The following is a 354699-nucleotide window of genomic DNA, read 5'->3' on the forward strand; positions in this document are numbered from 1 at the left end:
AATAGTTCCACATCTGTCCGGGTGTGCTCTACATTAAACGCGATAAAGTCAACGACTACATCAAAGTTCATCCCATCCAGCACGTCCCTGGCTTGCTCTGTATCGCGGTAATCTGCGCGGAGGACGTTCGCCTGCTCCGGGATCTGTCGCACCGACTGCCCCCGATTTAGGAGATACAGGTCGTGCCCCAGTTCGATACATCGGGCCGCACATGCTGAACTGATAATTCCGGTGCCGCCAATAAAAAGTACTCGCATTGTCGCTTCTCCTGTTGTTATTTACCAGAGATGGTGTACCTGGTTTTTCACCCGGCGTTTATATAGATCGTCGATGGTTTGCATTTGCTCATTGGTGAGTGGCTCCATGGCGCTGGCCTGGACGTTAGATTCCACCTGAGAGACCTTCGAGGCGCCTGGAATCACGGTGCTCACCGCGTCGAACATCAGGATCCATTTCAGTGCTAATTGCGGCAGCGAAACGTCCGGGAACTCTTTTTTCAGTTCCTCAACCGCTTCCAGGCCCAGTTCATAGTCCAGGCCGGCGAAAGTTTCGCCGCGATCGAATGCGGATCCATCTCGATTGAAGTGCCGGTGATCGCCTTCGTCGAAGGTCGTATTCTTGTTATATTTCCCGCTTAACAGTCCGCTGGCAAGGGGCACACGGATAATGATTCCGACGTTTTTCTCTTTGGCCTGCTCGAAAAAGAGCTCCTTCGGCCGCTGCCGGAATATGTTGAAGATGATCTGCACCGTGGTCACGTTTGGATACTCGATGGCTTTCAGCGCTTCTTCCACCTTTTCCACGCTGACGCCAAGATTCCTGATCTTGCCTTCATCCTTCAGTTTATCGAATTCTTCGAATATTTCCGGACGATAGTACACTTCCGTGGGCGGACAGTGCAGCTGGATCAGGTCCAATGTTTCCAGCCCTGAATTCCGCAGGCTCTCTTCTACAAATCTGCGCAGGGCTTCCGGCGTATACTGTTCATTGGTATGGGGCGTGAGCTGCCGGCCGCATTTGGTTGCCACATAAAGCCGCTCATCCCTGGACCGTACAAATTCTCCTACTGCGTGTTCGCTTTGCCCGTCGCTGTAGACATCGGCGGTATCGATAAAGTTGACACCGCTTTCAATCGCCGTTTCCAGAATTTCCTCCGCGACCTCTTCGTCGAATTCTGCGCCCCAGCCACCGCCGACCTGCCAGGTGCCGAGACTAATTTCCGAGACTTCAAATCCGGTCTTTCCAAGTGTCCTGTAATTCATAAATGTCCCCCTGGTATCTTGAATTGAAATTAGGATGAGATATGGATATGCACAGCATAATGTTGGAAGAAATTACGAATCACCAGGGAGTGAAACAATTTTCAAGTTGCCAATACAAGTTTTAAATATTAATGCTGTGATGAATATCTCGACGATTAACAAAAGAATCCGCTATATTCGAACGACAATCGGTAAAAATACTGGAATTCGTTCTCTCATGCGTAATACGATAACGCCCCCGGAAGTAATCCCGCCGGAACGTCGGCTGCCACCGGCGCCACCGCGCTGGAAACGCCGGGCTCAGTCCATACTCCAATGGAGTCGCAAGATATTGGTTTGGGGCGCCATTCTTGTAGGAGTATATCTGCTCGTTTGTATAATATTTCTGATTACCCTGCGAAACAATAATCCATCGGTTACCATGGTGCAGATTCAGCGGGCTCTGGAAGCCCGGCTGCAGGGGGAACAGTATAAGCGGACGATGACCTATCGCCCGCTCAGTCGAATATCTGATCATCTGGAACATGCGGTGGTTGCGGCTGAGGATACCCGGTTCTACCAGCATTCCGGCGTGGATTTCCAGGAAATCAAAAAGATGCTGGTTGGAATCCGGAAAAAAAAGGAGCAACTTCGCGGAGCTTCCACCATCACCCAACAGGTAGTCAAAAACCTGTTCCTGTTTACCTATCGCTCCTATTTTCGCAAATTGCTGGAATATCCACTGGCGTTTCTGGCGGAGTTCATACTTTCCAAAGAGAGAATTCTCGAGCTCTATCTGAATATCGCAGAATGGGGCCCCGGAATTTACGGCGCTGAAGCGGCTGCCCGTAATTACCATGGTACCACCGCCCGCTGGCTTACCCGCTATCGATCAGCCCGCCTTGCCGCTATCCTGCCCGATCCATTGGATCGTGATCCCGCAGTCATGGATCGCTATGCGAATATAATCCTCACACGGATGGATGCGTTTGGGTGGTGAGGATGTGTATTCGAGAGTGATCCCCTCGCAATAAAATTGCGAGGCTGCTGGGAGTAGCCTTTGAATCTCACTCAAAGGCTTACAAGCCCGGATTAGGGGATTTTTAAGCCTCAATCGGTTTTTGATTTTATACTCCTCGTCCGGACCGGTCAGGGCTATTCATATTTCATCCCGGTAAGACTATGAGGTATTTTAATGCTACTTTTTCCTTGATATCCAACGGGATCCCTACGGGAAAAAAGTGGCGAAAATGAACGCCAAGGCCGGTAAATAATACCGGAACCGTAGAGGATTTTCTTTCATCGCACCATTGAAACTCAAAATGAATACTTCCAGTTAAAGAAAAATTTGTAATATTCAATTCCGCCGCTTCTCCGGCCTTGCCATTCGTTTCCATTAGAACTCCTGCCGGTCTGGCGTCAACCAAAACAAACTGTTTGACCGAAGGGAGTTTTTGTTTTGGTAGATAGTCCGGTGTAGGAGTTCTTGAAACGGATGGCACCGCCGGATTTTTGCACACTTTTTTAAAAAAGTGTGGATAAAACTAGCATTGAAAGGAGTATTAATGTTTACCTCTATCAACACTTTCTCCTTTTGCCTTGATGCAAAAGGAGATAAAAATCAAGGCTATCCAGTCTATTTCTGCAATGCCACCGGCTTCCTCGGGGGCGAATCAGAACTCCCTCCGGTCAGACAGCTGATTCGCCCGGTTCCTCGGTACACCGGGCATTGAGACGAAATAGACTGGAAGGCCGATAAGAAGAGCACTGTATTTTGGTGTAATGGTAAAAAGATGAGGCTAAAAGGACTCTAACGTATTATGCAATAGGATTTTACCAAGATTTTGTATTTCTTACACGAAAAAATGACAAAAAATCTGTCCCCACTGTGGGAGTCGGCACACCAAAAAGAACGGAAGACTCGGGCAGCGACAGCGGTACAAATGTCACACCTGTACGATCCAATTTTCTACTCCATCCCGCAAAAACGGGGCGAGGACCAAACAGATGTATGCTGCGTATGCGGATGGCAAACAAAGTCTGCGGCAACTTGCACACCAGTATGGCTTGTCGGTCAAAACCATCCGGCACTATATGGAGGCGTACGTTGTTCCGCCGGTACAGTATCCCCCAACCGCCACCGTCGTCCTGATGGATACCTTGTATTTTCGGCGAAATGATGGCTGTATGGTGTTTCACGATGCCCATCGCCCCCGGAATCTTCTCTGGTACGACCTACCGCACGAGACCATCGCTTGGTACCAACACGGCCTCAGCGCGCTTATCGCACAAGGCTGGACCATTCAAGGCCTCGTCTGTGATGGCCGCCGTGGCATATTTCAGGCGTTTGCGTCCCTCCCGGTCCAGATGTGTCACTTTCACCAGCTCGCCATTCTGCCCCATTATTAAACGCGGCATCCGCGGCTGGAAGCGGGGCAAACGTTGCAGCAGCTGGTTTGGAAACTCCCGACGATTCAACGCCCGGCGTGGGAGGCGGCTTTAGCGCAATGGCATCAGTACTGGGCGGACTTTCTCCGAGAAAAAACCTACCACCTTGAGACGGGGCGGTGGCAATATACGCATCGGCGGCTCCGGAGTGCCTCCCAGAGTTTGCATGGAAATACGCCCTATCTGTTTACGTACCTGGAGCATCCAGAATTATCCATGCCCAATACCACGAATTCCCTGGAAGGATGCTTCTCAAATCTCCGATCAAAACTCCTCATTCATGCCGGCTTACGTCGGGAAAGAATACACAAACTCACAAACTATATTTTATCAAAATAGCCTCACATAATTACCATTACACCTGAAATTATCATATCCCAATCCGACAGTCGGATATGCGATAAATGCAATCGGCAAACCAAAAAATAATGTAGTAAGGAAGGTTGTCAGAGTTAATTTTCGGGTGATATTGGGCAGGGCGTGCACCAAAATAACAAAATTTCCTTTTATATCCGAGTTAGCTCTCTGAAATCAATGCAAGGCTGCTGTCTCCTGCCCCGCACGGATTAATGATCCGTCACCACAAGTTTACTTCGTGCGATATGGGAGCGTCCTATCCGCATCTCCACAAAATATATTCCCCTGGCGAGATCCGATATATTGAACTGCTGTTTGTAGTCAAACGCTGATTTAATATCAGAGACATCATACACCAGTTCTCCGAGCAGGTTGTACATCCGAAAGGTAAATCGACCTTTCTCCGGACTCTTTATCACCATATTCACCGAGGATGAGCCGGGATTGGGATACAAATTCAGGTTAAGGTTTTGTCGCTGATTCGTCTTTTCCTGAATTTTGGTTGTTGTGGAGTCGACAAGACGGGCGAGGCCAAACCAGTCGGCGTTGATCCAGTGATCGTTATACGCCTCTGCCGGGACTTCGACCGAGCCAAAGAAACTGTCCCGCTCTTTTGGCTGTTCGTCAGGGTCGTCATTATCACAGTAGGCGATCGAGAATCCCATTTCTTTCTCAGGGCTCAGGGTCACCCGGGTTCCTTCCGGTGAGTCGTATTCGTACTCGTCATTATACACTTCCAGAGAAAATTCCCAGGTCAGCCGATTGCCCTCCCGGCGTAGCGCATATTCCGGAAAATGATTCACATAGTTCCTGCTAATATTGTCTCCCCAGCCGGTGCCATCCATATCGTGTACCCAGGGATCAGATTCAGCAACACCGGACTCGGAAATATCCGTGTAAATGTGATAGGCAAACGCGTTCTCTGCGTTGGTTCCCCACTCCTCCCCGGTGGCACCGGTGGCGTCGAACACGTGTTTTCCGCCGGACCGGTCTTCATCCAGGAAGACCTCCAGGACGTCAAAATTATGAGCGCCTGTAGTTTCGTTGAGTACAAAACCGTCCACGAATACATCGTCTTCAACTTCAGCGAGGAAATAGAGCAGGTTTTCCTCTTCGGACCAGAGGACTTTGTACCGACCGGCAAAATCTTCTTCATCATGCGGCGTCCCATACGGGATCCAGACCTGATCAATCACCTGCCATGGGATATCCTGCCAGCAGTAGTCATCCGGCAACCCGTCGATTGTCGGCGGTGAAGTCACATTGTGAACGAGGACCGGATCATCCTGAGTCGCGTATCCGGGCAATGCATTCAGCATTAATAGTGCCGTTAACAAAAACAGGCGTAGAAATTTCATCGGTATTTTCACGTGATCTTCCTCTGTTATCAGGAGTTTGGATATCCTTGTCCTCTGATTCGGTTTCGATACAACCGGGGACTCTGAAAGTCTCCTACCGGTTATCGAATAAGCAATACCTTATGGGCATCCATCAATTCACGCCCGGAGTCCAGCCGCGCCCGGAGCCTGATAATAAATATTCCGGATGCAAGCCCACGCGCGTTCCAACGGACATCATAGCGTCCTGAGGACGTCCGACTACCGTCCACGATTGTATCGACGGTTCTGCCGGTCTGGTCGATTACGTCGATCGACACTTCTGCAGGTTCTGGTAACTCGTACCGAATTACCGTTGTGTTATTGAACGGATTGGGATAATTGCCCCGCAGGGAAAACCGCCCAGCGATGACTGGATTACTGATTTCATTATCTATGTCGGTTACGGAACCGGTGAAATGAGCGGCACCCTCATCCGTGGCAAACCAGGTTGTATTGTCTGTATCAAACGCGATATCATGCACCGCCACACTGTCGGATTCACTACCAATAAAAAGCGAATACCAGGTGGTGTCCTTCAACACAGAGATTCCGGCGGCTGTCCCCATCCAGATGCGATCCTCGTGGTCCCTCGCCACCACATTCACCAGATCATCGACCAGTTCGTCATCTTTACTGTTATATGTCTCCCAGTTCCACTTCGTCTTCGTGGAGTCGTGGAACGACGCTCCCTGCTGTGTCCCGTACCACTGATTAGATTTTCGGTCTTCCACGATATACGCAATGGCGCTCCAGATGGTATCGGTATCCAGACCACTCCATCCTGCGTCATAGGGTGATGCGGCAGTGATAGCGTCGAAACCTTCACTGTGGAGACGGGAAACTCCCCCACCCAGCGTGCCGATATAACGCCGGCCGGTCGAATCATGCCCGATAGCTGTGATGTTGTTGTGGGCGAGCGGTGGACTACTGGAGGTTGAAAAAGTGCGCCATTGGTTACCGTTATACAGTGCAATACCCTGATCCGTGCCGAACCACTTCAATCCCTGGGAATCGATGATAATTGTCTGAATAACATTTGAGGGTAAATCAGTATCGCTTTTCGTGAAATCCATGAACGATTCAAGTCCTGAACCGGTTATGGTGGCACGGTTGATTCCGCCTTCGGTGCCGATCCAGAGATAGGTTTCATCGCCGGAATCGTCAATCGCAAGGGAGAGCACCGAACTGTGTGCAAGTCCCTGGGAAATGGTATAGTTTGTCCAGTTGGCACCGTCATACCTGGATAGCCCTTCCGAGGTCCCGAACCACTTCGTTCCGCTCTCATCCACCACTACAACCCGCACGGAATCGGCAAGGAGTCCGGTGTCTTCGCTGGTGTACAATTCCCAATCCTGCGAGGACAATGTGGCTGGAAGGAGGAACGTCATTCCAGGTAGAACGACTGTACAGATAATAAATGACTTCCGAAAATTCAATACCTTCTCCATTCCTGAATTATGTCTGAACATATATTCGGATACGAATCAGAAAGTAGTAAAACTTCTCAGTACTCGTGCATTCATTGACAGCGAGGAACGCGCTGAATAATTGCCTTCTTGTCTTCAACCGGATGCAGACCCCGGAAATTATTTCACCAACGCCATCTGTTTCGTCTCACTGAACATCCGGTTTTGTCCCTGCACGTTAATTCGATACAGATACGTTCCGGACGGCGCCATCTGTCCGCTTGAGATCAAACCATCCCAGTTGACAGTATAGACCCCGGTATGCTGTCGACGATTGACAAGTGTCTGAACCTTTTGACCAGCGAGATTATATACCTCAAGTACTACCTGAGAATCTTCTGCGAGCTCATACCGGATATTGGTCGACGGGTTAAACGGATTCGGGTAGTTCTCGTGCAGCACAAACGTCTCTGGTGCCGAATTGATATCCGGTGTCACGTCAGTGGTCGTAGTATCGGCGATATATATTAACTCTATCCCCGTTCCGTTCTCCGGATCGAGATTTCTGCTGTACTGTTTCTCCTGGGCGTTATTCCAGTGCTCGTGAGTTCCCAGACTTGAGATCGGAACACCGTCACCTTCCGGATCATAGGTGATATCTTCCGGCCAATGGGTACTGTCTGCAGCTTGCTCCAGATAATCATCCACGGCGCCCAACTGGGGTGGATCCGATGGCGCATTGAACTCGGTTCTCAGGAGGTCGAATGCAACTGACTCAATCGCAACCATATCCAGAGAAACAAAGATGGACGAGGTCCAGTCATTATTAAACGGCGCCATGCTCCATTTCTGGGGTGGTTCAAGTTCCGCCTGATCGCCAAGATTACCAGTAGTCCATAATCCATCCAGGATAAATATCAGGGTTTTCTTTCCAATGAGCTCGTGCCCCATGAGGTCAACCAGCACCCGGTACACCCCATACTCATTTCTCTCGGCATCACCGGCATCCGGCGCTATCAATCCCTGGTGCAGATGGTTGGCATTATCCCGACTATGAGAGCCAAAATGATTTTTCGCAAAGAGCGTAATACCAGCCCTCTCATGTCCCTTCATGGTTGGAATATTTAAGATATATTCGGATTCTTCAAATACCGTGTAGAGATGATCTTCGTAGACAGGTTGCGGGTTCCACCAGCCGGTAGATAGCACGGTTCCGTCATCCGAGTAGTCGACGAGCGGCGAGTCAGACACAGCCACCGGATCACGATCACCCCATCCATTGTGATCGAGATAGTGGATATCGGGGAACTCATTGTGCCACTTCTCCCAGCGATGTTGGTAAATGTGCTTCATCGGATCGCCGATGTAAATATCCTCTTCGGCTACACCTGCGACATTTACCAATTGTCGCAGGACTGACAATACCACATGTGGTGAAGTTTCGGACATCCCGTAGTAATTGTTTTCCACGATCGTCAGGTCCTCGTTGATATTCTGTGCCCAGGAGCTCGTAACATTGATTTTAATGAAGATTTTTTCACCCGGTTGGTAATCTACAGCCCCCTTGCCGCGAGTTTCATTATGATACCGAAATATAGCCTCCCAGGCTGCAGTGTCGGTCTCTTCTCCACTAACTGACTGCAGTGTTTGGGAAAGCATGGAGTCAATGACTCCCTGGTTGTTGTTTTCCTCTTCCCACCAGGCGTTTCCTACTTCATCCGGGATACAATCTTCATTCGTCGCGTCCGGATTGTGTGCCCAGGCTACCCTGCCCGGAAAAATACCTTTGGCTTCACCTATCGGCTGGTTAGGGTCCAGATGCTGGACGCCGTAACTGGCGAGAGCGGGTGAGTTGGGCGTTGAGGTTACCAGTATTGCGCCGACCAGACCCAACAGGACAAAACTGCCGGCGACGACATAACGGGCTCTGAGATAATTCGATTTCGCTTTTTTAAAAGCGAATACGGTTGTGAAGAGTCCAGCAACCCAGGCAAGAAAACCTGTCGCAAGCGGCATCGCGACTTTCATACACGGATAGCCAGCCCGGGACGGCTTCGGGATCACCCGGATTAAAAACCAAATCAGGGCGAGCAATCCAATCACTGGAAAGAGAATCTTGGCGAGTAATCCTTTCCCGTAATTGATTCCGCGGATTTTTCCGGTTTTGGGACAAATGTAGAGGTATTTACCAAATACTCGTTTTATAAGATTTTGCATGATGCTACCTTCCTGGTCTTCAGACCATTCCGATTGACAAATATTGCAGTTAAATACACTGCAATAAAAACCGGACTATTTAAACTATTGCCAACCCTAATTGAACCGGAGTACGAACTCCTTAGTAAAGTTATCAGGCTGAAGTCCGTTTAATTTATCGCTATTACATTTTTTCAAGAATGCGGTCTGCCGCAATCACCGAAAACATATAGTATACCGGCGCGGTAATAATATATTCCCGTTCCTGCCACAGGAAGGGCCAGACTTTGTCCTCGGCAAAGTCCGGATGCACCAGGTTGACAGCATTCCAGAACGTACCGCCGGGGATGTAACTCCAGTCAGCCCGGTTCGTCCCGTATGCGATGGTCGGTGAATTGATGCCAACTCCTGAAACAAGGGTATTTGTGGTATTTCCTGGCCGGGCCCCCAGCAGGTAATTGATGACCGCAAACAGGTGGTCCGGTGTGAAGATCTCCGGCCAACTCTTGTACAAGAAATATTGCCGGAATGCAAGATATTCGGTGTTTTCCAGCGGTGACCCGAACGGTGATTGACTCATCAGGGAATCGAGCTGGGGCTTGTACTCCTCTGCAGCTTGGGTAAGCGCCTTTTCGAAATTCGGACAATCGACGGCTTCCAGAACTCGTCCGGTTGTCCAGCCCGTCCACGGGAAGGTCTGTTCCGCCACGTCGGTCATTTCGCACAAAGCATCCTTGTATTCCTGCTTATCAGTGGTCAATATCAGCTCAGCCAGGGTCTGGATCTTTTGTGCTTGTGCCCTGCGGCCTTCAACGGCTTTATTGTCTTCCCAAAGTGCTTCGGCCGTCTCAATACACTCCGTCGATAATTCCGGGTTGAACATCTGCAGCACGCGAGACGCCAGGGCCAAACTGGCTGCCCCCTGCAGCTGTCGGGCGGGGTTGGTTTCGGTGAAGACCAGCCGGTCATCCAGATCCGGAGCGAACACCTCTACCTCGTCCAGGTTCAATTCCGGATCAAAAACGTTGGAATACCGGTTGGCGACCTTTTTGTACCAGAGCTCGTCCTGCTGATTCGCCTGGTTCCGGAGGTCTTCGTTATCCCAGACTTCCCCGTCAGTCTGGGTCGCTGCGTCGCCGAGATGCACATACTGTCGTAAGCTCGGCACGATAATTCCCCGATAAAGTCGCCCGAACTGGCGGTACCCCGCCAGGATGGTGAGTACGCCGTGTTCCACCTGCTGCAGGATATCCGGTTCACCATCTGGTTGGTGGATCTCCACGTGCCGGTTTTCCTGATCAATCATGGTTTCGTCGTAATCGATGCCAAACTCCTCATAGGCCAGCGCAAGTGCTGTCACCGTTGAAGCTTGGGATTCCACCCGCAAATCGTAGTCGCCGGCGTCATGCCATCCGCCAACGTTCATCCCCGGTACCGGTTCCAGCGGCTCGAATGGTGTAAGCGTCGACGTCTCATCCTCATTATTATAGCCGTCGAAATGCCGGACATTCATCGGTGCCATTAACGCGTCGTCCAAGTGACAGATCCCGTGCCAGACGCGATACTTTTGGTTCACCCGCATGTGGCACATCTGGGTTGGCAGGAAGTACTCCAGCGTCGGTTGCCAGACGTGGCGCTTGTACACGTCCGGATTAATGCTCAACAGATTGCTGGTCTGCTCGCCGTATTTCACCCGGTACATTCCTGGTTCCGTCACCTCCGAAAAATCGAAGGTTAGATAGTGATATCGCAGATATCTCCCCCAGGATTCAGGTTTTGCTTCTTTGACAACCGAATATTCGCCGGATTGCTCCAGTTTTTCGAGAGTCGCGGTCTGTATATTTTTATCCCGTTTGTCTAACTCGATATACGCATTCTTTTTCTGCATGGGATGATACCCCACCTGGGAGATATGAATCACCGGCTTATCGATCCATCCCGGAATCACATTCGGAGTAATCTTCCATTCGATAGCCTTTTCGGTAGCGCCTTCCGGAATTAGCGACCGCAACACAAACCACCCATTGTTATGCTTCAGGCTCCCGTCTAACAAACGAATATCGCTGCCGGTACTTTCGATGGTCATCCGCAGGCGATCACTCTCCGGTGCCACCACGAGATTCTGCCCAATAGCCAGAGGCGATGCTTCCGCCTCGTTATCCGGGTTGAAATACGTCGGCCCATTGGCCTGCCGCGGAAAGGTGCCGGTACTGTCATCCATGAAAAAAGATTTGCCATATAGGTCGCCCGGAAACAGTTCCAGGTTGTAGCCGACCCGGCCAACCCATTCTTCTGGGAGCGGTTCTTTCAAATCAACAATAATGCGGAACGATTGGCCCTCTGCTTTGACCCGTACGGTATAATCGAGTTCAAGGTCGGGATAGATAATGGGATTGAATCCCTGCCGGGCACGGCTGCTGTCCGGATAACTGCACGGCATTCGTATTTCATTGTTCACGGAATCTACAATTCGGCTTTCAAGCCCCACCTCCTGCGGACTGACACCCCGGGCCTCGTATCCCTCGCCGAGTTGTGGAATCGGCTGCCACTGTCCCGGTGCCGGACTGAGCCGGAGTTCGCCATTGGTCGCGACCCGGACGCCGTGTTGGATAATTTCCACGCCGCCCTGATGTCCTTCCGGAAAGGTGTTGTTATAGACCAATACGTTCAGTCCGGGCATTTCGAAGTATCCTGCATCACTAACAGCCAAACCTTCCTGGGAATGTACCGTTCCCGCCACAAGAAAACATAGTGCAAACAACAGCACAGCCAATCTGCCAATAGTCTTCGAATCTACCATATTCCTACCTCCCCGGTGTTTAAATATCCATTCAATTCATCCATAAATGTTTACATTCACTTCATTTTACCCCAGTAGCATATTTACCTGCTTCCGTAGTCCGCCACTTCTTTGCTAGCCCCCGTTCAGTCCATTTGTCGCCAGCTGTTCCAGGATTTCCCGCTTAATTTCCACACGATATTTGTTCCGTAAATTTTTCCTCACAGCCTGTCGCAGACTATCCAGGTAGAAATCCCGAAAGTTCTCCTGTATAGAATTCTGTACATCCGAGTAGAGCAACTGTTTTTCTTCGAGGCTATTCACGCATTTGATCACCGCATATTGAGTGTCATTATCAGCGGGCGTAATCGCCACCGGCCCGGCAACCTCATTTTCCTCCAAGCCAAATGCCGCCTCTCCAAGCCGTGGAGGTTCCTTGCTGAGATGTGATCTGATTGTGCCATCGCGGTCACGAATATAGGTTTTGACTTCCCAGCGCCGTGCCACCTTCTCGTATTCATTACCCTGTTCAACCTTGCGCCACATCTCATTTGCGGCATCTCTTGAATCAAAGATTACCGTGTAAATATTCCGCTTCGCCAATTGGTAAAACAAAGAGTCTTTGTGGTGATCATAAAACCGTCGCAAATTGTCCTCAGTTGGATCTGGGACCCGGTCGTAAATTTTTTTCTGGTTATAAAGCCGAATAAATCTGCCTTGCAATACCTCGCTTGGTGTGTTCACCGAAAGCACTTTTTTGTGCAGGTCCAATTCTTTGGCTTTTTTAAGCATCAGGTCGGTTCGAATCGCCTCGGGTATAAAGCGTTTAAAGTCTGCGGCGGCCAGATTCCGGGTGGAGCCTATCATCAAAACGTCCTCCAAAAGCCTTACATACTCCCGAAGGTCAACCTGCCCTTTGCCGTATGTTAAAATAGTGAAATTTCGCCCCCCGGCGATCACGGCTTTCAGGCTATCGAGATAATCGTTCCCGCTAAATCCTTCCTGTCTTGACCATCGAACTAGCTGGTGCACCGCCTTCTCATTCCATTCGAACGTATCGGGATCAAGGAGATCTTCTTTTGCCCGGTCAAAATCCGAGAGTGCCCGATCGGTATACATGTTTTTCAGTCGATTTTTGATCCGGTCTCTTACGTCTGCCAGCGGTGGAGTCTCTATCCTTTTGGTATCTTCAACCCGGACAATATGGAATGCATTCCGACGTTCAAATATCCTGACATTGCCAGTATTCATTTCAAAGAGAAACTGGTGCAACGGGTTAGACAGGCTCTCTTCCCATGTGATTGGTGGCATATCTCCGTTTTTTTGTGCTGAGGCGAAATGCTCAGAATGCCGGGCAGCCAGTTCCCCGAAATCAGCTCCCTGGATAATTTCGGTTTTGAGCTGATTGGCTTGTTCTTTCACCTGGCTTATCGCTTCCCCGGAGGCATTCTCGGGTTTATCCAGTACAATCTGCTTGTACGTGATCTCCTTTCCCATTTTTTGGTAAAAACTCTCAATTGATGGTTCATTTACGTACTCACCCAGAAACTGTGTTCGGTAGTACTGATCCAATATCTCGTCACTAACTATCCGTTGGACAGGCTGCATAAGTACGCTGTCCCGGTGGAGTCCGGAATGAAAAAAGACTATCAGCGTCAACCGGTTCGATATCATTTCATCCAGGGCTTTTCCGTAACCACGGTATTTTTCATCCGGAAACCGTCGCTCAAAAAAATTACCGTTATAATACCCGTTTAACTGCGAGGTAGTAATAGTATAATCATCTTCGATTTCAGCAACGACGTTCTTCTCCTGTGTAGTGCAGTTCCAAATGAAAAATATAGTAACACCGAGTATTGGCAGGATCAGCACTTTACGAAAATTCATTTACACTCCTCAGATATGACGATATCGAATCACGTCTCCATGTAATACAATTGTTTAAAATTTAGAAAGTTTTCATAATCTGACAGGCAAGACAAAGCCCCGATCAGGAAAATTGACCGGGGCTTTGCTTATAACCTGTCGTTCCGTTCAAAGAGTCAGAGCTGTTATTTAATTAATGTCATCTTCTTTGACTGAATCTGGTCACCAACTTTTAGGCGGTAGATGTACATCCCCGCACCCACTTTCTTGCCCAGTTCGTTGGTAGCATTCCATGTGTAAGAGTATTGATTTGCTGCAAGCGTTTTATTTACCAGTGTCTTTACCTTGTTCCCAAGAAGATCGTACACCTCAAGTACCACGTCCGATTTCTTCGGAAGTACAAACTGGATTTCAGTCGTCGGGTTGAACGGATTCGGATAGTTCTGTTTCAGGGTAAATTCAACCGGAGTAGCTGGCTGTTCACCCTCAACTGCGACGATTTCACCGTTTTCCAGCGCGGCGGCGAGTGTCTGATGTTCCGCTGCACTATCAGCGACCCAGTTTGCTTTTTCATCGGGGAACCAGTTCAGATCACCCAGTGGATACCCGTTCAAACCACCAGAAAGGTATGCTGCATTGGAGTAGGAAAGATCCGCATTGACAGGCCAGTCCGGAGTATGGTAATTGTCCGAATTGGCGGGATTACCGTCAGATCTCCATTTCGTCATGATATACGTCGCCTGATCTTCCGGAGTTGCGGATTCGATGCTCCATTTAATCAGACTGTCCACCATGGTCCCCATCAGCTCGTTGGTTTCGGTAAACTGGGGGTCGCCTTCCATTACCCACGTACCTTCGGTGAGGTAGGGATAAGTCGCATCATCATCAAACAGAGCCTGGGTTCTGGAATTCATCGTAATCATCTGGGAATGAAAAGTGGTAGTATCCTGAGAAGCATTGAGATCATCAGCGATCTGGTCCAGGCGAGCATCCCAGTAAACTCCGTTCAGATGGACGAGCACATGTCGATCATCGGGACCAAAGTCGGCCACGTCACCCTCGAAGTTGTTCTGGACCCAGGCGGAATCGATTGCCAGCACTTCATTGCCTGCATCGTTAACAGTTCGCAGGGTATCGACATTAATTATCCCCATTGGCAGGTAATCCTGATCCGTTTCCCCGTAGTCAAGCCCCGGATGATAGGCTTGCACGTTACTGTTCACAAACAGGTTATTAGTCACGGTCCAGTTGCTCTGGTATCCCATGGTGGTAAACAGTTGTCCGGAGCAGTTCACGAATGTGTTATGATTGAAGAAGGCCTGGTTGATGGGGAATCCCCGGAATTTGTACATCATACCAGCGGCCATGACGTGTGTGGAATTTTCAACATTCACGGTATGCGTATTATTGCTGACGTTATCGTAGACACCGCCGTTCCGCCGGGTAGCTACACCACTCATATTAACGAAATAGCTGTCGTCAATATAGAGTTTGGAGCCAGCATGACTATTAGATTGCATAAATACCCAATTGGTATGCTCCATCAATACATTTTCAAGTGTAACTGTGTTACCCGCTGATCCCGAGACCAGGAATGTCCATCCCTGGGAGCCATCAGTGGCAGCCGGCATATAAATGGCGTTCTTCAGTGTTACATCGTTGTTATACTGAATCATATCTCCGTTTTGTGCGGTTCCGCCAGAGGTGGTACCACAGAAAATGGGCGGTCCTGCGTCGTCCTCACCAGTGGCCATTGGGGTATCATCCATACCCGCAAGGGTAATCGGACGATCCGAGGGGCTCACTAACTGCCGTGTAATAAAATAGAATCCGCCTCGCTTCAGGCCGTATACACGTCCTTCCGGCGGATTTTCATCCAGTTCAATGGCATTGATGATGGCATCCGTTTCTCCCTGCATTTCGGTCATTGTCTTCACAATGGCGGTATCACCGCTAAAGCTACTAATGTAGTCTTCGAAAACCTGTGCATTAGCAACCCCCGTCATCATTCCAAACGCAATTAGTACGAGCGGTATTAACAGTTTTTTCATTACACTAACTCCTTTTTGGGTTCACATTAGAAGGTTTCTTCACTGTGATTTACACTTAGTCGTTACCCTCCTTTCCTATTTTTCTATGAATTGGTTGGTTCTCCTTATCTTAAGTATCTTCCTCAGAAGCTATACCTGAGGCCGAGCTGAAATTTCCTCGGCTCATAAGTGATTCTCCGAAGATTTCTCTCGATATTTTTATCAAGAACGCTTATCTCGGCGCCGTCTGCCGTCCGGTCAACAATTTCACCAGCATCATTTCTGTAGATGAGATTTCCCTCGTCATCCCTTTCATAGGTGTACCCGCGGCTAAATCGCTGATAATCCCTGGATGGATTGTGAAATATATTGACGCCGCTTAAGAAGAGACTCAACCCATCTACCGGCAACTGCTGACGTATAGTGAACGCCCAGTCATAGATATTCCCGGTAAAGGCATCCTCTTCAGGGCGTACACCGATGGAGGTAATCACGTCGCCCTGCATCCGGAATGAGAGTCGGCCGGAAAATCCCCTGTAATCGGCGCCAAGGGCAACATTTACCGTGTGATCTCCCTGATATAACAGGCGGGCCGTTCTGAAGGTATCGATTTCAATGGTTTCAATGGTGAATTCTTCAGGATTCCAGACTTCATCAATAATGATTTGCTGGTAGTCCATTTCCGAAAATGTACGGGTGTAATTGATATTCAGCACCATTGCGTCGAACGGTCTTGGCAGGTACCAAAAATCCGTCTGCCATTCCAATTCAAGACCATACACCTTCGCCGGGTACGGATTATTCAGGTAGGTGGTGACCACCGCACCGGGATTCGGTGGAGTGAGTCCGAGCTGGGCGAAGGTGGCAGAGTCGGGATAGGCTACATCTTCCGGCAATGCAGCATATAATCGGCTTTCCTGGTAAAAAATATCTTCAATGTGTTTGTAAAACCCGCCGATCGTGAACAGGCCTATCTGATTGTTGTGAAAAGAAAAATACGTATCCAGGTTATCGGAGACTGAGGGATCCAGATAGGGGTTGCCTGCCGTCCCGCCTCCGTTGTTGTTTTGTCGGAATATCATCGGCAAAACGGCACGGAAGTCAGGACGGGAGAGTGTTTTGGTATAGGCTGCCCGGATATCCATCCATGTCGTCGGTTTATATCGAACCTGGAGGTTTGGGAACAGGTGACTTGTTTCTCTATCAGAATTGGTCAACTCCTGACCCATAGCGGCGTATTGGTCTGCGCGGACCGAGTCCACCGAAGGCGGATAGTCACCCCTGTCTTCTATCAGCCGACCGCCACCGTTCACATCATCGTTTTGATACACAAAGTTGGCCTCGTAGTTCATGTTGAGTTGTTCAAACCTGACGCCACCTAATACCGTCCAGCGGGATCCGAGGTTAAAATCGCCCATCAGATACCCGGCAGTGAGCAGCTCATTACCGGAATAGTCATCTGATAATGAACCAGTCTTGTGGTATCCCGGGGCATTCCATCCGGGAGCAGCTATCTGTAGGAATTTGTCAAAAAGGTCCGTATCGATTACGTGGCCCATACTGAACCTGTCCCCCAGAAAGTATTGCCCCCGCTCTTCTTCATAGTCCGGATCCTCATAATCACCGAGATGTGGAACAGGACCCTGTTGTGCACCAATACTATTGATATACTCCCGGGCTTCCTGGCTATAATTCCCGGCTTCCTGGGTGAGTCTGGTCGATGTGCGGTCCAGATTATATTCCCGGGTAGTGTATTTAAAACTCCCGCCGGCTTTAAACTCACCCGATATTGTATTGAAAAAAGACGCTGGAACTGTCAGATTGAAATTCCCGTTGAGATGTCTTTCGGAAAAATCTTCGTCCCATAAGATGCCGTTTTCCCGGATCCGCGCGTCCTCCCATATTGCGGGATCATCGTTTAACTCCAAATCGAATACATCCTGCGGCGTCAGTGCCATCCGCGTCTCTTCGGTTCCAAGGGGTTCAAATGGCTGGGGAGCATCTTGCTGCTGATTAAAGAATTCAATCTGGTCTCCCGGATCCCCGTACCTAATATCGGTTTTCTTCTCACTCAGTGCATGGGAGATACCATAGTCGATTTTCAACAGGTTAAAATCATTTTCCCCTTGCAGTGAATTAATCAATAAATCTTTATCAAAGACATCCCGGCTCGGGAACCAACTTCTTTGGGTGTTATCAAAGAACAAAATCTGCCGGTGCTGTGTCCGGTCAGAACGTGTATACGCATAGGTATTTTGCATGACCAGTTTACCGTTGGGAAGCCTGTAATCCAGTAATAAACTTCCGCCATTTTTTGATTCAATAAGGACTTCGTCTCCGTATTCGAAATTGTCCATTCCCAACGTCCGAGCGCCGTATTCAGGATTATTCCCCTCCGTACCCATATAGTCGTATTCGGCATCCGCAAAATCAGTCCCACCATCTTCATGGCTTGCATTCACCTGAAAAAAGGCACCCAGGTTATCGTTAAAGAACCTGTTACTTATGCTCGCCCAGAGCTGGTAGTTACCATAGGTCCTATCCTGAGTATTGTAAGTGCCTTGACTCAACACGTCGAAATGCAGTCCACTCGGTGCCTCTTTGAGTCGCAGGTTGACAGCACCACCAATGGAATTCGCCTCCATATCCGGCGTAACCGCTTTGGTGACATCGATTCCTGCAAGCATGTTGGAGGAAATGAACCCTAGGTTCGTGGAACGATCTTCTGCATCGGTGGACGGCAACTGCACCCCATTCACCATGACTGTATTCATCTTTGCTTCCATCCCCCGGATGACAACCTTGTCACCTTCCTGCAGCGAAATCCCCGGAAGCCGGCTCAGCGCTGTTGCCGCATTCTCATCGGGCAATTCGCGTATTTTTTCGGCGGAAACCACATTTTTGATTGTCTGGGCACTCAGCTGTTCATTAATTGCCTGCCGCTGCCCACGGGCCTGAGCACTGACCACAACCTCTTCTCCGCGCACCGATTCTGGAACCAGGGCGGCGTTGTATTCAACCGTCTCTCCGGTAGTCACCTCAACAGTTGCCTGCTCTCTTTTGTAGCCGACATAGGAAATAACCAGCGTATAGGTCCCGGCGGGAACCTGGTTAATAATAAAGTCGCCGTCCTCGTCTGTTGCCGCCCCCATGCTTGTCCCTTCCAGCATGGCATTGGCACCGATCAGAGCATTACCTTCTTCATCGGTGATAGTCCCGATAATCTGCCCGGATCCACTTTGTGCGGACACAATCGAAAATCCCATTAAAACAAACAGGGTGGAAAGAAATATCAGTTTGATTCTAGCCATGTCTGTCTCTCTTTGTTTCGTTCCTATGAAAATTTCGTTTAAGCAAATTGGTACAATAAAAGGATAGCCGTCCGTTTTTTCGGAGAATTTCCTTTTGAGTGCAAGAGGATTAAAAAGGTTCGATTCTAATTGAACCGTTTCAATATTGATAAATTTTCAGGAAAAAGGCAAGAGAAAAATGTCAATCCTCAGTTAAATCGGAATCACGACTAAAATATTGGTAGATAACTTGAAAGGGTTGATAGGTGAAATATCAGATGAGGAGTCAGAAATCCAATGTTAATTTCCCCCGGTTCAATGTATTGTTTGGGGTTAACTACCCATTAATTACGCAAGGATTTGCTCATGTACGGGTATTTTTCTTCTCAGCGAGTTTCACACAACGAGTTGTAACAATATTGATATATCTCAAATCTCAAAATCATAGTGACATTCGGTGACTAACCCTGAAAACAGAGATATCTTGACTTATGCGGTATGACTTAGCAGAGTCTTTTGACCATAGACAGAGAAGGTTACAGGCGGTGCCCCATTCATATAACAATACCTTATGAGCAGGAAATGTTACTGGTATTCTCAAACACGAATTTTTTCAGATCCAGGGATGGAAGCCCAAAAAAACCTACTTCAAAATTTGAACATTCGAAAACTACTTTGCATGGACTGAACAAATTTTCTTGTGCTTCCTGCTGATTATGAATAAACTAAAATCCACCAAATGGTTGTCACTGGTTTTCGACAGGATCAAAAATTTTAAAAATCTATCTGCTGATATTTATCTGGTTGAAGTCAACCAAGACAAGGGTTTATGATACAACCCCAATAGCAAATTTAGGAGAAAGATAAGTGTATATTAAATGTAAACTCGAGGGAGGCTATGAGAACTTTAATGGTACAGTCTACTAAAATTGCAGCAACTAGCGCTGTAGTTAGTTCGCTGCTTATTATGTTCCTGTTCGGCCGGGCCAATGCACAGGCTGTGGCCAATCCGAACGGAAGCTTTGAATCTTCCGCGGTCACGGTTGGCGACGATACCAGCGGTATCGATGGCTGGTCGTTTGAGCTTGGCGGAGATGCAAATGCCAACTTTACGATTGTGGATGATACGGTACAGCACGGTAATTTTGCGCTGAAAATTGCCGTAAATGCACTGGGATCCAATGATTGGGATATTCAGGTTGTTAACGAACCGTTCTTTGTTGAGCCCAATGTCCAATTTCAGATGTCGGTTTGGGCGCGGACGGATTCGACTCCCGAAGCGACAGCCAACTTCACAGTCGGTAATCCTGCATTTGGTGAATTCGGGCGTATGGGTGGAGCAGAAGTTACCAATACCTGGCAGGAATATACCCTGAACTTCACCCCAGGTGCAGGTAACGATACCGGACGGGTACCAATTCATTTTAACATGTCCGGGAACGAAGGCGTTACTTTCTATGTTGATAACGTCCGGATAACCAGACCATATAATAATCCGAACGGTGGTTTCGAAGCGTCAGCGGCAACTCCCGGAGAGGACCAGTCCGTCACTCAGGGCTGGCAGTTCTATGAAGACGCCGGAGAGGCGCTGTATGAAATTGTATCGGATACAACACACTCAGGAAGTCGCGCACTAGCTGTGACGGTAAACACTGCTGGTTCGAATCCCTGGGACCTTCAGGTGGTCAACGAACCGTTTCCGGTAACGCCTGGTGAGTCGTATACATACTCGGTCTGGGCACGGACCAAGGACTCCGACGGCGGTACGGCACACTTCACGGTTGGCGATCCGTCATTCAGCGAACAATTCCGAACGGAGGTCACTGAGGGACTCACAACCGAATGGCAGGAGATTACAGGTTCATTCACGATAGATGAATCAGATACCAGTGTTGCACGGGCTCCGATTCATGTCAGTTTCGATGAAAATGTGGGTGAGACGGTATATTTCGATGACCTCAGAATCCAGAGAATCCAACCGCCAACGGATATCCCCATAATTGTTGAAGCAGAATTGCCGGATTCCATTGGAAGCGAGTGGGATACCCTCTCTACTGATGGTATGACTTATATTACTACCACGACCGACTATAATGAAACTACCGGTAGCGCGGATTATCCAGGTGAAAACCGGACAGCAACCTATGAAGTGACATTCCCGGACGTTGGTACTTATGACCTTTTTGTCCGGTTATATGTCGGTGCAAACACCTTTGACGACGACAGCTGGTTCTATGGCAATGGTTTTGGCGAACAAGACCCGGCAACTACAGACGGCTGGATCCTGATGAACGGTATGGCATCCGCCGGTTTCACTGGTCCAAATTCGGTTGTAAGAGAGGCTGGAGGATCAGGCTCGGAAGTCTGGAAATGGGTGAATGTATCCCGGAACGCATTTCAGGGTGATACATCGTTGACCTGGACTGTTGATGATGAAAGTGAACTAACTAAAACCTTCGTGATTGGCGCCCGTGAAAACGGTTTGAATTTCGACAAATTCGCCTTTGGTCGATCAGATCTGTATTTCACAGTAGAAAATCTTGACAGCGTAACTGCAGGCTCTGATAGTGATCCTGAACCACCACGGGAAGCTCCAATTGCAGAGGGTAAATCAAAATTCCTGGGTAACATCTACAGCTCATCCCAGATTCAGTGGTTTGAATACTACTGGAACCAGGTGACACCTGAGAACGCAGGTAAATGGGGTAGCGTGGAAGGGACCCGCGACCAGATGAACTGGGGCTCGCTCGACGCATCTTACAATCTGGCGCAAGACAACGGCTTCCCGTTTCACTTCCATGTGCTTGTCTGGGGAGCGCAACAACCAGGCTGGATCTCTAACCTGGATTCCACTGAACAATTAGCCGAGATCCGGGAGTGGTTCGAAGCGGTGGCTGCTCGATATCCGAACATCGACTATCTTGAAGTGGTTAATGAAGCCCTTCCAGGACACAATCCACCTAATGGTAATGGCGATAATGCCAACTACATTAACGCCTTGGGCGGCTCCGGCGAAACTGGTTATGATTGGATCATCACCGCTTTCGAAATGGCTGCTGAGATCTTCCCGGAGGAAACCCAGTTGATGATTAATGACTATGGGATAGTTTCAAGTGCCCAGAGCACTGCAGACTACCTTGAGATTATCAATCTACTGATCGATCGGGATCTGCTCGATATAATCGGTGTTCAGGCGCATACCTTCTCTGTTGCTAATGCATCGGCATCGACCATCCAACAATCGTTGAATGATCTTGCCGCAACCGGACTGCCGATTCAGGCAACGGAGTTCGACATCGCGTACGCGAACGACCAGAACCAGTTACAGGAATATCAAGAGAAGTTCCCAATCTTCTGGGAGCATCCAGACGTAGAAGGTATGACCCTGTGGGGTTGGCGGCCGGGTCTCTGGCAGAATGATGCCAATCTGGTCACAGAAGCTGGTGAACACAGGCCTGCTATGGATTGGCTTATTAATTACGTTGATACAGTGACGGTAGGAATCCACGATCCTGCTGACGGTCTCCCGACTGCCTTCAAGGTCTACGAGAACTACCCGAATCCGTTCAACCCGAGCACCAACATCATGTTTGATGTACCTTCCAAGACGGAAATTACCCTGAATGTATATGATCTCAGGGGACGCCTGGTGAAGACGCTGGTGAACGAGGTGAAGGAGCCGGGTCAGTATACCGTAACGTTTGATGTGAACAACCGCTTTGCGAGTGGTTTGTACTTCTATCGCCTGAAAGCCGGTGATTATACGGAAGTCAAACGGATGATGCTGATTAAGTAACGCTCTTTCCGGGATACGTTGGAAACATTCGCAGTAAGGTTTGAGTGCATAAAGAGATGCCCCGGCTGGTACCGGGGCATCTCTTTCTTTGGACCGGTTTCTCATCAAATGTTCTGCCATTAGCAACTCACCCGGTGATCATTTGGAGACTTCTTCAGGGGTAATAGAACCAGAAAAGTATAAACGATTCGATCCCGGATAAAAAGAGTGCACCAATTAGTAATTTTTTGGGTATCACTCATTTTTCGCTGGCATACCACTGAGTACATACCGTTCTTGTTCTGCCCTTATTATTAATGAATGCACCCGGCTGTAAACTGTGAACAGAAAAATTACTATGCTCCCTGCATAATCCGGTTGTATTTTTTTCCACCTGTTGCGGTGGCGTCGGGTAATTGGTATCATACCACAGCACTAGGGTTAGTGGTAGAATGCTCCGATATTTGACTATCGATGCAGGGATCGCTGGTAATTATTTGGGGCTTCAAATGCAATGACTGATTGGCAGCGCACCTGAAAATTTGAAGTAAGGAATCCGATGTTTCAGAAAGACTATCTGATGCGACAAATTATGGAGTTTTCCAAGGGATTAGCCCGAATTCTAGGCAGACAAAAATCGGGTGAGGTTGTAGAAACAGGACAGGAATTGGATGAAATTTATCAATCTTCTCTCGGACTTGGCCGGGATACTGTCCTACAAATGTCGGATCAGCAACTGTTGATACTGTTCGGCGGTGAAGAAGCCATCGAATCCGACAAATGCATTATGCTGGCGGAACTGTTTTATACTGAATTACAACTACTCCATACCGCCAAAGATGATCCCCTGCGTAACGAACTCCGGCTCCGGGCGCTACGATATTATTTGTTGGCGGTGCATGGAACAGACATGTGGGATGACACAGAGTTCAGGCAACATTTTGAGGAAGTTCGTGACTCTCTTTCCTTGTCTAATATCCCGATTTCACTGTTAGAATACCTCGTTACCTATTATGAACGAGTAGGCGACCAGGCAAACAAGGCTCAAGTGATGGAAGAAATCAGTCGCCGGACATAATATGTATAGACTCTGTATCCTGGTTCCAGTTTCTCCTTATGACATTTTCAGGATAAACGCTACGGCAACGATAAAATCGATGGCCTTCAGATTTGGTTTTCTGGCATTCGGGATAATAATCCCCTGTAATAGAGTTCTTCGACCGTCAGAGCAATCAACTCCATCATGAGTAAAGAGGCTGCATATGTTATAATCAGCACCGTTTGGATGGACGTAAAAATCAATTTTTTCAGAGGAGATTTAACATACGGAATAGCGAAAGAAATGTGGCGTAGGTCTGATGGATACTATGAATAATTTTATGCTACTTCAGTTGATATCCGATTACAACCTGCAATATTTCTATCGGTAATTTTGTCGTCGCGGTGCTCGTTGAATTCCCATCGGAGGTAGCCTGATCATATTCGGGTCTGCCTCGATAATATCTGAGACCGATATTTACCGAATTGTAAATTAATCCGCCACCCAGTCCAATTGCGAGCGAGGTTCCCATCTTTGTACCTTGCCTAACATCGCCTTCACCCGTGGAAAGTGTAATATCCGGAAAGCGTGACAGAAGTGCCCCTCCCTGGAGGATACCGTTTATTTGTAAATTCCGCGACGGAGTAGAACGAATTTCAACCCCGCTCAAAGCCCAGGCTGTCAGATAATTCTCGGCGTTCACACCAAGTACTCCCAGCTCCGACAAGGCACTCTGCAGACCTGCCTCGTTGAAACCGTTGCCCGTGATTGCCATAGTTGTAGTCCAATAGAGGATCTCATTTATCTGTTTATAGCCATCGGCCATTGCGCCTAATCCGAATTCGGCAAAACCGGCGTCGGATCCTAAGGTGTTCCCGTAATCTCCCAACGGGAAATTACCGCCACCGTACAGGGTATATCGTGGGTCGGAATTGCTCACCTGAGCATTACCCGCTGAAACAAACAGCACCGCACTTAGTATCAACACAATATATCGAACGACTTTCATTTTATATCCCCCAGGGTCATAAACGATGTAGAAAAATGATAATTTCGCTATCATCCTTTTTGGCGTTCTGATTGGACATAAGATGATAAATTTTTACCAGAGTTGTTAATGGAATACTCCCGGCATCTGGAACAGAGTGGCAGGTAACGTGGCTGCCTGACTGTATGTTGGTTCTCCGTGATATATTAGTATGCCAAGTTCCACTGTATTACATTCGACATCTACCCCGACAACTAACGCCAATGCCCGGGTGAGATCGGTAGTTTGAGTTATGTCGATATCTTGTTTCGGATGACCGTCTGATAAGCCTAACAAATTTTAGAAAGTCCGCCAGTAATTGCAAAAGTTTTCATCCCACGAACCCTTGGTGCTAATGATAGAGCCGGCATTTAGGTGTATTCACAATAACGATTCGGTAAGACCAATTGAAATTGATAAACTGTATAGGAGCCACAGGCAAGACTCAGCCAAAACTCACAGGAACTGACTTTAGTCAGGGATAACGCCTAAGATTCATATTTATTTTGGAATTATTTGTAATTATCAGAGGACATAATGAGCTGCGACCCTCCAACAAATTACCGAAGCAAAATCAGTTTATTCCGTCGAATTTGTTCGCCCATGCGGAACTCATAGAGGTAAGTTCCGCTGCTCGCTTGTCTTCCAGAATGATCGAGGCCGTCCCATGTAACAATGTATTCACCAGATGATTGGATTTTGCCAACTAGTTCGGTAACCATTCTGCCTGAGATATCAATAATCCGGATTGAGATATAACCGCGTTCCGGAACAGAATACCGAATCTGCGTTCCGCCGTTAAACGGATTCGGATAATTTTGCCACAGGCGAATTTTATTCGCCATCGATTGAACTTGCGGTTTGACTGACGTCATACTACCCCGAATTGCAAGTGTCGTAATCGTCCTTGGTGGTAAATCCAGGAAATCAGAATCGCCGAAATTTTGAAGGAACTTTCCATCTCTGGATTCAGACGTTCGATAGACCTCTCCACTTTTGACACCGTACTTTCCCAAATCCAGCGCCATAGAAAAGTTATAATCGGCTGTGTTCAGGATGACCATTGTCAGGCTATCTTTTTCAACGCTTTGGAAGGCCGACATCTTTAGTCCATCAATGTTGTTTTCTATATTCACCCGCCGCCAACCCGGATAAATAAAACGTGAATATTGCCAAAACGCCCAAAATGTTTTGCTCAGAGTATATGTCTGGTCATCCAATTCCACCAGTCCCTGTCCTGGCCAAACTAAATTCCAATACAAGTAAGCTGCAACGTTTTCGTACACAAGTGCGTTATGAATAACCCAGGCAGTCTGAAACCAGTCGCCACAATCGCCCCTACCGAACTCGGTCTGAAAAATCGGTTTGTCATTGTAATTCTCAGCAATTGCTGACATGTTCTCTATGTACGAATCCGGATTTTTGTGGTCTCCACCGTGATACAGGTGGTGAGCGTACCCATTTAGCTGGTACAGTTGATCATTAGCGGCCAGTCCGTTGGCGTAATTCTGGAATAGATTATAACCAATTCCCAATACTTCAGGACCAATAAATTTTACCGGTGAATCCAGATCTTGAAATTTGGTATATACTGCATCCAGGGCCTCAGGATATCCGGCCAGGCTCCCTTCCGTGGCACCCAGTTCACAGGTTTCCCAATCGTCGTCGACATAACCGGGCTCATTCTGGATGCTGATATAATCCAGGAAAATCCCTTCGTTTTCATAATAGTAGAACGAATTCAGCCAATAATCGGCATAGACGTCGTACGCATATTCGTCGTCCGTTTTTATGAGTGTTCCGCCCCCGTTTATTGTACCGTCACTCTTAAGATTCGCCGGTGGCGACCAAGAACTCATCAGAACAAGAGAATTGTCTCCCCGGTAATATCTGAAATTATCGACGATCTCAGCGTAATTGTTTAGATGCCCTTCCTGATTATATCCGTACCGGTTTTTAATACGGAGAATATCCAAATGTAGAGTATCGAAAATATACTCGTAGATTTCATCTTTTTGGGGATGACTGGTCAGCAAATTCTCATACCAAGCAATAGAAGCGCCAAAACCGATTATTGTTTGGCGCGTGTTTTCTGGTTGTACCGTGACATCCGCCTCAACAAGTTCTCCGCCAGGGAAAAAGAGTAATAATCCTGTATTTATAATTAGGCTGCGTAAAAAGTTCTGTCGCAACATATCCACGATTCTCCCTTAGCTGATGACTTTCATTTTATTTCCCCCAGGGTCATAAACGATGTAGAAAAATGATAATTTCGCTAACATCCTTTTCGGCGTTTTGATCTTACATAAGATGATAAATTTTTACCAGAGTTGTTAAAAGTATACTCCCAGCATCAATTGGAACAGAATAACAGGTAACGTAACCGTCTGACTGTATGTGAGTTCTCCGTGATATATTCGTATGCCGATATCAACTGCACTATATTCAATATCTACGCCGACGACGAACGCCAAATTCAGGGGAAGTGAGGCAAATTGTGTAATTTCGAAATCCTGGCTGGGCAGTTATTTCCCATAGATATAAAATCGGTTTGTCTCTCCAGAGATTTCTAATCCTATTCCCACTTGAGCACCAAGAGCGACACGGCCTGTCCCGGCAGATTGACGACCTTTGCATATTTCCCGCCACTGATTCTGACCTTATCCGGCTTTTCGTACATATGCAGCCGATTGCCGGCCACCTCCAGTTTCTGATATTGCTCCGGAGTGGGATTCTGCGGAGCGCCCATCTCCTTCCAGACTGTGTAAGCGTTGCTGTGTTCCTGATCCACACGATAGTGGTACAAGGTGGCCCGATTCGCGGGGAGCCCGGACAGCTGAATCGCCACTGCAGTATCCGGCGTGATCACGTTCAGGTCGTGATAATTCCACACCAATACGGTCGCCATGGTATCGTTGATAGTGGCAAACGCGTTAATATCCCGCTCTGTCCCACGAACACTGGAGTCACGGACGGCGATATAGTCGTATGCCAGGTCCCCGGAGACCTCCACTCGATCTCCGTGCATCTTGGCAAACATCCGGAACACGTTCAGGACCGGCTTATCAATACCATTGGTCGCCAGAGAACGATAGCCATTGAAAAACGGCTGCCCCTCAAACTGGAAGGACCATGATAATGTCCCCTTCAGATTTACGTCGTAGTGATCAGCCAGCCGATATTTCCGGGGAAAGGATGCCGCCGTGTAGCTACTATACATAGTGCCGTTCCGATATGCATTCTCCGGGTAATCCTGTTCGGAACAGGCTGCGCATCCTTCCGGGTCGGATTCACCGAGCACTATCGGCACATCCTTGAGTTCCGGATAAGATGCTACTATTTCAAACCCTTTGGACACGTCGCGCAGCTGTGTTCCCATATTCATCAGGATGGTACCGTCTTTGAGCGTCGGGCCGCCTTTGGCATGATACGCGATAAAGTCCAGTGGAGCGCCCGTTTCGCCGGTGACATAATTTGTTCCGCTGACAATATGATCCAAAAACGTCCGCAGGAACTCTTCGGCCTGATCCCAGGATGGTCCCGTGGAATGCGGACCGCCGACAATGGCGGTGGGTAACGCACGCCTGACGGCATTGACGGTATAATCGTACAATTTGATATACTCTTCAGTCGTCCCCTGCCAGTAACCGATATTCGGCTCGTTCCACGGCTCCCAGTACCAGGTTTCGACTTCTTCCTTCCCGTACCTATCCACGCAAAGATTTACCCATTGGTAGACAAGTTCGGCCCATTTTTCGTAGTCTTCAGGGGGGTACGCCCAACCAGTGTAGATATCCGAATACGGCGCGCCGGGACGCCAGGAATGTTTGTACGGCTCGGGATTGGAGGACAACGCCTTCGGCATAAACCCGATTTCCACCAGCGGTCGCATGCCCCGTTCCACATAGGTGTCGAAAATCCGGTCAACGATTTCCCAGTCGTACACCGGATTTCCGGCCGCATCCTCGGTATAAATATTCGTGGAACCCCACTTCAGCGCAGGAGTCCCGTCCCCGGTATTCAGCAGGTTATGAGCGCGCACGTACACCGGGACCGGACTAAATTCGGCGATCTCGGACAGGAGTTTTTTCCCGTGTTCCATGTAGGTATAATTTGGCTCGTCATAACCGAACCAGGCCCAGGCCGGATACATCGGTCCGACGGTTTCCGAGAAATCAACATTGATGGTGACCGCTTCGGTCGGAATTTCGTTTTCCGGCTGGCAGGCAACAAGTCCGGCGCATAACAGGAATACTCCCAGAGATTGGATTTTCATGATATTTTCCCGGTTAAATGTGACAAATGGTCGATAGGCATTGAGAACACAAGGGCTGTTCTCTTTTCCGTGATGAGGTGTATTCTAATATACACGATCTCCGAATAATAGAAACAGCCTTTTCCAGAGAGGTTTAAGTTCAGAATCGCATCACGCCATAGAAAAGGCTTTTGAGTCTCAGATGAGAAATCTAATTTTTACCATTCAGGATGTATCGGAAAGGTTTGGTATTACACTCTGGATTCGAACCGCCAACATATCTACCGCAAACCCAATTCATTCATGTAACGCAAAGGATGGAAAAGTTATGCAACCGAACCGACTAACCATTCTGTTCGTATTCTTTAGTCTTAGTGTTCTCCCGCTCACTCTCTCCGCTGAGGATGGGTACCGGCTTTGGCTCAGGTATGAATCAATTACCGAAACGGAGATTACCCAGGCCTATCAGTCGAGAATGCAGTCTATACATTTTCCCGGCAATGCACCGAAACTCAATGTTGCCAGAGATGAATTACGCCGTGGGATCACCAAAATGCTTCAAGAGATTCCATCTATCAATCGAGGAATATCCGGCAATGGTGCTTTAATTATCGGGACACCGGAATCCTCCGAGATAATCGGGAGTCTTGGTCTTCAGGATGAAATCAGGAATACAGGCAATGAAGGTTACTTAATCCGGGAGATTGAATACAAGGGGAATAATGCGTTGGTTATTGCTGCCAGTGAAAATATCGGGGTACTCTACGGAGTTTTCCATTTATTGCGGCTCATGCAGACCAGACAAGATCTCACCAATGTCGAAATTACCGAATCCCCCCGGATCGATCTCCGGGTTTTGAATCACTGGGATAACCTGGATCGGACGGTCGAGCGTGGCTATGCCGGGTTCTCGCTTTGGGACTGGCATAAACTTCCGGAATATATCAAACCGCGATATATAGATTACGCCCGTGCGAACGCATCCATTGGAATTAACGGCACTGTACTCACCAACGTCAATGCCAACGCCGATGTCCTGACGTCGCAATATCTGGAGAAGGTGGCGGCGCTGGCGGATGCGTTTCGCCCGTATGGAATCAAGGTATACCTCACTGCACGGTTCAGTGCTCCGACCGAAATTGACACCCTGAAAACCGCTGATCCGCTGAACGAAAATGTTCAGAAATGGTGGAAGCAAAAAGCGAACGAAATCTACGAGTACATCCCGGATTTCGGTGGATTTCTGGTGAAGGCAAACTCAGAGGGTCAGCCGGGTCCGCAGGACTATAACCGATCCCATGCAGAAGGTGCAAACATGCTGGCGGATGCCATCGCACCTCATGGCGGTGTCGTGATGTGGCGGGCGTTCGTCTACAGCAGTGAGGTGCCGGAAGACCGGGCCAAACAGGCATACAACGAGTTTACGCCACTGGACGGGAAATTCCGGGACAACGTGCTCGTGCAGGTGAAAAACGGCCCTATCGATTTTCAGCCAAGAGAGCCGTTCCATCCGTTGTTTGGAGCCATGCCGGACACGCCCCTGATGATGGAATTCCAAATCACACAGGAGTACCTGGGACAGGGAACCCACCTGGTGTACCTGGCGCCATTATTCAAAGAGGCACTGTATTCCGACACCTATGCAAAAGGAAAAGGATCTTACGTGGCAGACGTCGTGGATGGCTCGCTGGAGAACCATGCAATCAGCGGGATTGCCGGCGTCTCGAATATCGGCACCGACAGGAACTGGACCAGCCATCCGTTTGGTCAGGCGAACTGGTACGCATACGGCCGTCTGGCCTGGGATCACAACTTGTCGTCCGCAGAAATCGCCGACGAGTGGCTCCGGATGACATTTACGAATGATACCGATTTTATCACACCGGTGAAAAAGATGATGCTGGCCTCACGTGAGATCACCGTGAACTATATGACACCTCTGGGGTTGCATCACATTATGGGTTGGGGACACCACTACGGCCCTGCTCCGTGGATAAAGCAAGGACGTCCGGACTGGACATCTGTGTATTATCACCGCGCGGACTCCATCGGTATCGGCTTTGACCGCACCTCTACGGGCAGCAATGCGGTTAGTCAATATTATCCGCCGGTGACGGAAAAATTCGAAGATCCGGAAACCTGTCCAGAAAAATACCTGCTCTGGTTCCACCATCTTCCCTGGGATTATACCACAAACTCCGGCCGCACGCTGTGGGATGAGTTAGTGCACCGCTACTATTCAGGCGCGGATTCCGTACAATGGATGCAAAAGACCTGGCAATCCATGGCAGGATTGATTGATACTCAGCGATTCAACAAGGTGACGACGTATCTTGAGATCCAGCACCAGGAAGCCCTCTGGTGGCGGAATGCCTGTCTGCTTTATTTTCAGACTTTCTCTGATCGGCCAATTCCGGATGGCTATCCTCAGCCGGAGAAATCATTGGACTATTATAAAAACCTTCAATTCAAATATGCCCCGGGGCACTGATTTGGCAATTGAAGGGGGACAAAAAGAGAAGGAATGCCACCCGCAAAAAGGCCGAACTTCCGCCCATTACTTTACTATTTCAAACTGTGACGTTACTAGGTATTCTTGACCGGGGTCAGTCTCAAAGGTTCGTACATCATCACCATACTGTACAGTGCACTTGCCGCCGATTGTAGAGAAAATTTTCGCCTCCTGCAGTACACCATCCGCCCAAGAGATATCTACCTCAAATCCGCCGCGGGCGCGGAGGCCCGTCACTGAACCGGTTGGCCAGGCTTTCGGCAGCGCCGGTAACAGGTGAACCTCTCCGGCGTGGCTTTGGAGCAACATCTCAGCGATACCAGCCGTTCCGCCGAAATTCCCGTCTATCTGAAACGGCGGATGGGTATCGAACAGGTTATTCAGCGTAGATTTCTGCAGCAGGGCGACCAGGTTATTATAGGCTTCCTCACCATCGTGGAGGCGGGCCCAGAAGTTGATGATCCACGCTCTGCTCCAGCCGGTATGGCCGCCACCGTGTTCCAGGCGATACCGGATGGTCTTCCGGGCGGCTTCGGCCAGCTCCGGCGTTTGTCCGACAACTATTTGATCAGATGGATGCAATCCGTACAGGTGCGAAATATGCCGGTGGCCGGGCTCCGGCTCTTCGAACTCCGTCGCCCATTCCATAATTCTGCCATCACTTCCAATTTCCGTTGGCCGGAGTTGGGATTGAATCCTCTGTAATTGCACCCGGAAATCAGCATCTATATCCAGAATGCGGCTCGCATCGATGGTATTGGACAGAAGTTCGCGGATTATCTGCATGTCCATGGTCGGGCCCATTGAGACGCTGGCAATCTGGCCATCTTTTGTACGGAACTGGTTCTCCGGTGAGATGGACGGGCCGGAAACCAGGTATCCCGTCTCCGGATCTTCCACCAGATAATCAACGAAAAAGTAGGCCGCTTCTTTCAATATCGGATACGTCTGCTCCAAAAATTCCCGGTCGCCACTGAATGCAAAATGCTCCCAGAGATGGCCGGTGGCCCACGCCGCTCCCATCGGCCACATCCCCCACTGAGCTTGGCTTTCCGGTGTCGTCCACCACCAAACGTCAGTGGTATAGTGTGCTACAAATCCCCGGGAGTTATAGGTTTCTCTGGCAGTCGTACGCCCGCGGTGGCGTAAAGAATCTACCAGTGCCAAAAATGGCAGATGACACTCGGCCAGATTCGTGACCTCCGCCGGCCAGTAGTTCATCTGAATATTGATGTTGATGTGATAATCCGCGCTCCACGGCGGTGTAAGTCCTTCCGCCCAGATCCCCTGCAGATTGGCGGCCAAATCGCCGGGGCGAGAACTGCTGACGAGCAGATAACGCCCGTACTGGAAGTAGAGGCGTATCAGGTCAGGATCAAAAGTGCTCCCTTTGAAGGCGGCGAGCCGTTCATCTGTAGGAAGTTCGGCAGTGGCGGACGTTCCCAGATCAAGGTTCACCCTCTCAAACAGGCGCTGGTGTTCCGCTATATGGTCTTCTTTGATCTTCAAATAAGGTTTTTCGCCGATGCTATCCAAACGATCTTCGCAAACGGCCTGCGGGACATCTCCCCAATAGTCGGTGGCCGCAACTAAAACGAGCACCACTTCATCGGCACCGGTAACGGTAATACTATCGCCGGCTGCCTTTATTACGCCACCAATCGGCCGAACCTGCAAATTTGAACAATAGTTCACTCCAGGATCGCCACCCAGTGTATCCGCTCCCCCAACCGATACTCTCCCCTGCATCGTTATCGTCCCATCCTTTGATACGGTCATCATGGCATCTTTGGGACGTGTAAGCCGGGTTGAAAAACTTAGAGCGCCTGGCTGATCTGCTGACAGCCGGATAACCAGACATTGATCCACCGGGCTGGAAAAATACTCCCGCCGGTACTGGATGCTTTTGGTAGTGTATTCGACCGTAGCAACAGCCTTATCAAGATTTAGCGAACGACGATAGCCCCTGACTTGTCCCTCATGCTCCATATTCAGACGCAGATTGCCCAATGTCTGATACGAACGCCAGGCCGACTTCCCCAATATTTTTTCTTCCACAAGCGTCTCCGCCTTTTCGTACTCCCCGTCAAACAGCATCTTCCTGATTTTTGGCAGAGATTCTTGTGCTTCGGGATTTTGGCGATCAATTGGCTGACCAGTCCAGATGGACTCCTCATTCAATTGGATACGCTCCTGGTGAACTCGCCCAAAAACCATTCCGCCAAGCCGGCCGTTCCCGATTGGGAGCGCATCCACCCACTCTACCGCCGGTTCATCGTACCATAGTTCCAATGGGGAGAAGTTTGTGGAGATATTTTGTGCGGGAAGATGTGCAGCGATAAAGAGCAAAAACAGTGCAAATATTTTTAGGATTCCATCGCGTAATTTCATAAGTAACATCACAGTTTATTCTGAGAATTAAGTTAACGATCTATATATGATCGAACTCGCCTGTTGCCCCGCATTGACTTGTTATCTGGTGCAAAAACTATCCAACATTTTCGATAATAACGTTAGCATCTCTGCCAAATCGAACAGCGATGTCGTTAACCCCGGCAGGACATTCAAAAATGCCTGCACGAAGATATCGCTGGGATATTGACCTTATTAAAAAGTGCAGTGGCTTGCAGGAAAACGCTTCTTGTAATATAATCCCACCCGGCGGCAGATTAAAAGAAAATTACCGTCGGGGAGACCAATAATGCTCCACTTTTCAGTTTCCCGGCTCCGGTATATCCGGCGGATTATTTCATTTCCAGCGCTCCCGGACTGGTTTATATTAAGATACCAACTGATGAAATCCATCGAATATGAAATTTAATTTCAGATTTCGGTTTTTTTTAGTCAGGAAACTAATCGAAGGTAAAGGGCAACGGCAATAGAACTCTATCCGCTTCTCTCCGAAACGTTTGAGGGCACTTACACACTGCGCATTCTGCAGGCCTTCCTGGAACTGTTCGCCACGGTGGCGCCGTATTTTCTGCTGGCGATACTCATTCAGGTGATCCTATCGCGATCGCTGGGCACAGGATTTATTCGATTCGACGGAAGAAAAGAACCCGTCGCCATCCTCATTGCAGCGCTGGTTGGTATCGTTTCTCCACTGCCAACTTATGTTGCTGTACCTATCGGTATATCTCTGCTGGCGATTGGGGCGTCGTTAAGTGCGGTTGTGACTTTTGCCATCGCCTCACCGCTGCTGAATCCCAGCGTGTTCTATTTTACACTGGCCCAACTCGGATTGAAAATAGCTTTGCTCCGGATAGCGACCACTCTCATCCTTGCCATAGGTGGCGGTATACTCGCCAGGTGGGTACTCCAGTCTATCGACGTACGGATGCCTGATTATTCTCAAGGGCAGGACAAATCCCACCGGCCATTTTGGATGGATATGTATCGAAGTACGCTCTTTCTGGGACGCTATTTCCTTATTGCTCTACTTGTGAGCGCAATGGTTAAAGCACTTGTATCCCCGGATTGGATCGCCCGAGTCTTAGGCGAACAGGGGCACCAGGGCATCGTCATTGCGATGGCGCTGGGCGTTCCCTTTTATAGCTGTGGTGGCGCGGCTATCCCACTCATCGAAGTCCTCCGTACCATGGGGATGAGCGACGGTGCTGTGCTGGCTTTTTTCATTGCCGGGCCTGCCACCAAACTCGAGACCCTCTATATCTACAAATCCATGCTCGGTATGAAAACCTTGATATTTTACCTGGCAGTTACCTTTCTGGGCGCATACCTGTCCGGCATACTGGTGCTGTTGTTCTTCCCATAGATGCCAAAACGCAGAGATCTCACACAGAGAGACACAGGAGTAATTCAGATGAATCGATGGAAATCACCTGGGAAAATAATTCTCGCGGCATTGATAATCACCACCTGGCTTGCCTGGGATTTGAATCAGGCGCATCGGGACATCGGAGAATTTCCGTTTTCCCGACCTGTATCCGATTTTCCGGGTGTAGTATCATCTCCGGCGACAGTGTCAATCGTGCGTTCGGACGATTCGTCACTGGACAATCCGATACCAACCGATGATGCCTCCATAGAATACACTACCATCGAAGCAATGGTAAGAAAATCCGTGGAACTTGCCGGGGGATTCGAGGGAAAAATCGAAAGCGGCGATATGGTCCTGCTGAAGCCAAATATCGTGGATCCGGAACCTCCGGGCAGCGGTGAAGTGACGGATGTCCGAGTCGTCAAAGCGCTGATCAAGATCATCGACGAGATTGCCCCCGGTAATATCGAAATCGTGGTCGGCGAAGGCGCACCGCGTCCCATGGATTACGAGATGGTTTACCAATCGCGGTTCAGCAGTCCGGTGTGGGATAAACTCTGGGATACCGCAGGATACCAGGATCTTCTTACAGACGAGAATCTCTCAGGCATTAATTTGCGTTTTTCAAACCTGAATGGATCTCCACCAGACGATCCGTGGCAGGATCTGGAATTGGTTGAAGTCCCTGGCGGCGGTGATGCGCTTCCGCAGTACGGTGAATATTTTATCCATAAAGATGTCTTAAATGCGGATTTTTATATCACCATCCCCGTGATGAAGATACATACACCGGGGATGACCGTGGCGCTGAAAAATCAGATCGGCCTGGCACCAAGTACCAAGTACGGCTTTCACAAAACCACCGGCGTCCCGCAAAATGATTATTCCATCAGTCTCGTCCACGAAGATCCACCGCACTACTGGACGGACAAAGAGATCGTAGACCTGAGCACCCTAGCCGGTATCGATTTCGCCGTAGTGGATGCCATCGCGTGTCTGGAACGCAGTAAATCGGCCGAGCGAAGCGGAGGGGAGATAACGAACCTGGTCCGAATGAACACGATCATCGCCAGCCCCGATCCCGTGGCAGCAGACCATGTTTCGGCACGGCTTATGGGACTCAATCCCGACGACATCGAACATATTACCCTTGCAGAACGCCGGGGACTTGGTACTAATAATCCGGAGGATATCACCGTGGCAGGCTCTTCAATTGTGGAAACTCAGATCCGGTTTCGGAAGAATTCCTCCTCCACCGCTGAATACGGGCAAAGTAACCGGGTATGGCTCATGAAGGGGCCGTATGATACCGAGGGAATAGACGAACCAACTGAGCACGAATTTCTTTCCGGAGAAGCCAGTCTGGCCCCGGTCGCCGGACAGGGCGGCTGGAGTGATCCGGTCTATTTTACCGAGGATCGCCTGGACGTTGGATACTATTACGGTAGCATAACCGACCAGGCAGCCTACGCCTTCACCTACTTCACCGCCCCGAAAACCCAGGATGCTGAGTTGTGGATCGGATCCGATGATGGTCTGAAGATCTGGCTGAATGGTGAAGTGGTATATAGTTTTTCCTCATACCGCAACTTCAGCAGCACCAAATTTTATTCGGAGATAATACCTGTCACAATCAATGCCGGAGAAAACCGAATACTAGTGAAAACGACTCAGGATTACGGCGGCCATGTCTTTTCTCTGAATATTTGTGAGCCGGAGGATAATCCCTATTTCCGCGGGAACCGCGTCTGGGGACTTAAATTTACGACAAAGTCAACGGCCACGGGTGTTTACGCAGATGGGGCGACTTCTGCACCTGAGGAGTTTGCCCTGGGTAATGCGTACCCGAATCCCTTCAATGGTACAGTAGTTATACCGTATGAACTCCATCGTCCCGGACAAGTTTCTATCCGGGTATACGATATACGGGGCCGGCTAATCCGGACGCTCTTCCATGGGAATCAAACCACGATTGGGCACAAACAGATCAAGTGGGCTGGCAGAGATAACTCCGGAAACCGAGTGAGTACCGGACCGTATTTAATCCGGGTTGTTGGACCGGACGGACGGGTGAGTCTGCAAAAAGTCACCCATTTGAAGTAAACAATTCAGCCGGGTTATTTCGGGAAATTTTCCGCGAGATACGGCGTGAGCGGTATGTCATTCCCCCGGATCCCCTGTACAATCATTTGGCAGACCTGGTGTGCGCCATATTCCGACAGATGCGAATTATCTTCAAGTCCGTCTGGCCAGTTCTCGGATTCTCCTGGTTCCAGCAATAACCACAGTTTTTTCGAACCGTGAACTCCCAGAGATTCCAGCTGCTTCCAGCTTCGGTTTCGGATATCAATAAAATACACATCGAGTTTCTCCGCAACACCTTGTACCGCTGCAGGATATTCACCGTGAGTCGGCACCGGCTCACCGGAGTCATCGAATTTTCTACGGACTACCGGCGTCATCAACAGCGGAGTGGCACCCAAATCTCTGGCCTCCCGGACAAACTTTTTCAGATTTTCAGGGAAAGCAGAGTCCGGATCAGTGTAACGGGTGGTATCATACTCTTTCTCATCATTGTGGCCGAACTGTATTAATACCCAGTCACCCGGCTGCAGGGAATCTTTTACCGTGGTCCAGCGACCTTCAGATATGAAACTTTTGGTGCTCCGGCCATTCTTGGCATGATTATGAATATTTACCAAAGAGCTGTCGAAATATCCCGGCAAAATCTGCCCCCACCCCACCATGGGATATTCATCCGTTGGTTTGGTTGCGGTAATGGAATCGCCGATCAGGTAAATCTCAATTGGTTCAGGTGGCGCACATCCCATTATGAACAGAGTTGCTGTAAAAAGTATAATAACGGTTTTCCTGAGCATGAGCAGGGTTCTCCTGTGTCTGTTTGTGTCTATAACTCAGAGTTTAACAATTCATTGGCAGGGAAACACCGGGATATTGGGTCCCATATTGCTAAACCGAGAGTGAATTTCCCGGTTGAACCGCGATATGAGTGCGACTCGTTTTACCCGCCCACGGATTTCCAATTTCTCCTTGCATAATGGAGCAGATGCCTCTAATTTTACCGCGCTTTATGAGAATTGGGGCGGGATAGCTCAGCTGGCAGAGCAGTGGAATCATAATCCATTTGTCGGGGGTTCGAATCCCTCTCCCGCTACAAAAAAGCCCCGGAACTCCATTGGAGTCCCGGGGCTTCAATAATTTTAGATCTGTATGAGTCTAATCGGTATTATTTTTCTCGTCAAACAACATCGTATACGGTCGCTGAATAGCGCTTGCCAGTTCTTGAATTCCAACCGATCTGGATTTCCGGAAGGCTTCTCTCCCATCGAAATACGCGATCAGCGTCGGAACGGTGAATACCTGGAACTGAGCTGCTACATCCGGGTACGCTTCACAGTCGATGTAGTAGAACTCCATCTTTGGAAAGGATTGGGACAGTAATTCCTCCACCTTGGGTTTCAGCACTTTACAGACGTTACAGTCCGATGTACTGAAATAGAACAATCCAGCACTGGAATTTTGGATTTGCCTCTGCAGGTCTTGGAGTGATTCGATGTTCATGATAATATTCCGGCAACACCTTAAGATAACACCGATCAATTAACAAGCATTACCGTCTCCGTACTTTGAAACGGAATGCTAAAAATTGACAATACCGGGATATCGATAACACTCCGAGTGAAGACGCCACGTACCGGAATCGCTTTTCCTGGCCTCACAGCCGTAGTCCACCGCCAACATTCGATTCTGTTATGAATTACGTCCCACGACGTATTCCGCTGAATTAAATAGATATTCAGCCGAATCGAAATTTACAGTATCACAAACACGGTTATGCGTAGAGAGTTACTATAAAGACGGAGAATCAATCACCAATCTTACTCAATGACGCCAACGTTTTGGGCTTTGGGGCCTTTGTCACCCTGGGTCACAGTAAACTCAACCCGCTGACCTTCAGCCAATGAACGGAAGCCATCTCCGGTAATATCGGAGTAATGGACGAATACGTCATCGCCTTCTTCGCGCTCGATAAACCCAAAGCCTTTAGAGTTATTAAACCACTTTACTGTGCCGGTCTCTTGTTCTGCCATTGCTCGAAACATCCTTTGTTATTTGTTCTTCTTACGACGGCAAGACTTTTTGCAGTCACTTCATTCGAAGATAAGAATAGGTTTTCAGCATTGTCAAGCATAGATCTCTGCAAAAATCGATTTTTATGTAAATATTACCCACAAAACCCTAGTCCGACGTGATTTTTACCAATAATGTACCGGGAATGTGGCAATGACGGACGGTTGCCGTACAGATACCGATACTATATAGGTCACCGGTATTCAAGCGATAACAAGGCCGGTGTTCCTGTGTATGATTTCCCCGTTGTGTATGGATATAGCTCCAGAGTTAAAATGGCCAGATCACCGGAATCATAAAAGTAGCGATAATCCAGAACAGAATATTCAGCGGAGTTCCCACCCTTGTAAAATCGGTAAATTTATACTGCCCCGGTCCAAAGATGAGAGTATTCGTCTGGTATCCTACCGGTGTTATAAAGCTCAGCGAGGCAGCAAACGTCACGGCCATGAGAAATGGCCGGACACTCACATCCATTGAATATGCTGCCTGGATAGCAATAGGTGCCAGCAATGCAGCAGTCGCCTGATTCGAGATCAGGTTAGTAAGCAACATAGAGAGCAGAAAAAACCCGGAGAGGACCGCTGTGGGCCCGAGTTCCCCGAGAAAATTCAGGACAAAATCCGACAGCATGCCTGCGGCACCGGTTTTATCCATGGCTATTCCCAGCGGAAGCACTCCGGCTAACAGGAAAATCACCTCCCAGTTGATGGCCTCGTAGGCCTCTTCATTGGTCAGACATCCGCTGAGAATTAGGAGGATACACCCGGTCACGGCGCTAGTGACAATGGGCACCAGGTTCAAAGCCGCCGTCAGGATTACGCCGGCGAGGATAATCAGCGCAATCGGCATTTTGGAGCGACGGTAACGATTCAGGCCTATTTCTGAGACGACAACAAAAGAACGGTTCTGCTTTATCTCCGGCAAGCGTTCCTGATCCATACTCAGAAGCACGGTATCGCCGCCGGAGAGGCGCACATCGTCCAGATCTTCCTGCTGCAGTTCTCCGTGATGGCGTATCGCAAGTACGACCGCACCTAACCGTTCATAAAATTGGGCATCGCCAATCTTTGTCGACTCTACCCCGGTTTCCGGAGCAATTACTGCTTCCACCAGCGCGTAATTCCCCGCTTCAAGGTCCACGTCATACCAATCTCTAGTCGGTTTGAGGGATACATCATTTCGGCGGATTAACTTGTCAATTTCCTTTGCACTCCCACGAATACGAATTACATCGCCGGCCCGGACAAGCCCCCGGGGTCCTTCTGCGGAAACATCGCCAGTCTCCCGAAAGACCTGGATAATATCTAAATCCAGATCCTGGGTTAACGCGCACTCGTCCAGGTGCTCCCCAATATGTTCGAATTCCGGCTCAATGACGATATCGGTCAGGAACGGGTTCATCTCGAAACTGGATGTTAGATCCCCGGCGGAACGACGCTCCGGGATCATCCGGATGCCACCGGCAAACAAATAAACGAATCCGACAGCGAACAGGATAATGCCCAGTGGAGTCATTTCAAACATTGAAAACGGTTCCACACCGTGATCTTTGGCTATGGAACCAACCAGGATGTTCGTTGAAGTTCCGATAAGGGTACAGACCCCGCCGAACATGCTGGCGAAGGACAGCGGCATGAGCAGCTTGGAAGGGCTTTCATTCATATCCAGCGCAACACCGACAACTACCGGAATAAATATCGCAACCGCGGCTGTGTTATTTATAAATGCGGATATTACTGCAATCACCAACATCATGGCCAACATGGCCATCCAGTAGTTTCGTTGTCCCAAATCGGAGAAATAATCACTGACGATACTCAACGCACCGGTCCGGCGGACGCCTTCACTGAGGACGAACATGCAGGCGATAGTGACCGTGGCCCGATTGCTTAAACCGGATAATCCCTCCCCGACAGTAAGAATCCCGGAAATCAGTAATGTGCCCATGATTATTAACGCGGTCACATCAAACGAGACACGTTCTGAGACAAATAGAACGGTAGCGACAACCAGCAGGATAAAGACAATCAGGATATCAATCGACATGGAGAGTCAGTCTGTTCATTGCTATTCCAACTATGAAATTTATGAATTAATTCGGAAAAAATACTACCGGGAAGTTGGGAATCCGCACCAAACGGCACCACGGAAAATGACATCAGAGGAGGTACTCACGGCTATGTCTTCGGCGACGGTGAGACTCAAGCCGATTTCCTCCGACAGATGAATACTCCCTCCAAAATTCAGTTGGAAGACTGTCGAACCAAGTTGCTCGAACTGATGCTCATAAAATGGTGTATGCGCATCAATCTGCACCAGGAGATTCATCTTTGAAAAAATTTCATAGTCTGCGCCACTGTGGAAAAAGAGGACATTTTTGACCGGGAGAATCCCAGTAAGAGACCGATTTCCCGGCAGTATAAATCCTCCCGTGCCATAGAGATGCAGAAGGCGATTCCGGAGAAGACGGCTTGCCTCGCGTATCGATATGCCTGCGGCCAGATCCGTCTGACCGTTCCCAACCATAGTAGCTGTATTGCCGGTGGGAAGATCAATCCGTATCCACAGTGCTGATTGCAGACCGGTTATTTCAGAGATGTCTAAACCTGCTCTCAGGCCAATGTCTCCGATTTGGAATCTGTGTTCCCGAATCGTGAGCGACCGGCCATCGGAATAGTCGACCTGGTATAGAAACCTGTCCGATTCCAGCGTATTCCGGCTCCCCTGCGGAATCCCAAATATTGAATGAAATCTTCGAATAATCTTGTCCGTCGTGCCAGCGGTATTTTTGACCACGGGAATTTCCAGGCCGACTTCAAATTGTCCTCCAACACCTATTCGTGCAGCGAGGGTATTACGGACGGTTTCACCATCCAGCACAACCCGCGCCTGTCTGGCAGCATCCCAGGTGGCATTGTTCGCCAGGTCCGAATGAAGTCTGAATTCGATGGCACCGGATGTCAGTACAGAAGCCGGTAGCGCTCCGGGCAGGCCGTACATAGCGACAAATGGGCTGATATCTCTGGTGGGAATTGGCTGAGTAATCCCGTCTTTCGGAACGATGAAAACGCTAAATATGAGCACAGCAAGTAATTTGATATGGACAAATTTGGAAGGCATCAATTGCGCCAATTTTCGGTCGTGGCCTGCCTTTAATATACAATTTTTTCCGGGCGGAAACCTATTGGATAAATTCGCGGGTGCGCTATCTGAGTTTTGTATAATAAAAAAGCCCGGCATTTGCCGGGCTTTTCTTCTACCAATGATATTGGTTCACTCAGACCGTTTCCTCTGCAGTGAATCCGACGTCTTTGTGTGTCCCGTCGCAGAACGGTTTGTCGCTGGATTGTCCGCAGCGACACAGGGCAATGGTGTCATCGATTTCGTACTCATTCCCCTCGTGGTCCGTAACCTTTTCGGCATTTTTGACTAGATACGGTCCGTTTTTTGTTGCCTGAATTTCCATAAAATTCCTCCTCACTTCACATTGATAATTATAGCCGTGCCATTATCCTAAAAATCATTGGGAAGGAGTGCAACAAAAAAGCCCGCCGGCGAAACGCCAGCGGGCCGTGTAGAATCATTGGTACATTTAAATATATCAGGACTCTGCCGCGGATTCCTTTTTCAGCAGTTCCTGCAGTTCCCCGTTTTGATACATCTCCATGCAAATATCGCTGCCGCCTATGAGTTTGCCATCGATAAATACCTGGGGAATGGTCGGCCAGTTACTATATTCCTGCAAAATGTACCTGAATTCAGAATCTTCCAGAACATTTTTAGCTTCGAACGGGACGCCGAGTTGCCGGAAAATCTGAACTACCCTGTTAGAAAAGCCACACTGCGGGAAATCCGGTGTCCCCTTCATATAGACCATCACATCGTTCTCGTTAACTTCGTTTTCTATCTGTTTCAGCACTTCTTCCTTACTCATAACAATACTCCGATTATTGTATAGTGTTTTCCTGTTTTTTCTGCCATTTTTCGGGTGTAAATGTCTTGATTGAAAAGGCATGGATCGGCCCGCCTATCTCTTCATTAAAGGGCGCGTAAACCATCCGATGCTGTTCAACGAGACTTTTGTCTTCAAACGCTTCGCTTATGACCGTCACCTGAAAATGGTCTTTGGTTCCGGTGAGGTCTTCTACCTCAACCGTGGCACCTGCGAACTCATCTTCGAGTGTCTTTTTTATTTCATCCGGTTCCTTCATTCGCTCTCCATCACTCCTTTTCTTCGTTTCATTGATAAATATAACCAAAACACTCATGATTGCAACAGGCGATCATCCTATGAAAACACTACCGGATCGAAAAACCGCTGGATTAGGATTATGAGTATGAGTACGACACCAATTATTCAAACACCAGAACACTATAACAATTTAATACTGAAGTAAATGCGGAGGGGGTGGGATTCGAACCCACGGATGGGGTTGCCATCACACGCTTTCCAAGCGTGCGCCTTCAACCACTCGGCCACCCCTCCATGATTGCACCGGCGAAAATATAGGGAACCGTCACCTCCAAATCAAATACTTCCAACCCCGAATTTCACCGAATTTATCTATCGCAAATTCTGTTCGATAATCCGGCGGTATAATTCGACACCGACCTGCTGCGGCGACCTGTCGTTCTGATCGACTTCCAAATTCATCTTTCGCATGACTTCAGCGGAAATGCTGTCCTCCAGTTTCCTGATATTCCGGATTAGCACACTAGATGAACTCATTTCAGGGCTGAGTAAAACGACTGCATCATACGGCGGAAAGACACCCGCCGGATCTTCGAGAATCGTCAGGTTGTAGGCATCGATGCGGCCGTCGGTGGTATAGGCACTGATTACATCAACCTGATCCTCCCGAATCGCCTCGTACATAAGAACCGCATCCATAGATCGGGTTGCCTTAAAATGTAAATCGTACTCTTCCTGAAGCCTGGACCATTCCGGCCGCCCGAAGAACTCCACGTCGCTGCCCATAACCAGTGAGTTCTGATATCGTCTGAGATCATCAATGCCTTCAATCCCGAGTTTCGCCGCTTCGCTTCCCTTCATGGCCAGACAATAGGCGTTTTCGAACCCCAATGGGACGGCCACGGTGACTCCGTATTTTTCGCTGAGATAATCGGATAATTGATTTAATAATTGATCCGGATCCGTCGGCATTTCCTTGTTTTTCATGTGCATATTCCAGAGTGTGCCGGAATAATCTACGTATATATCTATTTGATTTTCCACCAGCGCATCGAACGCCACCGTCGACCCGAGATTTTGTACTTTCTCCGTGGAATACCCAATCTCCCGGTCCACGTATTGGCTGAGGAACTCACTCAGGATATACTGTTCGGTGAACGGTTTACTCCCGATGGTAATAGTCTTATCCTTCTCTGCAGAAAAACCGGGTGTTCCGATTCCGAGCGTTCCGGCAAGAATCAGGACAATTGCCGATGCCACTGAAGCGATCCAGATTTTTCCCCGGTTCTGCTCTCGAACTCCGGTCTCGAAGGCATGGATAATCCAATCCAGTATCAACGCCAATACTGCCGCGGCAACGCATCCCACCAAAATCGCTGCATTATTTCTGGTCTGGAGTCCGCTAAAAATAAAATTCCCCAACGAAGTGGCGCCTACGGGAGTGGAGAGCGTGGCAATACCCACGACCCACACCGTTGCGGTGCGGAGTCCCGCAATAATCACCGGAATGGCCAGCGGCAATTGTACCATGCGCAATAGCTGTTTATTTGTCATACCGATTCCTCTTCCCGCTTCAACGATATCGGCATCGATTTCCCTGATTCCGACCACGGTATTCCGCAAGATCGGGAGAAGGCTGTACAGAGTCAGCGCAACCAGCGCCGGAATAATGCCGATCATATTCAGTAGCGGAACCATTATAGCCAATAGGGCGAGACCTGGTATGGTCTGGATCACACCGGCCACGCCAAGAATTGTCGACTCCATCCGCTTAAACCGGGTAGCCACAATCCCCAGGGGAATACTGATTCCGGCGCCGAAGCCCAACGCAACGAGTACCAGTCGAAGGTGTCCGCCGAGGTAAGACGGTAGATATTGTAGCTGTTCCTGGATTCCTGCCATCATTCGTGGGTTAGCTGTTCCAGCGCATCGGCCTGGCGTTTTGGCGTTTCCATGAGCCGTGCCACATATTCGTCGGCTGGATGGTTTACCATCTCCCCCGGAGTATCAATTTGTATTAAGGCGCCATCCCGCATAACCGCAATCCGATCACCCATGAGCAGGGCTTCGGTCATATCATGGGTCACAAACACCGTGGTCACGCCGAGTTGCTTTCGGATGGACTGGTATTCCTCCTGTAACTGAACCCTTGTGAGTGGATCGAGCGCACCAAACGGTTCGTCCATCAGCATAATATCGGGACGGGCTGCCAGGGCCCGCGCAACCCCGATCCGCTGCTGCTGACCGCCGGAGAGTTGCGCCGGTTTCCGGTTAGCGAACTCCTCCGGTGGAAGATTCAACAGGTCGAGCAATTCACGGATGCGTTCATTCCGCAGCTCGTCACTCCAGCCTGATAGCTTCGGGATAATCCCGACATTTTCCCCAACCGTCATATGCGGAAACAGTCCGATTCCCTGAAATACATATCCGATTTGTCTGCGAAGCACGACCACATCGATATCCATTGTGGGAGTCCCGTCGATAGTAATAGCGCCGGAATCCGGTTCAATGAGGCGGTTAATCATCTTTAGCGTTGTGGTTTTTCCGCAGCCGCTGGTACCCAGGAGCACCAACAGTTCGCCCTGGTTCACGTTCAGTGTCAGTTTATCAACTGCAATAGTACTATTATACTGTTTGGAAACCCGTTCAAGGTGTATCATACGTTGACTATTTCTCAGGTTGGTAAAATATCAGCCACTTAGCCTGCTCAGGGAGAGGCCGAAATATTCGCGGTCGTCTGTAAACCATTCCAGTGGCTCCAGGCCAGCGTGTACAAGCAGGTGTTCTACTCGTTCACGCGTATATTTACAGCTGATTTCCGTGCGAATTGACTCACCCTTTCGAAACGACACTTCCATCTCCAACTCACTGATATGAACAACTTGCTTCTCCCGGGAGATTAAATGTATCTCAATCTGTGCCTCCCAGGGATTGTAGAAGGCGTGATGCTGAAAGGTATCCGAGTTAAAATCCGCACTCATACGCCGGTTTATGATCTGCAGTATATTCTTGTTAAATGCAGCTGTCACGCCCTGCGAATCGTTGTACGCACGTTCGAGTATGTTCACGTCTTTTACAAGATCGATGCCCAGGAGAAACCGGTCTTTGGGCGTCATTTGGTCGGTGATCATGGCGAAAAATTCGTCCGCCTCTGAGTCAGTGAGATTTCCGATGGTCGAGCCCAGAAAAGCTATGAGCCGGGGTTCGTCTGAATGCGGTAACTCTATTGGTTCCAGAAAATCACCGGTTAATCCGTGAATCTGCATTCCGGGATAATCCTCCGCAAGCGATCCTGCAGCTCTCCGGAGAAATTCGGCGCTTACATCTATGGGAACATATCGATGCAACAGGTTAGCGTCCCGCATGGCATCCAGCAGGATCTTTGTTTTGGTGGCTGCACCGGCACCGTACTCCACCAGCGTCACAGGTTGATGTTGTTCTATCAACTCTTTACTAATTTCGGCCAAAATTTTCCTTTCCGTACGGGTCTGATAATATTCCGGCAGGGTACAAATTCGGGCGAACAATTCGGAGCCTCGTTCATCGTACAAATATTTTGGAAAGAGCACCTTGGGATCACGGGTGAGGCCATCCCGGATATCCTCGGCAAATGAATCTCCGGGATGATTGGCAGCGGTTATTTCTATCTGGTTTGTGGCAGTGGCAACAGGGGCTGACATCGATTATTCTCCAGTGGTCAGTGGCTGTAGTGTGATTTCGTTTTGGCTGTTTACAGATATCAAATGGTTATGCGGAACCTTTTCCCAGTCCGCATCATCGTCAAGCGCTTCCGAGGCAATGAGAACCGATTCGGGGAAATTCTCTCCGTCCTTCAGGCAATACAGGCTGTTTGAATCCTCAGTATTCGAGTATCGCGACATGATGATAGATTCTCCATCCGAGAGTGCCAGGTTCAGCTGGCATTCGGAGCCGGCTTCCGCGGCATAAGCAGTAATGGTATGAATAATATTTTGTAGCCCTTCAATCATACTCCCTTGTGAAGGCTCGCATTGACGCAACTCGTTATACAAAAGCGCAAAAATGGTGGCGGAATCAGAATGGCTGTAGAGCGTTGAGTAAAGATCGTCCGGAAGTTCGGCGTGAAGTGACCGCTTTACCTTCTTATGGTAACCAGTGATTTGTCCATTGTGCATGAACAGATACCTGCCGCGAGCAAACGGCTGGACGCTTTGCTCATCTACAGGTGAAGGTGGAGTCGCATTCCGAACTGACGCCAATAGTAAACCCGGACGGATTATCTTGCTGATACTTCGAAAACTGCTATCCGCCCAGAGATTTCGCATGCTGGTGTACACCCCTGGCTCTTCAGAGATGTCCCGATTGTACCACCCGCATCCGAAACCATCGACATTCACATTCCCGGATAACAACTCCTGCGGATCATAACTCTGAACCTCCAATGACCGGGGCGGCTCGTAGATCAACGAATCCAGCGGAATCGGTTTGCCCATATATGCCAGGTGTCTACACATTGGATTCCCGCCTAGTTTGCATCCTTCGCACAGCGGAACCCGGAGAAAATTTGCCGCCGAATTGGATAGTCCCAGTTTCGGAAGGTGTTGCTTATAACACGCCTGTTTACCGACCATGCGCCGCCGCGCAATACCTTATACTCATCACCAAAGAAAATTTCCGAGTACTCCTTGTACGGAAATGCCTCGAAACCGGGGTATGCACGGAAGTCACTCGCCGTCCACTCCCAGACGTCACCGATCATTTGCTCACAGCCTGTCGGCGAGGAGCCTCCTTCAATTGCGCCGATGGCAGCGGGATGAAATGCCTCCAGATTGATATTGGCGTGTTTTTCCTCGTAAGAATTCCCCCAGGGATATATATGCTTTTCGCCGGACTTCGGGTCCACCGACGAGGCATATTCCCATTCTGCTTCAGTCGGTAACCGTTTCCCCTCGTAATGGCAGAACGCCTCTGCCTCGTACCAACTGACATGCATAACCGGTTCCTCCGGATTCACCGGAAGCCATTCATCAAATCGCCGCAACTGCCAATGTCCTTCCACATTTTTCCAGTATTTTGGCGCGTTAATTTTATTGTTTGTCCGCCACTCCCATCCTTCGTCCGACCAGTATTCCGGATCGGAATAGCCGCCGTCATTCATGAATTCAAGGTAGCGCCGGATGTTGACCGGGTATTTATCCATATAAAACGGCTCGATTTCAACGGTATGTGCTGGTTTTTCGTTATCGTAGGCAAAACCGTTTTTATTCCAGCCCATTAGAAAATCACCCCCGGGAATAAATTGCATTGCAGTGTCATCAGTACCGGCCGGAGTGATGAATTTGGTATCACAGGGAGGGTGGAATGCATTATTTTCCATGATTTGTAGCGTGATAAGCATGGTTTCCTGGTGCTGCATCTCGTGCCGCAGAACTAATTCAAAGAGAAAACCGTTCTCCATGAGTGGATTTCCGGAGTGCAGGTCATCCCTTGTGATTGACGCTGTCACCCGGTTCCGGACGGTCTGCATATATTGTTTCGTCGTCTCCAAATCCGGCAGGGAAAGCGAACTTCTTTCGCTTCTGGGTTTTGACAACGCATTGTAGATAAAATTGTACTCTTCACTGATTGGCTCCTGGCCGAGATAGTGCTGCAGGAACCAGAGTTCTTCGAAATTTGCGATGTGTCCCAGATCCCAAATCAACGGACTCATCAGTGGATCATGTTGTGTGGTGAGGACCTCTTCCGGGAGCTGGCTGACTAAATCGAATGTTCGTTGGCGCACCTGTTCCATTGAAGTAAAGTAGCGATCTACTTTGTCATCTTGTGTAAGGTTGGCTACAGTCAAGTAGCATTCTCCGGTAGTAATAATCTCGCCATAAATTTAAATGTATCTGATATGTCTGAGATATTCAACGGAGCAACGCTGATTGAGTGATCTTAGAAATAATGTAATATCAATTAGTTACGGGACGACTCAGGAAGTCACTGTCCGCATCACAGAACCGCCACCGGTGTTCCGTGGATGCTGAAATTCCAATGCGGGGCGTCGCGACGATTGCTTCAGGTGTTTCTCCTTCGATAATTTCCACATACCTTCCAACCGGTGTCTCATTCCAGGCTTTCCGGATACCCAACGCCGCAGTCAATTTATTCGGACCGTTGAGCATTGAATGTAAACTCTTGTAATTGTTGGAATCCCAGGTCGTTGAAATTTTGGTGTTTTTCCGGCTGCGCCGCCGGATCATCAGATCGATCCCGGACAGCGGTTCAATCGCCCGGATGAGCACAGCACCAACCTGTTCCTTCCCACAGGTGATGTTGGTCGCCTGCCCCCCGTGGATAGAATAAATATACAGTCGTCCGTAGGTTTGCATAATTTCGGCAGCGCTGTTTTTTCTGGTGTAGGCATGGGAGGCGAGATCTTCCGGCGGCCCCGTATACGCCTCGGTTTCTACGATTCGTCCGGTACAATCTTCCACCTGAAGTTTCATTCCCACTAATTTTTCTGCAAAGGCGACCGGATGCTCCTGAAATAGCGATTTATCTATCGGGTTTTTCGAAGACATAGGTGCAATTATACATATTGAATTAGACTCTCGGAAGGGGAGATTCGCAGGCGAATTCAGACTTGCTCATCATGGAGTGTGTCGGTATATTATTCACGCTTTTTGAGGCAACGGAAGTATTGGAGAGGTGGCTGAGCTGGCTGAAAGCAGCGGTTTGCTAAACCGTCGAGGTGGTCTAAACCGCCTCCGGGAGTTCGAATCTCCCCCTCTCCGCAACGCAGCATTGAAGCGGGTTCTGAGCGATCAGGCCCGCTTTTTTTTGTTGTCTAATGCAGTATTATCAAGGGTTTCAGGGTATCCCCAAATTCAAATCAAAAAATTGATCGAAGTTCATGTGGTGGTCTATTACGCCAAAGTGACAATATTTTTGCTCGAATTTTGCTGGAGGTTTTTTCTCTGATGATACAGTGTCTACTTTTAATTTGATGCTTATTGTAAGGTGCAATCAAAGGAATAGAATTATCGACTTGCACGTTGGGATTGTTGTGCAGTTTTGTTTGTTTTCTGCGTCAGCAACACCCCTGTAAATACCACGATTAATCCCAGAATGTCCATCAACGTCAGGGTATCACCAAATGCAATCCACGCCATTAACATCGTCACCGGTGGTCCGAAATAGAACAGGCTGGCCACCCGGGTGGCATCCATACGTTCAATCAAAAGCCACATGAGCGCATAGGCGCCTAACGACACACCTAGAATTAGCCAGAGCATGGTGGAGATAAACTCAGGATTCCATTCCGTCTGCAGATGCTCCAACAGGACTGCAGGCAATGCCAGGGCCAAGGTAGTTGCAAGCGACTGGTAAAACAGAGTCAAATCCACGGGTAAGCGGATGGAGGTGTTCGTCACCTCCATTTTTCGTTGGATTAAACTCGCCGCGGTAATAGCGATAACCGAACCGAGTGGAATGAGATACCCAAACACCGAGCCCGCATCAGCAAAATTTATCCGGGAAAGCACCGAGATCGCGACCCCGGCAAATCCGAGGACCAACCCCACCCATCGATAAAATGGAGTCGGTTCTCCCACCGCGATACCGGAAAAAGCCCCGGTAGCCATCGGCTGGAGTGCAACAACCAGCGCGATAATACCCGCCGGCACCTGATACTCCAATGATAGGAGCACACAACTCAGCCAGACCCCATGCGCAAGCACTCCGACAATCATATTCGGTACCATCACATCTCGGTCAACCCAGCGAAAACGGTGTGTGAGCCGGAGGTAGAAATATATCAGGAATGTGAGGGCAAGATACCGCCAAAAAAGCAAGGTAAATGGCCCGGTGTAAGGCAACCCGTATTCCGCTCCGATAAACCCCGAGTTCCAGAGCAGGATAAATCCAACGGCTAATAATATGGTACGTTTACTCATCGATATAATGTAAGTAAATGAAATGTTTTCGGGTAAGTTGAAATGTTGTCCATGTCACCGCTGTGGGAATTCGAACTCCACCCTCTGGAAATGGACAATTTTTTTCCCGGCAATACACCTGGCTAAAAAAATACGAGATTTCTCCACTCGCCTTTACAAACAAAACGGCTCGGTCGAAATGACAGTAATGCTTCCCGCCGTTGAAACCTGTCAGGGTCGGCGGCGATGGGGCGATTCAGACCGTCACCGACCTCTGGAGTGGTTCGGCGACAAGGTTCTGGCACCGCCTTGCAATGAGATTGCAAGGCTCTTATTCCAGTTTGTTCTGCAGCCTCGAAGAGTGATTTGTCCCACCACTCCATGAGCACTCCGGGAGGAGCCTCTGATGAGGGAGGACAATGATTTTCATTGTGCCTGCCGATAGACTCCGAGGAAAAAACACCTTCGGTCTTGCCATTCCGTTGGTACGAACGACTGGTGCGATGAGAACAGTAGAATTCGGCTGTCTGACAGAGTCCGGCTCTTGTCGGACGACGGAGTTCCGAATTCTCCCCGAATCGCAGCGTAGTCGTTCTAGAACGGAATGGCATAACCGGATTTTTGGTACTTTTTTTAAAAAAGTACAATGAAGCATCACCCAGGATTCCGCTGCTGCGCTGCATCCCGGGCTAGTCGATATAACGTCCATCCCTTGGACACCAGGGATTTGATATCGAGTCCCGGTGTACTAGCACTCAGAATGACTACATTGTTTTGTGACCCTTTCCTCATAGAGCTCCCTATGGGACAGGGGTTACCTTTGCTAACGGCGACGGGAGGATAGGCATCGCCTTGCAATGAGATTGCAAGGCTCTATCGGGGGATAAACTTGAAATGATTGACCTGTAAAAGGCAAATTAATCCTGTCATCCCGAGCAAGCAAAGCGAGTCGAGGGATCTCGCCTTTTTCTTTTCTGCTGAGCAGCACCCGCACGAGATTTCTCAATGCGGCTCTAAAGAGCCTTACTCGAAATGACTCAGCTATTCTAAAAGTAAAAAAAGTACTGTCATCCTGAGCGAAGCGTCAGCGGAGTCGTCCCGGAAGGGATCCCTACGAGGAAGGATCTCCAAAGAAAGGCTCATGAGAGTGAAGTGAGGAGATTCTTCCCCGACATACCGGGACAGGCGTTCACTCAGAATGGCAGCATTTGATCCTGTCGGTGATCCCCACCCGCCGTTGATCCCTGGCAGGGTCGACGGCGGTATGTTTATAAACCGTCACCGGCGCTGGGAGCGTCCGGCGGCGGAGGTAGAAGTGGATGACGGGATTATCGGCACCGCCTCGCAATAAGATTGCGAGGCTCTTATTACTAGTCTGTTCTTCAGCCTCGAAGAGTGATTTGTCCAACGCCCGATGAGCAGAGGATAGTGAGAACCAGCTGTCTGACCGGAGGGAGTTCTGGTTCTCACCCGGAGCGAATCGCTGGCGTTTTCAAATCAGTCTTCGCTGCTGGATTTTTTCGCACTTTTTTTAAAAAAAGTGCAAAGAAAGAGGAATGTTTGTGTTCAAGGTCTGAAAAACCGCCAATGACCTCTGGAGAGGGTCAATGGCGGGTAGTTTGTTTCACTCAAATTCTATTTGATCAATCTCCCCCATCAACCGATCCGTCTCCATCAGGGCGACGATGATCTTCTGGTAGTGGGCGATGTCCTCGAAATCCAATGTGCGGTCGCGGCGATCTTTGAGCCACTTCTGCGCGGGCTGGTAGCCGCCGATGTAGAACTCCCAGGCTTTTTCCGGGACGTTACCGAAGTACTGCTTATCATTGATCCAGACCTTGCCGACCTTGTCGTCCTTGTTTTCCTTTACGAAGCCGGGATTGGTCTTGGTCAGGCGGTGGGTAACGGTGTTGTCACCGTCCACGGGATAGGTGGTGATGAACTCGTCCACCACGGGATGCACCAGCAGGTGAATCCGCCGGAGTTCGCCGCCAAGGTCGCCTAATTGCCAGAATTTTTCCGGATCGTCGGGATACGGCACCCGCGGAAAGTCGATCTTCAGGAATTCCTTGTACTTGTCGCGGTAGGACGGCGAATGCAATACTGCGTAAATATAATCCAGGAGGTCGATGGGCGCGAAGTTGCCGTCGGTGTCCTCTTTTTCAGCAGTGAACTTCAGTCCCAGTTTCCCGGCGATCTCCTTCACTATCTCCGGATCGAGGTTGGGCTTGCGCTCCGCGTTGCCGTCGATGGTTTGTTGGTCGGAGTCGGGGTAGAGGTAGAGGGGAAATACATAGTTGTTATCGAGAGTAGAAATTACACTCTTACTCACAATATTCTTCGCGAGCCAATAAGTTTGACTGTAATCTCTATTCATTTTACATGAACAAAAAGCAATATTATCCCCTCTGAGTAAATGGTACATGACTTTTCTCTGAGGACTTGCATAAAAACCACGAGAATTGCCAGTATAGTATGTAAATCTTTCATCAAACGGACGGTACGATACTCTTTTAATTAGTCGTTTATCAAAATTTTCAACAATATCGTCTTTGGCCGTTTTTACAGTCCAATCTCTAGAATCTTTACCGAGATTATATTTATCCCTTAAACTAACCTCTTTAAGTTCTTTAAAATCATTTACCCTCTTCCAGATTATATTTTTATTTGTAGATACAGTAACGTGATCTCTTGCTGAGGCAAATCCCATTGTATTCAATTCAAACAGATTATCGACTTTAAATCCCTTATTATATAATTCTCTTTTTGCATAATCTTTGGGCACGAAAAAATAGTTAGGTGGTGAACAATTAATCTTTTCCCAATCTATCGATGAAAAATTAGTTTCCTGTAAAGTAGAGTACTTTTGATTTCTACTGCCCCAAAGAGAATCATAATAAACTTTACCCAAATCGTCAGAGTTTTTACTACGGTTTTTAATAAAAATATTTATTGATACACCCTGTTGGATGTCAAAAACATTTTGGTCTTCTTTTATTTCTTCAGGAATTAACTCTGACTTTTTTGTGCTTCCTTGTAAATCCAGAATAAATATTTGGTCAAACGTATTTAACAGATTCCATCTCATGCCTCGAAACGTTGGATTGTCTAAAAAACTATGATTGTTAATATATGCTAAAATTCCCTCACCATTTTTCTTAACAAAATGCTGCCCGTATCGGATAAATTTTACATAGTCATCATGCAGCCAGTGTTTTCTCTCGCCAAAATGTTCACCATCCACATATTTGTAATCTTCAATCAGGCCGGTAATCCAATCCCCCATATTTGATGAAATCCCACTATACGGCGGATTCCCCATCACCACCATCACCGGGGTGTCGCGCTTCACGTGGTTGGCTTCGTTGGCCTCGTGGCTCAGCCAGCCGGCGAACAGCGTGCCGGTATCCGGGTGGTGCTCCTCCAGCGAGTTGGTCAGGTACACCCGGAACCGCTTGTCGGACGCCCGCTCCACGCCGGTCTCCCGCAGCAGCATGTCCAGTTTCAGGTGCGCCATGGCGTAACTCGCCATCAGAATCTCGAACCCGTTCAGCCGGGGAATCAGGTGGTCTTCCACGTAGCCCCGCCAGATGCCCTCCTGTCCCTGGAATTTCCCATAGATGTGCTTAATCACCTCCGCCAGGAACGTCCCCGTGCCCGCCGCGGGATCCAGGATCTGCACCTTGTGGACGTTCTGCTCGGTCTGCTTGTATCCGGTGGCGGATCGCTTGTCCGGCACGTCGGTGTTGACCTTCACCGTGGTTTTGGACGTGTCCGCCAGGCCATCTTTGAGACAAAACTCGTCTTGCAGGATGTCGTCCACCGCCCGCACGATGAAGTTGACCACCGGCTCCGGCGTGTACCAGACGCCGCGCTTCTTCCGCAGGTCGGGGTCGAATTCCGCGAGAAAGGTCTCGTAAAAGTGGATGATGGGATCGTGCTGTCCCGTGGATTTGCCAAAGTCCTGCAGCAGCTCGGACACATCTGTAGCGCGAAAAATGTCCGCCAGCGCGTCCACCACCCAGGCGATGCGGTCGTCCAGGTCGTACCCGGCAATGTACTGGAAGAGCTTCCGCAGGAACGGATTGGTCTTCGGTATGAGTTCGGCGGCTTCCTGCCGGGAGAACGAGTCCAGCGTCGGGTCGTGCAGCCGCGCCGCAAACATCCCGTACGCGATGGTCTGCGCATAGATGTCCGCAAACTTTTTGGCGTCGATGTCGTGCATCAGCACGTTCCGGAACGCCGCCAGCTGCTCCCGGAGTGTGGTATTCGCCGGCTCATTCACCCGATCCGCTTCTTCTGACTCATCCATATTCAGTGCATTCTCGATGATCGTGGAGAGCAGGCGCGCCTTCCCAGCCATCATTTTGGAGAGTTTCGCCGCCGATCGGATTGTTTGTCCCCCGAATGTGGCAAAGTCGATAATGAGATCTTTGAACTTGTCGAACTTCTCCGGGATCGGTTCGATTTTCCCATCGATGATCTCAGCGATGCGCACCGAGGTCATGAATTCGCCGTTGGCGTAGAAGCGGAAGTCCAGGTAATCGGTAAAGATAAACGGATCGTGGGTGGATTTGTACCGGTTGAACTGCTCCTTGTTGGCTTTTTTCCCCGCCAAGTCCGGATCGCCGATGTCCTTGGCTTCGATAAATCCGATGGGAATGCCATCTTTGGTAAGGATGTAGTCCGGCGCGCCGCACGCCACCCGGGCCGGCTCGTTGGTCACCAGCACGTCCTCCAGCATGGACTCCAGCAGCGCCTGCAAATCCCCGCGGTAGCTGTGCTCACGGGAGATACCGGTCCGATACCGCTTATTCAGTTCGTCGATGTAGTGGGTGATGGTCATACTGAGAGTAAAGATAACGGTGTTAGCCAGTATTCCCAAGTACGACTGGACATTATGATGGTCAGGGGTGCGATTCACATGGTGTTTCACAGAAAAAAAGCCCGACCAGCGTAAATACTGATCGGGCTAATTGTGGTTAGTGCCTGCTATCCGTTGCGAAAACCGGAAGGTGGCGCCCTCTATTTGCCGCACCGTTCCTCTTTTGCTCTACACTATTACGCGCCGTACTCGTGATCCGGATCAGGTGTATAGGATTTATACCACTCGTATTCACCGTTCACAGCATAGTTGATGGTGCGCTTCAACAGTGATGTAATTTCTTCTTCGCTCATCGGCTCGAAATTGCGTGTGATTTCGATATTTTCCTTCAGTTCTTCCAGAGATTGCATTCCGGAGCAGACCGTGGAGACCGGTTGAGTCATGGCGAAGCGGAGCCCTTCTTCCGGTGTCAGGATATTCTCACGATACAGGGCGCCGCCGGCCAAGGATTTCATCCCGATGACGCCGATATTTTTTTCGATGGCCGTGGGCAGGACATTCTGGGTAAAACTCAGATAATGGTTATCCAGCGGATTAATCGGCATCTGGACGGTTTCCCAGTCGAAGCCCCTGTGGATCATATCCAGGTGGAGCGCCGGCCGGAAATGCCCGGTAAACCCGATATGCCTGATCTTGCCCTCCTCCTTTGCCTTCTGCGCAAAATCCAACACACCGGAATCGTAAATGGAATCGATCTCCCACTGCTCATCAATCTCATGGAATTGCCACACGTCGATATAATCGGTCTGGAGGCGACGGAGACTCTCCTCCAGGTGTTGACGGGCGTTCTCCGGGTTCCGGCCGTGGTGTTTGGTCATCAGGATAACTTTCTCCCGGTATCCATCCTGCAGGGCTTTTCCCATGCGCTCTTCACTTTGTCCGTCGTGGTAATGCCAGGCGTTGTCGAAGAAATTAATCCCTTCATCGATAGCAGTCCGCATCATTTCTATGGATTCTTTATCCGTGAGTCGATCAATACCGATAGAGTATCCTCCGACCGTCAGCAGGGAGACCTCCAGCCCGGTCTTTCCCAATTTCCGATAAGGCATACCGTTTCGCGATTCTGCCAATATTGGCATTCCTGCCACAGCCCATGCAGCGCTTGCTGCCGTTAACTTGATAAATTCTCGCCGGGAAAGTGCCATAATTATTCTCCGGATTCATTTTTATATCGACAGAAAATCGTTCATAAAAATGTAAAGTGTTTTACTGAAAGTTTACACATTTTTTCGAAACCCGATAGTATTTCCGGGAATTCAGCCATAAAAAAGGTAAAAAAATCAAGTCATCCCGAGCGACTCCGATTTATCGGAGGAGTCGAAGGATCTCGCATTTTTTCTGCTGAGTAGCAACCTCACGAGATTTCTCCACTCGCCTTTACAAACAAACCGGCTCGGTCGAAATGACAGGAATGCTCCCCGCCGTTAACCCCTGTCAGGGCCGACGGCGGTGTGGTGATTCAGACCGTCACCGACGCTGGGAGCGATCGGTGACGGGATTCTGGTACCGCCTTGCAATGAGATTGCAAGGCTTATTCGGCGACGGTACTGGACTAAGGTGCAAGACTTTGGATGCCAAGAAATTGCAGATTCGAACTATAACACGGTAGCACTTAACACTGTAAGACTGTATTCATTCACAGTTCACTCCAAGTTTCGTCTGGCACGTTTCACACAGCTGCGCTTCCTTGATATCGATATCCTCCACGTAGGTTGAGGAGTTCATTACACAGCGGTAATCCGGGCAGTGGATAAGTCCGAAGGCGTGACCAAGTTCGTGAAGTGCTTCTTTGACGGTGCGTTCTAAGAAGAGTTCTTTATCTTTCGGGAGGCCGTAGAACTCATTTCGTAATCGATAGGTTGAGATCACGGCGCCGTTCCCATCCAACTGGGATTCACCAAAAACAAAGGTTAATACGGGGATATACAAATCGACGGAAGTAATACCGATGATTTTGGCATCGTCATCGGGCAGGTGCTTCAACAGTTGGGCTAATATCAGTGTTGAGTGATATTGGCTCCGCTCAGGTGCATAGAACATTTCCAGGTCGAATTCCACGTCCAGCCTGTCCATGGAATACGGCAGACAGTTCCGGAGCCGGTTCGGAAGTCTCTCCGCCCACTCCGGCTGGTAGCCGTTGATATATGCCAGGTAAATCTTCGCACTCAAATTTACCGCTGAATCCCATACTTTTTCATCTTGTTATAAAGGGTCACCCGGTCGATACCGAGCAATTTCGCCGACTGCGTCACGTTGCCGTCCATCTGGTCCAGCACCTTCTGGATATGTACTTTTTCCATGGCTTCCAGGGACATACTGTCAGGTTCATCCCCATTCTCTTTGAGCTGAACCGGCAGGTCATCCTCTTCAATAGTTTCGCCCTGTCCAACCACCATTGCACGCTCGATGGCGTTTTCGAGTTCCCGGACGTTGCCGGGCCAGGTATGCTTTACCAGAATATCTCTGGCTTCTGCGGTGAGCTCCCGTTCCGGCTTGGCCATAGAACGGGCATATTTTTTTATAAAATGCTCGGCCAGCGGAATGATGTCCGACCGTCGTTCCCGCAGCGGCGGGACAAAAATACTGAATACGTTGATGCGATAGTAGAGATCTTTCCGGAATTCGCCTTCTTCTACAGCTTCCTCCAGATCCTTATTCGTGGCGCAGATAAGCCGGAAATCCGACGTGATTTCCTCATTGCCGCCGAGCCGCGTAAAGGTCCTGTCTTCCAGGACACGCAGTAAGTCCACCTGCATCTTTGCCGTGATGTCACCGACCTCATCCAGGAAGAGCGTGCCGCCGTCGGCCAGTTCCAGTTTGCCCTTCCGGCGATACTGGGCACCGGTGAAGGCACCCTTCTCGTGGCCGAACAGTTCACTTTCCAGCAACGTCTCAGGGATGGACCCGCAGTTCACCGCCACAATGGGAAAATAGCGCCGGTTGCTTTGTGTGTGGATCGCCCGGGCAATGAGTTCCTTTCCGGTGCCGCTTTCACCGCGAACCAACACCGTGGAGTCAGTCTCTGCCACCTGCTCTATCATGTTGAAAACGCGCTGCATCTCTACGCTTTCACCGATGATTTTCTCGCCCATGCCGAGCTCGGAAATCTGCTCCTTGAGCCGGACATTTTCTTCGGAGAGCTGCTTTTGCTTTAGCGCGTTCCGGATCATATGGGATAAATCGTCCGGATCGATAGGTTTGGTCACGTAGTCGAAGGCGCCATGTTTCAAGGCTTCCACCGCTGTATCCACAGATGCATACGCGGTAATAATGATGACCAGCGCATCGTCGTGGATTTCCTTTATCTTCTTCTGGAGCGTGATACCGTCCATTCCCGGCATTTTGATATCCACGAGGTAAATATCAAAGAGATGTTCCTTGATATGCTCCAGCGCCTCGTTCCCGTCTTCCGCAGTCTCTACGGCGAATCCATCCTCCAGAAACCAGTGTTCCAACGATTTGCGTACTGACAGTTCATCGTCAACAATCAGGATAGTGTGCTTATCGTCCATTTTCATAACCTTCGGCTACAGTGGGATTATTTTTCGAGTCAGTTTTTTTCTTGTCACGGTCGCGAGGGAGTTCAATAAAGAAGGTCGTGCCTTTCCCGGGCTCGGACTCCACGTCAATATGGCCGTCATGACGCTGGATAATTCCATAGACCACGGCCAGTCCGAGCCCAACGCCCTTGGTTTCGTTTTTGGTGCTAAAGAACGGATCGAATACGTTATCCCGCACTTCCTCGGTCATGCCGACCCCGGTATCTGCCACGGTTATCTTCACGTATTGTTGTTCGTCCCTCTCTAATTGCTGCGTTCCGACCGTCAGTTTCCCGCCCTCGGACATGGCCTCCACCGCGTTGACCATGAGCGCGACCAGCGCCTGCACCATCTGTTCCTGATCGCAGACCACTGAATCATCCTCAAGTCGAAATTGCCGTTCCAACTGAATCTTGCCGAGCTCCAGGTGGTGCCGGACCAGCTTCAGGGCTCGTTCAATAACCTGATGTAACCGGACTTCCTGGAAATTGGCGCTGGATTCCCTGGCAAAAATGAGCAGATCCTTCACGATATTCCCGCATCGCATGGATTCCGACCGGATCAGGTCGAGTTCCTCCAACACATCCTCCCGCTCTTTGGTATCATCCATCAAGCGGTTGACCTTCTTCATCAGCACCTTGGCATACGTTCCAATACCAGAGAGCGGATTGTTGAGCTCGTGCGCTACGGTGGCGGCCATCTTTCCCAGCGAGGCCATCTTTTCCACCTGCACCATACCACGGTGCATTTCCTCAAGTTCTTCCGTCTTTTCCTGCACTCGTTCTTCAAGCGTTTGCGACCATTCACGGAGTTCCTGATCTGCCTGCTTCAGGTTAGTGGACATCCGGTTGAAAGAGTGCGCGAGTTTCCCGAGCTCATCGGTTCTGTCTAACGCAATCTTATGGTCAAGATTTCCTTCCGCGAGCTCCTCAGTGCCGATCCGAAGTTTCTTGGTGGGAACATAAATTGAAAAGTAGATAATGATGGCGATGATAAAGATCGCTAATATTCCGATACCCGCAGCGAGTGTTACCGTCCTGTTTCTCGCCGTCTGCACGCCGGCGTCAAGCTCCTTCAGAGACATCTGTACGTCCAGGACCCCCAGAATGGTTTTATCCGGGGAGTGGGCATGACATGCCGCGTTTGAACACTCCGGATCGTTTTCGATCGGATTAATCAGACCCAGTACGCGGTAATCTTCCTCTTTGCTATAAATTCTGGCTTTTTCCTGAATAGGGAGCTTTTGAAGCGGCTGATCCTTGGCATGGCAAGCATAACAGGCCTCCGCCTGCATATCGACAATCTTCCCGATCTCCTGCTCCCGGCTGGAGAAGGAAATTTCCCCGCTCTTGTTGTAAATGCGCACCACTTCTACACCCGGTTCGGTACCGATCATCTGAATATTTTCGTGCGTGCGCTCCCGCTCGTTCAATAGCATATTCGTATAGAGGCTTTTTTTAACGATGTCACTGGTCCGGGTAGCGCTCATTTTGACCTGTTGTTCGAGAATCCGGGTTTGACTTTTGGTCGTGAAATACCCGTGCACGGTGAATCCGGTTATTACGGTGACTAGCAGAATAATAAACAGCTTAAAACTGAGTGATGAAAAAAGTGTTGAAAACTTTGACAATCCGGCCATTATGTGGCTCTCAATTTCAAAAAAGCGTTAGAAACCGTCCTGTTTTCTCAACATTGGTAATATTATATATAGCGAACATTGTTTATTATTTCAGCACTTAGGGATTTCCGGAATGTATTATCATTCACAACACTCTCTCTGACAGTTAACAATGCAATATTTGTGCCTATGATAACCACCGGATACTGAATTGACGCTTAAAATCCCCGTGCTCCCAAAGACATCTTCGATGACACTCAGACTTTCCTTAAAAGCAATATGGATTATCGAATGATAAAAACCTTTTTGGAAATTACTTTATACTATTGTTGGAATTTGCTCCGACAGGGTACCGTTTTTAGCCAAGGTAAAAATAGAGGGAGAGAAAACATGCCGACCAACCACCGACTTATGCGCAATCATTCGCTTGTGAGTGTAATGCTCGCACTGTTCCTTATGGCCTTTACAATTCCGAGTATCTCCGCACAGATGCAGGATGTACCGCAGGAAATTGCCCCAATCGATGCGCCATTTGATATGCCCGAGCTCCAGCGTCCCACATTTCCTGACCAGACGTTCAACATACGGGATTACGGCGCCGAGGAAAAAGGGAGCGGTGATGATGTTATGATAACGGAAGCCGTTCACCGGGCAATCGAGGACGCTCACAATCAAGGGGGCGGAACCGTGGTAATACCCGAGGGCGAATGGCTTACCGGCCCCATTCACATTAAGAGCAATATCAATCTGCACATTGCCAAAGGTGCTACGGTTTTCTTTAGTACAGATAAACAGGATTACCTACCGGTCGTCCGTTACCGCCACGAGGGTGTAGAGACGTACAACTACTCACCTCTGATTTATGCCTACAAGGTGAAAAATGTTGCCATAACCGGTAAAGGAACCCTGGATGCCCAGGGGGATCACTGGTGGGAATGGGGCGAATCACAGCCTCGTGCCATTGCCACAAAGAAACCGTTATCCCGTCGCGATTTCGGAAAAGGTTCCGGCATGGAGGGAATGCGGCCCAACTTTATGGTCTTCTGGAAATCCAAAGACATCCTGGTGGAAGGCATTACGCTGAAGGACTCCCCCATGTGGAATGTCCACCTGATTTACAGTAAACGCATTATTGTCCGGGATGTTACGGTTAACAGTCTGCGTGCTCCCAATGGAGACGGTGTGGTGCTGGATTCGTCCGAGGATATTCTCGTTGAATACAACCACTTCCAGACCGGAGACGATGCGGTGGTCATAAAATCCGGTTTTAACGAGGAAGGCCTGGAAATTGATATTCCTACCAAAGATGTCGTAGTACGGAACTTTGAGGCCAAGAACGTCCGGACTGGCAGCGGCGGGATCGTGTTCGGAAGCGAGACATCCGGTGGTATTAATAACATCTATGTTTATAATGCGTATTTCGAAGGCACCGACCGGGGGATACGCTTCAAGACCGAACGCGGTCGCGGGAATGTCATAGAAAACATCTATGTTCGTGATGTCCGGATGAAAGACCTCGATAATCAGGCCATTAATTTCAATACGTATTATACTGGCCCGGGGGCAACCGGCCCGTCGCCGCTGATCCGGAACATCGATATCCGTAATATCGAAATCGACGGAGTGCCGGAAGCCATTACGCTCACCGGACTGCCTGAAAAGTGGCTCGAGAATATTCTGCTGAAAGATATTACAGTGAAAAACGCAGAGAGAGGTGCCCGAATCACCCGCGTTAAAAACCTGAAACTGGAGAATGTGCAGATTCAGTCCAAAGAACGCGCCATGGTGGCCAATGATGTCTATCAGTTCGAGTTTGAGAACGTAACACTCGAAGACAATGCCGAGGACGCACCACTGCTATTGAAAGGACAACACTCAGGCGCCATCTTGTTGGGTGATTATCCCACTGACCAGGTTGAATTCGGTGAAGACGCATCGGAGGATATACTTGGTACGCGTGAAGAACAAGTGTGGTAATTTAAGACAACAGACCAATACAAAATTGAGCGTTTTTCCCGCCCTGGATCGCTGTCAGCGTCCAGGGCGGTTTTTACTGTTATTGGACCCATTCAAACTAAGTGTTTCCAGAGATGAGTACACCGTAAGATACTCCTTCCCGAGGATCAAAATCCGGTAATCAAACTCCGGAATTTCGATAACGAGATCCTTCCCCGAAGGGATCCCGTTGGGGCGGCTGCGGTTCGATTGCATCGAATCCTCGCTCAGGATGACTGAGTTGGTTTATGACTCTAAAGTGTCAAAGGAGAGTCATTCCGACTAAAGCGAAGCGGAATGGAGGAATCTCGTGAAATTATCTCCGAAGATAGCCCTAACGAGATCCTTCGACTCCCTACACAACAGGTCGCTCAGGATGACTCGTGTCCTTTACCGTATACGAAAATGTAAGGTAAGAGTCATTCCGACAGGAACGAAGTGGAGCCAAGGAATACTGTTATTTCCGCCATTGATTATGGTAGAGCGTAATCCTTCGAAGGGAGAATTGACCATTAGCTTTGGAATCATATTCCAAAGCACTATTCCAGAAGATTCCAAACAATTTTCCTAAAGCCCTTACGCCTTGGGTGTTTTTTGGAAACTCAGTGTCTGAGCACCGTAGTAAAAATTAAAAAATCTTAAGATCCGAAACGGAGTATTTTATAAAAGACCGTACCTCGATCTATGTGTGCGAGTTCTGAGTTTCTCCCATGGGGATCCCGTTGGGGCTTGATTTTTTCTGCCCGTTTTTCCCCGGAAGGGATCCCCCTGGGATATCAAGAAAAAACGGGTAATAAATATCGAAAGTATTAGTTTACCCCCAGAAGGCACTAACATTAATAATGCAGCTTTCGTCAACGACTTTCAGGTATTTTTCTCCAACAGAAATCCCTTTGGTTGGATGGATCGTCCAGATCATTAAGTAACCTCAAAGAGGGATGACTTATACTTTTCATTTACTGAATTTTTTACCCTTTCAGGGGTCAAAAAGGTCCTGAAAGGGTCTGAATAAATCACGGCATTATATTGTAGTGAGAAACACATAGGGAACACCCATCGTCGGCTCTCCCGCCAGGGCGGGATCGCTCAGGATGACTACCATATTACCCAGGTTAAATAGATAAGACATTGCGTCTGGATAATAACGGAGGCGGGAAATCCCGTCGGACTGTTTGCCTCGCAATGAGATTGCGAGGCTCCTGAACTGGACCGTCGGCGACGCTTATAGCGCTCACCGACGGTTGTTTATTCAAGAATCGGATTAAAAAAGCAGCTCCGCTCGTTGGTATGACACGCGGGGCCCACCTGATCGACCTTGACCACCAGGCAATCATTATCGCAATCCGCGTAAATTTCCTTCACATGCTGGATGTGCCCGCTGGTTTCGCCTTTTCGCCAGAGTTCCTGCCTGGACCGGGACCAGAAGCAGGTGCGGCCCTCGTCCAGAGTAATCTGCAGGCTTTCTTTGTTCATATATGCTACCATGAGCACTTCGTTGTCCTCGATATCCTGCACCACGGCGGGAATCAGTCCCCGGTCGTCGTATTTCAGGTTGTCAAGATTTTCCATTGCTGAACTCCCTAATCGGTATGTCATTGTTAATTAAATATTGTTTCAAATCTTCAATCCGGATCATGTCGTAGTGAAACACTGAAGCTGCGAGGACCGCATCCGCTTTTCCCCGAGTAATCGCTTCCAGAAAATGGACCTTTTCTCCACCGCCCCCGGATGCTATCACCGGAATTGGCACTTCCTCGCTGATTTTCCGGGTAATTTCCACGTCAAATCCGTCCCGGGTTCCGTCGCTGTCCATGCTGGTGAGCAGAATTTCTCCTGCGCCCAAATCCACAACCCGTTTCGCCCATTCAATGGCGTTGAGTTCGGTCTCTTTTTTTCCACCATAGATGTACACCCGCCAGTCATCCGGCCCGGCGCGCTTCACGTCCAACGCCACCACGATACACTGGGAGCCGAACTTGTCAGCGCCTTCCCGGATTAACTCCGGCGTTTTCACCGCTGCCGTATTAATGGCCACCTTATCCGCGCCGTGCTGGAGGACTTCGTTCATATCCTCCACCGATTTGATACCGCCACCGATGGTAAACGGGATAAAGATCTCCTTTGCAACTCGGCTAGCTAAATCCGCTACCAGTTTCCGCTTCTCCTCCGAAGCGGTGATATCCAGGAAGACCAGTTCGTCGGCGCCTTCCACGTTGTACCGCTTGCCCAGTTCCACTGGATCACCGGCGTCCCGGAGCTGCTTAAAATTCGTTCCTTTGACGACCCGGCCATCCTTGATGTCCAGGCACGGGATAATACGTTTGGTCAGCATCAGCGGGCTGCTCCGGCCAGCGCCTTTACGGTTTCGGCCACGTCGATTTTCCCCTCGTAGATTGCACGGCCAATAATCACACTGTCGATACCATCCTCCTCATACTCCAACAGGCTCAGGACATCATCCAAGTTCCGAATGCCACCGGAGGCTGTAACCTTCGCCGGGACTTCTCTGGCAAATCTGGACAGTTCCTTTAGGCTTGGCCCCGTCATCATCCCATCGGTTTCGATGGCTGTGTAGATAAACCGTTCCACGCCGGCGTCTGTAAGCTTCTGTGCAAACTCCACCGCCGACCGCTCAGAGATGGACTGCCACCCGTGAGTGGCAGCATTCCCGCCCTTGGTGTCGATGCCGACAATGATATGGGCGGCCCCGAACGCCTCAACGGCTTTCTTCACGACAACCGGCTTCTCCACGGCAATCGTACCGAGGATCACCTGGTTGATACCCGCATCAAGCCAGAATTCGATAGTCTCGAATGAACGAATGCCGCCTCCGAGTTCAATTTTCACCGGCAATTCCTCCGCCAATTCCTGGATGATGGAGACATTCTGGGATTTGTTTTCGATGGCGCCGTCCAGATCCACGATATGGATCTTGGTGGCGCCGGCCTCCACGAACTGGCGCCCGACTTTTAACGGCGATTCGTCAAATATCGTCTGTTCGTTGGGATCACCCTGGCGCAATCGTACACATTTGCCGCCACGGATGTCTATCGCTGGGATAAGTTGCATTGTGACTCCTTCATTCTTGGTTCGCAAAATTTTGTAACATAGTTAACCCGACGTCCTGGCTCTTCTCCGGATGATACTGCATGCCCCAGACCCGATCATTGCGTACAGCAGCAGCAAATGGGTTTCCGTAGTCGCTGAGGGCAATGGTGTATTCCGGAGAGGCCGGAATGCAATAATATGAGTGGACAAAATACACATATGCCGGCTCCGGAGTGCCCGCCAGGAGCGGATCGGCGTCCTGGGCCGGCTTCAGGATATTCCAGCCCATGTGGGGGACCTTTTCCACGCCGTTAAACTTTTGCACGTCGCCGGGGATGAGATCCAGGCCATTGTGTTTTCCCTGTTCATAACTCGTGGTGAATAGCAACTGCATTCCCAGGCAGATGCCCAGGAGAATCGTACCCTGCTCCACCTGTTCCATGATAGCATCGGCGATACCGGAATCCCTGAGCCGATCCATTGCCGGGCCGAATGCGCCGACTCCCGGCAAGACCAGCTTTTCAGCGTTCCGGATTTCCACCGCATCAGATGTAATCTCTACCGGGACGTCCAGGTACTTAAACGCATTCCGGAGGCTGGCCAGATTGCCAGCGCCGTAATCGATGATAGTAACCTTCTGCATGTCAGAGTGTACCCTTGGTGGACGCCACTTCGTCCGAATCCAGGAGTTGCACCGCTTCCCGGAGCGCTCTGCCGAACGCCTTGAACATTACCTCAATTTGATGGTGTGCGTTTCCGGATTCCAGCATGTCAATGTGCAGCGTCATCCGGGATTCCCGCACCAACGCGCGGAAAAACTCCAACACGTTCTCGGTGGAGAGATCGCCCACCTTTTCTCTGGAGAACTCCACGTTATACTTTAAATACGCACGACCGCTGAGGTCGAGAACGACGCGCGCCAGGACTTCATCCATGGGCAGCAAAAACGAACCGTACCGCACATAATTCTGCTGTTCCCCCAGCAGGTTATCCAGCGCCTGACCAATGACGATTCCCACGTCCTCCACCGTGTGATGATCGTCGACAGACAGATCGCCAGTGGCGTCGATTTCCAGGTCAAAATTCCCGTGGAATCCGAACAACGTCAGCATGTGATCCAGGTACGGAATCCCGGTGCGGATCTCCGTCTTTCCGGAACCGTCCAGGTTTAGCGTTCCCTCGATGGTAGTCTCTCTGGTGCTGCGGGATATAGTAGTTTTTCTCATAATTCGCGCTCCGGTTTATCTCTGGTTAAAATCCTCATTCCGTAAATATTGCGTACTGCGTATTGCGTATGGTATTGTCAAATTGTTCCTGTTGTGGCGGGACCAGTCCTCACAAGCCCGGACGTCCGCGTCCTCATTCGCCAAAGACTCCAGTCTCCGTCTTTTTACGCAATACGTTTTTACGCAATACGTAATACTCCCTTTCCCCCTATTCCTTATCCCCCTATATCCTTCAGTTCGATAAGATAACGAAGCAAATCGTTTACCGAACCCACAAAATTGATATTTTCCGTAAACGGCTCGGTTTTACTCGTCACCTGGATAAAAACGCCCGGAATAGTGGTTTCAGCCTGGTTAAAATTGCGGATCGTCTCCCAGTCATCCCTGGTGTCGCCGATAAAAAGCACGCCGGATGCCTCTGCATTCTTTGCCATCTGAATCAGCGGTTCAGGGTTCGGTTTGGTCGGCGTCTCGCCGTCATCGACTTTGATGTTCTCTTCCGGAAAACCGTTGAATCCGATCTGCTCCAGGGCGATTTCCGTCTCTGTAGGATTGCGCCCGGTGAATATTCCCAGCAAATGGGAGACTTGCCCGAGTAATTCGACATCAACCATCACAGATTCATTTTCGATGGCGCCTGCTTGAATATCATACTCGGGCGAAAACCCATATAATCGCTGGCAGTACTTTTCCCCGGCATAATACTCCATGGCAAGTTGACGAATTTTTGGAGAGTCAAATAAACTGAATATCGCTCCGCGAATTTCCCCGGACAGTCCATTCACCCAGTTACGTATCTCGTGCAATCCACCGCCCTTTCCGGCAACTGCTTCCAGAAATTCGGACAGACTTTGCGGGTCGGGTTCCACCGTCGTATAGATTTTGTAAAGCAACAATCCTTCGGCAAGATTCCAATCATTGTTAAATCCGGGGATTTCTTTAAATTGCGCCGACTCTTCCGTTGACGGGCGCTCCCATCCTGGCAGATTACATTCCTCTCCGAACCGCTCCACTGCTCTGACAATCGCCCGGGGAAACGATTCGGAGGTATCAATAAGCACACCATCAATGTCGAACACAACTAGGTCCACTTCTTCCAGTCGGCTCCGTGTCTTTTCTGTAAGCCCCATTAATTCACCCCAGTATATTTGCAATTGCAGTGAACATGTTGTCGTTTTCTTTTGGCGTTCCGGTGCTAATCCGGAGGTAATTATCCAAACCGGGATAGTGCGAAACATCGCGAATCAGGATTTTCTCGCCGATGAGCTGTTCGTAGAGTTCATCACTCGGTATCTCCGGTTTGATGAGGAAAAAGTTGGCTTCCGACGGATAGACATCCAGTGAATCCAGCTCGCTCAGGCGACCAATCAGGCGCTCCCGTTCCCGGACAATCCGGTTAATGGTCGTTTCCATATCTGTCCGGTGCTGCAACAGTATACCGGCGGCGATTTCGGAGAAACCATTCAGGTTGTACGGCATGAGTACCTTGTAGATCTCATTGACCAGGTCTGGGGCGGCCACCCCATATCCGAAACGTCCCAACGCAAAGGCGAACGCCTTGGAGAAAGTCCGGGTAATAATCAGATTGGAATAGTCGTCCAGCAACGGACAGAAATCCTGACTACAGAAATCGATATACGCCTCATCTATTAACACAAATCCCGGCGCTGTATTCAGAATTTCTCGTAACTCCGTTTCACCAATTGTGCTGCCGGTAGGATTATTTGGCGAACAGAGGACGGTTAACGCGGTGTCGGGCTGTTGGGATTTATCCGTGATTTCATCAGCAGGAAACGCAAAATCTTCCTTGAGCCGGACTGCTTCAACCCTTGCTCCGCTGATCTCTCCGTAATGTCGGTACAGTGAAAACGTCGGTTCCGCGATTACCAGTTGCTTCCCCGGTTGCAGCAAGGCATTCATCACGGCGAGAATTATTTCGTTGGAACCGTTTCCGACCATTACTTGTCCGGCCGGTAATCCCATCGATTGCCCTATCTTTTCCCGCAGTCCGCCGGAACCAAGCCTCGGATAACGGTTCCAGTCTGTGGATTCAATTCCCTGTAAAATCTCGGATTTCACGCTCTCCGGCAAATCGTAGGGGTTTTCATTCTGATTGGCCTTTATATCGTAGTCGATATCCGGAAGCGTATAAATCTTTTTGTTTCGGACGCTCTCTTTCAAATATTCCAGTGGATTACTCATCGTCGACACCCTCTCCGGATGCGAGCCGTAAATCCACTGCTCTGGCGTGGGCTTCCAGTCCTTCGAGCCTTGCAAAGTCAGCGATATCTTTGCCGTTATTTTGTAATGCCTCTTTATCATATCGTACGACCGAGGTTCTCCGGACGAAATCCTGCACCGAGAGCGCCGATGCGAACCGTGCAGAACCGGCCGTCGGCAGAATGTGGTTGGTGCCCGCCCAGTAATCTCCCACCGGCTCAGGCGTCTGTTCGCCCAGGAAGACACAACCGGCATTCCGGATATCCTTCAGCACAAACTCCGGATCCCGCAGCGCTAGTTCCAGGTGCTCCGGGGCGATCTCGTTGACCAGCTCAATACCTTCAGCCAGAGATTCTGTTTTGATTAAGCCGCCGTGGTTTTCCAGAGATGCTGCGGCAATTTTTCCCCTGGGGAGATCGTCCAACTGAGATTCCAGCGCCATTTCGGTTTTGTCCAGGATTTCCTGATCTGTTGAGATCAGGAGCGCGCGAGCCTGTGCATCGTGCTCCGCCTGAGAAAGCAGATCTGCCGCCAGGTATTCCGGTTTAGCGTGGCTATCCGCCAGAATCAGGATTTCGCTGGGACCGGCCAGCGACTCGATACCCACCTGCCCAAAGACCTGACGCTTCGCCTCGTTCACATACTGATTTCCGGGACCGGTAATCTTGTCCACTGGTTCGATGGAATCCGTGCCGTACGCCAGTGCTGCAATCGCCTGGGCCCCGCCCATGGCGTAGATTTCCTCAACCTCCAGGATCCGGGCTGCCGAGAGAACCAGCGGATTAATCCGGCCGTTTTCCCTCGATGGCGGCGTAGCAATGGCGATTTCATCTACTCCGGCCACCTGCGCCGGAATAATATTCATCAACACTGAGGACGGATACGCGGCTGTTCCACCGGGAACATACACGCCGACCCTTTTGAGTGGGGTAATCTGCTGACCGATGTAAGAAGCCTCTTCCCCGGATTTCCAGGACTGCTCAATTTCAAATTCCCGTTCGTGGAACAGCCGGATATTCTCCGCAGCATTAGACATAAGGTCCAACACGTTGTCATCGATATCCGACGCAGCGGACCAATCGTTATCGTCAGCGTGGATAGAGTCACGCTCCACCCCATCGAAGCGGGCCGTAAACTCCCGTAGTGCACTATCGCCATTGTCCCGAACTTCCCGGATAATTTTCATCACCGTCTCGGTTAATTCTGGCGTGAGAACGGCAGTCCGGTTGAATTCCCTCCGAAATTCATCCGCGGATTTGTATCGATTGATGGTCATAACGATCTCCTAATAAATTACCTTGTTCAGCGGGTATTCGATGATATCGCTGGCGCCGTATTCCTTAAGGCTGGGAATGAATTCACGGACAATATCCTCGTTCACGATAATTTCCAGTGCGACCCACCCTTCCTCGGTGAGCGGAGAGACCGTCGGCTGCTTCATCGCCGGGAGCAATTCCCGGACTTTGTCCACTTTGGTCTCCTCAATGTTGAACTTCAGTCCGACCTTTTCTTTGGCATTAATAGCGCCCTGGAGCAGCATGGCGATATTATCGATTTTTTTCTTTTTGTCCGGTTTGGCATAGGCCGCTTTATTTGCGATCAACCGTGTCGTGGATTCTAGTACTGTTTCAACGACGCGCAAATTATTCGCGCGCAGCGAACTGCCCGTTTCGGTGAGTTCCACGATAGCATCTACGAGACTCGGGGCTTTAACTTCCGTGGCACCCCAGGAGAATTCCACTTCCGCATCCACGCCGTTTTTCGCCAGATATTTTTTCGTGAGGTTTACTGCTTCAGTGGCAATTCGCTTTCCCTGCAGGTCCTGAACAGATTGAATATCGCTATCGTTCGGTACCGCGAGCACCCAGCGGACAGCAGAAAAGCTACTTTTGGCATACACCAGCTCACTGACTTCCACAATGTCGGCGTCTCGCTCCTCTATCCAGTCCTTTCCCGTGAGACCGGCATCCAGGACACCGTCTTCCACGTATGTTGCCATCTCCTGGGCCCGCAGTAACATCGCCTCGATAGAGGGATCGTCGCACTTGGGAAAATAGCTTCGACTATTTGAATAAAAGTTAAATCCGGCCAGGCGCATGAGTTGAAACGTGGATTCCTGCAAACTGCCCTTGGGTAGTCCGAGTTTGAGTTGCATTAAAATATCCTCCATTAGTCCAGTGTTATCGTGTTAAAGTCCGTCCTCCAAAGCTTTTGCGAAGGAGGGTATTTCCTACTCTTTCTCTTACTTATGATCCTAATTCTCTTGTACATAAAAATATCTGAGGCAATTCATCAGATTCCGGAAAGGGAGGTGGGCTGAGGGAAAATACAGGGTATAAAAAAACCCCGGATTCTCAGTGACCACTCACCGCAAATCCGGGGTAAAATTGCTTTTCGTGCATCACCTCATCGGCTTTGCAGGCGCTGTGGCACCTCCAACGTATAATGATGAGAGTGATGATGTCGCTTAATATTTGATTCGGTCTTCATAAGAATTAGAGAATACGGATCAATCTTTTTGGAGTCAAGGAAAAATGTTGCTTGGCAGACCGAATACAAATCCCCCCGATAGCACAGGAGCAACCGGGGGGATTGTAGTATCCAGAAGGTACCAATTTAAATTCAGGAGTTGTGGAAAATTTCCTGAATTAACTTTTTGTACGACTCAGCCCCGAGCACAACCTCCAGATCCATTTGCGCCTCGCCGCCATCCGCCATGGTCATTCCAACTTCGCTGACGGCTGATTGAGATAACGCATTTCGCAGGTATCGTTTAATCAGGTTGAGTTTGCGAACATAGCCCTGGAGCATTTGAGTGCCGCTGCAGAGGTCGTTAATATTTTTCACCGGTTGGGCAGGCGTCATCTTAAACAACCATGTATCCGTTTCATATGATCCGGACTGTAACGCTTCCGCAAATGATACATTGGTCGCTATGACTTCGCCCTTCAGCGGCACGTGCAGTGGAATAGTCATCTCCTTTCGTATGAGCAGGGCACACATCTGATTCTGTCGGAGATGCGTTCCCGGTTCAGGTGGAACCACGTCATCCAACGGATACAGTAATTTCACCATATTCATATCCAGTCCGAGGACAAGCACATCCTCGGAATCCGGATAAATCCAGAAATGTGAACCGCTGTAGCACCTATCCAGATACAACCGACTTCCTTCAACAATTTGCGACAGATATTCCTGCAATCGATCCTCAACAAGTCCTCCCATCCGGTGAGCCGGGCGTGACTCCGTTCGGACGGTATCTTCCAGAGAAGCACCTGGCGGATGATCGGTAACTCCTCTGAGTACTTTATCTAATTCACAATGCTCGCAGTCGTACTGCCGGTCGCAAATTTTATGATTCAGCACACCGGCCATCATCCAGATACACGGCAGATTTTGTCTGTTTTCCTGTGAATGTGATTGTTGTTCGTCCACTCCACGGCCCTCTTTTCTCAGGAAAAATTTAACTTGATTCCATCAATGCCTGCTTCGATTTCACCGAAACTTTTACCTTAACCTGCTGTGAAGCAGGAATTGGTTCGGTCGCCTCGAATACCGGAAAATGCTTGGCAATCATCCGAAACGCCGCAAAGCCCAGTGCCACAATCATAAGTGTAATGGAGACTTCCATCCAGCTGGGATAATAGGTGGTGCCGGCAGCACCCTGCATTCCAGTGATTGCGACATTCAGGCGGTTCATCACCACCCCCACGACCACCAAGGTTGCCCCCCAGAACAATGCGGTCTCGTTGCGCCGGATTTTGGGAATGGCCAGTAATATCATGGGAACAATTGCTCCCAGACCGATTTCCAGCCAGAACATCAGGGTTTCAAAGGTAGGCTCAAACAAATAACCGAAGGCATCTCTGCGGGCAAAATCAATAAACTTCAATATCAGGTACATCATAATCAGGAAAACTGCCCCACGCGCCAATTCCATGAGCAACGGTTTTTCCAGGCGCTTGTTAAAGGCCCTGGAACTGAGATAGGATTCGAATATCACCATGGCAAATCCCACCATAACCGCTGAGAAGAAAAAGTTGACAGGTAGCAAGGCGCTATACCACAACGGGTGAAGTTTTTCCGGAACAATCAGGAACAACGACCCCAGTGAAGATTGATGCAACGTCGAGAGGATCACCCCGAGTATTACCAGTACGAAGGTGGCGCTCTTTATGATCTTCAGCGGTTTTTCCAGGCGGAATTTTTCGAACACTACCGGACTAAACTCCAATGCCAGGACCGTCGTATACAGCATGACACACCATCCCACTTCAAACATCACTGAGTGGGGATTCCACATAACCATGACATGCCAGATGTTCCATGGCTTACCAAGGTCAAACAGGATGCCGACAATTACGAGGATATATCCCAGGAATGCCGTTAAAATTGCCGGGCGAATCACGGGCTTGAACTGTTTGATGTTGAAGATATAAACTACTGCGGCCAGCGTAAATCCACCGGAAGCCAGGGCGACACCGGTCATTACGTCAAATCCAATCCAGAGTCCCCATGGGAACTGGTCGGACAGATTTGTGGATGCGCCAAGACCAAAGAAGTACCGGACAAATGTGGAGTACAAACCAACTGCAACGACGACGAAAAACACCGCCTTCCAGAAGGTAATTTTCCCTATATATTTATCTTTCAGTGCACCAAGTTCCATTACTTTAACTCCTTTCCATCAGAATGCATGGGCATGGGGTCATCTTCCAGCTCCATTCGACGATTGATGATCCACCACAGTCCAAACATAAAAATACCGCCGAACGCCACGATATTGGGGATTTCCTTCATCACCTTCCAGGTATACTCCGGAAATGCCTGTTTGTAGTAGCCGCCCATTTCGAAACCGAGTTCCGGGAACGGGATACTGCTGAGATACAGTACAGATGTACCTCCAGCCTCTTTTTCACCATAAACATGCTGGTAGTACATATCCGGACTCTCTTCGAGCCGGCGATGCGCTTCCTTCAGCAGGTCATCGCGTTTGCCAAAGGTCGTTGCACCGGTCGGGCACGCTTCGGCACAAGCCGGCATTTCACCCTCGGCTACCCGGTCATAACACATCACGCACTTGGAGACTACCGGATTGGCGCTGCCCCATTCATACTTTGGTACATTAAACGGGCACGCGACCATACAGTACCGGCAACCCATGCAGGCATCAGGATCGTAAACGACCGGCCCCGCTTCCGTTTTTTGCAGGGCGGCCACAGGGCAGGCAGAAGCACAGGCCGGATCTTCGCAATGCATGCACATTTGACGGTAATAGACATCGTTTTTACTCTTGACGACTGTATAATTTTTCGAAGAAAGCTTGTATTCAGTATTTTCCGGCAGATCATTCTTCTCCCGACATGCATACATGCACCCCTCGCATCCGACGCACTGAGTGGTGTCGAATAGTATTCCGTATGACATTCGTTACCTCCGTCCTTCAGTTATCAGTATTTGCTACCGTAAGAATTGGTCTTTGAACTCATTCCACTGTTGGTCATCCAGTTTGGAGAGAATGCCTACAGGCATGTCGCCACCGTCAGCCATCGTCATACCGACATCGGTGGGTGCCAGTTTATCAAAGACAAACGACTTGACGTCCTGGAACCGTTGGTTCATCCACTGGCCGGCATCTTCCGAGTATTGCCAGTTATTCAGCTCAGCGCTGATGTTCTGCGGTTTAATCCGGTACAGCCAACTCATGTTCAGATTTTCCCAGTCTGTTTCGCCCAACAAAGCCTGATTATACTTCATCACTTCCCCGGCGACCGGCGATGCGATAGTCACCTGGCGACCATCTTTGATCACTCTCAGCAGGGGATCGCCCTTTTCGACATACTCCTTATCCTGGAGCAGCTCGATTTCGTACGGTGGGCCAATTAGCCCAAGGATCAGGGGATGCAGGCCGAGGACCAGTGTTCCGTCCTCCTTGACCCTTGTCCAGGTAAACGTGGGCTGCAAAAAGACGCCGGCCGGGATATCCCGCAGCGTTTTCGACAGTGGGATCAACTCACCGATAGACATCTCTTCAGCCTTCTGAACCCGTTTGGGATGAATAAAGAAATAATCGATGGCTAACAAGGCAATGATGGTTGCCGCCACAAATATTACGACCATGGCTCACTCCTTTGTGATTGATTAAATTGGTGTTTGCTGTTTTTCATGTGAACGCCTCTTTCTGTTCTGTCTCTCGTCATTCCGCCCAATATTAATTCAATCACCGTGCCACATATTATCATCCTATTTTTTAACCCACTTATGTTTATGTAAAACAACTACTTAAAATTTTCACACGGCGTTGAAATACTGTACAATGCATCCTATGGAACGATGAATAATTCAACACTAATTCGACGCGGGTTTCCATAAATTGTCTAAATCATTGAATTTCATATATTTACAGTGCGTTGAATTATTCAACGGGCAAAGTTGTATAATTCAACAACATTACGCGAAATACGCCGATGGATTTTTCAACAGACCGGAGGAAGTCGAATCGAGAAACCTTTGCAATGCTTTATCCAGGAATCATACTCGATAGTCCGCCCTGGGAGGGAAAGGAAAGAAGAACGGTACTATTTGTCTGAAGACAGTTCAGCCAGGTTACGAAGGTCTGTCTCCTTTATTCGGATAGAAGGGTTCGTACGGTTAGTTTGAGTTGATATCTCTAAACAAATCGCGTAAAAAAGTTAATAATCCATGGAATACGGTTTTGATGGCACTTAGTAAATCAGACCAAAGTTGCGATACCCCGACGGCGCTACAAGACAAATTACCTTACATTGATAACAATACGATTGCTATCGTAGCCAGCCCCAGGCTGATCCACCCAAGTCGGTTAATCCGTTCCCGCCAGATGACGATACCTCCGAGCACTGTAAACCCGATGATCGCTACATTTGCCAGCGGATAAACAACGATACCTGGTAATTGGTGGAGCGCATCAATCAAGAAAAAGGAGGCAAACATATTCGGAATCCCCAATATGACACCCAGAAGAAGATCAGACCACGTGACCCGCATTTTTCTGATGGCTACAATACCCCAGGTAAACAAGGTCGCCGTCCCGAACAGCACGAGCAAAAATTGCCCCCGGTCTCCTCCCGGCAGCCATTCCCGGAATATCTTCATAGCGAAGTCATTCAATCCCAGAACAGTAAATAATAAAAATAAGTACAGGATGCTTTCCCGGTTCCATTCCTTGGTTTTGTCAGACTGCATGGACCGCGCAAACACAGCGATGGTGATAAATGTCAGCGCGATACCAATCCACTGGGAGACATCCGGAGATTCGGAATAAAACACCCCGGATAAGACAAGCGGCAGTACAATCGAGAGTCGGGCGACCAAGGTGGCAAAACCCACACCAGCTTTATTGACGGACTTCATGTAGGCAAAAAACGCGATGACAAATCCAACCCCGACGAAAACGGCAAATGCAAATATGGTGTTTGGAAGCTGGGCGACCTTAACGGGATTGACCTGCCAGGTGACGAAACTAATCCCCGTTGCGACCAGGTAATTACCCGCAAGAACAACAATCCGGTTCCCGGTCCGGACTTCGTTAATTTTCAGGATGAATGCAATAAGTACGGAGCAGGCAACGCTTAAAAAAAGTGAAATCACTTAGGCTATCCGGGGGTCGGTTAATCTCAGAACAGACGCTTGACTGTCTGGAGGGTATTATGTCTGTACTTATTGTAATTTGAGGCTTCGGGATCGAGACTGTTAATCTTCACCATACCCGAGGCATGGATAAATTCCTGGTTACCAAGTAAAATTCCCACGTGGGTAATTTTTCCCGGTTCGCTCCCGAAGAACAATAGATCCCCAACGTGGAGGCTTGCCAATCCGTTGGAGGTATCAATTTCCACACCTCGGTTCACCTGCATATTCGCATCTCTGGGCAAATGTATCCCGTTCATTCGATACACGGTCTGGGTAAATCCGCTGCAGTCGAATCCGGCTGACGTTGTACCGCCCCAGAGGTAACTCACCCCAAGCAGTTCCTTCGCCTGGTTGGCTATCCCATCGTGACTTGGCTCCATCTTCCGGAAATCCTCCATGGGAATCAGGTCATCCCTGGGGACGAATCCCATCCGTCCATCGGGTAATCCCACAAATGCCCAGCGGGGGCTCCGGTCCCGCACCTGCACCCTGGCGCCTAACAGAATATCTGCGACGGTAGCGCTGCTTGCCATGGGTTCCGTTAAGACAGTTCCGTGTGTTTCCTTGAAGACCGCTAATGACGATGTATTCCAGTCTGATATCATTTCGCTGTCGCCAGTGACGACCGAGAATGTATCGACCCATCCCAGGTATCCGTCTTCCATTCGGATGTAGTAATGATCTTCAGATTTTTTCAGGAGCGTGACCGGTGCACCTAACACCCCTTGCGTTATTAGCTCCGACTGGTGGGACGGCTCCCGACGAACCTGAGCAATACCCACCCGGATCAATCCGGACGTTTCATCTTCGAGTGCAGGATCTGGTAATACAATAACATCGTACCTTTTCTGGGTATTGGGGAAAGTATTTCCCAGCGAAATTTTCAGCGCTTCCAGACCCTCCGGAGAAGTCGTTTCACCTCCAACGGTGATCCCGTTACCATCAAGTTCCCCGGTGACATCCCAAACCTCAACACGAGAATCTGCTGCATATTTTTCGCCGGTTTGTTCAACAACAGAATTCAACCGTTGTATCTTAGACGTCTTGGCGCAACTAAAAAAGACGGAGAGCACCAAAACGGTCAGTATCCCCTGTTTAAGCATCTATATCCCTCATGTTAGTATGGTAGTCGTCGCAAAGTCATAAAATATAAAATAGACCCAATGAACTTCCAAAGTACCATATCCCCATTATGATATTTCGTATCTCACGATAATCGACTGATATTCTTGCTTTCCGAACAATGGTATCTAAATTATATGTATGGTCAGACGTCTTTTAATTTTTTTGGTATTCTTCATTGCTCTATTGCCATTCTGGATGTGGATCGGATGGTCCATAATGCCCGGAAAACCACTCGACTTGTTTATCCTCGACAAAACCGTTCCGACCCAGGAACGGACTGAGCATCGGTCTTTTATCCAGATAGTAATCAATAATAAATATACAGATGGTGCCGGCAATCTGTACAGGCCAGCTACTGATTATTACGGTTTTTTCCCAAAGAAGGAAGGTGGATACAATATCCGGGATTTCCGGAATACAGAAGAGGCAGCCCTGGACAGTATAGCCCGGCACGCTTCCGGAACCTATTTCACAGATACCTATGGAATTTATAACGATGACTGGCATTCGATTCGCCACCTTATTGAGGCCCCCTCATTAGTCTACGGCGGACTGCATCAGAACGATGTCACACTATTGCGTAAAATGAAGCGACATCATAAACTCATTATGATGGAATTTAATACCCTGTCGCCACCGACTTCTCCAACGCTCCGGGTGCAGGTTGAACGCCTGTTCGGCATCCGATGGACGGGCTGGACAGGCCGGTATTTCGAATCGCTGGATACCCTGGCAAATGCGGAAATTCCGGAGTGGCTTATAACAAATTATATGGCTCAACATAATGGTGAGTGGCCGTTCAGCCAATCCGGGATTGTATTTGTCCATGGAGATGGCAGGCTGGGCATTCTGGAACACCGGACGCATCTAAATACTCCGGTTCCGGTCATCGAGACAGCGGCGGAATACCGGGAAGAGTACGACGTATCAGGTTCAGTCCCGTATCCGTTTTGGTTTGATATCGTTACCACAGATTCCAGAAACAAAGTCATCTCGGAGTACCGGCTGGATCTCACTGCACTCGGGAAGCAGGTAATGCAGACCAATCAATTACCAGAGGCATTCCCTGCCGTAATCGCCCACGCTCCTCGGTCAATGTGGCGCCAATACTTTCCGCGGTTTTCAATCTGGGGATATTCCCCGACAATTGCACACTTTCCCGGCGATTATACATACTATTACTTTGCCGGTGATTTTGCCGATAATCCGGTGGAGCCGTTCCTCTCAAGGCTGTACGGCATTCAGAGATTCAGGAAATTTTTATACAGTTCCACAAATGCGAGCGATCGCCGGCGGTTCTTCTGGGAATACTATTACCCGCTAATCAATACTGTTTTGGAATCACGGTATAATCTCGAACAGACTGCAACGCAGTCTTACGGTGAGTAAATAAGCTTATTCTGTTGTTTCCAAATGAACTACTCCGAGGCAGAGATCTCGGGGTATCTGCCCAACGCCAGGAGAAAGAGGAGGTTCTCCAGCTGTTCGAAAGTTATCCTGTCAAATCGAGTCCGCATACAATTCGAGTTGTCGGTGGGGAGAGACGTGCCATGGAGGGTGTGTGGGAATGCTGTGTCAATAGAATTTATTCTCAATCGTCCTAAAAATCCGCTAATCAATCAAATGGTTGATAACCTGCTGATATTATTGCATGTAGAGACGTTCCATGGAACGTCTCTACATAAAATTTTCTTCATGCATGCTCTATTATAACCCGACACGCTGGTACCCTATTGCGAATTTCTATTACAAGTTTTGAACTAATTCTCTCCCCCGCCATTCATGGCGGGGCTAGTCAAATAGAATATAGAACCATTGCCGCAAACTGCCCGGTTGAAATTATCCGGAAAGGATAACGGAAAATAAGCCAATTTGTTCACTGCTCCTGCGTTAACTCCCGTAGCTGTCGTTTCAGTAAATGCCTCTCTATCGTGGAAGCATGATCGATAATCAGTACTCCGTCCAGATGATCCACCTCGTGCTGGATAATTCTCGCCGGCAGGTCTTCGGCTTCGAATTCCAGAGGATTTCCAGAAATATCCATTGCCTCCACCTGAATGATATACTCTCGGGTCACATTCACCTGGATCCCCGGCAGGCTCAGGCATCCCTCTTCCAGCTGGTACTTATCCTCCCGGTGATGGATTTCCGGATTAACCAGGGTGAGAAATTCGTCCTCATCTTTGATCACAATCAACCGCTGCAATATGCCGACCTGTGGAGCCGCCAATCCGATCCCCTGGTATGCATCCATGAGCAAAATCATTTCATCAACCAGTGTACGGAGCTCGTCGGTAATATTTGTAACGGGCAATGCGTGTTCGCGTAAAACATGATCCGGATATATCCGCAACCGGGAAGATCTGCTCATATCATTCATCCTCCAAAAATCAATCTGGTTCCAATCCCGAGAAAGGTGGCGATACCCAGCGTGACGCCGGCGATGCTCAGAGTCCACCGGATGCCGAACTCCTTGTACAGCACGGCCAGAGTCGCAAGACAAGGGATATAGAAGGTTACAAATACCGTAAAAGTCAGGATTTGCCCGGCGCTCAATACGCTGATTACGTTGGCGGTTCCGATGGCCTGCACAAGCATAATCAGGGAGAGTTCCTTGCGCAGAACGCCAAAAATTAATGTAGTCCCCAACACAGCGGGCAATCCCAGGATACCGGTCAGCGGCGATAATGCGATGTTAAACAGGCTGTCCCAGTGATAGTACTGCGCCACAGCCAGTGCCACACTTCCTGCCACCAGAAGCGGCCAGGCGATGATGACGAACTCCCGGATCCGGAACCAGACCTTCTTCACTAAATTGCTCAGCGAAGGCAGCCGGTACGGCGGCATTTCCATAATCATCCCCGGGGTGATGGACGGCATTAACGTGGACATGAATCGTCCGGCGAGTACAATCACGACTATGTTTAGCAGGTAGATGCCAATAGCTGCCAGAGCACCGAGGTAATACGCCACCAGTCCGAATATTATCACCGTTCTGGCGGAGCACGGAATGAGAGATGCGATCACTGCTGAGATAATCCTGTCCCGCTTACCCGGCAGAATTCTCGTGGCAAACAGCGCTGGCACCGTACAACCGTAACCAAGAACTATCGGCATAATTGCTGTACCGTGTATTCCAATCTTGTGCATAAAGGTATCCATCAGGAAAGCCACCCGCGGCAGATAGCCCACATCCTCAAGGAAGCCGAGGATCAGAAAGAACGGGATCAGATACGGCAATACGATTGCCAGGCCGCCGCTGATTCCCGCCAGGGCACCATTGAGTAGCGTATAGATTAAGCCTTCTCTGGGAAATTGGTCAACCAGCACCGGTTCCAACGCCTGGAATCCGTCAAGCAGCGGTTCTTCGAGATACGAACCGACGCCGAACACAAAGTAAAACACGCCGGCAAGTGCCAGGCCGAGCAACACATATCCCCAGCGGGGATGGAGAAACACGTTATCCAGGCGATCCCGCCAGTGAGGCGGGGACTCCGACCGGCGGGTTACGGAGCCAGCCAGTTCGCAGGTGATGGCATTTCTCTCTGAAATCATGAAGGTGTCAGGCAACCTGTCGCCGGTGGATAAATTCTTCCGGATCTCTTCAATTTTTTCGGTCAGGCCGTTCAGATGTATGCCGGCAATACGGCGGAGCAAATCTGTGTTCCTCTCCAAAAGATTGACGGCAACGAATCGTGAATGCACCGGCTGCTCCGGATAGTTTCCGGCAATCGCCTTCTCGATTTCTTTCAGCGCTTCTTCCACATCGGAAGAATACACCGGAAATTTCCTTCTTCCGGTTTCCAGGCGGGAATACACAGATTTGACCTCCCGAAACAGGTCTCGAACGCCAATATTTTTAGAGGCGACGGTTTCGATAACCGGCGTATCCAGCGTGGTACTCAGCACATCTGCATCCACTTCGATTCCGGAAGCTCGCGCTTCGTCAATCATGTTGAGCGCTACCACAACCGGTTTCCCGAGTTCCAGGAGTTCCAGCGTCAGCGGGAGCGTGCGCTCAAGGTGACCGGCATCGACCACTGAGACAATCACATCAATGGAATTTGTAATTAAAAAGTCGCTGACTTCCGCAGAGATGTCATCCACAGGAGACAGGGAATAACACCCGGGAAAGTCGATGAGTTCGGCGACCATTCCGTTCAGCCTGACGGTGCTCTTCTCGTATTGAATGGTCGTACCGGAAAAATTCGATGAAACGGATTTATAGCCTGCTACTGCATTGTAGATAGTACTTTTCCCCACGTTTGGCGGGCCGAGTACCGCGATTTTCATGTGGCAGGCTCCACAAAGATTTTGGACGCAATGCCGCGACCGATAGCGGTCTCCGCACTGTTGCAATTTATGATTAACGGCCCCGAGAATGGTGCGTTACGGCGGATACGGATCAGCGAACCGATCTCAACGCCCAAGTGGGCCAGCGACTGCTGCATGCGGCAGCCGGCCATGATGTCGACCACGCGGAGTTCCTCGTTCGTCTTTGCATCCAGAAGTGTCATTTTATTTGGCATTGGTGATATATTTTTGTTTCTATCAATTTCCTTACTCTCAGGTGCTTCGCTTCACGAGATCCCTCGGCTTCGGTTCTCCTGAACCTCCGCTCGGGATGACTGGGAAAGGTGAGTCATTTCGAGCAACCCCGATTTATCGGGGGAGTCGAAAAATCTCGTAATCAATCGGATATGAAATGCATTTATCACTCTACCAATCTTAATATCCCCGCCCAAATCCGTTCAATCTCCTCACGGAGGACGCCGTTGAATTCCATTGACGTACAATCCCCCCGGGAAATTTTCTCTGCGATGACGGTGGAATACGGGATTTTCCCGATGACCGGAATATCCAGGTGTTCGCACAACGCCTCTATATCTTTGGACTCTTCCAGGCTCAAATCGTATTTATTGATGACCACGCCGACCGCTGTCCTGAATTTCTTCAGGACGTCATACACCCGCCCCAGATCGTGCATCCCGGACTGGGTCGGTTCGGTCACAATGATCGCTGCGTGGCATCCCGCGACCGTGGAAATCAGCGGACAGCCGGTGCCCGGCGGGCCGTCCAGGAGCATAAAGTCAGCCCCGGTCTCCTCACCGGTTTTCTTTGCGGTTCGCTTCAGTTCTGCGACCAACTTGCCGGAGTTTTCGCTTCCGGGTGTCATTTCCGCGTAGCTGAACGGGCCGAAAGACGTCTCCGCCTGATACGCATATCCGGCTTTTTCTTTCACCATCTCCACCGCATCGACCGGACATAGATGCATACACAGGCTGCACCCTTCGCAGAGATAGGGATCGACGGTGTACCCGGGCAGGATGGCATCATACCTGCACTTATCGCGACAGATCCCGCATTCGATACAGAGGTCAGAATCGATTTCCGCAACCTTTCCACCATAGAATTCACGGCCTTCTCCATCGCTGGGCTCCAGCATGAGATACAGATTCGAGGCATCCACATCGCAATCGATGATCACCTGGTGTTTCGGAATCGCCGTGAGCGCACCAGTCAGAAAAGTCTTTCCGGTGCCGCCCTTGCCGCTAATGATTGCAATTTTTTTCATATCGTTATTGCTCCCTACGGAGAAAAAAGCGCCCCGGAAATCCGGGACGCTTTCTCCGCAACCAACCAATCGATGAAGGGAGATTCATCGAAATCCTGCTGCAATTATTCATAGCTTGCGTTTTGCGCTGCGACCACTATCGGATATTGCGTTGGCGCCGCAGTCAGGTAGGGATGAGTCGCCATCTGCATGGTCTCGAATTCGGTTCGGGACGCCCGCTTTTGAAGGGCGGCGCCGATGATGTTAATCATCTCCCCTGCGGCCGGCCCGCCGGCGACCTGCCCTCCCATAATCGTTTCTGAGTTTTTCGAGAAAATCAATTTCACCTTACACTGGTTCGTGCCGGGCAGTTTTCCGGGATGCTTATCCGGGCCCTCTGCCCGGCCGGTGATCACCTCAAAATTCTCCCTGGTGGCGGTTCGTTCGGTCAATCCGGCCGATCCCAGGACCAGTCCATCCACATAAGTGGAATAGATGGCGATCGTCCCTTTATTTTCGCGTACCACCTTCAGCCGATAGAGGTTCGCGCCGGCAATCCGTGCTTCCGCCGTCGCCGTCGATGCAAGCATTACCGAGGTTTTGGCGCGGGTAAAGAAGTCGCGCTTTGCCGCACAATCGCCAACGGCAAAGATGTCAGGGTCCGTGGTACGCATGTATTCGTCCACCCAGATTCCGCTACCGTCAAACAGATTCAGTCCGGCGTTCTCCGCCAGCGAAGTATTCGGCGAGGAGCCGATTCCGATAATGGCATAATCGATGGAGATAGTCTCCCCGTTGGATAATTTGGCCGCTGTGAGTTTTCCATTGCTGGCAAACTCTTCCACCCGGGTATTTTTGATGACGTTCACCTGCTTCTGTAGAAGCCTTTCTTCTGCCATGGCTCCGAATTCGGCATCGAAACTGTTCGCCAACAGATCTGGCAACATTTCGACCAGGTGAACGTCCACATCGCCGAGCCCGGCGATCTCGTCAGCCAGTTCCACACCGATAAATCCTCCGCCGACAATCAGGACGGAATCGGCCTCCTTAATTTTTTCAACCAGGCTCTTCATGAACCCGATATCTTTTTTAATAGGAAATACCCGGTCGGATTCCGCTCCGGGAATCGGTGGAACAACCGGCTTGGAACCTGTGGCCAGTACCAGTTTTTCATAGCTGAGTGCTTTACCGGCGGTAGTTTTAATATTCTTATTATTCCGGTTAATTTGTGTAACCTCGTCCGTTAAAACGGTCACACCGTTCGATTCCAGCGCGCCGATGCCCATTTTGTTATCGTCCGGGGAATCCAGGCTGTTGAACATATATGGGATCCCGCACGGGATTATACCGACTTCCTGGTTTTTGATTAGCGTAACGGATTTGTCCGGATAGTAGCGCAGGGCTGTCAGGGCAGTTATTACTCCGGCGGGGCCACCGCCGATTACAATTACGTCAGATGCTGCGTTGTCCATGGTTTATCCTTTCATCAATTCACGTGGTTGAAATAAGCGTTCTAAATAGCGGGTGTATTCTGGTTCCAGGGATACGAGCGGTTTGCCTCCGGCGTAGGCACGGGCAATTTCCTTGCGGAAGGGGATTTTCAGCAGCACCGGAATATCATGCTGATAGCAGAAGTCTTCCACGGCTGTATCCCCCAAATCGGACCGGTTGATAATAACGCCCATGGGAATGCCGAGATCTTGATTCAGTTCCACAGCCAGGGAGAGGTCATGCAAACCAAATGGCGTCGGTTCCGTCACCAGGATGCAGTAATCTGCCCCCTTCAGGCTGGCCACCACTGGACACGACGTTCCGGGCGGTGCATCGATTATTACCGTTTTATCCTGATTTGTGTGGGATCGGACATCCCGGATGACCGGCGGGGACAGGGTTTCGCCTGCGTTGAGCGATCCCGAGACGACATCTATGGGATCACCTGCCAGGTTTTCCGACTGTCCAAACCGAACAGTACCGATAGCTCTAGGTACCTCTCTTATTGCCTTCTGCGGACACAGTGCGGCACAGGCGCCGCAGCCGTGACAGAGGCTGTCAAACCGCAGCATCTTGCCGTTCTCCCCGTTCATTCCGGGTATCACTGTCAGGGCGTTAAACTCGCAAATCTTCTGGCAAATCCCACAGCTGTCGCAGCGATTCTCATCGATTTCCGGCACGAGAATCACCGATTCCCGCTCTTCTGTGATTTCCGGCTTCAGGAAGATATGGCTGTTCGGCGCTTCCACGTCGCAATCCAGAAACTGCACGTCGGGTAACGATAGGGCAAGACTGGTTGCAACACTGGTCTTCCCCGTACCGCCCTTTCCGCTGGCAACTGCGATAATCATCGGCTAATACAGCGGTTCGAGTTTACCCTGTTTCAGCAGGTCAAGCACCTCCTGTACTCGTGCCTTCTCGGCATGATACCCCTTGACGTTTCCCGCCTGGAGCACCTTTTGGGCTTTTGGCCCGATCTCCTGACTGATAACTGCCTCGGCCCCCTCGGCAACGACGGCCTGAGCAACCTGGGTTCCGACGCCGCTGTTCGCCTCACGGTGTTTATTTTCGTGCTGATAGGTTACGCCGGATTCCGTCTCCGCGAACAACAGGTACTGGCATCGGCCAAATGTGCTGTCAACAGTGGCGTCCGACGTCTCACCCTTGGTTGGAATACAGACCTTCATATTATCCTCGACTGAATTGATTCACAGGTTGTCTCAATGGCATTGCCCATGGGAATGTCCGGCATGTTCATGCTTGGGGCTGCAGAGATTGGTGCCGTCCTTAAGCTCATCGTTCAGGATGGCGTCAATGACTGCCTCGATATCACCTTCCACGCCGATGACAGCGTCGATATCGAACCGGGAAAAGAGGGCCTGCGCTTTCCGTCCCATTCCGCCGCTCACGATGCAGTCTACACCGTGCTCGTTCAGAAACCTCGGCAGGAAATCCGGACGATGCCCCGGATTCTCCAAGCTTTCCCGTTTCGTGACATCCCCCTCTTCAACATCAATAACCGTGTAGTACCGGCACCGTCCGAAATGTTGTGATACGATACCCCCATCGGTGGCGATTGCGATTCGCATGTTCTCTCCTATTGTGTTAGTTACGGATTATCCCGCCATCCGGAGAACCATCCCATTATGGCGGCATAGTTCTCTTTGCGGGATTCATTCTTTCGTCTTCCGTTCGCTCTTGAACTCGTGTATTAATTCCACGAGCTCATCCAGCCGGTTTTTCAGCGCATGCGCTTCCTGTCTCAGGTTTTCCTCTTTCGGTTCATCACCCCGGTTCCGCCAGAATCCGGTAAATCCTCGTCCGAATCCCCGGCCACGTCCGAAACCACCAAACCAGCGGCGGCCACGGGCAAAGCCCGGCGCTGATGCATAACCCGGCCGGTCTCCTTCACGGCACCAGCCGGCGCCTCTGCCACTCATCGGCCCTTCGCCCCACGGTCCTGATCTATCTCCTCCTGGCATGATTCTCACCTCCCTCTCTTTGTGTAATGATAATCATTATCATTTGATAGGCAAATTTTTTTAAACTCCGTCGCAATCTCTGCAGTAACCATAAAACTGTATCATATGGTCTTCTATCTCAAAGTTGTATCTGTCGGACAACCCTTCTTCCACCATATTTAAGAACGATTTTTCTTCCTCCAGGAAGTCATCGTAGTTCACAATCTTCTTGCATTTTTTACAGACCAAATGGTGGTGATGTCCGGGGTCACCAGGCTTGGGAACCAACTCGTACCGGGCTTTCCCTTCGCCGAATTCGAACTTTTGTGCAATCCCATGCTTCACCAACAGATCCACCGTCCGGTACACTGTTGCCATTCCCAGCGATGGATTTTCCTCGTGGGCCAGGACGTAGATATCTTCCACCGTCAGGTGGTCGCTCTGGTTATCCATTAGAATATCCAGCACCAGCTGCCGGCCGTCGGTCAACCGGACATCCTGCTCTTTCAGTTGCGTTTTATACCAGTTATCAGCCATAATATTTAATGAGAATGATTTTCATTATCTGATGGGAAAGTACAGTTAATGTATCCACTTGTCAAGAGAAATATTCAACAAAACTTCTATGTAATCCTGGTATACCAAGACTCTTCCTTATCTTTTAAACCTGATTCTCCGGTTGTGGCGGCGCGAAAATGAGACTATATTATTGATTATGATATTCATTTTCAAAAAATTTCGCACATGAAGACTCAGGGTGCTTCTCAGTATTCGGCTGGAATTCGGATCGCCTATAGTGACGTCGGTCCGGATCTGCACATCCGACTTGGCGCATTATTTTGTCATCTCTACCAGGTAACCCTGAATCTTCGGAAGATGCAGGGACAGGATATCCAATCCACCAGACGACTTGGGATGGGGTGGTTCGTCAGAAAAATGCGTCTTACATTGAAGGAATACCCGGAATATGAAGCCAGACTGCGGATCGTAACCAGGGTTGTCGGGGTACATGGAATCCGACTTTACCGAGACTACGATATCCTGTTGAGACAGAAACGGATCGGGCACCTGATCAGCGCATGGGTCTACATGAATCTGGACAGACGCAAACCACAACCGGTTCCGAATTCTCTGATAGGCGGTTCAACTCCAAATGAAACAAATTCAGTAGCAGATTGGAAGCCGCCATCGGATATCCGTAATCCGGACACATGCGACATTTCCGTCAGATCAGGCGATTTTGACTCCAATGGTCACGTGAACAATACCACCTATATCGACTATCTGGAGACGGCGTGTCAAAGGTGTCTGGCCCAACCGTACCGTATCCGCCAGTACAACATCACATTTTTGCAGGAAATACCGCTGGATACTGATGCTGTGGAGGTTGCTCTTTCCAAAGATGGCTCGGCGGTGTCATTCCGGATGTGCGCAGGCACCACCAGATTTGCTGCCGGGGAATTAACTATCAGATAAGAGGTTCGAAATACCAGTTGACAGCGGTGACCGGTTCCTCTAATTTATCTTAAGATAATGAAAATCATTATCAAAATAACAAAACTTACTCTACCCTGTTAGATACTAAGGTGACAATCCCAATCAACCAATTATGTAAGGACGCGATGAATCACATCCACACAACGCAATTCCAGAGGTACGATATCCAATGAACATCCAGCCCGAATGCTATCCCTGCGCCCTCAGCCAGGTGCTCGAAGCCGCCCGTCGTGTAAACCTGGATACCGATATCCAGTATGATCTTTTGCGAAAGACCATGGAGCATATGCTCAAAGTATCATCGCAGACCACCATGCCGGAGGTGGGCCAGTTTATCCACCGGATGGTAAGAGACTACTCCGACGCGCATGATCCGTATCACCGGGAGAAAACGGAATTCAATACGCGGCTGCTTGATCTCCTTCCCTCTATCCGGCGAAAAGTTCAGGACTCCAATGCGCCACTCAGGACTGCAATCCGATATGCCATCGCCGGGAACGTTATCGACTTTGCCAAAGCGGACGCATTTATCGATCTGGATGGCGAGTTGGAGCGGGCGTGCTCCAACACCTTCGCCATTGAGGATTTCGACCATTTCCGGGAGCGGCTTAATAGTTCCGAATCCCTGGTTTATCTGGGAGACAACGCTGGCGAAATCGTTATGGATCGTCTGCTAATAGAGACCATTCAGTCGATATACGATATAGAGATTACTTATGTCGTTCGCGGAGCGCCAGTGTTAAACGATGCAACCGTCGAGGACTCGGAACAGGTTGACATGTCCCGGATCGTCAATGTTATTTCAAACGGCACTGACGCCCCCGGGACGCTCTATAATCAAGTGAGTGCTCAGGTGCGACAGCTGCTTGACTCGGCCGATATGATTGTCGCAAAGGGCCAGGGTAACTTTGAGTCTCTCAGCGAAACGCCTCTCGACATTTTTTTCCTCTTTAAAATCAAATGCGGAGCCATCGCGGATAGAATCGGCGCGCCGGTACAGCAATATATCCTTGCCAACAGCGAATCTGTTCAAAACAGGAGACGTTCACATGAGCATATCCCCTGCTGACACAAGACAATCCCGGGTATTTCGTAAACACAAAATCATCCTCCAGCAGATGGGTTATTCCAACAAGGCAATTTCCCTGATTCTGAATAAAACCAACCTGGGCGCCCTCGATAATCCCTCAGTTTGTATGACATTCCAGTCCGACTGTGGCGATACTTTGATCCTGTACGCAAACTTCACAGGGAATATATTCCGGGAGGTAAAATTTCAGTATATCGGCTGTGTCGGATTGTTGTCTTCGGCGTCTGCACTGTCCCTTCTTTTGCAGGATAAATCTCTGGAAGAAGCGGCCAATATACAGGAATCGGATATCTATGAGTATCTGGAGTTTATCCCGGAGGGAAAACACGACTGTGTGGAGTTTACCATTGAATCGCTGCATACAATGGTGCGTCGGCTGAAAAAGTAGTCACCTTCCCCATGGCAATTCGTTTTTCACTTGACCGTTAATCAAAAGTATAACTACTGCATTTGGACGATCCGAGTCTTACAGATGCTAGATTCTTTCAGGTAACCTGAGGCAACTATTTGGCCTCGAAAACTGATTTGCCCAACACTCGATGAGCGGAGGATAGTGAGAACCAGCTGTCTGACCGGAGGGAGTTCTGGTTCTCACCCGGAGCGAATCACCAGTGTTTTCAAATCAGTTTTCGCAGCCGAGTTTTTGGTACTTTTTTCAAAAAGTACAGAAAAAACCAGAGTTGGTATCATCAAATTGGTTGGCGTCCCATTGGATGAATACCCCTAAGCAACCATCGCCTCCTACAATTTGAAGAATTCAACGGTAGAATTCAGGTCACGGCATGCTCGTCAGGCACGGATCGAACTTAGATGATTATTTTACGAACTTCACCGCCGTCCCGAATACCAGAATCTCGGCGGCACCGGTGCGAACGCTGCTAGTAGTGTATCGAACGTTCACAACGGCATCGGCACCCAGGGATTCTGCCTCTTCCACCATCCGGCGTGTCGCCTTGGATCGGGCGTCTTCCATCATCTTGGAATAGGAGGTCAGTTCTCCGCCGACTAGTCCCTTCAGTGCGTTAAAAATATCGCTGCCCACGTGCCGCGCCTGAATAATTGACCCCCGTACCAGCGAGATGGCTTCATATTCCTGTCCCGGAATCGTTTCAGTATTGACCAGTTTCATCGGAATCCTCCTGTGCGATTTCCTTGATTCTGTCGATTATTACGAATATGAGAGTAACGATAATTATTAACCCAACGATGACGATCCCAGCCAGGATGAATACAGACAGATTTGTCTGTTTGATTACCCAGTAGATGACGGCTGTTTGTCCGACAATCACGGCGAGTAAAATAATTCCTATAATCCCGGTGATAAGATACTGGCTGGTTTTACCTTCTTTGAATTTCATATGTAAAATTTATTCTTGCTATCATGGGAAGACAATAGGCTTTTCATCAGTACAGCTGGAGGTATGTGGCGGAGGTGCTGATCGACCCTTTCAGGGTCGGAGACCCATGAGAGAGTCTGCAATAAACGATACAAGTCATTCCGACCAAGAGCTATCGAGTCGAGGGATCTCATAAATTTAACTTCTTAAACCAAGTTTTTAACTTCCTGCCGGGGATGACTTTGGAACTCTAGTGGCTTTCTTCATCCACTACTACACAACTCCATCCCACTGGCTCCCTTCCTCTTCGGAAGAGGAAGGGAGAATACAAGTCTACAGCATAGAGCGTTGTCTCGTCCTCTCTTTGGAAGAGAGGGAGAACAAGAGGGTACGTTGAGTTTCAGTAAAAATATTGCTTTGGGGCATTTTCACTTTCATGAAATGACTGGTTCCATTAAGACGACTCCACCCTGCCATCGCGGGATTCCGCTCGGGATTGCTCACTCTATCTGGCTCATGAACATCCAGTCATTTCGAGCGTGGGCTAGTGAGTCGAGGAAGCTCGTGAAGTTGTCCTGCCCAGTACAATAGATCATGCGATTCTTGTTTATTTGTGTACCCATCAATAACCCTGGAATGGCCATAACCCGAAGTCCACCAATTTCCCTTTTGAATCTTCCCCTGAAGCGGGTATTATTTGTTTTCTTAAGTCAACGCGGGCTATAGAATGAATACAGAAGAACTCAAGAAAAAACGTAACCGCCTGCTTCGTATTTCAAAGATCAACGGCGGAAGCATCGCTGTGATCGCCGGAATCGGTACGGTGCTCTCCCTGTTCTCACTCAGCCTGAACGGGATTCTGGTTGGACTCGGCATCACCGCCGCCGGTCTGCTCGAACTCCGGGGGCACAAAACGTTGGGAGAAGACCTGGCAGAAGCCAGAAAATGGCTGCTTACAAGCCAGATTCTCTTTTTCACCGTCATTGTGCTCTACTCAGCCTATCAATTATCCGTTTTTGATGCCATGAATCCGCTAAATACGTTCAGCGAGGACTTCCGGCAGACCGTGCTGGCGCTGGCCGGGTCGCAGCAATCCGTGTTGAATGATCTCATCGCCAAGGCATATCGAACGACTTATATTGCAATCATGGTACTTTCGTTTTTCTACCAGGGCGGGATGTGGCTGTACTATAACCGGGTGACGAAGAAAATGATGACATAACGACTCCCTGAGATTCCACTCTGTTCCATCTCCACCTAAATGGTTTACAGCCCGTCTCAAACCACGAGACTCTTATCCTGGAATTCGACATGTGTTGGATGGAAATCAATACTTTTAGCCCTACTTGTAACGAAATACCACAATGGGGACTCCTCCCGGATGAATGCGGGGCGGTGACAAAAGGGACAAGTCATTCCGAGCGAGCGGAAGCAAGTCGAGGAATCTCGTGAACCAACCTCCGGTGTTTGGATAACGAGATCCCTCGACTACATCCCGCCAGGGCGGGACTCCGCTCGGGATGACGCACATTGTGTTCTTGATGTATTGTCTTCACACACCCTCCATGGCACCTTTCTACAACTTTTAACCGCACCCGGTTAACATTTACTCAAACGCCTCATCCACCGGCTCCCAGAGTTCGACCTTGTTGCCGTCGGGATCCATGATGTGGGCGAACTTGCCATACTCGTATTCCTGGATCTCTCCGACGATTTCGATTCCGGCTTGCTGGAGGTTTTCCACCAACTGCTCAAGGTGATTCACGCGATAGTTAACCATAAACTCCTTCTCCGTCGGATCGAAGTACTTCGTATCCACCGGAAACGGACTCCATTGCAGGTATCCGGTTTTCTCCGGTTCATCGGCTAGCCGAAACTCAAACATGGTACCGTACTCATCCGTGTCGAATCCCAAGTGTTCGCTGTACCAGTGCTTCATTTTTTCCGGATCAGAAGTTTTGAAAAAGATGCCGCCAACGCCGGTGACGCCTGGTTTATCATCGTTCATGATTTATCTCCGTTATGTATATGTTTTATTTCTCCGTGATTGTGTGCCGGTCGTCCCTGGCGGGACTTGATAAAATTTTGGCACTTTATATTCCCCGGGATATCCCATTGGGATCCCTTCGGGGAATCCCGGGGCTGAAAGCAATCCGTCCCTTTAGGGACGGACAACACGGATAATTCTCTTTATAAGTCCCGGAGGGACAAATGCCTTCAGCCCACCAATTTATTGGTGGGGTTAGAATTAGCCCTGAAAATTATAGTCCCGCAGGGACGACTGAGATCGAATATTTAGCCCCGATCCTGCTCCGTCATCTCAAAATCGTCCGGATTATATCCCTGCTCCCGCAGAATTGTATGAATCTTGTCCATCTCGGAATCCGCAAGCGACGGCGTCCGGCTCAGGATCCACCCGTACTTCCGGGATGGCGTGCCGACCACGGCCCAATCGTACTCCTCATCCAGGCCGATAATCCAATAATCTCCCCAAAACAAATTCAGGCCAAGGATGCTGACGAAACTCACCTCCAGTTTCGCATTGGTTTGTTCATCAACGATCCGGGCCACACCGGTTGCTTTGGTGCGGTCACCTTCGGCGGTATTACATTCGTTCACGACGCGAATCTTGCCGTTCTCCTTCAGAGTGTAAGTCGCGGTAGTATTCCTGGCACACTTCTTCTGGAACCGGTTGGGAATTTTAGCAATTTCGTACCAGGTGCCAACGTACTTGTCCAGGTTCACCGAATTTACCGTTTCCAGGTCTTGCCCCTTTACATTGGATGAAAAAATAGCGACAATCATAAGTACCACAGTTGATTTGAGCCCGGGAATTTTAAGCATAAAGGCCTCCTGTTACAAAGATGATACATTGCATTTTTGAAAAATTTCATTGATTCGGGTTTCATGTCTCTCCCAAATTCATCGAAATCGTTCCGTGAAAATTCTATTTACCACAATATAAACGTTAGGGAGTAAAACGTCTCATGCGAAAACGTCTCAGATTTCCAATAATAATTCTTTTTACAGCAATCGCAGTATTCTCCTGTAGTAACCCACAACTTACCAGTCAGTGGGCTGATCAACCCTACACAATAGATGGTGATACCAGAGATTGGGACGGCAACCTGCAGTATTTTACCGATGAGGGATTCGGAATCGGCATCGCGAATGACCAGGACAACCTGTATTTCTGTGCGGTAATTACCGATGACGAATTACGCCGACAGGTTGTGATGCGCGGGCTGAATATCTGGCTGGATTCCGGCGGTGGTGAGTCCGAGGAGTATGGCCTCAGATATCCGCTGGGGATGGCGGCGATGCCCCCTCAATTGCGGAGAAAATTGCAGCAAAGTGCCAACAGCAGGACAAATATGGCTGATCCGTCCACTCCTTCTTTTGACCAGATCCCGGATCAACTATTAATGGAGTTTGCGCTAATGGGTAAAAAGGCGCTCGGTGATGATTTCTCCGGCGACCGGAAGGAAAAAATCCTGTTCAGGGAGCCGGTATTTAAAAATCGTCGTGGCATTCAGCTACAAATTAATACGGATTCCGGTCAATTTATTTATGAGGGGAAAATTCCTCTGGCTGAATTTTCACAATTTGCAGGCCAAACAAACAAAATTGTTGGTATAGGCATTGAATTACCGGAAATTCAGCGTTCACGTCGAGGCGATCCCCAAACCGGCTTTCGCGGTGGAGCATCCGGAACCGGCGGTATGGCGTCTCCCGGAGACGCCGGCGCCGGTCAAGGCGGAATTGGCGGTAATTCGGAGGGTATGCGGCAAGGAGCGGAACAGAGGACTCACTCTATGGAATTTTGGGCCGAGTTGGTTTTAGCCAGGGTAAATTAAGCGCAGGACTGCCTGTGGGCGATACCTCCTTCGGACTATCCGTCCAAATACATTAAAGAGTAACAGGATTTTACTCTCTGGCAAAACATGAATTTATGTACTCGTCTCTCCCCTGAATCTCAGTATATTGCAATAGAAATACCGGCATAGATTCATGGGATTTTTCCCCTTAGATTTTCTACAGAATTCACGAGTATGTTAAACTCTGAAAAACGATGAAACTCTTACTGATCGAAGATAACCAACGCCTGGTGGATGACATTACAGAATTTCTCCAGGAGAATGATTACGTGATGGAATCGGCAACAACCTATCAGGAGGCCGAGGAGAAAATCCATCTGTATGAGTACGACCTGGCTATTGTGGATTTGGGGCTGCCCGACGGCAACGGCCTGGACCTGATTAGCGAATTGAAGGAAGCAAATCCGGAGACGGGCATCCTGATTCTGACTGCCAAGGATTCGGTGGAAGAAAAGGTCGATGGCCTGAATCTTGGCGCGGATGATTATATGACCAAGCCGTTTCATAAGACGGAACTGAATGCTCGTATCCGGTCGATTTTACGCCGAAATAAATTTAATAACACTAATAGCTTACACCACGAAAAACTCAAAGTTGATTTAATTGGAGTCCAGGCGTACTGGGCTGAGACACCGCTGGATCTGACGCGCAAAGAATACGATCTTCTGGTCTATTTTATGCAAAATCCGAATCGGGTGCTGACCAAGGAGAGCATCGCCGAACACCTCTGGGGTGATCACATCGACCAGGCGGATAGTTTCGATTTTATATATAACCACATTAAGAACTTGCGGAAAAAGATTACGGATGCCGGCGGCGAGAATTATATCCAGGCGAAATACGGCATGGGATACAAGTTCGTCACCCGTAAGTAATCCAAAGAAGAAGATCCTATGAATAACAAGCGCGAATTCAGCCTGTTAACGAAAACGGCGTTTATTTATCTGGTCTTTACGTTCATCGCTTTCGCCAGCAGCGCCATATTTCTGACCGAAGAGACAAATGAGTTCATCGATCGTGAACTTGAGATACATTTCAATAAGTGGGAACACCGGGTCAAGCGGGATCTCAAAGAAGACGGTGACATCCGAGATCGGTTAAAAAATTTCATCCAGGTACGGCAGGTTTCGGACGCAGTTGATACCACCGCCTATCCCGCGTATAAAGATACGGTGATGACTAATCCTTTTTCCGACGATCAGGAACAGTTTCGGCAAAAGTCGTTGTTGGCGACGGTGAATGATACAACCTATCAAGTTTCCGTGACTGGTCCGGTGGAAGATTATTACCGGCTCCGGGACGATATATACGGCTCGCTGATTCCCGCATTTATTCTGCTGGCAGCGGGCATTGTCCTGTTTAACATCCTGCTGTCTGGTTTTCTCTTTCGGCCGTTCAACGCTATACTGGAGACCATGCGTACATATAAAGTGGGCCAGGAAACGCAGCTGGAAAATGTGAAAACGAATACCCGTGAATTCAACAGAATGCAACGGTTATTCCACCAGATGCTGGACCGGATTGAGGAGGACTATCAGCACCTGAAGGAATATACCGAGAATATGTCCCATGAGATACAAACACCGCTGGCGGTTATCCGAAATAAAGTGGAGAATCTCATCAGCGATGATGCAGTGATGGAACGACACGGCGAGGAGATCAAAATTCTTTGGGATGAGACCAATCACCTCTCCAAACTCGGGAATACGCTTAACCTTATTACCAAGATTGAAAATCGGGAATTCGAGGATTTCCAGACCATTCAGACTCAACCGGTTATCCGGAAGCACGTCCGGAAGGTGGAAGAGTTTACTCAACTGAAGTCCCTGGAGATTGAACTGGACCTGTCCGACGATCACTATATCGAAATTGATCCGTATTTACTGGATATCATGCTGAAAAATCTTATGGGTAACGCTATTCGATATGCTTCTGAAGAGGGGCCAATCCGCGTGAAAACTACTCCCGAGTCATTGGTGGTTTGCAATTATGGTTCACCGCTCGATTTTCCGGAGGAGAAGCTGTTTGAGCGGTTTTATCAGCACGGCGGCAACGACGAATCCCTCGGGCTGGGCTTAGCGTTGGTCCAAAAGATCTGTGAACTGAATAACCTGAAGATCACTTATAAGTACAATGATAACCAACATTGTTTCCGGATCAGGAAAGAGAAATCCTGAGAGTAAACTAATTGGCAATATCGTCATCAGGCTGAGTAAGCACCTTTCAGCAGTCTTTTAATAATTTTCCGATTCCGTACAAATTTTCTACAGAATCAATTTTTATCATTCCTGTGAAATTAGAAATACAACCAAATGAAATCTCCGCCATGGAGGTGGCAAACATGGACAGAAGGTATAGATACAGTATTCTTTTTACGGTGTTGATATTTATGGGGTTTGCGGCGTTTGCCCAGCCCGGACAGGGTCGTCGCGCCGGAGGTACTGTTACCGGAACGGTGATTGACTCTGTTGCCGACTCCCCGGTGGGATACGCCAATATCGTCCTGTATTCTGATCAAGACAGCTCCCAGGTGGACGGGACAATCACCAGTGAATCCGGTCGGTTTACCATAGAAAACGTGCCGCCCGGGAAATATTTCCTGGAGATCCGATTTATCGGGTTTCACGATCGCATTCTCCCTGATGTTGCGATTCAGCCGGGGGCATCCAAGGTAAATATCGGCACGGTGTATTTGGATCGATCAGCACTGAACTCGGGTGAGGAAGTGGTAGTCGAGGGGACGACGCCAGCTATGGAATATAAGATCGACCGGAAGGTCATCGACGTAAGCCAGCAGCAGACCACAGCCACCGGTACCGCCGTAGACATCCTGGAAAATGTCCCTTCGGTCCGTGTGGACATCGAAGGCAATGTCAGCCTCCGGGGCAGCGAAAGTTTTACCGTGCTCATCGACGGGCGCCCCACTGTGCTCGATGGCAACGAAGCCCTCCAGCAGATTCCCGTGAGTTCCATCCAGAACATCGAGATTATCACCAACCCCTCGGCTAAGTATGACCCGGAGGGTACGTCAGGAATTATCAATATCGTGCTCAAGAAAGAGAAATTCGTCGGCAGCAGCGGCATGGTGGATCTCAGCGCCGGCTGGGACGATCGCTACAGCGGGGACGCTCTCTACAACTATAAAACCGACGATTACACGCTGACCCTGAACCTTGATTATCGTAAGCGTAATTTTGACGGGACGCAACAGGAATATAGACGAACAACGAATAATGGCACGACGAATTTTATCGATGCCAATGGAAGTTCCGTTCGCGGCGGTGAAGGTGGCGGCTTCCGGGCGGCTTTTGAATACAATTTCTCCGAAAACGACCAACTGACGCTGAATACCCGCTACGGGAGTCGCGAATGGCGCAACACCTCCGAAATGTACTATGAAGAATGGACCAGCGCCAATTCACAGATTGAACATTATACCAATCAAAGCCGGGGCTCCCGGGATGGTACGTACTATGACATCAGTGCTTCGTATCTGAAGCAATTTAATCAGGATGGCCATGAACTCTCCGCTGAGTTCAGCCATGATAAGTGGGGCGGTGGCGGACTCTCAGTCAACCAGTTACTCAGGGACGGGCAAATCCAGAGTGGGCGGAAATCCGTCGAAACAGGGCCGTCGCTTGAATACGAGTTCCAACTAGAATACACTTTCCCTCACTGGGAGGACAACACATTTGAGGCAGGCTACGAGGTTGAATCCGAGGAATCGGAAGAGACCAGTGAACAATATATCTGGAACACGAATCAGGATGATTTTGTCTTCCAGCCGCAGTTCAGCCGGACAATGGTCAACTCGGAGAACACTCAATCGTTATTTGCCCTGTATTCGGATGAACTGAACAAGTTCGGCTATCAGCTCGGATTTCGCGGTGAATACACATACCGGAATATCGCACGGCCGGACTCCAGCGCCTATTTTAGCTTGGATCGCTGGGATTTTTTCCCCACGCTGCACACCTCCTATTCGATTGGTGGAGCCCAACAAATAATGGCCAGTTACAGCCGCCGGATAGACCGACCCCGGAGCTGGTATCTGGAACCGTTCCTGACGTGGCGAGACGCGTACAATGTCAACCGGGGTAACCCATCCCTGGTTCCCGAATACATCGATTCCTACGAAATTGGGTATCAAACCCGGATCGGGAAATCCGTCTTCAACTTTGAGACGTATGCACGAAAAACCCATAACAAGATTGAGCGAATACAACAGGTCTATCCTGCCGAAGAGAACGTCGTCCTTCACACTGTGGACAACGTTGGCACAGACTTTTCCCTGGGTACCGAATTTAATATTCGATACAATATTCTTGAACAATGGAATATCAATCTGATGGGCGACTTTTACCGCTACCAGGTTTGGGGCGATTATGCCGGAGAATCGTTTGACCGCCAGAGTTTCACATGGAGCAGCCGGCTGATGAACACCTTTAAATTCAACGATGTCTGGCAGATTCAGTGGGATGCCATGTACCGGAGCCCGCGTGTTTCATCACAGGAGCGGGACAAAGCCTCATTCCGATCCAACCTGTCGGTTCGCAGAGATTTCCTTGACAAGAAGGTGACGACAACGCTACAGGTACGGGATATCTTCAGTACCAGTAGATGGGCGTCCGAAACTGACGGCCCTGGTTTCTATACCGAATCTGTCCGGGAGATGGACACACCGATCATCATGCTGAGCGTGAAGATTAACATCAACAATTACCGGCAGGAACGCCGCGGAACCGGCGGCCCAGGTGGCGGTATGGATGAAGGCGGCGAAATGGGCGGTGGCGGTGAATTCTAAACTAACCACTAAAAGGTCTCACTCAACGTATTAAAGAGAGTCTTCTCCCGAAGAAACCCAACAACGGAAACCCCGCATGGCACCGTTCACTTGTGATGACGCCCGGTGAAGGTCACTTCCCATGAGGGGTTTCCACCTGGGTTTTTTTCTTATTATCCGAAAATCATTACTGAATTTTCGATCTGTAATATTTTTGCAGGATGTAAAATGCCTTCTTTTTATTGCCCCGCTCCGACAACAACCCCTTCCGGTTCCAGTAATCCTGAATATCCGGTAACGGACGCCTTGGCGACCGAAAATCCATCAGAATCCAGGGCGTCATTCCGCTGAGAAACGGAATCTTATCAACCATCTCCAGTTGATTACGATACACGTCCGCCTGATACTCCTCAGACCAGCGTGTTTCCTCATCAGCATGGTATCCCTGAAGCGCTCCCCCACCGAACTCACTGATAATCAGTGGCTTGTTATACGAAGTTTCCCAGTGATGGGAGGGAATATCGTCCGGTTTCCCCCCGTACCAGCCTAAATATTCATTCACGCCGATGACATCGAGATATTCGATGAGCGGATCATCCAGACGGAGCGTTTTGCCGTCATAGGTCAGCTCGGTCGCTGCCGTAATAAGTCGCGTCTGGTCTAAATCGCGAGCCGTTTGGATTAGATTCCGCAGAAACTCTAGTCGAGGTTCCGAGCGCGGCGTTTCGTTGGCCACCGACCAAATTATGACCGATGCGCGGTTTTTATCTCTGGTAATCATCTCCCGCAGCTGCTGGTCCGCCAACGCATACGTTGAATCGTTTTCCCATAAGATGGTCCAGTATACCGGAATTTCTCCCCAGACCATCATTCCCAGTTCCTCGGCCTTACGTATCATATTTTCGTTGTGCGGATAATGGGCGAGCCGGACGAAATTGCATCCCAACTCTTTAGCCCACTGAAGCAAAATCTCCGCGTCTTCCGCTGCAAAGGCACGGCCACCACGAAATGGCGCCTCTTCATGGATGGAAATTCCACGGAGAAAGACCGGCTCCCCATTTAACAGAATCTGGTCTTCCTGTGTTTGGATAGTCCGGAATCCCATTCGATCCGTTATCGTATCCGTTTCTGCATGGAGACTCACTCCATACCGCCGGGGAAAATCCGGCGACCATAATTCCACGTCGATTGATGCGCTGAATTCACCATATCCGTTTTCGTTGGTTTGTACGGTGTGGGAAAAACCCGCCTTGGCTATGGAAAATTCTACAGACTGTGCCGCATTCGCCCCTTCGAGTTGCACCCATCCTATCACCTCATTGGGATCTTCAGGGTTTAACTGGAAAAAGTAATCCTCGATGTAGGTCTCAGGTACCTCCGCAAGAGTCACTGACCGTGTGAGGCCGCCATAGTTCCACCAATCCGTATTCACCGTCGGCACTCCTGCACGATGCCTCGAATTGTCCACCTTCACAATCAGGAAATTGTCCTTCGGTTTTACAATATCGGTGATCTCGCAGGAAAACGGCGTAAAGCCTCCGGTGTGCCGGCCGAGTCTCTTTCCGTTGAGATAGACAATCGCATCGTAGTTCGCGGCTCCAAAGTGAACGAACAGTCTGTTTCCGTCCTGCAATGAGTAATCAAATGACTTTTTATACCAGACCGTCCCCTCATAAAAGAACAAATCTTTTCGCTGGGAATTCCAGTCGCCGGGCACATCCAACATTGGAGACGTATCGAAATTATACTCTACCAGTTCGCTTTTGTGCTGCTGTTTCCGGTTCATAAAATAGCCGTCGTCTCGTTCGGTGTACCGGTAGCTGTAAAAACCAGTATCGAAGGGATCAACGATAACGTGCCACTGTGCATCCAGCGATGTTGTCTCTCTTCCCTGAATGTTGGTAATCAGTTCCTGCCCAAACAGATTGGACCAATTGGTACCGAATAGGAGCATGGAAAACAAAACCATACTAAACCAAATCCGGATCAAATGAATGTGTTTTGCAATTATCATACGATTTCCTCCTTTGCCGAGGGCGGGGTTTATAGAAATGTTGTATCGTTTGATTGTATGGATAATGGACAGGCTGGCGTTTACCTGTTGCGTTCCAACCAGATCCGGATCATCGTCAAAATATAGCCAATCTCTTCGGAATTTAACCGATGTCCCCTCTCAATTCCATGCCATTTTTCCAGGCATCCCCGGCAGCAAGTGGCGGTGGCGTGCTGCGCAATGAAAACCGGATGGTTTTTCATTGGCGTCTGCTTTCCGTCCTTCGACGGATTAGCCGGAGCAACCCTATTCTCGATAAATTCGGCGGCGTGTTTCATAATGGTGTTCATCTTTTTCTTCCGAAGATAGTCCCGTTCCGGCCCCTTGAGTTTGAATCGTCGCCTGAATGGAGATTGATTCAGCCGCTCCAAAACGTCGTTGACCTGTTGGGTTCGTTTATCTTTGGTGATCTCCGTAAAATCAGTCATACTCTGATTAGTATATAATCCTGTCCAGTAGGATTCAACCCCGATCACCCATCAATTACTGTACTCCCGTGGATTCATTCGTATATTTATTTGGTAATCATGAATTCTGTCCCGGCATACCTGTATGAAGTCTAAAGCACATCCGTTCATTACTGGGATACTCCTTATAATTATTCTTTTCGCTGGTTTTCCCATAGAAAGCCAAGGCACTCCCAGGCCGAAGGTTGGTCTTGCGTTGTCCGGCGGTGGCGCCATGGGGCTGGCACATATTGGAGTGCTCCACACGTTGGATTCACTGGATATCCCGGTCGACTATATTGCCGGAACCAGCATGGGCGGTATTGTCGGAGCGCTGTATTCAGCGGGATATTCCGCGCGAGAAATAGATTCTCTTGCACAAGCCACCGAATGGACAACCCTGTTCCGGGATATCCCGTCACAGCAGGCAATGCCGTACTATCTCAAGCAGGAACAGCGCAGTTATCAGATGAATATTGAGATGCGCAATTTTCAACCGGTTAGGACCGGCCTGATCCGCGGACAAAATATCCGGATGCTTTTTACTCGGTTGACGGCGCCGTATCTCACCACCAGAGATTTCAGTGAATTGCCTATTCCGTTTGCCTGTACCGCCGTCGATCTCCGATCCGGAGAGGTAGTCATCCTGGACAAGGGTTCCCTGCCGACGGCCATGCGTGCAACCATGTCGATCCCCTCCGTTTTTACGCCAGTACCTCTCGATTCGATGCTCCTCATAGACGGAGGGCTCCTGAATAACCTGCCCACGGATGTTGTCCGAAGCATGGGAGCAGACATCGTCATTGCCTCCGGGGTGCGGAATCCGTCTTCAGATACCGAAAATATTCGGAGTATATTCGATGTGGTCTCCCAGTCGTTCCACATTGCCAGAAACACCCAAATTGATGAAAAAGCCAGGCAGGCGGATATCTTTATTGATACCAGGCTCCCAAAGGCATCTGCTGCGGATTTTTCCGCGGAAAAGATAGAAGAGATCATTGCAATGGGATATAAATCTGCGCGGAACCGCACTGATTCGTTTCGCAAGTTAAAGACGAATTATAACCTGGATAAGACACCACAAATGTCTCAACCGGATTCGGTTAACTTCCGAATCGATACGGTCAGTACGCACGGACATCTTACGCCACTCCCGCCGGAAATCCATGCAAAGATTCACACAATTCAGGGAGGGTTGTATACCGAATCGTTCATTCAATCACTGAAGGAAGAGGTCCGGAGCCATCCCCGGATTCAGGAAATTCGGTATACAGCAACGAAAACAGGTGCTCTCACTGTGCATCTTCAGTTTTATATCACAAAAACCGAGCAGCCAGTGATCGAACAAATCACTATCCACGGCAACCAACAGGTTTCGGCAGAGTTTATCCGAAACGGTCTCACGTTGCATCCTGGCGACCGGTACGATCCCGAGACTTTACACAATCGTATCAATTATCTTTATAGCCTGGGATATTTTACCAATATCGGATACGATCTGTCCGTGGCGGGAGACAATGCTATTGACATTAACATCTTTGTGGATGAGCATTCCTTTCAGACGCTGCGGTTAAGCGTCCAGTACAATAATTATTACAATCTTGTACCGATCGCAAAGTTTGAGTGGGATAACATTGGACTCAGCGGTCTGCGGCTGGAGAGTCTGTTCCATGTCATGGGATACACCCGTGCTGAGACTGAACTTTCGTATCATCCCCAGGAAGTCCGGTATTCAGTTTTTCCGTTCCTGAAATTCTACTACACAGATTACTCCAAGAGTATTTACAACGGGCTCGGGCAGCGGCTATCAACATTCAGGGAGCGAAATGTGGGATTTACTCTTGGGGCAGGACTGGAATTTCGCGACAATATCTATACCCGGATTGGAATGAGTGTTGAGGATTTGCGCATTAATCCGGCGCTTCAACTGCAGCTGCCCGATTTAACGCTTACACCAAGGACTCATATCCCACTCAATTCGTTGCGGGTTACAGGAAAGTTTGACTTTTTAGACAGCAAACTTGCCCCGACGCGTGGAGCGATGCTAGAAGCAGATTTTGAACTGAGTGACCGGGATATCCTCGGCTCCACAGCTAGCTATGCCCGACTGGTCACCTCACTGGACTACTACCGATCCTTTGGGGATCACCATATCTCCCACCTGGAATTTTTTCATGGTCAGGGATTTGGCTCCCTGCCCCTTCAAAAATATCTGTACCGCGGTGGTCCTGTATCATTTATCGGGGTTCAGTATGAGCAATTACTTGTAAAAAGACTGACATTTCTCCGGGGAGATTATTCCTATCGACTCCGGAAAAACCTGCTCCTGAAGTTAATCGGGAATTACGCCTTCGATTACCAGCATCTTGCCCATGGCTCTCAAACCAAAACATCGGCACTTGGGTTTGGATTCGCGCTCCAATACAACTCATTTCTCGGGCCGGCCGTTTTAACAATAGCGAATGGTCCTGAGAGCGTCTCAAGAGACACAGGAAGACAATCTGTCGCCTATATTACCGTAGGGTACCGGTTCTAATTCTCAGGGAAAACCTGGTGTTTTCCACGAGAAGGTGAGACCTGTTCAGCTCCCGTTACTATTCCAGTTTTGATTTAAACTGTTTCCGGAATTTCGACATTTTAGGCGCAATAACAACCTGGCAATATCCGGCATTCGGATTTTTCTCGTAATACTCCTGGTGATAATCTTCCGCACGATAAAATGCCTCAAATTCCTCGACTTCCGTCACAACGGGATCGTTCCAGATGCCCTCCGACTCGATTTCCTCAATAATCGATTCCGCCGTCGCTTTCTGCTTTTCGGTATGGTATAGTATAATCGAGCGATATTGTGTTCCCACGTCAGCACCCTGACGGTTTTTCGTGGTCGGGTTGTGAATATTGAAAAAGATCTCTAATAGTTCCCGGTACGAAATTTCCGAGGGATCATACGGAATATTCACAACCTCGGCGTGGCCGGTATTTCCAGTGCAGACTTGCTGGTAGGTTGGCTCTTCAACGGAACCGCCGGCATAGCCAACAACGACATCTCCAACACCTTCCAATTCCTGGAAAACCGGTTCCAGACACCAAAAACATCCCCCGCCCAGTGTTGCAACTGCTTCCGAATTTGACTCAGTATTCATATCTTGCCCCATCGTATTAAAGGTCAACAATAAAATCCCAATAAAGAGAATAACACTTCTATTTTTCATGGTTCCCCCTGGTCAATTAGTCAGGAGTATTTAATCCGTATCCTCAGGGAAATGTTCCAACTTCGGGCTTTCCGATGGAGAGCCCTCCTCACGCAGGGTCAGAAATATATCCAGAACTTTACAAGAATCCAACGACGCTCTAATTTATCTATATGATTGACGGTGTTCGAAAATTCATCCTTTCCGGAATCGCCCTTGTAGCCGCCGGATTCCTGATTCTCGGAATCTGGACTGCGTGGTTGCATCTGGCGGATCCCATGACGCAACTTCACCGCGAATATGGAGACGTTTCGGCGGTTACCGACTCGATGTACACTGTACAATTCCCTTCAGAAAATAGAATTTACCGGGATATTACCTTAGAATCGTCAGGCATGCCCATCCGGATTACAGTCAGTTCACCGGAGACTTCTTCTGGTCGTCTACCAGTATTAATTATTCTGGGAGGACTTGAGATTGGCCGGGCAAGCCTCCGGTATATTGAGGAGCCGGGCAACAATATTCTAATCAGCTATGAATACCCGTATAGTCCGGAATACTGGTACGAAAATCCAGGCATCACTGAGCTATCGGATATCCGTCAGGCGGTACTGGAAATTCCGGCTCAGGTGTCAACCCTGATCCAATGGACGTCCTCTCAGTCCTGGGCTGATGCAAGCAGAATGAGTGTGCTCGGCTACAGTTTTGGAGCGCTGTTTCTTCCGTCGTCACTCCGGTATACCCAGGAGTCCGGTTTGACAATCCCGTATTCCGTGCTAGCCTATGGTGGCGCGGATATATATTCGTTGCTCTACGCGAATATGAAGAAGGTTCCCGAACCTGCACGATCAATGGGAGCATGGATACTCTCTTCCGTCATCTATCCTGTTGAACCGGCTGAACATATTCCTCACCTGGCAGGTTCGTTTTTTGTTATCAACGGGACCCAGGATGATAAAATCCCGGAATCATCCTGGCGCCAGTTGCAGCAACATCTCCCTGAGCCAAAAACAATTCACAATATTAACCGGGCACATATGCATCCCAACAAGCCGGAGTTGACACGGTATTTAGTTCAACAGAGCCGGGAGTGGCTGTTAGACAAAGGTGCGATCAATCGGTAAACTTGATGTCCTGCAGAGTCTATCTATCATTGAAATTGTTTCGGATTAATCCAAAAGCTGGTATCCAAAGTGTCTGATGCCAACGTAATCTTACTGTTGCATTTTTATCACGAAGCATTGATATTTTAAGAAACAGACGGGTATAGAAGCACTAAGGTATTGACGTGATGTCCAGATTGTGGCGAAACTATAACGGATCGGTGACGTGAACAGAGATTAACTCACAACGGAGGCCTACTCATGAAGGATTTTGTTGAGTATCTAGCAAAGCACCTGGTGGACAGCCCGGACGAAGTGGAAGTAAAAGAAATTGAGAGCGACCGCACTGTCATTTATGAAGTATCGGTGGCAGACGATGATATGGGGAAAATTATCGGTAAAAACGGTCAGACAGTGAATGCTATTCGCACGCTTCTTACGGCTGCCTCGGCCAAAAAAGGCGGTAAGCGGGCGATGTTAGAGCTAAACGATTAACTAAACATCTCTGATCCCGGGACAATCTGCTTTTGCCCCGGATTCGCCTACATTTTGTCGAATGTGCTCAATAGGGATATCCCTGATGAGTGAATGTTAATAACTCTATAACTTCGTCAGGGACCATCGTTTTACCAAACATGGGTTAAGTAATCTGCTCCAGTAATACCCCGCGTGTTAAACCTACAAAACACCTCCCTGCGAACATAAAGTGCAGAATGTTCGATATCTCATTTCATCATATGGTCGTCCTTTTGGGCGATGAATCGAATCTGTATATTTACCGGCCATGAATTTTGATACCTTTCCTTTAGAAGCACCGTTTAATCTGAAATTAACGCTTGAAAGCGGACAGTTTTTTCAGTGGCGTCCATACACAAACGGATTTTTAATTCAGCACCGGAAACACTTCTTCTATATTGAGCAGGAAAAACATTTCTTGCGTTTCGCGTCAATACTTGATGAGGTTCATCCCGAATTAATCCGGGATCTGTTCCGGTTGAACGATGATCTGCAGGGCATCTATAATCAGTGGGACGATCCGATACTGAATACAGCCAGAGAGGCTTACAGAGGTTTGCGCCTCATGCGCCAGGATCCATGGGAGTGCACGTTGAGTTTCCTCTGTTCCATGGCATCGAACATTCCCCGGATTACAGGGAACCTGCGCACGCTTAGTGAGCGATTCGGAACTGTACAAGACACTGAGCACGGTGTGTCATACCGATTGCCTTCTCCGCAGGAACTGGCACAGGCGTCCCTGGACGAATTGTACGAATCCGGCGTAGGTTTTCGGGCCAAATACCTGTACCGAATTTCACGTGAAATCCAAGCCGGATTTTCTCTCAATGCGTTGCAGGATATAGCTTACCCTGAAGCAAAGACACAATTAATGACACTCCACGGCATAGGTGAGAAAGTAGCGGATTGTATACTCCTGTTTTCTTTGAACTTCCTTGAGGCATTTCCGGTAGACACGTGGATTACAAAAATATTGAAACAGTACTACTTTCCCGGCAGGAAGAGTTCACCATATAAATTGGCAGCGCTTGCCCGGGCACATTTCGGCGAGTACGCCGGATATGCTCAACAATACCTGTTTCATTACGCCCGGCATATGCTGTAATATCCCTGCAAACAAAAAAGCCACTCTTCCGGGAAGAGTGGCTTCTATTTTTCCGAAAACGATTCCGGGTTATTCCTGGATCTCGCTCTCTTTATGCTTCAAATGCTCATCTATCTTCTTAATATGTTCATCAGTGTAGGTTTGGATGGTCTCCAGCGCGCGACGGGCATTATCTTCGGAGATTTCGTGTTCCTTCTCTAGTTCCTTAACGGTCTCATTCGCATCCCGGCGGATGTTCCGGATGGCGATTCTTCCCTCTTCCGCCAGTTTATGGACATATCTGGTCAATTCCTCCCGTCGTTCCTTAGTCAGCTCAGGGATGGGTAGCCGGATGACCGTCCCGTCATTCTGCGGATTCAGTCCCAGATCAGATTCCAGGATAGCCCGTTCCACATCGGGGATAATATTCTTTTCGTACGGCTGAATTACGAGCAAGCGTGGTTCTGGAGCCGAAAGTTGAGCCAATTGGTTCAACGGAGTTTTCGAACCGTAGTAATCCACCTTAACCCCGTCCAGTATTGCCGTTGACGCCCGGCCGGTCCGAACAGTCATCAAATCATGGCGGGTTTTCTCCACCGCTTTGCCCATTCGCTCTTCAACATCTTTATAAATTTCTTCAATCATGGCTTCACCCCGTAACTTGAGTTCCGATTTTCTCTCCGAGCACCACTCGTTTCAGGTTATGCTCTTCCGTCATGTTAAATACAACGATGGGTAAATCATTGTCCATAGACAGGGTCACTGCGGTAAAATCCATCACTTCCAGACCCTTGTCCACCACATCAAGATAGGTCACTTCATCGAATTTTTTGGCTTCCGCAAATTTTACCGGATCTTTATCATAGACGCCATCAACTTTGGTGCCCTTCAAAATCACCTCCGCCTCCACTTCTATAGCACGAAGGACGGCGGTTGTATCTGTGGTAAAATAGGGATTTCCTGTACCACCACCAAAGATTACTACGCGGTGTTTTTCCAGGTGCCGAATGGCACGCCGACGGATAAACGGTTCAGCAATCTCTTCCATTTTAATGGCGGTTAATACCCGGGTTTCCAGGTTCACTTTTTCCAGTGCATCCTGAAGCGCCAGTGCATTGATCACGGTCGCCAACATACCCATATAATCGGCGGATACTCTGTCAAATCCAGCTTTGCTCGCGGCGAGCCCCCTGAATATGTTGCCGCCTCCGATGACAATGCCGACCTGAGCCCCTAAACGCGAGACTTCAGCTACCTGTTTTGCGATACTTTGGACAACATCGGAATTAATCCCGAATCCCTGATCACCGGCCAGTGCTTCACCACTGAGTTTCAACAGGATACGCTTATACGCTGGGGTGTTATTCATACAGTGTCAGACTCCTAAATTGTTGGAGCCTCGTCAAATAAAGTGTGAAGTAAGACGAAGGGGCTATTCTGAGTCGGAATTTTCCCCGAGTTCGTATCGGACGAAGCGATTCACTTCAATGTTTTCTCCGAGGGTGGCAACCGCCTCGGTAATCAGTTCCTCGATGGTCATATCGTTATCTTTAACGAACGGCTGTTCCAGCAGCACCACTTCACTGTAAAACTTGTCAATCCGGCCGTCAACGATTTTATCTATAATGTGTTCCGGCTTGCCTTCGTCAATCGCCTGCTCCCGGTACAGTTTTCTCTCTTTTTCGATGAGTTCCTCAGAGACATTGTCGCGAGTGACGGCCGCCGGAGTCATTGCCGCAATCTGCATGGCAATATCGTTCGCCAGGTCCTGGAATTCATCGGTTTTGGCAACAAAGTCGGTTTCACAATTAATTTCCAGGAGCACGCCAATCCGGCCTCCGGGATGGATATAGGAACTAATGAGTCCCTCATTGGCTTCCCGGCTGGCCTTCTTTTCTGCCTTGGCAATTCCCTGCTTCCGAAGCGCTTCAATAGCTGCGTCCATATCGCCGTCTGCTTCCTGCAGCGCCCGCTTACAATCCATCATACCTGCCCCGGTTTTGTCCCGGAGTGCTTTTACTTCCTGTGCAGAAATCGCCATCGTAAAACTTGTCTCCTCTGTTACCTGAATCTCAGTAAATTACATTCAAAAAGTTAATCAATCGCTGGCTGGCTTCTCGTCTTCGTCATCTCCGGAATCCTCTTCCTCAACGGCTTCCGGCTCCTCAGCAGCTTCCGGCTCATCACCGGCTTCGAGTTCTTTTTCAACTTCCTCAGCCTCAACCGTTACTACTTCTTCCTCAGATGTTTCCTCCTCTTCGGAAGTGACATAATCGGACTTTTCAAGCAAATCGGCGTCGGCCAGCACCTTCGTTGCGGCCAGGTTGTCGCCCGCTTCGGCGCTCTTACCCCGGGCCTCCAGCACCGCGTTGGAGATCTGGCGTGTAATCAGAGCGATCGTCCGGATGGAATCATCATTGCCCGGAATAGGATAATCGACGATTTCCGGATCGGCGTTGGTATCTACCAGCGCAACCACCGGTATATCCAGACGGTGCGCCTCCGCAACGGCAATGTCTTCCAGCTCTGTATCCACAACAAAGAGCATTTCAGGATAGCGCTTCATATCTTTGATACCGCTATGGAGCGTCTCCAGCTTTTCACGCTCCCGCTCCAGCTCCAGCACTTCCTTTTTCGTCAGATTCTCATAGAGTCCGCTGGTGCTGTCTTTTTCCAACTGCTTCAACCGACGAATGGATCGCTTAATTGTGGAGAAATTAGTGAGCGTACCGCCCAACCAACGCTCGACGACATAAAACATGCCGCACCGGCTGGCCTCTTCCCGGAGGATATCCTTCGCCTGTTTCTTGGTACCGACAAACAGAATATCACCACCATCCTTGACAATAGATCGGACCCGTTCCAGGGCCGATTCTAATCCTTCGATGGTCTTTTTCAAATCAATGATGTGGATCCCGTTTTTTTCCATGAAGATGTACGGCTTCATTTTGGGATTCCACTTGCTTGTCAGATGCCCAAAGTGCGTACCTGCACCAATTAAGGCTTCTAGATTGACTTCTGTCATGCATAACTCCTTATTTGCATATCATTTCCCCCGTAATTCCAACGAAAATAACGATTAACGTTTCGAGAACTGGAATGCCTTCCGTGCGCCGGCAAGACCTGGTTTTTTCCGTTCTTTGACCCGGGGATCCCGCGTCAGGAAACCTGCTTTTTTCAGCTGCGGACGAAAATCTTCATTGACCTTTTCCAGCGATCGGGCAATGCCAAGGCGAATTGCGCCGGCCTGCCCGGAAAGGCCTCCACCATTCACGTTCACCTTCACGTCATAGGAGCCCTCGACTTCGCACAGTTCAATGGGTTGATTCACCAGCATCTTGAGCGTTTCCCGCCCAAAATAGTCGTCGATGGGTCGATTGTTCACGGTAATATTCCCATTTCCGTTCAGCAGGCGGACGCGTGCGACTGATGTCTTTCGACGCCCCGTTGCTGTGTAGACAATCTTTGGCATAAATTTCCTCAGTTCTCTCGTTTATTTATAATTCTAGTGCTTCAGGTTGCTGCGCTGTGTGCGGATGTTCTTCCCCGGCATAGACGCGGAGTTTCTTCAACTGCTCCGAAGCCAACTTATTCGAAGGCAACATCCCTTTTACTGCTCTGGTAATCACCTGCTCGGGATGTCTCTCCATCATCTCTGCGATCGCAGTATGCTTTTCACTTCCGGGATACCCGCTGTGGGAGAAGTAGGTTTTATACTCGCTTTTTCGTCCCGACAGCCGAATTTTATCCGCATTGATGACAACGACATGATCGCCGCAATCAATATGTGGCGCAAAGGTCGGTTTGTGTTTTCCACGGAGAATTTGGGCAATCTCGCTTGCCAGCCGCCCAAGGATTATACCCGTGGCATCGACCACGTACCACTTCCGTTCAATTTCACTCGCTTTTGGACTATATGTTTTCACCGCACAGCTCCCTTATATGTTGAGCTATTCCTGAATTTTAACAAAGCAGGAAAATTTAGAGTTCAACGCAACGCAATTCAAGCAGTTTTTACATTCTAGCCATTTACTCCGACGTAATCAGCTGAGACCGATGTATCACCGCCTTAACCCGGCCCTCCAATTGCGATCCATAAAACGGTGAATTCGCCGACCGGCTATGTACATGCTCCCGTCTGAACACCCATTCTTCTTCCGGGTTTAAGATCGTCAAATTCGCGGAATTATCTAAGGTATAAAAATCCAGAGGCAATTGCATTACCTGTCGCGGAGAAACCACTAATCGTTCCAGGACTGTTTGAAGGTCGGTGATTTTGCTGTCCACCAATGCCTTAACTACCACCCCAAGCGCAGATTCCAGCCCGATCATTCCGGGTGGCGCCAGATCGAATGTCTGCTCCTTTTCTTCGATGGCATGCGGCGCATGATCCGTGGCAATCGCATCAATGGTGCCATCTGCCACACCCTTTCGCAGCGCATCCACATCTTTTCGGGACCGCAACGGTGGATTCACCTTTGTGCTGGTATCAAACGTCCGCACGGCTTCGTCCGTGAGCATAAGATGATGCGGTGTAACCTCAGCAGTGACTTTTACACCGCGCTCCTTCGCCGCGCGGATTAATTCCACCGCGCCGGCAGTGCTCACGTGCTGAATGTGAAGCCTGGCGCCGACATATTCCGCAATCTGAATGTCCCGATACACCATCGTAGTCTCCGAAATAGCAGGTGCCCCGGGTAACCCGAGCGCGGTGGAGACTTTACTTTCATGCATCAGACCGTCAGCTTTCAAAGAGAGATCTTCCGCGTGTTGAATCACCGGCTTGTCTACAATTTTTGCATATTCCAGCGCTTTTCGCATTACCTGACCGGTGGCGATCGGTGCGCCGTCATCACTAAAGCCCACGGCGCCCGCTGCGGCAATTTCACCGTACTCCGTCAGTTCCTTGCCCTTCCGCCCCTTGGTCGCCGCGGCCACCGGATAAATTTCGGCCAACAACTCTTCCTGTCGTTGACGGATAAACCGGACGCTCTCCTGCGTATCGATAGGCGGCTCGGTGTTGGGCATGCAGCAGACCGTTGTAAAACCGCCAGCCACTGCCGCTTCGGTTCCGGATTTCAACGTCTCTTTATTCTCCTGGCCCGGCTCACGAAAATGAACGTGAATATCGGTAAACCCCGGCGAAATAATCCGGTCCGAACAATCCATTACCTCCATACCGTCCGATACCTCAATGGATTTCTCCATACCCTTCAGTATACCATTTTCGAGCAGTAAATCTCTCTTCTCAATTTTGCTGCTGTTCGGTAAATAGACCTGACCATCCTTAAGTAACAATTTTCCTGTGAGTTGTTTCGTGTTAAGCATTGGCGCCTCCTTTTGCCTCTTGTCCGCCGAGCAGCAGGTATAACAGTGACATACGCACCGCCACGCCGTTCAGCACCTGGTGCAGAATAATAGAATGCTCGCTGTCCGCTACGTCGCTATCGATTTCCACACCCCGGTTCAGCGGCCCCGGATGCATAATTGTCAACTCCTTGTCCAGTCCGGACAGCCGCTCCCGGGTGATACCATAGAGCGCCCGGTATTCCCTCAGAGATGGAATTAGGGCAGTCTGCATCCGCTCCTTCTGAATCCGGAGCACGTTAATTACGTCCATCTCAGGCAGAATTTCATCCAGATGGTAGGAGACGTTCACGCCCAGCTCCTCAATAAATGGCGGAATAAACGTCGGTGGCCCGCAGACCGTCACTTCCGCTCCCATAGTACGCAGCCCGTAGATATTGGAGAGCGCAACCCGGCTGTGAGCAATATCGCCGATGATGGCGATCTTCAATCCGTCGATGTGCCCGAATTCCTCTTTGATGGACATCATATCCAGCAACGCCTGGGTCGGATGTTCGTGCGTGCCATCGCCAGCATTTATCACCACCGCGTCCACATATTGAGAAAGCTGGTATGCCGCACCAGGTGTATTGTGCCTGATAATCGCCAGGTCTATTTTCATGGCTTCGATGTTCTGAATCGTGTCCCGGAGCGTCTCGCCTTTCGACAGACTGCTGGCACTTGCGGAGAAGTTAAGAGTATCCGCACTCAGCCGTTTTTCCGCCAGTTCAAAGGAAAGCCTGGTTCTTGTAGAGGGTTCAAAAAACAGGTTCACCAGTGTTTTGCCTTGAAGAGTCGGCACCTTCTTCACCGGACGATCCAGGACCTCGCGAAAACTGAATGCTGTTTCCAGAACCCGTTCGATGTCCGACTTCGGCGTAAATTCCAGTCCGAGCATGTGCTTCTGGGAGAGTGCGCTCATTCCTCGTCCTCCTTCTCATAGAGATAAACACCGTCTTCTTCGTCCATCTCCTTGAGGTGTACTCTGACCTGTTCATCTTCGGAAGTCGGGATATTTTTGCCGACATAATCCGGCCGGATGGGCAGCTCCCGGTGTCCGCGGTCGACAAGCACCGCCAGCTGAATGCTGCCGGGCCGACCGTAATCCATAATAGCGTCCATTGCGGCGCGTATTGTCCGTCCGGTATACAGCACATCGTCCACTAAGATGATGTCAATATCTTCCAAATCGAACGGTATCTCCGTGGACATCACCGAGGGCTGGCTCAGTTTAGTGCGGAAATCGTCCCGGTAGAAAGTGATATCCAGGAATCCGATGGGGATATCGATCCCCTCCACCTGCTTGATCGTCTCAGCAAGTCTCTTCGCCAGATGGTCTCCCCGATCCCGGATGCCGATGATCCGAACGGTATCCATGTTCTCCACATTTTCCAGGATTTCGTGGGCCAGGCGGGTCAGCGTCCGGCTGATTCCCTGGGCGTTAATCAGTTCAGCCTTGGGTTTTTTGGTCATATCCACCTCATATGCTTGAGTTTACGGTGTTCCCCGGGGACTGGAGGATATAAAAAAAGCCTCTCCCTACTTTCGGGAAAGGCTAAGCGATCAGAGATCCTTTCTGATTCGGTGCGTCGAATTGTCGTGGATAGTCGCTCGCAGGTACGGCTGTTGCTCACAGTCCCTTTCCTTCTCTCTGGACAGGATTAAAGGGTTTCATATTCGGTGAAAAATATACAAAGTATTTTGCCGGATTCCACCGATATTTTTGAACAACAGTATTAAAGTGTTCGCGTGTTCAGGTGTTCAAGTCAAGAGCGTGTTACTGTGTTATGGTGTTATAGTTAAAACCGTCTTAAGCCGGGAGTCGTCAGTCCTCACTATCCGCCCAAATCCCTTTGACGATCCAGTTTCAAGTATCGAGTTTCCAGTTGCCATTATTCCAAAATAATTATCAATTCTTAATCTGGGGTTATCCGCCTAATCTGCGTCATCTGCGTGCCAATCTTTTTTCAGTAAATAGTCGGTAATCGCCCCAACCGCCTCATCCTGTGGATCGTATTCATCTAAATCAAACCATGTCACCTCGTGCTGATTCCGGAACCAGGTCATCTGCCGCTTGGCATACCGGCGGGAGTTCTTCTGGATTTCCGAAACTGCCTCCTCCATGGATATTTCATCCCGGAGATATTCGATGATTTCCTGGTATCCGACAGTCTGAAGCGCATTCTCCTCACCGGTGTAGCCCTTTTCCAGGATCTCCATGACTTCTTCCACTAACCCATCCTCAATCATCATCTCCACCCGACGGTTAATTCTCTCGTATAACTGCTTACGCGGCCTCTTAAGCCCAATAAACCTGTACGGATGCCCAAGACCTCCATGATCTTCGTTAAAATGCGCTGACGGCCGCCTGCCGGTGACTTCATAGATTTCCAGCGCTCTAATGATTCGTTTGTTATTGTTGGGGTGGATTGTCTCTGCGTAATCAGGATCTATCTTTTTGAGCCGTTCATACAGAGCTTCATCATTTTTTTCTGCTTCCTCCTGCAAACGCTCACGGATTTCGTCATCTCTGGACGGCGTATCAAAAATCCCCTCAATCAGTGCCTTGATGTAAAAGCCGGCACCGCCGACGACAAACGGTGTGTGATTTCGCTCGAAAATCCCGTCAATCAAAAGCTCCGCATCTTCGGCGAACTGTCCTGCGGTGTACGTCTCATCCAAATCAATTACGTCCACCAGATGATGCGGAACTGCCTCCAGTTCCTCCTTACCTGGCTTCGCCGTGCCGATATCCAGATGCCTATACACCTGCCGCGAATCAGCAGAGATGATCTCGCCGTCAAATTTTTGCGCTAACGGGATACTGATCGATGTCTTCCCAACCGCTGTCGGGCCTACCAGGATGGGGACGAAGTTGAGATTACTCATGCAGTATTAGAGTATTCAAGTGTTCGGGTGTTCATGTAAAAAAGTTTTTTTGTGTTATTGTGTTAATGTGTTATTGTGTTTCAGTTACAAGCGTCATGAGTCTTGAGTCCTTAGTCCAGTGTCTTGAGTTTCGGGGCTCCCTTTTTTTACGCAATACGCAGTACGCAATACTTTTTCCCAATACCTTTATACCCTTATACCCTTATACCTCCCTCCCCCGCCGTCACGTCGGCCGTTCAAACCGCTTATGCAGCTCCTTCAGCGAGAGGTTCACGATCACCGGCCGGCCATGGGGACAGTGATACGGATGTTCGCACTGAAAAAGCCGATGGATGAGAGTACGCATCTCTTCCTCCGTCAATACGTCGCCGGCCTTGATGGCTGCCTTGCAGGAATACGACGCCGCCAGTTTGTAATGGGTCGGATTATCCTTGTCCCGTCGCTCCTTATATTCGTCGATGATTTCGCGGATGAGTTTGGCTTCGTCGCCACCGCGCATATCGCTTGGGGTAGCGTTGAGGACAACGGTATTCTTCCCGAACTCCTTCATCTCAAAGCCGATCTTCTCCAGGTGCGGCAGCAGCTCCAGCATCAGGTCAAAGTCATCAGCCGAGAATTCTATCACCTGCGGAAACAGCAGTTGCTGGCTGGAGATGTTTTGCTTCTCGAACGACTCCATCGCCTCCTCGAACAGGATCCGTTCGTGAGCTGCGTGCTGATCCAGGATCACCAATCCGGATTTGATCTGGGACATGATGTACAGCTTATGTACTTGCCAGACTTGCTCAGCGATGTCCTCCTCCCGGGGCTGTTCTCGCCGGGCGAACCGATTCACCCGCTCAACAAGACCGGTTCGCGCTCCTTCGGAAGATTCCGGGCGCTGCATCTGAGATGGCTCCGGTGCCTTATACTGCGGTGATTGTGGCCGCTCTGGTGCCGGGGATTGCGGGCTGTATTTCGGATCCTCCAGCGGGCGTATGGTGTCTGTCCAGTCCTGCTGCGGTGCGGTATCTTTCCCGTCATCTTCGTCGTCATCGACACCTCTTTGAAACTGTCCCGCCATATGCAGCACATCCTGAAAGCTCCGTTCCACAACATTCCGGAGATAGTTAAATAGCTGCCACTGGTCCTTGAACTTCACTTCCATCTTGGCGGGATGCACGTTTACGTCAAATTCCTTGGGATCGAGTTGGAGATTCAGGACAAAAAACGGGTACTCGCCACGCTGAATCAGGTGCCGGTATCCCTTGTAAATCGCCGAACTCATCAGGCTGTCGGAGATGTATCTGTGATTCAGGAACAGGTACTGTTCGCCACGGGACTTCCGCACCATATCCAGGTTGCCGATGTAACCAAAGATGCCAATGCCCCTGTACTCCTCGTCAATCTCAATGATATTTTTTGGGTATCCCTTGCCAAAGATGCTGCCGATACGCTCCTTCAGGCTCGCCGGCGGGAGACTTAGGTTCTCCCGATCGTTGTGGTAAAGTTCGAACCGGATGTCCGGATAGCCCAACGCGAACCGTTTCATAGTCTCGCTGATGTGACGGAACTCTGTCCGCTTCCCCTTGAGAAATTTCCGGCGCGCCGGCGTGTTGAAGAAGAGATCCTTCACCGCGATCTGGGTGCCGCGATTCATGGCTGTCGGCGTCACATCCTGGATCTCCCCGCCGTGGATTTTAATCTCATGCCCCACCTCCGCGTCGGGCGTCTGGCTTTTGGCCTCCACCCGGGCCACCGCCGCGATGCTCGCCAATGCCTCACCCCGAAATCCCAGCGTATTAATGGCCTCCAGGTCCGATTCCTCCCGAATCTTCGAGGTGGCGTGCCGCTCGAACGCCAGCACCAGATCGTCTCGGTCCATCCCCTGCCCGTCGTCGATGACCTGTATCAACTTCTTCCCGCCTTCCTCCACGTGTACCGTAATATTCTCTGCACCGGAATCGATGGAATTCTCCACCAGTTCCTTCAGCGCCGAAGCCGGCCGCTGCACCACCTCGCCGGCGGCAATTTTATTGGCTATGCTGTCTGATAGTACCTGAATGCTTGACATCAGTTATTCTATAATTCTCCGGTTATTTCAATTATCCTATTGAAGCGAGTATCGCCCAATATCGTATTTATCCGATAAGTAATTTAGTGTTCAAGTGTTCAGGTTAATATTGTGTTTACATTATTATTATTTTTGTCTTTCTCCGCGTCCTTTGCGCCTCAGCGGTAAATTTTAATCAGTATTTATCCGTTGTATCTGCGTTCATCTGCGTGCGATTCTGTCCGCCTGGTAAACCTAATACATTCTTCCCGATCTCGAATGTCGTCTTATCCCGCAATCCCAGCGATTGGATGGCCGCCTCCAGGATTTCCGTGTAATGTGCGTTTTTCGGCAGATCCGATTGCTCCCGGTACCACAGACCTGCTTCATATAGCGCCTGATACGGCGCCATCCCCACGATTTCGCTCCCGGTGACTTTTAGTCCTCGCTCCGAAGCTAGTTCTTTGGTCTTTTCGTATACTTCACGAAGTCCGGTTTCCCTGAAATTCGTCAAATTCATCGAAACCTGCGCGCAATCGTATTCATCCACAAACCATCCGATGGCTTTCAGATATTTAAACAATCCCGGTCGCTTCACCGGCTTTCCCGCCAGATTTTCGGGATCCTGTCCATGCATTTGTAGCAGCTCGTACAAATCGTATCCGTGCTCACGTTCGGTATGCGAAGCAACTTGCTTAACCGATTCTGCCGAGAACTCACAGGAACCGCAGAAATACAGCCCTTCCTGATGATGCTTCACCTTCCCGCGATAATAAAACGGTTCCGTATCCCTCTCTCGGACAGACCGACCCTTTTCACGCAATTCCAGCGCGATATCTTTGGCATAGTCCACATTTTTGGTATCCAGATTGATATTATACGCAATGAGAAATTCCCTTGCGCCTATGGCGGTCACGCCCGCTTTCGGATTTAACTCCGTCGGTCCGAAATCCGGCCGCCATTCGGGATTCTTCAATTTTTCCGCCATGCCTTCGTACTCACCGCGACGAATATCCGCCAGATTTTTCCGGTTCGGCACGGTAGCAGATTCGGCATATAGGAAGACAGAAATACCAAGTTCATCTCCCACTTGGTGAGCCACCTCTTCTGCTAAAACACTACACTCTTCCATGGTAATATTTTTCACCGGGACGAACGGACAGACATCCGTAGCCCCCATCCGGGGATGCGCGCCGGATTGCTTCCGCATATCGATGAGTTTGCTCGCCTTTTTGATTCCGCGAAACGCGGCTTCTTTCAGGGGAGCTGGCTCCCCAATGAAGGTCACGACTGTCCGGTTGGTGTCCTTGCCGATGTCAACGTGGAGAACGTCGACACCGGAAACACCGTCAATCGCTTCGACGATAGCATCGATAACTGTCCAGTCGCGTCCCTCGCTGAAGTTGGGGACGCACTCCACCAACGGTTGCTCATCTTTAGGATTGTTAACGTTATTCGAATTCATTTGATAAAGATAACCAAAACTCTAATGAATCGATAACGGAAGTTCGCCATAAAGATTTTCGTGATTGTAATTTCAAATTGACTTGTTGAAATAATCAATGTCCTAGGTGCAAATACCGGAACTCCACGGTCGCTATTTGCGTGTGATTACATTGAAAGACAAACGAACCATTCATAATGCATTTCCAGACAGGAGGTTTCACGAATGCAACTGAATTATTATCCCGAAACGGATTCGTTATATATCGATTTGTCCTCCAAGATGAGTGTCGAAAGCCAGGAAGTCTCCACCGGCGGCGTCTTGGATTACGATGAGGATGGTAATTTGGTAGGCATCGATATCGATAACGCCAGCCGTAAACTGGAACTGAAGGAATTATCTCTCAATAAATTGCCGTTTGAAGTCCAGTCACTATCTGCCTGACCTAAGACACCGAACCCCCAACACTAACAGATTCCGCTTTTAATCATTTTTCCACAGAAAGTACCGATACAATCCAGCCACCACCAGCGAATGCGTTATCACCTGATTTCGAATTATTTCAGGAATACCGCTGAGCGGTCGCGTTTCCATCTCTATCTCCTCGTGCTCTTGTAAATCCTTCGCATCGGTTAACCTCGCGTTCTGAATGAGGAATGTATAGCATCGGTTCGTCTGAATGGCGGGATTGGCGTCCACGTATCCCAGCGATATGGGATCGTCGCCGGTGAATCCGGTCTCTTCCTGCAATTCTCTGGCTGCTGCCTTGCCGGGCAATTCGCCCTCGTCCACAAGTCCCCCGGGAATCTCAAGAGTAATGTCGTCGATACCATGACGGTATTGGCGGATCAACACGACCTCGTCGTCCGGAGTAACGGCAATGACGTTCACCCAGTCCGGCGTATCCATGGTGTAAAACTCACCTTTGTTTCCGGTAATAGCTGACTGTCGTTTAACTTTTTTCAGCGTCAAGATATTTGTGTCGAAGATCGTCTCCGATGACAGCGTTTTCCAGGGTTTGATCATGGTAGTATCCGTTTCTGCTGTTTCATAATCTTAATCATACTCCTAATCTTAATCGCTTCTATTTATCAGAGTGTTCGAGTGTTCGATTATTCAGGTGTTCGAGTGTTCAAGTATTTCGTATTACGTATTGCGTAAAGGGAAACCCAGACGCAAAAATTACGGAATACGCGGTACGCAATATTTTTCAATCAAATTTGCCTTGACGCTCCGCCACAGGAGGACTACGTCACCGTCCCACAGGTGGATCCCTTCGGAGCAAGTTAAAAACGTGTTAGAGTGTGACTGTGTTTCCGCCGTGGCTGAGTGTTATAGTTGTCTTGCGTCATGAGTCCCCGGTCGCTGGTCTTCAGCCTCCGATCTCCGGTTTATTCACTACTTCATTTTTCAATCTGCATTCTTCAATCGGTGGAAAAGTAAATGGTGCTTGATACTTGGGAATTCAATATGGGAAATTGGACATTGGATATTCAATCTGTTCCTTTCTCCTTTGAACAAAATCGATTAGGAGTAAGATTAGGATTAAGATTAAGAAAGGACTGAGCGGTAACTCACCCCTCCAATTCCCCTTGCCCGGTTCGGTTTCGTTTAATAAACTCCCTCTTTCGTTCACGCTAAACATACGGGCAAACCATTCTTGACTCAATAGAACATATCAATCAGGACAACAGTGGAATCCGGTCGGTGAAGGCGGTGGACGGAGAATTCGCCATCTCCGGCACGTTTCCCACCATCCAGGATATCATCGACTTTAAGGAGGGAACGGCAAACTTCCAGTACGGCTACTACCGCTTCATTCCGCACCCGTACCTCAAGACTGCACAGTCCAGTCTGCGGGAACATTTCGGTGCTCGGTATGTCGTCCTGTATAACTCGCTGCAGACGGGACTCGCCGAACTCCTCCGGTATCTGGACAGAGCTCCGCGAACGGAATCAGTCCACATCTATTATGAACAGAATATTTCTGCACTTCCTGCCATAGAAGACATTACCGGCTCAGAGACGTTTAATTCCATAGAAGTATCCATCTTCTCCATCGATGAATTCACTGGCCAGGATGCCTTCGATCGTACGCGCTGGGCCATCATTGCGGTAGAGCAATTTGGCAATTACGATACAGTGCTGGAGCAAAGCGACTATGTACCTTCCCGCAGAGATAATATCGCCGTATTGGCTGCCAAGCCTTCAAACGATCCCATTGATGTGAAAAAGGCGAAGCTCTGGCTTACACCGTTGAACAAGCCGGACAGTCCCATACGCGGCGCGGCAATATTCGGGAATGCCGAACGCCAGCTCATGGAACTTGGTCAACGGACGAAGCGACGGGGCTATTATCTCTCCAGCCGGAATGCCAGGGCCTTGCTGGATGGAGAGTCTGTTACTGAGTCAGTCAATGTCGTAGAATCTGTGAAAAACAGAATTGCAGAATTGGAAGATGGAACCGACACTTTTCTTTTCCCTTCCGGAATGAACGCCATCCAGACCGTGTTGGATATCCTTCGGACGCCGGAGAAGCAGCACGTGATCTCCATCGGTCATCTGTACCGGGATACTTTCACCACGCTGAAAAATGCCCCAATTGTGAATGCAGGGCCCGAAAACACCTTTCTGGGGGTAGATGAAATCGAAACGCTGGAGAGACACGTTACGCCATCAACGGCCTGTATCATCACAGAATCCATCACCAACCCGCTGAACGACGTACCGGATTTGGAACTGATTCAGTCGGTTGCCAGGAAACACGATATTCCGGTGGTGGTAGATAACACCATCGCAACCCCGTATAACTGTAAACCATTTGATTTCGGTGCGGATTTCGTTATCCACAGCACAACCAAATTCCTGAACGGGAAGAACAATCACGCCGGTGGAGCGGTTATCGTGAGAGAAGGCAAGTACACCCAAGCGCTGAACGCGTATCAACATCGCTGGGATAACTCTCTGTCTCCGCTGGAAGTTGAAGTACTTCAACAAAATATCCGTGACTTTCCGGAACGGATGGAGCGGTTTAATGCAAATGCGTGGCGGTTGGTGGAATTATTACAGAGTCAGTTGCAGGTGAAAGAAGTGTTTTATAACGGGTTAGAGTCGCACCGAACCTACGATGCGGCGAGACGGATACTTTCTGACTCCAGCAGCGTGGTGAGTTTTACTCTGCAGAAGGATTCATTGGAGGGATTGCGCGCCTTCTACGATCAGGACTTTGCGCATATAGACAAAGCGCCGACGCTCGGCTCGGATCACACACTCATCTGTCTGTATACGCTATTGACTCACTACGAGGAACCAGAAGAATATCTCAAAGAAGTAAACCTGCCTCGCTATCTTATTCGCATAGCCGTGGGATCAGAGAAAGATTTTCAGCCGGTGTTGGATTCGGTACAGTCGGCGTTCGATAACCTCCCGGACTAATACTGCGGCAGGCTCTCGTCCACCTCTTCTGCCCAGGCGTTGATACCGCCCACCAGATTTTTCACCTTATCAAATCCTGATGTCTGCATGAACTCCACGGCCTTGGCGCTGCGGACGCCCGTCCGGCAGTGCACCACGATATCGTCAGCCGTGTTCAGCTCAGCGATCCGCTCAGGCAATTCGTCCAGCGGGATCAGTTTACTGCCTTCAATCCGTGAAATTTCGTACTCTTCCGGATTCCGGACGTCCAGGATAAAGACATCTTCGTTGTTATCTAACTTCTCCTTCAGTCCCTGTGGCGAAATCTCGTACTTGTCGCCCAGATCCTTGGCCTCCTCTTCCTCGCCCCGGATGCCGCAGAACTGCTCGTAGTCGATGAGTTCGGTTACCGTGGGATTCTCACCGCAGACCGGGCAATCCGGATCTTTGCGGACTTCCAGCTCGCGGAATTTCATCTTCAGCGCGTCGAATAGCAGAAGACGTCCGGCCAGAGACTCACCGCGGTCGATGAGCAGTTTAATGGTTTCCGTTGCCTGAATGGTGCCAACGATTCCCGGCAGGACGCCAAGCACGCCGCCTTCGGCGCAGCTGGGTACCAGTCCCGGCGGTGGCGGCTCCGGATAGAGGCAGCGGTAGCATGGGCCGTCTTCCGTGGCAAAGACCGTTGCCTGTCCCTCGAACCGGAAAATGCTGCCGTATACATTCGGCTTGCCAAGGAGAACGCAAGCGTCGTTCACCAGATATCTCGTGGGAAAATTGTCGGTTCCGTCGACCACAATATCGTAATCGTCAATAATATCGAGGGCATTCTCTGAGGTCAGGCGTGTTTCGTGCGGAATGACTTTCACTTGGGGGTTAATCTGATTGATGCGCTCTGTCGCCGCGTCCAGTTTTTTGCGGCCCACGTCATCCGTAGAATAGATAACCTGTCGCTGGAGGTTGGTAAAGTCCACCACGTCGAAATCGATGACACCGAGGGTTCCGACACCGGCTGCCGCAAGATACGACACTAGCGGCGATCCGAGTCCGCCGGCGCCGACCACCAGTACTCTGGCCTCACGAAGCGCCTTCTGCCCCCGCATCGCTACCTCCGGCATAATCAAATGCCGGCTGTAGCGTTCGAGTTCTTCCTGCGATAACTGTCCGTTGTCACCTGTCGGGGCGCCTCCGGCCACGGCGGGGATAATGCTGATCACATCATCGTCCTCCGCCGGGGTGTCGGTGCCGTCCAGGTGACGGATATTTTCGTCGTTCAGGTAGACATTGACGAAGTTACGGAGCGTATCGTCATCGCCGTACAAATGGTTCTTCAACTCGCCGAACTGATCCGTCAGATCGTCCAGCGCATCGCCGACCGTCTCGCCCTGCACTTCGGCGGTGTCGTTCCCGTCGGCATATTGCCGGAGGGCAGTCGGAATATCGATGACTATCTTGCTCATAGCGTGGTTTCTCCTTTACGCTTATTCTGTTGATTCCAACTCCAGTGGAATTTCATCAAATTGAGATCGATCGTCGCGGAGCTGCCAGCCGTACATTTCGGCGGCTTCGCCGTCTCTTACTGATAAAATCAGATACGAATACCACGGCCAGGCGTGGTTTCGGTCATACTCGGACGGTCGCGCCGGCGACTCCGGGTGCGAGTGATAGATCCCCAGCATCTCCTGGCCGGTCTCCTTAGCGTACCGTTCGGCATCCCGGAACTCTTCTGGCTGTATCAAGAACCGCGTCTCCTGAGAATCCTCTCGTTGATTCGGCTGGCGCCGGATTTCGGTGATAATTCTATCATCGCCATCCTGTTTGCCAATGAGGAATCCGCAGCACTCGTACGGGTAATCCTTTTCTCCGTGATCGTAAATTTCCTGTGTGATTTCCTTTGATAATTTGACCGTCATTCTTCGCTCCAGAACTGTTCGTTAATATACCGCCGGCCGTTGTCCGGAAAGACTGTTACGATAACGCCGCTGTCCAGACGGCTGCCAACTTCAAGTACGCCGGCGACGGCAGCGCCGGAAGACATTCCGACCAGCAGCCCTTCCTGTCTGGCCAGCTGTTTCACCAGGGATTGGGCAACCTCCGTCTCGATTTCCAGATTTTCATCGGCCAGATAATCGTCGTAAATGCCCGGCACGATGGCGGACGGCATGTGCTTGAGTCCCTCCAGTCCGTGCAACGGGCCGTTGGGCTGGACGCTCACCAGCGAAATATCCGGATTGTATTCCCGCAGCCATCGGCTGGTACCGGTAAACGTTCCTGTTGTGCCGAGTCCTGCAACAAAGTGGGTGATCTGTCCGTCCGTCTGCTCCCAGATCTCCGGGGCAGTGGTCTTATAATGTGCCATCCAGTTTGCGGGATTGCTGTATTGATCTGCATAAAAATAGCGATCCGGAAATTCCCTGTGGAGTTCCCTGGCCTTTTTGATGGCGCCGTCCGAACTTTCTGCTGCGGGGGTCAGAGTGACTTTCGCCCCAAACGCCTTGTACATCCGGATATATTCCCGGCTGGCGTTTTCCGGTACGCAAAGCTGGACGTCGTGTCCCCGGCTGGCGCCGATCATAGCATATGCCAGTGCCGTATTCCCCGACGAGGCATCTAGGAGCGTTTTTCCGTTATCCAATGCACCAGCCTCCTCGGCGGATTTAATAATACCGAATGCGGCTCGATCTTTCACTGAACCTCCGGGATTAAACCATTCAGCTTTGGCATGGGCGTGAACATTTTCCGGAAGCATCTCGCTAATGCTCTCCAGATACAATAACGGTGTATTTCCAATCGTCTTTTCCAGTTCGACTCCGAGACGCCTTTTCTTCTGCGTCGGTGGTTCAATTGTATCAGTGTTCATCATTTTCATGACCTTCTCGGTCATCTTTTTCCTCTTTCAAAATTTGTAATTTAATCTCTGGGCTTTATTTATTCCACCCATCATTGGTAAAAATACCGAAGTGGTTTGGTTTATTATGTAAGCAAGGTTGCATCGCGTATCAGGTGTTCTCTTTAAAGACACAACTCCATCCACTGTCCCCTTCCTCTTCGGAAGAGCAAGGGGAACTATAATACGAAAGATTCGCATCTTGCTTCCCCATCTCTTTGAAGAGAGTGAGACTGAGGGGGTGAGTAGTGTTTATAAATTCTCACCCAAGCTCCCCATCCTCCGTATCCAGCCGTCCCTGCATAATCCATTCTTCCTGGCCACGGAGACGGATGTTCCGCTCCTTCAGCCACTCAACTAGAACTTCTTTGTCGCGCGCTTCCCACTCACAAACCATCTTTCCAGAGATAGTGTCACACACTGTTCGCACATGGCGAACGTCATCATTGGAATTATTCTTGAATCCCTTCACAATAGATTGAAGACCCTGTCGGGTTAGACAAGCGATCACATGGGCTGAAATGTATGTGTTCAATTTTTATCTCCTGAACCAAATTGCACTTTTGACCTCACCCTCTTTCCCTCTCCTCGTTTGAGGAGAGGGATATGAGGTGAGATGGTTTTCTTTGTTATGCCGCCTGTCCGTCGCCCTGTTCAATGGGTGCGCCGACCAGGTTGCCCCACTCAGTCCAGGAACCGTCGTAGTTGCGTACCTTTTCGTATCCCAGGAGATACTTCAGCACGAACCAGGTGTGGGAGGAACGCTCACCGATTCTGCAGTAAGCGACTGTCTCCTTGCCGTCTTCAACGCCGGCTCCCTCGTAGATCTCCTTCAGTTCCTCATAGGACTTGAAGGTACCGTCATCGTTCACAGCCGAGGCCCACGGGATATCCACGGCGCCGGGGATGTGTCCACCACGCTGTGCGGTTTCGGACATGCCCGCCGGAGCAATCACTTCGCCGGTAAACTCTGCCGGCGACCGGACATCCACAAGGTTGAACCTCTCATTTTCCAGGTTGTCCAGGATCAGATCTTTGTAGGCGCGGACATTATCATCCGGAAAGCTCGCCTCGTAGTCTGTGTTGGGATAGGACGGTTCTTCGGTCGTCAGCTCACGATCCTCTTGGATCCACTTCTTACGGCCACCGTTGATGATCTTCAGTTTGTCTTCGTCATGCCCGTAATAGCGGAACTGCCACAAGGCGTACGCGGCAAACCAGTTGTTGTTGTCTCCATAGAAGACCACCGTGGTATCATTAGTAATACCAATATCCTGCGCCAGCTCCTCAAACTGCTCCTTGGTCAGGATATCGCGGCGCACCTGGTCGTTCAGCTGGGTCTCCCAGTTGAGACCAACCGCGCCCTCGATGTGGCCCTCATCGTACGCGGACGTATCCACGTCCACCTCGACCAGCCGCACGTTCTCGTCATCCTTGTGCTTGTCAGCCCATTCGGTGCTGACCAGTACTTCCGGATGTGCATATTCACTCATATCTATAACTCCTTCGTTGTTGTTTTGTGTTCGTCAGTATTGACCGATGTTCAGCGGTCAATTGGTTCGCAGATGTAAATTGTGGATGAGTCGCACCGATGGTGCGTAAAGAGATATTATGCCGGCATTATGCCGGACAACAGATACAACAAAGTGTAGTAATCGGGTTCAGCCTGAAGAAGTCAGGCCGTGTGATGGAAAGAATATTCAGTCGATATGTGGGTTGGTACATCCCATGAGGTGAAAATTATACGACCTGTTTGGTCTTATTTCAACTGATTTTTTTAAGGAATGATTTCCCACCTTATTAACGGGATTAAAAGACAAAGCGCTCCGCCTTGGAATGAGATTCCAAGGCTAGTCTGAATAGCCTTTCAATCTCATTGAAAGGCTTACTGGTAATCCCTATCTATTCTATTTTTTTTCTCTCCGGAAGGATCCCCACCGGAGCGTCAATCCGTGTTCAATTATTCGGGGTATTTCCCAGCGCGGTCAACCGCTCCAGGGCTTGCGTGAATTGGTGTTCGGCTTTGCCAAGATAGGTATGTGCCTCGTCAATATATCCGTCCACCGAGGTCGACCAGACCCGGTTCAGGTAACGCTCTCCGGCTGCATAGTGACTCATGATATCCGCGTAGTCCTGCAGAGAATACGCGTGCCCGATACTTTCCCTGGCATCGACGAATTTGTTGAGATCGTTTATGAAGGTATCATCAATGAACTCGTGTAAATCGTAGACATCAATCTCCGATTTCCGGGCATTCAGATCTTTGGCATCCCGTACGATGTTGGACAGGCTCTCCTCCAAAATTTTAATATTTTCAGCGATGGTATCTTCGTGCTGCGCTGCTTTCCGCTGGCCTACCTGGACAAGCCCGACGCCAATCAGTCCAAGAATTAATACAGGAATAAATAGTGTCCAGTTGATTGTCCATTCATGCAGAACGGTGATATATGCCCCGATTAAAAAGCTTACAGCGATCAATATTAGTCCGATTCGTTTCATGTCAACCTCCCACCGCGCCGGTTATTACATAGTAGAGAGCAAACCCAACTCCGACCAGCGCCTCACCGACGATAAGTCCGGCTGCCACTGGAATCCCAACGTCGTGGCTATACTTATGCCCCTTTTTCCAATCGACGACCAATCTGAGTACGGTACCTATAGTATATGTCAGAACGATGTTGAACGGCAGGTAAAATCCGAGTCCCACCAGGATACCGAGTCCGCCGATACCGCTGGCACTGAGAATTGCTCCGAGTCCGGCGCCGGCGACGTATTTCTGTACCGGTACATCACCTCCGAGAATCCCGCTAATCATGCTGGCGAGTGCCTGTCCCTGCGGCGCCGGCAGCCGTTCCGACCCCATACCGTAGGCGCGGTGGAGGACGAAAATCAATCCCATGATAAGGATCGGCCCCAGCCAGATGCCCAAGTACTGCCCGATCTGCTGCATTTTTGGAGTCGCGCCCACAAGGTAGCCAGTCTTGAGGTCCATCATCATGTCGGTGGCCTGCGCCATGGCGACACACATGGCTGCCCCGACCATCATAGAGGCGATCACCGTCTCACGGTCGCCCATCCCGCTGGCGATAAATATCAGTATGGTGATTCCAATGAGAGTCATGCCACTGAGCGGTGACCAATTGGTACGGCCGATACACTCCGCGAGAATTACCCCGGCCATCCAGATCCAGATCGTGCCCAGCAACGCCATGATACCACCGCGAATCCAACCCATGTGCTCCGTGGAAACCCTTGCAATGATGAAAAGGACAACGAATGCGCCGATAATGCCGACATACAGGAGTTTAATCGGCAGTTCATCGGCGGAAAGTCCGCCCTTCATTTTGGAGGCGGACTGCATACTCTTGATTGCGCTGACAATTAATGGAAATGCGAGAATAATCCCCGCAAGCGCCCCGCCGATAAGCATCCCGATACCCACCGGTTTGAACAGCATTTCTCTGAGATAGACCGGCATGCTTTCTCCGGCAGCCGAGAGTGTCGCAGCATCAGGGAGCATTCCCTGGACTGAAAGCAGCGGCGATAAAACCCAATAACAGACGTATCCTCCAATGATGAAATAGACGCCGCCCTTTCCGGCGAGGAATCCTACGCCCACCGTCAGCAGTGAAATGTACCAGACGCCATTCATGTACTCCGGCATGCCGAGCCAGTCCCCCAGTGGCAGATTTCCTACGCCGGTGTAATTGCTTATGAAGTGCACCACTCCACTTAACACAGCTCCGCCGATAAGCAGCATCGCCTTTTTCACACCGGCGCCCGGCGACTTCAGGATGGCCGCCACGGCGATGCCGCCAGGATAGGCTAGCCTGTTGTAGTCGATCATTTGCTTACGGAGCGGGATAATAAAAGCGATTCCGAGGAATCCGCCGGCGATACACGCCAGCACCAGCAGGTACGGATTAAAATCGGTATACCCCAGGATAAACAGCGCTGGTACCGAGAACATCATCCCGGCCGATGCACCGTTCACGCCGCTGGCGATAGTCTGGTTGATATTATTTTCCACGATGCTGTTCCGGCGCATGACGCCTCTGAGTATGCCAAATCCCAGGATGGCCGCCAGTTCACTCCCTTCGATGGAAAAACCTAATATCAGACTGGCATAACCAATGCTCAACGCAATCAATGCGCCAAGGACATATCCAACTAACACAGCGGGTACGGACAATTCGGGGTATGGTCCGCGTCGAATCACCTTATTATCTGCTGATGCCACAGCGTCGCCTCCGGTTTGGATAGTTAGAACATTCGTGTGCTTAAGGCACGTATTCTTTTACTAAAGAGACGAAATTTAATACAGGAATCAGGTCGTTTCCAACCATTGATGTTGCTTCTGATTGTTTTCTCGTTTCAGGATGTCGTAAAAACCTGCTCTTTCTGATACCTGACAATTCAAATTCGTAAGGTAAATCGAAATTTTTCCTTACATCCAAGTTCTCGTTATACTAATTTTTTATAATTTATTACTCCAGGACATCACTTCTTAAAATCACAAAAGGAGGATTGGCACACGTGGAAGCCGGAACAGGTAAATTCAGAGATATCATCGTTGGCGTTCAGCTGTTATTTGTAGCTTTCGGAGCATTGGTACTTGTTCCGCTTCTGACGGGCCTCGACCCGTCTATCGCACTCTTGAGTGCCGGTGTCGGCACTCTCATTTTTCAGTTAGTTACCAAAGCACGGGTTCCGGTATTTCTTGCCAGCTCGTTTGCATTCATTGCCCCAATTCAGATTGGGATCGAAACCTACGGTGTAGCCGCGACACTCGGCGGACTCGCCACAGCTGGTCTGCTCTATCTCCTTCTCGGTGGGCTCGTTAAACTCAGAGGAGTCCAGGTTATTGAGCGATACCTGCCACCGGTGGTCACCGGCCCGGTCATTATGGTCATTGGCTTGTCGCTTGCACCAACTGCCATTGATATGACCCGAAATTTTGGCAGCGGATCTGAAATCGACTACCTCGCTGTTCTCATTGCTCTGATTACGCTCACAGCAACTATTGTCGTCGTGCTCAAAGGTAAAGGCATGCTTGGATATATCCCGATTCTCATTGGAATTATTGTCGGGTATATTATTTCCATGCTATTCGGGGTCGTTGATTATACTCCAATTCACGAATCCCAGTGGTTTTCCTTGCCCTGGAAAGGCGCCATTGCGGATGGATCATACGCTTTTCCCGTCTTCGATCTCAGAGCTATTCTGTTTATCCTGCCGGTAGCGATCGCACCGGCGATTGAACATGTCGGCGACATCCTGGCAATTTCGGCTGTAACCAAAGATGATTACCTGGAGGATCCCGGATTGCATCGGACGCTGACCGGCGACGGATTGGCAACCACCATTGGCGCGCTGCTAGGCGGCCCGCCGAACACGACCTACTCGGAAGTGACCGGCGCAGTCGCCCTGCTCAAGACATTTCGCCCGGTTCTCATGCGGATTGCCGCAATAGCCGCGATTCTCCTCGCCTTCTTTGGAAAGCTCGGCGCAGTACTGAAGACTACCCCTGTCCCGGTGATGGGCGGAATCATGGTGCTTCTCTTTGGTATGATCGCCGTCATCGGCATGCAGACACTCTTTCGAAATAAAGTTGACCTGAGCAAATCACGAAATCTTGTAATAATAGCAGTAATCCTGGTGACCGGAATCGGTGACCTAGCCTTTGGCTTTGGCGATTTCAGTATTTCCGGGATTGGTCTGGCAGGTGTCTTCGGTGTAATGCTCAACGTGATACTCCCCCAACAAAACGATTAACCCAAGGAAAGGAAGAACCATGCGAAAGCTCTTCATCTTGATTCTTGCACTTGGATTCAGCGCACAGCTCTCCGCACAAAATTTCCAGTTTCACTACGATTTCGGTGAAGATCGGGATTATGTGACTACGACGTTTGAAATGTTCAAACTGGACGAATACGGCGCCACCTTCTGGTTCGTGGATATGGACTACAATAATCGCCACGATGGATTTAAAAGCGCTTCCCTTTCCTACCTGGAAATCGCCCGCTATATCAACCTTCCCTGGGTTGAAGGTCTCTCGGCAACCCTGCAATACAACGACGGCCTGGTCGGCGGATTCCCCCTGGGGCCTATCTGGCTGGCAGGTGGGAGTTATCCGGTCTCGATTGGCAATTTTACAATCAACACAGACTTGCTCTACCGACATGCCTATAATTCTGACGCACCGGATGTTCAGCTGACAGCGGTCTGGTTCCATCCGTTTCTGGATGGTAAGATCTCCTTTGCCGGATTTTTGGATATCTGGACCCAGGACGATTTTGTGGAGGACGGGAAGGAATTCGTCCTGTTGACTGAACCTCAGCTCTGGTATAACTTTGGCGATCATCTTTCACTGGGAACCGAACTGGAAATCAGCAAGAATTTCCTGCCGGCCACCGATGATTTGGAACTGATGCCGACGCTCGGGATGAAGTGGCAGTTTTAACTGAATAGCACGTAGAAGTACGCTGGAACAAAGGATCTACACAGATTGGAAGCAGACTCGCTGTTCCGTAACCGAATCTCCCAGCTGTGAATATGTAACTTTGAATCCAATACGGCCTTTGTTGCCGAAAACTCGAATGGGCTCGAACAGATCCATTTGATAATAAACATACTATGAAAAGGAAGTCCAATGGATAAATATTTCAGACTTAAAGAGAATAATACGAACGTCCGGACGGAGGTAATCGCAGGGATTACCACCTTTCTGGCGACGATGTACATCATCGTGGTGAATCCTAGCATTATCAGCGACACCGGGATGCCGTTTAACGGTGTGCTGACCGCGACGGTGCTGGTGAGCGCCTTTGCCAGTATCATGATGGGGATTTACGCGAAGAATCCCATTGTCATCGCTCCGGGTATGGGACTCAATGCGTACTTCACCTATTCGGTAGTCATTGGGATGGACGTCCCGTGGGAAACGGCTTTGGGCGCCGTCTTCTGGTCGGGTATCATCTTTCTCCTGCTGTCTATTTTCAACGTGCGGACGTATATCGTCAAAGCCATTCCGAAGCAGATTCGCTACGGCGTGGCAGCCGGTATTGGACTGTTCATTACCCTCATCGGATTTATCAACGCCGGATTCGTTACCGCCAATGAATCTACGGTGGTCGGTATGGGACCGCTGAACGCCATTACTATCACCTTCATCATCGGACTCCTGGTTACGGCAGTGCTCATCGTCCGAAGGGTAAAAGCGGCGATCATTCTTGGTATTACCATTACAACACTAATTGCTATTCCCATTGGAAGAATATATGGGGATGCCTCGGCTGTGAATTACGGTGTGCCGACGCTAGTGACCTGGAAGGGTCTGTTTGCCATGCCGGACTTCAGCCTCTTTTTCGCCATGGATTTCATTGAATCGCTGAAATTGGCGCTCTGGCCGGTAGTCTTTGCTTTCCTCTTCACCGATATGTTTGACAGTCTCTCGACATTCATCGGCGTGGCGGAAGCGGCGAAATTACTGGACGAAAACGGCGAACCCCGAAACGTGAAGGAATCCCTGGTCACCGACGGTTTCGCCACCACCATTTCCGGTCTCTTCGGAACCAGTTCAGGCACCGCCTACATCGAATCTGCAACCGGAATCGAAGAAGGCGGCCGCAGTGGATTGACTGCCGTAGTTGCCGGATTGCTTTTTCTGCCGTTTATGTTCTTCTCACCGCTACTCTCCATCGTTCCGGACATTGCGACGGCCCCGGCGCTGGTACTGGTTGGCGTCTTTATGATCCGGCCGGTGCGACAGATCAACTGGCAGCAGTTCGACGACGCAATCCCTGCCTTCCTGGCACTGGTGCTGATCCCGTTAACGTACTCGATCACCCAGGGCATCATCTGGGGGTTCTTAAGCTGGACGGTTATCAAACTGGCACAGGGGAAGACAGAAGAAGTTACGCCGATGCTGTTGGTGATTGATGCGTTTGCGATCCTTGCTTTGATTGTGTAAACGCATAAGTTTATATGAACGCGCCTCGCAATGAGATTGCGAGGCTTGTGTTATTAGCCTTGGAATCTCATTCCAAGGGGTACACAATTTATCCCGCCATCCAGAAAACCACGTGTGTAAAGCCGGGGGTGCCATCAAAGTCTTACTTCCGTCACCGATTCCCGCCCAGGCGGAATCGGTGACTGTTTACTGGAGTCTATTAAATTGAGACTGTGTATATAGATAACTGTCGGCGACGCTGTCAGCGGTCACTGACAGAAGCGTAGATGTTCATCATAACTCTCATCTAATCAGTAAAACCTTTGAGTGCTTTCTCCCGTGCGTTCGCCTTCTCTTCATCGGAAAGTGACCAGTCGTAATCATAAATCGCTCCCTCCCATTCGCCGTACATGGGATTGGGTAAAACGATGAACTTCTTCCCGAACTTTTTTCGCAGGAGATCGGCGGCGAGATTTCTGTCCTGATTGGAGCGATTCCCGAATACGTCGGAGAAATCGTTCAGATTGTCACCGATGAGGAGGGCAATCCGATGATTTTCCCGGATCTTGTTTCGTCGAGACTCTTTGCTGGATTCATCCGTACGGAGGTACATGTGTTTTTCCTTCACCTGGGGGAAGTCCATGACCTCCAGGTTTTCCATGGTTGGAATGAGCGTTGTTGCTCTCCGGTTTGAGACGTAAAAGATTCTGACACCTACCGAGTCGGCGAATTGCAGAAATTCCAGCGCTCCCGGGATCGGGTGAGCTGCGGAGAGTTCAATCCATTCCGTCCAGTTCTTGGGATAATCGTAATTCTCTAAAACGAGATCGGCCTCGTACGGACTGTTATCCAGCACCGTCTCATCAATGTCTACCACTACCGCCAGCGACTCCGGATGGGACTCACCGTGCAGCATCTCTTCCAATCGATTTTTCGCAACATTATAGGCCTGATAGCAGAGCGCCCTGTACTCCGATGAAACCTGATGGTACAGCACCGCCATCTCCAGATAATCGTTGTCTGGTGATGTCTGTTCGGCTTGTTGCGCCAGTGATAGCGAAGGCATTCCAGTGCCGACAAGCATGACTGCGACCAGAATCATTGGAATTAGAGTAGTCCGTATTTTATTCATTTATGTCCTCCGATATTCGCATTCGATAATCCCGGTAATTCAAGATTATCGACATTATTAGTGCAACCATAAAGAGTGCAACTACCCAGATATTTACCACCGATGTTGCCGGCTCAAATCCCGTAAATTTTTCTAAGAGATATACGATATACGAGCGAGGCAGATCCCGCTCACCCAGTTTCCAGAGCACCTGCCAGTGCCAGTCGGTGCACGGGCAATATCCGAATCCATACCAAATGCCGAGTATCCCCCAGGAGAATGCTGTCAACGAGAGCGTAATCAGATTCGCCAAACGGGTTTTGCGCCAAAGCCATCCCAGCAGGTTAAAAAGCGTCAAGCCTGTGTGGAACACCAGAAAAAATTTGTCTAAAAAATTCAGCATGGTTCCATATAACAGGGGTTATCCGAATTTCTCCTCCAGCATTGCTGAGTGTATGCCCATGGACTCTTCTCCCCACAGGACAAACCTGATTATTTTTACCGATTCCAGAGATGGGATTTCCGATTTGATTGTGGTGAGCGCAACTTCAGCCGCATCCTCCATGGGATATCCGAATGCGCCGGTGGAGATCGCGGGAAATCCGATGGAGGCGAGTTCGTTCTCTTCCGCTTGTTGCAGCGCATTTCGGTAGCAATCCGCCAGGAGCTTATCTTCCGGTTTATCCCGCCCATACACCGGGCCAAGGCAATGAATGACATGTGGGTTCGGCAGATCGTGCCCGCCGGTAATCACGGCCTCTCCCGGATTGATGGGTGCCAGCGGACGCGTTTCCTCTTCCAGCCCCGGCCCGGCAGCCCGGTGAATGGCTCCGGCAACGCCGCCGCCTATCCGCAACTGTGCATTCGCAGCATTGACTACTGCATCACAATCCGGCTGGTTGGCGATGTCGCCGCGGGTGAGTTCAATGGTTACACCTTCGTACTCAACTTTGTTCATACCGACCTCCCTGGCTAGGATTCAAGGCTTGTAAAAATAATGTACAAAGTTAGGGAGTATTGCTACAGTGGAAATCGACTTGGTAAAAACTAAAGTGTTTAATAGAGAAATTGAAATATTTTACCTCGCAATGAGATTGCGAGGCTGACTGTTCGGAGCCTTGGAATCTCATTCCAAGGCGAAGGATAACAAATACAGCTACTCAAATCTTTATCCCATTAACACGGTAACACTATACGGGTTTCTAAGTGTCCCGATAGACTCCCTTTGGGAACTCTGTAGTTATTGTCCTTCCGCCTGGCGATTAAACTTTTGCACGTCATTTGTGCTTGTGGGATGTCCGTAGCTTTCCATGTGCTCGTAATGGTAAAGATACTCTTCTTTGGAGATATCGTTCTGCCAGTGCCCGGTGATCATGCCAAGACCGGTAACCGCCATGAACACCGCCACAATGGCAACGGCTATTTTCTTCTTTGGTAGCTTCCGCTTGTTTATCAGCGATTTCACGTCCAGGGTATCAGCCACAGGACAGGCGTCCACGCAGCTCAAACAGCTGGAGCACTCATCCGACCAGACGGTTTTGACCTTATCCACATTGATGAATGACGGGCAGGCCTTCGCGCACTTTGCACAGTCAATGCACGTATCCACATTGCGCTGGATTTTGTTTGGACTCAGCAATCCGGTGATACCCAACAGAGCGCCGTAGGGGCAGAGATACCGGCACCAAAAATTTCGTACGAATATTGATCCCAGAAAGAGTACTGTAATAACAATGAGCGCGGTTTTGGATATATCCGCAAAGAAGTAGAACATTTTGATATCTGCCACCTGATTGTACGGACTATCCAGAAACGCCTTGAGTGCCGCATCAGTCATCAGGAAAAAGATGGAGTAGACGAAAAATCCCAGTAGCAGATATTTCAGGCTCCGGAGGGGATAATCGATCCACCTGGGGAGTTTGATTTTGCCAAACATTTTTTCCCCGAATTTGCCAAGATACTCGGAGAGAAATCCGATGGGACACATCCAACTACAGAACGCCTTTCCAATGATGAGCGACATTAACACAATACCCAGGAAGATAAAGAGTCCCGCCGGATGCGCGTTGTGGATAATCCCTTCTTTGAGGAAAAGGTACGCGCTCATCATGGAGCTGATGGGAAGATAACCGTCAACGCCCGGTGGCCTGCTCACAAAGGCTGTTGTGCCATCCGTTTCCAGATATCGAATAAAAAAGTAAAACCGGACACCGATGGCAATTGACAGCAACGCAAAGGCGCTCTGCACCCAGAGACGGTATTTCTGAACCGGTTTTTCGGTATTCCGAATAACCTTTCTCTTCTTTTTCACCCGACTGCCCCGGGATTTTTGTACTTTGGGCTCTTTAATTTCAGACATATTTATCCTATTTATATCTAAAAAAATTTACAGGCTTTTAATCTTTGAGAGTGTTTTTTCCGTTAATTGATCGAGCGTTTCGGAGCTCAGCATTGTGAAGGCCTCGTCCCGCAGCGTTCCCCATCGGTCGTGTACGGGACACGGATGATCCGGTGAGCATTGCGGGAATCCCAGCACGCAGCTCTCAAAGATATCGGTGCCGTCTATCGCCGTGACGATATCTATCAACTTAACCTCATTGGCCGGCTTTTTCAGGAAGAAGCCGCCGGCTTTTCCCTTCTTTGAACCGATAATGTCATGTTTGGTCAGGCTCTGGAGAATCTTCGAGACAAATTCTTTGGGGATTTGGAGGACTTCAGCAATTTCGTCCGAGGAGATCGGCCCCTTATCCGTATTGGCCGCCAGATACAGCGTTCCCTGGAGTCCGTATTCGCATTTTTTGGAGAAAATCACTGTCATAATCAGACCTCAATATCTTAATAAATGATACAATCGACGCTACGAAATGTCAATTAAAATGATGGGAAATTGTCCTGATTCGGCTAATCCGGAATCCGGCAATTACAGTTGTGCAAGATACCAGAACAACCCACCAACCAACCCCAGTAACAGTAACAGCCAGAGCAGAGATTTTTCCCCGGTTTTCCTGCGCACCCGGACACTCCGGAATTTCAGCCGTTCCCGTCGTTCCTCACGGCTCTCTTCTTCCGAGGACTCTTTATCGTTTTCGCCGCGTGAGATGTCAAATTCTTTACTGACCTTTTTCTTACTGAATAACATGGTTAAAATCCTGCGCTTAAGTCAATCCCGGCAAAAAGTTGACTGAATACGCTGATAAACGGACGGAGTACTATTCCAAAGATGGAAAAATTCCCAAACATCCCGAACATAACCAATCCGATGAGAATCATCGGTCCGTATTGCTGGAACATCTGGTATTCCCGCTCATACTCGTCCGGTACAAATGCATGCATAATCTTCGATCCGTCCAGCGGCGGAATCGGCAGCATGTTAAATACGGCCAATGCCAGGTTGATAATCACCCCGTAGACCAACATCACCTGGAAGAGCTCCATCGCACCGGAGGAGCCGGAGACGGCCATCTGCGGCATTCCAAACATTCGCACAAGTAGTCCGAAGCCCAGAGCCAGCAACATATTGGAGCCGGGGCCTGCCAGCGAAACCCAGAGCATATCCCTCTTTGGATTCTCCAGGTTGATGGGATTTACCGGGACCGGTTTCGCCCAGCCGAAGTGTACGATAAACAGCATGATCGTTCCAATGGGATCCAGGTGAGAAATTGGATTCAGTGTGAGACGGCCGGCATTTTTGGCCGTAGGATCGCCCAGTCGATTGGCCACCCAGCCGTGGCTATATTCGTGAAACGCCAGCGCAAATAGTATTGGCGGCGCGAGTACGAGCATTTGTCCGATATTCATTGCGGTTCCTTAATCCAAATTCGGTTTTTGTACAGTATTCTCGTCATGAAGTTCAGAATATAACAGGCAGATCTGAGACTACAAACCGCACGGTTTTAATGAGACGTTGAGGATATTGCCTATTTTGACCAACGGGGATGAAATGTCCGGTGGACTTCCCGGAGATAACTCCGGTCGAGATGTGTGTAAATTTGTGTTGTGGCAATATCTGTGTGTCCGAGCATTTCCTGCACAGCCCTGAGATCCGCGCCGCCTTCAAGCAGATGTGTTGCAAAGGAGTGGCGAAACGTGTGTGGCGACACTTTTTTATCGATTCCCGCTTCCTCGACATACTTCTGCAGCTTCTTCCAGACCCCCATCCGGGATAATCCGCGACCGCGATTATTCAGGAAAACGATATCCTTTGTCCGGCCGGCAACAGCAAAGCCCGGGCGGGCATCATGCTGATAGCGGTTTACCCAATAGAGTGCCATTTTTCCTACCGGTACAATGCGCTCCTTCTCCCCTTTTCCGATGATACGTACAATTTGCTGATCCTCGTAAATCTCCTTTTGTATTAGTCCAATCAGCTCGGATACCCGCAATCCGCAGGCATACAAGAGTTCAAACATCGCCCGATCTCTGAGTGTATAGGCGTCTTCCGGGGTAATGGATTCCAGGATACTCCGGATTTCCTCATAATCAAGGACATCCGGTAATTTTTGCGGAGTTTTCGGCGTTTCCAGGATGGCAGTTGGATCGGTATCGACGATATCTTCGCCCGCCAGAAACCGGTGAAACATCCGAACGGCCGAGTAGTTCCGGCTGATAGTAGATGGAGCGAGGTCAAATGACTGCAGTTCTTTGGCAAACCAGGCGAGTTGCTCTTTACTCACTTCGCTGGGATCTTTAATATCCAGGTCGCTGAGAAAGGCGAGATATCGCTTCAGATCGTGCGTATACGACTCAATAGTGTTTTCGGAAAGATTCCGCTCAATGCGCAGAGAGGTCAGGAATTCACTGAGGTGCTGTTGCCAGGCAGGATAAATCCGTTGTGGCTGACTATTCAAAATGGTCGGGAAACAGTGTACGTTCAACGAGCCCGCAAATAATATGGCCTACGGTAATATGGGCCTCCTGGATGCGTTGCGTATCGTCAGAAGGCACTAAAATCACTTCGTCTCCCAGAGATTTCAGATCGCCACCGGTCTTCCCGGTGAGGACGAGTACCTTCAATCCCTTCGACCGCGCAGATTTCGCTGCCTCTATTATATTTTTCGAGCTCCCGCTTGTGCTGATGGCCAGTAAAACATCCCCGGCATCACCCAGGGTCTCTACCTGACGTGCAAACACTGGCGTAAACGAGTAATCGTTGGACATCGCGGTAAGTAACGATGTATCCGTGGTGAGTGCCAGCGCTTTGATGCCGGGACGCTCTTTCTCCATCCGGACGACCAGTTCCGTGGCAATGTGCTGGGCATCGGCGGCACTCCCCCCGTTGCCGCAGGTCAAAAGTTTGCCGCCGTTGTTCACCGATTTTATGATTAACTTAGCGGCGGATAGGATATCATCCTTACAGGACTCCAGCACCTTCTTTTTAATGTCGGCACTGGCTTCCAGCTGCCCACGGACAAATTTAGTCTGCCATGTATTTTTCATTTTATCCATCAGATATTTTCTGAATCTTATCGCTTTTCTACGCCGTGAGAATTGTTAACCCAGTATTGCGTACTGCGTATTGTGTAATTGCAGTGTTCAAGTAATAAAGTGTTTCCAAATCTTCGATACCGAATCTCTCCCTCTATTGGAAGAGAGGGAGAACAAGAGGGATGAGTTGTATCTGAAATGTCCTTGTTCTTCGCCCTTCTCCCTTCTGCATTTTGCATTCTCCCCGCTTAAACCCGCTTCGCGGACTTTAAGCGGAAGCCTTCCCTATACCTTATACCTTATCCCCGGATGTGAACCGCGTCCGCAAATTCAGTCATCAGGTGCTCGTTCCCGTCCTTCTCCAGCACATTCCCGGTCACAATAAACGATGCTCCGGCCTCCACCCTGGTTCGCGCGTCTTCCGGCTTCCGGAGTCCCCCGCCAACAATGATATCGATATCAGCGTAGGAGCTGACCCCCTCAATCACTTCCACCGGGACCGGGTTTTTCGCACCGCTGCCCGCTTCCAGATAGACCATTTTCATCCCCAGGTATTGGGCTGCCAGGGAGTGGGCGACAGCGATATCCGGTTTATCTGTGGGAATTGGTTGCGTATTGCTCATGAACTGTGCAGTGGTAGTGCGGCCGGATTCCATCAGCATATACCCGGTGGAGATCGGCTCAAGGCCAAGTTGTTTGATGGTCGGTGCTGCCAGCACCTGATCATTAATTAGGTAGTTTGGATTGCGACCACTGATGAGCGAAAGATATAACAACGCATCTGCGTGCTTACTGAGCTGTTTCAAAGAGCCGGGAAACAGAATAACCGGGAGCGAAGCATGTTCGGTAATGATTTTGATCTTTTCATCATACTGGGCATGGATCAACAGACTGCCGCCCACAAGAATTGCATCTGCACCGGATTCGGAAATTTGCCGGGTAAATTCGCCTAATTCATCGCTGGGCTTCGCATCAGGATCAATAAGAACAAAGTATCCGGCACCGCGTTTCGTCACAATAGAAAGTAAATGGTCATAAACTGATGGCACGGAAACTCTCCCGTATCAGACGTTTGCCAAATTTTGCGCTTTTTCCAGTGTCCTAGCCAGGGACTCGGCATATTTATCAAGTTCGGCTTTGGTCCGCTTTTCGGTGACCGCGATTAGAAGGCTGTTCTGCATCCCGGAATATTTTTGCCCCAAGTCTATGCCTGCGAAGACATCCTCCTTCAGCATATCGTTGATTACCGCGCTGGCTGGTACAGGCAATTGAATTGCAAACTCATTATAAAACGGCTGGGCGTAAAGCAGCTCGATTCCATTGATGTCGTCGAGCAAATCAGCCAGATAGTGTGCTTTCTGAGTATTCAGATTTGACACCCGTCGAATACCTTCTTTTCCAAGAGCACTCAGGTAAACTGTGGCAGCTAGAGCATTCAATCCCTGATTCGTGCAAATATTTGACGTGGCGCGTTCCCGGCGGATATCCTGTTCACGGGTCTTGAGTACCAGGACAAAACCTCGCTCTCCGTCCTGATCGACGGTCGCCCCAATCAAACGTCCCGGCATCTTCCGGACAAGTTTCTCCTTCAGTGCAAATACGCCAAGATACGGTCCACCAAAGCTCTGATGATTACCCAAACTCTGTCCTTCGGCAACCACGATATCGGCGTCTGCCGTGGAAGGCGGCTCCAAAATTCCCAGCGAGATTAAATTCGTACTCACTGTAAAGAGTGCCTTCGACGCCTTTGCATCTATGGAATTTCGATATTCCTGCAGCGGCTCCAGGCAACCGAAATAGTTTGGCGATTGAACGATGATGCCTCCTACATCTTTGGAAAGCATGTCATTCAATGCATCAGAATCTGTAATGCCATCGCTCATTGGAATTGTGTTAACTGTAATATCCTGTCCGGAGCAGTAGGTTTCTACGATCTCGCGATAGTGCGGGTTCACCGTTTCGGCGATTAAAACAGTGTCCTGCCGGGAGACCCGGACTGACATCAGTGCCGCCTCTCCGAGCCCGGAACCACCATCATAAAGGGAAGCATTGGATACATCCATCCCCGTTAGTTCGCAGACCATCGATTGATACTCATACATGGCCTGGAGTGTTCCCTGGCTAACCTCTGGCTGGTACGGTGTATAGGCAGTATAAAATTCTGAGCGGTTGATCAAAAAATCCACGATAGTTGGAATGTAGTGATCATACGCACCGCCACCAAGAAAGGAAGTGGTATCCGCGGCAGACCTGTTTTTGTTATTGAGGGTAGCGGCAAGTGCCCGCATCTCGATTTCAGAGATCGGACCCGGTAACTCCAGCAAACCGTTCACACGGAGTTGTTCCGGTATTGAGTCCAGAAGTTCTTCAAAGGAGTCGACCCCAATAGCTTCCAGCATTTCCTGCTGCTCAGCTGGAGTATTCCCGATATAATTCCTGTTCATTGCCGGTTTAGTCACCGCTAATCAACCAAGCCTTTGTAATCTTCAAGTGAGAGTAGCTCAGTCAGTTCATCCGAGTCTGTAATCTGAACCTTGAGGATCCAGCCTTCATTGAACGGATCTTCGTTGATTAATTCAGGAGAATCCTCCAGCGCAGTATTTACCTCGACGACTATCCCCGAAACCGGTGAATAGAGGTCGGCAACGGTCTTCACCGCTTCAATAGTACCGATAGCATCTCCCGCGTCCACTTCTTCTCCGGTATCCGGTAATTCAAGAAAGACAATATCGCCGAGTTCTGACTGAGCAAATTCGGTGATCCCGATGGTGACGATCGAGTCAGCTTCATCGTAATCTGCCCACTCATGTTCCTCTGTGTAATAATACTTTTCAGGATAATTCATAGTCTCAGCCCTTTCTTCAGTTATTTCACAACCCGGGCCGTATACCTATTCCGGCTCGAATGTGAAGTCTTCCAGAAATTTTGTATCGAAATTCCCGCTCATAAACCGCTCGTCGGCCAGGACTTGTTGTTGAAATGGGATAGTGGTTTTTATTCCTTCGATGACCGTTTCTTCCAGGCCGCGCTGCATCCGGTCAATGGCTTCGTCCCTGTCCCTGCCGAAAGAGATAATTTTTCCGATCATGGAGTCGTATGTAGGTGGAATAGTGTAGCCGGAATAGGCGTGAGTATCCACCCGCATCCCCATGCCGCCAGGCATATGAAAGCTCGTAATATTCCCTGGTGAGGGCCGAAATCCGTGTTCCGGATCCTCTGCGTTAATTCGGCATTCAATAGAATGCCCCCGCAGTTTGAAATCCTTCAGCCACGGATCAATTTTTCCGCCGGCCGCCACGCGAATCTGCTCTTTGATAAGGTCAATACCAACGACCATCTCCGTAACGGGATGTTCCACCTGGATCCGGGTATTCATTTCCATAAAGTAAAAATTCTTCTGGGCATCCAGCAGGAATTCGATGGTCCCGGCACTTTCGTATCCCACTTCCCTGGCTCCACGGACTGCGGCATCACACATCTTTGCTCTGAGTGCTTCATCCACGGCCGGTGAGGGAGATTCCTCGATCAATTTCTGATGGCGGCGCTGAATGGAACACTCGCGTTCTCCAAGTGCAACGATTTCTCCATGAGAATCACCCAGGAGCTGAACCTCTACATGACGTGGCTGTTCTATAAATTTTTCGATATACAGATCCGGGCTGTCGAATGCCGCCTGGGACTCTGCCCTGGCCATGCCGAAAAAATTCTCCAGGTCCTCCATATTTTTCACGACGCGCATTCCGCGTCCACCACCACCTGCCGCGGCTTTAATAATCACCGGCAACCCGATTTCCGCCGCAATTCCTTTGGCTTCTTTAACGTTGGGAACTTTACCCTCACTCCCAGGCACGACAGGTACGTTTGCCCTGGTCATGGTTTCTTTGGCAACGGATTTATCGCCCATCTTGGCCATAACCTCGGCCGAAGGGCCAATGAAAACAATATCGTGATCCGCGCAGACCTCGGCAAATCGACTGTTTTCGGCAAGAAAGCCGTATCCCGGATGAATTGCGTCGGCGTTGGTTACCTCTGCCGCACTTATCAACTGGGGTATATTCATATAACTTTGATTTCCAGGTGGGGGGCCAATACAAATGGCCTCATCGGCAAAACGGACATGGAGGGAGAGTTCGTCAATTTCGGAATAGACCGCCACAGTCTTAATGTCAAGTTCATGGCAGGCGCGGATTATTCGGAGAGCAATTTCTCCCCGGTTTGCAATCAAAATTTTATTAAACATGCAGTAGTGGGATGCTCGTAGTTATTTGGGTTCGATGAGGAACAGAGTTTGATTATACTCAACGGGCTGCGAGTCCTCAGCCACGATTTCTTTCACCACACCGCTGGTCTCGCACTCTATCTCGTTCATAATCTTCATGGCTTCCACGATGCAGAGTGTCTGTCCCGGCTTAACCGTGTCTCCAACACCGACAAATGGATCGGATTCCGGACTGGGAGACCGATAGAACGTCCCAACGATCGGAGATTTGACTTCTTCAAAGTTATCGGTTGGCCCTGAGTCCGCCGGTGACGCTTCCTCCGGTGTTTCGGCCGGCTCCTCTACTTTTGGCTCAGGCTGACTGGCCGGCGCCGATTGGGTATTGGCTGACGGCTGCGCAGGAATTGTTATCTGTTGAGGCTGTGAGTCGGCAACATGATTTTTATTTTTCGTAATCCTAATGCGATGCCCCCATCGGGACACTTCGAGTTCGTCGATATCGCTCTGTTCGACAACCTTTATCAGCTCACGGATTTCCTGGGTTTTCACATGCGCTCCTTTGTTGGCTATGTATTAACCCGTTCAACATATTCGCCGGAACGTGTATCGATTTTCAGAATATCCCCTTCATCGATAAACAGAGGGACTTGAACGGTGTAACCGGTCTCCACAGTGGCAGGCTTGGAACCGCCCGTAGCCGTATCCCCGCGTATTCCGGGATCGGTGTCGGTTACTTCGAGCTCCACGTGTATTGGCATTTCAGAATCGATTGGCTTTTCGTCATTGAACAGAATCTTTACCTGTTGGTTCTCTTTAAGATACTGGAGGTTTTTCCCCAAAATATCTTCCGGCACAGGTATCTGCTCATAGGTGTCGTTATCCATAAAATAGTAGAGATTGTTCTCATTATACAGATATTGCATCTGTTTTGCAATAACCCGGACTTCCTCAACCTTCTCTCCGGCCCGAAATGTGTTTTCGATCTGCTGTCCGGTAAAAATATTTTTTAATGTCGTCCGGACAAAGGCACTACCTTTGCCCGGCTTTACGTGAAGAAAGTCGACAATTTTATACAAGTCATCCTTAAACCGGATGATCATTCCGTTACGAAAATCTGAAGTATCTGCCATGTTTTACACAGTCCTTACATCTCGTTATTAATAAAATTTTCGATTAAAAAAAATAGGTTTGCACCGTATAAGAGTCAAACAATTTCTCCGGTGTTTTTTCTATAGACGATATCCATTAACTACCTGTTATATATAGCACTTATTCGATAATTCAAATTGACTTCCAAACGCAGGTGACCTTTAATTTCCCCAAAAATCTTCGTAGAGCTTTTTGCGTCGTTTCAGGTCTTCAATCGCCTTGTTTATCTCCTGTTCAATATCGGGTGGAGGATCCCGCTCCAGAGCTTTCTCATACTGACCTAAAATATTTTCGAAGTCCTTATCGTCCTTTTTACTATATGATTTGGCGGCATAATAATACGGCATTGGACGTTCAGGAAGTGCGGCTGTGGCATTTCCAAAGGCTACGATTGCATCCCAAAGCTCCCATTTACTCCCCTGGTGGTAGAGATTAAGGCCCTTAGCCATATATTTCTCATAGTACGCCAACTTGTTTTTGCTATCCAGCGTAATGGCCGAATCCGCCCAGGCAGGGACGGCCTCATACTTCTCTGCTTTTCGATATTCCTCCGCCTGCTGGGCCATTATCGCGGAATACACTGAATCCATTCTGGAATTTTCAGCAATATTAGCGGCCTGTTCATAAACCGACATAGCCTTTTCCAGCTTATCCTGCTGGAGATATGCCAACCCAAGATAATACCTGAGCATTGCGTTGTCCGGGTGCTGCTCCAGCTTTGGTTCTAGCTGCTTCACAGCTTGTTCATATTTAGCCTGGTCATACAGTTGTTTCCCCTGTTTATAGACGGGTGCTTTCTTCTTCACGACGCCAGAGCTGCCACAATATTGAAGAGTCACCATTGTGACTGCCGCAATAATAATTGAGAGAACTAATCGTTTTGTATTCATTGAATTATATAAGTCTCCTGAAGTCTATTACTAAGACAAATCCTGATTTTGCCACATCGGATTTCCACCGATAAAGGTTCCGGCCAGCAAATTCATACCAAATTCCATCGCTAAATCGTCTAACTGTTTTTTCTCCCAGAGAATGAAATCCGCATCGTATCCGGGTGTCAGGCATCCTTTGGCATCTTCGCGGTTCAAGGCTCCTGCGGCGTGATAAGTTGCTGCCTGTAACGCTTCCTCTATAGATAAGTTATACAATGTGGTCGACAGGTTCAAAACAGACTGCATGTTACCAGTAGAAACGTTGGCAAAATAATATCCGGAGCCGACTGCCACCGGAAGTCCAATATCGACCATTTTCCGTATATCTATTGGTGATGAATCCTTCCTCACCAGGTTAACACCGGGGAGGATAATCGGAACAATATCGGCCTTATCCAGGTTAGCGACTCCTTCCTCAGAAATTTCTTCTATGAGCGTCACCGAATGGGCACCATAGGTCGCTGCCAATTCAGTGGCTTTGTCTGCGTCAGCTCCATCTGTTTCCAGGCGGAGATTTAAGCCGGAGTCGATTGCCGAATTTATGAGTATCTCCGCATCAGATGCCGGGAATCCGGATGTGCCATACCGTAAGTCACAATATTCTGCCACGTTTTCCTCAGCTATCGCCGGAAGAATATTTTCGCATAATTCGCGGAGATATTTTCCTCCCGGGCTTTCCTCATTATCCTGTAGTCCGGGAGTGAGGTATACGGTGGGCACTGATTCAATTTCGTTATCATCAGATGAATCGGCTAATAGTGAAAAAGCGTTTATGGTCTGCTCAGTTTCTAGAGATACTTCGATTTTCATTTCTACTGTGGTGGTCCCGTGTCGCAGAAACTGCCCGACGTAATTTTGGATTTTCTTCGCTGATAATTGTTGGAGTGTATCACTGCGGGCTAACCACGTACTCGGATCCACGAATCCGGGCGTCACCAGCCGACCACCGGCATCTATAATCGCGTCATAGTCCCCCGTAAACGGTACGGATTCTCCGGAGAATAAGCCAGCGACTGTACCATCGATTATCTCCATGGAAACATGATCATATTTCTCCACCTGACCTATTCGCGGATTGACTGTTGCGAGCTCTCCGATGTTCTTCACCAACAATGCGGAAGGTGGGTCTGAATGCGCACTGTCCCGGTTATCCGGGTTTCCGGAAGTCATCGTATCACTCATAAGAGATATTATTCAATCTTTACAAAACGGCGGATGACATCTATGTATGTTGGATTTTCAACAAACGAATTATAAGAAAAAAGACAAAAGCCCTCGTATTGAGCACTGAGCGTTTTCAATATTTTTTCTGCCACATCAAACTGCGACTGGTTATAAACAGCAATTCCCATGGCCACCTGATCCCGTGGTAACTTTTCTCTGATGAGTTGCAAATTCGACATAAACAATTCGAGATCTTTAGCATAATTCATTGGAATTGCCAGGTCAAGATACCCCTCCTCTATCCAATATTCCCAGTCCTGAAAAAACCGGCTGCGGGCATCATTCACATTCGGTTTGACGGCTGCGGATAGTTTCGTGCCATGTTGTTCACACAATGTTTTGAGTGAAGAAACGAGTTGGGTCACCTGATCCCGGCGATGGGCATTCCAGGCATCTATATAAATTTGGTACGACCGTTCATCCCAGTTGACCGTATCCAGCTGTGTAATCTGAGATAGCAACAGAGGATCGACTCCGTACTTATTCCGAAAGGTTTCCCGCCCGGCAGGATTATAGCCCGAGACTACATTCTGATACCGGATGTAATCCAGATGGATTCCGTCCACATTATAATTTTCAACGACTTCCTTTACCACGGATTTCAGATAGGGATTGACTGCCGGATGTGTTGGGGCAAGATAGATTCCGCCCCGTAAGCCGTTCCGGAAGAGGTTCCAATCCTTATCCTTGTACATGACACCATTGTTATCAGCATCAGTCCATTCTGGCTGTGTCAGGAGCAGATGATTTGGATCCGGCGGTTCTGTCTCAGCTGTCCAGAGCACATACATGTTCATCCAGGCATGAACTTCGAGGCCGGCTTCGTGTCCCTTTTCTATGGCATAGGCCAGGGGATCAAATTGTGGTTCTGTGATGAGGTATGATCGAGGAACAAATGAGGAGGTATAATACGCAAATCCACGGCCTCGTACCTGCACCAGGATCTGCCGGAATCCATTATCTGACGCAAATTCCACCACCTCCTTTATGGAGGAGGAATCAGTCATGTTATTTCGGATGACCCACAGTCCCTTAAAGAACTGATCAGTCATGGGCGTATCGGATTCCTGGCTGAATACATTCAGCGGGAGTGCCCAAAAGATAAAAAGAAAGGCAACGCTAATGGTTGCCTTTCGAATAAGATATGTGAACCGAATTGGGTTTCGCACGCTCACATAGAAGACTATTCTTCAGTCTCAGCAGGCGATACCTGGCGTTGAAAATCGACCAGCTCCAGAATAGATACCGGCGCAGCATCGTTTGTTCTGCGGCCGAGTTTCACTATTCGGGTATAACCGCCTTCGCGCTCTTCGTATTGCGGTGCAATTTCGTTAAAAAGCGTATTCACATCTTCCTTGGTCGGAAGAATGCTGAGTGCTTTTCTCCGTGCGGCGAGATCACCTTTTTTTCCCAGAGTGATAAGCTTCTCCGCTACCCTCCGCGCCTCTTTCGCCTTGGCGTCGGTGGTCCGGATCTGCTTATGTTTAAACAGGCTCGCCGCCATGTTCGCCAGCATCGATTTTCTATGAGAGCTCGTTCTGCCGAGTTTCCGGCCTCGTTTTCCGTGTCGCATGATAAATCCCTGTCAGTTTCCTGTTATACCAGCTGATCCTTGGTATACTTATCAACGTCCATTCCAAATTCCAGTCCGAGATCGCCAAGTTTCTCCACCAGTTCCTGCAGAGATTTTTTTCCGAAGTTCTTGTACTTCAGCATTTCGGATTCTTCCTTTTCCACCAAATCCGCGATGGTTTCGATATTTGCGAATTTCAGGCAGTTATAGGCGCGGACCGACAATTCCAGTTCGTCAATACTACGCTGCAACTGTTTCCGGACTCGCAGAACCTCTTCGTCGATCTTCTTTTCCGGCTCCTTAATTTCACCGGATTCGAACTGGAGAAACGGATTAATGTGATCCCGGAGCAACTGGGCAGCATATCCCAGCGCGTTGGCCGGTTCAATACTACCGTCAGTCGTAATCTCCAGCGTCAGGCGTTCCATATTGGCCTTTTCAGCAGTCTGCAACTCTTCCACCTTGTAATTAGCGTTGGTGACTGGTGAAAAGATGGAATCCACGAAGATCATCCCGATAGGGGCTTCCGGAAGTTTATTCTTCTCTGCCGGAACATATCCACGACCGCGACCGAGCATGACTTCAAGGTTGAAATCGGCATCCTCGTTCATCGTAAAGATATGATGATCAGGGTTCATAATTTCAAAATCACCCTGGCCTTCGCCGATCTCTCCGGCTTTCAGTTCACCGGCGCCTTCGATGTGGAGGGAAACCTTTTCGTGCTTAGTATCTCCCAGCCGGATCTTCACCTGTTTCAGGTTCAGAATAATCTCCGACACATCCTCCTTCACACCTTCAATGGTGGTGAATTCGTGATGCACGCCGTCTACTTTAATTGCTGTAATTGCCGCTCCCGGGATTGATGACATCAAAATCCGGCGAAACGCGTTGCCAACAGTAACTCCGTATCCGCGTTCCAGCGGTTCATAGATGTACCGGGCAAAGGTATCAGTGGCTGAATCTTCGTCTAATTGTACATTTGTTGGTATTTGGAAATTTGGCATATGTCCAATTCCTACCTATTTCTTTTGAATTATTTCGAATATAATTCGACAACTAACTGTTCGTTGACTTCCAGGCCGACCTCATCGCGCTCAGGCACTTGCATGAAGGTCCCTTCCATCTTTGCCTTATCCAGTTCCAACCATGGCAGTGGGTGTTCCCCTTTGATCTTCTGCATGGATTCGTGGATAGATTCCATCTTTTTGCTCCTCTCCCGCACCTGGATTTTATCACCCTGTGATACCGAAAATGACGGGATGTCAACAGTGCGTCCATTTACCTGGATGTGCCGATGTTTTACGAGCATACGGGCTGCGGCACGCGATGGTGCAAATCCAAGCCGGTACACGGTGTTGTCCAATCGGGATTCCAGTATTTGAATCAGGTTGGTCCCTGTAACGCCCGCCATACCGTCCGCCTTCTTAAAATAATTGCGGAACTGTTTTTCCAGTATTCCATAGATTCTGCGCATTTTCTGTTTTTCCCGCAGCTGGATACCGTAATCGGACAACCGTCTGCGACGGCCTTGCCCGTGCTGACCGGGGGCATACCCCTTGCGCTCAATCGCACATTTCGATGAAAGACACCTGTTGCCCTTCAGGAAGAGCTTCTCGCCTTCCCGACGGCATAATTTACAAACAGGTCCAGTATATCTTGCCATAACTCTCCTTATCTACTTCAGTTTCATGTCTTACACACGACGCCGTTTCGGCGGGCGGCATCCGTTGTGTGGAATTGGTGTAACGTCTTTAATCGCGGTAATTTCCAAGCCAGCAGAATGGAGTGAGCGGATTGCCGCATCCCGCCCTGAACCGGGGCCCTTTACGCGGACTTCGACGCGCTGGAGCCCCAAATCGATTGCTTCCTGAGCCGCCGCCTCAGCAGCCTGTCCGGCGGCAAACGGTGTATTTTTCCGAGATCCTTTATGTCCGACCTTTCCGGCCGTGGACCAGGAAATGGCATTGCCAAATTTATCCGTTAACGTCACCGTAGTATTGTTAAACGTCGATTTGATGTGAGCAATACCCTCGGCGTCAACGCGTTGTTTTTTCTTTTTACGCTTGCTCTTTCCGGAACCTTTTCCTTTAGCCAACAATGCCTCCTTATGTATTCAAACAATTCTTGCTTAAAATCTTTTAACCTTTTTTCCCGACTTTTTTACTCTTCCGTCCCACCGTCCGCTTCTTCCCTTTCCGGGTGCGGGCATTGGTCTTAGTCCGCTGACCGTTCACCGGCAGTCCACGACGATGACGATATCCCTTATAGCAGCCGATATCCATCAACCGCTTTACATTCGCATTGTGTTCGGAACGGAGTGCGCCCTCTACCTTGTAATCCGTACTGATCACATTCCGTAGCGTCTGCGCTTCATCATCGGTAATATCTTTGGTCCGGGTTTCCGGATCGATGCCCGCCTTGTCTAAAATCTCCAGAGCCAGACTACGACCAAGACCGTAAATATACGTTAAGCTAATCTTAATTTTTTTATCCCGCGGTAAATCGACTCCTGCTATACGAGCCACACTTGCCTCCTTTTAAATCTTAACCTTGGCGTTGTTTATGTTTCGGATTTGTACATGTTACCCGTACAACACCATTCCGGCGAATAATTTTGCACTTCTTACAAATCTTTTTTACTGATGCGCGTACCTTCACGGGTCTATCCCCTTATTGCCTATTCGTAAGTATCTTCGTTCAATTCTCATTTATACCGGTAGACGACACGTCCGCGATTCAGATCATACGGTGAAAGTTCCAGCGTCACTTTATCTCCCGGTAGAATTTTGATATAATTCATCCGCATTTTCCCAGAGATATGTGCGTGGACTTCGTGCCCGTTCTCCAGTTCGACCTTAAACGTCGCGTTCGGGAGCGTCTCTTTGACGATGCCGTCTACGCGAATCGGTTTTTCTTTGGCCAAATTAAATCTCCTCGTTTAGCTTGTCGGTACTGATAAAATTTCCGGGCCGTTATTCGAAATAACGACCGTATGTTCAAAATGCGCACTTAATTTCCCGTCGGATGTATATACCGTCCAGCCGTCATCACCGGTATACACGTCATAGCCACCTTCATTAATCATCGGTTCAATTGCCATAACCATTCCGGCCCGTAATTCCGGACCGGTCCCCGCCTTGCCGTAATTTGGCACTTGCGGTTCCTCATGTAACTCGGTTCCGATACCGTGGCCGACAAGCTGCCGGACCACAGAAAACCCGGCATTCTCTGCATATTCCTGTACCGCATGACCGATGTCGTACAGATGATTACCGGCTTTTGCTTGTTCAATACCTTTCATCAGAGCATTACTGGTCACTTCGAGCAGCTGTTTCACCTTTTCATTCACATCGCCAACCGCGAAAGTAATAGCGTGATCTCCGTAATATCCGTTTTTCTCAGCGCCGCAATCGATACCAACGATGTCGCCCTCGTTGAGGGTGCGCTCGCTGGGGATTCCATGGACAACCTCATTATTAATGCTCATACAAAGGCTGGCCGGAAACCCGTAGTAACCCTTGAATGCCGGACGGGCACCCCGGGAACGAATATGCTCTTCAGCCATCTGGTCCAGGTCAATTGTTTTTGCCCCCGGCACCAGGTGCTCCTTCACTAGCTGGAGCGTGTCGGCCACTATTTGGCTTGCTTCACGTATTTTATCGATTTCCGTAGTGCTTCGTGTCATGCGTTTACAATTATCACATTCTGCGGCGGCCGCGTATACGCCCACCCTTCATAAATCCGTCATAATGCCGCATCACCAGGTGCGACTCTACCTGCTGAAGCGTGTCCAGCGATACACCGACGATAATCAGTAGACTCGTCCCCCCAAAAAAGGAGGCCAGACTATAATCCACATCAAAAATATTCATAATGAAATACGGCATCACGGCAACAATCGCCAGGAAAATTGATCCCGGCAGCGTAATTTTCGTCAGGATATTATCAATAAACTCTGCAGTCCGTTTCCCCGGACGAATCCCTGGGATAAACCCACCGTGCCGCTTCATATTATCCGCAACTTCCACCGGATTAAACGCTATAGCGGTGTAGAAATAGGTAAAGAAGATGATCATCACACCGAATACGATCCAATAGACCGGGTGCTGGATGTCAAAGTATCTCAAGATACCCTGCATTACCGTATTTCCGCCAAAAAATGTCGCGATAGTCTGTGGTACAAACATGATCGCCTGGGCGAAAATAATCGGCATAACGCCGGCGGTGTTAATTCGCAGCGGAATATGAGTCGATTGCCCGCCATAGACCTTTCGCCCAACAACACGTTTTGCATATTGTACCGGGAGTTTTCGTGTTCCCTGAGTCAGCAGGACCAGTGCAGCGACAATTACAACCATCAGCGCAATCAGGACGACCTCGGTAAAGACACCGCGAACCCCTTCCTGTATCAGTGTCACTTCACTGATAATCACGTTCGGGAGCATCACCAGGATACCGATGGTAATCAGCAGCGATATCCCATTTCCGATGCCGCGCTCGGAGATCTGCTCGCCAAGCCACATGACAAACACTGTACCACTCACCAGCGTAATCACCGTAATCAGTTGAAAGCCGATCCCCGGATTAATGACCACTGAGCGGGCTGCCTGGCCGGCGCCGGCCGTCATGTTCTGCAGAAAAATACTGACGCCATAGGCCTGTAATGTTGAAATCCCAACCGTCCCGTACCGGGTCAGCTGGGTAATTTTCTTCTGACCTTCTTCACCCTCTTTCTGCAGCCGCTGGAAATAGGGAAATACCGCACCGAGCAGCTGAATGATAATGGCCGCACTAATGTACGGCATAATACCGAGAGCGAAGATAGTCGCCTTCCCGAACGAACCGCCTGCGAACATATCGTACAGTCCGAATAACGTGTTTTGGAGGTTGGACATGGCCATGGCCAGCGCCTGGCTATCAATGCCTGGCGTGGGGATATGACCACCAATTCGGTAAACGACCAGAATAAAAATTGTAAACGCGATGCGCTTACGGAGTTCTGGGATTTTGAATATGCTACGGAACGAATCAATCATAAGCGCTCTACGGAACCTCCGGCGGCAGTAATCTTTTCTTCGGCTGATTTCGAGAATGCATGGGCAGTGACGGTCAGCCCTTCCGGTGCCTCACCGTCTCCGAGAATTTTAACCGGATCGCCACCCGGATCAACTAACCCATGATTGCCCAAAACATCTATATCTATTTCTTTTTCCTCAAGCCGTTCGAGATCACTTACATTCACCACCTGATATTCGGTGCGGAAAATGTTAGTAAATCCTCTTTTCGGCAAACGCCGCTGAATGGGCATCTGCCCACCTTCATACCAGGGGCGATAGGTATAACCAGCCCGGGAAAGCTGTCCCTTTTGACCCCGACCAGACGTTTTTCCGTATCCGGAACCGTTTCCGCGGCCAACGCGCTTGTCTTTGCCCTTTCGGTGGCCTTCTGCGTATTGTAATGAACCTAAATCCATATTATCAAACCTCTTCTACGTCTACCAAATGTTGGACTTTCGCGATCATCCCCCGAATTGCCGGCGTGTCGTCATGTACTACCGTACGATAATTTCGCCGCAATCCCAGGGCGCGGACAGTCGCTTTTTGCTTTTTATCCACACCGATCACGCTTTTCTTCTGTCGAATCTGTAGCTGTTTTTTCTTTGCCATAAATCTTTTAACCGTTCGTGTTTACGGATTGAAAAGTTCTTCTACGGTAATGCCTCGTCGCTCGGCGACCGTATAGGCATCACGTAGATTTTTTAATCCTTCCAGCGTGGCCTTAATCATGTTATGCGGATTTGATGTTCCGATGGATTTGGTCAGGATATCGTGAATTCCGGCCTGCTCCATCACGGCCCGCACAGGACCACCGGCGATAATACCGGTACCCGGAGACGCCGGTTTAAGCATTACTCGACCAGCCCCGAATTTTCCAACGATGGCATGGGGAATTGTTCCGTTCACAATCGGTACCTTAAACAAGTTCTTTTTGGCCTTTTCACGGCCCTTGCTAATAGCTTCCACCACACCGTTTGCTTTTCCGAGCCCGACTCCCACATGTCCATCACCGTCTCCAACAACAACAATCGCGTTAAACGAAAAATTCCGCCCACCGGTGACTACCTTGGACACGCGGTTAATCTTGACAACTTTTTCATCCTTCAGATTTAACTGAGTCGGATTAATCTGTTTCTGTGCCAATATTTACTCCCTCAGCTCACTTCAGTTAAAATTCGAGTCCACCTTCACGTACGGCTTCCGCCAACGCTTTCACCCGACCATGGTACCGATAGCCGTTTCGATCAAACACTACTTTTTCGATACCGGCATCCTTTGCCTTCTTGGCGATTTGGTTCCCGACAATCTTACTAATTTCGGCCTTGCTCTCCGCTTTATCAACCTCTTCCTGGATTTCGTTTTCCAGAGAGGAGGAACTGGCAAGTGTGTTTCCGTGCAGATCGTCAATTATCTGCGCATAGATGTTCGCATTGCTCCGGAACACCGTTAACCGAGGCCGATCGGGCATACCAAAGATGGATTTCCGAACGTGTTTCTTCTTTCGAGATCGTGCAGATGGTTTTTTCATAAGTCAGTATAACTCCGTACAGATCAATTATTTTGCTGCAATTGCTTTACCAGCTTTACGTCGCACATATTCGCCAACATACCGGATGCCTTTTCCTTTATAAGGCTCCGGGGGACGAAATGACCGGATTTTCGCGGCTACCTGACCGACCAACTGTTTATTTGGTCCCTTCACCGTGATATGCGTATTGTCCGGTACATCCAGCGTGATTCCGTCAGGCGCCTCAAACAGGATAGGGTGGGAATATCCGAGATTCAGGAGAATTTTCTGATCGGATTTCCGCTGTACGGTATATCCCACTCCCTGTATTTCCAGGGATTTATCGTATCCATCTTTTACTCCATCCACCGTATTCTGAATAATTGCCCGGGTCATCCCGTGCAGGGACCGGTGAAACTTAGAATCAGACGGACGGGTCACAATGACTTCGCCGTCTGAAATCTTCACTTCCATATCGGCATGGACGGTGATCTCCAGTTCTCCCAGCGGACCTTTGGCGGTCAACACCGGTGCCTGGAAGGACACGTCTACCTTCTCTGGAATGACTACAGGTTGTTTTCCTATACGTGACACGAGTTTACTCCCCCTTTACCAGATATAATAGAGCACTTCACCGCCAACACCCATAGCACGTGCCTGTTTATCGGTCATAATACCTTTGGATGTGGTCATAACAGCGGTACCGAGGCCATTTAACACTTTCGGAATTTCACCAACACCGACATATCGCCGGCGTCCGGGGCGGCTTACACGCTTCAAGCCTTCGATGACCCCTTCGCCTTCTCTGGTGTATTTCAGAAAGATGCGAATGACATCCTGCTTATTGTCTTCAATAACGTAAAAATCTTTAATAAAATGCTCCCGCTTTAGCAGCAGACTCATCCGTTTTTTCAGATTGGATGCGGGAATGTCAACCCAGCGCTTCTTCGCCATAATTCCGTTGCGAATCTGCGTCAAGTAATCTGCAATAGGATCACTCTGGCTCATAAATTCTTTCCTCTACCAGCTAGCTTTAGTTACACCGGGAATTTCCCCTTTGAGGGCCATTTCGCGGAAACAGAGACGGCAAAGGCCGAATTTCCGCATATAGCCACGGGGACGTCCACAGTTATTACACCGGTTATTCTTCCGGGTGCTGTATTTTGGTTCGCGATTTGCTTTTTCAATCATTGATTTCTTAGCCATAAATTGCCTCAATCAGCCTAGTGTTGACGATTATGCAGCTTCAGATGCTCTTGATCGAAACGGCATACCCATCAGTTTAAATAATTCATATGCTTCTTCGTCGGTTTCGGCCGTCGTAACAAAGGTGACATCCATTCCCCGAATCTGCTCTACTTCATCGTAGTCGATTTCCGGGAAAATGATCTGCTCCTTCACACCGATACTGTAGTTGCCGGACCCGTCGAAGGATTTATCGGACACTCCGTTGAAGTCACGAACCCGCGGGAGCGCTAACGCAATAAATTTATCCAGGAATTCATACATCTGTGCGCCACGTAACGTGACCCGGGCACCGATAGCCTGCCCTTCCCGAATATTGAAATTAGAGATGGATTTTTTTGAACGGGTGACGACGGCTTTCTGACCGGAGATTGTCGTCAACTCATTCACCCCTTTCTCCAGAACCGTTGGATCATCTTTGGCCTCACCCAGCCCCATATTGATGGAAATTTTTGCCAGGTGCGGCACTTCCATAATGTTGTCGTATCCGAAACTCTCGCGGAGTTTGGGACGTACTTCTTCCCGGTAATGTTTCAACATTCTCGGTATATATTCTTCAGCCATAATTAAACCACGCTATCTTTGTTAAGAATCTATCACTTCGCCAGTTGATTTTGCCACACGCACCTTGGTTCCGTCCTCCAGGTAATCGTACCCAATGCGGGTTGGCTCCCCATTGTGAAGCAACTGCACATTGGAAACGTCGATCGGAGCCTCCTTTTCAACAATGCCCCCCTGGGGATTATTCTGGGACGGGCGCGTGTGACGCTTAATAAAATTGATTCCTTCCACGATCACCCGGTTCTTCTTTGGGAAAACTTTTAACACTTTTCCCTGCTTTCCCTTATCGTTCCCAGCGATGACTTCAACCTGGTCGCCTCTTTTAATTCGCATAAGTCAGTAATCCCTCGTTAAAGTACTTCTGGTGCCATAGAAATAATTCGCATATAGCGGCGTTCCCGGAGTTCCCGGGCTACCGGCCCGAAAATACGGGTGCCGGTCGGTTCTTCATCGGTGCCGATAAGAACAGCGGCATTCTCATCAAACCGGATATACGATCCGTCTTTCCGGCGCCGCTCCTTTTTTGTGCGGACGATAACCGCCTTGGAAATATCGCCCTTTTTGATATCCCCACCGGGGATAGCATTCTTTACAGACACCATAATAATGTCACCAACACTGGCATAGCGCCGGCCGGTGCCTCCCATGACCTTAATACACTGGACTTTCCGGGCACCAGTATTATCTGCAACATTCAAACGACTTTGTACCTGAATCATCTGGTTCCTCGCCTGTTTCGTCTCATCCCGGTCAGACCTGTTCGGCCTTTTCTAGTATCTCCATCAGTCGCCACCGTTTGCGGCGACTCAATGGACGGGTTTCGATAATTTTGACCTTATCACCATTCTTGCATTCGTTCGTTTCGTCATGTGCGACAAATTTCGACGAACGCGTCACATACTTCTTATAAAGTTTGTGCTGCACCTTCCGGTCGACACGGACCAGAATGCTTTTGTCCATCTTGTCGCTGACGACTGTGCCAATTTTAGTCTTTGTTTTGCCTCGACTGCTCATTCAGCACTCTTCCCTTGCTCTTCAGTTGTCCGTATTCCAAGTTCATATTCGCGTAATACGGTTAGAATCTGCGCAATTTCCTTCTTCAGGTGACGAATCCGTAACGGATTTTCCACCTGTTGCAAAGTCTGCTGAAAGCGGAGATTTTCCAATTCTTCCCTGTTCTCTTCCAACCGTATTTCTAACTCCTCCGTTGAGAGGGTCCGCAATTCGTCGCTCTTCACATCAACCTCCGATTTCGCGACGTGTTACAAATTTCGTTTTTATCGGCAGCTTGTGACTCGCTTGCCGCATCGCCTTTTCCGCGACATCTTCATCGACCCCTTCAATCTCAAACATCACACGGCCCGGTTTTACGACTGCCACATGATATTCCGGAGCGCCCTTCCCTTTCCCCATCCGCGTTTCAGCGGGTTTCTGGGTTACGGGCTTATCCGGGAAAATGCGTATCCAGAGTTTGCCGTGCTTCCGGACGTGTCGCGTAATCGCTACCCGGGCACTTTCAATCTGGCGACCGGTTATCCATCCGGCTTCCATGGCTTTGAGACCGTAGGTCCCAAAACTCACATCGGTGCCGCGATTGGCATTACCTTTACGGCGCCCCCTGTGATGCTTCCGGTGTTTCTGTTTCTTCGGCATTAACATAATTTCAGACTCCCTTTATCAAACAACTTCGCCGTTACAGATCCAAACTTTGATGCCGATAGTGCCATACGTCGTTTTTGCAGTAATGGTGGCAAAATCGATGTCCGCACGCAGCGTATGCAGCGGCACGCGTCCCTCATGATAGTTCTCCGTCCGGGCCATTTCCGATCCACCAAGACGTCCGGCAGCTCGAATACGAATTCCCTCGGCGCCCATCCGCATAGTAGACTGAATGGCTTTTTTTATAACCCGTCGAAACGATATCTTCCGCACTATCTGCTGAGCGATATTATCCGCAACAAGGTAGGCGTCCAGTTCAGGTCGCTTGACTTCATTCACGTTAATCTGAACCTCGGTATCCGTGATGGTTTTCACCTCTTCACGAAGCTGATCGACCTCACTCCCGCCCTTGCCAATCACAATACCTGGCCTGGATGTATGAATAGTCAGTGTAATCTTTTTGGACGTCCGGTTGATCTCGATCCGGGAAATTCCTGCCGTGGGCAGACGTTTCCGGATATACTTCCGAAGCGTTATATCTTGATCGAGATTCTCCGCGAAGTTTTTCTCGTCAAACCAGTTGGATTTCCAACTGCGAATGACGCCAAGCCGAAATCCGATGGGATGTGTTTTTTGACCCAATGAGCCTCCCTTGCGCTAATTACTTTCAGTTTTTTCTTCGATTCCGTCGGAAACCACAACCGTCAGATGGCTGCTGCGTTTCCGGATGACGGTGGCCCGCCCCATAGCCCGCGGTTGATACCGCTTCTGTGTTGGTCCCTCGTCGACATAAATTTCACTGATGACCAAATTGTCGGGATCCATCGCCGCCCCTTCATCCGTATTCATGTAATTGGAAACGGCGGACATAATCGTCTTTTCTACGGTAGTTGCCGCCTTCTTCGGGGTGAAGTGGAGCGCATTCAACGCCTGATTCACCGGTTTTCCGCGAACTAAATCAACCACCTGCCGTATTTTCCGGGCGGATTGTTTTACATATTTTGCTTTGGCTGTTGCTTCCATAATAGTTATCTACCGTCGTCTTAAGATGATGAAGGTTTCTTCACTTTAGCAGTCTTCTCTGCCTTGGAGTGCCCGCGAAAAGTCCGGGTCGGCGAGAATTCACCCAATTTATGCCCGACCATATTCTCGGTAATATACACCGGAATAAACTTATTCCCGTTGTGTACCGCAAAGGTATGGCCGACAAATTCAGGCGTAATCATTGACGCGCGGGACCAGGTTTTGATCACCTGTTTCTTATTCTTTTCATTCAGCGCATCAACCTTTGCCGAAAGTTTTTCGTCTACAAAAGGTCCTTTTTTTAGCGAACGACTCATACAATATCCTACCTTCTCTTATTCTTTGGACGTCGTTTCACGATATAGCGATCAGACAATTTCTTTTTACGGGTCTTCTTCCCCTTAGTCTGCCAACCCCACGGACTTCGGGGATGTCCGCCGCCTGATGTCCGGCCTTCGCCACCACCCATCGGGTGATCGATGGGATTCATCACCACGCCACGCACCTTGGGACGCCGGCCTTTCCAGCGGCTGCGACCTGCTTTACCGAGGGTGACATTTTCATGATCCTTGTTGCCAACTTCACCAAGTGTTGCATAGCAGGTCTGGAGAAACATTCTCACTTCGCCAGATGGCAATTTCAGCGTCACGTAATTGCCTTCTTTGGCCAAAATCTGTGCGGACGTTCCGGCACTGCGGACAATCTGTCCACCTTTGCCCGGTTTAAATTCCACATTGTGCACTAAAGCGCCCTGCGGAATACGACTCAGGGGCATTGCATTCCCTGGCCGTAACGGTACCTGCTCACCGCTTATAACTTCATCGCCAACCCGGAGGCCTTCCGGCGCCAGGATGTAACGCTTTTCGCCATCGGCATAATGAATCAGAGCAATGCGTGCGGACCGGTTGGGATCGTATTCGATTGAGGCGACCTTTCCGGGTACGTCAAATTTCTTGCGCGCAAAGTCGATAATACGGTACCGGCGTTTATGTCCACCGCCCCGTCTTCTGGAGGTAATCCGCCCCCGATTGTTTCGGCCGCCGGTTTTTTTCAGCGGCTTCACCAAGCTCGGTTCCGGTTCACCCTTCGTAATTTCTTCAAATGTCGACTGGGTTTTGTATCGCTGTCCCGGTGTTGTCGGTTTTATCTTTTTAATCGGCATAAATAATCACTCTGTCTCAATAATTAAAGAGAAACACCCTCGCCCTGGTACAGATCGATTGCCTGCCCCTCGGCGAGTGTTACAACTGCTTTTTTCCAATGATTTCTCTGGCCGAAGGTCCGGATGACATGGCCACCGCTGCGAACGGTCATACTCTTACTTTTCCCGCGCATGTTCATGGTGGCGACCTTCGTGACATTCACGTCGAACTTTTTCTCGACGGCCTGTTTAATTTCCATCTTGTTTGCATTCGGCCTGACTTCAAAAGCATATTTTCGCTCGGATTCAGCGAGCAGACTCATTTTCTCAGTGAAAAGCGGCCGTAGTATAACTGCACGTTTCTTTGCCATCGGTAAAATCCTTTAGTTTTCCTGACCTAAATTAGCAACCAACTGCTCCAGACCGGACTGCGTAAACAGTAAAATGTCAGAGTCCATCATATCATATGTGGAAGCGCTGGCAGCCTCAACAACATCTACATTCTGCAGGTTTCGCGAGGAGAGGTATAAATTTTCATCTATCTCCCCGACCAGGATTACGACCTTTTCGTCACTGAGTCCAATATCCTGTAGCAACGTGGCAACACGACTGGTTTTGGGCTGCTCAAACTTCAAATCTTCAATAACAAATACCTTTTCCTCTTGAGCCCGATATGCCAGAACGCTTGTTCTTGCTGCCCGCTTTGCCTTGCGGTTCATCCGCTTTTTATATTTATGGTGCTTTGGAGCAAACGCAATACCTCCACCTACCCACAGAGGAGAACGAATCGTCCCGGCCCGGGCGCGCCCTGTTCCTTTTTGACGCCACGGTTTCTTACCGCCCCCGCGCTTTTCACTGCGTGTTTTCTTGGAATGGCTTCCGAGCCGCCGGTTTGCCATTTCAGTAGTGACTGCCTGGTAAATCAAATGGTCATTCGGCGTCGCTTCAAAAATATTCGCAGGTAGTTCGACCTGTTCTCCCGATTTGGCGCCTTCCGCTGTATAAACTTCTACCTTCATTAGATCCTCGTTATGCCTTTCGGATGATCAGGTATCCGTTGTTTGAACCTGGAACGGACCCTTTCACCAGCAATAAATTCTTTTCTGCATCAGTAGCAACAACCGTTAAAGCTTTTTCGGTCACTTGCTCGTTTCCGGCCTGTCCGGACATCCGCATCCCCGGGAATACGCGGGATGGGTCGGCGCTCGCCCCGATTGAACCGGGCCGCCGCCAAGTGTCGCTCTGTCCACGTGTTTTCGGGCCGCCGGCAAATCCATACTTCTTCACCACGCCGGTAAATCCTCGCCCTTTACTTGTTCCGGTCACGTCAACCTTCTCGCCAGCATTGAAGATATCGACTGTGATTTCTGCGCCAGGCTCATATTGCTCATCCCCGGCATCGAATTCCCTCAGCACCTTCATTGCATCAACTTCTGCCTTTGCGGTATGCCCCGATTCCGGTTTATTCGCTCGCTTTTTCTTCTTCGGTTCAAACCCAATCTGCACTGCGTTGTACCCGTCAGTTTCTTCAGTCTTTACCTGTGTCACATAACACGGGCCAGCTTCAATGACAGTCACGGGAATATCTTCACCGTTGTCATTGAATACGCGGGTCATTCCCTTCTTTTTACCGATAAGTCCATTCATAGCGATTCTCTATAACCCCTTATACCTTAATCTCGATATCAACACCCGCCGGCAAATCCAGCTTCATCAGCGCATCTACCGTCTTTGAGGTTGAATTCAGAATATCAATCAATCGCTTGTGTACTTTGGTCTGAAACTGTTCACGCGATTTCTTATTCACGTGCGGCGACCGCAATACGGTGTAGACCGTCCGCTTCGTCGGAAGGGGAATCGGACCTGAAATCACAGCACCTGTGGATTTTGCCGTCCGAACGATCTTCTCTGTGGACTTATCCAGCAGATTGTGATCGTATGCTTTCAGACTAATACGTAATTTCTGTGATGCCAAATTGACTCACCTTTCCTTCTGAGTTACTCAATTATATCCGTCACAACACCGGATGCGACTGTATGGCCGCCTTCCCGAATCGCGAACCGGAGCCCTTCTTCCATGGCAATTGGTGCGATCAGTTCCACGTCCATATTCACCTTGTCACCCGGCATCACCATTTCCACGCCTTCTGGCAGACCTACTGTACCGGTGACGTCCGTCGTCCGGAAGTAAAACTGCGGCCGGTAGCCCTGGAAGAACGGGGTATGGCGTCCGCCCTCTTCCTTCTTCAGGACATACACTTCCGCTTTGAATTTCGTATGCGGCGTAATACTGCCCGGCTCCGCACAGACCATACCGCGCTGCAGCCATTCCTTGTCGATCCCGCGCAGCAACAGCCCCACGTTATCGCCGGCCTGGCCTTCGTCCAGCATCTTCCGGAACATTTCTACTCCTGTGACAACAGTGGTTTCATGACCACCGAGCCCAATCACTTCGACTTCGTCACCCACATGCACGATACCGCGTTCAATTCGACCGGTACCCACGGTGCCACGTCCGGTAATTGAGAAGACATCCTCCACCGGCATTAAAAACGACCGGTCGGTGTCGCGCTCCGGTTCGGGAATATAATCATCCAGCGCTTCAATCAGCTCCTGCATCGGGGCGGTGGCGTCTGCATCGTCCGGATTGCTCAGCGCTTCCAGCGCGCTACCCTTCACAATCGGAATATCATCGCCGGGGAAATCATACTCACTCAACAGTTCCCGGAGTTCCAACTCCACCAGTTCCAGCAATTCCGGATCGTCCACCTGGTCCGTTTTATTCATAAAGACCACGATATTCGGTACGCCCACCTGCCGTGCCAGCAAAATGTGCTCCCGGGTCTGCGGCATGGGACCGTCGGCGGCGCTCACGACCAGAATGGCGCCGTCCATCTGGGCTGCCCCGGTAATCATGTTTTTGATGTAATCGGCGTGACCCGGGCAGTCCACGTGGGCGTAATGCCGGTTATCACTCTCGTATTCCACGTGGGCGGTCGCGATAGTGATCCCGCGCTCTTTTTCTTCCGGCGCGTTATCGATACTGTCAAAATCGCGGATCTCCGCCAAGCCTTTGCTGGACAGGTACAGCGTCAGCGCTGCTGTCAACGTTGTCTTCCCATGATCCACATGGCCAATGGTTCCCACGTTTACATGGGGTTTGGTCCGTTCAAATTTCTGTTTCGACATGCGACCTCCCTCGTCTCTTACGCGGTCAGTTTATGATGCTTTGCCGTGAATTTGTTCAATAATATCATCCTTTATGCTTTCCGGTACCTCAGCGTAGTGCGAAAACTGCATCGTAAATACAGCGCGCCCCTGTGTAATGGACCGTAAATCTGTAGCGTAACCAAACATCTCGGAAAGCGGAACAGTCGCCGTAATTACCTGCGCTTTCTTTCTCTGTCCCATCCCTTTGATGTCTCCACGCCGTCCGGTGATGTCTCCCATGACGTCGCCGAGATATTCATCTGGTACAACGACTTCAAGGTCCATCGTCGGCTCGAGGAGTGCTGGGCTTGCCTGCCTCATTGCCTCCTGCATCGCCATGGAACCAGCAACCTTAAAAGCCATCTCCGAGGAGTCGACCTCGTGATATGAACCGTCGTATAAGGTCACCTTTATATCTTCCACCGGATAGCCGGCAATCGGGCCGTTACGCATGGCTTCCTGAATCCCCTTATCCACAGACGGGATATATTCTCTTGGGATGGAGCCGCCGACGATTTTATCTATAAATTCGTATCCTTCACCGGCTTCGTTTGGCTCAACCGTCATAACCACATGCCCGTACTGCCCGCGTCCACCACTCTGGCGGACAAATTTCTTCTCCACGTCCACTTCCTGGCGAATGGATTCACGGTAGGCGACCTGCGGCGCGCCAATTTTGGCGTTTACCTTGAATTCCCGTTTCAGCCGGTCGATGATAACTTCCAGGTGCAACTCGCCCATTCCGGCAACGATAGTCTGGCCGGTTTCTTCATCTGTGGAAATTTGAAATGTCGGATCCTCTTCGGCAAGCCGCTGCAATGCATCGGAGAGCTGCTGGGAATCGGCCCGGGATTCCGGCTCTATTGATACTTTAATGACCGGTTCCGGAAACTCCATCTGCTCCAGAATAATCGGATTATCTTCATCACAAAGCGTATTACCAGTGGATGTATTCTTCAACCCGACTGCTGCGGCAATGTCTCCTGCTTTAACGTAATCAAGTTCCTCACGTTTGTTGGCATGCATCTGGAGTAGCCGGCTGAAGCGTTCCCGTTTATCTGAATTGGGATTATGAATATAGGATCCGGCGTTAATTTTACCGGAATAAACCCTGAAAAACGTCAACCGACCAACATAAGGGTCAGTCATCACTTTAAATGCCAGGGCCGCAAACGGCTCATCTTCATCAGACTTCCGGACGATCTGTTCCTCGGTCTTCGGATCAACCCCCTTAATCGGCGGAACCTCAACCGGAGAAGGCAAAAAGTCTACAATGGCATCCAGCAGATACTGGACACCCTTATTCTTGAAGGCCGATCCACACATTACCGGAGTCATAGAGACGTCCAATGTGGCCTTCCGTAGCGCAGATTTAATATCTCTGGGATCGATTTCTTCGCCTTCGAGGTACTTCTCCATGAGTGTGTCATCGTACATGGAGATCTCCTCCAGCATATGTGTACGATATTCCTTGGCCTGCTCAACCATATCTTTGGGAATATCACCAAACTCAAAATGCTTGCCAAGACTCTGTTCATTGTAAATGATGCTGCGATTGTGGACTAAGTCAACAATACCATTGAACATATCGCCGTCACCGATGGGGAGCGTAATTGGCACGACGTTCGCCCCGAGGCGCTCCTTCATCATGTCCACGGCATGAAAAAAATCAGCCCCGGTGCGATCCATCTTATTGACAAACGCAATCCGGGGTATCGTGTATTTATCAGCTTGTCGCCATACCGTTTCTGACTGTGGCTCGACACCTCCGACCGCACAGAAGAGCGCTACGGCGCCATCTAGTACACGAAGGGATCGTTCCACCTCAACGGTGAAGTCCACGTGGCCTGGCGTATCGATAATATTAACGCGATGATCCTGCCAGTAGCACGTAGTCGCCGCGGAAGTGATGGTAATACCGCGCTCCTTCTCCTGCTCCATCCAGTCCATCGTAGCAGCGCCTTCATGAACTTCTCCCATGCGATGCAGCCGACCGGTGTAATAGAGCATTCGCTCAGTCGTCGTTGTTTTTCCGGCATCAATATGAGCCATGATGCCTATGTTCCGTGTCCTCTCTAAAGAGTCTGCTTTTTTCTGAGCCACTGTATCTATATAACCACTTTTTTAATATTAAATTTATATTTCCAATGATTTAGCGGAAGTGCGCGAACGCCTTGTTTGCTTCGGCCATCCTGTGCACTTCTTCTTTCTTCCGGACTGCGCCGCCATCGCCTTTTGAAGCTGCCAGAAATTCTTCCGCCAGCCTGTCTGACATCGGGCGACCACCGCGACCCTTTGCCGCGGAAATAAGCCAACGCATTGCCAGCGCCTTTTTTCTGTCCTTACTCACCTCAATCGGCACCTGATAAGTGGCACCACCAATCCGTTTCGACTTTACCTCAAGGATAGGCGAGGCGTTATCAATTGCTTTTTCAAAAAGTTCCAGACCGTCTTTCCCTGCCTGCTTCTCCATTTTCTCCAAAGCAGTATAGAAGATCTGCTCGGCAGTTCCTCGTTTCCCGCTACGCATGATATTGTTGATAAATTTTGCAACCAACAGACTATCATGTACCGGGTCAGGTAAAATTTCTCGTCTTTCAGGTCTTTTCCGACGCGCCATAACTTAATTATTCCCTATTGCTAAGATTTCTTTGCACCGTACCGGGAACGACTGGTCTTCCGGTCGGTCACCCCGGCCGTATCCAGTGTTCCGCGGACGATATGGTACCGGACACCAGGCAGATCCTTGACCCGACCGCCTTCAATGAGCACAATCGAGTGCTCCTGAAGGTTGTGCCCCTCGCCCGGGATATAGGCTGTCACTTCCATGCCGTTCACCAACCTGACACGCGCCACCTTCCGAAGTGCCGAGTTCGGCTTTTTCGGTGTTGTGGTGTAAACACGTGTGCATACTCCGCGTTTCTGGGGGTTTCCCTTCAACGCCGGAGCGGATTTCTTTTTCTGTACTTTTTTCCGTCCTTTACGGACAAGTTGGTTAATCGTCGGCATCTTTTCTCCCTTTTTGAAAAAGCCTCATAAATTATGGACAGAACTCAGGCCTGTCAACCCGTTTTCTGTTTCTTTTTCATTCTGATTCCACTGGCTCGGACGTTTCTTCCAGCTCTTCCTCCGCAACCCCTTCTTCCGGCTGCTTTTTCGCCAGCCGCTCATCCACAAGAACATCATTCTCGGAATCGACAATAATGTTTTTATAGTGCTTTTGACCGGTTCCGGCAGGAATAAGCCGTCCCATAATTACGTTTTCTTTCAGGCCGCGCAGATGATCGATCTTCGCTGAAGTCGCAGCATCCGTCAGAACACGTGTTGTTTCCTGGAAGGAGGCAGCGGACATGAAGCTTTCCGTATTCAGTGAGGCACGCGTGATACCGAGCAAGAGTGGACGGAAGGTTGCCAGACGTGCGGCCCGCATCTTTGCGGGTTCACCGCCTTCTTCCTCAGTCTCCGTGTTCAACTGTTCAAGCCGGTTGCGCTTGATAACACGGCCCTTGCGCAGTCCGGTATCACCCGGTTCTTCGACTACGACCATATTCCTGATACGTTCGTTTTCTTCAAAGAACTCGTACCGATTGATACGATCCTTTTCAAGATACTTCGTATCGCCTGGCTCCTCGATAGCCACTTTCTGCATCATCTGGCGTACAATAACCTCAATGTGTTTATCATTGATACGTACGCCCTGCAGACGGTAGACTTCCTGGATTTCGTTCACCAGGTACTCCTGAACTTTTCCAGGCCCAAGGATACGGAGGATATCGTGCGGCGCAACTGCGCCATCGCACAGACGATCACCAGCGCTTATTCTATCCCCCTCGTGAACGATAACGTGCTTACCGTACGGAATCTTGTAACTTCGCTCATCCCCGGCATCGCCCACAACGATAATTTCACGGACACCGCGCCGGATACGACCGAACTTCACCCGTCCATCAATTTCGCTGACAACAGCCGGGTTCTTCGGCTTCCGTGCTTCGAACAGTTCCGCGACACGCGGCAAACCACCGGTAATATCCCGGGTTTTGCCAATCTCCTTGGCAATCTTCACCAATGTGTCTCCGGCCTCAACTTCCTGGCCGTCTTTGACCACCAGATTTGCGCCGACCGGCAAAATGATTCCGGGAGCGATGGTTTCACCCTCTTCATCCACAATCTCGATACGCGGACTGAGATCACGATCCTTGGACTCTATTATAGTACTCTGCTTCCGGCCCAGTTCATCCGTCTCTTCGCTGTAGGTCACATCGTCAATCAAATCGATAAATTTAACGTAACCGCTACGCCGCGCCAGAATAATATCGCTATACGGATCCCAGGCAAACAGAGTCTGCCCCTTCTCCACCTCATCTTCGTCTTCCACCAGCAACTTGGAACCGTAGGGCACGTTATAGTGCGCCAGTTCCCGATTGTTCTCATCAATGATATCTATCCGGCCGTTACGGACGAGACAGATTCTATCGCCATCCTCACGCTCTGACAATTCGATATTGTCCGAAAAGCGTACCGTACCGGCGTGTTTACTCGTCATTTCTGATGTCTCGACAATACGGCTGGCTGTTCCACCGATGTGGAATGTCCGGAGTGTCAGCTGCGTTCCCGGTTCACCAATACTCTGTGCCGCGATGATACCGACGGATTCACCGATATTCACTACCTTGTTGGTAGCGAGGTGACGCCCGTAACACTTGATACAAACTCCACGGCGTGTCTCACAAGTCAGCACCGACCGTATACGCACTTCTTCAAGGGCCGTTTCGCCGATTTCATGTGCGACATCTTCGTCGATCATTTCACCCGCACCAACGATCATTTCATCGGTAATCGGATTATACACATCATCAACTGCAAACCGTCCGAGGATACGATCTTCAAGCGGCTCGATAATCTCTTCGCCTTCTTTCAACGCGGTGATTTCGAGGCCGTTAATGGTACCGCAGTCTTCTTCAGCAATCACTACATCCTGAGAAACATCCACCAAGCGCCGGGTCAAATAACCAGCATCCGCTGTTTTCAATGCGGTATCGGCCAGCCCCTTCCGGGCGCCGTGAGTGGAGATAAAGTATTCCTGCGCAGAGAGCCCTTCCTTAAAGTTCGACAGGATGGGATCCTCGATAATCTCTCCGGCCTGACCAGTCATGCTCTTCTGCGGTTTAGCCATGAGTCCACGCATACCAGCCAGCTGTTTAATCTGATCCTTGCTGCCTCGAGCGCCGGAATCTGCCATCATGAACACGTTGTTAAAGCCGTTCTTATCCCTGGCCAACTGGGTCATCATAGTATCAGCCACAGCGTTGGTCGTGTGAGTCCAGATATCGATGACTTTGTTATACCGCTCACCCTCAGTGAGGATCTCGTTTTGAGCCTTCTGGTTCACATCCTCGACCTCCGCGGTCGCCCGGTCAACAAAATCATGTTTCTTTTCCGGAATCATCACATCATCAAGTCCAATGGACGATCCACTGGATGTAGCGTACCCGAATCCGAGGTCTTTCAGGTCATCGAGAAACTTCACCGTGCGATAATTCCCTGCACGTTCGAAGCATTCTCCGACAATACCTTCCAGAGATTTCTTGGCTACCAGTTCATTGATAAACGGCATCTCTTCCGGCAGGATATCGTTAAAGAAAATCCGCCCGATAGTGGTATCGATCTGTTTGCCGTCTTCCAGACGTAACTTCACCTTGGCGTGCAATCCGACTTCGCCGTTGTCGTAGGCGACCCGCGCCTCCGCTCTTGAGGCCAGGGTCATTCCTTCCCCCTTGTCGCCGGGCAGTGCGCGTGTCAGATAATAGACACCCAGTACCATGTCCTGTGACGGAATAGCGATCGGAGCTCCATGCGCCGGATGGAGAATATTGTGACTGGAGAGCATCAGCATCCGGGATTCCATCTGAGCTTCCGGGCCCAGCGGGACGTGGACAGCCATCTGATCTCCGTCAAAGTCAGCGTTAAATGCCGCACAGACCAACGGGTGAATCTTGATAGCTTTCCCATCGATAAGCACCGGCTGGAAGGCCTGGATACCCAAACGATGGAGCGTCGGAGCACGGTTCAATAAGACTGGATGGTCCTTCACTACGTACTCCAGCACCTCGTAGATCTCCGGCTGCTTCTCCTCCACCATGAGTTTTGCACTCCGGGGAGTTTTGGAATAGCCCCGGGTAATCAATTGATTAATAATAAACGGTTTAAACAGCTCTATGGCCATTTCCTTGGGTAGACCGCATTCGTTCAGCTGGAGTTCCGGCCCAACCACGATAACTGAGCGGCCGCTATAGTCCACTCTCTTACCAAGTAGGTTTTGACGGAAGCGTCCCTGTTTTCCCTTGAGCATATCGCTCAGGCTCTTCAACGGACGACGCGTACCACTTCGGACGGCAGTCCGCCGACGACTGTTATCGAACAGCGAATCCACTGACTCCTGCAGCATGCGCTTTTCGTTTCGCAGGATGACGTCCGGCGCGTTGATATCGATCAACTGTTTCAGCCGGTTATTCCGAATAATGACCCGTCGATACAAGTCGTTAAGATCGCTGGCCGCAAATCGTCCGCCATCCAGCGGTACCAATGGACGCAACTCCGGTGGAATCACCGGGAGCACGCTCAATACCATCCATTCCGGATTATTCGGTTTATCATCCTCGTCCCGGATAAATGCCCGGACAACTTTCAGCCGCTTGAGGGCATCATTTTTCCGTTGCTTTGAAGTCTCAGTGTCGACGGCATGCTGAAGCTCGTTGGCCAGTTTTTCCATATCCAGCTCGGCCAGGATCTCGCGGATGGCTTCGCCACCCATCCCGGCTTCAAAGTATTCTTCATTGGCCTTACCATCACCGTCAGCAGGCGGGCCGTATTCCCGGCGGAGTTCCATATATTCTTCTTCATCCACCAGAGACCCGACTTCCACATCAGCGCCACCGGCACTAATTACTATATATTCCTCGTAGTAGATAACTTTTTCCAGGTCCTTGGTGCTCAGACCGAGGATGTAACTTAATTTGCTCGGGATAGAACGCAGATACCAGATATGAACCACCGGTACTGCCAGGTTGATGTGCCCCATCCGTTCACGGCGGACTTTCTTCCTGGTTACCTCGACGCCACACCGATCACAAATAATTCCTTTATAGCGGATCCGTTTATATTTACCGCAGTGACATTCCCAATCCTTCACCGGGCCAAAGATCTTTTCGCAGAACAATCCGTCCTTTTCCGGCTTATACGACCGGTAATTAATCGTTTCGGGTTTAGTGACTTCCCCGTACGATTTGGACAGAATCAGCTCCGGCGACGCCAGGCTGATCTGGATTGAGTCAAAATCTGACTTTGTCTGCGGTTGTTTAGGATTTAAATAAACCAAAGTATATACCTCCCCTTCTCAATTGAAGGTTTAATTCAACTCGATATCAATACCGAGTCCTTGAAGTTCACGCAGGAGCACATTAAACGACTCGGGCACACCGAACGGTGGCAGGTTCTCACCTTTCACAATAGCGTTGTACACGCGGGAGCGACCTTCCACATCATCCGATTTCACCGTCAGCATTTCGCGCAACGTATGTGCCGCACCGTATGCTTCCAATGCCCAGACTTCCATCTCTCCGAATCGCTGACCACCGAACTGCGCCTTACCGCCCAGCGGCTGCTGGGTAATCAGCGAGTACGGGCCGGTCGAGCGCGAGTGCATCTTGTCCTCGATCATGTGCGAGAGCTTCATCATATAAATTTGTCCCACCGTCACAGGGTTATCAAAATGTTCACCCGTAATCCCATCGATGAGCTGAACCTTGCTGTCTTCAGGCAGTCCGGCTTCTTTGAGCTTTTCGTGGACATCGTCCAGCGAAGCACCGTCGAAGACCGGCGAAGAAAAGTGAACTCCCAATGCTTCGCCTGCCCAACCCAGCATAGTTTCGTAAAGTTGACCAAGGTTCATTCGCGATGGCACACCCAGCGGATTCAGCAGAATGTCCACCGGTGTTCCGTCTTCCATAAATGGCATGTCCTCTTCAGGTACCACGGTTGCGATTACGCCCTTATTTCCGTGCCGTCCGGCCATTTTATCTCCAACGGCGATTTTCCGCTTGCTGGCAATATAAACCTTCGCCAGCTGCAGAACCCCGGGTTGTAATTCGTCGCCAACTTTAAGCTTGTAAATCTCTTTTTCAACATCCTCTTCGATGCTGGCATAGGCTTCTTCATAGTTTTCAAAGATCTGCTGGATCTTTTTGCTCTTTTCCTCGTCATCGACCCACGGATATTCAATCCCAACATCGTCCAGATTGATGCCGCGCAGGTTCTCTTCGTTCAACGTTGCACCGGCACGCAACAGGCTCTTGCCAGCTTTGTCTTTAATCCCAATTGTCTCCATGCCGTCAACGAAGTTGAGAATTTTCTGGATTCGTCTATCCGCCAACTGCTCTTTCCGGCGTTCGCCCTCTTTCTTGATCTGCTCAACCTTGCGCTGCTCTTCCTTCCTGGACTCACTGGTCCGGCGATTAAACAGTTTGGTCTCGACAACGACGCCGCTGACGCCGGGATCGGCTTTTTTGGATGCATCCTTCACTTCACCGGCTTTTTCGCCAAAGATCGCTCGAAGCAATTTCTCTTCCGGCGTGGGATCCGTTTCGCCCTTCGGCGTCACTTTTCCAATGAGGATATCGCCAGGCTCAACCTCAGCACCGACCCGCACCAGACCATTTTCGTCCAGGTTCCGGGTGGCTTCCTCGCTGACATTGGGAATCTCGCGGGTCAGTTCTTCTTCCCCGCGCTTGGTGTCACGGACTTCCATCTCCACCTCTTTGATATGCACCGAGGTGAACACGTCATCCTTGACACACCGCTCACTGACGGCGATGGCATCCTCGAAGTTATATCCGCGCCATGGCATAAAAGCCACGAGCACGTTTCGACCAAGCGCCAGTTCGCCTTTTTCAGTTGCGCATCCATCAGCAATGGCATCACCGGCTTTCACCTTGTCGCCTTTATCCACCAGTGGTTTCTGATTGACAGCGGTATCCTGATTCGTCCGCATAAATTTATGCATATTATACGTGACAAGGTCATCCTGTTCGGCAAAGGTGATATCTTCATCTTTGCGCTCAGGATTTGTCTTTTTAATAGTAATATGGTTGGAATCGACACTAGTGATTTCGCCGTCTACATCAGAGGTCACGACAGCTTTGGAATCCACTGCAACGCGCTTCTCAAGACCGGTTCCGACAATAGGAGTTTCCGGCATTAAAAGCGGCACGGCCTGACGCTGCATGTTTGACCCCATCAGAGCACGGTTTGCATCATCATGTTCCAGGAACGGAATCAGTGCGGCTGCAGCACTCACAATCTGATTCGGCGAAACATCCTGATAGCCCACGTCTTCCGGCTCGATTTTGATAAATTCTCCCCGGATCCGCGCACGTACCGAGTCACTGATGAATTGCCCCTTCTCATCCACAGGCGCATTCGCCTGTGCAATCGTTACCCGGCCTTCGTCGTCCGCAGAGAGGTAGTCGATATCGTTAGTGACCTTCGTCGACCCGTTATCGGAAAAGACCTTCCGGTAGGGTGTCTCGATAAAGCCGAGACGGTTGACCTTGGCATAGGTTGCCAGCGAAGAGATCAAACCGATGTTCGGGCCCTCCGGCGTTTCAATCGGACAGAGGCGACCATAATGGGTATAGTGCACATCACGCACCTCAAAGCCGGCGCGTTCCCGGGTCAGCCCACCTGGCCCAAGTGCCGACAGACGTCGCTTATGCGTTAATTCGGCCAGCGGATTCGTCTGATCCATGAATTGCGACAGCTGACTCGTTCCAAAGAAAGAGTTGATCACCGAACTCACGATCCGGGAATTCACCAAATCCTTCGGTGTCAGATTTTCCGTATCGCGCATATTCATACGTTCTTTGATAGTCCGGCTCATCCGGGTCAACGCGATGGTAAACTGGTTCGCCATCTGTTCGCCGACCGTTCGCACACGACGGTTGCCCAGATGATCAATATCATCGGTCTCCGCCATCCCGAGCCGCATCTTGATCAGATGATTCAGGATGGTAATGAAATCATCCTTCATCAACGTGGTTTGCTCCAGAGATACATCCTGATCGAATTTCTTATTTATGCGGTACCGGCCTACTTCGCCGAGATCGTATTTCTTCTCTGAGAAGAACATCCGATCGACGAATTTCCGCGCGGTATCGATATTCGGTGGTTCGCTGGATCGTACGTTCTGGTAAATGATTTCCAGCGCCGATTCCTCGTCATCGGATTGATCTTTCTTCAGCGTATTCAGCAACAGTTCGGCAACTAGTTCATCTTGCGCTTCCAGCACGGTGACCTTTTCGATACCGGCGTCCGCCCATTCCTCTACATCTTCGATGTCATAGGGCTTCCCCCATTCAGCAAGTACTTCGCCCGTTTCTGTATCAACCACATCCGCAGCCAGGAATTTGCCGGCCACTTTTTTAATGCCGGCTTTGGTAAGTTTTTTCTCTTGCAGGAGATCAAACGCCTCCAGGATGTCCTCATTATTCGGAAAACCAAGCGCACGCAACAGCGTAGTCACCGGGAATTTCCTACGACGATCAATAATCACATACAGGGCGTCGTATATATCAGTAGTAAAATCGATCCAGGATCCGCGGAACGGAATAATCCGGGCTGTGAAGAGTTTTGTTCCGTTGGGATGGACATTGTCATCAAAGAAGACACCGGGTGACCGCTGGAGCTGACTCACGATTACACGTTCGGCTCCGTTAATGATGAATGTACCGCGATCCGTCATCATTGGAATATTTCCGAAGAATATATCCTGCTCGATGGTATCACTGTACTCTCCCTTGTCCGCGTCCTCTTCGGCCACGTGCAAGCGGAGTTTGACTTTCAGCGGCAGTTCGTAGCTAACGCCACGTTCCACACACTCATCAACTGTATATTTTGCGTTCCCGACGGAATAGCTTACATATTCCAGCAAGTAATTTCCGTGGCTGTCTTCAATGGGAAACAGATTGTTAAAGACCTGGTTCAGTCCCACGTTACTCCGCTGCTGGGGGGACAGGTGGAGCTGCAGAAATTCCCGAATTGACTCCAACTGGATATCGAGCAAGTTTGGCATATCCAGTCCCTGGGAAATTTCTGCAAACGATTCCCGTTCAATCCGATTTTTATAAGTTGTACTCAAGAGGTACACCTCCTCTTTATCATATATACGACAAAACCTGTGAACAGAGTCCCAGGTTTCGTCATCGCCTTAATAACGATACTCCATGCAACCAGAGTCGCAACTGATGCTGTGGCGCCCACCCCTATTTCAGTTCAACTTCTGCGCCTACTTCTTCCAGCTGACTCTTGATGTCTTCTGCTTCTTCCTTGGTTACCGCTTCCTTGATGGGATTCGGGGCGTTATCGACCAGTTCCTTGGCTTCCTTCAGCCCAAGATTGGTCAGGGAACGGACCACCTTAATCACCTGAATCTTCTGCGATCCGGCGCCTGCCAGGACAACATCAAACTCATCTTTTTCTTCTTCAGCGGCCTCACCACCACCGGCTCCTCCGCCAGCGACAGCCACAGGTGCTGCAGCAGTAACGCCAAATTTTTCTTCTATGGCATCAATGAGTTCTGAGATTTCAAGCATGTTCGCTTCTTCTAGATAGCTGAGGACATCATCGCGTGTAATTTCAGCCATTCTTCAACTCCTCCTTAGGGTTCTTCTTCTCTCTATTGATTTTTTTGTTCTTTTAGTTGAGCCAGGGCAAATGTCAGATTCTGCATAGACGCGTTCAGCGTGCTTACCAGATTCCGCATGGGTGACTGCAATCCGCCCAGTAATTTTTGCAATAATTCTTCGTGCGACGGCAGGTTCGCGATCGCGTTCATTCGATCTAATTCGATTCGCTCCCCTTCGAAAATTCCGCCCTTCAGGGAAATCTGTTCGTTCTCTTTGGCAAAATCCGTCAGAATCTTCGCTGGCGCCACCGGATCATCCTTGGTAAAGGCAATGGCCGTCGGGCCGGTCAGCAAATCGTCAACGTTGTCGTATCCTGCCTCTTTTGCTGAGATCTTCGTCAGGCGGTTTTTCACGACTTTGTACTCAACTGACGCCTCGAAGAACTTGCTCCGCAGATCATTCACCTGCTCGACATTTAATCCGAGGAAATCCGTGAAATAAATGCCGCTGGATTCAGCAAACTTTTCCTGAATTTCCGCTACAAACTGTTCTTTTTCTGCACTTGGCATCTGAAAAAACTCCCTTGTCTATTTAACCACCGATGAGCGGTCCAGTTTAATGCCGGGCCCCATAGTCGAGGAAATAGTTACCTTTCGTAAATACTGTCCTTTGGCGGCTGCCGGACGCATCCGCAGCAGCGTACCGATAAATGCCTTCACATTTTCGACCAGCTCCGGCGATTCGAAGGATGCCTTCCCGATGATAGAATGAATAATGCCATATCGGTCCACCCGGAATTCAATCTTGCCGGCCTTCATTTCCTCCACCGTCTTTGCTACGTCAGTCGTCACCGTTCCGCTTTTCGGATTCGGCATCAAGCCCCGCGGACCAAGCACCCGGCCGAGTTTCCCGACCTGCCCCATCACATCCGGGGTGGCGATAACCACATCCATTTCCGTCCAGCCTTCCTGGATCTTCTCAATATACTCGTCCAGGCCAACGTAATCCGCACCGGCTTCTTCCGCTTCGGTTGCGGCTGGACCCTTCGCCAGCACCAATACTTTCACATCTTTTCCGGTTCCGTTTGGCAGTGTGACTGTCCCCCGAACAATCTGATCGGCGTGCTTGGGATCAACCCCAAGGTTCACACTCAGCTCCACCGTTTCATCAAAATTTGCGGTTGCGGACTGCTTCAGGAGCATTACGCCTTTATCTACGGGATATTCCTCGTTCCGGTTAAAGGTCTCAACCGCCTGGTTATATCGTTTGCTTCTCTTCATACTGTGCCTCGATTTGTCTCAATTAGCCTTCTACGACGAGCCCCATACTCCGGGCCGTCCCAGCGATAATTTTCACTGCCTGCTCAATCGTATGAGCATTTAAATCTTCCATCTTCGTTTCAGCAATATCTTCCAAATCTTTCATCGTCACCGCCCCCACCTTTTCGGTATTGGGGACACCGGATCCCTTTTCAATCTTTGCCGCTTTCTTTAGCAAAACAGCTGCCGGCGGTGTTTTGGTAATAAATGAGAAAGACCGATCGGCATAGACCGTGAGTTCCACAGGGATAATCAGCCCGCCCTGATCCTGGGTTTTGGCATTAAACGCTTTGCAAAACTCCATAATATTCACACCATGCTGCCCCAGTGCCGGTCCAACAGGCGGCGACGGGTTCGCCTGTCCGGCGGGAATCTGGAGTTTGACGTTTGCTATTACTTTCTTGGCCATATCAACTTACCCTATTTTTCCAATTCTACTTGTAGATAGTCTAATTCAACCGGGGTGGGACGTCCAAAGATGCTGACCCGGACTTTTACCTTCTGTTTTTCTTCGTTGACCTCTTCCACAAATCCGTTGAAGTCTACAAAGGGGCCATCAACTACTTTGATTGCATCTCCGACCTTGAAAGGAGTCTCAACAACCTCTTTCCCCTCTTTTTCTTCAACTTCACCGAGAATCCGCTTCACTTCTTCATCCCGCAACGGCTGCGGCTCCCCCTTCGGTCCGACAAAGTTGAGGACCCCGGGAGTATTTTCAATTAAATATTGAGTTTCTTTCGTCAACTCCATCTTGACCAAAACATATCCCGGGAAAAAGACTTTATCCCGTACCCGCTTTTTTCCGTCCCGCATTTCCACGACGTTCTCGGAAGGGACCATTACATCGTCGATCATATCCTCCAGCCCTTCACGCTCGGCTTCAGACAGAATCACATCACGGATCTTCTTCTCTTTTCCGGAATACCCTCTTATGGCAAACCAGTCCATACTAAACTCCGATTACGCCCCTAAAATCAGGCTCATTATACGAGACAAAATAAAATCTGTTATGAACAACAAGACCGCAAAAAACAGTGTCAATAAAAGCACTACGATTGTCGAACCTTTTAATTCTTCCCAGGCAGGCCATGAAACCTTCTTAAATTCGAAGATGACCTCCTGGATGTAATTCTGAATTTTTTCAATCATATCTGTATCTGCCCACCATCGTTTGGAGAAAGCGACCGGATTAACTCACACCGGATTGCATATGACACCTGACGGGAACGAGCCAGTAACCGAACACCTGATTGATGAAAGCAGGTGAGGCAGGAATCGAACCCGCAACCGCCGGTTTTGGAGACCGGTGCTCTCCCAGTTGAGCTACTCACCTATTTGAACCCTTCCCATCAGATGTATATGCAATTCTCGTTATCGAGTTTCTTTATGTGTCGTGTGTTCCCGACAGAAGCGGCAGTATTTTTTATACTCCACTCGCTCCGGGTGCGTCTGTTTATTCTTATCGGTTGTATAGTTCCGATTGTTGCACTCAGAGCACTCGAGTGTGACGATTGTTCGCATTCTATTAGCTCCGCTTCGTGATTAATTACTCGACAATATCCGTCACGACGCCAGCGCCAACGGTGTGGCCGCCTTCCCGAATCGCGAACCGGAGCCCTTCTTCCATGGCAATCGGTGCAATCAGTTCCACGTCCATATTCACCTTGTCGCCCGGCATCACCATTTCCACGCCTTCCGGCAGATTCACCGAGCCTGTTACATCCGTCGTCCGGAAGTAAAACTGCGGCCGGTAGCCCTGAAAGAACGGGGTATGGCGTCCCCCCTCTTCTTTTTTCAGGACATACACTTCCGCCTTGAATTTCGTATGCGGCGTAATACTGCCCGGCTCCGCACAGACCATACCGCGCTGCAGCCATTCCTTGTCGATCCCGCGCAGCAACAGCCCCACGTTATCGCCGGCCTGGCCTTCGTCCAGCATCTTTCGGAACATTTCCACCCCAGTCACGACCGTCGTCTTGTGGCCGCCGAGCCCAATCACTTCGACTTCGTCACCCACATGCACAATACCGCGCTCGATTCGACCGGTACCCACGGTGCCACGTCCGGTAATTGAGAAGACGTCCTCGACCGGCATCAAAAACGACCGGTCGGTGTCGCGTTCCGGCTCGGGAATGTAATCATCCAGCGCCTCAATCAGTTCCTGCATCGGGGCGGTGGCGTCTGCATCGTCCGGATTGCTCAGCGCTTCCAGCGCGCTACCCTTCACAATCGGAATATCATCCCCGGGGAAATCATACTCACTCAACAGTTCCCGGAGTTCCAACTCCACCAGTTCCAGCAATTCCGGATCGTCCACCTGGTCCGTTTTATTCATAAAGACCACGATATTCGGGACGCCCACCTGCCGTGCCAGCAGAATGTGCTCCCGGGTCTGCGGCATGGGACCGTCGGCGGCGCTCACGACCAGAATGGCGCCGTCCATCTGGGCTGCCCCGGTAATCATGTTTTTGATGTAATCGGCGTGTCCCGGACAGTCCACGTGGGCGTAGTGCCGGTTGGCGCTTTCGTATTCCACGTGGGCGGTCGCGATAGTGATCCCGCGCTCTTTTTCTTCCGGCGCGTTATCGATACTGTCAAAATCGCGGATCTCCGCCAGCCCCTGGCCGGATAGATACAGTGTCAACGCCGCCGTCAGCGTCGTCTTCCCGTGATCTACATGGCCAATCGTCCCCACGTTCACATGGGGTTTGGTCCGTTCAAATTTCTGTTTCGACATTGTTCATGCCTCCTCATTTAATCAGTGCTCGGTTCTAAATACACTACGAGCCCACGACCGGACTTGAACCGGTGACCTCTTCCTTACCAAGGAAGTGCTGCTACCGTCTGAGCTACGTGGGCTTTTAGATTCTAACACTAAGACGGGATACCGCCGGACTCTCTAATCTCTCTCCGAAACTATTCCGTCTCAGGGCATGACTCTCTGACTCGTAGTCATGCTATCGAATCATTGCCCGATTGGTTTTCAAAAATCAAGAGCGGGAGACGAGATTCGAACTCGCGACATTCAGCTTGGAAGGCTGAAGCTCTAGCCAGCTGAGCTACTCCCGCTTATCATAGAGCGCAAGGCTCTGTGGGCAGGGAAGGATTCGAACCTCCGAAGGCAATTGCCGGCAGATTTACAGTCTGCTCCATTTGACCGCTTTGGTACCTGCCCGTTTCAAGCGAGCCACCAGCAGGAATCGAACCCGCGACCACCTCATTACAAGTGAGGTGCTCTTCCAGCTGAGCTATGGTGGCCAATTCCCTCTCAAATGTCAAAAAATTCCGCTCCGTCCGCTCAACCCAAAATTCCGCTCCGTCCGCTCAATTTGAGCGGTTCATTCAAACAGCTCCATAAATTAATGCAAAAATATCCGAAGTCAAGTTGTATCAGGAATTTTCCTGTTTTTTCTGTTTGATAATGACTCCGTCCGGCGTATCCTCTACCACGTAACCCAAAGCATCAATTTTATCCCGCAAGCGATCCGCCTTCTCGTAATCCTTATCAGCGCGGGCCTGGCTCCGTTCGTCAGCCAGTTGCTCTACCTCATCCGGTATCTCTTCATCGGCTCCCGATGGCTCCAATACGTCCAGAACCGTATCGAACTCCCGGAGATATTTCAGCGCGTTCTGTGCCATAGATTTGGTGATCGCCTCTTCCACAATCCGGCTATTTAGTTCCTTCACTAGAGTGAAAACCGCCCCAAGGGCGCCGGCTATATTCAGATCGTCATCCAATGCACTCTCGAATTCTGCCGCTGAATTCTCGAGCAGACCCAGGATATCACCCTCTCCTTCTCTGGAAACCGCCTCCAAATGAGTTACAATATTGCGGAGCCGCTGCACCGCCGATTCCGCCTCGCGCACCTTTTCCCAGGTAAAGTTCAGTTTCTGCCGATAATGTGTGGAAAGCAGCACATACCGAATGATTTCCGGATCGTTCCCTTTTTCAATGACTTCACGAAGGTTGTAAAAATTACCCAGCGACTTGCTCATCTTTTCGCCGTCGACGATGAGGTGCTCGCAGTGGAGCCAGTAATTCACGAATTGGTCGCCGGTGGCCGCCTGGCTTTGAGCAATTTCATTTTCGTGATGCGGGAAAATATTGTCCACACCGCCGGTATGGATGTCGAAGTGCGTCCCGAGATAATTCGTTGACATGGCGGAGCACTCGATATGCCAGCCCGGACGGCCTTTTCCCAGCGAAGTTTCCCAGTAGATGTCGCCATCCTCCGGTTTCCATGCCTTCCAAAGCGCAAAATCGCGGATACTCTCCTTGTCGTATTCGTCCGCTTCCACGCGCTCGGAATGCTGCATTTCGTCCGGATCCATATTCGCCAGCTGCCCGTATTCTTCAAATTTCTCAACGCTATAATAAATGGAGCCGTCGTCAGTTTTATAAGCGTATCCCTTTTCCAGGAGCTGCTCAACCAGCGCCACCATTTCTTCAATGTGCTGGGTAGCTTCCGGATAATGCTCCGCTGGTTCGATTCGGAGCGCATCCAAATCTTCGAAAAATGCCTTCTTGTACGGGGCGGTAAACTCTTTGAAATCTATGTTCTCTGTATTGGCATCCCGAATAATCTTGTCATCCACGTCGGTGACATTCATCACTTGGTTTACCTCATATCCCTTATATCTCAGATACCGCCGCAAGAGATCCTCAAATATATAGGCCCGATAATTTCCGATATGCGCATAGTTATAAACTGTAGGACCGCAGGTGTACATCTTAACGGTATCTTCTTCAATGGGGATAAATGCTTCTTTTTTTCTGGTCAGCGTATTGTAAAACTGAAGCATAATTATTTCTGTCCGTAATCAATGATTCGCAGTAGCAGTTCTTTATTGGTCAGCCCGGCGGCTTTTGCGGCTTTGGGCACCAGGCTGGTCCCGGTCATGCCGGGGAGGGTATTGATTTCCAGACAGAGTGGTTCACCGCCGGTACTCAGGCGGAAGTCCACACGGGAGTATCCACTTGCTCCGATGCTATTGAACAACCGGAGCGCGTACTGCTGAATTTCCTCTGTTTCGGGGTCCTTCAGATCGGCGGGAACCTCGTACGAACTCATCCCTTCGCCGTATTTGCACTCATAATCGTAAATATCATGCTTAGGCTTGATTTCCACCAGCGGTAACGCTTCCTTCCCAAGGACGGATGCGGTAATTTCCCGCCCGGGGATGTATTGCTCCACCATTACCTGGTCTTCATATTCAAAGGCTTTTTCCAGCGCCTCCGCCAATCCGGCCAGGCTATGCAAGATGGTTAACCCTATTGTAGATCCCTGGCTATTGGGCTTTACCACAATACCCGGTGTGAATTTCTCTTCGATGATTGCCCGGACTTTCGACGAATTTTCTTTCCACCGGGATTGTGAAACCATCAACCACTCCGCTGTGGGAATTCCCTGGGCGACCATAATCTGCTTCGTGAGATGCTTGTCCATGGCAACGGCGCTGGCAGAAGCGTTCGGTCCATTGTATTGGTATCCTAAATGCTCAAACATTCCCTGGAGTAACCCATTCTCGCCAATGCCGCCGTGAAGTCCAATAAAATGAAAGTCGGCCGCGGCCACCTTCTCATGCAACAAGAGCTGAAAGATATGTCGATGATTCAACTCCCGAATCTCATCCAGGGAGGGTGGCTCTCCTTCTATAGAATAATCGACTGCGGATTTCTCATTAAATTGCTCCGGGGAGAATGCCGGATCAACGTACAAAACTTCGTGTTCCATTTGTGCGAGGGTGTCACCGATAAACTTTGCCGAGTTGAGCGAGACGTCTCGTTCCATTGATGTGCCGCCACGATAAACTGCAATCTTCATGATGGGTTTCTCCACTGTTCAATAATGTTATCCACTGCCTGTAACAGCGTATCGTAAATATAGTCCGGCTGCGCTGACTCCGTGGCGCGAGAACCGTCCCGGCTGCTCCGGATAAGTATTGTGGAGACACCTGCTTGTTGCCCGGCGGAGATATCCGTATAGTGGTCACCAATAAACCAGGCTTTCTCCAAAGAGATCTTGTGTTCACTTGCGGCCTGTTCCAGCATGCCCGGTTGGGGCTTGCGGCAGCCACAGTTGTCTTCCGGCGCGTGTGGGCAGTAGTAGATTTCTTCAATATGTGCACCGGCTTTCTCTACCCGCTCCTTCACCCGGGAATGAATGTCCCGCAGTGTTTCCGCCGTAAAATATCCCCGGCCGATCCCTGACTGGTTTGTCACAATAAAAATCCGGGCGCCATTTTCGGTAAGCTTTCGCAGTGCTTTGAACGTCCAGGGATACCAGACATAATTTTCCCACCGATTTACATAGGAGGGCAAGGTGGTGTTCAAAACACCGTCACGATCCAGGAAGACCACTCTGTCTGTCTGGTCAGTCACTCCGCCGGCGCTCCTTCGTCAATTTTTTCCAGCCACTCTTTGTTGATTACCACTGAGGCCCCGAGTTTCAGCGAATCAATGACTACAACAAACCGGTCGCCCTTCTTCTTATGGATAAGCCGGCCTTCCAGCCCCTTACAGGAGCCTTCCAGAACTCTGACTCTATCCTCCAGCTCAAAGTCACCGCTTTCAGGTTGCAAATCCGCGCCATATTCTTCTATCCTCCGGACAGCCTCAATTTGTTCATCCCGGATCGGCACAAGTTTTCCGGCGAATTTCACGAACGTCACTGCGCCATAAGTTTCCAACACCGGGACTTGCAAGTGTTTTGGAATATGCACAAAGATGTATCCGCGAAAGAGCGGTATCTCAACCTTCTTTTTTCGATCGCTCCACTGACGCACTTCGGTTCTCAGCGGCAGATAATGATCGATTCCTTTCTCCTCCAACTGTTCCGCGACCTTTTTTTCATGCCGAGATTTACAATAGACTGCAAACCATTGGGGGAGATTTTTCGGATCTTCGTGTTCGGACATTTCTACCGAAGAAATGTTATTATCGGACATCGATCACTTCAGTGTTTTCATTTGGCTCGAAGGTGAATGCTTCAGCGGAGATGGTCGTATCCACGGTCACCGAATTAATCTGATAGGAGGTTGTGTTTTTGTTCATATCAGTAAATTCGACCTGTAGCGGATGCCAGGTTTCTTTGCTCACCCAGACTTTGAGTTCCTGCATCATCTGGTTTTTGTCTTTCGGAGTCATCCGTAATGCCGCGGCAGGTTCACCATCCAATTCGGTGCCCGGTTTCCAGAGAGTGGCATTATAGGTCTCCGGATAGGTAAACAGGATATCCCGTGGCATGAGTGTCTGCGGGTCATTGGTCACATTGTCTATGATGACCTGGTCTTCCAACCGGGAGTAGGTCCACATGGTTTCTCCGTTGCTGACCACCGTCTGGTCCGGCGTGACAATTCTGAACTTATTCAGGCCATCCAGCAACATTTCGCCGTCCAGTTTTTCGACCTTCCCGGTCACCTGCCATTCGAAGACTTGCTGGAATTTCACCCGGAGCGGTTTTTCTGTCTGCACCGAATTTTGCACCCGTTCGATGACCTGTTCAGCAGTTAAAGCAGCAAAGACTGACACTGCTGCCAAAAGAAAGAAAAACGCGTATGTGTACTTTAATTTATCCATAAGACTCCATTTCTTTTACGTTCCAGAAATATAATAAAGAAGGGAGTCGGATTAAAACAGGAAAAGATGGTATGACAGTAATCGACCACGAACGTGTCGGGTGTTCAAGTGTTCAGGTATTTGGGTTGAAAACATGTTATGGTATTAATGTGTTATAGTTAAAGTATTTTGTACTGCGTATTAGTGTCTCGCAATGACAGCCATACCGGTGCTATACCGGTTTTTTCACCAATCCCAGATCTCCCTTTTCTTTGCCCATTTTCTCTTAAGAAAAAACGGGCAGAAAAAATCAAGGAAACTCAGAACTCGCACTTCTACAACGATACATGGTCTTTCATAATTCTTTCTTGCCGATTTTTGCAATACGGAATTTCTATTCGGGTGCTCAAACACTGAGTTTCCATATTAAAGAAAAGAAATGGTTCCCCCTTGGCCTTGCTATTTATTTTGGGCACCGTTTCGATGAGCGGAGGAGAGCCAGAACCAGCTGTCTGAGGGAGCGAAGCGACCGAGTTCTACCGACACTGAAATGGCAACCACAACAAGTTGTGGGCCATTTCAATTCGGCACAGGTGGTTCTGGCCCGAAACGAATCTTGAAACGGTCAAAATAAAGAGCGCAGCCTTGAATTTTTACCACTTTTGTTTCAAGACAAAAGTGGAAGTAAAAGGGGAAAGTAAATGATATGATGCTAAGCCCCGAAGGTAAAGAGGGCGAATGGGCTCGGTTTACCAGCATGAGATTATAGTAAATGCGCTGAACAGAACACGAAATTATAAACTTAACTAAGTGCTAGTTGAATCACTTCCAACCACAAACACACTCTCCGGCGGAGGTAAGTTACGTAATACGCAATACTCGAGACGCAATACGTCTGATTTTTTAAAAAATGCAGGGAATAATCTCAGAAAATTCCTAAAACAATAAATGGGTGCAAACGCCGCAGACTAAATATCAATCTCCCCGTTCTCGATCTGTTCGATGATGGATTCGTCCACTAACACGTCGCGGGCCTTGCTGCCCTCGTGACCGCCGACGATGCCAGCCTCTTCCAGTTCATCGATGATCCGGGCGGCACGGGAGTAGCCAATCCGCAGACGACGCTGGAGCAACGAGATGGATCCCTGATCATGGGTAACTACCAATTTTAGCGCATCGAAAAATAGTTCGTCCCGCTCGTGACCGATACTAAATGTCGTCGACTCCGTATTGTCCTGGAGACTCGGCAGTTCTAATTCTTCGGACTTGGGTTGCTGGTTAATGTGATCGAGGACAGACTCAATTTCCTCCAGGGTGACGTAGGAATTGTGTAATCGAATCGGCTCCGGTTGGGCCGGCGGCAGAAAGAGCATATCGCCCTTACCGAGAAGTTTCTCTGCACCGTTGGCATCCAAGATAGTCCGGGAATCCGTTTTCGAAGCCACCTGGAATGCAATCCGTGCCGGAAAATTCGCCTTGATGACACCGGTGAGGACGTCCACCGACGGACGCTGGGTTGCGATAATCAGGTGGATTCCCACGGCGCGCGCCATCTGTGCAATCCTGGAGATAGGTTCCTCCACCTCTTTGGAGGCGGTAATCATCAAGTCCGCCAGTTCGTCGATTACCACCACAATATAGGGAAGATGTTCACCCTCGTGGCGACCGGCGTCCACCCGGCGATTGTATTCGTCGATATCCCTGACTGCAGCGTCGGCTAAAAGCTCGTACCGCCGCTCCATCTCAATCTCTGCCGACCGGAGGGCGGTCACTGCGTTGCTCGGCTTTGTGATAACGTACTCGTCCAGGTCTTCGCTGGTAATCAGATGATAGCCTTCCAGCCGCTGGTACACTGAGAGTTCTAGCTTCTTGGGGTCCACCAGAATAAACTTCAGTTCGCTCGGATTGGCCCGGTACAGCAGGCTCATAATCATCGTATTGATGCAGACCGATTTTCCGGAACCGGTGGCCCCGGCGATGAGCACATGAGGCATTTTTGCCAGATTCGCTACGTACGCCTCACCGGAGGTGGTTTTTCCCATGGCAAAGGTGAGCGTGTGATCTGCCGAAGCGAAGGCATCGGAATTAATGATATGTTTCAGATAGACGGTGGCGCCGTGCTTATTCGGGATTTCGATTCCAACGGCCGCTTTCCCTGGGATGGGTGCAAGCACCCGCACCCGCTGGGCACGCATCACCCTGGCGAGATCGTCGGCTAATGAAGTAAACTTATTAATGCGGACGCCTTTGGCCGGTTCCAATTCGTACCTGGTAATAATCGGACCAGGTGAAATGTGAACGACTTTGGCCTCAACGCCGAATTCCAGAAGTGAGCGTTCCAGGAGTTTGGCATTTTCGACCAGCTCTTCTCTGGTGGCGCCTTCCTGCACGTCTTCCGGCGCTTCCAACAAATCAGAGGATGGCAGATGAAATTCCCGCCGCCTGGCCTTCTCCTGCATCGCATCAAAATCGACGGTCTCCTCGATAACTTCCTCATCCATTGAGAAATCTGCCTGGCGTTGTGTCTCTCTACCTTCCGCTCCCGAGTCGCCTGGTGCATCTTCCGACTTTTGCTCCTCAATCTCCTCCCTGGACATTGAGCGGTCCGGTTTCGGCTCTTCTTCCGATTCGCTCTCATCCTCATCATCGGTTTCTACACCCGGAGGGGAGGCTACTAAATTTTCTCTGGACTGAAAATCCTGCTTCGGTGTCTGTTTTTCTCTTTTTGGCGCCGTCTCAGTTTCATCGTCTTCATCCGGTTCAAACGGCAACGACTCCCCGGATTCCTCCGGCTTTTCCGCATCTTTGGACTTTTTCTTTTTCGATTTCCAGAATGAAGATTTTTTCTTTGGGGCGGGTTCGGGCTCAGGCGCATCATCGTAGCCACCGATAGTAGCTTCGGCCTGTTCCTCCGCATCGGCCTGTTTGGCTATCTTTTTATGCCGGCGCTTTTCCCGCCAATTCTCCCAGTATTCAGTAATAACTTCAAACGGCGAGTAAAGGCTCCAGATAAAATATCCGCGAACGGTGGCAATTGTGCCAACAACCAGGACGATTATAGCCCCCCACAGTCCAAGCATATCGTGGAGTGTTCGGGCGACGACTCCGCCAACTAACCCGCTGTAGCGATATTCAAAAGCGATTCCGCCGGGTTGCATGGCGTCCGGAATTCCCATGGCAGTGGAAATGATGGCCGAAAGCAGCAAAATGTAAATGCTAAACCGCGTCATTGGACGGAGCGACTTCTTTGCAAAGATCCACCAACCCCAGAGAAGAATCAGAACCGGAAAGATGAATGATACATATCCCAGGGTAAATCGTATGAGCGCATTGGAAACAATGATGCCGAGGATACCCATCCAATTGTCGATGACAATATTTTTGGCGATGGTGGGCTCTTCGCCGGGATTATAAGAAATAAGGCTCAGCAAGACAAAAACGCCGAGCGCCATCAATAGGATACCAGTGATTTCGCGTTGTCTGTCTGTCATAGTTTTAAAATCGTTCGAAGTGTTCAGGTGTTCAAGTGTTTATGTAAAGGCGTGTTACAGTGTTACTGTGTTATCGTTAGAACGTCACGAGTCCAGTGTCATCAGTCTCCAGTTCTCTACTTTTTCTACTTCTTCCTTCTGTATTCTTTAATTATGAGTTCTATAATAAAAAACCGCTAAAGCAGTCACGGCCAACATCTTTTCCGTATACCCTATACCCAGTACCGGTTTCGAATTTCCAGTTTCTAGTACCATGGGAGCCGATCTTATAATTGAATCAATCCATAGTCACTTTGTCAACAGGGCTCCGTTTCGGACGATTGACAATTATAGCCCCAGAAACCGGTTTTGTCAAATGCTTGGTCAATTTGGCCGGACAGCGCTTAACCCCGGACGTTATAATCCGGAGTGTAAAACGGCATTTTGGCGACTTTGGCCGGCAATTCCCGGTTTCGTACTTTGATATTAATCACGGTATCAATTTCCGCAAACTCATTTTTAACGTATCCCATCCCAATACCTTTTTCCAGCATCGGTGACTGATTTCCTGAGGTGACCTCGCCGACTTCACGCCCGCTAAAGGTGATAGGATATCCATGCCTCGGTATACCCCGTTTCAGCAACTTAAAACCAATGCGCTTACGCTCTACTCCGTTTTCCCTGACCTCTTCCAACGCCGATTTTCCCACGAAATCCTCCTTGCCCAGTTTCGTGATCCAGCCGAGCCCTGCTTCTATCGGATTGGTCGACTCGTCAATATCATTCCCGTACAGACAGAGCCCCGCTTCCAGGCGCAAGGTGTCGCGTGCACCGAGTCCCACCGGCTCCGCTTCGAACTTCGCGCCAACCTGAAACAGTGCATTCCATAGATCGGCAGCGTATTCGTTTTCCACGTAAAGTTCAAAACCCATTTCCCCTGTATATCCTGTGCGTGAAATCGTTGCAGGAACTCCGGACGCTTCACCTTCGACAAAGTGATAAAACTTAATCTCATTGAGGTTGTGCTCTGTCAGCTGTTGGACGAGTGCCCGGGATTCCGGCCCCTGGACTGCCAGCAAGGTGACATCATCGCTGACATTTTTCAATTCGACATCGTCCCCGCTTTGCAGATGCTTCTGCATATGCCCCCAGTCTTTTTCGATATTGGCGGCGTTCACTACGACCATGTAGCGATCTTCATATTTATAGATAAGCAAATCATCCACAATGCCGCCATCCTCGAGGCACATGGCGGTGTATTGTGCCTGCCCAGCCGACATCTTGCTCACATCATTGATAGTGACATAATTCAGGAACCCTTCAGCCTCGCTTCCGGTGACCATAAACTCCCCCATGTGGGAGATATCGAAGATTCCGACTGTCGTCCGGACCCGATTGTGCTCGCTGATAATGCCTTCGTACTGGATCGGCATCTTATACCCGGCAAAATCCACAATCTTGGCTCCCAGCGATTCGTGTACGTCGTACAGCGCAGTCTTTTTTGGCATTAGAACTCCGTTTAGTATCGAGTATTACGTATTACGTATAAGAAACTTCAGAAGTTTGTCTTACGCAACACGCTCATGCAATGGTTTCACTTCGCGATGCGTATTTAACCTTCTATCCACTCCTTAAACTTCCCAAGTCCTTCCCGGATATCCTCAACATCAATGCCGGAATAGGCGAATCGCAGATATTTATTCCGCTCGCCGGGTAATGGACGTCCGAAATGGTTCCGAGTACAGTAGGAAACACCTGTGTTATACAGTCCTGCGTCCTGGAAATCGGACAAGCTCTCGAAACCCTTCTCTTTCATCGCTTCCGTCACATTCGGAAACAGGTAAAAGGTGGTCTCCGGTTTATGGCAGTAAATTCCGTCAATGTCATTCAGCAGTTCCACCGCTACATCCCGGCGTTCCTTGAGCGTCGCCAAAATCTCTCGAGACCCACTCTGATCGCCTGTCAGCGCTTCTATGGCGGCGTACTGGTTAAAGTGATTGGTGCAGGACTCGTCATTGGTATTCACCTTGGCGATTGCCGCGATGACTTCTTCCGGGCCGATGGCCGCGCCGAGCCGCCAGCCGGTCATCGCGAATTTCTTTCCGAACGTATACAGGATAACCGTCCGCTCCTTCATTCCAGGGAATTTGGCAATGCTCTGGCTCTCACCGCTGTAGCGGATTTCGAAATACGCTTCATCCGACAGCACCCAAAGATCGTGTTTCACCGCCAGGTCCGCCAGATGCTTCATTTCTTTCTCAGAACTCTCAGCGCCCATGGGATTCTGGTAGTTGTTATAGACCAATACCGTCGTTTTGTCCGTTATTTGAGATTCGAGCTGCTCCATATCCAGGTCGAATCCATCTTCAGTCTCCACATATGAGTACGGTTTCGCCACGCCACCGAGGAATTCAATCATCGATTCGTAGATCGGATATCCGGGATTCGGGTAGAGTGCCTCTTCACCCGGATTTAGCACCACGTTTAGAAATTTACCGATCACCGGTTTCCCGCCGGGCTGAACGGCCACATTTTCCATGGAATACTCCACACCTCGCTGGCTTCCGACATCGTTGGCCAGCGCTTTTCGTAATTCCGGGATTCCGGCGTTGGGGCAGTATCCGGTTTTTCCGTCATTCATCGCCCGGGTTGCCGCTTCCCGGATATTTTTCGGCGTGATTATGTTCATGTCACCCAGGTGAAACGGGTAAACTTTGTTTCCCTTCGCAGCCCACTCTCCGGCCTGGGCTCCGACAGCAAAAGCCGTCTCCGTACCAATCCGTGCCATCCGTTGCGCAAATTCCATAAATCTCTCCCCCTCCCGGTAACAGACTCCTCCGCATGCCGGGAATTTACATAGTGTTCAGCGCCTGTTTGATCAGCGTTTCCACGGTTTCTATAGATCCATCGTTCTTTAACACGGTTCGCACAGCTTTTTCCGCCTGGGAGTGGCTGTATCCCAGCGATTCCAGAGCGAGGACGCCTTCTTTTTGCAGGGAGCTCAGCGGCGAGCCGGCTTCGCCTCCCTCTTCCTCGGCCATATCGGTGGCCAGCGATTCCCGCAGTTCCAGAATAACCCGCTTGGCCGTCTTCGGGCCAATGCCCGGAAAGCGTTTTAGCGCTTTCACATCTTCGTTGACGATACTCTGCTTTACCTCCTGAACAGTACCGCCGGATAGGATCCCGATGGCGACTTTGGGACCGATGCCCGAGACGCTGGTCAGTTCGAGGAACAGCTCCCGTTCATTCTCGGTTGCGAAGCCGTATAATCGCTGGGCATCTTCCCGAACGTACAGATACGTCCAGAGATGGCACTCCTTGTTCAGGTCCGGTAGCTGTTCGTAGGTCGCCAGGGAGACTTCCAGCGCATAGCCAACGCCTTGAATATCGACGACGGCTTCGTTGGTGGATTTCTTTACGAGCGGGCCTTTAATATATTCGTACATTTATCATAGACTCAGTTGAAGTTGTTGTTGATGACAGAGTGCACAGGCGAGCGCGTCCGAGGCGTCCAGCGGTGTGGGCGGCTCGTCGAGTTTCAGCATATTTTTTACCATGAACTGCACCTGTTCCTTGGTGGCGCCTCCGCGCCCGGTAATTGCCATTTTAATCTTTTTAGCGGAGTACTCAGTCACCGGAAGGCTGGCGTGCATTGCCGCCAGCATCGCTACACCACGCACGTGTCCCAATTGGAGCGCAGTTTTGGCATTTTTACTATAGAATGCTTCTTCGATAGCAAACTCGTCCGGAGTGTACTCCTGAATGACGTCTGATATATCGTCGTAAACGGTTTGAATACGCCTGGAAAATTCGTTTTTTGCATCGGTCCGGATGGTTCCGAACTGGATAACCCGGGAATTGCGGCCGGTAAAATCGATGATTCCGTATCCGGTGCAGCGGAGCCCCGGATCAATGCCTAATACCCGCATTCAACTCCCGTCACGATGCGTCAGCTTCGGCGAGGGAGTCCTCGTCGATGTCGGCGTTGGACCAGACATTTTGCACATCGTCGTGATCTTCCAGCGCCTCCAGCAGCCGCATCAATTTTTTAGCTTCGGTGCCGGTGACGTCCACTGTGTTTTTGGGGATTTGCTGGAGTTCGGATTCCTGAACATCGAAGCCGGCATCTTCAATACCGGTTTTGAGATTATGAAATTCCTCCATAGGACAGGTGACCTCAAAAAATTCTTCCTCCTCGGAGATATCTTCGGCTCCGTTCTCCAGCGCCGCCAACATCAGATCATCTTCGGTGTTCCCTTCTTTGGAAATATACACGACGCCCTTGCGGTCAAAAACCCAGCTGACACTGCCTGATTCACCAAGGCTGCCGTCGTGCTTGTCCAGCAGATGTCGAATTTCCGATACCGTCCGGTTCTTATTATCTGTGGTGCACTCAATGAACAGCGCCGTACCGTTGGGGCCGTAGCCTTCATAGGTCATATCTTCATACGAGACGCCCGGCAGATCGCCTGTACCTCTGAGGATCGCCTTCTCGATGTTATCCTTGGGCATATTCTCGTCGGTGGCGTCATCGATCGCCTGTCGCAACCGGGGATTGGTCTCCGGATCACCACCACCGATGCGGGCGGCCACCGTAATTTCTTTAATCAGTTTTGTGAAGATCTTGCCGCGCTTCTGATCTTCCTTCTCTTTCTTCCGTTTTATAGTACTCCATTTGGAATGACCAGACATAATTCGTCTCCTCTAAACTCACAGAATTACACAGCCTTATTGCATTGATAATATTACGATTTCTCCGATGGTATTGCAAACCGATTGTTGGTTTCTCCGCCGAGTGTACAGACATAAGAACGGGATAGAAAATGAATGTCGAATTTGCTATGGAAAGCCCTCATCCGAGGAATGACTGGTGCTGCCTGTCGGTGACCGCTCCCAGCGTCGCCGACAGTGAATGCTGAATTCACAAAAACCGTCACCGACGCTACAAGCGATCGGTGACGGGAGAATCGGGATCGCCATGGAATGAGATTCCAAGGCTACAGGAGCCTCGCAATCTCATTGCGAGGTGCTAATTGGAAATTCGAGATTCGAGGCTATTTGGTGGAATACTCAGATTTCAGCATTCATAGCTGCCAAAATCTTTGGCGTGATGTCTTCAATACTTTCGATAGCATTGAAGTCGAAATTATCAGGGAGGTTACAGCCAATCAATGTAGCATCCCGGTAGGTATGTGTTCCGGTCAGCACATCTCTGCGGGCGACGGTATCGATTTTCACGCTCCCCTTCAGATCGAACCCCGGATTATTCAGTACGATGAGGTCCGGCGCCTGAGATAGTTCGGGACCGGAGTAGATCTCTTCCGGGAGATAAACTTTTTCAATCGGATTAACCATATTACCGGCATCGTCTCGAATCCGAATTTCATCCGCGAGTCTGATTCTGAGTTCGTCGCGATATTTCCGGAATTCGTCGCCATCCTCAATCCAGCCGTGACGAAACCGGCCGGATCGGTTCAGGTAGATGCGACCGGGGTCGAGGGCGAAGGCGATTGATTCCGGCGCCATATCTTCCAGCGATTCCGGCGATTCTGTTGTGAATTCGAGGTATCCCTGTATCTGCAGCCAAGCGTTCAGATTTAGCTCCTTCTCTATGCCGGTAAAACCATGGTCAGAGAGGATAATTATGCCGGTATCTTCGCCGGCTTTATCAGTGAGCGTTCCAACTGCACCATCAAGAATATGATAGAATTCCATCACCTGGGCATGGTATTGATGCCCCTCATCAACCACTGCATCCCAGAGATAGTGCTGGAGTCGATCCGTTCCGGTGAAAACAGCCATAATAATATCCCAGGATTCCCTATCCCAGAGATAGTGGATCGTTTCGACGCGCCGCTCGAGTACCCGGAACAGATCCTCCATGAATTTGTCCATATCTTCACGGGCTAACCAGGCATCTACATCAACGGAATAGTCCAAATCTTTCAGTGCGGGAAGGAGCGACTTCGGCCAGACCGCTTTCTGCAGGTCCGGCGTCACGAACCCGGAGATTAACACGCCGTCGACTTCCCTGGCGGGATAGGTCTGCGGGACGTTGATGACTAATGACTTCTTCCTGGAATCAGAGAGCCGCTCCCAAAGCGTCGGTGCTTTAATATCATTGGAATCCAGGAAATGAAGGGAATAGTTATCGGACCTGGCCTCGAAAAAACCGTACACGCCATGTGTACCGGGATTGGTACCGGTCATAAAACTGGCCCACGCGGTGGAGGAGACATCCGGTATTGAGCTGTTTATGGATGCGCTGTGGCCAGCCTGGATCAAGCGGTTCAGATTTGGTGTCACTCCCGATTGACACAAATCTGCGAGCAAGGAATACGGCAAACCATCCAGCCCGATGACGAGAAATTCGGGGTCAGGCATCACAATTTTTTCGCATGGGTAACTCAGGCTGAATCGACCACGGCATCATTGAAAAAATGCCTTTACAGTGAATGTGGAATCCGGTGAAAGTGGAATCGAATGACAATCTGCCGAAGCAGCTTCTTCAGACAATCGACTCCGACGTTTATCCACTGCCGGACAGATCCCGGATGGTTCCGCAGCCACTGAATGCCTGCAAACGCCAGGGCCAGCGCAGCAAAGAACAGCATAAGTGCGCCGAAGAAGAGCAGGACCTCATTTTGTGCAGCTGGTGAAACGCCCATTACTCCCTCCTCGATTCAGGAAGACTGAAGTGCGTTTTTTATAGATTTTATCACTTTATCGCTCTGAGGCTTATCTTTGGATTTAAACCGGTTCAATATCTGACCGTCTTTTCCGATGAGAAACTTGTTGAAATTCCAGGTAATCTCACCGGCAAATTCCGGGTTGGTTTCCTCGCTGGTGAGGTAAGTATAGAGCGGATGCTGGTCCTCTCCTTTTACGGAAATCTTGGAGAACATGGGAAAGGTCACCCCGTAATTAGTGGAGCAGAACTCCTGGATGTCGCTGTCGGTTCCGGGCTCCTGGTTGGCAAAGTTATTCGCAGGAAATCCCAGTACCGCAAATCCCTGCTCCGAGTATTTTTCATAGATCTCCTGCAACCCTTCGTACTGGGGTGTAAACCCACATTTACTCGCCACGTTCACCACCAACAAGACTTTGCCGTGGAATTCCGACAGGCTCAAGCTGTCGCCGGTGATGGTCTCCATGGTGAAATCATGGACGGAGGAGGGTGATTCTGCTGATATCCGGGCCACGCCCAGAATTCCAACCAGAATTAACGTTAGTGTCAGTTTTGGTATGTATTGTAAATATTTCATTGGGTTTCCCGAGTTTTTCATTACCGGTAAAATGGTACGCGGATGAATGCTCGTTACGTAATTGTTGAACATCTACCGCTTGTTTAATCTACGGAAGTCCAGGAAATAATCAAATGTGAGGATACCGGAAGGGCCAATGAGTTATTCAGGATACTTTCCCAGCATCTTCCAGACGGCGGTGTGAATTTTGTGAAAAAACGGCGCTTCCGGGATGAACATATATGGGCAGTATCCGGGTACCACATCAATACTGTTTTGGTGGCAGTATTGGAGCGCGTCGGAGAGAACGTCTTTGGCGCCGGAAATCCCGTATAGCCAGATTCGCTCAATGCCAGTCTGGGGTGCTTCCGCGATGGCCTTCAGGGTTTGGTCATCCGGGGTCAGTACCAACAGTTGCGAGACCGGCGGTGTAATACCGGTGAGCGAATTATAGCAGATCTGGCCGTCAATTTCGTCGGTGTTTGGATTGATGGGTAGCACATCGTATCCGAACTTACGCAGGTCACTGAACAGCGTACGCGAAAAATGCTTCGGTTCCCGCGAGACGCCCGCCAAAGCGAAACGGTTCTCTGCCAAAAATTCCCGAATGACTTGCTGGACCGGTTTATCCATGAGCCCCTCCTTATATTCTCTTGAGTCAACTAGCAAAATCTTTGCCAGCCATATCCGGCATAGTTCATATATTCGCTCAATTCCTGCTATGACAGGATTTGCACAATTTTCCTGAAGAAATATAAAGCATCCTTGGTTACCAATTTTCTAACTTTTAGTATCATCGTTCCCGGATTTGTTGAAGACGATCATAGTTTCTATCTTTAAAAAAACGAACGCGTGAGGGAAATACTGATGACTTTTATAAATCGTCTATTCTCATTAATCGCCATGATCCTTCTTTTGGCCTTCACAGCCCATGACACATATGCACAGACCACCGGAGAGAATACCGCCCTGGATGAAAAAGTGCAGAAGTTCCTGGACAGCCATGAAGGGCGTTGGCATAACCTGAATGTCCCCCCGGAAGATGGCCAGCTATTGTATGACCTGATTGTCGAGAATGGATACACCCGTGCGCTGGAAATCGGGACCTCCACGGGTCACTCGGCTATCTGGATGGCCTGGGCACTGAGCAAAACCGGCGGTAAACTGATTACTATCGAAATAAACGACCGGCGATATAAGGAAGCCCTGCAGAACTTCGAGGAAGCTGGGCTTTCGGAGTATATCGATGCGCGGCTGGCTGATGCCCATGAATTAGTTCCGGCGCTAGAAGGACCGTTTGATTTTGTCTTTTCCGATGCAGATAAGGGGTGGTACCTGAACTATTTTAAGGCCATCGATCCGAAACTGGAAGTCGGCGGCTGTTTTACTGCCCACAATATGTCGATGCGCCGGCGCGGGGTGACCGGAGTACAGGAGTTTTATCAACACGTCTCCAATTTGCCAAACTATGATACCACAATTGAGTGGGCCAGCCGGTCGGGAGTATCAGTAAGTTACAAAACGCGCGAATAGAAATTTAAGAGTAGAGCCTTAGAAATTTATCAAACCGGGAGAATGACAGATGCGTAAATATACCTATCTGATTATTGGTGGTGGTATGACAGCCGATGCAGCGATTCGTGGCATTCGTCAGGTGGATTCAGCCGAACCTGTCGGATTACTGAGTGCAGAGAATCATTTACCGTACAACCGCCCCCCTCTCTCCAAAGGGCTCTGGACGGGTATGGACGAGGAGAAAATCTGGCGGCACACCGACTCTCAAGATGCGGATATTCATCTGGAAACGGTTGCGGACTCGATCAACCCTGTGGAGAAAATCGTTACTGATTCCTCGGGGAACCAGTATGGCTACGAGAAACTGCTGCTGGCCACAGGCGGTTCGCCAATCCAGCTGCCGGATTCACCGGACGGGGTCATCTACTTCCGCGATCTCGACGATTATCAAACATTGCGGAAACTTACCGAGCAAAAGGATGCATTTACGGTAATCGGTGGCGGATTTATCGGTTCTGAAATCGCTGCCGCCCTGCACATGCAGGATAAAGACGTAACGATCATTTTCCCGGAGGACGGCATTGGCGACCGGATCTTCCCCGAAGAACTCTCAAATCATTTGAATGAGTATTACGCTGAAAAAGGCGTTCGGGTGCGGACAGGTGAACTCGCTGATTCCATTCAGAAAAAGGATGAGGAGTACGTCATCCAGACCGACTCTGGTGATACGCTGACTACCGACGTGGTCGTGGCGGGACTCGGTATTCGTCCCAACACCGGACTGGCCGAATCCGCCGGACTCGATATCAATGATGGCATCCTGGTGGACAAAAATTGCCGGACGTCCCATCCGGATATCTTTGCTGCCGGCGATGTAGCCAGGTTCTTCAATTCTGCACTGGAAGAACAGATTCGTGTGGAGCATGAGGAAAACGCCAACATCCAGGGGATGATTGCCGGAGTGAATATGGCCGGTGCCGACCGGGAGTACGACTATCTCCCCTTCTTTTATTCCGATCTGTTTGACTATGGATACGAGGCAGTCGGACGCACTTCCAGCGAATTAGACATTGTAACCGACTGGGATGAAAAGTTCGATTCCGGCGTATTTTATTACCTTGATGAGAACAGGGTCAAAGGCATCCTGCTCTGGAATACCTGGGGACAGATTGAACATGCCAGAGAACTAATCGGATTTCACTCTCCGATTGCGGCAGAAGACCTGATGGGACGACTGCCGAAAGAAGGTAAATAAAGTGTTAAAGTGTTCAGGTATTCAAGTGTTCAAGTTGGGGGGATCTTAGCGTTCTTAATTCCGGTGGGACCCATTGGAGTGGCTCTTCAGGAAATTCATTTATATCAAAGAGGACGCCAACCGAACATACAGAGCAGCTATAAACGCCAATAACAACGATACCAACGTTCCAATCAGGAAATACTCGGCGAAATCCCGGTTCTTAAACTCACGATAGCGTGCGATAGATTTTACCGCGATAACGAACATTACGCCGGCGTAGTATCCGAAGACCAGGAGAAAGTAAATTAGCGTCCGTTCCAGGTATCCGATCAGCCGGCCCCGGTTGTATTCGTCTTCATCGGTCTGGTTATTTTGGTCCACCGGTTCGGCGCTGATACGTGCCAGTATGTCCCGGATCAACACCGTGCTCTCCCGCAGCGTAAAGAGAAATCCGGTGATGACCAGCAGTATGAATTTCAACATCTCTGGCGATCGAATTGCCGAGAGCAACGTAAGGTTTTCTCCAAAATCGACAAGCGCATCCGATAGCGGATTAGCGGAATTCGGACTGATCTCCACAAGATACCGGAGCAGTGACGGGAAGGCGATCAGCACAAGTAGCAAGCCCAAAAAGAAACTCGGCCGGGCGCCGTCTCTCATCCAGATCAGGTCATACATCAGGAGCAGTCCCCCAGCGAGGATAAGCATAAAAGTCTGCTCGAACCCGGGCAACGTGATGCCAAGGAAAATGTATATTCCCAGCCGAAACAGCGCGACAAATACGGGTGCTCCATATTCCGGAAACTGGTTCCGGCGGATAGCCAACCGGCCGAGGAAAAAGCCCAGTACCAGGTAGATCTCAATGAGCGTCATTTTGCTCTCCGATCAGCGTGTTCAGATAAAACTCTATCGTCTTCTCAGTCTTCAAAACAAGTGCTGTGTCCGGGTGCGAAAGGTTTTGTGAAATTGCCGGCTGGGAAATGCCTAAGCGCTTTTCCAAATCGGCCTGTTTATCCCCCAGGCGATGGTAGTGTAGAATGTTCAATCTGCGAAATTTCCACTGCCTGATTATCCGGTCTATCCAAGCGCAGTGTAGGTCAAGGATATCACTGGTTGCTATATCTCCCTGAAAGCAGAGGTGACGATCCTCCTGCTTTGCGTTTTCCAGTGCTTCCCGAGCGTTGTGGAAAGCGCTACCGTCCATCCCGATAGCGGATTGATTATTTATCGGGGTTTCGATATCCCCCAGTCCCAGCGCGAACCGCACCTCGATTGGCTCATCTCCTGCCCGGAGTTGTATCTGGGCTTGATGGATGATGGCAAAGAGTTGTGATGCGTTTGCGAGTACCCCCTGGAATTCATCTCCAAGCGTGACCGTCAGCGGCGAGAGGAATGCGCCGGAGTATTCACTATTTATTTCGTTAATCACCCCTTTAAAAAGATTCTGCGCACGACTTCTATTGGAGAGTTCTCTGGAATTAATAATGTCGCCAAGCAATACGAAATGGGACATAGGTACATCCTATATAAGTAATCAGTTTATATTAGTATAATAATAAGTATTTATCTTATATATGCAAGGGATTATTTGTTCCCTGCACATAAAGCTGGTTATGTACACTAAAAAAACGAGGTTTTTAAACAAAAAAATAAGAGGAGTAGCTATAATATCTAAATTATAACCACTCCTCTTATAAATGTGCCCTGTCAACCCCTGGAAGAATTTGGAGGCTGACCAGGGTTTTGGATCATATTTATTGTCGGTTTAGGCTTCCCGGAACTTGATGGTGCAGCCCAGCGCCTTGGTCTTCTTCTGGGGAACTTCTTTCCCGTTGACGACAGCTTCCAGCGCCGTCTTCAGATACTGCTCTTCCACTTCTTTGGGATTATGGGCGTTGTCATCGATAGTCCCGTGGTAGACCAGTTCACCAGAGGCATTGAATAAAAAGGCTTCCGGGGTCCGGGTCGCGTCAAAGGCTCTCGCCACGTCAGAGGTTTCGTCCATCACGTACGGGAAATCGTATCCCTTTTCATCCGCCCGTTTCTTCATGGCGGAAAAGCTGTCGGCTGGTTTCTGTTCGGGATCGTTGGAATTGATCAGGATTACTCCAACCCCTTTATCCTGGAAGGAATTCCCCATTTCTACGATCCGCTCTTCCCAAGCCTGTACCCAGGGACAGGAATTACACGAGAAAATAACCAGGGTTCCATTTTCGCCGGCGACATCACTAATTGAGACCGCCTCTCCGACGGCATTCTTCATTTCCACGTCCGTCTTCGGCGCTTTTTCACCAATATCGAGCGCCAGCACCGGTGCGGCAATGGCGATAGCCACAACAGCAATGACAAACGCAAAAAGTGTCGATTGTATTTTTTTCATACTATCCTCCGTTATTTCGTTTACAGTGCCTCATTGATTGCATTGACGAATTCGTCGTATGAAGCCTTCCCTTGCCAGAACTGCTGCAAGTTTCCGTTTTCATCATAGATAAAGGTGGCAGGGAGCGCCCCTGTCCATTCTGAACTCAATGCGTTGATAAACGGCATATCTTTGCCGGTCTTAAAATATGTAGTAAAACCGACTCCGTGTTCTGCAAGGAATTGCTTCGCCTGGAGTTTTTGATCGGGAAAATCCCCAGAAACTAACATAAGACTCACTCCCTTGTCTTTCGTTTCCCTGTAGGCTTTCAGCATATCCGGGAATTCCTCCCGGCACGGCTGGCACCAGGTGGCCCACACGTTCAGTACTGTCACCTTCGCCGGAGAGGACTGTATAATCTGCATCAGGGAATCGGCATTTACCGGGACCAGGCTAACATCTTCTGGCTGGACGGTTCCCACGGTCTGTTTGGTTTGGTTCTCCTGTGTCCCTCCGGAATCGGCACAGCTATAAATACCGGTTATCAACAAACAGCTGATTGTTATTATTGAGAGTGATTTAGTCATCTTTTTAAATATAGCAACATATTCAAATATATCAATCTATGGCAATGTATTACGGGAGTAATTCAGATTGCGATCGAGAGCCGGAGATGCGTCCTAAATGAGAGAAGCCTTTTACAGAATATGCAGTACGTAATATTTCTTTATACCCCATGCCTTTTCAAAGTATTGAGGTAATTTCCTTCCCTGTGTAAACAAAATTATAAACCAAATCTGTAGACTTTTAGTATAAATATCCTGAGTGGATATAAATTCCGCCCCGGCCATCTCTGGGATGGAGTGATTTCGCCACGTCAAGCGTAGTGATGAAATTACGGTTTATTATCACGCTCAGACCGGCGCCAACGCCATGATGCAGATTATCTTCTTCAGACGAAAGCACCCTGCCCGTATCGTAAAATCCGTTGAGCGTAAAGGTGATATCGTAATCCAGTAACTGCCGATGGTAGAATTTGTACCGCGATTCCAGGTTGACCAATCCCAACGACTGTCCCACCACCCGATTTTGCTGTACACCCCGAATAGTCTGAGAGCCGCCGAGTCCTTCCCTGATTCGATAAGAACTGAATAAAACCGGCAATACATAAAATGGTGTTTCTCCGTGGATATTTCCCTGATATTTCACTCGCGTGGCAATAGTCAGCTGCTCCGGTATCACCGGGAAATACTGCCGGTGCGTAATTGATGCAATAGTATAGGTTTCTTCGCTTCCAAGCGTATTCATAAAGTGTGTAACGAAGGCTTCGCTCCAGACACCGGATTCCGGCGCCATATCCGCATCTCTGGAATCATAAACGAATCCTCCCTTCAGATAGCGGGCCTTTCCCCCGTTGGCCTCCTCCTGCGGAATTAAATTGACGTTCCGTAAATCGGAATACAATGTGCGATTTGGGAGATCGGCATCGAATTGATGCGTTCGGGTCTGCCTGATTTCGATGTCCAGCAGACCGATCCCGCTAATCCAGCGCCAGTTTCCGATGAGGTCACCCTGCAAATCTGCCGTGAGCCGCCACATGGTTCGATCGTAGGTGTAATACAGTCGACTGATATATTCATCCGCATCATAGCGAGGGTCATCGGGAGTGGAGATTTCAACGGCGGGACGATACGGCGACCCGTATCCGTTCATCCCATAGAAAGGCTGAAGCATATCCGTTTCATATCCGATAAATCCGGTCAACCGCAAACCGGATTCACCGAACTCAGGTAGATCCATAAACGCTGTGACAGTTTGACTTGCCCGGGTCGTGTGGCCAAAACTGAGCCGAAACATTTGCTCGTAATTCGGATACCGGCTTCCGTCTCCGAAATTATAGAAATCTGCAGTTGCTCCGTATTCGATCCCCTTGTCCGAGTTGTATCCCAGAGAAGGAACGGCGCCGATTGTCCAGCCATCATGTGTCCGCGTTGTATCTGCGCTGTAGGCGGGGGAATTAACGGCGAAAGCCGCAAGTAAAGTAATAAACAGAGATATTGACCGAATCTTCAGATTCACAAGGAGGACTAACTAATTTCGCCGGTAAATTTGAGGGTCGTACTACTCAGCGAATCGCCGGAAGCACACAGGTAAACGATGGCTTCGGCAATCTCCTCCAGATCGACCCAACTGCTGGTGTCGACATCCGGCATTGCGTTGCGGTTTGCTTCACTGTTTATCGTGGACGGAGCTAATGCGTAGCAGCGGATCCCATCTTTGCCGTATTCACTGGCGGCCGCTTCTGTCAGCGAGGCCACCGCCGCTTTAGACGCCGCATAGATCGCATTGCCGGGCTGTCCTCCAAACACAGCCATGGACGAAAAATTGATGATTTTGCCATCCTGCTGTTCAGCCATCACCGGTAAAACCGACTTCATAATGTGAAACGTCGGCTTCAGATCCATATTCAGCATTTTGTCCAGTTCTTCACCCGAGTGCTCGTGGAGCCGTTTGCCGCCGAGCCAGCCGCCGATTGGATTTACCAGAAAATCAACCCTACCGAACGTGTCAATGGTCTCCGTAACGGCTACTTCTGCCTGTTCAAAATCATTCAAATCAGCCTGCAAAATTTTGACCCGACCGGGATACCCCTCCCTGACTTTTTCCAACGATTCCCTGTGCCGGTCACTCCGGTACACTACCGCGACTTTAAGATCCGCCTGTAATAGTGTTTCAGTCACGTAGGACCCTACTGAGCCGCCGGCCCCGGTGACCATTGCGACTTTACCTTCCAACGATTGCATGGAATTCCCGCCTCCTTCCCGGTTATTTTTCCTAAGGTTATGAATATAGGAGTCTGCCCGGATTCTCAACAGGGGAATTCTTATGTTCAGTCATTCCGACCGAGCCCGACTCGTCGGGGGAGCGGAGGAATCTGGTAAAGGAATCTCCAGAGGTAATCAGACGATATCCTTCCCCGAAGGGATCCCGTTGGGGCGGCTCGCTTCGCTCGCTCAGGATGACTGGTGGGGTCTTTCCGATGTGAAATGATGAAGAAAATAAGTCATTCCGACCGACCCCGATTCATCGGGGGAGCGGAGGAATCTGGCAACTTACACTTCAGAAGCAATTTGAGTGAGATCCCTCGGCTCTCCTGCCGGGGTTCCTTCCTTGAGTCTGCCATTGGACGGAATCCCACCCAGAAAATCATTCATCACGCCACGGCGGGATGGCGAAATAAAAAGAACCGTCGGCGACCCTGACAAGGGATCACCGACGGGGGATTAGCTTCGCCTCGCAATGAGATTGCGAGGCTGCGTTGTCTTGAACTTTCGTAACCATAAATTCTCGCTGAAAAGCAGGTACCTCCGTAATTACGACGATGAGAACAGTCCCACATGAATCTCTGTGGGACGGATTCTTCCCGATTGCATAGAGACCTCGTTCAGGATGACTTTAATTGTTAATTTTCCCAGAATACAATTAGTGGTAAAAATCCTAAAATACCGTTACCCCTCCTCGGTGATTCTTCGTAAATTTTCATCCGATTATGGTAAAGACTCCGACATACATTCGATATGTCTCCCAATCCGATAAAGTAATCCCCGTATCCTATGCCTGACTTTATCACATCCACCTACTTTTTGCTGGCAGTGGTTATTGCGCTCGGTATCATCCTGGGGAATTTCAGGTACAAAGGCATTTCCCTGGATAATTCCGGCGTCCTTTTTATTGCGTTACTCGCCGGACACCTTGGGTTTATAATTCCCACCGATTTTCAGGATATCGGCCTCGTGCTGTTTATCTTCACAATCGGCATCCAGGCCGGACCGGGATTTTTTGAGTCGTTCAAGCGGCAGGGGCAGTCGCTGATTCTCTCCACCGTTACTCTGGTTTTGACCGCTACCGTCGTGACTGTTATCGTGGCCCTGCTGTTCCGCGTGGACTTCAACCTGGCCGTTGGCCTACTGACTGGCGCGCTCACCAGTACGCCCGGTTTGGCGGCAGCTATCGAAGGCACGAATTCCCCCCTGGCATCCATTGGCTACGGAGTGGCCTATCCGTTCGGCGTTATTGGCGTCATCCTGTTTGTCCGTCTGATTCCAAAGATATTCCGGGCCGACCTCGAACGGGAACGGGATGCCTACCAGGAGGCGGAGCAGGAGGATTATCCGGAGCTCCGGGGACAAAACTTTATCGTAGAGAACCAGAATATCTCCGGGAAGACTCTGCGTGAGTTGAAAGTGTACAAGATGACCGGCGCCAATATCTCCCGGGTACAGCGCGGCGAAAAGGCCAGCAGCCCGACGCCGGAAACAACGCTGGAGACCGGCGACCTGATCCGGGCTGTGGGAACCGAAGAGGCGCTGCACCGGCTGGAGCTGCTCGTTGGTCACCAGACGGATGAAGAGATTCCGTTAAGCCAGGATTACGATTTTCAGTGGGTATTAGTGACGAACAAAAATGTCGCCAATAAAAAGATCGGAGAACTGAATTTGCTCGAACGGTACAACACGACCGTCACCCGAATCAGGCGCGGCGGTCTGGAAATTACGCCCCAGCCGCACCGGCAAATCCGGTACGGCGACCGGCTGATGATTATCTCCACCAAAGATAATCTCTCGCGCGCCATAGAAATCCTTGGAAACGAGGAGCGGCAGCTCTCCAAAACCGACTTCCTGCCTATCGCCCTGGGAATTGTCATCGGCGTACTCATCGGACAAGTCCCGATTCCGCTTTTTGGCCTCACGACCATTCACCTCGGTCTGACCGGCGGCGTGCTGGCGACGGCGCTTATACTGAGCCGCATCGGCAAAACCGGGCCAATCATCTGGTCCATGTCCTGGCCGGCAAACAATCTGCTGCGCCAGCTGGGATTGTTATTCTTTCTGGCGTCCGTGGGCACCCATGCCGGCGCCGAGATCGCCGGGACGTTCACCCAGTACGGGCCAAAACTCTTTCTCATCGGGGCAATCATCACAATTATTCCAATGATAGTAATGACGCTGGTGGCGTATTTTGCCTTCGGAATGAATTTTCTGGTCCTGCTCGGCGTCCTGACCGGAAGCATGACCAGCACCCCCGGCCTGGCTGCGGTGGATTCGCTCACCGAATCCAACGCGCCACAAGTCTCCTACGCCACAGTCTATCCCATCGCACTCGTCTGTATCATTATAATTGCGCAGGTGTTGGGAGCGCTGTAATATTGTTTGAGGGTTCGGGTGTTTATCCCCCAATGAGCTCCGAATGGCTGCATGGAAAGTCACTCTGGGCTTGTCGAAGAGGACCTTCCCACATGCTCTAAAGCAACTTTAGTGAGGGCTACATTTCTCAGATAGTAATCTATTTCATCAACACAACTCGAAGGGTTTTGACTACCACAGAAGGCTGGTCAGCGATCTTATATCTGATTCGCACCAGGTATACACCGCTCGCCACTGACGGTCCCGCATCGGATTCTCCATCCCAGCGAAGGGAATGTCGGCCGGCGTCAACGCGTGCATTGTGCAGCGTCTCCACCTTCTGTCCCAGCAGATTGTATACGCCGGCATTGATCTCACCCGGTGTCGGGACGGTATACTCGATGGTCGTCTCCGTGTTAAACGGGTTCGGGTAGTTTTGGGAGACGTGAAAAATTTCAGGAATTCGGCTCTCATCCTGAACCTCCACCGGAACACTCCCGGTGGCCGCCCAGAGCCGTGGCACTCCAGTGTGGTCAGAGTTCCATAGAATCACTACTTCGTATGCATCCAGTCCCGATCGAATGTGGGCGATAACTGGTGTTATGTCCGCTCCGGAATTTTTGGTGACACGAACAGGGCGCTCCTCAGATGATGCGCATTTCACAAAGATTTCTCTGTTACCACGATATTCGGCGTCCCAGGCTATCAGCATGTTATTCTTGTCTGGATACCCCAGCGTCAGGTGGGCTGAATTATCGCCAATAAGTGGAATCTTTACTACTGAAGTCCATGCTGACCATCCCTGATGGGGCCCCCACATGGTTGAATCGAAGCAGTCCTCCGATATCAATATTGCAGCATAGTTCTTTGAACCATCGCTTACCAACCATCCCGCGCGTGGTTGTAGTCCAAATCCCTGCACGACCTGAATTTCGGAGGTATTTGAATTTACGGTGGCATGGGGCACCAGATCTCCCCAATAAGGCTCTGTACAGCCGACAAAACAAAATCCCCTCTGATAGTACGTGGTACTTACTGACATTGATGATTCAGTCTCGACGAGTGCGACAACCTGATAATCGGGTATATCGCCTCCCCATAACGTCGCAAACTTGAAATCCTGTATCCTGGGTGTTCGGAATTCATCCTCAGCGAATATAATAGTATCCGAATTTAACACCTGATTCTCTGTCAAGTCATAGCGGAACTCATAAAAAAAGGAATCCTGATAGGTGGTGTACGTAAAAGTTACTTGATTCGTATTTCCCCAGGGTGTATTAAAAATTCGGTACTCATCTAAACCGGAGAACCATTGAACAGAGTCGGGTTGAAGCCATCCACCATCAGATGATATCTTTCGAAGTAGCATGAGCATTGAATCTGATGTACTTTTATTCATCTCCAGCCAGATAACGGCCATATACTCAGAATCCCATTTCCCGTGATATTGTGGGAAATAGCTCGAATCCGTTGACTGGGAGATGTTCAGAACTTCTAATGCTAACTCTTCGTTCTCAAACCAAAACTTTCCCAGAAAGATGTCGGAGATGTGGCGTGTCGTCCTCCCTTCAAACAGGACGACTGCAGTATCGACGGAACGCTCAAAATTTTCAACGACAATCGGCCGGCTCAGGACTTCTATGGAATCGGCGACTAAGATTTGGTTCGTCCATTCGGCTTGTACTGTGGGTCCGGATAAAAGCAGCAACACCAGTCCGCATAAACGAATACATCGTTTCATGTCACACTCCTGACGAGTAAAACCAACGCAAAGGGCACAACTGTTATAATATTACTCCCGGCAAACACGGAAATCAATAGTGGAAAAAAAAGCCCCGCCGGGTTCTGCAGGGCTGAATTTGTGTGACAGTTTTTTTAGGATGGAAATTCATTTCATCCAATCATCTGGCGAAACATCAGGGTAATCGTACGATTAGGATTACGATGAAGAGTAAGCGCCTCCCCCCTTCTTCAATTTTCATTCTTCATTCTTCAATATTCACTCTTCATTCTGCATTCTTTAATCCAAATGACACAGTGGAGCCTTGGTAATTGGACATTGGATATTCAATTTGCTCCTTTCTCCTTTCTCCTTTTTTTATTCCCCAATCACCTTCACCAGCACTCGCTTCGACCGACGGCCGTCGAATTCGCCGTAAAATATCTGCTCCCAGGGACCGAAGTCCAGTTTGCCGCCGGTGATAGCCACTACCACTTCTCTGCCCATAATCTGGCGCTTGTGGTGGGCATCGCCATTATCTTCCCCGGTGCGATTGTGATTGTACGTCTCCGGACTGGGATCAAACGGCGCCAATTCCTCCAGCCACTCCTTATAGTCCTGGTGCAATCCTGGCTCGGCGTCATTGATAAAAACACTGGCGGTGATGTGCATCGCATTGACCAGCACCATCCCCTCCTGTACTCCGGATTCATTAAAAATCTGTTCTACGTCTCTGGTAATATTTTTAAAATCCATGCGGGCAGGGATGTTGAAGGTCAGGTATTCCGTGGTTGATTTCATGGTAGACTCCTTTCGCCAATAAATTAATACCGTCTAAATTTATCACTCCCAATATAAAAACCTCTTTGTTTCCTATCAGGAACTTCTTGTCATCAGACTCGGATTATTTATATTGCACCGTGATGACAGTGATAACACCAGACCGATTAGCGCCGGGAAAGCATTTCGGGGAAGCCCGGCAATTCCTGGGGCATTTTGGAATTCAGGAGCAGTCGCCTACCCTGGACCACCTGGAGACAATCGCCCAAGAGTTCAGCCGGATCCCGTACGAGAATATCAGCAAAATTATCAACTTTGCGAAACACGGCGAACAGACCGGTTTTCGTCTGCCGGACACTATCTACGAGGATTATCGCAATTTTCGCCTGGGCGGCACCTGTTTTTCTCTGACCTGGTATCTGCTGGAAATCCTCCGAAACTGCGGTTACGACTGTGATCCTATCCTGGGAGACATGAAATGGGGTAAGAATGTGCACTCGGCAATTCTGGTGTATTTCAATGAGGGGGTTTATCTCGTTGACCCAGGCTATATGATTCACCAACCACTCCTGATTTCCCAGGATACCCAACAGCGTCACCTGACGCCTCACTCCGGTATCGAAATCCGGTTTAATCGAGAGGTGGAACGGTATGACGTCTACACCTTTCGTAATGGCAATTTTACGTGGCGCTATCGCTTCACGGCATCCGGCGTGGATTCGGAGGAATTCAGTCAGCACTGGATAGCCTCGTTTACAAAACCCACCATGAATGGCATTATACTTACCCGCACCGCCGGTGGTGAAATGATTTATATCCACGACGATTTCACCAAGGTAACCGGACATGAAAAAGTCCAGCGGCATAAATCCAGAGATGTTGCGGAAAAGCTCATCCTGAACGAGTTCGGTATCCCGTTGGACTTGGTTGAGGAAGCCCGGCATTCCCTGGAAATAAACCGAGAAGTAACGAAAGAAACCGTCGATGCAACCGACTGAACCGGATCCCGTCAAACTGTTTATCGGTGTACTATACTCCGATGAGCAGAGAATGGAACAGGCGCTAAAAATAGGCGAGGAGTCATTCAGCGCCGTCGATTACCGGAGCGAAACATTTCCGTTCGAAGTGACCGATTACTATGCCGACGAGATGGGCACTCCGATCTTCCGGATGTTCGTGAGTTTTACAGAGCTGGTGAACCCTGGAATCCTTGCTTCAGCCAAAATTCGGTGCAATGAGATCGAGGAAACGGCCGCCGTTGACGGAGAGCGTACGGTAAACCTGGACATCGGCTATATGGATTTCCACAAAGTGGTGTTGGCGTCGGCAAAGTTCAATGGACAGAAGATCTATCTGGACTATGGCATCTATGCTGATCCTACACTTTATTATAGAAAAGGCTCATTCCATCCGTATGACTGGTCCTTCCCGGATTTTAAGGAGTCGGATCGGTATTACGAGAGCTTGCTGGAAATCAGAAACATTTACAAAAAACAAATGAAAAACTAATTTTTGAAGGAGGCCGGCCTGCAAGGACTCAAGCATCTATTTACAAATTGCTGAACTACATGCTAGCATTTAGGCCCTTCAAACCGAACACGTATTTACCTTGCCTTGATATGAAACCTAATCCATACTTCGAACCCGAACCTCAGTATTCTCATAATCACGTAATAATTTCACTAATTCACTCACGTCCGTATTACCATAATGATACGGATAGAGTATTTTCGGCTGAAACATTGTCACGGCGTCGACAACCATCTTTGGAGTCATGGTATACGGCAAATTCATCGGCAGGAAGGCGATATCAATTTCGGTCAGGTCCGCCATTTCCGGAACATTTTCCGTGTCGCCGGCAACGTAGACCTTTATATCGCCGAAAGATATGACATACCCGTTACCAACCCCTTTGGGATGATACGGCTCGCCGTTCCCCCGTTTGTGGACCAGGTTGTATGCCGGCACCGCTTTCACAGGAATTTTCCTGATGGTTGTATGCTCTCCGTTATTCAGGACGCTTCCCCCAGCCAATTCTTTGGCACAGGTTTGTGTGTAAATTATTTTGGTATTTTTTGTGCTGATTTTATCAATGGCTTCCGGATCCAGGTGATCCCCGTGATGATGGGTTATCAGGATGATATCGGCGTCCGGCATTTCCGTATAATTGGCATATCGAGTCACTGGATCCACGTGGATAGTCACATCCTGATATTGAAAGTGGAGAGTTCCGTGACCGATAAAGGTAATTACCAAATCTCCCCGGGAAGTTTGAATTGTATCTTTCTCGAAAGCCGCATACACTGTAGATACCGAAAAGAACATAACCAAAACGAGTAGAGTGACTTTTACCGTTTGCACAGCGTTTCCCTCCGTTTGCGAGGTATTTGTATTCCTTTGAACATCAAGAGCCTATCCGAATTACCACGTCCTCTTTACCCAGGTTTTTTACTTCAGGATCTTCAATAAAGACAAATTCGTCTATCCGTGATAGGCTGTTCCGGAGGTTAAGGTGGCCGCTTTGACGGATATCGGGTTGAACATACACATGGAACTCTTGCCGGTATTTCCCCTCACTGTTGAATATCGCCTTAAATGCATTGCCAATAGAATACACACCAACCGAGGCGTCAGAGAATCGTCCTCGTATCGCCTTATCCAGTGTAAAAGCGACAGCCTTGAATTCTTCGACTCCGACAGGATAGACAATACGCACAGACTCTATTGGTTTCCCGCTCTCTTCCTGAGCAGCCGGCTGTTGCTCCCGAGTTACATCCTGGCTGGCAGTGGCATGTGACTCGACATCCTCACGAGCCTCCATAGACTGAGATGCCTTCTGCTGCGATGGTGCTATCTGTTCTGTCGGTTCCGGCGACGGTTCGGACTGCTCGATTTCGGTGATATTTTGTGCCTGGTCAGGGCGTTCCTCTTGTTGCTGCTGGACGTTGGTAGTAACCATCTGATGAAAAAACAGGATAAGCAGCAGAATGGCGGTAGCACCGGTTGCCTTGTATTTTCCAATGGTCACGTTGAATTCCGCAGAAAATTGCACAAACAACCCGGAACACCCGACCGCCATAAGGAATACCAGCACAAACTCCTGTATGGCATCTCGATGGTCCATCACCAGGATCAATACGAGTGGCACCAGTATTAATACAATGAATACCGCCAATAATAAGATCGGCGGAATTCCGCCCTTTCCACTATTCGGCGGCTTACCATTCCCCATTACCATTTCTCCTTCTGAATCAACCGGCTGGTTTGATAGATATGTTCGTAATATGCACGGCAGAAACGTGGAGTGCAAGACTGATTTGGCCCAGGTGGAAACCCTCCCCAAGGCAGGAAAAGGTGATTTAACCGTTAAAAAAACCGTATCCCCAGGAAGAACATCGGCGGAAAGTAGAAATACGGATTCTCCTCCTCATGCTGTCTAAAACTGTCAGGCTTGTTTGCCGCGTACAATCCGAAGCCGAACGGCCACTGGAAGTTGATGAAACAGGGTAAATTTCCCAGTGAAAAATCCACCTGATACCCCAGTCGAAATTCGTTCCAGAGGTCAAATCCCTCGTAATACCGCTCTTCCTGTTTTTCATAGAACCAATCGTAATCCGGCCAGAGCTGGTACTCAATGTGTAACTTTTTCCAGAGATATCGGCGGTAGCCGACAATCAACGTTGCGGCATTCGTCTCACCGAAATCCCACTGTAAATTTGTGTACGCGGCTCCAAGGACCACTTCATCCCTGGGCGTCAGGTGGCGATAATACTGGATAGCATAAATACGAAACATCGGAGAAAGCGGACTGAAATCCATCGACTGGTCGTAGGTGGAATGCTCTTTTTTCGGACTCTCCGCAGCCAATCCCGGCATGGAAAACAACACCAGACAGAAGGTCCCCAACAAAATTGTAAGTCGCATGTTACACATAAAGTTTTCTCCCGTGTCAGTGATTTTTTCCTGAACTTTAGAACCTTTTTTCCAGAGAATAGAAGAGGTGTTTATCGAAATTGTGGCTATTATACATTTGGAGATACCCAGTACCCGAAATTCCGTTGTATCATGGTTGTCCGGTTAAACCTGATACCATACCAGGACGCCAGAACTGTTGAGTATATCAAAAATTATACCGAACCGTGTGGGGAATTTTATATAGTTTCTCGAGAACAACATTATTATACTTGACTTCAAGAGGTTTTTTTTGCTACAGTCAGGTTGGTTTGCTTTCAACATTAGTTGCAACAGCGATTGATCATTTGAATACCTGGAAGGCATCACAGTTGTCTAACGGCCCGCTATAGATCAATGAAATTATCGTCTCTAAAAACCAAAACGTTTCTGTATCCTTTCGGTTTTTCCCTGGTTGTCGGAGCATCGCTCTGGATACTCGATACCGTATTGGATATGGTATATTATTACGAAGGTCCCTTTCTGGATTTGCTGTTTTACGAAATTCCCCCACATGAGATTTATGTTCGCCTGCTCATCTTAGGAGTTTGCGCAGTAGCTGGGGCAATACTCGGTGTATATCAAATTCTCTGGCAAAACAGGCTTTACCGGGAGCAATTGTGGTACTCTCAAACCCTGCACAGTATTGGCGACGGCGTGATTGCGACTGATACGGAAGGACGTGTCACCTATGTAAACAGGCAGGCAGAATTGTTAACAGGTTGGAGTTCCTCAGAAGCCAAAGGGCTTCCCATTGCAGAGGTATTTCAGGTCGTTAATGAAGAGACAAAATCTCCGGTGGAAAATCCGGTGGGTCGCGTATTGAAAGAGGGTCGTATTATCGGCCTGGCCAATCATACGGAACTGTTAGCAAAAGATGGCCGGCGCTTGCCTATCCTGGACAGCGGATCTCCGATTAAATACGAGGATGAGATAGTTGGAGCCGTGCTGGTATTTCGGGACGATTCCGAGCGACGGAAAAAAGAGAAGGCGATTCAGGCACGTGAAAAGCGGCTTGCAACATTACTGCAGAATATCCCCGGGATGGCTTATCGCTGTATTAATGATCAGCACTGGACCATGCAGTTTGTCAGTGACGGATGTAAATCCCTGACGGGATACCAGCCCCTGGATCTTATACAAAACACTACCATCTCCTATGCAGAATTGATCCAACCAGCTGACAGGAACATAGTCGAAAAAAAGGTGCAGGAAGCTATCCGGAAAGACGAGCCCTTTGAGGTCGAATACCGTATTCAAACCAAAGATGGAGTCACAAAAACCGTCTGGGAACGTGGCCGACTCGTGGAAAATTCCGAGGGCCATCAGATACTTGAAGGTCATATTTCCGATGTAACCAAACGCCGTGAAATGGAAACCCGTTACCACAGCCTGTTTACCAGTATCTGGGATGCGATACTTATAGCGGATACCCATCGTAACATTATTGATTGTAATCCGGCGTTTGAGGAGAAATTCGGGTACTCACTTGAGGAGCTCCGGGGACACAAGACAGAATACATCTATGCTGACCATCAGGAATACCGGATACTGGGAAAAGCGATTCAAGAGCACCAAGCGGATCGGGAATTGCGAGTGACTGTTAATTATCAGACCAAATCCGGGGTAATCTTTCCCGGAGATACCGGGGTGTATTTTCTCAAAGATGAGCATGGAGAGATGACGGGATTTATCGGCGTAATCCGGGATGTCTCTCAAAAAATGGAATCAAAACAGGCTATTTTTGAGAGCGAAACCCGGTTCCGGAAGATCTTTGAGGAAAGTCCGGTAGGGATGGCTATCCTTAACCAGGAATTTCATTTTGAGGCGGTAAATAAGTCCCTGTGTGAAATGCTGGAATATTCTCCGACTCAACTTAAAGCCCATGCGCTTCCCTCAGTCGTCTTGCCTGAAGACCGTGAGAGTACAACCGATATTCTCCGGAAATTATCGCAACACGAGCCTTTTTCCAGACAAATTGAAAAACAGTACGTTACCGATACCGACAAAGTCGTCTGGGGAAAGACTACGCTGACAAACTTGTTTTCCGGCTCAGAACAATCGGAATACTTGGTGATGATCGAGGATGTGACTAGTCAAAAACAGTCCGAATTAGCCCTCCAGCAATCCCGCCGGGAGTTGCAGCAGATTCTGGACAATCTCCACGAAGGTATTTACCGGATGAGTTATGACAATGAAATCCTCTTTGCCAATGACCGGATGGCCCAGATGCTGGGATACGAGTCGGCGGATGAGATCATCGGAAAGCGCACCGATGATCTGCCATTCACACCGCAGCTCTCGCACGAAAAATTCCAGCAAATACTCCGGGAAAAGGGTGCGGTCAGAGATTTTGAAGGCACCTGGGTTCATGATCAGGGGTGGCGTGTTGAAGTATTAGAGAATGCCGTCGAAGTTACCGATGAAGCGGGCAATCCGATATACTATGAAGGTACCGTGAAGGATATCAGCGAACAGAAGGAACTGGAAAAACAGTTGATTCAGTCCCAGAAAATGGAGGCACTCGGCCAAATCGCGGGTGGTATCGCACACGATTTTAACAACGTCCTCGCTGCAATTAACAGTGCACAGGAAATTCTGAACGTTAAAATTCAGGATGACAATCTCCGGAAATATCTCCAAATCATCCAATCCAGTGTTGACCGCGGAAACACTGTTACGAAACGGATGCTGACCTTTACCAGGCCCGCCGATCCTGAAACCAAAGCCATTACTGTCTCCGATTTTTTGTATGAGATCAAAGAGATTGGTGCCCATACCCTGCCGAAAAATGTGAATATCCGTGTGAAGATTGCGACTGAGGAGGATCGGATCTGGGCCGATCCCGCACAATTGCAGCAAATACTGATAACGATGTGCATCAACGCGGCCGACGCCATGCCGGACGGCGGAACCATCACCCTGCAAGCCATTTCGGTATCTTCGGGAGAAATCCCTTCCCATGCTGCCTCACCAAACTCGGACTATCTCGGCATTCAGGTGATTGACGAAGGTATAGGGATGGATGCAGAGACGCAGGACCGCATATTCGAGCCGTTTTTCACCACCAAAAAGTCGACGGACGGTACAGGATTGGGGCTTGCCATAGTCCAGAGTATTATCCGAAAAAACAGCGGATGGATCACGGTTGAGAGCCAGCCCGGTAAAGGGACCACTTTTACACTCGGACTGCCAAAAGCGGCTCCCCGGGATCTCCGGGAATTAGAACTGGATGAATTACCGGAGCAGGTTCCCTACGGAGTGGGACAACATATTCTGTATATCGAAGATGAAGCCTCGATACGGGAGTTAATGCGGGAAGCGCTTACGAACCTCGACTACACCGTTGCACCGGTCTCAAATGCATCTGATGCACTGGAGTATTATAATCACCACTCAGATACTATCGACCTCATCGTGACGGATATCGGACTCCCGGATATGCATGGCAGAGAATTAATTACTCAACTCAGAGCGACAAACGCAGGACAACCGATTGTGGCTGTGACGGGATACGTCAGAGACGAAATTGTGTCGAGTTTAGAAGCGGCAGGAGCAACCCGAGTATTTCAAAAACCGATTAACATCAAAAGACTTGCCCGAGTCATCGACGAGCTCATTCCCGAATAATTTCGCACCACCTTACCGTAAATAGACCATCTTCCTGACGTCCGTAAATTGCGGGGTGAAAATCCGGTAGAAATAGACACCGGCGCTTAAAAGTCAGCAATCTTAGTTTGACTCATCCATGGATAGATAAAAATTCTGGTTTGCATTTGCGACGCAATTTATATCTGTATCGACAAAATGATGCCTCACTCGAACAACTTATGCAACGAGACACAGAAATGACCATTTGCTCATATTGATACTATATAAAAAATCATATGATTTTATTTTTACATATTATTATGTCGTTTGGAGTTTTATTAATTGACAATTCGCACATATGTATTATATTTATGCGTAGTAATGAATATATGACCACACAGGAGAGCTAATTGTAAGCAAATCCAAACCTGAGTGAAGTGTTATGTCGATACAAACAAAAAACTTCAGAGTCCAATACAGAAATGTGCGAATCTGGAACCGGCCGGAACTAGAATATATTCAGGCAACCAGCCCGGAACGAGCATTTCTACAGTTCGTGAAACGCCGTCAGGGTGAAAACTGGCAAAAAGATGAAATCCTTGCCAGGTCGCTCTGCCTGATCATCGATGAGTCGGAAGGAGAGACCTTTACTCCCGGCGATTTTGTAGCAGTCCCGGAATGGGTATAGGACGCGAGACTACTTCCGAAGCCCGAACCGGTAGATTGTAGTCTGGGTATACATTTCGCCGGGCAATAATTCCACAGAGGGAAAATCCGGCTGATTCGGCGAATCCGGGAAGTGCTGTGTTTCCAGAGCCAACGCGCTGTGTTTCTCCAAATCTCTGCCTTTGGAAAGATGCATCCCCTTCAGATAATTGCCGGAGTAAAACTGCATCCCCGGCTCGGTAGTCCAGACTTCGAGCATCCGCCGGGATTCCGGATCAGTAACGCGCGCTGCCATCGTTGATGCGCCTGGTTCGGGTTTATTCAGGACCCAGTTATGATCGAAGCCACCATTGGCGTAGGTAATCTGCTGATCGTTCGCGTCAATATCCCTGCCAATGCGCTTTGGTTTCCGAAAATCGAAGGGTGTGTCGTCAACGGGCTGCATTTCACCGGTGGGGATCAGGTTCTCATTAACCGGCGTGAAGGTGCTTGCATTAATTGTCATTTCATGGTCCAGCACAGTCCCCTTCCCCGCGAGATTCCAATAAGCATGGTTTGTAAAATTCACAATCGTCTTCGCATCGGTCGTGGCCTTGTACTCAATGCGTAATTCATTTCCGTTGGTCAGGGTATAAAAGACCGTCGTCTCCAGGTTCCCGGGGTACCCTTCCTCCATATCCTCGCTCAGGTATTTTAGCTGTAGAGCAACTCCTTCCTCTGTTTCCATCGGCTTCGCATCCCATATTCGCTTGTCAAAACCGATCTCACCACCGTGAAGATGGTTTGAGCCGTCGTTTTGCGCCAGTTCGTAAGTCTGGCCGTCCATCTGAAAACTTCCCCCATCAATCCGGTTAGCATACCGACCAATAAGCGCGCCAAAATAGGGGTTATCCCCATGGAGAATGGCTTCCATGGCATCCTGCCCCACAATTACGTCGGCAAAGTAGCCTTTGGTATCGGGAATCATGGCAGAAACAATAGTGCCCCCGTAATTCGTAATCTCCACCGTAATACCGTCCGCATTCCGGAGGGTGAACAGGCTTACTTCCGTGCCGTCTTCGAGTGTACCAAACGGTTTTTGAGCAATCGATGGTTTACTTTCTGCCATAATATTTGTGCTCCACTTTTAGGAGTTTAATTTCTGTACTCCGGATCAAGAGAGAGCCAAGCCTGCCTTCGCCCTGTTCTCACTGTTCCATTTGTTCCCGAAGTGCGAATGGATCTTTACCATCCTTACCTCGCACCCGCAGGCTGAGCGCCCGGAACAGTTCTTTCTGAATGTTATGAATTTCCACATACTCAGGAATGGGTGTTTTCCGGTTTTGCTCATCAAGGATCACATACGGTTCCACCGCTTCCTCAATGGTTTCCGGCGTACTATTTTCTTTTTTCCAGGCCCAGGAAGCGTGTACGGCCGCTCCCAGCGCCGCACCTTCACCCTGCACCGGGACGGTTTCGGCGTTAAACACATCTGCGATGGTCTGGCACCAGGCCGGAGACTGAGACATGCCGCCGGTCAGACGAATTTCGTCAACCTCGATGGGCATTCGGCGGAATCCGTCGTAGAGGCTCAGGATATGGCCTTCCAACACCGCACGGCTCAGGGTTTCTCTGGTAAAATCGTCCAGGCCAAATCCAAAATAGATCGGTGCTGCCTGCGGCACATCCGGAGTCCGCTCGCCTTCGTACCACGGAATCAAAAGTTTCCCGCTGTTACCAGGTTCGGTCTCGGAGACGATCTTGTTAAATTCATCATGGGATATTTCGTGTAAATTCAGAATCTCGTTATACCCGTTTGCCAGATTAGAGACGCATAACAACGGCAGGTAATGGCCGGTACTGTCGCAGAAGGCAGCAATTTCCCCGGTGGGATCGACGTACGGCTCCTCCATGAATGAGTATGCCGTCCCGCTGGTGCCCAGGCTGACGGTCACGAGTCCGGGTGTAACGTTTCCGGTCCCAATGGCGCCGTACATGTTGTCTCCGCTGCCGGCATCAATCCGGCAGTCCGTGGAAAACCCAAACCGTTCCGCCAGAGATGGCGAAATGTCACCGATGGTTGCGTCGGATGGCTCCACAGGCGGCAGTTTATCCCGAAGGTTCGAATCAATCGCCTGGATTACCTTCCCAGACCACTCTCCGGTCCGTGGGTCCCAGAGCGCTATGCCAGAGGTGTCCCCGGGTTCCATTACCCGCACGCCACCGGTCAGGTACCAGTTGATATAGTTGTGTACCAGAAAGAGCGTTGTTGTCTTCTTGTAGCGTTCAGGCTCGTGTCTGACCATATGGAAGATCTTGGCCGCCGTGTATCCGGTGCGCTGGCTGTTCCCGACCTCCTCGATCATTGCATCCAGGCCACCGATTTTCTCAGTCAGAATTTCGCACTCTTCCTGGGTGGAGAAATCGTTCCAGAGTTTGCTCGTGGGACGCGTCAAATCGCCCTTTTCATCCAGCGCAACCAATCCGTGCTGCTGACCTGATACAGATATACACCGAATTTCCTCAACCGGGATATCAGTCTCCGTCAACTCACCGAATACCCGATCCACCGCCTCTAGCCACATATTCGGATCGGATTCGGAGGCGCCGGTGGGCAGTCCCTGGATAACGCCGTTTTTCGTCTCGTATTCCGGCAAATCGTTATCGTAATTGACAGCGGTAACGAAAACAACATCTTTGGAATCGTCATCAATGACGACCAGCTTACAGCTCTGGGTGGAAACATCAAGACCGGCAAAATACATGGTTATTAGTTTCTCCTCACTTTAGGAGTTTGGCATATTCCATCACTGTAGTTTCGCCTTTGAATAAAATTCAAAGGCTTCCAAAGTTAGCCTCGTAATCTCATTACGAGGCGTAAGCAATCCGAGAGTATACCTTATGCCTTAACCCTATTCCCAATCCGCTCAGATATACTGGTTAACGATGCTTTCGTACAACTCCTGTTTGCCGCTCCGTTTTTCCGGCTCGCCGATGTCGTGCGCCATTTTTGCCAGAGATTCCAAATCCAGATTGCCTTTTTCAAAGGCGGCGCCGTCGCCGGAGTCGTAACTGGCGTAGCGCTCTTTGAGCATCTCAGGATATTCTGACTCGTTCAGGATGCGATCGGCCACCAGGAGTCCTCTCGCCAGCGTATCCATGGAACTTATGTGGCTGATGAAGAGGTCTTCCAGGTCAGTAGAGGACCGGCGAAGTTTCGCGTCGAAATTCATTCCGCCCGGAGCAAGACCGCCGGAACGCAGCAGGACGAGCATCATTTCGGTGGCGTCATAGATATTGTGGAGGAATTCGTCCGTGTCCCAGCCGACGTGCATATCGCCCTGGTTAACGTCCAGGCTGCCTAGTAATCCGGCATCCGCTGCCGCCTGGATTTCGTGTGCAAAAGTGTGACCAGCCAGCTGGGCGTGATTGTTTTCAATATTGATCTTAAAGTCGTCTTCCAGGCCAAATTCCCGGATAAAGTTCACGACCGCGGCCACGTCGAAATCGTATTGGTGCTTGGTGGGCTCCATCGGCTTGGGCTCGATGAGAAACTGCCCCTCGAAGCCGATCTTGCGGCCGTAATCCCGGGCTTTTTTCAGAAAGGTACCAAGATGCTCCCTCTCGCGTTTCATATCGGTATTCAGCAACGAATAGTAACCTTCGCGGCCGCCCCAGAAGACGAAGTTACTGCCGCCGAGCGCCACCGTTGCATCCATCACTGTCTTCACCTGCGCTGCCGCGTGCGGAATCACGTTAAAATCCGGATTCGTCGCCGCGCCGTTCATATACCGGGGATGCACAAACAGCTGCGCCGTGCCCCACAACAGATTCACACCGGACACTTCCTGCTTCTGTCCTGCCAGCTCGGTCAGCGTTCTCAGATTCTTTTCAGATTCGGCGACTGAATCTCCCTCCGGCGCCAAATCGCGATCGTGGAAACAGTAAAACGGAACACCGAGTTTGGTGAAAAATTCGAACGCCGCATCCAACTTCTGCTTTGCAACATCCATGGAATCATCACCCTCCAGCCACGGATAATCCATGGTGGGATCGCCAAAGGGATCGTCCCCGGTACCACAGAAGGAATGCCAATATGCCACGGCAAACCGAAAGTGCTCCTTCATGGTCTTACCTGCAACGACTTTCTCCTCGTCGTAATACTTAAACGCCAGCGGATTCCTCGATTTTGGTCCTTCATACTGAATCCGCTCAATTCCCTGAAAATATTCCCGGTTTCCAATGGTGACTTTGGTGGACATAATTCAGCACTCCTCCCGTATGGAAATTACGGGCTTTATTTGCGGAAAAAGCCCGGTTAAAAGATATATTTGCTGTCTCACATTAATAGAAGTGTAACCCTTGGCTATCTCATGGTTGCGAACAATCCTGCGATCAGCAAACCACAAGTAATGAGCATAGAAAAATACGATTTTAGCAAAGCTAATCCAACCAATTCTTGTTTTCTGAATCGGCAAAGCAGGTCTATTACAAGTTTACAGCCACCACTTATCAGAGATAATTTTTACAAATATGCGCAAGGAAGGGCTCTACCCATTTACTTGCAGCAACACCTTCATAAATTTTTGTGGGGAGGCTTTAAGTGCTGTAACCGCATCCTGTATTTCCGATATCAGGTATTCTGCAGAAACAAGTGACTCCGGATTAATTTGTCCGGCTTCCATTGCAGCTATGGCTTCGCGAAATTCCCCATGTGTCACCCGGGATGTGATCAGGGATGCTTCCTTTAGAACTAATTCTTTTGTAAGGATCTCCGATGGCTCGTTGCCGAGGCCCAAAACGCAAACCGTTCCGCCGTTCCGGATGCTCGAGATGGCCCCCTGCACCGGATTAGAGATCTCCGGCATTTCTTTGGCGTGCCCCACCGATTCGAACGCAATATCCACACCGTGTCCGCCTGTTTTCTCCTTGATTAATTGCAGAGGATTTTCGTTCTGAGCGTTAATGGGGATAACATTATCGTTGAATTCGGCGGCGTGTTGAATCCGCTCTTCGATGACATCTATGGCAAAGATGGGTTCGTTCGTTTTTGTCCTGGACGCCTGGAGGATACACTGTCCCACACGACCGACACCCCAAATTGCCAGAGAATCTCTGGCAGTAACCTGGGCCCGGTTCGTGGCATGAAAGCCGATGGAACAGACTTCCACCAGCGCGGCATGCCGATCTGAAACCGAGTCGCCCACCGGAAAAGCCATTGCGGGATCAACAGCCACATACTCCGCAAATCCGCCGTCCATATCGATACCGAGCAATTTCAGGTTTTCGCACGCCGGATAGTGCTCATTCCGGCAGGGCAGGCATTCCCCACACCAGATAATCGGATCAACGGCGACCCGGTCACCGGTCTGGAGCGTGGTGACGTTGGCTCCGGTTTCTACAACCGTCCCGGCGAATTCGTGGCCCAGTATCAACGGCAAAGACGTACGCTCCGTAAAATTCCCCCCAAACACATGGAGATCCGTCCCACAAATACTGGCGTATCCGACTTTCACCAGGACCTGGTCTTCATTGGTTTCCGGCGTGGGTACCTCTTTGTACCGAAACTGGCCGTATTCAGTGAGGACTGCTGCTTTCATATTGGATTCCTTTTCAATTTTACACTAAATCTGTTTTGCATTTATGAGTTCACTATAAAAAGGTGCTAAAACCCCACAAAAGTTAATAATACTTCGAATACCCCGCCATATCCCATGGGGATCCCGATGGGGAATGACGGGACTATTCAAATTATTTGGGTTCATGCCAGCAACAAAATTAAGTTTATCAGTATGTACTTTACAAGAAGACTCATGAATCATTCAGGTTGGGCACACTCATCCTTTTATCCCTCTCTTAAATAATCCACCAAGATCTGTGGTCTTTTTTATAATAAAAAAACACCGGAGCCCTGCATGGACTCCGGTGCATATGGTTTCCGTATTGTGGATTAACCTCAGGACAAATCGTTCAGGTCAATTAGATCCATATCGTCGAAGTCCTGGTTTTCGCCGCCCATGGCCCAGACAAAGGCATAGTTCGATGTTCCCGAACCCCCGTGGAAGGACCATTCAGGTGAAATCACGGCGTCGCCGTTCCGCATCACCAGCGGACGGACTTCGTCCGGTTCGCCCATCAGATGGAATACGACGTTATCTTCATCGACGTCAAAGTACATATAGACCTCCGAGCGCCGCAGATGGGTATGTGCCGGCATGGTATTCCAAACGTTGCCGTCGGCCAACTCTGTGTACCCCATGACCAACTGGCAGCTAGGGATCCCGTCCGGATGAATCATCTGGTATAGCGAACGGGTGCTGGCGTGTTCCTGGTCGCCGAGTTCCACCAAATTCGCTTCCTCTTTTGTGCCCTTCTGCGTTTCATATTTCTTATGGGCGGGATAGCTCATGATGTAAAACTGCGCCGGATTCGCCGCATCTTTGCTGTCAAATTTCACCTCTTCATTTTCCCGGCCAATGTAGAGAATTTCTTTGTTGTTAAGTACATACTCTTCCCCGTTGACCGTGACAGTGCCGGTATTGCCAATGTTGAACACTCCGACCTCGCGACGCTGGGTGAAATAATCGGCGGACAGATACTTTTTGTTCCCCTCCAGCTCCAGAGTTTTACCCGTAGGAACGGCCGATCCGATCACGGCGCGATCGGTAAAGGAATAGGTTAGGTCAATCTGTCCTGGGTTGAACATCTCGTCCACCAGGAAATTATTCCGTAGCTCCTCGGAGTTCATCCGTTTATATTTTTGAGTATCCACCGGATATCTCATATTCATTTCCATAAACAATCATCCTCCCGTTTTCTTTTCATCATTTTCTTTAATTCATACAATCGTTAGTTCAGGTTTACACTAATTGGATTGTTCAGCTGCTGTAGTGTTACATTCAGGTATTCCAGAAATTCCGTCTTATTCTTCACCCCGTTTGGCTCCTTCTCCCAAGCTGCGCCGAAGTAGAAGGACGCCATATTGTCTTTCGGTTCCATCACCAGATAGTAATTCAGGTCGTCCTGGGTAATTTCCTTCACCGCATCTGTTCGATAAAAGAGTACCATCCCCAGTTTTTCGTCTTCCATGGTCTGGGTGCCGTAAGTTGCGAGATAACGCCAATCCGTATCAGCTGTGCTGCGCATCTCCTCTACACCGTGTTTCACGAGTCCGGCGCAGAACTGGTTTACATTGTCAGACACCTGGACGGTATGATTCGTCAGCCGACTGCCTGCGGCGATGGAGAGCCAGGATGTGACATCGTATGAATTGCCTTCAACCTGGACACCGTTATAGTCTAGACGGAATTGGGAGTAAATTGAACCGTCGGTAGTAATTTCTGCAGAGAGATCCTCCACGTCCGCTAATTTATAGGGGGAGCCATCTTTCCAGATGCCAACCGACCCCACGCCAAAGGCATCACCGACGCTCAGAATATCCATCCCCCAGGGCGCCATATGGTGATATCGTTCAAAGTCGTGCAAACCAACGGTATCCAGCACCATATCGGTGACTTTCTTTCCATAGATGTCGATGGCATTCCGATGATCCAGGTAGAGGCGATAGCCAACTTTATCGGATTCCCACCCGGGACCTTCCATACGGTAATACGTGCTGTGATCCGTGTGCACGTCGGGGACTTCGACCTTGGTTACGTCAACAAAATCGCCGCCCTCATACACCTGCTCGGATTCGTTCCATTCTCCCCCAGTCTTCTCAGCCAATACTGCCTGGGCTCGATCAGTATATTCCGGCGGTTCTATTGTCTCCGTGGAATACCGAAGCGTAAATGTTTTCTGTTCATTTGGCTGCAAATCCGTGAGGAACATGACCGATTCGCCTGTTTTTCCTTTACCGGGGATTAACTGGCTGGGTACATCCGCAGTACCGTCAACAATGACAAACGATTCCGGATTAAAATCGGGCGCTTTTGCTTTGATCTGTTCCACACCAATCTTAACGGCGGCGTCTGTCCGGGCGACATCTGCCGGATTGGTTGCCGTTACCGTCACCGCATTCGGATAATCGCCTGCAAACGGATCGCCATCAGCGCATCCGAACAGCATGAATACACCAAATATCATGAGACTTAACATCAGAATAGGATTTTTAAACATCGGCCGCTCCTTGTTATTTTTAAAGTTTCTCCATAAATCCGTTACCATATTATTGTATAAATCAGTGTTTGAGTGTTCCGGTAACGGCGTGTTTTAGTATTATCGTGTTAGAGTGTTATAGGTAAAACGACCATTGGGTTTGTATCCATATTCCATTCGCCCGGTTCCAGTTGAGATAATGAACGTCTGTCAATGTGACTTCATTGTTTGCCGTGACCACTCTTGTGGATTTTCCACCTGAACCAATAACACAACTCCACCTCCGTCCTCTTCCTCTTTTAAAGAATAAGAGGAAACACCACTTCTCACCGGACTTCACACCTCTTCCTCTCCTGTAAGTTGGAAATCCCGAGGTGTTTTCGGGTAGAAGAAGAAATAGAGTGTGAGTTGAGTCAGGTTAAAATCAGGTTTTTCGCCTTTCGTTCTTCTCCTTTCCTTTGAAAATCGATTATCTCATAGAGTTTCCGAGAAGAAGATTAAGGGTAATGAAACTCCTCAACAGTAACACCTTAACACTATTACACAATAACACTGGAGTTTCCCTATACCCAATAATACCCGTATACCTTTCTTACCGTGCGGTCCAACCGCCGTCGACGACCAGCACATGACCGTTCACATAGGTTGAGGCTTCCGAGGCGAGAAAAACCACAGCGCCTTGTAAATCCTCCGGCTGTCCCCAGCGCCCGGTCGGAATACGCTCGGAAATTGCCTTGTACCGGTTTTCATCTTCCTGTAACGGTGCCGTATTATCTGTTTCGTAATAACCAGGCGCAATAGCATTCACTTGTACATTGTGCTGAGCCCATTCGTTGGCCAGCGCCTTGGTTACCTGCATAACGCCTCCTTTACTTGCGCTGTAAGATGGTACCGTGATTCCACCGGTGAAGCTGAGCAGCGACGCGATATTAATGATCTTTCCGGAATCCTGGTCTATCATAATTTTTCCGGTTTCGCGGCTGAGCATGAAAACCGCATTCAGATTTGTCTCAATCACATCATACCAGTAGTCATCAGGGTAATCTTTGGCAGGTGCCCGCCGGATAATCCCGGCATTGTTCACCAGAATATCCACGGAGCCGAGCTCATTTTGTGCTTCCTGTAGGACTTCTTTGTATCGATCAAGATCAGTGACATCGCATTCCATCGGTAGAACTTTTTGCCCGCGCTCCTTCACTTTTTTTGCGGTATTTTCCAACTTTTTCGTATCCCGGGCCAGCGCAACGATATCCGCACCGGCTTCGGCAAGGCCAAGCGCCATCCCTTCGCCGAGCCCGCGGCTGGCGCCGGTGACGATTGCCACTTTGCCATCGAGACTAAATTTGTCCAGAATATTATTACTCATAAACAGTTCCCCTTTGTGTTTCAGAAATTGAATTTAGTCCTATTTTTCCTGTGAATTGAATATTTAATCCAGAAAGGAATTTCACTGTAAAAGAGTTCATACGCCCCAGTAATTTTCTTGCATCTAATGTATACTTAACATACTAATTATATATTTTAGATTAAACGCAAATTTCTCAAATTGCTACCGTTTTTTAGGTATATCTACAAACAATATAGCTGGATTTAGGTAAGTAAAATGATAGTGATCCTATCGGATACATTACTGTAGAACGCTCCGGCGTAAATCACAACAGCTCCAATCACCCGTGTTCAGGGGTAAGCGGAGCCGTGTGGTGTTTTCCGGACAGTCAATTGTGATATTTATAAGCGCTGTACAACCTCATTTTAATAACAGGAGCTTCGTCGTGCGTATTTCGTTATTCATCCGGAGCCTGCAGATATACACACCACTGCTTAAACCTGCGGCGTCAAACCGGTAGGAATATTGCCCCTGCACCTGTACGGAATTTACGAGCGATCGGACTTTTTCGCCCAGCAGATTGTAAACTGACAGATTGATCTCAGACTGTTCCGGGATGGTATATTCGATGGTTGTCACCGGATTGAACGGATTGGGATAACTGGAAACAGCTAACTTATATCTGTCGGGTAAGTCACCGTTAGACTCAACACCGACCTGACTGTATAAGTTCTGAATTTGGGACTTACTGAGTGCATAATTGTACAGCCTGATATCGTCCAGGGTCGCTTCCAGGTAGGTATTATCTTCATCAGGAGAAACACCGATATACATATCTTCATTCTGGGAAATATCTCCCGTCACATCCTGCTCGTAGCCCACGTTGGTACCATTGACGTACAAATACACCTGCTCTTTCTCCGTATTCCTGATGGCGACCACGTGAACCCAGTTCCCGGTGACGAAATCGTCATTTGAGACCTGTAGACTGGTTTTGGTCGAATTGTCGTCAATAGCAAACCTGACCTGGTTCTCCGCGTGGTGAAACACCTCATATCGCTTGCCAGTTCCGGGATCCGAGTGGGTGCCCTTAATCAGATAGCGCATGTGTTCGTTCTCCACGGATTGCTTCAGCCAGAAAGCGACAGAAAAGCTCCCAATACCGAAGTTGATGTAGTCGTTATGCGGTACGAGGACATAGTCGTCCTGCCCATCGAACTGTAATCCCCCGCCAATTGCCCCGTTAGACCATGCGTCGTCGCTCATGTTATGCAACGTACCGTTGATACTATAATCAGCAGAATCCCTCATGGTGGTACCTGACGTTTCGTCCAGGGACCAGTGCGCCGTCAGCACTTCTGGTAACGGAGCCGCTTCGGTCCGAAGGCTCCAGAGGTGACCTTCTGTGGTACCGTTTGTATTGACTTCATCAATTCGCCAGTAATAGGTGGTCTCGCTGACTAATTCGCCGGGATCGTAGGAATTCTCCGTCTGGTTTCCGACGGATGGCGGTGGATTGGTTGCACCGAAATAGACATCGTGGGATTCTGTGGCGGCACCGCCTTCCCAGCGAAGTATCGTTCCGGTGGTGTCCACCGACACTGCGCCATCCTCTGGTGCGGGATTACTCGCATATGCCGGGGCACCATTCTCACCGAGCGTCATGGCGGTGGCTTCGTTACTGTAAAACGAATTTGTGTCCGCTTTAAACGCCCTGACCCTGAATGTGTATTCGGTTAGCGATGACAGACTTCCAACCTGATAACTCTCATCATCAACGCTTACCTGGGCGATCTGACTGAATTCACCGCTGTCCGCCTGCTCAATTTTAAACCCATCTTCTTCATCGGAGTTATCTTCCCATGTTAGCTCGATTTCGGATTCCGATACAGGCGTTGCATTCAAATTCGTCGGTCCCGGCAGATTGTTCAGCAGATGCATTTCGAAGCACCCGTTGATGAACGGGCCGAGGGCTTTGGGATCATTTGCTCGAATCCCTTCCTCATATACATAATATTCGAATGTCCCCGATCTGCCATTACCGAGTCCAGCAGTGATACAGGTTTGAGTCAAATCGAGGGTTCCGTCGCTGTTTTCCTCGATAAATTCTTCTATGATACCGTTATACGCTTTTGTGGTCACAGGCAGCCAGGTGTCCCGATCCAGATACCCCTTTCGGATGCCCTTCGCCATCATATAGAGCATCATACTCGAGACCGAGGATTCCAGGTAGTTCCCCTCCCGGTCGCCCTGATCTACTACCTGCCACCAGACGCCGGTCTCCTCATCCTGGAAGTCGGCCATAGCAGCGGTAAGGTTTCGCAGGACGCGAAGGACGTCGTCCCGGTTCTCGTGATCCTGTGGCAGGTAATCGAGCACATCTACCAGAGACATCCCGAACCAACCGATAGCGCGGCCCCAAAACGCCGGCGACTGCCCGGTTTCCGGATCAGACCAGGTTTGATTCCGCCCCGGGCTCAGCTCATTTTCATCAGTTGTATCGTGCACCTCTTCCCAGCCGTGGTAGTACAGACCGGTCTCCGGATCTTTGTTGTGCTCTTCAATGAGCAAAATCTGCTTGGCCGCATCATCAAAATCCGCCGGTTGATTAAACATTTCCGCGTACCGTGCGAGAAACGGCGCTCCCATGTATAACCCATCCAGCCACATCTGATCCGGGTACCGTTTCTTGTGCCAAAAGCCGCCATCCGAGGTCCGCGGGTGTCCATCCAGCTGTTCACGGAGTGTATTGGCCGCGGTTTTAAATTTCTCTTTCCCGGTTTCTTCATACAGGAAAAGCATAATGCTGCCGTTTTTGATCATGTCGATATTGTAATCGGACATGTTATAATCGTTAATATGCCCGCTGGAGGTGACCAGGTTATCAAAATTCCCTTCGGTGTATTCGAGATACACACTATCACCGGTGAACTCCCAGAGTTCTTCAAACGCCCGCAATACCGTCCCCGTTGTGTACGTCCAATCATACGGAGCTATCCCGTTGGGATTACGGAAATCAACAGAGCTGACCATATCCTTTGCCCAGTCAAGGGGTTGGCGGCCATCCGTTTGGGCATTAACATTATTTGGAGAAAACAGGCTGCCCACACAGAACAGCAAAGTAATTCCAAGGAAAAATCGAACAATGCGCGAATAAAGCTTTTCCATCTACATCTCCTGCTTAGTCGATAATCTGAAACATATCCCTTAAAGATCTGATATTGACATACGCCCTGGAAGCGATAATATCGCCGTCGATAAGTCGCATCTTCCCTGTCAGAACTCTCTCTGAAATGTCAGAATTCGTGGTGAAGGTTAATTTGTTGATATCGTTAAAGCGTTGCATTTTGATACTAAACTTTTGTCCCGATGAATTTTCAAACGCCGGCTCTCCCCGAACAGTCACCAGATCGCTGAATTCCAAAATGAGGTTTTTTCCATCGATTTCATAGCCAATAACTTCTACCGGCTGCTCTGATTCCGGATTCCATTTCCCGTCAAACGTCCACTCCGCCGTGATATCGCTGGGAGACAGATCACCGGGGGCTTCGTGGAGATTGTTCTGGTACCAGGAATACTCCTCGCCGGGCTTGGTGCAGTTGTAATAGTACTTCCGATCCCCCTGATAATAGGGATTGTTGCGGGACGGATCTTCATAAGTTACTCGATAAATCGGTTTGTCTTTCATCACTTCAGGAAACTGACAATTTATAAGGTAGAATTGAGCACTATAGTGATGTCTTCCCAGTTCGAATTCCTCTGCGCCGTCGAACGAGGAATTCTTAATCACCAGCTTCTGGTTGGGGTCAAAGTTGCCGGCGTGCCAGATGGCGGCGGTATTCCTGACCTCGTAGAATTCGCTATCCCCTATGAATGCCCAGCCCCGGGGACAGACGAAATCCACGCCGCCCTCAATGTAGCTGTTCGCGTGATAATACATGCCACGTTTATAATTCCAGAGCGCCAGGGTATCGCCACCTTTACTGATGATATTACAGTTGTTAGTGATAATCCGGTTGCCGTCGCCGTAAATCGTGAAGGCGTGTTCGCCCATCTGCGGCTGCGAGTTCTCTATTGTCAGATTTTCCAGCACAATATCATCCCCGTGGATATTGATGACCCCCGGACCGATATAATCTTTGTTCTCTTGCCAGTCACTCCGCAGCTGGGAATAGCGGATTATCGTGCTATCCCGGCTCTCGCCACGCAGCGTGATGTAGTTCTGATTGATCCGCAGCTTTTCGTTATACACACCGTTCTTTATATAAATGACAGTGCGCTGGTACGGATACATAGACAGTGCGTCCACCGCCTCAGTAATCGTGGTATAATCTCCGCTCCCGTCCTTTGCCACGACAATGTCGGTGTGAGTGCCAACTTCAGCACCGGCTATCATTGGAATGACGCCCAAAATGAGTACGGCTAACCCGAACTTTGTCAATTTTTGTAATGTCATTGTTCCCTCAATAATTCTATACATTGACCTCACCATTAATCCCTTCCCGACGGCTCGGGACAAGCTCCTTAGCAAAGAGAGGAAAAAAACCGCTATTTATAGCAATCTAAAATAACGTTTTTCAAAAGATATCAGGTATTTTAGTTATTCATCCCAAAGCAGAGCCCGCTAAAGCGAGAACTACCAACGAATTTCGGATTTATTCCTTTTCCCTTTTCCGTGCTACCTTTTCCTCTTGAATCAAATCGAGTAAGATTAGGATTAGGATTAGGATTAAGATTACGAAACACCACAACCCTATACCCTTATACCCATTTCCCCATCTGCGATCATTCGTTGTTTCCGCGGTATCTGCGTGCTATTATTTTTACTGTAATTCGGACTCCAATTGCTGGACCCGCTCCTCCGGGTTCCACCCGTTGAAAATGTTCTCTATAGTGTATTTCTTTGCTTCTTCGTCAGTCAGTTGATGCGACCATTCAACGCGCTTATCAGGCGTAAATCCCGGGCCGGAATTCTGGTATTCCCCGTAGAATGCCGTTTTCTCCTTTTCCTCGCTGCCCCAGTTGTGCCAGCCAACCGGCTTGATATGATCGCCGAGAAACGTATTCATAAATACAACCTTGGCGTACGGACGCCACGGCCTGCCAAGGTAAAATGAGTCATCCGGTGCATCGCCGGTAATCCGGCAATTCCGGAAGACGTATCCGAATTCAGTGCCTTTATCGGTGGCCGCCGCCGTCACGTATCCGTGATCCTTGCAGTAGATTTCAGAATCATCGAAGACGGCTGTACTCGCGCCAAAGATAAAGTCCACCGTACCTTCAATGTAGCAGTCTTTGTAGTATTGCCGGCTCTCATGCCCGTGGGTATAAAGCGTATCCTGAAATCCCAGAAACCGGCAGTTGATAAACACCGCCTTATCGCCATCCACGCGGATTGCCACCGCCTGTCCGACGGGACCGGCTGAGTTTTGAAAGGTGATATTCTTTGCGGTGAAATTATCGCCGTACACAAAGAAACTTGAGGAACCGGTTGTGCCCATCTCCTCACCGAAGATATTCTTCTTGGAGGCGTAATCGCCGTATGTCAGGATGGTCTTTGCAACGTCCTCTCCAATGAAGGTGACGTTCGGCTTGGTCTTCGGCAGCACCAGTTTCTCTTTGTACACGCCGGTTTTTATGTAGATGGTCGTCTCGTTCTTCCGGAAATCCGGTACCGCGTCAATCGCACCCTGTACAGTGGTGAAATCGCCGCTACCGTCCTTGGCAACCACGAAGTCGTATTGGTTTTCCTGTCCAATGATTGCGGAAGCGAAAACCAGGCAAATTGTGAGGAACATTCCGAATTGCGACAGTGCGCGTTTCATTGTTTCAGTTTTTTCCTTCTTTATCTCTTTCTACAATCATTAAACATCTAAAGCAACTCCCCCTTTTGTTCCCCTCTCTTCGCAAGAGATGGGAAGAACATATCTACTCATTCCCCTTCCTCTTCCGAAGTGGAATGGGACAGGGGATGGAGTTGTATTAACCTATGAACTGCTACCCATTACCATCCTTCCCGCTAAAGCGGGTACTACCAACAGTTTCTACAGTCACTTCATCTTTCTTATACCCGGTAGTAGTTTCTGATGCCCAGTTCCTATTATTTTTTGTCTTCAATCGGTGTCAAACCGATAAAAATTAGAAGTAAGCATAAGAATCAGCGCCTACTTTAACACATGAACACCCGAACACTTGAATACTGGTATCTTATTCCTGAACCACCGCCGAACGCTCCACATTCGGCCCATGACTCATCGGATTGGCGATGTTCTCAAGGGAGATATCTCTCAGCATGATATTTTCTGTAAACGGGCCTTCGACGCGAACGCCGGACTCTGCTTCCTTTTTGCCAAGGTAAGTGAGCGACACATCCCGGAGATCGACATTGGTGCCGTTATTCAGATAGAAAACCGGCTCATTTTTCGCCGTGATCTCCACATTTTTCAGGGTTAGTTCGTCCACGTCGATAACAGAAGCGCCGTTGGTCGAGGTTATCCGGATATTTTCCAGTGCCATGTTCTGCACATTCATTTCGGGCAGCCCCTGGATCCACATGGCGGATCCTGCCCCCCGGCAGACGATATTTTTGATGTGGATATCCCGGAAGCGCGGCGTTTCCACGGTGACCGGCGGGATCTCCTCTTTCAGCTTTTCCTTATCGACGACTTCGGTGTTCTGGCCCGGCGTCGGCGCCTTCCCCCCGTAAAACAGGTTGAACCGGATAGGTTCCGTGACGATATCGACCATGTCGATGTCAGAGATATAGATGTCCTCCACCGTGCCGCCGCGACCGCGGGTACTTTTGAACCGAACGCCCACATCCGTACCGTTAAATGTCAGATCTGAGACGTGGATATTCCTGATTCCGCCGGACATCTCACTTCCTACGACGAATCCGCCGTGACCGTGATACACCACATTCTCCCGGACGACGATATTTTGAGTTGGTATCCCGCGCTCACGTCCGGCCTCATTTTTACCGGACTTCAGGCAGATAGCATCATCGCCGACGTCGAAATTATTATTGTACACAAACGCATTTTTGCAGGATTCCAGATCCAGTCCGTCGCCGTTCTGGGAGAACCAGGGATTTCTCACGGTGAGATTTCGGATCACCAGATCCTCAGACATGAGCGGATGGATATTCCACGCCGGCGAATTCTGGAATGTCGGCCCGTCCAGGAGAATATTTTTACTCCCGCGGATGCTTACCATCACCGGGCGCTGGCTGACCTTAATAGCTTCGTAGTTCTCACGGGTCCGGAATGAGTCGGGGGGAAGCGTATTGCCTCGCAGTGAACCTTTCGTAGGATACCAAATGTCTTTTTCCTCGTTCAGATACCCGCCAGACTCCAGTAGTTCCTCCCATTGTCCGTCAGTCATCTTGAACTTTTTCACCGGACGCCACGCACCGCCGGAACCGTCGATAATGCCGTGACCGGTCACCGCCACGTTCTCCACATTTTCCATGGTAAGTGGCGAGGTACATCTATATGCGTCCTGCCCTTCATAACTGGTTTTGATCAGCGGATACAGGTCGTAGTCATCGCTGAAGTGGATGAACGCACCCTTTTGCAGATGCATGTTCACGTTGCTCTGCAATTTGATGGGACCGGTAAGCCAGAGTCCCCGTGGGACAATTACCGTACCTCCGCCCTCATCTGCCACATCAGAGATGGCATCTTCAAACGCCTGAGTGTTGAGAGTTTCACCGTCCGGCACGGCGCCAAAATCTTCGATGGACACCGTGTAGTCAGGGAAAGTCGGCACCGGGACTTCCGGCATATCGAACTGGACGCCCTCGTAATACTTCTGCGGCACCGGCTGGAAGTAATCTTCCAGAGATTTTTCGGTATTACCGGCAAAAACGAGTCCCGCGGTTATTAATGTCAGGAGTAAAACTTTTGCAATACGGGTAAGGAAAGTTTGATTCATAATTTGTCCCATCCTGTTGTTATTAAATTCGCCACAGCAACGTGTCCTTTCTCAATTTCCGATAACACCGATCTCTCGTAGCCACGCCTCACACAGATCCGTCCAGAGATTGGTAGAGCCGGGATTATTCCGTAATGCGATTGAATGCCCCCCTTGCGGAAAAATGTGGAGTGCGGATTTCGCATTGTGTTTCAGCAGCGCTTCGTAGAACAGGATACTGTTCATCGGATCTACAGAGCCGTCGTTTGCTGCGTGCACTAAAAATGCCGGCGGCGTAGCCTCCGTCACCTGCAACTCGTTAGAAAACCGCTTCACAAGTTCCGGTGATGGATTTTTCCCGAGGAGATTGTCCCGGCTTCCCTCATGCGTATATTTTCCCATAGAAATCACCGGCGAGACCATAATCATAAAATTCGGGCGGTACGTATAACTGTCCAGTGAGTCGCCAATTGCCGCGACATCATTGGAATGTGTACCCAGCGTCGATGCCAGGTGTCCGCCGGATGACGCTCCCATGACGCCAACGCGCTCCGGATCAATGTGCCACCGATCTGCATTTGCACGTATCAGGCGCACGGCACGCTGCGCATCCTGCAACGGAGCAATGCTTCGCTCCTGCAATTCGGGCTGATTCGGGAGCCGGTATCTCAGCACGAATGCATTCATGCCCATCACGTTAAACCATCTGGCCAGCTGGGTCCCTGCAATTACATAGGTGAGATGGTGGTAGCCTCCGGGCGGGCAGATCACCACTGCGGCACCGGTGTTTTCTTCTTTGGAAGGAAAATACGCTGTGATGCCCGGCGTCTTCACCCGATAGATTCGTTCGTTGGCTATGCTGTCTTCCCGGACATCTCCTGCGATATTCGGGATTTCGCCTTCCGGCCAGAGCGGGTGGAAATCCTGGGCTTGCGCCTGGGCGAAGAGGCCGGTAAAAAGCAATACAACCGTCATCGTCAGGAATGGTATTCGCACCGACAATATTTGTTCTTTTCCTACCACAAGAGTCCGTTTCTTTATTGTACAATCTTCATTCGCCCATATTTTAAACCCACTAAAGTGGGAACTACCAACAGGTTCATCGAAGGTATTATCCCTAAACAAAATTTAAGGCTGTGTAAGATGTTCCCCCTTGCCCTTTTTTTAAAAAAGGTACCAAAAAATCCGGTGATGCCATCCGGTTCAAGAATTATTTCACAGGAGCCCCCTTTGGGGCTACACAGGTCTCGCTACCAAACCCAGAACTCGATAGCACGGTTGTCCCCTATACCTTATCCCCCGATACCCTTATACCTTATACCCTATTTACTGGTCACGCGAAACCAGTCGTAATCCGCAAACGCCGCATCGCGATAGTGAATTTCTCTGGTGGTGAACATGCCTACCTTGGCGCCAATCCACTGGCCCTGTCTGGCGTTGAAGGATTCACCGATCTGAGTAAAGTTCTCTCCGTCCGTGCTATAGCTGAACGTACACGGCGGGAATTCCTGGGCCTGTTCAACGGTGACGCGGAGATAAACGGTATTCGTGCTCACTTCCGAAGTTTCGATTGTCTTTTCGGACTTCCCGTCATTGGCTCCCATGCATGTCCGCTGAGCAATCACCAGGTTACCATCCTGCTGTTCCAGAGAAACATAGGCATAATCCTGCCCCATCATGATGAGACCTGTCCGGTCACCGTCTTCTCTGGTATGGAATGTGACTTTTGTTGTGGCGGTAAATGCTGGTGCCGGGATTTTCTGGAGGAAAATACTGCCTATATCCCAGAGATTGGTATATCCTTCGGGCTTATCCACGGCGTACAATCTGAAATAGCCTTTATTGGCGCGCATCCAGCCCCAGATTGGCTCCGGATTGGAATGCCACTGCCACTGGAGTCCTGGTTCGACCCCATTGAATTCATCGGAGGTCTGCGGCACAACTTTGGAATCGCTAAAATCCGATTCCGGCGTCTCGTATTCGGTGACCGGTTCGCCGATGCCGTCGTCGTTTTTGTCAACGCCCATCATTGGCCAGCCGTCTTCCCAGCGGACCGGATTCAGGTGGACAATTCGTCCATAGGCTTCCCGATCCTGGAAGTGAATGAACCACGGCTGTCCGGACGGCGTTTCCACATAGCCGCCCTGGTGCGGCCCGTTGATATCCGTGTTCCCCTGATGGAGCACAATTTTATCCTCGTACGGACCGAAGATATCCCTGGAGCGCAGAATCGTCTGCCAGCCAGTGGGGACGCCGCCGCCGGGAGCAAAGATGTAGTAATACTCGCCTTTCTTGTACAGTTTCGGACCCTCAATGGTGGGATGGCTTTCATGTCCGTCGAAGACGATGGCGCCGTCGTCCAGCAACTCGGTCCCGTCCGGAGACATCCGGTGCATCACCAGGATGCTCTTCCGGCTGGAGCGGCTGGCGGCAAACGCATGCACCAGATATGCGTTCCCGTCATCATCCCAGAGCGGTGCGGGATCGATCCAGCCCTTTGCTTCTTGCACTAGTACAGGGTCTTCCCACTCGCCGGCAGGATCGTCGGTTTTCGCCATGTAAATACCAAAATCCGGGTCACCCCAGTAGACGTAGAATTCGCCATCGTGGTAGGTGATACTCGGTGCCCAGGCTCCGTTGCCGTGTTGCGGCGTGCTGAAATGCTCCACCGGGACTTGCTTCTCGAAGACGTGTCCCACCAGCTCCCAGTTGACCAAATCTTTGGAATGCAGTACCGGAATGCCCGGCGCCACGTTAAAACTGGAGGCGACCATGTAGTAATCATCGCCTTTCCGTGCCACGTCCGGATCAGAATAGTCGGCAAATATAATGGGATTTTTGTACTTCCCGTTGCCCAAATCAGGCTGCCAGACCTGTCCCTGGACTGCACCCGCCATCATACACATTACAACTCCTGCTACGAGTATTCTTTTCAGCATAAGCTCCCTCTGGCTATTGTTTCACTGGTCAGATATTTAATCGTCACCTGCTTACCTGTCAGTCAATATCAAAAACTTACTGCACTAACATCATTTTTGTTAATTTGGATTCCCCGTTCACCGTGATCCGCGCAATATAGATTCCACTGCTGTATTCCGGCCCGCCAAACCGCACAGCATAACGTCCGGGTTCCTTCTGCCCCTGCACCAAATTGGCTACTTGCTGTCCGAGAAGATTATACACGTTAATATACACTTCGCCGGCGGTCGGTACGGTATACTCCAGGGTCGTTTCCGGATTAAACGGGTTGGGATAATTTCGCAGGTTAAGCGCATATTCTCGGGGAATCGAAACATCTTCTGTACCCGTGGTCACGAGTCCGCCTACTTCGCTTTCATCAAGGGCGTAATTATTTAACCGAATATTATCGATAGCACCTTCATAATAATTGGTCCCGGCCATACTTGCCCCGATATAGATCCTGGCACCATTTTGAATATTCCATGAACTGTCGGTGACGCTGGCAACCTTTTCGCTACCGGCAAAGAGCTGGAGTTTGCCAATTTCGCGGTTTCGGATTGCCGTCAGTTTGACCCACTGCCCGGTTGTAAAAGGGGAGATATCAGTGGTAATCACCGATTCGGTTTCGCGATCTCCAACCCGGAATACCATATTCCCGTCAGCAGTCGCATAAACTGCAAACCCTTCTGCCGGCTCGTCATCCGGAAACTTACCTTTCGAGAAAAGATATCCGTTCTGGCTGGCATTTGTCGTATTCATCCAGAAGGATACAGAAAATGAGCGGGCTTCGAATTCATACGGAAACAGGTGTTCTATATAGACGAAATCGTCGGCGCCATCGAAACTGAAGGCCTTCCCGGCTATCCCATCGATGACATTATCGTTTGACATATCCTCGGATAAATATCCCCAGTTGTCTACAGCGGAAGAATCCGGAGTGAATCCGCCGGCCTGGAAATCAAACGTCCAGTACCCTGCCAACATCTCGTGATATACGCCCGTCTGGAATTGCCAGACTTTTCCCGTCGTTATCCCGGACGCATTTTTCGAATCCACGCGCCAATAATAGGTGGTAGAGTTTTTCAACTGTGTCTGTGGGCGATAACTTGTTTCGGTTACGTCTTCGGCAACGAGCGGCGGCGGATTTTCCGTACCCAGGTAGATATCGTATGTTTCCGCACCATCAGCCTCTTCCCACTCCAGCAACGGGAGTACATCTGCATCTTCTGCGCTATCTGACGGAGCCGGTGTCGACGGCTCGAGGGGTCTCCCGTCGGCATACAGCGTTTTGACCGGTTCAACGTTGCTCGGAATTGAGCTGGTATTCTGGTTATATGCCGTTACTCTGTAGTAATAGACCGTTTCAGCCGAGAGACCATTATCCTGAAAACTCGTCGTATTTTCACTCAGGTCGGCAATTTCGACGAATGAATTCGTATCCCCTTCTGAGCGTTCGAGGGTGAAACCGTCCTCAAATGGTGTAATTTCTTTCCAGGATAGATTTATATGACTCGGGGAGGTTGCCTCACCCGTCAACTCTGCCGGGGAGAGCAGGTAATTGGTTCTTTCGGTGAGACTATTCAGGTATTCTTCCAGGTTGGTGTATCCATCACTGTCCAAGTCACCATTGCGATCGCTGGCATCACCGGGATTCAAGCCCATATCGTTTTCCCAATCATCCGGCATACCGTCGTCATCGGCGTCTTCGGGGGGCGTTCCGTCCGCTAACTCAGGGAATCCGCCGACCTCGGACTGGGAATCGATGATTCCGTTATCCCCGTAAGTCGCTGTTTGAGTTCGGACTTCTTCCACGATCCTGGCATCGACTCCATCTCTGGCAGGCAATACAGCGCCCACATCCGCGAGAACCAGCTCATAAGCATTTTCCGCAGAATGAGTCATGGAGTGTTCAATATCATTGGGCCTATCAATGCGACCCTTCGCAGGCTGCACGCCGCCGTTCCAGTTATCTTTGGTTATCTCGGGATAACCAAATACGAAATTATCCGCAATATACCAGTCGCCGTATGGCGAAGAGGGTTCTACTATACGGTCTTTGGGGCCAGTAGCGGGGCCGTACTTATAATAGTTTGCTACCATGTTCTGGTTTTGGGCTTCACCGCCGTATACACTTTGTCCACCCCAGTTGTAAAGTACATTATTTCTGAAATCGACGTATTTGTCATCCCGCTCACCGGCGTAACTGAATCCGGCAAACCGGGGATTTCTGCTGGTATGGTGTGCAATAAGATTATGGTGAAAAGCGGCCTGTCCGTCTCCGGGCCCGCCCCCCCAAATACCTCCGTACCCGTGGGGGCCCTTTGAATGGACGGAATTGTTCAAACTCTCTGTGACCATGGACCACTGGAACGAGACATCACTGTTATTATAAAGGCTCACAGTCTCATCAACAGACCAGCTAAACGAACAGTGATCAATAATAATATTCTCAACGCCGCGTCCACCGAATGCATCACCTTCCACCCCATTAATATCGCCGAGCCGGAACCGCAGATACCGGATAATCACATTATTAGCGTCAATACCAGTGGGATAGCCGGCAACGGTGATTCCATCTCCGGGCGCTGTCTGGCCTGCGATGGTTAAGTCACCATTTGAAATGTTCAATTGCGAATTCAGATAAATGGTCCCGGAGACCTCGAAAACAATAGTTCGGGCCCCCCGCTGACTCACAGCCCATCTCAGCGTTCCGGTGTTACTGTTATCCTGCAGGGAAGTAACTTTTAATACTTTCCCGCCCCGTCCTCCGGTGGCATATTTCCCAGGTCCTTCGGCCGTCGGAAAGGCAAGTTGCTGGGCAGCGGCAATATCATTCCAAAGGACAAAAATCCCCATCAGGGCAATTATTAAAATAATCTTGATTTTATTCATCACTCAGAGTCTCTACTTTCATCTGTGTTTCTTTGGAGAAACTTATATTTAAAGTACTCAAATTTTCTGTATAGGATTTTTCATTTACCGTTAAATGGTTCAATCCGGTCATTCTCCCAGAGATTAATCTCTAAATCGCTCCAGGTATTTATCTGCAAATAATCCAGATCAATGAATGGATGAGTGGCAGCCGGTTGAAAAGCCAGATTCAATTATTCAGGGGGAATTCAACGAGGAGAGAGATGGAAATAGACCCTCTTATAGGAAAAGGCTGATCGATGATCCGGATCTCAAAAATTTCGTTTACCGATCGAAGAGAAAGTTTTCAAACGGCGCCCCCACCATTCTGAACAGCATGGAGGGAGATGGCGCCTATCCTGGCGCCATCTCCCTGGAATGCTGTAATCACTCAGTTCAAATTATTTCAGAAGCACCATCTTTCTGACTTCCGAAATGTCGTCAGTCTTCAGCTGGTAATAATAGAGGCCAGCCGGAAGCGCATTGGCGTTGAACCGAACCTTGTGCGTTCCTTGATTCATGGTCTGATTTACCAGGGTCTCGACCAGTTCACCCTTCACGTTATAGACGTTAATCTGGGTATGTGCTGATTTTTTCAGCGTATACTCGATGGTCGTTGACGGATTAAAGGGGTTCGGATAGTTCTGGTTTAGAACATATTCACCCGGAACTGCGTTTTCGCCGTCGACAGCCGTCGTGGTCGGATCCCAGCGGGGATCGCCAATCGGGCCGCCTTCGGTCCCAGCCGTCAGCAGCGGTGAATCATCCGGCAGGGTAAAATCATAATTGGCAGCGTCCGCAAAACTGGGTTCGTACTCTACAAAATCTTCCTCGGTGGTCCAATCATAGGAAACATCACCCACATCATAGTACCGGCTGTTGCGGATTGTTGAGGTGCCAAATCCTCCCATATCGAAGATGGAGCCGTCACCTTTTTCAAAGTAGGCCAGGATCACATTCGAGATGTCTATACTGCCACCGGCAGATGTGACCCCAATGAAGGCAGGCTTGGGCGCATCAAGTCCCGTGATTGTGCAGTGGTCAATGACGATCTCTTTCGCGTTCGGCGTTTCGCTCCAGATAAAGGATTCGGTAAAATCGGAGACAGTCGAATTACTGAATTCCAAATAGTCAAAACCGACTATACTTCCGAAATGAATGAACCTGTATCCGCCTCCGTTAAACGCGTAATATTCAGAATTTCTCACGATGATGCTATCGATATGTCCGGAAGCCGGGCCATCTTCTCTGAAAGACGATCTGTCAAAATTCGTGACTTTCACGTTTACTGTTTTGATGATACGTGCCGCAGTAAAATTCGGTGACATAGTGACCAGATAATTCGGATCGGTGCTGTTAATAATAAGATCCTCCAGAATTACTCCACCTTGATCACCATCAAAGCGGAATTCACCGCCGGCCATGGTAATCTCCGGACGATTTGCCGGATCGGCGGACCGGATATGGATCTCTTTTTCCAGTAACATGGTAGAGTCGTTCGTAAAACTGCCACCCGCTTCGAGTTCAATAATATCACCGGTCTCTGCCTGCTGGACCGCGCTGTAAATACTGCCGCCCGATTCCACCTCGATGATCTCGGCGTTGACCGTACCGACCAGGAGCAGTGCAAACACTGCTACTGTAAATAAATTCATAACCTTTTTCATTTGTACCCTCTCCCTTTTGTTACAGTATTCATCATTCGAAACATATAATAATTCCTGCGTTATACGCCCCATTTGCTTCAGATAGTTTGCTTAAAGAATACCTCTCCCATTCCTGCAGGTGCAGAAGATTTCAAGGAATAATTAGTACCTCCCTTTTCGTTTTTCTGTGAATATTATCATAGAAGTCTCTAGCGAATTGCTAATGGAAACGCAATTCTTTCCCGTTGCATTTGAAGTTAATATCTAACGTTATAAATCTCAATTTTTAGTCCCGATTTCTCAGGGATAATCGCAACGAGATTCCGTATTACCTCTCATAGTTATGATATCAAATCGTATGACTCATGGGCAGATTTCCGGCTCCATATGCAAGCACATTGAGACATAAAAAAAAGGGAGAGAGGCAAAACCCCTCTCCCTTTTTAGTTGTGTGAACCCGTTATTACTTCAGGAGCAGCATCTTGTTGACCTTGGTAAAGTCACCGCTTCTCAAGCGGTAGAAATACATGCCTGAAGCAAGACCAGTTCCGTCGAATTCAACACTATATGAACCTGCTTCCAACTTTTTGTTCATCAGTGTTGCAACCCGCTGCCCCATCACATTGTAAACGGTGATGGTTGTCTGTCCAGCCTGCGGCAAGGCAAACCGGATAGTCGTTGTCGGGTTGAACGGATTCGGATAGTTCTGCTGCAGTTCATATGCAACAGGCAGTCCGTCTTCCGTCTCATCCTGTACACCGACGGTACTGAGCTTGTAAGTTTCAGCCAGATTTGCGACCTGATTCGCCTTTAGGGCGTAATCGTAAACCCGGACATCATCCATCCAGCCCCTGAACTTGGTATCTTTGAAATAGGTGTTACCAATCGTCAGTGGCTCAACAGATTCGATATTCCCGGTTGTAGCATCAAACATCGCTGCAAGTCGCTGGCCGTTCAGGTACAGTTTAAGTGAATCTTCAGACATGTCACGGACGCCAACGATGTGTACCCACTCGTTCACCGGGTAATTCATCGGCAGAACGCCGTCCAACTGACTCTTCGTGACATCATCATCCACGGCAACCCTGAGCTGACCATCCTTAAATTCCATCTGGTAGCGCTTTCCGGATTCCGGGTCTCCAAAGGAACCTTTGATGGCGACTGCCTGAGCCTCTGTATCGGATATCGGATCCGTCTTCACGAGGGCGGAAATGGTGAAGCTATTCGTGGAATCGAACGAGGCCGCAGTATTATCTTCGACCTGGATGACTCCACTATCCGTCGCTGCATGGAAGTTAATGCCGTTACCCATATGAGTCCCAGCCCACACTTCGGCCGGATCCATATTGAGCAGCATAGCATCAGCGTTACCGCTCGCGTCTGTAGCAACAGTATCCCCTGAGGAACCGTTCAGTTTATAATGCACCAGCGGTGCGCTCGGATTCATACCGTAGGCATTGAACGTCTTCTTCACTTCGTCTTCATCCATGGCATAGTCGTAAATTGCCACTTCGTCAATCTGCCCCATAAATGGATCATCCCCTGGTACTTCGGGAGACCTATTTCCAATTACAAGCGGTACATCGGAGCTAATATTTCCTTCAGTAATGTCCTTCATCGCTCCGATCTTTTCCCCATTGAGATACAGCTTCAGTGAATCCTGCGCCTGGTCACGGACACCAACCACGTGGTTCCATTTCCCTGCGGCAAAGTTTCCACCTGTTATATCTGCGCCCAGCTGGGTTTTGGCATCAGTCGGGCCATGGTCCACTGCAACCCGGAGCTCGCCATCTTTCATTTCCATCTGATAGCGGCTACCGAAATGGCCCAGATCGGAATTCTCACTGAAGGAACCCTTAATCATAATAGCCTGGGCTTCCTGGTAGGAAATCGGATCAGTCTTGACCCATGCTGAAAGCGTGAAACTATCCGTCGAATCGAAATCGACAGCAGCATAATCCCCAATTTCGACGACACCGGAATCAGGTGCATAGTCGAAATTGACGGCTGAACCCATGACTCCGTCACTCGTCCAGGAGGAATCCGGGTCCATATTGATTAAGCCACCATCAGACATATCGAGTTCATCTGTAATAACAGAGTCGCCAGCTGCGCCGTCAAACTTCCAGTACGCCACCTTGGTCTTCGGATCGAATGCATAGGATTCATACAGTTCGGTAACTTTTTCGGGAGTCAGCGCATAGTCGTACATCTGCACATCATCCAGCAGCCCATCAAGCGGCGTGTCCAAATTGATCGAATTCCCGATATGAAGTGCGAACGGATCATCCGTGTCAGTTTGAATGGGCCCTGTTGTCAGGTCCGGCATGGCAGCCAGGAATTCACCATTCAAATACAGTTTCAACGACTTGTTCTTCAGTCCCGGAATACCCTGGTCACGAACACCGACAATGTGTGCCCACTGGTTGACCGGATAATCTGCGGGTAATTCGCCGCCCAACTGGCTCTTGGTTTCATCATCATCCACTGCAATCCGGACTTCGCCATCCTTGAACTCCATCTGGTAACGGTCACCAGAATTCGGATCACCAAAGGAGCCCTTCATGAGTAGCCCCTGGGCATTCGTATTATTAATCGGATCCGTCTTGGCAAGAAGCGAAATAGAGAAGCTCTGGGTGGAATCAACTGCGAGAGTGTCATTACTTTCGACTAACACAACCGAAGAGTCGGTACCAGCAGAGAAATCCAGCGCCGTGCCGTGTACACCGACATCCCATTCGTTCCCGAGCATATTGGTCAGCGTTCCGTCGAAACCATTCACCGATTCATCAGCGGTTAATCCGGAAGCATCGTCGAAATCCCAATGGGCGATCTTACTCGCTGCGACATCATAAGAGCCCCAGCGCTGATCGCCAACGGCTCCACCATCAGAGTCAGCAGTCAACAGCGCTGAACCCGTCGGTAGTGCGAACAATCCGGCTTCGGCATTTTCAAACTGTGGATCTGTCATGGTGAAATTTTCCATGTGATCCCAGCCATTGGCAGTATCTGCATTGACGTTGTAAAAGTGCACGTTCCGGATCGTGTCTGCCAGCGCATCGCTAAATTCCCAGAGTTCAACCTGTTCGCTCGGATTGCTGAAATTAGCGATAATGCTGTTTGTGAACACGAATTTAGAACCTGCAGGTGCCCCTTCAAGATCAAGGAAAATCCCATCACCATCGCCATAAGAAACGGCGTTATTGAAGGTAACGTGGTCAATAACTATATCAAACGGGATGGAATCCTGTTCAACTCTCACAAAGGATTCAATATTGTTATAAATGGTGGAATTGGTAAAGCTGATATAGTTCGTCAGCAAATTACCCCGTCCCTGGATTAGGTCGTAATCACCAAGTTCATAGATCACACTGTTATCCACCATAATAGTGTCAGCTCTGTACTCGGAACGATTCGCGCGCAGGAAGGTGTTCTCCCACCGGTGTATCACGGAGTTCTTCACCTTCAGATACGTTACGCTGTCCATATCGCTTTCGAAATTGAATGCATAGCTGTTTTCATAGTGGCCATCCAGTTCAATTCCGTCGACTTCGAGGGCCGTTCCGCTGCCGGAAATATCAATATCGCTGGTGATCATTGGCATAACGATGGCATCGTCTTCAGCCACCACTGTGATCTCCTTATCAGCAAGATCGAACCCATCATAGATGCCACCACTTACCAGTTCAATGGTATCCCCACTGGCTGCATTAGCGATAGCATCCCCGATACTCTCACCGTCATCAACGGTGATAACAGTACCAGAAGCATTCGTAGTGAAACTTAGTAACACCACGAAGGCCATCAAAAATGATACCCTTTTCATAATGTTCATCACTTCCTCCTTGTTGGATTACTCCTCTTTGTTCGTCATTCAATCAAATTCCTCTTAAGATCAAACAGGGGAGGTCATAGTCCCTTGCACGCTAAGAGTCTTTTTTCCCTCCTTTCGTATTAATATGTGCGATTCAAAAGTTTGCGACCAATCTTTAAAGTGTCTCTTTTAAACCCATCCTCCCAGCGGTCGGGTTCAAATTCGTTCAGTATGTTGTGATGTAGAAATTAACAAATCATCCAGCAGTAATAGTCGCCTTGGAGGGTATAATCTTATCCTTCTCTCCAAAATGAACTGTACCACTTGTCTTTCCGTTCAAGGATTGGTTACCATGTTGTATCTATATGCACACAACAGTTATCAAATTTTCACGTATTCTTGTCTTAATTCATTCGGTGTGTATAGATAGTATAATAAATATAATTGTTGGATTCAATAAGAATTGATTACCTCCCTCCCGGCCCAATAATCACCGGTTTCATGCGTCTTTTCAGCATATGCAAACCTATGCTTTCACCATGATTTTTATTTTAGCAGGACCATCTTGATTCGCTGTTGAAAGTTATTGGCGGACAATACGCAAAAGTAAATGCCACTTGCCCAGTCGCTGGCGTTAACTGTAATCCGATGGGTTCCGGCCTGCTGCTGTCCCGGATTCCTCTGATACACCACCTGGCCCCGAAGATCGTACACCCTTAGCGTGACATCAGATTCTTTCGGAAGCGTATATTCCAGTGCCGTCCTCGCATTGAACGGATTCGGATAATTCTGCATCAACCGGTACGTCTCAGGCGTTCCATTGCTTTTGTTATCCTGGATACCGGTTGTTGCACCGGGTCCCTTTCCGGTCGGCGTGTAATCCGGATTGGTTGTTAGGACAATTTTGTCGACGATAGTCCCGGCCTCTCCAAACCATAAGTTAATCGACTGGATACCCTTCGATTTGACGTCGAATGTCCTGCGGACAGGCGTATAATAATCTGCCGGCACGTTATTGTACTGCGCCCATTCCCAGACGCCGAGGGTATCAAACCGTCCAATCTGCTTTGCGTTATCCAGCTCCTGGTGATTGAGTCCCATGTGGATGAACTGGCTGTCGTCATTCGGATTGTATTGACGCACCCAGATGTAATGGGTTCCCGCGGTGACGAAATTTACGATATAGTCCAACCGAGAACTTTTTTCCATCAGCTGGTGATAGATCGCTCGACCGTCGCTCGGATCGATTTGTACGGCTCCCCAGCCAGAAAAGCCTTCCACCGAATCAACCACCTCCCACTGGTACTCGCCTATTATCGTGCTGTCAGAATACTGTTCTGCCTCGACAACCAGAAAATGGTTGTCGTCATCTTCCTGGGTATAATCGACATCATCCGCGGTATAACCGTATCCCTGGAGCGTAAATTCCCAGACGTCGCCGGTCGTCACTCCCATGTGATTTACGAGATCGACCCGCCAGTAATAGGTCTCGCCGATGGTCAACGGCTCGGGATCGTAATTTTCGGTGGTGTAGGTGTTCACCAATGACAGCGATTCAGGATCGGAGCCGAGATACAGTTTTGCCGTATCGGCGCTCAGACTGTCCATCTCCCAGGTCATCGCCTTCACCGGAGGATCGATGGTTCCGCCATTCGCCGGGATTGGCGAAGTTGCCTTGGGCGGCGCCTGGTCAGATTGAGTATGAAAATGCCATACCTCTCCCTCAACTGTATCGTCCTCGCTGACGGCATCGACGCGCCAGAAGTACTCCGTGTTGGGCTGGAGCTCTCCCGGGCTAAAGGATGTGCCGCTGACATTGGAATGAAATGCCGGGTCCTCGCTCGTCCCGAAATAGACATTGTGGGACATCGCATTCCGGCCTGCTTTCCAGGTTAATTCCGGATTCGTTCCGACTTTAACCGCCGAATCGGCCGGCATCGGCCAGTCAGTAAACGGCAGGACGGCAGGCATCCACTCCCTGGGATTCCATTGATTATCGAAAGTCCATTCCGGTGTAATCTCACCGGGAGTGGGTCTCCCCTCCGCTTCCTGGATATTATTCCTGAACCACTCGTAATCTTCACCTTCCTTGGTATTATTATAGAAATAATTCCGGTCCGGCCACTGATAGGCATCATCCGGCTCAGCCCGGTAGATCGGTTTGTCCTTCATCCGCTCTGAAAAGGTGTTGTTCAGCAGGTAAAAATGCGCATCATAGTGGTGCCGCCCCAGATCATAATCGTAGTTACCGTCAAATGCCGAGAAGGTGGAATTCTTCACCACGAACTTCTGGTTTCTGTCTTCAGAGCCCTGATGCCAGAGGACTGCCGTCTCCCTGGTGACCTCAAAGTCGATATTTTCTGCGTAGGCCCATCCCCTGGGACAGAGAAAATCCACCGCGCCTCTCAAATTAATATCCCGATGATAGTACATACCGTTTTCCTCGTTCCAGAGTGCCATGGTATCCCCACCGTAGCTCAGGATGTTACAATTGATAGTCATTATCCGGTTTAATTCATCACCACCGCCATAGACGGTAAAGGCGTGGATACCGCGCTCAGTTTGGGTATTCTCAATCGTCATATTCGCCAGAATAATATTTTGGGCGTATATGCTGATTGGCGCTCTCCGCTTGGTCTGAAATCCATCATCCGGACGGGGCATATTTGCATAGATTCGAGTATTTTCACGATCTTCCCCGACAAGCGTGATGTTATCCTTCTCAATGAGGACCTGCTCTTCGTAATCCCCATTTTTTACAAGGATGATTTTCATCGAACTATTATTCACCGGGATGGAATTAATCGCACCCTGCACAGAACTGTAATCACCGCTGCCATCTTTGGCTACGATGATGTCCGCTGTTTCGGCGCCTGAAAGATTGAACGCAAATCCGATAAATACTGCGCATAAAACACTTAATCTAAAAAACTTCATCTATATCTATCTCCAAAAATCTTAAAAATGTGCGGTTCAGAATTGGGTGGGAGCCCCAATTTGCGTGAGGCCCCCCCCTTTTCGAGTTGTTAGCGTTGGTCTATTTCACCAGCATCATTTTTCTTGTCTTAACCTTTTCTCCCACCTGCAGCCGGCTGATATACACGCCACTGCTAAGCGACGAACCGTCGAACTTCACGGAATATTTTCCGGGCTGCCTGGTCTGGTCCGACACCAGCGTCTCCACCAGTTTCCCCCGAATATCGTAAATATTCAAGCTGACCTTGTTCTCCGTCGGGACAACATAATTAATCCGGGTGATCGGGTTAAACGGATTTGGATAATTACGCAACTCGATTGCATACTGTTGCGGCGTGGCGATATCGTCTGCGAGATCCGTGGTGATTAGATCTCCGATATTTTCCGCATCCAGGGCATAATTATTAAACCGCACATTATCCATACCACCGGTATAATAATTTCCGGCTCCTGCGCTTGATCCGAGATAAATCCGGCTCTTGGTCCGCATTTGCCAGGTGCTATCAGGACCGCTGGTTTGCAGATCTCCATTGGCATAAATTTCCAATTCGTTCGTGGCTCTCCTGCGCACGGCCGTCAGTTTGACCCAGTCTCCGGTAACATACGGCGCGGCAGAGGTCACTACAGTGGACATATTTTCGCCATCACCGACCCGGAAAACGATTTCATCATTGGAATTCCCAAAGATCGCAAAGCCGTTTGCAGGCGATCCCGCATTCTCTTTGGAAAACATGTAGGCGTTTGTTGGCGGGTTGTCCAGTTTTACCCAAAACGAGACCGTAAACGGCTTGGCGCCGAGTGCGTAATCCGGCGCGTGATTGATATAGATAAAATCTTCGCTTCCACCAAAGGAAAATGCCTGGCCCTCGACTCCGGTGATCATCAGGTTGCTATTCCCTGACATACTCTCGGAGAGGAAGCCCCAGTTTTCTTTGAGAGTTGAATCCGGGGTATACCCGTTGGCTTCATAATCGAAAGCCCAGTAGCCCTGTAACGTGGGGTGGTACGTGCCGGTGGTAAATGACATAACCGTACCTTCCGTGATGCCGGAGGAATTCCTGGAGTCAACTCGCCAGTAATACGTAGTTTTTCCTTCTAAAATTTCACTTATTCGGTATTCGGTCTTTGTAATTCCTTCGGCCAGTAGCTCCGGCGATTCGGATGTCCCCAGGTAGATGTCATACGACGTCGCACCATCCGCTTCCTCCCAGGAGAGTTCAGGCAGGACATCAACTCCGGTTTGGCCATCTGTGATACTAAAGCTGGACACTGCGAGTGGCCTGCCGTCCGCGAAGAGTGTTGTCACTTCAGCGACGTTCCCCGGGACAGACTCCACATCGGAATTGTAGGCCCGAACTCTATAGTAATAGGTGGTTTCGGCAGAGAGTCCGGTATCAGTGTAGTTTGTGACATCCGTTCCAACCGTGCCTACTTCCTGAAAATTGCTCGTATCCCCTTCAGATCGCAAGATCCGAAAGCCATCTTCGAACACCACGTTTTCTTTCCAGGTAAGTTCAACTTCGGAGGGTGAAACGGCCTCTGTTTCAAGTTCCGCCGGTGAATTCAGATAGTCGGCCCGGTAAGCCAAACTGTTCAGGTATTCTTCAAGATTCGTATAGCCGTCGCCATCCAGATCGTCATTACGGTCAGCGGCGTCATTCGGATTTAGCCCTATATCATTTTCCCAATCATCCGGCATTCCGTCGTCGTCTGTATCAGTTGGTGCGGTTCCGGAGGCTAATTCCGGCCATCCGCCCACTTCTGACTGGGAATCGATAATGCCATCATCGCCGTAGGTCGTCGTTTGGGTACGCACTTCTTCAACAATTCTGGTATCGTTGGAATCCCGGACCGGCAAAACCGCACCACTATTCGCTAATACCAGCTGGTACGCTTGCTCGGGGGTATGAGTCGGGGCATGCTCCACCGGGTGCGGGCTCTCTGCCCGGATTGCTTCGGGATCGCCCGTATCCACGCCACCATCCCAGTTATCTTCGGTAATGTCAGGATAGCCGTAAACAAAATTGTCGGCAATGTACCAACTTCCGGAGGGTGCGGGATCTACGATTCGGCTTCTCGGTCCAGTGGCCGGACCGTATTTATAGTAATTGGCGACCATATTCTGGTTGCCGTTCTCACCGCCGTATACACTTTGTCCGCTCCAATTGTAGAGTACGTTATTTCTGTAATCCACCATTTCTTCGCCGGGATTTCCGTGATATCGTGATCCGTTAAATCGCGGATTACGACTGGTGTGGTGCGCTATCAGGTTGTGATGGAAAGCAGCCGGTCGACCACCCCAAATCCCGCCATACCCGTGCGGGCCTTTTTCATGGAACGAGTCGTGCAGGCTCTCGGTAATCATCGACCACTGGACGGTGACGTTTCTGTTATCGTAGAGACTCATCGTCTCATCAATCGACCAGCTGAACGTACAATGATCGAGAATGATGTCCTGATTATCGCCATCAGTGGCTGAGAGCGCATCTCCCTGGTGTTCGTTAATGTCTCCCATTCTGAATCGGATGTACCTGATAATCACATTATCAGCGCTGATTCGTGTGGAAAATCCTTTGATAGCGATTCCGTCTCCAGGCGCCGTCTGACCAGCAATCGTGATATCATCCCGGGTGATATCGAGAACCGTGTTGAGTTCAATGGTGCCCGAGACCTCAAAAACAATTGTTCTGGGGCCGCTCTGAGCGATAGCCCACCGCAGACTCCCGGTATTGGAGTTGTCTGCCAGGGTGGTGACCTTCAGCACCTTGCCACCGCGGCCACCGGTCGCATTTTTTCCGGGGCCTGCCGCGCCGGGGAAGGCTATCGGTTGCGCTATTGTCGTTGCTACAAAGGCAAACAGGGCAATAAAGAGTCCCAACAAATGTGGCGTATAATTTTTAAATGCTTTCATAATATCCTCTGATTAGTTATTTAGGGTCGAGATAGTTTTTGAACAATTTCTGTATAGTAGGAAGAATCATTTGAACATTGAGGTCCTCCATATGGTTGCTATGATGCTTTCATCGCATCAAGTGATATTTTGAAATGTTGATCCGGAAATCGATGTAGTATCAATATCACCACGAGGGCTTTATATCAATATTGGTGTAATATTTGTTTTCAAATTTCCATTGAATGAATATGGTGTCTTTTTTTATCCAAACAGGTCATTCCAGCATTTCTATTTCGAGGCTCGCGCCAATAAACGGCCCGATAGCCTTGGGATCGTTAGGTCTGATATTTTCACTGAGATAATAGTCCACAGTTCCGTCACGGTAAGGACCAGATCCACCCAGCCCGGCGGTTTCGCAGGTACGGGTAAGCGTAATTAGCCCGTTGTCATCGACCTCTATAAACAGCTCCAGGACACCCTGGTACCCTTGTTTCGCAACATCAAGGTACTTTTTATCCAGGTAGCCATTTCGAACACCTTTTGCCAAGGCGTAAACAAACATAACTGATGCGGAAGATTCCAGATAATTCCCGTCAACATCCGGCTTATCCAAAATCTGATACCAGACCCCGGTTTCCGGATCCTGGACGGAGGAAATTGCTTCCGCCAGTCTCCGGAGGATACCGATTATATCATCCCGGAAATAATGGTCTTCAGGAAAAAAGTCTAGCGCATCGACCAGCGCCATAGCATACCAGCCAACAGCTCGTCCCCAAAAATTAGGCGACTGCCCTGAAATATTATCCGCCCATCGCTGATTTCGGCTTTCATCAAATCCATGATATAAGAGCCCTGTGTGATGATCTCTCGTATTTTTTTCTGCCAGGAATAACTGTTTTGCGGTAAAATCAAACCAGGAGGGCTGCTTCATCTTTTTGGCATATTCTGCCATGAACGGTGATCCCATATACAAACCGTCAAGCCACATTTGATGTGTATATCGCTTTTTATGCCACAAACCACCTTCAGCTGTTCTGGGGTGACTTTCCAGTTGCTTTATCAAGATATCCAGAGTTTTTTTGTACTTCTCGTTGCCTGTCTGTTGGTACACTTCAAATAAATTTTTACCGGGCGTGATCTTATCGATATTATAATCGTCCATTTCATAATCTCGGACGATACTCCCGTCATCGTTAATCATTTTGTCATAATAGGAAACGATATAGTCAAAATATTTTTCATCCCCGGTTTTTTCCCAGACATCCATAATGAAATCCAGGACCAGCCCGTTCGTATATCCCCATTCGGGCTCATTTGAAAAATCGAGTAGGGCGGGATCGGGCGTGCGGATCATTACCGTCTGCGCCATTCTGACTGACCATGGCAGGGAAGAATCAACTTTTTCGGATTCAGCGCCAGAAATTAGGTTCGGACTAACAAAAAATAAAATACTACAGAGTAAAACAAATTTTCGCACTCAATGCCCTCCTAAATGAATACTGGGAGTACACAATCCGTCATATGTACTCCCAGTATTCCAGGATTCAACTTATTTTCGATGAAACGTTATTTTACCAGAACCATCTTATTCATTTCTGAATAATCGCCCGCGGTGAGTTCATAAAAATAGACACCCGTGGGAAGTCCGGCACCGTTAAATGTCACATTATGTGTTCCCTGTGACATGGACTGGTTACCCACCAGCGTTTCCACCAACTGTCCGAGACTGTTATACACCTTCAGGGTCGTCTGGCTTTGTTCCTGCAAGGTAAAGGAGATCTGGGTCGTCGGGTTGAATGGATTCGGATAGTTCTGGTTCAGCTTATAGGTCACCGGATTGGTCAGGTTATCTTCAACGCCAACGGTAGGTGATTCCAGGAGCCACTCGATTGATGCCTGAAGTATGGTGAAGGCATCGTCCGTCAGTGATTCAATCCCGTTATTGTGCAGTCCAAAAGTGATCATACGGTTCGGTGCGTTTCCTTCAACCAACGCGGCTCCGCTGTCCACGGCAGCCATCTGCCAGTTTCCGGTTTCAGTGGCTTCCGTGAGTCCCACAGCACCTTCGGCGTCAATCAGGAAATGAATCAACATCTCGGTATCGGCCTGTTCGCTGACTATACTGACATCACCGCTCAGTCCACCGACAGCCGAATGAGACTCATCAATAATGGTAACTGGCTGCGTGCCAATGTTTTTCTCACTTAACTCATTATCAGCATTGGTGAGGCCAATGGCATCAGATCCCCACGCTTCAAAATTGAGAAAGGGAATTGGCCATTCCGTTCCAATTGGATCCATACTACTGGAGCTGATAATCTCATCCACAATCATCAGGTCGTGGTTCTCCGGAGTGATTATCGGGGTGCCCCAATTACCGATATCCTTATAGGTTATGTCATATCCCCATTCGACCAGCTTATCGGTTAAAACTGTACTGCTTGACGGAGGCTGGTTGGTCTCGGTCGACAGGTATAAAATCGACTGACCATACAGAGCACTCGTACCAACAAATGCTACGAATAGCACTAAAGTGATAGCTTTTCTCAGCATAGATATCTCCTCTTTTCTGTTTTTTGTTTCTGTCCCTATCTTGAATCAATCACGAATCTGTCAATCTTCCGACAGACAATTTCTTTGCCCGTTCAATTAGAAGGTAAGTATCCTGAACCCATTCTCAACTATTCCCTCTATTTATTACTGTCCGGTCCCTTCCTGAAATCAGGGAAGGGACCGGAAGGTCTTTAACGTGCAGTTATTTCAGCAGTATCATCTTTTTGGTCTGCGTCAACTGCCCCGCTGATAACGTATAGAAATAGATACCAGACGGCAATCCGGCACCATTAAACTCCACAGTGTGCGTTCCCGCTGACTTTCTCTCGTTCACCAGCGTTTCAACCAGTTTACCATTGGAATCATAAACCTTGATGCTGGTCGGCGTCTCCTTTTGGAGTGTGTACGAGATACGCGTTTCGGGATTGAACGGATTGGGATAATTCTGGGCCAGCGTAAATTCCGCAGGTGTGTTAGCAATCTCGTCCTCTATCCCTGTGGGGATCTCTCTGCCTTCCGCGGGAGGATATTCGCCATCAGTCCTCCAGGCGAACCAATCATAGAGAGTCCGGTAATGGTCCGAACCGCCATCCCCGAATTTCCAGCCGTTGTACTCTTCAGAGTCGCCACCCAGAGAGAGGAGTACATGGTCAGGATTATCATCGATGTACAGTTTAAACTGGTTATTGGGCGAAATGGTGATTGTGAATGTGTGCCACTCGAAAATATCGTAATTATTCGAGAATGTGGTATCTGTGTCAACATCAGATTTATTCCATTCCATATCCCCATTGAGCCTACCGGTAAGGCGCTCTCTTGCGACACCATTTCCAACATAGAGATCGTGGACTCTTGTTCCACCATCGACTCCTTTTGCGCGGAAGACCAGTGTGGCGCCATCTTCGCTCGGATCTTCAACCCATGGGAACTCCCACATTTCGCTGTCGCCACTGTTTTCCGAATCAACCCGAATTATCATATTTCCCGCTTCATCCGGATGTTCTTCAAGTGTTAACAGGTCCGCAGTTCCATTCTCCAGATTGCTTGAAGTTTGATCCTCATGGAAGGTACTGTCGTACTTAGTAAAATTTTCCGGCAGCACATTACAATTATACACTTGCCACTGTGCATGGACGAACTGCGCGCTGAACAGTACCGCCACAAATAGAACTATACCTTTCTTGATGCTCATTTTTTCCCCTTTATCTGTTTTTGGGTTAAAAATTGTAACAACCTTTTTACGTTTGCCTCCTCAGAGTAGAAATTAAGTCCTCAATTCCAGTGCTGAACCAAATTAGTTTAAGAAACCTAATTTCTATCCACTCGATTATTTGTGTTATCCACACATTTTTTCATTTCTTCCTCGTCGTCACTTCGCAAAGAAATCATCGATCCTCTATATAAGGTATATAACACCCGGGATATTTACAATTGACGCCAAAAGTGAATCTGATTCTTTAATTTGTAAGTATCCTCTCATTGATTTACAATTCATCCTGTCTATCTTCACAATACGAATGAATTGATTTTATTTCACGGAAAGATAATCATCTCCTTCTGGTACGCTTTAACTGTGCACCCTATAAGTTTGCACTCAGCGCGATACGGGTGACCGGCTCAAAGTAGTCAATTGTCTGGGAGTAGGAATAATCGATGGTAATTCTCTTCCCGGAAATTTCGGGCGAGATGCCGAACCCGGCGCTGAATCCGCCGATATCAAAATTACTCCGATAGCCAGTCCGCACCGAAAAGAGATCCATGAAGGTATACTCTAAACCGACCATGGTTCGTTCTGCATAGTTGTTTGGGTGCGAAAACTCGACACTCAACAGCGCGGAATGGTTTGCAATGGATTCATCCACAAAATCCATCAAGTTCATACTCCCACCCAAACTAAAGTTGAGCGGCAGCTGGTTTGAAATCTCCTGGAACTGAACGGCAGTTGCAAAATTCCGCATGGACATCCCAAACTTGAAGCTCTTAAACCCGGTATTGAATTTGACGCCCATATCGTACACGAATTTTTCTTTGCCGAACTCAAGGCTAGTGGTATCTGTCGGCTGGGCGGTGCCCAGGTTTTGTCCAACATACCGGACATTTCCTCCCATGGAAAACTTATTCGTGACCTGCCGGGCATAGGTCACGCCAAAGGCATAGGCCCCAACATTCTCCACCAATCCGTGTTCAATATAACCCTGCGGATTCGCCTGGAAATTTGATTCCGAGAGGATAGAGGTATGGATAATCTCACCGTAGTCGACGCTCTGCATACTTAGTCCCACCGTACCGGCTGTACCTAGCTGAAACGCCAGGGCGCCGGCTATATGGTTAATATCCGCAATAAACCGCGTATTGGTCACGTACGCCTGAATACTACCGTCAAACTCAGTGATTGCGGCTGGATTATAGAAGATCGCTTCTGCGCCAGTCCCCACTGCAGTATATGCATCACCCAGACTGGTAGCGCGGGGAGACATCCCGACCTGTAAGAAGGTCATAGTAGCCTGCCCCGTCTTTTTCGTATTCACACCAGGCCCATAGCTCTGCGCGAATAATTCGGGTGCGGTACCGAGCAGAATTAATAAACAAGGAATGAAAATAGTTATTCGCTTCATGAATTTAATTCCCTCTCTTTATTTATCTGACAACGATAAATTTCTGATATGATGATTGCCCTGAGGGTGTCTCAAAAACGGCAATGTAGACACCACTCGAAATCGCCTGTTGATTATCCGTCAGCATATTCCATCGTTCAAACCCGGAGGAAGCAGTCACATTTTCCGAAATAGGAGTCTCGGTATGATTGATCCGTTTGACCAGGTCACCGGCTTCCGTAAATATCTTGATGGTAACCTCCGGTGGCAGGTTAAAGAACATCAACAGTCTGGGATCATCGGGATTAGAAAGTCCATATGTCTGGAGTTTCGGATCGGAAATATAGTAGGGATTCGGTGCGATTCTGATGGAATCCAGCGAGCTCCCGACTGCTCGTTTAGTTTCGACAGGTAACCTCGACGTGCCAAATACTCTGCCGCTCCAGATAATCTCTCCCGCTGTCAGGTGGGATGCATTCGCCGCCTGGGCTGACGTAACTTCGACGCCGGACTGGACATAATAGTAGTATGACGCACCAGGTTTGGCATTTGTATCAACCCATTTGTAGCCGTTGAAAGTGCTGCTTCCCATCCGGACGGTCTCTTTGGTTGCAGTATCTGCGGCGACTCTGTGGATCTCCTTATAGAAGGTTGTATCCTGATTCCCACTTCTGCGCATTACACGGTATCCAAAGAAGTTCGACCGGGATTCCGCTTCCGGCGCTGCAAACTGGATCCGCATCCCTTCTCCGCTTCCGTAGATCTGCATATGTGGCGGTTGCGGAGCCTGGATGGCCTGCCAATCGTTCTCGAAATTCCACTTGGCCCGTGAAACAGCCTGGTGCACAGAATCTATACCCGTGCTGAGCCACCTGTCCTTGGTTTTGTCCATCTCAGTGGCATCACCAGGGAAGGCAAAATTCGACGGGAAATATCCGGTTTGCGCATCCGGAAGATTCGGCGGCTCCTCAAGAGTCCCGGCAAGCCATTTCTCGCCAACCTCTTTCGCCTTCTTCAGACTTAAACCAGCAAATCCGCTGACCCAGACAAAGCGGAGCTTTTCACCTGGATCAAATTGGTAGGGTCCAAAAGATACGTGTCGCTTCGTGAACGGCTTGGCAGCCGAAATCGTGGGAATGCTTTGGTCCCAGTTCGACAGGCCGCGTTCGTCGTTGGGAATCTGGTGTGTGGTATTCGGGTATGCGCCATCTGCCTGGGTAAAAGCCTGCTGTACCGGTGATCCCGAGTTCCCCGCAATAAGATCATAGGTCTTTGGCCTGTTCGCATTGTTGCCACCGACTACTTCATCCTGAATATCCGCATCCGGATTGTTGAGCACGAGTGATACCGATGGCTGAGACGGATCATCAACGCTGTTTGACACATCGCCTGTAAATGGAGCCTGTGACGCATGCAGGATCCCGTAGAAATGTATCTCCTGCTGGTACAGCCGCCCATCCTGATTATACACCGGGGTGCCCATCTGATCTCCGGACAAGCTCGCATCATCGGCCATGTACATATAGTATATACGCAGCGAGTCGGATTGTCGGGAACCATAGTAGTGGTCCCAGGTGTATTCCCATATATTCTGGATGTTTATACCTGGATCGTCTCCTTCGACTCCGTCAATCTGAAAATTGTTCTCGTGGATATTCAGGTAGTAGTCGTTGAGTGTCTGATCGCTGGTATTGGTCAGAATCACTTCACATACAATATAGTCATCGTGATATTGCTGAGCCCATCCGTAGATTTTCCGCTCGACCTGCACCCCCATAGGAGTCATATTCGTAACCTTAAGCACCTGATCGGAGGTTCCGATCATTTGCCCCGGATTGGGATCCCCCCAATTATCAACCTGGTTATCCTGCGCTTCCTGTTGAATAGTGTAATTCAGAGGAAGATCCCAGCGCAAATAACTCTGCAGCGGGTTAACAACGGTGGTGACTGTGCCTTCATAGTCGCTGCTGGGGACCGGCAAAGTTACCGCCTTCGGGATAACATTTCCCAGCGGGTCCGTCCAGTTGGTTGCGGCCATCCACATCCCTGATCCGGTCTGTGCGGTCCCATTCTCCATGCTGGGCCCCTGGATATTCCAATCATTGGGAGCCCAGGAAAGATTTTCATATTCAATCAGACCTTTTCCACCGGTCTCAATCACACCGGACCAGAGATGTCCTGTCCGGATAATTTTTTGCTGGCCCATAGCCGACACCGGAATTACCAGCAATAATGTCAGACACAGTGCCAAGGCATTTCTCAGCAAACTCGTTGAATTTCCGTATTGACGTTTCATAAAAAATTATCTCCGTTTGAGCATTCTCACTATCGTCAGATTGTCCGTGTCTTCCTAGAAGCTAAAGTCAATGCCAAAATGGACGGTTCTCGGTTGTCCGTAGAGCCACAGGGCATTATTCGGATCGTTAATGTACGGTTTATCCTCTGATCTGAGATCACCCGGCTTATCATTGCCCGCGGTATAGGTATCTTCCGGATACTCCGGACTATCATAGATAGGCAGATGGAGCGAATTAAAGTAATTCTCCCTATCCGAATCGCTTCTAAAGGCCCATCCGCGCTGCATCCAGTTCACCTTCAGATTAAAGAGATTTTCTACATTTGCATAAAACCTGAGACGGGAGCCAGCCACGTTAAACACCTTAGATATCCGCATGTCAAACATGTAGTAATCCGGCCACTGCAGGTTGTTATTGACGTTACGCAAGTTTTCCGGATTCCAGGTGAAATAGTCACCCTGTTCCCAGGTGAATAAGCCACTGATATCCCATCCTGCAAGCAACAGTCGGGCCGGGCCTGCCGGACCAAAATTATCCGGGACATGGAACGTCACGTTCGACCGGAAAGACGGCTGCGGGTTCGATTGACTTTCTTCGGCCTGGTAGTAGATATCGTCAGGCTGCTGGTTCAGCTGGTCATCCTGATACCAGGTTGTTCGGCCGGTATATCCGGTCCGCTGGAACAGTAACCGGAAATTGGCCCATCCGGTCAGGTAATCGCCGACATTTTTGCGAATGTCCACTTCAACGCCCTGGATGTCCTGGTACTGGTTGTTCGCCCAGCCATCATAACTAGCATCACCGACGTATTCGATGGTGGTTTCCTGTCCGGTGATATCTTTGTAATACCCACTCAGGTTTATCAGGTACTGATCGAGCAGGTTATAGGCAACACCCAACTCGTAGGAGATAGTTCTGGGTGGCTCAAGGTTGGGATTCCCAATAAAATTGAGCCCCTGTCCTTTACTGAGCCTATAGGTGTACATATACATCGCAGACAGGGGTGGAGTCGCCCGGTAATGTCCATAATTAAAGTAGAACTTGGAACGATCTGTCACCGGAAAGGAGACCCCCACTCTTGGGCTGAATACCAGATAATTTTTGGTGGGTTCCAGAAAATCGATGTTTTCTTCTCCCCCAAAGGCATCATACAGGCTGTCAATTGTACCTGGGGCAACACCCGGTAATTCGTTTTTCATTTCGTCCCGGCTCATCTCGTAATACCGATCGATTTCTCTCCAGCGCTCCCAGGTGATATTCCTTCCACTACTCAGAATATCGTAGCGCATGGCATCACTATCACCTTCGGGACCCGGGAGATAAGCGACGGGAATATCCAAACCTAATTCCTTAAGTTCGGCTCCGAATTCATTAAACCGGTCACCGGTCGGCCAGACATCACCACCGCTATTATAGTAGTCTGCACGCATACCGACCTTGGCCGAGATCTCTTCAAAGTTAATCTGATCCTGGATATATCCGCCAATCTGGTATGGCTGGCGGTGAAATAACAGGCTGTAATCGGTATCATGGTCTTTCCAGTAGTTCCAGAGATCATTATTCAGATCATAATAATCCATGCTCATTCCCGTTTGCAGGAAATGATGATTCGTGACCTGGTTATTATAGGCAAACTCTCCCTTGAACTGCTGGGTAACGGAATTTTCGTGGTACTGACCGGTTTTGCTTTGGAACCTGCGGGAACCGGTAATCGCAGCAGAGCCGCCCGGTTTACCAAAGGGGCCATGGACATAGAAGTCCGAGCCATCTGCCGTGTACACCGTATCGCTTTGGTGCGGTGTCCGGCCAAACGGCATTTCATTAATTAAAATCGGCCCGAAATTAGTGACCATGCTGGGATCCCTTGTAACCTTGAAATCCACGTCATCTTTCTGATACGCATAATTCAAGGTCAGGTCCCAATAACTTTTCTCATTGACGACGGTATTCAATTTTGCGCCCGCCATGAAATAGGAAATATCTTTCGGCTGCCAGAATGTGGGATGGTAATAGTAATCAGGGCCACGATCGTAAATCAGTTCTAAATTATTCTCATTCATCAGGCCACCACCACCTGCTTCGTCAGCGTCCCCTGATCCCTGTTCGAGCAGCTGCGGTATGGAACCGTTACTCGGCATGGTCGGTAGCGCCCCTTTGGAGAGCTTATACAAGCCGTTCAGCTGGAGCGTCATATTCTCTGTAATGTTCGATTTCAGTGTCAGCAGAGAAGTATGATCGAGCTGAGCATCCCGTGATGCCGGCTCAACATATGCCGAATTGTTCGTCTGGTGAGAAAAATAAAACGTTGCGCCACCGAGCGCCTTACCGATCACAGGCACCGGACCACCGAACCCAAAGTCGATATTATAGTCCGGCACAGCGCCTTCCCGCTGCCGTGCGGCATGGTCGGCGATCGCTTTTTGCTGCGCCCGGGTAATAGAGTGATTCGTATCCCGTTCTGCCGCAGTCAAACTGGCCATTTCTTCTTCGGAAATAATATCAAATGCAAAGTCGGCCGTTGTATCGGCATAACTCTTCAGATCGTCCCATTTCGGCTCCACCATATGCATCCAGGCAGTCCACAGATACAAGTCCATCTCACTCACCTGCTCCTCTTCCGGAACGGATGCGTTATATATCTGCTTGTACAGCCGGTAACCGTAAAACTGCGGATACGTCTCTCTCTTCATCGGATCGTCAAGCCATTTTGCTACGGAACCACCGGAACTGAGGTCTTCATCCCAATAAAAAGCCACATTGGGATCAAAATACGGTCGTAACAAATTATTGTATGGATGATACAGTGACTTCCCGAAACGCTTCTGCTGGGCTGGCGTGTAATCAATTTTTATGCCCCCATGGAACGCATCGGGGGTTCCACTCTTTGTCGTAATGTTGATGAGACCCGACCGGAAATTACCGTAGCGTGCGTCCATACCACCAGGCGAAACGCTCACTTCCTGGATTGCGCTCGTCGGAATACTCGCCTGCGCCTTACCTACTCGGGCATTGGTAAAGGTCAGTCCATTGACAATGGTCCCTGTCTGTTCAGCACTGCCGCCACGGATATTCAGGTTCTCCTGTCCGGTAATGCCGGCCTGGGTCGAAAGAAAATCCTCAACAGTAGTGACACCAGCCGCTTCCGAAATTTCTGCGGCGGAGGAAATCGACTGACTGCTGGAAACCTGCTTATTCAAAACGTCGCGATCGGCTTGCACAACAACCTGCTCGCCGGCAATCGCTCTTGTCTGCAACTGGAAATTGACCCGAGCAATCCGATCTGTTTCCACCTGGACGTTTTCCTTTACTACGGTCGCATACCCGATATAGGTCACCTTCACATCATGAGATCCGATTGGCACATTAAGAATTGTATAATCACCCTTAGTGTCCGTTGCCGCACCAATGGTTCTGCCGTCATCCAGAGATATGGTGACATTCGCACCAATGATTGGCTCTCCGGTTTCGGCATCAGTAATTTTTCCGGCAACTCGCCCGGTGCTCTGAGCGTAAGTTGTCGAAAAAACTACTGTTCCTACAAAAAGTATGAATACTAATCGGAGTAGTTTCATCCTGCTACCTCTCATGTTTTTCTTATTTGAGTTTAAATTCCGACAATGACTCATTTTTGCTCTTTCGCTTCAAAGTTATGGAGCGCTTCTAACATTTACTATTGCAGCTCTGAGCTACAACATCACCGGCATTTGAACGATACCGACCGCTAAAACCCATCGGGCTGATTGCAGGGAGTGAGTAAGACCTCGGTGCGGAAATGCGTTGATTCCACACACCACCACTAATGCGATTGGTACGCAACATCTGTCAGTGCTCCTCCCAGTGGACCTCGTGCAAATGCGACTGACGCATAATACACCATGGCCAACTGTACCAAATATCTAATGTGAATATATATCCCCCCCCATCTATTAAAATACTCTATGACATTGATACGTCCTGCATAGGTTTGGAGCCTATATTAACGCTTCGCAATGTTGCTGTTCTGCCGCGTGAAGGAATGTGTATTATAGTTATACTCATTATACTATTTGGCCATCTATATGTCAAGATTTTCTTATAAAATATATGTCATATTTGTACTCATACTCGGGATAATACGGCGAATATCCTTATCCCGATTTTCCCGTGGTTCAGAACATAGTCTTCGCTCCCCATTCGCACTCACTTCACGAGGATCATTTTTTCAGTCTGTACCTGCGAGCCTGCTGTGATACGGTAGAAATACAGGCCGCTTCCGTAAGGACTCCCATCGAAAAGAACTCTGTAGAGTCCTGGTCTATGCCTGGAGTTCACCAGCGTAGCCACTTTTTTCCCAGTGACGGTATAGACTGATACCGTTACTGGCGCTTTATTTGGCACCGTGTACTCTATCATCGTCACCGGGTTAAACGGATTAGGGTAATTCCGCACAGAAAGCTCGTATTGTTCAGGTGAGGAAGACGGATCGAGCGCCGTAGTATTTCTTTCGTATAGATTCGAGACCGCCTCGCCGGATAACGCATACCGGAATATGCTGAACTCATCCATTCCACCTTTAACAAATACCGACTCATCGGTATTTGTACCAAGTTTGGTATATAATTCTCCCGTCGAGATATCCCCGACTGTGTCTGGAACAGTTGCAGCCAGTTCTCCATCCAGGTACACCCTGAGTTCATCGGGATGCCTGTGTGCCATGGCCACAATGTGCGTCCATGTTCCTGTGGCAACCGAACCGGATCCGGTTGCAACTGTCGACGTCCCCTCGCCGTCATTGAGGGAGAATGCAATACCCCCGTTCTGGGTAAGATGAAGACTATACCCTGTGCCTCCCTCGTTATTTTGGGAGACCAAAGGTTGTATTGTCCCAGTGGAGTTGGTCTTGATCCAGAACGAGATCGAGAAATCTTCCACCCTAAAGCGAATATCCGAATTGTTCAGAACGCCGATAAAATCGTCGACGCCGTCGAGTGAAATTGCCCCGCCGAATGCTCCGGTGACAGATTTAACGGAGTCCATATTCTTCAGATACGCATAATGTGACTTACCGCCGGAGGATTCATCCTTAAGAAATTCTGATGAAAGGTCATCAAATGAATAGGCCGCCACTTCCTCAGCTGGAATAATCTCTGTCCGGAAACTCCAGACCGGGCCTTCTGTGGTTCCGGAACCGTTTACGGCGTCGACCCGCCAGTAATAAGTCTCCGTATCGGCAAAGCCGAGCTTCGGGCTGAGCGATTTTTCCCGAACATTCTTCACAAACGGGGGCGGCGTTTCTATACCATAATATATATCATACGATTCCGCACCCTCTCCTCCATTCCACGCCAATGTCCCGAGCATAGGGACATCCGTGGCCTCGTCCTGTGGTTCGGGGGCCTTTACAGGTACCGGTCGGCCATCAGCAGTGAGGGTCGTGATCGTTATGGTCGCCGTATCCGATGTTGTACTATTCTTATAGCCGTACACGCGGTAGTGATAGGTGGTGATCGGTTCAAGTCCGCTATCGGTAAATTCGGTTACATTTTCTCCCACACGCCCCACTTCATCATAGTTGCTTGCAGAATCGACCGAACGCTCTACCACAAAGCCGGATTCCTTATTGATAATTTCATCCCACTGTAAACGGACTGAATTACCGTCCACATGTATTTTACGTAATCCGGTCGGTGGCAGGAGAAAACCCTCCTGCACAGCCAGCATGTTCAGATATTCTTCCACGTTAGTGTAGCCATCTCCGTCCCGATCAGCCGCTCCGTCACTGCCATCGCTGGGATTTAGTCCGTTCTCCGTTTCCCAGCTGTCTGCCATGCCGTCACCGTCTTCATCTGGTGGAGGAGTCGCCGACTGATAGTCGGGATAACCACCGGCGTCCGACACTTTATCAATAATCTCTCCGGTCCCGTTCCGGAATTGTGAAACGATATCCGCATCGACCCGATCGCGATTGGGTCTCACCGCACCGGCATCCGCCAGGACGTAGTCAACTACCTCCGTCGCTTCAAACTGGATAACAGTCGGCGCTTCGGTCGCCGTTTCCGCTCTGATACCACTCTCGGAATCCTGCACGATATTCCATTCATCTTCGGAATCGCTCTTCCGGTGCGGCCCGATATTCCCGGCAACATAGATTTCAGATCCTGCGGCGACGGCTTCGTCGCCACTTCGGTTTATACGGACCTCCCAGTTGTCGCTGTCTGGACCGCCTTTAAAAAAGTTATTCACCAGATTGGCATACGTTGGTTGTTCTGTCCCATCACGGTCATTCAACTGAATACAAATTCCACCCCAGTTATATACCACATTATTTCTGATATCGGCTTTGACACCGCCCTTCAGCAAGGGATTTCGCTGGTTGTTGTGCGCAAATAGATTGTGGTGGATAGAAATATTCTGTGAATAATCACCAACCAATAATCCTGTTCCATGCGCACCTTCCGGATGAATACTTTCATGGAGCCCCTGCGCGACAAGACTCCACTGGATTGTTACATCATGGACCGGATTACTCGCATTGTTGTACCAAATACCCGCATTTTCATCAAGTCCCCATGTGAATGAACAGTGATCAATAACCACATTATAGGCTGCATTGGTGATATTGAGTCCGTCCCGGCTGCCCGGATTAAAATCATCCGGATCATCCCCGGGCCGACTCCGGATATACCTGATGACGACATTGTGGGTTTTGATTTCCAGCGGCGCGCCTCGCAGGCAGATACCGTCACCGGGCGCCGTCTGTCCGGCAACATAGAGGTATGGATTCGTTATTTCGATGGGGTTCGTTCCCAGATCGATAATCCCGCTGACACGGAAAACGATAATCCGTTTGCCGGACGCCGCCAGTGCTGATCGGAAACTCCCACTTCCACTTGAGTTCAGATTCGTGACCTCAATAATTTCGCCGTCACGTCCGTGAGTGGTCTCCGAGCCAAATCCCTGGGCGCCTGGAAAGGCCGGGAGTTGTGCTAACGTTATCGCTGGTATCAAAATTAAAACTAACTCTAGCATTAATCCGTAAAAGCCTGCCGACACTAAATTTTTTCTCTGCAACAAAATTTCTGTCCTTAGTCAGTGTTCGGGTGCTACCATTATAGTACTGCGTAGTCCCTATCACGCATCCCAAAATACTTAGCGAAAATGACGCAATACGGAATACGCAGTACTATACCCTATATCGTATAACTTATACTCATAATCACTTAGCCTTCTCCATTTCCAGGCTGGCGATGATAAATGGTCCGCCACCGTTCAGGGCGTTGGTTCCGATGTCCTCGCTGACATAGTATTCAAACGAACCGTCGCGGTAAGGATCACCGCCAAGGCCGGCACCAGTACAAACCATATTCAGGTTGACCAACCCGGCACCATCCACCGTAACGAACTGATCCAGGAGCCCCTGATACGCCTTTTTCACCTTGGGCAGGTGCTTCTTATCGAGATATCCCTTGTTGATGCCCTTCAGCATTGCATAGGTAAACATGCTTGAAGCGGAAGCTTCGCTGTAGTTTCCTTCCTTGCCCGGCATGTCCAGTATCTGAAACCATACGCCTGTCTCCGGATCCTGTACTTCCAGGAGCGCGACGGTAAGCCGCTGGAGAATATTGATAAGTTCCTGCCGGTTTTCATGATCTTTCGGCAGATAGTCAAGTACGTCTACTATGGCCATGGCATACCAGCCGATTGCGCGTCCCCAGAAGTGGGGGGAAAGCCCGGTTTCCTCGTCGGCCCAATCCATGCTTCTGTCTTCATTCCAGGCATGGTACAATAGACCGGTCTCTTTATCCCGGGTCTTTTTCTCAATGAGAATTATCTGCTCTGTCAGATCATCAAAAAGGGCCGGTTCTTCGAACATTTTGGCATAACGAGCGGCAAACGGCGTCCACATATAGATTCCATCCAGCCACATCTGATCCGGGTAAATCCGTTTATGCCAGTAGCCACCGGCGTCGGTACGCGGATGTCCTTTGAGCTGTTCCCGGATGGTTTCTGCCGCGAGTCGATACTTCTCATGACCGGTCTCTTCATAGAGTGTCAGTAACAGTTTGCCCGGGTTAACATTATCTATGTTGTATTCTTCGATACTATACCTTCTGATGTCGCCGTCCTGCTCCACAAATTGATCGACATACCTCTTCATGTAATTGAAATACATGTCATTTCCGGTCTTACGTCCTACCCGTTCAATCGACTGCATCAGTAGTGCGGCACTATAACTCCAATCATCTAATGAGCCGATGTGGGTGATATTAAACTCTCCATCACCTTCAAGCGAGTAAGCACCCCGTCGGAACATTTCCGACTGGGCCATCCGTTCGCTCCATGGTAATGATTCATCTACGATATTCTGCGCTAATGCCATCATTGGAACCAAACAGAGTGCGAGTATGACACCAGCCAAAACCGATTTAAACGAAAAGTGACTTTTCATTGGATTGCTCCTGTGTGTGAATGGCTTACGGTTATCGATTGTCCGTTATTCCGGCAGGGACATTTCCGGCAGTTCAAATGCGTATTTGCTTCCGCTGCGGATATACACCGGTATCTTGTTTACCGGGACATCCTCCTCCAGCGATTGCGGACCGTCCAGTACTCGATCCCGGTTCCAGAAGTCAACCCACTGTCCCTCCGGCAGGTAGACCGTTCTGGACGTTTTTTTGTCGATGACTGGCGCTACAAGCAGATCATCGCCAAACAAATATTGGTAGTGCAGATCGTGGACATTTTCGTCCTCCGGCCATTCCCAGGCCAAATGCCGGACCATGGGAATCCCCATTTCGGCGCTGACTTTCGCCTGGTCAGTCAGATACGGCAGCATTTTTTCTCGTAGTTGTGCGTAATATTTGTACACCTGTACTGCTTCTTCATCCCAGGAGAAAGGGATATCGTTGTGATTCCCTTTCCCGACCAACTGCAGGAGCGGACTGAACGTTCCGAACTCCATCCAGCGGAGGAATGCTTTCTTGGTGGCATTATTTCCATAGCCCGGGACATCGGTGCCCCAAAAGGCGAAGCCTGTCATTCCAGCGGCAGTCTGTGCGCGCACCGCGGAAGGCAGACCACTGTAGGTATCGAACCCACTGCTGAGATCGCCCGGCCACTTCATGGTCCAAGCCTGGGTGCCGGCCCAACCGGCCCGGGGCGTCAGCTGGTAATCGTCCCCGTGGACTTCCTCCAGGGCCTCGGCGTAGGTTTTCACAATGAGATAGGCATGGTAGTTGTGCATTTCCATGGGATCGCGACCACTTGGAGGCGTTGCATCTTTGGGATAGGTTTGTCCGCGGTCGAGTTTAATGCCATCCACCCCCATTTCCAGCGCATTCTTGATAATATCCTTAAACCACTTCTGCGCTTCCGGTTGGGCAAAATCTACGATGTACTGATCCAGGGATCGATTGGATTCATGCTTGTTTACCGCGGCAAAGTAATTATTCTCTTTGCCCTCCTCAAAATAGCGGGAATCCGGCGTCAGGAAATCGCATCCCCAGACGATAAGACGGATATCCTGATCGTGAAGACGCTTAATTTGTTTCTCCGGCTCCGGATACCGCTCTTTATCAAAGATAAAATCGTCGCTGCCGTATTCACCCTGGGCCCAGGGCCGATCCAGCCAGACAGCGCCCAACGGCATATCGTTTTCTTTCATGCGGTCTACGTCGGTAAAAACATTATCCCAGGTTCCGGCGTCATGCCAGATCTGTGGGAGGAATGTCCACTGGGGTGGTTGTGGCGGATAGCCGGTTAAATCAAGATATTGCGGCAGAATGTCCCGCATGGTTTCTCCAACCCAAAGATGCATAGACAGGTTTGGCGACTCGAAACGGATCGCCGTGACGTTTTTATCGGTTTTTCCAAAATCGAACGTCCCCAGATAGGCGTTGTCCGCAAATAAGCCGTACCCGGCTGTTGACATATAAAACGGAACATACGCACACTCATCCGGCGTCCCGGTGTGGTCCCACATCTCTACTTTGTGGCCCGCCGCATCCACGGTTTCCGTACTCCAGAGATCGCCCAGTCCATAGAAATGGTCCTCAGCCGACTGCTCCAGATTCACCTGGACGGCCTCGGCGGCTCCGGCTGGCGGTAACAGTTCAAGTGTGATATGGCTCTCCGCATCCATCTTCACCACTAGCTGGCCAGTCTCACCCGATTCCGTAGCTAAATCGGCGACAAACCCCTGAAACCGACGATGGATCTGTCCCGTCTTCGTAAATGGGATTGCTTCACCGTCTGTCTCGTAGACAAAAGCATTATGCTTTTTGGTTTGGAGTCGGACCTGATCGTCCCTAGAAATAGTTAATGCAGGCGGTGTGGACGAAAACTCAACAGAGACTTGTTCCGTTTGGATTGTTGCATTGCCGTTCCACACATCCACCGTTATCGGTTCGATCTGGGCGGCATTCACCGCTGCAGCAAGGATAAATACTGTCAGAAATATAGAAAGGTTCTTCAACCCAGCCCTCCCTTAGTTACGCATTATGGGTTGTAAAAAAAGATGGAGCTCCCCGGCTTTACAGACGGATAATCGTCAAGACCAGGCTATCCGGCAGATTGCCCTTCCCGGAATTTTTTGATCCTGGAAATGAACTCACCAGCGAGCTCGGTCAGCGTCTCCCAGTCCTCATTGGCTATCGCCTTTTTGTTCAGCAGTGCCGATCCCACGCCAAGAAATTCGGCACCGGCACCAAGAAAATCCGCAACCGTATCCAGGTTCACTCCCCCGGTCGGCGTCAGTTTAATCTGTGGCATCGGGCCCTTAATCGCCTTCAGGTGTTTTGGCCCGACACTGGATGCCGGAAAAACTTTGACCACATCTGCACCGGCTTCCCAGGCAGCGACTACTTCCGTTGGCGTAAAGCCACCGGGAATCGCCGGGGCATCGTATCGATGGGCAGTGTGGATAATTTCTTCTTTGAATATCGGGGATACCACGAACTGGGCGCCGGCATTAATTGCCATCCTGGCCGTGGCGCCATCCAATACGGATCCCACGCCCACTAAGACATCGTCCGGGAGCTCTTGTCGCGCCTGGCTAATGACGTTCAGCGCGTCTGGTGTGGTCATCGTAATTTCGATACAGTCGATGCCGCCGGCCCGGATCGCGTTGACCGTGGCCAGCAGTTTTTCTACGCTTTCCATCCGGATCACCGCCGCAATACCGGTATTGGTCAACTGCTGTAGAATTTGTGCTCTGTCCATAAGTCAGTCGTCTCCCAGAGATATAATTATCGTTTAATTCTGGCTGATCCGCCGCCCATCACGCTCTTCACCTCATCTACGGTGATGACGCTGGTATCGCCTCGTGTCGACTGCAATAAGGCTCCGTGCGCTGCACCGAATTCCACAATGGTCTGCGGATCGTCGAAATCGTTCAGGAAGCCGTAAATCATCCCGCTGCAGAAGCCGTCACCGCCGCCCACGCGATCCTCGATCTCCAGTTCCTCGAACTTATACGAATGATAAAAGTCGCCGTCGTACCAGAAAAGCGCCGACCAGTTATTCAGCAGACCGGACAGAACCTCCCGCAGCGTAGTGCCGACGACCGAGAGGTGCGGATAGGCGTCCAACACCTGGCTAACCATCTTCTTGTAGTTCTCCACCTGAAGTCCGGTATACGATTCGTCAGTGCCCTCAATCTCGAAGCCTAGCACCTTTTCAAAATCTTCTTCATTCCCGATGAGAACATCGATGTATTGTACCAAAGGACGGGTGACCTCGATCGCTTTCTCAGTCGTCCAGAGTTTACTTCGGAAATTCAGATCGTAGCTCACGACGGTTCCGGCTTCGTGGGCGGCTTTCATGGCATTTTTCGCCACCTCGGCACAGCCGTCACTCAGAGCCGTAAATATGCCACCCAGATGAAACCAGCGAACGCCGCGCTCGTTGAAAATCCGTTCCCAGTCGATCTCGCCAGGTTCCATGTTCATCGTCGCAGAATGCCCGCGATCGTACATGGTAACGCTGGCGCGGATCCCGGTGCCCACCTCGGTAAAATTCAGGCCGACGCGATTTTCCTGGCCAACACCGTCGTACGGCTCCCAGAGCACTTCGCTGAAATCCATGCCGCTGGCCTGTGCATGATTTCGGATAAATGCTCCCAGCGGATTATCGACCAGTTTTCCGGTCCAGGCGGTGCGGAGCCCGTATCGCGCCAACGCATACGCTACGTTATATTCTCCGCCGCCGGCATACGCCTGGAAATACGGAGCGGTTTCGATTCGGTCGTGCCCGGGAGGGCTTAAACGAATCATGCACTCTCCCAGTGATAACAGATCCAGTTCGCATTCATCTGCGGATTTAATGTCTAATGCCATTTGAATATCTCCGGTTTGGTACAGCAGTGTTCAAGTTAAAATTGTGTTATAGTGTTAAAGTGTTCAATATTATCGCTCAACCCGGTCATGATTCTGGCGTCTTGAGTTCTGTGTCCGAACCCCATTTCGGATTGGTCGTTCCTGCCTCGGCCGGTAGTTGTTCGTGGTCTGTTGTTCGTTGTAAAACCGGAAAAACTATCGATCTGTTCCTCACCCCTATTTTTATTTGCTCAGAAAGAAATCGGGAGCCGAACCATCGTTCGACGAACGACCAACAACGAACATTTTTTCCTTTTCCCCTTCTCCCTTTTCCTTTCTCCGTCCAAACAACATCGATGAAGATTACGATTAAGATTAAGAGTAAGATTAAGAAACAGCACAATCCTATATCTTAATCCCTACACAGCTTTTCAGATCGTTTGCGCGGTAAAGCCACCATCCACGTAAATCAGAGAGCCGGTCACGAAGGAGGAAGCGTTTTCGGAAGCCAACCACACCACAGCGCCGGACAGTTCCTCCGGTTCGCCGAACCGGTTCATCGGTGTGTGGTTAAAAATGGAGTTGGTGCGTTCCTCTGTCAGGATTTCGCGGTTTTGTTCCGCCGGAAAAAATCCAGGGGCCACCGCATTGACACGGACGTTATCCTCCGCCCATTCTCTGGCGAGAAATTTTGTCATGTTGTTCATACCGGATTTGGAAATGGAATAGGTAAACACCTTAGAAAGCGGTGTCTCCGAAGAGGCTGAAGAGATATTGATAATGCTTCCACCACCCTGTTCGATCATCTGTTTACCAAACACCCGGGATGCATAGAAGACACCCTTCAGGTTCACGTCAAGAATCGTATTCCACTCGTCTTCATCGATATCGAACACAGGAGTTGTGGAGTTGATGCCAGGCGCGTTCACCAGGATATCGACCCTCCCGAAGGCATCGAGGATGGAATCTCTGGCAGCAGTCAGGCTGGCTTTATCGGAGGTATCAGCCTGGACGGTAATTGCTTCCCCACCGTTGTCTTCGATGGCCTTTTTGTGGTTTTCGGCACCGTCGCTGTTACTGTGGTATAACACGGCAACTTTGGCGCCGGCCTGGCCAAGAGCTGTGGCCATACTTCCTCCGAGTACGCCACTGCCGCCAATGACTACGGCAACTTTCCCCTGTAGCCCGAATAGTTTGTCCAAATAGCTCATGGTTAACCTACTTTCATATTTTTACTTCGATGTCAGTGGTTCAAAATGGCGTGCGAAATGGGACATGAGAGTTTCATAGTGCACATCTTCATACTCTTCCAATGTATCGAGAATCTTGTCCCGAAACTGGTAGTCGCCGCTGTCAGTCTTTTCGGAAAGAACCCGGCCAAAGCAGACGTGCATCACCTGGCGTGCGTCGACCTGCTCGTCCTCAAAAAGTGCCACCAGTTCGTCGTCGGAACATTCGTCACCGGCGGGAACTTTATTCACATTGGCAGAAACGTGATAGCTCCGTTTTTCCGTATCATAGATTTCTCTGGAGAAATCCCAAATTTCGCGGAACAGATCCGGTTTCACCTTGGCAATTGCCCGGAGTGCTTCCAGGTAGCTGGTGCCGGCGGTCTTCACATGGACATGTCCCATATCCAGTGAACCGACTACTTCGTATACCGAAAATTTGTCGCTGCCGGAGTGAACGCTCAGCTTATACGGCCCGTGCTTCTCTGCAATCTTCAGATGTTTTTTATACTCTTCCCGGAATTCGTCCAGATCGCCAATGTAATCGATCCCCTTTTCGAAGCGTCCCACAAACCGGGGTGCGAGACTGACCAACTCCACGCCGAGGCGCCGGAGTTCGTTCACTACCAGGTAATGTTCGAACGGCTGGGTGACGGACTCGGTTTCGTCCACGGAGAGTTCAATTTCACTGGGATGTTCGGGATAGTTCTCTTCCAGATAGCGCACCATTTTTTTGGTGTGCGCAATCACTTTTCCGTATTTGGTGAAGGCCCGGAGCGTATCTTCTCTGGACGGATTCAGCGAGAAGGTGCTGTCGACCTCGATGGTTTTGTCCGAGTAGCGCGTTATCGCTGATTCGTAATCGTCTTCCAATTCAGTCCAATTCAGTCCCTGGACTTCCTGTTCCAGCGTGGCGACCGGAAGCGTGTCAGCCTCATTATTGACGTGGTCACCCGGATCAATAGTAAACATGGTAAAGCCGGCCGCGATGGTATAGTCAATATCCTCCGGCGTTTTCAGATGATCGGCATCAGAACCGAATCCACCGGTGTAACCTTCTTGCAATACCGACCAGGTCGCCACATCCATTACCTCATCCGGCGTACGATTCGTTCGCTCCATCTCGCGAATGGACTGCTGGGCGAGTACCGGTTTGAGGTCGGTAATCTGAATTGCCCTGAGATGTGCCGGATTCGCAATGCCGAGCCTGTCGCCAAGGCCGTAAGAATTATTGATGCCAATCAACTGTGGGCTGGTATAATCGTATTGTTCCCGCATGATTTCGGCATTTGCATGGGAGAGTGGGCACTTTTTCAGCGAGCTGATATCATCGGCATCTGTGGCAATCTGTTCACCTTCATACTCACCGACAATCGCCGGTTCATCCTCAGGAGAAGCAAACCAAAGTGCCTTGACCTTGCCGTCCCTGGCGATAAACCAGTAACTGCCTTCCAGGGTATTGACAGACTTGGGATAGATTTCCCACTCGGCGTCGTCTTCCAATGCCACTCTGGTTCGTGTTGCATTGTCAACACCATCATCTGCTATTGATTTTAGTAAGTTTAATGAAAGCTTTTCCGCCATAGTATTTTCATCCCTCTTCGTATGTTAGGTTTATCATATGCAGTGAAAAATTCAAGTTTTGACTGTATAAGGTTTGAGAAAGGGTATTCCTGGATTACCGAGTAGATTTTCATAGAAACTGTAAAATGTGGCCCCACCATCCTGCACCATATTCCTGAAACGGCCGATTCTTTGCTCTGTAGAATCCATAGGATTATTCCAGAGGGTATTCAGGAACTCCCCTTTTCCCGGTATCAGGATGGTAGAGAGCCACTCATGATTAGAAGGTATCCCTTGAGTAAATCTGACTGAGTTATCGGAAAAATATTTAATGCTCTCCTTCACCGCAGACGGCATTTTCCTTCCCGTTCTGTTGCCTTCATGGGTATTCAAAGAATTTGCTCGATTCTTCGTTCAATATATCTCGCTTTCATTTAATTCGTTAAAACCCAAACAGTGTTGGCAACCACATGCTGATCCACGGGATAAAGGTGACAATCATCAGGCCAATAACCATCACGGCATAGAGTGGTAACAGCGGTTTCACGACCTTCTCGATACTCGTATTCGATATACCGGTCCCGACGAAGAGTACCGTGCCAACCGGTGGTGTACATAATCCCACGCAAAGGTTCAGTACCATCATGATGCCGAAGTGCACCGGATCCATACCCAATTGCTGGACCACCGGCAGGAAAATCGGCGTAAATATCAGCACCGCCGGGGTCATATCCATAAAGGTTCCAACCAGCAGCAGAATGATATTGATGATAATGAAAATAACGATTTTACTGTCCGTCAGGCCGATTAAGGTCGAGCTTACGGCCTGGGGGATGTTCACGTAGGACATTATCCACGACATGGCGATGGAAGTTGCAATCAGCATCATCACCATGGCTGTGGTGGATGAGGTATCTAACAAAATTTTCGGAATTTCTTTCCATTTCACTTCCCGGTAGATGAGGACTGCCAGAACGAAGGCGTACGCCACAGCGATGGCCGAGGCTTCTGTGGCTGTAAAATATCCGGCGACGATCCCGCCGATTACCACGACAATCATAAAAATACTCGGCAGAGCGTCAAAAAAGGCTATTACTCCTTCCTTCAGTCCGACGGTATCTCCTTTCGGAAACCCCATGCGCATGGAGTAAATAGCGGCAACCGCCATTAACCCTACTCCAACCAGAATCCCGGGCATATAGCCAGCGAGAAACAATGCAGCCACAGACGTTCCGCCGCTGGCGAATGCATAGACAATGAGGATATTACTCGGCGGAATGAGTAGTCCGGTCGTCGAGGCAGTAATATTCAACGCCGTACTAAAATTGAGTTCGTATCCTTTTTTCACCATGAGTGGAATCAGGAACCCGCCAATAGCCGCTGTGGCAGCGACTGCTGATCCGGAAATCGCGCCGAACAACATACAGGCGACGACAATCACATAAGACAGTCCTCCTCGCAGTCCGCCAACCATTACTTCGGCAAATCGAATGAGGCGGCGCGCAATGCCACCGTGGTTCATAATTTGTCCGGCGAGGATAAAAAACGGGATGGCGAGCAGTGCGAAGCTGTCCAGCCCCGTAGCCATCCGCTGGGCAATAGTAGTGAACGCCGGGATCGGATCAACGCTTACCAACATGGTAAACAGCGTTGACAGCCCAATGGTGAACGAGATCGGCACCCCGAGAATAAGCAGAACAACAAATGAAACTACTAAAACAATAACGCCAGTCAGTACCATATCCGGTTCCTTTGATTATTCGGTTTGAGAGTCATCCATGCTGCTTTGATTGATCGGTTCGAGTATGCGCGGTTGGTCCCAGAGCATGTCGCGTAATTCATCGGCAAAAAAGAGCCCGGAATAGAACATGATCAGTATACCGCTGACCGGTATCACCGAATAAACATAGCCCATCGGAACCTGCAGCGCCGCCGAAACCTGTCCCAGCGACAAGGTCAGGTCCACGATTCTCATACCACCGATCACCATAACTATAAGCGCAAAGATAAACACACACGCCTGGATAAACATTCTGGAATAGTGCCGGGCTGTCCCCTGAAATTTCTCGGCAACGAAATCAATGGCGATATGCATCTTTAGCCGGTGAGCATACGCCGCACCCAGCAAGGCCACCCAGATCAGCAGGTACCGGGCAAGTTCTTCCGTCCATGAACTGGGATTGGCGAGAATAAACCGGGTAAGGATCTGCCATAACACGTTCAGCACGTTCGCCGCCATCACGACGATCACGAACCATTTCAGTATGAAGTCGACTCCAGCAATAAATTTTTTCATAACTATTTCACGCTCCGGATCCGTTCGACCATTTTGTACATTTCGGGTCGTTCCTCGCTAATGGTTTGATAGAGATCTTCCACTTCACTACGAAACTTTTCCTTATCCGGACGAATAATTTCCACTCCGGCTTCTTTTACCTTTTCCAGGGATTCTTTGGTGGATTCGGCCCAAAGTTTTTTCTGGTGCTGAGCCGATTCGTTTGCCGCTTCCTGGACAATCCGTTTCTGTTCATCCGTCAGTTTATTCCAGACCACGGTACTGATAAGCAAAATGTCTGGTACCGCTGTATGTTCGTCCAGTGAGTAATATTTACAGACTTCATAATGGTGGGACAGATAAAAACTCGGTGGGTTGTTTTCCGCGCCATCGACAATTCCCTGCTGGAGCGCCGAATACAACTCTCCCCAGGAGATGGGCGTTGGTGAGCCCCCCAGCGCGCGGACCATCCGCATGGCGGTGGTACTTTCCTGGGTCCGGATTTTCAACCCGTTCAGATCGGCTGGCTCATGTACCGGTTTATCGACGGTGTAGAAGCTCCGGCTCCCGGCATCGTAAAAACACAATCCCCGCAGGTTGGCGTCCGTCGTCTTACGGAGAAATTCTTTGCCGATCTCACCTTCCAGCACGTTAAATCTATGTTCGTCATTGCGGAAAAGATACGGCAGCCCAAACACCTTAAACGTCGGCTCAAAGGACTCAAGCGGACTCGTGGAGACCTTCGTTATCCCCAGGCTTCCTATCTGTAACAACTCGATACATTCACGTTCTGAGCCGAGCTGCTCGCTGGGATAAATATCAATCAGCAGCGTGCTGTCAGACTTTGCAGCTACACGCTCGGCAAAAAAGACCATCGCCTTATGCACTGGATGGCTGGGTGCCAGCCCATGGGCCAGTTTGATACTTTCAACTTTGGTCTCCCCCTTACATCCCATCAATCCCACAACAATTGCGAGCATCACTAGCAAAATTCGCCACGAGTACCTCATTATAGTATCCTCTTCTGTTTAAATCCGGATAAGATGCCGCTGCTCGCCCAATCCGGATTTCGGGAATTGTCTATTTAAAGAATAATTCTTTGGGCCGATCGTATGACAGTGCTTTCACCAGATCAACTGCAGCAGATTCTGGCGCCTGACCCCGTTCAACAAAGCTGCCAACCACATTACACAGCGTCCTCCGGAACATCTCAGTTCTGGAACCAAAGGACAGCAGCTTCCGGGAATCGGTCACCATGCCAGCATGGTTTCGGAGAATATCGACCGAACCGACATACTCCAGATGCCGCTCCATACCAATAGGGCTGTCGTTCCACCACCACGCCATCCCAAGGCTCACGTTGGGGAATGCCCGGGCCAGCGTTGCCAGCGTTGGCAGATGTGTCGGATCAACACAATAGAGCACTATCTCCATCTGTTCGTCGAATTCGTTCAGAAAATATTTCAGATTCTTCACGAACTCGATATTCTGCGTGGAAAGATCGCCGCCGGAATCCGGACCAATCAACTCCCACAGCGTATCCCGATAATCCCGGACTGCACCGATGTGCAACTGTGTGACCCAGTCCGACTCAGCATTCATTCTGCCAAACTGTACCAGCAAATACGCATGGTAATCGTTGATTTCTTCCTGTGTCAATTCATTCCCGGCATATGCCTTTTCATGAATTGATGCAGCCCGGTCTTTCGAGACGTAGTAGGCATGCGGCTGCTCAACCCCGTGATCACTGGCAACACACCCGACCTGTTCAAAATATTTGTGGGTGGTTTCCAGCGCATCTAGCAGGCCAGATAAGGTGGACACATCCTGGCCAGTTGATTCCGACAGATCATTAAGTACATCCTTCCATTGGTCCGATTCAATCTTCATGGATTTATCAGGGCGCCAGGTCGGAAGAACTCTGGTATTCGTGAGTTCAGTTTTTGCGCGTTCATGATATGGGAGTGACGTCACCGGATCATCGGTGGTACACATGATTTCTACGCCCATCTCCGCAAGCAACTCCTGGGGTCGCATAGCATCGTCTTTTAGCTGAGCGGATGTCTCCTTCCAGATCTGCTCTCCAGTCTCAGATGAGATCGCCTCTTCAATACCAAACCGGCGCCTCAGATCAAGATGCACCCATTCATATACAGGATTTCCGATGAGTTCAGGCATAATGCGCGCCAGTTCCAGCCACTTGGTTTTATTGGGTGCATCTCCGGTAATCCTTTCTTCCGGGATGCCCCGTTTGCGCATCATTTCCCATACATAGTGATCCGTTTCCCCCTGAACTTCCCAGATGTCGCTCCATCCGGTGTTTTCAACGATTTCTGCGATGTCACCGTGGTTGTGCGCGTCCAGGATTGGGAGGTCTTTTACCTCAGTATACAATCTCTTTGCTGCCTTCGATTCCAACAGATAGTTTTCGTCAAAAATTGCCATAATTTACCACTCCAAAAGTTTTCTTAAATCGTGGGCCACTTGCCACTCGAACCCAGCGTTAACACATTTATGAATAAGATCCATTTCAATATTAAAAATAAGCTAATAAATATATGGAAATGTTAAAACGGAGATAAAATACTATTGCTAAAAGTTTTAATATGATCCCCTCCCCCGCATTGATGATTTTGCATCATCAATTATTCGTTTGCGAATTTTGTTATATTAGGTATACACAATAATATAATTCCTGATTGCTCAAATATTCAAGAAAATTCCGGCCGTTAGAAGGGAGACCGGGATCTGGAACGCCGTACCTCCTGTTCGTTTTTCTGCATATCCTGATCGGCGTGCTCACCACAGGATTCCCGAATAATCAGTTCTGGCTTTAAAATCGTTCGCACTTCGGGATTCTTTCCCTTAATGAGGTCAATGAGTTTATGTACGGCAAGTCGCCCGATTTCCTCCGTCGGTTGCCTGATTGTAGTAAGCGGTACGTTGCAGTAAGAACTCCGTTCAATATCATCAAACCCCACAACTGATACTTCCTCAGGGATTTTAATGCGCTTTTCATTCAATGCTTCCTCAAAACCAAGCGCGCCTAAATCGTTATAAAGGAACATAGCCTCAGGCAGGTGATCGCGCTGGGCAAATTCTTTCCCAATTTCGTATCCGGACTGATAATCGTTCCACTCGCCGCTATAGGGATACGTATACATATTTGTCCGGTCATAGCCGATACCAGCCTCTTCAACCGCTTTGACAAACCCTTTACGCCGAATATCGCCAAGAAGATTTCCGGTTTCGGCACTGACAAATCCGATCTCTTCGTAACCGTGTTCAATTAAGTGTTTCGTTGCAATATAGGCCCCGGCTTTATGATCTGTACCGACATGGTAGATATCGTCATCTGCCACGTAAGAAACCACGACATACGGGAACCCATCCTCATGGAGCGATCGAATTGCCTTGTTCGCTTTGTATTCGTGAGACATGGATGCGATGATCAGCCCATCCACCCCCATATCGAGATACCGGTTGATGAGCCGCTCCTCTTTTTCGAATTGCCCTGAGGAGTTTGAGAGTAGCAGACTGTAATCTTCCTCACTTGCCTGCATTTCAACACTGTGCGAAATCAACGAGAAAAAGGGACTCTTTAAATCGCTCAGCACCAGACCGATGGTATTATGCTCTGCAATGCGGGAGCGGCTGGATTTCTTCGCAACGTAGGTTCCTTTACCTACTCTGCTGTATAGGATATCTTCATTAATCAGATCGCTGATCGCCTTCTTCACGGTTATCATACTCACGTCGTAATTGTCCGCCAGTTCCCGCTGAGACGGAATCTTTTCTCCGATCTCATAGACATTTGTGTCGATCTTCTCTTTTATATTTTTGGCGATCTGCCTATACAGCGGTGTCGGATCACTAAAATCTAGTACCATACCCAGTTCCTTACTTTTATATAAAACCTATTATTGTTCTCATTCACTTATGGTCAAACTCCTCAAATGTTTGTGGCAGCGGAAGCTCTTAACATTGCTCATCGCTGACATTCCCGGAAAACAGCATTCCAAACGCCGGGGCAACAAGTATTTCCTCAATAGGTTACAAAATACTCAGAGCAACATGAGCATTATGCAAGTTCTGGGCGGATGGGATTCTTGCTAACTGGGATTAATTTACACAATTTTCCCATTCGTTCCAACATCCCATCCTTCTATCGTTAGCCGAGAGTCCAGAACCGGACTGCCCTCCCAACAAATCCGGTTCCGGGAAGGTCAGAGTCTGGCGGTAGATTTTGTCGTTATGCGTTATACGAGCCGGCAGTTGCGGGACCGCCTTCCCCGGTCCAATCCGTATGAAAATATTCACCGCGCGGTTTGTCAACCCGTTCATACGTATGAGCGCCAAAATAATCCCGCTGTGCCTGCAGAAGATTAGCAGGCAGCCGCTCACTCCGATAGCCGTCATAATATGCCAGCGCGGTGCTGGATGCCGGCACCGGAACTCCTGCAGTGACGGCCTTGGCAATGACTTCACGCCAGTGATTCTGCGCCCCTTCTACTGCATTCTTGAAATAATCGTGTAGCAGCAAGTTTTCCAGATCGGGTGTCTCTTCGAATGCTTCCTTAATCCGCCCCAGGAACTGGCTCCGGATAATACACCCACCACGCCACATCATGGCAATTTCACCGTAATTCAGGTCCCAGTCATACTCTTCCGCCGCCGCTCTGAGCAGCTGAAATCCCTGAGCGTAGGACACAATTTTGCTCGCATACAATGCATCATGGATGGCCTCAATAAACGCATCTTTGTCAACGTCCAGACCGGTTCCGGGTCCCTGCAACACCTTGGATGCATTTACTCGCTGGTCCTTCAGTGCAGACAGAAAGCGGGCAAAAACCGCCTCGCCGATCAGTGTAACCGGCTGCCCCAGGTCCAGAGAATTGATTGCAGTCCACTTCCCGGTGCCCTTCTGTCCGGCGGTATCCAGAATAAGATCCACCATCGGTTTTCCGGTTTCGTCATCGGTGGTGCCCAGGATATCTCTGGTAATTTCAATCAGGTAACTATCCAGTACTCCTGTATTCCATTCGCCGAAAATTTCAGACATCTCCGCCGGTTCGAGGCCAAAGGCCTGCATCAGTGAATACGCTTCACAGATCAACTGCATATCACCGTATTCGATCCCGTTATGCACCATCTTGACGAAGTGACCGGCACCGTTTGCCCCGACCCAATCGCAACACGGCTCGCCATCAACCTGAGCGGCGACATCCTGAAAGATTGGCTTAACATGCTGCCACGCAGCGGGAGTGCCTCCAGGCATAATACTCGGGCCATGGCGGGCGCCTTCCTCACCGCCGGAAACGCCAGTACCGATATACTTCAGGCCTTTTTCCTCCACGTACTTCGTTCGGCGAATCGTGTCCTCAAAATTACTGTTTCCGCCATCAATAATGATGTCGCCTTCTTCCAGGTGAGGCAATAGTTTGTCGATGAACTTGTCAACGGGATCGCCGGCTTTGACCAACAACATTACCCGACGCGGGCGCTCAAGCGCTTCAACAAAATCCTCCAGGGAGTGCGCACCGACGATAGTATCACGACCTTTGGCCGGCCCTTCGATAAAGTCATCCACCTTGCTTACGGTCCGGTTGAATACCGCGACAGAATATCCCTTATCGTTCATGTTGAGGACAAGGTTCTGCCCCATCACGGCTAATCCGATTAAACCTATATCACACTTCATTTACTACTCCTGCTTTTCCAAATATTCAAAGTTCACATCACGCGGACAGGGATTTTCATATTGTCCGTCACCGCGTAGCGCTCTATCGCTGCACTCTGGCGTTCCCTTCCCAGATGCTCCAGATCTGATCTTCGTCTGCGGCCTGGGAGTAATCGGTTTCCAGTGTAGTCACCAGTGCACCGTTTGCCCAGCCGAACTGGATCCACTTTTCCGAATCCCAGCCCTTGAGTACGGCATACAACATACCGCCAACGAATCCGTCGCCGCCACCAATCCTGTCGAGTACTGGTATTTCGCGGGGTTCAACCACATGCCAATCATCGCCAACGGACAGAATGGCTCCCCAGAGATGGGTGTTCGCGCTGACGACCTCCCGGAGCGTGTTTCCAAAGACGGTCGCATTGGGATACGATTCCTTTACCCGGGTAATCATGCCCTTAAAATTATCGATCTTATTCCCCAGATCTTCGCCACCGGCTTCCGGCCCCTCGATCCGCAGGCACAGCTGAAAGTCCTCCTCGTTCCCGATCAGGATATCAGAGACTCCGGCGATTTCGTCAAAGATCTCATACAGTTCGTCTTCCCGGCCCTCCCAAAAAGAGGCCCTGTGATTCAGGTCGAAGGAAATCCGGGTCCCGTACTTCTTCGCAGCACGGGCTATTTCCAGACAGAACTGTCCCGTATCTTCGGATAGGGCCGCAATGAGTCCGGACAGATGCACAATTTTCACACCTTCCTCGCCGAAGATACGTTCCAGATCAAAGTCATCAACCCGGAGTGTCCGGCCGACTTCCCCGGCCCGATCGTTCTGTACCCGGGGCGCCCGCATACCGAAACCGCTGTCTGCAATATTAATCTGATGGCGATAGCCCCACGGACCTCCCTGGTCCACTTCCGGTCCTTCGTAGTCCATATGGCGTCGCCCCAGATCATCTTTGATAAACCGCGCCATGGGGCTGTCCTTAACAAATGCCGTCAATACTTTGACGGGTAATCCCAGAAATGATGACACGCTGGCAACGTTCGATTCTGCGCTGGTTGCCTGTAATTTAAAATTAGTACTGTTGTGGACTGGCTGGCCGTTGACCGGGGTTATCCGAAGCCCCATGCTGGTTGCAACCAGTAACGAATATTTTGCGTCTTCCTTGAGTTTAATACTCATGCCTCTTGCTTTCCCTCCCGTGATTGCATTTGACAGCTAAAGTTGTTCAATTGTAAGTGCCACTCATGGCGTTGTGCTAATTCAATCGGTACAGCAGTTCTCCTGCTTTCGGAACCACCAGAACGTCTTCCCCATCTTTGGAGTGCCATTCTGCCAGATCGATTTCATCGGGATCCCGATATCCCAGGTTCGCCTGTTCGCAGCGCTCCTGTGAAATCCTCGTAGCGAGGGTGACCGTAATGCGGGGCTTCTCGCGACCGGTTGCCGCATCATATTCCCCGGCGCCCCGCAGATGCGTCGAATGCGCCAGTACACCCCAGCGCTTATCCCGGAATTTGTCCCACTGCTTCACAAAATAGTCCTTCACGTGATACCCTACTTTTTCGATTCTGTCGCCGTGGGTATACGAAAACTCAGAAATATGCGGTGCGTATAAGATGACCTCTCCGCCATCAGCGATCACCGGCTCCATCTTGTACATCCCCTTGGCACCGGTCCAGATATCATCATACATCTCCGGGATAATTGATAGCACCTGCCTATACTGGTGATCAACATACTTAATATGTGTCTTTGCCGACAGATCGGCAGCATCAGACCACGCCTTTTCAGGGGCATCCACGTATAGCCCTGCAATTTCTTCCCCCTCAACGACATAACAGATACTTAATTTCGGTACATCTATGAACGATGCCGCACGGTCGATCACCGCCCGGACCGGCGTATCCTTCGTCCCGATGATTTTTCTACTGGTAATCAGCGCACCGAGCCAATGGGTAAAGTCGATAACTTCCTGCCCGGAAATCCCAGGGAAAAAGTACTTGTTCCCACCAGAGAATCCCACGACCTCGTGCGGAAATACCGGTCCACAAACAACCACATAATCATAATCAAATATCATTTTGTTTAGACGAACGGGCACCTCCGTTTCCAACTGCCCGTTACTCAATTCAACGATTTCTTCCGGGCTGATGGTCCCAATGGTGGTAAAGGTGTCAGGTTTATCCCAGCGATGGTTAAATACGGTGACATTTTCGTACGTGGTGTTATACTCTTCAGCTGTTATGCCGAGGTGATTGAAGATCTGTTCGTCTGATATAGGCGGATGGGTGCCAAGGGCAATTAAAAAGTCGAGCGCAGCGGCTCGCTCCCCTAACACCTCATGTAGTTGGCGGAATAATAAATCCACCGGCCCACTCCGGGTAGTGTCCGGTATGAGGAACAGAATGCGTTTACCACTAAATTGATTTTGGTTGAAACTGTCTTCCAGAATACTTTTAATCTGTGATGGGGGTAGCAAACGATCTCTGGTCCCTTCATCGTGCATTTGATTCCCGATGCCCCTTCTCTGCAACACCTATCACATGCGGATAGTGAATAAATGATATATTCAGTATATTGTTTATACAATTTTAAGGATTTTCCAACGATTCTGCAAGAACAAGTTCGAAGATACTCTATCGGTTTAATCCAGGGAAAACCGGTTCAAAATTATGCGAAATATTATGTTTTCCCATTGTTTAACCACTGAATAAACAACACCTTCTATCGATGATACCCCGTAAATAAAATTCCAAAATACCAAAATATAATGTCCCTTGAGCATTTGCCGTATCAGGACATCTTAAGCAGGCATAGTGTGTATATCGAACGGGCGTCCTGGCTTCAGGTATTTCCCGTGATCACACAAAACTCTCTCTGGCCGGACTAAAAACATCGAGCAGAATACCCGCATCCAGGGATTTCGCTCCATGGTCAACATTTGGCGGGACCCGAAAACTGTCTCCCCGGTTTAGAATCTGTGTGTCACCTTCGATCGTGATTTCAAATCGCCCGGATTCCACGTAGGTTACCTGCCGGTGCGGATGGCTATGCACCGATCCAATCGCCCCTGCCTCAAATCTCGCCAGCACCATCATGATCTCGGCATCATAAGCCAGGATCTTCCGGTCGATTCCTTCGTCAGCCGGTTCCCATTCTACCTCATCACCTTTAACAAATGTTGTACTCCGTCCAATTGATTCCGCCATTTTTCACCTTATCCCATATTTGAATATTTTTATCTCCAACGACTAAATATAATGAATAGACTAAACTAATTCAGTGGCTGACGCGTTCGGGTTACTCGACGACCTCGGGAATTATGGTCGGTTCAATATTCGCATAGGTGCTCAGAGTCTGCCTGGCCTGTATTGCGGCTTCCAATGATGAAAACTGCTGTGTTCGGACGAGGTATAATCCAGTTTCCGACATAGTCTCAACGTTAAATGTGTATTGGGTTTGATTGGAGAGTTGCTCCTTAATCTCCACAGCCTGTGCATTCTGTCCGTATACACCAACCTGGACCCGATACGCATAATCGGAATCCAGCGAATGAAATGGCGAATCGATGATTACAAATGTATTCTCGTTGTCGACTACATTTTTCAACGAGCCGATCTGCTGGAATACGGATTGCCAGTTTCCCTCCGATGACAGGATAGTCCGGTATTGGGAATCTCCGGCGTATTGCTTTATGATGATATCGTCCGGAATATCAAACTGAATAGAATCAGCAAAATTCTCCGCAGCCGCTTGGCTGTTAAATGACCCCAGATGGACCCGATATAATAACGACGGCTCGAAGGGTGAGCAATCCTCCCCGACAAAGGCATCGTCATAGAGGCGTTCCCTGACCCGGGAGCGTAATTCCATAGCCACGCTCCGATTGCTAAACAGTTCCGAGAGGACGGCATAAAGCTCATACTCTTGATTATAGACAATCCGAAAATCCGAACCGAACAGCATCCCGGCGACCGACTGCTCCAATATGGCCTGCTCCCAGGAGGAAAACAATCCCACCTGCACAAAATATCGGCATCGTTCATCCTCTGGGGCTTCTTCTGTGATTCGCGGAGTCAGGGTAAAATCCAGCCCCTCTACGAAATCCCCTTCTGGCAGCGCTTCGACTCGAAAGGTTCGCTGTTGTGGGTTCGACTCCACTCCGAGGAACTGGAGCTGGGTTGAATCCACCGCCACCTGGTACTCTCCAGGCGGGACTTCCATTGCATAAAAGCTGCCGTCGGAAAAGGTGCGTAACGTCTTGTGAAAAGAACCGTCCGGACTATCCAGATGCATCCGGAGTCCTGCGACCGGTCTGAGTTGCTCATCCTGCCGGCGAACAACTTTTCCGTCGATGATTCCAGTGATAAAAAATGGCACGTCGATCTGTTTAAAACTGTTGGGATCGGTGACGATTGAGAATTCCTTAATCTTCGGCACCCATACCGGATTCCGGATCTTGGCCTCGTTCACCTCCAGATTATACCGACGATACGCCTGGAGCTGGGTCAGCCGTGAGACACTGTCACTCAATGTGAACCGCCCGGTAGCATTCCGGATGCGAATAGCATTAGACTGGATCTGTTCTTCCCCGGCATCGAAGGTTCCGGAATCGTTTCCATCCACGAACATTCGGATAGATGCACCGGAACGGCCCACCTGTTGCCGGTTATCCAGTACTACGGTGTTGTATTCGCTGTCGTACCCCACAGAACCCCGAAAATTCTGGGTGAAGATCGGCTCATTTCGGTTGATTCGCAACGAACTCGTGCTCCGGATTTTGTCGAAATCGTAAGAAAAGCTCAATTCGAATGTATTGTAATTCCCGGCAAGATTTCGCCCGAAGGAAAACCGAAACCTCCCCTCTCTTGAAATACTCTTGAGTACCTGAAAATCTACCTGCTCGGCTTTTCCGGCACCTGTCAGATAGGAAATTTCGGATCGCAGGTACATTCCACGGAAAAATTGTGGAAGATCAAACGCCCGGGGAATGGTCAGGCTGCCGGTCAGGGACAATTTCCCGGTAGAACGCCCACCTGGACTAAAGACATCCTGATATGACAGACGTAATCTGAACCGGCTGATGTTTGTGCTCAACAGAGAGCGGTATCCAAACTGATTGCCCACGGGATAACTCTGGAACCGTCCGGAAAACTGGGTCAAAAATCGCTGGTTTCCGATGGCAAACGGATAATATAAATTGGAATTCAGCTCGTGTTCGCGGCCGCTGAGATTCAGAATATTTTGATTGGGATAGTATGTATAATCCACCCGCCACCCGGCAGAGGATGGATAGGTGGCATTGGACCGTAGTCTGTAATAGTATCCTGGCGCAATATCCAGATTGACCAGGTACTGTAATCCAAGGCGGGTCGCCAATGAACTATAAAATATCGGCTGATCGTTATTTTCACCTTCCTGGTAGTCGATGCCGAACTTTCCGGTGAGGCGGTTATTCACACCGTACGCCGCATCCGTATGAAAGGTGGATCGGCGTTCAGCCCACGGGAGGTAAGTTGCCTGCTCCTTCCCCCCGGCTATGTTGTAATACAATTCACCGGGCGGCAAATAGGTAAAAGGCACCTGAATTCGGCGATCCAGTTCAGTTACACCGCCACTGGGATTGTAGATACGGAGGCTGAGATCGGCACTGCCGTAGGTCAGGGGAATAGTAAAACGATAGTATCCCTGGTCATCAGCCTTTTCGAAACCGATGAGCTGGTTATTCCGGTATAATTCCACCTCGGACTGAGGAATCGTATTACCATCAATTACGTAATTATCGTAAAGCCTTCGCGGCTCTATCGGCTCATTTGAAACCTTTACACCCGTCATGGCATTATTCAATATGCTTTCGGCGCTCACCTGACCAACCTCGACCGTTGATAAGGCAGGCTGGTTTCTGCGGACAAACCGCCACCGCATTCCGGACGTGCCGAATGAACTGGCATTGGATGTGTGCGCACCAATGACCGACCCCTGAAGATCGCCCGCTAACACCTCGCCTCCCAGACGCATGGTATAATTGATCAGATTTCCGTTCTGCGAAAACCGGGCAAAGGCAGAGTAGTCCAGAAAACCGCCATCGAGCAATTGCGGATTCCGATCATATAAAAGCGGATAATCCTCCTGCAGAATACCCCCGGTGCCTCCGGAAGCCTGGCTCCTTCGCCGGCTCCGCTGCTGCTGTGCCACAACTGGGACGGTACGCTCTGACTCCAGGTTTAACTCCAGGTGATAAAAATCCACGCTGAATTTGAGTCCGAATACCTCCTGGAAAATACTGGGTAACATATAAAAATCTGTTTCTCTCAAAAGGATATCATCGGCGGACAGCTGAATCCGCTGGTCACCGATTTGGGCATAATTTTGCCGGAATCCGATGGTATATTTGAGATCAGGCTCAATATAGTATCCGCTAACAGACATTTGCTGGATGTTCAGCTGGTAATTAATCTCAAGGAGGCTGAAGATCTCGGTAACCGGGAGATAAAACTGTTCATCTTTGGCAATGGCTGTAATTACTGTATTCACGGCTCCCTTATATCGGAAGGCGAGGTAGACCTCTTCGCCCTCGGAACCTTCGTCACCGGCGGACTGGGCAAACACGCCAGACTGCCCCAGTAGCAACAAAACAGCTAACACCCAGGTAATGTGTTTCAACGTCGACACGTGTTTCAATTCACTATCTTCTCAAGTTCATCATTCAGCAATATACTCAACCCTGTAGGTATTATACGTCTTCTCCTTTGCCGAACAGAACAAATTATCCCCGAAATTCCCGTTTTGAAGAAACAAGTATAATCAGAATGCAAAAATTACGCCTTAAAGATTATACAATATGTAATTTAGGATACTGATTTGAGTAAACTCTAAATGAAGAGGGTGTACAGGAATTTTGTACCAGCGATACAGAAAAATTGATTTATTGAACCGTAAATTTCACCTGTTTGGATACCGGGGGCGCCTGTACTATATCCTCCCGCGGGATATCGGCGCGTTCGGTTTTAAAGGTAATGGTCGCTGTATAATCGCCTGGCTCCAGCTCTGACGCATCGAATTCTAGCCGCCGGGCATCATCCACATAAATTGAAACAAATACCCGCTGGCTTAACACAGATTCCCGCGCGCCGTCTTTCACCTCCAGGTTCATCGAACCCAGGTAGGGCGAATTGCCCTGGAGGTCGACGTCGGCAATGGCAGCCCCCTGCCCCTCATCAATATTAATTTTTGCATCAGTAATATCGAGACCCGTAGAAGTTTTGCCAACTTTATAAAACAGGGTGGTTACCTGTTCGAATTGAAACGTAATTTGAGGATTAATCTGACCTTCTTCGGCCTGGCCCACTGGTGGGCTCTCCGGATTGGAAATGGTTTTAATGCGAGTCCAGTAGACGCCATCATTCAGACTTTTATTTGGCCTGACGGTGAGCCGTATCGTTTGTCGTTGCCCAGGCTCTAGGATAAAATTACGCGGAAATCCTTTGACGCTTCCGGCAATGGAATACTGCCCGAACTCACCGGAATCGTCATAGATCATCTCAATATTACCGGCGGAGTCGGCATCCGTATAAGCAAATGGGAATTCCAGAGAGACTTCCTGCTTGGAATTGGTACCATTCATTACCAATAAGGTGGCAAATTTCTGTTGGGAGTCTATGAACAAGGACGTGGGAGAAATTGAGACCTGAGCACTTAGTGGTGAATACAAGAATGTAAACGCCATAATAAGCAATAGTCGCTTCGCGGATTTCATAATATTCCCCTGATGGTTTGGTGACGATGCTTCAAAATGAGCAGGAAATGAAAATCACTGAAATTTAGGGACAGAATAATTTATTGCAATAACATTCTCAATTAAAAAAGACTCCCACAATAATCTAACCATAAATAGAATTGCGGGAGTCTTTTTTTGTGATATTGGCGATAAGGAAAATCAGTTATAAGATATGGTGAACGTAATTGGGGTACCGCCAGTGTTTGTAGTGCTCCAATTCCCCGTTTGTCCTGCTGATAAACTGCTCGTATTAATAGTTCTACCTACGTTTACTTCAAAATCTCCTGCCGCATTGGTACTAAATCCTAGTTGAATGGTGCTACCACTCGAAATTGTATTATCGTCTACATTAACGACTGTTGGAGTAAATGATAAATCCGAAAGAGTAGCATGTGCAAGAGTTGCATTACTAGGCGACCAACTAAAATTAACATCGGCACCATCCGTACCGGAAATTGTGAAATTACCGACAGACACAGAAGAGCCTGCCAATCCTGCGTTCGTGTGAGTAGGTGAGGAGGTTGGATCTATCGTGGCATCAGTCCCACCTTGTACATACCCAAAGCTTACATCCGTTACCGTCCCAAATGATAAACCAGTGAGTACATCTGCCCCTACTTCTAAATCTGCAGTTTGACCAAAAGTCACACTACCAAAACTCAATACTAGAAAAAACGCAATCGCTAATAATCCTAATTTTTTCATTTCCTTCTCCTTTATTTCCTAATTGGCTTATATCAACCGGATATGGAATCTTTCAACCACGATGTATATTTACGTGACAGGAGTTGTTATGTCAAGTAAAATTCTTCGGGAAATTTTTAGTTATTGGGCGTGTGACTGAAATCACACAGGATTCTGGTAGCAGGTGTTCAGGTTTGGAACAGGTGTTTCAGATTTGTACAGCTGTTCAGTGGCATTCTTCATGGAAATTTCTGTCGGTGACTCCCGCCGTGGCGGGATCGCCGACAGTTGACGTAAAATAGTCAGGTAATTCACCGCCACCGACGCTTAGATCGGTCGGCGGCGGTAGGAACTCCGGTCATCCCAAGGGATTTCATTCTATTACCAGTGGGGGGGCTTCTTTACCAGATTCCTCCGCTCCCCCTATGAACCGGGGTCGGTCGGAATGACTTATCAATTTTATCCTGAATTATTCATAAAACCTGGATAATGCATACTAACTAAAATATGAAAACCCTTTATGTTGAAACACATCATGCCTGTCCCGAGTAGTCGGGAGCGTGTCTCTACCCAAGGCGATTCAAATAGCGCGGGAGGAAGAATGGCTCCGGCTGTCAGTTTAAATCTTCCATAGTTTGACTATCGGAGTACCAAGTAGAGACGTTCCATGAAACGCCTCCCCCGCACTCCCATGGTCTCCAAGTCAATCATACTCCACCGTCAGAGTCACTGTTCCGGTATACCATCCAGGATTCACGTCTCCCACATACATTGTTCCGTAAACAAACACGAAAGCATCAACATCTGATTGAGAGGAAGATCTCGGATTTGGTGGTGGACCTGGCGGACCACCGGATTGTTTTTTCATACGAAACCTGGCTATATCACCGGGAACTATTGTCGCCGAACTAAAACTATAGTCTGGCCCACTGGCGCCGTTGTTTTGATAGGCCCAGCCTAAATTAAGTGGGATGGATTTACCAGAATTGCTCTCGTGGGTCAGTGAATCTGGAAAGTCCATCGTCACTATAACATCCTGATCAGGTTTTCCAGAAATCTTGAATACACCTACATTCCCATCGCCGGGATTGATGTCAATGGGACCCTGTCCCGCCACAATCTGCCCAAAATCCATATCTCGCACCTGTGACGCCGTAGCTTCATCCTCCACATAAATACTGAATTGAATGGTCTGGGGGTAGGCCAGGGTGGGAATGAGAATAATCAATATTATGCGTAAAATTTTGGGCATATCTATTTTTTCATCTTTCAATTATTACGTATCGAGTATTGCGTATATTAAACAAATGCATTCTATTTTTTACATATTACACAGTACGCAATACTCTAATTATACTCCACCTCAATGGCGCAGTCGCCGTCATATGCTCCGGAGGTGGCCTGTTCGATATTAATCCGGCAGCCGATCCAGACGTAATATTCCCCATCGTTACTCAGTGTAACTGTTGTGGGGTTCTCCTCCAGCGGGACCGAGGAACCCTGCTCATTCTCCGGATAGCCATTCAGACTATAGTATGCTGTCAACGAGGGCGCATCCGGCTTGGTCAGCTGGACCTGGGGCGTATAGGTCACCCGGATCTCCCGGTTTGGGCTGCCGCTAAACATGAGCAGTGCCGCGCCGCCATCCTGTCCGGGGTCAATGATAATTTCCCCCTGGCTCGGCTGTACCGATCCGATATTAAAGTCCGAGAGCGTCACCATGTCAATGGTTGCGACAACATTTGCACTCACATTCACAGACACCGACGCACTGCCTGGCTCGTTCCCCTCCTGCGCCACTATAACCAGCGGAAATAAAAATAGAATTAACAACAATTGTATAGGCTTCATCAAAATATCTTTAGCCAATTTACCATCTCACCGGGCAAAATAATTCCCGAGTTTTCAGTTTCAAGTTTCCAGTATCATTTTATTAGCATCAACTTCTGCTTCATCGATCTGTTCCCGGCCCGGACGACACAAAAATACAGACCGCTGGCGTTTGTGTCAGCCTCCCAGTTTATTTCGTGATAGCCGGCCTCAAATTCCCGGTTCGCCAGTGTATTGACCAGTCTACCGGTGAGGTCATATATCGCCACCCACGTCTCTGCAGATTCCGGTAACCCAAACCGCAATGTGGTCGATGCGTTGAACGGATTCGGATAGTTGGGATACAGAATATATGTCTCAGGGACAGTGGGATCATTTCCATACGGATCGATCTGTAGCTCAAACCGGCTCTGTGCGGCTGCGGTTTTCTTTAGAGACGGAAGCGTCGGCTTGGCAACAATCCGGTTTTTCATACGCACGGTCGACGGTTTTGAAAGCCCGTTTTCATGCTCAAAGGTATATGATGCCTGTTCGGACATATCTATGGAAACCTTCTTTCGCCGATCGTACAGTGTCAATTTCCACGCTTTCGGAATACTCCGGATGCTGGGCCATCGGAGGGTATATGCTGTATCTATCGAGGCTCCGTTCCGGAATCCTCCCACCCGGATCGGAATGCGCTGTCGCTTCGTCAGATCCAACGGCAAATTATTTATTTGGAGCGGTATTTCATTCGGACTCTCGGAGTACAATGATATATAAGTGTCAGTCAACGGTTCCAGGCGATATCCATCTCTGGGATCTTTGGCTATCTTACCATCATTGGAAAACATGAAAAATGCGGAGGCACTCAGGTCGTCGGCTGCCAGATTGAATTTTATGTGCGGTGGGGGGCTTGCCGGTTTGTAGAAAGTCCCGCCTGTGGTTTTGGCCGATTTTTTAACCTTGAGTACCGGATCGGACGCATTCGCTTTCACCCAGAATCCCTGGAAAGGCGCTATAACGCCGTCACCCAGCAGACTGTCACCGAGATTGCCGATACTGCCGTTCCAGACCCGGTACTGGGCGCTGTCGATATTGGGATCCCAAACGTAAATAGTACTGTCGATGTTTGTTTTTGTCCAGGTCGCGGCATCATCCCAGTCAATAGATGCGCCGAACGGATTTCCAATGAGATTCCAGCCGGTATCGGTGACCGTAGTATAAATGCTATCGGTATTAGCAGCGGTGGTGTATGTGACGCCAAAATCGAATTCACCGCTACTGCCTTCGTGCTCCAGTCCACTCACATCAATGGTATCCGGCAGCGGATCCGAATAGGCGGAAATGGTATCGACATTCCCAAAGAAATATACAAAATATCCGGTACCAGACAGCAGGGCGTCCGTATCAGCTTCGGGTTTGCGCCATCGCTGATTTTCAGTGCCGGGATAGGTCTCGTCATAGTACAGCACGGATGGGGAACCGTTCGCCGAATCCGATCCGGCATATCCCTGGGTAAAGATATTACCGAGGAAATCCGAATATGTCGTCTGAATCGGGGACGACAGCATCCGCCATCCTTCTGCTCCGGTGATTTCCCGGCGAAACCGGAGTGAGCCGGCTCCCACGGTTTTCGTATTCGCAACGAGTTCCCGGTTGGGAAGCATGTCCAGCACTCCGCTGTTAAGCGTCAGGGTTTGGGTGACCGTTACATTTGTATCCACCGCAACACCCGCCGAATTATCTATTTCCAAATTCTTCATCTGGGAGATATTACTAAAAGATTGCTTCATCGTTCCGTTGAACAGCACCGATGATGTACTAATACTTATTGACAACGTGCTGGCAATATCGCCGCCGAATGTGATGGTACTGTTATTCCCGGCCAAAGTCCCGCTGCCAGCGATATCATTGAACAGGACTAACTCAGAACCGGATTCCATGGTCAATGAACTGCCTGGGAGGGACAGCAGAGAAAACGCATCCAGGTAATCGGTCGCCGTTACCCCGCCGGTTGTTTGAACAATCAACGAATCCGTTGTCAGCAGTCCGGTGATCTGTTGTGAGGAGCTGCCATTCAGTGTCACCGTTGAATTACCGGCATTCAGGTTGGCGATCGAAACATCACCTCCGAGGGTGAGGGTGCCGTTGTCCACAATCAGTACTCCGTCTCCGGAGACATCTTTCTGCACTGTCAGTGACCGGCCCGGCTCCAAGCTGACATTTGCCCCGGATTCCACGTGCAGAAAATCCAGAATGGGGTCACTCGTATCAACCACCGGAAAATTGTTTCCATTGACCGGATTCGACGGGATAATAATTGCCTGGCCCGTGCTCGGCACCATGCCCAGGCTCCAGTTACCTGCGTCTTCCCAGTTATAAATCTTTGAACCACCACCTCCGGTACTTTGCCATTCATTATATTCGGTAATTTCCACCACCGCCTGATCGGCAATGGCATATCCACCGATAGTTCCGGTGATTGTTGCGGTTTCTATATTCGTCGAGGCCGTCAAAATAGCGGTATAGGTTCCGTCACCCTGATCTGTCACTCCGCTCAGACTCCCGGCCGATGTACTGAGTGAGACACTACTATTGCCGCCCGTGATCAAATTATTTCCGTAGATGTCAATAAGCTGGACGGTAACCAGTGTCGTGTCTGTCCCGTCATTTTCGATGAACCGCCTGCTTGGCGAGATAGTTGAATTTTCAGTACTCGCCGTATCGGGCAGGACAGTAAACAGATTACTCTCCCCGGTCTGCAAACCAATTGAATTGGTGGCGGTCACCCGGTAATCCCCTGCACTGGTTATAGTCAACGAATGCCCTGAGAGCATACCTGAAGCAAACCCCGGCGTCGTTCCTCCACCGGAGCTGATAGTCCCGGAGGATGTAAGGTCTACCGTCCCGGTGAAACTGGTATCGACATTATCGTTGGAATCCAGTGCGGTCACCTGGATATCGAACGGAGCACCTGCCGTCAACGTTCCGATAGTCCCGCCGCCGGCGCTATCGACCTGAAAATAGTCCAGGGGACCCGGTACGAAATATATCATGGGATTTCCGGTGATTATTGAATCGCCGTTTACCGTAGCGCTAATCTCGGTACTTCCCACCGACGTCGGCGATTGTACCGATTGAGTATAGGTTCCGTCACCATGATCCGTCACCGAGCCCAGCAAACTGGCGCCGGGAGAACTAATGCTTACCGTCACTCCTCCGCGCCCCAACACATTCTCGAATTCGTCTTTCAGAGTAATTGTAATGAGTGAAGTATTCGTACCGTTGGCTATCAGAGTCGACGAATCCGCCGCTATCGTGGACGTAGTAGTATCGTAGGCTGCCGCTTCAACGGTAAACGTATTGCTACTGCTGCTTATGGTTCCGCCGGTGTCCGTTGCAGTAATCGTAAATTCACCTGTCGTGTCGAGAGCGACTTCATGTGACGATAACACTCCGGCAGAAAAATTCGCGGTGCTGCCGGTACCGGTTATTAAGTTCCCATTCGATGAGATACTCACCCAGGTATCGTAACTGTCGCGGTTTGGTCCACCATCTAAAACATTTCCCTCGCCATCTAGTGCGGTAATTTTAAGGAAAAAGGATTGCCCGGCTACCTGCCCGGGAATCGTATCACCTGAAGCAATTTCTATGCTAAACTTCGACAGCTTCCCAGCAGCGGATATCACAAACGGATCGCTCTCAACCGATGATTTCAGTACACTATTATCATCAACCGCCGTAACCCGCTTTGTCCCTGTCTGGTTGAAGGTAACATTGGAAAATATTGCAATCCCGCTACTGTTCGTATTTATACCCTCAGCATTACTGATCGACCCACCACCCGTAGTCAGGTTTAGACTAATCGGATTTCCGGTTTGGCTCACGGGATTACCATAAAAATCGACTATCTGTACTTCTATCACCGGAGAAATCACAGCATTTCTGGCCCCGTTGCTCGGCTGTACGGCAAAAACTAAGCTATCTGCATCCGCGGGAGAAACAGTAATAGTATTTGAGACGACCGACTGAAGCCCCGATGTCGAGAACTGGAGATCTATCTGTTCAGCTTTCGTATAGTGTAAATCCGTATATGTTACCACGCCTGAAGCAGCTTGCTTTACTGTGGTACCCTGCAAGGCTGCATTTCCGGTGTTAATTGACGCCGTGACCTGACTTGAGTTATCTCCGGTCACCGTATTCCCGTAGTCATCCCGGATCGTAAGCACCGGTTGCTGGGTAAAGACAGTTCCGGCAACTGCCGAAGTACTTGGCTGGGTGGTCAGGGCCAGTGTAGTTGCCGGACCGGGCACCACACTGATGGTGCCGGAGTTGACAGGCGTCAAATCGGTAACACCTGCCTGTATTTCTGCGGTTCCAACGATATTCCCGGTGAGCACAGCACTTTTATTGTCCCCGGCGGGTACCAGATCACCGGAAACAACCCCACCGGTAATATTCACAAGCGACCAACTTTCAGCAGCGATATTTTGTAAAAAATTCCCGTACTGATCTCTGGAAACAGAATAGACAGTAATCGAGTTCCCGGCAGACAGATTTTGAGCGGGGACCACATCCCCACTCCCATCAGCGCTGGTTTCAACCCGCACTTGTGTGGGATCGCCTGCTACCATCCCCAGATCGCCATAATTCGTGGTTCCGCCAGGTCCGGAAAAGCCGGCATTCTTAATATAACCGCTATTGGGAAGCGTTCCCCGGGTGGGGCGAACCCGGAAGCCGGAGAAAGTTGCCTGGCCGGGTTTTGTTGGTCTATCATTACTCGTATTCGTGACTTCAAATGTAATTTTGGTGGTCGTCCTACTCACAAAGGAAATTTGTAATTGGGTCGTCGCGTTTTGTCCGGGTGCAAGGGTCACCGTGACGGAGGGATCGGTCCCGCCGGTATCCCATTCGAACCCGTTCGGCAGCACGAATTCTATGGTACCGAGGGGCAGCTGTCCCGCGGTAGTTTCGGTGATAACCGGACCGGATAACGTCGTGAACGTTCCGTTGGCATTATCCGCAGAGATCGCCTCCCCACCTGTTGCCTTATCCACAGTCTGTGCATGAAGGAAAAGGGGGAAAATCAGCAGGGCAACGCCCCATATGTACGATTTCAACCAGTGGCGGTTCATATCTTTCGATTTTAGTGAAGATAGACTGCTTTCGGAAGAGTTATTTTAAGACAGGAAACCCAAAAATGTGATCCAGATCAAAATACTTTTTAATCGCTGAGAAAGGGGCTTTTTGGTCGTTGTACTTTTGAGTAGTAGTATCGTGATGCAGAGGGAAGATAAAAAAAGCACCGGCTCGCACCGGTGCTTTTTTTAATCAGAGATTATCCGCGGATCTTACATTTATTCACTGGGTATCCAGGAATTCACCAGATCCATGTTGTTGTTCATCCAGTTTCGGGCTACAACTTCGACGTCCTGGTCGGATTGTTCAACCTTCACCATCAGGTCCGCCAACTGAGCGTCGGTAAAGTGGAAGTTCTTCAGGAACTGGGCTAATTCCGGTTTGTCTTCTTCGATATTCAGCCGTCCCATAATATGGATGTTTCCGGGCTTCCACATCATGTTATCCGGATCCTGTTTCAGGAATTTCAGATCCCAGCGACCGAACATCCAGTGCGGCTTCCAACCGGTCACGACAATCCATTCTTCATTATCAACGGCGCCCTTCAGCGCTGAGGTCATTGCCGGGCCACTGGAGGAAATCAGTTCGTAATCCAGATTGTATGCATCAATCAGCTGTTCCGTGGTCTGCATAATTCCGGCACCGGCATCGATACCGGTAATTTTGCCGTCGAACTTATCGACGACACCATTCATTTGTGAAATGGAATCGATGGTAACATACGTCGGTACGACCAATCCGCTCTGTGTACCTTCATAGACATATCCCAGGTCGGTGATCTGGTCGCCGAATTTTTCCACATAATCCTTATGGAGTACCGGCAGCCAGGTTTCCATGAACGCGTCCTTATCTCCATTGGCCACTGAAGTATAAGCCGGGCCAACATCTGCAGAGGTGATGGTCACGTCGTAGTCCATCTTGTCCTCAAGAACCACCTTGGCCAGATGTGTATAGGCTACACCTTCAGCCCAATTAACATACACGAGATCCGCTGATTTCTGTGATGCATCTTTGGATGTACATCCCGTTAAAGCAAATGTCCCGGCAAAAAATATTATTGCCAGTAGGAATGTGAACATCCGATTTCGAAATATTCTCATAGTACCCTCCTTATGTTGTTGCTCGAATGATTATTCGTTTCCTGCACCAAGCGCCTGTGTGATCCGATCCAGAAAGATTGCCAGGATCACGACGGCGATGCCACTTTCAAACCCGAGTCCGATCTTCAGCTGAGTGATACCTTTCAGGATTTCGCCACCCAGTCCACCGGCGCCAATCATGGCAGCAATAACTACCATAGACAGGGCCAGCATAATCGTCTGGTTCACGCCGGCCAGAATCGTGGGCATGGCCAGAGGAATTTGAACTTTAAAGAGCAGTTGTCGATCTGTCGAACCAAATGATCGCGCCGCTTCTACCACTTCTTCATGTACCTGCCGGATACCAAGGTTGGTCAGCCGGACGGCAGGCGGCATTGAAAATATCACCGTTGCCACTGCACCGGGCACCTTCCCAAGCTGGAAAAACAACACCGCAGGTATCAGGTAAACAAATGCAGGCATGGTCTGCATAAAATCCAGGACGGGCCGAACCACACTCGCGACGGAATTGCTGCGGGAGGCCCAGATCCCTACCGGTATTCCGATCACCAGAGCGACCAGTGCTGAGGTCACTACTAATGCCAGGGTAACCATTGTTTGCTCCCAAAACCCCATACTGGCAATCAGCCACAATCCAATGAGGGAAAAGATCCCCACACCGCGGCCCGCAATCCACCAGGCGAGTGCGGCAAACAGGACGATGGCTACATAACTCGGCGGGAATAACAGTATGGCTTCGAATACATCGACGACACCAGTTAAGACTGTGCGGATAATATCGAAAAGGACACTCAGGTTATTCGTGAGCCAGTTAATGACGACTTCAATACCCTCGCCAATGTGTAAATCAATCATTACTCACCTCCATCTCCGGCTCTTCCGGTTCGTCCAGTTTTTCCTCCGATTCCAGCGTTTCCCCGGTAATCTCAGCTATCACGGACGGCCGATAAACAATCCCCTTCATGGCGCCATTCTCATCCACAACCACGACAGGAATGTTGTTATCCCAGACCATTGGAAGCAGGTCTGCAACCGGGGTGTCCGGTGCGATCCCTCTGTCGCTATGCTGAATCACACTTTCCAGCGTGTTCTTTTTTTCCTTCTGGAGCTTCACCGCATCATCAATAGCAACGAACCCTTCGAACGTATTATCCGAGTCGGTCACCGCCAGATGAGAAATACCCCATTTCCGCATTCTGCGAACAGCAACGCCGGGGCCTTCCTTGGGCTCAACCACGCGTTCCGGGTGGTCGAACATGATACTCGTGGCGGTGATAACCTTGCTCCGGTCAACGTTTTCAACGAACGCTTCAACGTAATCGCTGGCAGGATTAGACAGGATTTCCTCGGTGGTCCCGACCTGCTCAATCTGTCCGTTTTGATTCATAATGGCAATCCGGTCACCCAGTTTGAGCGCCTCATCCAGATCGTGTGTAATAAAGACGATCGTTTTCTGCACCTTGGATTGGAGCTCCAGCAGCTCATCCTGCATGTTCGTCCGAATGAGCGGATCAAGCGCGCTGAAGGCCTCATCCATCAGCAGGATTTCCGGATCCGTCGCTAGCGCTCTGGCCAGTCCGACCCGCTGTTGCATCCCGCCGCTCAGTTCGCCCGTCATTTTCTCTTCATATCCGCTGAGTCCAACGGTTTTGATTGTCTCGTAGGCCTTTTCTTTCCGGGCCTTGGCATCGACACCCTGGATCTCCAATCCGAACGATACATTATCGCTAACAGTCCGGTGTGGGAGCAGGCCAAAATGTTGAAAGACCATAGCCATTTTAGACCTCCGAATCTTTCGGAGCTCTTCTTCTCCGGCAGCCAGCACTTCGATTTCCCCGTCATCCAGGAAAATCTCCCCATCTGTCGGTTCAATCAGCCTATTCAGGCAGCGGAGAAGCGTAGACTTCCCGCTGCCTGACAAACCCATGACTACAAAGATTTCACCGAGTTCGATCTCCAGGCTCGCATTATTCACAGCAACCGTACAGCTAATTTCGTCGAGGATTTCTTCCTTCGACTTCCCCGACTCGACCATACTGATGGCCTTTTTTGGCTTCGGCCCGAAGACCTTGTACAGGTTTTCAACTCGTATCTTCGACATAGATTATCCTATGCTCTTCCCTTCATTGGAATTCTGGTGTTTAGAAGTAATAGGCCATATTGATGTTAAAGCGATATTCCCAGTCCGCGTTGGGATCACCAGCGGCCAGCCCGTTGGTCCAGTTGGGGCCAACCCATGGATGATTTTTACCAACGATGAGATCAACATACGACCAGATTCCTCCGGCTTTCACGATGAAACCGACTGTATTTGCCTGGGTGGTTTCGAAGTTAGAATTGCTCTTCGTCATCATTGAATAATCGTTGTATGCTGTAAATCCAAGCGGACCCAACGTAAACGGCAGGTCATAACTTACGCCGCCAACGAGAAAGCTCCCTTCGCTGGCCACATTATATGCCGCACCGTAGGAGCCCATGGTCACCATATCAGTAGACGCCCCACCATTCTCGGGTGAAAACTGATAGTTAATATATTCAGCCTTCACGTTAGCCGGCCCGAAATTGCCGTTAAAGTGTCCGGCAAATGCGAAACGGTTTCCTTTGCCGTCGTTATCATTGGGGGCCGCGGCAACACCCGCATTGTACAGCCCACCGTATTCCACCGAAAGTCCGACCTCCATATTGTCGTCAATGTTATAGGCTGCACGGGCATTCAACTGGTTGATCTCTTCATTGTTATTGCCTGCGGTATACCCGGGATTCGCCGGGACGATGTCCACCGAATACCGGCTATTTCCGGCGCCGGGTACTTCGGCGTTTTTATAAAACGCAAACGCCAGGTCCAGGTCGCCCATGGTGTGCAGATATTTGATCCCCGCGTCGTAATCATCTTCAAAGCCTGCGTAATACGGCAGCACGAAGAACCAATTATGTGACGCGTACGGCTGCAGCCCGAACGGCACCTGGCTCACACCGAGATGCAATTTACTGGTTTCGGAAAAATCGTAACCAATGTACCCGTGATGCAGATAATCACCACCGAAGGCATCGGTGTAGAACCGATACTCCGCGTCCACATAAATCCCTTTGCTTTCGGCATGGACATTCAGGCGGAAGGTGTCAAAAGCAAAATCCCCTAACTTGTCTTCATTGCTCTGCACCCAACTCTTAGTGAAAAAATTGTACCTGAGCGCTCCGCCAATGTCAAATTCCTGTGCATTCAACTGGGAGACGTTTAATCCCACCATTCCACCAACAATAAAAATAATTGCCAGGATACGTCCAAAAAACTTACTCTTGTGCTCCATTGCTCCTCCCTTAATTGCAATTGAACTAACCCTTTGTGCTTCATTATCCTGCTACTTTTAAAGATATAAATTTTGACATAAATCACAAAGCGATAATCAGAATATTTTTAGGGTTTATTCCCGTTTTGAATTTATTACAATTTCTCTACAGTATTTTTAATGTAATTATTTTATTACCAGAACAAAAAACTCTATATAAGTTAACATTATCCATCATTTATCATAGTAATTCAAGTGGAACAACAGGATTTTTTAAAAGGACTTTAATTTTACAAAGGAACATAACCTGAAAAATTGCATTACTTCCTTAGTTTTACGAAAAATAATGAAGAAGGCTTTTCCCACAGAGGTCAGGTAAGTGTGAATTGAGAATAGATATTTTACCCCCAGAAGCATCCGGAACATTTCCGGCATGAAAAAAAATAGGCCGGGGGATTGCTCGAATCCCCCGGCCCTTTTCACCCTGAATCCTTTCGGGAAAGTTCATTTGGTGAAATGGAATATTCCCCAGGACAAATATCCCTTCTTTCCGCCGTCAATCCAATGTTGCAGCCCGGCCTTCATATGGTCGATATAATCCTGACTGACCGACTCCCGGAGTTCCTTCTCATGCGATTCCGTCTCTTCCAGCACCCGGGTATAATGGTTGATCAGGTTTTCCGTCTGTTCATCAAATGCCTGCTCTTCCATTCCTAACTTCTCCGCCTGCTCCCGATAGAACCGGGGAGATCCCAGGCTCTCAAGATGAATGCGTTCCAGAATCGGCTCCAACACGCCGTCGGGACAGTCATCCGCCTGCATTGGATCAGTGAAAATCAGATCGCCACCTGGCTTCAGTACACGGGCCGCTTCTGCCAGGACTTGATCACGATTTCCACTGTGGAGGAACGAATCCTGGGACCATACCAGATCAAAGGAATTATCCGGCTCCGGTACATCCTCAAAATTCCCGTCGACAACTTTGATCTGGTCAGCGAGTCCGGCCATTACGTTTTTATCACGGTTCCGCTCATTTTCGACCTCACTCAGATTAAGCGCCACCACATCGCAGCCAAAAGTATCAGCCAGATATCGTGCCGCTCCGCCGTATCCGGCGCCCAAATCCAGTACGCGGGTATCTTCATCCAGTTTTCCCGCCATGGCGGCCATCCTTTTTACGGTCCGCTGACTGGCATCCGAGATGGATTCATCCTCCGATTTGTACAGGCCGATATGGATATCTTCCCCGCCCCAGATTGTGTAATAGAAATTATCCGCGTCATCACTGTTGTAGTAATCTCTGGCCGTTTCAACCGTTTCTGAATATGTCTCTACCTCTGTCATATCTACTCTTCCTCCTTCTCATACTCTTTTTCTGCCACATGAATAAAGAAATCCGGTTCCTCCTCGCGATACGTCTCCTGGAAGTCCCCGTAGGTTTCGATATCCTGAAAACCAACCTGAGACATTAAGGTGCGCATATATTTTTTTCGAAGTGGATACATATTTAAATAGTATTTGGAATTATCCGGGAACTGATACTTAAACCGGGCTAATCCGTCGTCAACATGTTCCGGCTCCACCGATACTTGTTCTCCACAATAGTAATAAATGTGTTTACTGGAATATCCGTGATCCATAATCGCGTCGTAATTACGCTGATCCAGGATTAACACGCCGTCATGTTTTAGTGCCGCATAAAATTCCGCCAGTGCCTTTCGGCGATCCTTTTCCGAAAACAGGTGGGTAAACGAATTGCCCAAACAGATTATCGCATCGAACTCCTCATGGATATCCCGGCTCAGCCAGCGCCAGTCGGCCTGGACTGTCCGCAAAATATGGCCCCGGGGGCGCGCATTCTCAAACGCCTTGGAAAGCATCTCCGGATTTCCGTCCGCACTCACAACATCAAAGCCCTCCTCCAAAAGCTGGATGGAATGAAAACCCGTCCCGGTGGCAACGTCCAGGACTTTTTGAGCGCCACGCTCTTTTAATGTCTCGATGAAAAAATCGCCCTCACTCTGTGCCCGGTTATCCCAATTGATTAGATCATCCCATTTTTCCACGAAATCCTGGATATACTCTTCCTGATAATGATCGGTTTCTCTGACTTTTACCGGATCGGATCCGAATGACTGTTCCATGACTTCTGGCATATATTTTACTCCCGTGGTTTCTTCTGGTTCGTGTATTGCAATTACTGAAAATGCTGCCTAATAATTCATTCTGCTCAAAATCCACTTATAATCTATAATTTACGCGGTATAATTCAAGTATAAATAATTGTTTTTATAGGTATTTAAAACTATTAGGAAAAATTAACAAATCCTTGAATTATTCTAAGTTTTCTATTCGTATTCATAGAACGTCTAACTTACCAGTAAATACAGTCATAAATATTTGATAATGCTCGATTTATTTGATACTATTCAAGCCGGATAAGCAGAAAATAGTAATAGATATAAACAGCACTCGAAACGGAGGTCTGATCTGAATGGAATTTACTCCGCGCCTGACGAAATTAGCAGATCGTTTTGGAACCACCCCCATAGTATTCGAACTGGCCCCGCCAAAAAAGGGAGCCCACAAAGAACGGCTCCGGCAGCATCGGGATGGTCTACAACAACTCACCAACCGCGTTGATATAAATGGGATTAACTTACCCGAAATTCAGGACGAATCTCAGCAAGGCGATCGCGGGCAACGACGGAGTAAGTTCGAAGAACGCGTTGCGCCACGAAAGTACGCAAATCAGCTCAGCGAAAAGGTCCAGCTCAGATATCTTATAAACCGGGTCATTGTCAAACAGCCCGCACCAAAACAGGAAAAATGGATAGCAAACACCTTCCACAACTACGGCATCGATTCGATTGTGATCGTCGGCGGTGAATCCAGTGAAAAAGAGTATCCGGGCTTATCAGTGCCATCCGGAAACCGGTTAGTGCGTAAATATTTGAATCAGGGGAAACGCAAATATGCCGATACCGCCGGGCCGGCCACGGACCTGCTAGTGGGGAATATTTGCATTCCAACCAGACGCCGGGATGACCTGGACGAACCGGAACGGATGCTGCAAAAGGTGCAAGCCGGCGCAGATTTTTTCACAACCCAGATTATCGCGGAGTCCAATTCCCCAATCAAGTTGCTTGAGGATCTCTCACGGCTTTTTGTTTTAGAGGACGTTTCGCCACCGATGCTTTTTTGGAGTTTTACCCCCATTGCCTCCCAAAAGGATGTCGACTTTTTACGCTGGCTCGGGGTCTTTATTCCCGATAATGTTGAGAACAAAATTCTCTCCAGTGATGAGCCGGCCACCACTTCCATCGAATATACCGGAGAGATCTGGGAGCACTTGCTGGAACTAAACCGGAATCTCCCCAGGCCGTTTCCAATGGGGTGCAATATTTCTGTCATGGGGATGCGAAATTTCGAGAACGCCGTTGAAATGGCCGCCACGCTGAAAGAACGGACCAAAAATGCCCGCAATCACCAGCGAAAATTATTCAGAAAAAGTGTGGGCTAAAATGAGGTAATCTCTCGGAATTGCGTATATCTCTCATCGATGTCACCGCTGGAGAGGTGCCGAAGTTTTTCCACGCTGAAATCCTCTACATTATAGCTGGCCAGGACCGAGCCGTACACCACTGCTTTGCGTAAATTTTCCTGTGAAATGTCATCAACTTGTGCCAGATATCCCATCACACCCCCGGCAAAGGAATCTCCGGCCCCGGTAGGATCGACAACATCTGCCAGTGGATAGCCGGGTACCATAAAGACCAGATCCTCACCGATCACCATCGCGCCGTGCTCCCCTTTTTTGGCCACCACAAATTCCGGGCCCATGTCCAGCAATGCTTTACTACCGGTAAACAGGCTGGGTGCACCAGTCAACATCTGTACTTCCTGGTCGTTTATTACCAGCATATCTGACTGTTCGATGACCTCTTGCAGATCCTCTCTGGCAGTGTCAATCCAAAGTTCCATTGTATCCGTCGCAACGAGCTTGGGATTTTCAACCTGTGAGAGCACATCCAGCTGCAAGGCAGGATGGATGTTGGCCAGGAACAGATACTTTGCAGAGGAATAGGCGTCGGGTATCTTGGGTGAAAATGATTCGAAGACATTGAGATCGGTACTCAGCGTTTCCCGTTGATTCATATCGTCCATGTAACGACCACTCCAGCGGAAGGTCTTCCCTGCCACCTTCTGCAGCCCGGTGATGTCTATATCGTTTTGCTGAAACAGTTCAATACCGGACTCCGGAAAATCCTCCCCCACGACGCCAACTAACTGCACTTCGCCAAACTTGCTTGCCGCCACACTGAAATGCGTTGCCGAACCTCCCAGCAATTCTTCCCGGCGCTCTTTGGGAGTTTCCACAGTATCCAGCGCCACAGAACCTACTACTAATACTGACATCTATTCACGATCCTTTCTTTATAAAGAGTGATACAAAGAAAAGATACCATCCCGTCAGCACGGGATGGCATCTTTAATTACTTCGAATCGAAAACCACCTTTACGTTCCGATAGACCAGGACTGCAGATACTCCTCCTGCTCATCGGTCAGCGTATCGATCTGGATGTCCATGGCGGCCAGTTTCAACCGGGCCACGTCCTTATCGATCTGTTCCGGGATGTTATGGACTTTCACGTCGAGGTTTTCTTCCTTGACCGCCCACTCACTAGTCAGCGCCTGGACGGCAAAACTCATATCCATCACGCTGGCCGGATGGCCTTCGGCGGCAGCTAAATTAATCAAACGCCCGTCGCCGAGCACAAAGATGGAGCGGCCGTCTGTCATTACATATTCGTCCACATAGTTTCGCACGTCCTCCCGGATAGATGAAGCCTGCTCTTCCAGATTCTCAAGGTTGATCTCCACGTTAAAGTGACCTGAGTTCGCAACGATAGCGCCATCTTTCATTCGGTCAAAATGTTGTTCGGAAATCACGTTGACGTCGCCAGTGGTAGTACAGAATATGTCGCCGACTTCCGATGCCTCATCCATCGGCATGACCGCGTATCCGTCCATAGCTGCTTCTAGTGCCCGGAGCGGATCAACCTCAGTTACAATAACGTGGGCGCCCATACCGGCGGCGCGTTTCGCCAGGCCACGGCCGCACCAGCCGTACCCCGCGACCACAAAATTCTTTCCGGCGAGCAGCACATCCGTCGCCCGGATAATCCCATCTATGGTAGACTGCCCGGTACCGTACCGGTTGTCAAACAGGTGCTTGGTATCGGCATCATTCACAGCGATCACCGGGAATTTCAGTGCCTCGTCCTGATCCATCGCCCGGAGTCGAATAACTCCCGTGGTGGTCTCCTCCATGCTGCAGATGACATTATCCACCTTCTCCGGATAATCGGAATGGATGGTCGAGACCAGATCCGCCCCGTCATCCATGGTCACCACCGGATCGTTTTGAATGGCCGCATCGATATGGTCGTAGTAGGTATCCTTATCTTCTCCCTTGACCGCATAGACCCTGATATCATAATCTTCTACGAGCGAAGCCGCCACATCATCTTGCGTGGAAAGCGGATTAGACGCACACAGCACTAGATCAGCGCCACCTGCCTTCAGAGTGCGCATCAGATTGGCCGTCTCGGTTGTAACATGCAGACATGCCGACATTCGCATGCCCTCCAGCGGCTTTTCCTTCTCGAACCGCTCCCGGATTGACGCCAACACCGGCATCTGCTCGTCCGCCCATTCAATTCGTTTTTTTCCCTCCGCTGCGAGCGCGGAATCCGCAATATCGTAGTTCATGCTGCCTCCATCTGTTCAGATTTAAGTAATGTTTTCAGTTCCGCAGTCTTATCCGTTTGTTCCCAGGGAAAACCAGCGCGTCCGAAGTGACCGTACGCTGCTGTCTCTCGATAAATTGGCCGCTGGAGATCGAAGTGATCGATAATCTCTGCGGGCGTCAACGGGAACAGTTCCCGGATAGATTCCGTGAGAATCTCATTCCCAACGCGGCCCGTTCCATGGGTATCAACCAGTATTGAAACCGGTTCTGCTACCCCGATTGCATATGCGATTTCGACGCTGCACCGGTCGGCCAAGCCTGCTGCCACAATATTTTTGGCGATATACCGGCCGGCGTATGCCGCAGAGCGATCCACCTTGGATGGATCTTTCCCGGAGAAGGCTCCGCCACCATGACTCGCCGATCCACCGTAGGTGTCCACCATGATTTTGCGCCCGGTTAAACCGGCATCACCCTTCGGACCGCCGATTACAAACCTCCCGGTAGGATTGATGTGGACCGTCAGGTCGTCCTTTCCGCCGATATCGTCCGGAAGGACAGGATATATAATTTTTTCCTTCACATCTTCACGCAATTCCTTTAGCGACACCTCTTCCTCATGTTGCGTGGAAATAACCACCGTCTCTACCGCAACCGGTTGTTGCGTCTCTTCATCGTATCGCAGTGTCACCTGGGATTTCCCGTCCGGTCGCAGGTATGGAAGGTCGCCTTCTCTGCGAACAGTACTCAGCCGTTCGGTCAGCCGGTGCGCCAGTTGAATAGGCATAGGCATGAGTGAGTCCGTCTCATTCACGGCGTAGCCGAACATCATTCCCTGGTCGCCGGCGCCCTGTGCCTTTTCTTCGTCGGCATCCACGCCCATGGCGATATCCGGGGACTGTTCGCCGATAACGTTCAGCACCGCACAGTTTTTGTATCCGATCCCCATAGAGGAATCGGTGTACCCAATCCGCTTCAGCGTACCGCGCACTAATTCCTGAATATCGATATACGAATCGGTGGTTATTTCCCCGCCGACTAGCACCATACCGGTGGTCACATACGTCTCGCATGCCACCCGGCCGTTTGAATCTTTCTCCAGCACAGCATCCAACACTGTGTCAGAAACCTGATCGGCAATTTTGTCGGGATGCCCCTCCGTTACCGATTCCGATGTAAACAGATAAGAACTCATCTATCTCCTCGAACCTCCTGTGTTTTTAAAGTGTTAGAGTGTTCTTGTGTTTAAGTGTTCAGGTTACAACCTACGCTAATGCGTTTAAGCGCTACCATGTTATCGGTAAAATGGTCATGTGTGTGTCACTGGTTTTCAGTCTCCCGTCTCCGGCTTCCAACCTCCGGCCTTTCTACTTCGCCTTCTTCATTTTTCATTCATCCATGAGCAACACAACGCCATCCCTTAATCCCTTCCTCTTCGAAAGAGGAAGGGAAACGAGTCCTCCACCAGTTTGGTATCCCCCGCTTAAACCCGCTTTGCGGACTTTAAGTGGGGAACGTCATCAATCTATGGACAGGAAGGAACTCGGGAATATCACTTAAGGGCCTTCACCATTTTGCAACTCTTCCCGTACGGTGTCCGCTGCCTCGACCAGATGTTCCAGCGATGGCTTTATCTCGTCCCAGTTCCGGGTTTTCAGACCACAGTCCGGATTGATCCATATCTGGTCTTTGGAAAGCACGTTTAGCCCTTTTCGAATTAGTTCAGAGACTTCTTCGGTCTCCGGGATTCTCGGTGAATGGATGTCGTAGACGCCGGGACCGATTTCATTGGGATAATCGAAATCCTTGAAGACGTCCAGGAGTTCCATGCGGGAACGCGAGGACTCCACAGACAGCACGTCCGCATCCATCCGGGCGATGGCCTCCATAATATCGTTGAACTCCGAATAGCACATATGCGTATGGATCTGGGTAGTATCCTTTACGCCGGAGCTGGCCAGTTTAAAGGCATCCACGCTCCAGTCCAGATATTTTTCCCAGTCGCTCTGCCGGAGCGGTAATCCTTCCCTGAGTGCCGGCTCATCAATCTGAATTATCTCGATCCCTGCATTCTCCAGATCGTTTACCTCATCCCGAATTGCCAGCGCAATCTGGTTACAGGTTTTCCACCGGGGCTGATCGTTCCGGACAAAGCTCCACTGGAGGATCGTTACCGGTCCGGTGACCATCCCCTTTACCGGCTTTTCAGTCAATGATTGCGCATATTCGGACCACTTGACGGTCATAGGTTCAGGGCGGGAGATATCTCCGTAGATTATCGGAGGACGCACGCACCGGGAACCATAACTCTGCACCCAGCTGTTACTGGTGATCGCCACGCCTTCCATCTGTTCCCCAAAAAATTCCACCATGTCAGATCGCTCAAATTCGCCATGGACGAGTACGTCCATGCCGATGCCTTCCTGGAACCGGATGGCCTCTTTGATCTGTTCTTTCAGAAATGATTCGTATTCTTCCTTGCTGATTTCATCGCGCTTGAACGCAGCTCGCATTTTCCGCACGTCTTTGGTCTGCGGCAGGGACCCGATACTCGTGGTAGGTAAATCCGGAAGATTCAGATGCTCCCGCTGCTGTTTCCGGCGTTCGGCAAATTCACTGTTTCTCTGGTACATCTCCGGTGTCACCGACTCCACCCGTTCCTTGACAGTAGGCCGATGGATCCGGTCGGATTGATTCCGGCTGATAATCGCCTGCCTGTTGGTTTCCAGGGCTTCCTCTACTGCCTGCTCGCCGTCGTTAATCGCTGTAGCGAGCACGTCAATTTCCTGCAGTTTTTGTTTGGCGAAGGCCAACCAGGACGCCAGTTCCTCGTCCAGGGCCGTCTCCTGCTCCAGGTCAACCGGTACGTACAACAGCGAACTGGACGGCCCAATCATGATTCGCTCTTTTCCAAGCCGCTCAACCGCATTTTTCGCGATATCAAGTTGCTCACTGAGGTCCGCCTTCCAGACATTACGGCCATCAATTAATCCCAGAGAAAGACTCATCGGATCCGGAATCCGGGTAAGAGCCTTCTCCAGCTGGTTCAGTCCCCTGGTAAGATCCAGATGCACCGCATCAACCGGCAATGCGAATGCCGTCTCCATATTTTCTTCCATGGAGCCAAAATAGGTGGCCAGCAGAATATTCAAATCGGTCGTAGCGGCGTCGAGGGCTGTATAGGACTTATGAAATGATTTTAGTGCCTCCTCATTGAGGTCTGTCACCAGGCAAGGTTCGTCAATTTGCACCCATTCCGCACCCTTCTCTTCCAGACGGTTCAGGATATACGTGTAGACGGGAAGTAAATCGTCCAGCAACTCCAGCTGATTAAATTCTTTATTTTGAGTTTTGCCGAGCAACAAAAAGGACACCGGGCCCAAGATAACCGGACGGGTTTCTATGCCTAAATCTTTCGCCTCCAGGTATTCCTTCACAACCTTTGTGGAGGACAGTTGAAAATTTTGATTCCGTTTAAACTCCGGCACGATATAATGATAATTCGTATCAAACCACTTGGTCATTTCCATGGCTGAAACGTCTTTATCTTCGTCCTGAACACCGCGCGCCATCGCAAAGTAGGTATCGAGGTCGACAGTCCCGTCATCCCAGTCGTAGCGGTCCGGCACGGCTCCGACCATGGCAACGGTATCCAGCACGTGATCGTATAGCGATTGATCATTTGATGGAATATGGTCGATTCCGGCCATTTGTTGCATTTGCCAGTGTTGTGTCCGCAGGTCGGAAGCGACTTTTCGAAGATCTGCGCCGCTTGTATTCCCCCGCCAGTATCCCTCGAGCGCCCGTTTGAGTTCGCGGTTCGCTCCGATTCTCGGATACCCAAGATTCGATGCTATTGCCATATATATATTCCCCCTTTGTTATTCTGAGCCTATTCATTTATATCGCTGCCAATTTTTCAACTAATTCAAACGTAAAGGTAACGGCTCATATCATAATATCAACCAAGAATCAGAATATTTTTAAGTGAATGAAAACTAAAGAAAACTTTTACTTTTTATACAGACTATAATAAAATATTTAATTAATATTCAACCTCTATATTCTAAAATATTTTAAGGTCTTTTGAATATTATAGAAATATCCCAACAAGACGGCCGGAACCTGTTAGATAATTTGAATGACGAAACTGATCCCATTTTTATAACCAGAACAAAAACAGACAGTTATTTTCATAAATATTTGGGGTGTGATTTTCAGGAATATCGTAACTAAAGTACTTCAATACTTTTGTAGAAACAGTTGTAATCCATCCCACCAACTAGAATTTATTAAGTGGAGGAAGTACCGTCCTTCGGTGAGAGATAAAAAAAAGCGCCCCGATCAGTTCGGGGCGCTTTGATTTTTGTGCGATGGTTGGTGCGGATTTAGTACATGCCGCCCATGCCGCCCATGCCACCGGGCATTCCACCGCCGCCGGGCATTCCGCCGCCGCCACCATCATCATCGTCGTCTTCATCATCGTCGCCGACAACACATTCGGTAGTCAGCAGCAGACCTGCAACGCTGGATGCGTTTTCGAGTGCGATTCTGGCAACCTTTGTCGGATCGATGACACCGGCCTTGACCAAGTCGGTATATTCTTCTTCGTACGCATCGAATCCGTAGTTATCACTGTCCGCTTCGCGTATTTTTTGGACCACAATTGAAGCTTCGTGTCCAGCGTTCGATGCAATTTGCCGGATCGGTTCTTCCAGGACACGGCGGAGAATATCCACACCAATGTTCTGGTCACCGCGGAGTTCAAACCCATCCAGTGCCTTCACAGCACGCAGAAAAGTTACACCTCCACCGGGGATAATGCCTTCTTCCACCGCGGCGCGGGTGGCGTGCAATGCATCTTCCACACGGGCTTTTTTCTCTTTCATTTCCACTTCAGTGGCTGCACCAACATTCAGCACCGCGACACCGCCTGAGAGTTTCGCCAGACGTTCCTGCAACTTCTCTGCATCGTAATCGGATGTAGAGTTTTCGATCTGGGTCTTAATCTGGCTAATCCGGGCTTTGATGTCTTCCTTTTTCCCGGCGCCTTCCACAATTGTCGTATCGTCTTTGGTGATGGTGACACGTTTGGCCTGTCCGAGATAATCGACATTCGCGTTTTCCAGCTTGAAACCGCGTTCTTCAGAAATCACGGTACCGCCGGTGAGTGTCGCAATATCTTCCAGCATCTGTTTCCGGCGATCGCCGAATCCAGGTGCTTTCACTGCGGCGACCTTCAATGTACCACGCAGTTTGTTGACGACCAGTGTCGCCAGCGCTTCGCCCTCGATATCTTCAGCAATGATCAGGAGCGGTTTGCTCATCTGGGAGACCTTCTCCAGAATCGGCAGCAGATCCTTCATTGCGCTGATCTTTTTGTCGTGGATCAGGATGTAAGCATCATCCAGTGCCGCTTCCATAGAATCGGAATTGGTTACGAAGTACGGAGAGAGGTAACCGCGATCGAACTGCATACCTTCCACGACTTCCAGGCTGGTTTCCAGCGTTTTGGCTTCTTCCACCGTGATAACGCCATCTTTGCCAACCTTCTCCATGGCGTCGGCAATCAGATTACCGATCTCCGGATCGTTATTAGCGGAGATGGAACCGACCTGAGCGATCTCATCTTTGCCGGGCAGCTCTTTACTCATGCCCTGGATGTACTCAACAACCTTTTTCGTGGCCGCATCGATGCCGCGCTTGATCTCCATAGAATTGGAGCCGGCCGTCACGTTTTTCAGTCCGTGGCGGTAAATAGCCTGCGCCAACACAGTGGCCGTTGTGGTCCCGTCACCGGCCACATCCGATGTTTTGGATGCGACTTCCTTCACCATCTGAGCACCCATGTTCGGGAGATGCTCCTTCAGTTCAATCTCTTTGGCGACAGTGACGCCATCTTTGGTTACCGTGGGTGCACCAAAAGATTTTTCCAGAATGACGTTCCGGCCCTTGGGGCCTAGCGTCACCTTTACGGCGTTCGCCAGCTTGTCGACGCCCTTCTTTAGCGCATCCCGCGCCTGAGCGTCATATTTAATTACTTTACCCATAGATTCTTCCTCCTTCGAATATTCGTCTTATCTTCAGATTAATCTCTTCTGGCCTGCTTAGTTAAATAATTGCCAGAATATCGCTTTCACGCATAATCATATATTCCGCGCCATCCAACGTGATTTCTGTCCCGGAATATTTTCCATACAAAACATTGTCGCCCTCGCTGACCTCCAGCGGGATACTTTCACCGGCGTCCGATTTTTTCCCCGGTCCGACAGCAACAACTTCTCCCTTTTGCGGCTTTTCTTTCGCCGAATCCGGCACAATGATGCCACCTTCTGTCTTTTCTTCGGCTTCGGACGGTTTTACAACCACCCGATCTGCTAATGGTTTAATATTCATACACTCCTCCTTTTGAGTATCTCAGTTTGCTCAGGTTACATATTAAAAAGAAATAGATTATCCCGGTGTTTACTCGCCGGCTCTACAAATGTGGTTAATATGTTTGTTATCACTCTCATCAATTGAGTGCTAAAATTACTAATTAGAATCTGAACCTGTCAAGCGGTATTTGGAGGAAAACAATAAAAAATGAAAGGAGGAGAGATAAATATATTTAAAACATCGGCGCAGACGCCATCGGACGGCAGTTTATTGTAAATCCGCGAGGACTGATTGGACGTCAGTAATTTGGAACGGTTTATGGATGACATTGTCGATATTGTGTTCGGATAATTTTTCCTGGTCAATGGAATCACCCATGCCAGAAATGATTACGACTTCCGTTTCCGGAGTATTGTCTTTGATGTGCTGCACAATGTCCCATCCGGAAATATCCGGGAGGGTTAGGTCGCAAAACACTACATCATATTTTCCGTTTTCAAGTGCTGCTTTGGCGGCTTTTCCATCGTTAGCAACCGCACTTGTATGATTGTCAAGCGATAAGATATCTTCTAGTAATGTACATATATTTTTGTTATCATCTACGATCAGTACCTGCAGTCCCATTGCCGTATGAAGCCTCCTCGCTATCTACTCCATTGCTGTCACGCCCCACGCATCTCGTTTTATAATAGTAAAAAAAATAGACGAAACCTTATGGGCTCGCAAGCGAAATAATCTGACCGCCTTGCGTCCATCGTGAATATGCGGCCGCATAGAAAAAATTTCGAATCAATAATTGCATCGTGCCGAATAGCGCTGTATATTTTTGCGCTCTTTGAGAAAAAGACCCGAAATAAATTTGTGGCGCCTTAGCTCAGTCGGTAGAGCAGTGGACTGAAAATCCGCGTGTCCTTGGTTCGATTCCGAGAGGCGCCACTCTGCAAAGCCCTGTGAGAACCTACTCACAGGGCTTTTATTTTTATAATAGGTTTCTGGTTGTTCCCTTAATCTCCTTTTATCATCTATCCGGGAACCTCAGTAATATTTTCAGATTTTAAATTTTCTTTCGTCCCAGGTCTTCAAAATTTTGGGCTATGATTTTTACGAACGCTTGACTGAGAAAGGAGGGAACTAATCCGGCAACAAACATCTTCACTGGTAGAAAATCCCCGGTCTACTATGGGTAGATTTTCACACTGAGCGCCTGTCGGTTCCCCGGGGGCCAGTGGTGTTCGGTATTGCCTGGAATATCGTCTAGTCCACACAGGAGTCAGCCTAAGCCAGTCGAAGAAAAGGCATGGAAGGCATCTTCATTCCCGATATAACGGTCACGGGGATTATCTGGTTAGTACCATTTTTTTCGTTAACCGGCGATCACCGGTTTGAAGGCGGTAAAAGTAAACTCCGCTAGACACCTGCTCACCGCTGCGACTAGTACCATCCCACTGGACAGTATGGCTTCCGGATGATTGAGTCTCCTCCACAAGCGTTTGAATTGTAGTCCCCCGGATATCAAAGACGGTAAGACTCACGCGGGCTTTTTCCGGCAACTGATAACTGATTGACGTTTCAGGATTGAATGGATTCGGATAATTGTCTCCCAAAGAAATCTGTTCCGGTCTCCTGGCGGGACCCGCAACAGTTCGTGTTGGGATGGTGCCGGTACTGATGATGAGCGAAAAGTTCTGGTCTCCCCCCGCGAGACTTCCTTTATGATCAACGGTCACCGTATACTGAGTCGCCTCGGGATTCCGGATATTAACCTGTTCCACGTTATCTGTTGTATTATCGCCAGTGGTTGGTGCCTGAGAGGGCGATGAGGGATTCATAACATATGGAGCATATGCATTATCACCATCCGAAACCCTAAGATCCAGATCATTCACAAGTACGGATTGCGTCGGATCAACAGCCGGCTCGGGAGCATTTCCCCTGGGATCGGTCCAGACCAGTGTGGCAGTTAACGGTGCATCTCCCACGGATTGTACCGTCGTTGAATAGCTGCTTTCTAATAATGAAAGAGTACTTTCGACAATTTGATGCCCGCTGTTTTCATTCAATATCACTTGTGCGGCGCTTCCGGTATTCAGTAGCCCCCAACCAAAACGATAATCCGGGCCAGGCACCTCGTTCGGCTCATCCGCCGTATGGATAGCCAGCGCTTTCATTGTGGCCGAGCGGGGTGTCTCCCCGCTGTGTTCGTTTTGGTATAACTGTTGTATAAGAGCCATGGATCCAGCGACGCTCGGTGTTGCCATTGATGTTCCGGAGGAGTAAGAATAACTCGTATCACTGGCAACATCCGTGGAATAGACCTGAGTTCCATCAGCAACCAGGTCCGGCTTGATCCTCCCATCATCAGTTGGCCCCCAGGTGCTATAGGACGTCATGACCACATCTTCCGGACCGTGATAACCGTCTTCCACGGTTCCGACCGATCCCACGGTCAACACATTTTTGGCGGTAGCCACCGGAAGGACGGAATCATAATCGCCGTCCGGGTTCCGGGTAGTGGTTGAGTCCTTCCGCCACCCGTCATCACCGGCATAGACCCAATAGGGTTCTCCCTCATTCTCCGGTCCGGATTGATACCTATCGTTTCCGGTCACCTTTACGATAAGATAGTTCGGTGCATTCCTGGCAATCTCGTCCCACCGGCTGGCTTGCGGTGTGTAGAACCCGAACCGAAAATCTTCCTGTTCACTCACCGTGGTATCTCCGAACCAGGCCCACAGATCGTCATCGCGATAATCGTACCCCCAGCCAACCACCTGACCATAGGAATGATTGGAAATGATCAGTCCGTTGCTGGCCGCATCGGCCATTTCGCCGGCGTCTTCGTCCCATTTATAGACATCGAGAGCTGCTTCGTAACTCATCCCCCGTGCCAGAGAATCAATACCGGCAGCTGCCAATATCCCGGCGACGTGTGTGGCGTGTGAATTTACCGAACTCGCCGTATCCGCCTGGATTGCACGCCCGCCGAACTCGATGTGCGATGACAATACCTTTCCGGCGTCCCATTCACCAATGAGCATACTGTTGCCCGTCAGCCCCGAACCGATCCATCCGCCAGGCCAAACGTCATCGGTCGAGATCGAGGTCGCTGCGGTGAGTGCCTGGGTTGCCACGTAGACCGGCATTCCGGAATCGCTCAGTCGCATAATCTCAATGATCTTTCCGGTGGAGAGTCTTTTTCTGATCGGCCAGCCCCTGGATCGTGCTACAGCCCTGGCCTCTGCCCGCCGAGTCTCGGACAGATCCTCCCATCGCTGGGATAATTGTTGTAATTCGGCTGTATTCGTTACCTGTTGTCCGGCGATCGGCAGAGTTGCTAGCAGGGTAATACTCACAATCAATATTTTCTTTATCGAGGACTGGGGCATAAGATTGGGCCCTCTGTTTGTTGCTAAAATTCTCTCATTCAACGGGAAGCATAAATGTCAGGAACAGAATTCCAAATGATCGGTATCAACTGCCTGTTCAAAGACCATTGATTTTCCGGCGGTTCTGCCTTAATTATTCGACCAAATGTAACAAATGCATACCGTACCCATCCAAATGATAAAGTGACTGGGTTTCGAGTACACTAAAGAATCGAATGTCGGCTTGACAATTAAGGGCCATCACATTATCATTATAGAATGCAAAGCAAAGAGGAATTATAGAAGGGGGTAATCGCCTATGGCAAAAAAGGATTCGGGTGTCAGAGATCGCACCAATCGATCTCTCAGTAAGTACCTGGAAGAAATTGGGCAATATGAACCACTGTCGCCCGAGGAAGAAATTGCAGTGGCCAAAAAGGTGAAGGAAGGCTCCCAGGAAGCGCTGGAAAAGCTTACCACCGCCAACCTGCGGTTTGTGGTGAGTGTGGCCAAAGATTATCAGGGACAGGGGCTTCCGCTGTCTGATCTGATTAACGAAGGCAACCTGGGCCTCATTAAAGCCGCCCATCGATTTGATGAAACTCGCGGATTCAAGTTTATATCGTATGCCGTTTGGTGGATTCGCCAGTCCATACTCCAGGCACTGGCTGAACACTCCCGGATTATCCGGCTGCCGCTGAACCGGGTTGGAAATATTACTAAGATTTCCAAGGCCTCGGAAAAATTGCAGCACGATCTCAAGCGGAAACCGCGGCCGGGTGAAATCGCCGACGAGCTGGACATGAAACCGGAAGAGGTCTCGGACGCTATCCAGATTTCCCGCCGGCACTATTCGCTGGATAAACCGTTTCGCGACGGCGAGTCCAATTCGCTGATGGACGTGATTGAGGACAACGAGGGCGAAGAGCCCGATGAAGATCTGATGAGTGAATCCCTGAAGCAGGAAGTCATGGATGCGCTCGGCACGCTGAGCGAACGGGAACGCACCGTGCTGGAGATGTATTTTGGTATCGGTCGCGATTACGCGCTCACGCTCAACGAAATCGGTGATGAGTTCGGCTTGACCCGCGAACGGATTCGCCAGATAAAGGAAAAAGCCCTGCGACGGCTACGGCATAAATCCCGGAGCAAAGGTCTCCGTCAATACTTAGGATAAACCAGCATCACAGCACACGCCTTTAGGAGGTGAACAGTACATGATCGAAGTTAACGTTCGTAAGGATGAATCGCTCGAGCGCGCTATGCGCCGCTTCCAGAAGAAGTTTCAGAAGGCGGGCATCTTTAAGGAAATCAAGCAGCATTCCTACTATATGAAGCCCAGCGATGAGAAGCGGATGAAACGAGCGAAAGCCATCCGACGTCAGCGGCGTCGTTCACGCAGAAATAAGCGATAGTCGACTGACGACTCGTTAATTTTCGCTGATTTCTATGAAAGCGTCCCGGCCCAGCCGGGGCGCTTTTTTTATGACATATAATTAGTGAGTATTCTCCGCTTGAAGTCCGATGAAACCGGGTTTCAGCGAGCGGATACAGTTTTCGGCTTACACTTCGTTTACGGTTCCAGCCCCACCTTCACCCGGTCGATTCGCTCTGAATCGCCGAGATCGACTGGTACTACCACCTCCAGAGACTGCTGTTCCGCCAAGAAATAAATCTTGATCTGACGGCCGGTCTGTACCAGATGCATCGGACTAAAGGCTCTTGCACCGAGACTATTATACTCGTCATCTTTTTTCAGATACTGGGGATGCCCGGAAGGTTGAATCCTGTCCCCGGCCGGCGTGAAAAGTGCGGCACGGACTGTTTGTTCCCCGTAACCGTGCCGCAACATCTCCCGGAATTCGGGCTGTGCGCTTTCCACCGTGAGCGCTGGTAATGTCACAATACAGTATTCACCATCACACTTGACAAATCGATTATGTCGGAGAAATAGCCGCAGAGAATCGCCAGGTTCCAGGATGACAGGCATCCAAACCTCGTACCCCGATCCGCTCCCCGACGTTGCCTTCATTGAGATATCACGGGCCGTAAACCTGTAAAGAGAATCCGAACGAAGCAGAGTCATGAGCGTTTCGATTGTCTGATTCACCACCGCCATCGGGTTGTCTCTTTCCGACGGGGACTCATAATCTTTTGCCCGCCCCGAAAAATCCCGTTCCACAGATGGTGAGGACGGGGAAGGTACCGATTTAACTTCCGGTCTCTTGCTTGCCTCCGCTGGCTGCGGCGTCTGGATGCGTCCAACAATGTGGCGGACAACTTTATCGATGTAGCGCTGTACAGCCTCAACCGGCTGGTCCGGAGTTCCGGATATCTCAACGAGTCCCTGAGATTCAAGAGTGCCCAGCGCCAGGAATTCCCCAATCAGCTGGAGCTCTCCGGTCTCGGTTACCTCAAATTCGTTAACCAGTGCAAACATCACATCGGATTCGTGCCTTTTCTCATCACCAGCCCTGGATTGCTGCATCACCTGATGAAATGTCGATTGCTTTAATTTGGAAATGCCGGCAACATCGTAAAGCCGATTTTTCCCTTCTGCCGTCAAAGTTTGCTGGAGTTCAGAATAATCCGTCTCCATCTCCCTGTTAGTAAAATCCATAAAATACACGAGGTGTGTTGACTGCGCAGAAACATTGCCGGGTATAGCGAACCCTAAGAGCAAAAGCAAACAAATAGCATAGATGTTAGAGCGGTAAATTTTCAAGGGCGTACTCGATTCGCGAAATTAGTTGGTCCTGTCCAATGAGTTCAATAACCTGGAATATCCCCGGACTCACTCCCATGCCGGTGATCGCCAGGCGTGTCGGATGAATGAGTTTTCCGGCGCCGACATCCAGGGAGTCCGCTGTATCTCGCAGCACCTTTTCAATCTCTTCCGGATTCCAGGGTTCAATTTCCTTTGCCTCCCCTAACCAGACCTTCATCCGGTTGTTCACCGTGTTGTTCGGCCAAAATTTTTCCACGGCTTCCCGGTCAAACTCTGCCGGAGCGTTCCAGAAATATCTGCCATATTCTCCAAAATCTGAGATGGTTTTCATTCGGGATTTCAGCAACGTGATGACTTCGGTCAAATATTCCGAATTAGCACCATCTCCCGCAATTATCTGTTCCTCCGCCAATTCCCTTTTCACAAGGGGAAGCAATTCGGCTGTATCGGCTTTGGAAATGTGCTGCTCATTGACCCACCTGAGTTTTTTCTCGTCGAAGGCCGCTTCTGCTTTGGAGACGCGAAGCAGATCAAACTGTTCGATAAGTTCATCCGGAAGCAAAATCTCCTGGTTGCCTTTGGGTGTCCATCCCAGTAATGCTAAATAATTGAGCATGGCCGGCCGGAGATATCCTTTATCCCGGTATTCATTCACCGCTGTGGCACCGTGACGCTTACTCAACCGTTTCCCGTCGGAGCCCAAAATCAGCGGCAAATGCGCAAATTTCGGGACCGGATAATCCAGCGCTTTGTACAATAATATTTGCTTCGGCGTATTGGAGAGATGATCCTTCCCGCGGATAACGTTCGTAATTCCCATATTGGCGTCATCCACCACAACAGCGAGCTGATACACCGGCGTGCCGTCCCGCCGCTGGATAATAAAATCGTCGATTTCCTCAGTGTTCACCGAAATTTTCTTATACACGCGATCCTTAAAGTTGATCCATCCCTGTTCCACACGAAACCTGACAGCATACGGGTTCTCACTTTCCAAATGTTCCTGAATTTCTTCGTTTGACAAATTCCGGCAGGTTCCATCGTACTGGTAACTCTCCTGGTCCTTCTCGCCCGCAGCCAGTCGTTTCCGCTTCAATTCCTCCGGTGTGCAGAAACAGCGGTAGGCCTTCCCCGTCTCCAGCAAAGCATCCACCGCACTTCGATGCGCCCCTTGATTGTCAGACTGATAAACGATCTCCTCATCGGCGGCGAGCCCCAGCCATTCCATGCTCTCCAGGATATTTTCCACCATTTTGGGGTCTGAACGCTCCACATCGGTGTCTTCGATACGCACCAGGAATTTCCCCTGATGCTGCCGGGCATATAGCCAGTTAAAGATGGCCGTACGGGCACCACCAACGTGGAGGTAGCCGGTGGGACTTGGAGCAAATCGGACGCGGGTTTCCTGCTCAGGTGCTGTCATTGGTCTTGGGTGTGTCCTTTTCAGTTTCGGATTGTTCAACTTTGGTTTCCGGAACCTCCATAGAAGTTGTCGTTACTTCCGACTGGCTGCCGGACTGCACCTCCGTACGGAATGAATCGGGCAGTGAGATCTCAAATTCGAATCCGCCCGACCGGGCATTAACCCAATTGTACATCAGTGCGCCAACCCCTGCGAATACGGTAAATAAAACGCTTCCTATTACGCCGTTGAAGACAGAGAAAACCATAACGAACAAACCGCCAATATTCTGGAATGCATCCGGTTGAAATGCTACTCCGGAATCGGGCATGTACATGGCAAATTGTCGAAATAATCCAAGCCAGAAGATCCCAAACAATAATGTCCCCAGAATAAAAACAGTTAAACTCACGATAAATACATTTTTCACAAATGGCCAAAGAGGGATGGAATATAATTTAATGGTATGCCGCATAAACTCTGTACTCCGTTTTATTATTGAAAATTACTCTGATGCCCATTGAAAATCAATTAATGAGCAACAAAAAAGCCCTGCCGTATTAAGGTTCCAGAATGCTTTTCAGGTTCCGAATGATAAAGGCGGTTACCCCCCAGACTTTATAGGAATTATATTCATAAAACCAAACATCCACCTCAGTATCTCCTCGGGGGTACTTTTTTGTATAACCGTTGGCATCATGCATAAAAAAATCCAGCGGCACGGTAAAATAATCCGAAACCTCTCCCGGCTCCATGGTGAGTTCCGGCAACATCGGGACGTATCCGATGAATGGTGACACAATAAAGCCGGTTGGCGTCCAGAGATCATCGATCCGGCCTATGACCTCAATTTGATCCGGGGTAAGGGCTATTTCTTCCCGGGTCTCCCGAAGCGCAGTCTCCCGCACATCGGCGTCCTGAGGTTCCACTGCACCGCCGGGAAATGCGACCTGCCCCTTGTGATGTTCAACCTCATCCGTCCGGACAGTAAGCAGAATTTCCAGATTGTCTTCACTCTCCACAATCGGGATTAATACTGCTGCCCGGACCAGATCCATAGCGGCCAGCTGCCGTGGAACATGGTTCTGGATCCGCTTCCGTATATGGTTCATTTCGATCATTATAGAATCCGGGATAATTGATTAGCCGAATCTTAGAAAGAACCGCCGAAAGAGTAAAGCAGTATTCAAATCACCGGGACGGGATATCATTTCTATTACCTGAATTTCAGGAAAAGAGTGGACATACGAATCCGAAATGCTAATATTACGGCGATTGACTTTTCAACCTTCCCTCTATTACACAAAGATATTCGACAGGTATGAAAATTTCGTATTTATGGGTCCAGGGCATTCTCTCTATCGTTCTGCTGTCCGGAATGTGCCTGGCAGAAACTGTACAGGCATCCGTCTGGTACCGCCAGCTACCGGTGGAACTCGGCGCTATGCTGCGGATGGAGAATCCCAAAAATGGGGTGGCTATTTCCCGGGGTCGTGGCGAGGATGTCTCCGGTCAGGTGTATCGGTTTAATGGGGAGGTATGGACGTCAGTACTCGCCTTTCCCTACTCGGATTTTCCGTTAGTAGCGCAGTATGACTCAACCACAATCTGGTCGGTTAACCATCTCGTGCATTTCGGCGATTACCGGCCTGTGCACACAGCCATTACTCCGGACATTCAAAGAGAGATTTCACTCCCGCCTGTCATGTGGGACGCAGTGGATTACGCCATGTGGAAGGATTGGCAGGTATTTCCGGATGGTACCGCCTGGATGGTCGGCCAGCAGGGGCACATTCTCAGGTACAATGGTGCGCAGTGGTATGCTGTAGAGAGTCCGGTACATAATACCGGATCCGATGATTTTTTCGAGGGCGACCTGAACGGCCTCTCTATGCTCACGCCCGAATCCGGCGGGGCAGTTGGCCGGGACGGAATAATCTTACGGTACGAAAATGAAGCCTGGATTCAGATCGAATCTCCAGTCACCTTTCAATTGTACGACGTGGATGTCATTGATGCAGAATTTGCCTGGGCAGTTGGTGAAAAGGGTACAATCTTGCAGTATGACGGGAGGAAATGGCAGCGGCTGCCGATTGTGACCCGTGACAACCTCCAGGCTGTCCGTGCGGTGAGCCGGGATAGCGCCTGGATCGTTGGTATGAACAATACATTCCTCACTCTGAATAACGGAACCTGGACACCGGATCGGAGCCTGGAGCCATTTGGCGACGATCTTAGAGATATCGATGGGGTGCGGAACGAGTCGGGCGGTTACGATCTATGGATTATTGGTGACCGGGGAATCTACACCAACGCGCAAACACTGGGATTTTCGTTCTCCGATGTGACGGAGAATGCCTCGCTTCGCCGCTCCGGTGAAGCCGGGATCTTTTATCCCCGGGAGGATCGGTATCGGCCGGATCTCCTGGTTCTGGAAAAGGACAGCCCCAATCTGGTCTACGATAATACTCCAAGCGATCGGTTTGGGGAGATCACCGGTGAAACAAATTTGATGGACGCCCCCCTTGGCGCAAATGTTTCCTCGGTGGGTGACGTAAACAACGATGGAAACCAAGATCTGTTTTTCCTCCTGGATCAGAACCAATTCCGGCTGTACCTCGGCACCGGATCTGGCAAATATATTGATTACACTCATCAAAGCCGGTTGACGCTGCAACCTGTCGAGCCGACTGCCAATAATTCCGCTCGGTTCGTCGATCTTGATAATGACGGCAACCTGGATCTCTACATTTCGAATTACGACAACCGGGATATGCTCTTTCAGGGAGACGGAACCGGACGTTTTACGGATGTGTTCCCATCAACCGGTATCACAAAACCTCCTGGACACCGTTCATACGGCGCCACTTTCAGCGATTTTGACAATGACGGACGAGTAGATATCCTGCTGGCTTACCAGCGAGCGGTAGACGGCTATCTGTTCGAGATCTACTACAACCGGGGCGAGCTGCAATTTCAACGATATGTGGATTCCAGCTTTGTGAGTCCGGGGGGGCTATCCGTTTTACCGACAGTAACGGTTCCGGCAGATCTGAACAATGATAACCGGACAGACATCTTCGTTTACAACCAGAAAGCGCCTTCCTGGATTTTACAACAGGAGCCGGATGGTAGTTTTACCAATGTCGGTGAGCAGGCCGGCTTTACGAAAGTTTTTATCAGTCCCGAGCCGAATAATGGCATCGTCAATATCGCGGATGTAAACAACGACGGCTGGCCTGATGTCGGCCTCGGTGGTAAACTCTATTTAAATGAGCCGGGCATGGTTTTTACGGAGATTAGCAACCGGGTCGGGATCGCCTTTGCCGGGACACCGACATTCGCCGATTATGATGATGACGGCGATCAGGATATGTTTATCGGCAGCTCCCGGGTGAGTTTTGGGCAGGGAGTCCGTGCTGCCCTGTTCAGGAATAATCTGAATAACAGGCAATTCATAAAGATTCGGCCCGTTGGTAATGTGAGTAACAGGGACGCTATCGGGGCAAGGATTGAATTGCTTCCATCGAATGGCCGGTCAAGTGGGTTAATCCAGCGAAGAGAAATTGGATTAGGCGGCAGTCCGCTCACCGGCCAATACATGGGAGAGGCTCACTTTGGCGTCCGGCCCGGAAATTCATATTCCGCCAGGATCCACTTTCCTAGCGGGAAGACGGTTGAACGGAAAAATCTGCATCCCGGCGAAACAGTAACCATACGCGAATCAAAACTCCTGGCACATATCGGAATCCTTACCTTCCAATCTATCCAACGCACCTTTCGGATGATTCGCTGGTCTTCGCACTGGGTAAACCTGTTGATGCTACTTCTGATTATCGCTGGGAGTATTTTTATCGGTCTACGATTGGAGGCAAAACGCTTCGTGACCAAGTGGTATTTTTCCATACCGGCACTCCTTCTCTACTTTATGATAACTCACTTCTCCATTCTGCAGCCTGAAATGGTCTCTGCAAGCCTTGCGCTTGGTGGAGTTCTCCTGTATAGTGCCGGGTCCATTGCCGCCGCCCGACAGGTGCTACGGTATCGGGATTCGCAGTTTGTCTCGCATTACAAATTGGAACAGTTAGTAGGTGAAGGCGGGATGGGCAAGGTGTACAGAGCTACGGATATTCATTCCAGAGAAACGGTGGCGATTAAAATTTTACACGATGCGCTTCTGGAAGATCCACAGAACCGAAAGCGTCTTACAGGGGAAGGACGATTGCTCTCGGATTTTGATCATCCGCATATCGTCCGGATACTGGAATACGGGGAATCCCGAAATCAGGGCTTTCTGGCCATGGAATACCTGGAGGGTGGCACATTGCACGACTTTTTGCAGGTACAACATCCTTTGGAACTCTCCCGGATTATTGATTTTACACTGCAGATCGGTGCAGGGCTCTCTGCTATCCACGCCCGGAATATAATCCACCGAGATCTTAAGAGCGGCAATATTATGATAGACGGTAACGGCGTTTTGCGGATTATGGACTTTGGCTTGTCCAAAACGCCCCTGGTCACAATGATGACGTCCCTGGGAACGGTCGTCGGTACCCTTGGATACGTGGCACCGGAACAGATCACGAGTGTCGATCCGGATACCCGATCAGATATATTTTCGCTGGGAGTCATTCTGTACGAGCTCCTCACAAACCAGCTCCCGTTCACCGGTGCAAATGAAATGGCCGTTATCCATGCCATCTTTAATACCCATCCGGCGGCGCCGTCTTCCCTGCGGTCGGACATTCCCACGGATGTGGATGACATCGTTGCCAAATGTATAGCGAAGTCGCCTGATGATCGGTATCAAACCATGGACGAAATTGTTTCTGTACTAGAAAAATTGTGATAAACCCGGAATGCTATTTCCATGGGAGAGGACTATTTGGCGGGAATTTCCGTTTGTATATGTATGGTGACAGTATAATATTTATATATTCACACGTTTCAAACCGATATCAAACCTTTTAACGACAGAATTTAGAGCAAATTAAAACCACAATGCCTGATCGTACAGTCGATTACCAATCCTTTCAAACTCTGTTACAGGAGCGATTCAGCGAATTGACAGCTGACTTTACCGCGCTGGAGCAATCGTTGGAGAATACAGCCGGTGAATCAGAACTGAAGGCGCTCCATGCTATATATTCGAAACTGCTCCGGACCCAACAGGAGATCTCCCAGCAACTAAAGCGTTTTCAAGCCGAAAGTGGCAATCTCCAGGAAACTACTGAATGGCTGCGCGAAGAAAAGCGGCGATTGGAGGTGCTGTACAGTGCAGGCATCACCTTCTCTGCTGAATTAGAAGTAAAAAGTTTGTTGGAAAAAGCCATTGACGTGGTAGTAAACGAACTGGATGCCGATGCCGGTTTCATCATCCTGGTCGATCAGTCCGGTAGGACAGAGACCGTATCCGCCTATAATATGCTGCTGGAAGATCGACCGGATGCCGAGGAGGTCAGTCGGACCGTTATCCTGGACGCTATGGAAAATGCCGAACCGGTTACAACGCAGGATAAAGGTTCCAGCAACCGGATCGCGGCGCAATCCAGCGTAATTCGGCTGGGAATTTCAGCGGTGATGTGCGTTCCGCTTCTCCATGAAGATATGGTGTGCGGTGCTGTTTATCTCGATCGGCGGGACAAGAAGAATCCGTTCACGGAACGGGATCTCTCCTATCTCCTCTCGTTTGCCAAGCAGATTGTTTTCGGCCTGCAAACTTCCAGGCGGTTTGATCAGTTCCAGCAGGATCTGCTTGCTGATTCCACGCTGAAATTTTCCGATTTACGCGATCAGTTCGACTGTGAGGATATCATTGGCTCAAGTCCGAAGTTGTTTGAAATTCTGAAACTCGCCGCGAAGATTGCGCCGACAGATGCGCCAGTAGTTATCCTGGGTGAGAGCGGTACGGGGAAGGATCTGCTGGCTCAAACTATTCATCTGAACAGCCCCAGAAGTAAAAAAGCATTTATTACCATAGATTGCGGGGCGATCCCGGGAGATCTCCTTGAATCAGAGCTGTTCGGCTATGAAAAGGGAGCCTTCACCGGTGCCACCCAATCCAAACCAGGCAAACTGGAATTGGCGGATGGGGGGACCGTTTTCCTGAATGAAATCGGTGAAATGCCTGTCGCACTGCAGGCAAAACTGCTCCGTATTATTCAAACCGGCGAAGTAGAGCGGCTCGGCGGCGTGGAAACCAACACCATAGACACCAGATTTATCGCCGCAACCAATAAGGATATTCCGCAGTTAGTCAAGACAGGCGAATTCCGTGAAGATCTGTATTACCGGCTGAAGGTCTTTGAACTGTATATGCCATCCCTGTCAGAACGGAAGGAAGATATAACTGAACTTGTTGACTATTTCCTGCAAGAATTCTCGTCTGATGACGAACCACCGGAAATCAGCGAAGAGGTACTTCATCTGCTGGAAGAATATCACTGGCCGGGCAATATCCGGGAATTATCCAATGTTATCCAACGATGTGTTGTCCTGGCCAAAGACAACAAAATCCAGGTATCAGATCTTCCTAAGGAACAGGTGAAGCAGACCAAAACCGAAAGCTATACCGCACCGGATCAGTCCCTCCGGGATGCGGAAGAATCATTTCGCCGATATTATATCAAAAAGACGCTGAAACGAACCGAATCCAAAACCGAGGCAGCAGAAATCCTCGGTATTAACCGATCCCACCTGCACAAGCTCCTCTCCCAACTAAACATTACTGACTAACTGTTGGTTTTTCGCAACAGTTAGTATTTCAGGTGTTGCACTATTCCAACATCTCTTTCCCTTCTATTTCTCGTAAAAATTAATAATTGACTATATATCAGCGACTTACAGTTGAGCGCTGAAGATTGGTACGCTCTTTGAATTAGTTGTAACAAGACAAAACAAATTGTGATACCAAAATCAAATGAATTACGACTTACCACAAACAGAATAAGGGTGCCCCTCCAAAAACGGTAGGTGGATGCCCTCCCATCATCCCCTGCCGTTGCCCTTATTTATCAGTCACGATTGAATCAGAGGGTACTGATCGCTTATGGAGAAACACCTACTAATCGTTGAGTCCGATCTGGACGAGCTGCGAAAAATTCGAGAAATGTTTGCTCGTGAAGGTTACAACATTATGACCGCTACCGACAAAGAGACAGTAGTGGAGATATTACAAAATATTCCGGTCAAACTGGTGATCGGTGCTCCCCAAGTCCTGATGGATGTCAGGATTACACCTGCAAAGCGAACACATGATGGGCATCCCCGGGATAAAAAGCCCGGGGAGTAATCCCACTGCCCTGTTCACGTTCAAAAACACACAACAAGGAGAAACAAATGAAGAAGTGGATTGGCGTACTTACCCTGGTCATGGTACCGTTCCTGGTCCAGGCCCAACAGATGGATCCCGCTAAGATATTTTTCGATGGTGGGAAAATGGTCGGCGGCGCTGGTTTTAACCTGTCCGGCCTCGGCACCGGATTCGGGGCGAATTTTGAATATGGGATCACGAAGAAATTCGGCGTCATGCCGGCGATTAATATCCAGAGCTACGGTTCCGGTACAGTCGACTGGTCGTTCACCGTCATCGACGCCTGGGGAACGTACCATCGAAAAGTCAGCCCGGGATTCCTGGAAAATATCCTCGGTGAAGAGAATTTCGATTCCTTTGCCATGGCCGGCCCGACCTTCGTCACCTTCAAAGCCGGCGACGAATCCAGTTCCAAAATCGCATTTGGCGCCGGAGCTGGTGCACGGTATTACATCAATGACAATATCTCAATCCTGGGTGAAGGACGCTATCGGTTTGCCTCCTTTTCCACCGATACATATACCCTCAGTGTTGCGTGGTACAGTATCGGAGTTGGGGTCCAATACGCCATTAACTAAAGATGGATTATGGAACCTGCGAAGGCCTTGTCTTAGTACAGGCCTTTGCGGTGTTTCATATCGATTAGCCTTAGAGATCGTTTTTATTTAAATAAAAACTCTACTTTATAGATGACAAAAATTGTAAAATATTTTGTTCCAAATTTTTCATGGGATTTTGGTATTGGTGCTGATACCTCTTTTTCACTCCGAAAGAAAAACGATTATAATTTAATCAGATTTTATCCAACCACCCGTCGACGGGACTTACAATGAACTATATTTACTATGATAACTAGCCATTTTATCGGTCGGCCTGACTGAGATTTATGTATAATCAAAATAAATGAACAATGGAGGAATGACATGAACAGAGGAACAATCTTGACAGCAGTGTGCATTCTGTGCGCTGGACTGTTATTAAATCAGTGCGAGAAAAACATCTTTAGTTTCTCCGCTCCGGATCAAACTGAAGCCAGCCTGATTGAAGAGGGACGGACTCTCATGAATGACGGCGACTACGAAGGTGCCAGGGAAAAATTTGCGGCAGCGATGGAGAACGATTCCACCAGTACCGCCGCCCGCTATTACCATTCTAAAGCAACCCTCCATGCATCGGGTTTCAACGCAATTATCCTTAGTCGGAAGCTTGCCGGCCTTCAGAGCGGGAGTACCTCGAGCCAGAATCTTCCATTTATGGATATGAGCAAGGATTCCTCAAACATTTTGTACCAAGCCAATAATACAATTCTCAGAAATCTGAAGCCGATTGCAGACGGGACATACAGTGGCCGGTTCACGCGGCAGGATATCAACCTGGATCTCACTATGGCGACCGCGACCAGCGGCATTCTGAGCTTTAAAGACACAAATAACGATGGTGCCATCAACAGTCAGGATATCAATCTCGACGTTTTCCTCAATCCGGGCGGACAGGTTACCATCGAAGATTTGGACTCGCTTCAAAATAACCCGGATGCTCTCAACTCTATGATTGACAACGTCGGCACGCTGATGAACGATGCCGGTTCATTAATTACCGATATCCTTGGTGATACGACGAGTGGTGTCGATACCGAAGCGATAGATCAGCTGATAAACGATGTGAGCGCCACTGCCAACTTTTACTATATCAACTCCGGCGTGCCGGGCAACCCGGGTGAAGGGGACAATGATGGCGATGGCGCCGTCGACGAAGAATGTCTCAACGGTATTGACGATGATGGTGACGGACTAATTGATGAAGATGCCCGAAGCTTCAACTGTCCATAATTTCAGAATAAAGGAGCCTTCAAATGCAACGCTTACGAATCATATTTACGGTTTTTCTAGTGGTTTTTGGGATCCTGATTGTTGATTCCATCTACGCCCAGCGGGCGGTCTATCGCCCCGATATTCGGGCCATGGGCATGGGGAACGCCTATACCGCATTGGCCACCGGCCCCTCAGCAATGTCGTACAATCCGGCCGGCCTGAGTATCAGCGGATTTAACCTGGAAATTTTGGGAATGCAAGCTGCCGTGAATCAGCGGTTCCTGAATGCAGCGACATTTATCCAGGATAATGTTGACAACTTTAGTGATTTTGAAAATCTTTCGGATCAAGAGGCCAGTCGGTTCCTGCAGGATATGGACCCATTTGACGATCGCTACGTTGGTTTGCGGCTCGGTCCACAGGTAGCACTCACCATGTTGAACCTGGGTTTCGCGGCTTACACTGAGTTCAAACCGGATGTCCGCCTGGACAAAGGGATCTACGTTCCGCGTATTTATACCAAGGGCTATCTGGACGCCGTTGGCGCTGTCGGATATGGACGTGAAATTTCCGTACCGGGTGTCAATTCCATGCACGCAGGGATTACGGCAAAATATGTGATGCGGTATGAAATCGAAGCCATCAAGATGAATGCCCAGGATGCTCAGGATCCATCCGGCCTGTCTCAAACCATGCTGGATACACTCCCTGATCCACTGACTGGTGTTTTATTTGATGTGGGTGTGTTGAGTTCCCCGGCGCCGAACCTTACGGTTGGCCTGCATATTCAGGATATCGGGTCCCTGGGTGTTCAAGAACTGCCGATGCGGATTAATATCGGCGGCGCCTATAACGTCTCAATGCTCTCAGACCTGCCGGTTCTTCGATCCGCAGTTGTGGCGATGGATATCAGGGACGCATTCAATTCCCAGGGGACCTCCTTGTTCCAGCGTCTGCACTTCGGTGCGGAAGTCGGATTGCCGCTTCTTCGACTGCGTGCAGGGCTGAATCAGGGGTACGTTACCACCGGATTTGGTATCAATCTGTTCCTTCTCCACCTGGATTATGCCTATTTTGGCCAAGAAATGGGTGCAAGTCTCGGCTGGAATCCCGAATTTAGTCATGTCATCCAACTTGGTGTTGGAATTTGACACCTAAACCGGAATACAAAACGAACACTATGGGAGGAACGATGAATCGATTAGTGAAATACGTCATCACAATGGGATTGTTTGTGGCACTGACGCTACCTGTTAACACAAATGCGCAACCTAATGAGGGGCAGCTTGGCCTGACAACCAATGGAAGCGGCGTCAGTGCTTCCTATATGTTATCAAATAATCTTCGTGTGAATGCCGGATTGAATCTTGGATTCGGGGACGATTATACCATGTTTGGTATCAACGGAGGTGCGTGGTTATATCAGCCGGCACAGGCGAACCTTGCCACTTACCTCGGTGGTGGATTCAATTTTACCAGCACCTCAAGCGGACCGTTTGATAGCTCGAACTTAACGCTGAATGCGGTGTACGGTGCAGAATACTTTATTGCGTCGTCCTTTTCAGCCAATGTGCATTTGAGGACGGACCTGGATTTTGATCCCTTCCGGATTGGTTTCGGAACGGGTATGGGTCTCACCTGGTGGATTCAATAAGGAGTACTATTTAATCCAAACGGCGTAAAGAAAGGGCGGGTCAGATGACCCGCCTTTTTTATTGTATCATATGTGGGAACAATTATGGTTCAGTCAGGTAGTCCGGAAATCCCTCAGAATAGTATACCGTCCCGGAAGAATCGATAATCATCCCCTCCAACACGGCATCGGAATTAATCATATCAATTCCATGGATTGGCCCACTCACAAATAACGCAGTGGCATACGCGTCGGCCATTTCCGTGGTTGGTGCAAGTACGGTAGCGCTTTGGGAGCCTCGGACAGGCTTTCCGTTTTCCGGATCCAGGATGTGGTGATATCGTGTCCCTTCATGCATAAAATACCGCTGATAATCACCGGAGGTTGCCACGGCCTTATCCTTGACTGCCAGCACTTCCCGAATTTCGTCAGGATTTCGCGGCGCCTGGATGCCGACTTTCCACGGCTTCCCGTTTTTCGATCCCAGGGTATAGAGATCGCCGCCGGCATTTATGAGCGCCTGCTCTATCCCGGTATCCTGAAACTCCGCAATCGCCCGGTCGACCGCGTAGCCTTTGGCCAAGCCGCCCACCGCCAGTCTGGTATTCGGGGACTCTTTCCGGACTATATACGCACCGCCCCGATGCTCGAGTTGTACGTGACCGAATCCAACGGCAGCAAGGGTCTGATGCAGTAACTCCGAGCCCGGCGGTTCGGCATCCTCTTCCCTGAAATCATATAATTCGAGAGCGGGCTTCACAGAAAGGTCAAATGCTCCCTTGGTATGAGCGAAATACTGTTTTGCCCGGGAAAGCAACTCGTATACTTCTTGTGTGGTATGGATCGAATCTGTCGCTGCGTTGAACCGGAAAATTTCACTGCCGGGCTCCTCTTCCCAGAGAAGGTCTGAGACACGCTGCACCTCAGTGTGAGCATTCAGCATTGCTGAACGGGCGGACTCGCGGGAGTCGGCCATCACGGTATAATCGATGACCGTATCCATAGCAAACTTTGTAAAGTGGAACGATTGCCGGGATGAATTGCACGCGGTCAGGCTCAATACCAGGACCAAAAAAACAAAACAGCGCAGTGACAGCGTTATATAGGAGTTATTCACTGAGGGTAATCCACAATATACAAAAGTCACTCTGAGCCCGTCATGAGCCGGGTCGAACGACCTATCGAAGAGTGGCTTTTTGTATGGTCATTTCAAAGGATATTAATCGGGAAAGCTACCCGGTAACACCATCCACCTGGCGGGATTGTGCACTGACCTTCGCCACCAGTTTGTTTGGTGCACAGACAATCCGCCCGGACTCTACCGGCCCCATTTTCAGACATATATCATGTTTACAAGAGGATTTGGTCGCTCTCAGTTTGCCATCGTGAAGCCGGAACTCGGTATCGCCCTGTGCTCCGGGAATTACAATGTTCTCAAAATCTTTTGTCAGATCGACCTGTTCAACAACTTTCCCATCCACCGTGAAGGTAGCCGTATTTTTCGTTGATTTTTCTCCGGTGGAGATCGTAACACAATATCCCCCATCGACAGAACGGCTCCGCATTTCTCTGGCAAATTCACGGATTTCGGAAGGCAGGCCGTTTCCCCGGGATGGATCAAGCAGCTGGCCGTTCCGGATAACGGAAAGATCCTGAGCTGCAGGGGTAACAGGGTGTGTTTCCACAACCGGATTGGCTCCGAGGGCGTCAAAACGACCCAGGAGTTTCTTAGCATCGCGTTCCGGGTTCATGGTCACCAGCATAACATTGAGTTCCGCAGCCTCCGGCTTCCAGAGCGGCAATCCGGCTGCAGCAACTCCGACGCCGGCAAATGTGGCAGTTCTCAGGAAGGTCCTTCTATCGATTTTTTTCATTGTTCGTACTCCCGTTCGCGTAGATTTTCGATATTTCAAAATAATGTTTGCTGGTCTGTGCCGCCCCCCTGGCCCATCGCCATGAGAGCACCCCACTGAAGCCCAATCCGGCCAACCCCCCAAGGAACCAAACCACCTCGGCCGGTATTCCCGGTAGGGAAATGTTGAATGAATATAAAACAAATATCCCAAGGAGAAAACCCAGAAGTGGCAAACCGTATTGCATCAGAGATAATTTTAACAGCAGATCATCGGTTTCAGTCACCAGCACCTGTTGTCCCACTTTGGCGTGTGCGGTATTCTTCGCCATAATGCCCCTCTCGCCGGATTGGTTCGGTGCACAAAGAATGCGTGCGCCGCAGTCCTCACACGCGTCGGAGTCAGCGATTTCCACAAAAGCCCGCTCCCCTTCAATACGCTTTACAACACCTTTATCGAGTACCGCCTCCGACATCAGGCTGCCTTTTCCATAACATCTTCCTCTTCTGCTCCTGCGGAGTCACCGTTAATAATTACCAAACATCCGGTGGGGCATTTATCAGTTGGTAGTTCAGGTTCTTTCCCATAGATATCGTAATTGACGTACGCCAGATTGTTGTCCATGTACATCTGGTCATCTTCTGCTGCTCTTACACAGATCTGACACCCGATACACGCCTTGATACAAAGTCCGCGCGAAGTCTTTGGATCGTCCAGGTTCTTACAGAGCACAAACAACTTATCGGATTCCGGATGCAGTTCGATGACATTCCGCGGGCACGCTTCAACACAGTTACCGCAACCGGTGCACTTCTCCTCGATGACCACCGGGAGCCCGTTATCGTCCATATACATAGCGTCAAACGGACAGGAATCCACACACTCGCCGAAACCAAGACAGCCGTATTCGCAGAGTTTTTCGCCGCCGCTCATCAGGTTGGCAGCCAGACAGGATTCGATACCGGCATAATCGGCCTTCTTTGCCGTCTCGTAAGCTCCGCCCTGGCACATGACCCGGGCGATCTTCCGCTCGGCGGCAGAGACCTCCACGCCCATAATTTCAGCAATCTCGTCAATTTCGTCCTGCGAGGCCACGGTGCAGTCGCTGATTTCCACGTTGCCGCCAACTACCTCCTCGGCAAATTTCGCACAGCCGGGATATCCGCAGCCACCGCAGTTCGCGCCGGGCAGCGCATTCTTGACCTGACTGATGCGCGGATCTTCATCCACGTGCAGCTTTTTGTTCGCAATTGACAATCCTGTCGAGAAAAGGGCACCAAGTCCGCCCATACTTCCCATTGATATCAGTAGTGATGTTACATCCATAGTTAACAACCGTGTTATTGTGTTAAAGTGTTATCGTTAGCCGCCTTTGAATGAGATTCAAAGGCTAGCCTCGCAATCTTATTGCGAGGTAGAAGCCCAATATTGATCTCCTTTATTTTTGTCACCAGTTTGGCATCCTCAGTTAGATGTCTTCTATTTATTATCGGTGAATTCGATGTTTTTCAGTGTTTCACCTGGTTTTTCTTTGCGTTTTCTTCGCGCCCTTCGCGGCTCAGCGGTAAATCATTCTTCTGTTTTTGTTCATTTTCCCATGACTCAGTGAATTCGGTGTTTTTCAGTATTTAATCTGTTCTTCGTTTTCTGTTTTATCTGCGGTCATCTGCCAAATCTGCATCATCTGTGTGCTATTTTTATCAAATAGATATCAGCCCCGCAAACCCCATAAACGCCAGCGCCAGTCCACCCGCCACTATCATTGTGATGCCTGCGCCCTGAAAATGTTTCGGAACATTTGCGAGTTCCAGTTCCTCGCGGATGCCGGCCATAATGACCAGCGCCATCGTGAAACCGACTCCGGCGCCGACCCCGTAGACCAGGCTCTCCAGGAACCCGTAATCCCGGAGCACTGCAAACAGCGCTAGCCCAAGGATTGCACAGTTCGTGGTGATCAATGGTAAATAAATTCCCAGCGTATCGTACAGCGGCTTGCTGATTTTGAGGATGAACATCTCCACCAGCTGCACCAGCGATGCGATCACCAGGATAAATGAGACGTATTCCAGGATAACCACGTTGAACGGTACCAGTATCAGATGGTAAATCAGCCAGGTCACTGCCGCGGTAATCGTCATAACAAAGGTAACAGCCATCCCCATACTCACTGCCGACGAGAGCTTCTTGGAGACGCCGACGAACGGGCATATCCCCAGGAAATAGGCGAGAACAAAGTTATTGACCACCGCCGCAGAGATAAAAATCAGAAAGAGTTTCATGCTTCGGCCCTCCGCTCGTTAATCCAGTTGGCCAGTCCGATGAGCAGCCCCAGCGTCAGGAATGCGCCCGGCGGGAGGATCATCACCATCCATGGTGAGAACCAGTCGCCAAGCAGCGTAATATTCAACAACGAACCTGATCCCAGGATCTCCCGGATACCTCCGAGTACAAATAATACCAGCAGAAAACCGGTGCCCATTCCCAGGGCATCGATAAATGATCGCCCGGGCGTGTTCTTCGAGGAGAACGCCTCCTGTCGCCCGAGGATGAGACAGTTCACTACAATTAAGGGGACGTACGGGCCGAGTGCCTTGCTGATCTCTGGTGTAAATGCTGCCAGAAACCGGTCTGCCAGGGTGACGAACGTGGCGATAATCACGATATAGCTCGCGATCCGCACCTGGTGTGGAATTAAGTTCCGAAGCGACGAAATTATTACACTGGAACTGACCACGACGAACGTGGTCGCCAGCCCCATGGCAATACCGTTGACCGCCGAATTCGTGACCGCCAGAGTCGGACAAAGCCCCAACAGCGATATCAGTACTGGGTTTTCGTCCCAGAGCCCTTTGGTAAATTCGCGGGTTAATGAAGTGTTCTTCGCCATTACATCACCTGCTGCTTCCTGGATTGATATAATTCTTTTGCATCCGCAATCGTGTTGTTCAAAATATCCACCACCGATTTCGATGAAATAGTCGCCCCGGTAATCGCCTGCACCTGGCTCTCGCCGGCCGGCTTTTGATTTTTAACCACGGAGATGCCCGGAATTGGATCCACCCCCTGAAACTGGTCGGTAAACCAGTCCGGGTTCTGCTTGTTGGTCGGGTCTTCCACAATCTTCGTACCGAGCCCCGGCGTCTCTACCTGTTCCAGGATAGCCAGCCCGGTGATCTCCGAGAAATCCGGCGTCACACCGACCATCATCCTGATTTCACCCTGGAAGCCGCTGCCGATGGCGAGAAAAGCAATACCGACCGTCGCGTCCCCGGCATCTTTGCCCACATAAAATGTTTTTGTATCGGTTTCGATCTTCTCATACGTCTCGTGTGCCGGCAGCACATCGCCGATGGCCTGGCGCAATTGCTCTAGCCGGTACTGCTCAATCTTCGGCGCGGTGTATCCGTCCCAGGAGGATAGTACACCACCGGATAATGTGGCAATGAGTGTCAGAACGATAATCATCTTCCCTGTTGTATTCATGCCCGCACCTCCCCGAACACCTTCGGCCGCGTGTAGCGGTTGATGAGCGGCGTCACCGAGTTCATGAGCAGAATGGAGTACATCACACCCTCCGGCAGGCCGCCCCAAATCCTGATGACTATCAGGATGAGTCCTGCGCCGGCACCGAATATCCAGGCCCCCTTCGGCGTAATCGGTGACGTCACCATATCCGTGGCCATAAAAAATGCGCCGAACATGAGTCCGCCTGAGAGCAGATGAAATACCGGGTCAGGATATTGGGAAGGATTAATCAGCCAAAACAGTCCGCCCAGCAGAAAGACCGATCCCAGGAAACTCACCGGGATGCGCCAGTCCGCATACTTTTTTACTAACAAATAAATTCCCCCCAGGAGGATGGCGATGGCGGACGTCTCTCCCAGCGATCCGCCGATGTTCCCTACCAGCAGGTCGCCATAATTGGTCATAATCTGTTCAAATTTGAATTGGCCCAGCGGCGTGGCAGCCGAAACCGCATCCACGCCGGAAAATTTCGCCGTGTTCGGGAGTGTCCAGGTGGTCATGGTTACGGGAAAACTGGCTTGCAGAAATGCACGCCCCAGCAGCGCCGGATTAAAGATGTTTGCGCCCAGTCCGCCAAAGATTTGTTTCCCGATGGCGATGGCGAATACCGACCCGAGGATACCGCCAGTCACCGGAAACGACGGTGGCAACGTCAGCGCCAGCAGCAATCCGGTAATGGCCGCGCTGCCGTCTCCGATGGTCAGCCCTTCGCCTTTGATCTTGTTTATAATCACTTCAGTACCCAGTGCTGCGAAAGTACAAGCGAGAATCATCCAGACCGCAGGCAATCCGAAGTAGTACACCGCCATAATCGCCGCCGGCGCCACGGCGCCGACCACCGACCACATAATTTTCGGCACGCTGTCTTCGGAGTATTGATGCGGGGAGGGCGACAGCACAAACGGCTGCCGGTCCAGAGAAAAGAGTTTACTGCGGGGATCCTTCTTTTTCTTTTTTCGCTTCTTCTTCCGGGACTTTTTGGATTTCTCCGTTTCAGCCCCGGATTTTCCGGAGGATTCCGATTCCTCCGCCTGTTTCTTTTCAGATTCCTTTGATGCGTCCTGCTTCTCGTCAGTCATACGTCCTGTCCGATTTCAGTTCTTAGGCTGCCTGCTTATCCCGGGATTCATTGACCCGATATTTCCCAACTCTGATCCATTGTACCAGCGGAATGTGCGAGGGACATGCAAAAGCACATGAACCGCACTCCACACAGCTGTCAATATCGTACTGTTCCATGGCTTCAATCATTTTCTGCTCGGAAAACTTCGCCAGCCGGGTCGGTACCAGATTCATGGGGCACGCATCCACACACGCGCCGCACTGGATGCAGGGGTAGGTGTTCATCTTTGTAATCGTAGCTTCTCTGGAGCAGATGATCCCGCTGGTCGCCTTGATCACCGGGATTGAAAGGTCGTGCTGCGCCATGCCCATCATCGGGCCGCCCATAAACACCTGCGTCGCCTCCTCTTTCAGTCCTCCTGCGAAGTCGATGAGCGACTGAAAGGGTGTACCGATGCGCGCCATAACATTTTTGGGCTCAGCAATTCCATCTCCGGTAATGGTCACAACACGTTGAACGAGCGGTTTCCCTTCAGTGAAGGCTTCCGCTACTGCGATAGCCGTCCCGACATTGTTCACGACGGTTCCCACATCCATGGGAAGCCCGCCGGCCGGAACCTTCCGGTCCAGTACTGATTTGATCAACATCTTCTCAGCACCCTGGGGATACTTCGTCTCAAGCGCCATCACCGTGTAATCCATCCCCAAATCACGCACCCGGTCGTTCATCGCCTCCACCGCATCAGGCTTATTATCCTCGATGCCGATGTAGCCATTCTCCACACCGAGCGTTTTCATTATAATGGACATCCCGGTGAGAATCTTATCGGTCATCTCCACCATGGCGCGGTGGTCCGAGGTCAGATACGGCTCGCACTCGCATCCGTTTAAAATGAACGAGTCCACCGGCTTCTCCTCCGGCGGTGCCAGTTTCACATGTGTCGGGAATGCGGCTCCGCCGAGCCCGACGATTCCGGCATCCCAGATGAGCTGCCGCAGTTCGTCTACGGAGGCATCTTCCCAGCGATCCGGATGGTCCAGCAGGTCCCATTCATCCTCACCGGTTCGCTGGATCTGAATCATCGTAACTTTTGATCCCATGGGATGGAGAAAGCTATCGATCTTTTTCACCTTCCCGGTCACCGGTGAGTGCACCGGACTGGAGACGTACTTGTCGCTTCGGCCGATAACCTGCCCGGTTTTCACCTCATCCCGGCGCTCCACCACCGGATCATCCGGCGCACCGATGTGCTGTTGCACTGGAACAAAAACTTCCTCCGGCAGCGGCATAAACTCAATAGATTTGGTATTGGTGTATTCTTTGTGGTCTGACGGGTGTACGCCTTTGCTAAATGTTGGAAACTTCACTGACGATTTTCCCTCATTTCAATTTCATTTTCCCAATTCCAAGAAGCCAATGTTCTGTAATCCCTTATTTCAATAGATGAGTCCTCAAGTCCCATTTACCTGCTTCAAAATGTATGCCAGATTACGGCAGTGTTATAGTGTCCAAGTGATCGGGTGTTTGAGTGAAAGCGAGTATCCTCCGTTAACTTTGGCAATAGTATTATGTATTGCGTACTGCGTATTGCGTAAAATTCCACCTGTGAATTAGATCCAAAGCCCAGTCTACAACTTAATTACAATGTGAAAACGGGATCGGTATAGCCCCATCGGGGCGGGTGCTGTTAGCCCACCAATTCATTGGTGGGATAGATGAGATCGTAATTATCACAAAGTCCCGGAGGGACGGTTGGGTTGTCTTCTGGCCGATTATCAGAATATCATTCGTCCCTGGCGGGACTTACCTTTTGTCTTCATTCACAACCCCCGGAATGACTTCCGGGGCTGAAGGCACACTATCCCTGCCGGGACAGGAAAACCACGGCTTACGGAAATTCAGGTTCGTCGGATTTTAGCCTCGCAATCTCATTGCGAGGCACTCGGAACGCCTTTGAATAAGACTCAAAGGCTACCAATGTCAGCATTGTATTCTGTAAATTGTGTAAATATTAATCGTGTTTTTCTTTCTCCTATTTAAGTAGCCGATTAAAAAAATATGGCGTGTTATTAATACAAGAATTCCTGGCAGGGATAATTGAATTCCTATTGCAGCCCCATCGGGGCGGTTGCCATAAGTCCACCAATTCATTGGTGGGCTATGTGCGATTGTGATTATCATAAAGTCCCGGACGGCTGAGGTGCATTCCGGGCGATTGTCAGTCGTCCCTGGCGGGACTTACCTTTCGTCTTCATTCATTATCCCCGGAATACCTTCCGGGGCTGAAGGCAGCCTGTCCCTGTCGGGACAGGAAAAAACAGTAGGTTCCTGAAATAACATCGTCTTGAATCTAAGCCTCGCAATCTCATTGCGAGGTGTTTATTACAATTGTTGCATGGGCTCCATTTGAGGAAATTTAAAGCTTACAATTACCACCCTCATAATCCCTACAGATAACTAGTCCAATCGGATTTTCATTTTAGTATTTTCGTATTAAAGTGTTACAGTGTTGCAGTTTGATTCGTCTTAAATAGAAGTTTTAAATCTGCGGTTATCCGTTTTTCTGTGTCATCTGCGTGCTCATTGTTTTTTTTCGGTCTCCGGTCTCCGTTCGTCACTCTTTCCACCAAATTCATCTTGAATTATTGAATTCACCGATGTACGTTCGTGGTACTATTTGACAACAGAGAAATGGTCAAGGGAAGCCCGTGCAAATCGGGCACAGCCCCGCTACTGTGATCGGTGACGATCGATGCGTGAACCACTGCCCCGCCTCTGCGGGACGGGAAGGTGCGTCGAAAGGACGATCCGTCAGTCAGGAGACCTGCCATTTCCAAACCATCTACTCCAAACCTTCGAGGGCAAGGTCATGGCGATCACACACAGTTTGTCTCCTGATCGATCATTGGCTCTGCTCCCGTTCAGACGGGATGCAGCGTGCGATTCGTAAAATACACCTCACTCATATTCGGAATACTTTTCCCGTTATTTCTCTGCGGCCAGAGTCCAGTCAAACTGACCGGTACAGTTGTGGATTCTTCTACCAATCAGCCAGTGGAAGATGCGTCGGTCACCGTCCTGGATGGTAAAGGCGGCACCTATACCGATGCCGATGGCCAATTTCAAATCGCGCATCTCTATAGTGGCACATACCGTCTTCGAATTGCCCATATCCGGTACCAGCCGAAAAATATCACCATCACGCTGTCCAAAGATGTTCCAGAAGATGTAACAATCCATTTAGCTCCCAGGACTTTCCGATTCCCCGCAGTAACCGTGGAGGGTGAATACTATGGAGCACAGGAAATCTTCCTCTCCAGAGAGAGAATCGAGCGATTCGGAAACTCCGCAGCCGAAGTGTTGGAACAGGTACCGCAAATTACTATTACCAGAGAAGGTGATTCCGGAGCCAGGGGTATCAGGATACGCGGGAGCAACACCAATCAGGTGCTGGTACTGGTAGACGGTATCCCGTTAAACGATCCCCTGACCGGTGAAGTGAACCTTGAAACGATTTCCACCGAAATGATCCAGGAAATCCGGATCCATCCTCACGGGGCCAGCGCCGAATACGGCTCCGGCGCCTATGCGGGCGTTGTCCGGATTATCACAAGGAATCAGCCAGTCGAGCAATGGAGTGTCGGGGGGGCTGTCGAAAGTTACTCTGGCAGAGAGGTTTCTACTTTTCTCTCCGGAGAAATTATCTCTCCACTCTATTATAATGTATCCTACAGTGGGCGTTCGGTGAAGAACGACTATCGATATTCCTATAATCTGCCGGACGGCACGTCGGTCACCAGACATCGTGAAAATGCCGCAATCCATCTCCGGAGTCTCCAGAGCAGCCTCTCCTATACAAAACCGTCAAGACAAATTCGAATCAGCGGACACCTGATGCAATCCGATCGCGGCTTGCCCGGGAAAATTTATCAATGGACTCCATACGCAAATGCCCACAATGATCGGGCGGGTATTTCAGGATCCTACCGGGAACAGTTCTCTAACGGATCTCTGGATATTCAATCTCAGTTAAGTACGGCTTCCTCAGAATACGTGAACGATCCACCTGCTGATGCCCCGCTTCAATACCGATTGGTTCCGCCGTACGATACCCGATACGATCATGGGACGCTGGGCACAAGTGCGGACCTGAATATCCATTTACGGCAAAATATCCATTGGAACACCGGCGTTGATTTAGAAAAAACCGAATTTCAGCAGACGGGCGAGTCACTGGACTATGCTGACCCCATTCGTGCAACCCAGGAGAGTTACGGGCTGCATTCGGGGGCTGAATTCTCTACCGTACTTGGTGACAGCAACTATTCCATAACCACAAATCCGCAGATCCGATACTCCTTTATTCGGTATAATAACGGTGAAGAAATCGAACAATACCCGTTCTGGAGTGCGTCACTTGGCACTTCCATTCGGCAAAGGGGATATCCAAATGGGACTCTTTTTTCAAATTTGAATCGTTCATTTCGCATACCGACGTTCGGCGATCTGTTTTACCAGGATTTTCGTGTATCCGGCAATCCGGATCTCCGTCCGGAACAAAGCCGTGAAGCAACAATAGGGCTCAAACTCAGGCCGGTTCGTGGACGCGATTTGGAAGTGACCGGCGAAGCTTTCTGGCGCGAATTCCGGGATCAGATCATCTGGGTAACCGGCTCTTATGGTAATTTTTCACCAACCAATACAGACAGCCGCATTACAGGTCAATCGTTTTCAGTAACATGGAATTCACCCGATGACCGCTTCTTTGGCCGGGCAGGTTTTGAACATTTAGTAGCACGAAACAAAAATCCTAATCACGCACTGTTGAATAAAACACTTCCGTTCCGGCCAGCATATGAGTGGCGGGCCAGATTCGGTTCAAACCTGAAATTTCTCACGATAATCTACGACCATCGATTTCGCGGAAGTCGGTTTATTACCCAGGCAAACACAAAATCGCTTCCACCATATGAATTGGGATCTATTGAGCTGCGGGGTGTTCTATCTCAGCGCTTGCTGCCGGAGGCTCTCTCGCTGCAAATCATCCTGCGCATAAACAATCTCTGGGATAACAGGTATTACATTATGGAACGGATGCCGGAGCCCGGGCGGAATTACCGACTTTCACTGGAATTGAACTTCAACCATTCTCAATAAAACTCGGGAGAACCATATGAATAAACCAAAAGTACTACTTGTCGTATTTGGCATTGCACTTTTGCTTATGACGGGCTGTGACGATAATCTTGTAGATAGTGGTGGTACCGCTGTGGAAGGGTTGTTTGTGCTCAATGGGCTGGCACAAACGGTTTCACATATTGACCTGACCACAGATGAGGTATCCCTCCAGTTTGTCGCCGCCAGAGAAATCCCATCTGACCTGGGCATCATCGGAGAGCACTTACTCGTTTTGAACTCCAGTCCGGCCTCCATGGATGTGTTTGCCGCAGAAGACGGCAACAGTATCACCACCATAAATTTACCGGGTGGCAGCAATCCCTACGGGCTTCACATCGATGGGAACTATATTTACATCACCGGGTTGTCCTCGAATCAGCTTTATATTGTGAATGCCGGTAATTACACGCTTGAAGATTCGGCCGCCGTAGGAACCGGTCCCCAGGGCATTACCTCGGACGACTCACATATTTTTGTTGCAAATAACGGTGGATGGCCGGACTATTCCGAATCCTCGGTAACGGTGCTGAACAAGTCGGATTATTCAGTGGATACAACTATTAGCACCAGTACCAATCCGCAGGAATTTACCTGGACGCCGGACGGTAATCTGCATGTGGTCTGTACCGGGAACTATGACGACATCACCGGAAAAGTAGATGTCATCGATGTGAACTCCATGGCAGTAACTCAGACCATTGAGTTTGGCGGAACTCCGGGGCGGATTGCATCCGCTGAACAGAAAGTGTATTTATCGGATGCAGGCGATCAGGAAAACGGTTTCCTGTATTCCTATGATGCAATAACATATACGGTACTCAACGATAACGAATCACCGATTCACGTAAATAACGGAGCCATGGGGCTGGTATTTTCTGATGCGAACAAGGATTTATATGTATCCAACTTCAATGCGAATACAGTGCAGAAATTTGACGTAGAAACGGGCGAAGTTCTGCAGACATACGAAGTGAGTGACGGCCCCCAATCACTAGTGGCCTGGTGATGCTGTTTAGAAATTCATGGCACCGAGGCGGGCGAGCATGCCGTTAAGCTCATCTCTGGAAATATCATAACCGCGGTCGATCAGTTCACCCCACAGCAGGATGGTCGGGACGTTCCGGTCACCATTCTCCTTCTGTAAATCGTGGAGGCAAACCAGCACTGCCCGCTCCTTCCGGGTGAGGCCGTCCCGGACATCAGGGATGTAATCGTTGGGATCGCGACGTTTATTCATAGTTGGATAAATTGGGCACTTTCGGCAAGGGACGCAATGGGAAAAACGGGGGAAAACGGGTATAAGGGTATAGGGAATAAGTGCTTCGTCACACGCTTCAAGTCTGCGAACCGGGTTGAATCGGAGGATAAATAATGAGAAGGAAGAAAGGAGAAAGGACGGATTGAATGCCCAATAATCAATATCCAACATCAAATTTTCAAGTGTTACCCAGATTCTCTGTAGGAAAACGGAAAAGCCGTTAGTAGTCACCGCTTTAGCGGTTTATTGATATGAGGAAAAATTGAAGGGAATGAATTTCGAACTGGAGAATATCCAACGCCCAATTTTCAGGTGCGATTCAGGTTCTCAGAATGAAAACGGAGAAGTTGTTGGTAGTCACCGCTTTAGCGGTTTTTTTAGGGAAAAGAAAAAGCTGTTGGTAGTAAGTGGTTGGTGGTTTGTTGTGGGTGTGTTTTGAAATTATTCCGGAAGACTTGAAGAGTGCGGGGATGTTCGTACGGCAAATATCTACAAACAACGAACGAATAACCAACAAAAAAAAGCAGCCGCGACTACCACCGATAACACTATTATACATTTCTATGTGAACACCCACCCCGCAAGGCTCCCTTTGGCGATCACTTGAATACTTTCATTCGTCAAATTCATTGTAAAATTGTAAAGATAATCTGTATATTCATCGCTTATGGAAAACGCACTATTTAACGTCGCAATACTGATATTTGCCGGTGTCGCCTCCCAACTGGTGGCGAATAAATTTAAGTTCCCGGCCATTGTGCCGCTCTTAGTTGTCGGTGCATTGCTGGGGCAATTTGAGCTCTTGCGGGTCGACCTGTTGGGGGATGGCCTTCAGACGATTGTACACATTGGCGTGGCCATTATCCTCTTTGAAGGTGGATTATCACTCCGCCGGGTCAACTACCGGGAAGCCTCCAAGACAATCCGGAATCTAATTACCATCGGCATCATTATAACCTGGGTTCTGGGGTCAGCTTCTGCATATTTCCTGTTCCCCGAACTACGGAATCCAACCGGTCTCCGTATTGCTGTGCTGTTCGGCGCGCTTATTACCGTCACCGGCCCGACGGTTATCATGCCGCTGCTGAAAAATGTAAAAACGACCAAAAAGATCTCCACAATTCTCACCTGGGAAGGCATTCTGATTGACCCCATCGGTGCACTGCTGGCCGTGGTGACGCTCACCTTTATCGAAACTTCATCTTCCGGCGGATTCTTAGTGCGGGAATTTATCCGGAGCATGGCCATCGGCTTTTCCGTGGGTATCGGCGGGGGCCTGATCATGAATTATGTGCTGAACCGGCGCAAGATGATCTCCTGGGATCTGCGAAATTTATTTGTGCTTTCCACGGTTATCGTCGTGTATGCCTGCTCTGACTGGCTTCAGCATGAAACAGGTGTACTGGCTGTCACCGTTATGGGATTGCTGCTGGGGATCCTCAAACCGCTGGGTATCGACGAAATTGAGTCCTTCAAGGGTCAGCTCACCACGCTGATGGTATCGATCCTCTTTATTCTTTTGGCGGCGAAACTTGAATTGCAGAGTATTGTAGATCTTGGATGGCGTGGTGTTGTGCTGTTGGCAATCGTGATTTTGGTAATTCGGCCGATCAATATTTTCACATCTTCAGTAAATTCGGATCTCGGACTGAATGAAAAGCTCTTTCTCTCATGGATTGCCCCCAGGGGAATTGTTGCAGCGGCGGTCGCCTCCCTGTTTACCACCAATCTCTCCCACATCCCGGAATATGCCAACCAGGCAGCGTACCTTGAGACGCTGACGTTCCTTGTTATTGGAGGTACGGTTTTTATTCAGGGTGGCACAGCGAAATGGGTAGGGAAATTACTGAACGTCTTACAACCACCACCCCGCGGGTTCCTCTTTGTGGGCGCCAGCGCCCCGGCCAGGCAATTAGCCAAAACCATTAAGGCTGTCGGATTCAAGGTAACAATGATGGATATTAACCGGAATAATTGCCGTGCAGCCAAGAAGGAAGATCTGGATGCGATACATGCCGATGCCCTGGCTCCGGATACTCTGGAAGATGCTCAGTTGGAAGGGATCGGGAACCTTATTGCTATCACACCGAATGCAGAAGTCAATATCCTGGCATGTCAGCAGGGAGCCAAATTTCTCGGCCCGGAACACGTATTCCGGATCCGCCTCCAGGAGGAGCAGGATGAGCAATCCGACGAAACGAGGTTAAAGGATGAAGGGCTGCTCCTGTTCCATGAAGATTTGACGTACGGCAGCCTCAAGTCCTATCTCCGCCAGGGCTGGAAATTCTACTCCAAAAAAACCGAACACGAAATTATCCGGCAAAACGGAGAGGACGAACCCTCAGATTTCATTCCGGTCTTCTATGTGAAAAACGACCATCTTGAGCTGGTTACTCCCAATATGAACGTCCCCAATGGGGTGCAACTGGTCTGCTTTGGCAAGGAGCCGGATAAGATTGATAGCACCTCGGACGAAGAAGAAGTTGAGGCTATCGATCTGGATGAATTGGGTACGGAGGAATTTCCGAATAGTGATTCCGATAAGTAGGCAATCTCTTCTCGTTGTCTGCATTTGATATAAACCTCCTCTCCTGACGACCTGCTCCTTTGAAATCCTCTTGATTTTCGCTGACTGCCGAACTACTTTTTTCTTCAACTTATAAGGAAGTTAGCGACGGGATAAGACTAATAGATGAAGATCGTACTACCAAATCTACTGCATTCAATACTCACCCAACCCTCCAGCGTCATTGGAGGGTTTTTTTATTTAACCCCGGATATTAACCCATAGTATAACGAACGGAGGCTTTCATGTATCAACCGTATGAGCAGGCAGGATATATCGACTTTTCAAAACCCGAAAATCAGCGGAAAATGCAGGATGCCCTGGAAAAGGTTAAGTCCCAGCTCGGTCAGACTCACGACCTGATTATCGGAGGCGAACGGGTGCAGTCTTCCGAGACGTTCGACTCGATTAACCCCGCGAAAAAAGACCAGGTTATCGGCACATTCCAGCAGGCAGAGCCGAAGCATGTCGACCAGGCAATGGATGCAGCCCTGGAAGCATGGGAGGAGTGGAAACATTATTCGCCCGAAGCCCGCGCAGCCATCTTCGCCCGGGCGGGACATCTGATGCAGGATCGCCGGTTCGAACTCATCGCCTGGCAGATCCTGGAGCAGGGAAAGAGTTGGCCCGAGACCGATGCTGAAGTCTCCGAAGCCATCGATTTTCAGAACTATTATGCCAGAGAAGCCCTTCGCTATGGGAACCAGTCGGATGTGGACAAATGGCGTCCCCGGGAGAACAACGAATACTTTTATATTCCGCTGGGAGTGGGAGCGATTATCCCCCCGTGGAATTTCCCACTGGCGATCATGTCCGGAATGTCTTCCGCAGCCATGGTCACCGGGAACTGCATCATTTTAAAGCCGTCCAGTGACGCCCCGGCTCAGGCGTATCAATATGTGAAAATTCTGGAGGAAGTAGGCCTTCCCAAAGGCGTTGTAAATCTGGTCACCGGCGGTGGCGGCCGGATCGGCGATAAGCTGGTCGGTCATCCAAAGACCCGGTTCATTGCATTCACTGGCTCTAAAAAAGTCGGCCTCCACATTAACGAGTTGGCGGCCAAACTTCAGCCGGGGCAGAAATGGATTAAGCGCGTCAGCGCCGAGATGGGCGGCAAGGACGCCATGGTTGTGCTGGAAGACGCTCCGGATATGGCAGCGGCTGCTGATGCCGCGGTACAGTCGGCCTTCGGCTACTCCGGTCAGAAATGCTCGGCCTGTTCGCGTCTCATCCTGGAAGAATCCATCCACGATGAATTCGTAGAAAAAGTGATTGAACGCGCCAAAAAACTCACCGTCGGCCCTCCCGATAAACAGGAAAACTGGATGGGGCCGGTGATTAACGAGGACGCCGAAAGCAAGATACTCGAGTATATCAAAATCGGCAAGGAAGAAGGCAAGCTCGTCCTCGGCGGCAAAAAAATCAGTGAAGACGGCTACTACATTGAGCCGACCATCTTCACCGAAATCGATCCCGGCGACCGGATGGAGCAGGAAGAGATTTTTGGCCCTGTGCTTTCCATTATAAAGGCCAGAGATTATGACCACGCGCTGGAAATTGCCAATGACACCGATTACGGACTCACAGGCGGTGTCTGGACAAAAGATCAGGCCAAAATCGAGCGGGCGAAAAGAGAGTTCCACGTCGGGAACCTTTACTTCAACCGGGGCATTACCGGATCAATTGTCGGCTCCCAACCATTCGGTGGCTTCAACCTCTCCGGTACCGACAACAAGGCCGGTGGCAAGGATTACCTGCTCTTTTTCCAGCAGGCCAAAACCGTCACCCAGCGCCTGTAAATGGAGCCCCCTGCTTTACAGCCGGAGTTCCTGCTTTGATTCCGCCAGTCGGTGGATTCCGGGCGGAATCCCGCCCAGGAAAACCATGCATCGGTCCCGCCGTGGCGGGATGGTTTTCTGGATGGCGGAATAAGTCGCAACGACACACATAAGAGGCCGGACGAAAAATGCCAAGACAATTCGAAGAAATCATTTGTTGGCGCTATTGGTTCGGATTCTGCTAGTCCGGCCTCCCCTCTTCTGTTTTTCCTGTAAATCAATCTGAATATCTATACACGAATGGAGTTGTTATGAGCAAGACCACAGTAATTATTATGGGCGCCGCCGGCAGAGATTTTCACAATTTTAATACATTTTATCGTTCCAACGATGATTACGATGTCGTCGCCTTCACCGCAACCCAGATCCCGGACATCGAAGGCCGGAAATATCCCGGTGAACTGGCGGGCGATCTCTATCCGGATGGCATTCCCATCGAACCCGAAGAGAAACTCCCGGAACTGATTACCGAACTCAACGTGGATGAAGTGGTCTTTTCCTACAGCGATGTTCCACACGAGTACGTCATGCACAAGGCATCTCTGGTAAACAGTCTCGGTGCGGATTTTAAAGTCATGGGCGCCAAACGCACCATGCTGAAAAGTGAAAAACCGGTAGTCGCCGTCTGCGCCGTGCGAACCGGTTGCGGGAAGAGCCAGACTACCCGACGCGTCGCCGAAATTCTGACAGACGCCGGCAAACAGGTCGTCGCGATCCGGCATCCCATGCCCTATGGGGACTTGGCGAAGCAGCGGGTTCAGCGGTTTGAGACTCTGGACGATCTCAAAAAACACGACTGTACCATAGAGGAGATGGAGGAGTACGAACCGCACATCGATCGCGGGACCATCGTCTACGCCGGTGTTGACTACGAAGCCATTCTCCGGAAAGCGGAACAGGAAGCGGATGTCATCCTCTGGGACGGCGGCAACAACGACATGCCATTCTACGAGCCGGATATCATGATCACCGTAACTGATCCCCATCGTCCGGGACACGAGACGTCCTATTATCCCGGCGAATCCAATCTCCTGATGGCCGATGTGGTCTTAATCAATAAAATCGATACCGCCGATAACACCGGCGTGGAAGCCGTGCGTGACGCCATTCGCACCCACAATCCGGACGCGACAGTTGTTGACGGCGCATCGCCCATTTCTGTGGATGAACCAAAGCTAATTGCCGGAAAGCGGGCATTGGTTATCGAGGACGGCCCCACCCTGACGCACGGGGAGATGAAATATGGCGCCGGGGTGGTGGCCGCCGATAAATTCGGCGCCACCGAACTCGTTGATCCCAGACCGTATACCACCGGTACGATTACGGAAACCTTCGAAAAATACCCCGAAATCGGCACCCTGCTCCCGGCCATGGGATACGGTGAACAACAGATGAAGGATCTGGAAGTCACGATAAAAAATGCGGATTGCGATGTCGTAATCATCGGAACCCCCATCGACCTGCGACGGATTATCAACATTGAGCAGCCGTCGGTTCGCGTCACCTATGATCTCCAGGAACTGGGGCGGCCGAATCTCCGGGATGTCCTGAAGCCGCTGCTATAATGGGGCGGCCGAAGACAGCAGTCGTAGCGCTGGGCGGAAACGCCATCAGCCCAAAATCTGAGGCGGACACTATTGCCAATCAGTTCCGCCATACCCGAGAAAGCCTGGCTGCGATCCAGCACCTGGTAGAGCAAGGCTATCATCTGGCTATTACCCATGGAAACGGCCCGCAGGTCGGGAATGCCCTCCTGCGGGTTGAACTGGCCCGTGGAAAAGCGCCCATACTTCCGCTAGGAATCTGCGTTGCAGACGTCCAGGGCGGCATGGGCTATATGATCGAGCAGTCACTCCAAAACCGGTTGCGTCAGGTCGGTATTGCCAGAGATGTGGTCACGATGGTGACCCAGGTTGTAGTTGATAAGGATGATCCTTCTCTGCAGGATCCGACCAAATTCATTGGACAGTTCTATACCGAAGAGGAAGCCAAGCGACTGGCGGAAGAGAGCGGCTGGACGGTGAAATATGACGAAGGCCGCGACGGCTGGCGCCGGGTGGTTGCCTCTCCCATGCCGAAACAGTTGGTTAACGCGCAGCCTATCAAGCAGCTCGTGGACCACGGGACTATCGTCATTGCTGCCGGTGGCGGTGGCATCCCGGTCTGCATCGAAGAGAATGGCGACTACGAAGGGGTTGATGCTGTCATCGATAAAGATCGCGCCGCGGCCATCATCGGAAAGGATATCGAAGCCAGCCAGCTCTTTATTGTGACAGATGTGCCGGAAGTCTATCTGCATTATAAGAACCCGAACCAGGAAGCGATTCGGGAGATCTCCAGCGAGAAACTGCAATCACTCCATGATGCGGGGCACTTCCCCGCTGGTTCCATGGGGCCGAAAATCGAAGCGGCACTGAGTTTCCTCCGGAACGGTGGCACCAAGGTTGTGATTACATCCATTGACCACCTGACCGAATCACTCACCGGCAATCGTGGTACGCATATCACAGTGTGATTCTTAACGGATACCCAAGTTTTGACAGGCGCCAATACTGTCTTAAGGTCACCATCATTGATTAGTGTAATCCTCTGAATCTTCAAGATGCTTGTCAATTATATAGTTGAAGTCATTTAAAATGGATGCTGGCATTCTGCCAATATTTATGAAAATCCGGCCCGGAACTACCGGGGAGTACGAAATATGTACGCAGGTGGTCATTGTCTCCTAAGGTGCGGTAAAAATCACAAGGCGGTAAACGCTTGCAAATGCAGTATGAATGCATAGTATCACACTAGTTTTATTACGGCTCTTATTGGTCTTTCCCGATAATCGAATTTGAAAACGTATTGATGCTGTTTGTTGGCCCCATTTTGGGGTACAGCAGCTCCCCTCGATCTTTTGGCTTGCAAAAACCACCAAATTAGCCGGTTGTATTGAGGGGAGTATTACTTGTTATCCGATAATCCAAACCAAGAAAGGAGTGAAAAAATCCAAAAACAAGAAAACAAGTTAATATAAAAAAGGAGAGAACCATGAAACAGATCATCATAGCAATAATAGTAGGTTTACTTTTGATCTCCTGTGGAGCGCAAAACGATGAGGTCACGGGCAATGAAAACGATCTTTCAGAGGCACCGTTACTTACACTTACTCCTGGTGATTACATTGTCGATGTGGTTGACTATACAATTCAGCCAGAGCGAAACGCGGTTGTCTTGGATTTGGAAGCGGCGTATCCAAATGGGCAAACTCACGAACGGCAACTAACTATTTTGTATACAAAGAGCGTAGAATCTTGGGATTATCACGGAAAAACCATCTTGTCTGATAACCAAGGTGAAGAGATCTTTAGTTTTCAATTTGAATGGAATACAGAGACGAACAGGGCTGTTAGAATCACAGAGCGAGCAGAAGTCGATTACTTACAGGTTGAACGTCGGACGATTGATAACAAGGGTAAGAAGCTGATTATCGAAGATTATAATATTAACGGAGCCGAACATGAAGTGCGATATGAGGCCGAGTCACAGGAACAAATTCACGCTATGTGGGATCAATACAATACTGATGGTTTAAGCAAACAATTGACCGAGACAGCAATCGGACAGGAAATTGCTGCCTTTGATACTTACTACAACCGTCAGGCCGCCCTGAATAATAATCCAAACGGTGACCTTCTGGCCTTGTTCTCCTTTAATGACGAATTAGGCGAATGGCTCTCCATAACAACCAGCGGTTCAATTGGTTTTGAAAAACCACAAAGAGCTGCTTGCTTTTTGGCGGTACAATGCACACTATTTAAATGCTTTGCTGGCGGAGCTGGCAATGCGGTTTGTGTCACCTGTGCAGTCGGAGCGGCCATCATTTGCAATGTATAAATAAGGGCATTTATCACTTCACGGAGTTACCGGTTTCATTAATATGTTCACTAAACTCTGCACAAATTCCTCCGGAGTCAAGTGCCGATGATTAAACCGAAATTCCACTTCTTTCAGATAGCGGACGAAGTTGTGTGGACT

304 protein-coding genes, 9 tRNA genes and 1 riboswitch (1 of these 314 cut by a window edge) are annotated in these 354699 nt (G+C 49.6%); of the genes, 57 read left to right on the top strand and 256 right to left on the bottom strand.

The genetic code is table 11. The features are described 5' to 3' along the window. Both K9N57_02725 and K9N57_02730 read right to left on the bottom strand, forming a co-directional pair. Positions 1–257, bottom strand: the 5' portion of a protein-coding gene (locus tag K9N57_02725; protein MCF7803083.1) for an NAD-dependent epimerase/dehydratase family protein. 727 nt of this gene lie to the left of the window's left edge; the window shows 257 of its 984 coding nt (coding positions 1–257); the start codon lies at positions 255–257; the stop codon falls past the left edge of the window. 21 nt (positions 258–278) lie between these two features. Beyond that, entirely contained in the window at positions 279–1262 is a 984-nt protein-coding gene (locus K9N57_02730) for an aldo/keto reductase (protein MCF7803084.1), read from the bottom strand. Positions 1263–1479: 217 nt separating this feature from the next. Between K9N57_02730 and mtgA the strand changes: the two genes are divergently transcribed. Continuing rightward, positions 1480–2241, top strand: coding sequence for a monofunctional biosynthetic peptidoglycan transglycosylase (mtgA, locus tag K9N57_02735; protein MCF7803085.1), 762 nt, complete (start codon positions 1480–1482; stop codon positions 2239–2241). Between the two features lie 166 nt (positions 2242–2407). On the opposite strand, the gene K9N57_02740 is transcribed toward mtgA, so the two are convergent. Beyond that, positions 2408–2638, bottom strand: a complete 231-nt coding sequence (locus K9N57_02740) for a hypothetical protein (protein ID MCF7803086.1) — start codon at positions 2636–2638, stop codon at positions 2408–2410. 610 nt (positions 2639–3248) lie between these two features. Here K9N57_02740 and K9N57_02745 point away from each other — a divergent pair. Both K9N57_02745 and K9N57_02750 read left to right on the top strand, forming a co-directional pair. Next, positions 3249–3650, top strand: coding sequence for a hypothetical protein (locus K9N57_02745; GenBank protein ID MCF7803087.1), 402 nt, complete (start codon positions 3249–3251; stop codon positions 3648–3650). A 33-nt stretch (positions 3651–3683) separates the two neighbouring features. After that, positions 3684–4028, top strand: a complete 345-nt coding sequence (locus tag K9N57_02750; protein MCF7803088.1) for a hypothetical protein — start codon at positions 3684–3686, stop codon at positions 4026–4028. Positions 4029–4255: 227 nt separating this feature from the next. On the opposite strand, the gene K9N57_02755 is transcribed toward K9N57_02750, so the two are convergent. From K9N57_02755 to K9N57_02785, 7 genes are all read right to left on the bottom strand, one after another. Then, a complete protein-coding gene (locus tag K9N57_02755) occupies positions 4256–5404 on the bottom strand; it encodes a T9SS type A sorting domain-containing protein (protein MCF7803089.1) in 1149 nt (382 codons plus the stop codon). 101 nt (positions 5405–5505) lie between these two features. Then, on the bottom strand, positions 5506–6861 hold the full coding sequence (locus tag K9N57_02760) for a T9SS type A sorting domain-containing protein (protein MCF7803090.1): 1356 nt from the start codon (positions 6859–6861) through the stop codon (positions 5506–5508). A 150-nt stretch (positions 6862–7011) separates the two neighbouring features. Continuing rightward, complete coding sequence (locus tag K9N57_02765) at positions 7012–9048, bottom strand: DUF362 domain-containing protein (protein MCF7803091.1); 2037 nt, start codon at positions 9046–9048, stop codon at positions 7012–7014. Between the two features lie 163 nt (positions 9049–9211). Beyond that, the gene (locus K9N57_02770) at positions 9212–11827 is read right to left on the bottom strand and encodes a glycoside hydrolase family 9 protein (GenBank protein ID MCF7803092.1); all 2616 of its coding nucleotides are present in this window, start codon (positions 11825–11827) and stop codon (positions 9212–9214) included. 114 nt (positions 11828–11941) lie between these two features. Further along, on the bottom strand, positions 11942–13693 hold the full coding sequence (locus K9N57_02775; GenBank protein MCF7803093.1) for a peptidylprolyl isomerase: 1752 nt from the start codon (positions 13691–13693) through the stop codon (positions 11942–11944). Positions 13694–13857: 164 nt separating this feature from the next. Then, entirely contained in the window at positions 13858–15723 is a 1866-nt protein-coding gene (locus K9N57_02780) for a T9SS type A sorting domain-containing protein (GenBank protein ID MCF7803094.1), read from the bottom strand. A 122-nt stretch (positions 15724–15845) separates the two neighbouring features. Next, positions 15846–19013 carry a TonB-dependent receptor gene (locus K9N57_02785; protein ID MCF7803095.1) on the bottom strand — a complete coding sequence of 1056 codons (3168 nt, stop codon included), beginning with the start codon at positions 19011–19013 and terminating at the stop codon, positions 15846–15848. An 889-nt stretch (positions 19014–19902) separates the two neighbouring features. Here K9N57_02785 and K9N57_02790 point away from each other — a divergent pair. Further along, positions 19903–22788, top strand: a complete 2886-nt coding sequence (locus K9N57_02790) for an endo-1,4-beta-xylanase (protein MCF7803096.1) — start codon at positions 19903–19905, stop codon at positions 22786–22788. Positions 22789–23326: 538 nt separating this feature from the next. Continuing rightward, a complete protein-coding gene (locus tag K9N57_02795) occupies positions 23327–23845 on the top strand; it encodes a hypothetical protein (GenBank protein MCF7803097.1) in 519 nt (172 codons plus the stop codon). A gap of 304 nt (positions 23846–24149) precedes the next feature. Here K9N57_02795 and K9N57_02800 read toward each other — a convergent pair whose 3' ends face one another. The 4 genes from K9N57_02800 to K9N57_02815 form a co-directional block, all read right to left on the bottom strand. After that, positions 24150–24815, bottom strand: coding sequence for a hypothetical protein (locus tag K9N57_02800; GenBank protein ID MCF7803098.1), 666 nt, complete (start codon positions 24813–24815; stop codon positions 24150–24152). Positions 24816–24920: 105 nt separating this feature from the next. Further along, positions 24921–25130, bottom strand: a complete 210-nt coding sequence (locus K9N57_02805) for a hypothetical protein (protein MCF7803099.1) — start codon at positions 25128–25130, stop codon at positions 24921–24923. Positions 25131–25393: 263 nt separating this feature from the next. Then, complete coding sequence (locus K9N57_02810; protein MCF7803100.1) at positions 25394–27028, bottom strand: T9SS type A sorting domain-containing protein; 1635 nt, start codon at positions 27026–27028, stop codon at positions 25394–25396. A gap of 380 nt (positions 27029–27408) precedes the next feature. Next, entirely contained in the window at positions 27409–29109 is a 1701-nt protein-coding gene (locus K9N57_02815; GenBank protein MCF7803101.1) for a beta-xylosidase, read from the bottom strand. Between the two features lie 307 nt (positions 29110–29416). Here K9N57_02815 and K9N57_02820 point away from each other — a divergent pair, with 307 nt between their 5' ends. Continuing rightward, positions 29417–31579, top strand: coding sequence for an alpha-glucuronidase (locus K9N57_02820; protein ID MCF7803102.1), 2163 nt, complete (start codon positions 29417–29419; stop codon positions 31577–31579). A gap of 66 nt (positions 31580–31645) precedes the next feature. On the opposite strand, the gene K9N57_02825 is transcribed toward K9N57_02820, so the two are convergent. Continuing rightward, positions 31646–33991 carry a glycoside hydrolase family 95 protein gene (locus tag K9N57_02825; protein MCF7803103.1) on the bottom strand — a complete coding sequence of 782 codons (2346 nt, stop codon included), beginning with the start codon at positions 33989–33991 and terminating at the stop codon, positions 31646–31648. A 574-nt stretch (positions 33992–34565) separates the two neighbouring features. Between K9N57_02825 and K9N57_02830 the strand changes: the two genes are divergently transcribed. Continuing rightward, entirely contained in the window at positions 34566–35375 is an 810-nt protein-coding gene (locus K9N57_02830) for a permease (protein MCF7803104.1), read from the top strand. Between the two features lie 48 nt (positions 35376–35423). Continuing rightward, complete coding sequence (locus tag K9N57_02835; GenBank protein ID MCF7803105.1) at positions 35424–37484, top strand: DUF362 domain-containing protein; 2061 nt, start codon at positions 35424–35426, stop codon at positions 37482–37484. Between the two features lie 14 nt (positions 37485–37498). Here K9N57_02835 and K9N57_02840 read toward each other — a convergent pair whose 3' ends face one another. Next, positions 37499–38260 (bottom strand): rhamnogalacturonan acetylesterase, encoded by a 762-nt coding sequence (locus tag K9N57_02840; GenBank protein ID MCF7803106.1) that lies wholly within the window; start codon positions 38258–38260, stop codon positions 37499–37501. Positions 38261–38483: 223 nt separating this feature from the next. On the opposite strand from K9N57_02840, the gene K9N57_02845 reads away from it, so the two are divergent. Continuing rightward, positions 38484–38556, top strand: a tRNA-Met gene (locus K9N57_02845). Positions 38557–38618: 62 nt separating this feature from the next. On the opposite strand, the gene K9N57_02850 is transcribed toward K9N57_02845, so the two are convergent. The 14 genes from K9N57_02850 to K9N57_02915 form a co-directional block, all read right to left on the bottom strand. Next, a complete protein-coding gene (locus tag K9N57_02850) occupies positions 38619–38963 on the bottom strand; it encodes a thioredoxin family protein (GenBank protein ID MCF7803107.1) in 345 nt (114 codons plus the stop codon). 317 nt (positions 38964–39280) lie between these two features. Then, a complete protein-coding gene (locus K9N57_02855; protein ID MCF7803108.1) occupies positions 39281–39493 on the bottom strand; it encodes a cold shock domain-containing protein in 213 nt (70 codons plus the stop codon). Positions 39494–39803: 310 nt separating this feature from the next. Continuing rightward, positions 39804–41582, bottom strand: coding sequence for an anion permease (locus K9N57_02860; GenBank protein MCF7803109.1), 1779 nt, complete (start codon positions 41580–41582; stop codon positions 39804–39806). Positions 41583–41645: 63 nt separating this feature from the next. After that, a complete protein-coding gene (locus K9N57_02865; protein ID MCF7803110.1) occupies positions 41646–42656 on the bottom strand; it encodes a DUF3187 family protein in 1011 nt (336 codons plus the stop codon). A 157-nt stretch (positions 42657–42813) separates the two neighbouring features. Then, positions 42814–43002, bottom strand: a complete 189-nt coding sequence (locus K9N57_02870) for a CDGSH iron-sulfur domain-containing protein (GenBank protein ID MCF7803111.1) — start codon at positions 43000–43002, stop codon at positions 42814–42816. A gap of 135 nt (positions 43003–43137) precedes the next feature. Then, entirely contained in the window at positions 43138–43470 is a 333-nt protein-coding gene (gene grxD / locus K9N57_02875) for a Grx4 family monothiol glutaredoxin (GenBank protein MCF7803112.1), read from the bottom strand. Positions 43471–43483: 13 nt separating this feature from the next. Next, the gene (locus K9N57_02880) at positions 43484–43747 is read right to left on the bottom strand and encodes a BolA family transcriptional regulator (protein ID MCF7803113.1); all 264 of its coding nucleotides are present in this window, start codon (positions 43745–43747) and stop codon (positions 43484–43486) included. Positions 43748–43936: 189 nt separating this feature from the next. Next, a tRNA-Ser gene (locus K9N57_02885) sits at positions 43937–44022 on the bottom strand. A 78-nt stretch (positions 44023–44100) separates the two neighbouring features. Then, positions 44101–45621: an ABC transporter permease/substrate-binding protein gene (locus K9N57_02890; protein MCF7803114.1), complete on the bottom strand. Its 1521-nt coding sequence runs from the start codon at positions 45619–45621 to the stop codon at positions 44101–44103. Between the two features lie 8 nt (positions 45622–45629). Then, positions 45630–46388, bottom strand: a complete 759-nt coding sequence (locus tag K9N57_02895; protein ID MCF7803115.1) for an ABC transporter ATP-binding protein — start codon at positions 46386–46388, stop codon at positions 45630–45632. 30 nt (positions 46389–46418) lie between these two features. Next, positions 46419–47408, bottom strand: a complete 990-nt coding sequence (gene egtD, locus K9N57_02900; protein MCF7803116.1) for an L-histidine N(alpha)-methyltransferase — start codon at positions 47406–47408, stop codon at positions 46419–46421. A 3-nt stretch (positions 47409–47411) separates the two neighbouring features. Continuing rightward, entirely contained in the window at positions 47412–48221 is an 810-nt protein-coding gene (gene egtC, locus K9N57_02905) for an ergothioneine biosynthesis protein EgtC (protein MCF7803117.1), read from the bottom strand. A gap of 11 nt (positions 48222–48232) precedes the next feature. Further along, positions 48233–49498, bottom strand: coding sequence for an ergothioneine biosynthesis protein EgtB (gene egtB, locus K9N57_02910; protein MCF7803118.1), 1266 nt, complete (start codon positions 49496–49498; stop codon positions 48233–48235). A gap of 163 nt (positions 49499–49661) precedes the next feature. Further along, positions 49662–50273 carry a DNA-3-methyladenine glycosylase gene (locus K9N57_02915; protein ID MCF7803119.1) on the bottom strand — a complete coding sequence of 204 codons (612 nt, stop codon included), beginning with the start codon at positions 50271–50273 and terminating at the stop codon, positions 49662–49664. Between the two features lie 121 nt (positions 50274–50394). Between K9N57_02915 and K9N57_02920 the strand changes: the two genes are divergently transcribed. After that, positions 50395–50486 (top strand) — tRNA-Ser (locus K9N57_02920). A 246-nt stretch (positions 50487–50732) separates the two neighbouring features. Here K9N57_02920 and K9N57_02925 read toward each other — a convergent pair. Further along, positions 50733–51647, bottom strand: a complete 915-nt coding sequence (locus K9N57_02925) for a DMT family transporter (GenBank protein ID MCF7803120.1) — start codon at positions 51645–51647, stop codon at positions 50733–50735. A gap of 633 nt (positions 51648–52280) precedes the next feature. Continuing rightward, positions 52281–52418 carry a hypothetical protein gene (locus tag K9N57_02930; protein ID MCF7803121.1) on the bottom strand — a complete coding sequence of 46 codons (138 nt, stop codon included), beginning with the start codon at positions 52416–52418 and terminating at the stop codon, positions 52281–52283. A 406-nt stretch (positions 52419–52824) separates the two neighbouring features. On the opposite strand from K9N57_02930, the gene K9N57_02935 reads away from it, so the two are divergent. Then, positions 52825–52977 carry a hypothetical protein gene (locus K9N57_02935; GenBank protein MCF7803122.1) on the top strand — a complete coding sequence of 51 codons (153 nt, stop codon included), beginning with the start codon at positions 52825–52827 and terminating at the stop codon, positions 52975–52977. Positions 52978–53250: 273 nt separating this feature from the next. Here K9N57_02935 and K9N57_02940 read toward each other — a convergent pair whose 3' ends face one another. The 5 genes from K9N57_02940 to K9N57_02960 form a co-directional block, all read right to left on the bottom strand. Next, positions 53251–56472, bottom strand: a complete 3222-nt coding sequence (locus tag K9N57_02940) for an N-6 DNA methylase (protein MCF7803123.1) — start codon at positions 56470–56472, stop codon at positions 53251–53253. Positions 56473–56687: 215 nt separating this feature from the next. After that, complete coding sequence (locus K9N57_02945; GenBank protein ID MCF7803124.1) at positions 56688–57656, bottom strand: aldo/keto reductase; 969 nt, start codon at positions 57654–57656, stop codon at positions 56688–56690. Between the two features lie 487 nt (positions 57657–58143). Next, a complete protein-coding gene (locus K9N57_02950) occupies positions 58144–58680 on the bottom strand; it encodes an archaemetzincin family Zn-dependent metalloprotease (GenBank protein MCF7803125.1) in 537 nt (178 codons plus the stop codon). Between the two features lie 2 nt (positions 58681–58682). Next, complete coding sequence (locus K9N57_02955) at positions 58683–60023, bottom strand: sigma-54 dependent transcriptional regulator (protein ID MCF7803126.1); 1341 nt, start codon at positions 60021–60023, stop codon at positions 58683–58685. After that, the gene (locus tag K9N57_02960; protein MCF7803127.1) at positions 60013–61689 is read right to left on the bottom strand and encodes a HAMP domain-containing protein; all 1677 of its coding nucleotides are present in this window, start codon (positions 61687–61689) and stop codon (positions 60013–60015) included. Before K9N57_02960 ends, K9N57_02955 begins: the two co-directional genes overlap by 11 nt. Before the next feature lie 369 nt (positions 61690–62058). On the opposite strand from K9N57_02960, the gene K9N57_02965 reads away from it, so the two are divergent. Then, complete coding sequence (locus K9N57_02965) at positions 62059–63645, top strand: glycoside hydrolase family 28 protein (protein MCF7803128.1); 1587 nt, start codon at positions 62059–62061, stop codon at positions 63643–63645. Positions 63646–64908: 1263 nt separating this feature from the next. On the opposite strand, the gene hisI is transcribed toward K9N57_02965, so the two are convergent. From hisI to K9N57_03040, 15 genes are all read right to left on the bottom strand, one after another. Further along, the gene (gene hisI, locus K9N57_02970) at positions 64909–65232 is read right to left on the bottom strand and encodes a phosphoribosyl-AMP cyclohydrolase (protein ID MCF7803129.1); all 324 of its coding nucleotides are present in this window, start codon (positions 65230–65232) and stop codon (positions 64909–64911) included. After that, positions 65219–65995 carry an imidazole glycerol phosphate synthase subunit HisF gene (gene hisF, locus K9N57_02975; protein ID MCF7803130.1) on the bottom strand — a complete coding sequence of 259 codons (777 nt, stop codon included), beginning with the start codon at positions 65993–65995 and terminating at the stop codon, positions 65219–65221. Before hisF ends, hisI begins: the two co-directional genes overlap by 14 nt. Then, complete coding sequence (gene hisA / locus K9N57_02980) at positions 65995–66732, bottom strand: 1-(5-phosphoribosyl)-5-[(5-phosphoribosylamino)methylideneamino]imidazole-4-carboxamide isomerase (GenBank protein ID MCF7803131.1); 738 nt, start codon at positions 66730–66732, stop codon at positions 65995–65997. The genes hisF and hisA overlap by 1 nt, the downstream gene beginning before the upstream one ends. Positions 66733–66742: 10 nt before the next feature. Further along, entirely contained in the window at positions 66743–67354 is a 612-nt protein-coding gene (hisH, locus tag K9N57_02985; protein MCF7803132.1) for an imidazole glycerol phosphate synthase subunit HisH, read from the bottom strand. 1 nt (position 67355) lies between these two features. After that, a complete protein-coding gene (gene hisB, locus K9N57_02990; GenBank protein MCF7803133.1) occupies positions 67356–67937 on the bottom strand; it encodes an imidazoleglycerol-phosphate dehydratase HisB in 582 nt (193 codons plus the stop codon). A 215-nt stretch (positions 67938–68152) separates the two neighbouring features. Next, the gene (locus tag K9N57_02995) at positions 68153–69067 is read right to left on the bottom strand and encodes an HAD hydrolase-like protein (protein MCF7803134.1); all 915 of its coding nucleotides are present in this window, start codon (positions 69065–69067) and stop codon (positions 68153–68155) included. Positions 69068–69071: 4 nt separating this feature from the next. Beyond that, positions 69072–70139 carry a histidinol-phosphate transaminase gene (gene hisC, locus K9N57_03000; GenBank protein ID MCF7803135.1) on the bottom strand — a complete coding sequence of 356 codons (1068 nt, stop codon included), beginning with the start codon at positions 70137–70139 and terminating at the stop codon, positions 69072–69074. After that, positions 70132–71433, bottom strand: coding sequence for a histidinol dehydrogenase (gene hisD / locus K9N57_03005; GenBank protein MCF7803136.1), 1302 nt, complete (start codon positions 71431–71433; stop codon positions 70132–70134). The genes hisC and hisD overlap by 8 nt, the downstream gene beginning before the upstream one ends. Before the next feature lie 9 nt (positions 71434–71442). Then, positions 71443–72327 (bottom strand): ATP phosphoribosyltransferase, encoded by an 885-nt coding sequence (gene hisG / locus K9N57_03010; GenBank protein ID MCF7803137.1) that lies wholly within the window; start codon positions 72325–72327, stop codon positions 71443–71445. A 452-nt stretch (positions 72328–72779) separates the two neighbouring features. Then, complete coding sequence (locus K9N57_03015) at positions 72780–73592, bottom strand: hypothetical protein (GenBank protein ID MCF7803138.1); 813 nt, start codon at positions 73590–73592, stop codon at positions 72780–72782. Between the two features lie 28 nt (positions 73593–73620). Beyond that, positions 73621–74826 (bottom strand): Ni/Fe-hydrogenase cytochrome b subunit, encoded by a 1206-nt coding sequence (gene hybB / locus K9N57_03020; protein ID MCF7803139.1) that lies wholly within the window; start codon positions 74824–74826, stop codon positions 73621–73623. Next, positions 74826–75584 carry a 4Fe-4S dicluster domain-containing protein gene (locus tag K9N57_03025; protein MCF7803140.1) on the bottom strand — a complete coding sequence of 253 codons (759 nt, stop codon included), beginning with the start codon at positions 75582–75584 and terminating at the stop codon, positions 74826–74828. The genes hybB and K9N57_03025 overlap by 1 nt, the downstream gene beginning before the upstream one ends. A gap of 33 nt (positions 75585–75617) precedes the next feature. Further along, entirely contained in the window at positions 75618–76277 is a 660-nt protein-coding gene (locus K9N57_03030) for a hypothetical protein (GenBank protein MCF7803141.1), read from the bottom strand. 660 nt (positions 76278–76937) lie between these two features. Beyond that, entirely contained in the window at positions 76938–77786 is an 849-nt protein-coding gene (locus K9N57_03035) for a DMT family transporter (GenBank protein MCF7803142.1), read from the bottom strand. A gap of 26 nt (positions 77787–77812) precedes the next feature. Next, positions 77813–78931: a C40 family peptidase gene (locus K9N57_03040; protein MCF7803143.1), complete on the bottom strand. Its 1119-nt coding sequence runs from the start codon at positions 78929–78931 to the stop codon at positions 77813–77815. A 238-nt stretch (positions 78932–79169) separates the two neighbouring features. Here K9N57_03040 and K9N57_03045 point away from each other — a divergent pair, with 238 nt between their 5' ends. After that, entirely contained in the window at positions 79170–80342 is a 1173-nt protein-coding gene (locus K9N57_03045; GenBank protein ID MCF7803144.1) for a hypothetical protein, read from the top strand. A 487-nt stretch (positions 80343–80829) separates the two neighbouring features. Here the strand turns inward: K9N57_03045 and def are convergent, their stop codons facing one another. The 10 genes from def to K9N57_03095 all read right to left on the bottom strand — a co-directional run bounded on the left by def (position 80830) and on the right by K9N57_03095 (position 88496). Continuing rightward, a complete protein-coding gene (def, locus tag K9N57_03050) occupies positions 80830–81324 on the bottom strand; it encodes a peptide deformylase (GenBank protein MCF7803145.1) in 495 nt (164 codons plus the stop codon). Between the two features lie 5 nt (positions 81325–81329). After that, complete coding sequence (gene feoB / locus K9N57_03055; protein MCF7803146.1) at positions 81330–83246, bottom strand: ferrous iron transport protein B; 1917 nt, start codon at positions 83244–83246, stop codon at positions 81330–81332. Continuing rightward, a complete protein-coding gene (locus tag K9N57_03060; GenBank protein ID MCF7803147.1) occupies positions 83243–83482 on the bottom strand; it encodes a ferrous iron transport protein A in 240 nt (79 codons plus the stop codon). The genes feoB and K9N57_03060 overlap by 4 nt, the downstream gene beginning before the upstream one ends. 185 nt (positions 83483–83667) lie before the next feature. Next, the gene (locus tag K9N57_03065; protein MCF7803148.1) at positions 83668–84528 is read right to left on the bottom strand and encodes an ATP-binding protein; all 861 of its coding nucleotides are present in this window, start codon (positions 84526–84528) and stop codon (positions 83668–83670) included. A gap of 104 nt (positions 84529–84632) precedes the next feature. Beyond that, positions 84633–85979 carry an FAD-dependent oxidoreductase gene (locus K9N57_03070; GenBank protein ID MCF7803149.1) on the bottom strand — a complete coding sequence of 449 codons (1347 nt, stop codon included), beginning with the start codon at positions 85977–85979 and terminating at the stop codon, positions 84633–84635. 3 nt (positions 85980–85982) lie between these two features. Further along, positions 85983–86849 carry an ATP-binding protein gene (locus K9N57_03075; protein MCF7803150.1) on the bottom strand — a complete coding sequence of 289 codons (867 nt, stop codon included), beginning with the start codon at positions 86847–86849 and terminating at the stop codon, positions 85983–85985. Positions 86850–86852: 3 nt separating this feature from the next. Beyond that, positions 86853–87185, bottom strand: coding sequence for a NifB/NifX family molybdenum-iron cluster-binding protein (locus tag K9N57_03080; GenBank protein ID MCF7803151.1), 333 nt, complete (start codon positions 87183–87185; stop codon positions 86853–86855). A gap of 33 nt (positions 87186–87218) precedes the next feature. After that, positions 87219–87587 (bottom strand): NifB/NifX family molybdenum-iron cluster-binding protein, encoded by a 369-nt coding sequence (locus K9N57_03085; protein MCF7803152.1) that lies wholly within the window; start codon positions 87585–87587, stop codon positions 87219–87221. Positions 87588–87671: 84 nt separating this feature from the next. Beyond that, positions 87672–87980, bottom strand: coding sequence for a DUF5320 domain-containing protein (locus K9N57_03090; GenBank protein MCF7803153.1), 309 nt, complete (start codon positions 87978–87980; stop codon positions 87672–87674). 60 nt (positions 87981–88040) lie between these two features. After that, a complete protein-coding gene (locus K9N57_03095; protein MCF7803154.1) occupies positions 88041–88496 on the bottom strand; it encodes a transcriptional repressor in 456 nt (151 codons plus the stop codon). 207 nt (positions 88497–88703) lie between these two features. Between K9N57_03095 and K9N57_03100 the strand changes: the two genes are divergently transcribed. From K9N57_03100 to K9N57_03110, 3 genes are all read left to right on the top strand, one after another. Beyond that, positions 88704–89435 carry a hypothetical protein gene (locus tag K9N57_03100; GenBank protein ID MCF7803155.1) on the top strand — a complete coding sequence of 244 codons (732 nt, stop codon included), beginning with the start codon at positions 88704–88706 and terminating at the stop codon, positions 89433–89435. A 190-nt stretch (positions 89436–89625) separates the two neighbouring features. Then, the gene (locus K9N57_03105; protein MCF7803156.1) at positions 89626–90525 is read left to right on the top strand and encodes an ARMT1-like domain-containing protein; all 900 of its coding nucleotides are present in this window, start codon (positions 89626–89628) and stop codon (positions 90523–90525) included. Beyond that, entirely contained in the window at positions 90506–90934 is a 429-nt protein-coding gene (locus K9N57_03110) for an iron-sulfur cluster assembly scaffold protein (protein MCF7803157.1), read from the top strand. Before K9N57_03105 ends, K9N57_03110 begins: the two co-directional genes overlap by 20 nt. A gap of 426 nt (positions 90935–91360) precedes the next feature. Here the strand turns inward: K9N57_03110 and K9N57_03115 are convergent, their stop codons facing one another. Next, on the bottom strand, positions 91361–91675 hold the full coding sequence (locus K9N57_03115; protein ID MCF7803158.1) for a heavy metal-binding domain-containing protein: 315 nt from the start codon (positions 91673–91675) through the stop codon (positions 91361–91363). Continuing rightward, the gene (locus K9N57_03120) at positions 91656–91904 is read right to left on the bottom strand and encodes a hypothetical protein (protein MCF7803159.1); all 249 of its coding nucleotides are present in this window, start codon (positions 91902–91904) and stop codon (positions 91656–91658) included. Before K9N57_03120 ends, K9N57_03115 begins: the two co-directional genes overlap by 20 nt. Before the next feature lie 706 nt (positions 91905–92610). On the opposite strand from K9N57_03120, the gene K9N57_03125 reads away from it, so the two are divergent. Then, entirely contained in the window at positions 92611–93105 is a 495-nt protein-coding gene (locus tag K9N57_03125) for a hypothetical protein (GenBank protein ID MCF7803160.1), read from the top strand. A gap of 384 nt (positions 93106–93489) precedes the next feature. Here the strand turns inward: K9N57_03125 and K9N57_03130 are convergent, their stop codons facing one another. Together K9N57_03130 and K9N57_03135 are read right to left on the bottom strand one after the other, a co-directional pair. Then, positions 93490–93891: a VOC family protein gene (locus tag K9N57_03130; protein ID MCF7803161.1), complete on the bottom strand. Its 402-nt coding sequence runs from the start codon at positions 93889–93891 to the stop codon at positions 93490–93492. Between the two features lie 287 nt (positions 93892–94178). Beyond that, the gene (locus K9N57_03135; GenBank protein ID MCF7803162.1) at positions 94179–94727 is read right to left on the bottom strand and encodes a lipocalin family protein; all 549 of its coding nucleotides are present in this window, start codon (positions 94725–94727) and stop codon (positions 94179–94181) included. Between the two features lie 143 nt (positions 94728–94870). Between K9N57_03135 and K9N57_03140 the strand changes: the two genes are divergently transcribed. The 4 genes from K9N57_03140 (at position 94871) to K9N57_03155 (ending at position 100565) form a co-directional block, all read left to right on the top strand. Next, complete coding sequence (locus K9N57_03140; GenBank protein MCF7803163.1) at positions 94871–95740, top strand: hypothetical protein; 870 nt, start codon at positions 94871–94873, stop codon at positions 95738–95740. A 215-nt stretch (positions 95741–95955) separates the two neighbouring features. After that, on the top strand, positions 95956–96636 hold the full coding sequence (locus K9N57_03145; GenBank protein MCF7803164.1) for a response regulator transcription factor: 681 nt from the start codon (positions 95956–95958) through the stop codon (positions 96634–96636). 18 nt (positions 96637–96654) lie between these two features. Beyond that, positions 96655–97938, top strand: a complete 1284-nt coding sequence (locus K9N57_03150) for a HAMP domain-containing histidine kinase (GenBank protein MCF7803165.1) — start codon at positions 96655–96657, stop codon at positions 97936–97938. 164 nt (positions 97939–98102) lie between these two features. Further along, positions 98103–100565: a TonB-dependent receptor gene (locus K9N57_03155; protein ID MCF7803166.1), complete on the top strand. Its 2463-nt coding sequence runs from the start codon at positions 98103–98105 to the stop codon at positions 100563–100565. 166 nt (positions 100566–100731) lie between these two features. On the opposite strand, the gene K9N57_03160 is transcribed toward K9N57_03155, so the two are convergent. After that, positions 100732–102513, bottom strand: a complete 1782-nt coding sequence (locus K9N57_03160) for a beta-glucuronidase (protein MCF7803167.1) — start codon at positions 102511–102513, stop codon at positions 100732–100734. Positions 102514–102638: 125 nt separating this feature from the next. Beyond that, on the bottom strand, positions 102639–103025 hold the full coding sequence (locus K9N57_03165; protein ID MCF7803168.1) for a DUF4186 domain-containing protein: 387 nt from the start codon (positions 103023–103025) through the stop codon (positions 102639–102641). A gap of 124 nt (positions 103026–103149) precedes the next feature. Between K9N57_03165 and K9N57_03170 the strand changes: the two genes are divergently transcribed. Further along, a complete protein-coding gene (locus K9N57_03170; GenBank protein ID MCF7803169.1) occupies positions 103150–105579 on the top strand; it encodes a patatin-like phospholipase family protein in 2430 nt (809 codons plus the stop codon). Positions 105580–105637: 58 nt separating this feature from the next. Here K9N57_03170 and msrA read toward each other — a convergent pair whose 3' ends face one another. Next, positions 105638–106186 carry a peptide-methionine (S)-S-oxide reductase MsrA gene (gene msrA / locus K9N57_03175; protein ID MCF7803170.1) on the bottom strand — a complete coding sequence of 183 codons (549 nt, stop codon included), beginning with the start codon at positions 106184–106186 and terminating at the stop codon, positions 105638–105640. A gap of 221 nt (positions 106187–106407) precedes the next feature. On the opposite strand from msrA, the gene K9N57_03180 reads away from it, so the two are divergent. From K9N57_03180 to K9N57_03190, 3 genes are all read left to right on the top strand, one after another. Next, positions 106408–107358, top strand: a complete 951-nt coding sequence (locus K9N57_03180) for a hypothetical protein (GenBank protein ID MCF7803171.1) — start codon at positions 106408–106410, stop codon at positions 107356–107358. Positions 107359–107598: 240 nt separating this feature from the next. Further along, positions 107599–107832 carry a KH domain-containing protein gene (locus K9N57_03185; GenBank protein ID MCF7803172.1) on the top strand — a complete coding sequence of 78 codons (234 nt, stop codon included), beginning with the start codon at positions 107599–107601 and terminating at the stop codon, positions 107830–107832. Positions 107833–108121: 289 nt separating this feature from the next. Next, complete coding sequence (locus K9N57_03190; protein ID MCF7803173.1) at positions 108122–108958, top strand: DNA-3-methyladenine glycosylase 2 family protein; 837 nt, start codon at positions 108122–108124, stop codon at positions 108956–108958. Positions 108959–109027: 69 nt separating this feature from the next. Here the strand turns inward: K9N57_03190 and frr are convergent, their stop codons facing one another. From frr to ftcD, 12 genes are all read right to left on the bottom strand, one after another. Then, positions 109028–109582 carry a ribosome recycling factor gene (gene frr, locus K9N57_03195; GenBank protein MCF7803174.1) on the bottom strand — a complete coding sequence of 185 codons (555 nt, stop codon included), beginning with the start codon at positions 109580–109582 and terminating at the stop codon, positions 109028–109030. A 4-nt stretch (positions 109583–109586) separates the two neighbouring features. Beyond that, positions 109587–110306, bottom strand: coding sequence for a UMP kinase (gene pyrH / locus K9N57_03200; protein MCF7803175.1), 720 nt, complete (start codon positions 110304–110306; stop codon positions 109587–109589). 63 nt (positions 110307–110369) lie between these two features. Further along, on the bottom strand, positions 110370–110978 hold the full coding sequence (tsf, locus tag K9N57_03205; GenBank protein MCF7803176.1) for a translation elongation factor Ts: 609 nt from the start codon (positions 110976–110978) through the stop codon (positions 110370–110372). A gap of 57 nt (positions 110979–111035) precedes the next feature. Beyond that, positions 111036–111962 carry a 30S ribosomal protein S2 gene (gene rpsB / locus K9N57_03210; protein MCF7803177.1) on the bottom strand — a complete coding sequence of 309 codons (927 nt, stop codon included), beginning with the start codon at positions 111960–111962 and terminating at the stop codon, positions 111036–111038. A 54-nt stretch (positions 111963–112016) separates the two neighbouring features. Next, positions 112017–112409 carry a 30S ribosomal protein S9 gene (rpsI, locus tag K9N57_03215; protein ID MCF7803178.1) on the bottom strand — a complete coding sequence of 131 codons (393 nt, stop codon included), beginning with the start codon at positions 112407–112409 and terminating at the stop codon, positions 112017–112019. A 25-nt stretch (positions 112410–112434) separates the two neighbouring features. Further along, positions 112435–112863: a 50S ribosomal protein L13 gene (gene rplM, locus K9N57_03220; GenBank protein ID MCF7803179.1), complete on the bottom strand. Its 429-nt coding sequence runs from the start codon at positions 112861–112863 to the stop codon at positions 112435–112437. Between the two features lie 103 nt (positions 112864–112966). Next, on the bottom strand, positions 112967–114265 hold the full coding sequence (locus K9N57_03225) for a dihydroorotase (GenBank protein MCF7803180.1): 1299 nt from the start codon (positions 114263–114265) through the stop codon (positions 112967–112969). After that, positions 114258–115205, bottom strand: a complete 948-nt coding sequence (locus tag K9N57_03230) for an aspartate carbamoyltransferase catalytic subunit (protein ID MCF7803181.1) — start codon at positions 115203–115205, stop codon at positions 114258–114260. The genes K9N57_03225 and K9N57_03230 overlap by 8 nt, the downstream gene beginning before the upstream one ends. After that, the gene (pyrR, locus tag K9N57_03235; GenBank protein ID MCF7803182.1) at positions 115202–115756 is read right to left on the bottom strand and encodes a bifunctional pyr operon transcriptional regulator/uracil phosphoribosyltransferase PyrR; all 555 of its coding nucleotides are present in this window, start codon (positions 115754–115756) and stop codon (positions 115202–115204) included. The genes K9N57_03230 and pyrR overlap by 4 nt, the downstream gene beginning before the upstream one ends. A 462-nt stretch (positions 115757–116218) precedes the next feature. After that, entirely contained in the window at positions 116219–117172 is a 954-nt protein-coding gene (miaA, locus tag K9N57_03240; protein MCF7803183.1) for a tRNA (adenosine(37)-N6)-dimethylallyltransferase MiaA, read from the bottom strand. Between the two features lie 223 nt (positions 117173–117395). Next, positions 117396–119225 carry a DNA mismatch repair endonuclease MutL gene (mutL, locus tag K9N57_03245; GenBank protein MCF7803184.1) on the bottom strand — a complete coding sequence of 610 codons (1830 nt, stop codon included), beginning with the start codon at positions 119223–119225 and terminating at the stop codon, positions 117396–117398. Between the two features lie 175 nt (positions 119226–119400). Beyond that, positions 119401–120669 (bottom strand): glutamate formimidoyltransferase, encoded by a 1269-nt coding sequence (gene ftcD, locus K9N57_03250; GenBank protein MCF7803185.1) that lies wholly within the window; start codon positions 120667–120669, stop codon positions 119401–119403. A 204-nt stretch (positions 120670–120873) separates the two neighbouring features. On the opposite strand from ftcD, the gene K9N57_03255 reads away from it, so the two are divergent. Beyond that, complete coding sequence (locus K9N57_03255) at positions 120874–121092, top strand: DUF2283 domain-containing protein (GenBank protein MCF7803186.1); 219 nt, start codon at positions 120874–120876, stop codon at positions 121090–121092. A gap of 39 nt (positions 121093–121131) precedes the next feature. Here the strand turns inward: K9N57_03255 and K9N57_03260 are convergent, their stop codons facing one another. Then, positions 121132–121674, bottom strand: coding sequence for an NUDIX hydrolase (locus tag K9N57_03260; protein MCF7803187.1), 543 nt, complete (start codon positions 121672–121674; stop codon positions 121132–121134). Positions 121675–122355: 681 nt separating this feature from the next. On the opposite strand from K9N57_03260, the gene K9N57_03265 reads away from it, so the two are divergent. Then, the gene (locus K9N57_03265) at positions 122356–124083 is read left to right on the top strand and encodes a PLP-dependent transferase (GenBank protein ID MCF7803188.1); all 1728 of its coding nucleotides are present in this window, start codon (positions 122356–122358) and stop codon (positions 124081–124083) included. Here K9N57_03265 and moeB read toward each other — a convergent pair. From moeB to K9N57_03300, 7 genes are all read right to left on the bottom strand, one after another. After that, the gene (gene moeB / locus K9N57_03270) at positions 124080–125522 is read right to left on the bottom strand and encodes a molybdopterin-synthase adenylyltransferase MoeB (GenBank protein ID MCF7803189.1); all 1443 of its coding nucleotides are present in this window, start codon (positions 125520–125522) and stop codon (positions 124080–124082) included. The two genes, K9N57_03265 and moeB, sit on opposite strands and share 4 nt — an antisense overlap. Positions 125523–125543: 21 nt before the next feature. Continuing rightward, on the bottom strand, positions 125544–125975 hold the full coding sequence (locus tag K9N57_03275) for a M67 family metallopeptidase (protein MCF7803190.1): 432 nt from the start codon (positions 125973–125975) through the stop codon (positions 125544–125546). Continuing rightward, complete coding sequence (locus tag K9N57_03280; protein MCF7803191.1) at positions 125972–126922, bottom strand: cysteine synthase family protein; 951 nt, start codon at positions 126920–126922, stop codon at positions 125972–125974. The genes K9N57_03275 and K9N57_03280 overlap by 4 nt, the downstream gene beginning before the upstream one ends. Before the next feature lie 289 nt (positions 126923–127211). Beyond that, positions 127212–127484 carry a hypothetical protein gene (locus tag K9N57_03285; protein ID MCF7803192.1) on the bottom strand — a complete coding sequence of 91 codons (273 nt, stop codon included), beginning with the start codon at positions 127482–127484 and terminating at the stop codon, positions 127212–127214. A gap of 94 nt (positions 127485–127578) precedes the next feature. Beyond that, on the bottom strand, positions 127579–128442 hold the full coding sequence (locus K9N57_03290; protein ID MCF7803193.1) for a sulfurtransferase: 864 nt from the start codon (positions 128440–128442) through the stop codon (positions 127579–127581). A 463-nt stretch (positions 128443–128905) separates the two neighbouring features. Beyond that, complete coding sequence (locus K9N57_03295) at positions 128906–129448, bottom strand: hypothetical protein (GenBank protein MCF7803194.1); 543 nt, start codon at positions 129446–129448, stop codon at positions 128906–128908. 1 nt (position 129449) lies between these two features. Beyond that, the gene (locus K9N57_03300; GenBank protein MCF7803195.1) at positions 129450–131210 is read right to left on the bottom strand and encodes an OPT/YSL family transporter; all 1761 of its coding nucleotides are present in this window, start codon (positions 131208–131210) and stop codon (positions 129450–129452) included. A gap of 266 nt (positions 131211–131476) precedes the next feature. Here K9N57_03300 and K9N57_03305 point away from each other — a divergent pair, with 266 nt between their 5' ends. The 3 genes from K9N57_03305 to K9N57_03315 all read left to right on the top strand — a co-directional run bounded on the left by K9N57_03305 (position 131477) and on the right by K9N57_03315 (position 134921). Further along, positions 131477–132724, top strand: a complete 1248-nt coding sequence (locus K9N57_03305) for a uracil-xanthine permease family protein (protein MCF7803196.1) — start codon at positions 131477–131479, stop codon at positions 132722–132724. Between the two features lie 19 nt (positions 132725–132743). Continuing rightward, positions 132744–133412, top strand: a complete 669-nt coding sequence (locus K9N57_03310; GenBank protein ID MCF7803197.1) for a DUF5020 family protein — start codon at positions 132744–132746, stop codon at positions 133410–133412. Positions 133413–133601: 189 nt separating this feature from the next. Further along, positions 133602–134921 (top strand): NCS2 family permease, encoded by a 1320-nt coding sequence (locus tag K9N57_03315; GenBank protein ID MCF7803198.1) that lies wholly within the window; start codon positions 133602–133604, stop codon positions 134919–134921. A gap of 286 nt (positions 134922–135207) precedes the next feature. Here the strand turns inward: K9N57_03315 and K9N57_03320 are convergent, their stop codons facing one another. From K9N57_03320 to K9N57_03725, 82 genes are all read right to left on the bottom strand, one after another. Continuing rightward, the gene (locus K9N57_03320) at positions 135208–136032 is read right to left on the bottom strand and encodes a 5'-nucleotidase, lipoprotein e(P4) family (GenBank protein MCF7803199.1); all 825 of its coding nucleotides are present in this window, start codon (positions 136030–136032) and stop codon (positions 135208–135210) included. Next, complete coding sequence (locus K9N57_03325) at positions 136025–136414, bottom strand: DUF2784 domain-containing protein (GenBank protein MCF7803200.1); 390 nt, start codon at positions 136412–136414, stop codon at positions 136025–136027. The genes K9N57_03320 and K9N57_03325 overlap by 8 nt, the downstream gene beginning before the upstream one ends. A gap of 18 nt (positions 136415–136432) precedes the next feature. Then, entirely contained in the window at positions 136433–136969 is a 537-nt protein-coding gene (locus tag K9N57_03330) for a macro domain-containing protein (protein MCF7803201.1), read from the bottom strand. A 282-nt stretch (positions 136970–137251) separates the two neighbouring features. Beyond that, the gene (locus K9N57_03335) at positions 137252–138322 is read right to left on the bottom strand and encodes a 4Fe-4S binding protein (GenBank protein MCF7803202.1); all 1071 of its coding nucleotides are present in this window, start codon (positions 138320–138322) and stop codon (positions 137252–137254) included. A 75-nt stretch (positions 138323–138397) separates the two neighbouring features. After that, the gene (locus K9N57_03340; protein MCF7803203.1) at positions 138398–138829 is read right to left on the bottom strand and encodes an Rrf2 family transcriptional regulator; all 432 of its coding nucleotides are present in this window, start codon (positions 138827–138829) and stop codon (positions 138398–138400) included. A gap of 102 nt (positions 138830–138931) precedes the next feature. Beyond that, entirely contained in the window at positions 138932–139150 is a 219-nt protein-coding gene (locus tag K9N57_03345) for a hypothetical protein (protein ID MCF7803204.1), read from the bottom strand. A 2-nt stretch (positions 139151–139152) separates the two neighbouring features. After that, complete coding sequence (locus tag K9N57_03350; GenBank protein MCF7803205.1) at positions 139153–139809, bottom strand: site-2 protease family protein; 657 nt, start codon at positions 139807–139809, stop codon at positions 139153–139155. 119 nt (positions 139810–139928) lie between these two features. Then, the gene (gene xerD / locus K9N57_03355) at positions 139929–140885 is read right to left on the bottom strand and encodes a site-specific tyrosine recombinase XerD (protein ID MCF7803206.1); all 957 of its coding nucleotides are present in this window, start codon (positions 140883–140885) and stop codon (positions 139929–139931) included. Then, entirely contained in the window at positions 140851–141447 is a 597-nt protein-coding gene (locus K9N57_03360; protein MCF7803207.1) for a D-sedoheptulose 7-phosphate isomerase, read from the bottom strand. The genes xerD and K9N57_03360 overlap by 35 nt, the downstream gene beginning before the upstream one ends. A 287-nt stretch (positions 141448–141734) precedes the next feature. Beyond that, complete coding sequence (locus tag K9N57_03365) at positions 141735–142484, bottom strand: geranylgeranylglyceryl/heptaprenylglyceryl phosphate synthase (GenBank protein MCF7803208.1); 750 nt, start codon at positions 142482–142484, stop codon at positions 141735–141737. A 15-nt stretch (positions 142485–142499) separates the two neighbouring features. Then, a complete protein-coding gene (gene gcvPA, locus K9N57_03370) occupies positions 142500–143879 on the bottom strand; it encodes an aminomethyl-transferring glycine dehydrogenase subunit GcvPA (GenBank protein ID MCF7803209.1) in 1380 nt (459 codons plus the stop codon). Between the two features lie 17 nt (positions 143880–143896). Beyond that, positions 143897–144280: a glycine cleavage system protein GcvH gene (gcvH, locus tag K9N57_03375; GenBank protein MCF7803210.1), complete on the bottom strand. Its 384-nt coding sequence runs from the start codon at positions 144278–144280 to the stop codon at positions 143897–143899. A 45-nt stretch (positions 144281–144325) separates the two neighbouring features. Next, entirely contained in the window at positions 144326–145675 is a 1350-nt protein-coding gene (gene accC / locus K9N57_03380) for an acetyl-CoA carboxylase biotin carboxylase subunit (GenBank protein MCF7803211.1), read from the bottom strand. Positions 145676–145696: 21 nt separating this feature from the next. After that, positions 145697–146203, bottom strand: coding sequence for an acetyl-CoA carboxylase biotin carboxyl carrier protein (accB, locus tag K9N57_03385; GenBank protein MCF7803212.1), 507 nt, complete (start codon positions 146201–146203; stop codon positions 145697–145699). Between the two features lie 17 nt (positions 146204–146220). Further along, entirely contained in the window at positions 146221–146784 is a 564-nt protein-coding gene (efp, locus tag K9N57_03390; GenBank protein MCF7803213.1) for an elongation factor P, read from the bottom strand. A gap of 180 nt (positions 146785–146964) precedes the next feature. Next, positions 146965–147693, bottom strand: coding sequence for a tetratricopeptide repeat protein (locus K9N57_03395; protein ID MCF7803214.1), 729 nt, complete (start codon positions 147691–147693; stop codon positions 146965–146967). A gap of 30 nt (positions 147694–147723) precedes the next feature. After that, positions 147724–148905 (bottom strand): amidohydrolase family protein, encoded by a 1182-nt coding sequence (locus K9N57_03400; GenBank protein MCF7803215.1) that lies wholly within the window; start codon positions 148903–148905, stop codon positions 147724–147726. A gap of 20 nt (positions 148906–148925) precedes the next feature. After that, positions 148926–150128: a family 10 glycosylhydrolase gene (locus tag K9N57_03405; GenBank protein MCF7803216.1), complete on the bottom strand. Its 1203-nt coding sequence runs from the start codon at positions 150126–150128 to the stop codon at positions 148926–148928. 14 nt (positions 150129–150142) lie between these two features. Beyond that, positions 150143–150532 (bottom strand): 50S ribosomal protein L17, encoded by a 390-nt coding sequence (gene rplQ / locus K9N57_03410; GenBank protein ID MCF7803217.1) that lies wholly within the window; start codon positions 150530–150532, stop codon positions 150143–150145. Positions 150533–150555: 23 nt separating this feature from the next. Continuing rightward, on the bottom strand, positions 150556–151536 hold the full coding sequence (locus tag K9N57_03415) for a DNA-directed RNA polymerase subunit alpha (protein MCF7803218.1): 981 nt from the start codon (positions 151534–151536) through the stop codon (positions 150556–150558). A 29-nt stretch (positions 151537–151565) separates the two neighbouring features. Further along, positions 151566–152195, bottom strand: coding sequence for a 30S ribosomal protein S4 (gene rpsD / locus K9N57_03420; protein ID MCF7803219.1), 630 nt, complete (start codon positions 152193–152195; stop codon positions 151566–151568). 30 nt (positions 152196–152225) lie between these two features. Further along, a complete protein-coding gene (gene rpsK / locus K9N57_03425; protein MCF7803220.1) occupies positions 152226–152627 on the bottom strand; it encodes a 30S ribosomal protein S11 in 402 nt (133 codons plus the stop codon). 43 nt (positions 152628–152670) lie between these two features. Further along, on the bottom strand, positions 152671–153057 hold the full coding sequence (gene rpsM / locus K9N57_03430; GenBank protein MCF7803221.1) for a 30S ribosomal protein S13: 387 nt from the start codon (positions 153055–153057) through the stop codon (positions 152671–152673). A gap of 19 nt (positions 153058–153076) precedes the next feature. After that, positions 153077–153190 (bottom strand): 50S ribosomal protein L36, encoded by a 114-nt coding sequence (gene rpmJ, locus K9N57_03435; protein MCF7803222.1) that lies wholly within the window; start codon positions 153188–153190, stop codon positions 153077–153079. A 46-nt stretch (positions 153191–153236) separates the two neighbouring features. Next, a complete protein-coding gene (infA, locus tag K9N57_03440; GenBank protein MCF7803223.1) occupies positions 153237–153455 on the bottom strand; it encodes a translation initiation factor IF-1 in 219 nt (72 codons plus the stop codon). Between the two features lie 15 nt (positions 153456–153470). Continuing rightward, positions 153471–154217 carry a type I methionyl aminopeptidase gene (gene map / locus K9N57_03445; GenBank protein MCF7803224.1) on the bottom strand — a complete coding sequence of 249 codons (747 nt, stop codon included), beginning with the start codon at positions 154215–154217 and terminating at the stop codon, positions 153471–153473. Positions 154218–154230: 13 nt separating this feature from the next. After that, positions 154231–155568 carry a preprotein translocase subunit SecY gene (gene secY, locus K9N57_03450; GenBank protein MCF7803225.1) on the bottom strand — a complete coding sequence of 446 codons (1338 nt, stop codon included), beginning with the start codon at positions 155566–155568 and terminating at the stop codon, positions 154231–154233. Continuing rightward, a complete protein-coding gene (rplO, locus tag K9N57_03455) occupies positions 155565–156005 on the bottom strand; it encodes a 50S ribosomal protein L15 (protein MCF7803226.1) in 441 nt (146 codons plus the stop codon). The genes secY and rplO overlap by 4 nt, the downstream gene beginning before the upstream one ends. A gap of 4 nt (positions 156006–156009) precedes the next feature. Further along, the gene (gene rpmD, locus K9N57_03460; GenBank protein ID MCF7803227.1) at positions 156010–156198 is read right to left on the bottom strand and encodes a 50S ribosomal protein L30; all 189 of its coding nucleotides are present in this window, start codon (positions 156196–156198) and stop codon (positions 156010–156012) included. Positions 156199–156219: 21 nt separating this feature from the next. Further along, positions 156220–156732: a 30S ribosomal protein S5 gene (gene rpsE / locus K9N57_03465; protein ID MCF7803228.1), complete on the bottom strand. Its 513-nt coding sequence runs from the start codon at positions 156730–156732 to the stop codon at positions 156220–156222. Positions 156733–156757: 25 nt separating this feature from the next. Next, the gene (gene rplR / locus K9N57_03470; GenBank protein MCF7803229.1) at positions 156758–157117 is read right to left on the bottom strand and encodes a 50S ribosomal protein L18; all 360 of its coding nucleotides are present in this window, start codon (positions 157115–157117) and stop codon (positions 156758–156760) included. Positions 157118–157144: 27 nt separating this feature from the next. Next, positions 157145–157690 (bottom strand): 50S ribosomal protein L6, encoded by a 546-nt coding sequence (gene rplF / locus K9N57_03475; GenBank protein ID MCF7803230.1) that lies wholly within the window; start codon positions 157688–157690, stop codon positions 157145–157147. A 15-nt stretch (positions 157691–157705) separates the two neighbouring features. Beyond that, complete coding sequence (gene rpsH / locus K9N57_03480; protein ID MCF7803231.1) at positions 157706–158104, bottom strand: 30S ribosomal protein S8; 399 nt, start codon at positions 158102–158104, stop codon at positions 157706–157708. Positions 158105–158116: 12 nt separating this feature from the next. After that, a complete protein-coding gene (locus tag K9N57_03485) occupies positions 158117–158302 on the bottom strand; it encodes a type Z 30S ribosomal protein S14 (GenBank protein ID MCF7803232.1) in 186 nt (61 codons plus the stop codon). A gap of 30 nt (positions 158303–158332) precedes the next feature. Beyond that, complete coding sequence (gene rplE / locus K9N57_03490) at positions 158333–158905, bottom strand: 50S ribosomal protein L5 (GenBank protein ID MCF7803233.1); 573 nt, start codon at positions 158903–158905, stop codon at positions 158333–158335. 21 nt (positions 158906–158926) lie between these two features. Beyond that, the gene (gene rplX / locus K9N57_03495) at positions 158927–159235 is read right to left on the bottom strand and encodes a 50S ribosomal protein L24 (GenBank protein ID MCF7803234.1); all 309 of its coding nucleotides are present in this window, start codon (positions 159233–159235) and stop codon (positions 158927–158929) included. A 17-nt stretch (positions 159236–159252) separates the two neighbouring features. Then, on the bottom strand, positions 159253–159621 hold the full coding sequence (rplN, locus tag K9N57_03500) for a 50S ribosomal protein L14 (protein ID MCF7803235.1): 369 nt from the start codon (positions 159619–159621) through the stop codon (positions 159253–159255). A 31-nt stretch (positions 159622–159652) separates the two neighbouring features. After that, positions 159653–159916 carry a 30S ribosomal protein S17 gene (rpsQ, locus tag K9N57_03505; GenBank protein MCF7803236.1) on the bottom strand — a complete coding sequence of 88 codons (264 nt, stop codon included), beginning with the start codon at positions 159914–159916 and terminating at the stop codon, positions 159653–159655. After that, a complete protein-coding gene (rpmC, locus tag K9N57_03510) occupies positions 159913–160140 on the bottom strand; it encodes a 50S ribosomal protein L29 (protein ID MCF7803237.1) in 228 nt (75 codons plus the stop codon). The genes rpsQ and rpmC overlap by 4 nt, the downstream gene beginning before the upstream one ends. Position 160141: 1 nt before the next feature. Further along, positions 160142–160561 carry a 50S ribosomal protein L16 gene (gene rplP, locus K9N57_03515; protein ID MCF7803238.1) on the bottom strand — a complete coding sequence of 140 codons (420 nt, stop codon included), beginning with the start codon at positions 160559–160561 and terminating at the stop codon, positions 160142–160144. A gap of 18 nt (positions 160562–160579) precedes the next feature. After that, positions 160580–161203, bottom strand: a complete 624-nt coding sequence (rpsC, locus tag K9N57_03520; protein MCF7803239.1) for a 30S ribosomal protein S3 — start codon at positions 161201–161203, stop codon at positions 160580–160582. A gap of 15 nt (positions 161204–161218) precedes the next feature. Beyond that, positions 161219–161584, bottom strand: a complete 366-nt coding sequence (gene rplV / locus K9N57_03525) for a 50S ribosomal protein L22 (GenBank protein ID MCF7803240.1) — start codon at positions 161582–161584, stop codon at positions 161219–161221. A 20-nt stretch (positions 161585–161604) separates the two neighbouring features. Beyond that, positions 161605–161901, bottom strand: a complete 297-nt coding sequence (gene rpsS / locus K9N57_03530) for a 30S ribosomal protein S19 (GenBank protein ID MCF7803241.1) — start codon at positions 161899–161901, stop codon at positions 161605–161607. 8 nt (positions 161902–161909) lie between these two features. Next, positions 161910–162746 (bottom strand): 50S ribosomal protein L2, encoded by an 837-nt coding sequence (gene rplB / locus K9N57_03535; protein MCF7803242.1) that lies wholly within the window; start codon positions 162744–162746, stop codon positions 161910–161912. Positions 162747–162769: 23 nt separating this feature from the next. Beyond that, positions 162770–163096: a 50S ribosomal protein L23 gene (gene rplW / locus K9N57_03540; GenBank protein ID MCF7803243.1), complete on the bottom strand. Its 327-nt coding sequence runs from the start codon at positions 163094–163096 to the stop codon at positions 162770–162772. A gap of 12 nt (positions 163097–163108) precedes the next feature. After that, entirely contained in the window at positions 163109–163744 is a 636-nt protein-coding gene (gene rplD, locus K9N57_03545) for a 50S ribosomal protein L4 (GenBank protein ID MCF7803244.1), read from the bottom strand. Between the two features lie 10 nt (positions 163745–163754). Continuing rightward, on the bottom strand, positions 163755–164372 hold the full coding sequence (rplC, locus tag K9N57_03550) for a 50S ribosomal protein L3 (GenBank protein MCF7803245.1): 618 nt from the start codon (positions 164370–164372) through the stop codon (positions 163755–163757). Positions 164373–164391: 19 nt separating this feature from the next. Beyond that, a complete protein-coding gene (rpsJ, locus tag K9N57_03555) occupies positions 164392–164700 on the bottom strand; it encodes a 30S ribosomal protein S10 (protein MCF7803246.1) in 309 nt (102 codons plus the stop codon). Positions 164701–164723: 23 nt separating this feature from the next. Further along, positions 164724–165914 (bottom strand): elongation factor Tu, encoded by a 1191-nt coding sequence (tuf, locus tag K9N57_03560; GenBank protein ID MCF7803247.1) that lies wholly within the window; start codon positions 165912–165914, stop codon positions 164724–164726. 30 nt (positions 165915–165944) lie between these two features. Continuing rightward, on the bottom strand, positions 165945–167987 hold the full coding sequence (fusA, locus tag K9N57_03565; protein ID MCF7803248.1) for an elongation factor G: 2043 nt from the start codon (positions 167985–167987) through the stop codon (positions 165945–165947). 100 nt (positions 167988–168087) lie between these two features. Continuing rightward, entirely contained in the window at positions 168088–168555 is a 468-nt protein-coding gene (rpsG, locus tag K9N57_03570) for a 30S ribosomal protein S7 (protein ID MCF7803249.1), read from the bottom strand. A 20-nt stretch (positions 168556–168575) separates the two neighbouring features. After that, the gene (gene rpsL, locus K9N57_03575) at positions 168576–168944 is read right to left on the bottom strand and encodes a 30S ribosomal protein S12 (GenBank protein ID MCF7803250.1); all 369 of its coding nucleotides are present in this window, start codon (positions 168942–168944) and stop codon (positions 168576–168578) included. A gap of 76 nt (positions 168945–169020) precedes the next feature. Then, the gene (gene rpoC, locus K9N57_03580; GenBank protein ID MCF7803251.1) at positions 169021–173310 is read right to left on the bottom strand and encodes a DNA-directed RNA polymerase subunit beta'; all 4290 of its coding nucleotides are present in this window, start codon (positions 173308–173310) and stop codon (positions 169021–169023) included. Positions 173311–173340: 30 nt separating this feature from the next. Beyond that, entirely contained in the window at positions 173341–177060 is a 3720-nt protein-coding gene (gene rpoB, locus K9N57_03585) for a DNA-directed RNA polymerase subunit beta (GenBank protein ID MCF7803252.1), read from the bottom strand. A gap of 190 nt (positions 177061–177250) precedes the next feature. Further along, positions 177251–177631: a 50S ribosomal protein L7/L12 gene (gene rplL, locus K9N57_03590; GenBank protein MCF7803253.1), complete on the bottom strand. Its 381-nt coding sequence runs from the start codon at positions 177629–177631 to the stop codon at positions 177251–177253. 32 nt (positions 177632–177663) lie between these two features. Beyond that, complete coding sequence (gene rplJ, locus K9N57_03595) at positions 177664–178182, bottom strand: 50S ribosomal protein L10 (GenBank protein ID MCF7803254.1); 519 nt, start codon at positions 178180–178182, stop codon at positions 177664–177666. A gap of 18 nt (positions 178183–178200) precedes the next feature. Next, entirely contained in the window at positions 178201–178893 is a 693-nt protein-coding gene (gene rplA, locus K9N57_03600; protein ID MCF7803255.1) for a 50S ribosomal protein L1, read from the bottom strand. A 22-nt stretch (positions 178894–178915) separates the two neighbouring features. Beyond that, positions 178916–179341 (bottom strand): 50S ribosomal protein L11, encoded by a 426-nt coding sequence (gene rplK, locus K9N57_03605; GenBank protein ID MCF7803256.1) that lies wholly within the window; start codon positions 179339–179341, stop codon positions 178916–178918. An 11-nt stretch (positions 179342–179352) separates the two neighbouring features. Continuing rightward, positions 179353–179880 (bottom strand): transcription termination/antitermination protein NusG, encoded by a 528-nt coding sequence (nusG, locus tag K9N57_03610; GenBank protein MCF7803257.1) that lies wholly within the window; start codon positions 179878–179880, stop codon positions 179353–179355. A gap of 12 nt (positions 179881–179892) precedes the next feature. Then, entirely contained in the window at positions 179893–180081 is a 189-nt protein-coding gene (gene secE, locus K9N57_03615; protein ID MCF7803258.1) for a preprotein translocase subunit SecE, read from the bottom strand. A 111-nt stretch (positions 180082–180192) separates the two neighbouring features. Further along, positions 180193–180265 (bottom strand) — tRNA-Trp (locus K9N57_03620). A 38-nt stretch (positions 180266–180303) separates the two neighbouring features. Further along, on the bottom strand, positions 180304–180453 hold the full coding sequence (rpmG, locus tag K9N57_03625; protein ID MCF7803259.1) for a 50S ribosomal protein L33: 150 nt from the start codon (positions 180451–180453) through the stop codon (positions 180304–180306). Positions 180454–180478: 25 nt separating this feature from the next. Further along, on the bottom strand, positions 180479–181669 hold the full coding sequence (tuf, locus tag K9N57_03630; GenBank protein ID MCF7803260.1) for an elongation factor Tu: 1191 nt from the start codon (positions 181667–181669) through the stop codon (positions 180479–180481). Positions 181670–181717: 48 nt separating this feature from the next. After that, positions 181718–181791: transfer RNA gene (locus K9N57_03635), tRNA-Thr, on the bottom strand. 136 nt (positions 181792–181927) lie between these two features. Next, positions 181928–182001, bottom strand: a tRNA-Gly gene (locus tag K9N57_03640). Between the two features lie 23 nt (positions 182002–182024). After that, positions 182025–182107 (bottom strand) — tRNA-Tyr (locus tag K9N57_03645). A 10-nt stretch (positions 182108–182117) separates the two neighbouring features. Then, a tRNA-Thr gene (locus K9N57_03650) sits at positions 182118–182190 on the bottom strand. 132 nt (positions 182191–182322) lie between these two features. Then, complete coding sequence (cysS, locus tag K9N57_03655; GenBank protein ID MCF7803261.1) at positions 182323–183741, bottom strand: cysteine--tRNA ligase; 1419 nt, start codon at positions 183739–183741, stop codon at positions 182323–182325. Beyond that, positions 183738–184757: a D-alanine--D-alanine ligase gene (locus K9N57_03660; GenBank protein MCF7803262.1), complete on the bottom strand. Its 1020-nt coding sequence runs from the start codon at positions 184755–184757 to the stop codon at positions 183738–183740. The genes cysS and K9N57_03660 overlap by 4 nt, the downstream gene beginning before the upstream one ends. Then, the gene (gene gmhB / locus K9N57_03665; GenBank protein ID MCF7803263.1) at positions 184754–185314 is read right to left on the bottom strand and encodes a D-glycero-beta-D-manno-heptose 1,7-bisphosphate 7-phosphatase; all 561 of its coding nucleotides are present in this window, start codon (positions 185312–185314) and stop codon (positions 184754–184756) included. The genes K9N57_03660 and gmhB overlap by 4 nt, the downstream gene beginning before the upstream one ends. Continuing rightward, positions 185311–185880, bottom strand: coding sequence for a UpxY family transcription antiterminator (locus K9N57_03670; protein MCF7803264.1), 570 nt, complete (start codon positions 185878–185880; stop codon positions 185311–185313). Before K9N57_03670 ends, gmhB begins: the two co-directional genes overlap by 4 nt. Then, positions 185870–186511, bottom strand: a complete 642-nt coding sequence (locus K9N57_03675) for an outer membrane lipoprotein carrier protein LolA (protein MCF7803265.1) — start codon at positions 186509–186511, stop codon at positions 185870–185872. Before K9N57_03675 ends, K9N57_03670 begins: the two co-directional genes overlap by 11 nt. 947 nt (positions 186512–187458) lie before the next feature. Beyond that, complete coding sequence (locus tag K9N57_03680) at positions 187459–189570, bottom strand: DNA translocase FtsK (GenBank protein MCF7803266.1); 2112 nt, start codon at positions 189568–189570, stop codon at positions 187459–187461. 794 nt (positions 189571–190364) lie between these two features. Further along, positions 190365–191468, bottom strand: a complete 1104-nt coding sequence (gene gcvT, locus K9N57_03685) for a glycine cleavage system aminomethyltransferase GcvT (protein ID MCF7803267.1) — start codon at positions 191466–191468, stop codon at positions 190365–190367. Positions 191469–191572: 104 nt separating this feature from the next. Further along, positions 191573–192766 (bottom strand): aminotransferase class I/II-fold pyridoxal phosphate-dependent enzyme, encoded by a 1194-nt coding sequence (locus K9N57_03690; GenBank protein ID MCF7803268.1) that lies wholly within the window; start codon positions 192764–192766, stop codon positions 191573–191575. Positions 192767–192812: 46 nt separating this feature from the next. Then, positions 192813–193406, bottom strand: coding sequence for a Holliday junction branch migration protein RuvA (gene ruvA / locus K9N57_03695; protein ID MCF7803269.1), 594 nt, complete (start codon positions 193404–193406; stop codon positions 192813–192815). 3 nt (positions 193407–193409) lie between these two features. Continuing rightward, a complete protein-coding gene (gene ruvC / locus K9N57_03700) occupies positions 193410–193889 on the bottom strand; it encodes a crossover junction endodeoxyribonuclease RuvC (protein ID MCF7803270.1) in 480 nt (159 codons plus the stop codon). Between the two features lie 10 nt (positions 193890–193899). Further along, complete coding sequence (locus K9N57_03705) at positions 193900–194652, bottom strand: YebC/PmpR family DNA-binding transcriptional regulator (GenBank protein MCF7803271.1); 753 nt, start codon at positions 194650–194652, stop codon at positions 193900–193902. Positions 194653–195030: 378 nt separating this feature from the next. Beyond that, entirely contained in the window at positions 195031–196344 is a 1314-nt protein-coding gene (locus K9N57_03710; protein ID MCF7803272.1) for an alkaline phosphatase family protein, read from the bottom strand. Between the two features lie 62 nt (positions 196345–196406). Beyond that, positions 196407–196628 (bottom strand): hypothetical protein, encoded by a 222-nt coding sequence (locus K9N57_03715; GenBank protein ID MCF7803273.1) that lies wholly within the window; start codon positions 196626–196628, stop codon positions 196407–196409. A 15-nt stretch (positions 196629–196643) separates the two neighbouring features. Next, the gene (locus tag K9N57_03720) at positions 196644–197114 is read right to left on the bottom strand and encodes a glutathione peroxidase (GenBank protein ID MCF7803274.1); all 471 of its coding nucleotides are present in this window, start codon (positions 197112–197114) and stop codon (positions 196644–196646) included. Between the two features lie 252 nt (positions 197115–197366). Next, a complete protein-coding gene (locus K9N57_03725) occupies positions 197367–197837 on the bottom strand; it encodes a CoA-binding protein (protein ID MCF7803275.1) in 471 nt (156 codons plus the stop codon). Positions 197838–198071: 234 nt separating this feature from the next. On the opposite strand from K9N57_03725, the gene K9N57_03730 reads away from it, so the two are divergent. Then, positions 198072–198737 (top strand): class I SAM-dependent methyltransferase, encoded by a 666-nt coding sequence (locus K9N57_03730; protein MCF7803276.1) that lies wholly within the window; start codon positions 198072–198074, stop codon positions 198735–198737. 49 nt (positions 198738–198786) lie between these two features. Then, positions 198787–199974: an NAD(P)/FAD-dependent oxidoreductase gene (locus K9N57_03735; protein MCF7803277.1), complete on the top strand. Its 1188-nt coding sequence runs from the start codon at positions 198787–198789 to the stop codon at positions 199972–199974. A 99-nt stretch (positions 199975–200073) separates the two neighbouring features. On the opposite strand, the gene K9N57_03740 is transcribed toward K9N57_03735, so the two are convergent. The 6 genes from K9N57_03740 to K9N57_03765 form a co-directional block, all read right to left on the bottom strand. Continuing rightward, a complete protein-coding gene (locus K9N57_03740) occupies positions 200074–200829 on the bottom strand; it encodes a hypothetical protein (GenBank protein ID MCF7803278.1) in 756 nt (251 codons plus the stop codon). Further along, positions 200816–201469: a SatD family protein gene (locus tag K9N57_03745; protein MCF7803279.1), complete on the bottom strand. Its 654-nt coding sequence runs from the start codon at positions 201467–201469 to the stop codon at positions 200816–200818. The genes K9N57_03740 and K9N57_03745 overlap by 14 nt, the downstream gene beginning before the upstream one ends. Before the next feature lie 252 nt (positions 201470–201721). Beyond that, positions 201722–202336: a thioredoxin family protein gene (locus K9N57_03750; GenBank protein ID MCF7803280.1), complete on the bottom strand. Its 615-nt coding sequence runs from the start codon at positions 202334–202336 to the stop codon at positions 201722–201724. A 20-nt stretch (positions 202337–202356) separates the two neighbouring features. Next, the gene (locus K9N57_03755; GenBank protein MCF7803281.1) at positions 202357–202902 is read right to left on the bottom strand and encodes a redoxin domain-containing protein; all 546 of its coding nucleotides are present in this window, start codon (positions 202900–202902) and stop codon (positions 202357–202359) included. A 220-nt stretch (positions 202903–203122) separates the two neighbouring features. Continuing rightward, entirely contained in the window at positions 203123–204394 is a 1272-nt protein-coding gene (locus K9N57_03760; protein ID MCF7803282.1) for a BamA/TamA family outer membrane protein, read from the bottom strand. 8 nt (positions 204395–204402) lie between these two features. Further along, positions 204403–205119 carry an SDR family oxidoreductase gene (locus K9N57_03765; protein ID MCF7803283.1) on the bottom strand — a complete coding sequence of 239 codons (717 nt, stop codon included), beginning with the start codon at positions 205117–205119 and terminating at the stop codon, positions 204403–204405. A gap of 810 nt (positions 205120–205929) precedes the next feature. Between K9N57_03765 and K9N57_03770 the strand changes: the two genes are divergently transcribed. After that, positions 205930–207519, top strand: a complete 1590-nt coding sequence (locus tag K9N57_03770; protein MCF7803284.1) for a transporter — start codon at positions 205930–205932, stop codon at positions 207517–207519. A gap of 139 nt (positions 207520–207658) precedes the next feature. Here the strand turns inward: K9N57_03770 and K9N57_03775 are convergent, their stop codons facing one another. Together K9N57_03775 and K9N57_03780 are read right to left on the bottom strand one after the other, a co-directional pair. Continuing rightward, positions 207659–209239 carry a T9SS type A sorting domain-containing protein gene (locus K9N57_03775; GenBank protein ID MCF7803285.1) on the bottom strand — a complete coding sequence of 527 codons (1581 nt, stop codon included), beginning with the start codon at positions 209237–209239 and terminating at the stop codon, positions 207659–207661. Between the two features lie 357 nt (positions 209240–209596). Then, the gene (locus tag K9N57_03780) at positions 209597–210019 is read right to left on the bottom strand and encodes a secondary thiamine-phosphate synthase enzyme YjbQ (protein ID MCF7803286.1); all 423 of its coding nucleotides are present in this window, start codon (positions 210017–210019) and stop codon (positions 209597–209599) included. A gap of 119 nt (positions 210020–210138) precedes the next feature. On the opposite strand from K9N57_03780, the gene K9N57_03785 reads away from it, so the two are divergent. Both K9N57_03785 and K9N57_03790 read left to right on the top strand, forming a co-directional pair. Then, positions 210139–210996, top strand: a complete 858-nt coding sequence (locus K9N57_03785) for an arylamine N-acetyltransferase (protein MCF7803287.1) — start codon at positions 210139–210141, stop codon at positions 210994–210996. Then, entirely contained in the window at positions 210983–211507 is a 525-nt protein-coding gene (locus K9N57_03790; protein ID MCF7803288.1) for a DUF4416 family protein, read from the top strand. The genes K9N57_03785 and K9N57_03790 overlap by 14 nt, the downstream gene beginning before the upstream one ends. Before the next feature lie 117 nt (positions 211508–211624). Here the strand turns inward: K9N57_03790 and K9N57_03795 are convergent, their stop codons facing one another. The 3 genes from K9N57_03795 to K9N57_03805 all read right to left on the bottom strand — a co-directional run bounded on the left by K9N57_03795 (position 211625) and on the right by K9N57_03805 (position 213931). Beyond that, positions 211625–212323, bottom strand: coding sequence for an MBL fold metallo-hydrolase (locus tag K9N57_03795; protein MCF7803289.1), 699 nt, complete (start codon positions 212321–212323; stop codon positions 211625–211627). Positions 212324–212402: 79 nt separating this feature from the next. Next, complete coding sequence (locus K9N57_03800; GenBank protein MCF7803290.1) at positions 212403–213230, bottom strand: hypothetical protein; 828 nt, start codon at positions 213228–213230, stop codon at positions 212403–212405. A 134-nt stretch (positions 213231–213364) separates the two neighbouring features. Then, complete coding sequence (locus K9N57_03805) at positions 213365–213931, bottom strand: hypothetical protein (protein ID MCF7803291.1); 567 nt, start codon at positions 213929–213931, stop codon at positions 213365–213367. Positions 213932–214306: 375 nt separating this feature from the next. On the opposite strand from K9N57_03805, the gene K9N57_03810 reads away from it, so the two are divergent. Continuing rightward, positions 214307–217579: a PAS domain S-box protein gene (locus K9N57_03810; GenBank protein ID MCF7803292.1), complete on the top strand. Its 3273-nt coding sequence runs from the start codon at positions 214307–214309 to the stop codon at positions 217577–217579. A gap of 403 nt (positions 217580–217982) precedes the next feature. Then, positions 217983–218228 carry a hypothetical protein gene (locus K9N57_03815; GenBank protein MCF7803293.1) on the top strand — a complete coding sequence of 82 codons (246 nt, stop codon included), beginning with the start codon at positions 217983–217985 and terminating at the stop codon, positions 218226–218228. Positions 218229–218237: 9 nt separating this feature from the next. Here the strand turns inward: K9N57_03815 and K9N57_03820 are convergent, their stop codons facing one another. From K9N57_03820 to K9N57_03885, 14 genes are all read right to left on the bottom strand, one after another. Further along, on the bottom strand, positions 218238–219314 hold the full coding sequence (locus K9N57_03820) for a galactose mutarotase (GenBank protein ID MCF7803294.1): 1077 nt from the start codon (positions 219312–219314) through the stop codon (positions 218238–218240). A gap of 79 nt (positions 219315–219393) precedes the next feature. Beyond that, entirely contained in the window at positions 219394–220950 is a 1557-nt protein-coding gene (xylB, locus tag K9N57_03825; GenBank protein ID MCF7803295.1) for a xylulokinase, read from the bottom strand. A gap of 162 nt (positions 220951–221112) precedes the next feature. Further along, complete coding sequence (gene xylA, locus K9N57_03830) at positions 221113–222447, bottom strand: xylose isomerase (GenBank protein ID MCF7803296.1); 1335 nt, start codon at positions 222445–222447, stop codon at positions 221113–221115. A 288-nt stretch (positions 222448–222735) separates the two neighbouring features. Further along, a complete protein-coding gene (locus K9N57_03835; GenBank protein ID MCF7803297.1) occupies positions 222736–223785 on the bottom strand; it encodes an alcohol dehydrogenase catalytic domain-containing protein in 1050 nt (349 codons plus the stop codon). 356 nt (positions 223786–224141) lie between these two features. Beyond that, complete coding sequence (gene kduI / locus K9N57_03840; GenBank protein ID MCF7803298.1) at positions 224142–224975, bottom strand: 5-dehydro-4-deoxy-D-glucuronate isomerase; 834 nt, start codon at positions 224973–224975, stop codon at positions 224142–224144. Positions 224976–225034: 59 nt separating this feature from the next. Next, a complete protein-coding gene (locus K9N57_03845; protein ID MCF7803299.1) occupies positions 225035–226303 on the bottom strand; it encodes a DUF4861 domain-containing protein in 1269 nt (422 codons plus the stop codon). Positions 226304–226874: 571 nt separating this feature from the next. After that, positions 226875–227636, bottom strand: a complete 762-nt coding sequence (gene kduD / locus K9N57_03850) for a 2-dehydro-3-deoxy-D-gluconate 5-dehydrogenase KduD (protein MCF7803300.1) — start codon at positions 227634–227636, stop codon at positions 226875–226877. A gap of 393 nt (positions 227637–228029) precedes the next feature. Beyond that, a complete protein-coding gene (locus tag K9N57_03855; protein ID MCF7803301.1) occupies positions 228030–230777 on the bottom strand; it encodes a glycoside hydrolase family 88 protein in 2748 nt (915 codons plus the stop codon). Between the two features lie 13 nt (positions 230778–230790). Continuing rightward, positions 230791–232065 carry a hypothetical protein gene (locus K9N57_03860; protein MCF7803302.1) on the bottom strand — a complete coding sequence of 425 codons (1275 nt, stop codon included), beginning with the start codon at positions 232063–232065 and terminating at the stop codon, positions 230791–230793. Between the two features lie 367 nt (positions 232066–232432). After that, on the bottom strand, positions 232433–233434 hold the full coding sequence (locus K9N57_03865; protein ID MCF7803303.1) for a pectin esterase: 1002 nt from the start codon (positions 233432–233434) through the stop codon (positions 232433–232435). A 382-nt stretch (positions 233435–233816) separates the two neighbouring features. After that, complete coding sequence (locus K9N57_03870) at positions 233817–235544, bottom strand: glycoside hydrolase family 28 protein (protein ID MCF7803304.1); 1728 nt, start codon at positions 235542–235544, stop codon at positions 233817–233819. A gap of 51 nt (positions 235545–235595) precedes the next feature. Beyond that, positions 235596–236498: an alpha/beta hydrolase gene (locus K9N57_03875; GenBank protein ID MCF7803305.1), complete on the bottom strand. Its 903-nt coding sequence runs from the start codon at positions 236496–236498 to the stop codon at positions 235596–235598. Between the two features lie 347 nt (positions 236499–236845). After that, entirely contained in the window at positions 236846–238462 is a 1617-nt protein-coding gene (locus tag K9N57_03880; GenBank protein MCF7803306.1) for a glycoside hydrolase 43 family protein, read from the bottom strand. A 76-nt stretch (positions 238463–238538) separates the two neighbouring features. Further along, positions 238539–241376 (bottom strand): T9SS type A sorting domain-containing protein, encoded by a 2838-nt coding sequence (locus tag K9N57_03885; protein MCF7803307.1) that lies wholly within the window; start codon positions 241374–241376, stop codon positions 238539–238541. A 175-nt stretch (positions 241377–241551) separates the two neighbouring features. Between K9N57_03885 and K9N57_03890 the strand changes: the two genes are divergently transcribed. Further along, positions 241552–241821: a hypothetical protein gene (locus tag K9N57_03890; protein MCF7803308.1), complete on the top strand. Its 270-nt coding sequence runs from the start codon at positions 241552–241554 to the stop codon at positions 241819–241821. On the opposite strand, the gene K9N57_03895 is transcribed toward K9N57_03890, so the two are convergent. From K9N57_03895 to K9N57_04080, 38 genes are all read right to left on the bottom strand, one after another. Next, on the bottom strand, positions 241796–243049 hold the full coding sequence (locus K9N57_03895) for a DUF5123 domain-containing protein (GenBank protein ID MCF7803309.1): 1254 nt from the start codon (positions 243047–243049) through the stop codon (positions 241796–241798). The two genes, K9N57_03890 and K9N57_03895, sit on opposite strands and share 26 nt — an antisense overlap. Before the next feature lie 454 nt (positions 243050–243503). Continuing rightward, positions 243504–246875, bottom strand: coding sequence for a DUF4957 domain-containing protein (locus K9N57_03900; GenBank protein ID MCF7803310.1), 3372 nt, complete (start codon positions 246873–246875; stop codon positions 243504–243506). 525 nt (positions 246876–247400) lie between these two features. Beyond that, a complete protein-coding gene (locus K9N57_03905) occupies positions 247401–249791 on the bottom strand; it encodes a T9SS type A sorting domain-containing protein (GenBank protein MCF7803311.1) in 2391 nt (796 codons plus the stop codon). 100 nt (positions 249792–249891) lie between these two features. Further along, positions 249892–252741: a T9SS type A sorting domain-containing protein gene (locus tag K9N57_03910; GenBank protein ID MCF7803312.1), complete on the bottom strand. Its 2850-nt coding sequence runs from the start codon at positions 252739–252741 to the stop codon at positions 249892–249894. Between the two features lie 256 nt (positions 252742–252997). Beyond that, complete coding sequence (locus K9N57_03915) at positions 252998–254092, bottom strand: glycoside hydrolase family 88 protein (GenBank protein ID MCF7803313.1); 1095 nt, start codon at positions 254090–254092, stop codon at positions 252998–253000. A 197-nt stretch (positions 254093–254289) separates the two neighbouring features. Continuing rightward, complete coding sequence (locus tag K9N57_03920; protein ID MCF7803314.1) at positions 254290–255276, bottom strand: T9SS type A sorting domain-containing protein; 987 nt, start codon at positions 255274–255276, stop codon at positions 254290–254292. Between the two features lie 202 nt (positions 255277–255478). Next, positions 255479–256468, bottom strand: a complete 990-nt coding sequence (locus K9N57_03925) for a T9SS type A sorting domain-containing protein (GenBank protein MCF7803315.1) — start codon at positions 256466–256468, stop codon at positions 255479–255481. Positions 256469–256856: 388 nt separating this feature from the next. Beyond that, positions 256857–257774, bottom strand: a complete 918-nt coding sequence (locus K9N57_03930; GenBank protein MCF7803316.1) for a PorV/PorQ family protein — start codon at positions 257772–257774, stop codon at positions 256857–256859. Positions 257775–257913: 139 nt separating this feature from the next. Beyond that, positions 257914–260166 carry a hypothetical protein gene (locus K9N57_03935; GenBank protein ID MCF7803317.1) on the bottom strand — a complete coding sequence of 751 codons (2253 nt, stop codon included), beginning with the start codon at positions 260164–260166 and terminating at the stop codon, positions 257914–257916. 54 nt (positions 260167–260220) lie between these two features. Next, positions 260221–263739, bottom strand: coding sequence for a TonB-dependent receptor (locus tag K9N57_03940; GenBank protein ID MCF7803318.1), 3519 nt, complete (start codon positions 263737–263739; stop codon positions 260221–260223). Between the two features lie 607 nt (positions 263740–264346). Then, the gene (locus K9N57_03945; protein MCF7803319.1) at positions 264347–267220 is read right to left on the bottom strand and encodes a T9SS type A sorting domain-containing protein; all 2874 of its coding nucleotides are present in this window, start codon (positions 267218–267220) and stop codon (positions 264347–264349) included. Positions 267221–267362: 142 nt separating this feature from the next. Further along, on the bottom strand, positions 267363–268526 hold the full coding sequence (locus tag K9N57_03950; GenBank protein MCF7803320.1) for a glycoside hydrolase family 88 protein: 1164 nt from the start codon (positions 268524–268526) through the stop codon (positions 267363–267365). A 114-nt stretch (positions 268527–268640) separates the two neighbouring features. Further along, positions 268641–270620 carry a hypothetical protein gene (locus K9N57_03955; protein ID MCF7803321.1) on the bottom strand — a complete coding sequence of 660 codons (1980 nt, stop codon included), beginning with the start codon at positions 270618–270620 and terminating at the stop codon, positions 268641–268643. 86 nt (positions 270621–270706) lie between these two features. After that, positions 270707–271366 carry a bifunctional 4-hydroxy-2-oxoglutarate aldolase/2-dehydro-3-deoxy-phosphogluconate aldolase gene (gene eda, locus K9N57_03960; GenBank protein MCF7803322.1) on the bottom strand — a complete coding sequence of 220 codons (660 nt, stop codon included), beginning with the start codon at positions 271364–271366 and terminating at the stop codon, positions 270707–270709. A gap of 26 nt (positions 271367–271392) precedes the next feature. Further along, on the bottom strand, positions 271393–272481 hold the full coding sequence (locus tag K9N57_03965; GenBank protein MCF7803323.1) for a sugar kinase: 1089 nt from the start codon (positions 272479–272481) through the stop codon (positions 271393–271395). 410 nt (positions 272482–272891) lie between these two features. Then, positions 272892–273671, bottom strand: a complete 780-nt coding sequence (locus K9N57_03970; GenBank protein ID MCF7803324.1) for an SDR family oxidoreductase — start codon at positions 273669–273671, stop codon at positions 272892–272894. Between the two features lie 21 nt (positions 273672–273692). Next, positions 273693–275273 (bottom strand): tagaturonate epimerase family protein, encoded by a 1581-nt coding sequence (locus K9N57_03975; GenBank protein ID MCF7803325.1) that lies wholly within the window; start codon positions 275271–275273, stop codon positions 273693–273695. Between the two features lie 421 nt (positions 275274–275694). Next, the gene (locus K9N57_03980) at positions 275695–276993 is read right to left on the bottom strand and encodes a TRAP transporter large permease (protein ID MCF7803326.1); all 1299 of its coding nucleotides are present in this window, start codon (positions 276991–276993) and stop codon (positions 275695–275697) included. 15 nt (positions 276994–277008) lie between these two features. Further along, a complete protein-coding gene (locus K9N57_03985; GenBank protein MCF7803327.1) occupies positions 277009–277548 on the bottom strand; it encodes a TRAP transporter small permease in 540 nt (179 codons plus the stop codon). 2 nt (positions 277549–277550) lie between these two features. Then, positions 277551–278537: a TRAP transporter substrate-binding protein gene (locus K9N57_03990; protein MCF7803328.1), complete on the bottom strand. Its 987-nt coding sequence runs from the start codon at positions 278535–278537 to the stop codon at positions 277551–277553. A gap of 70 nt (positions 278538–278607) precedes the next feature. Beyond that, positions 278608–279972 (bottom strand): glucuronate isomerase, encoded by a 1365-nt coding sequence (gene uxaC, locus K9N57_03995; GenBank protein ID MCF7803329.1) that lies wholly within the window; start codon positions 279970–279972, stop codon positions 278608–278610. A 284-nt stretch (positions 279973–280256) separates the two neighbouring features. Continuing rightward, the gene (locus tag K9N57_04000; protein MCF7803330.1) at positions 280257–281417 is read right to left on the bottom strand and encodes a GntR family transcriptional regulator; all 1161 of its coding nucleotides are present in this window, start codon (positions 281415–281417) and stop codon (positions 280257–280259) included. 362 nt (positions 281418–281779) lie between these two features. Then, complete coding sequence (gene gnd / locus K9N57_04005) at positions 281780–283228, bottom strand: decarboxylating NADP(+)-dependent phosphogluconate dehydrogenase (GenBank protein ID MCF7803331.1); 1449 nt, start codon at positions 283226–283228, stop codon at positions 281780–281782. Between the two features lie 82 nt (positions 283229–283310). Then, entirely contained in the window at positions 283311–284390 is a 1080-nt protein-coding gene (locus K9N57_04010; GenBank protein ID MCF7803332.1) for a sugar kinase, read from the bottom strand. 76 nt (positions 284391–284466) lie between these two features. Next, positions 284467–285717 carry a lactate racemase domain-containing protein gene (locus K9N57_04015; GenBank protein MCF7803333.1) on the bottom strand — a complete coding sequence of 417 codons (1251 nt, stop codon included), beginning with the start codon at positions 285715–285717 and terminating at the stop codon, positions 284467–284469. A 355-nt stretch (positions 285718–286072) separates the two neighbouring features. Further along, positions 286073–286420, bottom strand: a complete 348-nt coding sequence (locus tag K9N57_04020) for a cupin domain-containing protein (GenBank protein ID MCF7803334.1) — start codon at positions 286418–286420, stop codon at positions 286073–286075. Between the two features lie 91 nt (positions 286421–286511). After that, complete coding sequence (locus K9N57_04025) at positions 286512–289883, bottom strand: SPOR domain-containing protein (GenBank protein MCF7803335.1); 3372 nt, start codon at positions 289881–289883, stop codon at positions 286512–286514. A 253-nt stretch (positions 289884–290136) separates the two neighbouring features. Beyond that, positions 290137–290967 carry a hypothetical protein gene (locus K9N57_04030; protein ID MCF7803336.1) on the bottom strand — a complete coding sequence of 277 codons (831 nt, stop codon included), beginning with the start codon at positions 290965–290967 and terminating at the stop codon, positions 290137–290139. A 180-nt stretch (positions 290968–291147) separates the two neighbouring features. Next, a complete protein-coding gene (locus K9N57_04035; GenBank protein MCF7803337.1) occupies positions 291148–291693 on the bottom strand; it encodes a hypothetical protein in 546 nt (181 codons plus the stop codon). 682 nt (positions 291694–292375) lie between these two features. Further along, positions 292376–292924: a hypothetical protein gene (locus tag K9N57_04040; GenBank protein ID MCF7803338.1), complete on the bottom strand. Its 549-nt coding sequence runs from the start codon at positions 292922–292924 to the stop codon at positions 292376–292378. Positions 292925–293019: 95 nt separating this feature from the next. Further along, the gene (locus K9N57_04045; GenBank protein MCF7803339.1) at positions 293020–293523 is read right to left on the bottom strand and encodes a hypothetical protein; all 504 of its coding nucleotides are present in this window, start codon (positions 293521–293523) and stop codon (positions 293020–293022) included. A 74-nt stretch (positions 293524–293597) separates the two neighbouring features. Further along, positions 293598–298541: a T9SS type A sorting domain-containing protein gene (locus K9N57_04050; GenBank protein ID MCF7803340.1), complete on the bottom strand. Its 4944-nt coding sequence runs from the start codon at positions 298539–298541 to the stop codon at positions 293598–293600. Between the two features lie 300 nt (positions 298542–298841). After that, the gene (locus K9N57_04055; GenBank protein ID MCF7803341.1) at positions 298842–299723 is read right to left on the bottom strand and encodes a glycine betaine ABC transporter substrate-binding protein; all 882 of its coding nucleotides are present in this window, start codon (positions 299721–299723) and stop codon (positions 298842–298844) included. 30 nt (positions 299724–299753) lie between these two features. Next, entirely contained in the window at positions 299754–300578 is an 825-nt protein-coding gene (locus K9N57_04060) for a proline/glycine betaine ABC transporter permease (GenBank protein MCF7803342.1), read from the bottom strand. Then, a complete protein-coding gene (locus K9N57_04065) occupies positions 300571–301824 on the bottom strand; it encodes a glycine betaine/L-proline ABC transporter ATP-binding protein (GenBank protein ID MCF7803343.1) in 1254 nt (417 codons plus the stop codon). The genes K9N57_04060 and K9N57_04065 overlap by 8 nt, the downstream gene beginning before the upstream one ends. Before the next feature lie 40 nt (positions 301825–301864). Beyond that, positions 301865–303031 carry a hypothetical protein gene (locus K9N57_04070; protein MCF7803344.1) on the bottom strand — a complete coding sequence of 389 codons (1167 nt, stop codon included), beginning with the start codon at positions 303029–303031 and terminating at the stop codon, positions 301865–301867. A gap of 483 nt (positions 303032–303514) precedes the next feature. Next, the gene (locus K9N57_04075) at positions 303515–304354 is read right to left on the bottom strand and encodes a methyltransferase domain-containing protein (protein MCF7803345.1); all 840 of its coding nucleotides are present in this window, start codon (positions 304352–304354) and stop codon (positions 303515–303517) included. Positions 304355–304356: 2 nt separating this feature from the next. Then, positions 304357–305166 carry a class I SAM-dependent methyltransferase gene (locus tag K9N57_04080; protein MCF7803346.1) on the bottom strand — a complete coding sequence of 270 codons (810 nt, stop codon included), beginning with the start codon at positions 305164–305166 and terminating at the stop codon, positions 304357–304359. Positions 305167–305504: 338 nt separating this feature from the next. On the opposite strand from K9N57_04080, the gene K9N57_04085 reads away from it, so the two are divergent. Beyond that, complete coding sequence (locus tag K9N57_04085; protein ID MCF7803347.1) at positions 305505–306533, top strand: methylenetetrahydrofolate reductase; 1029 nt, start codon at positions 305505–305507, stop codon at positions 306531–306533. Here K9N57_04085 and K9N57_04090 read toward each other — a convergent pair. The 7 genes from K9N57_04090 to K9N57_04120 all read right to left on the bottom strand — a co-directional run bounded on the left by K9N57_04090 (position 306530) and on the right by K9N57_04120 (position 315768). Then, on the bottom strand, positions 306530–307429 hold the full coding sequence (locus K9N57_04090) for a sugar kinase (protein MCF7803348.1): 900 nt from the start codon (positions 307427–307429) through the stop codon (positions 306530–306532). The genes K9N57_04085 and K9N57_04090 overlap by 4 nt on opposite strands. A 100-nt stretch (positions 307430–307529) precedes the next feature. Next, on the bottom strand, positions 307530–308786 hold the full coding sequence (ahcY, locus tag K9N57_04095; protein ID MCF7803349.1) for an adenosylhomocysteinase: 1257 nt from the start codon (positions 308784–308786) through the stop codon (positions 307530–307532). Then, positions 308783–309961, bottom strand: coding sequence for a methionine adenosyltransferase (gene metK / locus K9N57_04100; protein MCF7803350.1), 1179 nt, complete (start codon positions 309959–309961; stop codon positions 308783–308785). Before metK ends, ahcY begins: the two co-directional genes overlap by 4 nt. A 361-nt stretch (positions 309962–310322) precedes the next feature. After that, positions 310323–312629, bottom strand: coding sequence for a 5-methyltetrahydropteroyltriglutamate--homocysteine S-methyltransferase (gene metE, locus K9N57_04105; protein ID MCF7803351.1), 2307 nt, complete (start codon positions 312627–312629; stop codon positions 310323–310325). Positions 312630–313154: 525 nt separating this feature from the next. Beyond that, the gene (gene groL / locus K9N57_04110; GenBank protein ID MCF7803352.1) at positions 313155–314816 is read right to left on the bottom strand and encodes a chaperonin GroEL; all 1662 of its coding nucleotides are present in this window, start codon (positions 314814–314816) and stop codon (positions 313155–313157) included. A gap of 61 nt (positions 314817–314877) precedes the next feature. After that, positions 314878–315162: a co-chaperone GroES gene (groES, locus tag K9N57_04115; GenBank protein MCF7803353.1), complete on the bottom strand. Its 285-nt coding sequence runs from the start codon at positions 315160–315162 to the stop codon at positions 314878–314880. Positions 315163–315411: 249 nt separating this feature from the next. Beyond that, complete coding sequence (locus K9N57_04120; protein ID MCF7803354.1) at positions 315412–315768, bottom strand: response regulator; 357 nt, start codon at positions 315766–315768, stop codon at positions 315412–315414. Between the two features lie 239 nt (positions 315769–316007). Here K9N57_04120 and K9N57_04125 point away from each other — a divergent pair. Beyond that, positions 316008–316080 (top strand) — tRNA-Phe (locus K9N57_04125). A 401-nt stretch (positions 316081–316481) separates the two neighbouring features. On the opposite strand, the gene K9N57_04130 is transcribed toward K9N57_04125, so the two are convergent. Then, a complete protein-coding gene (locus tag K9N57_04130) occupies positions 316482–318497 on the bottom strand; it encodes a S8 family serine peptidase (GenBank protein ID MCF7803355.1) in 2016 nt (671 codons plus the stop codon). A gap of 331 nt (positions 318498–318828) precedes the next feature. On the opposite strand from K9N57_04130, the gene K9N57_04135 reads away from it, so the two are divergent. Together K9N57_04135 and rpsU are read left to right on the top strand one after the other, a co-directional pair. After that, entirely contained in the window at positions 318829–319686 is an 858-nt protein-coding gene (locus tag K9N57_04135; GenBank protein MCF7803356.1) for a sigma-70 family RNA polymerase sigma factor, read from the top strand. A 40-nt stretch (positions 319687–319726) separates the two neighbouring features. Then, a complete protein-coding gene (gene rpsU / locus K9N57_04140) occupies positions 319727–319924 on the top strand; it encodes a 30S ribosomal protein S21 (protein MCF7803357.1) in 198 nt (65 codons plus the stop codon). Positions 319925–320082: 158 nt separating this feature from the next. Here the strand turns inward: rpsU and K9N57_04145 are convergent, their stop codons facing one another. The 4 genes from K9N57_04145 to K9N57_04160 form a co-directional block, all read right to left on the bottom strand. Next, a complete protein-coding gene (locus K9N57_04145; protein MCF7803358.1) occupies positions 320083–321129 on the bottom strand; it encodes a hypothetical protein in 1047 nt (348 codons plus the stop codon). 85 nt (positions 321130–321214) lie between these two features. Next, positions 321215–322660: a glutamate--tRNA ligase gene (gltX, locus tag K9N57_04150; GenBank protein ID MCF7803359.1), complete on the bottom strand. Its 1446-nt coding sequence runs from the start codon at positions 322658–322660 to the stop codon at positions 321215–321217. Continuing rightward, positions 322647–323114, bottom strand: a complete 468-nt coding sequence (locus tag K9N57_04155) for a DUF3566 domain-containing protein (protein ID MCF7803360.1) — start codon at positions 323112–323114, stop codon at positions 322647–322649. The genes gltX and K9N57_04155 overlap by 14 nt, the downstream gene beginning before the upstream one ends. A gap of 85 nt (positions 323115–323199) precedes the next feature. Then, positions 323200–323760: a CoA pyrophosphatase gene (locus tag K9N57_04160; GenBank protein MCF7803361.1), complete on the bottom strand. Its 561-nt coding sequence runs from the start codon at positions 323758–323760 to the stop codon at positions 323200–323202. A 200-nt stretch (positions 323761–323960) separates the two neighbouring features. Between K9N57_04160 and K9N57_04165 the strand changes: the two genes are divergently transcribed. The 7 genes from K9N57_04165 (at position 323961) to K9N57_04195 (ending at position 333419) form a co-directional block, all read left to right on the top strand. Beyond that, the gene (locus tag K9N57_04165; GenBank protein ID MCF7803362.1) at positions 323961–327491 is read left to right on the top strand and encodes a protein kinase; all 3531 of its coding nucleotides are present in this window, start codon (positions 323961–323963) and stop codon (positions 327489–327491) included. Positions 327492–327643: 152 nt separating this feature from the next. After that, on the top strand, positions 327644–329377 hold the full coding sequence (locus tag K9N57_04170; protein ID MCF7803363.1) for a sigma-54-dependent Fis family transcriptional regulator: 1734 nt from the start codon (positions 327644–327646) through the stop codon (positions 329375–329377). A gap of 313 nt (positions 329378–329690) precedes the next feature. Next, entirely contained in the window at positions 329691–329933 is a 243-nt protein-coding gene (locus tag K9N57_04175) for a hypothetical protein (GenBank protein ID MCF7803364.1), read from the top strand. Between the two features lie 47 nt (positions 329934–329980). Next, a complete protein-coding gene (locus K9N57_04180; GenBank protein ID MCF7803365.1) occupies positions 329981–330532 on the top strand; it encodes an outer membrane beta-barrel protein in 552 nt (183 codons plus the stop codon). Positions 330533–330877: 345 nt separating this feature from the next. Beyond that, positions 330878–331783 carry a hypothetical protein gene (locus K9N57_04185; GenBank protein ID MCF7803366.1) on the top strand — a complete coding sequence of 302 codons (906 nt, stop codon included), beginning with the start codon at positions 330878–330880 and terminating at the stop codon, positions 331781–331783. 23 nt (positions 331784–331806) lie between these two features. Beyond that, positions 331807–332916 carry a hypothetical protein gene (locus tag K9N57_04190; protein ID MCF7803367.1) on the top strand — a complete coding sequence of 370 codons (1110 nt, stop codon included), beginning with the start codon at positions 331807–331809 and terminating at the stop codon, positions 332914–332916. A gap of 41 nt (positions 332917–332957) precedes the next feature. Next, on the top strand, positions 332958–333419 hold the full coding sequence (locus K9N57_04195) for a hypothetical protein (GenBank protein ID MCF7803368.1): 462 nt from the start codon (positions 332958–332960) through the stop codon (positions 333417–333419). Between the two features lie 82 nt (positions 333420–333501). Here the strand turns inward: K9N57_04195 and K9N57_04200 are convergent, their stop codons facing one another. The 9 genes from K9N57_04200 to rsxC all read right to left on the bottom strand — a co-directional run bounded on the left by K9N57_04200 (position 333502) and on the right by rsxC (position 341206). Next, the gene (locus K9N57_04200) at positions 333502–334515 is read right to left on the bottom strand and encodes an FAD:protein FMN transferase (protein ID MCF7803369.1); all 1014 of its coding nucleotides are present in this window, start codon (positions 334513–334515) and stop codon (positions 333502–333504) included. Positions 334516–334630: 115 nt separating this feature from the next. Continuing rightward, positions 334631–335272, bottom strand: a complete 642-nt coding sequence (locus tag K9N57_04205) for a NusG domain II-containing protein (protein MCF7803370.1) — start codon at positions 335270–335272, stop codon at positions 334631–334633. After that, the gene (locus K9N57_04210) at positions 335256–335726 is read right to left on the bottom strand and encodes a SoxR reducing system RseC family protein (protein MCF7803371.1); all 471 of its coding nucleotides are present in this window, start codon (positions 335724–335726) and stop codon (positions 335256–335258) included. The genes K9N57_04205 and K9N57_04210 overlap by 17 nt, the downstream gene beginning before the upstream one ends. Next, complete coding sequence (locus tag K9N57_04215; protein ID MCF7803372.1) at positions 335726–336577, bottom strand: RnfABCDGE type electron transport complex subunit B; 852 nt, start codon at positions 336575–336577, stop codon at positions 335726–335728. Before K9N57_04215 ends, K9N57_04210 begins: the two co-directional genes overlap by 1 nt. A gap of 374 nt (positions 336578–336951) precedes the next feature. Continuing rightward, a complete protein-coding gene (locus K9N57_04220; protein ID MCF7803373.1) occupies positions 336952–337530 on the bottom strand; it encodes an RnfABCDGE type electron transport complex subunit A in 579 nt (192 codons plus the stop codon). Then, the gene (locus K9N57_04225; protein MCF7803374.1) at positions 337527–338138 is read right to left on the bottom strand and encodes an electron transport complex subunit E; all 612 of its coding nucleotides are present in this window, start codon (positions 338136–338138) and stop codon (positions 337527–337529) included. The genes K9N57_04220 and K9N57_04225 overlap by 4 nt, the downstream gene beginning before the upstream one ends. Further along, positions 338138–338734 (bottom strand): FMN-binding protein, encoded by a 597-nt coding sequence (locus K9N57_04230; protein ID MCF7803375.1) that lies wholly within the window; start codon positions 338732–338734, stop codon positions 338138–338140. Before K9N57_04230 ends, K9N57_04225 begins: the two co-directional genes overlap by 1 nt. Further along, positions 338731–339855 (bottom strand): RnfABCDGE type electron transport complex subunit D, encoded by a 1125-nt coding sequence (locus tag K9N57_04235; GenBank protein ID MCF7803376.1) that lies wholly within the window; start codon positions 339853–339855, stop codon positions 338731–338733. Before K9N57_04235 ends, K9N57_04230 begins: the two co-directional genes overlap by 4 nt. Positions 339856–339877: 22 nt before the next feature. Next, positions 339878–341206: an electron transport complex subunit RsxC gene (gene rsxC, locus K9N57_04240; GenBank protein ID MCF7803377.1), complete on the bottom strand. Its 1329-nt coding sequence runs from the start codon at positions 341204–341206 to the stop codon at positions 339878–339880. A 1284-nt stretch (positions 341207–342490) separates the two neighbouring features. Continuing rightward, positions 342491–342686, top strand: a riboswitch (cobalamin riboswitch). A 90-nt stretch (positions 342687–342776) separates the two neighbouring features. Here rsxC and K9N57_04245 point away from each other — a divergent pair. Both K9N57_04245 and K9N57_04250 read left to right on the top strand, forming a co-directional pair. Continuing rightward, complete coding sequence (locus tag K9N57_04245) at positions 342777–344996, top strand: TonB-dependent receptor (GenBank protein MCF7803378.1); 2220 nt, start codon at positions 342777–342779, stop codon at positions 344994–344996. A gap of 16 nt (positions 344997–345012) precedes the next feature. Next, positions 345013–346023 (top strand): YncE family protein, encoded by a 1011-nt coding sequence (locus K9N57_04250; GenBank protein MCF7803379.1) that lies wholly within the window; start codon positions 345013–345015, stop codon positions 346021–346023. A gap of 6 nt (positions 346024–346029) precedes the next feature. Here the strand turns inward: K9N57_04250 and K9N57_04255 are convergent, their stop codons facing one another. Then, positions 346030–346254, bottom strand: coding sequence for a hypothetical protein (locus K9N57_04255; protein ID MCF7803380.1), 225 nt, complete (start codon positions 346252–346254; stop codon positions 346030–346032). A 292-nt stretch (positions 346255–346546) separates the two neighbouring features. Here K9N57_04255 and K9N57_04260 point away from each other — a divergent pair, with 292 nt between their 5' ends. From K9N57_04260 to K9N57_04285, 6 genes are all read left to right on the top strand, one after another. After that, a complete protein-coding gene (locus K9N57_04260) occupies positions 346547–346714 on the top strand; it encodes a hypothetical protein (GenBank protein MCF7803381.1) in 168 nt (55 codons plus the stop codon). Between the two features lie 228 nt (positions 346715–346942). Continuing rightward, complete coding sequence (locus K9N57_04265; GenBank protein ID MCF7803382.1) at positions 346943–348823, top strand: cation:proton antiporter; 1881 nt, start codon at positions 346943–346945, stop codon at positions 348821–348823. 263 nt (positions 348824–349086) lie between these two features. Beyond that, positions 349087–350640 carry an L-glutamate gamma-semialdehyde dehydrogenase gene (gene pruA, locus K9N57_04270; protein ID MCF7803383.1) on the top strand — a complete coding sequence of 518 codons (1554 nt, stop codon included), beginning with the start codon at positions 349087–349089 and terminating at the stop codon, positions 350638–350640. A 290-nt stretch (positions 350641–350930) separates the two neighbouring features. Then, positions 350931–352244: a cyclic 2,3-diphosphoglycerate synthase gene (locus K9N57_04275; GenBank protein ID MCF7803384.1), complete on the top strand. Its 1314-nt coding sequence runs from the start codon at positions 350931–350933 to the stop codon at positions 352242–352244. Then, positions 352244–353194 carry a carbamate kinase gene (gene arcC, locus K9N57_04280; protein ID MCF7803385.1) on the top strand — a complete coding sequence of 317 codons (951 nt, stop codon included), beginning with the start codon at positions 352244–352246 and terminating at the stop codon, positions 353192–353194. Before K9N57_04275 ends, arcC begins: the two co-directional genes overlap by 1 nt. A gap of 518 nt (positions 353195–353712) precedes the next feature. Next, entirely contained in the window at positions 353713–354558 is an 846-nt protein-coding gene (locus tag K9N57_04285; protein MCF7803386.1) for a hypothetical protein, read from the top strand. The last annotated feature ends 141 nt before the right edge of the window (positions 354559–354699 follow it).

The organism is Candidatus Neomarinimicrobiota bacterium, assembly GCA_021734025.1.
Lineage (GTDB): Bacteria > Fidelibacterota > JAANXI01 > JAANXI01 > JAANXI01 > JAANXI01.

Bases quoted from the DNA above. Each gene is read 5' to 3' on its own strand.
- K9N57_02730 (MCF7803084.1), bottom strand. From the start codon at position 1,262: ATGAATTACAGGACACTTGGAAAGACCGGATTTGAAGTCTCGGAAATT.
- mtgA (MCF7803085.1), top strand. From the start codon at position 1,480: ATGCGTAATACGATAACGCCCCCGGAAGTAATCCCGCCGGAACGTCGG.
- K9N57_02740 (MCF7803086.1), bottom strand. From the start codon at position 2,638: ATGGAAACGAATGGCAAGGCCGGAGAAGCGGCGGAATTGAATATTACA.
- K9N57_02745 (MCF7803087.1), top strand. From the start codon at position 3,249: ATGTATGCTGCGTATGCGGATGGCAAACAAAGTCTGCGGCAACTTGCA.
- K9N57_02755 (MCF7803089.1), bottom strand. From the start codon at position 5,404: ATGAAATTTCTACGCCTGTTTTTGTTAACGGCACTATTAATGCTGAAT.
- K9N57_02765 (MCF7803091.1), bottom strand. From the start codon at position 9,048: ATGCAAAATCTTATAAAACGAGTATTTGGTAAATACCTCTACATTTGT.
- K9N57_02770 (MCF7803092.1), bottom strand. From the start codon at position 11,827: ATGGTAGATTCGAAGACTATTGGCAGATTGGCTGTGCTGTTGTTTGCA.
- K9N57_02775 (MCF7803093.1), bottom strand. From the start codon at position 13,693: ATGAATTTTCGTAAAGTGCTGATCCTGCCAATACTCGGTGTTACTATA.
- K9N57_02780 (MCF7803094.1), bottom strand. From the start codon at position 15,723: ATGAAAAAACTGTTAATACCGCTCGTACTAATTGCGTTTGGAATGATG.
- K9N57_02785 (MCF7803095.1), bottom strand. From the start codon at position 19,013: ATGGCTAGAATCAAACTGATATTTCTTTCCACCCTGTTTGTTTTAATG.
- K9N57_02790 (MCF7803096.1), top strand. From the start codon at position 19,903: ATGGTACAGTCTACTAAAATTGCAGCAACTAGCGCTGTAGTTAGTTCG.
- K9N57_02795 (MCF7803097.1), top strand. From the start codon at position 23,327: ATGTTTCAGAAAGACTATCTGATGCGACAAATTATGGAGTTTTCCAAG.
- K9N57_02800 (MCF7803098.1), bottom strand. From the start codon at position 24,815: ATGAAAGTCGTTCGATATATTGTGTTGATACTAAGTGCGGTGCTGTTT.
- K9N57_02810 (MCF7803100.1), bottom strand. From the start codon at position 27,028: ATGTTGCGACAGAACTTTTTACGCAGCCTAATTATAAATACAGGATTA.
- K9N57_02815 (MCF7803101.1), bottom strand. From the start codon at position 29,109: ATGAAAATCCAATCTCTGGGAGTATTCCTGTTATGCGCCGGACTTGTT.
- K9N57_02820 (MCF7803102.1), top strand. From the start codon at position 29,417: ATGCAACCGAACCGACTAACCATTCTGTTCGTATTCTTTAGTCTTAGT.
- K9N57_02825 (MCF7803103.1), bottom strand. From the start codon at position 33,991: ATGAAATTACGCGATGGAATCCTAAAAATATTTGCACTGTTTTTGCTC.
- K9N57_02835 (MCF7803105.1), top strand. From the start codon at position 35,424: ATGAATCGATGGAAATCACCTGGGAAAATAATTCTCGCGGCATTGATA.
- K9N57_02840 (MCF7803106.1), bottom strand. From the start codon at position 38,260: ATGCTCAGGAAAACCGTTATTATACTTTTTACAGCAACTCTGTTCATA.
- K9N57_02850 (MCF7803107.1), bottom strand. From the start codon at position 38,963: ATGAACATCGAATCACTCCAAGACCTGCAGAGGCAAATCCAAAATTCC.
- K9N57_02855 (MCF7803108.1), bottom strand. From the start codon at position 39,493: ATGGCAGAACAAGAGACCGGCACAGTAAAGTGGTTTAATAACTCTAAA.
- K9N57_02860 (MCF7803109.1), bottom strand. From the start codon at position 41,582: ATGTCGATTGATATCCTGATTGTCTTTATCCTGCTGGTTGTCGCTACC.
- K9N57_02865 (MCF7803110.1), bottom strand. From the start codon at position 42,656: ATGCCTTCCAAATTTGTCCATATCAAATTACTTGCTGTGCTCATATTT.
- K9N57_02870 (MCF7803111.1), bottom strand. From the start codon at position 43,002: ATGGAAATTCAGGCAACAAAAAACGGACCGTATCTAGTCAAAAATGCC.
- grxD (MCF7803112.1), bottom strand. From the start codon at position 43,470: ATGAGTAAGGAAGAAGTGCTGAAACAGATAGAAAACGAAGTTAACGAG.
- K9N57_02880 (MCF7803113.1), bottom strand. From the start codon at position 43,747: ATGAAGGAACCGGATGAAATAAAAAAGACACTCGAAGATGAGTTCGCA.
- K9N57_02895 (MCF7803115.1), bottom strand. From the start codon at position 46,388: ATGATACACCTTGAACGGGTTTCCAAACAGTATAATAGTACTATTGCA.
- egtD (MCF7803116.1), bottom strand. From the start codon at position 47,408: ATGTCAGCCCCTGTTGCCACTGCCACAAACCAGATAGAAATAACCGCT.
- egtC (MCF7803117.1), bottom strand. From the start codon at position 48,221: ATGTGTAGACACCTGGCATATATGGGCAAACCGATTCCGCTGGATTCG.
- egtB (MCF7803118.1), bottom strand. From the start codon at position 49,498: ATGGAACAGGTGCGCCAACGAACATTCGATTTAGTCAGCCAGCTCCCG.
- K9N57_02915 (MCF7803119.1), bottom strand. From the start codon at position 50,273: ATGTCTTCGAAAAACCCGATAGATAAATCGCTATTTCAGGAGCATCCG.
- K9N57_02925 (MCF7803120.1), bottom strand. From the start codon at position 51,647: ATGAGTAAACGTACCATATTATTAGCCGTTGGATTTATCCTGCTCTGG.
- K9N57_02930 (MCF7803121.1), bottom strand. From the start codon at position 52,418: ATGAGGAAAGGGTCACAAAACAATGTAGTCATTCTGAGTGCTAGTACA.
- K9N57_02935 (MCF7803122.1), top strand. From the start codon at position 52,825: ATGGCAGCATTTGATCCTGTCGGTGATCCCCACCCGCCGTTGATCCCT.
- K9N57_02940 (MCF7803123.1), bottom strand. From the start codon at position 56,472: ATGACCATCACCCACTACATCGACGAACTGAATAAGCGGTATCGGACC.
- K9N57_02945 (MCF7803124.1), bottom strand. From the start codon at position 57,656: ATGGCACTTTCCCGGCGAGAATTTATCAAGTTAACGGCAGCAAGCGCT.
- K9N57_02955 (MCF7803126.1), bottom strand. From the start codon at position 60,023: ATGGACGATAAGCACACTATCCTGATTGTTGACGATGAACTGTCAGTA.
- K9N57_02960 (MCF7803127.1), bottom strand. From the start codon at position 61,689: ATGGCCGGATTGTCAAAGTTTTCAACACTTTTTTCATCACTCAGTTTT.
- K9N57_02965 (MCF7803128.1), top strand. From the start codon at position 62,059: ATGCCGACCAACCACCGACTTATGCGCAATCATTCGCTTGTGAGTGTA.
- hisI (MCF7803129.1), bottom strand. From the start codon at position 65,232: ATGGAAAATCTTGACAACCTGAAATACGACGACCGGGGACTGATTCCC.
- hisF (MCF7803130.1), bottom strand. From the start codon at position 65,995: ATGCTGACCAAACGTATTATCCCGTGCCTGGACATCAAGGATGGCCGG.
- hisA (MCF7803131.1), bottom strand. From the start codon at position 66,732: ATGCAACTTATCCCAGCGATAGACATCCGTGGCGGCAAATGTGTACGA.
- hisH (MCF7803132.1), bottom strand. From the start codon at position 67,354: ATGCAGAAGGTTACTATCATCGATTACGGCGCTGGCAATCTGGCCAGC.
- hisB (MCF7803133.1), bottom strand. From the start codon at position 67,937: ATGAGAAAAACTACTATATCCCGCAGCACCAGAGAGACTACCATCGAG.
- K9N57_02995 (MCF7803134.1), bottom strand. From the start codon at position 69,067: ATGGGGCTTACAGAAAAGACACGGAGCCGACTGGAAGAAGTGGACCTA.
- hisC (MCF7803135.1), bottom strand. From the start codon at position 70,139: ATGAGTAATCCACTGGAATATTTGAAAGAGAGCGTCCGAAACAAAAAG.
- hisD (MCF7803136.1), bottom strand. From the start codon at position 71,433: ATGACCATCAATCGATACAAATCCGCGGATGAATTTCGGAGGGAATTC.
- hisG (MCF7803137.1), bottom strand. From the start codon at position 72,327: ATGGAGGATATTTTAATGCAACTCAAACTCGGACTACCCAAGGGCAGT.
- hybB (MCF7803139.1), bottom strand. From the start codon at position 74,826: ATGGAACTTGGTGCACTGAAAGATAAATATATAGGGAAAATTACCTTC.
- K9N57_03025 (MCF7803140.1), bottom strand. From the start codon at position 75,584: ATGTCATACGGAATACTATTCGACACCACTCAGTGCGTCGGATGCGAG.
- K9N57_03030 (MCF7803141.1), bottom strand. From the start codon at position 76,277: ATGGTCGTAATATTTGTGGCGGCAACCATCATTGCCTTGTTAGCCATC.
- K9N57_03040 (MCF7803143.1), bottom strand. From the start codon at position 78,931: ATGCTTAAACAGGGGATACTGACCGTTTTGGTGCTCTCCGTCTTTTTT.
- K9N57_03045 (MCF7803144.1), top strand. From the start codon at position 79,170: ATGCCCGGAAAACCACTCGACTTGTTTATCCTCGACAAAACCGTTCCG.
- def (MCF7803145.1), bottom strand. From the start codon at position 81,324: ATGAGCAGATCTTCCCGGTTGCGGATATATCCGGATCATGTTTTACGC.
- feoB (MCF7803146.1), bottom strand. From the start codon at position 83,246: ATGAAAATCGCGGTACTCGGCCCGCCAAACGTGGGGAAAAGTACTATC.
- K9N57_03060 (MCF7803147.1), bottom strand. From the start codon at position 83,482: ATGCCAAATAAAATGACACTTCTGGATGCAAAGACGAACGAGGAACTC.
- K9N57_03065 (MCF7803148.1), bottom strand. From the start codon at position 84,528: ATGAAAAAAATTGCAATCATTAGCGGCAAGGGCGGCACCGGAAAGACT.
- K9N57_03070 (MCF7803149.1), bottom strand. From the start codon at position 85,979: ATGGACAACGCAGCATCTGACGTAATTGTAATCGGCGGTGGCCCCGCC.
- K9N57_03075 (MCF7803150.1), bottom strand. From the start codon at position 86,849: ATGATTATCGCAGTTGCCAGCGGAAAGGGCGGTACGGGGAAGACCAGT.
- K9N57_03080 (MCF7803151.1), bottom strand. From the start codon at position 87,185: ATGAAGGTCTGTATTCCAACCAAGGGTGAGACGTCGGACGCCACTGTT.
- K9N57_03085 (MCF7803152.1), bottom strand. From the start codon at position 87,587: ATGCGAATCGCAATCGCCACCGATGGGGGTATCGTATCACAACATTTC.
- K9N57_03090 (MCF7803153.1), bottom strand. From the start codon at position 87,980: ATGCCAGGAGGAGATAGATCAGGACCGTGGGGCGAAGGGCCGATGAGT.
- K9N57_03095 (MCF7803154.1), bottom strand. From the start codon at position 88,496: ATGGCTGATAACTGGTATAAAACGCAACTGAAAGAGCAGGATGTCCGG.
- K9N57_03100 (MCF7803155.1), top strand. From the start codon at position 88,704: ATGAAGACTCAGGGTGCTTCTCAGTATTCGGCTGGAATTCGGATCGCC.
- K9N57_03105 (MCF7803156.1), top strand. From the start codon at position 89,626: ATGAACATCCAGCCCGAATGCTATCCCTGCGCCCTCAGCCAGGTGCTC.
- K9N57_03110 (MCF7803157.1), top strand. From the start codon at position 90,506: ATGAGCATATCCCCTGCTGACACAAGACAATCCCGGGTATTTCGTAAA.
- K9N57_03115 (MCF7803158.1), bottom strand. From the start codon at position 91,675: ATGAAACTGGTCAATACTGAAACGATTCCGGGACAGGAATATGAAGCC.
- K9N57_03120 (MCF7803159.1), bottom strand. From the start codon at position 91,904: ATGAAATTCAAAGAAGGTAAAACCAGCCAGTATCTTATCACCGGGATT.
- K9N57_03125 (MCF7803160.1), top strand. From the start codon at position 92,611: ATGAATACAGAAGAACTCAAGAAAAAACGTAACCGCCTGCTTCGTATT.
- K9N57_03130 (MCF7803161.1), bottom strand. From the start codon at position 93,891: ATGAACGATGATAAACCAGGCGTCACCGGCGTTGGCGGCATCTTTTTC.
- K9N57_03135 (MCF7803162.1), bottom strand. From the start codon at position 94,727: ATGCTTAAAATTCCCGGGCTCAAATCAACTGTGGTACTTATGATTGTC.
- K9N57_03140 (MCF7803163.1), top strand. From the start codon at position 94,871: ATGCGAAAACGTCTCAGATTTCCAATAATAATTCTTTTTACAGCAATC.
- K9N57_03145 (MCF7803164.1), top strand. From the start codon at position 95,956: ATGAAACTCTTACTGATCGAAGATAACCAACGCCTGGTGGATGACATT.
- K9N57_03150 (MCF7803165.1), top strand. From the start codon at position 96,655: ATGAATAACAAGCGCGAATTCAGCCTGTTAACGAAAACGGCGTTTATT.
- K9N57_03155 (MCF7803166.1), top strand. From the start codon at position 98,103: ATGGACAGAAGGTATAGATACAGTATTCTTTTTACGGTGTTGATATTT.
- K9N57_03160 (MCF7803167.1), bottom strand. From the start codon at position 102,513: ATGGTTTTGTTTTCCATGCTCCTATTCGGTACCAATTGGTCCAATCTG.
- K9N57_03165 (MCF7803168.1), bottom strand. From the start codon at position 103,025: ATGACTGATTTTACGGAGATCACCAAAGATAAACGAACCCAACAGGTC.
- K9N57_03170 (MCF7803169.1), top strand. From the start codon at position 103,150: ATGAAGTCTAAAGCACATCCGTTCATTACTGGGATACTCCTTATAATT.
- msrA (MCF7803170.1), bottom strand. From the start codon at position 106,186: ATGAATACTGAGTCAAATTCGGAAGCAGTTGCAACACTGGGCGGGGGA.
- K9N57_03180 (MCF7803171.1), top strand. From the start codon at position 106,408: ATGATTGACGGTGTTCGAAAATTCATCCTTTCCGGAATCGCCCTTGTA.
- K9N57_03185 (MCF7803172.1), top strand. From the start codon at position 107,599: ATGAAGGATTTTGTTGAGTATCTAGCAAAGCACCTGGTGGACAGCCCG.
- K9N57_03190 (MCF7803173.1), top strand. From the start codon at position 108,122: ATGAATTTTGATACCTTTCCTTTAGAAGCACCGTTTAATCTGAAATTA.
- frr (MCF7803174.1), bottom strand. From the start codon at position 109,582: ATGATTGAAGAAATTTATAAAGATGTTGAAGAGCGAATGGGCAAAGCG.
- pyrH (MCF7803175.1), bottom strand. From the start codon at position 110,306: ATGAATAACACCCCAGCGTATAAGCGTATCCTGTTGAAACTCAGTGGT.
- tsf (MCF7803176.1), bottom strand. From the start codon at position 110,978: ATGGCGATTTCTGCACAGGAAGTAAAAGCACTCCGGGACAAAACCGGG.
- rpsB (MCF7803177.1), bottom strand. From the start codon at position 111,962: ATGACAGAAGTCAATCTAGAAGCCTTAATTGGTGCAGGTACGCACTTT.
- rpsI (MCF7803178.1), bottom strand. From the start codon at position 112,409: ATGCCAAAGATTGTCTACACAGCAACGGGGCGTCGAAAGACATCAGTC.
- K9N57_03225 (MCF7803180.1), bottom strand. From the start codon at position 114,265: ATGCTTAACACGAAACAACTCACAGGAAAATTGTTACTTAAGGATGGT.
- K9N57_03230 (MCF7803181.1), bottom strand. From the start codon at position 115,205: ATGAGCGCACTCTCCCAGAAGCACATGCTCGGACTGGAATTTACGCCG.
- pyrR (MCF7803182.1), bottom strand. From the start codon at position 115,756: ATGACCAAAAAACCCAAGGCTGAACTGATTAACGCCCAGGGAATCAGC.
- miaA (MCF7803183.1), bottom strand. From the start codon at position 117,172: ATGAGTAATCTCAACTTCGTCCCCATCCTGGTAGGCCCGACAGCGGTT.
- mutL (MCF7803184.1), bottom strand. From the start codon at position 119,225: ATGTCAAGCATTCAGGTACTATCAGACAGCATAGCCAATAAAATTGCC.
- ftcD (MCF7803185.1), bottom strand. From the start codon at position 120,669: ATGAATTCGAATAACGTTAACAATCCTAAAGATGAGCAACCGTTGGTG.
- K9N57_03255 (MCF7803186.1), top strand. From the start codon at position 120,874: ATGCAACTGAATTATTATCCCGAAACGGATTCGTTATATATCGATTTG.
- K9N57_03260 (MCF7803187.1), bottom strand. From the start codon at position 121,674: ATGATCAAACCCTGGAAAACGCTGTCATCGGAGACGATCTTCGACACA.
- moeB (MCF7803189.1), bottom strand. From the start codon at position 125,522: ATGAGCAAGATAGTCATCGATATTCCGACTGCCCTCCGGCAATATGCC.
- K9N57_03275 (MCF7803190.1), bottom strand. From the start codon at position 125,975: ATGACGGTCAAATTATCAAAGGAAATCACACAGGAAATTTACGATCAC.
- K9N57_03280 (MCF7803191.1), bottom strand. From the start codon at position 126,922: ATGAACACTGATACAATTGAACCACCGACGCAGAAGAAAAGGCGTCTC.
- K9N57_03290 (MCF7803193.1), bottom strand. From the start codon at position 128,442: ATGAGTGAATATGCACATCCGGAAGTACTGGTCAGCACCGAATGGGCT.
- K9N57_03295 (MCF7803194.1), bottom strand. From the start codon at position 129,448: ATGAAACGAATCGGACTAATATTGATCGCTGTAAGCTTTTTAATCGGG.
- K9N57_03310 (MCF7803197.1), top strand. From the start codon at position 132,744: ATGCGAAAGCTCTTCATCTTGATTCTTGCACTTGGATTCAGCGCACAG.
- K9N57_03315 (MCF7803198.1), top strand. From the start codon at position 133,602: ATGGATAAATATTTCAGACTTAAAGAGAATAATACGAACGTCCGGACG.
- K9N57_03320 (MCF7803199.1), bottom strand. From the start codon at position 136,032: ATGAATAAAATACGGACTACTCTAATTCCAATGATTCTGGTCGCAGTC.
- K9N57_03325 (MCF7803200.1), bottom strand. From the start codon at position 136,414: ATGCTGAATTTTTTAGACAAATTTTTTCTGGTGTTCCACACAGGCTTG.
- K9N57_03330 (MCF7803201.1), bottom strand. From the start codon at position 136,969: ATGAACAAAGTTGAGTACGAAGGTGTAACCATTGAACTCACCCGCGGC.
- K9N57_03340 (MCF7803203.1), bottom strand. From the start codon at position 138,829: ATGACAGTGATTTTCTCCAAAAAATGCGAATACGGACTCCAGGGAACG.
- K9N57_03345 (MCF7803204.1), bottom strand. From the start codon at position 139,150: ATGTTATTCAGTAAGAAAAAGGTCAGTAAAGAATTTGACATCTCACGC.
- K9N57_03350 (MCF7803205.1), bottom strand. From the start codon at position 139,809: ATGAATATCGGACAAATGCTCGTACTCGCGCCGCCAATACTATTTGCG.
- K9N57_03360 (MCF7803207.1), bottom strand. From the start codon at position 141,447: ATGAAAAATACATGGCAGACTAAATTTGTCCGTGGGCAGCTGGAAGCC.
- gcvPA (MCF7803209.1), bottom strand. From the start codon at position 143,879: ATGAACAGGAATTATATCGGGAATACTCCAGCTGAGCAGCAGGAAATG.
- gcvH (MCF7803210.1), bottom strand. From the start codon at position 144,280: ATGAATTATCCTGAAAAGTATTATTACACAGAGGAACATGAGTGGGCA.
- accC (MCF7803211.1), bottom strand. From the start codon at position 145,675: ATGTTTAATAAAATTTTGATTGCAAACCGGGGAGAAATTGCTCTCCGA.
- efp (MCF7803213.1), bottom strand. From the start codon at position 146,784: ATGGCAGATACTTCAGATTTTCGTAACGGAATGATCATCCGGTTTAAG.
- K9N57_03395 (MCF7803214.1), bottom strand. From the start codon at position 147,693: ATGAATACAAAACGATTAGTTCTCTCAATTATTATTGCGGCAGTCACA.
- K9N57_03400 (MCF7803215.1), bottom strand. From the start codon at position 148,905: ATGACTTCCGGAAACCCGGATAACCGGGACAGTGCGCATTCAGACCCA.
- rplQ (MCF7803217.1), bottom strand. From the start codon at position 150,532: ATGCGACACGGAAAACGAGGCCGGAAACTCGGCAGAACGAGCTCTCAT.
- K9N57_03415 (MCF7803218.1), bottom strand. From the start codon at position 151,536: ATGCCAAATTTCCAAATACCAACAAATGTACAATTAGACGAAGATTCA.
- rpsD (MCF7803219.1), bottom strand. From the start codon at position 152,195: ATGGCAAGATATACTGGACCTGTTTGTAAATTATGCCGTCGGGAAGGC.
- map (MCF7803224.1), bottom strand. From the start codon at position 154,217: ATGACACGAAGCACTACGGAAATCGATAAAATACGTGAAGCAAGCCAA.
- secY (MCF7803225.1), bottom strand. From the start codon at position 155,568: ATGATTGATTCGTTCCGTAGCATATTCAAAATCCCAGAACTCCGTAAG.
- rplO (MCF7803226.1), bottom strand. From the start codon at position 156,005: ATGGATTTAGGTTCATTACAATACGCAGAAGGCCACCGAAAGGGCAAA.
- rpmD (MCF7803227.1), bottom strand. From the start codon at position 156,198: ATGGCAAAGAAAAAACAGCTACAGATTCGACAGAAGAAAAGCGTGATC.
- rplR (MCF7803229.1), bottom strand. From the start codon at position 157,117: ATGAAAAAACCATCTGCACGATCTCGAAAGAAGAAACACGTTCGGAAA.
- rpsH (MCF7803231.1), bottom strand. From the start codon at position 158,104: ATGAGCCAGAGTGATCCTATTGCAGATTACTTGACGCAGATTCGCAAC.
- K9N57_03485 (MCF7803232.1), bottom strand. From the start codon at position 158,302: ATGGCTAAGAAATCAATGATTGAAAAAGCAAATCGCGAACCAAAATAC.
- rplE (MCF7803233.1), bottom strand. From the start codon at position 158,905: ATGGCTGAAGAATATATACCGAGAATGTTGAAACATTACCGGGAAGAA.
- rplX (MCF7803234.1), bottom strand. From the start codon at position 159,235: ATGCGAATTAAAAGAGGCGACCAGGTTGAAGTCATCGCTGGGAACGAT.
- rplN (MCF7803235.1), bottom strand. From the start codon at position 159,621: ATGATTCAGGTACAAAGTCGTTTGAATGTTGCAGATAATACTGGTGCC.
- rpsQ (MCF7803236.1), bottom strand. From the start codon at position 159,916: ATGAGCAGTCGAGGCAAAACAAAGACTAAAATTGGCACAGTCGTCAGC.
- rplP (MCF7803238.1), bottom strand. From the start codon at position 160,561: ATGTTAATGCCGAAGAAACAGAAACACCGGAAGCATCACAGGGGGCGC.
- rplV (MCF7803240.1), bottom strand. From the start codon at position 161,584: ATGGAAGCAACAGCCAAAGCAAAATATGTAAAACAATCCGCCCGGAAA.
- rpsS (MCF7803241.1), bottom strand. From the start codon at position 161,901: ATGAGTCGTTCGCTAAAAAAAGGACCTTTTGTAGACGAAAAACTTTCG.
- rplB (MCF7803242.1), bottom strand. From the start codon at position 162,746: ATGCCGATTAAAAAGATAAAACCGACAACACCGGGACAGCGATACAAA.
- rplW (MCF7803243.1), bottom strand. From the start codon at position 163,096: ATGGCAAAGAAACGTGCAGTTATACTACGGCCGCTTTTCACTGAGAAA.
- rplD (MCF7803244.1), bottom strand. From the start codon at position 163,744: ATGAAGGTAGAAGTTTATACAGCGGAAGGCGCCAAATCGGGAGAACAG.
- rplC (MCF7803245.1), bottom strand. From the start codon at position 164,372: ATGAATGGACTTATCGGTAAAAAGAAGGGAATGACCCGCGTATTCAAT.
- tuf (MCF7803247.1), bottom strand. From the start codon at position 165,914: ATGTCGAAACAGAAATTTGAACGGACCAAACCCCATGTAAACGTGGGA.
- fusA (MCF7803248.1), bottom strand. From the start codon at position 167,987: ATGGCTCATATTGATGCCGGAAAAACAACGACGACTGAGCGAATGCTC.
- rpsG (MCF7803249.1), bottom strand. From the start codon at position 168,555: ATGGCGCGTCGGAAAAGACCTGAAAGACGAGAAATTTTACCTGACCCG.
- rpsL (MCF7803250.1), bottom strand. From the start codon at position 168,944: ATGCCGACGATTAACCAACTTGTCCGTAAAGGACGGAAAAAAGTACAG.
- rpoB (MCF7803252.1), bottom strand. From the start codon at position 177,060: ATGCCAAACTTGCTCGATATCCAGTTGGAGTCAATTCGGGAATTTCTG.
- rplL (MCF7803253.1), bottom strand. From the start codon at position 177,631: ATGGCTGAAATTACACGCGATGATGTCCTCAGCTATCTAGAAGAAGCG.
- rplJ (MCF7803254.1), bottom strand. From the start codon at position 178,182: ATGCCAAGTGCAGAAAAAGAACAGTTTGTAGCGGAAATTCAGGAAAAG.
- rplA (MCF7803255.1), bottom strand. From the start codon at position 178,893: ATGAAGAGAAGCAAACGATATAACCAGGCGGTTGAGACCTTTAACCGG.
- rplK (MCF7803256.1), bottom strand. From the start codon at position 179,341: ATGGCCAAGAAAGTAATAGCAAACGTCAAACTCCAGATTCCCGCCGGA.
- nusG (MCF7803257.1), bottom strand. From the start codon at position 179,880: ATGGACTGGTTTGCCATAAGAGGGTATTCCGGAAAAGAGAAGAAGATC.
- secE (MCF7803258.1), bottom strand. From the start codon at position 180,081: ATGATTGAAAAAATTCAGAATTACATCCAGGAGGTCATCTTCGAATTT.
- rpmG (MCF7803259.1), bottom strand. From the start codon at position 180,453: ATGCGAACAATCGTCACACTCGAGTGCTCTGAGTGCAACAATCGGAAC.
- tuf (MCF7803260.1), bottom strand. From the start codon at position 181,669: ATGTCGAAACAGAAATTTGAACGGACCAAACCCCATGTGAACGTGGGG.
- K9N57_03660 (MCF7803262.1), bottom strand. From the start codon at position 184,757: ATGAAGATTGCAGTTTATCGTGGCGGCACATCAATGGAACGAGACGTC.
- K9N57_03670 (MCF7803264.1), bottom strand. From the start codon at position 185,880: ATGTCCGATAATAACATTTCTTCGGTAGAAATGTCCGAACACGAAGAT.
- K9N57_03675 (MCF7803265.1), bottom strand. From the start codon at position 186,511: ATGGATAAATTAAAGTACACATACGCGTTTTTCTTTCTTTTGGCAGCA.
- K9N57_03680 (MCF7803266.1), bottom strand. From the start codon at position 189,570: ATGCTTGGACTGTGGGGGGCTATAATCGTCCTGGTTGTTGGCACAATT.
- gcvT (MCF7803267.1), bottom strand. From the start codon at position 191,468: ATGCCAAAAAAGACTGCGCTGTACGACGTACACGAATCGCTGGGAGCC.
- K9N57_03690 (MCF7803268.1), bottom strand. From the start codon at position 192,766: ATGGAATTTGCGCAACGGATGGCACGGATTGGTACGGAGACGGCTTTT.
- ruvA (MCF7803269.1), bottom strand. From the start codon at position 193,406: ATGTACGAATATATTAAAGGCCCGCTCGTAAAGAAATCCACCAACGAA.
- ruvC (MCF7803270.1), bottom strand. From the start codon at position 193,889: ATGCGGGTATTAGGCATTGATCCGGGGCTCCGCTGCACCGGATACGGA.
- K9N57_03705 (MCF7803271.1), bottom strand. From the start codon at position 194,652: ATGTCTGGTCATTCCAAATGGAGTACTATAAAACGGAAGAAAGAGAAG.
- K9N57_03710 (MCF7803272.1), bottom strand. From the start codon at position 196,344: ATGCCTGACCCCGAATTTCTCGTCATCGGGCTGGATGGTTTGCCGTAT.
- K9N57_03715 (MCF7803273.1), bottom strand. From the start codon at position 196,628: ATGGGCGTTTCACCAGCTGCACAAAATGAGGTCCTGCTCTTCTTCGGC.
- K9N57_03720 (MCF7803274.1), bottom strand. From the start codon at position 197,114: ATGGAGACCATCACCGGCGACAGCTTGAGCCTGTCGGAATTCCACGGC.
- K9N57_03725 (MCF7803275.1), bottom strand. From the start codon at position 197,837: ATGGATAAACCGGTCCAGCAAGTCATTCGGGAATTTTTGGCAGAGAAC.
- K9N57_03730 (MCF7803276.1), top strand. From the start codon at position 198,072: ATGACTTTTATAAATCGTCTATTCTCATTAATCGCCATGATCCTTCTT.
- K9N57_03735 (MCF7803277.1), top strand. From the start codon at position 198,787: ATGCGTAAATATACCTATCTGATTATTGGTGGTGGTATGACAGCCGAT.
- K9N57_03740 (MCF7803278.1), bottom strand. From the start codon at position 200,829: ATGACGCTCATTGAGATCTACCTGGTACTGGGCTTTTTCCTCGGCCGG.
- K9N57_03745 (MCF7803279.1), bottom strand. From the start codon at position 201,469: ATGTCCCATTTCGTATTGCTTGGCGACATTATTAATTCCAGAGAACTC.
- K9N57_03750 (MCF7803280.1), bottom strand. From the start codon at position 202,336: ATGAAAAAAATACAATCGACACTTTTTGCGTTTGTCATTGCTGTTGTG.
- K9N57_03755 (MCF7803281.1), bottom strand. From the start codon at position 202,902: ATGACTAAATCACTCTCAATAATAACAATCAGCTGTTTGTTGATAACC.
- K9N57_03765 (MCF7803283.1), bottom strand. From the start codon at position 205,119: ATGCAATCGTTGGAAGGTAAAGTCGCAATGGTCACCGGGGCCGGCGGC.
- K9N57_03770 (MCF7803284.1), top strand. From the start codon at position 205,930: ATGCCTGACTTTATCACATCCACCTACTTTTTGCTGGCAGTGGTTATT.
- K9N57_03775 (MCF7803285.1), bottom strand. From the start codon at position 209,239: ATGAAACGATGTATTCGTTTATGCGGACTGGTGTTGCTGCTTTTATCC.
- K9N57_03780 (MCF7803286.1), bottom strand. From the start codon at position 210,019: ATGAAATCAACCACGGAATACCTGACCTTCAACATCCCTGCCCGCATG.
- K9N57_03790 (MCF7803288.1), top strand. From the start codon at position 210,983: ATGCAACCGACTGAACCGGATCCCGTCAAACTGTTTATCGGTGTACTA.
- K9N57_03795 (MCF7803289.1), bottom strand. From the start codon at position 212,323: ATGTTCTTTTCGGTATCTACAGTGTATGCGGCTTTCGAGAAAGATACA.
- K9N57_03800 (MCF7803290.1), bottom strand. From the start codon at position 213,230: ATGGGGAATGGTAAGCCGCCGAATAGTGGAAAGGGCGGAATTCCGCCG.
- K9N57_03805 (MCF7803291.1), bottom strand. From the start codon at position 213,931: ATGTGTAACATGCGACTTACAATTTTGTTGGGGACCTTCTGTCTGGTG.
- K9N57_03810 (MCF7803292.1), top strand. From the start codon at position 214,307: ATGAAATTATCGTCTCTAAAAACCAAAACGTTTCTGTATCCTTTCGGT.
- K9N57_03815 (MCF7803293.1), top strand. From the start codon at position 217,983: ATGTCGATACAAACAAAAAACTTCAGAGTCCAATACAGAAATGTGCGA.
- K9N57_03820 (MCF7803294.1), bottom strand. From the start codon at position 219,314: ATGGCAGAAAGTAAACCATCGATTGCTCAAAAACCGTTTGGTACACTC.
- xylB (MCF7803295.1), bottom strand. From the start codon at position 220,950: ATGTATTTTGCCGGTCTTGATGTTTCCACCCAGAGCTGTAAGCTGGTC.
- xylA (MCF7803296.1), bottom strand. From the start codon at position 222,447: ATGTCCACCAAAGTCACCATTGGAAACCGGGAATATTTTCAGGGAATT.
- K9N57_03835 (MCF7803297.1), bottom strand. From the start codon at position 223,785: ATGAAAGCAGCAGTCCTCACTGAATACGGCCAGTTTCGGTACAAAGAG.
- kduI (MCF7803298.1), bottom strand. From the start codon at position 224,975: ATGAATATGAGATATCCGGTGGATACTCAAAAATATAAACGGATGAAC.
- K9N57_03845 (MCF7803299.1), bottom strand. From the start codon at position 226,303: ATGTTTAAAAATCCTATTCTGATGTTAAGTCTCATGATATTTGGTGTA.
- K9N57_03855 (MCF7803301.1), bottom strand. From the start codon at position 230,777: ATGGAAAAGCTTTATTCGCGCATTGTTCGATTTTTCCTTGGAATTACT.
- K9N57_03860 (MCF7803302.1), bottom strand. From the start codon at position 232,065: ATGACATTACAAAAATTGACAAAGTTCGGGTTAGCCGTACTCATTTTG.
- K9N57_03865 (MCF7803303.1), bottom strand. From the start codon at position 233,434: ATGAAACGCGCACTGTCGCAATTCGGAATGTTCCTCACAATTTGCCTG.
- K9N57_03870 (MCF7803304.1), bottom strand. From the start codon at position 235,544: ATGAATCAAACTTTCCTTACCCGTATTGCAAAAGTTTTACTCCTGACA.
- K9N57_03875 (MCF7803305.1), bottom strand. From the start codon at position 236,498: ATGACGGTTGTATTGCTTTTTACCGGCCTCTTCGCCCAGGCGCAAGCC.
- K9N57_03880 (MCF7803306.1), bottom strand. From the start codon at position 238,462: ATGCTGAAAAGAATACTCGTAGCAGGAGTTGTAATGTGTATGATGGCG.
- K9N57_03885 (MCF7803307.1), bottom strand. From the start codon at position 241,376: ATGAATAAAATCAAGATTATTTTAATAATTGCCCTGATGGGGATTTTT.
- K9N57_03890 (MCF7803308.1), top strand. From the start codon at position 241,552: ATGGATGAGTGGCAGCCGGTTGAAAAGCCAGATTCAATTATTCAGGGG.
- K9N57_03895 (MCF7803309.1), bottom strand. From the start codon at position 243,049: ATGAATTTATTTACAGTAGCAGTGTTTGCACTGCTCCTGGTCGGTACG.
- K9N57_03900 (MCF7803310.1), bottom strand. From the start codon at position 246,875: ATGAACATTATGAAAAGGGTATCATTTTTGATGGCCTTCGTGGTGTTA.
- K9N57_03905 (MCF7803311.1), bottom strand. From the start codon at position 249,791: ATGAAGTTTTTTAGATTAAGTGTTTTATGCGCAGTATTTATCGGATTT.
- K9N57_03910 (MCF7803312.1), bottom strand. From the start codon at position 252,741: ATGAAAGCATTTAAAAATTATACGCCACATTTGTTGGGACTCTTTATT.
- K9N57_03915 (MCF7803313.1), bottom strand. From the start codon at position 254,092: ATGGCGCAGACGGTAATGATCCGCACGCCCGATCCCGCCCTACTCGAT.
- K9N57_03920 (MCF7803314.1), bottom strand. From the start codon at position 255,276: ATGCTGAGAAAAGCTATCACTTTAGTGCTATTCGTAGCATTTGTTGGT.
- K9N57_03925 (MCF7803315.1), bottom strand. From the start codon at position 256,468: ATGAGCATCAAGAAAGGTATAGTTCTATTTGTGGCGGTACTGTTCAGC.
- K9N57_03930 (MCF7803316.1), bottom strand. From the start codon at position 257,774: ATGACCTTCTTACAGGTCGGGATGTCTCCCCGCGCTACCAGTCTGGGT.
- K9N57_03935 (MCF7803317.1), bottom strand. From the start codon at position 260,166: ATGAAACGTCAATACGGAAATTCAACGAGTTTGCTGAGAAATGCCTTG.
- K9N57_03940 (MCF7803318.1), bottom strand. From the start codon at position 263,739: ATGAAACTACTCCGATTAGTATTCATACTTTTTGTAGGAACAGTAGTT.
- K9N57_03950 (MCF7803320.1), bottom strand. From the start codon at position 268,526: ATGGCATTAGCGCAGAATATCGTAGATGAATCATTACCATGGAGCGAA.
- eda (MCF7803322.1), bottom strand. From the start codon at position 271,366: ATGGACAGAGCACAAATTCTACAGCAGTTGACCAATACCGGTATTGCG.
- K9N57_03965 (MCF7803323.1), bottom strand. From the start codon at position 272,481: ATGGCATTAGACATTAAATCCGCAGATGAATGCGAACTGGATCTGTTA.
- K9N57_03970 (MCF7803324.1), bottom strand. From the start codon at position 273,671: ATGAGCTATTTGGACAAACTATTCGGGCTACAGGGGAAAGTTGCCGTA.
- K9N57_03975 (MCF7803325.1), bottom strand. From the start codon at position 275,273: ATGGCGGAAAAGCTTTCATTAAACTTACTAAAATCAATAGCAGATGAT.
- K9N57_03980 (MCF7803326.1), bottom strand. From the start codon at position 276,993: ATGGTACTGACTGGCGTTATTGTTTTAGTAGTTTCATTTGTTGTTCTG.
- K9N57_03985 (MCF7803327.1), bottom strand. From the start codon at position 277,548: ATGAAAAAATTTATTGCTGGAGTCGACTTCATACTGAAATGGTTCGTG.
- K9N57_03990 (MCF7803328.1), bottom strand. From the start codon at position 278,537: ATGAGGTACTCGTGGCGAATTTTGCTAGTGATGCTCGCAATTGTTGTG.
- uxaC (MCF7803329.1), bottom strand. From the start codon at position 279,972: ATGGCAATTTTTGACGAAAACTATCTGTTGGAATCGAAGGCAGCAAAG.
- K9N57_04000 (MCF7803330.1), bottom strand. From the start codon at position 281,417: ATGGTACTAGATTTTAGTGATCCGACACCGCTGTATAGGCAGATCGCC.
- gnd (MCF7803331.1), bottom strand. From the start codon at position 283,228: ATGAAGTGTGATATAGGTTTAATCGGATTAGCCGTGATGGGGCAGAAC.
- K9N57_04010 (MCF7803332.1), bottom strand. From the start codon at position 284,390: ATGAGTATTAAACTCAAGGAAGACGCAAAATATTCGTTACTGGTTGCA.
- K9N57_04015 (MCF7803333.1), bottom strand. From the start codon at position 285,717: ATGCACGATGAAGGGACCAGAGATCGTTTGCTACCCCCATCACAGATT.
- K9N57_04020 (MCF7803334.1), bottom strand. From the start codon at position 286,420: ATGGCGGAATCAATTGGACGGAGTACAACATTTGTTAAAGGTGATGAG.
- K9N57_04030 (MCF7803336.1), bottom strand. From the start codon at position 290,967: ATGAAATCCGCGAAGCGACTATTGCTTATTATGGCGTTTACATTCTTG.
- K9N57_04035 (MCF7803337.1), bottom strand. From the start codon at position 291,693: ATGAAAAAATTAGGATTATTAGCGATTGCGTTTTTTCTAGTATTGAGT.
- K9N57_04040 (MCF7803338.1), bottom strand. From the start codon at position 292,924: ATGCCCAAAATTTTACGCATAATATTGATTATTCTCATTCCCACCCTG.
- K9N57_04045 (MCF7803339.1), bottom strand. From the start codon at position 293,523: ATGAAGCCTATACAATTGTTGTTAATTCTATTTTTATTTCCGCTGGTT.
- K9N57_04055 (MCF7803341.1), bottom strand. From the start codon at position 299,723: ATGAGAATATTTCGAAATCGGATGTTCACATTCCTACTGGCAATAATA.
- K9N57_04060 (MCF7803342.1), bottom strand. From the start codon at position 300,578: ATGATTGATTTACACATTGGCGAGGGTATTGAAGTCGTCATTAACTGG.
- K9N57_04065 (MCF7803343.1), bottom strand. From the start codon at position 301,824: ATGTCGAAGATACGAGTTGAAAACCTGTACAAGGTCTTCGGGCCGAAG.
- K9N57_04070 (MCF7803344.1), bottom strand. From the start codon at position 303,031: ATGGAGCACAAGAGTAAGTTTTTTGGACGTATCCTGGCAATTATTTTT.
- K9N57_04075 (MCF7803345.1), bottom strand. From the start codon at position 304,354: ATGACAGAGGTAGAGACATATTCAGAAACGGTTGAAACGGCCAGAGAT.
- K9N57_04080 (MCF7803346.1), bottom strand. From the start codon at position 305,166: ATGCCAGAAGTCATGGAACAGTCATTCGGATCCGATCCGGTAAAAGTC.
- K9N57_04085 (MCF7803347.1), top strand. From the start codon at position 305,505: ATGGAATTTACTCCGCGCCTGACGAAATTAGCAGATCGTTTTGGAACC.
- K9N57_04090 (MCF7803348.1), bottom strand. From the start codon at position 307,429: ATGTCAGTATTAGTAGTAGGTTCTGTGGCGCTGGATACTGTGGAAACT.
- ahcY (MCF7803349.1), bottom strand. From the start codon at position 308,786: ATGAACTACGATATTGCGGATTCCGCGCTCGCAGCGGAGGGAAAAAAA.
- metK (MCF7803350.1), bottom strand. From the start codon at position 309,961: ATGAGTTCTTATCTGTTTACATCGGAATCGGTAACGGAGGGGCATCCC.
- metE (MCF7803351.1), bottom strand. From the start codon at position 312,629: ATGGCAATAGCATCGAATCTTGGGTATCCGAGAATCGGAGCGAACCGC.
- groL (MCF7803352.1), bottom strand. From the start codon at position 314,816: ATGGGTAAAGTAATTAAATATGACGCTCAGGCGCGGGATGCGCTAAAG.
- groES (MCF7803353.1), bottom strand. From the start codon at position 315,162: ATGAATATTAAACCATTAGCAGATCGGGTGGTTGTAAAACCGTCCGAA.
- K9N57_04120 (MCF7803354.1), bottom strand. From the start codon at position 315,768: ATGGGACTGCAGGTACTGATCGTAGATGATAACAAAAATATATGTACA.
- K9N57_04135 (MCF7803356.1), top strand. From the start codon at position 318,829: ATGGCAAAAAAGGATTCGGGTGTCAGAGATCGCACCAATCGATCTCTC.
- rpsU (MCF7803357.1), top strand. From the start codon at position 319,727: ATGATCGAAGTTAACGTTCGTAAGGATGAATCGCTCGAGCGCGCTATG.
- K9N57_04145 (MCF7803358.1), bottom strand. From the start codon at position 321,129: ATGGATTTTACTAACAGGGAGATGGAGACGGATTATTCTGAACTCCAG.
- gltX (MCF7803359.1), bottom strand. From the start codon at position 322,660: ATGACAGCACCTGAGCAGGAAACCCGCGTCCGATTTGCTCCAAGTCCC.
- K9N57_04155 (MCF7803360.1), bottom strand. From the start codon at position 323,114: ATGCGGCATACCATTAAATTATATTCCATCCCTCTTTGGCCATTTGTG.
- K9N57_04160 (MCF7803361.1), bottom strand. From the start codon at position 323,760: ATGATCGAAATGAACCATATACGGAAGCGGATCCAGAACCATGTTCCA.
- K9N57_04165 (MCF7803362.1), top strand. From the start codon at position 323,961: ATGAAAATTTCGTATTTATGGGTCCAGGGCATTCTCTCTATCGTTCTG.
- K9N57_04170 (MCF7803363.1), top strand. From the start codon at position 327,644: ATGCCTGATCGTACAGTCGATTACCAATCCTTTCAAACTCTGTTACAG.
- K9N57_04175 (MCF7803364.1), top strand. From the start codon at position 329,691: ATGGAGAAACACCTACTAATCGTTGAGTCCGATCTGGACGAGCTGCGA.
- K9N57_04180 (MCF7803365.1), top strand. From the start codon at position 329,981: ATGAAGAAGTGGATTGGCGTACTTACCCTGGTCATGGTACCGTTCCTG.
- K9N57_04185 (MCF7803366.1), top strand. From the start codon at position 330,878: ATGAACAGAGGAACAATCTTGACAGCAGTGTGCATTCTGTGCGCTGGA.
- K9N57_04190 (MCF7803367.1), top strand. From the start codon at position 331,807: ATGCAACGCTTACGAATCATATTTACGGTTTTTCTAGTGGTTTTTGGG.
- K9N57_04195 (MCF7803368.1), top strand. From the start codon at position 332,958: ATGAATCGATTAGTGAAATACGTCATCACAATGGGATTGTTTGTGGCA.
- K9N57_04205 (MCF7803370.1), bottom strand. From the start codon at position 335,272: ATGAAAAAAATCGATAGAAGGACCTTCCTGAGAACTGCCACATTTGCC.
- K9N57_04210 (MCF7803371.1), bottom strand. From the start codon at position 335,726: ATGTCGGAGGCGGTACTCGATAAAGGTGTTGTAAAGCGTATTGAAGGG.
- K9N57_04215 (MCF7803372.1), bottom strand. From the start codon at position 336,577: ATGGATGTAACATCACTACTGATATCAATGGGAAGTATGGGCGGACTT.
- K9N57_04220 (MCF7803373.1), bottom strand. From the start codon at position 337,530: ATGAAACTCTTTCTGATTTTTATCTCTGCGGCGGTGGTCAATAACTTT.
- K9N57_04225 (MCF7803374.1), bottom strand. From the start codon at position 338,138: ATGGCGAAGAACACTTCATTAACCCGCGAATTTACCAAAGGGCTCTGG.
- K9N57_04230 (MCF7803375.1), bottom strand. From the start codon at position 338,734: ATGAATACAACAGGGAAGATGATTATCGTTCTGACACTCATTGCCACA.
- K9N57_04235 (MCF7803376.1), bottom strand. From the start codon at position 339,855: ATGACTGACGAGAAGCAGGACGCATCAAAGGAATCTGAAAAGAAACAG.
- K9N57_04250 (MCF7803379.1), top strand. From the start codon at position 345,013: ATGAATAAACCAAAAGTACTACTTGTCGTATTTGGCATTGCACTTTTG.
- K9N57_04255 (MCF7803380.1), bottom strand. From the start codon at position 346,254: ATGAATAAACGTCGCGATCCCAACGATTACATCCCTGATGTCCGGGAC.
- K9N57_04260 (MCF7803381.1), top strand. From the start codon at position 346,547: ATGAATTTCGAACTGGAGAATATCCAACGCCCAATTTTCAGGTGCGAT.
- K9N57_04265 (MCF7803382.1), top strand. From the start codon at position 346,943: ATGGAAAACGCACTATTTAACGTCGCAATACTGATATTTGCCGGTGTC.
- pruA (MCF7803383.1), top strand. From the start codon at position 349,087: ATGTATCAACCGTATGAGCAGGCAGGATATATCGACTTTTCAAAACCC.
- K9N57_04275 (MCF7803384.1), top strand. From the start codon at position 350,931: ATGAGCAAGACCACAGTAATTATTATGGGCGCCGCCGGCAGAGATTTT.
- arcC (MCF7803385.1), top strand. From the start codon at position 352,244: ATGGGGCGGCCGAAGACAGCAGTCGTAGCGCTGGGCGGAAACGCCATC.
- K9N57_04285 (MCF7803386.1), top strand. From the start codon at position 353,713: ATGAAACAGATCATCATAGCAATAATAGTAGGTTTACTTTTGATCTCC.